Source organism: Shewanella putrefaciens (genome assembly GCF_016406305.1).
Taxonomy (GTDB): Bacteria; Pseudomonadota; Gammaproteobacteria; order Enterobacterales; family Shewanellaceae; genus Shewanella; species Shewanella putrefaciens_C.
The window spans coordinates 2,067,299-2,528,671 of sequence record NZ_CP066369.1 but is presented as its reverse complement, the minus strand read 5'-3'; the positions used below and the strand labels follow the sequence as shown (position 1 = coordinate 2,528,671).

Here is a 461,373-nt window from a genome sequence, read left to right as displayed (position 1 = left end):
ATGGCGAATCGATTGATGCCTTTCATGCGATGGGATTTGGCCATGTCGAAGTGGGGACTGTTACCCCAAGGCCACAACCCGGTAATGATTTGCCCCGCTTATTTAGATTAAAACCCGCCAAAGGCATCATCAATCGCATGGGTTTTAATAACAAAGGTGTCGATAATTTAGTTAAAAACTTGCTCGCCAAGAAGACGAATATTATGGTCGGCGTCAATATTGGTAAAAATAAAGACACGCCAGTAGAGCAGGGTAAAGACGATTATTTGATCTGCATGGATAAAGTTTACCCCCATGCGGCGTATATTGCGGTGAATATTTCATCACCCAATACCCCAGGATTGCGATCGCTGCAATATGGCGATCTATTAGATGAATTATTAAGCGCCATTAAAACTAAGCAACTTGAGCTTGCTGAAAAACATAAAAAGTATGTGCCCATCGCGCTTAAAATTGCCCCAGATTTAACCAGTGAAGAAATTGAGAATATCGCTCAAGCTCTGATTAAAAACAAATTTGATGGCGCAATTGCGACCAATACCACTTTGACCCGTGATGGGGTTAGTGGTCTTGCTAATGCCAATGAAAGCGGCGGGTTAAGCGGTAAACCTTTGACTGAGCTGTCGACGAAAGTGATCAAGCAGTTAGCTATGTGCTTGAAAGGACAGATCCCGATCATCGGCGTAGGCGGTATTAATAGTGCCGAGGATGCCTTAGCCAAATTCGATGCGGGCGCGACTATGGTACAGATTTACTCGGGTTTTATTTATCAAGGTCCAAAGTTAATTAAAGAAATTGTAGAAGCCTACCGATTAAAATAATGATCTTAAGATCAATATAGGGATCTAAAAAAAAGATCTTTTTAAATAACTGCGATCTAAAACGATCTTTAGATCGCAGTTAAGATCAAGGAATAGATCTACTAAGCTGTTGTTAAATAATTTGTATTTTATTATTTTTATTTTGATATTGAATAAAATATCTACTATTATGTCCCAGTGTTCAAATACTGGGTAAACGTTATGTTATTAATGCCGCAAAAGGATTGGCAATGGAAATATAACGATTCGTATGGTGTATTAGGCGTATCGTTAGGTTCCGAGATAGAATTTCTGACGGCTTATAAAGCAAAATCATTAATTCCTGATGCCTTATCGAGGATGGAATTTAATATCGCGCACGCCAAATTCTATATGAGCTTACTCGAGAAGTTGCCTAAAACCCTCTCTTTAACCGATGCCGCCATTGTGCAAATTGCTCTCAATGCCACCGCAGCCCATTTTATGCTTACACCGCAGATGCCAAAATCTTGGTTTTTTGATACCAGCGATGTCTGTGTTTATAGCGATGTGGGTAAAGTATTTGAGCTTAAATGCCAAAAGCAAAGGGCACTCGTGCTTGTGGTTGAAAACACCCTGCAATCAGCCTTAGTGATGTTATTATCGCCCGAGTGTGTTTTATCCGGTGCTAAAACTATGGTGCAGTTTGAAACCATTAAAGTGATGCATAACCGCCTACACCCATTACGTGTACAGCGCCATGTGGTCGCGGCCTAGATTGTGGTTGCAGCATCGCGTGATTGCATATAAATAGTTATTGTTGGTTTTGAATATCTACCATTAGGCATCAATTACTATTGTTTTTGATATCCACCACTAGCTGATTGTTTGCTCAAATCCCTATGGCGCAGATGTGCTATCGATAGTATTTTTCCCAAGAAAATCTTTTTCTATCTCCATATTAATTTTCAACTCCTTGCTATTAAATACCATTGAATGTTAACTCGTTAGCCTTGCTACTCTTAATTCGAATTTTCTTTTTGTATAAAACACTCTTTATCATCCCAAGTAGGTTTGCCATGGCATTCACTCGTCGACTCGGTGAATAGAAACCTAGGGTTTCTAAGCATATGAACGAGAGCCATGGTCGTTCTCATGCATCCCTGCATTGCACGACATTCTGGCGTCCTGCCTATCTGTAGTGGCATAGTGAATTTGGCCACCTAATAAGAAATGTTATGATCCCCTCATAACCCATTTAGGTGACAACATGAATAAAAGTAAACGTGCACGATATAGCGCTGCCATTAAGCTTGAAACCGCTCAATTAGTCGTTGATCAAGGTTACACACAAGAAGCGGCGGCGAAAGCCATGAACGTGGGTAAATCGACGGTCAGTAAGTGGGTAACACAGCTTCAAATCGAGCGCCAAGGGCTTGCGCCTAAAGCCTCACCCATGACACCTGAGCAGATTGAAATCAGGGCACTTAAACGTGAAATTGAGCGCATAAATCTCGAGAAAGAAATCTTAAAAAAGGCTACTGCTCTATTGATGTCGGACTCGCTGAACAATTCTCGATAATCGAGAAACTCAATCAGAGCAACAAATACCCTATTTCAGTGTTATGCCACGTATTCAACGTGAACCGGAGCAGTTACCGTTATTGGATGAGCCGTGAGCTTTGTGTAACACCTGAACAGCGGCTTTTAGAATGTGAAATCAAAGCGATACATGCTGAAAGCAAACAGTCTGCGGGTGCGCGAAGTATCGCCACAATTGCCTCTGAACGTGGCTTTGCATTAAGTCGTTATCGGGCAACGCGGTTAATGAAAAAGCTCGGATTAGTGAGTTGCCAACAACCCAAACACCGTTATAAAAAGGCTGAAAATGAGCATGTGACTATCCCTAATGCACTCAAACGGCAATTTGCAGTTGTCGAACCTAACACCGTTTGGTGTGGCGATGTGACGTATATTTGGGCGGGTAATCGTTGGTGCTATTTAGCGGTTGTACTGGATTTATTTTCGAGAAAGGCCATTGGTTGGGCAATGTCATTTTCACCGGATACAGAGTTAACGGTAAAAGCGTTAGAAATGGCATTTGAATCAAGAGGAAAGCCTAAAAACCTGATATTCCACTCAGACCAAGGCTGCCATTATACCAGCCTGAAATACCGTCAACGGTTGTGGAAATATCAAATCACCCAAAGCATGAGCCGTCGCGGTAACTGCTGGGATAATGCGCCAATGGAGCGATTTTTCAGGAGTTTAAAAACGGAATGGATCCCGACACAAGGCTATAAGAGTTTTAGCGAAGCTAAACAAGATGTGACCGATTACATCATTGGTTATTACTGTGAAGTCAGGCCACATCATTACAATGCAGGATTGAGCCCAAATGAATCAGAGCGACGATTTTGGGAAGATTCTAAAGCTGTGGCCAAATTTAGTTGACCACTACATAGTCGTTGTAAGGGAGACAGACGCTCAGAAGAAAGTGATCCACCATTAAGGATAAGACGATATTCTTGCTCATATTCCCAACTGCGATGCTTTGAACATAAAAAACTGTCCGACTTATCCCAATGATTTTTTATTTCATTCAAGTCGACGCATGTTAGGTTACTTACCAATTTTCGGGGAAGTAGCCAGCATGCATTATGAAAGTCAATATTTTCAGAATAATTAACTTTTGAGAATGGTATAGAGCTAGGCACTGATATTCTGTACGTTTCAGTGATCCCTACTGAGTTTATACAATTGGAAGGGTCTTGCTTTAATGCTCCATCAATGGTTCTGAATATAAGGCTATAACCGAAGTGCTGTGCTCCATAATGTCCCCACATAAGATGGTCATTACTTTTAGAAGAGAATGAGACAAAATAACCTAGTTTAGGACTTGAATAAGATAAATAACGTTGAACTTCCTCAGCAAAAAAAGTCACATTTTTTGGCATTGTATCTTGATTTTCAGGTTCAGAAACCACATCGCCAAAGATGCTAATTAATCTACCAGCCATTATTTCTCCGTAAGTGATCGGAGTTCTTCTAGATAAAGCTGTTGCAAGTATCTCGATATGGTACTCATTTATTTCTGAATCACCCCAAGATACCTCCTTTATGTCATTATTTACCTGATTTAAGAGCCTCATCCATAGTTCTTTATCCGAAGGGAAATGGTAAAAGCTCTCCCCATCAAATGGATCATTCAACTCATCTTGAGAGGCAAAGTACAATTCATTATAGAGAAGTTCTTTAAAGGATAACTCAGTTGAAGACCTGTATCGGTATAAGAGCATAAAAGTAAAAGTCATTGATGATTAATTACTTACATCCTATCAATAGATTTGAGTAATCTGCAAGATTAAAGAATGAATGCTCGAATGAGACTGAATAAGCTATCACGAAATTTGTGACATTTTTCAGTTGGCCACTCAGTGAAACTGACTTTCTGGGAAGATCACTTTATTTGAAAAAGTACGGCAATTATCATGCGACTGATCGGCGTGTAACTAACTTCAAGTGAGAGACGACAGCGGAGGGAGTCGAACCCACATACACAGCGCATGGCGCAGTCTGCTTTACCAGTTAAGAGTACACTGACATCTCTCAAGACCGAATATAACAGCATCGAGTGAGTAACAACTAGATCCAACGGAGTTAAACTATTGGAAAGCGTTTCAAATTAGACCTAATTATGGGTTGAATGTGAAATAGTCGAAAATTGAATTATCGTGAAAAATCGCGGCAATTATCGCGCTACAGATCATTGGATGCAGGGGCGCCCCGTCTGATGTGAAAGGATTCACAAATGCCGCGATGGCATGGATGCTAAAAAGCGGCCCTGGGGCGGACGGTCGTCTCGCCCCATGGCGCACCTTTTAGCATTTGCGTAGTCTGGAGGCTCAAGAGGGGGAAGTCTTTATTTAACTATGGTTGGCACTATTTTCTGTATTGTTTGCGCAGCGCTAAAAGCAAAAAAATTGTAGGTGTCCAATTTTGGGTTTTTATCGTGCAATGGGCTCTTAATTATCGTGGGTTAGATCAAAAAGGGGATGTTGCCATTTTTCACTACTCAACACTGTCTTTATATACAGTTATAATAAGAAGGCAATAAAATATCCAGAAAGCGAGCCATAAAAAGTGAAAAAAGTATCGCTTTGTTTGTTCCTGAAAATTAATATATTGAAAATATTATGTTTTTAATTATGTGTAATTTACATACCACGCTAAATCGCTTCTAGGTATGTAAGGTCTCGATTTTTCTGCATGAAAAAATGTTGAAAACTCATCATAAGCGATGCTAAGTTACTGCAATATTTAAATTATTTATTCGGATTGTTCGAAGGTTAAGCAATTTACGGCTTGGGTTTCGTTAGAAGTCCGGGTAATACACTGTTATGCAAGATTCAAACAGGCAATGGGGTAAGAATGTCTATCTCAACAATTTCAAGTTTGATTGCTAGGTTGCAAAAGGAAATATCAGATCTCCATCACAAAATGAGTTTGGAGACAAAAAAGGAGTCTGATTGTGGAAGTCGGATCGGGCAAATTGAAAGGAGTATTACCAAAAGCACTAGTATTAGCACTCTGAAAAGCAAAAGCGCTGAAGTACAAAGAAAACAGGCTGAGATAGCTAAGATACAAGTAAATAAAGCGGGTCTTTATAAAAAGCTATCCGACAAAGAAGGGCAGTTGCTAAAGGCTAAGCAAGATCTTCTTAAAGAAGAGGAAAAGGAACGTAAAAAGCAAGCCGTTGCCGACGAGAGAGAAAGGAAAAAACTAGCAGATATAGAAAAGAGGCATCAGAGAGAGCAGTTTGAATATCAGCGCCGGTTGCGAGCAGAGATCAATCAAACTGCGAATATGGCTGCTTCTGTGAAAGAGTTGGCGAGCACTCAAAAAATTTCGCATGCAAACATTGTGAAATATGACTTGTTTATATCCCATGCCTCAGAAGATAAGGATGAATTTGTTCGTCCGCTCGCTGAAACGCTAGAAAATATTGGGGTTAAAGTATGGTATGACGAATTCACTTTAAAAGTTGGCGATAGCTTGCGAAAAAGCATCGATCAAGGGTTGGTAAACTCGAGATTTGGAACAGTGATTCTATCATCTGCTTTTTGCTCGAAGAATTGGACACAGTACGAGCTTGACTCGATGGTTGCGCGGGAAATGAATGGACATAAAATGATATTGCCGATATGGCACAAAATAACAAAGAATGAAGTTATTAATTTTAGCCCAGCACTTGCGGATAAAGTCGCGCTAAATACTTCTTTGCAGAGCATTGAGGAAATCGCCGGAGAGCTCGCAGAGGTAATTTTGGGCGCAAAGGCATAACAATGTGATGCTAGGGAAAATTTACTCGCTGGCGCTCCTAAATTTCCGCAGAGCGCGGCGTTATGCTTAACACGACTTAAGGTGCTCGTATGCCCACTATAAGACTTCAAGAACGAGGCGAAGATGGGACGATTCTAGATACTCTTTCTGGGGAAGTGTCAGATTCCGATTTGGAGTTGTTCGCTAAATTTTCGACTCATCTTGACCGTTTAATGGGCTGCACTCTCATTCGGCGGGGCATCCCAGGCATAGCAGGTATTAAGTGGGAGGGGGGCATATGCAATCAGCGCTGGCAGCTATACGAATCCAGAGCTGTATGAGCTGTTACATGTACTTCGGCCATTGATTCTCCACAACGAGCCAGCTTCTTTCGGTTCAATTCGCTCTGCTTTAGGTCGATGTTTTAAAAACAAACGTCTCTCAATCCACATGAAGTCGCTACAGTATATATTCGATCACGGGCAGCTGGCTTCATATATGCAGGTTTCAATCGGAGAGCAGAAAATCTTCAACGATTCGCTTCTGCGAATGTGGCTGAACGGTACTCAATACCATACAGAGGAAGATAAGGCTGTTGCATGGAAGACTTTAGAAGATGATTTGACCACTGAAAACGCACGAGCAGTGGTCATCAATCAATTGAAAGACAGAGTGTATGCGCTGTTTCAACTCGGTCATATTGTGAAAGAAATTTTGAGTGATGATGTGGAACCCGCATAACAAGTAAGGATAGGCTGCGCGTAGCCGCGACCTTATCCCAAGTGTTGAACAAGCCCGATGCTGGTTGTTGACACTTTATTATGCAAATAGCTGATTGAAAACTTGAAGGTGCTAAAGTCTTATTTTGAAAGAGACTTTTGTGCAGACATTACCTGCCCTTAGGGTTTAACTAGACACCCATTGTTAAATTTGGTTACCCAGTATACGCCGGGGGGCGATGAGATTAAGCACTGTCGTGGAAGTGACCGTCCGTGACAGGGATGTCACGGTCGAGCCTATAGGGATACTTCTTACTAGGTAACAGGACGGTGTGTCACTGGAATGACAGTGCTTAACCAAACTCCATCAAACAACCTAAAATCTAGATCCTCGCTCAAAGGTATTGGCCAGCAAATCATTCCCTTTATCGACCACCCATAAAAACGCCTGCGATTGCAGGCGTTTTGTTTAATTCAACTCGTTTGGCTTTTATGCGCTAGAGCATTAAATAGCGGACTACTTTTTAATCCATTTGCCTTTGGCATCTTGCACATAGTTGCCTTTATCTGTGGCGGCGATGGCTTTTTCGCCGGCGAGTTTAGCGACATCGGCGGCGGAGAGTTTGTTCTTCTTGGCGATGGTTTCGTAGTGGGCGCGGCGTTTGTTATTGACATCGTCCATCACGGCTTTGGCTTCGGGATTGGCTTTTACTAAACCTAAGTAGCCGTTGGCTTGCTCGCCTAAATAGCCCTGTGATTTCGCTTCTTGAAGTGACATGGCGAAGGCGCTTAGGCTTAAAAGGCTAAGGCTCAAGAAGCTGAGGGTTAATAGCTGTAGTAACTTTGATTTTAGTCGCTTTGTTGTTAGTCGCATTGATTTCATAGTGATTCCTCAATTCTGATGTAATTAGAACAACTGCTCATCTGACAGAAGCTGATCTAGCTCCTTATCCACTTTGATTTTTATTTCGTGTTCAATTTTCACATTGAGATTGATAACGATAGGTTTATCCGGCGGTTCAATTTTGACTGTGGGGGCGCAGCCCGGCAATATGGCAAGTGCAGCCAAGGCGACAAGAGCGCTTCGGGCATTTAGGCTAATTTGCTGTAATTGAATAATTTTCAATGATATTTCCTTATTACTTCACGGATTTTTCGATTCTATCCTGCAGATCGTTACCAATCTGTAGACTCCTGAATAATTGCAGCATGTTCTCTTCATGGGAGTAATTCAAGTGGATTGGGCGTTCAATCCCTTGGCTTTGTCCTTTCACCTCCACGAGCAGTTTAGCATCACCCGCAGTGTCCATATCAAAACTGCTGGATAACTGGCTGTATTGTAAGTGTTCTAACGCCGAAAATACAAAGTCGAGGTAAGGTTGGGATTGGCGCATCTGATCCACGGCGGGATTGCCCGAGATGGCGATTAAGCCGCCGGGGGCGCGGGCGGCTAATTGACCGCCGGTGATAGAGACTTTGCCGTTGACTAAATCGACGGGTAATACGCCATCGAAAATACCGTCGGCATAGACACCAATTTGTGGCTGAATACGTAGCACTTCTTCCAGGCTCATGCCCTGCAATAGTAGATAGGCATGGGATTTATCCTGTAGTTTTAAATTAAAGTCGGGCAGCAAAAATTGGCCACTGAGCACTTTACCTTTGGCCGTCATGGAAACATCGGTATCGCTTAAGCCTGTAAGTTGTTGCAGCCAATTGTCGGGCAGCTTCTGCGCATCTTTGCCCAGGGCAATATCGGCTTCCACTTCTATATCTGTGAGTGGAAAGCCGGGATCAAACAGGTTAAAGGTCATCCGCGTTTGCGGGCAATTGAGTTTACTTAGGCTGTTAACAGAGCCTTTATCCTGCGGCTCTTTTTTATGAGAGAGGCCCCAAGTGAACTCACATTGCGCCTGCAGTTTTCCACCCTCAAAGGTGATGTCCTTATAAAAACCTTCAAGTTCGGTCATTGACTGGGTGATTTGCATGGCAAATTGGGTCTGATCGCGCTTTTGCGTCAGCTTAAACTGCGCCTGTAATTGGTTATGACCCGTGACATTAAGCTCAGCAGGCAAGGGTTGGGTTTGATTGAGTAAAGACAGTGCCTCGGTCATGCTGGTATCGACAACCCATTGACCCGTCAGCACTAAGGGGTTATTCGCATTAGCGAGGTTTAGCCTGTGTTGGCTTTGCAATTCAACTGTGCCGACTTGCCAACGTTCATCACCCAAGAGCGTGTTATTTTTCCAATTTAAGCTTTGTGCCAGCGTTAAGGTATCTAGCTTTAGCACAGTTTCTTTGCGGCTGCGGCCTTTGCTACTGAGCTGTTTTTCGATATTAAGCTGACTGGCTCGCCACTCAAGCTGATTCAGCCAAGGGGAGGCGAGCAGTGAGTCGAGTGGGGCTTCATTATTGGGCTTAAGCTCAAATGACACGGCTTGTTGTAATGCAATCGAGAAATGGCCCGCGCTCATATCGGTTTTGCTGATGATGTTATTAGCACTTTTGCTATTACTATCAGTGTTTTTATCCGTACTTTTATCTGTGCTCGCCTCTGTCACCCGCGTTTTCGCCGCAGCCGTTTCAGCCACAAGTGTCTGCGTGGTTTGCGAAATATGCAGTTGCTCCAGTGCTAAGGTCAAAGGTGGCAAGGCCAGCGTTAACTTAGTATCTGATGCGGGCTCTGAGTGCGGTACTGGGCTGATATTTAGTATTTGTTGCGAGTCGAGTTTAAGCGGCGCATGGGCATGTACTCTGATACTGCCAAGGCTCATATCGGCATATTTAGGCGCATTTTTTTCTTGGGGATTGATATACTTAAGCCCACCGATGGCGAACCGCAGGGTATCGCCAGCATTGTGCTTTGCTGCTTGCATTGTTTCTGCCGCCTCAATAGGCGCAGTGATAAATTGCCAGTCGGTTGAGTTTGGCGCCCGATTAAAACGCAGTTTCCCAGCCGTGGTTAACTGACTAGTATTCCAGCTGAGATCTTGGGGCATATTCGCCCATAATTCAGATAATTGCAGTGGGCTTGTTTGCTTAGCGTTAAGGCGCCAATCCATGTTGAAGGCAAGCGCTTCGGTTGATGTTGTGATTTCAATATTAGCCAAATCGACTTGGGTATCTAGCTTACTGCCTAAGGTTTTTAGCTGAAGTTGGGGAAGCTTGACGTTAAGCGGCTTATTTTCAAGCGGCTCATTCATAAGCGGTTGACTCTGTGCATCTTGTTGAATGTGAGTCAGCGGATAATGCCAGGCTTCGGGTAATGTCAGCGATAATCCCACCGGGGCATCTGTGCTTTTAAGCCCTGACAGCAGCTTAGCGATTTGGCTCGCGGTCTGATCCGGCACTTGCTCCGAAGCGGGCTTGGCTGCCGGCTGGGTTAAAGATTGAGACGAAGGCTGAGCTAAAGGTTGAGTTAAAGGCTTAGCCAGCGACTTATCGAGCAGCTGCATCAATCGCTGTTGCTGCGCAGCATTTGGAGTCAAGGCTAAGCTAAAGGGCTCTAGTTTTAGGTTAAGCTCGGTTAAATGCCCGGCAATTTGAAATTCGAGAGCAGGTTTTGGCGCAAGTTCTAGCGCAGCCAATTGATTAAAGGTCAGCTTAGGCGTGATTAACTGGTGCTGGCTGATAAGCTCGCCCGAAGTTAATGTGATACTGCTGCTCGAGACTAATTGCCCTTGTAAATCAATTGCTAATGCTTGCCACTTTGTATCAAGTTCAGCTAACGAACTTAACACACTGTCTTGAGTTTGCCTTAGGCTTATCTGATGAATGCTCGCCAGTAGCGGCGCGAGTTGGATTTGACTCTTGAGTTGCCACTTGTTGGTTTCGAGTGTTGCTTTAAGTTTGGCGATGCTTTCGCCTGCCTGGCTAAACTCGCTGCTGATTTCCCCCGCGCCATTAAGGCTTAGCTTGTCCATCACCAAACGATAGGCGGGCAAGTCATCTTTGGCGTTGAGAGATCGAGCTTTGAGAGATTGCGCTTTAAGAATGAGGCTGGTTTTACCTATATCAATAAGGGGTAATGATTTGATATCTAAGGCTACTGCGGGGCCTTGCTTATCGATGGCACTTTGATTCGCCGCAAATAGGGATTGCCCTAACTCGACCTCAATATCACCCGTGGATATGTGGGTGATTTTTTGAGTGAGGTATGAGACTTGGCCGTACTGTTTAAGCTCGGCGAAACTCTGGGGCCAGTCAAGTTTTAGCTTAATATTCAGATTATTAAGCCTGATATGACTATCATTTACCCTAAGATTGGCTGAGGCAATCCGCCAATCTTCTAACTGACTGTTGCCTAGCTCAATATCAATCAGCTCGCTGTCCATGCCAGCGAGGGCAACATTTGCCGCCTGCATGATCAGTTTTTCGGCTTGGGTATTCATAATCCAAACGGTTAACGCTACACCCGCTAAGATGGCCGTTATTGTGGTTGCGAGCAGGGCTTTTTTCACTCTCACTCTAGCCGTGTTAGTTTGAGGGGCGTTTGCGCCAGCAGGCTTGTGGATCTTAGGCATTTGGCTTGAATATTATCCTTATCATCATCGCCCCTTGGCAGAACAGATTTTACCTTGCTATTTTACTTTGCTATCGAGAGCGGCTGTTACCGCCATATTGAGCGCCATACTTCATTAAGCGTATAGAACAAGGTTAGCTGGGTACTTTGGCAGTTTAACACTCAAGCACTTAGCTGACTAATATTGATCGCCACCATAAAAATAAGTGCCTGTAGTCATTAATATAGACTTTACAGACACTTGTATCGTTAACTGTTAACTAACTCAATAGCTGCGCGGCAATAATCGCAATCCCACCTATGCTGGCAAAGACCAAGGCAAGCTTGCCGCCCATGACGCGATAACCCGTCGGCATATTGGCTGCATCCCGTGTTTGGCGCTGTGCCCACACCATGGCCACGGGTAAAAAGATGGCGAGGATCACTAGCGCAATCGCCGCGTAACCCAGGGCTGTGATAAAACCTTGAGGGTAGAAGAGGGCAAAACCTAAGGGCGGTAAAAAGGTGATAGCCGCGGTTAAGCTGCGACCGGTAGCATTATCTTCTTGCCTTAAGCTTGAGGCCATAAAATCGAACAGACCTAAACTCACCCCTAAAAACGAGGTCGCAAGGGCTAAATCGGCAAATAGACTAATAGCGCTACTTAAGTATTCACTGTGCAGTACGCTTGCCAGTTGATTGATAAAGCTCGATAAACTCTGATTTTCGAGCAATTGGCTTTGGCTTAAAACGCCTTGACTGCCCAGTTGCCACAAAAGGTAAATCACTAATGGCAAAGCGGAGCCGAGCAGCATGATCCTGCGTAGGGCTTTGACTTCAACGCCCAAGTAGCGCACCACTGAGGGAATCGAACCGTGAAAACCAAAGGAAGTAAAAATCACCGGAATAGCCGAGATAATCAGCCCTTGGTTAAGGGGAAGTTCGAGTAAATGTGGGCTTTCAACCTGTGGTAGTAATAATGCGAGCATTAAGAGTAACGCCACGATTTTTAGGCTAAACAGGCCGCGATTAATAAGATCCACACAGTGGGTGCCCAAACCGACAATGGTGCCCACCAACAACGTAAATAATACTGCGCCCGCCTGTGGTGGTAATTGCAAACCCAGCCAAGTCGTCAGCTTTTGGTTCACTTGCTCGCCGCCGCCAGCTATATAGGCGGCGCAGAGGGCGTACAGTAAAAACATCAAGGCGCTATTGGCGATCAACTGGCCCTTACGACCCAATAAGCCTTGGGCTAGCTGATTAAGGCTGGCATCACTGGGCGCGAATTGGTGAATTTCCACCATGAGTAGCGCCGTGTAGGCCATCAGCGCCCATAGGATGAGCATAATGGCGGAGGAAGTGCCAAAGCCGAGTCCCGCCGATGCGATAGGCAAAGCCAGCATACCCGCGCCGATTGTGGTGCCGGCAATTAGCAGCAAACTGCCGATAAATTTATTTTGTGTCATAACATGATCTCAAAAGCGTGTCGCAAGAAAATGAGCTAAAGACTTAGCTCGAAAGCCACTGCCTTAAAGGATTTTGATGCGATTCAATGTGAAACGATTCAAGCACAAAATGATTTAAGCAAATGAGACAGTGGCGCTCAGCGGATCCGAAAGGATATGGCCACAATGGAAGGTCAGGCGAGGTGCCTATCTATGCCATTGCGGCTACAGATAGGGATAATAAAAGGGTGTGAAACACATAAAACTTGCCTTAGCGTGTGTTGAGTAAACAGGGATAGCCGTGATTAAATTCGGTTCGATTATCAAAGGTGGTGCTCTCTTTAATCTTTTTACTTAAAAGACAGTCATTTTATGAGTCGCTGGAACAGCCGCGCCTTAAATCTTTTTGCTGCCGGGACTTAACATCGGCAACGGAGGCTACCTTAGGGATCTGAGATGTACTTGTCAACCATTACAACCGTATTTTGTTTGTTTTTTGTCATGTGACTAAGCTGAAAGACATGCCTAACTCATACTGAGTTTATGGTCAACGAGGGGGAGGAAAGAGGAGTTCGCTAGGTTTATGGCAAGATAAAAAATGCCGCCGACTTGATTTAAGTAGGCGGCATTTTTAGCGGTAAAACCGATAGACGTGAGATCTGAGTCAGTAAGCAGATTATGCTTTGCTCTGCAGCGCCTTTTTATGCCTTGCCAGCAAGTTTGCTGTGATATCACTGAGGCTTAAATCTTGATCTTCAAGTAATACCAGCAAGTGATAGATAAGATCTGAGGCTTCGTTAACCAGTTCTTCCTTATCGTGGGTCGCGGCGGCAAGGGCGGTTTCAAGACCTTCTTCGCCAACCTTTTGGGCGATACGTTTTGTGCCGCGCGCAAACAAAGACGCCGTGTAACTGGAATCGGCACTTTGCCCTTTACGTGAGGCGATTAAGCTGGCGAGATTATTCAAAAAGGGATGCGCATTGTCATCTAACCAGCAACTTTCGGTGCCTTTATGGCAGGTTGGGCCGTTGGGGATCACTTGCACTAACAGGCTGTCGTTATCGCAGTCCTTATCGATAGCGACCAACTTTAGGGTATTTCCCGAGGTTTCACCTTTGGTCCATAAACGCTGTTTTGAGCGGCTGAAAAAGGTGACATCACCTGTGCTCAAGGTTTTTTCCAGCGCGGCCTTATTCATATAACCGAGCATTAATACCTTGCCCGATAAATGATTTTGGATAACGGCAGGAATAAGCCCATCCTGTTTGTCCCAATCCAGCTCATTAACTTGAACAGGGCTAAAATCCGACTTAGTGTTTGTTTGCGTTGACATAGTATTCACTCTTAATCTCTTTGTAGAACCTAGAACCTAGAACCTAGAACCTAGAACCTAGAACCTAGAACCTAGAACCTAGAACCTAGAACCTAGAACCGCTCTAGCGTCTAATCGCGATCCCTTCGGCCGCTAAATAGGCTTTTAACTCACCAATGTTGATAATCGCCTTGTGGAATACGCTCGCTGCCAGCGCGGCATCGACCTTAGCTTCAATAAATACATCACGGAAATGCGCCATAGTCCCAGCGCCGCCCGAGGCAATTAAAGGCACGTCGCAAATGGCACGAACAAGACTTAACTGCTTGATATCATAGCCGCCGCGCACGCCGTCTTGGTTCATCACGTTTAGCACTATTTCACCACAACCACGTTTTTGCACTTCTTCAACCCAGTCTTGGGTAAACCATTGGGTATCTTTGGTCGCCGCTTCATCGCCAGTAAATTGCTTTACCTTATAGCTGTTGCTGGCAGCATCGAAAAAGGAGTCGATACCAATCACGATACACTGGCGGCCGAACTCGTCCTGCAGGCGCGAGATCAAACTCGGATCGGTTAAGGCGGGCGAGTTAATCGAAATCTTATCTGCCCCAAAGGCTAATAATTCACGGGCTTGGCTAATGGTTTTAATGCCACCTGCCACGCAGAAGGGAATATCAATCTGCTCCGCCACGCGGCTCACCCAAGATTTATCGACCACACGTTCGTGGGCGCTGGCGGTAATGTCATAAAACACTAGCTCATCGGCACCTTCTTCGGCATAACGCGCGGCTAAGGGGACGATATCGCCGACAATTTCGTGGTTACGAAATTGCACGCCTTTCACTACTTTACCGTCTTTCACATCTAAACAGGGGACTAGTCGTTTGGCCAGCATTGGATTGCCTCCGCCACGTTAAACTGATTGATAAGCAAGGCTTTACCTATGATGATGCCCGCAGCGCCGCTGTCTCGCACGGCGGCAACATCATCAAGGGTCGCAATACCGCCGGAGGCTTGCCAAGCTATATTGGGATAGCTGGCTGCAATTTCTTGATAAAGCGCGGTATTCGCGCCCGTTAAGGTGCCGTCACGGCTAATATCAGTCACTAGCGCATGCTTTAAACCAACCGCGCTAAAGGTTTCTACGAGGGATTCTAGACTCTTACCGCCGCCACTTTGCCAACCGGAAACGGCGACCATTTTCTCGCCGCTCTGGTTGATATTGACATCCAGCGCGAGGCAAATCGCTTCGCTGCCGTATTTGATAAACCATTGTTTGACTAACTCAGGTTCTTTTACCGCCAGTGAGCCAATCACCACACGTTTTACGCCGATAGCTAATAATTCAGTGACTTGCTCCTGCGTGCGAATACCGCCGCCCACTTGAATATTGGCGTTTAGTCCCGCCACTAATTCACTGATAAGGCGAGTTTGGCGTTTAGCAGGATCCTTCGCGCCCGTTAAATCAACGATATGCAACCATTTCGCACCTTGGGCCTCGTAGGATTGCAACTGTGCCAAAGGACTTAAATCAAAGGTGGTCTGCTGGCCGTAATCGCCCTGATAAAGGCGAACAACATTGCCATCAATTAAATCGATCGCAGGAATAATCATAGGCTCATATCCTCGATTGATTTATTTATAAGTAATTTATTAATAACTAGTTTTTTAATGAGTAATTTATTCATTGGTCAGTCTTTCCTGCGCCAACTTGTCCATCAGCGCTTCATCCATCAGCAAAAAGTTACGCAGAATTTGCGCGCCCACGGCGGCACTTTTTTCGGGGTGGAACTGCACGCCCATAAAGTTGCCTTTGCCGATGGCGGCGCTAAAACCTTCACCATAAGTACATTCTGCTAAGGTAAATTCGCTCAACGGCGCGCGGTAACTGTGGACGAAATACACATAACTGCCATCTTCAATGCCCGCAAACAGCGGGTGAACGCTAGGTGCTTTTGCATCTTGTGAGTTAGTAGTGAGCTTAAGTTGGTTCCAGCCCATGTGCGGTAAAGGTAAGCCTTCAGCTTTGAGTAACTCAGTATCCAGCTCGCAAATGTCGGTTGGGATTATGCCTAAGCACTCGCAATCTTGACCTTTTCCGCCGCGCTCCTTCGAAATTGCCGCGAGCATTTGCATGCCAAGGCACACGCCGAGCACAGGTTGAGTCAGGCCTTGAATGAGTTCGACCAAGCCTTTTTCATGCAAGGACGCCATGGCTGCTCCTGCCGTACCCACGCCCGGCAGTACCACACGTTTTGCTGCTTTGATTTTGGCTTTATCGTCTGTGACCAATACCTTAGCGCCTAAACGCTCGAAGGCGAAACGTACTGAGTTTAAATTGGCACAGCCCGTGTCTATGATCACGGTTTCTGCATCTGCTGATGCATTGGCTGTTAATTGCGAGCTAGCTGTTAATTGCCGGCCAGCTGTTAATGGAGTGTCTTGTTGCATCCTAACCTCTTAAACGATTTATGCTGATGCCTTAAAGCACGCCTTTGCTCGATGGCAGAATATCGCCTTCGACTTTAACCGCTTGGCGTAGCGCGCGGCCGAGCACTTTAAATAGGGCTTCAACCTTGTGGTGATCGTTATCGCCTTCGGTCGATACATGCAGCGTACAACGCAGGCCATCGGCAAAGGAGCGGAAGAAGTGTGGCACCATTTCAGTGGCCATTTCGCCGACGTGCTCGCGTTCAAAATCGGCCGAAAATTTGATAAAAGGGCGGCCAGAGATATCCAGCAGACATTCGCCCTTGGCTTCGTCCATCGGCAGGCTAAAGCCGAAACGGGCAATGCCGCGTTTGTCGCCGAGCGCTTGGCGCAGGGCATCACCTATGGCCAGCGCCGTGTCTTCGATGCTGTGGTGATCGTCGATTTCTAGATCGCCATCGACTTTCACATCCATTCTAAAATTACCGTGGGTGGCAATTTGATCGAGCATGTGGTCGAAAAAGCCAATGCCAGTGTCGATTTTACCTTTAACGGGGCTGTCGAGATCCACAGTCACACGAATGTCGGTTTCTTTGGTGGTACGCACAACAGTGGCGGTGCGACCTTTATTCAGCAGCGCATCGGCGATGTCGTTCCAACCTAAAGTGTCGCGTTGATATTTCAGGCTTTTAATGCCCATGGCATTGCCCAGTTCCACATCGGTTTCGCGATCGCCAATCACAGCCGATTGGGTGAAATCGATGCAGCCTTGGGTGAGATAGTCTTTTACTAGCCCAAGCTTAGGTTTACGGCAGCTGCAATTTTCATCGTTAAAGTGCGGGCAAATCACCACATCTTCGAAGTTAACCCCTTGGCTTTTGAGGATTTGCATCATCATATTGTGGGGTGCGTCGAAATCTTCCTGCGGGAAAGACGGTGTGCCAAGGCCGTCTTGATTGCTGACCATGACTAAGCGAAACCCTGCCTTTTGCAGACGTAGCAAAGCGGGGATCACCTGTGGCTCAAACACTAATTTCGCCAGGCTATCGACCTGTTTGTCGGTGACGGGCTCTTCAATTAAGGTGCCATCGCGGTCGATAAACAGAATTTTTTGTGCAACGTTCGGGATAAATTGTGGGTTCATGGCGCTACCTTAAAATATAGTTCGTTTTATTATTCAACTCGTTGTGACTCAAAAAGGGCGACTAAGCTATCGGTATCCGCCTTTGAACTAAAGCTAAAGCGGATCGCCTTGGCAAGCCTTGGATCTTTGTAGGCGCGGGCAACAACACCACTGCCTTGCAGTAACGCCGCGACCTTGGCGACATCATCAAATTCAGCTAGCACATAGTTGCCATAGGGTGTTAGCACTCTGCCACCCCATTGCTCACAATAAAGATTGAGTGCCGCGGCGAGTCTTTTACCCTGTTGATTGAGCTCCCTTACCTGATGTTTCATCCGTGCAACACCAGCGCTTGATAGCGCCTGTGTGGCGACCTCACTCACGGGCAGTGGCACAGGATAGGGCGCAATCACGCGCATAATGATTTCGACTACGGCCTCGTTTGCCAGCATAAAACCACAGCGTGCGCCAGCGAGTGCGAAGGCTTTTGACAGGGTGCGCAGTACCACCAGATTAGGATAGCTTTCCAGCAAATCCGCCACGCTGTATTCAGGGCAAAACTCAATATAAGCCTCGTCGATCACCACAAGCGAATCGGGCAGTGCGTTGATCGCTTGCTCGATAATAGCTTTGCCTAACACAGTCCCAGTCGGATTATTAGGATTGCAGATAAACACCAGTTTTGCGCCGCGAACGTCCTCGGCATAGCTTGTCGGCAAGCCATATTCTGCGCTGAGATTTAATGCTTTAACGCCCACATTGAAAGTGTTCGCGCTGATGGCATACATGCCGTAGGTCGGGCCAAAGGTTGCAATACTATCAACGCCTGGAATACAAAAGGCGCGAATTAATAGTTCAATTGCTTCATCGGCGCCGCGGCTGGCAACTATCTTACTGGCGCTTACGCCGCTATAGTCGCTATAGGCACTGATAAGCTTTGGCGGTTGGCATTCTGGGTAACGATTTAATTTCGATAAATCGAGCGCTGCCGTATCGACATTATTAAAGGGCGATTCGTTGGCATTGATCCAAATATCTCCCTGACCGCCCAGTCTGCGGGCACTCTGGTAGGGAACTAAATCCAGTAACTCGGGGCGAGCTAGACGCTCGGCTAAATTTAGCGGCGCCGATTGCGCTAACGTTGATGCCGTTAATGCTGTGGGTTCTGCTGTCTTTTCCATGCTGCTCACTTGGCTCATTTTCTTCACTCACATCTTATTCAGCGGATCATTTCTCTAGGCTAGCTAGGCGAATGGCAACGGCATTTTTGTGCGCATCGAGCAATTCGTTACTGGCTAACGTCATGACCGCTTGTCCTAGTCCGATTAAGCCCTTAGCGCTGAGTTCCTGCACGGTAAAGCGGCGGCTAAAGTCGGCTAATGATAGGCTCGACACGGCGCGGCTGTAACCGTAGGTCGGTAGCACGTGGTTGGTGCCACTGGCATAATCGCCAACAGATTCAGGTGTATAAGCGCCTAAAAATACCGAGCCCGCGGCGCGAATGTTTTTCAGCACCTCACGGGGAAAGCGCGTTTGAATGATCAAGTGCTCAGGCCCATATTGATTGGAAACCTGCGCGGCTTGCAGCATGTCGTCCACAACAAAAGTGCGACTGCTGAGGAGCGCCGTTGCCGCAATATCACAACGTGGCAGGGCGGCGAGTTGTCTTGTCAGCGCGTCATTGACGCCATCGGCGATAGCTTGGGAATCTGTCACTAAGATCACTTGCGAATCTGGGCCGTGCTCCGCCTGCGAAAGCAAATCGGCAGCGATAAATTCGCAATTGGCGTCGCTATCGGCGATCACCAACACCTCAGAAGGGCCGGCTGGCATATCGATACACACAGTGCAGCGACTATCCTGTGACACTAAGCGTTTAGCTTCAGTCACATAGCGATTACCTGGGCCAAAAATCTTATCGACCGCGGGAATCGTTTCTGTGCCAAATGCCAGTGCCGCAATGGCCTGCGCGCCGCCCACTTGATAGATTTCAGTGATCCCACAGGCATTGGCGGCATAGATAATGGCATCGTTGATGGGTGGTGGGCTGACTAATACTCTTTGTTCGCAGCCTGCGATCTTGGCGGGCAGGGCGAGCATCATCACGGTCGAAATTAATGGCGCACTGCCACCGGGGATATATAAACCCACTTTTTCAATCGGTTCGCTACGTAGCTCGCAGCGAACTCCCGCCTCGGTCTCCATATCAATCGGGCGAAATTGCTGGGCGCTGTGAAACACATCTATGTTCGCCATGGCTTTGGCGATCGCCGCTTTAAGCTCTGGCGATACCCGTGCGCTTGCTGCGTTAATCTCGGTTTCACTCAGACGCAGCTCACCACTTCCTTGTCCATTTACATCTCTGGTCGCGCTATTGAAGCCATCAAACTTTTGATTAAATTCGGCAATGGCGGTATCACCCCGCGTCGCCACCGCATCGATAATATCGCGAACGCTTTGCTCTAAGCCGCTATCACCAATTAAGGGCGAGCGTTTCAGCGCCGTTTTCTGTTCGGCGGTTGATAAGGTTGACCAAGTTAGGATTTCCATACATTACCCCATCATTTTTTCGATTGGCATTACCAGAATCGAGCTGGCACCGAGTGCGGTCAGCTGTTCCATGGTATCCCAGAACAAATCTTCGGTACTGACGGCGTGGATAGCAACGCGGTTAGTATCATCATTTAATGGCAATACGGTTGGGTTTTCAGCGCCGGGCAGCAGGGCTACGATTTGATCTAAGGTTTCAGTTGGCGCGTGCAGTAGAATGTATTTGCTCTCACGGGCGCGGATAACACCGTTGACGCGAGATAGAATTTTGTCGATGAGTGCTTGTTTAGTCGGTGATTGGGTTTGGGTCGATTGAATGATGCAGGCCATAGAGCGGTAAATCACTTCGGTTTCGTATAAACCGTTGGCCTCTAAGGTAGCGCCCGTCGACACGAGATCACAAATCCCATCGGCAAGGCCGGCACGTGGGGCGACTTCAACCGAGCCTTTTAACATACAGTCGCGATAAGTTATGCCTTTTTGTTGCATAAAACGGCGCAGCAGATTCGGGTAAGAAGTGGCGATACGTAATCCTTCTAACGAGGAGGCATCGGCGTAACTGAATTCTGTCGGTACGGCTAACGAGAGGCGACATGAGCCGAAATCTAACTGACGTAGCTTGAGGCAATCTGCGGGTTTGTTCAGAGTTTGACGCTCGATTTGTTCTTCTTCGAGCACGTTTTCACCTATGATCCCCATATCGATCACGCCGTCCATCACCAGTCCAGGGATATCGTCATCACGAACGCGCAGTAAATCGATAGGCATATTGTCAGCGTGAGCGATAAGGCGTTGTTCATTAATGGAAAATTTAACACCACAGCTTTTTAGCAGTTGCTGAGAGTCAGTAGAAAGACGGCCAGATTTTTGGATGGCGATGCGTAAACGGTTCGATTCAGTCATAGTGTTATCTCGCTCAAAAGTATCAAAATTAAAAGATTCAAAGTAGGTTGTTTAATCGGTTTAATACGCATGCCGTTCAATGGGCTCTAGCTAAAAACTCTAACTAAGTTCTCTAGTTAAGATCTCTAGCTAACGTATTGATAATTTATTAAATATCTAAAATTTCTTATTTAAATTTAAATCAAAATTAAAACCAAAATTAACGCCTAAAAGCAAAAACCCCCGGAATTCCTTCCAGGGGTTTTTGATCATCTTGAATCAGTCCGCCAGAAGGATATAGTCCTCCGGCAGTGAGCGTCCGAAGGCTACCGCATATGGTGGTGATGGTGGTGGATAGCGTTCAGTAATGGGCTCATGTTACTCTCTCGGTATTTAACGTTATTGGCTTAACTGTTCGAAATAAAGTGCGGTCGAAATACAGTGGAGCCTTGAATGTGTTGTTACGGACGTCTATCCGTATAAGTGGATTTAAACTAACCGCTTTTATGGGCCTTTGCAACAGTCAATTTGAATTAAATGAGAATATTTATGCGTTTTTGTGAAAGGCAGAGGGTTATCGTTAAATAAAGCCATTGAGCATATTTGTTGGGCGAATGTTGAAAGTGGACAAAAATGTGTTGGGAAGCCGTGTGGGAGATTCGTAACCTGAATTGTTGTGAGTTGACAGGCATCCACGCTGGCGACCCATAATGAATGGACTTAATGCCGTCTCTTGAATGGCGCGAGGGAAAGAACCTGCGAAATTAATCCTTGCTAACTTGTAGTCTGAACTCAAATCAGCATAATGTTTTGAGCTGTTAAGCTTAACGCTATGGTTTACGGCAGTGGCTTGCGGCACTAATCGGTGCTTGTGCTAAAAAGTTATCACTATGCACTTGTACCGCCGCCACGCAGCAACTTATTGTGTCGCCTACTTTATTATCTTATAACGCGTCCTAACACTTTGATAAAGGATAGATTCTCCCTTTGACTCGCTCCCGCCAACCGACATCAAAGCATGTTTCCTCTAAAGAAATCGTCGCTAAGCCTGCTGCCTCAAAAGGTACAGCTGCGGTGAGTCGACTCGCGGCCGAAGTGCAGCGTGCATTTTTGCCTGATGGAGTATTGTCTAAACATATTCAAGGGTTTAGTGCGCGTCAAAGCCAAATCCAAATGGCGCAGTGGGTGAGTGAGGCTATGTCCACTCAAGGTGATTTGGTGATCGAAGCGGGCACAGGGGTGGGTAAAACCTTTGCGTATTTGATCCCCGCGATATTGAGCGGTAAGCAAGTCATCGTTAGTACGGGCAGTAAAAACCTACAAGAACAGTTGTTTTTTAAGGATTTACCCGCGCTGGTCACTATGTTGGGGATTGAGCCCAAACTGGCGCTGCTGAAGGGGCGCAATAACTATCTGTGCCAGTGGCGACTCGATAAACAGATGAGCGAGGCGACGCAGATCGATGCGCGCCTGTTGGACGATTTGTTGAAAATAAATCAATGGGCGGGGATCAGTAAAGATGGCGATATTGGCGGTTTAACCTCAGTGCCGGAGAATTCCTCGGCGCTGCCGCTCGTGGTCAGCACTAAGGAAAGCTGTATTGGTAAGCGCTGCAATTTTTACGATGCCTGTTTTACCCGCAAGGCGCGCAGCCGGGCCATGGATGCCAAAATTATCGTGGTAAACCACCATTTGTTTTTCGCCGATAGCGTTCTAAAAGACACGGGCTTTGCCGAGTTATTGCCCGATCCCGATGTGGTGATTTTCGATGAAGCGCATTTATTACCCGATATTTGCGTTAATTATTTTGGCCAACAATGTTCGAGCCGCACTATCGATGATTTTATTCAAAAGTTATTGGTTATTTATCAAACGGAACTCAGTGACACAGGGCAAATTGCTCAGTTTTGTCAGCGTTGCCTCGCCAAATTAAGTGATTGGCATAATCAGCTTTATTCCAGCGGTGAATCCGATTGGCGACGGGTGTTAGGAAATAAAGCCATAGTGCTTGCCTCTTGGGATTTGTTGACCGAATTAACCGCCCTGCAAAATTTATTACTGGCCCATATTGGCCGCAGTGAATTATTGGATGATATTGCCATTAAGCTTACCGAACTTAATAGTAAGCTGAACGTATTTTTTAGCTGTGATAATAATCAGGCAGCCTACAGTATCGAATTTGGCAGTCGTTTTGTTGGGCTGCGAATATCACCGATTAATATTGCCCGTGAGTGCCAGCAATTATTTGTGCCTGAAACGAGTTGGATATTTACCTCGGCAACCCTGCAGGTTAATCGTAGCTTGGAGCACTTTGCCAGAGAGATGGGCATAATCAATGCGCGGCAAGGTATTTTAGACAGTCCCTTCGATTATCCCCGTCAGGCAGTATTTTGTGTGCCCAGACAACTTGGGAGCGTGACCAATCAACAGCAGGCCTTAAAACAACTGGTGGATGTGTGTGTGCAAGCGATAGATGCGGCGCAGGGGCGCACTTTTATTTTATTCACTAGCCACCACATGCTCGAACAAACGGCGCTGGCGCTGCGAACTCGCACTCAGTATCCGCTGCTGGTGCAAGGGCAGGCGGGTAAACAGAGTTTGCTGACTAAGTTTCGTCAACTCGGTAATGCGGTATTGCTCGGCACCAGCAGTTTTTGGGAAGGAGTGGATGTGCGCGGCAAACTCTTAAGCTGCGTAATTATCGACAAATTACCTTTCGTGTCGCCCGATGAGCCTTTGTACCGCGCGAGGGCAGACAATGTAAGTCGTCAGGGACTCGATCCTTTTACTGAAGTATCCTTACCTCAGGCGATTATTGCACTAAAACAAGGTGTTGGCCGCTTAATTCGCGATGAAAAAGACCGCGGTGTGCTGATCCTTTGTGATAATCGCATCGTGAATCGCTATTACGGCCAAGCCTTTTTAAATTCGCTACCGCCGATGGCGCGCACCCGCGATTTAGATAAAGCCTTGGCATTCTTGAGAACAATACCCTGACACTCGTCTTATGGTTTACTTGGGATGCTTAAATTTGTCTTATTTTTATGGAATATGAGCTAAGTATTGAGCCGTTACACATATTGTAAGGATATAAAAACGGAGGTAAAAATTGCCACCTGTGAGCAATAGATGGCAAACACCCTTGGAGGTTGGGTCAAGTGGCATCCTGCCAAATGGGTCCATTCAAAACAAATTATTCTTCGGCTTTGGGCTTTAGATTTTTAGTGAGTTAATGGCATTCTTTGCAGGCATCTGCAGGTGCCTTTTCTTCATGGGCGATATGGCAATTAGTGCATGTTAAAACGCCATCATGCTTAGTATGAGCTTCACCTGCGAGTGTTTTCATTTCGCCATGGCATGATACACATTGCTCATTTTCAAAAACATAATCCGCAGAAGGTGTTTTATCCTTATGGCATGATTCACAGTCAGATCTTTCAGAATGGCTGTCGGCAAGTGATGCCGCCATTAAACTAGTAGAGAAACACAGTGCACACATTAGCATCATCTTTTTAAGCATGTTATTTTCCTTCTTTTATTGTGGTTTAAATCATCATTCTCAAGCCAGCAAATAAATGTTTATTCGATAATAAAGAGCTAGTGGCGCAATATAGATAATGCGCCAGCATTGCTTTTTAAAGGTCTAAATAGTTTTTCCCTTAAAGCTTATGCCGTTATTTTATTATTAATGTGCTCTGAGATATATTAAGGTTCAATAGGGTTTATTAAGCTTGAGTTAATAATAATTCAGAGGTTTATGCTTGGCTTTGTGAACGTATAATAGATTTTTGAGATGACAAAACGTTGATCGTTATCAAAGGTGAATGGATGAATGCTTTTTTAGTTTAAAAGTATGATCAAGATTGTATTGTGGGGGCGATAAATTCGATAATCTAAATCTAACTTTTAAAATTTAGATTTTATCTTAATTTATTTAGGAATTCTAAATTATAGAAATAAATTAATTAGGGATTAATCTGATGGCGATTCGTTATTTAAGCAACAAGGGTGCTTGGCTCCCTTGTTGCTTAGCACTTCACGATTAGATTTTTAACCCCACCATCAGTTGGTCCAGTTGCCCCGCGGTGGCTTGCAGTTCATCACATCCAGAAACCGATTGATTCGCTGACTGTTCAACATCATGGGATTGATTACGAATTTCCATCAAATTGGTGGCAATTTCGTTGGCTACCGCCGATTGTTCTTCCGCCGAGGTGGCAATTAATACGCTCATTTCGAAGACTTTATGACTATGGTGGGCAATATGTTCGAGATCGGTACCCGTTTGCAACACATGCTGTTTACCTTCGCTTGCTTGGCTCACCGTACGCGACATCACTTGCGTCAAGTTGCGGGCACCCAACTGCAGGGCTTCGATCATGGTTTTAATCTCGACCGTTGCGGCTTGGGTGCGGCCAGCAAGGGTTCTTACCTCATCGGCAACCACGGCAAAGCCTCGACCTTGTTCACCGGCGCGCGCCGCTTCAATGGCCGCATTGAGGGCGAGTAGGTTGGTTTGTTGTGAGATTGCGTTAATCGTGGATACCACTTCATCAATTTTACTGGCGTTTTCGTTGAGCACAGCGACTGCATCGGCGGCGTTGGAGATTTCATCCGATAACAGATCAATCGCCTTCACTGTGGTGTCTATGTCCTTGGACCCCGCGCTCACCTGTTGATTGGCCTCTTGGGTTTCGGCGGAGGATTGCTCGGCATTGCGCGCCACTTCTTTTACCGCCGCGGTCATTTCCTCCATGGCGGTCGCTAGGGAATCGAGGTGCTGGCGTTGGTTTACCGCGAGGGATTGTCCCTGCTGCGCCGTATTTCTAAATGAAGCAACGACTTCCCTAATTTTGCTGGTGGATTCGGCGATCTGCTTCACTAGGGTATGTTGACGTTCGACTAAGGTATCTATGCTGATGGCTAAGATACTGAACTCATCCTTCACCTCGAAGAAGTTTAAACGGCCAGTTAAATCTCCAGATGCGGCACGTTTTAACGCCATGACAGTAGTGTACAGTGCACCGCCGACAAAGGTCGAAATGTAATAACTGAATAAAAACAGTACAAATAGCAGTAGTGCCATGAGTCCATAAACCAGCCAATTGTCCTTGGCGAGTAGGGCATCAAGCTCCCGCTGATCGATGGGGATGATAGTGATCAGGTCTTGATCATTCACGCTGCTAATGGCCCTTAATGCCTTACCGCTAGTATCTACGCCGCCGCCACTGCGGGCGATGGACTGGGCCTTAGCGTCGGCGGAGGTGAGTGAGACAATACTGACATTACCTTGTAGATCACGTCTTAGCTGACCCTCGAGTGCCTGACGTTCTTGTTCGGCCGATTTTTCGTAAAGAAGGCCCGCCACTTGGTTTATTTTTTGTGACGAGCTTTGTAGTGTGGCTAGATGATTTTCGAGCTGTGTTTGTTGAAACTGATTATTAAGGAAAACCGCAAATCCCACCATCATCAACATGGGAACTAGGGCTAGAATGGCGAATTTGGTTTTTAAGGTCATGTGGATAAGATATTGATCTATCCAGCGAAATTTAACTTCTTTCATTAGCGCCTCGATAAATTGGGCTGAAACCGAATCTGTATCGGTCAGTTTGCCATAGACTTTATGTTTTTTGCTTTGTAAGCAGTTGCTTATATTATTGTTGTCCAATTGCAGTCTTTTTTGATGCATTTGCTGCAATGTCGGCAAGGTACAAGCCTGAGTTTACAGTTTAGTTACATTTGCTGCTAGTGGGGCGTAATAGGAAGATATTGGCGTAAAAAGCATCGGCTGGATCTAGGCATGAACAAAATGCGTTCTCCATTCAGGGGTAACACATGAATTTGCATGATAAAAACCCCCATTAAGCCCTAGTAATATGCCGCTCGCTCGCGTAAAATTTCTCTCCTTTTATTTCGTTATAGCTAGCAAAGCGTCTGGCATTAACGCCCGATAACCTGAGCACCCAAATAGCCTGAAAGTTTGGCGCCCATAGCACTTGTTTATCAAGCGCGACTATGCAGTGGAAGAGAAAATGCAGCAGTTAACTGAGATCGTAGAACAAGCCTTAGTCATTATTGACCAGGCCAGTGATCTAAAAGCACTGGATGATATCCGTGTCGATTACCTTGGTAAGAAAGGTAAGATCACCGACATGATGAAAATGATGGGTAGCTTAAGCCCTGAAGAAAAGCCCGCCTTTGGCCAAGCGGTCAATGATGCTAAACAGGCGATTCAACAAAAATTAACTGAGCGTATCGATGGTCTGAAGAGTTCGGAGCTGGAAGCTAAATTAATCGCCGAAAAGATTGATGTGACTTTGCCAGGCCGTACCATGGAAATCGGTGGCTTACATCCGGTGACGCGCACTATTGAGCGTATCGAAACCTTTTTCGGGGAATTAGGGTTTACGGTTAAGCAAGGGCCTGAAATTGAAGATGATTTCCACAATTTCGACGCGCTGAATATTTCCGAGCACCACCCAGCCCGTGCCGATCATGATACTTTTTATTTCAATCCTAAACTGATGCTGCGTACCCAAACCTCGGGCGTGCAAATCCGTACTATGGAAACTGAAAAACCACCACTGCGCATTATTTCTCCGGGCCGCGTTTATCGTAACGATTACGACCAAACCCACACGCCTATGTTCCACCAAGTGGAAGGGCTGTTGGTGGATGAGCATGTGAACTTTGCCGAGCTCAAGGGCATTTTGCATGACTTCCTGCGTAATTTCTTCGAAGAAGATCTGCAAGTGCGTTTCCGTCCATCTTACTTCCCCTTTACTGAACCTTCAGCGGAAGTGGACGTGATGGGCAAAAACGGCAAATGGTTAGAAGTGTTAGGTTGCGGCATGGTGCACCCTAATGTGCTGCGCAGTGTTGGCATAGATCCAGAAAAATACTCTGGTTTTGCTTTTGGTATGGGCGTTGAGCGTTTAACTATGTTGCGTTACGGCGTAAACGATTTACGTGCGTTTTTCGAAAACGACCTACGTTTCCTGAAGCAATTTAAATAACGGAGCTGTAATAGCATGAAATTTAGCGAATCTTGGCTTCGTGAATGGGTAAATCCTTCCGTTAGCCGTGAAGCATTATCCCACCAGATCACTATGGCTGGCCTCGAAGTTGATGGCGTAGATCCTGTTGCCGCCGATTTTAATGGCGTGGTGGTCGGTGAAGTCGTCGAATGTGCTCAGCACCCAGATGCAGACAAGCTGCGCGTGACTAAAGTCAGCGTGGGCACTGGCGAGCTTATCGATATCGTCTGCGGTGCACCAAACTGCCGTCAAGGTCTTAAAGTGGCCGTGGCTATGGTTGGCGCCGTATTACCCGGCGATTTCAAAATCAAGAAAGCCAAGCTGCGTGGCATGCCATCTGAAGGCATGTTGTGCTCCTACAGTGAGCTGGGTATTAACGTCGAAAGCGATGGCATTATCGAATTGCCATTGGACGCGCCACTAGGTACAGATTTACGTGAATATCTTAAGCTTGATGATGCGGTGATTGAAGTCGATTTGACCGCTAACCGCGCCGATTGCTTAGGCATGGCAGGTCTTGCCCGTGAAGTGGGCGTGTTAAATCGCCAAGCTGTGGTTGAGCCACAGTGGCAAGCGGTCACGCCAACGACAGAGGCTAAAGTTGCTATTAACGTAAAAGAAACCGCAGCTTGCCCGCGCTACTTAGGCCGTGTGGTTAAAAACGTTAATGTGAAAGCGCCAACGCCTTTATGGATGCAGGAAAAACTGCGCCGTAGCGGTATCCGCTCTATCGATCCTATCGTTGATATCACTAACTTTGTGTTGATTGAATTCGGTCAACCGATGCACGCCTTTGACTTAGCCAAATTATCTGGCGATATCCAAGTGCGTTTAGGCACGGGTGATGAGAAGATCACTCTGCTCGATGGCAGCGAAGTCACCATTCCAAACGATACGCTGGTGATTGCCGATGACGCGCGTCCATTAGCCCTTGCTGGCGTGTTTGGCGGCGAATACTCAGGCGTGAGCGACACCACCCAAGACATACTGCTTGAATGTGCCTTCTTCGCGCCGCTTGCCATTATGGGTAAGTCTCGCCGCTTAGGTTTGCACACAGATTCATCACACCGCTTTGAGCGTGGTGTTGACCCTGAGATGCAACATAAGGTTATGGACCGTGCGACTCGCTTAGTGCTCGATATCTGTGGCGGCGAAGCGGGCCCTGTGGTGGAAGCTAAATCGGACGCCGATTTACCAAAACCTGCACAAATTCTTTTACGTCGTAGCAAGTTAGATAAAATCCTTGGTCACCATGTACCCGATAGCGATGTCGCTGAAATCCTCGAGCGTTTAGGTTTTAGCGTAGTGGCAGGTGAGGGGAACTGGCAGGTGACCACCGCAACGTACCGCTTCGATATGGCGATTGAAGAAGACTTAATCGAAGAAGTGGCGCGTATTTACGGTTATAACAATATCCCGAATACGGCGCCGGTTGCTGCGCTGCGGATGTCAGATCACAAAGAATCTGACTTAAGCCTAAAACGCGTACGAGCCTTATTAGTCGCCCGCGGCTTCCAAGAAGCGGTGACATACAGCTTTGTCGATCCGAAATTGCAAAATCTGGTGCATCCAGGTGAGCAGGCTATGGTGTTACCCAACCCAATTTCCAGTGAAATGTCGGCCATGCGTTTGTCCATGTTCACCGGATTATTGACTGCCGTTGGTTACAACCAAAGTCGTCAACAGGGCCGTGTGAGACTTTTTGAAACTGGCCTGCGCTTTGTTCCTGATATCAATGCAGAATCCGGTGTAAGACAGCAAGCTATGCTCGCTTGCGTCATTACTGGGCTCCAAAATGACGAACATTGGGCTATGGAATCGAAAACTGTTGATTTTTTCGACCTTAAAGGTGATTTAGAAGCAATTATCGGCTTGACAGTTTCCGCATCAGAATTTAGCTTTAGAGTAGCGACACATTCTGCTCTCCATCCGGGGCAATGTGCTGAAATATTGAGAAATGATCGAGTGATCGGTCATATAGGTGCAATCCATCCTAGTTTGGAGAAGCCTTTTGGACTCAATGGTAAAACCATCGTTTTTGAGTTGGAATTGGATGCTTTATTGCATACCAGTTTACCGCTAGCCCAAGCTGTATCTAAGTTTCCAGCTAATCGTCGTGACATCGCAGTCGTAGTAGATGAGAGTGTATCTGCAGGCGATGTAATGAAAGTGATAAGAAAAGTTGGCGAAAATCAGTTGGTTGGCATAAACTTGTTCGATGTATACTTAGGTAAAGGTGTTGAGCCTGGCAAAAAGAGCCTAGCGATAGCACTTACATTACAAGACACTACTCGTACACTTGAGGAAAAAGAGATTGCTGAGACAGTTGAATCAGTTGTTTCCGCCCTTAAGGCCGAGTTCAACGCATCGTTGAGGGATTAAAGTATGGCACTTACCAAAGCCGAAATGGCAGAACATCTTTTTGAAACACTGGGAATGAACAAGCGTGTCGCCAAAGAGATGGTTGAGTCGTTCTTTGAAGAGATTCGAGGCGCACTTGAAAGTGGTGAGCAGGTCAAGTTATCTGGCTTTGGCAACTTTGACCTTAGGGACAAGAATCAAAGACCGGGAAGGAACCCAAAAACAGGCGAAGATATCCCTATTTCTGCTCGCCGTGTCGTGACGTTCCGTCCCGGCCAGAAGCTGAAAACCCGCGTAGAAGCCGCAAACACGGGTAAGTAATTTCGTTTGTTTGATGGGAAAGCCACTCCTTTGGGAGTGGCTTTCCTGTTTATTTTTTCGTGCAATATCTTCATTGTTTTTATCCACTGTCTGAGGTGAATTCTTTGTCAAGACAGCCCAAACATTTCGACCGTCGCTTTAAACTCGCCTTATTACACCCTAAATACTGGGCCACTTGGTTGGCGATTGGTCTATTAGTGATTTTCGGACTCATGCCCGCATGGCTGCGTGATCCCATTGCCAGACTATTGGCAAGATTAGTGATGCCGATTGCGAAAAAGCCGATAGGGATTGCGAGAGCAAATTTGAAGGCCTGTTTCCCGGAAAAATCCTCCACCGAGATTGAAAGCTTAATCCGCGAGAACGTACAAAACTTTGTCTTGGTGCTGTTGGCCCAAGGTGAGTTATTAGTGCGCTCGAAAGCGCATTTGCGCCGCAGGGTGAATCTTATCGGCTTTGAACATGTGAAAGCGGCGCAAGCGGCGGGCCAACCGGTGATTTTTATTATGCCCCATGTGTGGCCCATCGATTATGCCGGTTTACGCCTTAACCTCGAGTTACCTATGGTGACTATGGCTAAAGCCCATAAAAACGGGTTATTCAATTGGTTTAGCAATCGGGTGCGCAGTAGCTGCGGTGGCTATGTGTATATGCGTGAGGCGGGCATTCGAGCGTTATTGGCCGAGCTTAAGCGTAATAACAGCTTCTTTTATCTGCCCGATGAAGATTTAGGCCCTGAGCAAAGCGTATTTGCGCCATTTTTAGGTACAGTAAAGGCAACGCTCCCGGTCGTTGGGCGTTTAGCCCAGGCGGGCAATGCCCAAGTGCTGCCGGTGAAGATTGGTTACAATCAAGCGACACGGCAATTTGATCTCACCGTGATGGCGGCGGTTGCGCCTGAAGACATGGTGGGCAAAGAAAACGAGGCGTTAGCGCTGAACAAAGTGGTTGAGCAAGTTATCTTAGCTTACCCTGAGCAGTATATGTGGTTTCTAAGGGTCCTTAAGACGCGCCCTGAGGGTGAAGCCTCAATCTACCGTTAAGATGTGAGCTGGCCCGCTGATTGTGGCTTAAAATGGCTTTGAGTGCTAATGGCTTTGAACGTGAATGGTTTTGAACACAGATGGCTTTGAACAAGGAGTGCTCAAAGCCATTTTTATTTTGAGGGGCTTTCTTATTGGAGGTGCGATTTTAAGGAGATCGTGCTTTGTCGATAGTGCTTTCGTTAGCAATCTGGATTGCGGTCGATTAATCCTCGTTCTGTTCCATCTCAAGCTGCATCAGCAACATATCTTCGCCGTCGAGTACAACTGTGCGATAGCTTTGACACGCAGGGCAGACGACGGTACGTTCGCTCAGCACTGACTCGCTCTGGCAGTCATGGCAAAGTATCACTAAGGGCTGAATTTGCATGTTGAGCACAGCGTCACTGCATATACCATCGAGTTTAAAGGTATCGAAGGCCGTTTGTAACAGTGACGGCTCAACCCCGCTCATGACCCCAAGTTTAATCTCTACGCGGGTGATTTTGTTGGCTTGATTGGTCCTTGCATGTTGCTCGCATTGTTCAATCAAGGCACTGACAATAGAATATTCGTGCATTAACAAATCCTTGGCAGCAATTCACCTTGGGGTAAGTCCAAGTAACGTTTAGTATTCCATGGGGTTCTTAAGATCACTTTGCCCGGTAATTCGTCGCTAACAGTGCCGATAATCGCCGCGCTTTCGCAGTGGCCAAAACGCTGCATGATTTCCAATGCGCCAAGGGCGATATCGTTTGGAACGGCCAAGATAAAGGTGCCTTCATTGGCTAAATCCATCGGCTCAAAGCCATAGAGTTCGCATAGACCTTTGACTTCATCGCTGACGGGAATGCTCGCCTCATTGACTGTGATCCCCACATTAGACGCAGCGGCCCATTCGTTAAGCACCGCCGACAAGCCACCGCGGGTCGCATCACGCATCGCATGGATGGGAATATTGGCGGCGATCAATTGCTCGACCACGGGCCAGAGGGTGGCGCAGTCACTTTGAAGATTCGATTCTAGGGTTAATCCTTCACGTGCCATTAGGATGGCCGCGCCGTGGCAACCAATATCACGGGAAACAATAATGGCATCGTCCGCGGTGAGATTCGCCGCCGAAATATTGGGACGTAGGATACGACCAATACCGGAAGTATTGATAAACAAACCATCGGTGCAGCCCTTAGGCACGACTTTAGTGTCACCGCAGACAATCCGCGCCCCACAGTGTTTTAACTCTTTGGCCATACTGCGAACTATGGTGGTGAGATCATTGATAGAAAAGCCTTCTTCTATGATCACGCTGCAGCTTAAATACTGAGGTTCTGCCCCCATCATGGCGAGATCGTTGACTGTGCCTGCAATCGCCAGCTTGCCAATATCGCCGCCCGCAAAAAACAGTGGTGAGACAGTGAAGGAGTCCGTGGTAAAAGCGGTTGACCCGTGCAGATCCAGTTTAGCGGCATCTTCTTCGCTGCGAAGGATTGGGTTATCAAATTCGGCAAAAAACAGCTCACGGATCAGTTTATTCATCTCTTTACCGCCACCGCCGTGGCTGAGTTGGATGGATTTATCTTTTGGAGAATCAGCCATGGTGTGGCTCCTTGATATCGACACCTTGATAGCGGTAATAGGCATTGCAGGCTCCCTCAGAACTCACCATGCAGCTACCTAAGGGAGTTTCGGGATTACAGCCACGGCCAAAGACTTTGCAATCCTTAGGTTTTGCCAGTCCGCGGAGAATATCGCCGCATTGGCAGGCCTTATGATCATCGATTTCTTTGACGGGTAAGTAGTCTTTAAAACGCAGCTCGGCATCCCTATGGGTATATTCGGGCTTGAGTTGCAACGCCGAGTCGGGGATTGGCCCTAGGCCGCGCCAGCGAAATTGGGGTCTGATTTGAAAGGCTTCATTGACTTTGGCCTGGGCGGTGAGGTTTCCCTCCTCCGATACTGCGCGGCTGTACTGGATATCGAGCTCGGCTTTGCCTGCGGCTTTTTGGCGCACAATCCTCAGGATGGACTCCATCACATCCACGGGTTCAAAGCCTGCTACGACCACCGGTGTGCCATACTGCGCAACGGCGGGACGGTAAATTTTCGCGCCGCTTATTACGCTCACATGGGCGGGGCCGATAAAGGCATTGACCCTAGCATAAGGATCTTGCATCACGGCATCTATTGCAGGTGGCACTAATACATGATTGATATGAAAGAATAAGTTATCGAGTTTCTGCTGCTCGGCAAGCAGCAGCAGAATGGCTGTCATTGGGGTTGAGGTTTCAAAACCTATGGCGAAAAACACTACGGTTTTATCGGGATTGTCGCGGGCAATTTTTAAGGTATCGAGGGGATCGTAGATAGGCCGTATATCACAACCCTGGGCCCTAAAACTGGCAAGCGAGCCCTTAGAACCGGGGACGCGGATCATATCGCCTAGCGTCACTAAGATCACATTGGCTTGGGAGGCCAGCGCTGCCGCTTGGTCAATGCGCTCCTTGGGCATAATGCACACAGGGCAGCCCGGGCCATGGATAAACTCGATATTATCCGGCAGTAAATCCAACAGGCCGTATTTCATTATGGTGTGAGTATGGCCACCACACACTTCCATAATATTTATCTGTCCTTTGATCGATTTAGCCGTTTGTTGGATATCTTGGGCCAAGGTAGCGATAGTTTGGGGATCGCGAAAGCCTTGATAGAGGTGTTTTAGTTCGAGCATGCTCTTTCCTTGGTGCACTTTATTGGGTGCACGCCTTTCCTAATCCATAGGGTGCTGTTAAGTATTAGTGCACCATTTCGCTTTCGAGCTTTGTGACTATTTCTTGATATAACTCAAGGCTTTGCTTGGCATCTTCTTTGTCGATTTTGTTCATCACAAAGCCAATGTGAATAAGCACATAGTCACCAATTTCAAGGGGTTCTGTCATTAAATGGCTACTGACATCGCGGCGAACCCCTAAGGTATCGACGGTGACACTCTGACGCTCGGCATCAATGGCCACTACTTGGGATGGAATGGATAAGCACATTATTGTGCACCTCGAATATTGTCCTTAAGCCACAGGGCAACGGCCCGCATTGAATCGCCATCTTTAATTGAGACTTCAATGATTTGGGTATCAGGATTGAGTTTTTTAAGCTGGGCTCTGGCTTCATCCATCTTAAAATCAAAATAGGGCAGTAGATCGCACTTAGTGATAAAAACCACATCGGCGCGGCGGAACATTACCGGATATTTTTCAATCTTATCATCGCCTTCGGGCACTGAAAGCAGCACGATATTTTTATGGGTGCCAACATCGTAGCTCGCAGGGCAGACTAAATTTCCGACGTTTTCCACAAAACAGAGATCTAAACCTTCGAGGGGTAAGTGGTGCAGGGCGCCGTGGACCATAAAGGCGTCTAGGTGGCAGGCCGAGCCTGTTTGAATTTGATAGGCCTTAATGCCTTTAGCGATCAAGCGGTCGGCGTCGCGGGAGGTTTCTAAATCCCCTTCAATCACGGCATAGCAGAGCTTGGTATATTCTTTGAGGTGTTCTAAAAGCGTGGTTTTGCCGCTGCCAGGGCTACTCATTAAGTTAAAGGCGGTAATATTATGCGCCTCAAAATGGGCGCGGTTGTGGCCCGCCTCGACATCATTCTTATCTAAAATTTTATGGATCACAGACAAGGTTTTTTTGTCGTTTAACTGGGGATTTGTGTGTAATTCTTGGTGGGAATGGCCATGGTGGTGGCTATTCTCGTGTGCGTGCGCGCCGTGGTGATCATGCTCGTGGCGGGTAAGAGAGCAACCGCAGTCTTTACACATAATTTATCTCTCCTTGTCGAGGCCTGTGTTACCTGACACTGTTATTGCTTAGGTTAAAAACCGAGCGTTTATTTGGTTAAGCTAATGTTAAGTGTGATACAAATCCGCCAATGATTCTTTGATGTTCGTCAGGTTTATGGCGATAAAAAAACCGGGTGAATAGTAAGCTAATTCAGCTATTTTGATGTATCCCATACCAGAGTTGACCTAGGGCTATCCCGCCATCATTAATGGGGATGTGTTTGCTGGATAAGACTCGATTCCCCTGTCGATGGAGTTTGCTTAGGCAATATTCTAAGAGGTATTTATTTTGGAATACGCCGCCGCAGAGCACGGTTGGCAGCGGTTTGTACTTCGCAGCATAGTCACAGAGTGCATCGCCTAATGTGTGCAGGAAGGCGCGGGCGATGGCATCGCGTCTATGGTCCGTTAGTGGCTGCGCCGTGATCAATTCAACAACGTGTTTGAACATGTTACTGCTACACCACTGTTCGCCCTCAAGGGGTAAGTTGAGCTTAATAGTATCGAGGGACAAGGCATCGGCGCGATTCGCCGCGGCCTCTATCGCCATTCCGGCTTGGCCTTCAAACAAGGTAGTTTCTATCAGTCCTAAGGCGCAGGCGAGGGCATCGAACAGCCTTCCGGCCGATGAGCTTTTAAGTGCACTGCCGTTTTGCCAGATTTTATGCAGATTAATCAGGGTATTTGGGCTTAAACTTTTCAGTATCGGTAACGGCAGTGCTTGCACTTTATCGATACTCATTTGTTCAAATAGCAGCGCCACTAATAACCTGACCGGGTGCTTGATGGCCATCTCGCCACCGAGTAAGGCGATGGGCTCAAAGTGCGCCAGCCGTTCGGCCTTATCTAGGGTCGTTAATAGCACTTCGCCGCCCCATAAACTGCCATCGTCCCCAAGGCCTGTGCCATCGAAACTAAAGCCTAAAACGGGATCGCGATATTGGTTGATGGCCATCACACTCAGCACATGGGCATGGTGATGCTGCAGCGCTAAACAGGGGATTTGCTTGGTTTCTGTTTGCATTTCTGCCCAGCGTGAGGGGGCATAATCTGGATGTTTATCCCGCAGAATAAGATTGGGTGCAAACTGATACAAGCGGGTGAAGGTGGCTAAGGTGCGTTCAAAATAGTGCTCGGCGCTGACGCTGAACAGATCGCCAATGTGGGGACTTAAAAACACATTGCTGCCAAAACCAAAGGCGACGGCATTTTTTTGCTGTGCCCCCACGGCAAGGAATGAACGCGTGAGTGGCGCATCCAAGGGGAAACTCAGCGGCGCATAACCTCGGGCGAGACGCAGTACCTGCACCTCTGCCGGTAATGAATGCGGTTCTATAATCTGCACAACACTGTCGTCACAGCCATTTAGTATGGGCCTGTTATGGTCGACTATCGCATCCACAACATGGCTTAAGTGGCTGATAAGCTCAGCACAATTAGTGATAATCGGCTCGCCCGACACATTGGCGCTGGTGGCGACCAAGGGGCCATTGAAGCGGCTTAGGAGCAAATGGTGCAGTGGGGTGTAGGGCAAAAATACCCCGAGTTTATTCAGATTGGGCGCGACAGCTAAGCTAAGATCATGCTCTGCTCGGCTACTCATCAACACTATGGGGCGCTCCTGGGAGCTAAGCACTTGCCATTCAGCGTCTGAGCCTGTGACATAACGTTTGGCCATGTCGATATCGGCCATCATCACCGCCAGTGGCTTAGCTTGGCGCTGTTTGCGCTGGCGCAGTGTGTTGACGGCTTGCGTGTTTCTGGCATCGCAGACTAAGTGAAATCCACCTAGGCCCTTGATCGCTAAAATTTGCCCTTGCTTTAGCCTAGCTGCTGCGGCTTGAAGCACCGCAATATCCGTACTTAAGTCTGCGCCCTCGTCTTGAATACCCTCTTCTTGAATACATTGGCCTTGGGGCGTTTTTAAACTGAGTCTGGGGCCGCAGACTGGGCAACTGACGGGCTGGGCGTGATAGCGGCGATCCAGTGGATCATGGTAGGCCTTAGCGCAGTCAGGGCACATCTTGAAGTTCGCCATCGAGGTATTGTGGCGATCATAGGGTAAGGCATTGATGATAGTGTATCTTGGGCCGCAGTTGGTGCAGTTGGTAAAGGCATAGCCAAAGTGGCGATCCTTTGGATTATGCATATCCGCTAAACACTCTTGGCAGGTGCTTTTATCCGCCGAAACGGCCACCAGCGCTGTGAGATTATCCTGCTCGCTGGCATCGCTTTGAATGATTTCAAAGCCAGTTTCGCCTAGGACTAAGGGCAGTGACGTGTGGATAACATTATCAATCCGTGCCAGTGGCGGCGGTGTGTTTGTTAAGGTCGCTATAAACGCCTGCAGATCGTTCTGGCTACCTTGCAGTTCTATGGTCACGCCGTTGGCATTGTTGAGCACTGTGCCCGTCAGTCGATACGTCTTGGCATAGCGATAGACGAAGGGGCGAAATCCCACCCCTTGCACTATGCCGGTGATTTGGAGTTTACAGCGGGCGCTGGCTGCCCTATGGGCAAGATCTTCTACTATCAATTCTCGCTTTGCCTATGGGTTATCTAAGGTGTTTCTGCGGCCGCTTAACCTTGTTCATTGAGTTTACGCTGCTTAACATAGAGTGCACCTACGGCTAAGTTATCGCCGTCTAAGTCTAGGCTGCGATTGACCACCAATGGGAAGTTTTTGCCTAAGCGTAAGCTGATACGTCTACACAGGGTTTCATTGACTAAGTCATTACCCGCGAGGGCGATATTGTGCACGCCGATATTTAAATCGATATGCTCTAGCCAGTTAGCGAGGTAGTCGGCAAGAGAGTCCTGCATGGCGAAGGCGAGTTGGCTTGGATCATCATTACCCGCGACCCGAAAACTTAACACTGTGCCTAGGGTTTTACACCAATTAAGGCTGCGGTGGGCCTCACCTTTGGTGAGCGGATAGTCGATACGCGGGGCATTGGCACCGTGGTAACGCATGGCCGCAGCCATGAGTGCATCGCTTAAGCTTGCTTGACTTTGGGTCTCTTCGTGCTTGTTAAGACCAATTAAAATGGCGGCAATGGCCCATAGACTTTGCAAGTTGTCACGCCTGCCATGGAGTTTTAAGCTTAAGAGTTTTAAATAGTCTTCGGGGAACAAGCTCTTAAACTTTTGCGCTACGGCTTTTTGCGGGCTGCTGTCCAGTTGATGGAAGATTTCGTAACCATTATCGGGCAGCGTGGGCAGGGCGAAGAAGAGTTCGGTATCGCCCTTATTATCGCAGGTGACAATTTGGCTGGGATGGCTATGGCTTAGGTAGATCACGGCGGCATTTTTTGCTTGTTTTTGCGTGGTGAACTTGCCATTTAACAAGGCGGCGAATAAGGCTGCATCTGTGATGCTGTGATCTTCTGCATTCGCTAGATGGTCAATGCCCGTTTCGTCCTTCGCCGAAGAGTCAAGGTGAACTGTGAGTGTACCTTGGTGTGAACGCGATTTTTTTATGGCTTGCCATTGGGCCTTAAATCCTAAAAATGAGATCTCATCCCTGAGTGGCTCAGGGGCGGTGAATTGCTTGGCGATTGCGGGTAAATCATGGCTCGTTAACTGTGCCCAAGCCCCATCGACCCACGCCAGTTTTGGCCTATTATGCTGGCCTTGGATATAAACCCAATCGACGCCTTTTTGCCGTAATACTTCGGCGAGCACTAAGATCACCCGGCTGTAGGCAAAACAAATCTCGTACAGCGGCGCGCTGAGTTTATCGTGTTCTTGTGTTGGCCTGGCGCAGATAAGCGGTTTTTCAATACTGGAAAGCGCGAGCACTTGGGCATCGTTCAGGCAAAAATGGGCGTTTAGGGTATTGGGATTACAGATTAACAGCTGTGGCCGCTCGCCTAAGGGCGGCTCAAACGGCGTCAGACTCAGTTGCAGATTATCGGCAGCCGCTAATGTCAGTGGGCCCTGTGTGAGCAGCCCCTGCGCCATGGCTTTAATATCTGACAAGGTTAAGGCTTTTTGCGCTGGGGTTAATTGCATTTCGCCATGGCAGCAGGGGCAGACTAAATCTAGAGCGCCAAATTTGGCCGACTGATTATCGCCAATTAACGGGTAACATTGCTGACAAAAAGGCGCTATGGCGTGATTTTCTTCGGATTGCGAATAGGGTAATAAGGTTTTGCTGCCTTGAGGCTCATCGATGACACTAATGCCTGAATCAATCAGCCAAGTGGAAATCAAAAAGTCAGCGGCAATGGCATCGGCTAACGGTTCGAGTTGCGCCTGTTCGCCCTTGGCTTCAATAAAATAGGTTATCGGCCCTAAATCATCTTGGCCAAGGTGAGGCTGAGTCTCACAACCTATGGTGATATTCAGCGCATCGTAATTTAGGTATTGATTACATAAATGCGCATACAAAGGCACCTGACGTGAGCAGGTAAAATCAAATCTGATGTTTTTCATCTATATACTTTCACCAATAGTGACGCCACGTTTATAAGAGTTTGGGATCAGCGAATCGATACTGTGTTCGGCAATGCGTGTCGCAGTGAATCCAAGGGAGGCTAAGTGGGACAACAAGGTTTTTTCCATTAAGGGGACGGCAGCGGCGACTTTAGGGGTCAGGCCGAGTACCATAGGTTCGAGCACGGTTGGGGTGACGCCCAGCACAAAGGTCTTAGGCCTATCGCCGACCATTTCCATCATATTGAGGGTTTGCAGCATTTCCACTTCATGGGCACTGCCTTGCCAGTCGATTTCCTGTGGTGCCTTATCAAAATCGAAGAAGTAAACTTCACCGGGCTCTACGCCATTGGCGTTGACAGTATCGACCACGATTAAGTAATCGTATTGGCAAATAATCGGAATGAGCCCCTGGGCCAAGGTGCCGCCATCGAGCAACTCGAGCTGGTGTGACTCATGGGTAAACTGATAATTATCAGCAATGTAATTGACAAAATGTACGCCGATACCTTCATCGGCGTACAGGACATTGCCAATACCGAGTAGCAATACCTTCATTGGACTCCTAGTGATGTGAGTCTGGCTTCGGATAGTCGTAGCCAGAGACAATTGAGTCGACCGAGTTATGTTTGAAGCGTATCCCTGACCAAACCGCCATATAGACGTGGATAACCACAAAGATAACAAATGCCCAGGTGAGGTAGTGGTGCCAAATCCTAACCTGTGCCAGTCCGCCCATTTGTGCTGTAATCCAAGCTGCGCCGCCCCAAAGCATGCCACCTAAACCTTGGTGATACACATTGGCGTACAGTACTAGACCCGTTATACATATCACGAGAGCGACCAGTGAGATTGCTACATAAGTCACAAATTGCAATGGTCCATAGACACCCGCTTTATGTAAGTGTCCCATCCAAATGTAGGATTTCAGTTGTGTGATCCAACTTTTCACGCTCATCACATCGCGAAATGAGCGTCGCTCAATATCACTGCGACTGAAAAAATACAGGTAGAATCTCGCCAAGGTGATTGCGGTTAAGATAAAACCGCAGATCACATGGGCAAAACGTATCCAGCCTTGTACCAGCACATCTGTGCTCTCGGGCGCCACAAGAAACGGCCAAGCAATATAGAAGCCAGTGACGACGAGCACGAGAATCGATAGTGCCCGTAACCAGTGGAAAATCCGTATTGCCGGACTAAAAACCAGTGTCCGAATGCGGGTTGCAGAATGGTTCATTTTGCGTTCCCTCCCTCGTTTATTGGCCATTGGGACTGACACGGAACTCGCTCAATGCTTGACCTTTATAGTCCATCACGTGTACAGAACACGCCATACAAGGGTCGAATGAGTGAATAATACGTATCACCTCAAGGGGTTTGGTTGGATCTTCCAGTTTTAAGCCAATCAGTGACGCTTCATAGGGGCCTATCTTTCCGTTGGCATCCACAGGTCCTGCGTTCCAGGTAGTAGGCACAACGGCTTGGTAGTTTTCAATGACCCCATTCTTAATGCGGATCCAGTGGCTTAACATGCCCCGTGGTGCCTCAATCATGGCGTGGCCGACATACTCTTTGCTTGGGTCGATATCCGACTTCACATAGGTTGCTTCATCGGACTGAATATTTGTCAGCAGTGCATCGAAGGTTCTTAACCCTTCTTGGGCGACGATAACCGTCTGTAGCATCCGCGCTGCGGTGCGGCCTAAGGTGGTAAACAGGGCTTCAACGGGTAAACCCGTGCGGGCGAGCAGGGCATTAACCGAGTCCACCACTACTTTATTACCGCGGGCATAACTCACCAAGAGGCAGGCTAATGGGCCCACTTCGACGGGTTCACCTTGGTAGCGGGGTGATTTAACCCAAGAGTATTTACCGTCACCATCTAAGGTTGGCAGTTTGCCGTAGACGGTATCGCGTTCAATAAAACCTGTGTAGTTCGGGATCGTCGTACCATCGTAGGGGTGCTGCGGCGCATCGGCGGTATACCAAGCATGGCTGACGTCTTCGGCGATAAGTTCAGGATTAACATCGCTGACACCGGCAAGGTCGCCGTTCATGATCACGCCTTGATTGAACATGTATTCGCCGTTGGCTAATACAAAATCATCGGTCGCCATAAAGTTTTTCACATTCACGCCGCCAAGCACACTTGGCTCAGTACCAAAGGCTTCGGCCGCCATTACGATATCGGCTTGATAGGCGCGCAGGATAAAGTCAGTCACGGTTGCGTGTTTTTGCTTCCATTCCTGCAGGCGAGCAGGGCTTAACATGTCACGCACCGAAGTCACACCACCGACGACTAAGGATTGTGGATGCGGTTGTTTACCACCAAAAATTGCCAGCATTTCTGCAGCAACCCGTTGAACTTCTAGGGCTTTTAGGTAGTGTGATAGGGCAATTAGGTTTTGCTCTGGGGTAAATTTATAGGTGCCATTGCCCCAATAGGCATTGGCAAATGGCCCCAATTTACCGGTTTCGACAAAGCCTTTGACTCTTTCTTGCACCGCTCGTAATTCACCTTCACCGGCGGCGATAGGTTTATCCGTATACTTAAGTGCCACTTGTGCGGCTTTAGCAGGATCGGCGCTCAGTGCTGATACGACATCCACCCAATCTAAGCCATGTAGATGGTAGAAATGCACTATATGGTCATGCATGTATAAGGAGGTTTGCATCAATGAACGTAAGTATTTAGCGTTCAAAGGGATTTGAATACCGAGTGCATTCTCAACCGCCTCAGTACCACAGCGGTAGTGGGAATAGGTACATACGCCACAAATTCGCTGCACAATCAGGCCGACATCCATAGGGGTACGCCCCTTGAGGATGACTTCGATACCGCGCCAAAGAGTAGAAGATGACCAAGCCTTGTTGATGACGTTATTTTCATCAACTTCAACTTCGATACGTAAGTGACCCTCGATACGTGTGATAGGGTCGATAACAACGCGCTTGCTCATGGGTTATTCCTCCAGCGGCTTGGCAAAAATACTGGCAACGGCATGGGCTCCAATACCCACGACAGTCGCGCCTAAAATCACCGCACCAACAGTGTCTGCGGTAGCATCCAATCCATGGAGGAGTTGACGGCCAAGGGGTTTTTCAAAGTCGGCCATATCATCCCAGAAGTTAGGCTCTGAGCAGCCCATACAGCCGTGGCCCGCTAACACTGGCCAACTTGTGTGGTGGTTAAAGCGCTCCGTCGGACAGTTGTTATAGGTGTAAGGTCCTTTACAACCTACTTTATAGAGGCAGTAACCTTCTTTTGCGCCGTGATCGCCAAATTCTTCAACGAATTCACCGGCATCGAAGCGACCACGACGTTCACAGTTATCGTGTACCCGTGCGCCGTAAGCCCACTTAGGTCGGTTAAACATATCCAGCGCAGGCAACTTGCCGAACATGATGAAGTACATCAAAGTGCCAACGATATTCTTTTCACTCGGTGGGCAACCGCCTAAGTTAATCACGGGTTTACTGATCACTTCGTGCACTCCCTTAGCCCCGGTGGGGTTAGGGTAGGCGGCCTGTACTCCACCGAAGGAGGCGCAGGTACCAACGGAGATAATGGCTGCGGCGCCATCGGCGGCATGTTTGATAATTTCTAAACCTGTGTGGCCTTTACAGCCTACGGTCAAGAAACTGCCGTTATTGGCGGTCGGAATCGCCCCTTCAACGGCCAATAGATAACGGCCCTTGTAGGTTTCTAATGCGTGCTCGAGGTTTTCTTCCGCTTGCCAACCCGCTGCTGCCATTAAGGTTTCGTGGTATTCCAAGGAAATATGGTCGAAGATCAACGAATCTAAGTTGGGCGTATCGGCGCGGACTAGGGATTCAGAGCAGCCTGTACATTCGGCCATATGTAACCAAATTAAGGGGACTCGGTCGGCTAATTCGGCGGCCTCTGCGACTAAATTACTAAAGGGCAGTGGTAATGCGAGCATGCCCGTCACCATCGCACTCCACTTCATAAAATCACGGCGGCTAATGCCGTGTTGTTGCATTTTCTCAATCAATGATTGTTGTTGACGGGGAGCGAATTGGCGCAGTGCATCTAAGCGCGCCTTTCCCTGTTCATATAGGGCTGCATGTGTGTCCATGGGTCAACCTTTTTGTTATTTAAATGTAAATTGCTAAGGGTTTACATAATTGACTCTGTCAGTTTAGGCCGCCAGACTGTAAAGATTCTTGATGTATATCAAGAATTTTTAAGAGATGTGATAGAACTGATTTTGACATTTAATTAACATGACCCAGATCTAATTTCACTTTTCCTGGTAGGACAAAATGTCCCATTTTTTAACAAAATGCTGGCGCAGTTCATTTTGTAAGCAACTGATATCTGTGGAAGAACCACTCGCGTTAGCATAGCTTTTCTTTTTTCAGTTTAAGAAAACCTTAAGATTCGGTTAATAGATTCACACTCAACAGAGAAAGGTGGATTTCCTATGAGAAAACGATGGTTGTTATTAGCATTGCTGGCTGTTGGAGCCCATGGCGCTCCCTCCCTCGATCACCAAGTCTTTAACGCACAAAATCAAGTGACCCCGTTGAGCGAATTTAAGGGCAAGGTTGTATACGTTGATTTTTGGGCCTCTTGGTGTGGCCCTTGTCGTAAGTCCTTCCCTTGGATGAATGCAATGCAGCAAAAGTATGGGGACCAAGGCTTAGCCGTGGTTGCTATTAACCTCGATACCGACAAAGCCCTAGCCGATGAGTTTTTAAAGCAAGTTCCTGCCCAATTTACGGTGCGCTTTAATCCCGAAGGCGATGTCGCCCGTAGCTTTGATTTAATGGGGATGCCCAGCAGTTTTATGTTCAATCGTCAGGGACAGTTAGTGAACAGTCATGTCGGCTTTTACAGTGATAATGAAGCCGAATATGAGCAAGAACTTATCAGCCTATTGAAGGAGTAATGTATGGGAAAACCTCTCTTTATCGCCATGGCCTTGATTGTTGGCTTAAGTGGTTGTTCAAGCTTAGGTGTTGAGCCTTGGGAGAAGGGCCAATTGGCTCGCAGTGATATGGCGCTTGACAGTGAAAAACTCGATCTGGCCCTCGATGATCATATCTATTTCAGCAAAGAAGGCAGTAGCGGTGGCCGAGCCTTCGCCGGTGGTGGTTGTGGTTGTAACTGAGTTTTCCTTGGGTATTTGCCTTGGATACCTTCTCGAACGGTATAGCACGATTGCTATAACTCGCTCGATGTGAGCATCCATAGGGGCGAAATCCCGCGGTATTGCATAGAGATAAGTGACCTACAGGTGTTGTCAGCTATGGCTAAAAATAACAATCAAATAAATGTAATACCGTCTAAGCAGATCGCCGGCGCCTTAGCCTTAGCGAGTTGCGGTCTGTTTGCCAGCAGTGGCCATGCCACTGAAATAGCGAAAAAAGTCGACGATTGGAAAGTCGATGCGGCGCTGATGTACTACGGTGAGCAGGATAGAGTACAGGCCATTGAGGCCATAGGTACGGCACAAAAAGCCTTTGGCGATGACAGTGTGCTGGATCTTAAACTCGTTGTAGACAGTTTAACCGGAGCCTCGGCATCGGGCGCTGTCGCCCAAAGTTCGAGTCAAACGTTTACCCGTCCATCGGGCAATGGGCAATATACAGTGGCAGCGGGCGATACGCCGCTCGATGACACTTTCCATGATACCCGGGTGCAAGCCAATGTGAATTGGACCCAAGTGTTAAACCCAGATTGGAAAGTCAATGCTGGGGTGTATGGTTCAAAGGAATTTGACTATATGTCTATGGGGCTCAATGCCAGTATCGAGCGCGGGTTTAATAAGGATAATACGACGTTATTTCTCGGTACTGCCTACAGCTTCGATGTGGTCGATCCCGTTGGCGGACGCCCTGTGAGTTTATCCTCTATGGTCATTCGCGATGATTTCACTACTGAAGAAGCCTACCGCGCCGCATTCGATGCGACCCGTCAAAGCGGCAGTGATGATAAGCAGACCGCCGATATCATGTTAGGCATCACTCAAGTGTTAAATCAACGTTGGCTGTTGCAGGCCAATTACGGTTTATCCAGTGTTAACGGCTATTTAACCGATCCCTACAAAGTCCTCAGTGTGGTGGATAACAACGGCTTGACTCAGGATATCGTCTACGAGAATCGCCCCGATTCCCGTTTAAAGCACAGTTTTTATGTGATGACTAAAGGCGCCTTAGACTCGGGCGTCGTGGATTTCTCTTATCGCTACAATACCGATGACTGGGATTTAACCTCACATACCCTAGAGACCCATTACCGTTATTACTTTAGCGGCAGCTTCTATGGTCAACTGCATTTACGTTATTACCAGCAAAGTGCAGTGAACTTTTATCAGCCCTTCTTGATGGCCGATACCCCCATGCCCGAGTTTGCCAGTGCCGATTATCGTATTGGCGATATGAGCGCATACACTCTTGGCGTAAAGTTTGGGCATCGTTTGGCGGGTGGGCACGAAATGTCCTACCGTTTGGAATACTATCAACAGGACCCCAAAAACAATGGCACGGCTATCCCTGGGGAGCTGCAAAACTATGATCTCTTCCCGACTCAAAAAGCGATAACCGCGCAATTTAGTTATTCTTTTTAATTTGCTCAATATGTTGGCTGTAGGCATTGAGGATAGCTTAATGGCGGTTAAGCTATCCCTATTCGCACCATACTTAAGTTATTCGCTGAGTGATATGATTGCCAGAGTGAAAGATAGAACGGTCAATCTAAAGAGGTGATTACATGTTAATGACATCGTCCCCTGTGGCTGTGCCTTATACTTTGTCACGCCGCGAATGGGGTTATGTCGGTGAGTTTCGCGCTATGGCGAGTCCCTGCGAGCTCCTTATCGCCACCGATGAGCAACATATTGCCGATAAAATGCTCGAGATGGCGGTCACTGAGGTGCGGCGAATAGAACAAAAATACAGCCGTTTCATCACCAACAATTATCTATGGCAATTGAACCAGGCCCAAGGCCAGAGGCAAGCGATAGATGAAGAAACCTGGCAGCTACTCTCCTTTGCAAAACAATGCTTTGAGTTAAGTGAAGGGTTGTTTGATATTTCGGCAGGCCCTTTGATGCAGCTTTGGCGTTTTGATCCCAATGCCACACTCCCCGCACATCAAGATATTATCCGCGCTAAAGCCCTAGTGGGCTTTGGTCGCATTGAATTTAACGCCCATGGGTTAATTATGCCCGCCGGAATGCAGCTCGATTTTGGTGGCATTGCAAAGGAATATGCTGTCGATAGCGTCGCTTATCGTTTCGCCGAACGTTATCCGGGTCTCTCGGTATTAGTTAATTTTGGGGGGGATATTGCTTGTCCCATCGCCAAGTCAACGCCGTGGCAGGTGGGAATAGAAGATCCACATCACCTTGACCATGCGGCTAAGGTTCTTGCTATTAGTCAGGGCGCGTTGGCGACGAGCGGGGATACTCGACGTTTTATTGAGGTCGATGGCCAGCGTTATGGCCATATTATCGATCCACGCACTGGTTATCCTGTGGTCGGTGCGCCGCGCTCGGTGACTGTGCTTGGGCCCAATTGTGTCACTGCGGGAATGCTCGCCACTATGGCCATGTTGCAGGGGATAAATGCCGAGATATTTTTAGAGCAACAGTCTGTTCAATATAGTATTTTTCGATAAGGCATCATTAATGCGTATTATGTTAGTGGAAGACAATGAGTTGCTGGCCCAGGGCATTTGTTTGAGCCTCGCTAAGCTTGGCATGCAGGTGGATCACTTAAGCAGCTATCAACAGGCATTAGTGGGCATCAAAAATGAAAGCTTTAGTGCCATAGTGCTAGATCTAGGCCTGCCCGATGGCAACGGTAAAGAATTGCTTAAGATCTGGCGCCAACAGGGGGTCTCAATTCCGACCATAGTGCTGACCGCCAATACCGATTTTGATACTAAGCTCGAGTGTTTAGACATAGGCGCCGATGATTACCTTGGCAAACCCTTCGATGTGCGCGAGTTGGCCGCGCGCATTCGCGCCATCGTTAGGCGCCAGCATGGTTTGGATCATAATAGCTTGATTATTGGCGCACTTTGCATCGACCTATCCACCCGTGAAGTCACCTTTCGCGATCAGAGTGTCCTGCTGTCAAGGCGTGAATTCCAGTTGTTGCTCGAGCTTGCCCAGTCCGCTGGGCGCGTATTGACCCGCAGCCAGTTGGAGCAACTGACCTACGGTTGGGACGAAGTGGGTAGTAATTCGATAGAAGTCCATATTCATCACCTGCGTAAAAAGCTCGCAAACGATTTGATTAAGACAGTGCGCGGTATAGGTTATACCTTGATTGAGTTGAATTAGTCTGATGCTCGACTAAATTAACTCAAGGATTTGAGTGACAACCCCTGCGTTTCTCGGTATTCAGTAACATACCGAAACGACGGGGATATTTGATTGAATCGATTAAAGGGTCTGGACTTGTATTCATTACGTTTATTGCTCACTTTGTTGATGCTCTCGGGGATCTCTGTGTCGGTCGGGATTTCTAGCTGGCTCAGTACCCGGGATTCTACGCATCAAATTGAAGAGCTATTCGACGCGCAGATGTTACAAACGGCTAAAATACTTGAACTTTTTTATCAGAACGAGGCCGACCTTTCGAGACCGAACCTTGGGCCGCAAATTCTACATGTGCCCGATAGTCAAGTGAGCACCTTCGCCGAGAAAGCCGATGCATTGAAACTGGCCTATGAACATAAACTCGCTTTTCAGATCTGGAGTGAGGCGGGGCAAGCCATAGTGTTATCCGATAATATTGGCCGCCAGCCGATCACTGAGCTGGTGCAGGGCTACCATAAAAAAGTGTTTGAGGGAGAGCTTTGGCATGTCTTTAGCTTTTTTTCGACTAAAAATCGGGTGTGGATTGTTACCGCCCAGCAGGATGACGTGCGCCAAGAATTAGTGTCACAGATAATGCATAATGCCGTCGTCGTGCCATTAATTGTTGTGCCACTGACCCTCATCATAGTGAGTCTGTTGTTTTATATCCTCTTTCGACCACTGAAAGCGTTTGAGCGGGAATTGATCCAGAGAACGCCAAACGATCTGACACCGTTAACTATGCCATTGCCAAAGGAATTAGTGCCTGTGCGCCGGGCACTTAACCAATATATCACCAGTATTGCGCGCTTTATTGCCCGGGAGCGGCGTTTTAGCGCCGATGCGGCCCATGAACTGAAAACCCCACTGTCGGTGATTAAGTTACATCAACATGGTTTAGAGACATTAGTGGGAGACGATCCGCAGCTGCGTATTCACTTGGCTGCTATTGATGCGGGCGTAGTGCATATGAGCCATACCGTTGAACAGCTATTGGTTTTGGCGCGGGTAGATTCTATCGATGAACTGAATGTGCAATCCCATGCACTCTTACCTATGGTGGAAGATGCACTGAATCAGTTAATGCCTCAAATCACCGATTATCAATGGGATATCAATATAGACTCCGATTTTTATGTAAAGTGTGATCGATTTTATTTGCTGCTAGTGCTGAAGAATATTATCGAAAATGCCTGTAAATACAGTCCAATAGAATCTGAAATTCAACTATCGGCCCACTCAGTTGCCGCGGGCGTAGAGATTTGTATTAGCGATCAAGGGCAGGGGATGACACCCGAACAAATTGCCAGTGCTACCGAGCGTTTTTATCGCGTGAATGAAAATGAAGGCGTCGGTGCAGGACTTGGGCTTTCTATCTGCCACCATATTATTGAGTTGCACCAAGGGCGCTTACAGCTTCAGCCTCGCCAGCAAGGGGGATTAACTGTCTCTATTTTTCTGCCGCAGTAATTATGGTTCACAGTATTTCCCGTACTCAATTCCGCGTATTTAGAGTATTCACGGTATTTGTGGGTGCAGTTGCAGCGGTTTGATAAGCACTGTTGCAGCGGTTTGATAAGGACGGGAGCAAGCGGTATTTGACTTCCTCCTTTGCCAGTCGGAGTCGGTGCAGTTTAGCCCCGCAAGTTATCCCAGCAAATTAGCTCAGCAAATATTCTCAATTTATCCGCTAAATTCCCTCGCGATTTTGTCGCTGTCACCTAAGATTATTGGCAGCAATCCATTTGCGAAAGGGATTGATTTTATGTCTATATTGAGATCTTGGCTGCATATTAGCCGCGGTTGTTGCTGTTAAAGATCCAACAGGTATGTTAAAACTCACTTGTTATTCTTAATTGTTATAACTATATTGCTAAATGATATTGTTCAAAGGGAGTTAACTGCATCTTTATTTATGAGTTTTTTTCTCCTTCTGATATCTTTCGCGAGATGTAACAGCATGTTTTTTTTCGCCCAAAAACAGAGGTGAAAAAATTTCACTGTGTACACAAAAAACATTGATTTCTTAGTTTATTTTTAGGTTACCTATCCTATGGTTAGCTTGTTGCGTTGCCAATCGTCCAAACCTTATTCGTCACTTCTGTGCTCACTAGCACTAGGCGTAGCTTTTGCTCTGTCTGGCACTGTGGTTGCTGAAGAGACAAAACCTGCTGAGAACAAACCAGTCACGACACCTGTGGTCACGCCACCGAAAGTGGCGACTCAGCCCGCGACTAAAAATCAAGTGAGATTCACTAAAACGGGCACTTTCGACGGTGATTACGTGGTGAAACTTGCTCGAAAATTAGCGGCGAAGCCCTATTTGACCCTGAAAGATCCCTTACCGGCAGGCCTTGCTAAGCTGACCTACGATGAGTATCGAGACATTCGATTCAACCCGGTTGCGTCTATTTGGCGTGATCAAGGTTTGCCGTTTCAAATGCAGATGTTTCACCGTGGATTTTATTTTCAAGATTTGATTGAAATTGCCATTGTTGAAGGCAATCAAGCGACTCACTTAGCCTATGAGCCTAAGTATTTCACTGCTGGTGAAGTGATTACCCAAGCCTTACCCAATGACGACATTGGCTATTCTGGTTTTCGTATCCATAACCAATTAAATACTAATGGTGTTTTTGATGAGTTGATGGTGTTCCAAGGGGCGAGTTATTTCCGCGCTTTGGGTAAAGGAAATGCCTATGGTCTATCGGCCAGAGGTTTGGCATTGAAAACGGCCGATCCAGAAGGGGAAGAATTTCCAATTTTCCGTGCATTCTGGGTAGAACGTCCACATTACGATAGCAACTTGGTTGTTGTTCATGCGCTTTTAGATAGTCCAAGTGTGGCTGGGGCTTACCGTTTCTCCGTGCGTCCTGGTGATAACACGCAAATCGACGTCGAAGCAACGCTGTTCCCGCGGGTTGAGCTAAGCAAAGTCGGTCTAGCGCCTAGTACTAGCATGTTCTTACATTCATTGAATGGTCGTCATGATACCGATGATTTTAGACCAGAGGTGCATGACTCGGACGGTTTGTTGATGTTTAACGGCCGCGGTGAACACCTGTGGCGCCCACTGGCAAATCCTCGCCAATTACAAGTGAGTGCCTTTGCCGACAACTCGCCGCAAGGCTTTGGTTTGATCCAACGTGAGCGTAGCTACTCCTCTTATCAGGACTTAGAAGCCCACTATGAGCGTCGTCCAAGTTTGTGGATCGAACCTTTAGGGAATTGGGGGCAAGGTGCGGTAGTGCTCACTGAAATTCCAACAGAATCAGAAATTCATGATAATATCGTCAGCTTCTGGAAACCGCGTCAGCCTATTCCTGCCGGAAGCGAATATCACTTTGCTTACCGCATGAGCTGGGGCGAAGAGCCCGTTGGCAAACCCCATGCTGTTGTGGTGAGCCGTACTGCGAGTGGTCGTGCCGACATCGCTAAAGCGACCCCAAGACGATTATTTGTTGTGGATTATCATGTCAACGGTGCTATGCCAGATGAGTTACCTCTTGCGAAGGTGGAAGCCTCTGGCGGCGTGATCTCTAACGTAGTTATCGCTCGCAATGCTGCTAATAACGGCTATCGCCTCGCGTTTGAGTTAGAGCCTGAAGATAAAGACCTTATCGAATTACGTGCTGAACTCAAGTTCCCAACACCGCGTCAGGTTGAAACCTGGCTCTATCGCTGGACGCTTTAAGGTCCATGACGGAGCAATAAAATATGACTGTTTCCGAGAATTCGCTGCTCGAGGCTGAAGTACTCGTGGGGGGCAGCGCCATGCCAAATGAAAGGCCTGGCGCTATGGAGCCCCAAAGTTTAAGCCAAATGCCAGAGGGTTTCCCACGTCGAAGCACTGTGGCTAACGGTGTGCGTTCAAAGTCCTCTAGACGCTTTTTTGTCGTGGGCGGTGCGTTACTGCTTTCTGCCTTTGCTATCTATGAAATGGGCGCAGTATTCAGTATTGGGGGGATCACCCCGCTGGAATACTTAATGCTGGTGTTATTTGCAATCAACTTCTGCTGGATCGCATTAGCCTTCTGTAGCGGTATTGCAGGTTTTTTAATCCTAATGCGAAAACCTAAGGCTAAACAGCTTGAGGTCACTGAGTTACATACTCGCACTGCGATTTTAATGCCGACCTATAACGAGTCTCCCGATCGGGTATTCTCTGCGGTGTCAGTGATGGCCGAGGCTTTATCCCAAACGGGTCATGGCCATGCCTTCGATTGGTTTATCTTAAGTGATACTACCGATCCCGAAATTGCCCTATTAGAAGAACAGGCATTTTTGGTGCTGCGCCAGGAAACCCATAAGCATTCCCGTGTGTATTATCGCCGTCGCCGTAAAAACGTGGCACGTAAAGCGGGTAACGTGGCGGATTTCTGCCGTCGTTGGGGGTCGCGTTACGATCACTTATTAGTGCTCGATGCGGACAGCTTAATGGAGTCCTCGACCATCACAGGGCTGGCCCAGCGTATGCAGGCCGATCCCGATGCAGGGCTTATCCAAACCATTCCTTCACTGATTAATGGCACGACCTTAATGGCGCGTTTGCAGCAGTTTGCGGCGCGTATTTATGGCCCTGTGATTGGCACTGGATTAGGTTGGTGGGTGCAAAAAGAGGGTAACTTCTGGGGACATAATGCCATTATCCGTACCGAAGCGTTTATGGGCGCAGCCGGATTACCTAACCTGAAGGGTAAACCGCCTTTTGGGGGGCATATTATGAGCCATGATTTCGTCGAGGCGGCATTGATACGTCGCGCCGGTTGGAGTGTGGTGATTGCCTATGATTTACCAGGATCCTACGAAGAATGTCCACCATCGATTATCGATTTAGCGGTACGTGATCGCCGTTGGTGCCAAGGTAATTTACAGCATTCGCGTATCTTACCGACTAAGGGATTGCACTGGGTGAGCCGTCTTCATTTAATGACGGGTATTATGGCGTATTTATCTTCACCCTTCTGGCTACTGCTGATTTTAACGGGCTTAATGCTCGCCCTGCAGGCGCATTTTATTCGGCCTGAGTATTTTACCGATCAATTCTCGCTGTTCCCAACATGGCCTATCATGGACTCGGATAGGGCATTGAGATTGTTCTACATTACTATGGGGGTATTGTTTGGGCCGAAGATTTTTGGTGTCCTGCTATTACTGAAAGATGGCGCATTTGCCCGTAGTGTGGGTGGTCGCATTAAAGCCATCTTCAGTGTGATATTTGAGGTCATACTCTCGGCGTTAATCGCACCTATCATGATGTTTATCCATTGTGGTGCCGTGATGTCGATTCTGATGGGACGGGATAGCGGTTGGTCGCCACAGCGCCGTGATGATGGCAGTATGCCTTGGCTTACGCTGATTTATCGCCATCGTTGGCATATGCTGGCGGGGGTGATGTTAGGTTATGCGGCCATTTTGGACTCGTTAACCTTATTAGCTTGGATGAGCCCAGCACTGATTGGTTTATGGTTTGCGGTGCCGATTTCGGCGTGGACAGGCTCGATAAAGATTGGTGAAGTCTTTAAGCGTGCGGGGATCCTCGCAACGCCTGAAGAGCGCAGTCCTGCTGCGATTTGTTTGCAGGCCCAAGACGCCAGAGCGGCTTATCAGGAACATATTTCACAGCCTTGGACATTAGCGCAGCTGTTAAAAGATCCTGCTTTGATGGAATTGCACTTAGCCATGGTGGACAAACAGCCCCTGCGTGCTGCGGGTACGCCGATTGAGCCTGTTGAGGCCATTGTGCATGTGAAAGTGCATGAGGCTCAATGTCAGCAAAGTGCATTAGCCCTATTCAATCGTCAAGAAATGGCGTTGATATTAGCTAATCCACTCATGCTGCGCAGTTTGCAGAAATTGCCGGAGCAGTTTGTGGCAGAAGATTTAGTGTCTTTCTGCTAATGCTGAAGTTAGCACTGAGTTGATGCCGTGCGGCAAGCCTAGATCTCATCAAGCTTGTGTTTAACCCAGATTAAATGCCACCGATAGGGTGGCATTTTTTTATCTATTCAATGGATCTGCGTTTATGCGAGTAAAATCCCGATTCTCGCGAATAGTTTTACTATAGTGATAGGAGAGTGGCATTAATATCATGTGTCAACAGGGAGAAGTATATGATGCCTGTGAATGGATTAACGCCGTGTAGACCTGCGCTATCTTTGCACTTCAGGGATATAGTGCCGCATATAGTGTGTTTATTTCTGTTCTTCATTCATCCGCCAGTTTACAGCCATATCGCTACCGAAGTGATGGTGGAGCCGACTCCCCAGGAGATTAACTCGCATCTTAATCCGTTGCAGCAATATCCACTGTTAGTCGAGCAGACATTGCTATTGGATTTGGCGGGGGTTAGCCCAGTATTTAGTGCTAATTATCGAACGCTCTCCCAGTGGCAGGCGGTTTTATTCGACCCCGCTCAAGTGGGCATATCCCAAGCACAGCAAGATGCAGAGTTGCAGCGGATGCAAGGGCAAGTCTTTGCCTACTGGCGTTTTATTGCGACGACAGCCAATAAAACGCTATCGGCCGAAGAAGACCCAGTTGTAGAAATGCCTGTTGCAGAAATGCCAGTTGCAGAAATACCTATGGTAGAAGCCCCTTTTATAGAAACCCCTGTTACAGAAGCTCCGGTCAATGACCCGCGTTATGTTGCAGTGTTAAACAAAATTAGCCAATTGGTACAACTTGAGGATAAGGGCGCTTGGGAACCTCTAGTGCTGGAGGAGAAACTGACCTTAGGCCAAGCCAGCCCAATAGTGAATACCTTAGCTCAACGCCTTTGGCTATTGGAGGACTCATCCTCAGAGCCAAGTGCTTCAACTGAATCGAATGAAGGGCAAATTTATACCGAGGAGCTCATGCAGAGCATTCAGGGGTTTCAGCGGCGCCATGGTTTAGAGGCCGATGGTGTCGTTGGTAAACAGACCTTGTTCTGGCTTAATCAATCCCCCTATAAACGCGCGCAGTTACTGGCAAAAAATGAAGTGCGGCAGAGAGTCTTTAGCCAAACACTCACGCCAAATTACTTACTTATCAATGTGCCCGCATTTGAGATGACATTAGTCGTGCAGGGGGAAATCGCTTTACGCTCTAAGGTGATTGTTGGTAAGCCTTCCCGGCAAACGCCTATCTTAGACAGTCAAATCTCCAATGTCGTACTCAATCCCCATTGGCGCGTGCCGCGCAGTATTCTACGGCGGGACATATTGCCTCACATCCGTAATGACGGGCATTATCTTATGGAGCGTGGATTTGATGTTTACGATGCCTCGGGGCAATTAGTGCACCATTCCCCCGAGGAGTGGCAAGCGCTGGCATTTTCCCGTTTTCCGTTTAAGCTGGTACAGCGTCCAGGCCCTAAGAATGCGTTAGGCAAGTATAAATTCCATTTTGAAAATGATTTCAGCGTGTACTTACATGGTACTTCTGAGCCAAGTCTCTTTAAAAAGGCCAATAGGGCATTATCATCTGGCTGTATTCGTGTTGAAAGGGTCGATGAATTGGCGTTGTGGTTTAAGACGCATTTGATTAAAGATACCGCTTTATGGGAGAAATTAACGCCAGATGTTACTCAGTCGCAGTGGTTTGCCTTATCCGGCACATTGCCAGTGCACTTGGTTTACTGGTCTGCATGGCTTGATGAGCAGGGGCTCGCGCAATACCGGAACGATATTTATCATCTGGAGGCTGAATTCACCAATGCTGTGCCAGCGGCAATTTTTTATTAGCCTTAAGCGCTTGAACTTTTTGACCATTTATTTATCTCAGTTTTAGCTCGCCGTTCAAGACTTGATCTGAGCGATGATTCAGTATAATTTGCCTTTTCAGTGTCCAAAAATAGAACAAATGGTGATGATGTGACTTTAATATGTCCTGCCCGTAGGCAGTTGTTGTTAGGCCTTGGTGGTGTGGCATTGTGTTCCTTAGTCCCTTCTCAGGCCATGGCGAGCCGATCCACAAAGGGGATCCGCGAGTTAAGTCTCTATAATCGCCATACTGGTGAACGTAACGACGGCAGTTATTGGGTCGATGGTCAGTACCAAAGTGAAGTGCTCGCAGATTTTAGCCATTTACTCCGGGACCATAGGCAAAATGTTGCAGCGCCCATGGATAAACGCTTATTCGATTTACTCTATACCCTGCGCAGTACGTTGAATGTGGATGATGAAATCCATGTGATCTCCGGTTACCGTTCACCTAAAACGAATGAAATGTTGGCAAATAAGAGCGGTGGGGTCGCGAAGAAGAGTTACCATATGCGCGGAATGGCCATGGATATTGCAATCCCGAGTGTGAATTTGAAGACCCTTAGGGATGCCGCGTTATCACTCAAATTGGGTGGTGTGGGGTACTATCCTAAGTCGGGGTTCGTGCATGTTGATTGTGGTCCCGTGAGGCACTGGTAGCCGAGCTTATTTGCCGTAGGATGTGTTGATAAAAAGCCTGTTCTAAGGCCTGTACTTCAACTAAATAATGCCTAAGGAGGGGCAAAAATTGCTGACCGAGCTTATTCATTTCCCTGTGCTGTTGCCAATCACAGATCAATTGATTTAAACACTGTGAAAATTGAAATTGTCTTTGCCTTTGGCATTCCACATCAGTTGACTCTGTTGTTTGCATCAGTTGGATCAAGCCATGATTTTTCTGTTGAGTGCAAGCCAACAACTCCAATAACTTCAATTCAATGGTCGTTTGCTGGTAGGGAACCGTTTCGATAAGGGACACGAGTTCACGGGCTAATTGACATGAAAGTTGATTTTCCAGTTGCAATAAATACAGCGCGTGACGCATGTTGAAGGGCATTGGTTAACGAAATTTGCCCGAGCTTAGCAGGCTTCTTTTAGTGCAAATGTGATCAATGTCTCGTGTTTTTCGTTTGCGATCAAAGCCGTTTCGCCCATGTAACAGCCAAGATACAAGTCTCCTAATTCTGTCAATTTTCTTTTGGACTCATAACTGTGCAGGGCGTACCTCAATGGCGTTCTTGTGGCACTATTCTTGTGTGTGCTGTGCAACTGTGTTAGTATGCGCGCGCTTTATATGAGTCATCATTGGTCGAAAATGATGACAACTTTTTACTCTAAATTTAAGTGAGAAACACATGTCTTACACTATTCAAGCACAAACCCGCACTGAAATAGGGAAAGGTTCGAGCCGCCGCCTACGCCATGCTGGTAAAGTTCCTGCTGTTATTTATGGCCAAGGCAAAGAGCCAGTTTCTATTGTTTTTGATCACAAAGACATCATTAACATCCAAGCTAACGAAGACTTCTACACTTCTGTAGTAACTATCGTTTTAGACGGTAAAGAAGTGGGTGTTCGTGCACAAGCTATGCAACGCCACGTGTTCAAGCCAATCATCGAACACGTTGACTTCGTTTACGCTTAATTGTCGTAATTGAAGCAAAAAAGCGCCTATAGGGCGCTTTTTTTGTACTTATCGTTTACCCTTGGCCGTCCACAAACTTGATTGTTCACAAACTTAGCCGACGCAATATCGCCGGCCAGAACTCTCGTGCAGAACTAATTGATATTAAAGTTGTAATAAATATCGAGGGATTGACCTAAGGTCCCTGACACTGTTTCAAGGTAGAGCTGGGATAACAGGTAATATCTTACTGTCATTTCATAGCCTGGGTTAAAGACGCCCACCCCGTATTTCACCATAAGTTTCTCGCCAATAAAGCCACTAATTGCGACGCGGCCCTCATCGTTTGTATCTAGCTGGACGTTAGAGAAGCCAAATTCTTCGATAATGCCAGTGGCAGTGCTGCCGATATTATTGATGGCACCACCGCCGCCAACCTGTGAACTTAGCCCTAAGGCCGCGCCCATCATGAGGGAGTTGTTTTGCTCGTTATTGGTATTATTAAATCCGCTGCCCTTAATAATGTAAGACAAGATCTCGGCTTGCTCTTTGGCGGGATTGGAGAAAAGTGTCACGACAGGGCGTGCCGGTGTGCCAGTGACTCGCACACCCGCAACCAGATCTTCACTCTTAATTTCTCGAATCGCTTCAATGTTCAGGTTAGGCACTGAGGTTGGGCCGACAAATTGGACTTCCCCGGTCCGAATTTTGAGGGTTTGCCCCATAAATTTATAGTTACCTTCTTTGACTTTGATATCACCAAATAGCAATGGCGGCCTAAACGCTTGTTGTTGCAACTTAAGGGTGCCCTGCAGCTTACCTTTAAGCCCCATACCATCAACTTTAAGATTGTTACCGACATTAATATTCAGATCGGCCACTATCGCATAGGGGCTGGCCTTCGGTTCTGTTGCGGCGATAGAGTCATCGAATACCACATCATCGGATAGGGCCACACCGCCTTCGGCAAGTTGTACGATCTTGATATTACCCGATGGAATATCGACCACGCCTTTGAGCTCAAGCTGTTGACTACTAAAGGCAAGTGTGACATCGGGTGACACATCGAGCAGCGCTAATGGCGGTTGGATCACCGCGAGTTTGTCACCTTTGATCGCCAGTTCACCGCTAAATTGTCCCTGGGGCCAACGTAAATTTCCCGTCACTCGCCCTAGACCATTCCCCATCATCCAGCGGCCCTTAAGTTCGGCTTGTTGTCCTCCGAGGGCCATAGACATATCGATTTTGTTGATTAAGGTCGGGTTAGCGGTAAGGGCAAATGCACCCTGTGTCAGGGCTATATTGCCTGAAACTGCGGGATCATTAAGTGTGCCTGCAAAGTTTAACTTACTGGTAAATAAGCCTTCGACAGTATTCAGCTGCGGGAAAAACTCACCCAGTGGTTGTAAATTAATTTGTTTAATATTGGCATAACCCGAAAGAGCACGATCCGGTGTCACATTTACTGTGATTTCACTCTGCCAGCTTGCGACCCCTTCAGATTCAAAGTTGATTGCAGACACGAGCCGTTTAGCATCTAAGGTTGAGCGTAGAGAAAGTGTCTGATAATTAACAGTGACTTCACGGTTTTTGGCCCGTTTAAGCGTGATACTGCCGGGGCTGAAATCCAAGTTAAGATCGGCGGTGGGTTTACGGCCAGCGGCCCAGGCGAGGTTAGCGAGTAGATTAGCATTACCATCCCAGTTCATATTACTCGGTAAAACAGGGACGAGCAGTTTTCCTGGATTGCCGGAATAGCTGAGCTGTACATCCCCCTTGTTGCCGAGCACGGTTTGATTGTTTAAGCAGAACCGACTATTGGGGTTGACGAGACAGAAGGGCGTGAGGCTGCCCCTCAGCTTGTTTTGATCCCAACTCAGATTGATGTCTTTATCTAACTGCCAAAGACCAAGTGGGGTTGCAAGATTGAGTCGATGGATTTCCGCTTGCAACTGGTTTTTTTTCTGATCGTAGTGGTTGGCGATACTGAGATCGAGCCCGAGATCGCCACTGGCATTGAGGGTGAGTTTTTGATCCTGAATGTTTCCCTTACTGCCAAGGGTGACAGTATCTAAGGCCTGTGAGCCAAGATTAAGTGCCTTTGACTTGAGGGATAGGGCAAACTCATGCTCATCTAAGGGTTTGTAATAGGCTTTAAGGGTGGATTCCCGTAGTTTGATATTTCGATAGATCAGATCCACTAGCTGTGCACTTAACTCAACCTGTGGGTGTTTCGCATCACCCGTGACATTGATATTAGCCTGCAGCTGGCCAGTGGCATGGGGTAGCCAGAGGCTAAAATCGGGAACCTGTAACTCACCTTCGAGGTTCCATTGGGTGTTGGCTTGTCCTTTAAGGCTAAGGGTTGAGCTGAGCACTTGTGCATTAAGCCCATTAGCACTGACATGCAGTGCATCATTGATACTCACATCCCCAGAAATATCAAATGGATAGCCCTGCATAGTGCCAGTTAACTCGGTATCGGTTAGCGCAACTTGCCAATGGGAATTATCGAGTTTACCTGTGGTCTGTAATTTCCCGGAGATCAAGCTTTTGAGTAATGGGCTAGTCGCAGGGGGCGCAGTATCGGTTTCACTTGGTTTATCTGCGCTGGATGGCAGCTTTAACGCTTGTAGCTTGATGCTATCGAGCACCACCTTGGCTTTCCATGCGAGCGCGTCGGCGTAATTGAGTTCTCCTTCGAGATCTAGGGTGCCAATATCGCCATTGGCCTTAAACTGTTTGACTAAGAGTGTTGTATCCCTATGCTCCAATTCAGTTTCTATTGCCAATACGTTATGGAAGGGCGTGAGCACATTGCCACTGACTTTCGCCTCTTGGGTGTCAAGGTTGCCTTGGGTGTCTATGCTAAGGTCGGTCACTGAATATTCCGCTTGTTGAAGCGGCCATTGCAACCTTGCTTGTTGCAGTTTTGCCTGATACGGGATCAGGGGATCTTTAAGGGTGATTTGCCCCTCTAGGGTAAAATCGGCATCGCCCTTGGCCAAGGCATTTACCCGCAGTTGCCCTAGGCTATCGCTTAAGCTCAGGCTTAACTGCTGCTGGGTGAGTTCGGGTAATTCTGCAAGTTGATTGAGGGTTAGGTCCACATTGAGTGACAGGGGGTAATCTTTCTCGAGTGCGAGTGTGCCGAGGATATCGACCTTACCATTCGTATGTTCGAGCACTAAATGATCTAAGGTCAGTTGATATTGACGGAAGCTTCCCTGTAATTCGGCATGGCTAAAATGGTCCTTACGCTCACCAATCTGCAGTAAGGTATTGTCTAAAATCAGGCTATTAACCGTCACCGGAAATGGCATAAACACTTGAGGTAGGTGTGCCATTGCCCACTCATCCGCAGTAGTTGCAGTAGTTGCAGTAGTTGCAGTAGTTGCAGTCGAAGTACCCTGTGGGAATTGGCCTTTGTCCGTTGGCGCTGGCGCATTCGCGGTTGTCGTTGCTTCTTCGCTAAGGGGAATAAAGACTAAGAGCCCCTCGCTCTGTAGGTGCTTGACGATAAGCCCTTGTGCAAACCAAGTGGCTGCGGCCTCAATCTGGTTGGCACTATAACGCATGCCATTGACTTCAACATTGACGGCATTGAGCTGCGCCATATCGAGGCTGATACCAAAGGGTAATACGAGTTCGGTATTCACTTCGGGCAAGGCTTCTACCACTGTCTCAGGTGTATCGTCCGTAGAGAGTTGCTCGGTATGAATTTTTACATCAACTTTATTGGCTGTGAGGGCGTTAACACACAGCTGTTTTTGTAATAAGCAGGTGGGCTGCCAAGCGAGGTGCAGATCCTCAAGCTCAACTTTAATGCCATCCATAGACCACGCCGCGTGGGATAAGGTCAGTTCCTTATTGATCGAGCCTGATGTGTAGCTGAGGTCAAGATCCGGTACAAATTGGCTGGCTAAGCCGACACTAATACGCGATCCAATTTCAGTGCCTAGTAAGAGTGCCATCAGCACTAACAGGGTTAATGGCACATAAATCAGAATACGAGTAAAGAGCTTAAATGCACGCCAGATGCGCTGTGGAAGGGATAACACTTTTGCCACAGCCGCAGTAACAGGAGTGTCCAGGGGCGTGTTATCCGGCGGAACATTGGCAGAGCCATGGGGATCTTGTGGCTGGCTCATAGTTCAGTTCCCATGGTTAAGTGAATACGCCAAGAGCGGTCGATGGTGTCGGTCTCTTTCAATCCTACCCCTAAATCTAACTTAATTGGGCCAATGGGGGAGATCCAATGAATACCGCCCCCGACGGATACAACGGGCTCAAATTGATCATTATCGAAGGCATTACCCGCATCGACAAAGGTCGCGACCCGCCAGGTTGGGGTGACATAGTATTGATATTCCAAACTTCCTACCATTAAATAGCGACCACCTATCACTTCACGATTGATGTTGCCATCGGCGTCTACATAGTCCAAATAGGGGCCGAGTTCTTGGTAGCCATAACCCCGGATAGTTTGGTCGCCGCCGGTAAAATAACGCAGAGAGGGGGGAACATAGGCCAGTTCGTTTTCATCGACTAAGTTAGCGCCTAAATCGATACGGGCGACCAATCTGTGATTATCGAAGAAGGTATCAATCCATTTAAACTTTGCCTGTAGTCTGGCTAAACGTATGTCCGAACCTAAATAGGGATCGGCATAATCCACACTGTATATTTGCCTAAAACCCGACTTAGGATCGAGGGAATTATCGCTCCGTGTGGTTTTAGAAAAGTTGATACCAGTCAAATATAAACTGGGGTTGTAATCGACGTCTGACTGGGTATATTCCTCTCGAATGGCATCGAGTGAGTAACTCATTAACCATTGATTATCCAATCTTTGTTGACGAAGTAATCCGAGTTGATATTTAGTGGATTCGAGTTGGCCTGTATTGCGAAAATCCCTATTCTCTGGCTCATAAACTTGGGTTACGCCGTATTTATCCCGTAGTAATCCCATCCGGATTTTCAGTTGATCGTCCAGAGGATGGGTAAGCGGAATTGTATACGTCGTTAAAAACTTTGGCCTGTCAGGTGACCACTCTAGGCTGGTTTCCTGGGAGTGGCCGTATTTGTTGACCTGGGGTGTACGCCAAGTCACCCGAACTCGGGGATCGAAGGCTTTATCTGTGGTTTGTCCTATGTCCGCCCCCAGACCCAGTTCAATGGAATGGCTGGCTTTTGGCGTGAGCTCCACTTTTACGGGTAACTGGTTATCCTTAGCCTGATCTATCTGCGGCAGTACTTTGATATTGGAGAAATAGCCAGTATCTAATAGCTGCCGATTGAGGGCACTGACGCGGCGGGTCGAATAGGCGGCATTTTCCTTAAACGGCACCAGTTTAGCTAAAATATCTTCCTCTAAGGTGTGGCCATCAAAACTGACTTGACCAAAGTGATAACGCTCGCCCGAGTCGAAATGCAGGCTAATTTGGGCAGTATTTAAATCCCGGTTAACCTTAATTTGCGACTGGGTGAACTCCCCATCAAAATAACCACGGGCTAGGGCGAGAGTGACCAGTTGGGATTTTAACTCCGAATAGGTCCCGTGGTTTAGGGTATCCCCGGGCTTTATATTGACTTGGGATAACCAGGTATCGAAGGCGCTATCTGTGAGCATGTCCCCGGAGAAGTTAATATCAACCCATTGAATTTTAATAGGCTCACCCGCAGTGACCGTGAGTTTGAGTTCCCAAGGCCCCTTATCGTTTTCAATCAATTTTTCTTCGACTTCGCCGTGGTAATAACCCATAGACTCTAAAGCGGTACTGACATTGTCTTCAACGTTGAACAAAAAGGCGCGGCGCTGCACCTCTGAATCGGGCAAATTACCTAAATGGGCGAGAATATTGCGCTGTAAAGACTCATCGACGCCTGTGACCGAAAGCGTTAAAAAATTGTCGGCGGCCACAGCCACTGATGTGACTAAACTCAGGCCAACAAGCAAATTGAGACGAAAAGAGAATGACGTGATTTGCAAGAATAGCTGCACTTTATGATCCCTGTGATGTGGCATCATTGTCGCCAGAATAAAAGCAACAGGCAAGGAGATGATTGAAATTAGTCATTGAAATGGTTACAAAGGACGCTACTGTTTAAGGGGATGTAAATAATGAAAATAAAATTAGCCACCTTTAGTTTAATAATCTCGAGTGCACTTTGTATGTCGCAACCCACCTACGCCAATGAAAAACCTTTCGCCATTGCTATCCACGGCGGTGCTGGCACGATTTCTAAAGCCAACCTGACCCCCGAACTGCGCCAAGCCTATAAAGACAAACTCAAGGAAGCCGTCGACAAAGGCTCTAAGGTATTAGAGCAAGGTGGTGATAGCCTAGTGGCGGTGCAAACGGCGATCAATGTCTTAGAAAACAGCCCATTATTTAATGCGGGTGTGGGCGCTGTATATACCTATGATGGTGGTCACGAGTTAGATGCATCGATTATGGATGGTAAAACCATGAATGCCGGTGCTGTCGCTGGGGTTCGCCATATCGCTAACCCTATCGATTTAGCCCTCGCTGTGATGAATAAGTCTGAACATGTGATGTTGTCGGGAGTGGGGGCGGAGGAATTTGCTTTAACCCAAGGCTTTACCTTAGTCCCTAACAGCCATTTTGATAGCGATGCCCGCTACCAGCAATTGCTCGATGCCAGACAGAAACTGCAAGCGGCTGAAAAATCAGCCCAAATTGCCGGCATTGAGATGAAGGATCTAGATTATAAATTCGGCACTGTGGGCGCAGTCGCCTTAGATAAAAACGGCAATTTAGCCGCGGGAACCTCGACAGGCGGTATGACGGCAAAACGCTTTGGCCGTATCGGTGACTCGCCTGTGATTGGCGCCGGCACCTACGCAGAAAATGGCGTGTGCGCTGTGTCAGCAACGGGGCACGGTGAGTTCTTTATCCGCTACCAAGTGGCGGGGGATATCTGTGCCAAGGTGAAGTACCAGCAAAAATCGATTATTCAGGCGGCCGATGAAGTCATCAATCAACGTTTGATCACTGCGGGTGGTTCAGGTGGCGTGATTGCGGTGGATCATAGAGGTAACATTGCCACACCATTTAATACCGAAGGTATGTACCGAGCGACTCGCAGCAATGGCGAACCCGCCCAAGTGATGATCTGGCAAGATCAATAACGGAAAAATATCGCGCTTATTGCGCATGCCCCAAAGCTAAAAAGCGAGCATTAGGTTAATCCTGCTCGCTTTTTATCCTTAGGGTGGAATATTCTTCTCTGCTCCGTTTTAGTTAATCCAGCCGAGCCATAGCCACCACAGATAATCCAGCGGCATGAGTGCAACTATGGTTATTGCTGCCAGCGGTAAGGTGAGGCGAAGTAGTTTAGTTAAGGGCTCTTGGGATAATTGCATAGCCAAAATTAACGGAGCCACCTGATAAGGAAAAATCACGGTTGAGAAACCGATCACCTGCGTCATTAATACCGCTGGGGTGGAGAAGCCGGTTGCATTGGCAAAGTCTGCTGCCATGGGGGATAACACAGTCGGTACACCAGGAACCGTTGCCACTAATCCCGTTAGCGTCGCGATTAACGATAACGACATAAAATTCAGGAACGATGTCCCTTGCTGCAAGGGTAACCATTCACTGAACAGTTGGCCTAGCGCAGTGCCGAGCCCAGAGTGATTGACGAGTGCTCCCAGACCTAATGCCGCCGCGACAAAAATGACGGTCGCAAAATCCACCGAACTATTAAAACTCTTAGGCTCAAGCACTCCCCATTTGGGGAGCAATAGCAAGATAGCGGTTGTTAATCCTACCCACGCCGGATTGATCCCGTGCAGTGAGTCTGTCACCCAAAACAGTAAAGTGATCGCAAGTAACAGTGCAACTTTCTTTTGCATACCAAGATGATAGGTTTCTTTTTCAATAACGCGTTCAGACTGATTTTTATCAATTTTTGCAGGAAATAGAAACACCACTAGCACCACAATCAATATTGATTTGAGCAAACCAAGGATTGGAAAATGCAATAAGAGGTACTCGGTATAACCAAAATGGATATTGAATAAATTCTCACTGGAACCCGCCAATATCATGTTGGGAATATTCGCGGGCAACACGGCAAAACTGGGCATGTTACACGCCAGTGCCAAGGCGGTCGCAATGCCTATCCGCCCATGGCTTCCACGAGCAAAACCGACTTGCTCGGCTAACGCCATACCAATAGGCACCAGTACCACTGCACGGCCAACGGATGAGGGCATCACAAAGCCAAGCAGCACGGCACTAAAGACCAAACCCGCAATCAAGCGTGGATAACTTGTGGTCAGTATGGGGGTAATCAAACTGGCCATTCTACGACTTAAACCAGACTGAGTGATGGCACTGCCGATCACAAATCCCGAAATGATTAACCACACCGCAGTCGAGCCGAATCCGGAGAAAAGTATGCTCGGCTCAATGAGTTTAAAAATGGTGGCAAGGGCAAAAAAGATTAATCCCGCCATAAAGGGCGGGAAAAAACCTGTGCTCCAAAACATCAAGGTCACTAATACTACGCCTGCGCTGTAGGAAAACACCGCGGGATGCTGACTTAGCGGAAAAAGCGCCAGTAAAGTAGCGATCAACAGTGCACTGAAAAAGGCTAGCTGTTTAACGCCAATAAAACGTTTCATGCTTACCGACCTATTGGGTTGAATACGTAAAAGATGCCTACTAAGATAGCTGACTTAGTTTGGCGTTTTAAGAGGGTAATATGTCAAAACATGTTTCTAAAGCGACAATGTTAACCCCCAGTGATGCGGCGTTTATCATAGATGCCACTCGGCCAGTGCTGACCCATACTCGCAATATGGCGGCGGAAGCGGACATAGAGCCGCACTCGCACCCGCGGGGTCAGCTACTTTGGGCCGCCAAAGGTTTGTTACGTGTTCGCAGTGAAAATGCCGTCTGGGTGGTACCCTCAACCCATGCTGTTTGGATCCCCTGCAATTTGCCCCATCAAGTGAACAGTGAAACCCACGCCCATACTCGCAATATTTATATTGACCCTAGTTATGGCGTTAGGCCACAGGATACACAAGTGGTGATGGTGACTATGACAGCGCTGATGCGTGAATTAGTGCTTAAACTTTGTGAAAGTTCACATCTTATGGACAGTGGACAACTGCATCGGCTGGGTTTGGTTGCCATCGATGAGCTCCAAACTCTGGACAGTCTGGATGCCCATTTACCTGCTGGCTCAGATCCAAGACTCAGCCGCTTGATCCAAACGCTGATCCGACGTCCAAAAGTGAGTTACTCACTGACCGAGTTAGCCGAAATGGGCGGCGCGAGTGTGAGAACGATTGAGCGACTATTCAAAGCTGAAACTGGGCTTACTTATCGACAATGGCGACAAAGATTTCGTTTGTTAAACTCGCTTGAGAGCTTAAGCCAAGGGGAGAGCACGACTATGGTGGCCCATAGTCTAGGTTATCTGAGTGTCAGCAGTTTCAGTGCCGCCTTTAAAATGCAATTTGGTTGCACGCCGCAAGATTACCCGCAGCATAAGCCGATGAAAAGCAGGGGGGATCAGTTTATTCCTATGCAAGAATAAATTAAGTCAGTCATAACAATATCTATGTTCTTTATATCGTTTCTTATCATCGCCCTGTAAGCGTTGGGCTAATGTTCGTAGCAGCTTGTGGAAGTCGAGTAACAAGCTCCGCTCTTTTATGCTCAAGCCTGTTAAACCTTTCTTGATAAGGGGCTAATGAAATAATGCCAGAGCAGAGTATGAATTTCCCAACGGGGTTATAGCGGTATTGGCTGAGTGCTTCGATTGAGAAACTATTAGGGCATTCCACTATTGAAGCTGTTCCAGTTAGGATCTCTGCATAACGATTAGCAGTATCTTGGTGTTGCATCAATGGTAACAGTAACCACTCTGTTAGCTTTGTACTTATGTCAGCATCACTGGTGACCATCGTCGCTCTGGTTATCTGAGTAAAGTAATACCATTCCCCCATTTTTACATTGTCAAACGAAAGGACTTCCGGTGATAGTGGATGCTGCCAGCTTGGTGGTAACGCCTCGGTTTGTTGTGGGTGCGGCAATTGACTCATCAACAACTCTCCAAGTTTCATATTCGCTTCCATCCCAACATTACTCATTATCTTAGCGATAAGCTTATGAGTGCTTGCTGATAGACGTTGCCAAAATAGCATATCTTGGTTGATTGCCTCGGCGACTTGTAGGGGATCCATAGTGCTGGCATTGGTTAGTACATTAAACAGATAGAGTTTTTGTGCTGCTAACAGATGGGAAATGGGCATAATATCTGTAAAAACATTAAATTGGCTGCCATCCTGCCAAGTGCCGATATTGAGTAGTTCCTGGTAGCGAACGATTAACCAATTATATTCATCGAGTAAGGCGTTATGACTGCTCTCTTGTTTAAGTACTGCATTACAGCTGGAGAGAAAATCATCTTCTTTGATGCATTGATCAAGCGGTAATTGGGGCTTTTCAAAACGGACTCTTTGTTCATTTTCAGGCTTATCCATGACCTCTAGGTGTTGTAACTTCTTGAGGCGTTCTAGCCCCACATCCATTGGTGAAGCAGTATTGCTGGTATCAAAACCGAGTGCAAATACATAAGCATTATTGTTAAGGTTATTTGAGAGTGCATTATCACTTTCTTCTATGTTGGCTAAGTAGTTTTTTGCCAGTTCAGAAGGTGGGCTATCTCGTAAATTTATGAGCAGAAGGATGAGATATAAACTGACGGGAATACACAGTAGAGAGATTAAAATCCATTTTATTACTCGCAAAAAACGTCGCATCAAAAATCCCGTTAACAATTTTAAATATCATTAATTACATACTGTAACATGATTTTATTGCTTGGGAAGTAAGCATGCTAGAACAGCATCTAGACTGCTGTTCTAGCCTGTAATTTATCAAAGTATCGTTAAGCTAATGCGCTATTTTAATTGGTGATTTCAACTTGCTATTTCAATGCCGCTGGGACGATAGGGTAATAATCCCAGACTTGGCCATCGGTCATAGATCGCACCAGTTTGATGTATTCGGCATGGGTCCAGGCGAGCGGTGTGGCAGAGTTGGTGCCTTGTCCGAGTTGGTAGTGGTAGCGGGTGGCATCGCCGACACCGTCCCACGCTTGCTCGGGTAACATCATGCCCGCATTCGCAAAGGTTTCCATGCCTTGCACATAGGTGTTGATCAACTGCTGCTTGGTTTGCTTGGCATTATTGCCAGTTAGCTCGCCTTTTGCTTGGGCGAGTGCTAATTCAAAATGACCGCGCTCGCCGGTGAAGAAGGGCCAGATTCGGCCGCGTTGATCGGTGCTGTTGCTGCCGGATTCTGCGTAGTTCTTGCCAGAAACCGTATCCTCGCCGTAGCCGTCGTTGCCATAACGTCTAAAGCCGGGGATAGTGCTGCCATCTTTGGCGGTGAATTCGTATTTAAGGCGTAGGTTGTGCTCAAGCTCAGTATTATCAATCAGTTGAAGGCTTTGATTGATGAGCTTATCGGTTGCACCGCGCACGCCATAACGTACCAGTTCTAAAAATCCTCCATCGAGGATCTGGCGTTGATCTAAACCTTGCTTACCGTTATTCGCCGCCAGTGTATCGCTAGTATTTGGCTCGCCATTGGGGCTTAAACGTAAATAGTAAGGCGCGCTGACATCTGCGCTGTTCTTCAATAGCCCTTGGGTGGTGACTAAGTGTTTTTCTAAGCTATCACTTAGGTCTTTGGCCGCGGTAAGATAACGGGCGCTTGAAGTCATATCTTTAGCTTCTTTGGCGATTTCACTCGCGGCAATAAGACCTGCGATCACTGCGGCCGTTGTCGAGGGGGAGTAACCCGCTTGTTCTTCCCAACGTTCTTGCTGAGTTTTAGGTGGGGTGATCTGGGTGTGATTCCAATCCAGATTGACCTCACCGCCGCTGATCAAAAAGTCCGCTGCACCTTTGAGCATCTCTTGATACCAGTGACTGATCTCATCTTGGCTGAGCACGCCCGCTTGCCAGAGTTTCCAACCGAGCATGATCGGCATGGCAGTTTGATCGAGCTGCACGCCGACCCATTCAATTTGGCCATCCACATGGGTCTTTTGCAGGAACCAACCGGGCGTACCCGTAAAGCCGGGCGTCTTTTCGGTCACTTGCACTTTTTTCAGGTATTCGAAGGCCACCTTGGGCGTTTGCGTGTCACCCATGGCGAGGAATGCCATGGCACATTGATAAAAGTCCCGCGGCCATACCGCTTTATAGCCAGTGCTCGGCACGGCTGCCGAAACCGTATCGCCCCAAGGGTTAGAAAGTGAAGCGATAAGTGCACCCGCATAGGTTTTATCTTCCTGCGCTTTCAAGACCATAGCACTGGTATACAGCAGCTTGCCGCTATCTGTGGTGCTGTTGGCCATGTTAGCGATGGTGGGCAGTGAGCTTAGGTAATCCTGCCAGCCTGCATTGTAATGGCTGAGCACAGCATCATAACCTGCGGCCAAGGTGGCATCGGCATTGGCTAAACTCTGGGTTTCATCTTTACCAAAACCGATGGCGAGATTAACAGTGACGGGTTTGGCTTTAATGAGCGTAGGGTAACTCGCGGTAAAGGCGATATTACCGACGGTCGATTTATCTTGCGCACTGGTCGTTTGATAGGGCGTATCGAGTTTGCCGTTATCGGCCAAATCGGCTAGGCCATCGGAGACGCCGACAAATCCAGTTGTAGCCTGCACAAAATTAAGATCGGATTTTACCGTCATCACGCTGCTGTCTTTGGCGGCGGTATAGGCCACCAGCGCCTGATTGCCAGTATGAGTGTTTGCATGATTGTCAGTATGATTATTAGCATGAGTGTCGATGCGGCCGATATCATTGGCGCCTGCGTTATCGATATGCGGGTTGACATACAAATGCGGTGTAATGCCGTCTTCATAGGCGGTAAAGGTCACGCGCATCATCAAAGTGTCGCGGTCAGGATCGGTAAAGATATGCTTTTCAATCTGATACTTACCTTCAACATCTTTATTGATAATTTTATAGGCAAGGGATTGCGGTCGACCATTAGTATCTGTATCTAAATATTCTATGCTGCTGATGGTGTTATCTTTTTCGGTATCGACAAAGCCATTACCTGTGACCACAAATTGCAATTCTTTGAGCTGGGCATTGTGGATAAGGCCATACATGGTTTCGGTCAAAATACCTTGGGCGAGGGAGAACCAGACGCGGCTAACGGGGTTTTGCGCCGAATCTTGATATTGGCCTTGGGTATAAGGTTCAAAGGACGTCCCAATCCCCGTTTTACCCGAAAATGCCCAAGTCGGCGCTTTACCCGGTGCGCCGGGGGCAATTGACTCTTCCTGAGCTTGGGGCTGAGAGTCTATTTCACTGGGCGTTGAAACCGTTGATGATGTGGATGGCGCAGGGGAGCAGGCTGTTAATCCAAGGCTGCAGATAACACTGGTCGCCATCGCCAACACTAAGGGTTTGATACGAAAATGGGACAAAGTGCTGCTGTTGTGCTGGTGTCCTTGCGGTGTTGAGTTTACGGCCATGTTAATTCTCCCCAAATCAGAGTGATATATTGTTATTTGTCGTTAAGTCTGATGATTTATGTCGGTTGATTTTGCTCGACAAAAAGCACTGCGATACCGGCACACATCATAAGCACGCCGCCAGTTACCAGGGCATAAATGGGCTGATTATCAAATAAGGTATTGAGGATTAAGCCTAAAACGCTTGCGGCCAATAACTGCGGAATAACGATAAAAAAGTTAAATATCCCCATGTAAACGCCCATTTTTTGCGGCGGTAACATGCCCGACAGCATGGCATAGGGCACAGATAAAATGGATGCCCACGCGATACCTACACCTATCATAGGCAGCCATAATAGGCTGGGGTCTTTGATAAAAAAGAAACTAATCAACCCTATACCACCACAGAACATATTGACTGTGTGGGTCAGCTTGATGCCGATACGCTTAGCCAGCATAGGAATAAATATTGCGGCAATGGCGGCAAAACCATTGTAGGAGGCGAATAGCACGCCAACCCAATCTGCGCCGTCGTTATAGGCCTTAGACAACACATCACTGCTGCCAAAATGGTAGGACGTCACGGCAGACGTGGTGTAAATCCACATGGCAAACAGTGCGAACCAAGAGAAAAATTGCACGATCGCCAATTGATGCATGGCCTTGGGCATATGGAATAAGTCATCGACTACACTAAATACCATGCCGAGCTTATGGCGTTCAGTGGGGTGTGAATTACCTAAACGCAGTGCGCAATACAGTTGTAATGGACCAAAGGCGAAAATCCCTAAGCTTAAGATATACAGTTGCTTATCTAAATCCTGCGCCCAAATAGCGAAGGTGAACAGGGCGCCGAGACCCATCCACACGAAGGACGCAAATTGATAGTCCTTGCGGGTACGGTGGCGGGTTAAGGTTTCATCTTCGCCATTGAGGTGTTTGGCATTAAAGCTGGCTAATTCTTCAGGGGAATATTCTCTTGTCGACACCACTGTCCAAGTGACGGCGAGCAAGAGTACCGCGCCGCCAAAATAGAAGGCATAACGCACTGAATCGGCAATTTCACCCGCTGGTGCCGTATTCGCAACATCAAAATAGTGAGTCAAAATATAGGGTAAGGCCGAAGCCACCACAGCGCCAATGCCGATAAAAAAGCTTTGCATGGCATAGCCTTGGGTGCGCTGGCTTTTGGGTAAATTATCACCGACGAAGGCGCGAAACGGCTCCATGGCGATGTTGATTGAGGCATCCATGATCCACAACATGCCGGCGGCAATCCACAGGGTAGGTGAGTGCGGCATGATAAAAATGGCGAGTGTGGTAAAAATCGCACCAATCAAAAAATAGGGGCGGCGACGGCCAAGGCGTCCCCAAGTATTATCACTTAAATACCCAATAATAGGTTGAACCAATAAACCCGTCAGTGGTGCGGCAATCCACAGTATGGGGATTTCATCGATAGAGGCGCCCAAGGTTTGAAAAATGCGGCTGACGTTGGCATTTTGCAGGGCAAACCCAAATTGAATGCCTAAAAAGCCGAAGCACATATTAAAAATTTGCCAGAAACTCAGCTCAGGTTGTTGCTTGAATACAGGTGTTGCCTTGGGCGCAGTAGCTTGATGCTCTTGTTGACGGCTAGTTGGTTGATGATTCAAAGACATTGAACTTCCTTTCTGTTGCTGGCAGTCGTTCTGCCCTGAGTGCTTATTGTTTTAATTGTTTGCCTAGCAATGGATAGTTTCGCACAGGTTGTAAATGAGAATGCTCGGTGAAAAAATGGCGAATATACTCCTCCCTCAGAAGCATATTCGCCGATAAATTCATTTCAAATTTGGATCTAATACCTTAATTCAAAGGGGTTAGTCCAAGTGAGTGGCCAAAGCCAGTCAGCAGAAAGAACTTAAGCCTGATAGCAATCCTTGTAGCCCTATCAGAAACGACCTCACAGATTTCAAACCCCACAAGCAGAGGGTGAAACGAGCGGATTTATAGTAGCCTCGGCGTGGATTTGTGCACAACCGCTTACATACGTATTCATCATGGGTTGATAACCCGCGGTAAACAGAGGTGCAACCTGCTGTTGATCATTTTTAACTTGGGCGGCGGGTAAGTTCATTTGACACTTTAGGGCCGCACTATTATATAGTCAGCGGGGAGAAACCTATTGTATATGCCCCGACTTGCTGAATAAGAGGATACCTATGTTTGTTGTTTCGCTCACCTATAAAAAGCCCATCGCGGAAGTCGAGCCACATTTAGCGGCTCATATTTGTTATCTCGACGAATGTTATGCTAAGGGCATTTTTATCGCATCGGGTCGTAAGGTGCCTCGAACCGGCGGCGTTATCCTTGCAAAGGCTGAGAGTCGCGCGGCGCTAGAGGCTATTTTGCAGCAAGATCCCTTTTACCTTGAAGACGTTGCCGAGTTCGATGTCATAGAATTTATCCCCACGAAAACGGCGCCTGGATTAGAGGCGTTGATTGAAGTGATTTAATCTATATCTTTGTTGAATATTAATCCGTGCACTTGGTTATAACTGGTTTGGCGGGTTGGGGGACATAGCGTTCCCCATTTGGGTGGTAGTCGGTGTTTATGATGTTTTTAGGCGAACTTTTCCGATATTCTGCGTGCTAGTTTGTTATTATGCCGTTTTCCCCTTGAGACCTTACGCAGGTTTCCGCTGTACGAGTCCCGCTTTTTATGTCTATTCAAACGCTGTTATCGACGGCTCTGGCGAAACGCCATGATTTTTTACAACAAGCAGAACAGGATCAAACCGATTGTTTTCGGGTGTTCCATGGCACAGTCGAAGGCGTGAGTGGCTTGAATGTCGACCGTTACGGCGATACTTGGCTAGTGCAGAGTTTTCATCAGACCTTAACCGATGAAGAGTTAGTTGATGTCAGTGCCGTTTTGCAACAGCAGACCGATTTACCGATTGTGTATAACGACCGCTCCTTAGGCAACTCTCGGGTATTGAATACCTTATCACCGGCACTGACAGAGATTGCGAGTGCTGAGCGAGTGATGCAGGAAAATGGCATCAAGTTCAGCACTAAACTGCGCCATGAAGGGCAAGATCCGCTGTTATTCCTCGATATGCGTATTGGCCGCGAATATGTGCGGGCACACAGCCAAGATAAAACCGTACTGAATTTGTTTTCCTACACCTGTGGCATTGGTACTGCGGCTGCTATCGGCGGCGCGACTCGGGTGATGAACGTCGATTTTTCTTCCTTTGCTTTAGCGACGGGTAAAGCGAATGCGGCGTTAAATCAGGTGTCGAATGTATGTGAGTTTGTGCAGAGTGATGCGTTTCCGGCATTGCGCCAATTGGCGGGTTTAAGTGTGGGAGGGCGCCGTAATCAAAAGTTACCGAGTTACCCTAAACTGCCACAAACCCAGTTTGATCTGGTGTTTCTCGACCCACCGCGTTATGCCAAGAGTGTTTTCGGGATTGTCGATTTGATCAATGATTATCAAGGGTTATTTAAGCCTGCATTAATGGCGACCAAAGTCGGTGGCACTATCGTTTGCTGTAACAATGTGGCGAAAGTCGAGCGCCAAGTATGGTTCGACAGCTTAGTGCGCTGCGTTGAAAAACAAGGCCGTACCGTTAGTGCGCACACTTGGCTCGATCCCCATGAGGATTTCCCCTCGTTCGATGATAATCATCCACTTAAAATAGTGGCGCTGACATTAAACTAATAGTGTCACAGTAAACATAAAGGGCGCTTTTTAGCGCCCTTTGTTTATGGTGACTTTTGTTTATAGCGACCTTGTTGATAGCAACAAAGCCGTTAAAGCACTTTATTAAAGAACTTTGAACCTGATTGCCGTACCGCCACTGCTGGCGAGTGAGAGGTTTAGGCTATCTTTAGCACTCACATCGAGGGTTTCAATCACATAATCATAGGGATTGGTTTTCCAATCGGCTTTTGCGCCATCGCGGTAAATTTGCGCTTGATAACGTTTATTCGGGGAGAGGAAATCCAGTTTGACCGTGACCGTGCGTGCGGTTTCATCCGTGAGTGCGCCTAAGTACCAATCACCTTGATCTTTCGCTTGGCGGGCAAAGACCACATAGTCACCGACTTCACCGGCAAGCGCGACACTTTGATACCAATCTGTGGGCACATCGCGGATAAATTGGAAGGCATCTAAGTGCTTTTCATAATTGCGCGGTAAGTCTGCTGCCATTTGGATTGGGCTATAGAGCACAACGTACAAGGCAAGTTGTTTGGTCAGCGTGGTTTGCACACGGTTTTCTGCATCCAATCCCTTGGGCGCTAAGTCAAAAATTCCCGGGGTAAAGTCCATTGGACCCGCAAGCATGCGGGTAAAGGGTAACATGGCCGTATGTTCAGGGCTGTTTGGTGGGCTACCCCAAGCATTGTACTCTTGGCCGCGGGCACCTTCGCGGGCGATCCAGTTCGGATAAGTTCGGCGCAGGCCTGTGTCTTTAATTGGCTCGTGGGTATTGATACTGATATGGTGCTTTGCCGCTTCAGTGACATTGTGCAAATACTCGCCGACCATAAACTGACCGTCGTGCCACTCGTGGCGGGTAATGCCTTTGTCATCGATGCGCTTGATTTGACCACCGTCAGCGACATAGCCGGTTTTGACTTGAGTCACACCGTATTTTTCATACAGGGCGAAGGCATCCGCCATTTGCTCGCGATAATGAGTGACTGAACCTGCAGTTTCGTGGTGGCCGATTAAACGCACCCCTTTTTTCGCCCCGTAGGCTGTGATGGCGGGCAGGTCGAAATCGGCATAGGCCTTGGTAAAGCTAAATTGATCGCCGTTGTGGAACCAGTCGCCGTCCCAACCTTGATTCCAACCTTCTACTAGTACACCATCAAATTGATATTTGGCGGCGAAATCCATATAACGCTTGGTTTCACTGGTGGTTGCGCCATGGGTTGGGCCCGAGCCCCAGGTATTTTCGTTTAAGTGCATTCCCCACCAAATACCGATGTATTTTCCCGGTTTTACCCAAGTGACATCGCCGAGTTTATTGGGCTCGTTGAGGTTGAGGATAAGGTGGGAGTTGAGCAGTCCAGTTGCGTTATCGGCAATTTGAATGGTGCGCCACGGCGTATAAAACCCCACTTGGGTTTTGACACGAATACCATCGGACCAAGGCGTGAGATCCGCCTTAAGCTTGCCATCGCGCTGTTGATCTAAGGTCATGGCGGCAAAGTCAATCAAGGCGGCCTCGTGAATACTTAAGTGCGTTCCATCTGCGAGTTTAAAGGTGAAGGGCGTGTGGACTCTATCGACGTCTTTAAGCGCTGTGGTGCGATACAAATATTCGTAGCGATTCCAGCCGCGGGCAGGGATCCACCATGCTGTGGCTTTATCGCTCTGGCCGACATTGAACTCGGTTAACTCGTCTGTGATGGAGAGCGGCGAATTGGCGGGCAGGGCGGTTTGCTCGGCTAAGTGATAGCGAAAGCCAATGCCATAGTCAAAGGCTTTAAACTCGACTTCGAGTTGCACCATGCCGTTACTTAATACCGCGCTCAGTTGATTGTGCTGATCGCGGATCCATTCCTGTTCGCCCCAGGGTTGTTGCCACTTTTCATCGGCACTTTTTTTCTCGCTGCTTTTTATCTGTAATCCTTGACCGAGTTCGCCAAGGGATTGAAAAACTAAGCCTAAGCGGCTCGGTTCTATGACTGTCTTGCCGTGAAAATCGATTTTATATTCGGGGCGGCCAGTATCGTCACTCAAGCTGATTTGAATTTGTTGGTTGGGTGAGCTGACGGTAACGGTTTTAGCAAATACGTTGGCACTAAATAGACTCGTAACCGCAAGAGCGATAAGGGTAGGGCTTAATAGCGCTTGCGATAGTTTTGGGCGCGATAAGCTCTGGCGCCATGAATGTGCACTAGTTTGACTGTCAGTTAAAGGATTGCCAGTGAACTGAATAGGGTTGGTCTTGATGAACATTCCTTGATCCTTGTTTTTATATTGAATGTGACTCACAGCATACTAGTGGCGATGGCTTTTTAACCGCAACGGCCTGCATACGTATTCACCACATTAAGGCGTGGCGTAACAGGCGTGATGTGCAGCACTGTGAGGGCATGAACAAAGGATGTGGTTTAGTGCTGACTCGGGTAGAATGCGCGCCTTCTGCTTTCTTAAAAATACGACTGCAAAGTCGGATTTTTAGTGGGATTAACCGTGGGATTTACAGTACTAAGAGTCGTAGCAGTAAGGTCAAACCGTGAAAATTAGCCAACGTTTACAACAGATAGACAGCATGATCAGCGGTCATTACGATCATATTTGGGATTGCTGCTGCGATCATGGTTTGCTCGGTATGTTGTTGCTTAAACGAAATGCCGCTCGGCAAGTGCATTTTGTCGATTGTGTTGCGCCATTGATGCAGCAATTAACCCTAGATTTAGCGCGCTTTTTCCCTGGGCAAGCGGCCGAGTTACAGCATGACTTAAGTGGGATAACAAAGCATGACTCGGATGGGATAGCAAAGTGGCAAGTGCATTGCCTCGATGTTGCGGCATTACCGCTCGGGCAAAGCAGTGATAAAGATAAACAGTTGATTATTATCGCAGGTGTGGGTGGTGAACTGCTGGTGGAGTTGGTGCGGGCAATTGTTGCAGGGCATTCAGAGAGGCGTCTTGAGTTTATTTTGTGCCCCGTGCATCATAATTATTATGTTCGCCAATCCCTTGCCCAGTTAGGGCTGATACTTGAGGCTGAAATCCTGCTAGAAGAGAATCAACGTTTTTACGAAATTCTCCATGTGATCAAGGATAGTAACGCCTCCGGCCAGTGTATCAGTCCATCGGGATCGCTAATGTGGGACAATCTTCGGGGAGATGACCTAGCTTTAGCTAAGCGTTATCTGCATAAAGTGATCCGCCATTATCAACGTATGCCCGAAGATAAACACCGCTTAAGCATTATTAACGCCTATCAAGCGCAGCTTGGGCGTATCACTGATTCTCTTTTTCCCTAGGCGTGTGATTGGTTTGGTTACTGTGCTTTGTTATCGCTCGCTTTTTCACCAAAAAATGCTAAGTTTAGCTGGGTTGATAAACACAAAAATGTTGCCTTAGCTGAGTGGTAGTATCTGTTTAAACAGGTAAATTAGTACAAGATAGGAGGACAACTGGATTGCACGCTGCCTTAATAACATTTGGGTAGTCACTTATATGGTATAAACGATGAAGGAATCATCACTAATGGTTGAGTCGGGGGATAGCTAAACGATGCATAATTTTTCTCGATTCCAGTTCATCGTACTTGCGGTTGTCAGTTATGCTCTTCTCGCCTTAGGTTGGATTTATTTCTCAGATCTGCTTTTGTTGTTTATTACAAATCAGGATACCGTGTTTCGTTTTTCCCTCGCTAAGGGGATCTTTTTTGTCTTTACATCGGCATTAGTATTTATCTATGTGTTAAATGCGGTGCCCGATCGCCATATTGCTCCCTCCCGCAGCGCCATCGAACTGACGTTTTCCCGTTCAATATTGTTAGGGCAAAACCCTTGGTTTCGCTATTGTACAGCGGTGTTACTCCCATTGTTCACCCTCTGGGTTGTCCAATATTTACCGTTGGAATTACAGACGCGCTTGCTCCTGTTGGCTTTTACCTTACCTATCTCCTTAAGCGCCATTATCGGCGGTTTTGGCCCAGGCCTATTGACGACATTGATATCGGCATTGGGTGTGCACCTATTAATGATCAATGCAGATAAACCCCAGAGTGAGATGATCTTTACTTGGCTTCCAATGGTTAGCTTGAGTATTAATGGCATTATCATCAGTGGATTAAGTGGCTATTTAAGGGCGTCATTACGTAAGTCGGATTTGAACCATCAGTTGCTGGAGTCTATGGTCTCCCAGACGACGGATGCCATTTTTGTCAAGGATTTGCAGGGGCGTTACGTTCTGGCAAACCAAAGGGCTGCGGCGTTTGTCGGTAAGTCGATAAAGGACATGATTGGCCAGAATGATGAAGCATTATTTGAACCGGCATCGGCGGCGGTGATCCGCACTAAAGATCAAACAGTGCTTAAGGATAAGGCAGTCACAACCCATAAAGAGTTATTACAGATAAACACTGGGCCTGCGGTATTTCAGGTGACAAAGGGCCCTGTGATGGATTCAAAGGGGCTCGTTCGGGGCCTCTTTGGTATTGCCCGTGATGTTACCCTGCAGGAACAAAGTGCCGAGCGCCTACGCCAGAGTGAAGCAAGCCTGAAGCAGGCACAACAATTGTCCGGGATCGGCAGTTGGGAGTGGGATACAGTGAAGAACACCCATACTTGGTCAGAACAGGTTTTTGCCATTTATGGATTAGCCCCCAAAGAGGCCTTAGATCTTGAGAAGGTCCAGTCGCTCTTCACGCCAGAAAGCTGGCAAAAATTGAACCAAGCAGTCACGCACTGTTTAGCTACGGGCATTTCCTATGAATGTGAAGCTGAATTATTCGAGGCGGAAACCTCAGCTAAAAAATGGATCATGGCCCGTGGTCAAGCGACGCTGGATGAGCAGGGCAAGGTGATTAAACTCCATGGCACAGTGCAGGACATTACTCAATCACGCATATTACAACAGCAAATTGCCGCCCAAACGGCGTTATTACAGCGGGTTATCCAGGGCTCAGAGCAAGGGTACTGGGACTGGAATGTGGCAACGGGCGAGGTGCAGGTCAGCCAAAAGTTTGAGTCGATTTTAGGTTACTCTGCGGGTGAAATCCAACTTACTGTGGATAACTGGACCCAGTTTGTGCATGAAGATGATTGGGCGGACGTGAAAAGGATCGTACGACAACACTTACTGCAGCAGAGTGCGAGCATAGAGCTGGAAATACGCTGCAGGAAAAAGTCAGGGGATTTTTGCTGGGTACTCTGCAAGGGCCGTGTCGTGGAATCAGACAGTTGTGGTCGCCCCTTGATGATTTCAGGGACTCAATCGGATATCACTCAGTTAAAAAATCATGAGGCAGAACTCGATAGGGTGGCAAATTATGATGTACTCACCGGATTACCGAATCGGCGGTTACTCGTCGATAGGTTTAAACAGACGATTTCCCGGGTAAACCGTCATAGTAGCCTGTGCGCCGTGTGCTATCTCGATCTCGATGGTTTTAAAGTGGTTAACGATCAATATGGCCATGATGTGGGCGATCAATTGCTGATCGCGATAGTCGAGCAGCTTTTACATATTATGCGCGAGCAAGATACCTTGGCACGGGTGGGGGGAGACGAATTTATTGCATTATTTGAAATTGGTTCCGAAATCGAGTGTATTCAAATCCTTGAGCGAATGCTGGGAGCGATAGATCAAACCATTTATATTGGAGATAAGCCACTGCGTCTAACGGCGAGTATTGGCGTTAGTTTATACCCTGAGGACAATGTCGATCCCGATATTCTGCTGCGCCACGCCGACCATGCTATGTATATGGCTAAAGCGGCGGGTAAGAATTGTTTTCAAATGTTTGACCATGATGTTGAACGAAAAATGATCGCGAAAAGGCAATGGTTAGAGGAGCTAAAAGCCGCCTTTGCGAGACGGGAGTTTGTGCTTTTCTATCAACCTAAAGTCAACCTTGCCACTGGCGAAGTCATAGGGGCTGAAGCACTTATACGTTGGTTACATCCGCAACGGGGTATCTTGCCGCCTAGCGCCTTTTTACCCGACATCGAGGGCAGCGAACTTGAAATCCCCTTGGGGGAATGGGTTATTAATACAGCGATGGCACAGCTGCAAACTTGGCATCAAAAGGGGCTAAATATTCAGATCAGCGTCAATGTGAGCGCGCGGCAGCTTCTTACGGATCACTTTTATGATTTTTTGAAACAAGCTTTGGCCTATTACCCCGATGTGCCAGCGTCAGCTCTCGAACTGGAGATCCTCGAGAGCGCAGCCATCAAAGATATGCCCCTTGCCATTGCGATTTTAAATGAATGTGCCAGCCTAGGGGTGCATTTCTCCCTCGATGATTTTGGTACTGGCTATTCTTCCTTGACTTACCTGCGTAAGCTGCCTATTTCAACCCTAAAGATAGATCAGAGCTTTATCCGTGACATGCTGGAGGATCAGGATGATCTGCGGATTGTCGAAGGCGTGGTTCGGCTGGCGAGTGTGTTTAATTTAGGTGTCATAGCCGAAGGCGTTGAGAGTATTGCCCATGGCATAAAACTGGCCGAACTTGGCTGCGAGATGTGCCAAGGTTACGGTATTGCTCACCCTATGTATGTCGATGATTTTATCAACTGGTATGAAAATTGGCCTTTGCAATACGCGCAAATGCAATTGGGATTAATGCATATCGAGAGCCAATCCCCTTAAATGGTCGTTTCAAATGAGAGATTATTTGATCTGTTTTTAGGTGAATTTCATTTATGCTTCGACTCTTTTAGATAACGGATTAGCTATGCGTCTACTGAAATCGACCCAGAACCCCTCGATAAATTTACTCACGGCACGCGTTTTTTACCGCCGAGCTGCCCGCGCGATAGTGTTATCGGGTGAAGATATTTTGCTGCTCTACACTCAAAAATACCGTGACTATAGCTTACCCGGCGGTGGGATAGATGACGGTGAGAGTCTCGAGGCTGGGCTTGTCCGCGAGTTGCAGGAAGAAACTGGCGCCTTAGACATTCAAGTGTTGGCGCCCTTTGGTCGTTACGAAGAGTTTCGACCTTGGTACCGTGAAGGGGCGAATGTCGTGCACATGGAGTCATTCTGTTATCTGTGCCGTATCGACACCGCACTGGGGGAGCGTGGTTTAGGGGCGACTCGATTAGAAGCCCATGAGATTAAAAATGGCATGCGGCCCGAATGGCTCAATATCCATCAAGCTATTGCCCATAATGAAGATATTCAGCGTAATTATCCCCAGAAAGGCCAGTCGATAGAGCGTGAAATTTTTCTATTAAAACAAATCGCACTAGAGCTAATTTAGGTTTTATTGCTTTTAAATCATCAGTTAAATCACTGTCAGTTAAATAACTGTCAGATAAATACACAGAAAGTGGCTCATGGCCCCGCCGAGCACAAATAAATGCCAAATCGCATGGTTGAAGGGGATGCGTTTACCCACGTAAAAAATCACCCCTAAGGTGTAAAAAAGCCCGCCTAAAATCAATAAATTAAACCCCAGTTCCGTCATCGATGCCGTCAAATCGCCGATCACAGTGACGCATAACCAGCCCATGGCAAGGTATAGCACTAGACTTAACTTTTTGAATTTATGAATAAATAGCGTTTTAAATAAGATACCGCCAATCGCCAGTGACCAAATTGCCGTGAGGATGACGGTGGACTGTGTTCCCTGCAGGCTAATCAGCATCAGCGGTGTATAAGTGCCCGCGATTAAACAATAAATGGCACAATGATCGGCAATCTTAAGTTTATGCTTCCATCGTCTATTGGTCACACTGTGGTATAGGGTTGAGCATAAAAATAACACTATGATACTGGCACCATAAATAATGACACCTGTAAGTTGAGTATTTGAAAGGTGCCCCGCGCCCTTTAATAGCATTAAGATTAAGCCCACGACGCCGGCAATAACGCCTAGGGAATGGCTAATGCTATTAGCAATCTCTTCACTTAGGCTGTATTCATTGGTGTGCAATGGTTTTTCTCTGCTGACTTTGGGGTCGATTATACTCTGGCTTGGCATAGGGCTTATTCACTCGATAGCGATAATGAGCGAGTCTAACAGTAGATGAAATTGAAAGCCATATTTAGCTTACGCGTGTAAGCTGATTTGTTTTTTGTTCGGATGAATAAAGTTAAAAACGCCCGTTTAATGGCTGTTTATCAACATCAAAGTTTGACCACCGTAACTTGTTATTCATTGCAATTAAAGCAAAAATCTACGTCATTTGAAGGAAAGCTTACGTCAATTAAAGCGAAACCCTTGGAACTTTGTTTGAGTCATTTTCTCTAATTTGCGTTAGAGATAAATGGATTAGTTCAGTTCTAGGGGATGGATGTTGCCTTTTCAACCTGATTTAGCACTTAGTCATACCAAGGGTTCCAAAGCCGATAACATGTCCGCGGCGGAGGGATTCATGCCCATTAAATGCTTTACCCAAAGTGTATCAGGAGTGTCGTTCGATACGAACTTGCCATTCGATTTAATGGATAAGCAAGATAATAGAGGTGTATTGCAGGGAAAACAGCGTCTTGGCTGGGGATATCGATTAAACATTTCGAATTTCAAACTATTAATGGGGGTGATATTCGCCCACGGTTTATTGTTATACCTCTTGGTTTTTTTATGGCGCAGCCAACAGGGTGAATTAGGTTTATCCCTGGCCGAGCGGGCTCCTAAGGTGAGCGCACTTAAGGCTTACTTTATTTATGCGCCATCAACACAGTCAAAGCTTGATGATAGAGAGACGCCCTCAACAAAAGCGCCCACACAGGCCGTGACTATTCAGCCAGACAATGCGTCGCAGGGTAAACTAGTCGAGTCAGTGGTTATGCAATCTAAACCTACACCTAAGACTGTGTCTAAAGCAGAGCTTAAACCAGAGTCTGAACCAGTGCTTAAAGCAGAACCTAAACCAGAGTCTAAATCGGTAACAAGCACTAAATCCGAAGCTTTACAGGTTCCTAATACAGATAAAACAGCGGTTAAATCTGTTAGTACAGCAAAGGCGTCAACTCAGTCGACGCAGTCGCAAACACTAGAGTCCAGCGAAGGCGCAACAAGTACCAAAGAAATAGGTGCTCAGGGATTAGCGCCAAGCGCGAGTGTCGGACTATTCACCCAGCAATATTTTGAACGTCAGCGTGAACAAGCGCTCGATGATCTCGTGATTGAACAGGCCGATAAATTCACCCGTAAATCGAATATGAGTGAAATGAGCCCAGAGATGGAACTGTTGTTTGTCCCTAACGCCGATGATTTTAGCGGGCCAACAAGCTTAGATTTGGCGCTTGATCCGAATCGTATTGTGCGTAAAGGGGACACTTGTTATCGCGTGGTACAAGTCGGGACTCAAGTTAATCCTTACGCCGAAAATTTAGGCTTCCCATTTGACTGTAGTGGTAAAAAAATCAATCAAGCGATTGATGATGCCATTCAATCTCGATTAAATAAAATGATGCTCAAACCCCATAAATAGCGACTTTCTTTTATGATTTATTTTCACTTCAATTGCAGATTATTTGGTTTGTAAATTTTATTTTCTATAAAAACAAATAATTATGCGTCTTTTGTTTTGATTTATATTGACGGGTTTTAATTGTTATTTCCCTTGTTTGTTGCTGCCGCTTCTGTCTATACTGCACACTCATCTTGTCGGAGTGCCTCTTGGCTGAGACCGTTTATTCGGGATCCGTTGAACCTGATCAGGTTAAAACCTGCGAAGGAAACAAGCGTAATAACACCCATTAAATCGTGGATCATAGTGGACAGATCACAAATGATTCAGGCTGATTTAATCGTTATTGAGCAATGAAACCTAAGTGTGCCTTTTCGGCATTTAGGCTCGATTGACTCAGCTATCAACAACTCAAGTCTCCAGACAAGCAACTCTATTTTTTTAAAGTGAGATTGCTTATGTCCAGTTCGAATCAACAATACACATCGGCCAACGCGGCCAGCAAAGCGCCGAGTCGCCGCGAAACCCGCGCCCAAGCCCAAGCCTTTATCGATACGTTAGCGCCGCTGCAACATCCTAATTCACAAAAGATTTATCTCGAAGGTTCCAGTGCCGATATTCGCGTTGGCATGCGGCAAATCCTGCAGACTGACACCCTTGTCGGCGGGACGGCTGAGGCGCCTATCATGGAAAAAAATCCGCCAATTCGCGTGTACGATTGCGCCGGACCCTATTCGGATCCTGAGGCCGACATCAATGTGCGTCTAGGCCTTGGTAAATTAAGACAAAACTGGATCCTAGCCCGCAACGATACAGAGCAATTACTCTGTGCCACCTCAGATTTTACCCAACAAAGACTCGCCGACGATGGGCTAGACCATTTGCGTTTCGAAGCTGGTTCAAATTCTATTGTCCGCCCACGCAGAGCGCTGCCGGGCAAACGAGTCAGCCAATTACACTATGCCCGTCAAGGGATTATCACGCCCGAAATGGAATATGTGGCGATCCGCGAGAACATGGCACTCGCCGAAGTACAGGATGAAATCCTCAATCGTAAAGCCAAGGGCGAAGCCTTTGGTGCCTTAGTCGGCGAACCGATTACCGCCGAATTTGTCCGCGCCGAAGTTGCCCGTGGCCGCGCGATTATTCCGCTGAATATTAACCATCCCGAAGCCGAACCTATGATCATTGGGCGTAACTTTCTAGTGAAAGTGAACGCCAATATTGGTAATTCTGCGGTGACGTCTTCCATCGAAGAAGAAGTGGAAAAGCTTGTCTGGTCAACCCGTTGGGGCGCAGATACGGTAATGGATTTATCCACGGGCCGTTATATCCACGAAACTCGCGAATGGATCATCCGTAACTCGCCAGTGCCCATTGGCACAGTGCCGATTTATCAAGCGCTGGAGAAAGTGAACGGCGTGGCCGAGGATTTAACCTGGGAAGTGTTCCGCGATACCTTGATTGAACAAGCGGAGCAAGGTGTTGATTACTTTACGATTCATGCTGGTGTACTGCTTCGTTATGTGCCGATGACGGCTAAACGCGTTACTGGGATTGTCTCCCGCGGCGGTTCTATCATGGCCAAATGGTGCCTGAGTCACCATAAAGAAAATTTCCTCTACAGCCATTTTCGTGAGATCTGTGAGCTTTGCGTCGCCTACGATGTATCTCTGTCTTTAGGTGATGGCATGCGCCCAGGATCGATTGCCGACGCCAATGATGCTGCCCAGTTTGCAGAGCTTGAAACCTTAGGCGAGCTAGTCAAAATCGCCTGGGAATACGACGTACAAACCATTATCGAAGGGCCGGGGCATATCCCGATGCAGCTCATTAAAGAGAACATGGACAAGCAGTTAGCTCACTGCGATGAAGCGCCGTTTTACACCCTTGGCCCACAAATTACCGATATCGCCCCTGGGTATGATCATTTTACCTCCGGCATAGGTGCGGCCATGATCGCTTGGTACGGCTGCGCCATGTTGTGTTACGTCACGCCAAAGGAACACTTAGGATTACCGAATAAACAAGATGTTAAGCAAGGTTTGATTGCTTACAAGATTGCCGCCCATGCCGCCGATGTGGCCAAAGGTCATCCGAGTGCGCAAATTCGTGATAATGCGCTTTCAAAGGCGCGGTTCGAATTCCGCTGGGAAGATCAATATAACCTAGGGCTCGATCCTGACACCGCGCGGGCTTATCACGATGAATCTTTACCGCAGGAATCGGCCAAAGTCGCGCATTTTTGTTCTATGTGCGGCCCTAAATTTTGTTCGATGAAAATCACCCAAGATGTGCGCGCCTATGCCGCAGGTTTAGAAGCAACACAAACGAAGGCAGAGTCAAAGCCAGAACCCGTTGAAGCAGTTGCCCAAGTCATGCAAGTTACAATCAAGACGCCGCAGGAATTGGAAGCGGCTATGGCGCTAAAATCGGCAGAATTTACCGCCTCCGGCGCCGAGCTTTATCACGTGAAAGACAAGCATGTGATAGACAAGCAGGTAAAAGACAAGCTTGTCGCCGAAGCTGAGGAAGCCTAATTATGCTGGGTATTCATGGGGATAATGCGTCCATGAATACCGCTCGCCCCGCGATTGTTTGGACTATAGCCGGTTCAGACAGTGGCGGTGGTGCCGGTATTCAGGCGGACTTAGCGACGATTCAAGATTTGGGCTGTCATGGTTGCAGTGTGATCACCACAGTGACGGCGCAAAGCTCTGTGGCGGTCACTTTAGTCGAACCCGTATCGGCGGCGATGTTAATGGCTCAGCTGACGACTTTACTTTCCGACTTGCCACCCAAAGCAATTAAAATCGGTTTACTGGCGGATCAATCACAAGTCGCATTATTGGCAGATTGGCTGGTGAGTTTTAAAAGCCACTATCCAAGCGTGCCCGTGATTGTCGATCCTGTGATGGTCGCCAGTTGTGGCGATGCATTAGCAGTAGATAACTGTCAGGATATAAAAAGTGCGGCCAAATCAGCCTTAGATTTTAGGCTTTTCAAAGGTTTAATTGAACTTATCACGCCCAATGTGCTTGAACTTGGGCGGTTAACTCACAGTGATGTTACAACGAAAGCGCAATTCGCTGCCGCGGCACTGGCTTTATCCCAGAGTCTTGATTGCAGTGTGCTCGCCAAAGGGGGTGATGTAAACTTTGGCAGCACTGACATTCTTGCTGATACTCATGCTCAAACTCACGCTAGCGCTCACGATAGTACTCAGGCTAATGCTCGCGATAGCAACGGCTGGGATCTTGAGCTTGCCGAGGATTATCTAGTTTGTCGTCAAGTGCGTGCGAGCTCTGAGCTGCATCAAAATGGGCGTTTCTGGTTGGCAAGCCCGCGGGTTAATACCCGCCATAACCATGGCAGTGGCTGCACTTTGTCATCGGCCATTGCCGCTGTGTTAGCGCAGGGGTTTGTCTTGCAAGATGCGGTGGTGGTTGCCAAAGCCTACGTGGGTCAAGGCTTAAGCGCGGCGATTGGCTTAGGGCAAGGCCCTGGGCCGCTGGCCCGTATGGGGTGGCCAAATGACTTGTTCCGCTATGCCAAGATCAGGCCGTGTGATGACAATTTTATTAATCATCATCTTAAGCAAAACCTTGGTGCTGGCAGTGATTTAGCAGCAACAGTTTTATCTGCAAAAGATCTGGCAAGGGCTCAGGAAAGAATAGCCTCGACGCCAGCTCAAAATATTTTACCCCACGGGTTTAAAGCGCTCGATGCCGATCTTGGTGTGTACCCCGTAGTGAATGATTTAGCCATGTTGGAAAGTTTGTTAGCTGCCGGCGTTAAAACCGTGCAGTTACGGATAAAAACAGATACCAGCGGGTCAACCGCTGCAGCGCCACCCGAATCTGATTTAGATGAGTCTGCGCTAAATAGATGTGAGTCAGGCAAATCTAAGTCAGGCGAACCTGAGCTAATTGGCTCTGAATTAGAAGCAAAAATTCAAACGGCCATTGCCTTAGGTAAACATTTTAATGCGCAGCTTTTTATCAATGATCACTGGCAGTTAGCAATAAAATACCATGCCTTTGGGATACATTTAGGCCAAGAAGATCTCGCTGTAGCTGACTTAGCCGCCATAAAAGCGGCGGGACTTGCGCTTGGCATATCGAGCCACAGTTATTTCGAGCTGTTATTGGCCCATCAATACTCGCCATCCTATATAGCGCTTGGACATATATTCCCCACCACAACGAAGCAAATGCCTTCGGCGCCCCAAGGGCTCGCAAAACTTAAACACTATGTGGCGTTACTCCAAGACCATTATCCCTTGGTCGCCATTGGCGGCATCGACTTAGATAATCTAGCAGAAGTGAAAGCCACGGGGGTGGGCAATATTGCTGTGGTGCGGGCTATAACCGAAGCTCAGGATCCAGTCGCAGCCTTTGCAGCGCTGAGCCAAGCTTGGGAGCCATATTTGGGTGCTAAGTGCATGCTAAACATGAGCACAAATAAACCGCTTTATAATGGCGAGACGGTCAGTGGCAAAACACTTAGCGATGCTGATTTTATGCGTTATTCCCGACAAGTCTTACTGCCAGAAGTCGGTGAGGCAGGGCAATTGCAACTGGCCGACGCTAGCGTTGTTATTGTTGGGCTTGGCGGCTTAGGCCAATTGGCGGCGCAGTATCTGGCTTGCGCTGGTATTGGCAACTTGACGTTAATCGATATGGATAAGGTTGAAGTATCGAATCTGCCAAGACAATTGTTATTCAACGATGGCGATATTGGGCTCAATAAAGCGCGAGTTGCCAAGCAAAAGCTCAAAGGCTTAGCGCCGCAGTGCACTGTGACTGCCCATGAAACAGCATTTAATGCAGAAACTGCAGTTCATCTTTTGGCTGATATTTTACTGGCAAAACAACAAGGTAAAAGGGTGCTAGTGCTTGACTGCACCGATAATTTTGCGACTCGCCAAGGCATTAATCGCCGTTGTATCGAAGCAGCTTTACCTTTAGTTAGCGCGTCAATCGCGGCATTTAGTGGTCAATTATTCGCGGTCGATCAAATTCGGTTCCCCTCCGGTGGTTGCTATCACTGTATTTTCCCCGCGCAGACGAGAGTGCCGCAGAGTTGCAGCACCCAAGGCGTGCTCGGGCCGAGTGTGGGCGTGATGGCGTCAATGCAATCCTTAGTCGCAATGCAACTCTTGCTGAGTGAGGACAGCGGTTGTGATGCACCTAAAAATGCCTTGTTGGGGCGCTTTTGGCGCTTTGATGCTAAATCACTTTTATGGACCGCAGCGACATTAACGCGGGATCCCCACTGTGATGTATGTCGTCCAAAAGGGGTCTATCTATCATCAATTAAAGATATTTTTTAGGTTTGATATGATTTTAATTCACATAAATAATGTCCCACAGTCCTTATCTGAACCGACGTCACTGGCGGCGGTGATCCTCGCGCAAAATATTGCCCTCGATTCGGTTGCTATCGTGTTGAATGCCGAGGTGGTTCCGCGCAACCGCTGGCAATCTATTCTCTGCCAACATGAAGATAAATTAGAACTTTTTTCAGCTGTAGCGGGAGGCTAGTATGTTAAAGATTGCCGATGTGGAGTTTGAATCACGGTTATTTACCGGAACGGGAAAATTCAGCAATAGCCAAGTGATGCTTGAGGCGATAACGGCTTCAAAATCGCAGTTAGTGACAGTTGCGATGAAAAGAATTGATTTTAAAATGGGGCTTGATGATTTGCTCACGCCGTTACGTCAAGCGGGTGTTCGGCTATTGCCTAACACTTCGGGGGCGAGAAACGCCAAGGAAGCGGTGTTTGCGGCTGAGCTTGCCCGTGAAATGCTGAGCACTTCGTGGATTAAGCTCGAAATCCACCCGGATCCTAAGTACCTAATGCCCGATGCGATAGAAACTTTCGCCGCGGCCAAAATCCTCTGCGAGAAAGGTTTTACCGTGTTGCCCTATGTGCATGCCGATCCGGTACTGTGTCGGCGATTAGAAGAAGTTGGCTGCGCTGCGGTTATGCCACTGGCGAGTCCGATTGGTAGTAATCAAGGTTTAGTGACTGAAAGCTTTTTAAAAATCATCATAGAGCAGTCGCGGGTGCCAGTGGTGATCGACGCCGGCATTGGCGCACCTTCACAGGCTGCGCGGGCAATGGAGCTGGGCGCCGATGCTGTGCTCGTCAACACAGCTATCGCCAGCAGCGCATCGCCGATAGTGATGGCCGAGTGCTTTAAGGAGGCGGTGCAATGTGGCAGACGGGCCTTTGAAGCTGGGCTTGGCCGAGTACAAACGGGCGCGGTACATACCAGCCCTCTGACGGGATTTTTAAACCAATGAGTTTTGTAGCGGAATTTGCCAAGATCCCACGGGATAAACTGTTACTCGATTTGTATTCTTGCACGGCCCAAGATGTCGAGCGGGCGTTAGTGAGCCCCGCAGGGGATTTACGCAGCTTACTGGCCTTATTATCACCTGCGGCAGAGCCTTATATCGAAACCATGGCGCAGCACTCTGCGGTGCTGACGCGGCAGCGATTTGGCACAAATCTGGGCATGTATTTACCGCTATATGTCTCGAATCTGTGCGCTAATGAATGTGATTACTGTGGTTTTAGCATGAGTAACAAACTTAAACGCAAAACCTTGAATGAGCAGGAGTTGATGGCCGAAATGGCCATTATTAAACACCGCGGCTTCGATTCTATTTTACTGGTGTCGGGTGAGCATGAAACTAAGGTCGGTATCGATTATTTCAAACAGATTTTACCATTGGTAAAGCCGCAATTTAGCCATGTGGCGATGGAGGTCCAGCCCATGGGTGAGGATCATTACCGACAGTTAGTCGCACTAGGTTTAGATGCGGTGATGATTTATCAAGAGACCTATCAACCTGAAACCTATGCCAAACACCATACGCGGGGTAAAAAGCAGGATTTTGCCAATCGTTTAGAAACTCCAGATAGGATAGCGAGGGCGGGCGTCGATAAAATTGGTCTTGGGGTATTACTGGGGCTGGATGATTGGCGTTTAGATGCGTTAATGATGGGTTATCACTTAGATTATTTAGAGAAGCGCTATTGGCGCACGCGCTTTAGTATCTCGCTGCCACGGCTAAGGCCTTGTACTGGCGGGATCTCCCCAAAAGTCATGCTATCGGATCTAGGTTTAGTGCAAATGATTTGTGCATTTAGACTTTTTAATCATCAGCTTGATATCAGCATGTCGACAAGGGAAAGCCCTGAGCTGAGGGATAATCTACTGCCTCTTGGGATCACGCAAATCAGTGCCGGCAGCTCGACCCAACCGGGGGGCTATCAAGCACCCGACAGTCAACTCGATCAGTTTGAGATAAGCGATGATCGCAGTGTTGAGCAAGTCATCGAACAGATGCAACGGCAGGGTTTTCATCCAGTATTTAAGGATTGGGAATCGGCGTGGATTGTGGCATAAATCCCGGAGAAAATATGGCTCGAAACGGCGATAGACCTGTACATTCAGGGTGGCTTGGTTAATAATTAACCCATTATCACAGGAGCAGGAATACCGTTATGCAAATTCAATCTGCTTATTCATCCGGTCTGCAGGGCTTGCAAAGTGCTCAATCAGGGTTGACTCAAGCGACGATCGATGTGGCTAAACCGACACCGACTCAGAGTTCCACCCCGGCAGAGCCCAGCAAAGAAGTGGCGCAAACCGATAAAGTTTCGGCATTACTCGCCGCCAATGAGTCATTAAGGCAAGGTGAAGCATCGGCCGAAGTGATTGAGGCCGAATCAGAAACCATAGGCTCGATCATTGATATCAAGGTTTAAATACTATGTCTGTCGTGGCGCTATCATCCAAGGTTGGAGCGCCATCCTCTTCGTTTTTAGGGCATGATAAGCCGCAGCATCAAACTAAGATTTATCAAGGCGATAAGGTTTATCAAGGAGCGAGCGCTCAGGCGGCATTAACTCAAACCGCTGTAACCTCACTGTTCAGCTCCCCTAAAATTGAAGCGAGTGGGCCGATTGAACCCCAGTTGACCAGTGTTACTGGCGAAGCTGGCCGCGCCTCTCTTCTTGCCCCTAGTTCAGATACTTTTCTCCCCAGCGTTGCCCTACATTCTGATAGCGCGAGCTTTAGTTTACTGACAGGCCCACGTTCCATAACTGGTATGCGTGATGGACAGATTGCCGCGCCGATGTCGACAGCTGTCGTACCATCAGTAACACTTGGGGCGCAACATGTTCCATCAATTGCTGCCACAGATGTGGCGGCCTTCGAGCCTTTTATCTCGGCATTCTCTGACATTGGAGGGAGCATTGGGGGAAATTCCTCCGCGATAGGAGCTTCTCCTTTACCACTTAGCCCAATGGACGGTGCTTTTTCCCAAGCGAGTGAGCCCACCGCCTCAGATATCGTGACTGACTCTGATGTTTTCGTGGGTGTTTCTAGGGAGGAGATAAGGGGGAATAATACCGCTGTCTCTGGAATAAACTCTTCTGCACCCAATGAACCTCCTTTGATTCCCGTTGAACAACAGCCCAGTAGCACCGAACAAAGCACCGAACAAAAGTCGATACAGGATCAATTTAACTCAGTGTTTGGCAAGTCTGTAAATGATGAAAAAGACGTTAAGACACAACAGGATAAAGCGGCGCGAGCGGAAGCAGCCCGTCAGCAGCAGGAAAAACAGCAAGCATTAGCTGCGATATTTGCGGCGCAAAACAGCCAAGCCCGGGTGAATGCACAGGGGGAAGAAGAACCTAAAAATGCAAAGCAAGCGCAATCCTCCGAAATAGCTAAAGAGAAACAACAGCAAGACGAAGAGCAAGAGGCAGTCGAACAGCAAAAAGCACAGGTAGAAGCGCTTAAATCTCGGGATATAGAGGTCAAAGCCCATGAGCATGCCCATGCGACAGTTGGCGGTCAGTATGCCCAAAGTCCCAGTTTTAAATATCAAAAGGGCGCGGATGGGCAACGTTACGCAATTGATGGCGAAGTTCAAATTGATGTGTCCGCTGTGCCTGGCGATCCCCAAGCAACGATCAATAAAATGAAGCAAGTCTATGCGGCGGCCATGGCGCCCGTTGATCCTTCTAGTGCTGATATTCGCGTTGCCACAGAAGCCCTAAAGAAAATGGAAGAAGCTAAAGCATTACTGGCCGAGGAGCGTCAGAAGCAAATTGTGGATCAAGAAACAGTTCAAACTTTAATAGGTGCAGACGCCCAAATTGATGAGTTGCCTCCCCTTAAAGAACACCCAATTAACATAGCCGGAGAGGTGGATGCCTCGGGTAATATTGCAAAGCCCCAGGAAGCGGCTTCGACACCAGTCACAGAAGCGATTGATAAGATAAAACAAACAATAGCGGAGCAGATATCTTCACATTCGACAACTGAAGATGAGGCTATTACTGAGAGTGTTGAGCCTCCTGAGCCTCCAACGGCCACATTAGCCTTTAATGCTACGCCACCACAAAATAGCCATGGCAACTCTAGGGCGGCATTACATAGGGAAGCCTCTTTGGCCCAAATGGAAAATGGCGCAACGCGTTTTTACACTTCGGTTGGTCATCAACAAGCCCGTTTTCTTGACGTCAGTGTGTAGGCTAAGAGTATTTGCCCTAAGCCCTAAGCCCTAAGCCCTAAGCCCTAAATACTGGCATATTGAGCGGATTAATCACTTCATTCTATCGTTGTTATGCTGTGGTGTTTTGATCATGGTGTTTTAAGATCATTGCGGCGAGTAACTTTGATGCCGGGCCCTGCTGATCGCGATTGGGGATCACTAGACTCAAGATGATCCGGCGTTTTTGGCTGCCCTGTAAATGCAAGCGCACTAATCCCCCCGAGGCCAATTCCTCTTGAATAAGGAATGAAGGTATCCAGCAAAACCCAATTCCTTGCTTTAAGATCACTTTTGCCTCATGGAAATTGGAGACAGTCCAGCGCTGCTCAGCCTTAAGCCAGCCGATATCGATATTGGATTGCACTCCAGTATCTTTAATGACCAGCTGTAGGTGCTGCGCCAGAAGTTTATCATCATCGAGGGTGCCTATTTCGGCGAGAGGGTGACTTGGATGGCAAACTAGATGAAGTTCGTGTTCACACAAAGGCTCGGATAAATAGCCTTTTGGCGGAATGCCGGCACAGATAGCAATATCCACTTTATTCTGTTGGATCAACTCTTGGGTTCCGGTGATCACTGAGTCCAACACTATGATACGAGTGCCGCGACTATGGGGCAGAAAATCATTGAGGGCGCAGACTAGGCTCTCCATTGGATAGACAATTTCGCGGGCGATAGTGAGTGTGGGCTCCCAGCCTTGCTCAAGATTGCTGGCAAGTTGCTCTAACTCGCTAACCGCTTGAGTGACATGGCGAGAACGGCGCAATAGCACTTCACCTTGCTGGGTGAGATAGGCTTTACGCCCTTTAACCTCCAGCAGCTCTATCCCAAGTTGGTGCTGCAATTTGGCCACGGCATGATTGAGGGACGACTGACTCTTATTCAGTTTTTCAGCCGCTTGGGCATACCCGCCGAAATCGACGACGGCTTGCAGAATACGCCACTGTTCTAGGGTGGATTTAGCCCGAGTCATAATAGTCTCAAAAAAACGATAGATAGGGGCTTATAGTGGCGGCTAATTATCATTTTTTCAATTAATTCCGCATATACAACGGGTAAAGCGCGGGCTTATTGTTTTTGGTTTTGCCCTTCAGTTACGGCTTTAGCCATTCTCTGAATGAGGGATGCGGGATCGATGGGATCACCAAGGCAGGCACTCAACTGGCTGCTTAAGGTGAGTGCATCCTCATTGACAACCAGAAGTTGAAATAAATCGGCTTTATCTTGGGTATTTAGGGTGGTTTGATAGATGAACTGTGCTAATGCTGACTGCCAAAGGGACTGATAATAGAGAGGCCCTTCGTTAGCTATGGCATTGAAGCTATATTGATAATGGCTGGATTGCGGCCAACTCTGGCCAAAACTCTTTTCAAATTCAGCACTAAGATCGGGGTAACTTTGTGTGTTTAAGTCCTGGGAAAAATCTAACGCAACCTTAGCGCGAAAGACTTTCATTTGTTTTGCATAGGCTTTAGCAAGTGAGCCCCGCTCATTGAGATAATCTGCTGCAAACTCTGGAAAAAGCTCATGGCGTAGCACTTCGGCCAACCATAGGCTTGGTAGCTGATTGCTATCCATGGTTGGGGCTAAGGTATTATTGAGGTAAAAGTGGCTACCCCGGGCAAGGGCTGTGATGGCCTCGGCAATGGCTTGGGTAAATTGCTCTATATCTTTGTAACTACTGAGCTGTGGTTTGAGATCTAAGGCCTGTTGCCCAAATTGCTGGCCTATAATACTTTGACGCAGCGTCTGTTGGTTATTGCGGCGATGCTGCGCTTCATCGAAGGAAATATAAAGTTCACCCAGTAATCTTTGTTGATGGTAGACGCGAACCATTTGCTGTGTTGGCAATTTGCCCTGTTGCTGAGGGAGCAAGGACTCAAACTTAAGCCCCATAGTGGCTAAATAGGTAAAACCTTCACTGAGCATGGCCTGAGTCGATATTATTGGACCATCGGCAGCGTTCAGCGTTGCTAAATGTCGACCAAGATCCCAAGGGGCAACATTGATAACCTCTGTTTGGCTGTCGAGAAACGCTTTTACTAACGAGGGGGATGAGAGCTGCTGCGAATTCAAACGCAAACTGGCGTAATCGTTAAAACCTGCGGCAGTTGCAGCCTCTTGCCATAGAACGGCGATGCGGCTCAGTGCCGTTTGGTTGTATTTACTCGCTCGTCCTTGGTAGGCCTGCCACACAGTTTGGCGGCACTGTGGATCGGTTTGTTTCAGCAGATAATTGGCAATGATGCCAGAAAATGGCTCGCTCTTAGGCTCGTTGGTTTGCTCATCTAACACTATTTCCCCTGAGCTATATTGCGCTTCTGTGGGGAGTTGGCATTGACCATTTTGGATATCGAGACTCAGTTGTTGGCTTGCCAATCCCCGTCGAATACTCGCCTGGGCTGTGTGCAGTTTGGCTTTATAGTTCAGCTCCCAATGCTGACTTAACAAGGACTTAAGCTGCGAACCCAGTAATACTTGCTCGCGATTACCTTGGCTTAATGCATCGGAAAGCTGTTTAAATTCAGCTTGATTCACTAAGTTGCTGAGTGTGTCGGCTAAGTGTAACTGGCATTGCAGTAGACCTTGCCGCTCCTCGCTCGAGAGGTTGAAACCGCGGTAATACTTCAACCTGTCATTGATATTATTCAGCCCTATGGCCTGTTGTTCTAACACTAAGGCTTGCTCAGCCAGTGACAGATCCAGTGGCGTATCGGGCGTTAAAGCACCATTTTCTAAGGCATCAACTTTGCGATCCTTGAGAATGGCAAAGGCGCTTGTTAGCTCGATACTGGGCAATCGCAAACATTGTTCGACTAACAGCGGCACAGGGCTTGGCGCTGCGTTTACCGCAGCCGAGGACAGTAAACAAAGGGCTAGGCTAGCGGTTAAGGTGGTTTTTAGTATCGGCATTGGGCTTTGCAACTGTCATAGAAAAACCATGGTTTATCCGCTAATTGAGATCAAAGTTAGGCTGATTTTTCACCGCAATAATCGTGGCACGCTTGGGCGCCGGATAACCTTCAATCGTTTTTGTGATATCCGTTGGATCTAGGTATTCAACCAGTGACTCATTGGGCATCCAGTCGGTACGTCGCTGCTCAGCAAGGGCGGTGACATCAATATCGACGCAACGTATGTCGGTGAAATCACACTTCTTTAACCAGAGCATTAAAGCTGCGACCGATGGAATAAACCATACATTATTCATCTTGCCATATCTATCCTGGGGAACGAGTACGGTATTTTCATCGCCATCGATGACTAAGGTTTCTAACACTAGCTCACCGCCCATGCGCAATTGATCCCGCAATTGCAGCAAATGATCGATAGGTGAGCGTCTGTGATACAACACCCCCATGGAGAAAACGGTATCGAAGGCATCGAGTGGGGGTAATTCTTCAATCCCCAGAGGTAAAAGGTGCACGGGGTGGTGGTTGCCGGCTAATCGTTTTACCGCTTCAAACTGGCATAAAAACAATGGCGAAGGATCGATACCTACCACACGTTGTGCCCCTGCGCCCAACATGCGCCACATGTGATAACCACTGCCACAGCCGACATCGAGCACGGTTCGATTATTGAGCGGTGAAATATGCTGTTTTACCCGATCCCATTTCCAATCGCTGCGCCATTCGGTATCGATATGAATACCGTGAATATGAAAAGGCCCCTTACGCCAAGGCATAAAGAGGCGTAAAAGATTTTCTAACTTTTCCTTTTCACCAGGACTGAGCTGCTCACCGGTGCCAACGGTGACACTATCGATAAAATCCACTTGATCCGGCACTGGGTAGTTAAGCTTATTGAGCACTTTTTCCCATTTAGGTAAGTTGCCGTGTTTATGCTCCCGTTGCCATTTACCCAAAATACTGGGGAGGGTTTCGAGCCAATGCTGCAGATTTGAATCGGCGATTTGTTGGTAAAACGAGCTAAAACTGATCACTTGATGGCTACCATAGATGCAAAATTAAAACATTGAAACCAAAGACTAAAGTGGCTAAATCCTTGGCTAGTAAGGCGCTGTTGGTGCGTGGTTAAGGTGTCGGGTTTCATCACATTTTCCAGCGCGCTGCGCTTTTGGCTAATTTCGAGTTCGCTATAGCCGTTGGCCCGCTTGAAATCTAAATGTTGCTCTTCGAGTAAGGTTTGGATAGGGGCATCCTCGAAGCGAATTTTTTCCGAGAGCACGAGTATGCCACCGGGATTGAGGCCTCGATAAATTTTAGCGATCAGCGCATCTCTATCTTCTGGCGGTAAAAATTGCAGGGTAAAATTGAGCACGACTAAAGAGGCATTTTGAATGTCAATATCACGGATATCACCACAGACAAGGTCGACATCGGTATCGCTCACATAGGCGCTTAAGTTTTCTTGGCAGCGCGCCACCATAGATTCACTATTATCTACGGCAATGATACGGCACTGACGGCCTTGGATTTGGCGGCGGATACTTAAGGTCGCAGCGCCTAGGGAACAACCTAAATCATAGATTTGCGTATTTGGTATGACGAAACGATGCGCAAAATCGCCTATGGTATTGATAATTTGCGTGTATCCAGGTACCGAGCGGCGGATCATGTCACTGAAGACGCCTGCCACTCGATTATCAAACTGGAAATCGCTAATGTGTTCATTCGGTTGAGCGTAGATCGTATCTTGAGAAGCGTTCATCTGGGTTTATCTCGGAAATTCAACCCGGCATTTTAACGAATCCCATTGATTAGCAGCAAGTCTCAGGCTAGTAATTTGCGATAAATTTTTGTCTAATATGCCAAAGATAACAAAATCGTTACATGTACATCAGGTACTAGGGACCCAACTTGAAGTTAGTGATCCATTTAATTGTGATCTTATGTTGCTGTTTTTGGAGCATGGCTGGACAGGCCAGCAATGCGCCCTCTATGCCACTTGTGGTGGTAATGGGAGAAGACAGCTTTCCCTACCAGTATGTCGATAGTGACGGTGAGCCCAGTGGTTTACTCGTGGATCTTTGGAAAGAATGGGCTAAGCAAACCCATACCGACATCATATTTGTCGCGCGCCATTGGCATGAATCCCTCGAGCAACTGCAGCAAGGTAAAGCCCAAGTTCATTTAGGCATGGGGAAAACCCCTGAACGTGAAGTGATATTTGATTTTGCGACCCCGATTGCCGATGTGGGGACTTATTTGTATTTGCATAAATCCTTGCAGGGTAAAAAATCGATTAATGAGTTGGTGCCCTATCAGATTGGGGTTGTTGCTGGCTCTTCCCACGAAGCGGAATTACACCGAATTGAACCTAAATTAGTTTTTAAACGCTATGAGAGCCGTGAAAAACTGCTCGCGGGTGTCGTATCGGGTGAGACTGTGGTGTTTGCAGGACTCGAGGGATACTTAAAAGACCCTTCGTCATCCCAAGATGTTTCGGCCAATTTCCCGACTACTGCACGGCTCCAAATAAAAGCGATGCAGTTTGTTCCCGCCGTACTCAAAGGTAATCAAGCTCTGCTCGATAAGATTAACCAAGGTTTTATGGCGTTAGATCCCCATTTTATTCAGCAAACTGAACGTCGCTGGCTTGGCTACCACAGTCAAAAAAATGGATTGGTGATCGCTATGCTGCTTGGCGCTGAGCCCTTTGTGGACCTTGGCGTTGATGGTTTACCCCACGGTTTATATGTTGACATGTGGCAATTGTGGTCTGAAAAAACCGGTATCGATATTGATTTTATTCCCGGTGATATGAGTGCCACTGTGAATGATGTCCGTCAAGGCTTGGCCGATGCACACATTGGATATCCAGAGAGTGATGATCTTAAAACGGGACTCAGCCGTGCATGGAAACTCTATACGGTAAAGAGCCGTTTATTTCTCTACCAACAGCAATTAACGGATTTACACCAGTTAAAGGGGAAACGCATAGGCGTACTACCGACAGCACCTTATCTTGTTAGCCTAAGGAAATCCCTGCCAGAGGTACCATTACGTTATTACGACTCTATGGATGCTATGGTGGCAGGGGCGAGGGCGGGTGAAATTGTCGGATTTGTCGCTTCGGGCGCTTGGACATCCCATTATTTGCTGCTCAATAAAGGCTGGTCCGAATTTCATCAATATCCCGATCTTGAGTTCTCGACCGATATCTATGTGTTAGCGCGCAGCGATGATCCTGGGCTGATACAGCGAATAGCGAACGGGTTTAGCAACATCAGCACCCAAGAGTTTGCCAATATTGAGCAAAAATGGATGCTCAATCCCAAGGACCATATCTTCAATGGCGCTGCCCATAACCAGATCATATTAACCCCCGAGGAACGCGCCTATATTGACGGACTAGGGGAAGTGAAAATGGGTTATCTCAAACAATGGTCTCCTATGGAATTTACCGATGAACAGGGCGAATTTGCAGGGATCAATAGTGATGTGGCCAAGCTGCTGCAAGAACAATTGCAGCTTAAGTTAACCGCCGTTGCCTTCGATGATTGGCATGGTCTTATGCAAGCCTTGCAGCAGGGTGAGATAGCCTTGGCGGGCAGTGTGGCTCAAACCGCAGAGCGCCAACAAAGGCTAGCGTTCAGTGATGCCTACTGGCCATCACCTTGGGGGCTGGTGTCGCAATTAGAACAAGTGTCCGTCTTTAATATCGCCCAATTAGCAGGACAAAGAGTCGCAGTGGTGGAAGGTTATCACTTGGTCGCCCAACTTATGGCGCTGCAGCCGTCACTCAAACTTGTACTTGTGCCTGATACTCAAGCCGGGCTTGACGCTGTGGCAAATGGCCATGCCGATGTGTTTATCGATAAAGTTGTGACCTTGGCCTCTGAGCTTAAAGCGGGTCAATACCCTTCGCTTAAGATGTCGCTCCTGAGTGACTTAGCCGATCAGCACAGCCATATAGGTGTTTATCCTCAGTTCAAACCATTAGTGCCGCTTATCAATAAAGTGCTGGCGCAGATTGATGCTAGGCGTCAGCAGCAGATCTATTCCCACTGGGTATCTTTCTCTGTGGAATCGGATAACAGTCAATATATTCAATGGCTGCGCTATTTACTCTTAGGGGTGCTGGCATTATCTGTGGTGATGGTTGCGGTGTTGGCGGTTAATCGAAGACTCAACCTTGAGATTACCCGTCGCCTTGCGGCGGAAAAGCGCCTGCTGTATGTGGCGAATCACGATGCGTTAACTCAGTTACCCAATCGTGCCTTACTCGACGATCGTTTATCCCAGGCCCTGTTATCACACCAAAGGGAGCAGTCTCATTTTGCCCTATTGTTTGTTGATTTAGACGGATTTAAGCAGATCAATGATCATTACGGACACCCTACTGGGGATGAGTTATTAGTGCGAGTGGCACATTTGTTGACCAAGGCGGTACGCGGCTCAGATACGGTTGCGCGTTTTGGTGGCGATGAGTTTGTGATCCTACTAAATCGTGTGCAAGATCTCGATGCGGCTACCCAAGTTGCTGATAATATTCTGCAGTCACTCTCTAGCCCCTTTACCATAGAAGGGGTCAATGTTGATATCGCCGTGAGCATAGGTGTGGTGATCTATCCCCGTGATGGTGATACCGCCATTGGATTATTGAAAAAGGCCGATCAGCTCATGTATCAAGCCAAGAGTGCCGGTGGTCGTTGTTATCGCCTCGCTTGATGTTTTTTTGAACGCTTATTCGCCGACAGTGCGTTCGCTACTAGTCAAGGGCGTAAAACTGTTTGATACTTCACCGCCTAAGAGTGAAGTACTTTGGTAATCGGCATTATTTGACTATAATGCCGCTTTTATCTCGTTTTGATTATTTCCAAAGCACCGGTTTCCGGATAAAGGATAGAGTTAGATGCGCAGTCATTATTGTGGAGACGTCAATAAGTCTCACGTTGGACAAGAAGTTACCTTGGTAGGTTGGGTTAATCGTAGCCGTGATTTGGGTGGTGTTGTCTTTTTAGATTTAAGAGACAGAGAAGGTCTGGTCCAAGTGGTTTATGATCCAGATTTGCCTGAGGTGTTCGCTGTCGCCAGCACGCTGCGCGCCGAGTTTTGTGTTCAGGTCAAAGGCCTCGTTCGTGCCCGTCCTGACAGCCAAGTCAATGGTCAAATGAAGACGGGTGAGATTGAAGTCTTAGGCACGGCCTTGACAATTATCAATGCTGCCGATCCGCTGCCACTGAGCATGGATAACTATCAAAACAACAGTGAAGAGCAACGTCTAAAGTACCGTTATTTAGATTTACGTCGCCCAGAAATGGCGCAGCGTTTGATGTTCCGCGCTAAGGTGACCAGCGCTGTGCGTCGTTTCCTCGATTCAAACGGCTTCTTAGATATTGAAACGCCGATCCTGACTAAGGCGACCCCAGAAGGCGCCCGCGATTATTTAGTCCCGAGCCGTACCTACAAGGGCCAATTCTTTGCCCTGCCACAGTCGCCACAACTGTTTAAACAGTTGCTGATGATGTCAGGCTTTGACCGTTACTATCAAATTGTAAAATGCTTCCGCGACGAAGATTTACGTGCCGACCGTCAGCCAGAATTCACCCAAATCGATATCGAAACCTCATTTATGACGTCTGAGCAAGTGATGGCGAAGACCGAAGAAATGATGCGCGGTCTGTTCCTTGAAATGCTGAACGTCGATTTAGGCGAATTCCCGCGCATGACTTACAACGAGGCCATGCGCCGTTTCGGTTCAGATAAGCCAGATTTACGTAACCCATTAGAGCTGGTGGACATTGCCGATTTACTTAAAGAAGTGGAATTTGCGGTATTCTCAGGCCCTGCCAACGATGAAGAAGGCCGAGTTGCTGCGCTACGTATTCCGGGCGGCGCGGCTCTGTCTCGTAAGCAAATTGATGATTACACTAAGTTTGTCGGCATTTATGGTGCTAAAGGCTTAGCTTGGATGAAGATGAATGACCTAAGCCTTGGCTTAGAGGGCATTCAATCACCTGTGCTTAAGTTCTTGAATGAGAGCATTGTTAACGAAATTATCAGCCGTACTGGCGCGCAAACCGGCGACATTATTCTGTTTGGTGCAGATCAGGCGACTGTGGTTGCTGAGTCTATGGGCGCACTGCGTCTGAAAGCCGGCGAAGACTTTAACTTACTCCAAGGTGAGTGGCGTCCACTGTGGGTGGTTGACTTCCCAATGTTTGAGAAGATCAACGGCAGCTTCCACGCGGTTCACCATCCGTTCACTGCACCGCGCGGCGTAACGGCGGCAGAACTGGAAGCCAACCCCGCAAATCGCGTTTCCGATGCCTACGATATGGTATTAAACGGCTGCGAATTAGGCGGTGGTTCAGTGCGTATCCACAACCAAGAAATGCAGTCTGCGGTATTCCGTATTCTGGGTATTACCGACGATGAAGCGAAAGAGAAGTTCGGCTTCCTGTTAGAAGCGCTGCGTTACGGCACGCCGCCGCATGCGGGCTTAGCCTTTGGTTTAGATCGCATCATCATGCTGATGACCAAAGCGACGTCGATTCGTGATGTGATGGCGTTCCCGAAAACCACTACGGCCGCGTGTCCGTTGACCAATGCACCAGGTTTTGCTAATCCACAGCAACTGGCTGAATTAGGGATTGCGGTAGTCGAAAAAGCCGCTAAAACGGAAGTATAATTTCTAGTTTGTTGTTTCAAAAACCGAGGCGCTGGCCTCGGTTTGTTTTATCATCTCGTCATTTCATTTCTTATCAATATCTTGTGTTATCAAAGCCTAATGGGATCTTTGCCAGTCAGTGAGATATTCGGCTATTGATAAGATGTGCAATGGCTATGACTAAAGGAGATCTCCCATGGCAGGTCATAGTAAGTGGGCCAATATTAAGCACCGTAAAGCGGCGCAAGATGCCAAACGCGGTAAGCTGTTCACCAAATTTATCCGTGAACTAACGGTTGCCGCCCGTGAAGGCGGCTCTGATCCCGATTCCAATCCACGTTTGCGTGTTGCCATCGATAAAGCGCTGGGCGGCAATATGACCCGAGACACGGTCGAGCGGGCGATTAAGCGTGGCGCCGGTGAATTAGAAGGTCAGCAACTCGAAACTATTATCTACGAAGGTTATGGACCCGGTGGCACCGCTGTGATGGTCGAAACCATGACGGATAACCGCAATCGCACTGTGAGCGGCGTGCGTAATGCGTTTAGTAAATCCGGTGGCAATTTAGGCACAGATGGCTCAGTGTCTTATCTGTTTACGAAACGCGGCGTGCTTTCCTATGCGGCGGGAACCGATGAAGATGCATTAATGGATGCGGCCCTAGAGGCTGGCGCCGAGGATGTCGTGAGCTACGATGATGGCGCTATCGATGTGTTTACCGATCCTAATGAATTTTACGCGGTAAAAGATGCCCTCGACGGGGCGGGTTTTACCAGTGAGAATGCGGAAATTTCGATGATTGCCTCGACCAAGGCTGAACTCGATGCCGACACCGCGGAGAAATTTATGCGTCTTATCGATACTCTCGAGGAGCATGATGACGTGCAAGAGGTGTATCACAATGCCGAGATTTCCGATGAGGTCATGGCAAGCTTAGGTTAATTCCGCCCATGTGACATGTTAGCATTGGGTCACTTTGGCATTTTTCTGTCCAATATAAGGCACATAATGGCAATTATTTTAGGTGTTGACCCAGGTTCACGGATCACAGGTTATGGTGTGATCCAGTGTCAGGGGCGACACCAAATTTACTTAGGCAGTGGTTGTATTCGTACATCGGGTGAAGAATTACCCCAAAAACTCAAGCAAATTTTTGATGGGATAAGCGAAATTATCCGCCAATATCAACCGGATGAATTTGCCATCGAGCGGGTGTTTTTAGCAAAAAATGCCGATTCGGCGTTAAAGCTAGGCCAGGCAAGGGGGGCGGCCATCGTTGCCGCTACCGTGGCGAATTTACCCGTGGCAGAATACAGCGCCACTCAAATTAAAAGTGCCGTGGTGGGGACGGGACGGGCGAAGAAAGAGCAAGTGCAGCATATGATCCAGCAATTGCTGAAATTACCCGCCGCACCCCAGGCTGACGCTGCCGATGCACTTGGAGTTGCTGTGTGTCATTATCACACTAGTCAGAGTTTAATCGCATTAAGTGGCCGAGCAACGGCGAGAACATACGGACGGTACAGATGATAGGTCGTTTACGTGGCGTGTTAGTTGAAAAACAAGCACCTGAGATACTGATTGATGTCAATGGTGTGGGTTACGAGTTACAAATGCCGCTCACCAGTTTTTACGAATTACCTGAAATTAACCATGAAACGGTGATCTACACTCACTTTGTGGTGCGTGAAGATGCCCAGCTACTTTATGGTTTTATCACTAAGCAGGAACGGGCGTTATTTCGCTTACTGATCAAGACCAATGGTGTTGGGCCAAAACTCGCCTTAACCATTCTTTCTGGCATGACGGCATCGGAGTTTGTCGGCTGTGTTGAGCGTGATGATATCGTCACCTTAGTCAAATTACCGGGAGTAGGTAAGAAGACGGCCGAGCGTTTATTAGTGGAAATGCGTGATAAGCTCAAGAGCTTGATGGAAGCCTCCGCAGGTTCTGAACGCGAATTTGTGCTGCAGTCCAATTATTCACCGACACCTACGGTCAATAGCGCAGAAGAAGACGCCATTTCCGCTTTAATTTCACTGGGTTATAAACCACCACAGGCGAGTAAATCCGTTTCTGCTGCCTATAAAGAGGGGATGGATCCAGAAACCTTGATTAAGGCCGCACTAAAGTCGATGCTTTGATGGGATATACCATAGGGTTTCACCATCGCCATAATGTCGATCTGGTAATAGGAAAATGTAGATGATTGAGGCAGATAGACTGATCCAGCCACAGTTACAGGCGCAAGACGATGTTATCGATAGGGCAATGCGACCTAAATTGCTCGATGAATACACGGGGCAAGATGACACTCGGGCACAGCTGAAGGTCTTTATTCAAGCGGCAAAGAATCGTAACGAAGCCTTAGATCATATGTTGATCTACGGCCCGCCAGGACTCGGAAAAACCACCTTGGCCATGATTGTCGCCAATGAAATGGGGGTCAACATCAAGTCGACCTCGGGCCCTGTGCTTGAAAAGGCAGGGGATTTGGCGGCGCTGCTCACCAATCTTGAATCCGGTGATGTGCTGTTTATCGATGAGATCCATCGCTTAAGTCCCGTGGTGGAGGAAATTTTATATCCGGCAATGGAAGACTATCAGCTGGATATCATGATAGGTGAGGGGCCTGCGGCGCGTTCTATCAAATTGGATTTGCCCCCCTTTACCTTAGTGGGCGCCACCACCCGCGCCGGGGCTTTGACTTCACCACTGCGGGCGCGCTTTGGCATTCCATTGCGATTAGAGTTCTATAACATCAAAGATCTCAGTACGATTGTGGCCCGTTCTGCGCAGGTGATGGGACTGGAAATTGATAAAGAAGGGGCGCTGGAGATAGCTAAACGATCCCGCGGGACTCCTCGAATTGCCAATCGTTTACTTCGTCGGGTGCGGGATTATGCCGAGGTACAACATGATGGTGCTGTGACTCAATATGTTGCAGAACAGGCATTGGATTTGCTGGACGTAGACAACGAAGGTTTCGATTATATGGACCGTAAGCTGTTACTGGCCATTATCGATAAATTTATGGGCGGCCCAGTGGGGTTAGATAACTTAGCCGCCGCCATTGGTGAAGAACGTGAAACCATTGAAGATGTGCTAGAGCCTTTCCTTATTCAGCAGGGATTTATTCAGCGTACGCCCCGTGGTCGAATTGCCACAGCGCGTGCTTATCAGCACTTTGAAATGATAAAACCAGCATAACGATAATATCAATATCGTATTTAGAAATGGCGGCCTCGGTCGCCATTTTTTTATCTTAAATTCCAGGATTATTTTACCAATAGAAAGTGTGTTTTAAAAAACACCCCACCCAATAAGTAACATTTATTAATAAATCGTTAAATTACCTTAATCTTGCAAACAAGTATTTTGAAAGATAACTGCACTTTACTTATGGCGCTTATTTAGTGCTCAAGACTCGATTTAAATTTAATCATTTCAATTCGTTATTTTTAGTATTGTCATGCTGTTTAATTTGGATGTTAATTGTTGAGTATATGTTGCATGCACTCTTGCGGTGCATAAAAATTACAAACTATTCATTTTGTATCATTTCCATACTGACTTTTTCCTTTGTAAATATGGCTTTCTTGGTGCGTGGGTATTTTTGTATGCATAAACATTTAATAAATAATCGACATTATGTGTTGTGGACTCTATATCTTTAAACTTAAAAAGTGTGATGTGAGTCACATTTTTGAAGTCTTTATATGTTTATCGGATGTTATGTTATTAACAGTTTTAATCGCTAGTTTTGTGGTTTTTTGATGGTTTAAGAATCTGCAAAGGATTATTTTTCGGTATTTTGATTTTAACTGAAACCAATTATTAACAAGGTAATCGTTATTTGATAACAATAAAATTATTTAGGTTAAAAAATTGAGCGTTGACGGAATTAAAGTGAATCCTCAGTATCAAGCGCAACACTCGTACAGCAATAGTTGTACAAGCTGTAAGCATAAAAATAATAGTAAGATCTAGGGAGCATTCATTCATGATCAAAAGAACCAAAGTAGCATCAGCTATTAATTTAGCTATCGTTACATCTATCACTACGGGTGTATTTGTGACTTCAAGTGCATTTGCAGCCGAAGAGACAGCAAAAGTTGAACGTATTGAAGTGACGGGTTCACGTATTCAACGTCAAGATATGGAAACAGCTTCTCCTGTTACCGTTATTGATGCTGCAGCGATTAAAGCCGAGGGTTTTACTTCCGTTGACCAAATGCTACAGGTTCAAACCTCTATGGCTGGTGCGGCGGTGGGTTCAAGCACCAACAACGGCGCCGATGGTGTGGCGCAAGTTGACCTACGTGGTATGGGTTCACAACGTACTTTAGTATTACTGAACGGTCGCCGTATGGTGAACTCAGGTTCAGGTGCTGACAGTTCTGTGGATTTGAACTCTATCCCAGTAGCTATGATTGCCCGTGTTGAAATTCTGAAAGACGGTGCTTCTGCGGTTTACGGCTCTGATGCGATTGCGGGCGTAGTAAACATTATCACTAAGAAAGATTTCGAAGGTTTCCAATTCGACTTTAACGGTAGCGGTACCGACAAGGGCGATGGCCAGAGCGGTGACGTCAGTGCACTGTACGGCTTTAATACCGATGGCGGTAACTACACATTCGGTGCGGCGTACTCTGACCGTCGTGGTGTAATTCAATCTGACCGTGATTGGACTGAACCAGGTGCGAGCTCATTTATCCCTGAAGGTACTTTAGGTGGTAAGGTTCAAGATGCGAACGGTAACTGGGTAGATCGTCCATATGGATATGATTTTACTCAAGACAGCTATTATCAAACGCCGAGCGAACGCCGTAGCTTATTCGCGAATATGACACAAGAGCTTGGTAATGATGTGGTGTTAACTGCGGACGCTATTTATACCAACCGTCGTTCAAATCAACAGATGGCTGCGCAACCTGCTGATATTATGCTAAATGTATGTGGTGCTGCCGGTGTTCCTGCTGGTGCTCCTTGTGTAACATTAGACAGTGATATGCTTGCGGCTGGCATTAAAGCGGACGAAAAAGGTTTAGTTAACTACCGTCGTCGTACTAACGATGTGGGTCCTCGTATTTATACTCAGGATACTGACACTTGGCGTTTATCTGGTGGCCTAGCGGGCACATTAGATGTCCATACTGGTATGAACTGGGATGTAACTTATACCTACGGTAAAAACCAAGCGAAGACTGCGGTAGAAAACTCTATCAACGCTTCAGATATGGCGACCTCTATCTATGCTAATCCAGATGCTTGGTTTAGTGGTGATCCATTAACTCAGCAAATGAAGAACGACATTGGTTACACCGAAGAAGCCAAAGGCGGTAACGAGCAACAAACCTTGTCTGCTGGTTTAAATGGTGAGCTATTCGATCTGAGCGCGGGTGCCGTAGGTTTTGCGATTGGTGCTGAATATCGCCGTGAAAGCGGTTTCTACACACCGGATGAGGTAGTTATTGCGGGTGAGAGCACATCAGCTCAGCAAGATCCTACTAATGGTAACTACAACGTTATCTCTATTTTCCAAGAAGTTAGCGTACCTTTCACTGAAAAATTAACCGGTGAATTCGCGCTGCGTTTAGATGATTACTCTACTTTTGGTAAAGCGACCACATGGAAAATCGGTTTAACTTATGCTGCAACCGATGACTTAATGGTTCGTACCGTGGCGGCAACTGGTTTCCGTGCGCCGAGCGTAAGTGAACTCTACGGTGGTAACTCAGGTTCATACGATTATTTAGACGATCCATGGGGTAATGCTCAAGATCCACAGATCCTCGTGAATCGTACTTCAGATCCAGATCTGCAACCTGAAGAATCAGAGTCTTACACTGCTGGTTTAGTGTATTCACCAAGCTATGTTGACGGTATGTCTGTGACTTTAGACTACTGGCGCTTCAAAGTGGATAACGCGATTGCACGTATGGACACACAAGCTGGTTTAGATGCTTGTTATGCTGGCGATGCAACAGCCTGTGAAACCTTCAACATTGGTCCAAATGGTGATTTAGATAACCTCACCAACGCACTAACCAACGTAGGTACGCAGGACACAAGTGGTATCGACTTTAACTTAGCCTATGGTTTTGAAGGTCTAGGATTAGATTGGAAAATCAATAACGACACCACTTACTTAATCAACTTTGAGCAAGATGGTGAAGATTATACTGGTACTATTGACGGTAACTTCGGAGCCTATGCCCGCGTTCGTAACAACTTCAGCATTTCTGCTGGCCAAGACGACTGGAGCGTAATGTACTTCAACCGTTATATTGGTGAGATGACAGATTTAGCCGAAGGTACTAAGGTTGATTCAATTCTGTACCATAACATTTCTGGTACTTATCACATCAACGATATGACCAGCGTCAGCTTAGGGGTTAAGAACTTCACTGATGAGAAACCAGTGACGGTTTCTAACGGTAGTGATGGTGGTACTGTACCTGAAGTTTACGACACTATTGGCCGTACCATCTATGGTGGTGTGACAGTTAAGTTCTAAGCTTCAGTCAGCCGACTGAACTTGATAAAAAGCGCCTTCGGGCGCTTTTTTTATGGGACAAAAAGGGGCTGAGGTTCTATTTTGCCGATGAAGCTGTAACTAAGATCACAATTTAGCAGAAACTTATTTTTACCCTTGTATTAAGACTAGAGTGATCATTATAGTCATGTTAATATAAATGATATCGATTCTCGTTTGGATATTAAGGATGAGTAAAATACTGTTGGTTGATGATGATCCCTTATTCAGAACTTGGTTATCCGATGCTCTGATGGCACAAGGTCATCGAGTGGAATGTGCGGTTAACGGCCTTGAGGGGCTTTCAGGTATTCGTGCCTTTAATCCCGACATCATCATGCTCGACTTAGTCATGCCACAGATGAATGGCTTTGATCTGTTAAAGGCAAGGGAATGCTCAACCCCTGTCATCATGATCTCGGCGCGGGATAATGAGGATGACCGCATTAGAGGCTATGAACTCGGTGCCGATGACTATCTGTGTAAACCCTTTAGTATTAAAGAACTGATCGTGCGGTTGCATGCGCTCGAACGTCGAATATTTGCCCATTCAAAGGCATCGCATCTTGAGCCGACAGTGGCGAGTGCGGTGAGTTTTGATGAGTCCAGTTACCGGATCACTATCGGTCACCGCGCGGTGGATTTAACTCAAACAGAGTTTAGGTTGTTTAAGTATTTATTCGAGCGAAAGGGGCAAGTGATCACTAAGCAGGAGCTACAACGTTCTGTATTGCAAAAAGATCTGGGCCGCTTTGATCGCAACCTCGATATGCATATCAGCAATACCAGGCGCAAACTCGCCAACACCAGTTTACCGCGTAATTTAATCAATACCGTGCGCGGGCAGGGGTACAGTTTTACGGTTTGAGGAACATCACTTCGCCGCTTAGCCCTAGCTGGTCAATAAAAGGCCGACTGATTTAGCCTTTGTTGAATTTTACGGCTTTCGTTTTCCCCTGATGCGCTTTTGGTTTATTCTATCGGCCATAAAATAAGATGTGCTCAGTGCCATCTCGTGCCCTTACTTGAATAATCTATTAGGAATCATTATGCGGATCAGTGCCAATTTTGATGGCGGAAATATCCAAGTCGTCAACCTTGATAATAAAGATGATATCCAACTTGCCATTCGTCCAGATGCGGGCGGTGAGTTTTATCAATGGTTTAATTTTCGATTTGAAGGTGAAGTGGGTAATCAATACACCTTAAATATTATTAACGCGGGCACTGCATCTTACCCAAAAGGGTGGCAGGACTATCAAGCCGTAGCGAGTTACGATCGGCAGCATTGGTTTCGCGTACCGACACAATACCAAGATGGCACATTAAGTATTCAGCTTGAGTTAGAGTGTGATGCTATCCAAATCGCTTACTTTGCACCCTATAGCTATGAGCGTCATTTGGATTTGCTCAGCAGTGCCCAATTACACCCAGATGTGACTTTAGAGCATTTAGGTCTGACATTAGATGGTCGCGATATTACCTTGATGAAAGTCGGTAATGGCGATGCCGCTAAACGTAATATTTGGATCACTGCAAGACAACATCCCGGTGAGACCATGGCCGAGTGGCTAGTTGAAGGGTTAGTGAATCGCTTGCTCGATAATGATTGCCCAACCGCTAAGGCTCTGCTCGATAAAGCCAACTTTTATATCGTCGCTAACATGAACCCCGATGGCAGTGTCAGAGGCCATCTACGGACCAATGCCATCGGCATTAATCTTAATCGCGAATGGCAAAACCCAAGCTTAGAAAAAAGCCCTGAGGTTTACCATGTCGTCAATAAGATGCAGCAAACGGGCGTGGATTTATTTTACGATGTGCACGGGGATGAAGGTTTACCCTATGTGTTTCTCGCTGGGTGTGAAGGTGTGCCTGCCTATAACGACAGATTGGCACAGCTACAAGCGGATTTTAGTCAAGCTCTCACCTTAGCCAGCGCCGATTTTCAGACGGAATTTGGTTATGCCAAAGATGAGCCTGGCCAAGCGAATTTGACCGTGGCATCCAACTGGGTCGCGCAAACCTTCGAGTGTTTATCGAATACGCTTGAAATGCCATTTAAAGACAATAACAACCTAGCGGATCCCTTTGTGGGTTGGTCACCTGAGCGCAGCAGCTATTTAGGTGAAGCCTCGTTAATCGCCATGCTGGCAGTTATTGATAAGCTAAGATAGGTGAGGCGGATATGGCATTAATTGAATGTCCCGTGTGTCGCAAACGTATGTCGAGCAAGGCATCATCTTGTCCCCACTGTCAGGCAAAAACCGACGGGGATAATGGGTCTCTCGCACGCATTAGCCATATACAAAAATCCAGCAGCTTAATGAATCAAAGCTTTGTCGCTATGACGTTATTTATTGCAGGGGTGGTGATTTGGTTTTGGGGTGGCGAACCCGCCGAAGGCTTGCGGGCGAATATTGCCGGAGTGTGTTTTGTGTTCGGTTTTGTGGGTTATCTTATCACGCGCATAAGAATCGTATTGCATAAGCGGAAAAGTGTATGACAGACATTAATCAAGTAATCGACCAAATGCCCCTCGAAGTCTACGAAAGGCTGCGCAGTGCCGCCGAGTTAGGCAAGTGGGAAGATGGTAGCGTATTGAGTGAGGCCCAGCGTGAATCAACGCTGCAAGTGGTGATGATGTATCAAGCGCGAAAGCTCGATCAGACCGAGCATTTCACCATTGCCGCGGGTGGTAAAATCAATGAGCTATCAAAAGCGGAATTGAAAAAGCAATTTCGCGGTGAATCGATAGCCGAGTTTAAAGCGGAAGAACTGTAACGCGAGCTTGAACAATGAAAAAGCCCATGTAAATGGGCTTTTTCATTTTTAAATACAAACATTAAGCATTAATCAGGGCTTAGCTCACCGACTAAATTTTGCAACATAGCGGCTTTGATTTCGCTCGGCTGTAGATTTTTAGACAACAAATAATGCAACTTAGCTAGGGCCGCTTCTATGGTCATATCGGCGCCGCTAATCACCCCCGCTTTGGCCAATGCATTACCCGTCGCATAGCCGCCCATATTGACTTTACCCTGGAAACATTGGGTGAGGTTCACTAACACTATGCCGCGCTCATCCGCTTGTTTAAGGGTGTTCAGTAATGCGGCATCCTGCGGCGCATTACCCACTCCAAAGGTCAGTAATATCAGTGCTTTAACCGGCTGCTGGAGTATGTTTTCGAAAATCTGAGTCGAGATCCCAGGATAGAGAGTCACGACCCCCACAGGTTGTGGACTGATATTGGCGACCTCTAAGGGTTTCGCGCTGGGAACGGCAATTTTGCCCGCACGTAGATTAATTTTAATGCCCGCTTCGAGCAGTAGCGGAAAATTAGGTGAAGCGAAGGCATCGAATCCATCGGCGTGGGCTTTCGTCGAACGATTCCCGCGGAACAATTTGTTATTGAAGAATAAACACACTTCTGCCACCGGATAATTAGCGGCGATATACAGGGAGTTTAACAGATTGGTTTGACCGTCTGATCGCAACTGGGCGAGGGGAATTTGCGAGCCTGTGACTATCACAGGTTTAGATAACCCCTGCAGCATAAAGGATAATGCCGACGCTGTGTACGCCATAGTATCTGTGCCGTGGAGGATCACAAAGCCATCGTAGTCTTGATAATTGGCTTTTATATCATCGGCAATCATCTGCCAGTCCGTTGGCGCCATATTCGATGAATCGATCAGCGGGCAGTACTCGTGGATCACGAATGAGGGCATTTCATCATGGTAAAACTCAGGCATGGATTGCACACACTGAGTCAGGAATCCTGCGACGGGAACAAAGCCATTATCGGTTTTTTGCATCCCGATAGTGCCGCCAGTATAGGCGACGTAAATGGAGCGTTTAGTCATTCTTATGGTTATCTTAGCTTCAAGTGGCTTAATTATACGATTTAACAGGCATAAACCCAATAAAAAAGCCCGAAGGTTCGGGCTTTTATCACTGCACTTAACGGTCTTTTGTGCTTAAGCCAAGGGATCAGTTGAGCGCACAGTTGTCACAATAAACATAGACATGGTTTGGATCGTTAAATGAAGCTATGGTTTTTAAACTGCCAGTCCACTGTGTCAACATTTGCTCGAGTACCGAAGACTGGCTCAGTGACGCGGGTAGGTAGCTTGATGCTGAAGCAAACATCTGTTGGATAAATAGCTGCTCAGGGGTTAATTCCTGTTCAATAACCCGGGTATCGAACAGGGTTAGATCCGCTAATTTTGCCGCCTTGGCAATCGCTTGATCTATGTCTCCAAGTTCATCGACTAATCCGAGTTCTAGCGCCTTTTTACCACTCCAAACACGGCCCTGGGCGATAGTATCAACTTGTTCTAACGTCATTTTACGTTCTTTGGCCACCAGTGAGATAAAGTCTAAATATCCCCGCTCTATATGGCGCTGGATAACGGCTTCAATTTGTGGTGACAGGGTACGAGTAATCGATAATCCGGCCCACTCCGACGTTGACACACCATCTGTGTGCACACCTAGGCTTGCCAGAGAATCCTCAAACGTGGTGATCATACCGAAGATCCCAATGGAGCCAGTCAGTGTGGTTGGCGTGGCGAAGATATAATCTGCGCTGGCAGAGATCCAATAACCCCCAGATGCGGCAAGGCTACCCATGCTCACTACCACGGGTTTGCCCGCGGCTTTTAACGCCAACAGTTCTTGACGAATTTGCTCAGAGGCAAAGGCGCTGCCGCCAGGGCTATCGACTCGTAGGACTATTGCTTTGATATGCTTATCGAATCTAGCCTTACGCAGTAATTCTGTTGTGCTGTCTCCGCCTATCTGCCCAGCGGGTTGACTGCCGTTTAAGATAGTGCCGCTCGCGACGATAATGCCAACGCTGTCCTGTTCGACAAAGTTAGGTAGCGGGGTCACTAAGGTCAAATAGTCATAGAAGCTAACTTGCTTGAAGCTATCACCGCTTTTGGCTTTACCAACGCTCTCAAGCATGGTCTTGCGGAATTCTTCGTCGGTGGCGAGTGAATCGACCCACTTCATATTGACCGCCATGGCGGCGGAATTACCCTGGGCCTTATCGAGTTCACTAAGGTAGGTTTGTGCACTCAGTGTCAGGCTATTGGCATCGATATTGCGATTCGAGGCTACTGTTTGAGTGTAGCTTTGCCAAATGTCCGAGAGCAGGTCATTGCTGGCTTCCTTTGCCGCATCGGACATATCGTCACGCATATAGGGCTCTACAGCGGATTTAAAGGTGCCGACCCGGAAAATGTGTGCCTTGACTTTGAGTTTTTCGAGTGCCGATTTGAAATACAAACTATAGAGACTTAGGCCATCGAGGGAGACTGCGCCTTGGGGATTGAGGTAAACCGTATCGGCAAAGCTGGCCAGAAAATACTGGTTTTGCTCATAGTAATGCCCTATTGCCACAACTTTTTTGCCGCTTTCTTTAAAGCGCTTAAGTGCATCCCCTATGGATTGCAGTTTGCTGATCCCTGCACGTTTTAGATCGGCTAAATCGAGCACTATGGTGCTGATCCTATTGTCCTGTACTGCATTATCAATTACATACAACACATCGGCTAATAGGATTTCACCATCGGCATTGCCGCTATTACCTTGCTTTAGGGCCGCCTCAATGGGGTCAACCTGTTGTTTTTGATCGACAATGGTCCCAGCAAGGTTGAGCACCAATGCCGAATTGTCTTCGACTTGAATATCTTCACTGCTGCTAATGGCGACCACAATCATGGCTAAAATGCCAAAAAAGATTAAGTTGAGGATAAGCTTGCGGGTCCCGTTAAGGATATTCCAGATAAATAAGCATATTCTCTTGAAAAACGATGGGTTAGCGGACATCAGCCACTCCTTTATAAGTCCAATAGGCTAATGCTAACTGAAAATGTCGCCGCAGGCTAAACACAATTGTAAAGGTTTTTAACTTTCAGGGGTTAACCAACGGTTGAGCTTAGATTTGACTCAAGGTATGCTCATTTAAATCACTTGTTTAAAAAGGATGTTTGAATGTCGTTTCCCCATTTATTAGAACCCTTAGATCTGGGATTTACCCAGCTCAAAAACCGCGTGCTTATGGGCTCAATGCACACGGGCTTAGAAGAAGAAAAGGGCGGGTTTGAGAAACTGGCAGCGTTTTACAGGGAACGCGCTTTAGGTGGCGTGGGCCTGATTGTCACTGGCGGGATATCGCCAAACCTACGTGGCCGATTAACCCCCCATGCTTGTCAGTTAAGTTTTCCTTGGCAAGTGGGTAAACATCGAATTGTTACCCAAGCGGTGCATGGGGCTGGCGGTAAGATTTGCATGCAAATTTTGCATGCGGGCCGCTACGGTTATCATCCTTTTTCCCAAGCGCCGAGCAAGATTAAATCACCGATCACCCCTTTTACCCCCTCGGCTATGTCTAGCCGTCAAGTGCGCTCGACCATTAAAGATTACGCCAATGCTGCCGCCCTTGCGAAAAAAGCGGGTTATGACGGTGTTGAGGTGATGGGCTCTGAAGGGTATTTAATTAATCAATTTATCAGCGCGCGCACCAATACCCGCACCGATGAATGGGGCGGTGCGTTTGAAAAACGGGCGCAATTCCCGATTGAGATTGTTAACGCGATACGGGCAAAAGTTGGTAAAGATTTCATCATTATCTTCCGTCTATCTATGCTTGATCTGGTTGATAACGGTTCGACTTGGGATGAAGTGGTGCAACTGGCCCAGTGGTTAGAGCAAGCTGGTGTGTCCATTCTAAATACGGGCATTGGCTGGCATGAAGCGCGTGTACCGACCATTGCGACAAGCGTGCCCCGCGGCGCATTTGCCTGGGTGACACAAAAGCTCAAACAATCGGTTTCTGTGCCCTTGATTGCCACTAACCGCATTAATACGCCGGAGATTGGCGAGCAAATCATCGCCTCTGGTCAGGCGGATATGGTGTCCATGGCAAGGCCTTTCCTTGCCGATCCTGAGTTTGTCAATAAAGCGGCAGCGAACACGCCCGAGCTTATCAATACCTGTATCGGCTGTAACCAGGCTTGTCTTGACCATACTTTTTCCCTCAAGCGCGCAACTTGCTTAGTCAATCCTCGCGCCTGTTATGAGACTGAAATCAACTTCTTACCCACAGCAAATAAAAAGCGTATTGCGGTGATGGGTGCAGGCCCTGCGGGCATGGCGTTTTCTGTCTATGCAGCCATGCGAGGCCATCACGTTGTCTTGTTTGAAGCGAAATCCGAAGTCGGTGGTCAGTTCAACTTGGCGCGTAAAATCCCAGGTAAAGAAGAGTTTAACGAGACTATTCGTTATTTTATCAACCAAATTAAGCTGCGTAAGGTGGAGCTGAGATTAAATACTCGCCTCGATGCCAGCGTGTTGGCGACCGAAAAGTTTGATGAAGTGGTGATAGCTGCCGGGGTTGTCCCGCGGGATTTAGTGCTGCCCGGTTTTGATGATCCCCGGGTGGTCGATTATCAAAAAGTGCTCTCGGGTGAGGTGAATATTGGCCAGACAGTCGCACTGATCGGCGCCGGTGGTATAGGTTTCGATATGGCCCACTATTTATGTGAAAGCCAGTCGAGCACCCTTAATCCCGATAAATGGCTAAAACAATGGGGCATAGATAAAACCTACCAGCATGCGGGCGGCCTAACTGAACCTCATTCCGACAATACTGATCATCGTAAGGTGTATTTACTGCAACGTAAAACCTCGAAGATGGGCAAAGGCTTAGGTAAAACCACGGGGTGGATCCATCGCCTTGTGCTCAAACAGCATGATGTGAAGATGAAAACCGGGGTGAGCTACGACAAGTTTGATGACGCGGGTTTGCATATTCGTGTGGGTGAAACTGCTGAAGTGTTGGCCGTCGATAACGTCGTTTTGTGTGCTGGCCAAGAATCCAATCGCACTTTGGTGGATGAGATGAAAGCGACGGGCCTGCCTGTGCATCTGATTGGCGGCGTGGATGTGGCAGCAGAGCTTGATGCTAAGCGTGCCATTCGCCAAGGGGCTGAACTGGCGATGCGTTTATAGTCATTTTCAAAAGCCCATATAGCATCTAAAGCCTGAATCCTAATCAGGCTTTTTTTATGGTATTTTCAACATAGTTGCCGCGAATACGCTAAGGTTTAAATGCTTAAATTAAGCAACATAACTCACTCATAATCCACCCATAACCCACGCAGAGGGAACCGCTATGCAGCTTAACACTGTCTTTAACGCTAAGATCACCATCAGCCTTATCACTTGCCTATTCTGTGGGTTAATGGTGAGTTTTTCGGCCCACAGTACTCCACAGTTTGACGAGCAGCGTGCTAAAAATGCCGGTGCCGATGAATACGGTATGAAGCACTATGTAATGGCCTTTTTAAAGCGGGGCCCGAACCGGGATAGAACACAGGCACAGGCCGAGCAATTACAACGGGCGCATTTGGACAATATCACCCGCCTTGCCAATGAGGGCAAGTTAGTGCTGGCGGGGCCTTTTTTACACGATGGCGAATTACGCGGCATTTATGTGTTTGACGTTACTACGGTTGAAGAGGCAAAAGCCTTAACGGAAACCGATCCTGCAATTCAAGCGGGCAGCCTAGTATTGGAATTATTACCTTGGTATGGCAGCGCGGCGCTGACAGAGGTCAATGAACTGCATAGGGTGATGGCGAAAAAAGACATTTAACAGGAGACCGCTAGACTCAATTAGCCCCTATCTGAGAGGTTATTCTTCGCACACTTCGGCGAGTTTTTGTGAGTTCTGCGGTGTTGCACTATGGGATATGGCACTCTGTGTTGGTGAATGGGTGCTGCGGCCCATGTGCTGTGGTTTTTTGGCCACATTAGTTGCGTAGGTGACAACAGTCGCCCCTTCGGGGGATAAATCGAGTTCTAAATCCTCTGAAGGTATGCAGCAGCAGGGTAGGCATTCATCGTTATTCAGCTCGGCTAAGGGCTCGCTCAAATAGCTGACTTTGCCGCTGATAATCCTCGTCTTGCAGGCACCACAGAAGCCGCTGCGGCATTCAGAGAACATCTTGATGTTCTTCGCTTCGAGTGCCTGCAACAAAGACCCTTGCTGCTCGGTAAAGAGCAACACAGGTTGGCCCTGAAGGCGCACTATAGGCGCCTTCGCAAAGGGGCTTTTGGCTAAATTGGGGCTTAAGTGCCTTGGTTTTGCCACTGTCGGTTTACCTAGAGATCGAAGTCGAGGAATTCATCACCATCGACCGCCGAGTCAATTTGCCCAACCAGATAGGAAGATACTTCCACTTCTTGGGGCGCCACTTGCACCGCATCACTCTCTAACCAGTTTTTCATCCAAGGTAGTGGATTAGTCAGTTCTGGATAAGGTTGTGGCAGATTCACTGACTTCATGCGCTGATTGGTAATGTATTCAACGTATTGACACAGAATTTGCTCGTTCAAACCAATCATAGAGCCATCTTTGAATAGGTATTTTGCCCATTCTTTTTCTTGCTCTGCGGCCTTAAGGAACAGATCGTAGGCTTCCTGTTGGCACTGGGCAGCAATTTCGCCCATTTCTGGATCGTCTTTTCCGCCCTGCATTATGTTTAAAATATGCTGGGTGCTGTTTAAGTGTAAGGCTTCATCACGGGCGATTAAGCGAATGATTTTTGCGTTACCTTCCATGAGCTTACGTTCAGCAAAGGCAAATGAGCAGGCAAAACTAACATAGAAACGAATCGCTTCTAGGGCATTGACCGACATCATGCACAGGTAAAGGGCTTTTTTCAGCGTACGGCTATTAACGACTAATTCTTCACCATCGATAACATGGGTGCCTGCACCAAATAGGTTGAATACTTGAGTCAGCTTAATCAAGTGGTCGTAGTATTCGGCAATGTCAGTTGCGCGCCGTAAAATTTCTTTGTTTACCACGATATCATCAAAAATAACCGACGGGTCGTTAACGATATTGCGGATAATATGGGTATAAGAGCGCGAGTGAATGGTCTCTGAAAAAGACCAAGTTTCAATCCAAGTTTCTAGCTCTGGCAGCGACACCAGTGGCAAAAAGGCCACATTGGGCGAGCGACCTTGGATCGAATCGAGCAGGGTTTGGTATTTCAGGTTAGAAATAAAAATATGTTTTTCGTGATCCGGCAGGGCGTTGTAGTCAATTTTATCGCGACTGACGTCCACTTCTTCGGGGCGCCAAAAGAAAGATAACTGCTTTTCTATCAGTTTTTCGAACACTTCATATTTTTGTTGATCGTAGCGAGCCACATTGACCGATTGACCTAAAAACATAGGTTCGCGGGTGGCGTCGTTGGGTGTTTGACAGAAGGTAGAGTAGGCCATGGTGCTATTTTTCCAATGGACAGGGACCCCAAAGGGATCCCTGCAAAACCGTTAACGTTAAAGACTAGATCTTACAGGCGCCGCCGGCACAACCGTCGTCTTCTTTCTCTAGGTTGGTGATGTCATCGTGTTGATCCGACGCACCATCGCGAGTGTTATGGTAGTAAAGCGTTTTTACACCTAACTTGTAGGCATTGAGCAAATCTTTCAGTAGCGTTTGCATCGGGACTTTACGGCCTTCAAAACGTGAAGGATCGTAGTTAGTGTTGGCCGAAATCGCTTGGTCAACAAACTTCTGCATAATACCGACTAATTGCAGGTAACCATCATTGCTTGGCATTTTCCACAGCAACTCATAGCTATCTTTTAGGGTATCAAAATCAGGTACCACTTGTTTCAGTTGGCCATCTTTACTGGCTTTCACACTAATCAGTCCGCGTGGTGGCTCAATACCGTTCGTCGCATTAGAAATCTGTGACGAGGTTTCTGACGGCATTAATGCCGACAAGGTCGAGTTACGCAAACCGTACTGCTTAATGTCGCTGCGCAGTGATTCCCAGTCTAAATGCAATGGCTCATGACAAATCTTATCTAAGTCACGCTTATAGGTATCGATAGGTAAAATACCTTGGGAGTAGGTGGTCTCGTTAAATAACGGACAGGCGCCTTGCTCCTTTGCCAGATTCATTGATGCCTTGAGCAGATAATATTGAATCGCCTCAAAGGTCTTGTGAGTCAAATTGTTAGCACTGCCATCGGAATACTTCATACCATTTTTGGCTAAGTAGTTGGCAAAGTTAATGACCCCAATGCCAAGTGTACGGCGGTTCATCGAGGCAATTTGTGCCGCTTTAATCGGATAATCTTGATAATCCAATAGGTTATCCAGCGCTCGAACGGCGAGATCCGCTAATGGCTCGAGTTCTGACAGGTTTTTGATCGCACCTAAGTTTAGGGCTGACAAAGTACAAAGTGCGATTTCACCATTAGGATCATCAATGTTGTTCAATGGCTTAGTCGGCAGCGCGATTTCAAGACACAGATTAGACTGTCTGATCGGCGCGACTTTTGAATCGAACGGACTGTGGGTGTTGCAGTGATCCACGTTCTGAATGTAGATACGGCCCGTTGAGGCACGCTCTTGCATCATCAGTGAAAACAGTTCCACCGCCTTGAGGGTTTTCTTTCGAATGCTACTGTCCTGCTCGTATTCCAGATAGAGACGCTCAAATTCGCTTTGATCTTCGAAGAAGGCATCGTACAGACCTGGCACATCCGATGGGCTGAATAGGCTGATATTTTCGCCTTTGATCAGGCGCTGATACATGAGTTTATTCAGTTGCACACCGTAGTCTAAATGACGGATACGGTTATCTTCCACGCCGCGGTTATTTTTCAATACCAGCAGAGATTCGACTTCTAAATGCCAAATAGGGTAGAACAGAGTCGCAGCACCGCCACGCACGCCGCCTTGGGAGCAAGACTTCACTGCGGTTTGGAAATACTTATAGAAAGGTAAACAACCTGTGTGGAAGGCTTCACCACCACGGATTGGGCTACCCAGGGCGCGAATACGGCCGGCGTTAATGCCGATACCCGCACGTTGGCTAACGTATTTCACGATAGATGAAGCTGTCGCATTGATTGAATCTAAGCTGTCACCGCATTCGATCAGTACGCAAGAGCTAAATTGACGCGTTGGGGTGCGTACCCCGGCCATGATGGGCGTGGGTAAGGATATCTTAAAAGTCGATACCGCATCATAGAAATCCTTCACGTATTTCAGGCGCGTCTCTTTTGGGTAACGGGCAAACAAACAGGCCGCCACCAGAATATAGAGGAACTGGGCGCTTTCGTAGATCTCGTGGGTCACACGGTTTTGAACTAAATACTTGCCTTCGAGCTGTTTAACTGCTGCATAGGAGAAGTCCATATCGCGCCAATGGTCGATATAGGTATCCATGATATCGAGTTCTTCACGGGTGTAATCCTGCAGAATGTGCATATCATACTTGCCCAATTCCACCAGTTTAGTCACATGATCATACAGTGCTGGCGGCGCGAACTGACCAAAGGCCTTCTTACGTAAATGAAACACGGCTAAACGCGCCGCGAGGAACTGATAGTCCGGTGATTCTGGTGAAATTAAATCCGCTGCGGCTTTGATAATGGTTTCGTGGATGGCTTCGGTGTGGATGCCATCGAAAAATTGCAGGTGCGAGCGAAGTTCAACTTCAGAAACAGAAACGTTTTTTAATCCCTTGGCTGCCCAAGTAATTACGCGGTGAATTTTGTCGAGATCGATGTTCTCACGTTCACCACAGCGTTTTGTGACTGTCATAGTGCTATTCATTGAAGAGAGGCCTTGGTTTTTTGATATCTATTGCGGTGAACGGATCACCGTACGTTTCCTTGTAAAACAATCAACAAACGTCCCTTAAATACAGCTAGCTCGTTAATACTGAGCCAATTAAGCGGGGAGTTTCTAGTGTGTCTGATTGCTACCGATACACAAGATATGGTGTTTAAAATAATCTGAGATACAAGATAGTGAGGTTTGAGCGCTTTTGCAAGTTAGAATTCAGGGGGTATCTTGTGGATATCTTGAGGATAAGCTTCAGTGTTAGTAATAGCTAACCTTGAAGCTCAATTTCGCACTAGTGTGAAAGATCTATGTGGACTTTTTGTGCGATCTCACCAAAGATCGCGATCGCTAAAATAAACAGCAGTCCCAATAGGCACAGACTCGCACCATGCCATCATCGCGCGGCAATCAAGGCATCGAGTACGGCCAGCGGTGAAGCAAATTGCGCCAAGGCGGGCCAGTTCTGCGGATTATCCTCTTCATGCAGATAACCCCATAATGCGACCCCACCCAGCATGGCGGCGGCCTGGGCGGCGAGTAAATCCCGCTCGGCATCCCCTAAATATAAAATATGTTCAGGTGCACAGTTAAGCTGCTGCGCGCCAAGGAGCATAGGCGCACTATGGGGCTTAGCATAACGGGTGGAATCGCCGCTGATCATCACCGCCATCCGCCGGTGCAAATTCAGTTTTTGCAATAAAGGCCGCGTAAAGCGGGCGGGTTTATTGGTGATCACGCCAAATGGCAGCCCCTGCAAATCGAGCCAATCGAGTAGGGCTGCAATGCCAGTGAATAGCTGGCATTGATCACCATTAATGCGTTGATAGTGGGCGAGTAGGCCCTGCTGCAGTTGCTGACGCAGGACATCACTGGCATGGGGAATTGCCGCATCCACAAGGGCAAAGCTGCCGTGGGATGCGGCGCTGCGAAGTGACTCAAAGGGTTTGGCTTCAATCCCCGCATCCAGCAGACTTAAGTTAAGTGCCTGCACAAGATCCGGCGCGGTATCGGCAAGCGTGCCATCAAGGTCAAATAATACGCCTTTTACCTGTGCAAGACCCATCTTAATCAGCCCTTTGGGTGGCGATCATATAATTCACATCCACATTAGGAGTGTACTTAAAGATCCCCGTCAGTGGGTTATAGCTAATGCCTAGGGCATCTTTGCAGATCAAATCGGTATTATCCACCAGGGCAATCAACTCCGATGGTTTAATGAATTTATTGTGATTATGGGTGCCAATCGGCAGCATTTTCAGCAAATATTCGGCGCCGATAATGGTTTCAACGAAGGATTTGAGGTTGCGATTAATGGTTGAGAAAAACACAAACCCGCCGGGTTTCACCATATCACAGCAGGCTTGGATCACTGATTGCGGATCGGGCACATGCTCTAACATTTCCATGCAGGTCACCACATCGTAATAACCTTGATGGTCTTGGCGATGGGCTTCGGCGGTGTTTTTCACATAATTAATGTTCACGCCGGTTTCTAGTGCATGTAAGCGTGCGACTTCTAAGGGATCATCGCCCATATCGAGACCATCGACAATGGCACCGATACGCGCCATGCTTTCGGATAAAATACCACCGCCACAACCCACATCGAGCACTTTTTTACCAAAAATACCGCCAGCGGTTTGGTCGATATAATTTAAACGCAGCGGATTTAAAAGATGCAGTGGCTTAAACTCGCCATTGAGATCCCACCAAGTTTCGGCCATACGTTCAAACTTTGCGATTTCCTGCGGGTCAACATTGGTATTGTGTTGCATGGGATTACCTAAAGCGGACTGGATTGTGCGGCTATTATAACGACTAAGTTTGATAAACAAAGTATTGGCCGGATCTAAGTCTTTGTGGTTGAGTGAAATTTCAGCAATTTTCGTCTTTAAATGCCATTATTGTGCGCTAAGTTGGCGTATCCGCTTACAGATTAATCAAGGCTTTGGGGTAAATAACCCCTAAAGGGCACTTTTTAGCATACACAATCCCTCAAATTGACAGTGTTTTCATCTATTAACTTGCTTCCTTCTCAATTCAAGCAGGATAGGTCTGGCGACATTAAATAACTGTGATAGAATGCCAAATCACGTTTTTGGGCCGCTCAATGATACGGATTATGCGTTGTCGGCTATTTTTCAGGGGAACGAGCAGTTTATGACTGATCTGGCATCATCTATTTCGCCAATTAATATCGAAGACGAACTAAAGAATTCGTACCTTGATTACGCCATGAGCGTCATCGTGGGACGTGCATTACCAGACGTGCGCGACGGCTTAAAGCCTGTACATCGCCGCGTTTTGTTTGCCATGAGTGAATTGAAGAACGATTGGAACAAGCCGTACAAAAAATCTGCCCGTGTGGTCGGTGACGTAATCGGTAAATATCACCCCCACGGTGACTCTGCTGTTTACGATACTATCGTCCGTATGGCCCAGCCATTCTCACTGCGTTACACCTTAGTCGACGGTCAAGGAAACTTCGGTTCGGTTGACGGTGACTCCGCAGCGGCAATGCGTTATACCGAAATCCGCATGGATAAGTTAGCGCACCAGCTACTGGCCGATCTTGAAAAAGAAACCGTCGATTTCGTCCCTAACTACGACGGCACCGAACAAATTCCCGCTGTATTACCCACACGCGTCCCTAACCTGTTAATTAACGGTTCATCGGGCATTGCCGTGGGTATGGCAACTAACATTCCACCCCACAACCTAACGGAAGTGGTGAAGGGCTGTTTGGCCTTGATTGCCGAACCTGCGCTGTCGATTGAACAGTTGATGGAATACATTCCTGGCCCTGATTTCCCGACCGCGGCAATTATTAATGGTCGCAAGGGTATTATCGATGCCTACAAAACCGGCCGTGGCCGTGCTGTGATGCGCGCCCTTGCCGATGTTGAAACGGAAGATAACGGTCGCGAGCGCATTATCGTGACTGAAATTCCCTATCAAGTGAACAAAGCCAAACTTATCGAGAAAATCGCCGAGTTGGTGAAAGATAAGAAAATTGAAGGCATTAGCGGTCTGCGCGACGAGTCTGATAAAGACGGTATGCGCATCGTTATCGAAATTAAGCGCGGCGAAGTGGGCGAGGTGGTATTAAACAACCTTTATGCTCAAACGCAAATGCAGTGTTCTTTCGGGATTAACATGGTGGCCTTGACCAATGGTCAACCTAAGTTATTTAACCTTAAAGAAATGCTCGAATGCTTTATCCTGCACCGCCGTGAAGTGGTGACCCGTCGTACCGTATTTGAATTACGTAAAGCCCGTGAGCGCGCCCATATTTTGGAAGCCTTAGCGGTAGCGCTCGCCAACATCGACCCGATTATTGCACTGATCAAAGCCTCACCAACGCCAGCTGATGCTAAGGTGAAATTGGTTGAGCAAGGTTGGGAATTAGGCCACGTTCAAGGCATGTTGGAAAAAGCCGGTGATGACGCCGCGCGCCCTGAGTGGTTAGAGCCACAATACGGTATTCGTGACGGTCAATACTTCCTGACTGAGCAACAGGCTCAGGCCATTTTGGAACTGCGTTTACACCGTTTGACGGGTCTTGAACACGATAAGATCATCGCCGAATACGAAGAGCTACTCGAATTTATCGCAGGTTTGTTATTCATCCTGCGTAGCCCTGAGCGCTTGATGGAAGTGATCAAAGAAGAGTTAGAAGAAATTCTGACCGAATACGGTGATGCCCGCCGTACTGTGATCAATGCCAACGAAATTGATATGAGTCTTGAAGACTTAATCAACGAAGAAGATGTAGTAGTGACACTGTCACACTTAGGTTATGCCAAGTATCAACCTTTAAGTGATTACCAAGCCCAGCGCCGTGGTGGTAAGGGTAAAGCGGCAACTAAAGTCAAAGACGAAGATTTCGTTGAAAAACTGCTGGTTGCCAATACCCACGATACCATTTTGTGCTTCTCAGATTTTGGTAAGATGTACTGGCTCAAAGTGTATCAATTGCCATTGGCGAGCCGCACCGCCCGCGGTCGTCCAATTGTTAACTTGCTGCCGCTGGCCGAAGGTGAGCGTATTACTGCGATTCTGCCGGTACGTGAATATGCCGCAGATAAATACATCATCATGGCAACCTCACACGGTACTGTGAAGAAAACCGCATTAACCGCCTACAGCAACCCACGTGCAAACGGCATTATCGCCGTTAACCTCAAGGATGGAGATCAACTGATTGGCGTCGATATCACCAATGGTGACGACGAAATCATGCTGTTCTCGAACGAAGGTAAAGTGGTTCGCTTTGGTGAGAAGGTACGTGATTCTGAAACTGGCGAAGTAAAACTCGATCCAGAAACCGGTGAAGAAGTGTTGTCACTGCGTCCTATGGGCCGCACAGCCACTGGTGTTCGCGGTATTAAGCTCGAAGAAGGTCAAAAGGTTGTTTCGCTCATCGTACCGAAAGGCGATGGTGCTATCTTGACTGTGACTGAAAACGGCTATGGTAAACGCACGCAACTTTCTGAATATCCAGCGAAGAGCCGCGCGACTAAGGGTGTGGTCTCAATCAAGGTGAGCGAACGTAATGGCGCCGTTGTCGGTGCTGTTCAAGTGGGCGCTAACGATGAAATCATGCTGATCAGCGATAAAGGTACGCTCGTTCGTACGCCAGCTAAGGGCGTGTCTATCATTGGCCGTAACACTCAAGGTGTAACGATTATCCGCACTGCGGGCGACGAGAAAGTGGTCGGCCTACAACGTATCGACGAAATCCAAACTGAAGAAGATGAAGTCGAGCTGGATGAAAATGGTTTACCTATTGTTCCAGTCGTGATGGAAGGTGAGTTAGCCGATGAGCCTCTGGATGACCAGCTTGATGAAGAGTTGGACGATGAGGAAGAGCTAGACGAAGATGACGACGAGCTTGCCGATGAGCAAGACGACGAATAACTCAGTGTCATAATAACGAGCGTCCAATTGGACGCTCGTTTTTTTGATGCCATTGTTTTGTAAAACGAATACATAAATCATGGTTGGAATTAAGGAGAGTGTCAGTGAGCGCGATTTATAATTTCTGTGCAGGTCCTGCAATGTTACCTACGGCGGTAATGAAAAAAGCACAACAGGAATTACTCGATTGGAATGGGCAAGGGGTCTCCGTGATGGAGGTAAGCCACCGCAGTAAAGAGTTCATCGCGCTAACCAAGCAAGCCGAGGCCGATTTACGCGAGCTAATGCATATTCCGGCAAATTATCATGTGTTATTTATGCATGGTGGTGGCCGAGGACAGTTCTCCGCTGTGGTGAATAATTTTCTAGGTGATAATGGCAGAGCCCTGTATTTGGTCAGTGGTCAATGGTCATCCGCCGCCTTAGCCGAAGCGCAAAAGCTGGTGGGTGAAGCCCAAATTGATAGCCTGAATATCGTTGAAAAACACAATGGACTCAACGCGGTTGTCTTACCTGAGTTACATAAAATCGATGCCGATTATCGCTATGTTCACTATTGTCCTAATGAGACAGTTGATGGTATCGAAATTTTTGATGAATTAGAGTCACCTTGGCCGATTGTTGCCGATTTATCATCCACAATCATGTCCCGTGAAATTGATGTTAGCCGCTACGGTTTAATCTATGCGGGTGCACAAAAAAATATTGGTCCATCGGGATTATCAATTGTCATTGTCCGTGATGACATGCTCAAACTGCCGAGTTTAGTGCAGTCGTCCATCATGGACTATCGTTTAGCCGTTGAGCATGATTCTATGTTCAACACTCCCCCCACCTTCGCGTGGTATCTCGCCGCAGAAGTGTTTGCTTGGCTCAAATCCATTGGCGGCATTGCGAGTATTGCAAAAATTAATCAACAGAAAGCACATATGCTGTACCAATGTATCGACAATAACCGTTTTTATCGCAATGGGGTGGTGGCATCAAATCGTTCGCAAATGAACGTCACCTTCCAACTTGCCGATGAAGCGCTCGATGGCGAGTTCCTAAAACAAGCGCAGGCAGCAGGGCTTGTCGCCTTAAAAGGTCACCGCATCGTCGGTGGTATGCGTGCAAGCCTTTACAATGCCATGCCACTCGAAGGGGTAAAGGCATTAGTTAAGTTTATGAATGAGTTTGCCGCCCAGCACAGCTAGGTTGAGGCATTTATGCTTGCTAAGGTGACTCATTGGTTAATTGTTCGGATAAGAAACCTGCGGCTAGAACACGGCTAGCAGATTGTTAGCCGCAAACGGCTAATCAATAGCAAGAGAGGAAGCGAATGCTGTAATGGCATTCGCTTTTTTAATGGCGGCCTTATAGTTAATGGCTGCTACATAGTTAAATAGTTACGTAATTAATAGTTACGTAGTTAAGAACAGCTCAATAAAAAACGCGCCGAAGCGCGTTTTAGAGACTTAACTGCTATTAAAGCAGCATTATCAATATCAATTAGAAGTTTGCCGTGCGTGGTGCACGTGGGAACGGGATCACATCACGGATATTCGATACGCCAGTCACATAGGACACTAAACGCTCAAAACCTAGACCAAAACCTGCGTGCGGCACTGTGCCGTAACGGCGCAGATCACGATACCACCAGTAATCTTCTTGGTTCAGATCCATTTCGGCTAAACGCATATCCAGCACATCTAAACGCTCTTCACGTTGCGAACCACCGATGATTTCACCGATACCGGGCGCCAATACGTCCATCGCGGCAACGGTTTTACCGTCATCGTTTAAGCGCATGTAGAAGGCTTTAATGTCCTTTGGATAGTTCTTCACCACCACAGGGGCTTTAAAGTGTTCTTCGGCTAAGTAACGCTCATGCTCAGAGGATAAATCGATACCCCAAGACACTGGAAACTCGAAGGTTTTGCCACATTTTTGCAGGATTTCAACCGCATCTGTGTAATCTACTTGGGCAAAATCGCTAGAAACGAAGGATTGTAGACGCTCGATTACCGTTTTATCCACGTGTTGGGCGAAGAACTGTAAATCGTCCATACGCTCAGTCAATACGGCATTGAAGGCGTATTTCAACATCGCTTCGGCAAGGCCTGCGATATCGTTTAAGTTAGCGAAGGCAACTTCGGGCTCAACCATCCAGAATTCCGCTAAGTGGCGGCTGGTGTTTGAGTTTTCGGCACGGAAAGTCGGGCCGAAGGTATACACTTTTGACAGTGCACAGGCGTAAGTTTCAGCGTTTAACTGGCCAGATACGGTGAGGAAGGCTTCTTTACCGAAGAAATCCTTATCGTAATCGACTTTGCCAGCATCAGTACGTGGCAGGTTTTCCATATCTAAGGTCGATACGCGGAACATTTCGCCCGCGCCTTCGCAATCTGATGCGGTGATAAGTGGCGTCGATACCCAAATAAAACCTTCTTCGTGGTAGAAGCGGTGAATGGCTTGGGATAAACAGTTACGTATACGGGCAACGGCACCAATGATGTTAGTGCGTGGGCGTAAGTGGGCTAATTCGCGTAAATGTTCAATTGAATGACGCTTGGCGGCCATTGGGTATGTGTCTGGATCATCGACCCAGCCAGCAACTTCAAGTTCAGTCACTTGCAGTTCAAATGCTTGGCCAGCACCGGGGGATTCAACCACATCGCCCGTCATCACGACGGAGCAACCCGCAGTCAGCTTTAACACTTCGTTGTCGTAATTTTCTAAGCTATTTGGCACGACACCTTGAATAGGATTAAAGCAGGAACCGTCATAGACAGCCAAAAAAGAGATGCCGGCTTTAGAATCACGACGGGTTCTTACCCAGCCACGCACTGTGACCTTAGAACCGACCGCGTGCTCACCTTTAAATACAGAAGCGACAGATGCAATGCTCATTGTTGCTTAGTTCTCCAACGAAACGTTTTATATGAAAATTTTGGAGGTTTATATTACCTTGCTGGTGGCTTTTCTCAAGCTGAAAAAGGTATCCTGAGGTCAATATTGCTAATATTTAACGATATAGCGTGTGAAACGTAGGGAGGCGATATGAGTAAAGTCAGAACATTTCAAATTATCCTCGCAACTTTATCCATTTTGGGTTGGGCCTTGGCCGTTTATGCGTTGTTAGTCTTTGGTGAGGCAAGGCCCGATCGCGAGGTTGGGAGCTATTTGAGCCGTGGCGCGACCTTCAGGATTTATTGGGATCCGCATCGAACTCAATTATTGCAATATTTAATTTGGGCCTGTGGGGGGATTAGCTTGGTCAGTTTGGCGTTTAATTACTATGTTGCCCACCACAGCAAACTCGGTTACTGGTTTAATATTCCCTTGCTGTTGTTAACGTCACTGGTTGCGGGTTTATATGTACACTTTGTGATTTAGCGAGCATCACGGCATTACACTGCAGCAGATATAGGCTAAATAAACTCTTCGGGAATGCTTAAGTGCCGACAGAGGTGATCGATAATTGCAGCCGTTGCGCCCCAGATAAAGCGCTGTTGGTAGGGGATAAAATGCACACGGTAGTAGCGGCCCTGGCGTAAAAACCGCTTCTGATGGCGATTGCCCGGCGCAATAAAGAAGCTTAAGGGCACAGTAAAACAATCGGCCACCTCACCGGGATCGAGTTTAAGTTCAAATTCCTGCTTAATAATGCCGACCACGGGGGTGATTTCAAATCCGGTAAAGGTATTGTGGGCCGGAAAAGTGCCAATCACATCGACATTCTGCCTTAATAAGCCAATTTCCTCCTCCGCCTCCCGTAGGGCCGCCGCGATAGCATCTGGATCACTTGGCTCAATTTTACCACCGGGGAAACTGATTTGCCCTGGATGAGCCCTTAGGTGCAGGGGTCTTTGGGTCAAAATTAAATGCAGCTCACCGTTAATGTCCTGCAGGGGGATCAGCACTGCGGCCTTACGCAAACCAAGGTGAGGGAAGGCCGCCGGATCCTGCGCGGCTAAAGGATGCAGATTAAATCTGAGTCTAAATTCAGCTTGATCCATTTGTGTTCCGGTGTGTGATTGCCTCTAATACTGGACGGGGGACTCGGCGCCAAGTAAAGGTAAAATTCGGCTGACTTTATCGAAGCTTTCCTGATACTCGGCATTCACCTCGGAATCCGCCACTATGCCACCGCCAGCCCAGCAATAGAGTTTACCCCGTTCGGCAACGATAGTGCGAATGGTAATACTGGTGTCCATCTGGCCGTCTTGGCTGATATAGCCCATGGAACCACAGTACAAACTTCTGCGGGACGGCTCCAATTCTTCAATAATTTCCATGGCACGAATTTTGGGGGCCCCGGTAATCGAGCCGCCAGGAAAAGCGGCGCGCAATAGATCGCAGGCGCTGTATTTGGGATCGAGTGTTGCCGTCACTGTGCTGACTAAATGGTGCACCGCGGGAAAACTTTCAATCTCAAACAGATGTGGTACCCGCACTGAGCCCGCCGTGGCGACTTTGCCGATATCGTTTCGCAGTAAATCGACAATCATGACATTTTCGGCGCGATCCTTTGGCGAATTTGCCAAGCTACTGGCGGCCTGAGCATCGAGCAGGGGATCGGCATGGCGCGGCAATGTGCCCTTAATGGGTTTGGTTTGAATCTTATCCCCGCGAAGCTGAATAAAGCGCTCGGGTGAAATGGATAATATCGCGTTATCTGGCAGACGCATAAATGCCGAGAAGGGGGCTTTATTGGCGTGACGTAGTTGACAATAGGCACTCCATTCATCGCCCTGATAACTCGCTTCGAATCTTTGCGTTAAGTTAATTTGATAGCAATCACCGCTGTGTAAATAAGCTTGGACTGCGTTAAATTTTTCGATGTATTGGGCTTTATTGATTTGCGCAGTCCATGGGCTCGTGAGGCTGAATGGGCTGGTAATGGACGTGTTATTGATTTTTGCGTGAATTTTTTTCAATTCAGCATCGAGTGCTTCTTCCCCAAGGTAATGCACTAAATGCCAATGCTGGCTCTGGTAATCAAAGATCAGCGCCCAGTCATAGAAGCCGATATTCATCTCGGGCAATTGAATATCCTGTTTGGCGCTTGCGGCTATGGCTTCGATACGGCGGCCTAAATCGTAACTAAAACTGCCCATGGCGCCGCCGCTAAAGGGGAATTCGCTGGCAAAGGAATGAGGATACCAATGGGTTAATAGGGCATTGACTAAGGCAAAAGGATCATCGGTCGCATCTATTCCCACAGGTAAATCCAGATGGGGTAGAACTCGCTGGATATCAGTTCGCTCACCTTGGGTCACTAAGGTTGCGATGGGATTGGCGCAAATAATATCGAATCTAGCGTCTTGATGCGGTGCATTTGCCGAGTCTAATAGGATGGCCCAATTGTCAGCGGCGAAGTGTTGAAAGACTGCCGCTGTGCTTAATGTCCAGTCAAGTTGGCGTGATGCAAGCTGTTTTGACGCCCTAATTGCCATCGATTAACCCTATCTAAAATGTGATGTAGCCCAAAAAGATGGGAAAGAGTATCATATTGGCCCAGAAAGAATTAACAAAAAAACAAGTAAGGCCACATAGGCTGCTGGAGCGCTCCTACTATGTCATCTCACGATAAAACCTCTGAAAACACTGTGATTAAACAAGCCGACTTTATTGAAAGTGTGGCCGATGCCCTGCAATACATTTCCTATTACCACCCTAAGGATTTTGTTGATGCCATGAGCCAAGCTTATGAGCGTGAGCAAAGTGCGGCGGCGAAGGATGCGATTGCACAAATTCTGATTAACTCGCGCATGTCTGCCGAAGGTAAACGCCCACTGTGCCAAGATACTGGTATCGTGACCACGTTTGTTAAAGTGGGTATGGGGGTTAAGTGGGACAAAACCGATATGACCATTCAGCAAATGGTCGATGAGGGTGTGCGTCGCGCTTATACCAATCCAGATAACCCGTTGCGTGCATCGATTGTGGCCGATCCTGCGGGCAGTCGTAAAAATACCAAAGATAACACCCCGTCTGTGGTGCATATCGACATGGTGCCAGGTAACCACGTTGAAGTCGCCATTGCGGCAAAGGGCGGCGGCAGTGAAAACAAAGCTAAGATGGTGATGTTAAACCCATCGGATGATATCGCCGCTTGGGTAGAAAAAACGCTGCCAACCATGGGCGCGGGCTGGTGTCCCCCAGGAATGCTGGGCATCGGTATTGGCGGCACCGCCGAAAAAGCGGCAGTGCTTGCTAAAGAAGCCCTGATGGAAAGCGTGGATATCCACGAACTAATGGCGCGCGGCGCAGAAACCACCGAAGAAAAACTGCGTTTAGATATTTTTGAGCGTGCTAACAACTTAGGTATTGGTGCGCAGGGTCTGGGTGGGTTAACCACAGTATTAGATGTGAAAATCAAGACCGCACCGACCCACGCGGCGTCCAAACCTGTGGTGATGATCCCGAACTGTGCGGCAACCCGCCACGTACACTTCCATTTAGATGGCACAGGCCCTGCGGATTTAGCGCCACCTTCACTTAGCGACTGGCCAGAAATTACCCGTGAAGTGGGTGATGATGTGCGCCGCGTCAACTTAGATACTGTGACGCAAGCGGATATCGAACAGTGGCAGAGCGGTGAAACCATTCTGCTGAGCGGAAAAATGCTTACCGGCCGTGATGCTGCCCATAAGCGTATTCAAAGCCTGATTGAAAGCGGTGAGGGCTTACCAGAAGGTGTGGACTTTACTGGTAAGTTTATCTATTACGTTGGCCCAGTTGACCCTGTGGGTAATGAAGTTGTCGGTCCGGCTGGCCCAACCACCGCGACTCGTATGGATAAGTTCACCGACTTGATGCTGGATAAAACTGGCCTGATGGGCATGATAGGTAAAGCCGAGCGCGGCCCTGCGACCGTCGAGTCCATCAAAAAACACAAAGCGGTTTATCTGATGGCCGTTGGCGGCGCTGCGTATCTGGTGTCTAAAGCGATTAAACATTCTCGCGTGGTGGCCTTTGCCGATTTAGGCATGGAAGCGATTTATGAGTTTGACGTACAGGATATGCCTGTCACTGTAGCGGTGGATTCAAACGGCGTAAATGCCCATGAAACCGGCCCCGCGATTTGGAAAGTGAATATCGCTAACGCAAAAGCCTAATGGATTTAGGCGATGTTGCTAGAGTGAGCCAGAGGCTTGGTCGTCTCTACATTGTCTCTGGTTCACGTGACAATTGGTTGGTAAAGGGTTAGGCAGCTAGCCACAGACAATTTGTCACAAAAAAATACGCTCAGGTGCGCCTTTTGGCTTGCTTGAGCGTTTTTGTTTCGCTAGTGTGGCAACCTTATCTTCGAAGATACGACCGTGTTTAACAATTCGTTCGGTGGTAAGTACCGAATGTTTTTAACAAAAGATGGACATAACAATGAAAATAGCTCCTCTCCTATTGGCGCTTAGCGCCGCAGGTTTGGCGTATTCTGCCTATGGGGCCGAATCCACGCCTTTTACTGTGCAACAGCTGGTTAAACTCAACAAATTGCATTCGACAACCGTGTCCCACGATGGCACTAAGCTGGTCTACGGCCTGAAAACCGTTAATGATAAGGGAGAGGCGAGTTCCGATTTATATTTATTAGATCTGACTCAAGCGGATGCTAAACCAATGCAGCTCACATCGGCTGCGGGCACTGAGCATGATGTTAGTTTTGCCAGCGATGATAAATCGATTTATTTCCTTGCCAGTCGTAGTGGCTCAAGCCAACTTTTCCAACTGCCATTAACGGGCGGTGAAGCGCAGCAGGTTTCTGAGCTGCCACTGGATATTGATGGTTACAAACTCTCAAACGATGGTCAGCAAATCGTGCTCAGCATGCGCGTCTTCCCAGAGTGCAAGGATTTAGCCTGTTCAAAGGATAAATTTACCGCCGAGTCTGAGCGTAAATCGACGGGCCGTGAATACAAGCAGTTGATGGTGCGCCACTGGGATACCTGGGAAGACCACGCCCGTAACCACTTATTTGTGGGCGCTTTAAACGGTGAGAAGCTGACCAAAGTCGTGGATATCACCCAAGGACTCGACACTGAAACGCCACCAAAACCCTTCTCTGGCATGGAAGAAGTGACCTTCACCCCAGACGGCAAATTTGTAGTTTATAGCGCAAAGGCGCCAAGCAAAGATCAAGCCTGGACCACAAACTACGATTTGTGGCAAGTGCCTGTCACGGGCGGCACTGCGACTAACTTAACCGCCGACAATATCGCCTGGGACGCGCAGCCAACATTCTCGAGTGATGGCCGTTACCTAGCCTATTTGGCGATGACTAAACCCGGTTTTGAGGCCGACCGTTATCGCATCATGCTGCGCGATACCAGTACAGGTCAGTCAAAGGAAGTGGCGCCGCTGTGGGATAGAAGCCCAAGCTCGTTGATGTTTGCACCTGATAACCGCACTCTGTACGTGACGGCGCAGGACATTGGCCAAGTATCGATTTTCAAAGTAAATACCCAGTTTGGTGATGTGCAATCGGTTTACAGCGACGGCAGCAATAGCCTGATCGCTATTGCCGACGATCAACTGATCTTCGACAATAAAACCTTAGTTGAGCCGGGCGATCTGTATCGCATCAATACCGACGGTCAAGGCCTTAAGCGCTTGACCGAAGTGAATAAAGACAAACTCGCAAAAATCAAATTCGGTGAATTCCAACAATTTAGCTTTAAAGGCTGGAACAACGAAGACGTTTACGGCTATTGGATCAAACCCGCCAACTACCAAGAAGGTAAAAAGTATCCGATTGCCTACTTAGTCCACGGTGGCCCGCAGGGCTCCTTTGGTAACGCCTTTAGCGGTCGTTGGAATGCCCAGTTATGGGCTGGCGCGGGTTACGGCGTTGTTATGGTCGACTTCCACGGTTCTACCGGTTACGGCCAAGCCTTTACCGACTCTATCAGCCAAGATTGGGGCGGTAAGCCATTAGAAGACTTACAAAAAGGTCTTGCGGCTGTGAGTCAGCAACAAAAATGGCTCGATCCACAGAAAGCCTGTGCACTCGGTGGTTCCTACGGCGGCTACATGATGAACTGGATCCAAGGCAACTGGAACGATGGCTTTAAGTGTCTCGTCAACCACGCGGGTCTGTTCGATATGCGTTCCATGTATTATGTGACCGAAGAAGTCTGGTTCCCTGAGCATGAATTTGGTGGCACTTACTCAGATAACAAAGCCTTATATGAGAAGTTTAACCCAGTGAACTATGTGGAAAACTGGAAAACGCCTATGCTGGTTATCCACGGTGAGAAGGACTTTCGCGTCCCTTACGGCCAAGGGCTAGCCACATTCAGTTATATGCAGCGCAAAGGGATCCCCTCTGAACTGCTGATTTTCCCCGATGAAAACCACTGGATCTTAAAGCCAGAGAACCTAGAACAATGGTACGCCAATGTGTTCCGTTGGATGGATAGCTGGACCAAAAAGTAATCGAGGATGATGGACTTAAATACGCTGTGTATTTAGTCCTATTGTCTTGTTGCGAAAGCCAGAACAGTGTTCTGGCTTTTTAATAATCCTATTATTAATGTATCCAGTTGAATGTTTAAAGTTAAAGACACTCAGTCAAGGAATGAAGATGCTGATCAGAGCGGCGAGTAAAGCAGATATTGAGGCGATAAGCGCGTTAATCACGCACCTCACACAAGTTTATATCGCTCCCACGTGCACAGAGGTTGGCGCACAAACCTTAGTCAAAGCCATGTCGGTTGAGTCGGTGGTTCATTATTTTGCCTTAGGTTATCAATATCATGTTGCGATGAATGAGGCTGGCGAACTCGTCGGTGTGGTGGGCGTTAAGGATAATAGTCATCTCTATCATCTTTTTGTGGCAGATTCTGCTAAGGGACAAGGCTTATCTCGTCAGCTTTGGGAACTCGCCAAAGCTGAGTGCCTAGCCAAGGGAAACCCTGGCACGTTTACCGTTAACTCGGCGGTGAATGCGCTGCACGTCTATCAGCACTTTGGCTTTATTGCGCAAAGTGATATTCGTGAGCGCGGCGGGATCCGCGATATTCCAATGCAGCTAGTGCTTTGATGTATAACGATCTTTAACTATAAGACTAAAACATAAAATCTGAAGAAGAGAACATATGGCAAATTTAAAATTTTACCCAATCGGGACTGTCGGTGAAAAATGGGGCGAAGCTGAAAAGGCCGCTTGGCTTGCGAGCACTCAAATTAAACGCTTCTATCAGGACGATGTAGTGACACCGCTTAAGGCGATGGAGCCTAAATTAGCGGCATTAGGGCTGAGCTTAGTGCAATATGGCGCGTTATCGATTGCTCCTGCGCGCTATCCCTTGTTTGCGGCTAAATCCACGACTTTCGATCCACAAAAAATCACTGTATTAGTCACTGGTGGCGTACACGGCTATGAAACCAGTGGCGTGCATGGGGCTTTGGCGTTTTTAGCGGATAAGGCGGCCGATTATGTTGATCGCGTCAATCTGGTGGTCGCCGTATGCGTGAGCCCTTGGGGCTATGAGACCATTAATCGCTGGAACCCAAAGGCTATCGATCCAAACCGTTCTTTTTATGCTAATAGCCCAGCAGAAGAATCGGCAGCCCTGATGGCACTCGTGGCAAGCGTACCACAAGGTTTTGATGTGCATGTGGATTTACACGAAACCACCGACTCGGATGAGGATGAATTTCGTCCTGCATTGGCTGCGCGCGATGGTAAAGACTTTATCCCTGGCACTATCCCAGATGGTTTTTATGCCGTAGGTGATACCGAAAATCCGCAGGATGCGTTCCAAAAGGCGATTATTGATGGCGTCAGTAAAGTCACTCATATCGCGCCTGCCGATGACAAGGGCGAGATCATTGGCTCGACTGTGGTGCAGCATGGGGTGATTAACTATCCGCTGAAGTCATTAGGGCTGTGCAGTAGTGTGACGGGTTGTATTTATAACACCACCACTGAAGTGTATCCCGACAGCCCGTCGGCCACACCCGAGGAATGTAACTTAGCCCAAGTGGCGGCGATCATCAGTGCCATCGATTATGTGCTCGCACTGCGCTAGTCGCTGTGTAGGCTGCTATATCAATTGCAGTTAATCACTCAGTAAGTCATGGTTCACGCCATAAAAAGCCCTCATTCGAGGGCTTTTTAATTTAGGTCGCGCGAGTCGCTTCGTTAGGCGATAGCTTAGTTGTTGTCACTATAGGCTCTGCCATAGTAGCTATCGAGCAGCAGTTGTTTTAACTCGTTAATCAATGGGTAACGTGGATTTGCCCCAGTGCATTGATCATCGAAGGCATCTTCTGCAACTTCATCTAACTTGGCGAGGAAGTCGGCTTCGTTGACGCCGGCTTCTTGGATAGAAGCAGGAATGCCCAACGTCTTCTTGAGTTGCTCGATTTTTTCCAGCAATTTTTCGACTTTTTCCTCATCGGATGTTCCGCCTAACTGTAAATGATCTGCGATAGCAGCGTAGCGGCACAGGGCTTTTGGCCTGTCGTATTGGCTAAAGGCCGCTTGTTTTGTGGGGAGATCCGTTGCATTAAAACGGATCACATTACTGATCAGTAGTGCATTGGCTAACCCATGGGCAAGGTGGAATTCGGCCCCCAGTTTATGGGCCATAGAGTGGCAGATCCCGAGGAAAGCGTTGGCAAAGGCGATACCCGCAATGGTGGCGCCATTGTGGACTTTTTCGCGGGCGATGGGGGACTGTGAGCCCAGGTTATAGGCATCGGGCAAATATTTGCACAGTAAGTCCAGAGCCTGCAGTGCTTGACCATCGCTGTACTCATTTGCCATCACGCTGACATAGGCTTCTAGTGCATGGGTTACCGCATCTATGCCACCAAAGGCCGTCAGGGATTTAGGCATATTCATCACTAAATTAGGATCAACAATCGCCATATTGGGGGTGAGTTGGTAATCGGCAATGGGGTATTTCTTGCCCGTATGTTCATCGGTCACTACGGCAAAAGGAGTGACTTCAGAGCCCGTGCCCGAGGTCGTGGGTATGGCCACCATCATGGCTTTCGCCCCCATTTTAGGGAACTTATAGATACGTTTACGGATATCCATAAAGCGCAGTGCCAAGTCGGCAAAATCGACATCGGGATGTTCGTACATCACCCAAATAATCTTAGCCGCATCCATGGGCGAGCCACCACCGAGGGCAATGATCACGTCGGGTTTAAAGCTTTGGGCGACTTTAGCTCCCTGGCGAACAATGGCTAAGGTGGGGTCGGCTTCAACGTCATAGAAAATTTCGGTTTCAAGACCCTGGGCCTTCAAAATGCGAATGGTTTCATCGCAATAACCTTGGTTGAATAAAAATCTATCTGTGACAATAAGCGCGCGTTTTTTATCGCTTAATTCCTCTAGTGCTATGGGGAGACTGCCGCGGCGGAAGTAAATGGATGATGGAAGTTTATGCCACAGCATATTTTCGGCCCTCTTAGCGACGGTTTTTTTGTTGATCAAATGACTCGGCCCGACGTTTTCTGAAATCGAGTTTCCGCCCCAAGAGCCGCAACCTAAGGTGAGTGAGGGTGCCAATTTAAAGTTATAGAGATCGCCAATCCCCCCTTGGGAAGCGGGGGTGTTAATTAAGATCCGCGCAGTTTTCATTCTAAAACCGAAGGTCTTCACCCGCTCGGTTTGGGTATCTTGGTCGGTGTAAAGCCCAGAGGTATGGCCAATGCCGCCCAATGCCACTAAGGCTTCGGCCTTATCGACAGCCTCATTAAAATCTGCGGCGAGGTACATGCCGAGTAAGGGGGAGAGTTTTTCGTGGGCAAAGGCTTCTGCTTCGGTGATTTCAGTGACTTCACCAATCAACACTTTGGTCCAATGGGGGACCTCAAATCCCGCCATTTGGGCGATCGTTGCCGCGCTTTGGCCAACGATATCGGCATTTAAGCCGCCATTTTTTAAAATCACTTGCTGCATTGCCGCCGTTTGATCCGCCGACAGTATATAGCCGCCGTGGCTGGCAAAACGCTCTTTAACTTGCTCATAGATACTGTCGACTACGATTACCGCTTGTTCAGAGGCACACACCACACCGTTATCGAAGGTTTTTGACATCAATATTGAGCTGACCGCGCGCTTAATATCGGCGGTTTCATCAATCACAATGGGGGTATTTCCCGCGCCCACACCAATGGCGGGTTTACCCGAAGAATAAGCGGCTTTCACCATACCAGGGCCACCGGTGGCGAGGATAAGATTCACTTTAGGGTGAGTCATTAACTGATTCGATAGTGCAACACTGGGCTCATCAATCCAGCCGATAATATCCTTTGGCGCCCCCGCAGCAACGGCGGCATCGAGCACTAATTTGGCTGCCGTTGTGGTAGAGGTTTTTGCCCTTGGGTGGGGGGAAAAAATAATCGCATTGCGGGTTTTTAGGCTGATCAGTGCCTTAAAAATGGCCGTCGATGTGGGATTTGTGGTGGGGACTATGCCACAAATAATGCCTACGGGTTCGGCGATAGTGATAGTGCCGAAGGTGAGATCCTCCGATAAAATACCGCAGGTTTTCTCATCTTTATATTTGTTATAAATATATTCCGAGGCAAAGTGGTTTTTGATGACCTTGTCTTCGATAATTCCCATGCGGGTTTCACTGGCAGCCATTTTGGCTAGCGAGATCCGTGCATCGGCAGCGGCGAGGGCGGCCGCACGGAATATGGCATCGACTTGTGCCTGGCTAAAGGTTGCATATTCGGCCTGTGCTTTGGCGACACGCTCGACCATCAGGTCCAGTTCTTGTGCATTGGTCACTAACATGGTTAACACTCCTAAAAAGATTTAGAGAATGATTCGATTCGCTAAATATTCTTTATGGTAGAAAATTACACTTAATGCCGGGATTAAAGTGTGATAATCCCATCAAATTTGGGTTTTTATGTAATAAAACTACAGCAAAAAGGATCGGTTTTTATTGCCTAGACTCAAGAGAGGACTCGTTGCGGGATGGAAATATTATTTAAACTTGTGATTAAACCTTAAAAATCTCATTTTTCAGTCATCTGTGCTTGAGATACTATACTTGCCCTTAAGCTTACTTTGATGAAATTGGCGTGACACGCACATAAGGATCGCAACTTGGAGTTAACACTTTACGTTAAATTTTTTCTCGGCCTCGTTGCCATTATCAATCCGATTGGGTTATTGCCCGTTTTTGTGAGCTTAACGAGTCATCAAACCGAGGCTGAGCGGAACCATACCGGGAAAGTGGCTAACTTTGCCGTGGTCGTTATCTTGTTGGTGACCATAGTGGCGGGGCAACATATTTTGAATATGTTTAGCATTTCCCTGTCTGCCTTTAGGATCGCCGGTGGCAGTTTGATTGCGATTATTGCCATGTCGATGTTGCAGGGTAAATTAGGCGAAGTGAAACGCAACCAAGAGGAAGATCGCGAGTCATCGGCGATGGAATCCGTTGCCGTGGTGCCGCTTGCGCTGCCTTTGATGGCGGGCCCTGGTGCCATCAGTTCGGTGATAGTGTTTGCCGCAGAACACAATACCTTCTCTAACATCATCGCGATGTTTATCACTGTGATCGTGTTTGGTTTAGTGAGTTTTGGTCTCTTTAGAATGGCCTCTATCATCTATAAAATCCTTGGTAAAACGGGGATTAACGTCATTACCCGTCTGATGGGATTACTGATGTTATCCATAGGTATTGAAGTGATTGCCGCGGGTGTGAAGGGATTATTCCCGCAACTTTTTGGTTAAGCGAAACACAGTTTAAGAAGCGCATTGGATTGACTCTAATGCGCTTTTTTCTTTTTTATTTGTAGATAAATTGATGAGAAACAATATCTGTACTGCTTTTTACTTCCTATGAAGAATGAATGGCAGAACTCTCGCCTCAGAAAAAGATTAAAATGCTGTTTTTGAAATAGATTTAAATTCTATGTCTCTAAAGTAGCAACATCGTCCTTAGGTGGATCTTATGCTATATATAGAGCATCTTAATTTTTGTGTAGAAGGATATCTCTATGAAATGGCAATGGATTGGCAATCTTAGTTTGAAGCAGAAGTTACTTATGGTTGTGTTGCCTCCGCTATTTGCGTGCTTCTTATATGGAGCACTCTTCCTGATTGAAAAGTATGAATACCGTCAAGACTTACAACTGGTCGTACAGTTAAGTGAACTGGCCGTCACAAACAGTAACTTAGTCCATGAATTGCAAAAAGAACGCGGTATGAGTGCTGGTTTTATTAGCTCAGCGGGCAAAGCCTTCGCGGGTAAAATACCCAGCCAAAGGCAATTGACAGACACACAGCTAAAACTTTATCAATCCTTTGTCGATAACAGCAGCTTACCCGAAACGTTTGCGCCCAAACTACGGGACATTAGCACTCAACTTGGGCAACTCCAGCAGATACGCGCTAAGGTCGATAGTTTATCCATCAGCGCGGCCGATGAGGTGGCCTACTATACTGGGCTTAACAAGTTGCTATTAGCCGTAGTCGATGAAACCGCCAAAGCAGGTGCCAATCAAGAAATTGCGATTAAAGCCGCGGCCTTTAGTGCCTATTTGCAGATGAAGGAACGGGCGGGTATTGAGCGGGCGGTACTCAGCTCAACCTTTGGCCAAGCGGGATTCAAACCCAAAGTTTACGCCAAATTTATCACCTTAGTCTCTGAGCAAAACAGCTACTTAGAGCGCTTTCATGCCTTAGCAGCCCCAGCATTAGTCGAAGCGGACGAACGCATCCAAAACTCTAACGAAGTGAGGGATGTAGAAGCTCTACGCCAAATTGCCCTCGATCAGGACGTTCAAAAAATTCTGCAGCAAAACCCCGAAGATTGGTTTGCTAAGTCAACGGCCCGAATTGATCGCTTAAGGGATTTTGAGCAGCAAATATCCACGGATTTACTGAATGTGACTCACGAGCGGCTGACCGTAGCTAATGAACATATGTTCTTTGTCCTTGTGACACTCTGCGTCGTACTCGCCGTGGTATTGATGCTCAGCCTATCGGTGATCCGTTATTTACACGACAGTGTGCACCATATTTATTCGACAGTGACTCAGGCTCGCAAGCACTATGATCTGAGTGTTCGCTTAAGCCAAACCAGTTCCGATGAATTTGGTGAGCTTGCCAATGCTTTTAATGGGATGATGACTGATTTTGAAAACGTTATCCTACAGGTTCGGGCCAGTGGCGCTAAATTGCAGCAGGCGGTCGAGCAAATGGACCTCTGTACCCATGCCATGGAGCAGGACGTGATGCAAGGGCACAGCGAAGCGGAGCAGGTTGCCTCGGCGATGACCGAAATGAGCGCAACCGTCGCCGAAATCGCCGCTAACGCGGTTCAGGCTTCAGAAGCCTCAAATACTGCAAACAACGAGGCTAAGGCAGGCAATCTGGAGGTTGGTCGCACCAGCAAAGCGATTAAGGAATTGGCCGATGATATTAACGGCGCATCCCAGGCGATAAATGAACTGGATAAAGAAATACACGGCATTGTTGTGGTGCTCGATGTGATCAGCAGTATTGCCGAACAAACCAATTTACTGGCACTCAATGCCGCGATTGAAGCGGCCCGCGCCGGGGAAATGGGGCGGGGATTTGCCGTTGTCGCAGATGAAGTCAGAAGCTTGGCCCAGCGGTCACAAACCTCAACTGCCGATATTAAAAGCATGACCGACAGATTAAAATCGGGGGCGAGTATCGCCGTAAAAGCGATGGAGCGCGGATTAGCACAAGCCAAGATCAGCGTGCAAGAAGCCGAACAAGCTGGGGTGGAACTGAAGCGTATTGTTGAACAGGTTGATATTATTGACCGCATGAATGAACAAATTGCCACGGCAACCCATGAGCAATCCGCCGTCTCCGAAGATGTGAATCGTAATGCGTTGAAGATCAGTGAAATTTATCTGAATACACAAAGGATTTCCGATGAATTACGCGAGCTAACTAAAGCATTAACATTCGATGCAGAGCTCATGTCTAAAGAAGTACATAAATTTACGGTGAATTAAGACAAAGGTGATACGCCTTGTCTATTTAATCTTCGGATAAGGCCGATTGTTCGGGCAGTTTGATTAGCAATTGCGCAACCGCCTGAAATCGATTCTTTTTTACTTGACCACCTAAATGCTTTTGCGTACAGTACCGCTCCGTTAACGACAAAAGCCTCTCGGCAAGGCGATTGATTGACGTTAATGGATTAAAAGCAAAATTCACGTGAAAGATTAACCACGTAAACATAAATCAACAATATGGTGAGGTGTCCGAGTGGCCGAAGGAGCACGCCTGGAAAGTGTGTATACGGTAACGTATCGAGGGTTCGACTCCCTCTCTCACCGCCAAATTAAAGCAAAGGGAATCAGTATTTTACTGGTTCCCTTTGTTGCTTTGGGGCAAAATCTGCGTTTTCCTGTCCGTTTATGTCCGCATTAAAGCCCATCATTTCAGATATGCGACTTGCCATGCGTTGCGAGTCTTTGGGGATCCACTTGCCGTAGTGCTTCTTGATCATGGTGGTATCACTGTGACCAAGTTGCCGAGCTACCCACTCAAGCGGAACGTAGTTAGATAGCAGCTGACTGGCAAGGGTATGGTGGCTTTGGGGCTCGCCAAAGGAAAGCGTCCGTTGTCGATATCAATCCTGCACTTATCCCCCTGGCTTTCGGAATCATTAATGCCAACAAACTTATTTTGAGTCGGATGACGGTCGCAGAATGCAAGATGCACAACATTGGGCTAAGTCGCTGGCTGGCCTAGCCCCCAAGATGCCTACCAAGCATTTGAGATCCGGTGTCAACGAGGGGCACAACCAGCTGATGAATTAAATGGCTGGCGTAAAGTGATAGGCCTTCGTAATGCATTGGTTCTTGATTATCTGAATATTGACCCTGAAATAATCCGCAGTGTAATCACTTAAGGTTATAGCGATAGATTATTCGTCTTTGCTGAGCTGGGGCTTGAGTGGTGATCGCTGAAGAAACGTTAATTGGATTATTCGATTTAGCTGACTCACCTATAGATTGAATAGATGAGTCGACTAGGGGATATCTACTTATTTTTTAAAGAATTCTTCGTTGGTGCCGTATGGGCCTAAACCTAAATCGCGTTTGCGGATGGCATCTACACGGTCAAAGGCTTCTTCGGCCACTCTTAGGTTTTTAACATCTTTACGCCAATAGTATTTAAATCCATCAAAGTGCGCGTTGTTTGGATACCAGTAAAACACGCCTAAACCTTCTTTATTGAGGATTGGAGTATTGTGGATATGGGCTCCTGGAATATAGAAGTATTGACCTTTAGCTAACGTTTCAAATTTATTGTTCGCCAATGTTTTACTTGCGCCGTTGACGACGTAGTAACACTCTGGTTGACCATGGAAATGTGGCTCATGGTCTGACATACCACCGTTAGTAATACCGATAACGACTGGGCTGTCCGATAATTCTTTCCAGATATAGCTTACAGGAGAGTTTTTGGGATCGCAGTTTTTGGCTTCGAGCACGTTACCGTTGTCATCCAAGGTTTTACAAAAGCGTTGATCCGCTGCAATGCTGTCATTGGGTTTGATGGTGTTAAAGTCGATTTTGCCTGCTTCCCAATCGGCAATATAGGCTTCAATTTCGGGGTTGCTGCATTGCTCCGGCATCGTATTTTGTGGAGTATACGGCGTGCTGTCATAAGGTACCGGCGTCATCTGTTGATAGGGTAGCTGCGCATGGTTACATTGTGGACCTTGAGCCATAACAGCTGTTGAAGTTAGTGCGGCCAATCCGAAAAGCATTTTCAGTTTCATCATTCCAATCCTATTTTGACATCGCTTAATAGCGATATTGTGTTGGTTATTTTGTTACGTGACTAACAATAAGGTGATTGGTTAATGGTAAAGGTGAATTGGATCACGGCATGTTTTGAGTGGCAAACTTATTCGTGACTTTACTCGCGAATAATCTTATCCGCCGAGCCGTTTTAGAGCTGAAATTGCATGCTGATCTGCGCATAGTTAGCCACTCCTTGCTCAGCATTGGGATGGAGTGAGTTATTGTTATCCTCAATTTGATAGCGGCCAACTTCAACACCTAGGGTGAGTGCTCGGGTTAAATTAGTAAACACATTCACGCCAAAGTGGCTGCGATCCGTTTGTTCTATCTCTGTGCTTGTGTACCCAAAAAATACGCTCGAACGGGTATAGTCAGTCCAAAAGTGCCTATAAGCAAACATGGCGGACGTCGAAGTTTCTACTTTTCCTTGGATGATATCGCGCGTGGCATCTGTGCCGACATAACGACCTAGGTTGCCGTAATGCAATTGCAGGCGCAGATCATCTTGGCCAAAGGTGAAGAGTTTGGCGGCAATTGAGAGTCCGCCAGCCCATTGTGCTGTGTCAGCAGGATCTAAATAACGCACTAAACCCGAGATAGACACATTGCCCCACTCACCGGATTGGTTGTAGCGGGCAATCATGTCTGGGATGTAGTCATGGCTGGTATCAATCCAATTAGGTTTTGTTGGTGTGGCACTGGTTATCCCATCCGTTTGGGCTTGGGTGCCGTAGGTGTAGGGATTTTCGAGGGCAAATTGCCATTGTTCGGTGCTATAGCGGATAAGTGCTTGTCTCACCATGGCTTGTCCCACTAATGGCCCACCTAAATCGGCCGTTTCGGCAAAGGTACTGGTATTGACTAAGGTTGACCAAGTTTGCCCGGCAGTGACGCCTTGATAACTGATAAAGGCATGCCTAAGCCTTGGACTGTAGGAGTTTGAGATAATAGGATTTCCTTGGCTGGAGCCGACAAAATCGATTTCAGTAAATGCTTGAACTACATCTGAGGTGATCGTCATGTTTACACGACTTTCCTGTGCACTAAATTGAGTACGTTTAGTGTTATCAGCGACAGTTCCTCCTCCCGTCCAACTGTCTTGAAACTGGAGATTACCTTCAACATAACGTGCATTTGCTTTAATAAATCCACCCAGCTGTAACTCTGTTCCATAGAGCGGGGAAAATGGAATAAAAAATAGGGATAAGGCGAGTAAAGTTGGTTGTTTCATGGCGACTAAATCACATTTGGGAGTAAAAAAATGCCCTAGTAAATAGGGCATTAAATAGGCACAGTTAAAAATGGCCGGGAAAGCCGTGTTGAGTTGGTTAACCGTTAGAAGTAGTAACCAAAGTTGATGTTGATACGTTTATCCCAGTCATTACCAACTTCTGGTAAGCCAACGTGGTCGTTATTGGCCGTTGAGAAGGTCATGTTTTTACCCATCACAAAGTCAATCATGGTGTAAGTTGGGCCTGCTGAAATCGCCATCCCGGTGACGTTTTGCATGCTATTGTCGTAGCTATCGTCATCAACATCGGGCGTCATTAAACCAAAATCGTTATAAAACTTAATGTTGCCCCAATCCGTGTTAACGGTTTTGGCGATGTTAATGTTATAGGCCTGACCCTTAGAAGCGATTTCGTATTGCCAGCTTACAACGGATACACCAATTTTATTTGAATCCACTGCATCTGCGGCATTGTATTCATACTGCATAGCCTGCATTTGTAGGTTCCAGCCCTTGTAGCTGCTATCTAAGTGCAATGCCACGGCATAACGGTCACCATTATTGCCGGTTTTGTTGTTGTAGATTTGGCCAACCTGTACTGAGCCACCTACTGTCGTTGAGCCCCCTTCGTATTCCGCGGTGTAGGTTTGGCGTACGTTGAGTTGGTTGGTTTCTTCGTTGTTATATTCAGTGCCATTAATGGTGCCGGTATACAAATCGGTGGCATAACGCTTGTTTTCTGTTGGGCCGTATTCCGCATTTTTATAAAAAGCTAAATCTGTGTGCCAGCCATTTTTCTCATAGGTCGCTTTTAAGCCGATATCATGGTCATCTTCAAAACCAAGATAGTAAGGCAGGCCAAACCACCAACTGTTTGAGATAAACTCGCGGTTACCAAAGGGTACTTTGTTAACACCAAATTGCAGTTGCCAGTCTGGATTAATGTCGTAATAACCATAGCCGTATTTGATGTAGTTAGTGCCTGAGGTAAAACGGTATTCTGCAGCGAGACCGAAATCGCCTTTTTTGCCATCGAATTTAATCGCGGCCATATCGAAGTTAAAATCGCCGCCTTTATCCTTTGATTTTTCATCATAATCGCGATAGCCATAGTTAACGCGCACCGCGCCGCCAACGTGAATGCCATCTTCTTGTTGCTCTGTTGCAAAGGCAGCAGAGCTAGACATTGCCATTGCAGTTGCGACTATGGACAGCGTAAATCGGGTGGATTTTTTCATCATCATTACCTTGTGTTTTAGTCTTTATATTTTAATAATTTATTTACATTTCTTTGAACCAAGTGCGGTGGCACTCTGCGCAAACTGGCGGCTTTTTTTCATGCTCGCCGTGGCAGGCTAAGCAGCTAGCACCTTGGTTGTAGTGCAGCGATTTGTGTGGATGGGCTTCAGGGATGGCAAGCTTTGACTCATCCACTGGAATACTGGTTATTTCACCGTGACACTCAACGCAGGCGGCGTCAGTGGCACTTTGCTTACCTGAACCTTGGTGACAAGCTTTACAGCCATCTTGGTAGAGAAATTCATGGTTGCTGCGACCTTGGGTGCTGCCTTTCATCTTGATGAGGTCTCCGGCATTAGCAGTGCCAGCGAACAGGGTTGCAACAACGAGTGTGAGTAGTAATGTTTTCATCATGGTTTAGGCCTGCATATCAGATTTGATGGTTTCAGCAACGATAATTCCCATCGCTAAGCACTCTAGGCAAGCTGTTGAACTTAAACGGGTCCCGCCGTGAGTGCCGCCTGTCGCTTCGCCGACAGCATAGAGTTTTTTGATGGAGGTTAATGATTGGCTGTGTATGGCCCGCGCGCCTAAATCGGTTTTTAAGCCACCCATGCAGTAGTGCACTTTGGGCCAAATACGCGACACAATAAACGGTGCTTTAAGCTCGACTGCCGTATCCATCATGCGACCAAACAAGGGGTCTATGCGCTGTGGCACCTGCTTGTTGTACTCGGCAACGGTTTGTTTGAGCTGTGCAAGTGGAATATTGAACTGCTTAGCTAATTGCTCAAGGCTATCGACTTTCCAAGCGATTTGGTCACGTACCGCGCGGGTCACTTCCTCTGCACCGACATGATCGTCATGGTTAAAAAACACCACAGGGTAGGCGGGTGAGCCATCTGGATGACGGTTTTTCATAATGGCATCGGAGCAGGTTTTTCTATCGGCGCGTTCATTCATAAAACGCTTGCCGTCTAACACATTGACTGAAATCCCTTTATGGAAACCAATCGAGAGCAGGGCATTTGACCAGCCAAAGCCACCCTCATCGGGCGAGCCCCAGTGACCAGTTTGAATTAGGCTCATATGAACCGGAAAAGCGCCGTGGGCCATGGCCGTTAACGTCACTTCGCCGGTTGCGCCGAGGGCATTGGTACAATCTAAGCTTTTATCTAATGCAGGGTCTACCAGTTCACGTAGCACTAAGTTGCGCGAGAAACCACCGTGGGCAAGGATAACGGCCTTATTGGCTTTGATGTAGATTGTTTTACCGGTTTTGAGATCCGGGAAGCGATAATTTTGACGCACTTTCAAGCCAACAATCTCTTGGCCATCCATGATGAAGTCTTCAACATAGTGCTGCAGGCGGTATTCCACGCCTTCTTTTTTACCTGCTTCATAGAGTTTGGTGGTGATATCACCACCGACGCCGTGTTGGGTTCTGATAGCGCGAGCTTTATTGTGGCCGCCCACTTGTTGGTTAAAGCCTTCGCGGAATTTGACGCCTGTGTCAATGCACAGTTGATAAGCGTCGAGGGCGCGATTAGCGATTTGGCGCAGCATGTCGGTATTTTGCATGCCGCGGCCAGAAATGATTTGATCCTTTACCAGTTCTTCTGGTGAGTCATCTTGGATACCCTGAGCTAATTGGATAGGATTTTTGGGAATGGCTAACCAGCCTCCATTAATCGCTGAGTTTCCCCCAATCACCTGCATTTTTTCTAATACCAGCACAGAACCAAGGCCTTGACGTTTAGAATTTAACGCCGATGACAGTCCCGCAAAGCCTGAACCTACAACGATAATATCTCTCGTTTCATCCCATTTTATGTTTGATACACATTCGTTAGCTGATGTCGTGACGGGTAATGCTGCCGCAATACCTCCTACTGCAGCACCCGCACTTAGTTTTAAAAAATTTCTTCTACTATGCATGTTGTAAATCCTCTACTTCGGTATGCAAACAAGATAGAGGCTATGGGATTGGCTAAAGGTGAACTAAGTCACGGCTTTTTTTTAGTGGCAAACTTATTCGTGAGGTGTATCTAGAATAATCTTTCCCGATGAATGGGCTCGATTGTGATCAAAAGTGGCATGAAGAAAATTTAATCTATGACAACAACTTGTTATTGGCATGTGTATTTGAGGTGACTCACAAAGCCTGCAAATAAATTCGCGCTTGCGTGAGCTTAATCCCGATTAGTTATCTTGTACCTATAATGGTCGTTAGTTAACAACGCATAATCTATACCTTGTTAGCGCTTTTATTTGAGTTTAGTAAATGAAATGTCCTTCTGAGACACTCTCTATTTTAAGATGCAATCAAATACTCAATGCGGCTGAGCAGCTGATTGAGTCACAGGGCATAGTGTCATTCAAGTTTTCTCAACTAGCTAAAGAAGTAGGTTGTTCTACTGGTACCTTGTACAAATTTTTCGAACGTAAAGAGGATGTTTTAGTTTGTCTGTTCCTCAGAAGTGCGACCTCTAATCATTTGCCAATTTTTATTCATCAGAATCCGGAGTTAACCGCTAAAGAACGCGTGCTGTTGCCAATTTTATTTACCTTTGAAACGATAAAACGTAGTAAAAGCTTTGCAACATTACGCTCGGTTTCTGTTAATACCATGGTGTGGCAACTTGCGAGTGATGAAAAAGTGGAGCGTTTTAAAAAACGCATTAATGCATTTTGGGGCTGGTTTACAGACTCGCTCAATTTAGCAATAGAAACGGGAGAATTAGAAGCAACTCCGTTACAAGTTAAAGAGTTAGTGCAGGGCATCACTTTTTATTTAACGGGAGCACTAACTCAATTTGAGAGCCAGCTTATTGCTCCTGAATATCTCTCCAATCGACGCGAAACCTGTTATCGACATTTGGCTAAATTGATGGGCCAATATAAGTGGAAAATGCCCTTAACCCCAGAGTTATATGATTCTTTAGAAGCCAGAACGATTCAATTTTTTGATCATCATTATCGTGATCACATGAGCTGCGCCGCTTGTCGTAAGCTATCTTGTGCTCATATGTCGTAAATTTTTTGTGCCGTGATTAGTGGCAATTAAAAAACCAGCAAAATAGGCGATATTCTGCAACGAGAAATCGGTGTAGCCATGGTTTATTGGGCTACACCGATTAGGTTTGTCGATTTTTGAAAAGGCTTACAAAACTTTAGCGATTGATTGGGCTAAATAGTCAACATTGTCTTCACTGATCCCGGCGATGCTGATGCGGCTCGAGCCTACCATGTAGATACTGAATTCCTTTTGCAGACGTGCGACTTGCTCAGGATTAACACCAAGGAAGGAGAACATGCCTTTTTGGCGGGCGATAAAGCTAAAGTCACGGTCCACGCCATTGGCTTTTAGCTTATCCACTAAAATGGCTCGGTTGCCGTTGATGCGATCGCGCATGACTTTTAATTCATCAAGCCATTCTTGTTTCAACTCTGCCGAGGCCAAAATGGTCTCAACGATGGCGGCTCCGTGGGCAGGCGGCATAGAGTAGAGGCAACGCACCACATACAGCAGTACCGATTGGGCGACATTGGCGGAATTGGCATCTTTGGCAATCACAGAGCAGGAGCCGATACGCTCACGGTACAAACCGAAGTTTTTCGAGCATGAGCTGCAGAGGATCATATTGTCGACCGCAGCCGCCATTTGGCGCACGCCATAGGCGTCGATATCAACCCCATCACCAAAGCCTTGATATGCCATGTCAATCAAAGGGGTAAAACCTTGCTCTTTGGTCAAGGCAACGACTTTATCCCACTGCTCAGGGGTCAAATCCATCCCGCTGGGGTTATGACAACAGGCGTGGAATAACACCACGTCATCAGGACTCACTTGTGATAATGCAGCGAGCATTTCATCAAATTTCAAGGATTTACTATCGTAGTCATAATAAGGATAAGTTTTAACGGTGATCCCAGCCGCTTCGAATAACCCCGTGTGATTGGCCCACGTTGGGTCGCTCACCCATAACACTGCATTTGGGTTGCAGCGTTTGATAAAGTCACCCGCGACACGTAAAGCACCTGTACCACCAGGGGTAGAAACTGTGCGGATACGATTAGCTAGAATGGCACTGTGGCCAGCACCAAAGGCTAATTCCGTCATTAAGGTGTTGAATTGTGGTGAACCCGTTGGGCCGATATACACTTTGGTGGTTTCGGTATCGAGACGGAATTTTTCGGCTTTCTTGACGCAGTTAAGGATGGGAGTATGGCCAGCGGGATCTTTATAAACCCCTACACCTAAATCCACTTTTTGTGGATGAGTGTCTTCGCGGTACTGAGTCAGCAAGCCAAGGATAGGATCTGCAGGCATTGCGGTAAGTTTATTAAACATAGCTCCATCTACCTTTCTGGTTGTATAGCAATCGTGATTTTCGGTTCAGATCTGCATTATTTATCGTTTGAGGCCTAGAATAGCGTGGAAAGGTAACGCTTTTAAAGTGAAAACTGTGATTAAACGCCCGTTAGCTTGGCAAAAAAGCCTGCCAAAAGTGCGATTAAATCATAAATTAACCCCATAAATTTTGCATTTTTGTTATTTTGGCACCGACTTAAGTAAATAAACCCACCCAAAAAGCATTTTTCTCGAAAAAACGGTTGAATCCTTAGCGACAATCGGTAATTTTATAACAACGAAGCACCAACAGGGCCCCAATCTCCTTTTATTTGTAATTTTAACTTGACGCGCCGTAGCGTGAAGTTGCCATTTTGCCTATTCAGTCTGCGTGATCGTGATGATGACGCCCTTATTGAGAAAGAAGATTTATTCATGAAGCAATTACGTCTTGAACCTGTTGTGCAAGTCCGCGGTGAAATCAACATTCCCGGCTCAAAAAGTATTTCCAATCGTGCCCTTTTATTGGCGACCTTAGCCCAAGGCACGACCACGCTCACCAATCTGCTCGACTCAGATGATATTCGCCATATGTTGGCCTCCCTCAAGCAGCTAGGGGTTAACTTTCGTTTATCTGCCAATAACACAGTGTGTGAGTTAGAGGGGTTAGGCGGTGCTATTTCTGCGGCATCTGCGCAGGAATTATTTTTAGGTAATGCGGGTACGGCAATGCGCCCACTCTGCGCAGCCTTAACTTTAGGCCAAGGTGAATTTACCTTGACGGGCGAGCCGCGCATGGAAGAGCGTCCGATTGGTGATTTAGTCGATGCCTTAAGGCAACTCGGTGCCAATATCGTTTACCTTAAAAATGACGGTTTTCCACCGCTGACGATTAATGCCACAGGCCTTAATGGCGGCGATGTTGACATTGCAGGGGATTTATCGAGCCAGTTTTTAACGGCATTGCTAATGGTGGCGCCGCTTGCCAAGGGCAGCGTGAATATCCATGTCAAAGGCGAGTTAGTCTCTAAGCCTTATATCGATATCACTATCGCCTTGATGTCGCAGTTCGGTGTAAAAGTCATTAACCATGACTACGGGCGTTTTGAGATTGTCGCTGGCCAGCGTTATATATCACCGGGCAAAGTACTGGTAGAAGGCGATGCGTCATCGGCATCGTATTTCCTCGCGGCAGGGGCGATTAAAGGCGGCGAGGTCAAAGTCACAGGGGTTGGCCGTTTGAGTATTCAAGGCGATGTCAAATTTGCCGATGTGCTGGAGAAAATGGGCGCCGATATTGAGTGGGGCGATGACTATATTATTGCCCGCGGCTCGCCATTAACGGCCGTCGACTTAGATATGAACCATATTCCCGATGCGGCCATGACCATTGCAACCGCCGCCTTATTTGCTAAAGGCACGACGGTTATTCGCAATATCTATAACTGGCGCATTAAAGAGACTGACCGGTTAGCGGCCATGGCGACTGAACTGCGAAAAGTGGGCGCCGAGGTTGAAGAGGGTAACGATTACATTAAAATCACCCCGCCTGCCGTCATACATACGGCTGAAATTGATACCTATAACGATCACCGTATGGCCATGTGTTTTTCGATGCTGGCATTCGCCGATTGCGGTATTACCATCAATGATCCTGATTGCACATCTAAGACCTTTCCGGATTATTTTGTGCAATTTGCAAGCCTTCAATCCTAACTTGCCAAGTCTGATTAAAGCCAAATTTGTCTCCCTTCGAAGATGAAGCCGTATTCGTGCGGCTTCTAATCTTCATAAAAAATCCACGGATTTTGTTTATCTTTTGTTGTACAATGCGGCGCGCTCATTTTCGGGGCTCACTTGATGAACTCACGGATGATGATTATTTTTTGCGGAGGAATGTATGTCTGAACGGGCTCCTGTAGTCACAATCGACGGCCCAAGCGGTGCTGGTAAAGGAACAATAAGCCAATTATTGGCGCAGCATTTAGGTTGGCAACTACTTGATAGTGGCGCTATTTACCGAGTTCTTGCGCTTGCCGCAATTCATCACAATGTTGAATTGGAAAATGAAGAATCCGTCACACTGCTCGCGGCACATCTTGATGTGAAATTTTTAACGGGCAATGAGAAAGATCCAGTTCAAGTGATATTGGAAGGTGAAGATGTCACGAGTGCGATTCGCACCCAAGAGTGCTCTAATGCTGCATCTATCGTCGCAGCATACCCACGGGTCAGGGAAGCATTATTACGCCGTCAACGTGCCTTTAGAACGGCACCCGGATTAATTGCCGATGGCCGCGATATGGGGACTGTGGTTTTCCCTACCGCACCGGCAAAATTATATTTAACTGCATCGGCAGAGGAGCGGGCTCAAAGACGCTATAATCAGTTGCAGGACAAGGGCTTCGATGTTAATATCGAGCGCCTTTTAAGTGAAATTATCGAACGTGATGAACGCGATATGAATCGTCCGGTGGCTCCTTTAGTCCCCGCCGAGGATGCGCTCGTTATCGATACTAGCGGAAAAGGCATCAACGAAGTGCTTGAGCTCGCGCTCAATCACATCAACCAAAAGTTATCCAGTGTTAACTAAGGTTATTCACTGGGTAGGTATTCGTATTATGGACGATACGGATAATTAGACTGACTCCACGTCCAGGACGGGCTGTGGTTTATTAAAGAAAGTAACCTAAACATGACTGAATCTTTTGCTGATCTATTTGAACAATCCCTTCAAACTCTGGAATTCCGTCCAGGTTCTATCGTTCGTGGTACTGTTGTTGCCATCGAAAACGGTATGGTACTGGTTGACGCAGGTCTGAAGTCTGAAAGCCCAATCCCAGCTGAACAATTCAAAAACGCACAAGGCGTTTTAGAAATCGCCGTTGGTGATGAAGTTGACGTAGCTCTTGACTCTGTTGAAGACGGCTTCGGTGAGACTCAACTGTCTCGCGAAAAAGCGAAACGTCATGAAGCTTGGATCGTTCTGGAAAAAGCTTATGAAGATGCTGAAACTGTAATCGGTATCATCAATGGTAAAGTGAAAGGCGGTTTCACTGTTGAATTAAACGGTATCCGTGCCTTCTTACCAGGTTCTCTAGTTGACGTGCGCCCAGTTCGCGACACCGCTCACTTAGAGTACAAAGAATTAGAATTCAAAGTTATCAAACTTGACCAGAAGCGTAACAACGTTGTTGTTTCTCGTCGTGCAGTTATCGAATCAGAAAGCAGCGCTGAGCGTGATGCACTGTTAGAAAACCTGCAAGAAGGTCAAGCAGTTAAAGGTATCGTTAAGAACCTGACTGACTACGGTGCATTCGTAGATTTAGGTGGTGTTGACGGTCTGCTACATATCACTGATATGGCGTGGAAACGTGTTAAGCACCCATCTGAAATCGTCAATGTTGGCGACGAAATCAACGTTAAAGTTCTGAAGTATGACCGTGAGCGCACTCGTGTGTCTTTAGGTCTGAAACAACTTGGCGAAGATCCATGGTTAGAAATCAGCAAGCGCTACCCAGAAAACACTAAGTTAACTGGTCGCGTAACTAACCTGACTGACTACGGTTGTTTCGTTGAAATCGAAGAAGGCGTTGAAGGTCTGGTTCACGTTTCTGAAATGGATTGGACTAACAAGAACATTCACCCATCTAAAGTGGTTAACTTAGGTGACGAAGTTGAAGTTCTGGTTCTGGACATCGATGAAGAGCGTCGTCGTATTTCTCTAGGTCTGAAGCAATGTAAGACCAACCCATGGGATGACTTCGCAACTCGTTACAACAAAGGCGACAAGGTTTCTGGTAAGATCAAGTCAATCACTGACTTCGGTATCTTTATCGGTCTTGACGGCGGTATCGATGGTCTAGTTCACCTGTCTGACATTTCTTGGAACGGTACTGGCGAAGACGCAGTTTCTGAATACAAGAAAGGCGATGAAATCCACGCAGTGGTTCTGTCTGTAGACCCAGAGCGTGAGCGCATCAGCTTAGGTGTTAAGCAAACTGAAGACGATCCATTCAACGCTTATTTAGCTGACAAGAAGAAAGGTACTATCGTAAACGGTACTGTTTCTGCTGTTGATGCTAAAGGTGTGACTGTGGAACTGGCTGACACTGTTGAAGGTTACATCCGTGTAGCTGACATCAGCCGTGAGCGCATCGAAGATGCATCTACTGTTTACAATGTAGGTGACGCTATCGAAGCTAAGTTCATGGGTGTTGACCGTAAGAACCGTTCTATCAGCCTGTCAATCAAAGCGAAAGACGAAGCTGAAGAAAAAGAAGTAATGGCGACCTTGAATAAACAAGAAGACGCTGTTATTAGTAATGCAATGGCTGAAGCGTTTAAAGCAGCTCGCAAATAATCGCCTGTTGTTAGAGGGTGGTTCGCCACCCTTTATAGGTGACTGTGTTTGGCTTGATAATAGGGGATAGCTAGGATGACAAAATCCGAACTGATCGAAAAACTCGCCACCAGGCAGTCGCAGCTGTCGGCGAAGGAAGTTGAAAGTGCAATCAAAGAGATGTTGGAGCAAATGGCAACAACATTGGAAAGCGGTGATCGTATTGAGATCCGTGGCTTTGGTAGTTTCTCGCTTCATTATCGTGCGCCGCGTACTGGCCGCAATCCAAAGACAGGTTCATCTGTCGAATTGGAAGGCAAATACGTCCCGCACTTTAAGCCAGGCAAAGAACTGCGCGAGCGCGTTGACGCCGTTAATGTGTGATTGACCGCATAGTGAAAAGCCTCCGTTAGGGGGCTTTTTTGTATCTATTGCAAGGCAAAGCTGGTCAGCCCAGTGAATTTCTTGGATAATCAGAAAATTGAAACGCGTTTAGGGAGTGCAGCGTGAAATCTTTTGTGGTGACTGTCCTTGTGGCACTGTTATTTATTCTGGCATTAATCTTTGGTGCACGTAATGAGCAAATGGTGACGATCAGCTATTTTGTGGCCCAAGGTGAATATCGTCTACCCGTAGTATTAGCGATCGTTTTCTTTGCTGGCTTTATGCTGAGTTGGTTATTTGCTTGCTATTATATTGTGAGACTGAAACTGACTTTAGCGGCAACCCAAAAGAAGTTAAATGTGCAACTTGCTAAAATGCCCCAGGACGTAGACGCCTAATATGCTTGAGATCCTCTTTCTGCTGCTTCCGATTGCTGCCGGTTACGGTTGGTATATGGGGCGGCGGAGCATAAGGCAAAATCAAACTAATCAGCGTAAGCAACTAAGCCGTGATTATTTCACTGGCCTTAATTTCCTGTTGTCTAACGAGTCAGACAAAGCGGTTGATTTATTTATCAGCATGCTCGATGTTGACGATGAAACTATCGACACTCATCTGTCCTTAGGCTCACTTTTTCGTAAACGCGGCGAAGTTGACCGCTCCATCCGTATCCACCAAAATCTGATCGCTAGGCCAACGCTCACCAATGAGCAACGTGATATTGCCATGATGGAACTGGGTAAAGATTATTTGGCGGCGGGATTTTACGACAGGGCGGAAGAAATTTTTATCAATTTAGTCAGCCAAGACGATCACAGTGAAGAGTCTGAAACCCAGCTAATCGCTATCTATCAAGTGATTAAGGAATGGCAAAAGGCTATCGATATCACTAAGCGTTTAAGCCGCAAACGCCAGCAAACCTTAAAGCCCATCATAGCCCACTTTTATTGCCAGCTCGCCGATGAAGCCAATGATGATGTAGAGAAGATTAAACTGCTGCAACAAGCACTCAAGCAAGATCCTAAGTGTGGCCGGGCTTTACTCACACTCGCCAAAAAATTCCTCGATATTCAAGATTATTCACAGTGTAAAGCCATGCTCGCTGCACTTAAAAAAGCGGATATTGAACTTTTTGCCGATGCCCTGCCGACGGCGAAACAAGTGTATCGTGATACCCAAGATAAAGAGGGCTATCAGGAATTACTGGCGGGCGCCATGGCTGAAGGCGCTGGCGCATCCGTGGTGGTGGCGCTTGCCCAACATATGATCAGCCTTGATGAGCTAAAAGCTGCCGAAAATATGGTCCTCGATGCACTGTATCGCCATCCGACGATGAAAGGCTTTCAGCATCTGATGCAAATGCATTTGCGCCAGGCCGAAGAAGGGCAGGCTAAGCAAAGTTTAACTATGCTAGAGCAGCTGGTTGAGCAACAAATTAAATTCCGTCCAAGCTACCGTTGTAAGGAGTGTGGTTTTCCTTCCCATGCGCTTTATTGGCATTGTCCTTCCTGTAAAAATTGGGGCAGTATTAAACGGATCAGAGGCTTAGACGGCGAATAACCTTTTGAAATACCTAGTTAGTGTAACCCCGTTGGAGAGATGATGACGACTAAACCTATCCTCGTAGCGCTTGATTACGATAATAAAAACCACGCTTTACAACTGATAGACAAACTCGATCCCAACATGTGCCGCCTTAAAGTCGGCAAAGAAATGTTTACCCTGTTTGGCCCGCAACTGGTGAAAGATATCCATGACCGTGGCTTTGATTTGTTCCTCGACTTGAAATTTCACGATATTCCCAACACTGTCGCTAAAGCCGTTGCCGCCGCTGCAGAGCTTGGCGTTTGGATGACGAACGTGCATGCCAGCGGTGGCTTAGCCATGATGGAGGCGGCAAAAAAGGCTTTAGTACCCTACGGTAAAGATGCACCAATGCTGATCGCGGTCACGGTATTAACCTCTATGAGCGATGACGATCTTAAACTCATCGGTATCGATGTGCCTGCCTTTGAGCATGTTCAGCGTTTAGCTAAGCTGACCAAACAAGCGGGTCTTGATGGTGTCGTCTGCTCCGCCCAAGAAGCGACTGTACTTAAGTCATTATTAGGTCAAGACTTTAAACTTATCACCCCAGGTATTCGCCCTGTGGGCAGTGATGTGGGTGACCAACACCGGGTGATGACACCACCAGAGGCGCTGGCTGCCGGTTCAGATTACCTCGTCATCGGCCGCCCCATCACCAAAGCCGCCGATCCATTAGCAGCATTGCAAGCGATTTATCAATCATTGCTATAATGACTTGATATTGCTTTGGTTAGCCTGCTAAAACGAATATGTTAAATGCAGTAAGTACAGTCACCATTGCTACCCAAGTTCACGGAGAACGCCCATGTTTAATGCTACGATGTTTAACTATCAAGGTAAGAATGTTGTCGTTGTCGGTGGCACCAGTGGGATCAATCTGGCGATTGCCATCGCGTTCGCCCAGGCAGGTGCTAATGTGGCTGTTGCGAGTCGCAGCCAAGATAAAATCGATGCCGCAGTATTGCAGCTACAGCAGGCTAATCCTGACGGCATTCATTTAGGGGTGAGCTTCGATGTGCGCGATCTTAGCGCCCTTGAAGTCGGTTTTGATAAAATTGCTGCTGAGTTTGGTTTTATCGATGTGTTGGTCAGTGGCGCGGCGGGTAATTTCCCCGCCAGCGCGGCAAAGCTTTCGGCCAATGGTTTTAAGTCAGTAATGGACATTGATTTGCTTGGTAGTTTTCAAGTGCTAAAGCAGGCGTATCCTTTGCTGCGTCGACCCAATGGCAATATTATCCAGATTTCGGCGCCACAGGCTTCGATTGCTATGCCAATGCAAGTGCATGTGTGTGCGGCAAAAGCGGGTGTGGATATGCTGACGCGAACTTTAGCCTTAGAGTGGGGTTGTGAAGGGCTGAGGATTAATTCGATTATGCCTGGCCCCATCGCGAACACTGAAGGCTTTAATCGCCTTGCGCCGAGTAGTGCACTACAGCAGAAAGTTGCCCAGTCCGTTCCGCTAAAACGCAACGGTACAGGCCAGGATATTGCCAATGCCGCATTATTCTTAGGCTCTGAATTTGCCTCTTATATTACCGGTGTTGTGTTGCCGGTTGATGGCGGTTGGTCACTTGGCGGCGCCAGTATCGCGATGACAGAGCTTGGCGAATTGGCCGCAAAAATGTAGTTTGATTTAAAACTGTCTAGGTTGTTTATCAATCTAGCACTTTGATTTTATAGATAGATTAAGTAGGTAATGATCCATGGCTAACGCATTACAAGAGCAGCTACTTAAAGCTGGGCTTGCCAGTAAACAAAAGGTTCGTGACGTTAAGACCCAAAAACGCCGTGATAAAAAATCACGAGTCGATGACGGTTCAACGGCATTAAAGCAAGAAGTGGCCGAGCAAAAACGGCTGCAGGCAGAAAAAGATAAGGCACTGAACGAGCAAAGGTTTGCCGAGGCATCCGAGCGTGGACAGGTGCGCGGTTTAATCACTGAGTTCACTAAGTCTGCGATTAAGATCCCGACCTATGCCGAGATCAAGTTTAATTATACCCTTGATAATAAAATCTATTCTTTATACATAGATGAAAAACTGCAGGCTGAATTGCTCAAAGGGCAGTTAGGCATAGTGCGTTACGAAGATAAGAGTTACTTAGTACCACATAAGTTAGCCGAACGGGTCAAACTGCTGGTGCCGCAGTGGTGTGGTTATCTGTGGCAACAGGATGAATCTAAAGCTGTCGTGGTTGAAGATGACCCCTATGCAGATTATGCGATTCCCGACGATTTAATGTGGTAATTGCTCCAAGCCTGTGAGCTAACGCCGCGACAATCCTGTGGTAAAGCTTATAAAATAGAGACCCTTAAGTTCAGGCTTAAGGGTTTTTTTATGGGTTGAATTTGTATTTTGTTCACGCATTCGCATACTTGGATATTCTCCACAGACGGCTATATTTCGCGGCTGTATTTGTAATGAGATTGTGTTCTACAGTGAACTGGTATAAATTAAAACAACTGTTTTAATCCTACGTTTAAGAGTCTACCAATGAACCCTTACCAAGCCCCGTTAACGGATATGCGTTTCCTATTGGAACAGGTATTTGATGCCCCAAACACTTGGGCACAATTGCCTGAAATTGCTGAAATGGTCGATATCGACACGGCCAATGCCATTCTTGAAGAAGCCGCCAAAATCAGCAGTGAGTTGATCCATCCGCTGAACCGGACGGGGGATGAGCAGGGCGTGTTGCATCAAGATAATCAAGTAATTACCCCCGATGGTTATAAAGCGGTATATGAACAGTATTCCCAGGGTGGTTGGGTTGGTTTATGTGGCGATCCTGAATTTGGTGGCATGGGCATGCCTAAAATGCTCGGCGTATTAGTCGACGAAATGGCCTACAGTGCCTGTAATGCGTTTACCCTGTATGGCTCCTTAACTGCGGGTGCGGCTTTATGTATCAATGCCCACGGCAGCGAAGCATTGAAACAAGCTTATTTGCCTAAGTTATATTCCGGCGAATGGGCGGGCGCTATGGATATGACGGAGCCGCAAGCGGGTTCTGATCTGCGTAATATTCGCACCCGTGCTTTACCGCAGGATGATGGTAGTTATGCCATCACGGGCAGCAAGATTTTTATCACGGGTGGCGATCATGATTTAACTGAAAACGTCATCCACTTAGTGCTTGCCAAGTTACCGGATAGCAAAGGGATTTCACTCTTCCTGGTGCCTAAAATATCGGTGAATGCCGATGGCAGCTTAGCCAATACGAATGGGGTATCAGTGGGTTCTATCGAGCACAAGATGGGCCTTAAAGGTTCAGCAACCTGTGTGATGAACTTTGATAACGCCCAAGGTTTCTTGATTGGCGAGCCTAATCGCGGTCTCGTGTGCATGTTCACTATGATGAACTACGAGCGTTTAGCCATTGGTATTCAAGGGCTGGGCAGTGCGCAGGCGGCATATCAAATGGCGGCCGATTATGCGAAAGAGCGTAATCAAGGTATCGCCGCGGGCGGCTCACCGACAGGCAGCGATTCTGATCCTATTATTGTCCACGGTGATGTGCGCCGTATGCTGCTGACCATTCGCGCAATGACAGAAGCGGGCCGAGCTTTATCAGTGTTTACGGGTCAGCAACTGGATTTAGCTAAATATGCCCAAGATGAGGTTAAAGCCAAAGCAGCGCGCTATGTGGGACTATTAACGCCAGTTGCCAAGGCATTCTTAACCGACCGTGGTCTAGATGCGACGATTATGGCGCAGCAAGTCTTTGGTGGACATGGCTATATTCGTGAAACGGGTATTGAGCAATTAGTCCGTGATACCCGTATCGCGCAGATTTATGAAGGCACCAATGGCATTCAAGCCATCGATTTCCTCGGCCGTAAAGTCACGGGCGATAATCTTACCGCCTTGAAGGAATTGGTGGCGGACTTGAAGGCACAAATGCGCGCATTTACCCAAGTTGATGCGGTGAAAGTCGCGGCAGTATGTGCACGTTTAGATGCATTAGTGATCGTCGCCGAGTCAGTCAATGAGCACAAAGTGGCTCAGCCTGCGCTGATCAATGCCTGCGCGGTCGACTTTTTAGATGCCTTTGGTTATACCCTCTATGGTTTCTACTGGTTGGCTATGGTTGATAAAGCCGCTGCCCATGACGATAAAACCTTCGCCGAGCAGAAAACCTATTTGGCTAAGTTCTATTTTGATAAGTTATTGCCTAAAGCGGATTATCACTTAGCCCAGGTTAGAGCTGGGGATACAAGCACTATGGCGATGCCTGCGGTCTTGTTCTAATTTTGCATTTATTCATCAAAAAGCACTGAGCATTCAGTGCTTTTTTTATGTTCATTGTCCGATAGCCGCAGGCTGTTGTTAATGGCTCAGCTTCATCGTATTAGCATCGGTTTGGCTCGCGGTGTTTACCTGCGCCGCTGGGGGAATTTCTCTTAACAGTGTGGTGAGGAAATGGGCGCTAAAGGCGGGTTTATTCGATTTGTTAGGCTCTGGGGCTATGCCATTTTCGAGCACCACAAATAAAATGTCCTGCTGCTGAGGTAAACGCATAAACCCCGCTAAATTTGCTACCCCCTGCATTGATCCTGTTTTAGCGAAAATAAGGTTTTTCAGGGGCGGCTTGGTATAGCCTTGGCGATATTTAAGAGTACCACTCACGCCCGCCTGGGGCAGACTCGTAATGAGCCCACTGAAACGTGCATCCCGATGAATTAGGCTAAGTACATCGGCCAATTGTCTAGCATTCAATAGGTTATACCGTGATAGACCAGAACCATCGACGATATTGGCACTCGATAAATCCACGCCTAAATCGGTTAGAATGTGCTTCATCGCCGCGGCGCCATGGGTAAAACTGCCTTGGGTGCGATAATAGGTTTTGCCCACTTGCTTAAATAGACTATCGGCGATCAAATTATCCGATTTAAGCAGCATGGTCGTGAGCAGTTCAGGTAAGGGAGCTGAGCTATGGCTGGCAATCAGTTTTGCTTTTTGTGGAATATGCTCCCCGACCTGTACTTTGCCTGCAACCGTCATTTCGCCCTTAAGCATGGCGCTAAGCGTATCCTTTGCAAATTTTTCAGGATCACTCACGGCAATCGCGAGGGGAATAGCCTCACTGCCAGGATAGCAGCCACGCAAATGATACTGGTTCTGTCCTAGGCGCATGAGATCGAGCTGACAAAAATCGCGATTTGCCTGTTGGTCGAATACGGCATCGCTGCTCACTTTAACCCCATAACTTGCGGCACGGAGTTTGACCATAGAAGCTTGTGTTGCACTGCTTGGGATGAACTGACCGTAAACGCAATTTTGGTTGATAATATAGCTAGAGACGGGGGCCGCAAAACAAATGCCCAAATCGTCCCATACCCAGCCCGGTGCTTGAAGTTGTTCCTGTTTATCGCCAATCAAATATAAGTGGCCCTCGATACGAGTGATCCCCTGTTTGACTAAACTCGCAAAAATGCCCTTAAGATCTGCCTGCGTTAGCGTGGGATCGCCATTAAAACGTAAATAAACACTGCCCGCGATATGGCCATGGCGAATGGGGGCATCGCTCCACAGTTCGGTGACATAACGGAACTCTGGGCCAAGTGCCGCCATAGCTGTGACTGCCGTCAGTACTTTTTGTGTGCTGGCGGGGATCAATAAGGTATCTGGCTGATGGCTGTAAATGAGTTGATTGCTGGCTAAATCAATGGCCATTATAGCGGTTTGCGAATGACGCGGGCTGATGTCAGCCATTTGTTTAGCAAAGTGGGTCGAGTTTTCAGGGGGCCGAGGCTCGGCTTGCAGCCCTAGGGCTGCCAGTAGCAAGCTAACGTAAAGCGTCGTTTGGGGTAAGCTATACATGTGAGGGTTTAGCCTGAGTATCAAAGTTAATGTTCATCATTTCCGTCATCTTTCTCCATAAGACGATACAACCTTAGGGTGACAAATAACACTAAACCAATAAACAGTGGCAGGATCAATAACCCGAGTTGGGTTTTGAAATGGAAAATCCCCCAAGCCAAGATAAGCGTCAGTGCGAGTGTCAGCAGAATTTTTTTATTCTTCATAGTCTCTATCATTCATAGTAACTGTCTGAGTAACCATAGGTGTTTTAGTTTACGCTAAAACAGTCGGCAGGGGATGGGGCAAAACCCAAGAAGCTAGATTTTGTGATTGATGTGTCATTTACGGTTCTTTTAGCCATAAATGCGTCACTTTTGCCCGTTAGCTTCGGCATTAAATCGTTTCAGGTCAAATTACCAGCAAAACAGGTGAGTTTCAGTGGGCTTTTCGCCGAAAAGTCTTGCCGAGACCGAGTGAAGTCGGTAATTTCTACCCCTTACGATTTTAGGATCTCAGGTAACCACTAAACCATGCCTCATATTAGTATGCGCGGCTTACCACAGGTAGTCGTTGCAGAGTTTAGCCAAGCATTACTGCAGTCTTTGGCGGCGATATGCAAAGGTAATGCTGAGAGTTTCACATTAGATTGGATCCCGAGCATCAGTTACCGTAACGGGAAAATTGATCAACGCTTCGTCCAAGTCGAGTTACTCTGGTTTCCGGTTGACCCAGATATCCATCTCAAAGTAGAACAAACGATCAGGCTGGCAGTGACAGAGGCCTATCCAGAATTAACTCATATTGCTGTGATGTTTTTGTCACTGACCCCAAGTGCTTCCTATCGGGGTGGTCAGCATGTATAAAGGAGGATTGCCTTGCTAGATAAGCTTGGTGGAATAGCCGTTCAACCCGAGGCTTTAACGTGGTTGCTTACGCCATGCCGATTTAAGGCAGAGTTACTCGCTCGCATCGAGAGTGCTAAAAACAGTATTTATATTGCCGCACTCTATTTAGAAGATGACGAAGCGGGCCGTGAGATTTTACAGGCCTTGATGGCCGCCAAAGCGCAAAATCCCGCATTAGATGTCAAGATCCTCGTCGATTTTCACCGGGCACGACGTGGCCTAATTGGCCATAAAGGCGACAGCGGTAATTATCTTATGTATCGCCGCGTGATGGCCGAGGCTGAATATCCTATCGATATTATGGGTGTTCCAGTTAAATCCCGTGAATTTATGGGCGTACTGCACCTTAAGGGCTTTATTATCGATGATGCGGTGATTTACAGCGGCGCTAGTCTTAACAATATTTACTTACAACAGAATGAGAAATATCGTTTCGATCGCTACCATGTGATTGAATCCGCCGAATTAGCGCGCAGTATGCGGGCGATGATCCAGCGTTATATTATCGCCGATCCCGCAGTGACTTCACTCACCCAGGACGCGCAGCAGGAAGTGTTGCCGCCCAAAAACGATGTGCGTAGCTTTAAATTGCGTTTATCGGAAGCTGAATACGAATTTGCATCTACCCGCAGAGGCAATCGGATCACGCCTTTGCTGGGGTTAGGCCGCAAGAAAAACCTATTGAATAAAGTGGTGGTTGCTTTAGTCGAGGAGTCTAAGGACTCGCTATTTATCTGCACGCCTTACTTTAATCCCCCTTACATTTTAGTGCGTGCCTTGGCTAAGCACCTACGTAATGGTAAACGCATCGATATCGTTGTCGGCGATAAGACGGCGAACGATTTTTATATTCCGCCAGAGCAGGACTTCTCGACCATTGGGGCGCTGCCCTATATGTACGAGCAATCTTTGCGTAAGTTTGCCAAACGTCAGCAGTGGGCAATCGATAATGGACAGTTGAATATTCATTTGTGGAAGCACGGTATCAACAGTTATCACCTTAAAGGGATCAGTGCCGACGGTAAAAAGCACTTGATCACAGGCTCCAATCTTAATCCTAGGGCGTGGGCACTGGATTTGGAAAATGGCCTGTTGATCCACGATGAAACCGCTTGCTGGAAAGCGCAATTTGAAGCCGAGCAGGCACATATTCTTGAACACACACAGCGGTTATATCACTACAGCCAAGTGGATACGCTGCAAAGCTATCCTGCGCCAGTGAAAAAGATCATGACTCGGATCAGAAGGTTAAAAGCGGACTTTTTACTGAGGCGTATTCTCTAGTCAAATTTTGCCTAATAAAAAGCCCACAGATTTGTGGGCTTTGTTGTCTTTAAGCCGTAGGGGTTATTCCTGTTGCAGCTTGCTTATCCCCGTTAGGATTTGATAACCCACTTCAACCCGTGGCGGAACGGGATAATTTTTATTGCTTAGTAAGACTAACCCAAGCTTTTGCGCGGGGATAAAGGCGACATAGGCGGCAAAACCACCGGTTGAGCCAGTTTTATTGATCCACACATTTTGCTGCGGCTCAAGGGGCGGCACTATGGGTTTCACGGGCGTACTGCCAAACACCACTTCCTGAGTGTGGCCCATAAGTAGCTTATCGAGCTCAATCGGATAGGAATAATGTTCCCAAATCATATCTTGGGTCATCACGCCCACATCAAAGTATCCCCTGTGGGTCCCATCGATTGCCGTTTGCAGAGGTTTGGCAAGTGGGTGCATTTGCATATTGGCTTCCACAAATTGCAGCAGATCTGTGGCTGTGGTTTTAACGCCATAGGCTTCATCGGCTAATACGCCGGGATTGACCCGCACAGGCATATCTTGCTTATCGTAACCTTGGGCATAATCGGCCATTTTGCTGCTTGGAACCTTAATATAGCTGCTGGTCATGCCCAATTGTGGAAAGATTGTTTGTTCAAGCGCTTGTTGAAATGTTTGCTCTAAACTCTGCGCGGCAATCATCCCGAGTAGGCCAATGCTTGGATTGGCGTAATTCCTGTGGGTCCCAGGGGCAAAGGACGGCTGCCACTGCTTAAGATAATCCATTAATTCTGTATTGTTAGTGACGTTATCTGGGACTTGCATTGGCAGATCCCCCGCGGTGTGGGTCGCTAAATTGATAAGACTAATCCCATCAAAATGACTGCCTTTTAATGCTGGTACATAGTCACTGGCCATATCCGTGAGGGTTAATTTGCCTTCAAGCTGTGCATAGCTTGCCAGTGTCGCAGTAAAGGTTTTACTGATAGAGCCAATTTCGAATAGGGTATGTTCAGTCACCTTTTGTTTTGTGGAGTTTGAACTGACGCCATATTGATAAAAATACTGCTTACCATCAATCGTTAAGCCGATTACGGCACCGGGGATATGATGCTTTGCCATCATAGGTTTAACCGCTGAATCCACTAGCGATTGCATTTCCTTAGCATTTAAAGCTTGAGCTGCACTGACATGGGGGAATAGGCTCGCCCAGAGGAATACGCCGCTTAATAATGGCATTGAAGCGAGTAGGGGATGTCGTTGCATAATTTACCTTTCATCAAAATTAAATTTATGGTGTTGAGATTGAACAATATATTACGGTAATTCTCCATTAAGTTAAGCTCTTACTAATCTTTAGCTGTAATATCTCTTCAAGGGGTAAGCAAAACGTTAACCGCACTAATGCAATGTTAAGTATTGCGTCATGGTATGGACTTCTGTATTACACAGTTGCGTTATTTAAAGAGAATTTATTCATTATTACGCTAAGTCCTCAAGCACCGACTCTCATGCCTTTTATGGCGATAATGCATAGCACCGATTGCGTGATTTACGGCCAAGGTATAAACTGCGCCGCCGCGATAGGAAAGTGCCGAGTCACCTACCGTATCCCCTAATAAGTTTGCAAGAGAATTGGTTTTTATGGCTTTAGCCCCCCATGCTGTTCATCGCTTATACCAATACCGTAAGTCTATTTCGACTAAACCCTTTGGTGCGAGAGGCAAAAAACTGATCCGCTGCCCATTATGTCTATTGGGTGAGCAGTTTTGCACCTGTGCGTTGCGTCGTCAGTTACAAACTCAAGCCAGTTTTCTGCTGATCATGTATAACGATGAAGTGCTAAAACCAACAAACAGCGGGCGATTAATCGCAGATCTTATCCCTGATACCCACGCCTTTATCTGGTCACGCACTGAGCCCGCAGCCGAGCTGCTTGCGTTACTCGACTCGGCGCAATATCAACCCTTTTTAGTGTTTCCGGCACAATATGCAGAGCAGGGGCAAACGGTTCTGAACCAAGTACCACAGTCAATTTTGGCTGAAGATAAACGGCCGCTATTAATTATGCTCGATGGTAGCTGGCGTGAGGCGATTAAGATCTTCCGTAAGAGCCCTTATTTACATTCATTGCCAATGCTGTCATTCGATCCCGATACCCTGGCAACCTATGCACTGCGTAAGGGGAGCCATGATTTTCAACTTGGCACCGCCGAGGTCGCCTCCTTGGCCTTAGGGGCGATAGGCGAGGCGGCTAATGGCAAAGCGTTAAGTGCATGGTTTGATTTATTTGTCGAATCATCTTTACTGGGGCGTAACCGTCGTTGCCGGGAAGATCTTTTGCCGATCACCGATTTTACCGATGCCTTTGAGCTTGCCTATCAAGAGGCCTGTAACTCAGTTTAATGTGCCACTCACCATATGTCATAAGTCTCAAATCATTGAACTGATTGATTTTTAAATTTCAATTTCCGCTAGATTACCGTAGACTTAAACTGCATTGGCCCACAGGATGTTTCGCAGGGCCGACTAAACCGTTAAAACCATTCTTATTTTTGACTATGAAGTGGTTTCATTACCTTTAGAATGCAGGATGCGCATATGCCTCAATCCCGTGCTAGAACAGATTTTTCACTTTTTCTTCGCTTACCCTTTCCCCTGCATATTGCCAGTGTGTTGCTGCTCAGTTTGTCGATGAGTGCTTGTCATCAGCCCGAAGTAAAAATTGCACCTAAAATGGTGGTGGTTGAAAAGGTCACCACAGCGACAGTACCGCTTTATGGCAATTATATTGGCGTGACACAGGCATCCTTAGATGTGGAAGTGCGAGCAAGGGTCGATGGTTTTGTGGAGGAAAAGCGTTTTATCGAGGGCAGTGCGGTTAAAGCGGGGGAGTTGTTATATCAAATTGATAATAAGCCCTATGTCGCGGTCGTTAATCGTTTAAAAGCGAAGTTAGCTTCCCAGCAGGCGATAGTGGAAAAAGCCGAACGTGATGTGATCCGCTTAAAACCCCTCTATGAACAAGATGCCGCCAGTCAACTCGACTACGATAATGCGCTATCCACCTTAGCACAGGCGAGATCGAATCTTATCGCTAGCCGAGCCGAGGTTGAAGAGGCGCAACTTGAGCTCAGTTATACCGAAATAAAAGCCCCTATTGATGGCTTAGTCAGCCGCTCCGAGGTGGATATAGGTGCGCTTGTGGGCAGTAAAGGGCAATCCTTGCTGACACGGGTAAAGCAAGTCGACCCTATATATGTGAGTTTTAATATGTCGGCCCTCGATTATCTGAATGCCCAGCGGCGCTTAACCAGTTATTCCGCGAAAAAAGAAGCCGAGACTGAGGGGAAAGCATTGGCGGGATTTGTCCGTATCACCTTGCCCGATAGCAGTGAATACCGTTATTTAGGGGATGTCAGCTTTACCGATCCCCAGGTGAATCCCAATACCGGTACCTTTGAAGTGCGGGCCATTTTGCCCAACCCCGAAAAAGAGCTGCTACCGGGTCAATACACTAATGTGCGGATTAAGCTTTCAGAAACCCCCAATGCGGTGGTAATCCCCCAAAAAGCCACCCAAGTGGATCAAGGTGGCGTCTATGTGATGGTGGTGCTGCCCAATAACATCGTCGAGCGGCGCTTTATTGTGATCGATCATCAAGGGATCGAAGGCGTAGTAGTCAAGAGTGGGTTAAAAGCGGGTGAGATGGTGATAACCGAAGGCATGCACCGAGTGCGCCACGGTCAACTTGCAGAGCCGTTAAGTGCCAAGGAATACGCGGCCAGGGAAGATGAGTTGGCAAAGGCCGGCGCACTAAAACATCAAGCGCTCGAACAGCAAAAATAGGAGCAACAGTAATGGCGCAGTTTTTTATCAATCGGCCCATTTTTGCCAGCGTGATTTCGATCGTTATTGTGCTGCTAGGTGCCATTGCCATGTTCAAGTTACCCGTCGATCAATATCCCTATATCACGCCACCCCAAGTCACGATTTCGGCTTCCTACCCGGGTGCCAGTTCGACCACAGCCGCCGAGTCTGTTGCAACGCCACTGGAACAAGAAGTCAATGGCGTACCCAATATGATCTACATGAGTTCAAAGAGTACCAACTCAGGTAGCACGAGTGTGACTATCACCTTTGATGTGGGAACAAATGCGGATTTAGCGGCCGTCGATGTACAAAATTCAGCCCAGCAGGCTGCTGGCGGTTTACCGATAGATGTGCAAACCGAAGGCGTGACAGTCTCTAAAGATGCGTCAGTTGAATTATTAAAGCTCGCCTTGACCTCAGATGATGAGCGTTTCGATGAAATTTACCTAAGCAACTATGCCACTATCAATATTGAATCGGCCCTTAGGCGCATCCCCGGCGTTGGGCGCACTCGAAATACCGGATCACGAAGTTACTCCATGCGGATCTGGCTTAAACCCGATGCCATGGCAGGCTACAGCTTAACCACCACAGATGTGATTAATGCGATTAAAGCACAGAATAAGGAATCGCCAGCGGGCACCATTGGGGCTCAACCTAATAGTGATGATATTAGTCTGACCCTGCCTATTAGCGTTGCGGGGCGATTGAGTTCAGTCCAAGCGTTTAATGAAATCATTGTGCGCGCTAACCCCGATGGTTCGCTTATTCGCCTGCGGGATATTGCTGGGGTCGAATTAGGTTCCTCTGCCTACACCCTACAATCCCAACTCAACGGGCAAAATGCCACTATCCTGCAGGTATATTTGTTGCCGGGGGCCAATGCCCTCGAAGTGACGCAAAAGGTCAAACAGACCATGGCAGAGCTGGCGCAAAAGTTTCCCCAGGGGATGAAATGGCAAGTGTTTTACGATGCTTCGATTTTTATCCAAGAGTCCATCGATGAAGTGATCCACACCTTGATAGAGGCCTTAGTGCTGGTGGTCTTTGTCGTGTATTTATTCTTACAAAATGCCCGCGCCACTTTGATCCCCGCGATCGCCGTCCCCGTGTCACTCATTGGTACCTTGGCCGCGATGCTTGCCTTTGGATTTACGATTAATACTGTGAGTTTACTGGCATTAGTGCTCGCCATTGGGATTGTGGTTGATGATGCTATTGTGGTGGTGGAGAACGTAGAGCGGCTGATCCACGAGAAGGGGATGTCCGCCGTCGATGCGACACGCGGGGCGATGAAAGAGCTTTCAGGAGCCCTAGTCGCGACCAGTTTAGTGCTTTGCGCCGTATTTGTGCCCGTGTCATTTTTAGCGGGGATCACTGGGATTATGTACCGTGAATTTGCGGTCGCGATTACGGTCGCAGTGTTAATTTCAACCGTGGTTGCCTTAACTTTGAGCCCTGCATTGTGCGCCTTATTGCTCAAGCCGGGTAAATCCCCGCAGAAGGGCTTTTTTTACTGGCTGAATACCAAATTGGATATGAGTACCAGCCGTTATGTCGCCCTTGTGGCCTTGACCAATAAGCACGCTAAACGTAGTTATCTTGCCTTTGTGATCATGTTGGGCGGGGTGTATCTGATTATGTCGCATATCCCGAGCAGTTTTATGCCCGATGAAGACCAAGGGCGGTTCTTTATCGATATGACCTTACCCGATGGTTCAACGGTTAATCGTACTGAAACGGTATTGAAGAAGGCCGAGCAATATGTACGTGCCCATCCCTCCGTTGCTTACTCCTTTACCCTCGCGGGTGAAAATCGCCGCTCGGGCGCCAATCAGGCCAATGGGCAATTTGAAGTCATACTTAAACCTTGGGCTGACCGTGAAGCGACCAATGCCACGGTTAAAGCTGTGATGGAAGCTATTGATAAGGATTTAGAGCAAGTTTTAGAGGCCGAATTTAACCTGTATTTACCCTCAGCTGTGCCGGGGCTAGGGAGCGGTTCTGGTGTTGAAATGCAACTGCAGGATACCTCTGGTACTCACTTTCAAGGCTTGGTTGAAACCGCCAATGAGTTAGTCGAAATCTTAAAGCTCCAACCCGAAGTCGCCAGTGCCAGTGTGTCTTTGCAAAGTGCGATTCCCCAGTTGCATTTGTCAGTGGATGAAGCCAAAGCCATGGCTATCGGGGTTAATGTTGGTGATATTTACAGTACAATCAAAACATTAACTGACTCATCGACAGTCAATGATTTTAATCTGTTTGGCCGAGTCTATAGGGTTAAAATTCAAGCAGAAGAAAGCTATCGACAATTTCCGCACCAAATTAAAGACTATTATGTGCGCTCATCAAACGGCGCTATGGTGCCGATTGGGGTGTTAGCGAAATATGAGTACACTGTCGGCCCCGCCTCTGTGACCCATTACAACTTATTTTCCAGTGCTTCCATTAATGTCACGCCCGCCGCAGGCTATGCCACCGGGGATGTTATCGAGGCGATAGCGCGGGTTGCAAAACCGATATTGCCCGATGAATTTAAATACGAGTGGACTGGCATTACCTACCAAGAGGTGCAATCGGCCAATCAAACGGGCGTGGCGATTGGTCTAGCCTTGCTATTTGTGTTCCTATTTTTAGCGGCTCTGTATGAAAGCTGGAGCATACCTGTGGCGGTACTGCTTATTGCACCGATTGCACTATTAGGTGCGGCCATCACGACCTTAATCAGCGGCATGGAGAGTAATTTATTCTTCCAAGTGGCTTTTATCGCACTTATTGGTATGGCGGCGAAGAATGCTATTTTGATTGTGGAGTTTGCCAATCAGTTGCACCAACAGGGCAAATCCTGCTTGGAGGCGGCCCTAGAGGCGGCAACGATGCGCTTTAGACCGATACTTATGACATCAATGGCCTTTATCCTTGGCGTATTGCCTTTGGTTTTATCCGCGGGTCCTGGGGCCGTGAGCCGGCAATCTATTTCACTGCCTATTTTAGGGGGCATGGTATTGGCGACGACCATAGGGATTGTGTTTGTTCCGTTATTTTTTGTCACCACAGCGGGCTGGGTGAAAAAGAAATCAGCAAGGCAGCCTATTGATACTAAAGAGGTACTGCTTTTAGATCATGATACCGCCGAGGAGGTGAGCCGTGGCTAATAACCCGTATGCTTCCCCTATGGTGGGACCAAACAGGATTTCAATGGGGCGATTTCAACGTAATCCCATTTTCTTAGGGCTTGTCGCTGCGCTCAGTGTTGGAGCCTGTTCCCTTGGGCCCGATTACGAACGGCCAGAGCTGAATTTACCCGAACAATACTCAGTGCAAGGCACAGCTAATGAGGATCTTAGCGACCCAAACGCTATCGCTGCGTTATCCTGGCGCAGTTTTTATCAAGATCCCGCGCTTTTACAGTTGATTGAACACGCATTAGCAAACAATTTAAATCTGCAAATTGCCCAGTCCCGTCTCATCGCGGCCCGTTCAAAGATAACAGTATCCGACAGTGCTCTCTGGCCGGATGTTGCAATATCGGCGGGGTTTGAACGCACGCTCGATAGCGCAGCCACTAATACTTCACCTAGCCCAGAAACAACCTTAGATCTGCAGGGGACAGTCTCCTGGGAAGTAGACCTATGGGGCGCCAATCGCCGCACGAGTGAGGCAACCGAGGCTATGTACTTATCCGAGGTGGAATCGCTTCGCTTAACCTATGTGAGTCTTATCAGTGATATCGCTAATCGCTACTATGAATGGCTGGATGTGGAGCAGCGTTATCGAGTCTCGAGTGAAACAGTCACACTAAGGCAAAAAGAACTTAAGATAGCCCAATTACGCCATGCAAATGGGATGATTTCAGGGTTAGATGTACGCCAGGCGGAAGTGGAATTGCAGAGCGCGAAAGTGACTTTGCCAACGTTGAATTATGAGCGCCAATTTAAAGTCAATCAGCTCTATATTTTGCTTGGTGAGTATGACTTCCCCCTGCCAGAACGCCAAAATATGCCGGAAGTAAAAGGCTTACCCGACGAGCTCAGTGCGGGCGTCCCATCGCAGCTATTAAGCATGCGGCCCGATGTCAAAATTGCCGAGCAAGCTATGATCGCTGCGAATGCCCATGTAGGGGTCGCTAAGGCTGCATTTTTCCCCAAGTTTGTTATTTCGGGTGTGTACGGCCGCGAAAATGACCATCTAACGGATATTTTTGACGCCAATGGTGTGACTTGGTCATTGCTCGGTGGCATTACGGCGCCCATTTTTAACAGTGGTAAAATCTCCGCCCAGTTTGATATCGCCTCCGAGACCTCTAAGCAAGCCATGCTGAATTATCGCCATGTGGTATTAAATGCGTATTTTGATGTCAATGATGCCTTAAATAATCTGAAACGTGCCGAGCTTGCGAGTGGTGCACAGCAAGAATTAGTCGCATCTTCAAAGGAATATGCTCGGCTTGCAAGATTGAGGTATCAAAATGGTGTTGCGACATCCTTAGACTTAATGGATGCACAGCGGCAATTGTTTAGTGCGCAATTAGCCTATAGTGAAATTTTGCGGGATAAACAATTAGCAAAAGTAGCCTTATACCGGGCACTTGGAGGAGGGCAGATCTGACCCATTTGGCCACGCACAGATGACAATAAAAAATCCCCGTTAACGGGGATTTTTATTTCATTCCATTCCATTGGTGACTTGGTGGTGACTTGGGACAATCACACTGATCAAAGATGCGTTTGTCCCTTACGTCCTTTATACGGCGACTTCTTTGCCATCTAGCTTACGAATCACAACGGTTGCAGCGCGGGGGCGTAAGCTTGTGCCCGCTGGCGTTGCTTGCGCCGCATTGGACGAATAAGGCCAGTTACCTGGATGCTGAATGTTAGCAAATACAGAAGTGTAATCTGGGCTAATCGCGAAACCTGTCACTTCACAGTCGTTGGGGCCAACGAAGAAACGCTTTAATTCCATTTGGTTTTCGCTTGTAACACTGGCCTGCTTATTAGCACTATCGAGGAGTGTCGAAGGGACAATCGCTAGCATTTGATCGTTAGTCTTTTCAGTGACTTCCTTCGCGCCATTATCGGTTTGTACCCATAAAATACCGCGCTTATCGAAGGCTAAACCATCTGGGCTCGCAAATTGGTTTAAATCCGTTAAGCCCGAAAGGTTAGTCTCGGCATTGCCATCACTGGGTGAGCCAAAGACGAAGATATCCCATGTAAATTCAGTGTCTTTATCGCCTTCATCCCAACGGATAATATGGCCAAAGTAGTTTTTAAGTCTTGGGTTTGCAGGATTTGCTTCGCTACGTTTTGAGTTGTTGGTTAACGTCAAATAGACAGAGCCAGTGAAAGGATCGACCGCGCACCACTCAGGGCGATCCATAGGTGTCGCGCCCACTAAATCCGCAGCACCCGCAGTGTTTAGAATAATGTCGGCTAAGGTGGCGAAGCTATTGCTTAAAGTTTTGCCGTCTGTAGTTTGGCTATCTAAGGTTAAAGGTAACCAGACACCGCCGCCATTCTCATTGAATTTAGCGACATATAGCGTCCCTTCATTCATGTACTTATCGCCCATTTGTAAATGGTTGCTGCTGGTGGCATCTTTTGCATCCCAAACCGCATTCGAAACAAATTTATATAAGTATTCGAACTGAGAATCGTGGCCAGAGTAAAACACTACGGGTTTACCTTCGACCAATTTACCAAAGGTACAACCTTCGTGGCGGAAGCGACCGAGTGCGGTACGTTTGATGGCACGCGAGCTTGGGTTATAGGGATCGATTTCAACGATATAGCCGTGACCATTCGCTTCGTTGCGGTAATCGTCCTGGGCACTAGCACCCTTTGGTGTCACATCAAAACGGGCAAATTCATCGAGACGTTCTTCATCGTGGCCTGCAAGATCATCCCAGCCGTAGCGAGTGCTGGTTTTGCTGATCCCGATGCGCGCTTGTTCGGCAGTTAAGGTGCCACGATTAGCAAAGTAACCCGGCCAGTTTTCTTCGCAGGTTAGATATGTGCCCCAAGGGGTATAGCCATTGCCACAGTTATTGAGTGTGCCACGGGCTTGACTGCCATCGGGTGAATAGCGGGTTTCAAGTAGCGGAGAATAGGCCAGAGGGCCTGCCATATCCATTACTGTCGCACCGGTAAAGCGGCGGTTATGGGCATCATTTGCAACCACTTCCCACTGAGAATTGACCAGTTTGATGCGTACCACAGTCACGCCGTGGGCATTAATTTCTTTTCGCACTTCATCGACAATAGTGCGTAGACCAGAAGTTGGGTCAAATGTTTGACCCATAGGATGCAGGGCAATTTCATCGATATATTCATGGTTAATGCACAATAAGCCGTCATTACCTGCGTCATCTAGGGGGAAGAAATGCATGCCATCGTGGTGCATACCAACAGAGTTTGCTTGGTCATCGGCGGTATTAGTGCCATCACTTTTCCAAGGGGCAGCTTTTGAATTTAATGGTGTTCCCCAAGGGGCAAGAACCTGTGCGGTATAGCCTTCAGGCACAACCACTGCATCTAAGCGAGAGCCTGCAACTGAAGTGAAATTCAGTTTTGCACTGCTTTTAGTGGGTGGGACTGGCACAACAGGATCGACAGGCTTGGGCGTTGAAGAATTATCAGAACCACAGCCCACTAAACCTATACCTGCAAAGGCGGTCATGGCGCTAATACCGAGTCCGCCTTTTACAAAGTTACGACGGGATAAATGTTTATCCAACACTTGGTTAAAGGGTTCATTATTGCTTTTATTATAAAGTGTAGGATCAAAGGTGGCCTTGCTCATATTGCACTCCAGTTGAAGGATAGAATTAAATATCGAGCCATAGCCTGTCATAGCAATATGACAGTAAAGGTGAATTCATATGACAATAAAGCGACAAAATTGGGCTAAATTTCTTTTATGTTAACGATGCAAACGGCGAAAAATAATCTTAAATTTCACTAAGATTAAGGTTCAACGTGACTTATTTTCTCGGTCACGTAAACTCTTTAGAACGCCGCTTAATAGGCGGCTTGCTGTGCCATTTGCAATGCCATTATTTTAGGGAGAGATCATGTCGGTTGAGAGGAAAATTGCCGTATTATGCCGAGTGGAACCCGGTTGTCTTGGACCCGACGGCCGTGACCATATAGAGGCTTTTTGTGCCTTGGCGCAAAGGGCAATGCAGCATTTTGATGTGGATGTGGGCACTTGGATCCTAACGCCAAGGTACGATAAAACCCTAGAGGAAATGCAGTACAGCGTGGCAAATAAATTACTCTCACATGCACAGTCGACCCAGTATTTTGCCTTAATCGGCCGGGATATAGACGCATTTGAAGAGCGTTTTCAAGATAAGTTAACCTCGCTCATTAATCTGTACCTTGCAAGAAAGTAGAACATTTATCTTAGTGAGCCGTGAGTTACCTTGTTGTAAGTTTAATAGGTTGATTTTATTGAATTATGCTTAATGTTTTTCAAGAGGTTCATGGTCTGAGTATTGACTGAAACATGATCGATATCAGCGGTTTAGGGATTCGTCATCAGTCATAGGGGCAATTAAGCCCGTAAAGTCGAGCAGAATTTGGTAAACTAGCCCACAGATTTCAATGTTAGCTCGTTGCAGGCTTTATCGGGGCGTAGGCTCCTTAGTGATTAAGCCCCAATAGAGCAAAGGGTAGTCCATGGTTCATTCCCCCCAAACACTTCAGGCACTCAGTGCTGATGGCGCTCACTATGCGCCATTATTGCAGCAGCAATTTGGTTTTACGGCATTCCGTGGTGGACAACTAGAAACCATTTCTCAGTTGTTGGCGGGGCACTCTAGCTTGGCAATTTTTCCGACAGGTTCAGGGAAATCCCTTTGTTATCAATTTACTGCACTACAGTTGCCCCAGCTCACATTAGTTATCTCTCCGTTACTGGCATTGATGAAAGATCAACTCGAGTTTTTACGGGCCAAGGGTATAGCTGCGGCCAGTATTGACTCCACCTTGAATGCCGAGCAGAGCAAACAGGTGATGATGGACGCGCGAGCTGGCCGCTTAAAAATTTTAATGGTGTCCGTTGAGCGCTTTAAAAATGAACGCTTTCGACAGTTTATCCAGTCGGTCGCCATTTCAATGTTGGTCGTCGACGAAGCGCACTGTATTTCAGAATGGGGGCATAATTTTCGGCCAGATTACCTAAAGTTGCCCGATTATCGCCGAGAACTAAATATCCCCTTAGTCTTGCTGTTAACCGCCACGGCCACTCGAAAAGTCAAATTAGATATGGCGATGCGGTTTGATATTGCGCCCGAGCACATAGTGCAAACGGGGTTTTACCGCGCCAATCTTGATTTGAACGTGCTGCCAGTCACCAGCCAAGATAAGGTCACACGGCTTCACCAGGAGATTAGCCGTTTTTCCGGTGCCGGGATTGTTTATGTCACCTTGCAATCTACCGCCGAAGAGGTGGCAAAGACGCTGTGCAGTAGAGGGATTGTTGCCAGTGCATACCATGCCGGGTTTGAGGATATTAAGCGCCAACAGATCCAAAACGATTTTATGCAGGATCGCATTCAGGTCGTCGTCGCGACAATTGCCTTCGGCATGGGGATTGATAAAAGCAATATCCGCTTTGTTATCCACTATGACTTACCTAAATCTATTGAGAATTACAGTCAAGAAATTGGCCGCGCGGGTCGTGATGGTTTACCGTCCCATTGTGTGACTTTGGCCAATCTTGATGGGATGAACACGGTGGAAAACTTTGTTTATGGTGATACACCTGAACGTGGTTCCATTGAATATCTGATTGAAAATATTAAGCAAGAACAGAATGATGCACGCTGGGAGCTGCAATTAAATACCTTGTCCAATACGAGCAATATTCGCCAGTTACCGCTTAAAACCCTGTTAGTTCAGCTTGAAATCTATGGCGTGATAAAACCACTTTATGCCTACTATGCCGATGTTAGCTATCGCTTCATTGTCGAGCCATCGGAAATTTTGCCAAGGTTTAATCCCGAGCGACAGGCATTCTTGTCACAGATTTTTACCTATACACAAATGAAGCGGATCTGGGGCATATTAGATTTTAATGCGCTTTATGAGGCTACAGGTAGCGAGCGCGGTCGCGTTTTAGCGGCGCTAGAATACCTCGCGGATCAGCAACTGATTGAGCTTGAAACTAAGCGTATTACGGATGTGTATCAGGTTAATGAGATTGCCTTAGGGGATCTCTCGTTAGTGGATACACTTTATGGGTATTTCGTTGAAAAGGAACACAAAGAAATTCAACGAATTGCTCAATTAGTACGCTTTTTCGAGTTAGAGACGTGTCTCAGCTACAATTTATCACGCTATTTTGACGATATTGCAGCACCTAAGCACTGTGGCCATTGCAGTGTGTGTCGTGGGCAGGTGGCGAAGTTGGCTTTTTCGACTGAGCCCGTTTGGCCAAAGGAAAGCCAGATACTCGCGGATCTTCAAAAGTTACAGCATCAAGTACAAGCGAAAGGCGGGGCACCTGTGTCCCTTGATACCCAATGCCGTTTCCTTGCGGGAATGGTCGTTCCCCTGTTTAGTCGATTACAGCTCCGTAAACTCGAGGGCTTTGGTCGTTGTGAAAAATTAAGATATGCGGAGATAAAACAGAAAGTGTCGTCGCTGGTGACGCGCTAAGATAGCAAAGGATCGAACATGAATAAGGCTGTAAAAAAGATGCTCGCCAAGCATGAGCGATTAGTTCATTCGGAAGGCGTAACCGTACTTTCCCACACCCAGAGAGAGAAGGGTGAGTGGATACAACATACCATCATGGTGGATGATTGTGATGTGCCCTTTAAGTTTCGACGGGTAAAAAAGTACAAGGATTTACAGGGGCAAAAGGTGAGTCTAGTGTATTATCCTGACACTGAAATGGTGGCGGGTTTCGAAATCGAAATTATGCAAGTGGTTAGAATTAAAAGATTTTAATTGATGCCCTTCGGATCGTTGCTGTCTAATATCAGTGGCGATCCGAAGGGTATTTGATCTCAGCCTAAACCGTCAGCAGCTTATTTAGCATACTGGTAGGTTGAATCCACTTTCCAGGTTCTAAAACGCAATTCTGTGCCTTCTGGCAGGTAAAAAACTTTAGGTAAACGGCTGTCGTAGCGCATTTTCAGCTCACCCGGGATCCGCACAAAGGCTTCCTTCTTCGCCATTTCAAAGCATGCCATCATAGTGCTGGGCCCTTGGGAAACCGTATCGACTTGGTAGTAGCTATATCCCCAACCTGTTACGGTCAACTCTTTTAATTCACCGCTTAGTCCATGCTTATTGCAGTCAACTAACTGAGTCTGACCAATTTGAATTTCAACGAGATAATCGTCCTCGTTCTCTAGGGTGGGTAAAGTTAAAATATGTTGAACCATTCCTTGCTTAGGCGCGGGGAACATTTTAGTGACTTCCTGTGGAACATAGTTCGCTGAGTTGAAGCTGGCAACACTGATCATCGGCGCATTTAATCCTGTAGGGTGTGGTGGGCTCACGGAGGTAGCATTAAAAGACAATAGGGCAAAGGTTAAGGGCAGGGCCGCAGCGGCCAATAAATGAGTCAGTTTCATATGTTCTCCTTGTCGATCCAATCATTCGTCAATGGGCTAGCCAATCCAGCCCATTATCGCGTTTCTATTCCTATAAACGGATGTCACTTTAAAAAGGGTTAATCTTTTTTGTGTCTATCGTAAAAATAATCAAGAAAAAAACAATATACTGATTTTATTAAAAAAGTAAAAAAGCTAATCCTAGGATTAGCTTTTTGGGTTTAAACAAAGGATGTGCTTGATTAGAACGAGTAACGCACACCCAGTGCAAAGGTTCGAGTGTAAATACTGTTGGTACGGTTAAAGAGTACTGAGTCTTCGTAGTATTCCTGATACACATCATCCAGTAGATTGGTCGCATCGAAGCTCAATACTAAGTCATCCGTGATGTTATAGCTTAACTGGAAGTCCAATGACTGCTCGGGTTTACGATAAATACCGCGAGGCATTGCAAAGTTAGGCGCATCATAGGAGTTTAAGAACTCGCTACGCCATGTATAAGACATACGCGCGCTGAAAACCTCTTTATCGTAAATTAACACTGCGCTGTAGGACTCATCGGACACCCCAAACATATCGCGGGTTGTCACACCAATTTGCTCTCCCGTGTCTGAATCATATTCAGGAATATCCTGAGATGAATCTAGCAGAGTCGCACTTAACTGTGTGCCTAAACCGTCTAACAGGCTTGGCAAACCATCAGGGAAGTAGACTGCACCTAACTCAACCCCAGTCAACTTACCGTTTGAGGTGTTACCGGGGCGGTTAAGAATGTAGGCTTCTTCAACCCCATCACCATCATAGTCATAGAGCGTGGTCGATAGAGAGTTATATACCAGTCCTTCGATATCGCGGCGGAAGTAGGTACCGTAAATCGAATTACCATTACCAAAATAATATTCTAGGGTTAGGTCGTAGTTTTTCGAGGTTACAGGTTCTAAATCAGGGTTACCGCCACTGGCTGAACCATAATTCGTATTAGATAAGTCTGGTACGTAATAGGTAAAAGAGTTCAAATCAGCAAAGGCGGGTTGACGAATAGTCTCGGTATAGGCAAAGCGAGCGACTAAATCATCGGTTAGCCAGTACCGCATCACCAAACTCGGCAACAGTTTGGACGTATCTGTGGTATCGCTGCTAACGGCGGTATAAACATTGTCATTAGCGTCTTTGGCATCATTGTCAAAGAAGTCCATATCCGCTTTAGTGCCTTCGTAACGAACGCCCATTTGACCATCTAAACGCTTACCGAAGACTTCAGTGTCAAAGTCGGCCATCAGGTAACCAGCCCAAGCTTGTTCAGAAATATCAAAGGTCTTCATGAGTTGTAGCTGTCTGGCATCAAAGCCCCAGAGTTCCTCATACTGACTGCGGTTTTTGTGTAGGTTATAGCCATTGATTACCGCCCACGCATCAGGCACATTCGCGCGGCCTTCAAAGAAGCCCGATGTCACCATATACATGGAAGGGTCTAAATCCGCATAGGCAATCTTCTTCGCGCTGCTGACAGCACGGCTGAAGTTAGTCGCACTGCGTTTTTCATAGCGCGCCCCAAATTGCAATTTAGTGAAAATAGCGTAATCCACATACAGACTGCCATCCATAGTCCAAGACAAGGAATCCCCTTCGTCTTTACTACCATTATCAAAGAAATCAGCAGTTTGCCATAGATCTGGATTAGTCATATCAGACTCATCCAGAGCGGTATCTGGATTATCTAAATAAGTCCAACTTGGGATACCATCGTCAGCATTGGCATCAATCGCTACACCATAAGCCGTTGTATCGCCGCGCATTGCAGCAAATTCATTTTCATAGGTGCTTTGTTGGTAAACAAATTCAGACTTTAATTGGAACTCATCGGTAAGATCCCATTTACCCCCTAAGGCAAACACATAGCTATCAGTACTGGCTTTCGTGTAATCGCCACTGGTAAAGTTGTAGGCATTATAGGCAGTACGTGATTTAACGACGTTTGTCCCATCGTATACTTCGATACCATCCTCGATGACTTGCTGCCAGTTTGCAGAGGAATCGACAAAGCTAAACAACATAGAGTTAAAGTTTTCATTGCGATAGCCATTGTAGAAGGCTTCAAAGGTATATTCTGAAGTGTCATTGGGAGCCCACTGCAGTGAAATATTAAAAGCAGGGCGTTCACGCTCGCCCTCGAGAACATTACCAAACATCGCGTCGCGAGCCAGTAGATATTCTTTACCATCTATGGTGGCGCCTGCGCTGGTATCAATACCGTGGGCAGAACCAACGTTCCAACCGCTAGTGATGCGAGTGCCATCTTCAACAAAGTAAGGGAAAGAAGCACCGGGAGACACGGTTTCGTCTTTATAGTTGGTGCGAATATAGGAGACGTTAACTAAGGCGCCGACTTCACCAATGCCAGTATCCCAGCGATCACTTGCTAGGGCACTGAAGTTAGGGTCGATAGTATCGGGCTGATCGGAATAAATGCCTTTTGCAGCAACGGAAACTTTACTGTCTTCAAAATCAAAGGGTCTATGGGTGCGAATATCAATTTGACCTGCAATGCCACTACCCACTTGCGCCGATGAACGGGTTTTAAAGACTTCAACGCTACCTAACAGGGCGGCGGGAATATCGGCAATCGCGACAGAGCGGCCCGTTGAGGTGAAGATCTGACGGCCGTTGACTGTGGTTGTCACATCCGTTAAACCACGAATACTGACAGTGTTGGTTTCACCGCTGGCGCGGTCCGTCACCTGAACGCCAGTGACGCGTTGCAGGGCTTCAACCAGGTTATTATCCGGAAACTTACCAATATCTTCGGCAACGATGGCATCAACCACTTGGATATTTTGGCGTTTAAGTTCTACTGCTTTATTTAAACTGCCGCGGATCCCTTGAACTTGAATGATCTCCATCTCTTCGTTGTTATTTTGCGGTTTTGGCGCGGTTTGTTGAGCAGGCTCTTCTACCTGACGCTCTTGTGTGGCTTCAACATCTGCCGCATAAGTCGCTTGACTGGCAAGAGCAAGCAAAATAGCACTTGCCAAATAAGTCTGTTTAAACATCTAGTTAATCTCCGGTAGTTTATTATTTGACCCGGTAGCCTAAGACACCATCTGACGTCCCGGTCTTTTTTTATTCCACTTCAGAGTCACGGACATCCCCACTGTGTCCCTGAAAATTTAGAATTTTGTAGCGTACTTTGCACTTCGGTATGCCGGTAACATTCCAGCAGACGAAGTTAATAACTTATCAAAACTGTTAAAATCATATTGTATGACTATTGTTATGTCAACTCACTGTTTGCCGTTATGGAAAGGTTGTGTCACATTTCTTTAAAATGCGTTTTAAGTTAAATAAATCAGTATTATTCACTTTTAAAACAGTGGGTTGTTTAGATTTGTTTTGTGTCGTTAATGAAGTTACAACTGTGTTTGAAGTTTTTAATCCCCCCATTTTTGCTGACCTTCACGTAAAAACTCATAAATCTCCGTCACAAGATATTTACTTCTTTGCCTAGCGTGTTAATGTAACTTTAGTGTTACAGTAGTATTGTATTACTTTTAAATTAATGCAGTAATACATTGATACACGATTACCCTAACTATCAAACACAACAATAAAAGGAACGACGCTCATGGTGCTTAAACGCTCATTCGTGTCAGCAAGCTTGATCATGGCACTAGCCGCCTGTGGTGGGGACGACAGCAGCTACAGTGCTAACGACACAAATACCTTTACACCTCCCGCCCCAGTGATATCCGCGGACCCGAAAGTCGCAGGTGAGGTGAGCTATAAAAATGCAGTGGTTCATGATCCTTCCATCATTAAAGATACCGATGGCACTTATTATGTTTTCGGCTCCCACCTTGCCGTTGCCAGTTCAACGGATTTAATGAACTGGACTCAACTGGCCTCGGATGGTGTTGCCACAAGCACGCTGTTTAACACCTATGCCACTGAAATTGCTGAAGGAACGACATGGACGGGCGGGTTTGTCGGCTCATGGGCACCGGATGTGATAAAACTTGCCGACGGTAAGTACCATTTCTATTACGATTTTTGTGGTGGCCCAGATAAGGTTGATTGCGTATCGCGCTCTTATTTGGGGATCGCAACTTCGGACAATATTTTAGGCCCCTATGTTAACCAAGGGCTGATCTTAAAATCAGGGCATGTTGGGGCAGAAAACCCCGGCGCTAATGGCCAAAACTACAATGGTTTTGTTGACCCGAACGCCATAGATCCAGCCGTGTTTTACGATAAAGATGGCGGCCTATGGATGACCTATGGTTCCTATTCTGGCGGGATCTGGGTGATGCAGTTAGATCCGGCGACGGGCAAACCGCTCGCGGATCAAGGCTATGGCACTAAGATCATGGGGGGCAATTACAGTGCGATTGAAGGCTCCTACGTCATCTATAGCCCAGAATCTGAATACTATTATATGTTTACCTCCTTTGGTGGCTTTGCTCAAAAAGACGGTTACAACATCCGTATCTCACGTTCTAAAAATCCCAACGGCCCCTATGTCGATGCCGCAGGTCTCGATATGATTGGCGCGACAGCCGCGGGCAATATTGCCGATTATGGCGTCAAGCTGATGGGCGGTTTCCAATTTGTGGCTTATCCCGGCGATGTTGGTAATGATCACGGCTACCTGTCACCCGGCCATAACTCAGCTTTTTATGATGCACAAACGGGTAAATACTTTTTGGTATTCCATACGCGTTTCCCCGATATGGGTGAAGGTCACAGCGTGCGTGTGCATGAAATGTTCCTTAACAGCGATGGTTGGTTAGTCGCCTCACCGCAACGTTATGCCAGCATCAACGGCGCTAATATTGTCGACGAAATCGATGTGACGGGTGATTATCAATTTATTAATCACGCTAAAGATATTAATACCGCGGCACATAAATCAGTCCATGTGAAGTTATCACGCACTTGGACTAATAAGGGCAGTGTGTCTGGCGATGTCACCGGCACGTACCAGCAAGGTGATGACAATCAAATCACCTTAACATTGGATGATTTGGGGACATTCGAAGGCGTGCTCGCTTGGCAGTGGGACCCTGAGCAAAACAAACTGATGCCCACCTTTAGTGCCATTTCCAATGAAGGGCTGAGTATTTGGGGCGTGAAGCTTACCGATAAAACCACCGATGAGATTTTATCGGCAGCGGCAAATGGCATTAGTCTACCGACCGAGGCCACCGAAGGCATGATCGCCTTACCGACCGAAGGCACCCGTGGGGCGACGATTGCGTGGCAATCGAGTGATGAGTCAGTGATCCGCGCCGATGGCACCATTATTCGGCCCAATGTGGGCGAGGGCGATAAGGTCGTGACCTTAACTGCGACTATTGTGGTCAATGGCAAGAAGGTGACTAAAACCTTCCAAATTACCGTATTTGCCCGTAAGACTTATAACCGTATTGCACAGTACAGCTTCGAGAATAACCTCAAGGATTCATTAGGACTCTTTGCCGAAGGTCAACCGACGGGCGATCGTATCTTCAAAGCGGCAGATGCCATAGATTACGCCACAGGCTTTGAAGGACAATCATTGTCATTAGATGGTGCCCACGGGGTTTTACTGCCATCCGGTATTATCTCAAGTTATGAGTACACTGTGTCTTTCTGGGCGAATCCGGCCGTCATTACTGGGTTTACCACCGCATTCTTCGGTGCGGCTAATGAGCAAACCGCAGAAGATGGTAGCAAGTTTTCCAATACTTGGGTAAGCCTGCTGCCACAGGGCTGGGACGGCAATACCATGTTCTGGAGTCACAATATCGATAACAGCGGCAGTTCGGTGATTGAAACCTGGTTTGACGGTGTGACAGGGGAACGTATTGCAGAAAACACTTGGTCGCACTTGGCTTTCTCGGTTAATAAGGGGCTGGTAAAAGTCTTTATTAATGGGGTAGAGAAATTCAGCAGCGGTAACCTGAGCAACTATTTTACCGGTGCAGAGGGCGTTTTCGGTCTAGGCGTGAACTACTGGGATCTGCCATACAACGGTCTTATCGATGAGCTTAAAGTGTATGAGGCGGCATTAAGTGCCGAAGAAGTCAAAGCTCTGGATATCGATAAGTTACCCGACAGTGAACTGTTATCCTCGGCAACCGCGATCCTTGATCTAGGTGACTTATCGGCGGTGCGTGATAATATCGAACTGCCGATAACGGGCCCCTATGCCTCGGCGATTTCGTGGACCTCTTCCGAGCCAACGATTATCGACACCCGTGGCACAGTCACTCAGCCGGGCCGTGAGGATACAGATAAAGTGGTGACCTTAACGGCAACCTTAAAACTCGGTCAAGCGACACAGACGAAAGTCTTTACAGCAACCGTTAAGTCTAAGGCGCCGCCATCACCCGTAGCGGTCTACAGTTTTGAAGACAATCTTAGCGACAGTACGGCTAACTTCGGTGCGGGTACGGTTGTGGGTGATAAGATTGGCATTGCCGGCGGTAATATCAGCTACGCCGATGGCGCGGTAGGTAAAGCGGCGGTCTTTGATGGTGCCTCTGGTATTGTGCTGCCAAATAACCTTATCAAAGACTACACCTACTCAGTATCTATGTGGCTCAATCCAGAGCAACTGAATAAATACACCACGGCACTGTTTGGCTATGCGACGGATTCCAGCTGGACCAGCGTGTTACCGGGTGGTCAAAATGATTATGAGCGCGTTGTGTTATGGTCAGGCACGGCTTGGTACGACGGTAAAACCGATTTTGTGATGCCAAAAGCGCAGTGGACACACCTCGCGTACACAGTAAATGGCGGTGATGTGAAGGTGTATCTCAACGGCGAGCTGAAGTTTACCGGGGCTAACTTCCCGAATATCTTCTCTGTGCCAACGACTAAGTTTGCTGTAGGCGTGAACTTGTGGGATGTGCCTTTCAAAGGCGCAATCGATGAAATCAAGTTCTACGACGAAGCGATTACTGAACAAGATGTAACTGATTTATTTGGCGAGTCTAATCAATAATCCGCATGAGCTGGCGATACTAAAAGCACCCATTCGGGTGCTTTTTTATTGCCTGATGCCCAATTGTCACTCGATACTCAAGCGTTTTGCGCCAAAGGATGACGGAATCGACGCCAAATAGCTTTTAAAACATGACCTTTGGTACCGTTGCCACAAATTGAGTTGCGATACATTTATCTTTTACTTTGTCCTTGCTTCATCCCATAGGTTGTTTAAGAATAAGGCTTTTGGGATAAATGGGCGGGTTTCTGAGTCAATCATGCAAACGGTGACGGTCGGCGAGTTGTTGATGACCATTCCTGTGGGAAACCGCCTTGGTGAAGGCGTGTTATGGGATGAGTTACACCAATTGATTTGGTGGACCGACATTTTATCCTCCGTCATTTATCGTTTTCATTTACCTACCCATACCCTCGAAACCCTCCCCATGCCTCACCGTGTCGGTTCCTTCGGCCTTACTGCAAATCCAATGATGCTTATCGTCGCTTTCGATATAGGCATTGCACACTATGATATTGAACATCAAAAGATTAAATGGCTGGCTCAGCCAGAGTCTCAGATTGAGGGAAATCGTTTCAATGATGGTCGTATCGATAGGCAAGGGCGCTTTTGGGCGGGCACTATGGTGGAAAGGCGCGATCATCAGCAGCAATGTGCCGCCCTGTATTGCATCGACGAAAAGGGGGATTGTCATCAGCGTCTAACCGATCTCGAAATCTCCAATGGCTTGTGTTGGAGTCCAGATGGGCGAACGCTTTACCATGCTGATTCACCTAAACATCAAATTTATCAATATGATTTTGATATTCGAAGCGGTCTGTTAAGCCATAAACGCCTATTTGCAACCACCAACAATAATATGTTCCCCGATGGCTCCGATGTCGATTGTGCCGGTTATCTCTGGAACGCGCAGTGGGGCGGTGGCCAAGTTGTGCGCTATCGCCCCGATGGTGAAGTTGACCTTATCCTTAAATTACCCGTCACGCATCCAACCAGCATTGCCTTTGGCGGCCCAAAGCTAGACTTACTGATTGTGACCAGCGCCAAACACGCCATTGATCCTTTAGCATTGAGCCAAGAACCACAAGCGGGAGATGTGTTTATCTACCAACTTGATGGAATATTGGGATTAACTAGCCCGCGTGTTCGCGGTTAGATTCAAACTGCCTAAAAATCATCATAAAAAGCAATAACTCCCTCGCTTAGTCGGCTAAACCAAGCCATTTCATTGTTATCCAATTCCCCTAGTGTCGTTACGATTTCAGTTCGAATGTTAAAATTTTATCACTCTACAACTAAAATCATATTGTAATACTATTAAGCTATAGTAATATTGTAGGACTAAACAATATTCACTCTAGCTGCGTGAACCGAATAGGGCGCAGAGTTAATGTACGGGGATGCAAATGTCGAATGTTTTAGGCTCTTACGCATTAGGGCTAGATTACGGCTCTGATTCAGTGCGCGCGTTATTGGTTGATACTCAAACTGGCGCAGAAGTAGCGACTAATGTGGTGTACTACCCACGTTGGAAGAAGGGACTTTTTTGCGAGCCCGCAAAGAATCAATTTAGACAACATCCCCTCGACTACATCGAAAGTTTGATAGAAGTAGTGCAAGGCCTATGGGCCAAAGCCCCCAGTGGCGCTGCGCAAAGAGTCTGTGGCCTAAGCGTTGATACCACAGGTTCAACCCCTATAGCAGTGGATGAAGCCGGCGTTGCCTTAGCCTTAAAACCGGAATTTGCGAATAATCCCAACGCGATGTTTTTGCTTTGGAAAGATCACAGTGCGATTCTCGAAGCTCAGCAAATTACCGCCGCCGCTAAGGATTCAAGCGAAAATTACCTGAAATATGAAGGGGGAATTTATTCCTCTGAATGGTTTTGGGCAAAGGCCTTATTCGTACTGCGCCATGACAGCGCGGTAAGACAAGCCGCCTATAGCTGGGTCGAGCACTGTGATTGGATCACGGCGTTAATGACGGGGACTACACATCCAAAAATCTTTAAGGCTGGGCGCTGCGCCGCCGGTCATAAAGTGATGTGGCACGAGTCATGGAATGGTTATCCACCCAATGACTTTTTCGTTGGCATCGACCCTTTACTCGATGGTTTAAGAGACAAACTACCCCTTGAAACCTGCACATCCGACACGGTTTGTGGCCAGCTAACCCCAGAGTGGGCGCAGCATCTGGGGCTATCGACCGAGGTTATAGTGTCATTTGGCTCATTCGATTGCCACGCGGGTGCCGTTGGCGCGAATGTTAAGCCCGGCGTATTAACTAAGGTGATGGGTACCTCCACCTGCGATATCACGGTCGCCAGCTATGAGGATATAGGTGAGCGTTGTATTAAAGGGATTTGCGGTCAAGTCGATGGCTCCGTATTGCCCGGCATGATTGGCCTTGAAGCGGGTCAGTCCGCCTTTGGCGATCTCTACGCTTGGTTTAGGGAACTCACCTCTTGGCCGATTCAACAGCTGGATACTTCAGCGCTGTTTGATGACGACACCCGAGCCAAACTTATTCAGCAATTAGAGTCCGAAACCTTAACCGTGCTGGGCAATGCGGCGGCTAAGCTCCCCGTTGGCGAGACAGGTATCGTCGCGCTGGATTGGATTAACGGACGCCGCACCCCCGATGCCGACCAATCGGTGGCCATGGCTATCACAGGCTTAACCATGGGCAGTCAGGCGCCGCAGGTATTCAAAGCCCTAGTGGAAGCCAGCGCCTATGGCGCACGGGCCATTATCGAGCGCTTCAAGCAGGAGGGCGTCTGCATTGACCATGTGGTCACCATAGGTGGGATCTCGAAAAAGTCCGACTTTATTATGCAAACCTGCGCCGATGTGTGGAATTGCAATATCGACGTGCTCGAGAGCGAGCAAAGCTGTGCCCTCGGCGCCGCCATTTATGCCGCAACCGCCGCCGGGGTTTATCCCGATGTGCTGACTGCTCAAACCGCCATGGCCTCAAAAGTGGCGAAAACCTATCAGCCCAATCCTGAAAATGCACAGAAATATCAAGCGCTTTATCAAGCGTACTTAGCCCTTGGCCACTATGTTGATGGAGCGAAATAAGATGTCTTTTTTAGAGCTAAAACGGGAAGTGTACGAAGCCAACATGGAGCTTGAGAAACGCAAACTGGTGACCTACACCTTTGGCAACGTTTCACAAATTGACCGCCAACTCGGCGTCATTGGTATCAAGCCCAGCGGCGTGCCCTATGAAGATTTGAAGGTTGAAGACATAGTGATTGTTGACCTTGAGAATCAAATCGTCGAAGGGCGCATGCGTCCTTCATCCGATACCAAAACGCACACCTATTTGTATCGCCAGTGGCAGAGTATCGGTGGCATCACGCACACCCATTCGACCTATGCCACCGCGTGGGCGCAGGCACAGATAGCGATTCCCTGCTTAGGGACTACACAGGCCGATTATGTGTACGGTGAAATCCCATGCACAGCTGTGATGCGCAATGATCAGATAAGCCGCGACTACGAAGAAGAAACCGGCGTGCAGATCCTCGATTGCTTCGCCGACCGAGATCCCAACGAGTCGCCCATGGTGATAGTGGCGGGCCATGCGCCGTTTACTTGGGGCGCCAATGCGGCTAAATCCGTGTATCACGCCGTATTGCTCGAAGAAATCGCGCGGATGGCGTATCTCACCAAAACATTATCACCAGGTATAAGTCAGTTAAAACAAGAGCTTATTGATAAGCACTATTTGCGCAAGCATGGAAAAGATGCTTATTACGGCCAAAGCAAGTAATTGCCAGTCGGGTCTCATTTCAAACTAGAGAGAGTAATATGAAAGCCTTCAAACAAAAACAAGTGTGGTTTATTACGGGGTCACAGGATTTATACGGCCCGAAAGTGTTAGAGCAAGTCGCCAAAAACAGTGAACAAATCGTTCATGGCTTCAATGCATCCTCATCCATGTCAATGGAAGTGGTGTATAAGCCAACGGTAAAATCCCCACGGGAAATCCACGCCGTGTGCCAAGCGGCCAACAGTGATGAAAACTGTGTCGGTGTTATCCTGTGGATGCACACTTTCTCTCCCGCGAAGATGTGGATTGCTGGCCTTAATGAGTTAAGCAAGCCATTCATGCACTTACATACTCAGTTCAATGCCGAGCTCCCCTGGAGCGACATCAATATGAACTACATGAACACCCACCAAAGTGCCCACGGTTGCCGCGAATTTGGTTTTATCGGTACCCGTATGCGTAAAGAGCGCAAAGTGGTTGTGGGTCACTGGCAATCGAGCGATGTGCAGGCACAGATTGATGATTGGTGCCGCGCCGCGGCGGGTTGGCACGAGAGCCAAAACCTACGAATCGCCCGCTTTGGTGACAATATGCGTCAAGTGGCCGTGACCGAAGGCGACAAGGTTGCCGCGCAAATTCAATTTGGTTACGAAGTGCATGCCTACAGCTTGGGTGAACTCAATGAGGCTATCGATGCCATTGCCGAAGGAGATGTGAGTGCGCAACTCGACCGTTACGCCAGCGAATACCAGGTGGGTAACGAGCTATTTGGTGATGAATACCAGTTAGACCGTTTAAGAAAAGAAGCCAAGATTGAACTCGGCTTAACCCAGTTTTTAACCCAAGGCCAATTTGGCGCCTTCACTAACTGCTTCGAAAACCTCACCGGCATGACAGGCTTGCCGGGACTGGCGACCCAACGTCTAATGGCGAACGGTTTTGGTTACGGCGGCGAAGGTGACTGGAAAACCGCGGCCATGGTACGCATTATGAAGGTCATGGGCCAAGGCCGTGCGGGCGGCACTTCCTTTATGGAGGATTACACCTATAACTTTGGCGAGACAGATCAAGTCCTCGGCGCCCACATGTTAGAAGTGTGTCCCTCGATTGCTGCTGCAAAACCGCGTTTAGAAGTTCACCGCCACACCATTGGTGTGCGTTGTGACGTGCCACGTCTGTTGTTTACCGGCAAAGCGGGCCCAGCAATCAACGTATCGACAATCGATTTAGGTAACCGTTTCCGTATCATTCTCAATGAATTAGATACGGTAACGCCGCCACAGGAACTGCCAAATCTGCCAGTAGCGTCTGCGCTATGGGAGCCACGTCCGAATTTATCGATAGCGGCAGCAGCCTGGATCCACGCCGGTGGCGCTCACCACTCGGCCTATAGTCAAGCGATCACCACAGATCAGATTGTCGACTTTGCCGAAATGGCCGGCGCTGAACTGGTTATCATCGATGCCGATACTAAGATCCGCGAGTTTAAGAATGAACTTCGCCAAAATTCCGTTTATTACGGTTTAGCAAGAGGGTTATAATTCTTGCGCAGGAACAAAGCCGCCCTCGGGCGGCTTTCATTTTTCTGGAACCATTCATTTCATAGGGTTAACACAGATGTATACAGAATTTGACGGCATTATTTTCGATATGGATGGCACCTTAGTCGACAGCGGTCAGTTGCATGAACAGGCATGGCGACAAACCTTAAAGCACTTTGGGATCCCGATTGATCCGGCCCTGATGCGCTCCTTGGCGGGCGTGCCGACCATAGGCACCTTAGAGATCTTGATTGCCCATTTTGGTGTCACGCCGTCGGCCAGTTGTGAGGCCATGAATGAATATAAAGAAGCCCTAGTACGTGACACTATGCATTTATACGTTAAACCGACGGCATTAGCAGAATTTGCGAAGCTGAACCATGGCAAACGTCCAATGGCGGTCGGTACAGGCGCCTACACAGAGGAAGCGATTCAAATTTTAACCCTGTGTGGCTTGCTGGAGTTGGTGGACCATGTGGTGGGGGCTGACCAAGTCGATTCGCCCAAACCGGCGCCGGATACTTTTTTACGCTGCGCCGAGCTGATGGGCATAGCGCCAGCGCGCTGCATTGTCTTTGAAGATGCGAAAGCGGGCATACAAGCCGCCGAAGCGGCGGGGATGTTTGTGGTCGATGTGCACGCAGAACTTAAGATTGAAAATGACTATTTTCTGTCTATCGAATAGCCTTTACTCGCTTGTACAACCACTGGGTAAAACTTAAGAATAGGCTTTACAATGTAAAACTTTGGGGTAAGGTAAGGAGTTAAGTTTGAGGAAATTCCCATAAATTCTTAGCGTTAACAAAAATTTTATTACCTTTATCATGAAAGGTAGTATCATAACATTTGTTTATTAGCGTTAAGCACCTTATCCAGCTGATTGGATTGAGTACAGAGATAGAGATTTAAGAGGGCACTATGGCAAATCAGGCAAATAACCGGCCGCAGAATATCCATAACTGGGTGGCAAGCGAATTAGGTTCGCGCATTGTGGGCGGCTTTTATGCGCCGGGTGAGTATATCCCTAACGAAAATGCCATTTGTGAAGAACTCGAAGTGTCGCGCACCTCCTTAAGGGAAGCCTTTAAGGTGCTCACGGCAAAAGGACTTATCGAGTCTCGTCCTAAGCTTGGCACCCGCATTCGTGAGCGCCGCCACTGGAATATGTTCGATCCGGTGATCTTAAACTGGTTTTCCCAATCTAAACCATCCCCTGAGTTTTACACGTCACTCTATGAAATTCGTGCCGTGTTTGAACCCGCAGCGGCGGAACTGGCCGCGAAGAAACGCACCCCAGAGCAGCTTGAGGTGATTGCGGCAGCCTACGCCAAGATGGAAGCGGCCGAGTTAGGTACGGATGAAGTCTATACCTCGGATATCGATTTCCATATGGCGATTTTAGATGCGACCAATAACGAATTTATGGTGTCACTCGGCGTCTCTATTCAGTCGGCACTGTTGGAAATTTTTAGATTAAGTAGCACGATTCAGGATGACTTTATTCAATCGCTCCCAGGACATAAGGCTATTTATACAGCGATAGCCGCAGGGGATAGCGAACGGGCGAAGGCTGAGATGAATAAATTGCTCTCGACTTCCCAAGACACAGTGCATAAAAATATCGAGCGTAAATAACGGCTTGCTGATTTTCAAAACCGCTGATTTTTAGCGATGCTGTCAATAAAAAAGGTGAACTCAGGTTCACCTTTTTTATTCTTTTTTGGGGCGAGCGATTGATGGGGTTACTGCGGCTCGCTGATGCCTTCGCTCGTCATATGAATGCGCTTTATGGTGCCATCGGCGTTGTAGTACAGTGGGTCAATGGCGACTGAACGTCTAAATTCGCCGCCGCCATCCTGCGATGCGCCCGTATGGTAGATAAAGTAGGATTTCCCTTTAAATTCAATGATGGCTTGATGGTTCGTCGGCGAGTTGCCTGCTACTTCATTTAAGATCCCTTGGTACTTCCAGGGTCCCAGAATGCTATCACTGGTGGCATAGGCAATTTTTTCAGGAAAGCCCGAGGCGTATGAAAGATAATAGGTTTTATCTTTTTTATGTACCCAGAGTGCTTCGGTAAAGTTTGGAATATCAATCGAATGAATTGGGCCATCGAGTTCAATCATGTTTGCTTGTAGCTTGGCAAATCTTGGCTTAGTGTTCCCCCAAAAGAGATAGGCTTGCTTGTCATCGTCGATAAAGACCGCAGGGTCGATATCATCCCAATCAATCTCAGTGTCTGTGGTCATGTCGTTGGTGATAAGGGCACTGCCGCGGGCATCCTTGAAGGGGCCAAGTGGACTATCGGCAAGTGCAACACCGATGGCAAAGCCATTGATTTTGTTGTGCCTTGCCGTGACATACCAGTAATACTTACCATCCTTCTCAATCACATGGCTTGCCCATGCATCACCCTTTGCCCAGCTAAAATCCTTCACCGATAACTTGCTGCCATGGGCCGTCCAGTTGTGCATATCCTTAGAGCTAAAGACCAGCCAGTCATGCATTTCAAAGAAGGTGCGATTGTCCTTTGCGACGTCATGGCCAGTGTAAAGATAAACCGTATCTTGATGGGCTGTATCTCGATGCACTATAGCAGCGGGATCGGCGGTAAATACATCCGTAAACAAAGGGTTAGCAGCAACTGCCGCTGTACTTACCGTGGTGCTCAATGCCAAACAAGCACTCACACAAACATTCACACAAATACTAGAAAATGCCTTTTTCATACTTCCTCTATTGTTTTTTGATATTTTAGTATTATAGTAATACCAATACTTTTACGTGCTAGCAATATTAAAGTACAAATTGTTAACTCAGGGCATAGCGTGCGTTTGATCTTAAAAAGCTGAGTTTTGTACGAATCGCTCAATAGGTCGGGCAGGGCACGTGCTTTGGAAGACGAAGGTGTCATATGAATAATAAAAAACCGAAAACACTTCGTTCGGCAAGTTGGTTTGGTAGTGATGACAAAAATGGCTTTATGTACCGCAGTTGGATGAAAAACCAAGGCATACCCGAGCATCACTTTCAAAATAAGCCTGTGATTGGCATTTGTAATACCTGGTCAGAATTGACGCCCTGTAATGGTCATCTGCGGGAACTGGCCCAAAGGGTAAAGAATGGCATTCGTGAAGCGGGTGGTATTCCTGTTGAATTTCCAGTGTTTTCCAATGGTGAGTCCAATTTGCGCCCGAGCGCCATGTTAACGCGCAACCTTGCAGCCATGGACACCGAAGAAGCCATTCGTGGTAATCCTATCGACGGTGTTGTGCTGTTAGTAGGCTGCGATAAAACCACTCCGGCTTTATTAATGGGCGCGGCCAGTTGTGATTTACCGACAATAGTCGTTACGGGTGGGCCCATGCTCAATGGTAAGCATAAGGGCAAAGATGTGGGTTCTGGCACACTCGTGTGGGAACTGCATCAAGAATATAAAGCGGGCAACATCAGTCTCGCCGCATTTATGAATGCCGAAGCGGATATGTCCCGCTCAACGGGCACCTGTAATACGATGGGCACAGCGTCAACCATGGCCTGTATGGTTGAAACCTTAGGGGTAAGTTTGCCACACAATGCCGCGATCCCAGCGGTAGATTCCCGCCGCCAAGTGCTGGCCCATATGTCGGGAATGCGGATTGTTGATATGGTCAAAGAGGATTTGACCTTAAGTAAAATTTTAAGCCGTGATGCTTTTATTAATGCCATCAAAGTCAATGCCGCCATTGGTGGTTCAACCAACGCCGTTATCCATTTAAAGGCTATTGCCGGCAGGATAGGGGTTGAGCTGTCACTCGATGACTGGCGCCATGGCTACGCCGTACCGACCATAGTGAATCTTAAGCCTTCGGGTCAGTACTTGATGGAAGATTTTTACTATGCGGGCGGGCTGCCCGCGGTATTAAAACAATTATTTGAACATGATTTATTGAGTAAAAACACGCTCACCGCCAATGCTGCTAGCCTTTGGGACAATGTGAAAGAGGCACCCTGTTATAACCAAGAGGTGATTATGTCACTTGAAAAACCTTTGGTTGAAAACGGCGGCATTCGCGTATTGCGGGGAAACCTCGCGCCTCGCGGCGCAGTGATCAAACCCTCTGCTGCCAGCGCGCACTTGATGCAACACCGCGGCAAAGCGGTCGTGTTTGAAAGTTTTGATGATTACAACGCCCGCATCGGCGATCCTGAACTGGAGATTGATGAAACCAGTATCATGGTGCTTAAAAACTGTGGCCCGAAGGGATATCCGGGCATGGCCGAGGTCGGCAATATGGGACTTCCACCTAAGCTGTTGAAAAAAGGAATTAAAGACATGGTGAGGATTTCTGATGCGCGTATGAGTGGCACCGCCTTTGGCACAGTAGTGCTGCATGTTGCCCCAGAAGCACAAGCCCTTGGGCCACTGGCCGCCGTTCAAAATGGTGACATGATAGAGCTCGATACCTATGCAGGGATATTACAGCTGGAGATCAGCGACGAAGAGTTACAGGCGCGCCTAGCAAAACTCGCGGCGGTGAAATCCATTCCAATCAATGGTGGTTATCTGTCCCTCTTTAAAGAGCATGTGCTCCAGGCGGATGAAGGATGTGATTTTGATTTTCTCGTGGGATGTCGAGGTGCAGAGATACCCGCACATTCCCATTAAATATGAACTCGTTTTCTTTTATAATAAAACCAAATAATTATTTTAATAAAAGGTTGAGTTATGAAGTTGACTAATCAATACCCGAGTTTACAAGGGAAGACCATTTTCATCAGTGGTGGCGGTACGGGTATTGGGGCTTGCTTAGTACGGTCTTTTTTAGAGCAGGGCGCTAAGGTGGCATTTGTCGACATTTTAGTTGAGGAGTCGACTCAACTTGTCGCAGGCCTTAACCACACTCTGCCTGACGCTAGCGTGAAGTTTTATCACTGTGATTTAGTCGATGTGACGGCACTGAAAAGCGTGATTGCTCAGGTGGAAGACGATTTAGGCCCTATCTCGGTATTGATTAACAATGCCGCGTGCGATGAAAGGCATAGCATAGATGAAGTCACGCCAGAATATTGGGACCAATGCTTAAATACCAATTTGCGGCACTACTTTTTTGCCGTACAAGCGGTAAGGCCGCAAATGCAGCGGCTCGGCGGGGGTTCTGTTATCAACTTTGGATCTATGAGTTGGCACAATCGTCAAGCGGGAATGGCGGGATATACGGCCTCAAAAGCTGGCGTCATGGGCTTAACTCGAGGCTTAGCCGCCGATTTAGGGAAAGATAAAATCCGGATTAATACCTTAACGCCGGGGTGGGTGATGACAAAACGACAACTCACTCACTGGGTTGATAAAGATACGGCAAAACATATCGAAAATAACCAATGTATTAAAGAATATGTGATGCCCGAAGATATTGCTGCTATGGCATTATTTTTAGCAGCAGATGATAGCAAACTCTGCACCGCACAAAATTTTATTGTCGATGGTGGTTGGATTTAAATATCACAATAAAATTTCAGTTCATTGAATAATGAGGTGAGTGCTGAGTTTATTTTTAATAAAAGGTAAAGCACTCACCATGCAACTCTCTGTATCTAAAAAAAGCTTAGTTCACGCCGCATTTGCGGATGAATTACAATTAGTCACCCTCACTAATAGCCATGGACTAGAAGTTGTTCTCTCCAATTACGGCGCTAGCATTTGGTCGGTAAAACTTTATGGCAAAGATGAGCAACCCATTTCATTAAGTCTAGGTTATCAATATATAAATGATTGGGCGACCAATCCCTATTATTTCGGGATCACCGCCGGCCGTGTCGCGAATCGAATTGGTAAAGCACAATTCCCCTTAGCGGGTAAAATAATTCAATTAGTGGCCAATGAAGGCAATAATCAACTTCACGGTGGCCCTAAAGGATTAAGTCACTGCATTTGGCAGGTTGAGACTTTGCAGGACAGTGACAGTGTGGCGGCGGTGTTTAGCATTACCAGTCCCGATGGCGATCAAGGATTTCCGGGTAACCTTGCCATTAAGCTAGAATACCGCTTGACGGAAAACAATGAGTTAATCCTGAGTTATCAAGCCGTTTGCGATCAAACCACGCCTGTCTGTTTAACCAATCATGCCTACTGGAACCTAGCTTCTAGCAAACGACAGGGGGTTTTGGCACATGAGTTAACCATCCATGCAAGCCATATTTTGGCTCTCGATAATGAACAGATCCCAACCGGCGAATTAATTTTAGTCGACGATAGCGCCTACGATTTTAAACAACCAAAGGCAATTGCCACGGATATTAAGCAATTAGCTAATGGTTATGATCATTATTTTGTAATGGATAAAGAACCCGATAATAAAAATAACTTACAGACGATCGCTATTTTAAAAGATCCACTCTCGGGGCGAGAAATGGAAATTAGCACTACCGAACCTGGCGTGCAATTTTACAGTGGCAACTTTCTCGATGGCAGTCATATGGATGACGAAGGTTATTCCATTCATCAATTCCATGGACTCTGTTTAGAAACCCACGGTTATCCGAATGCGGTCAATATTGACCATTTTCCGAGTGTAATGCTTGAGGCAAACACGCAATATCAACAAATCACGGTACATAAGTTTAAGAATATTTAATTCAATAAAGGCGAAATAATTTTATTTGTACGGATTAGCTTGCTGTTTCAGCAGGCTAGGGGATCTCTGTTACCTAAAATGATAAAGGGAATAATTATGAAACATCATAAAATCATTACCGCATTGGGATTATGGGCTGTGAGTGCAACTTGTGCCTACGCCACTACGGTGGGCTTTTCACAGGTTGGCTCCGAGAGCGGTTGGCGAACGAGCTTCAGTGAAGCGGTCAAGGCCGAAGCCAAACAGCGGGGTATCGATTTAAAATTTGCCGACGCTCAGCAAAAACAAGAGAACCAAATCAAAGCTGTGCGTAGCTTTATTGCCCAAGGCGTGGACGCCATTATCATCGCGCCCGTGGTGGAAACAGGCTGGAAGCCAGTACTAAGAGAAGCGAAACGCGCCAACATCCCAGTAGTGATCGTGGACCGTAATATTAAGGTCGATGATGATTCCCTATTTCTCACCCGTATCGCCTCCGATTTTACCGAAGAAGGCCGCAAGATTGGCCAATGGCTCATGGATAAAACCCAAGGCAACTGTGATATTGCCGAATTACAGGGCACGGTCGGAGCAACCGCAGCGATTGATCGCGCCACAGGTTTTAACCAAGTGATTGCCACTTATCCCAATGCCAAGATAGTTCGTAGCCAAACCGGCGAATTTACCCGGGCTAAGGGTAAAGAAGTGATGGAAGGATTCCTCAAGGCGCAAAACGGTCAGCCACTGTGCGCCGTTTGGTCCCACAACGATGAAATGGCCCTCGGCGCAGTGCAAGCCATTAAAGAAGCGGGTTTAAAACCGGGTAAAGATATCCTGATTGTCTCTGTGGATGGTGTGCCCGATTACTTTAAGGCCATGGCCGATGGTGATGTGAACGCCACAGTTGAACTTAGCCCTTACTTAGGCGGCCCCGCGTTTGATGCGATTGATGCTTACCTTAAGGGTAACAAGGAGCAGCCTAAGCTTATCAGCACCACGGGTGACGTATTTACCCAAGAAACCGCTGCCGCCGAGTACGAAAAGCGCCGCCAGCAATAGTCAGATTGACGCTTTCTTGGGGAATAGCTATGAGCCTTATTTTAGAACTCAAGCAGATCAGTAAGCACTATCCGGGCGTAAAAGCCCTCGAGGATGTGAGTTTGCGGTTATTTGCGGGGGAAGTTCACGCCCTGCTCGGCGAAAACGGTGCGGGTAAATCGACGCTGGTCAAAGTGATGACAGGCGCCCAGTCAAAAGACATGGGTGACATCCTTTTTCTTGGCCAGCCGCAACACTTCAACACACCGATGGATGCGCAAAAGGCGGGGATCAGCACTGTCTATCAGGAGGTGAACTTAGTGCCTAACCTGACCGTGGCACAAAACCTGTTTCTCGGTTATGAGCCGCGCCGCCTTGGTCTTATTCATTTCAAAAAAATGTATGCCGACGCACGCGCAGTGTTAACCCAGTTTAAGCTGGATATTGATGTTAGCGCGCCGCTGTCGGACTATTCCATCGCGGTGCAGCAGCTCATTGCCATCGCCCGCGGCGTCGCCATGTCGGCCAAGGTATTAGTGCTCGATGAGCCTACGGCGAGCTTAGATGCCAAAGAAGTCCAAGTGCTGTTTGGGATCTTAAAACAGCTCAAAGCCAAGGGTGTGGCCATCGTCTTTATCACTCACTTCCTCGATCAGGTTTACCAGATAAGCGATCGCATTACCGTGCTGCGTAATGGTCGCTTTATTGGCGAATTTCTTACGGCCGAGCTGCCACAACCTAAGCTGATTGAAGCTATGCTCGGGCGCTCACTGCAGGAGCAATTAGTCGATAAACAGGCAAAGGAACACACCGCCATTGATAACAATCGCTCCGCCGAGGCCGTGTTGCTATCCCTTGAAGCCGTGTCGGTAAAGGGCTCGATTCAAGCGATGAATCTCACTGTGCCAAAGGGGCAAGCGGTCGGGCTTGCGGGTCTTTTAGGCTCGGGGCGCAGCGAAGTTTGTAACGCTGTGTTTGGGCTGGATTTAGTCGATAGCGGCAGTATTCACCTTGCGGGTAAGAAGCTGAAACTGTCCCAACCCGTAGATGCGATCAGCGCCGGGATTGCCCTGTGCCCTGAAGATCGCAAGATTGACGGCATTATTGGCCCCCTGTCGATTCGCGAAAACATTATCCTCGCACTGCAGGCGCGTATCGGTTGGTGGCGTTATTTATCTAAAGCTCGGCAGCAGGAAATCGCCCAGTTCTTTATCGATAAATTACAGATTGCGACCCCGGACGCGGATAAACCCATAGAACAACTGAGTGGCGGTAATCAGCAGAAGGTGATCCTAGCGCGTTGGTTAGCCATAGAGCCCATCTTATTGGTACTGGATGAACCCACCCGCGGCATAGACATTGGCGCCCACGCTGAAATCGTCAAGCTTATCAGAAGCCTGTGTGATGAGGGGATGTCGCTATTGGTCGCATCATCCGAATTGGACGAACTCGTGGCTTTTTCAAATAAAGTCGTAGTGCTACGGGACAGATATGCAGTACGTGAACTTTCAGGCGCGGAACTGACCTCGCAACATGTAATGCAAGCGATTGCGGAGGGATAAATGAAAAACTCAGCCGAAACCCTATCATCCACACAAATGTCATCCGATTTGATGCCATCACAGATGAAAGAATCTGAGCGACAGCCGCGGATGCTGGAAAGCCACCAGGACATGACGCAAGAAAAGAACGCCCGTTACCAAGCGGGTAAATCGGCCTCCATTGGCCGTTACCTCTGGCCATTATTGGCCTTAAGTATTCTGTTACTGGCCAACCTGTTTATTGACAGTAATTTCTTCAATATCAGCTATCAAGACGACAGACTCTATGGCTCCTTGATTGATATCTTAAATCGCAGTGCGCCCGTGGCGCTGCTCTCGATTGGCATGAGTCTGGTGATTGCCACAGGCGGAATCGATCTCTCGGTCGGTGCCGTGATGGCGATCTGTGGCGCCGTTTGCGCCAATTTACTGCTGGTGCCTGATATCAACTTAGTCACTGTTATCGCAGCAGGTCTGTGTGTCGGGCTCTTAGCCGGCTGCATCAATGGCGGTCTAGTGAGTTTCTTAGGGATCCAACCTATTGTCGCGACATTGCTTTTGATGGTGGCGGGGCGCGGAGTGGCGCAGCTTATCAACCAAGGGCAAATCATCACTTTCCAACACCCAGGTTTTGCCGCCATTGGTGTGGGGCAGTTTTTAGGGCTGCCAATGCCAGTGTGGATTGTGCTTGGCATGTTGACCTTCACCCAATTACTGCTACGTAAAACCGCCTTAGGGCTATTTATTGAAGCCGTGGGCTGTAACGCCAAGGCGAGTCGCTATCTTGGGATCAACGATAAATCCATTAAACTATTCGCCTATGCAATTGCGGGTTTATGCGCGGCATTGGCGGGCATGATCAGCACCGCCGATATTCAAGGTTCAGATGCCAATAACGCAGGCCTGTGGCTTGAACTCGATGCCATATTAGCTGTGGTCATCGGCGGCGCCGCACTCACTGGCGGGCGTTTCTCCTTAGTCTTGTCGGTTGTGGGCGCGCTGATCATCCAAACCTTAGCGACCACCATTATCGTCAGCGGCTTACCCGCTAAGTTTAACTTGCTTATCAAGGCCATCGTTATCCTAACCGTGCTGCTGTTGCAATCGGATAAATTTAGGCGCCAATTGTCGGCGCTGTTTAAAGCTAATCGCCTTGCTGCAGGATTGGCAGAAAAGGGCGCGAGTGCAAAAGAGTGCAAAGCAACAGGAGGCAACCAATGATAGCAAGACGTTTTATTCCGCTGTGGATCACCGCATCCTTGCTGCTGACTATGTTTCTGGTGGGGACGATACAGTTTGACGGCTTTGCTAGTGGCCGTGTGGTGACTAACCTGCTGCGTGATAATGCTTTTTTACTTATAACGGCCTTAGGCATGACCTTAGTGATTATCTCCGGCGGTATCGATCTTTCGGTCGGTGCCGTCATCGCCTTAAGTGGGGTTGTCACTAGTTTATTGATCACCGAGTACCAGTGGCATCCATTGTTAGTCTTTGCAGTTATCCTGCCCCTTGGCACGCTGTTTGGCGCACTCATGGGCAGCATTATCCATGTGTATAAGTTGCAACCTTTTATCGTGACACTTGCGGGCATGTTCCTGGCGCGGGGCTTAGCCACGACGCTCAGCGAAGAGTCGATTGCCATTGATCATCCGTTTTACGATGCGGTGGCCGAGATGAGTATTGCATTGCCGGGTAATGGCGCGCTCGATTTAAGCTCACTGATTTTTATTCTGTTTTTTGTGATTATCGCCATTGTGATGCATTACAGTCGTTTCGGCACTAATGTGTATGCCATTGGTGGCAATCAACATTCTGCTGAACTCATGGGGATTTCCATCGCAAAAACCACTATCAGTATTTACGCCCTTAGCAGCTTTCTGGCGACACTGGCGGGCATCATCTTTACCTTTTACACCTTCTCTGGCTATGCGCTCGGCGCTATCGGTGTCGAACTGGATGCCATTGCGGCCGTGGTGATTGGCGGTACGTTACTGACGGGCGGCAGTGGATTTGTGGTCGGCACTGTACTTGGGGTGATTTTGATGGGGGTGATCCAAACCTATATCACCTTCGATGGCAGCTTAAGCAGTTGGTGGACCAAGATCGTCATCGGACTCCTGCTGTTCTTCTTCATCCTATTACAAAAACTCTTGAATGGACGCAAAGCAAACCATGGATAATCATCAATCACGCTTTAGGGCTTTCAGGCTTCTACCTGTTGCCAGTGCGCTATTGGGCTTAAGTGTTGTCTGTGCTGCTCAGGCGGTTCCAGTGCTTGAGATAAGCCAAACTCAAACCGCAGTGGTAAATTCTAATGCGGTAAATTCTAATGCGGTAAGTCCAAATTCAGTAAGTACAGTCACAGTAAACGAGCCATTTATCGCAAGAAGGGCAGATCCTTGGGTGATCCGCGATGATGACGGCAGCTATTATTTTATTGCCTCTGTGCCTGAGTTTGACCGTATCGAACTGCGCCACGCTAAAACCATCGACGGTTTACGCCAAGCGACGCCTAAAACCCTGTGGCGTAAGCATGAAACCGGCCCCATAAGTATCGATATCTGGGCGCCAGAGCTGCACAAAATCGACGGTCGCTGGTATATCTATTTTGCGGCCAGCAATAAGGATGTGCGTTTTCATAACCGTATGTTTGTCTTAGGTCTTGAGGGTGACTCGCCGATGACGGGGCAGTGGCAGGAGCTTGGCAAATTACAGTCGGCGCAGGATGCTTTTTCCCTCGATGCGACCAGTTTTACTCACAAGGGCGAGCGTTATTTTATTTGGGCGCAGCAGGACAAAGCTAAGAGCTACAACACTGGCTTAGTGATTGCCAAAATGGTGTCACCAACCCAAATGTCGGACAAAGAATCCATTATCAGCGAACCTTTGCTGGACTGGGAGCGTTTAGGCTTTAAAGTCAACGAAGGCGCTGCGGTATTGGTTAAAAACGGTAAAGTCTTCGTGACCTATTCCGCCAGTGCCACGGACGACCGTTATGCCATGGGGCTTCTGTGGGCCGATGAAAATGCCGATTTACTCGACCCTAAAAGTTGGCATAAGTCACCCAAACCGATTTTTACCACTGAGGCAAACCTCATGCGTTTTGGCCCTGGCCATAATAGTTTTGTGCTGGCAGAGGATGGTAAAACCGAGCTGATGTTCTACCATGCACGTAATTACCTTGAGCTGCAGGGGACGCCATTGACCGACGGCAATAGGCACACTTACTACCGTGCCATTCGCTGGTCGGTGGACGGTTTCCCGATATTTGATAATCAGCAGAGCGATAGCCAAACCCTGCATCGACTCGAACCACAATAGCGGCGATAAAAAGCGTGTTCGTGAAGCCAACGACAAGATAGAACGAGTGCAATTAACAAACACCGATTAGCAACACTTTAGCAATAGACAGGTTTTACCATGACAAGAGCAACAAACAGCCCCCTAGTCGAGCAGCGCGCCGACCCCTTTGTGTATAAACACAGTGACGGTTATTACTACTTTACCGGTTCTGTCCCAACCTACGATCGGATTGAACTGCGTAAATCCAACACCTTAGACGGTTTGAAAGAGGCGCAGACCTTCGATATCTGGTTTAAACACGAAAGCGGCCCAATGAGTCGGCATGTGTGGGCGCCTGAGATCCATTATCTCGATGGCAAGTGGTACATCTACTTTGCGGCTAGCGAAGAGGAAAATATTTGGGCCCTGCGCCCCTATGTGCTTGAGTGCCAAGGGCAAGATCCCTTGAAGGATGAATGGATCGAGCTTGGCATGATGCAGGCGGCCGATGGCGATAATAAGTCTTTTATCGACTTTTCCTTAGATGCCACCATTTTTGAGAATAACGGTAAGCGTTACTTTTGCTGGGCGGAGAAAACCGGCGGTCAGTTTGCCGCATCTAACCTATATCTTGCGGAAATGGCATCGCCCATCAAGCTAAAGACGCCACAATTTATGCTTACCACCCCAGATTACGATTGGGAACGGATCGATTTTTGGGTCAACGAAGGGCCAGCAGTGCTTAAACACCAAGGTAAAATCTTTATTACCTTTTCGGCCAGTGCCACCGGTGCTTGTTATTGCATGGGCTATATGGAGGCCGATGAGCATGCTGATTTGCTCGATCGTAACTCATGGAAGAAAACCCGCCAGCCAGTGCTGTGCACTGATGTCGAGAAGCAGATCTTCGGCCCAGGCCATAACAGTTTCACGGTGGCAGAAGATGGCGTGACGCCCATCTGTGTGTACCATGCCCGTGATTATGAACATGCGGTGGGCGAGCCCAGCGTGGTCCCTAAGGCAGATATCCGCCCGTTAGCGCAAATCATCCAAGATCCCCTCTATGATCCCAATCGCCATGCGCGAATGTTAGCTGTGTCATTTGATGAGAGCGGTCGCCCCTTGTTCAACCTCTATTAATCCATTTGCACTCATAAATGATTCGATAAGCGCGGGGAATGCTTCAGCAGCCCCGCTTTTTTATGCCTGAGTGAAGCGCTATTGCTTAGGTGAAGCGCGATTGTTTAGGCTCGCACGCACAACAAGCTATTCCAATAGCTATTTCAATCACTTAACTGATTCAGCCTTTACACCTAAAGATGCTATATTGCCGCCGGAGTTTTCACATTGTGGGCAGGAGTGCTGCCTGAGTGTGGGAGTGAATTTCAATGATGATGATTTTGCCGAGGAGTAGGGCATATGGCGATAAACAAGGACAAGCATCCAAAAGTATGTCGGCGGGAATAGGGTAGTCGACGTTATAAAATGTCGGGCCAGGTTTCATCTTAGCTTCCTATATGCGGATTTGGATTTAACGCTTTGGGTTTTATGTCATACGGCGCGATAAAAAAGCCCCTTGGCAGGGGCTTTTTTATATTTGAGCGAAATGGCCATATTTGAATTAAATGGTCATTAAATGAATTAGGCCGAGACTTGGCTCGCCACTGTTTTAGGGTTGACCTCACGGCTGGCATCCGCTTGACTGAAGTGCGCCTGCTCAGGTAAAGCCTGTTTGATTTCTTCATACACGCGGTCAGAAATCTTGTATTTGAACATCAGTAATCCCATTAGGGCGTGGAATGCACCTGGGATAACCGTCAACATTAATGAAATGCCGGTCAGCGCAAATTCGCTTTGGGTTGCACCAGGTTGATAGTTGAAATAGGTCAGCAACATACCGACCACAAACCCCGCTGCGCCCATGCCGGCTTTTTGGGCGAATGAGATCCCGCCAAAGGCAAGGCCCGACACCCTATGGCCCGTTTTTACCGTGCCGTAATCCACCGACTCGGAAATCACCGACCAGAAGATTGGCGCATGTAAGTCCACCACAAATGAGATGGTAAAATAGAGCACAAAGGCCAGTACTATGTCCCCCGGTTGCACGGCAAAGAACATGATGACACTTAAGATCCCGACGGCAATTTGGCTGTAGCGGAACAGTTTCAGTTTGCAGTAACGCTTAGTGATCCAAGTCGAAGCCACCATGGCCAGAATCGCCGCGCCCACACCGGTCGATAGAAATGCCGATAGCATTTTGGCATCGCCGCCCAAGTAGTAGGTGGCGTAGTAGGCCGCCACTGAGCCGCGGATCACATAGCCAATGGTGCCAATCACACAAATCGCGGTTAACACTAACCACTGGTCGTTTTTGAGCAATAATCGCAACTGCATGGCAACAGGCTTAGTTTCAACCTTGTAGGCCACACGCTCTGTGGTAGTAAAAAAGCAAAATAAAAACAACAGTGTTGCCATTAACGCCATCAACCCCATGGCCTTTTGATAACCGGCGGCGATATCTTCACCGCCCCAGGAAGACGCCAACATAGGCACAATAATGGTCACTAAGAAGGCGGCAATTTTGGCGAAGAACAAACGATAACCGTTGGCGGATAAGCGTTCTTTTGGATCGTCGGTTAACACGCTGATAATCGAGATGTACGGAATGGTCACCGTGGTGAAGATGATAGTGACCAGAATATAGGTCGAATACGCCCAGATAAGCTTGGCATTGTAATCCCAATCCGGGGTTGAGAAGGTTAAGAAGACGGAAATACCAAAGGGAATGGCCATAAACAGAAAGTAGGGGCGATATCTTCCCCAACGGGTGGTCACTTTATCGTTAATAATGCCCATTAAAGGATCGGTAATGGCATCGATGAGACGGACCAGCAGGAACAGGATCCCGACATCGGCGGGCTTGAGCCCAAAAATATCGGTATAAAAGAAGGTAATAATTAACATCATTGACGAAATCACCACGTTAACGGCCATGTCCCCGGAGCCGTAACCGATCTTTTCAATGACTGACAATTTTTGAGAACTCATCAGAAATCCTTATTATATTTATTATAAACAGTGAGTTATTGTGATACCTTGCGGTTTACCGTATCCGCAATGTTAACACATTTTTCTCCTGTTAATTTTTTTGCATTTGATTGTTGCTTCCTTGTCCTGATAGTATGATAACTTAATTCATCATACAATAGCATAATAACTATTTTGTAAAATGGGATGGGGTTCATAAGGAGAATTGATGCTAGCGATAACTGTCACATCGAAAAAAGTCACACCGAAAACAGCCCTAAAACGTCACCTTAAGATGTTCAATTGTGCGCTGCTGGGCATATTGGCAACCCTAGGTCAAGCGAGTGCCGAGCAGGTGAGTATTCATGATCCTGTGATGGCCAAGGAGGCCGAACAGTATTATCTCTTCAGCACAGGCCCCGGCATTACCTACTATTCCTCAAAGGATAAAATCCATTGGACGCTGGCGGGCCGAGTATTTGAAACCGAACCGAGCTGGGCGAGGGAGATTGCCCCTGGTTTTAATAGCCATTTGTGGGCACCGGATATTATCCAGCACAATGGGCTGTTCTATCTGTATTACTCAGTCTCTGCTTTTGGTAAAAACACCTCCGCCATTGGGGTGACGGTCAATAAAACCCTCGATAAAAACTCAAAGGATTACCAGTGGACAGATAAAGGCATCATTCTTCAATCTGTGCCCAATCGCGATGCGTGGAATGCCATTGATCCCAATATTATTGTCGATGAAAAGGGCACGCCTTGGATGAGTTTTGGCTCCTTCTGGCAAGGGTTAAAACTTGTCAAACTTAATCCTGATTTTATCTCCATCGCCAAGCCAGAAGAGTGGCACACCTTGGCTAAGTTAGAACGCCCAGCGTTAGTTGCCGAAACTGAGCCAGGCCCTGCGCAAATCGAAGCGCCTTTTATCTATAAAAAGGACAGTTATTACTATCTATTTGTTTCCTATGGGCTTTGCTGCCGTGGCGATGACAGCACCTATCACTTAGCCGTTGGCCGCGCCAAGGATGTCACTGGGCCTTATCTTGATAAAGAGGGCAAGGACATGGCGCAAGGTGGCGGCACAGTGTTACTGCACGGCACTCAGGCCTGGCCGGGACTAGGCCATAACAGTGTTTATGCCTTCGACGGTAAAGATTACTTGGTCTTTCATGCCTATGAATCCGCCGATAATGGCCTACAAAAACTCAAGATGGCTGAACTGAGCTGGCGCCAAGGTTGGCCTGTGGTCGATCCTAAGGCGCTCAATCAATACCAAAGCGTATTAGTTGAACCAGTAGGAAAAAATAATGACTCAAACTAGCAATAAATTAATGGCGGCGCTTGCGCTGGCCATGGGACTTAGCGTTACCTGCTTGGGGGCCGGTAACGCACAGGCTGCCGTGAGTGCGGACGAAAACCGCATTACCGCAGAGACCTTTGCCAATCCGCTGTTTCGTAACGGCGCCGATCCATGGCTCGAATACCACAATGGTAACTATTATCTGACCACTACGACTTGGACCTCTGAGTTGGTCATGCGTAAATCGCCGACCATCGCAGGGCTTGCCGATGCTCCGGCCCACAATATTTGGAGCGGCACGGATAAGTCGAACTGCTGTAACTTTTGGGCGTTCGAATTCCACCCACTGCAAACCGCACAGGGTTTACGTTGGTATGTGATTTACACCTCGGGCGTGGCTGAAAATTTCGATGGCCAGCGTAACCATATCCTAGAGAGTGAAGGCAGCGATCCCATGGGCCCCTACAAGTTTAAGGGCACCCCAATGCCGGACCATTGGAATATCGACGGCAGTTATTTAGAACATCAAGGCCAGCTATATTTCCTCTGGTCGGAATGGCATGGGCAAGATCAAGTGAACTTGATTGCCAAGATGACCAACCCTTGGACTGTGGAGGACGAACATAGGGTGATCACTACCCCTATTCACGACTGGGAAAAATCAGGCTTAAACGTTAACGAAGGTCCTGAGATTATCCAGCATGAGGGCAGAACCTTCTTAGTTCACTCGGCAAGCTTTTGTAACACTGAGGATTATTCCTTAGCCGTGGTCGAACTCACGGGGGATGATCCTATGGATCCCGCCGCATGGACCAAGTTCGACAAGCCCTTCTTTAGTAAGGCGAACGGTGTCTATGGCCCTGGCCATCACGGTTTCTTTAAGTCTCCAGATGGCAAAGAGGATTGGCTTATTTACCATGGCAACTCATCGGCCTCCGATGGTTGTAGCGGTACCCGCTCAGCCCGTGCACAGCCCTTTACTTGGGATAACAAAGGTTTGCCCAAATTTGGCGAACCCATGGCGGATAAAAAGCAACTGCCCGTCCCCAGCGGTGAGTTTGGCCCGATAACCACGCAAGTGGAAGGCGTTAAATACCGCATCGTGAGCCGTGAGATCGGCCAATGCCTAGTGACTAATGCCAAGGGCAAAGTCAGTGTCGGCAAGTGTGAGGATGACAACAGTCAATGGGTTATCGACCCGAGTAACGATGGTCTGTATCGTTTTGCCAATGTGGGTCAGGGGACCTTTCTAACCCAAGCACAGTGCCAAGACGAAGCCTCATCGGCACTGAATACTTCCCCTTGGGTGGCATCCCGTTGCCAGCGTTGGTCGGTGGATTCCACCCGTGAAGGATGGTTCCGCTTTGCCAACGATCGCTCAATCGGCAATTTGCAGGCGAAAAACTGTAGCAAAAAAGTCGACGCTGAAGTCATCGCGGGCGAAAACCGCGTCAGTGAATGCACCGATTGGCGAATTGAGCCCGTGTCGACATTTGCCATAGTCAACGCCCACAGTGGCCGCGTGGTAAGTGCCGAACAATGTCAGCTCAAACCTAATGCTAATGTGGCTCAGTTTGAATATACGGGCGGTGCCTGCCAGCAGTGGCAAGCCATGCCGACGACGGACGGCTTTTATCGCCTGCAATCCCTCCAGCTTTCAAACCAAACTACGCCTCAATGCCTTGTGACCAATGAAGGTAATCTGCAGCTGGGAGCCTGTAATGGGATAGACAGTGAGTTTCGCAGCGAATTGATGCCCAATGGTTCATTACGGGTGGTGTCCCGTAAGGGCGGTTCGTCGATGAAAGTGGCCAATGGCTCCTATGCCAATGGCGATAATATTGTGGAAGACGTATGGAAAAACACCATCTCACAACAGTTCTATTTTAGAGAGGTGAAATAATTCATCCCTTTGAAATAACTGAGCATCACCACGGCGGTGGCTAAACGCTTGCTTGTAATGTCGTTTAAGTTGAGGTCGCTTAACGGCATCTTAGTTGAGCCTAAATTGCTCGGCACCAGGGCAGTAATTGTGTATGCAGTTACTGCCCTTTTTTATACTGTAAATGACAGCCTCAGAAGACGTATTGCAAGCGGCGTGACTTGCTTAAACTTGGTGCTGTTTTGCACCAATTTAACGCAACCCCTTACTAAATCGTTGCTTTACAGATTACCATTACCTAATTAAATCAAATGATTAATAAGATGGCACCCTTTGTGCTTTACATCATTCGCATGCAATCACGGATGCAACACAATTTGAATTTAAGCGCATAGCTCTGGCTGTGTGCTGGCAACGAAGCCTGGATTCTGGCCACCTTTTGGTGGTGCGGAGCCGGGCTTTTTTTATGGGCAAAATTTGGCTGTCGAGTCAACCGCCAAAGGCCTTAAGGACATAAAAATGCAGCAGACCAAACAAATTCTGGTGATCGGCAACGGCATGGTAGGGCATCATTTTGTTGATCAATTACGAGCCAAAGACCCTTTGGCGCAAATTACCGTGCTTTGTGGTGAAGCTCAGCTGGCGTACGACAGGGTGCATTTATCCGGCTATTTCAGAGGCACCAGCGCAGAGCAACTGGCATTGACGACAGAAGAGGCCTATCAGGCGGCTGGTATTCAATACCGCTTAAATTGTTGGGTGGAGCAAATCAATCGCGAGCAGCAGTTGGTGGTGACCAGTCAGGGCGGTCAGTTTTATTACGACGAGCTGGTGCTGGCAACAGGCTCTTATGCGTTTGTGCCGCCTATTCCTGGCAATGATCAGCCGCATTGTCTGGTGTACCGCACTTTGCAGGATTTAGATGCAATAGCGCAAAGCGCAGCTGTAAGCAAAGTTGGGGTGGTTATTGGTGGCGGTTTACTTGGACTGGAAGCGGCCAATGCGCTGAAACAACTCGGTTTACAAACTCATGTGGTGGAGTTTGCGCCACAACTGATGGCGGTGCAGCTGGATCAGGGCGGCGGTCAGATGCTCAGTCAGAAAATTTCTGAACTGGGTGTGTTGGTACATACCGGCAAAGCGACGCAAGCCATAGTAGCGGGCGCTGAATGCCGTTATCAGTTGCAGTTTGCCGATGGTGAAAGTTTAGAGACTGACTTAGTGCTGTTTTCTGCTGGGATCCGGCCTTATGACCAACTGGCGCGCAGTTGTGGTTTAGCTGTGGGCGAACGCGGTGGCATGGTGGTTAATGATCAGTGCCAGACCTCTGACCCACATATTTACGCCATAGGTGAATGTGCCTTGTGGCAGCAAAAGATTTTTGGTCTGGTCGCGCCCGGTTATCAGATGGCGCGTGTGGTAGTCAGTCAACTGACAGGGGGCGGGCAAAGTTTTACCGGCGCGGATATGAGCACCAAGCTGAAACTGCTGGGTGTGGAGGTAGGGTCTATTGGTGATGCCCATGCCAGAACGCCCGGCGCTTTAAGTTATGTTTTTACCGACCCACGCGCTCAAGTCTACAAAAAAATGGTGGTCAGCAAAGACGGTAAAAAGCTTTTGGGCGCTGTGCTGGTCGGTGACACCAGTAACTACGATAGCCTGCTGCACTATGCCTTAAACGATATGCTGCTGCCAAAACAGCCGGAACAACTGATTTTACCCGCAGCGTCTGGTGCACCTTTGGCGGCTTTAACTTTACCCAACAGCGCCACCATTTGTTCCTGCCATAACGTGGCCAAAGGCGACATAGTGGCGGCTATGGACAGTGGTTGCTGTGATTTAGCCAGTATCAAAAGCTGTACCAAGGCCAGTACGGGTTGTGGTGGTTGCACTGCTTTACTCAAGTCGGTGGTTGATGACGAGCTGAAAAGCCGTGGTGTTGAGGTGAAAAATCACCTCTGTGAACACTTTGCCTATTCCCGTCAGGAATTGCTGCATTTAGTTCAGGTGGGCGGTATTAAAACCTTTTCTGAACTCTTGAGCCGCCATGGTCAGGGTTTGGGCTGTGATATTTGTAAGCCAACAGTGGGCTCTATTCTGGCGTCGAGCTGGAATGATTATGTGCTGAAAAAGCCTCATGTCGGTTTGCAGGACACCAATGACACCTTCCTCGCCAATATGCAAAAAGACGGATCTTATTCAGTGGTGCCGCGTATTGCCGGCGGCGAAATTACCGCAGAAAAACTGTTGGTGATAGGTCAGGTTGCTTTGGATTTTAATCTCTATACCAAAATTACCGGTGGGCAGCGTATCGACTTATTTGGCGCCCGTTTAGAGCAGTTGCCTGCCATTTGGCAGCGTTTGGTTGATGCGGGTTTTGAGACTGGTCATGCTTATGGCAAGTCGCTACGTACAGTCAAATCTTGTGTTGGCAGCACCTGGTGTCGTTATGGTGTGCAGGACAGTGTCGGTCAGGCCATAGCTATCGAAAACCGCTACAAAGGTTTACGTGCGCCACACAAAATCAAAATGGCAGTGTCGGGTTGCACCCGCGAATGTGCTGAAGCGCAAAGCAAAGACATTGGCATTATTGCCACCGAAAATGGCTGGAACCTGTATGTCTGCGGTAACGGCGGCATGAGACCACGCCATGCCGATTTATTTGCTACCGACCTCGATACCGACACTTTAATCCGCTACATAGATCGCATTCTGATGTTGTATATCCGCACTGCCGACCGTTTGCAGCGCACGTCAGTCTGGATGGAAAAACTGGATGGTGGGTTGGACTATCTGCGTAAAGTCATCATCGACGACGAGCTGGGAATAGCGGCAGAACTGGAAAACCAGATGGCGGCTTTAGTGAATACCTATGCCTGTGAGTGGAAAGCCACGCTGGAAAACCCACAAGCGCTGAAACGTTTCCGCCAGTTTGTTAATAGCCCGGATGCAGATGAAAACATCGTTTTTGTTGAAGAGCGTGCGCAAATCCGCCCTGCCACTGCAGAAGAAAAACGCCAGTGGTTACAACAAATTCCCGTAACTCAGCTTTCAACATCGGAGCTGCCTGTCAATGCTTTAGCAGAGGAGAACTAACATGGCCTGGACTGATATTTGTGCTTTTGAAGACTTAGTCGAAAACAGCGGTATTTGCGCTTTGCTGAATGGCCAGCAAGTGGCGGTGTTTTTGTTAGAACTGCAAGGAGAGTCGCAGATTTATGCGGTAGGCAATTACGATCCGCTCGGTAAGGCTAATGTGCTATCCCGCGGCATGGTGGGTTCTATAGGTGAGCAAATAGTGGTCGCTTCACCTTTGTATAAACAGCACTTTGACCTGACGACTGGCCAGTGCTTAGAACAACCTGAAGTGCTTATCCCTGTGTATGGGGTGAAACTGCAACAGGGCAGAGTGTGGCTGAATACTATTCAACAAAACCAACAGGCATCAGCGGCCTGATCGCAGGGTTCAAAGAAATCCTCGATAAAGGCAAAGGACAAGGCGTAGGACAAAAAAGCAGACAAGAAAGGGTGGTAGCAAAATGAGTGTAATCAGTAATTTATTGCGTTCACCTTTAACAGCGCAGTGGCTATCCGGCTGGAACTGGAGAGGTGAAGCTGCACAAACAGAGCAGGACAAACCAGCAGGTAAAGGCCAGGTGGTGCTGATAGGTGCAGGGCCTGGTGATCCTGAGCTGCTGACTGTCAAAGCCCAGCGTTTATTGCAGCAGGCTGATGTGCTGTTGTTTGACAGCTTAGTGTCGGCTGAGCTGTTGGCTATAGCGCCACGGCGCTGCAAAAAAGTCTTTGTGGGTAAAAGAGCAGGTCGTCATGCCATGCCGCAACAAGAGATCAACCAGTTACTCGTAGAGTATGGTCAGCAAGGGGGTTTAGTGGTGCGGTTAAAAGGCGGCGATCCGGCGATTTTTGGCCGGGTGTCGGAAGAAGCCGCGGCGTTGCAGCAGGCCGGTATTGCTTTTGCGATAGTGCCTGGTGTTACCAGCGCCTGCGCGGCTTCGGCTTATTGTGGTATTCCGCTGACAGCCCGGGGCAGTGCAACTTCAGTGCAGTTTTTAACGGCGCAGTTTGCCGACCCAGCTAAACAGCCCGACTGGTCTGGTTATCAGTACAGAGCCAATGGCGCTAATCCAACGCTGGTGGTTTATATGGGACTCAACCGTTTGCAACAATTGTGTGCTGGTTTAATGTCAGTTGGCTGGCCGAATGATACGCCTATAGCACTGCTGGATCAGGTTAGTACTGCCCAGCAAACCCAGCTGCAGGGCACTTTGGCTGATATCAGCGAACGTCTTGCGGCTCAGCCTTTAGCTGGTCCAACTTTGATAGTGGTGGGCGAGGTGTTAAAGCTGCGGATGAAAGTGGACTTAAGCCTATTACAGCAAGTGGCCGTCGAAAGCTAACTCAGTTATTCCCTTGCGTTGCTTATTGGCAGGTAGGCAACGTAAGTTACCTGAGTGCGACTAAGCTGAGCGATAATTTCTAGTCCAGCTTAGTTTCTAGTCCAGCTTATATCGTCGGCTGTAGTGCTATCAGCCACAAAATAATCAGTGCCTGTAATACACACAGTGATTGCCAAAACCTTAGGGGATGGCGCTCAATCAGGCTACGCTGTTTTTGAAACTCAGCATTGGGATGACGTAAATCATACAAAAATTCAGATAAGACTGGGTAACGTTTATTGGGATCAGGCTGCAATGCTTTTTGTAAGGTTAAATCCAGCCATGCTGGTATCTCGCTGTCATTACTTAATACCGATTGATAGCGCAATTTTCTCTGCGCCTTAATACTTTTGGCTCGAGCTGCATCGGGGCCATAGGGAAAACGCCCTGACAACAGATGGTAAGTTAATACTGCCAGTGAATATAAATCTGATTGTTCCGTGCCCGCGAGCCCTAAAAAATACTCAGGCGCAGTGTACAGGGCGGTGCCGGGAATGTTCCCCGCCACTTCATCATCCGTCTGTAACCCTGCCAACCGCGCTGCACCAAAATCGATAATTTTAACCAGACCTTGAGGGGTGATCATGAGATTATCTGGGCGAATATCTTGATGAAGAATCTCGCTGCGGTGCAACGCTTGTAAGCCTTTTCCCAATTGTTCTATGATGCCTCTAACTTGCTCTAGCGTGGGTTCAGGGTGATCCCGTTGCCACTGCTTCAAGGTCTGGCCTTCGACATATTCGAATAAGGTATACAGGGCAGTGCGGGGTCGATTGATACTTGCCGGACGCAGTACATGATGGCTGTGTACTCTCTTGGCTATCCATTCTTCGCGCATGAGCGAGTCGAGATATTCGGACTGTTCGGCTAAATCTATCGATGGCGCCTTAAGCACCATCAATTGCTCGTTACTGGTATCTTGCACCAAATAAACATGGCTGCGGCTGCTTTGTTGTAAGGGACGGATCACCAGCAAGCCGTCCAATGTTTCACCCGGTTGCAGCAATGGTGGCAAACTTAACGCTGGCTCTATACAACTGGGCACACTGTTATCATTTGCCAGAGTATCAATTCTAACCACCTGCAGCGTGATATTATCCTCACTACCTGCGGCAAATGCGGTTTCGGCCAGTTGCTGGGCCAGTAGTGACAGATCTTGTGAGGGAGCCGTTAGAGTAAGTTGTTCAATGAGTTGCGCTTGAGTCAATCGTTCAAATAGACCATCTGTTGCCAAGAGAAACACATCTCCAGGCTGCAAAGGCAGACTGTAATAATCTGGTTCGAGTACAGCACTGGCACCCATAGCTTGGCTTAAAAAATTAGCGCTACCCCGCCACACTCTGTGGTCCCGCGTTAATTGTTCCAATTGCTGATCACGCAGAAGATAGATCCGGCTATCCCCAACATGTATTAGATGCGCATGACGCTGTTTTAGTATTAAAGCACTAAAGGTACAGACATAGCCCTTATCAGGATCTAACCCAAAGGGGCTATTACGATTTTGGGCGTATAACCAGTTATGGCTTGCCTTTAGTACCTGCAAGGCGGCATGGCGGACTGACCAAGCATCACTGGTACAGTAATAGTCAACGAGAAAACTGTTTACAGCCGTTTCACTGGCAATCTGGCTCACAGAACTGCTGCTTATCCCATCGGCTACCGCCAATACTATGCCTTTGCGGCTTAACTCAGGCTCTTCGGGCTGATAGGTCCCCATGCAGTCTTGATTTATCGCTTTGCGGCCAGCACTGGAGTACTGGCCAATGGAGACTTGTAGCGATGATGCTGACAATTTCATTAAAATTTAGCCAGTGTTGCTGAAGACGGTCCGGCGGTCTTTGCTGTAAGGTGACGTTTGGGGGCCGTTTTATAGTGAGTGCTATAGAGGGTTAAACCGGTAAAGGCTAAACCACCGACGAGATTGCCTAACGCAGTGGGAATTTCATTCCAGAGTAGATAATCCATGACCGAAAAATCACCGCCCATCATCATGGCAAACGGGAAGAGGAACATATTGACCACAGAGTGCTCAAAGCCCATAAAAAAGAACAGCATAATGGGCATCCACATTGCCATCACTTTACCACTGACATGGGTTGATATCATTGCCCCAACTACGCCCATCGATACCATCCAATTGCATAACATGCCACGCAGGAAAATCGTCATCCAGCCAGCTGTGCCATATTCTGCATAACCTAAGGTCCGGGCTTTACCGACACCCGCAAGTTTATCGCCAACGGCGCCAGCTTCTGTGTTAAATCCCATCGTTAATACAAAAGCCATCATGCCCGCGACCGTCAAAGCACCAAGGAAATTGCCAGTAAATACCAATCCCCAGTTGCGTAATACCCCTTGAACAGTGACACCAGGGCGGCGGTCGAGTAATGCCAGAGGCGTTAGAACAAACACCCCCGTCAGCAAATCAAATCCCATCAGGTACAACATAATAAAACCCACAGGGAATAGCATGGAACCCACTAAAAATGAACCAGTTTGTACGGCGACAGTGACGGCAAAAACAGCGGCTAACGCTAAAATTGCACCCGCCATATAGGCGCGGATCATAGTATCTCGTGTTGACATAAAAATTTTGGATTCGCCGGCATCAACCATTTTGGTCACGAACTCAGCGGGTACTAAATAAGCCATAGATTCACCTCTACTATTATTGTTACTTTGATTTTTCAGGCGTTTTTAGAAAACAAAAAAGGTGTCCGGATCATGCTGTTTCCAGATGATCGCGGGACACCTTTGTCCTGAATCTGCTCCCTATTGCACCCAAACTGCAGCGTGACTAACACGGCTTACATTTTGAACAACCAAGGAAGATGTTTGAAGGTGAGACCACCTTCAGCACACTCACTACGCAACTTTGATGCCAGTGAATAAATTAAATGCAAGATAATGATTTTAATTGGTTTTATATAATGCTTATTTGAAACGTCGCCCCTGACGAGTACCATTTTTGTGCATTTACTGCACTGTTAAAGGGCGATAAAGGGTAAATGCCTACTATTGGGATAACAACAATATGCTAACAATTCAGCATGGCTGCGGCTTGAGGACGGTCAATACCTATGTGGAATAGCGATTGCTAGCTTTGCACCAACGCCAGCAACTCAGAGTGAATGGATGAACTATCAGACAACCCAGTTCCTACTGGCAGCTAAACAGGCTGAAATTAACGCATTAGAGCAACTTTCTGCCAATTGCTTATTGGTGACTGGCATTAGCGAATTGGTGCATCAGCTGCAACGTGAGCGTGGTATCAGTAATATTTTTCTCGCTTCGGGTTGTGAGTTATTTGCACAACAACGTCAACAGCAACTGCTGCAAACGACCAAAGCTGAACAACAACTACGCATGCAATTAACTCAGCAATATCTACAGGCAAAAGATCTGTGTAGTAACAGTCGGCTGCTCAATGGGATCTCTCTGGCATTACAGGGCTTAGATAGATTGGCAGCGTTACGCGAACAGATAAGCAAGCAGCAATTAATGCCGCCGCAGTCCACGGAAGCCTACAGTAGTTTAATTGCGGCTTGGCTTGTGGTGGTGCAGGATTCAACAGATCTCGTCTGTGATACAGACATTACCCGATTATTGGTGGCGCTGTTTAACTTATTGCAAATCAAAGAATATGCAGGGCAGGAACGCGCCTGGGGCGCGATAGGACTCGCCTCTGGTCAGCTAACCACAGAGTTGGGGGAGCGTTTGTTATTGCTACAACAAGCACAACAGCAGAATGCTGTTGTCTTTTTAGAGTTTGCCTCTGAGGAGCAACAATTGCAGTGGCATCAACAAGAACAAGGCTTGGCAACCAAGCAACTTCAACAGTTAAGAGCGCTGATGCAGCAACTGTCAGGCACAACAACGCCAGTGCCTGCGGTGAGTGACCTTTGGTATCAGTTTGCGACTGAACGCATGGATGAGATGCATCAATTACAGATTAAACTGACAGCTCAGTTGCAAAAACTCACCTTTATCACGGTAAGTGCAGCGCAGCAGCAATTGCAGCGTCATCCTGCCAAATTCACCCAATTTGCTGAGCAGCCGATGAATTTTAGAGTCAGCATCTTCATTGATCCTAGCATGCAAGGTATGTGTGGGTTTTCAGCGACACCGGTGCTTGCTGATCCTCAAAGCATTAATGCGCCCAATCGCTCTTTCTATCAATTATTGTCCGAACAGGCGCAGCATATCCGCACTATGCAAACTGAGCTTGCGGATGCACGTCGAGCCATGGGTGAGCAAAAGCTGATTGACCGAGCCAAGTTATTGCTGATGCAGTATAAAAACTTGACGGAAGCGCAGGCTTATCGTCAATTACAACAAAGTGCGATGAAACAACGTAGCAGTATTGCAGATGTGGCCGATGCTGTAGTAAAAGTGCTTATGCAATAGCGGCAAATACTCACGGTTTTGTTTTATGTGCCCCGCGAATGTCAGCTTGGCGTCCATGCTAAGCTCATTCTCATCAAGGTATTCAGTCCCTTTACCTGGGAAAATGTAGCCCTGAGTGTTGCTGTTTTAGGCTACTGCTGAAATGCAATAACAGGTGTGGATACTGGCTCAGCCTTGATTGTTATATCAGGGTGTTTGATCAATGGTATAGCTTGCACTTGGCCAGTTCTTTTTGACGACATCTTGTAAGAACTGCTGCTTTTCATCCTTGAGTTGTTCCATATTGAGTTCTACAAACGCTTGAGCCTCGGCTTTAGACGTTAAAACGGGGTAATTGATTTCAGCAGCACTGGCATTTTTTAAAATCTTGGCTAATTTAGCCCTTGCCATAACAACTTGATTTTGAGCAACATCTAACAATTGCATGGCTTCTTTGCTGTTGTGCGCATGGGAACCATGTGATGACACCACATAATCCCATCGCCACTGTGCATGCCTGATATCCATTAGTGCACTCTCTAAATCGGACCATTTTTGTCCATGATCCCAAGCAGCGCCCGCCTCTATATGAGCTTTAACAAGCAGTTTTTCAACGACAGTGCGTTTATTATCAAGTTCACGTTTATTGCTTGCGATTTGCTTATTGAGATCCGCGGCGCTTTCATGGCAGCCAGAGCACTTAGTGTCAAAATTATTGAAACTGCTGGTAATTTTATGGCTAGTAAAGCTGTTGCCATCTTTAGATGTGGTTTCTGCCATGTGGCAATCAACGCAACCAATCTCACTTTGTGCGTGAATGCTTCGGCTCCATTGTTCAAATTCAGGATGGCGAGCCTTGGCGAGGGGAACACCAGAAATGGGATGAACAAAGTCAAAGAAACGCCTAGTGTCATAGTATTTTTCTATGTTGTCAGCATCGTTACCGAATATCCAAGGGATATTCACCGCATTCGATTTTTCTGGCTGAAAGTAATAGGTTACATGGCACTGACCACAGACTTGAGACGATTTGACGGCAAGGGTTTGTTTTTCAAAGGGCATGTGTATTTTATTCATCGCATTCTTGGCATGCACCCTCGGCAGATCTAAGGCTGCAGTTCCTTGCTGGTGGCAATCCTCACAGCCAACACTGACATCCATGGCATACGCCGCCTCGGCAAAGGTCTTACTCGCAAATCCTTGCTCACCGAGTGTTTGAGTTAAGTGAACTGCGCCGGGAGCTTTGCAGGACCAGCAACTTGCTCCGGGATCGCCCTGCGCTTTACTGCCGCTGCCTGTTCGTAAGATGTTAGTAACGTCCATAATGGCGAATTGATGGCCCCGAGGGCTATTGTATTCTTTTGCGTAAGGTGAGCCCGCGTAAAGCAGCACTAAATCGGGACGTTCTTCAAGTAAATCGACTCTTTGGTTCGATTCTGCCGTCGCTTTCCAACCTTGTCGTGCGAGTTCAACACGGTTGTCGTCATTAGCCATTGCTGAAAATGAGATCAGCCCAAGTAAGAAGATTGATGTTGTATTCATAGATACTGTACCGAGGTTGTTTTTATATACAATAACTTACATCAACATTTATTATTTATACCTCTTTTTAAATAACCCCTAATTAATGTGAGACAAGGCACCTAATATTGTCAATTTATAGGTCACTGTGTGACATGAGGCTCATAACTGAGTAGGTGGTAAATTGCACTGGCACTATATTCGTTAACTTTTTGAATATGCCGATTGATGGAACAATCGACTGAGTATCAAGCACATCATTTTTGTCATATGGGAAAAAGAAAGACCAGAATGAGTTTTGAGATAACAGCGATAAAGTGGACTAAATCAAAGCGTAATCAGACAGAGGAAAGGAGGAGGGCGTGTTTGAATGTTTTTACAAAAGCGAGGTTTAGGCAAAAATATAAATAGAGTGTCTTAAGATGATATTAAATTGAGGTTTTAAAGGGAATTAATGCAATAAATGGTACACCCGAGTGGACTCGAACCACCGACCCCTACCATGTCAAGGTAGTGCTCTAACCAACTGAGCTACGGGTGCACTGTTTACTTTTTAATAAGAAGTCACATTTTATACTCTGTGAAGAGAGTGGTACACCCGAGTGGACTCGAACCACCGACCCCTACCATGTCAAGGTAGTGCTCTAACCAACTGAGCTACGGGTGCATTGTATTACATGTATCAAAAGCATTGCGCTTTGGAACGAGCGCTATATTAGGGGGATAGCGAATCACTGGCAAGCAAAAAAACGAATTTTATTGCCAAATGGTGAATTGCTGTGCAACTTGTCCAGAGTTTCAACAAAGCTGCTGATAAAACCGCAATTTCTTCTTCGCCTTACTCCAAAAAATCTCCGGAGAATGCATCGAAATCAAACCGATAAACCAAACGGCGGGAGGGTAGGCCCGCCGTTTACTTTACTAATGGTGGATATTATCACCTTCGATAAGGCTTAAATGCACGCCATGTTTTTGGATATAACGTAGGCGGATAAAAAACAGCAGTGCCGCCGAGGTGAGGCCGGCGATAAGCCCAGTCCAAAATCCATGGGCGCCCATAGCTGGGACAATATAATCCGTATAAGCCAAGGTATAGCCTAACGTCATACCAATGCCCCAGTAAGAAAACAGCGTGATATAAAATGCACTGCGGGTATCTTTATAGCCACGAAGGGCGCCAGCTGCGACTACTTGGACTGAGTCCGATAATTGATACAGCGCCGCCATTAACATCAAACTTCCGGCGAGGACCACGACTTCTGGGTCACTGTTATAGAGTTCGGCAATTTGAAATCTAAATAGTACAGTCAAAATAGCAGTAGATAGGGCGAGGGACAGCGCTAGCCACAGACCGACTTTTGCCACCACAGCAGAAATATCCGCCCGATCTCGACCTAAGTAGTAACCAATGCGAATCGATACCGCGATACCGATAGATAACGGCAACATAAATACGATGGCTGAAAAGTTCAGTGCTATCTGGTGACTCGCCACCACAGTTGCGCCCAAGGGGGCGAGCAATAGGGCGATAATGGCGAATAAACTCACTTCAAAAAACAGCGCCATGGCGATTGGCATACCCAACTTGGTCATTTTTTTCATCGTGCTAAAATCGGGGCGATGAAATTGACTGAAGGGCGCCAAGGCAGCAAATTTCCTATGTAACTGCATATATAAGGTCATGGCTATCAGCATTGCCCAAAAAACAAGGGCAGTTGCTACACCACAACCCGCGCCACCCATAGCGGGGACGCCAAAGTGACCATAGATAAAAATATAGTTAGCGGGAATATTGACCGCTAAACCCACAAAACCTATGACCATAGTCGGCAATGTATAGGAAATACCTTCACTGCAGCCACGTAACACTTGATACAGGACAAATGCGGGGGCGCCCCATAAAATACCGTCGATATAACCTATGGTTAAGCGGTACAATTCGGGTTCTAAATTCATAAGGCCGAGCACAAAAGGCGCAGCGGCAAGAAATGCCATCACGCCAATTCCTCCGATAAGTGCCAGATAGGCGGCCTGGAATGCTAAGGGTTGGATCGCTTTTTGATTGTTAGCCCCGTTATAGTGGGCAAATAAAGGCGTGAAAGCCATAAGCAACCCCTGAACAAACAGGATGGCAGGTAACCACAGGCTAGTGCCGACCGCAACGGCGGCCATATCGACAGCACTGACGCGGCCCGCCATAACGGTATCGATAAAGCCCATCATGGTCTGCGTGACTTGGGCGATGAGCACAGGTAGTGCAAGTTGGATAAGACGTTTGGCTTGGAAGCCTGAATGATTCATAAATACAGCCTTTAACGAATGAGCGAGAAAAAATGTTTACAGGTATAGTTCAAGCCACCTGCGAGGTGGTTGCAATACATAAGAAAGATGGCCTAAATACCCTTGAGGTAGCGTTTAAACCTGATTTGCATGAGGGACTTGCGATTGGAGCAAGTGTGGCAAATAACGGGGTATGTCTTACTGTGACTCAGGTGGTTGATGATAGGGTATTTTTCGATGTAGTGGAAGAGACGTTACGGTTAACCAATCTTGCCACTTTAGCTGTAGGTCACAGGGTTAATATTGAACGTTCATTAACCTTCGGCAGTGAAATCGGCGGGCATATTTTGTCTGGCCATATCCATACCAAGGCTAAAGTCATCCATATCAGTCACACAGAACAACACTATGATCTGACGTTAGGGATTGAGCCTAAATGGATGGATTACATCTTTTATAAAGGTTTTGTCGGGGTCAACGGCTGCAGCCTCACCGTTGGCGAGGTCAGTGATTCAAGTTTTATGCTGCACTTAATTCCAGAAACGCTCAAGTTAACAAACTTAAGTCAGTGCCAAGTCGGCGATGAACTCAATATTGAGATCGATAGCCAAACACAAGTGATCGTTGATACCGTTGAGCGCGTACTCGCCAGACGCCTCAAGGAACAAGCGCAAAAGAATGGCTGATATTGCCTATCAGTCAATAAATTTGTTCATCATCTGAGTCAACATACAATTCAACGGTCCGCCGAGCATCATCCACATGCAGGCGCAAGTGGATAGGATTACAGCAAATACGGCAATCATCGTAATAATCTTGATCGCCACTGCTGGCATCGATACTGATATGTTGATGATGTCCGCAGTGGGGACAGGCGATAACCTTATTCATGATCCTCATAGTGTTACTCCTTCAATGGGATGAAAGAATATATGACCCTAACCTATGGACTAAATGACGCCTCCCATAGGGCTTACTAAATATAGTTGCGATATGGTCTAGCTGCGATAGCGTCAACCAAGTGCACGGATGCATCGCCCATAGGGATCAAACGCTACTCTTTTACCGTAATTAGCCCCTCAATTTCATTACTGTGCAAAACGCCATCGCGGGCATGTTGAACGATTGAAAGGCTTAATTGTTGCATTTGCTGCTCAAGCTCAGCTTGGATATCAACAACCAACATTTGGGTATCAATATGAACATCTATGGTTTCTGGGATTTGAGTTTCAAGCGATACGGCCGCTGATTGGGTTAACGCGACCGCAAATAGAATACAGTTCAACATATCAACTTCCTTTCGATGTTTTTGAGTGCTGTACAATCAACTGGCGCTAGAATAGGGATGTTTGATGACTGATAAGTTACCAACACACTGCAAAATCATGAATTTGCATTTATTGCACAATGCCACGCAATTTGGCCAATGCACTTGCACCCCTTGGCGCCAATCCCGTAGAATGAACGCCCTGTTACGCAAGGCGGCTAAGACTCCTGTACTGTCTTAACCTAGCGAGCATTTCTCTTACATTAACTAAACCCAAGTGGCCCTACGTGTGGGTCACCACTGGAAAGGATATTTCATGCCTGTAATTACACTTCCCGATGGTAGCAAGCGCGAGTTTGCTCATGCTGTATCGACTCTCGATGTTGCCGCCGATATCGGCCCTGGTCTTGCTAAAGCCTGTATCGCTGGCCGCGTTAATGGCGAATTAAAAGATGCCTGCGATCCCATTGAAACCGATGCTGAGCTATCAATCATTACCGCCAAAGACGAAGAAGGTGTTGAAATTCTTCGCCATTCTTGCGCGCATTTATTAGGCCATGCGATTAAGCAACTGTGGCCAGAAACCAAGATGGCGATTGGTCCAGTTATCGATAACGGCTTCTATTATGATATCGACCTTGAGCACAAGCTGACTCAAGATGACATCGAAGCCTTAGAAAAGCGTATGCTTCAACTGGCAAAAACCAACTATGACGTTGTAAAACGTGTAGTGAGCTGGCAAGAAGCTCGCGATACATTCGCGGCGCGCGGTGAAGATTATAAGATTGCCATTCTGGATGAGAACATCAGCAAAGACGCCACGCCTGCGCTGTATCATCACGAAGAATACACAGACATGTGTCGTGGACCGCACGTACCTAACATGCGTTTCTGCCAACATTTCAAATTAATGAGCATTGCCGGCGCTTACTGGCGTGGCAACTCAGAAAACAAGATGTTGCAACGTATCTATGGTACCGCTTGGGCCGACAAAAAAGCCCTGAGCACACACTTAACCCGTCTTGAAGAAGCGGCTAAGCGTGACCACCGTAAAATCGGTAAGCAGCTCGACTTGTACCACATGCAAGAAGAAGCCCCAGGTATGGTGTTCTGGCATAACGACGGTTGGAGTATCTTCCTCGAATTAGAAAGATTCATTCGCCGTAAGCTAAACCAATACACTTACCAAGAAGTCAAAGGCCCATTAATGATGGACCGCGTGTTGTGGGAACGTTCTGGTCACTGGGATAAATACGCAGAAGCCATGTTCACGACCAGCAGCGAAAACCGCGAATACGCCATCAAGCCGATGAACTGCCCAGGCCACGTACAGATCTTCAACCAAGGGTTGAAATCTTACCGCGACTTGCCACTTCGTATGGCGGAATTTGGTTGCTGTCACCGTAATGAACCTTCAGGTTCGCTCCACGGTTTAATGCGCGTACGTGGTTTTACCCAAGACGACGCCCATATTTTCTGTACTGAAGATCAAGTGCAAGCGGAAGTCAGCTCCTGTATCCAGATGGTTTACGACACTTATTCAACCTTTGGTTTTGAAAACATTGTCGTAAAACTCTCGACTCGCCCCGAAAAACGTATCGGCGACGATGCGATGTGGGATAGAGCAGAAGAAGCACTCAAGCAAGCTCTACGCTCAAATAACATTGAATTCACCATTTTACCCGGTGAAGGCGCCTTCTACGGACCGAAAATCGAATTTACTTTACACGATTGTTTGGACCGTGCGTGGCAATGTGGTACTGTGCAGCTCGATTATGCGTTGCCAAACCGTTTAGGTGCGACTTACGTCGCCGAAGATAACAGCCGTCAAACTCCCGTGATGATCCATCGTGCTATTTTAGGCTCTTTGGAACGATTCTTGGGTATCTTGATAGAAGAATATGCAGGTCGTTTCCCAACTTGGTTGGCCCCAATGCAAGTTGTCGTGATGAATATCACCGACAAACAGGCTGATTATGTTGAAGAAGTCGTCAAATTCTTCAAAGAACAAGGTATTCGAGCGTCTTTTGACTTGAGGAATGAGAAAATAGGCTTTAAAATACGCGAGCACACCTTAAGGCGTGTTCCTTATTTATTGGTCGTTGGCGATCAAGAAATGGAAAATAAGGAAGTAGCGGTGCGTACCCGTGATGGTATTGATTTAGGTAAGATGCGAATCGAAGATTTCGCCGCTAAAATCCATCAACAAATTTCGCTCCGTAGTCTCAAATTGTTGGAGGAATAGGTCATAAAGATCAAAAAAACAGCAGGGCGTCAGCCGGCCCCTAATAGAATCAATGAAGAAATCACAGGCGTACCAGAAGTACGTTTAACAGGCATTGATGGTGAAGCTATTGGTGTGGTAAGCATCAGAGATGCTCAGAATTTGGCAGATGAAGCGGGTGTAGACCTAGTTGAAATTAGTCCAAACGCTGAACCTCCAGTATGTCGCATTATGGACTACGGTAAGTTCCTTTTTGATAAGGCTAAGTCAGCCAAGGAACAAAAGAAGAAGCAAAAGCAGGTTCAGGTTAAGGAAATTAAATTCCGTCCTGGAACTGACGAAAACGACTATCAGGTAAAACTACGCAACCTGATACGTTTTCTGGAAGACGGGGACAAAGCGAAGATTACGCTGCGTTTCCGAGGTCGCGAAATGGCCCACCAAAATCTTGGTATGGATCTATTGAACCGTATTAAGACTGATTTGGATGAGTATGCGGTTGTTGAATCTTTCCCGAAAATGGAAGGTCGACAAGCCATCATGGTGCTAGCGCCTAAAAAGAAATAAGTAGGGCAACCCGAAAGTAGCAAAGGTCTATGGCCTTTGCTCGCCTTGCTTTTTATTTAACATCCCAATGCGGAGTTTTAGTAATGCCTAAAATGAAAACCGACAGAGGTGTAGCGAAACGTTTTAAGAAAACCGCCAATGGTTTCAAGCGTAAGCAAGCACATTTACGTCACATTTTGACCAAGAAGAGCACTAAGCGTAAGCGTCACTTACGTGCCAAATGTTTAGTTGCTAAGTGTGATGTTCCAGCAATCGCGCGTCAATTACCTTACGCTTAATTTAGGAGATTAGAAAATGCCAAGAGTTAAGCGTGGTGTAACCGCTCGTGCTCGTCACAAGAAAGTTTTAAAATTAGCTAAAGGTTATTATGGCGCTCGTAGCCGTACTTACCGCGTTGCTGTGCAAGCAGTAACTAAAGCTGGTCAATATGCTTACCGTGACCGTCGTCAGAAAAAACGTCAATTCCGTCAACTGTGGATTGCACGTATCAATGCTGCCGCTCGTCAAAATGGTCTGTCTTACAGCCGTTTCATCAACGGTCTGAAAAAGGCGTCTATCGAAATCGATCGTAAGATTTTGGCTGACATCGCTGTATTCGATAAAGTTGTATTCGCAACTTTAGTTGAAAAAGCAAAAGAAGCGTTAAACTAAGAAATTAGTTTGTCGCTGTAGAGAAGGGACCATTTGGTCCCTTTTTTTGTGCGCCATTTTGGTGTTTCAATCACTTGCTATTCGTAACGTCTTAAAAGGCTGGAGAGTAGGCACAGGTTGGCATCATCGAGTGATCTCTAGTGGTAAATTCCAGCTAAAAAAATAGCAGGCTAAGCCTGCTATTCGTTGAAACACTTCATCATGTTACTTTTTAGCGTCTAAGTAACGCTCTGCATCGAGTGCTGCCATACAGCCTGTGCCAGCAGAAGTAATAGCTTGACGATAATGTTGGTCCATCACGTCACCGGCGGCAAACACCCCTTCAATACTCGTTTGAGTCGCATTGCCCTGCAGACCACTTTGTACCTTTAAGTAGCCATGATTCATCTCTAATTGGCCTTCAAAGATACTGGTATTTGGGCTGTGGCCAATGGCAACGAACACACCCGCAACAGCTAAATCAGTGATAGCGCCATCTTGAGTGCTCTTCATCTTTAGGCCAGTTACGCCCATTGCATCACCTACCACTTCGTCCATAGTTTGATTGAGGTGCAGGATAATGTTGCCATTAGCGACTTTATCCATTAAGCGATCGATTAGGATTTTTTCAGAGCGGAAGGTGTCGCGGCGATGGATTAAGTGCACTTCCGCGGCAATATTGCTTAAGTACAGTGCTTCTTCGACAGCCGTATTACCACCACCGATCACAGCAACTTTTTGGTTGCGATAGAAAAAACCATCACAGGTGGCACAGGCTGATACGCCGCGACCTTTGAATGCTTCTTCTGAGTCTAATCCTAAGTAACGGGCAGATGCGCCAGTTGCGATGATCAGCGCATCACAGGTGTACTCGCCGTTGTCGCCTTTCAAGCGGAAAGGGCGCTCGGTTAAGGTGACTTCGTTAATATGATCGAACAAAATTTCAGTATCAAATTTTTCCGCATGCTTTTGCATACGTTCCATCAAGGCTGGACCGGTTAAGTCGTCGGCGTCACCTGGCCAGTTTTCAACTTCGGTCGTCGTGGTTAATTGACCACCTTGCTGCATACCTGTGATCATAACGGGTTTTAAATTGGCGCGCGCCGCATAAACAGCTGCCGTGTATCCCGCTGGGCCAGAGCCCAAAATCAATAAGTTACTGTGTCTGACTTGGCTCATTTTTATCTCCGTGCCTTTAGCAAATTGCAAGGATTGTAGGGAATTTACCTGTAGGGGTAAAGCGCTGTTTGGCGATTCTTTTAGATTAAGCTAACCGAGTGGTCGCGGTATTGTCAGTATAAGTTTACCCATAGGGGATGAGAGGAGCTTGTACTTAGAACTACTTCACCAAGATGCAAAAAAAATCGGCCCCAACATGTTGGGGCCGATGAATGAACTTCACTCAATATTGATGTTTACTGCGCTCAATATCTGCTGTGAGTTATACCAATAAGCTTGTTGGCGCTGTGTATTCAAGGCTTAATGCATGGGCCACTTCTTTACATACCACTTTACCATGCATGACGTTTAAACCGTTCAGCAGGTGTTTATCCTGTAACAGTGCTTCTTTATAGCCTAAGTTAGCTAATTTAAGAATGTAGGGTAGCGTTGCATTGTTAAGTGCGAAAGTTGAAGTGCGTGCAACTGCACCTGGCATGTTCGCCACACAGTAATGCACAACATCATCAACGATATAAGTTGGGTCTTGGTGCGTAGTGGCATGGGAAGTTTCAACGCAACCACCTTGGTCGATTGCAACGTCAACAATGGCACTGCCAGGCTTCATGCGGGAAATCATGCTGCGAGTCACCAATTTTGGTGCTGCGGCACCTGGGATTAATACGCCACCGATCACAAGATCAGCTTCAAGTACATGGCGTTCAATCGCATCGGCAGTTGAATAAATGGCTTTAACAGCAGAACCAAACTGCACATTTAAGCGACGCAGTGCATCGATACTGCGATCGAGCACAACCACATCTGCGCCCATGCCAACTGCCATTTGGGCTGCGTTGGTTCCTACCATACCGCCACCGATGATAACGACTTTGGCTGGTTCAACGCCGGGGACGCCACCCAATAACATGCCACGGCCACCGGAAGATTTCTCTAATGCCATAGCGCCGGCTTGGATTGACATGCGGCCAGCAACTTCTGACATAGGAGCGAGTAGGGGAAGACCACCACGGTCATCGGTGACGGTTTCGTAGGCAATACAAACAGCGCCACTTTTAACTAAATCTTCAGTTTGCGGTAAATCCGGCGCTAAATGCAGATAAGTGAATAAAATCTGATCGTGACGTAACATAGCGCGTTCAACTGCTTGAGGCTCTTTTACCTTTACAATCATCTCTGCTTTAGCGAAAACTTCAGCAGCAGTCGCTAAAATTGTGGCGCCAGCATCAATATAATCTTGATCTGAGAAACCAATACCTGTGCCAGCATTTGTTTCAACAAATACTTCGTGACCTTTTATTACTAACTCACGAACACTTGAAGGAACCATACCGACACGATACTCGTGGTTTTTAATTTCCTTAGGAACACCAATAATCATCTTTGAGCCTCAATTGCCTGATAACCCACTTTTAATGGGCATAATTGTTATTTTATCGTGACCTGAACGTGATTAATTCAGGGATATCTAGTATAGTATCGGCGACGCAGTTTATGCTGCTGAACTTTGGACATACGTAGAATAAAATGTTGTTTTAGTGATAAAGCAAGGTTAAATAAATGGCATATAATAAAAAGAGTCCTGTAAAAGACTTGGATCGCATCGATCGCAACATTCTTAATGAATTACAAATTGATGGCCGCATTTCTAATGTGGAGTTATCGAAGAGAGTTGGATTAAGTCCAACTCCGTGTTTAGAAAGAGTGAAACGACTCGAAAAGCAAGGATATATCAACGGCTATACCGCGCTGGTTAATCCCCATTTCCTGGGTGCATCCCTACTGGTATTCGTGGAAATCACCTTAAGCCGTGATACGCCCGAAGTGTTTGATAAGTTTAATCGCGCTGTGCAATTACTGGATGACATTCAAGAATGTCACCTCGTTTCGGGCGACTTTGATTACTTATTAAAAACGCGTGTTTCTGATATGTCGGCGTATCGCCGCCTATTAGGTGAGACATTGCTAAAATTACCTTCCGTTTCAGATACTCGTACATACGTTGTGATGGAAGAAGTAAAACACACCAGTCGTGTAGCGATAAATCATCTACTTTCAGATATCTAAATTACCCTGATTGTTTGGTTTTACCATAAGGGGCCAAGGCCCCTTATTTATTGACACACTCTTGCCAATACACACTCGAATGTTCTACCTTGCAACGCCCTTAAGTATGCCGACTTAGGGGCATTTTTTTAGGCGGATTGTTTATAGGTTATAGGCAGAAAGTCCCAGTGTTCTAATTGGTTAAGGCTAAATATGTTCCTTTATATAGAGGAACGGTTATTTTTTGGCTTCCGCGGACGAATCTCGGGAGAAAAACAGGCTAATGTGCTCCACATTTAGTGGGATTCTGGTATCGTAAGCCTACCTGTTTTCATTTTTTATGGATTATGTCGTTTGTCTCAAGGAAATAGTGTACGCACGCTCACAGGGCTGCAACGTCTACTCGAAGGTGGACTGATTATATGTTGTGTTCTCGCCACTTATATTCTTCTCGCGCTGACCAGTTTTAGCCCATCTGATCCGGGGTGGAGTCAGTCGCATTTTCAGGGTGAGATCAGAAATTGGACCGGTGCTGTTGGTGCTTGGATTGCCGACATACTGTTATATTTTTTCGGTGTTACCGCTTATATTATGCCCATTATTGTGGCATCGACGGGTTGGCTGTTGTTTAAACGCGCCCACGATCTGCTCGAAATTGATTATTTTTCAGTCGCATTGCGTATTATAGGTTTCTTATTACTGATCCTAGGGTTTTCCGCTTTAGCGAGCATGAATGCCAATAATATCTATGAGTTTTCTGCCGGCGGTGTTGCGGGGGACGTCATAGGTCAAGCCATGCTGCCGTATTTCAATAAACTCGGTACGACGCTGTTATTACTGTGTTTTTTAGGCTCTGGCTTTACCTTGCTCACGGGCATTAGCTGGTTGACTGTGGTTGAAAAAGTCGGTTATGCCTCCATTTGGTTATATAATCAACTCAAGCGCCTGCCACAGGCCATGAAACGTGAACATGAAACCGAAGATACCCGTGGTTTTATGTCGGTTGTTGAGAAGTTTAAGCAGCGTCGTGACTCCCAGCATGTCATTGAAACATCCAGAGTGCATGAACGTGTGCCGGCTAAGGTGATTGTGCCCAAAAAAGTCGATGCGATAGTCTCTGAGGACACCAATGCTCAGGAACCTGCGCAGAAAAAACGCTCGCCACTGGCGAAAATTTTAAGTTTAAGCAGTGCAAAAAACACCATCAATCAACGTGTTGAACCGCAAATCGATAAGCAGGAAGCCATTGCCGAGCATGGTCATTTTGAAGCACCGCCTTGGGTAGCAAAGCCCACTCATGTTGACGAGGTTGAGTTTGATGCAGGCTTCCACGCCTTTGACGCTGAAGAAGATGAGCCCGTGTTTGGCCGCGAGGCATTTATTGATGACGATGAGGATGACACTTTAGATTTTGGCGATGAGGATGTTATCGATTTTGATACCAAAGCATCGACGGGAGCCGTTACGGCCCAACGCAGAAAGCCAGATCAAAAGGCAAAAATTGTCGATGGAATTGTGGTTTTGCCCGGGCAAGAAGATAAGCCGGTGCCAGCCAAACCTATGGACCCATTACCCAGTATTAGCCTGCTGGATGTGCCTGATCGTAAAAAGAATCCCATAAGCCCAGAAGAACTTGAACAAGTTGCCCGCTTAGTGGAAGTTAAATTGGCAGACTTTAATATTGTTGCCAATGTTGTCGGTGTCTACCCAGGGCCTGTGATCACTCGCTTTGAGTTAGAGTTAGCTCCAGGTGTAAAAGCCTCTAAAATTTCCAATTTATCCAAGGATTTAGCCCGCTCATTACTGGCGGAAAGTGTACGTGTGGTTGAGGTTATCCCCGGTAAGGCCTATGTGGGGCTGGAGCTACCGAATAAATTCCGTGAAACCGTATTTATGCGGGATGTGCTCGATTGCACGGCGTTCACTGAGAGTAAGTCGAATCTCACTATGGTGCTTGGTCAAGATATTGCGGGCGAGCCCGTTGTGGTTGACTTAGGCAAAATGCCGCATTTATTGGTAGCTGGTACCACAGGCTCGGGTAAGTCTGTGGGGGTGAACGTGATGATCACTAGCCTGCTTTACAAGTCTGGCCCCGAAGATGTGCGTTTTATCATGATCGACCCCAAAATGTTGGAACTGTCAGTCTATGAAGGCATTCCGCATTTGTTGTGTGAAGTTGTGACTGATATGAAAGAAGCCGCCAATGCACTGCGTTGGTGTGTGGGCGAGATGGAACGTCGCTATAAGTTGATGTCCATGATGGGTGTGCGCAATATTAAGGGCTATAACGCGAAAATTGCCGAGGCGAAAGCCAATGGCGAAGTGATTTTAGATCCTATGTGGAAGTCATCGGACAGCATGGAACCCGAAGCGCCCGCGTTAGATAAGTTGCCTTCAATTGTCGTCGTGGTCGACGAATTTGCCGATATGATGATGATTGTCGGTAAGAAAGTAGAAGAGCTGATTGCCCGTATTGCCCAAAAGGCTCGTGCGGCAGGGATCCATTTAATTTTAGCGACTCAGCGACCATCGGTGGATGTGATCACGGGATTGATCAAGGCAAACATCCCGACACGTATGGCATTCCAAGTGTCATCGCGTATCGATTCGCGCACCATTTTAGATCAACAGGGAGCAGAAACCCTGCTCGGTATGGGTGATATGTTATTCCTCCCCCCTGGCACAGCAGTGCCAAACCGGGTTCATGGCGCCTTTATTGACGATCATGAAGTTCACCGAGTGGTGGCCGACTGGTGTGCTCGCGGTAAGCCCCAGTATATTGATGAAATTCTTAATGGTGTCAGTGAAGGCGAGCAAGTGTTGTTGCCAGGCGAGACGGCGGAATCCGATGAAGAGTACGATCCCTTGTATGATGAAGCGGTTGCCTTTGTCACCGAAACGCGCCGCGGCTCGATTTCCAGTGTGCAGCGCAAGTTTAAGATTGGTTATAACCGCGCCGCACGCATTATTGAGCAGATGGAAATGCAGGGCGTAGTATCGGCCCAGGGGCACAATGGTAACCGTGAGGTATTAGCGCCTCCGCCACCGAAACATTTTTAAGCGTAAACTAAACGCCTAGTAATAAGCGGTAATGCATTATTTTATAACACCTTTAAGCAGTAAGGATTAGCATGAAAAATCTGTTGTGCGCTGTGATGTTAACTTCGCCATTATTCTTTAGCGCCACTGTATTTGCCGATGATGCACAACTATTGAGGGATACGCTCGTCAGTACCGCCTCCCTTAAGGCGGATTTTAAGCAGACAGTGACGGATGTGAACCAAAAAGTGATCCAAACTGGCTCAGGCGTATTTGCGTTAGCACACCCCAACCAGTTTTATTGGCATTTAACCGCGCCCGATGAATCTCAAATAGTCGCAGATGGTAAAGATTTATGGATCTACAATCCATTTGCCGAAGAAGTGGTCATCATGGATTTTGCTGAGGCGATTAATGCCTCTCCCATTGCGCTATTAGTGCACCGTGACGATGCCACTTGGTCACAGTATTCTGTCACTAAAAAACAAGACTGTTATGGGATAAAACCTAAGGCCATAGATGCGGGCATAGTGACAGTCAATGTGTGTTTTAAAGATTCGCAGTTGGCTAAGTTCAATGTGCTTGATGATAAAGGTAATTTGAGCCAATTTGATTTGAGCAATCAACAAGCCATCAGCACAGACGACAAGTCTTTGTTTAAGTTTGTGTTGCCCGAAAATGTCGATGTTGACGATCAACGTCGTCAAACAACGCACTAGGCCTGAGCGTGAGCAGTTTATCCTTTAACTTCGCCCCCGACTTTCGTCCGCTAGCCGCGCGCATGCGGCCAAGGACGATCGCTGAGTATATAGGCCAAGCCCATTTATTAGGGGAAGGCCAACCGCTACGCAAAGCATTGGAAGCGGGCCGCGCCCATTCCATGATGTTGTGGGGACCACCGGGCACAGGTAAAACGACTTTAGCCGAACTCATCGCCCATTATTCAAATGCCCATGTTGAACGCATCTCCGCGGTCACGTCGGGCGTTAAAGATATTCGCGCGGCGATAGAGCTGGCCAAAGCGGTGGCTCAGTCCCGGGGACAACGCACCTTATTATTTGTCGATGAAGTGCATCGCTTTAATAAGAGTCAGCAAGACGCCTTTTTGCCCTTTATTGAAGATGGCACAGTTATTTTTATCGGCGCGACTACTGAAAACCCGTCCTTTGAAATCAACAATGCCTTACTCTCGCGGGCGAGAGTCTATCTTATCAAACGCTTAAGCCATGATGAGATAGCCCATATTATCACTCAAGCCTTAAGCGATAACGAGCGTGGTCTAGGTTTACGCCAATTTGTCATGCCGACCGATGTGCTCACCACACTGGCACAACTCTGTGATGGTGATGCCCGTAAAGCCTTAAACCTTATCGAGTTGATGAGCGATATGCTCGCCGATGGTGGCACCTTTACCACGGAAATGTTGATTCAAGTGGCGGGGCACCAAGTGGCCGGATTCGATAAGAACGGCGATCAATTTTACGATTTGATTTCGGCGGTGCATAAGTCTATTCGCGGCTCGGCGCCCGACGCTGCACTGTACTGGTTTTGTCGAATATTGGAAGGCGGTGGCGATCCCTTGTACGTGGCAAGGCGCTTACTGGCGATTGCCTCGGAAGATGTGGGTAATGCCGATCCCGCGGCCATGACCATAGCGCTCAATGCATGGGATTGTTTTCACCGTGTTGGCCCAGCAGAGGGCGAGCGAGCAATAGCTCAAGCCATTGTTTACCTTGCGAGCGCGCCTAAGAGTAACGCTGTCTATACCGCGTTTAAGGCGGCGCGTGAGTTGGCTCGCGATACAGGGCAAGTTGAAGTACCGCACCATTTACGCAATGCACCGACTCAGTTAATGAAAGACATTGGCATGGGAGCAGGGTATCGATATGCCCACGATGAAGCCAATGCTTACGCTAGTGGCGAAAATTATTTCCCCGAATCCCTGCAAACAGCGCAGTTTTATTTTCCGACTGAGCGAGGGTTTGAGAAGCGAATCAAAGATAAATTGGCGCAATTAGCCCAGTTAGATCAAGCCAGCGAGCATAAAAGATATGAATAATCTCTTACTTGTGGCGCTAGGTGGTTCAATTGGGGCTGTTTTTCGCTATCTTATTTCAATATTCATGATCCAAGTATTTGGCAGCAGTTTTCCTTTTGGTACACTGTTGGTTAATGTCCTCGGTTCATTTTTAATGGGCGTAATTTACGCACTGGGGCAAATGAGTCATATCAGCCCAGAACTCAAAGCGCTGATCGGTATTGGCCTGTTGGGCGCTTTGACAACGTTTTCGACTTTCTCTAATGAAACCTTATTGCTGCTGCAAGAAGGGGATTGGCTGAAGGCGACTTTGAATGTGGTGTTGAATCTAAGTCTATGTTTATTCATGGTGTACTTAGGTCAGCAACTGGTTTTTTCTCGCATTTAACTATTAAGAATATATCACATGTTAGATCCTAAATTTTTGCGCAACGAATTAGCAGTTACCGCTGAGCGACTGGCCACCCGTGGCTTTATTTTAGACATAGCTCACCTCGCTCAATTAGAAGAAAAGCGTAAGTCACTGCAAGTGGCTACCGAAGAATTACAAGCGTCGCGTAATGCCATCTCCAAATCCATTGGCCAAGCAAAAGCCCGTGGTGAAGATGTTGACGCTATTATGGCGCAAGTGGGCGATTTAGGTTCACAGCTGGATGCCAAAAAGATTGAACTGGCCGCCGTGCTCGAAGAAGTCAATGCCATTGCCATGTCTATGCCCAACCTGCCAGACGAATCCGCGCCAATCGGTGCCGATGAAACAGAGAACGTTGAAGTTCGCCGCTGGGGCACACCACGCACTTTTGATTTCCCAATTAAAGATCATATCGATTTAGGCGAAGGCTTAAACGGTTTAGATTTTAAAAATGCAGTAAAAATCACAGGCTCACGTTTCATCGTGATGAAAGGCCAAATTGCCCGTTTAAACCGCGCAATTGGTCAGTTCATGTTGGACTTGCACACCACAGAGCACGGTTATACCGAAGCCTATGTACCATTACTGGTTAACGAGGCAAGCTTACTGGGTACAGGTCAACTGCCTAAGTTTGGTGAAGATTTGTTCCACACTAAACCTGCCACCGAAGAAGGCCAAGGCTTAAGCCTTATCCCAACGGCCGAAGTGCCATTAACCAACTTAGTGCGCGATAGCATTGTTGATGAAGACGAGTTACCGATTAAGTTAACCGCGCATACCGCCTGTTTCCGTAGCGAAGCGGGCTCCTACGGTAAGGACACCCGCGGCCTTATTCGCCAGCATCAATTCGATAAAGTAGAAATGGTGCAACTGGTTAAGCCTGAAGATTCAATGGCGGCCCTCGAAGCGCTGACGGGTCATGCCGAAACGGTACTGCAACGTTTAGGACTGCCGTACCGTACTGTGGTGTTATGTACTGGTGATATGGGTTTTGGCTCAAGCAAAACCTACGATATCGAAGTTTGGTTACCAGGACAAAACACCTACCGTGAGATTTCTTCATGCTCGAATATGAAGGATTTCCAAGCCCGTCGTATGCAGGCGCGTTACCGCGTGAAAGCAGACAATAAGCCTGCGCTTTTACATACCTTAAACGGCTCTGGCTTAGCGGTTGGACGTACCTTAGTGGCTATTTTGGAAAACTATCAAAATGCCGATGGCAGCATCACAGTACCAGAAGCATTACGTCCTTATATGGGCGGTTTAACACAAATCGGTTAATGGAATACTGCGCAAACCGTTATGGATAAAGGTCAACGTTATCTTCGTTGGCTTTCCTATACCGCCGTCATTGCCGTATTTGGTGCGGTCATGTTGGCGACACTAGGCAAAGCCGTTTGGGTTGTGTTAGAAAACATGAATTAATACGACCCATGTTGTGCAATAAAAAGGCATGTATCCCGAAGGAACATGCCTTTTATTTTAAACCCTACTTTTTAGCTTACTCACGTACAAAATATAAGATTAAGTCATTAAGATTAAATGCATTTAGCTGGCTTTGGTAAGCCTGCAATCTTAGTTGCTTGTTTCGCAGGACCAATCGGGAATAGGGTGTAAAGATATTTAGAGTTGCCCTTATCTGGCCCCAGTGTTTGACCTATGGCCTTTACGAGTACACGAATTGCTGGGCTGGTTTTGTACTCCAGATAAAAATCCCTCACAAAATGGATCACTTCCCAGTGGGCTGGGGTGAGTTCAATTTGTTCCTCTTGGGCTAAAAGTGGCGCCAGATCTGGGTGCCAATCCGTGATATTTTTTAAATATCCCTGATGGTCGCGTTCAATATCGACACCATTAAATTGCAGCGGATTTACCACGTTATCACCTTATCATGCACTAGTGTTTGAGCGACAAACTCGTTGTAATCAATCTGACAGACATTCGCCAATCGCTCCGTTAAGCCGCGAGCAATCACATCATCCTTTAACACCATAAGTTTGAATGGTGATAATGCCATTGCCCATTGGCGTAGCAGTAGCGCATTAACGCCATCGCTAGAGAGTAGAATGGCATCTTCCTTACAGGCGTAACGTAAGCAAAGTTTAAGGGCATTATCTCGGTTAGGAGATGTTTGAATATGATGCAAAATCATTAGAATACTAAGACCTCATCGACGGATTTTAAATGGGCCGCAATGGCTTCATCGTTCACTATGGTAACCGGAATAGCCAGTAAACCATGGCTTAAACCAAAATCTGTGAGGGACTGTTTGCAGACCAAAACGGACTCAATATCATAAAGGGGAAGCGCCTTAAATGTGGCCAGATAATCTTTGCCGCCAATCAATTCAGGTTGCTGATCTTTAAGAAGATGCAGTACAGCTTCATCGACAAACACTAGGCTCACTTCCTGCTCAAAACTGGCGCTCAGCAGTGCCAAATCTAATCCTTCACGGCCTTTTGTTGTTCCATGGGGCGCACTTCGGAACAGAATACAGATTTTTTTCATAGGATTTCCGAAGATTAAAAACAGATCAAACGATCAGCAGACTCAACACCCGTCACCAGTTCACCTAGGCCACCCATGATAAATGGTTGCCCGACATTCCAATGACTGAGGCCATTCTCCTGCGCCTCTTGCACGGCAATAATCCCGCGGCGCAGGGCGGCGGAGACACAATTTACCAGCGGAACTTGATACTTTGCTGCCAGTATTTTCCACTGCTGCACTACATCATATTCATCGGATGCGGGTAGGCTAAACTCCGTGGAGTTATAAACCCCATCTTGGTAAAAAAATACACACACTACTTGATGGCCGCCCGAGAGCGCCGCTTGGGTGAAACGTAGGGCATTCACACTTGCCGACGTGCCATAGGCAGGCCCGTTCACTTGAATAATAAATTTGCTCATCATAAAAAAAATGGCCCTAAAAGTAGGGCCATTCTAGCGTAAGTTTCCCTAAAAGGGGATCAATCATCGTTACCAATGCCCAGCAAATGCAAAATGGCAATAAAGAGGTTTAAAAAGTCCAGATACAGTGCAATGGTGGCACGGATATAATTGGTTTCACCGCCGTTAACGATACGGCTAGTATCGAACAGAATAAATCCCGTCATTAACAGCGCAAGCCCAGCGTTAATGGCCATAAAGGCGACACTGTTGCCTACGAAAATATTAATGACGGCAGCTGCGATCACCACAATCAAGCCTGCAAACAGAAAACCACGTAGGAAAGAGAAATCTTTCTTAGTCGTGACCGCATAGGCCGAGAGTGCAATAAAGATAACCGAAGTTAAACCAAGGGCTTGCATAATAAGTTCTGAGCCATTAGTCATGCCTGCGTAATGGTTTAGCATATAGCCCAGTGAGGCGCCTTCCATACCGGTAAAGGCAAACACCCAGAAAATTCCCGCCGCAGAATCGGCTTTACGCAGCGTCACAAATAGCAGCACTAAGCCACCAATGGATAAGCCGAGCGACATTAATGGACTGATATTGAACGCCATGGCTAAGCCGGCACAAAGCGCTGAAAACGCTAAGGTCATGGCTAATAGCAAATAGGTATTTTTAAGAAGCTTATTTACTTCCAGTGTTGAGGCACTCGTTGAGTACAAGGTTTGCTGAGTCATGTTGTTCTCCATTGACACATTTCTAAACTGATCATTTTGATTTTTCACGGTAACTTTAGTTCCATACAGTTTCCAAAAAAACAAACGATCGCGCTTTATCGATAATACGCTAGTTGCACTTTAGGTAAAAGCCTTCAATCTTTGAATAACAAATTGTTAATATTGATTTTTATGTGAGTTTTAACTATGTGCATAAAAAGTGAATCTAATGTCTACCCTCTACAAGCACATCCCTCGTGATGGTGTTAAGCTAACCATTCCCGGTGAAGCTTTTCAGTATCACCGAGGTAATCCAGCACCCAGGCAAGGGCAGGTGACATTTTATCGGCATTCCAAGCAAGGCAACAAGGGCTTGCTTGTTTTGGATTTTCAAGCTGTTTCTGCACTAAGGCCCCGGCTTTAATAAATACACTCGCTAAATGAACCGGCATATAACCCACACCTAAACCTTCACGGAAACAATTGATTGCCCTGATCCAATCTGGCACCACTAATCGGCGCTGATTTTCAAGAAGCCAAGTCATACGTTTGGGAATTTCCCGTGAAGTGTCTTCTAAGCAAATTGAGGGGAAAGGGCGCAGCTCATCGTCGGTTAGAGGTCGGTCAATATTGGCTAAAGGGTGATTTTTACTCACTAGAAATGCCCATTCAATGTCGCCCATATCTTTATATTGATAGACTCCACCAACAGGAATGGCGGTGGTGGCACCAACGGCAATATCACTGCGACCCGTTGCCAGCGCTTCCCATACTCCGTTGAACACTTCGATACGGATAATCAGCTCAATATCGTGGAAATGCCGGTAAAAATCAGCGATCAACACACTTATTCTATCGGCACGGACGATATTATCTAGCGCAATCGACAGGGTGGGCTGCCAACCGTTTGCAACGCGTTGAGTTCCCCGCTTCATTTCATCCATTTGCGTGAGTAGGTTTCTCGCCTGCTTAACAAAGTGCGCTCCGGCAGGGGTCAAGGTCACGCTTCTATGATGCCGCTCAAACAGGATAACGCCGAGTTCTTCTTCTATTTGCTTGACCGCGTAGCTCACCGCAGAGGGCACTTTATGCAGCCGATTCGCTGCCGCCGTAAAACTCCCAACACGAGCCACAATATCAATGAGTTCTAACGCTTGTTCCGAGAGCATAGCTGATATCCATTCATGTGAAAATTATTGATGACATAAGTCAAAAATAAACGTTTCCAATAAAATTAACAAGTCTTTAGACTGCGGGCCTTCGCTCATTTGACAAAATTATTTTATGAAATCGTCTAGTAACATCTTTGTAAATATAAAGTTCTTTATATTTTTATTCTATTTAGCTTTGCTAAGCATGCTCGGCTTTATCGCCACAGACATGTACTTACCAGCTTTCAAAGCAATTGAAGGCTCATTTGAAAGTACCCAATCACAGGTCGCCATGTCGCTGACTTGTTTTCTCGCAGGTCTTGCTCTTGGACAACTATTATACGGTCCATTAGTGAACAAAATCGGCAAACGTTGGGCACTGATTTTTGGCCTTGTGGTGTTTGCCATTGCCAGCGTATTCATCGCCAATAGCGATTCAATCCTAATGCTTAACATTGCCCGATTCTTCCAAGCCATTGGTGCTTGCAGTGCTGGCGTTATCTGGCAAGCCATTGTTGTTGAACAATATGATGCAGATAAAGCCCAAGGGATATTCAGCAACATCATGCCACTCGTTGCACTTTCCCCGGCATTAGCTCCCATTCTTGGCGCGTATATTCTCAATGAGTTAGGTTGGCGTGCAATCTTTATCTCTTTGTGTGTTATCGCTTTTTTACTGGTGTTGATGACACTCTATTTTGTCCCAAGCAAAGTACAGCATAAGCACAGCGCGCATCCCTTGGTATCTTATGGGCAAATTCTGAAAAACACCCGCTATTTAGGTAATGTTGTGATCTTTGGCGCTTGTTCAGGTGCGTTTTTTGCCTATTTGACTGTTTGGCCAATAGTGATGGAACTGCATGGCTATCAAGCGACTGAAATCGGGTTAAGTTTTATTCCTCAAACCATTATGTTTATTGTCGGTGGCTATGCCAGCAAGCTACTGATCAAACGCATTGGCACAAATCAAACATTGAATATTCTCCTGGTTATTTTTGCTGTTTGCGTGTTATCGATAACAGGATTTACCTTAGTTTATCCTGCGCAAAGCATTTTTCCGCTGTTGATATCCTTCTCGATTTTAGCCGCAGCGAATGGTGCTATTTACCCGATTGTCGTCAATAATGCATTGCAGCAATTTAGCCAAAATGCGGCTAAGGCTGCGGGTTTACAGAACTTTTTACAGATCACTATTGCATTTGGTGCATCGAGTTTAGTCGCAATATGGGCCAGTTTAGGCGAAGTGGCGATAGGTTGGGGCATACTGGGTTGTGCTATTGTCGTGGCATTGGGCTATATCCTAAAAAGCCAGCAGCAATGGAGCGATTTTGGCCGTTACTTCACGGCGCCGGATCCCGCCCGTATTGGTATTGCAACTCATGGGAAGCAAAATCCAACAGATTGAATGTAATACGAGCAGTTAACGCATATTTATCAGTTAGTGCTTTACAGTCAGCAAACTTACTTATATCATGCGCATCGTTCGGAGGGGTGGCAGAGTGGTTTAATGCACCGGTCTTGAAAACCGGCGTGGGTTTATAGCCCACCCAGGGTTCAAATCCCTGCTCCTCCGCCATATTTCACGGAAAAGGCCATCAGCAATGATAGCCTTTTTTGTTTAAAGAATTTGAACCCAGGGTTCCTCATTCGAATAGCAGCTCCCACGCCATATTTCACGGAAAAGGCTATCAGCAATGATAGCCTTTTTTGTTTTCGCCTAGACCCCTTATCGGAAGCGCTGCTGCTATCACCATTGGCTGAACGCCTGCCAAATCAATCGGATAGCAAGTAGCGTCAGTACCAGATTAAAAGCAATGTGGAAATGTTTATCTGCGACCCGTTTGAGCATTTTGAACCCAATCCAAGTGCCAATAGTGCCACTTAAGATCATGCATATTAGCAGCGGCCACCAATCATCTAGCGATACGCCCATACCTTCAAATACGACTATTTTAGCACTGTGCTGCAGTGACATGGCCATGGCAAAGGTCGCCACAGTACGAAAACGATTGACTTCCAATTGCTTAATAAATGCAGCAACCAGAGGACCTGTCGCCCCCGCAAATAACGAAATAAAAGTAGTCATAGCACCAGCAGCTAAGGTTCCTAAGGTGCCAAGTACCATTTTAGGTAGTTTAGGCCCCCAACAGGAATACAGAATAAAAGCAGCAATGGTGAGATACATAACCGATGGTGGCAGTGCCACCAATACAAAACTTCCCAATAGCGCACCTAAAATTGCTCCTGGGAAAAACGCTGCTATCAGTCGCCATTCAATATGGCGCCAGCCCAGAACGGCGCGGCTGCCATTCGAGCCTAATTGCACTACGCCATGCAGTGGAATAATCAGTTGCGGTGGCAGCACCTGCGCCATCACTCCTAACAACATGACACCACCACCAATGCCGAAACAGGCCGTAAAAAAAGAAGTAAATGCGGTACTAAGAGTTAACAGAGCAAAAATGTCCGCGGGGATAGCGTCAAATAAAAACCAAGAAGAGGGCATAGATCGTATTCGAAAAGTATGAAGGCTTTACAGTAACAAATCGTTTTAGGCTTTCAAAGCACTCATGCGGTCTTGATAGAAAGCACCATCACGAAGGATTTCGCATCATCATGGGCAAACAAATGCCAAAAATTGGCAAGAGCATCGTGATTTACTCAACGGTCTGCCATTGGCCTATGAAGATTGGCAATATTGAATAAAGTCAAAAAGAACGCGTAGCTACGTGAATAATTGAGGGCAATGCCAGCCAACACTCTAAAGCATTCACGTAGCTACGCGTCACAAACACTGCATTAGCAAACCATCATCATGTGCTTAAACACCAAACTGATTTAATCGTACCAATACCCAAATAAGAGCAGGTAAGCTGGCCATACAATTCCGACTAAAAAAGCAAACCTTAATCTGCCGCGAATTCTCATTCTGAGTGGCCAAGAACAACACAACGAACTAAATAGAGAGTTCTACTTATATCTAATTTAACATAATATACATTGTGCGCAATGTCAGATATTGCCAAACGGAATAAGCGGCTATTATGGTGTTTTCAAGGCGTTTTTCATGGCAAAGCCCTTTTTTGTCACGTTTTAAGAAGTTGTGCTCTTATTACTGATAAGCATGATTAAAGGGTTTTGTTATGAAAAATAAATCTAATAAGAAGGAATTTAGCCCTATGAAAACTTGCACGCGCCGATGGTTTTTAGCCACGTTTGGAAATGGCTCGGATGGAATTGACTACAGCGCTGCCGCAAAGTTTTGTGATGTTAGCCCTAGAACCGTTCGTTATTGGTGGCACACCAGTTGCCCGCCGTGGATTGATAGATTGGCTTATCTGGCTGGTCGCTCGATACCCGAGTCTAAGGAATGGAACGGCTTTAGCTTTAGCCCCGACGGTAAGCTGTTAACGCCCTATAAGAACCTTACCTTTACCAGCGGCCAGCTGTTGATGGTGTTTTTTGATAAACAGTTCAACCGCTTTGACCGTGTCGAAAAGGAAAAGCTCTCGGCTCAGGTGGACAGCCTACGCAATGACGATGAAGCCGCGGCCATTCGTGAGGAATTAGAGGTGATCATTAACTCGCTGACTAAGCTTAAGGCTTCGCCGATTGTGGCACCTAAAAAGGTGCTTGCGACTTCGGTTAAGCGAACCGTTAAACGCAGTGAGTAAGCAAAATGCCGATAACGGTGTTTATCGGCATTGATTACCGTCACAGGGTGTCACGGTAAAACTTTAGTCTAATGCGCTGACTAGTATTTACGCTTTACCCATGCGGCGGCGATGATTAACACGCCCGCTAATATGGCGATGAGTGAATCACTGGGCTGGATTTTGACGATAACAGGATCTGGCGTCCTGACCGCCACACTAAAGTCATTTGGCAAGCCGCTGAACATTATAAATGTCCTCCCGCTGTTGTTTTACCTCAAGCGCCACTACCCGTTTGTCGATTTCGTTAATGACTTTATTCAGCGTGGCTTGGGTGTCGTTCATCGTGGTTTGTATGTTCCACATCATGCCCACGAGGATGATGCCAAAGCCCCCTATCCCGCTGCCTTTGAGCAATTCTAGCTGTTTTTTCTTGTCGTCATCTTGCATATCAGCCCCGCCATACTTTGGTTTTGTTTTGCTTGCGTTCGTTGCGGAACGCTTCCCACGCGCCTACGCTGGCGGCTGCTGAGGCGGCTACGCCCTGCACGACTACATCACCGACATTGACCACGGCGTTAACTAAATCAGGATGGACTCCCGCCACGGCTGCGCCGATGAGCACGATGCCGCGCCACGTTGACCACTGGGTTAAATAGTTGGTTAAAGTTTGCATTAAAGCCCCCTAGCCTATGGTTTTTGCGCTGACTTCTTTATTCAGCAAATAGTTGTATTTTCTAAGTAAAACGCCTTGCGGGGCGATTATGTCGAATAGTTCTGCTATGCCTGAATTGCTGCGCGTCATTATCATTTTCCAAGTCGGATCAATAAAGCCTGTGGCGTCTACGTATTTGCCATTTAGGTAAAATGCGGCGCTTGAAAATTCAACGGGTTTATAGCCGTTGGTCCATGCGGCCAAGTCTGACCATGCTTGGCCTATGGGCTCGGTCACTTGCTGGGCCAGCTTATCGCCCGCTGAGTACATTTTACTGAAAATGTACAGGCCATAAATCGCCGCCACGGCGATTAGGCCGTTAGTTAAACCCGGCGGCAACTGCGCTGGTAATTGTATTTTGGTCATAGGGGTTATATCCGTTTTCAAAGTGGATCATGGCCGAGACTACTCGAGAGTAATATGCGGTCGGGATAACTTGGTTAACTTGTAGGCCAGCTTTAGCAGCCACAAACTCGGCGTATTTTTGGGTAGGATTGTTGTCACTTGGCGGTGCCCATCGGTTGATGATGCCGCCCACGGTGTTAAGGCCGTATTTGTCGCGGTAATTCTTAAGGATGCGTGATGCGGCCCGAATGCCGTAGAACGGCGTGGAGAAGATGACAAAACGGCCATCGTTGCCCGTCATGCCTTGCCATTGGTCGCCGCTCTTTTCTACGTTGAGCGGGTTATTATTTTTAATGCCTTTAGGGGGTAACATGCTATTGCCTACCTCTGTGCGTGGTGCTGGCTCGGCTGGGGTTTCAGGGTACAAGTACGGCCCAACAGGCACAGGGCTGGTACGCTGAAAAATAATGTCCTCAAAACTGTCGGTTGAGAAAATGTCGAGGAAGTCGAGATTTGCATAGGTGGGTTTATACCGCTCCGCTGGCGGCGTGACGGTGTTGTTTTGGCTAGGCGAACCGTTGACGGCAACGGGCGTCAGTGGCTTTTGTGCGCTTTTCAGCCACCACCACCCCGCCGCTGCCATCGCCGCGCCTGCGGTAATCACGATAAGCGGGCGCATTAGTTAAGCTCCGCCAGCCATTGGAGCGGCACAGGTGCGCGAGCGCCGTCAATAAACGAGACAGGGTAAACGGTGGCGGCTGGATTTACATCCTCATTGCCCGATGTTTGCTTAACGATAATCGAATCAGCAGTAACGACAATTCGGTCACCCCTGAGCGTTTTACCCGATGCGGCGCTAGGGCTCACCCAAAGCACTTCACCGCCAAACTTTTTGATAAATCCGAGCTTATCTAAGCCGCCGATAATCAGGGATTCACCAATCTGCTTGATATAGCCCGCTTTATGAGTTTGATTGAGGGTCACTTGTGTAATGGTGTCGCCGCCGTCAGGCGTGTAATACAGCTTTTTGTTTCCTTCGGCGTACCAATAGACTTTCGAGCCAATCGCGGCAATGGAGCAATCACCGCTTGAATATCCTCCGCCCTTTTTGGTGACCACACGATTTACAACGGTGTACAACTCCCCATCTTGAACGGCATAAATCACCCCGCCCGACTTGGTAATGGCATCAAAATAGTTATTTGTTTTGGTGAGGGTTTTGTACCACGTGACGCCCGCGTCAAAGGTTTCCCATAACACGCCGTTATCGCAGAGGATAATGTTTTTCTCATCCTCCGAAATCCAGCCTGTATAGCAAAACCCTGCATCGGGTGACAGGATAGTTAACCCTGTTTCGGCGTTAATCGCCCCTTGCACTCCGCAGTAATAGTTGAAACTTTTGCCACCATCACGGCTCACGCCGACACGGCTATAGTAACGCTTGAAGATAAACAGGCCATTAGTGGTTTGGCCGAGCTCCTCAAAGTAGTTTGATGGGTCAACACTTAAGCCAAGGTCGGTATTGCTGTCAATCCATGTATTGCCGCCGTCTTGCGAATAGACCATACGGCCATAACCCGCAACTAAGTTGCCCGTCTTGGGGTCATAGAAAAAGCTTTTAAGAATATCTACGTGTTGATAGCCGTTCGCGTCATTGCTATCCGCTGGCGCCAGCACAGGCACGAAGCTGACATTGCTTTGCACTTGGTCAACCCGAGCGGGTGCAAGGTAGCTATAAATATCACCACGGGTATTCAGCTTTAACACCTCGCCCGCTTTCATAGCGTAACCTGTGCCCGCGCCCACACCCAAGCCGCCGATAGTGACATCGGTTAGCGCCTGAATATTGATTGATTTACGGCGAAAATCGGCAGGGATTGCCAGCGAATGACCAAGCTCACACACGGCGCGACCACTGCCAACCGTGGCACTTGCACCGCCTGCGGCAAGCTTGGAGTAATCAAGCTTTGTTTCACCTAACCAAAATTCGATATATTGCGCGGTTTCAGTGGTTAAGGTGATTTCATCAATGCCCACAGCAAAGTCGGCGCTCATACCTTCGCGCAGCGGTGACTCAAAATCTACTGTGTGATTTGTGCCATCTCGAAAACGCACCCTAACTTCATCGGCAGCGGTCAACAGGTAAAAATGCCGACCCGTTTTATTTAATACGTTGGTTTGACCTGCTTTGAGTGTTGTTCTAAAAATCATTATTTGCGCCCCGCTAACAGTACCGCGCCCGCGATTAAGGCAGTGCCGCCTAGCATATACAACATGGTTTTATTGTTTGATTCGGCCAAGGCCGCGCCGTCACTGCGGCTAAATTGCTCGGCAAAGCCCATCATTGACTCAAAGCCGCGCTGTAATTGCCCAGTGGCGTCTTTATTGGCTTGGTTGCCCGCATCAAGCGCGGTTTTTGTGAGTGATTCTGCAAGGTCGGCGCTGTTATTCATGGCGCTGCCCGCTAGATAGGTGTTGTTGTCGTTGGCCTTGGATAGCGCATCGGCGACCACGGTCGCTAGGCTTTTGCTGTTATCCATTGAGGCTTGAGACACGGCGGCATTAATCGCCACGGCCCCGTCAGCAAATTTAAGCGATTCGCTTAAGTTGTCCTTGGTGGCATTGGTGAGCGTTTCAAAGCCACGGGATTGCATGTCGCCGAACTCGGTTAAGGCGTTGGCCCCGACCCTGAACATATCTTGTTGCGCTGAGTTGGTTTCACCAAAGAGATCCACGGCGGCATTGAGAAAGCTTTCGTTTTGACGCTCGCCCATTAGCGCCACATCGGTCACGGCGTTAAATCCATCCGATACCATGCTAACGCCTTGGCCGAATAGATTTGGGAAAATATCGACAATACGCCCGACAATATCGAACGCGCCGCCGTCTGTGATGGTGTTGCCACTGCCGTTAATCACAAGGCCATTGTTAGCCCCCTGAATCCCGAACGTGGTTGAGATATTGCTAGTTGTTTGGCTGGATGCGCTGCGAGAACTTGAGCCCATTATAAAACCGCCCTTAGTATGGTTTCGGCCTTTTCATAGCCAAAACGCTTGCCCATTCGGAGCATGGCTTCGGGGCGCTTGGTGTGTAGTCGAACGCTGGCGAACCCCTGCGCCTTTGCTTGTGTGTGAATTTCTTCGAGGTGTGGCATTGAGTTTTTACCCGCTGCCGCGACAATCACGAGCTCTTTACCGTTGGCGGCCACTTCGCCGCGCAGCACAGTAAAAAACTCGTTGTTACCCCATGCGATTAATTGCGCCTCGCCTCGGTGGACTTCGCTGATAATGGTGCGCAAGTCATCACCCAAGGCGGGCGCTAATTTTTCCCATGCGAGTGCTGCTATTTCTTTTTCAGTAGGAAGTAAGCAGCAATCGCCGCCGCGCCTAGAATTAGCCATAGATTGCCACCGCTGCCGCTACCTGCACCAAAATTCACATTGCCGCCCATAAAAGCGGCGTTGTTTTGTTGATCACCTGTGCCGCTACTCGCCGCGCTTGAATTGCTTGCGCTGATTGGAGGCATTATTTCACCTCGGCTTTTTTAGTGGTGATGTAATTCAGGATCAACCCAGCGGCTACCGCGCCCGCCACTTGCCATAAAAACGCTTTATTCATAGCGCCCCCTATTTCCTGCGACTTAACCAATACAACAGCGCCACCCCGCCAACAACGGCGAACAGTGTGCCTGTGCCGACTTGTAACCCCTGCGCCATTTTTTGGCGCATTTGTTCGGCGGGCGTGCCGTAATAATTGGTATTTGGATTGGGCGTTTGAACTGTTTCTAACAATTCCATTTGCCCTGTGCCGTTGGCGTTTTTCATCGCCTTGATTTGCTCGACCTGCGCCCATGTCCCGAGGGCCATGCCTAGCCCCTCGTTAACACGGTCAAACCAACCCGTAGTTGACGGGTTAGCAGCAACTTTGGTCACTTGCGTGGCCGTTGCCGCCTGCGGCGTTTTTAAATACTCCTCAAGGGAGCCTGTCAGGTAATCAAAAGCCATACAGCCCCCTTAGATACCTGCTAGGCCGTCAAAGTATTCCACGACCACGTTGGCCGAACCTGCGCCAGCGGTATACACGCGAATACGCAAATCTTGCAGACCCGCCAGCGGAATGGCTTGGAGCATGTCGCCCTCAAGGGCAAAGTCGAGCGTCACACGGTCAGCCTGTGGGACTCGGCCATGGTCAGTTTGGATTTTCTCGATCAATGCCTTGTCACTTTCAAAGGCTTTGAGCGAATCCATTTCTAACTCGACCTTGGTCACTTCTGTTGCGGTAACGATGTGAATCGCCGCGATACTGGCAGAGGCAGGGCGCGGGATTTTGTCAATCTCGGTGATGCCTTCGTTTAGGGCCACTGGGAAGGTTTTGATTTTGGTAATGTAACCAATTTCGGCGGCATCGGATTGAATCGCGTAGCCTTGCAGCACTGGTGCGGCGGCTGCGGCATCAATTTCAATGCGCATAGTTACGTTTGAAATGATCCCTGAATTACCCGATTTAGTGCCGAGTCCGAACATGCGGGCTTCGAGTAGGGTTTTCATTTCATCGCGCTTGAAGTGGAAATCAAGCACACCTGCGGCGGTGTTGCGCTTATAGAATTTGTTGTAATTCTCTAAGGCGGTGCCGTCTTTAAATTCGAGGATCGCTTTACCGTTAACCTCTAAGCGGATGTTTTTCATCTGCGCCAGAGTCACACCCGCATAATTTACGTGGATGCGGTCATAGGTGCGGCCGATTGGAAGCTCAAGCGTGGCAGTATTGCCCGCTGCTACGTTTGAAAAGGATGGGAGTTTAACTGTTGTACGCATGTTCTACCCCTTAACCAATTAAACGGCGAACAGACGGGACGCGATTAGCGGCATAGACAACGCCGACAGCAATCGCCACAAAAGGCAGGTATTTTTTAAGCATGGATTTCCCCTTGGGATACGCTGCCTCACGGCAGACTATAAGCGCCTCACGGCGGGTTAACGTGCCTACGCTTCACAGCGTTGGCTAAGTGCGCTTATAGGTATACGGGGATTTTAAGCGGGAGAAAAGCGTACCCGTTAACGGGTACTTTTTAAATTATCTATTGCAATACTTAATTTTTTGTTCCAACTATGGTCATGAATAACGCGAGCGTGCGTCACATCACCATTAATAATTTCGCTTTTTGTAAGTTTGGATATTTCCTCCCAATCCTCACTCAGAACGTAAGTTGCATTCCCAAACTGAACACTTTCAAGAATGAATACAGACGATGCTTCAAAGCCGTAAACAAAATAGCCATTAAACCCAGCTTTTCCTGACGCAATAAAATCTGGTTTTTTAGCCATTATATAATTAGTCCGATGTATAATAGCCTCTCTCTCAGATGGCTTAAGATCTTTGCACCTATCAGATATAAATCTTTTTACATCCGACGGTGTCCAAGGACTATCCCCTTTAGGCAACAACTCCCAGTTCAAATTTTTTTTCTTCACACCCAAAACCGATTGGCTTGCAATATCTACTACTTTGAAACTGCCAAAAATCTCTAGCATCAAGTTACAAATGTGTAGAACACTATCTTCACCCATAGATGATAACGTTATGATATCGCTTGATATATATAGCTCTCCATTTATATCAACAACTGTTAATTGAACAGAAGGAGGATAAACTTCATCTCTTGGGTATCGCTTAATTGTTATGGTTTGAAGGCTTTGATGTGGATTTCTATGCCAATCATAGGTAGTTCTAAATGACATATAGCTATAATTTTCTTTCGGTAAGTCTTTACGGATTACTTCTTTACCTAAAGCGTTAAATTTTGAAACTTTCCCTATCACTTTGGGGGTTATATAAGACCCAGCTTCTAGAGGTACATCAAAACCAATTTTTTTTGCTAATTGTTCACTCATATCTTTAACTGAATGTACAAATCTGATTGATTTGTTCTGTTCAACTAAATTTTTAATGCGACTTAACGTTCGCAGGCTTTTTGCTCTAATTTCCATCTTACGACTCCAGTTGTTTTGATTATTAAACATTTATTGGGGCGTTTAAAATTTAATCAAGCCTAGCCAGCTCACAAACTTGTATTTTTATCTCACAAGATTTACATGTTCAATTTTACTCGATGCAATGTTTCCCCTGACAACCTTATTTGTATTCATATCCTTCATCACATAATCCAGCGGCACCAGCTTGGCCAGCACACTGGGACTAATATCCATTTCTGCGGCCATCATACGGCGGTCGGCGGCGCGGCTTAAGCGACCACAACGAATAATGGTCGCGTTACCTAATGCGGTTTTATCGGATTCTGCGGGGCGCTGCGTTAAAGCAAAGATAGGCGCTAGGCCACGGGCGCGGCCTTTGCGTATCACCTGCCCCCACCAAGGCGGCGCTTTGCTTGGGCTGGTCACATCGGCAATTTCTTCGGCAACCACGGCGGCATTGCACCAGCTAAATGCACATTGCGCCCACACTTCAAACAACTTAAAGTTAGTGGTGACAAAGCGAACCTTTAACGCGCCCCTTGGGTAACGCCTGAGAATATCCACTAATGCGGCGGCGGTGGTCACTTTTACAATGCCCTCAAGCTCGCCGTATTCATCCACTGGATCCCAAATAATCACCCGAGGACATTTAAGCCGCTTAAGCTCGGCTTTAACATAGCTCGACTTTGCTGACCCTGTAGCACCACAGACAACCCGCACATCAGCCTTGCGGCTGGTATCAATCCGCTTTTTCGGTGGTCTGGTCATCGTTTTTCACCTCCTTTTCAGCGTGGCGCGGGGTTTTAAAACGCGGCGCGAGAATTGCCCCTGTGATAATCAGCGCATTAAGCTCGACCCCAAAGGCTCCCGCCCCTTCGGGGAAATACTTGTCGATTAATGCGCCGTAGCTGTCGGCGAGGGCTTGTTGTTCCTCTGGCGCAATATTCCAGTTAGGGGCAAAAATGGCGCAAGTAAGGCCAATAATCGGCGCGATTAGCTCACTACCCGATACATGGGCGGCTTGTGTGGGTTGATAACCTTGGTTTTCGGCTTGGAGTCCGCCCCCTTCGATTTGCTGGGCGGCGGCTAAGGCGGCATCGAACTCGGAAAAATGCTCGGCTTCTACGCCTGTTAAATCTTCTTCTGGCAGTTGGTCTTGTTCTAACATAATTTCCCCTTGGGACTGTTACGGCATCACGCCGTTAATGGGCTTTTGGCTGGCTCGTTAACCGATTAGCCACTTCACAAAACTGGGTTTTTCCTCGATTGGCGATTCTGCCCCCGTAACGGGGATTTGTCCTGCGGACTCGTTAACGGGTACACGGGCAGGAATGGGCGGTATTTTGACCCCGTTAATGATGACGGGACTCGTTAACAGCTTGGCGGTTTCAGGTTCCGTTACGGCTTGGTTTTCCGCTTTTTGTGTTGGTGACCAAATCACCGCATTTTCAAGCATCCAATCTTGCCCCGTAGGTAAGTTAGGCTTAATCATTCCCGCTTTACTCACATAGTAGAGTTTGCCGTTACAGTCGCGCCGTACTGGTGCTTTTTCGTTGCAGAATGGGCAAAGGATTTCGCCTATATCCTCATTTTTAGGTTTACGTGCCATGTTACCCCCTTAATGATACGGGCATAAAAGCCGCCAATATTGCGCCAAACCAACAGCGTTTAGGTTTGACTACGGGCTTAACGGGTTCGCTCGATACAGGTTCGACTTTTTTAGCCACCGTTTGACCAGGCGATTTAGTGATATTTGGCCGAATCGCTTCACGTTCGGCATAGCGGGCATTGTGAGCCGCTGCTGCGGCGCGTTTGTTTGCATGATTACCCATGATTGCGCCCCTCCAATGCATTAACGCGCTTATCTAATTCGGCAATGTGCTCGATAATGTCGCCTAAGAGATCATGGCTTTGACTGGCGGCTTTTTTGGCTAAGGTAATGGCTTGAAACGGCATGGCCTTTTCAGCTGCCTCAATCACTTGGCCGATTTTTTGGTGTTGGTCTAACAAAGCTTTAATTGCCATTGGTGATATTCCTTAAGGTTTTTTTGGTGGATTAAGATTTCGAGTTCTCGGTCAGGTTCAGGCGCTAACTTCTCGGCCAGCCATGCCGACCAAAGGCGCTCTTTTTCGGCAAGGCGATTGCGCACCGCGCTATAAGTGGCGCGGGCGGCGTTAATACCCTTTGTCCAAAGGCGCTGACAGATTTTATTTTCAACACATTCACTTTCACGGCTTAAGCCCTGCCACTGGCGGGCACCGATCGCCCAGTTGAAAAACTTTGAAAGCGCCTCAGCACCCTTAAAAGTAAGTTGATAGTCTTGGGCGCGAACCTCTCCCGCTTTGAGCGCGGCTTTACTGGTTTTGATTTTTTGCTCAAGCTCGGCAATGCGTTTATTGATTTTGGCAAGGGCATCGGCGCGTTTTTGTGCTTTCATCACGGCTTTGTCGCGGATTGCCTTTTCAAGCGCACCATAGGCGCGGCCAATTTCACGGCGAATAGGTTTGGCGCGGTTTTCTAACTTGTATTTGATTTCGCCGATGATTGAGGACATATGCTCGGCGTGATAGCTGGCGATGGTCTCCCACGGCGCGGCGCGGGCAGTTTTTGAAATGTTGTAACGGTTTCCCTTAATTTCGCCTTGGTCGGCTTTTTCGCCTTTGGTCAGATACCCCAAGGCTTTGAGCAGATAACCGCCAGCGGCGTTGGCGCTTTTGATGCGTTGCAAGTTGGCGAACCCCTGCCCCCAAAGCGCCTCGATCCGCGCCGCCCAGTCATGGAACAAATGCGGCTCAACCTGCCAGCGGAGCAGCACATGGCAATGCGGGTTTACTTCACCCTGTTTATTCTTTGGCGCTTCGGCTACCCATAGATAATCCAGCTTATCGCCCGCTGGCTCCACAGTCTCAGTTGCGCCAATGCAGTCAAAGCCGTTTTCATTTTTGAGTACTTCTCCATCGCATGACCAACCGCGCTGATACATTTTGCTAATGGCATCAAAAAAGCGGGAACACTCCGCGCCTATGGTCGATTCGCCGCTAATAATCCTCTCCCGGGCTTCACTGTTGAAAGTGAGCGTTAAAAACGTGGTAAACCCACCGCGAACGGCGGCCACATACGCGCCCGAGTCCAAAATATTGCGAGCGCCACGGCTGCTTAAGTCGCTGGTCACTCTGTCGCCCGATTGCTGAGGCGGCGCTTCACTTGGCGGCATATCCGCTTGAACTCTTAAGCGGTATTCATCCGACCATGCGCGGTACGACACTCGGACAACGGGCGTTTTACTGATCACTATCCCGCTGCGGTCAGATTTGCGCACGCTGTTGTCCATCGGCGGCAAAATTTCGCCCGTTTCAAGGTTCACCCGCCCGACATTGGGCACATGATCCACGGTTTCGGGCGCGGTTTCGTAAATATCACGGACAAGCACACGCTCTGAGGCTTCGAGATTCACGCCCAGCGAGGCGGCAACATTGCCGTGTGACTCGCTATCCTTGGCGCGTAAATGTTCAAGATAGCGGCCAAGGCGGGCCTCCTTACGGGCGTTTGTCGTGGCTACCGTGTGGCGTGTCGGACTTTTGCAATCCTTGACTAGCCTAGCTTTCTCGGCCGTTGGCCGCCCTGCGGGGCTTGGGTTTTGGAGTGCCATTTCAGCAAAAAAGCTGGCATTCCTGCGCATTAAATCCAGCTTTAACTTTTCCGCTGCGGCTTGCTCAAATTCAGATACAAAAATACCGCCCCTTGGGGCGGTTAGGTCTTGCGGCTCTAAGGTGAGCGGCGGCAAATCCTCTATTATCTCAACAGTGGATATGGGCACCCGCGCACCCTTTATTGGCTTATCGTGGATCCATAATTTATTACTCCTCTGTTGTATGGTTTTGGTCTGATTCTGTGGCAAAGGACTATTCTTCATCATCTTCAACCCCGTCCCAAGTGCCTACCGTGGGCGCATCTGGCGGCGCTTGCATCTGCCGCCAGTTTGGCGCCAAACATGAATCAAGAAACATATGGCTACCGATTTCGCCATAACGGGTATGGGTGTTGACGTAATCAACAAGGCTCTGAGCGTAGTCGGTTAGTTGCATGACCAACCCCTGCGTTTAAACCCTTCAATAGCAAGCGCCATCAGCCTATCAGACCAATCATCCAACCTTTTGGCCCTCTTAAAGTTACCTTTTCCATCCGCTTTAAAAGCAAGCATTGAGCAACGCAACGCCCGTTTTTGATACCACTCTGGACTAATCTGCATCATTGCCCCCTCAGCGCTTTGGCTATGGTGGCTGGTTTGATTTGCAGCTTGATAAAGTCGGCCGCTTTTTTGAGTTGGATCATCGTCAACGGCTGGCGGGTTTTCATGCCCAGTTCAAAGGCAAGCCATTCGCTCTGTGTGACGTTGATTAAGTTGCCGATAGTGCCCGCGCTGCAACCGTGTTGCGCGCGGGCCTTGCGGAATTGTTGACCTAGGCTAGTGGTTATAGACATTGGGAATCCTCCCAATCTTTGACAACTTCCCAAATGCGGCGGGTTAAGTTAAACGTGCCGCCAAGAGTCTTGTCTTGGCAATACTTGCCCCACAACTTATGAAGCAACTCAATATGCGCATGGGCGGCAACCAATTCGGCTTGTAATTCGTTTATTTCTTCTGGCGTTGGTGCGCGGAACATTGGGTGATTGTTCATCTTGCACCCCCTTCCAGCTTGGCGATTTCAAAATGAAGTCGCAGAGCAAAGCGGCGGTGTTCACGCATTTCTTCCGTACATACAAAAAAACCTAGGCCGCTTTTGACCCTAAAATCACCTGCCACCCTCGCGCAAATTTTACCTTGGTGAATATGAAAGGCTTTTAATTCTTTGAGTAATGCGATCATCTTGCACCCCCGAAGAACTTGGCTTTCAGGCGGCTGATTAACATGGCGTTGCGCTGGCGTTTGGCAATGCTGAACTTTGCAGTTAAGGCGCTGGCGTCCATCCATACGGGGACTTCGATATTTGAATTGGGTACTTTCTTGTAAGCGGTCATGTGTCTGTCTCCTGTGGTTGTGCCTGTGGGTTTTGTGGCTAACGGGACGCATCCAGCGACCCGCGCCACACAGGACGGACAAACGATACAACCGCAATCACTACTGTACAATAGCAACCTCTCCACCTTGAGCTGCTTGGATTGCACTACTAGACTCTATTGCAGGACACCAAAAGGACACAGAAAAATGCAACCCTCTGACCTGCTCGACCTCATACGAGCCGCTTATGGCTTGACTTCCGACTATCAGGTGATGAAAAGATTTGGTTTTTCACAGACTGGCGTTTCAAAGTGGCGCACTAACACCAATTTTCCAGATGATAAGGTACTGATTAAATTTGCGGATGCGCTCGACATTCACCTAGGCGTTTTGCTATTACATTCAGTGATTTGGCGGCAAAAAGACGCCACAGCAAAGGCCGCATTACAAAAAATACTTGATGCGTTGGCCTACTGTGAAAATTCTGCGTTAATTGATTAGTTTGTTACGGGTATGTGGCAAAATCGGCCACGCCTTACACCTAGCCCAAAAGCCCGCGCAGCCCAAGCGCCGCGCGGCTTCCGTCAAAATTGCCTAATGTTTAGAATGGTTTAACTCTCTATACATTGTACGCAGTTATGTGTGGGAGAGCTTGATGTTCCACTTGGGGCTTATTCATTGATGCCCTGTAAATGATCTAATGGCTTATTGAGCGCGCTTTCGTGCCTTTCCGTTTGAGTGGTATGTAAATACTGAGATGTTGTGTCGATGCTTTCATGGCCGGCATCCGCTTGTACATGGGATAAGGGTCTGCGGTTGATATTAATATCATGCGTAATGCCAGTGTGACGAATATTATGCGCCGTTAGCTGACGCATTTGCTGCGCATCGTGGATGAATCCATCTGTTTGCGCATTATCGGCGGCAAGGTTGATAATATTTTGAATTTCATCACGAACTTGCCGTATTCCTAAGTTAGCGTTCAATAATCCAACATCACGTCCACGACCCGCGGCTCTGTGCCTGACAAATAGCGGATGGCGTTCATTTTGGCTTGGGTAATCCGTTAAACCTAAATAGTGTCGATACGTTACTAATGCGTCGAGTAAGGCTTTAGAAATGGCTACGCTGCGCTTTTTGCCGCCTTTACTCAAAGGAATGTGAAAACTCCATATGCCCGTTTGATGATTCTGCCTAAATTGCCCCATAACGGGTGAATATCCTGCGCGTGCAGAGACGTCCGAAATACGCAGATAGCATGAATAAATTAACGATATTAAAAACAAGCTTCGCTGATGCAGCTCGGGGGATTCTTCAGCTAATGTTGTTACGGTCGTCATTACGTATGACCACTGTAACTCTGTGAATGCAAGGCTATTTTCCTCTTCATCGGGTCGGCTTTGATATCGCCGTGTCAGTGCGAAACGGCTGTGATTGAGCCAAATTTGTGCGGGGTTTCGTTCACAATACTCTTCACCCATTAGGTAGGAATAAAAGGACGATAAAATCGCTATTTTGGTTTTTAATGCATTATCACTCAGTCTATACGGCTGAATTTGTCCTAAATATTTCTTCCCGACAAAGGGCTTCCATAATGGATTTGGTATCCGTTCTCCAAGCTGTTGGTCGAATTTGAACTGTGGAACATTGAAGTAGCCTATCAATTCCACTGGCGGATTAAGGCAATAATCGACGTAACGGCTCATGTCTTTGCGCATTACTTCTGTTGGCGACATAGAGACCACATCAAAGCACCAATGCAGGAATGTGGTGAGTTCACTACGGTAGGCTTTATAGTTGTTTTCACTGTGTTTTTGTTCGAATAACCAATCAGTTGCATGTTCCATCACTAGCCCCGCATCGACGACTTTCGATAGGCTAATTTGAGTGATGTACTGGTTAACAATACAATTGCCATCTTGTATGAATTCAACTGAATCAAATAAAGGGATAACGACTGGATGCTGCATAGACAATTTGAATTATAAAGATTTTTTATATGATAATACTTAAACGCAAATGCCGATAACGTTATTTATCGGCATCAATGTGGATGTTAATTTGTGTGCAATCCGTAAAGGTACATTGGCGACAAAACAGGCGCTTTTTGCAACAAATCAAACAGAGTTGCCAGACTTTTTGCTTAGACACACTGTCAAGGCAACTAAAGTCTGCGGCGCACAAATGACCATCGCGGATCAATTGCGCGAGTTTTTGCTCCGGGATGGATAAATTAATACGTTCGGCCATTGCTCTCTCCTTCTATGATGAAATAACAGCATACACAAATGATAATAGTTATCAACTAGGCTGTTTTGGTCCTATCTCCCATTTTCTTGATTAATTTTTCGACTGCTTTAAAAGGCTTGAACTACACTCATAAAGTGCGCTGGATTTCTACTTTACTGAGGTATCGGATGTCGATTGATCTTACAAAGAAAAAACCTCTTTTTTCCGGTCAAAAAAACCATGAAACGACCGAGGTTGGGATCCCTTGGAAGATACTGGTTGTGGATGATGAACCCGACGTTCACACCGTCACTAAGCTTGCCCTATCCCGTTTCAGGTTAGATGGCCGTGCCCTCACCTTCATCAATGCCTACAGTGCTGAGCAAGCAAAAACCTTATTGAGCCAAGAGCAAGATATTGCAATTGCATTTATCGATGTGGTGATGGAAAGTGATCATGCGGGATTAGAGTTAGTCAAATGGATCCGTGAAGAACTTCGCAACAAGACTATTCGCCTTATCTTACGTACAGGACAACCCGGCCAAGCGCCGGAGGAAGATGTCATCGTTAATTATGATATCAATGATTATAAAGCAAAATCTGAGCTTGATTCCCGCAAATTGATGACCAGTGTTTACTCTTCCCTGCGGTCCTATCGCGATATTATGGAAATCGAGCAAGCAAGACGTACTCAGTTTAATCATCGAATGGGGCTTGAGCGTGTACTTGAGGCAACATCGGGGTTATTTGAATTAAGAACCTTACATAAGTTTGCCGATGGACTCCTCACCCAGGTCGCAACACTGCTCAATTTAGACTCAGAAACTTTGCTCTTAACCTGTAATGCGATGGATGCCATCAGTGGCCATATCGACTCGGCGGAAATTGAAATTCTTGCTGGCACAGGACAATTTGCAAACAGTCCCTCTGACAGAGTGCTCCCAGAGCATATCGATAAACTCCTACGCAGTGCATTAACTCAAAAGCGCTGCCTCTATGAGGATAATTGCTTTATTGGTTATTTCCCGACTAAGAGTGGTTTGATTAACCTGCTTTATATGGATGGCATAGATAAAATCGATGACTTAGACAAAAAACTTGTCGATATCTTCGCGATTAATGTCGGCATTGCCTTTGAGAACTTACTGCTAAATCAGGAGGTTGAAGATACTCAATCTGAGCTTATTCTGCGTCTAGGCGATGTTGTCGAAAGTCGCTCTAAGGAAGCCGCTAACCATGTTAAGCGAATGGCTGAATATTGTTCTCAACTGGCGTTACTGGCGGGATTAAGTGAAAGCGAAGCCGATTTATTACGCCGCGCATCCCCCATGCATGACATAGGTAAAATTGCTATTCCGGATGCGGTATTGCTAAAGCCTGGAAAACTCGATGAGGATGAGTGGAAAGTTATGCGTCAACATCCAATCATAGGGCATCAAATCTTGGCGAACTCCGAGCGCCCTATTTTAAAGGCCGCATCAATTATTGCACTGCAACACCATGAAAAATATGACGGTTCGGGATATCCATCTAGCCTTAAGCAAGATCAAATTCATATCTTTGCTCGTATCGTCGCAATCGCCGATGTGTTTGATGCCCTCTCCCATGCCAGATGCTATAAAGCGGTATGGCCATTAGAGGATGTGCTCACTGAGATGCGTAAAGGCGCGGGTAAACACTTTGATCCCGATCTCTTGGAGCTCTTTATTCAAAATATTGATGTCTTTGTTCACGTAAAAGACAATTGGAAGGATCATGATGAGTGCACGTCCATCTTCAAGAATAATCACTAAAATTCCTTGCAGAGTTCTGCGATGATAGAGTCCTGCAAGGATTTAATGAATCGATTCGTCACCTATAAACGCTAAGAGGTAAAATCAGAGGCTTTACCCCAGAATTAGGCGTTACTGTCGGCAAGGAAGTCGAATGTGACCGCCTTAGGTTCGCCATTAAGGGTAAAACTGACAAATCCTCGCCAGACCATGTATCCACTGCTGCAAGAACCATAAATCATCTGGCCCTCATAGGCCTTTTCAGTCAGTTCACGAATATTGACGGGAATAACCCCCATAAACATATCTCTTCCCTCGAGGCGGATCTGCACATCGCGGATGGAAGATGAGGATAATAGCTTCAATGTTAATGGTTTTTCGCTTGGTGCATGACTAGGTGAAAGTGTGAATTTAAGCTCAACACCAGCCACGCTTTTAATGCATTCACCCCGTGAAAAATCACAAAGTGAGGGATCTTCCACTTTTTTTTCTGCGGCTTGTTCTGTTTTTTCATTGCAAGCACTGAGATTTAGCACTAATGCGGTGATGAACAAAGGGATAAACTGACGGATATGCACAAAAATTAACCTTGTGATGCAATGTGTTAACATTCTATTGTGTAGGTTGATCTAGATCAACTTTCCAGCCCCCTTCTTTGGTATCTTTTTTGACATAGCTCAAGTATCATTGCGAAACCTCATATTTGAGCACAAATGTGCAGGGTAACGCATTGACATGGCTCAACAACCCTAATAGGGAAGCGAGTTTTGTGTCATTTATAACAGGTAAAGCTCGTCTTTACTAAAAGTAAAAGTAATAAGCAGTGGAAGCATTATGATGAACCATTCCCAGCCAACAGGCGCTGATTACAATTACACCATTGTCCGCCAATTTGCCTTAACCACAGTTTTGTGGGGTATTGTTGGTATGTCAGTCGGTGTATTAATTGCGGCTCAGTTAATCTGGCCTCAACTGAACTTTGAAACACCTTGGTTAACGTATAGTCGCCTGCGACCATTACACACCAATGCGGTGATCTTCGCGTTCGGAACATCAGCCCTCTTTGCAACATCCTATTATGTCGTACAACGCACCTGTCAAACCCGACTATTTGCACCTAAGTTAGCCGCATTTACGTTTTGGGGATGGCAAGCCATCATTCTGTCAGCAGCCATCTCTCTGCCAATGGGTTTCACCCAAGGTAAAGAATATGCTGAGTTAGAATGGCCTATCGATATTGCCATCACTATCGTGTGGGTATCCTATGCAATAGTGTTCTTCGGCACTATTATCAAACGAACGACTTCGCATATTTATGTGGCGAACTGGTTCTTTGGTGCATTTATCATCACAGTCGCCGTACTTCACATAGTTAACTCTATGGCAGTACCCGTTAGCCTGTTCAAGTCATACTCTCTGTATAGTGGTGCCGTCGATGCCATGGTGCAGTGGTGGTATGGCCATAACGCGGTAGGTTTCTTGTTAACCGCTGGCTTCTTGGGGATGATGTACTACTTCGTACCTAAGCAAGCGGGTCGTCCGGTTTACTCATATCGTCTGTCAATCGTGCACTTTTGGGCACTGATCGCACTGTACATTTGGGCTGGTCCTCACCACTTACATTACACAGCGTTACCTGACTGGACTCAGTCTTTAGGTATGGTAATGTCACTGATCCTATTCGCACCTTCTTGGGGCGGTATGATCAACGGTATCATGACCTTGTCTGGTGCTTGGCATAAGCTGCGTACTGATCCTGTACTGCGTTTCTTGGTTGTTTCACTGTCTTTCTATGGTATGTCTACCTTCGAAGGACCTATGATGGCAATCAAAACCGTTAACGCCTTATCTCATTATACAGATTGGACTGTAGGTCACGTTCACTCCGGCGCGCTAGGCTGGGTGGCAATGGTCTCTATCGGTTCTCTGTATCACTTGATCCCTGTACTGTTCGGCCATGGCCGTATGTATAGCATCAAGTTAGTCAACGTCCATTTCTGGTTAGCGACTATTGGTACTGTGCTTTACATCGTGTCTATGTGGATTTCGGGTGTTATGCAAGGTCTAATGTGGCGCGCAGTGAATGCTGACGGTACTTTGACTTATAGCTTTGTTGAAAGTCTGGAAGCTTCTTATCCTTTCTACTTCGTACGTTTCCTCGGCGGTTGTTTCTTCTTAACCGGTATGTTGATCATGGCATACAACGTCGTTCGTACTGTGAAAGCCTCTAAAGATTCATTGCCAGCATTGGCTGAACCAACAGCGGCTTAAGGAGCAAACTCGATGAAATTTAATCATGAGATAGTTGAAAAAAACATCGGTTTGTTAGCGATATTTACTGTTATCGCTATCAGTTTCGGTAGCCTTGTAGAAATCACACCGTTGATTTTCCAAAAGGATACCACTGAACCTGTAGAAGGTTTAAAGCCCTACACTGCCCTGCAGATTGAAGGCCGTGATATCTATGTTCGTGAAGGTTGTTACAACTGCCACAGCCAGATGATCCGTCCTCTGCGTGCTGAAACTGAGCGTTATGGTCATTATTCTGTTGCCGGTGAGTCTGTTTGGGATCACCCATTCCAATGGGGTTCTAAGCGTACTGGTCCAGATCTTGCCCGTGTTGGCGGTCGCTACAGTGATAAGTGGCATGAAGTTCACTTAATCGATCCCCGTGCGGTAGTACCTCAATCGAATATGCCCGCCTTCCCTTGGCTTGCCGAAAACAAGTTAGACGGCAAACTGACTGGCGATAAGATGACTATTCTGCGTGACCTGCATAAAGGCGGTTACAAAGGTAATGATCTTTATACCGATGAAGAAATCGCAGGTGCTCAGAAAGCGGTTGAAGGCAAGACAGAAATGGAAGCCTTGATCGCATATCTTCAGTCTTTGGGTCACGCACTCAAATAAGGAGGCAATATATGGATTACGGCACATTACAAGGCATTTTGACCATCATTGTGATGCTGACCTTCGTCGGTATATTTGCTTGGGCATATAGCTCGCGTCGTCAAAAATCCTTTGATGAAGCGGCTAATCTTGTGTTTTCCGATGAGGAAATCGGCAAGAAATCGAAGGACTCAGGAGAGAATAAGTGATGAGTAGCTTCTGGAGTATTTGGATTAGCGTACTCTCGTTAATTGTGATCGCTGGATGTTTTCTATTACTACGTGTGTGTTCAAAAAACACCACGGATGTGAAAGAAGGCGAATCTATGGGGCACAGTTTCGATGGTATTGAAGAGCTCAATAACCCACTGCCAAAATGGTGGAGTTATATGTTCTATATCACTATCGTGTTTGGCTTGATCTATCTAGCCTTATTTCCTGGTTTAGGTAACTACAAAGGCCTATTAGGCTGGAGCAGTGCCAACCAAAGCATTGGTACTGAACAAGGTATCAAAGTCGATTCTGCAGCAGCGATTGCGCTAGCAGCGGAAGAAGGCCGTTATGTTCAGTATGATCAAGAAGTAAAACACGCTAACGAAAAATATGGTCCCATCTTCGCGGCTTACTTGGCGACACCACTAGAAGAATTAGTGAAAAACCAAGAAGCGTTAAAAGTGGGTGGCCGTTTGTTCCTGCAAAACTGTGCTCAGTGCCATGGCTCTGATGCTCGCGGTAGCAAAGGTTTCCCTAACTTGACCGATGGTGACTGGTTATATGGTGGCGATTTAGCCACGATTAAAACCACTATCATGGGTGGTCGTCATGGCATGATGCCACCTAAAGGTGGTTTGCCAATCGATGACAGCGAGATTGCGGGTTTAGCCGAATACGTTATTAAATTATCCGGTCGTGAGCATGACGAGAAACTCGCTGCTCTTGGTCAAGGTTCATTTATGAAAGGTTGTTTTGCGTGTCACGGTATGGACGCAAAAGGCAACAAACTCATGGGTGCACCTAATTTAACTGACGATGTTTGGTTATATGGCGGTAGCCGTGGCATGGTTGAAGAAACCATTAAACATGGCCGCGCAGGTGTGATGCCAGCGTGGAAGGACGTTCTCGGTGAAGAGAAAGTTCACGTGATCACAGCTTATGTTTATAGCTTGTCAAACAAGTAATTAGATATGAGTAACCCTAAGGCCTCGAAGACTTCGAGGCCTTTTTTTTAAAGTGCTAAAACCGCCTTTTAACGGTAAAATGGCGCAAATTTTTTGAATGGGTATTTAACATGAACGAACAACAAGCCTGGTATAAGCAGTTCTGGCCTTGGTTTTTAATTATTCTTCCCTTATGTGCTGTCGTCGCAAGTTTTACCACACTAAAAATTGCCCTCTCAAACTCAGACTCCTTAGTCGCCGAGGATTACTATAAAGATGGCAAAGCCATCAATATGGACTTAAGTAAAGTGAAGTATGCCAAACAAATAGGTATGCAATTTTCACTCGAGCAGAATCAGCATGAAGTGCTGCTGACTCAACACGGTGGTCCTGCTTACCAAGCCGCATTGAAAGTCGAATTTTACCACCCAACATTGGCAGACAAAGATCTTAAGCTGACCGTGACCGCCGATGCGAATCATGTCTACCGTATTACCCTGCCCGATGTACTCACAGGTCCATGGGAAGTGCGCCTAGAAGGTTTTGATGGCAAATGGCGTATTCATCAACGTGTTGAATTAAAAGATAATGTCCAGTTATGGTTGAATTGATTGTAGTTGAATAAGAATGGCTATGACACATCCAAGTTGTTTCCACTGTAATGAGCCCGTACTCACGGGCACACAGTTTGTGACTCGCATTAATGATCGTGATGAACTGATGTGTTGCCCGGGTTGTCAGGCGGTTTCCCAAGCCATTGTCGATGCAGGTTTACTGAGCTACTACAAATTTCGCACCGAACCTGGCAGTAAACAAACCGCCCTTGTCCCCGAAGCCTTAACGCAATTTAGTGCCTATGACTTGCCCGAAGTGCAGCAAGACTTTGTGCATTCAGTGGACAATATCGAATCTGTGTCACTCTCCATCGATGGCATTACCTGCGCAGCCTGTGCTTGGCTGATTGAGCATAAAGTGAAACAGCTCGCGGGCGTGAGCCAAGTGCTCGTTAACTCCACCACCCAAAGGGCGATGATCAGTTGGGATAAACGCGCGGTAAAACTGAGCGATATTCTCGGGCAAATTAGTCGCATTGGCTATCAAGCCGCGCCCTACCAAGTGGATGAGCAGGAACGAAGCAGCAAACAAAATAGTCGCAAATTTTTGCTGCGCTTAGGCTTAGCGGGCTTTGCGACCATGCAGGTAATGATGTTCGCCCTCGCCCTCTATACCGGCTATTTTACCGATCTTGACGTGCAGTATCGGGACTATTTTCGCTGGGTGAGCATGATTTTCGCCACACCTGTGGTGCTCTATTCGGCGCAGCCCTTCTATTTTAGCGCCATTCGCACCCTGCTTAGCGGCAAACTCAATATGGATGTGTCTGTCTCCATCGCGATTGGTGGTGCCTACACCGCAAGTTGTTTTGCTACCGTCAATGGCACAGGCGAAGTCTATTTTGAATCTGTGTCCATGTTTACTTTCTTTTTGTTACTCGGACGGTATTTCGAGCAAAAGGCCAGACAAAAAGCCTCGGTCAGCTCCAGTAATTTGCATAAGTTAGTGCCACTCACTGCGCATTTAGTGACTGAAAATGCTCAAGAAGAAGTTCCCGCCAAAAAGTTACGCCTCGATGATGTGATCCTTGTGAAACCCGGTGAAATGGTAGCCGCCGATGGTGTAGTGATTGAAGGCCACACTAGCATCAATGAAGCCATGCTCACTGGCGAGCAAATGCCGATCGAAAAACCTGTGACTAGCCAAGTTTACGCGGGCACCATCAATGTCGATCAACCCATCAAAGTCAAAGTTACTGCACTGGGGCAAGATCAACTGGTGGCCGAAATTATTCGCCTGCAGGAGCTTGCCTCCAATACAAAACCTGCAATTGCACTATTAGCCGATAAATTATCCCGCTATTTCTCGGGGACTATTCTGACTATTGCGACCATCACCTATTTGGTTTGGCTGCAGATTTCCCCCGAGGATGCCTTTTGGGTCACACTGTCGGTATTAGTGGCGACCTGCCCCTGCGCCCTAGCGCTAGCAACCCCAACGGCGGTGACCTGCGCCACCGCCATTTTTACCCGCCTTGGGATCATTACCCGTAAGGCCGGGGTATTTGAAAAACTGCCGCAGATTAAACATGTGGTCTTTGATAAAACCGGCACCCTTACCTGTGGTACTCTCTCTTTAGGCCACATAGCCTGCTATGGTGATATGGCACAGGATAAAGCACTCGCGATTGCCGCAGCACTTGAAAGTGGCTCCCGCCACCCAATTGCCAATGCGTTTGCACCCTATGTGGATAGTCGTCTTGTTGCCGAGCAAGTTCACCACGAAGTGGGTTTTGGGATCAAAGGCATAATAGAGGGTATTGAGTATCGAATTGGCAATGCCCATTTTACCGGGGCAAAAGTAGATAACAGTCTGACCCTACAGCAAATTTGGCTGGCCCGTTTAAACGGTGAAACTCCCGAGGTGATAGCCTGCTTCGATATTCAAGACAATATTCGTGTAGACAGCAAAGTGACAGTGGAGACCTTAAAACAACAGGGTTGCCTCGTCAGTATCGCCAGCGGTGATAGCTCGATGCACGTGCACCAACTGGCCAAAGAGTTAGGCATTGCGGATGTGCACAGCGGTTTAACCCCGGCCGATAAGCTCGCCTTGATTACCGAGTTACAAAAATCGACCCAAGTAGCCATGTTTGGCGATGGAATCAATGATGCGCCAGTATTGGCGGGGGCCGATTTGTCGGTCGCCATGGGCAGCGGCAGCGCTATCGCCAAAAACAGTGCCGACTTGATCCTACTCGGGGATCATCTGTCGCGCTTCACCCAAGCCGTGGCGGTCGCTAAACTGACAACCCAGATTATCAGACAAAATTTAGCCTGGGCGCTAGGTTATAACGCCCTGATCTTGCCTTTAGCCGTCACTGGCCACGTTGCACCTTATATTGCCGCGATTGGCATGTCGGCAAGTTCGTTGATCGTGGTCGGTAATAGCCTGAGATTATTGCGGGTTAAAGTGTAAACATCATTAAAAGTTTAACCAGAATAGTAAGAGGTCATTATGGAAATTATTTATGTGCTTATCCCTATTGCTATGATCTTTGTCGCCATCGCGGTAATGGTATTTTTTTGGGCTGTGAAATCAGAACAATTTGACGATCTTGACCGTCAAAGTGTTTCCATTCTGTTTGATGAAAACACCGATAAACCCGGCCAAACACCGACACCCGTCACTCAGACTGCAGCCCAGCATGATGAAATGGCTGCACAGCAAGCGATAAAAAATCAGCAAAAAGGCATGCCTTTGTGATTGAGTACAATGTCACTGGTGCATTTCTTGTTGGTTTGATGGGCGCAGCCCATTGCTTTGGCATGTGTGGCGGTTTAGTGGGCGCTTTTTCAGCCCAAATCCCTCATCCTAAAACAGGTAATCTCTTATCCCATCAGCTCAAGTATCTACTGAGTTACAACCTTGGGCGAATTTTGAGTTACACCTTAGCGGGTGGTTTGGTAGGCGCATCCTCGGCAGGTCTGGGTCACTTATTTCAACTGGATATCTACCTCATTGTCCTGCGTATCATTGCCGGATTAATGATGATCGCAACGGGACTGTATATCGCTAAAATTTGGGTTGGAATAGTGCAAATTGAGCGCGTCGGTCAATGGCTATGGCACTATTTAAAACCCCTAGCTCAACGCCTTGTTCCTATTAAAAATCCACATCAAGCGGTTATGGCCGGTTTTATATGGGGCTGGCTCCCCTGCGGTCTCGTCTATAGTACCCTGACTTGGTCCGTGGCTTCTGGCTCTGCAATTCAAGGCGCGTTCATCATGCTTGCTTTTGGTTTGGGTACCTTACCCGCATTATTGAGTGCTGGCGTGGCGGCAAAACGGCTTGCCAACTGGGTGCAAAAGAAAACCGTTAGACTATTGAGTGGCTTACTTTTAATCGCCTTCGGTGGGCAAACTTTATATATCGCACTGGCGCAGCTAAACTAGCCCAAGTGAGTGAATTGGTTTAACATGGCAACAGTGGCTTAACTTGAGAACCGACATGACAATCGAACAGAATAAAAATCGTCGCCCCGCTGCTAGCGGATGCACAATCCATTGTCACGACTGCAGTATGGGTACCCTTTGCATTCCTTTTACCCTTAATGCCAATGAACTCGATCAACTCGATGATATTATTGAGCGCAAAAAACCCATCCAGAAAGGCGAGCAGATTTTTAAATCTGGCGATCCCTTAAAATCACTCTTTGCTATCCGCTCTGGCACCATCAAAAGCTATACCATTACCGAACAAGGCGATGAGCAGATAACCGGTTTTCATTTGGCGGGTGATGTCATTGGTTTCGATGGTATTCACGCGCAGTTGCATCAAAGTTTTGCCCAAGCGCTCGAAACTTCCATGGTATGTGAAATCCCCTTTAATATTCTCGATGAACTCTCGGGCACTATGCCTAAGCTGCGCCAACAAATTATGCGCCTAATGAGCAATGAAATTATGAGCGATCAAGAAATGATCCTCTTGCTCAGCAAAAAAAATGCCGAGGAACGCCTCGCCGCATTTATTAGCAATCTTGCGAATCGTTTTGGCAACCGTGGTTTTTCACCCAAAGAATTCCGTTTAACTATGACTCGCGGTGATATAGGTAACTATCTTGGGCTTACCGTTGAAACCATCAGCCGCCTACTCGGCCGTTTCCAAAAATCAGGCTTAATTGAAGTGAAAGGCAAATACATCACCATAGTCGATCACCAAGAGCTAAACTTATTAGCCGGAAACGCCAGAATCGCGAGATAACTCACGCAGATAATCGCCCCCTTAATGGTGTTAATCCCAAACGTTGCGGCAAAACACTTGTGGGTTAATATTTATACTGCTTGAATGTTAGAGACTGTTTTTTAAATGACTTTTGATCTAGAACAATACAGCTAACTGCCAAAGGCTCATGATAAAGATGAGCCTATGACTAAAGGAACATGCTATGAAGGATTATCAAAAAATACTGGTTGTCGTTGACCCCACGACTGAAAATCAGGTTGCCCTCGCTCGCGCCGTAACCTTAGCGAGTAAATCTAATGCCCATGTGACTGTGTTTCTTTCTATTTTTGATTTCTCCTATGAAATGACCTCGATTCTGTCTAATCAGGAACGTGAAGCCATGCGTCAAGGGGTTATCGACCAACGATTAGCATGGATCCAAGACTTACTCGCGGCCTATAGTCATTTACAACTCAGTATCGACACCCAAGTCATTTGGCATAATCGTCCCTTCGAAAGCATTATTAACCATGCGATTGCAGGTCAATACGATTTGATTGTTAAGGGAACCCACGCCCATGACAAACTTAAGGCGGTGATCTTCACCCCAACCGATTGGCATTTAATGCGTAAAGCCCCAGTGCCGGTATTAATGGTCAAGGACCATGATTGGCCTGATGCGGGTAAAATTCTTTGTGCCGTCAACGTGGCAACCGAAGATACAGATCATCAAATGCTTAACGGTAAAATTATCGAGCATGCAAAGGATTTAGCCCTTAAATTTGCAGCCGAAGTCCATTTAGTCAATGGTTATCCGGGAACGCCGATTAACTTGGCGATTGAATTGCCCGATTTTGATGCGCAAACCTACAATGACACTATTCGCGTGCAACATGAACAACGTGTCAATTACCTTGCGAAGGCTTATGGCATTGATGAAAATCGTTGCCATGTAAAAGAAGGCTTACCAGAGGATGTTATTCCTGAATTAGCCGAGCAATTAGATGCAGAGCTTGTGATCTTAGGCACTGTAGGCCGCACTGGGTTCTCTGCGGCATTAATTGGCAATACCGCAGAGCATGTGATTGATAGCATTAATTGCGATTTATTAGCGATTAAGCCTGATGGTTATAAATCCCCCTTAGAAGAGGCTTAAAGCACTCCGCTCTTTACCCCGCCTAAGATAGCTGGAATAATACGCGCCCTGAAACTCTGTTACTGGGCGCTTTTTTATGTTGGAAGCTATGTCTGAAGTTATGGCGAGTCAAATGTCTGAAGAATTATCAAAAAAACAAACTACCCGTCTGAATAAATTGCAAAAGCGTCTGCGTCGTGAAGTGGGTAGCGCCATCGCCGATTACAATATGATCGAAGATGGTGATCGTGTCATGTGCTGCCTCAGTGGCGGTAAAGACAGCTATGCCATGCTCGATATTCTGATGAATCTACAGCAACGCGCGCCCATTCAGTTTGAAATTATTGCCGTGAATTTAGATCAGAAGCAGCCCGGTTTCCCCGAAGATGTGCTGCCCGCTTATCTGGATAAGTTAAACATCCCCTATCATATTCTCGAGAAAGACACTTACTCGATAGTAAAGGACAAAATCCCCGAGGGGAAAACCACCTGCTCCCTGTGCTCTCGCCTACGCCGCGGAACGCTCTACGGCTTTGCCCAACGTATCGGCGCGACAAAAATTGCCCTAGGCCATCACAGGGACGATATTATCGAGACCTTGTTCTTAAACATGTTCTTCGGCGGCAAGATGAAAGCCATGCCACCTAAACTGCTGTCGGATGATGGGGCCAATGTGGTTATTCGTCCTTTAGCCTATTGCCGCGAAAAGGATTTAGAGGAATATGCCGAGTTAAAGCAGTTCCCTATTATTCCCTGTAACCTATGTGGCTCACAGGAAAACTTAAAGCGTCAAGCCGTTAAAGATATGCTTAACCAATGGGATAGACAATATCCAGGACGTATTGAAACCATTTTTACCGCCATGCAAAATACCGCTCCATCCCAAGGTGTTGACCGTGAGCAATTTGACTTTATCTCGCTCAAACGCGACCCCAATGCACCGATGAAAGGGGATGTAGCCGAGGCCGACTTACCCGCCTTCGATTTTCTCGATATTGCCAATAATGGTCATATTGATTTAGATGCGGTTAAGCGTATCGATATTGTCAATGTCTATGAGGTTTAATGCCCTAGGCTAACAATAAAAATGCCCACAAATGTGGGCATTTTTATTGTGCTAAACTTTTTGTTTCTTAAAGCGTTATTTCACCCAGGGGCTTAATATCGCGGGGGGGTGGCTGAAACCTAATGAATTCACTGAATCAAGCTCTGCGGCGGTTAATTTAAAACTGCCTTTGATGTGTTGCTCACGCCCATCAACACTGACGCTAATGTCTTGCTCTGGGCTAAACTCAAAATTCAGTCCTGCAATTGGCTCCCTAAAATAGCGCATGGGGAATCCTTGCATGGTCCCAAGCAAATTATCCATTTCATCAACTAGTTGCTGCAACTGCGCTTTATCGTACTCTGTTAGGGTTCGCTTAGCACGGACCTGCATCGCAATGGCGCAACCCTCGGCACTGCCCGCAAAATTCAGATTAATTAAGGCCCGCTGGTCCTTTAAAGCATCATCGAAGGGGATAAATAATCGCTGAGCCGAGGTATAAGTTAATGGCGTTGAAGTTTTTTCACTTGAAATAGTACCGCTTTGTATAAAGCAATTAGGCTGCATAGGCACACTGAATGCCACTTCGACGAGTTGATAACCGCCCTTATTAACTTGCTTTAATCTATCGTAGAAACCTTTATATTCAAGGGATATGGTTGCTGAATGAGCCATAGACGTCCATAAACATAACCCTGCTAATAAGCATTTTTTATACATCAAGCTTCACCAAATATTTTTCATTGTGACGTAACATATCGAGTAATTCATCGATATAAGCTTCTTGCCTTTCAGAATAATTCACCAATCCATAAATTAATTGATCTGCGGTAGGCTCGAGTTCCTGCGACCGTAAGTCGGCGCGAATAGAGCGAAACAATGTGTAGGCCGTATTCGCATTTAAATTGCGCATATACGATGCCACTGAGGCATCTACTGAAGGGAAGACTTTGACTTCGTGGACTTTTCCTGAGCCGCGGGAAGATGGCACAATCCCACAACCCTCACTAAAGCACCATTCTCCGAAGAAATTAAAACCCTCCCGAGCGAAACGTGAACTTCCCCAGCCAGATTCATTTGCAGCCTGAATAAGCACCATAGATTCTGGCACTATATCAACACGTTTAAGCAGGCTGTTCAGGGACTTAGTGTCAATATTTCGCGCGGCATACTGATATTTATCAAAAAGTTGATTGAGCTGCGCTAGCTGTGTTTCCGATAGACTTTCACCATTCTCAATCAGCTTGCCCATGTCGCTGACAAAATCACGCTCAGTAGCAATAATGGCATTTTGTTGTTGAATAATGGGTCTTAGGAAATCGAAAAATGCTTTCTTCTTTTGCGTGATGTCGTTTATAGCTGAGAAGTCAGGTACTTGAGTCACAGGATCGACGGAGTTTTCCAATTGGGCCACAACGGAAACGGGCTCATCTGCAGTTGGGATGAGCCAAATTCTCAGCGAAAATATTGCTAATATCACCATGGCTAACGCCAGTGTAAATGAACCAATTCTACCCGTTTTCAATAAGCCACCTTTGTTCTCTCAGTTTGTATTGGCAAAATAAACGCCAGATTATATGCCATATCTTGGATTTTACGAAATCAACTGATCTTGAGCCAATATTCCTATGTGACATCAAGCGGATGTATGGCAAGCTTGTCGTTAGCGCTAAAACAAGTGCAAGCTCCCATAGGCGCAATATTAAAGTCGAATTTTTAGTGCATGCTTTTGACTGAGCTTTTATACTAAGGTTCCCATCGCCGACATAACCATTGAATACATTAAGATGGTTATAGATTGGAACCGTACCCACCTAAATTCAGTTCAAATAGTGTAATTTAGGTTTTACGAATGGACAGGCCAAGATTTTATCGGGTATTCAGGAAGGAACAACCCATATGCAGCATCAGCTCTTAAATCAGTACAATAATGTCGTCGCCATCGGTGGAGGCCATGGTTTAGGCCGAGTCCTCTCATCACTCGACTTTCTAGGTAAGCGCCTTACTGGTATTGTCGCCACAACGGATAACGGTGGCTCAACGGGCAGATTAAGGGCGCAGCAGGATTGTATTGCCTGGGGCGATCTTCGCAATTGTCTATCACACCTCGCTTATCGCCCTTCTGTCGGCTCACAACTGTTTGAATATCGCTTCCAAGGTGACACTGAGTTGAGTGGCCATAATCTAGGAAACCTCATGCTGCTGGCGCTGGATCAACTCTGCGTTAGGCCACTCGAGGCAGTGGATATTATTCGAAATCTTTTGAAAATAGAGACACGGCTTATACCTATGTCGGAGCAACCTACTCACTTGGTCGCCCTTCAGGCATGTGGTAGCAAGGTTTTTGGTGAAGTGAATGTCGATAAAATGGCCGAAGCCCCGATTGCACTGTGCCTTGAACCACAGGTCGATGCCACTTTTGAAGCCTGTGAATCAATTCGCCAAGCCGATCTGATCATCTTAGGCCCAGGGAGTTTCTTGACCAGTATTATGCCTCCGCTCCTATTGCCCCGTTTTGCCAAAAGTGTGGCGGCATCTAAAGCGCCGGTGATCTTTATTGATAACCTCGATGATGAATCATCCCCAGCGGCTCAATTTAGTCTTGAACAACGCATCGCTTGGTGCCATCAGGTGATTGGAAAGCCAGTGATCACTAAAGTGCTGCGCCACGGTGAGCAGGTTCGTTTAGACACGTTAGTTAACTATTTCCCACTCAAAAACAGACATAATCCTAACCTGCATGATCAAGCGGGACTGAGGGATGCACTCAGTGCTGTGCTGCGAATAAAATCGGATTTAGGCTTACAATCCCTCGCCTGTTAATTCATCTTCAAAAACATGAAAGGCAAAAACGTAAAGTAAGCAAAATGAAAAGGACAGCCTAGGCTGTCCTTTTTGTTGTTATGGCGAACATCACCATGGCGATGGCTTAAAGCACTTGTGCAATCGCCTTGCAGATCACTGGCATATTGGTTTTAGTCATGCCCGCGACACTGATGCGGCCAGATCCCACAATATAGACACCAAATTCATCCTTTAGGCGTGCAACCTGGGCTTTATTTAAACCCGAGAAACTGAACATGCCATTTTGACGGGAAATAAAGCTAAAGTCCTGTGTAACCCCTTCTGCCTTCAAACTCTCGACAAATAATGTGCGCATTTCGGCAATACGCTCACGCATCTCTGTTACTTCTTGTACCCACATGGCTTTTAGTGTTGCATCACCCAGAATGGTGCTGACGATCAAGGCGCCGTGGGCGGGCGGGTTTGAGTAGTTTGCACGAATAGTGCGCTTCACTTGGCTAAAGGCGCGTACCGCAGCATCTGCATCCGCAGCAACCACAGTCACGGCGCCGATACGTTCATTATACAAACCAAAGTTTTTAGAAAATGAGTTCGCCACTAATAGCTCAGGCACTTTAGATGCGACTAAACGTAAACCTGCTGCATCCTCTTCAATTCCACTACCAAATCCTTGATATGCAAAATCAAATAATGGAACCAGTTTTTTATCGGCACAAAGCTTTGCAACGCTGTCCCACTGCGCCAGCGTTAAATCGATACCCGTTGGATTATGGCAGCAACCATGCAGCAGAATGATATCGCCCGCTTCGGCACCGGCAAGATCCGTCATCATGGCATCAAAATCGATATCATGGGCACTGGCATTGTAATAGCCGTATTCTTTGACAGTTAATCCGGCGGTTTCAAAGATATTTTGATGGTTTGCCCAAGTGGGATTACTCACCCACACAGTACGGGATGGCGTGTTACGCAGTAAAAACTCGGCCGCGATACGTAATGCTCCTGTACCACCTGGCGCCTGAGCCGTTGCGGCACGACCCGATGTGGAAAGCGCACTGCCTGCACCAAACAACAGTTCTTGTACTACGCGGTTATAGGCTTGTACGCCTTCAATCCCTAAGTAGTTTTTTGTCTTCTCTTGCTCGAGCAACAGCGCCTCAGCCTTTTTAACAGACTGTAATACGGGGGTCTGTCCTGCTTCGTCCTTATAAATCCCTACACCGAGGTTGACTTTATCTTGGCGGGGATCAGCCTTAAAAGTATCAGTTAAACCAAGGATGGGATCGGCGGGTGCAAGTACTACCTGAGAGAAAATCATGACTACTTATCCTAAATATTCGCGTGTAGGGAAATTTTGGCTTATTTATACCACTCTCTTCGGAGGGGTAATAGCTCCTTATCCCCGATCTTAAGGAAATTGTTTCACTATTATAGATTTATCAACATAAGTGGCAAATAAATGAGGCATTCTTAGTCAGGATGATGAAATATTTTATAAATATGATTTTTACTGCCTAGATCACAATTAGATGACAGCAATGATTGTAGGAGCGATGGGAATAACACAGACAAAGCAAAAAGGCCTAACGATTAAGTTAGGCCTTTTTAATTATGGTACCCGAGGCCAGACTTGAACTGGCACGCTGTTACCAGCGAGGGATTTTAAATCCCTTGTGTCTACCGATTCCACCACTCGGGCAAACTCTGTGCATTAACGACGGGAATCGTGTCATTAACACTTTAATCTATGGAGGCGCGACCCGGAGTCGAACCGAGATCGACGGATTTGCAATCCGCAGCATAGCCATTCTGCCATCGCGCCAATCTACCAAGCATTGAAACTTGGAGCGACATATCGGGTTCGAACCGATGACCTATACCTTGGCAAGGTATCGCTCTACCAACTGAGCTAATGTCGCGTTTTGTGCCAGCTTAAACTTACTGTTTAGCTTCAAAGAAATAATCTAATCGCTTTCCCTGACTGCGGATTGGCATTCTACCGATTTAGATCTCAGAGTCAATCAACAATTTTTAAAAAATGATCTTACCCGCATCGTTTGCCCAATAAACCACCATCAGCCACAAAATAGTCAAAACAAAAAGCGCCCTATTGGGCGCTTTATTTAGCGATTTTGCTTTTACACAAATATCTTATGCAGGTAGAGAAAGCGTCGTTAACCCTAACATGGTTTGCATGACGCCAACCACTTGGCAACTGTAGCCAAACTCGTTGTCATACCACACGTACAGGATCGCACGCTTACCTTCAGCGATAGTAGCTTGCGAATCAACCACACCCGCGTAGCGAGAACCCACTAAATCGCTCGATACAATCTCAGTAGAGTCGGTGTAATCGATTTGATTTTGTAGCGGTGATTGTAGCGCGATATCTTTGAGGTACTCGTTCAGTTCATCTTTATTGGTTTCAGCATTCAGATTCATGCTGATAATCGCCATAGAGACGTTCGGTGTTGGTACACGAATCGCATTACCGGTCAACTTGCCTGCTAAAACAGGTAACGCTTTAGCAACGGCTTTCGCAGCGCCCGTTTCAGTGATCACCATGTTCAATGGTGCACTGCGGCCGCGGCGGTCGGCGCTGTGGTAGTTGTCGATAAGATTTTGATCGTTGGTATAAGAGTGGATAGTTTCTACGTGACCATTCTCGATGCCATACTTATCATTTACCGCTTTCAGCACTGGCGTAATAGCGTTAGTAGTACAGCTCGCCGCAGAAACGATAATATCTTCAGGTGTGATATCACCTTCGTTCACACCGTAAACGATGTTCTTAATTGCGCCTTTTGCCGGAGCTGTTAGCAATACTTTGCTAGCACCTGGGCTCTTAAGGTGTAAACCAAGACCCGCTTCATCCTTCCAAATACCTGTGTTATCGACGACTAAAGCATCGTTAATACCATATTTAGTGTAATCCACTTCATCGGGTGAATTAGCATAAATGACTTGGATATAAGTGCCGTTGGCTATAATGGCGTTGTTTTCTTCGTCGACTTCTACCGAGCCATTGAATGGGCCATGGACAGAATCACGGCGTAACAAACTGGCGCGTTTTTCTAAATCGCCTTTCTTACCGCCACGTAACACGATAGCGCGCAATCTTAACTTATTGCTGCGACCTGTGCGTTCAATCAATAAACGCGCTAATAAACGGCCGATACGACCAAAACCATAAAGTACAACATCACGTGGAGCGATATCATCGGCATGATCTATGGCATCTGCCAGAGACTTTGCCATATAGTTTTCGATTTCGCTGGTATCGGTATGGTCGCGCCAATAGTTAACGGCAAGCTTACCAATATCCACTTTGCATTGTTTAACGGCGAGTTTGCTTAATGCTTGAACGAAGGGGAAACTCTCGCGTAAACGTAATTTTTCGCCCACATGGCGACGAACTAAACGGTGCGCTTTAATGATTTCAATAGTAGAAGCATTGAGTAGCGGCTTACCATAAACCACCACTTCAACGCCTTGGTTACGGTATAACTTGCCCAACAAAGGCTGCATCGCCTCTGCCATTTCAAAACGTTCTTGCCAACTTTGTAGGTGTTTATCAGCGCTCATTTACAGATCCTTTATCTCACTTTTCAATAAAATGTACTGAAAGGTTTGAGTAACATGACGAAAAGACCAATAATCTTATATAGGTTTTAGGGAAAACCCGGTTTTGGTCGGCGCCATTGTAATGAAAAGCGAGCTTTCTTGCCAGTAAGATATTTCCCGTAAATCTGTAATTTTATTAGAAAAAATATCAATTGGAGAGTATTTTGAGACAAAATCTAGTAATAATTACATCATTTATGCTCGGGATAAGCTTTTTCGGTCTTTTCGGTTGTGATAATGGTCGAAATATCACAACGATTTGTAAAAATAATCCTGAAATTTGTGCCGATCTGCATAAAGATGGCTGGTGTATGCCGGAGAAAACCAAGCTCATTCAGAACCGCTTCGATTTAAAGGACACTCCTAATCCCACAGGAAAGCAGCTTTATCTGCAACTCACTTATCTTGAAGACTACAGTCGCTGTATTGAATTGGCCTCGGGAGTACAACATATCATCCACACGAATCGCACCGCCGACAGAGCCAGGGCATTTAGGCTCAGTACTCAGAATTTAAGCTTGTTGCAAGAACAGACGCGCGAACGGCAAGATCCCTTTATGTCCTATTATCAATGGACGCGTTTTGGCGATACCGCGGCATTGAATCGATTGTTAGCGCTTGAAAACACCGGCGAAGTGACCGACCCCTTTCTACTCGCCCAAGTGGCAACTTATTATAGCAATCGACATGCCATCAAAGCGCAACAACTCTACCTTAAGGTTTTTACAGCGATCCAATACGATGATTTCGACGTCAACTGGTTGCTTGGACTCGCTTCGACCTATCGTCAAACCCAGGAACTCGAAAAAACTTATATGCTGACCAAGGCTAATTTACTACTTACGCAGCAGAAGTATTCTGAGGATAAGATGCTAGCCTTGATCGGTGGTAACAAAAGTTTGGCGGCAGAACTCGACAGTTATGCCGAGAATTTAATTGATTCGTTAAAGAGTGGCAAATATCCAACTAGCACTGTGAGATCTTGGCTCGAACCACAGGCTCAAAGCACTGACGTTAAGCCTACCGCTGACGCCTTGGTCGAAGAAAAATAGTCCAGTTTCTGAGTCGGCAAAATGTTTGCCATCTTGTAATTTTTTACCCAAAAAGACCGTTGAAAATAGCAAATTCGCGAGCAATGTAAAAAAACACCTAATTTGTTAACCAAATATAGGGGAAATTGCCGAATTAGCTTGACGATAGCTGTCAGTTTGGTAATTTTACTACCAGTTGAATTTTATAATCACCAGAGGGATATGAGATGACTATCCGTGTAGCAATAAATGGCTATGGCCGTATCGGTAGAAACGTATTACGCGCCTTGTACGAAAGCGAGAAAGCTTATCCAATTAAGATTGTCGCTATTAATGATTTAGGCGACGCTTCAATCAACGCTCACCTGACAAAATACGATTCTGTTCACGGTCGTTTCAATGCCAAAGTTGACCATGATGCCGAAGCCATTTATGTGAATGGCGATAAAATCCTCACTTTCCAAGAACGTGATCCTGCAAAACTGCCATGGGCAGAGTTGCAAGTTGACGTGGTTTTCGAATGTACCGGTATCTTCACTTCTAAAGAAACAGTGCAACCCCATTTAACCGCTGGCGCGAAGAAAGTCATTATCTCTGCTCCAGGTAAAAATGTGGATGCCACAGTTGTTTACGGCGTAAACAACAATGTACTGACCTCAGATATGACTGTGATTTCAAATGCGTCATGTACCACTAACTGTTTAGCGCCTTTCGCTAAGCCGTTAAATGACGAGATTGGTATTGAATCTGGCCTGATGACCACCATTCACGCTTACACCAACGATCAACGTTTATCTGACGTGTATCACACTGATTTACGCCGTGCCCGTGCTGCGGCGCTATCGATGATCCCAACTAAAACTGGCGCAGCCGCGGCTGTAGGTTTAGTTGTACCTGAATTACAAGGTAAATTCGACGGTTTAGCGGTTCGTGTACCCACAGTTAACGTGTCTTTAGTGGATTTATCTTTCATCGCTTCCCGTGATACTACGGTTGAAGAAGTGAATGCCATTATCGAACGTGCTGCCAGCGTTGCGCCACTCAGTGAAGTGTTAGCAGTCAACAAAGAGCCATTAGTGTCTATCGACTTTAACCACAATGCGTTTTCTTCAAACTTTGACGCTACTCAAACCCGTGTAAACGGTCGTTTAGTGAAAGTGATGTCTTGGTATGATAACGAGTGGGGATTCAGTAACCGTATGTTAGATAACGCGGTTGCCTTGATGAACGCCAAATAAGTCAGCGTAAAGCAATTTAGTCACTAGATACCGCGTTACCCAATTAAGCCTCGCATTAGCGGGGCTTTTTATTGCCTTACATTCAGTAAAACGGCAGATATAAAAATCCCCACTCTAGGGCGGGGATTTTTATAGCACTTAAGGCAAGCTAAAGACAGCGCGAGCCATGCTTAGGCATTACCCTTCACTTTCATATTCAGTGTCTTAGCGAAATCCAGCATACGCGTCAGTGGGATCAACGCTTTCACTCTTAAGTCTTCATCCACAAAGATTTCATGGGTGATTTTATCGCTATCGCTAAGTGACGCTTCAATGGCTTTCAAGCCATTCATCGCCATCCAAGGACAGTGGGCGCAGCTCTTACAGGTTGCACCATTTCCGCCCGTTGGCGCTTCAATTAAGGTTTTACCCGGCGCCGCCTGCTGCATTTTGTAGAAAATACCACGATCGGTCGCCACGATAAAACGCTCATTCGGCATAGTCTGCGCGGCTTTGATAAGCTGACTGGTCGAGCCAACGGCATCGGCCATCGCTACCACACTGGCGGGTGATTCAGGGTGCACAAGAATCGCTGCATCTGGGTAAACGCTTTTTAAGTCCCGTAGTGCATTGGCTTTAAACTCGTCGTGAACGATACAATCGCCCTGCCACATCAACATCTCGGCGCCCGTCTGTTTGGCAATATAACTGCCTAAATGACGGTCCGGTCCCCAAATGATCTTTTTCCCTTCGCTGTCTAAATGCTCAACGATTTCAAGGGCAATACTCGATGTTACTACCCAATCGGCGCGGGCTTTAACTGCCGCCGAAGTGTTAGCGTAAACCACCACAGTATGATCTGGGTGCGCGTCGCAAAAAGCACTGAACTTATCGATAGGACAACCTAAGTCTAATGAGCAAGTGGCTTCTAGGGTCGGCATTAAAATGGTTTTTTCTGGGCTCAAAATTTTGGCGGTTTCGCCCATAAATTTGACCCCAGCAACGATTAAGGTTTTTGCGGGATGATCTCGGCCAAAGCGTGCCATTTCTAAGGAATCTGAAACGCAGCCACCGGTTTCTTCGGCAAGGGCTTGAATTTCAGGATCGGTATAATAGTGGGCAACCAGCACGGCATCTTTTTCAATGAGCAGCTGTTTAATACGTGCCTTATACTCGGCCTTTTGCATATCAGACAGAGGCACAGGCTTAGGCGGAAACGGGTAATCAATGGTTTCTATTGTTGGAGCAAATGGGCTTTGGGCTAACTGACTCATAACACATCCATCAGGATAACAACGTCCGGGAATTATACGTAATCGGGATCAAAAGATTAACCTATTTGTGCAATGCAAATAAAAAAGGACGCTTTTAGCGTCCTTTTAATGTCAGTTATTCGTGCCAGCGGCTTAGCGCATGGCCAATAACATCTCTTGTGGCTGCTCAAGATACTGCTTCCACAGATTACAGAAGCGCGCAATGGTGCCGCCATCGATCACTCTGTGGTCGCCTGACCAACTCACTTGCATGATTTGGCGGGCTTCGACTTCCCCTTTCGCGTTAAAGCGTGGCAAGGTTTGCAACTTACCTAAGGCCACAATCGCGACTTCAGGTTTGTTGATGATAGGCGTCGCCACTGTGCCACCTAGAGCGCCAATGTTAGAAATAGATATAGTGCCGTCTTTCAGATCCGCTGGCGCCACGCGGCCACTGCGGGCGGCTTGGGTCAGACGGGTGATTTCTGCCGCCACTTCTAAAATACTCTTGTCTTGCACATCTTTGATGTTAGGCACTAAGAGACCGACTTTAGAATCCACCGCCATGCCGATATTGTGACGCGCTTTGTAGGTCAGTTCAGTGCAATCGGCATTCACTTGGCTATTCATCACAGGGAACTGACTTAACGCCAGCGACATGGCCTTCATAAAGAAAGGCATCATGGTCAGCTTCACTTCATCGGATGAATACTTAGCCTTCATACTTTCACGTAGTGCTACTAAGTCTGTTAAATCAAACTCTTCGCAATAGGTAAAGTGCGGAATGCTCGACACAGATTCCACCATCATGCGGGCCATCACAGCTTTTACGCCGCGGATCGGCTCGACAATATCCGCCTTCTGAGGCGCGGCTAAACTCGATTCCACTTGGGTTTGGGAAGCGGCTTGGCTTTGAACCGTGGCCGAAACCGGGCTATCAACGCCCCGTGTTTGATAGCGAGTGATATCTTCTTTATACACTCGGCCATGCTTACCACTGCCGGGTACTTGGCTTAAATCGATATCTAACGCCCGCGCCATACGGCGAACCGCAGGGCTGGCTAAGGCTTTACCTTGACGGGCGGGCTCTGCATTCACAGCCTGCGCCGCTGGTGCTGCATTTGCCCCAGCCATAGTCGCAGTCACAGTATTTGCCGTTGCGGGTGATGTGGTAGATGTTGGTACAGATACCGCCTGTTCAACTTCAATGGCATATAAAGGTGCATGCACTTTGGCGAGCTGCCCCTTACGATAATGCAACTTGGCAATTTTACCCGCTTTAATGGCCGGAATTTGCACTAGGGCTTTATCTGTCATCACATCGGCAATGGGTTGATCTTCAACCACGGTATCGCCTTCCTGCACTAACCATTCAACCAGTTCACACTCCACAATGCCTTCACCAATATCGGGCAGTAGAAATTCTTCGATACTGGATGAACTTGCTGAAGCTTGAATCGTCGGCGCAGGCGTTGGTGTGGCTGCAAGTGGTGCTTGAGCTGCCTCAGCGCCTTCGATTTGCACAGTACCTTCAATTTGTACTGCATAAAGCGGCGCATGCACCTTAGCGATATCACCTTTCGCGTAATACAGCTTAGTCACCACGCCACCAAAGGGCGCTGGGATCTGCACTAGCGCTTTGTCTGTCATCACGTCGGCTATGGGTTGATCTTCAACGACTGTGTCGCCTTCTTTCACCAGCCATTCAACGAGCTCACATTCAACAACGCCTTCACCAATGTCCGGCAAAATAAAATCTTTAATCATACCGGACTCCTAGAAGGTCACTGATGCTTTGATGGCTTCAAAGGTCTTAAGCGCATCGGGCATATATTCTTTTTCATGGACGAGCGGATACGGTGTATCCAAACCACACACTCGGCTGATGGGCGATTCAAGATATAAGAAACACTCCTGTTGAATCGTTGCCGCGATTTCCCCCGCAAAGCCACCCGTTAGCGGCGCTTCATGGTTGATAAGCAGTCGTCCCGTCTTTTTAACTGAATCGGCGATGGTATTTACATCCCAAGGCGCTAAGGTGCGAAGATCGATAACTTCACAGGAAATCCCTTCTTTAGCGGCCATGTCGGCGGCTTTTTCAAGAATTTCCATTTGTGCGCCCCAAGCAACTAGCGTGATGTCTTTACCTTCACGAACCACTTCGGCTTTGCCCAGTTCAATTTCATAGTCGCCCGCGGGCACTTCACCCACGGATGCACGGTACAAACGCTTAGGCTCAAAAAATACCACAGGGTTTTTATCGCGGATTGACGCTAATAATAATCCCTTTGCCTGCTCAGGATTACGCGGCACCACCACTTTTAAGCCTGGGGTTTGGGTAAAATAGGCTTCGGGTGACTGGGAGTGATAATGACCGCCGGCAATACCGCCACCGTAGGGTGTACGGAACACTAAACTGCCCACATTGAACTCATTACCACTGCGGTAACGGAACTTGGCGGCTTCGTTGACGATTTGATCAAATGCCGGGAAGATATAATCGGCAAATTGGATTTCGGCCACTGCTGTCATGCCATTGGAGGCTAAACCGTTAGCAAAACCGGCAATACCTTGCTCTGTCAGCGGGGTGTTAAAGCAGCGATCACGGCCAAATTTTTCTTGAAGCCCTGAAGTGGCACGAAATACTCCGCCAAAATGGCCCACATCTTCACCAAACACCACCATGCGCTCATCGGCTTGCATGGCGATCGACAAGGCCTCATTGACGGCCTGTAACATATTCATTTCTGCCACGGCTTATAGTCTCCCTGCACTTTTTGGATAGGCTTGCGGATATTTTTTGATGTGTTCTTTAAGATCGCTGAGTTGTTTTTTCAGTGCAGGCGTTGGCTTGTCGTACACATCTTCAATGATTTCATCCAGCATAGGCACAGGAATTTTTTCAGCCACTTTTACCGCAGCCAATACTTCTTCACGATATTTTTCATGCAGTTTCACATCATCCGCTTCAGCTAACCAACCTTTATTGATAAGCCATAACTTGAAACGTTTCACCGGATCGTGTTGTTGCCATTTCGCTTCTTCATCTTTAGAGCGATAGCCAGATGGGTCGTCCGATGATGAATGTGCACCAAGGCGATAGGTCATAGCTTCAATCAACACAGGCACATTGTGCTCAATCGCATAGGCGCGAGCTTGTTGGGTTGCGGCTAAGACGGCGAGCATATCGTTACCATCGACACGGATAGTGTGCATACCATAACCGACACCGCGACTGGCGATACCGTTACCGGCAAACTGCTCTTCGGTTGGGGTTGAAATGGCATAACCGTTGTTACGGCAGAAGAAAATCACTGGGCATTTTAATACCGCCGCCATGTTGAGACCCGCATGGAAGTCCCCTTCTGACGCAGCCCCTTCACCAAAGTAACACACGGCGACATTACGCTTGCCCTGCATCTTCAAGCTGTAACCCACGCCTGTCGCCTGGGGAATTTGCGTTGCCAGTGGCGATGAAATGGTTTGATAGTTGAGCGCCGCACAGCCGTAATGGATCGGCATTTGGCGACCTTTACCGAGATCTTTCTCATTACTAAACATCTGATTCATAAACTGTTCAGTGGTAAAACCGCGGTAACGCAGCGCCGCATGTTCGCGATATTGCGCGAGGATAACATCCCCTTGATCGAGTGCTGCAACACTGCCAACAATCGCCGCCTCTTCACCCGTACAAGTCATGTAGAAGCTGATGCGCCCTTGACGTTGGGCACCTAACATACGTTCATCGAGTACCCGAGTGAACACACAGGTATCGTAAATTTTGGTGGCTAAGGCTTCATCTATCACAGGCAAAACCGCGGTTTCATAGGTAGTGCCATCGGCCTGTAGAATTCTCAGGATAGGAATGTGAAGCGATGCCTTATCCAAGAAGCCGACACGGTGCACTGTATCAGTGTTGAGTGTTGCTTTGCTCATATTGTGCTCTTGTTATCTCGTTACGCCGCAAAAGATTTGCGGCGCCTAATTTATACGAATATGCCGGACGAACATTACGTTAACGTAAACTACCTATCAACCGTTGGCACAGTTCGAACCGCAAGTTATCCCCGGATTGCATGTATATATTGCTTTACAACCTTAGCGAACGTTCGGATTGACTGCGGGGATCAGGCAAATCACGGTTCGATTACCAATAGGCACCTTAGCATTGGGAAATACTATGGCTTCAAATTCTTGTTCTACTTTGATTTCTTGCCCACCTTCCCGCGCTAGCACAAAGCCCCTAGGGAAAGATCTGAAATTTTCGACATCGGTGGCGAAGGTAAATTCAAAATCATCGAAATGTTTATTGATGACGCGGCACACTTGATACAAGTTAACTTTATCGGCATCAAATACATCCAGCTCCAACGGCTTAGCAGTGATCAAGCGCATAAACATCTCTTGGGCGGCAATAAAACGCGTCATATCGTTTTGTCCCATGGGATAGACCTTGCCTAACTCAATGGTAAAAGCGTCGGCGCCGTACTGCTCCGAAGAAAAATAGCTAAAGGTCGTGGTGGGTTCATGGTGAAACAGCACAGTATCCACGCCACTTGCCGCTAAAAACATGATTTGCTCGCCGCTAAAGGCGCGGCCCGGACGATAGGGATAAATGGCAAACTTTTCATGCTTTGAAGCGCGCATCGCCGTGTGTAAGTCGTAGTGAATACGATGCCGACCTTCTGCCACTGCGGTAAAAAATCTGTCCACATAGGCTTCAAGCTTTTTCGCCCGCACCCGTTCTGGATTGACTAAGCCCGGTGGATTGGAATGTTCGCCGCTAAAGAGGCGATTCATGTTCTCGTCAATAATTCGGGTGCCGTTGTTGATGGCTAATGGGTTGCCGATAAGAAATAGCGTGCGCTGCTTAGCGATGATTTTTTGCTGGAGAAGCTGTTTGATTAAGGTATTACAGAGTTCAATCGGGGCGGTTTCATTACCATGGACACCGCAGGAGAGGATAATATCTTTACCTTCGCTTTGGGCAGGCTCAAAGACAATCACCCCCGTGTCCCATACTTCCACTCGGGTATGATCCCCCAGTGTAAAGCTGAATTCATCGCCGAGGCACTCGGGATTGGCGAGGGTCAAGGCTAAAAAATCCTTTGAATCTAACAGAGCTTGTAACACAGAATTCTCCTTATAATGGTGTGCTAAAGGTCAGTATTCAGTTCAATAAAACTCAGTATCAAGTGCAACAAAACCGTGCATGACGGCCATTGGCAGTACTCACCTTTAAAAGCGCATCAATACTAACACAAGTTTTTAGGGCGTATCTCGGTCATTCTGGTCATACAACTGAATTTTGAAGTAAAAAACTTAGCTAACTAAGTTGATAACAAAAGCTCAGCGGATCGGTGGCAGCGTTCAGTATGGGATAAATTTTCATTTCGATACTTGCTTTTAGGCAGGAGATTAATCACAATCCTTAGCCATCTAGACTTCTATTGGATTTAATTATGGCGTTAGCAACCTTTGGTGCCGGGTGTTTCTGGGGCGTAGAGTATTTTTTTAGGCAAGTAAACGGCGTATTGAATGCCACCTGCGGATATATGGGCGGCAATAACGCTGCTACCACCTATGAAGAAGTAAAAAAAGGCAACACGGGCCATGCCGAAGTCGTGCAAGTGGAATTTGATCCCGCTGTTGTCAGCTATGAAGACTTACTCGAGGTGTTTTGGAAAAACCACAACCCCACTAGCCTGAACATGCAAGGCGGCGATATTGGTACTCAGTATCGCAGTACCATTTTCTTCCACGACCGTGAACAAAAAGCCATTGCCGAGGCATCCAAACTTGCCTTTGCCCGTTCTGGCCGTTGGGGACTGCGCCATATAGTGACTGAGATAGTGCCACTACAGCAATTCCATGTGGCGGAGGAATACCATCAAAATTATATTGATAAGAACAACTTACCCAGTTGCCATATCGAGTACTAATCTTAGCGATTTAGTTTAAGCCATAGCGATTTCAGCTTAAAACGGCATAAAATAAAAAACGCACTCACGGCTTAACATGGGTGCGTTTTTTTATCTCTCAAAAGCTCACTTTTATCTCTGAAAAACCCACTTAAGCGTTTAGCGCCTTATCAATTAATGCCTGCGCATCCTTAATGATCTCAGCTAAATGCTGCTCGCTAATAAAGCTTTCACCGTAGATCTTAAATAAGGCTTCGGTACCCGATGGACGCGCGGCAAACCAACCGTTGGCCGTCGTCACTTTAATGCCCCCAATCGATGCATTGTTGCCCGGTGCATGGGTTAACACAGCTACAATCTTCTCACCCGCAAGTTCAGTTGCGTTTAAGGTATCGGCATTGAGTTTGGCAAATTTGGCTTTATTTTCAAGGCTAATCGGGCTATCAATACGCTTATAATAACTTTGGCCAAATTGGGCGACTAATTCCTGATGACGTTGCCCCGGGGTTTTCCCCGTGACCGCGAGCATTTCTGCGGCCAAAAGCACCAGAATAAAACCGTCCTTATCGGTGCACCAAGTACTGCCATCACGACGTAGGAATGCCGCTCCCGCACTCTCTTCACCGCCAAAGGCGATTGTGGCTTCGGCTAAACCATCGACAAACCACTTAAAGCCCACAGGCACTTCGAGCAATTTTTTACCGTGGAAGGCACAAATCTTGTCGATAAGCGCGCTCGATACCAGCGTTTTACCAATGGCTAAGCTATCGCTCCAATTCGGTCTATGGGTCAGCAGGTAATCAATCGCCACCGCTAAATAGTGATTTGGATCCATCAAGCCCGTACCTGGGCAGACGATGCCGTGTCTGTCGTAGTCGGGATCATTTCCAACACATAAATCGAAGGAATCTTTGTAGGCGAGTAAACCGGCCATCGCATAGGGAGACGAGCAATCCATGCGGATTTTGCCGTCCTTATCCAGTGGCATAAAGCTAAAACTTGGGTCGACTTTATCATTCACTAAGGTGATATCAATGCCATAGTGCTTAGCAATCGGCGCCCAATAATGGATACCCGAGCCGCCTAATGGATCGACGCCCAGTTTAAGCTTAGCTTTCGCGATGGCTTGCATATCAATCACATTTTCTAAATCGGCAACATAGGGGCTGATTAAATCGATGGCATGCACATAGCCCGAAGTCAGTGCATCGGCATAGGCGAGTTTATTCACGCCCTTAAGCTCGGCGCGTAGATAATCATTGGCGCGCGCTTCAATCCACGCGGTGATATTGCCTTCGGCTGGACCGCCATGGGGAGGATTATATTTAATCCCACCATCCTGTGGCGGATTATGGGACGGCGTGATGATCAAACCATCGGACAAGGCGGCACCATTGATATTGGCCTCACGATTAGCGCAAATCACCCCATGGGAAACCACGGGTGTTGGCGTAAAACCATCGTTTTCTTGGATGCGCACTGTCACTTTATTTGCGGCCAAGACTTCAATCGCAGAGACATAAGCGGCGTAGGATAAGGCATGGGTATCTATCCCAAGAAACAGCGGCCCATCGATATTCACCGATTGGCGATAGTCCACCACAGCTTGGGTAATGGCCAAGATATGATCTTGGTTAAAGCTCCCCAAAAAAGCACTGCCGCGGTGGCCCGAAGTGCCAAACGCTACCCGTTGCCCGGCATCATCCACATTGGGCTTGATGCTGTAATAATGGCTCATCAGTTTTGGAATATTCACCAGATCCGTCTGATTTGCGGTTTGTCCTGCCCGTTGATGTATTGCCACCTGATCCTCTCCTACTGGAAAATCGGTTAAATAGTGTGAAACGCCCTGTAATTGCGGCGCTGATCAATCTTATACGCGTTCGGCGATAGTGCTAGCGACTTGTGCATCGCAGCCGAATTGCACTAACACTTCCGATAAAATAGCGCGTTTTTTCGCGGTATTGTTATTTGTGGTCACCCAAAAGCCGCTGCTGCCGATTTCCTTCGGATTCGCCGAGGGACTCGCCTGCAGTAACTCTTCACGTGAACGGGCAAAATAGAGGCGATCGCGGCCTTGGATCAGCAGGATCTGTGGAAATGCCACTTGGCTTTGCTGATACAAACTCTCGAGTAAAAATAAGAAACGGCCAACGGCCCCTTTTTGCAGTGATAATCTGTGTTCATCCACTAGGCTGGTAAAATCCGCCACTGAGGGGGTTATCTCTTGCACTTCAACGTTTGGAGCGAGGGGCTCAACTTCCAAACTAGGCTGACTGATAGCCTTTGGCTCGGCTTGCTCAACCGCATTGACGGACAGGCCGAGTAATCGACGAAGAATGTCAGAGGCGCTCTCACCAATGCGTTCTGTTTTGCTGGCAATATGACGATAGAGCTCTTCATCCACTTCGATATATTTCATAACCTTATTATCCTTTGTTATTCGATAGGCATAACCGAAAAAAGTGTACCGCGGGCGATCCTCGCAAAAGGATCGTTGCGATCGCCCCCCAGTGTATCTATCTCTATCAATCTGATAAAGCATCATTAATCTAAAAATGCGTGAAATCGCACATCAAATTATCACAACGCAGGTAATCGCTGAAAAAGCAGCCAAGTTCGGCATTATCCGAGGGCAAAAACCGCAGCACACTTGTCAAACTAAAGGCATTAGGGGCACAATCCGCAAAACTTTTTGCACCATAGCACAGGTAACTCCATGAATTTTGTAACCTCAGGTCAAGGAGAGGCTGTCCTCCTTATCCATGGACTATTCGGCAATCTCGATAATCTTAAGGGCCTAGGCCAAGTCCTCGAAGCCAATCACCAGGTTATCCGCATCGATGTGCCGAATCACGGTTTAAGTGAACATTGGGCGCACATGGATTACCCAAGCTTAGCTAAGGCCATGATTAATTTATTGGATCAATGCCAAATCGAGCGCGCCCATATCGTCGGCCATTCCATGGGGGGCAAGATTGCCATGGCCACCGCCCTTGCCTATCCAGAACGTATCATCAGCATGGTGGCGGCCGATATCGCGCCTGTGGCCTATGAGCCAAGGCACGACATAGTGTTTGCGGCCCTAGAAAGTCTGCCATTAGAAGGCCATACCGATCGCCGTTTTGCCTTGGCCCATTTAACCCATAGTGGCATTGATGAAGCGACAGCCCAATTTCTCCTCAAAAACCTGCAACGGACTGAGGCAGGCTTTCGCTGGAAAATGAACTTAAGCGGTTTAAAAGCTTGTTATCCCAACATTATTGGTTGGCATAACCAGGGGGGAGAAAGTAGCCAAGTTTACCAGGGGCCCAGTCTCTTTATCCGTGGAGGGGAATCTAACTATGTCACTGGCGAACATAGAAATGCCATCATGGCGCAATTTCCATCGGCCCAGGCGAAAACCCTCGAAGGTTGCGGCCATTGGTTACATGCACAAAAACCCGCCATATTTAACCGAATTGTGTCTGAATTTATTGACAAACAAGCAATGTAAATGACAAGGAACCCTGACCTAAATCATATAGCAGCCGCCATCTTGTTGTGATATATTCGCGCCTCTTTTAGCCTTAGAAGACTCTAGAGGACTAAGAAAGTATGTTATCTCAGTACATGGAACAAATTGAAGCCATTGGCCTGAACCTGTTTTTTGCAGCGATATTTTTCTTTATCGGCATGGCCATCCATGATGTGCTCAAACAGGGTAATGTGCCTAAATTTGGTCGATTTATTGTTTGGTTAGTGTTATTTCTCGGCTGCGCCGGGTTTATTGCAAAAGGTATTATCCAGATGTCCTGGGAAGGCTCAGGGATCGGTTAAACAATAAGAACATGGCAAAAGAAGCAACAGACAGAACCACCATTGACCTTTTTGCCAATGAAAAGCGCCGGGGCCGCCCACGTAGCAATCCTTTGTCCCGTAGCCAACAGCTCAAGGTCAATAAGCGCAACCAGATCCAGCGGGATAAAGCCAAAGGATTAAAGCGAATAGAGTTAAAGGTGTCACAAGATTTGTATGACGCCTTGAATGAGCAGGCATTGGCCAGTAACATCAGCCGTAGCCAGTTAATCGAATTTATTCTTCAGCAACAAATTGAATGCTGAACAATCAATACCAGCAAGATTAACATATAAGTGAACTAGATATTAAAGGATAGACAATGGCAACTGTAGGTCTTTTTTTCGGTAGCGACACAGGCAACACCGAAGCTGTCGCCAAGATGATCCAGAAAAAACTGGGTAAAAAAATGGTTGAGGTGAAAGATATCGCCAAGAGCACCAAAGAACAGATCGCAGAATATGACCTGCTGCTGTTCGGCATCCCAACCTGGTATTATGGCGAAGCCCAATGCGACTGGGATGATTTTTTCCCAGAGCTTGAGCAAATCGATTTCACCGACAAACTTGTCGCCATTTTTGGTTGTGGTGACCAAGAAGACTACGCCGAGTATTTCCTGGATGCCATGGGCATGGTAGGCGATATCGTTCAGGCTCGCGGCGGCATTATCATCGGCCATTGGCCAACGGCGGGATACAACTTCGAAGCCTCTAAGGGCCAAGTCGATGACGACCATTTTATCGGTTTAGGTATCGATGAAGATCGTCAACCAGAGCTGACCGAAGAACGTGTCGATGCTTGGGTTAAGCAAATTTACGAAGAAATGTGCTTAGCTGAATTAGAAGATTAATTTGCCTAACCATTCGATTAAAGCGGCCTTGACGCCGCTTTTTTTATGCATCGCCATAGAGAATCGACTCGTTCCACCACTGATAACGACATAGCATACACATGATGACTACGCCCCACTCCAATCATTGGGATATCTTTTGCACCGTCGTTGATAACTACGGCGATATTGGCGTAACTTGGCGTTTGGCCAAACAAATTGCCAATGAGTATCAGATCCCCGTTAATTTGTGGGTCGACGATCTGATGAGCTTCTCCCATATATTACCGGCACTCGATCCGCTAAAAGCCACTCAAACTTTTAATGGCGTGAATATTATTCATTGGACTAAGCCTTTACCCATAGCGTTTGTCGCTGGTTCTGTGATCATCGAGGCCTTTGCTTGTGAATTACCCGAACAAGTAAAAAGCCAACTGGAGCATTTACATCAAGCAGACCCCAAATCTGTGCCTATCTGGTTGAATTTAGAGTATTTAAGTGCCGAAGATTGGGTAGAAGGTTGCCATGGTTTGCCTTCACTACAGGCCAGTGGTTTAAAGAAATATTTCTACTTTCCAGGTTTTAGCGCTAAAACCGGTGGGCTCATTTGCGAGCAAGAGTTGTTTGCCGAGCGTGATGCCTGGCAAGCGGACACTGCCAATAAATTACAGCTTTTTAGTCAGCTAGGCCTGAAGGGGATTGAGGCTCGAGATACTGTGATTAGCATCTTCAGCTATGAGACCGAGGCCCTGCCGGCGTTATGCGAGTTATGGCAGCAATCGGCCGAAAAAATCCATGCGCTGATCCCTAAGGGGCGTAGCTTAAACAGCCTGACGCATCTACTCCCCTGTGAAATTGTCGCCCTAGTGCCGGGCCAACAGATAGTTCATGGCAATTTGACGCTGCATATTTTGCCTATGACAGATCAACAGGGGTTCGATCGCCTGCTCTGGAGCTGTGATTTTAATATCGTGCGCGGTGAAGACTCTTTTTTACGCGCCCAATGGGCCGCAAAACCCTTCATTTGGCATATTTATCCCCAAGAAGATGATTATCACCTCGTAAAATTAGAAGCTTTTCTCAAACTTTACTGCGATAATCTGCCACCTAAAATTGCGGGTTATTGGTCTGAATTGAATCTTGCGTTCAACCAAGCACAGCAATCGGCCGTGAGTCTTCACTGGCAAAACCTTAATCCTGTTAATTTGCCCTTGTTGCACCATGCTAAACAATGGCCAATTAATGCATTAAATGCTGCAGATCTCGCTACTCGACTAGTCCAGTTCGTTAAAAACAGCTAAGATACTGCGCGAAAACAGAAAAATCTAAATATAGGAAATAGTGTAATGAAAACTGCTCATGAAATCCGTCCTGGTAACGTGATCATGTTAGATGGCAGCCCATGGGTTGTGCAGAAAACTGAAACAACTCGTTCTGGCCGTAACGCTGCTATCGTTAAGTTAAAGTTGAAAAACTTACTGCTTAACTCTGGTACTGAAACGACTTTCAAAGGTGAAGATAAGTTAGAAGACATCATCTTAGATCGTCTTGACTGTACTTATTCTTACTTTGCTGATCCTATGTTTGTATTCATGGATGCTGAGTACAACCAATATGACGTAGAAGCTGAAAACCTAGGTGATGCAGCGGCTTATATCGTTGACGGTATGGAAGAAACTTGCCAAGTGACTTTCTATGATGGTAAAGCTATCTCCGTTGAAATGCCAACCACTATCGTACGTGAAGTGATCTACACTGAGCCTTCAGCTCGTGGCGATACTTCAGGTAAAGTGATGAAGCCAGCGACTATCACTGGCGGCGGCACAATCAGCGTTGCTGACTTCGTAAAAGTTGGCGACAAGATTGAAATCGACACTCGTACTGGTGAATTCAAGAAGCGCGTATAATCGCCCTTCCTGTTTCCAGACGAAGAAAAGCCAGTGCAAGCACTGGCTTTTTTGTCGCTATTTTTTAGCAAGGCATATAGAGGACCTAGTACTTAGCTGATTAAAGGACATTTTCTTATCAACAAAAGCATTAGCATTGCGGCCCTAAGAAACGTCGCTCCCACGCCCCTATCTCACTCAAATAACTTTGAAACTCAATCTCCTTCACCGACACAAAGCCCGTGACAAAATCATCGCCGAGTAAACGTCTTGCCGAGCCACTTTGGCGCATTTGAGTTAACGCGGCTAAGAAAGTAGGCGCGAGATCATGGCTGCTCTCATAGGCGCTACCGGTTTCTGGCGCGCTTGGTGCGAGTTTTTCTTCCATTCCCGCAAGACCCGCAGCCAAAGATGCGGCAATCATCAGATACGGATTGGCATCGGCGCCCGCAATACGATTCTCCACCCGTCTCGCCACCGGAGCACTCAATGGCACACGTAAGCCCGTAGTGCGATTATCAACGCCCCAGCTTAAATTAATCGGCGCTTGACTACCGGAAATATATCGTCTGAAGGAATTAATATTAGGCGCGAATAACAACATCAAATCAGGCAGATACTTCTGTAATCCACCGATATAATGATGGAAACGTTCACTGTCGCTGCCGTCCGCATGGCTGAATATATTATTGCCTTTATCATCCACCACACTTTGGTGTAAATGCATAGAACTGCCGGGTTGACCCGCTATGGGTTTCGCCATGAAAATCGCATTCAAGCCATGTTTAATCGCGATTTCCTTCGCGGCATATTTAAACATAAAGGCCTGATCTGCAAGGGCGAGTGGATCGCCATGCACTAAATTAATTTCATATTGCGAGAGCCCCATCTCATGGATCCAAGTATCTCCCTTGATCCCTATCGCATCGATGGCAGCATTAAACTCATCCCAAAATGGCGCGAGTTCATTGAGCATATTCATGCTAAACGCGGATTGTCCATTTTCGGCTCGGCCACTTTTTGACATGGGCGCCTGATACGGCGCACTGGGATCGGTATTAGCCTCCGTAAGATAAAACTCAATCTCAGGGGCGACCACGGGCGTGAGTCCGAGTTTTTGGTAGCGGGCCAGCACATTTTTTAAAATGGATCGCGGCGCAAATGGGCATAAATTGCCATCGAGCAACACACAGTCATGGATAGCAAATGCCCGCGGCACTGTGCTCCAGGGGACCATTTTTAGGGTACTGTAATCCGGGACTAATAGGAGATCGGGATCGGCATCGGGAAAGATGGGATCGTAGGAATACTCCCCAGTAATCGCCTGCATCGAAATCGCTTGGGCAATGCGCAGCTCTGCCCCCTTAGCAAAGCTTCGGGCTGGCATCAGCTTCCCCCTCGGATAGCCAGAAATATCAGGGAATAAACATTCGACATCACGTATTGTACCGTGCTGGAAAAACGCAGTAAGAAGGGTTGAGTCCATTTGATCCGTTGGCCGCTAATGTTGAAAATAACACCATGAAGGATGCAGAGTATAATCAGGCTTGCTGTTGAAAAGCTATATAGCGAACACAATAAATGTAAAATATAAATGACAAAATCGTAAAATATAATTTGACAATAACAGCATCTAGTCGCTATGCGTTTAATCGCGTTAATCCTAGTTCAAGCCTAGCGACTCTCCACTATTCACTATCACCATCCACTCACCTTTTAGCCACTTTAACCGCTGAACCAAGTGACAGCAGACATAAAAAAACCAGCCGCAGCTGGTTTCTTATTCTAAACATGAAAGTTTTTACGCAATCACGATAAAGCCGATAAACGCCAGTACAGCAGCAATAAGCGCATAGGGCAACTGAGTCACCGCATGGCTCACTAAGTTACAACCTGAGCCCTGCGCCGCCAATACGGTTGAGTCAGAGTAGAAGCACGCTTGGCTACCAAATGATGATGCCGACAACAGTGCACCGATCACTAAGGGGATATCCGCCCCAACCGATTGCGCTAATGGCATCACGATTGGAATGGTCACCGCAAAAATACCCCAGCTCGATCCAGTGGCAAATGCGAGAATTGCCATGGATAAGAACACCACTGCAGGCAGCAACTTAGGCGTCATAAAGGGGCTTAAGGATTCAATCACGTACTGGGGTAGTAATAACTGATCGCACACGTCTTTAAAAACGAACGCGGCAATTACAGTCCCAATGGCGGGTAACATGCTCTTAAAGCCATCGATCATTTGATCCATCATCTCGGATAATGGCATCAAACGCTGCACCGCATAATAAGGCAGTGTGATCACTAAGGTCGCTAATAGCCCCTTCCACACATCGATATCGAAATACACGGTAAAGGCAACCAGCAACAGGATAGGGACGAGGAAGTTGTGCAATTTGCCCTGGTTGTCGGCATGCTTAAACTCTTCTTCGATAGCAGCAATGGCATATTCGTCTGAGGTTTGCACTTGGTCAAAATCGACCTGCGCCTGTGCAGGTTCACCCTGGGCCGCACGAAGCTGCGCCGTTTTCATTGGGCCAATGGCGGGCACTATGCCTAATACCACCAGTAGTACCATAGCTACGGCTAACCAAGCATAAAGCATGTATGGGATAGCCTGCATGTAAACGCTAATGCCCTGACCTTCCGCTGCCACGCCGTTATCGACCAGCAAGCCACCAAAGAATACCGCCCAGGTCGATAGGGGCACTAACACACACACGGGCGCAGCAGTCGAATCGACAACATAGGCAAGCATTTCACGGGACACCTTAAACTTATCCGTGACACGCTTCATGGTTTCACCCACGGTCAGTGCATTGAGATAATCATCGATAAAAATCACAATGCCGAGGATAAAGGTCATAAACAGGGAGGATCTAGGCCCGTTAGCAAATTTAAGTGCATTACGGCCAAACGCCAGCGCGCCGCCAGTACGCACTAACAGCGCGATTAAGGCACCAAAACAGCCACAGACTAAAATCAACCAACCAATGGTTTCATCGGCCATGACTTTTAAAGAGACACTGGCAAAATTATTTAACACTTGGGCAGGGTCGAGTAACAGAAAACCCGTTACCGCACCGATGATCAGGGACAAAATGGGGCGGCGTAACCAAATAGCTAGCACCAAGACCACCAAAGGTGGAATAAGACTTAACGCTGTCGGTTCAGACATGCACTTAGGTCCTCTAAATAAGTCGCCTAAAAGGCAAAAGTTTTTAGAACAGCGCCTGAAATCACCTCGATACAGAGCGCCAACACAGCTGCTTCATGATGACCCTGCTGATAAAACCCGCTAAAAGCTTGCTATCTGAGGTGCCTTGCCAAAAACATCGCGCAGAAAATAAAGCGCATCGAATATTGAGTCAACTATAAATTTATTCTAAGGGAAAATAATTTTCCCGCCCCATCCAATAAAAATAGTAACAATATGATATTAAACACATTTAATTAAAAACAAGCAAAAGACCACTCGGTAGCAGATGCTTAATAAGCATTCAGTTAATTTGCCTAATTATCAATATAGACTCGAACGTGGCGTTATCCCAATTTATTAAAAAAGTGTTAAATAAAATCAGTGAGTAAGATCTATCCGTTCAACAACTATCCTCACGCGTTATCTCTGTGCAATAACCCGCCATATAGCAGTTAATGCAAAAGTCATTTCAGCCTTATATCGCGCAATATTTAGAATTTAAAACTTGTATCTATTTCATTAATTGGCTGTTAAAGCATATTTAACTAAGCTTTTTTATGAAAAAAAGTGGCAATCTGTGCTTTAGTCCTCTTCCTTAACCGATAAAATTTCGTTATGGTGCGCTAACTTAAGCCAAAATTAACTGCATGTTTCGAGGTGTAAATGCGCCCTATCATCAAATCCAACAAGCTGGATAGCGTTTGCTATGACATCCGCGGCCCAGTGCACAAGGAAGCCAGACGTTTAGAAGACGAGGGTCATCGGATCCTCAAACTTAACATTGGTAATCCGGCCCCCTTCGGTTTCGAAGCGCCGGAAGAAATTGTGCGCGATGTGATCCTTAATTTACCCAGTGCCCAAGGCTACTGTGAGTCAAAAGGATTATTCTCTGCCCGCAAGGCCATAGTGCAGCATTATCAAGCCCAAGGAATTTTTGGTGTCGATATCGAAGATATCTATATAGGTAACGGCGTGTCTGAACTTATTATGATGGCCATGCAAGGCTTGTTGAATACCGATGATGAGATCTTAATCCCCTCACCCGATTATCCGCTGTGGACGGCGGCGGCCAACCTTGCGGGCGGCAAAGCCGTGCATTACCGCTGCGATGAAGAAGCAGATTGGTTCCCCGATCTCAACGACATTAAAAGCAAAATTTCATCGCGTACTCGCGGCATAGTGCTGATTAACCCGAACAATCCAACGGGAGCGGTATACAGCAGAGAATTGCTGCTGCAAGTGGTTGAACTTTGTCGTCAACACGATTTGATCCTGTTTGCCGATGAAATTTACGACAAAATTTTATACGACGAAGCTAAACATATTCCGGCGGCCAGCCTGTCTGACGATATTTTAACTGTCACTTTTAATGGGCTATCTAAGGCTTATCGCGTTGCCGGATTTCGTGTCGGTTGGATGATGTTATCGGGCAATCTTAAGGCCGCTAAAAGTTACATCGAAGGCTTAGAGATGCTGTCCTCGATGCGCCTGTGTGCAAACGTGCCCAATCAACATGCGATTCAAACGGCCCTTGGCGGTTACCAGAGTATTAATGAGCTTATTTTGCCTAATGGCCGGCTTACTGTGCAAAGGGATGCCTGTTATGAGCTGCTCAACCAAATTCCAGGCGTGAGTGTGAAAAAACCTAAAGGTGCACTCTATGCTTTCCCAAAACTGGATATGAAAAAATTCAATCTGCGGGATGATGAGCGTTTAGTGCTGGATTTACTCAGGGAAAAGAAAATCCTGTTAGTCCACGGCAGCGCCTTTAACTGGCCTGAGCCCGATCATTTACGTGTGGTATTCTTACCCTATAAGGAAGATCTCACTAAAGCGCTGACCGAGTTTGGTGCATTCCTTGAGACCTATCGACAATAGTCAATGGTAAGCTAACGGTTGGTCTGTAAAGCGATCCTTGCGATCGCTTTATTTTTTGCCTTTTTCATAAAATCCCTAGGATTTGCGCTCACTTGTCGTTCATGGCTGTGATAGTCTAAGCCAACAATAACGTTAAATCTGCCCTAATAGATTTAAGTGATTTTCATTGCAGATCATGACGTTATCCAGTTAACTTAATAGAAGGATCACTATGAGCCACCTATTTGCCCATTTAGCTCGGATGAAACTCATTCAACGCTGGCCCTTGATGTACAATGTACGCCCTGAGAATGTACAAGAACATTCATTGCAGGTTGCTATGGTTGCCCATGCACTCGTCATCATTAGCAATAAAAAGTTTGGCACGACGCTCGATCCCCACCAAGCCACAAGTCTGGCGATTTTTCACGATGCCAGTGAGATCCTGACGGGCGACTTACCGACACCGGTGAAATACTTCAATAAAGAGATTGAGGCCGAGTATAAAAAAATCGAGGCCATTGCCGAGCAACGTATGTTGGATATGGTGCCGGAGGAGTTTAAAGAGGATTATCGCAGCCTATTTATCAGCAATTACACCGATCCCGTTTACAAAACCATAGTGAAATCCGCCGATACTTTATGTGCTTACCTTAAATGCCTAGAGGAAAATCGCGCCGGTAATACCGAGTTTAATACCGCCCGTAAACGCCTAGAGGCCATGCTCGCCGCCAATGCCGATCCCGCGGTGAAATACTTTATGGATTGTTTTGTCCCGAGTTTTACCCTGAATTTGGACGAAATAAACAAGATGCTTTGATTTGCTACTGCCGTTAGGAATACCTATGACTTCAAGTGTTTGGCAAGAACGCCGCCATGGCGAAGATAAACAAAGGCGCAACGATCACCGCAGTCCCTACCAAAGAGACCGGGCGCGTATCCTACACTCCGCCGCCTTTCGTCGTCTGCAAGCAAAAACCCAAGTGCTCGGTGTGGGCATGAATGACTTCTATCGTACTCGTTTAACCCATTCGCTCGAAGTTTCGCAAATTGGTACGGGGATCGCCGCCCAGTTAATCCGTAAATATCCAGAGCATAAACCCCTATTAGACTCCATGAGCCTGCTGGAAGCCTTATGCCTTGCCCATGATATTGGCCATCCGCCCTTTGGCCACGGTGGTGAAGTGGCATTGAATTACATGATGCGCGACCATGGCGGCTTCGAAGGCAATGGCCAAACCTTGCGCATTTTATCTAAGCTTGAGCCATATACCTTAGATTTTGGAATGAATCTCTGCCGCCGCACTATGCTGGGGATTTTGAAATACCCAGCACCGCGCTCGCAGCTATTTGTCCCATGTGAGCATACTGAGATCACCAGCCACAGACAGCTTAAGCCATCACAATGGCCCCCCGTAAAGGGCATTTTCGACGACGATAATGACATTTTTGCCTGGGTGCTTGAGCCCTTATCAGAGTCGGATAGAGCGCGTTTTACTTCGGCCCAGCAAAGCTCTCATCCGGCCCTGCACCACTATCCACATCTGCGAACCCAGTTTAAATCCTTCGACTGCTCGATTATGGAATTGGCGGACGATATCGCCTATGCGGTGCATGATCTTGAAGACGCAATCGTGATGGGAATAGTCACAGCATCCCAATGGCAGCAGGATGTCGCCCCGACACTGACCCACAGCAATGATGCTTGGATAAAACAGGAGCTAGCCGATATTGGCAAAAAACTGTTTTCCCATGAGCATCACCTGCGTAAAGATGCCATAGGCACCTTAGTCAATGGGTTTGTCACGGCCATTATCATTACCGAAGATCCGGCTTTCGAAGAACCTTTACTGCGCTTTAATGCCAACCTTGAACCGGAATTTGCCATTGCGCTCAATGTACTTAAGCAATTGGTATATAAATACGTTATCCGTAAACCTGAAATGCAAATGCTCGAATATAAGGGCCAGCAGATTGTGATGGGATTATTTGAGGCTTTTGCTTCCGATCCCGAACGTTTATTGCCGCTGAACACCCAAGAGCGCTGGCGCGAAAGTGAGCAACAGGGTTTAAACAGTCACAGGGTATTGGCGGACTATATTTCGGGGATGACGGATGAATTTGCAGGGCGACTATATCAGCAGCTATTTAGCCCCAAAGCGGGTTCGAATATTGAATTGAGTAAGGAAATGTAGGCAAGCAACATTGAGTTAGCCAACTTTTATAAAAGCCTGACTTTCGATAGTGCCAGCGATCACAGCCATTCTTTATCACCATATGAAAAGACAAAAAACCACCTCGGGGTGGTTTTTTATTTTTGCTATTTCGAGCTCGGCTTATAAAGCGCCAATGGCATCTTTACAAAGCTGAGTGATACGGTCCCAATCACCCTGCTCCATTGCATCCGTCGGTGCTATCCAGCTACCACCAATACAATCGACATTTTTAAGGGCTAAATAATCTTTATAGCTGCTTGGCGTAATGCCACCCGTTGGGCAGAAGCGAATATCCGCGAGTGGGCCAGAAAAGGCTTTCAGTGCATCCACACCGCCCGAGGCTTCCGCCGGGAAAAATTTAAAGTGGGTGTAACCGAGCGCCATTCCAGCCATCACCTCTGAAATACTGGCAACACCTGGAATTAAAGGAATTGGCCCCTGCATCCCCGCTTTAAGCAATTCAACCGTGGCACCCGGTGTGATAATAAACTGCGCGCCAGCGGCAATGGCTTGCTCGAGTTGGGCTTCATTTAAAATGGTTCCCGCACCGACTAAGGCCTCTGGTACTTCCTTAGCAATTTTAGTAATAGCTTCAAGGGCGCATGGGGTGCGTAAAGTGACCTCTAACACGCTGATCCCGCCGGCAACCAGTGCTTTAGCGAGTGGTACTGCATGCTCTATTTTGTTAATCACCATCACAGGAACAATAGGGCTGCGTTTAAAAATATCTTGCGGTTGTAATGACCAGTTATTCTCAAGCATTGCGTTATTCTTCCTTAGTATTAATAAAGTTCATCGATGGCGTTCGTACAGCGCGCACCCGTTTCAGGACTGCTCAAGTTTGCACGCAGTGCGCTAAATAACTCACGCCCCATGCCATAACGTGAACGATGTAAATTCACCTCACCCACGGCTCTTGCAGCCAGTTCAGTCTCAGACACCAGTAGACTTAATTCACCGGTGAGCGCATCGACACGGATCAAATCGCCATCTTGGACTTTGGCAATCAAACCACCATCTAGGGCTTCTGGCGTTAAATGAATGGCGGCAGGCACTTTGCCCGATGCGCCCGACATACGACCGTCGGTCATCAGTGCCACTTTAAAGCCCTTATCCTGCAGCGAGCCTAAGAGTGGCGTTAGCTTATGTAGCTCAGGCATGCCATTGGCTTTTGGACCTTGCCCTTTAACGACTACGACACAGTCCCTATCTAAAGCGCCGGCTTTAAATAACGCATCGAGTTTATTTTGATCGTCAATCACGACGGCAGGCGCTTCCACTACCCGGTGCAGGTCTTGAACCGCAGAGACTTTAATCACGGCGCGGCCAAGGTTACCCTTAAGCAATTTCAAACCACCGTTATTTTGGAAAGGCGATGCGACCGAGGTTAATACTTCGGTATCTAAACTTACCGTTGGTCCATCGACCCAACGCAACTCACCGTCGAGCAGTTTGGGCTCTTGGGTGTAACGGTGAAGACCAAAGCCCGCCACAGTATTCACATCTTGGTGCAGTAATCCGGCATCGAGCAATTCTTTAATTAAGAACGCCATACCGCCCGCGGCGTGGAAGTGGTTAATGTCCGCATGACCGTTTGGATAGACGCGGGCCAGCAGAGGCACCGCATCGGATAACTCGGAAAAATCATCCCAGTTCACTATGATGCCTGCCGCACGGGCCGCGGCGACGATATGCATGGTCAAGTTTGTGGAACCACCCGTAGCCAACAGCGCGACTATGCCATTGACGACGGATTTTTCATTAACAATTTCACCAATCGGGCTGTATTGGCTGCCCATTTCGGTTAAACGGCACACCTGTTTGGCCGCCATTTTATTTAAGGCTTCACGCAGTGGGTCATCGGGATTCACAAAGGATGAGCCAGGTAATTGTAGGCCCATTACTTCAAGCATCAGCTGGTTTGAGTTCGCCGTGCCGTAGAAAGTGCACGTTCCCGCGCTGTGGTAAGACTGGGCTTCGGCTTCGAGCAGCTGCGCTCTATCCACTTTACCTTGGGCAAATTGCTGACGAATGCGGGCTTTTTCTTTGTTTGGAATACCGGATTTCATTGGGCCGGCCGGCACAAACAACATAGGCAAATGGCCAAAACTTAAGGCACCGATTAATAGACCGGGCACGATTTTGTCGCAAATACCGAGCAGTAAGGCACCATCAAACATATTGTGGGATAGCCCCACCGCCGTTGCCATGGCAATCACTTCGCGGCTCAGTAGGCTCAATTCCATGCCGGGCTGACCTTGGGTCACACCGTCACACATAGCAGGAACACCGCCCGCCACCTGCGCGACACTGCCGACTTCCTGACAGGCTTTTTTCAGCAGTTCAGGATAGTTTTCATAGGGTTGGTGCGCAGATAGCATATCGTTAAATGCCGTCACAATGCCGATGTTCGCCTTAGTTAATTGACGTAAGGCATTTTTATCGTCTGGATTACAGGCGGCAAAACCATGGGCTAAGTTACCGCAACTTAAGGAACTGCGGTGCACGCCATGGTTACGAGCATCGTTTAATGCGCCAAGATAAGCGGCACGTGACGCTGTGCTACGGGCAATAATTCTGTCGGTAACGGCTTGAACTACTGGGTTCATGATTACTGAGTGCATTGTGACTCCTTAAGCGCTCCAGAACACATCAACGGGCGTTTTACGCTGCGCTAATACGGCTCTGATAGGCATAGCATTAACATCATCATTCTCTAAGGCTTGACGATATACGGATAATTTCTGTTCCCCGACCAAATGCAGATAAATTTGTCTGCTATTAAGAATCGCACTTTTGGACAAGGTGATCCTGCCGTGGGGAGCCGTTGTCGGGTGAGTTGCCACACACAGCGCCTGCGTCGATAACGCTTCGTCTAGCTCCGCACTGCAGGGAAACCATGAACAGGTATGGCCATCGTTACCCATACCCAGTACGACCACATCGAAGGGACGCGGAAAGTTAGACAATGACTCAGCCGCCATATCGGCGCCCGCTTCTGCGGTCGAGAACATATTTTTCAAACCGCGGAATTTGGCATTGGCGGCGCGATTTTGTAGCAGATGCTCACGCACCAGCCGCTCATTCGATGCACTGTCTTCGACATCGACCCAGCGCTCATCGGCAAGTGTGATGTAGACATCGCTCCAGTCAATCGATTGCATACTGAGCAATTCAAATAACTTAAGCGGTGTCGAACCACCGGAAACCACTAGGCTCGCTTTACCGCGAGCATCGACGGCTTCCTGCAACTGACTGGCAATTTTATTCGCCAGCTGTAGCTCAAGCGCTGCTGGGGTATCAAAGGATTTAAATACGGTTTCTTTTATCATCGAAGCCCCCTATTCATCCCACGAGCGGCCATCTTTGGTGATCAAGGCAACCGATGCCACAGGCCCCCAAGTACCCGCAGGATAAGGTTTTGGTTTTTCGTTACTTTGTTCCCAGGATTGGATAATGCCATCGACCCAAGTCCATGCCTGCTCTACTTCATCGCGGCGCACGAACAGGGCTTGATTACCGAGCATAGCTTCGAGTAATAGTCGTTCATAGGCATCAGCAATACGTTCGTTTTTAAAGGTATCCGAGAAGCTCAAATCGAGTTTAGTGGTTTGTAAACGCTGCTTCTGCTCTAGCCCTGGCACCTTGTTCATCATCTGGATCTCAACCCCTTCATGGGGCTGCAGACGAATAGTCAGCTTGTTCGGTGGCAGATTACGGTAGCTTGAGCGGTACAGGTTGTGGGGTGGATTTTTAAAATACACCACAATTTCAGAGCTCTTAAACGGCATGCGTTTGCCGCTACGTAAATAGAAAGGCACCCCAGCCCAACGCCAATTGTCGATATCGACCCGCAGCGCCACAAAGGTCTCAGTGTGAGACTGTAGATTGGCGCCCTCTTCCTCTAAATAGCCAGGAACTGGGCTGCCCTTTAAGAAACCGGCGCTATACTGACCGCGTACGGTATTTTCATACACATTGTCGGCATTGATGGGGCGCAGTGACTTAAGCACTTTTACCTTTTCATCACGGATACTGTCGGCGTCTAAGTTCACTGGTGGATCCATGGCAACCAGTGTCAGCACCTGCAGCAAATGGTTTTGGATCATGTCGCGCATTTGACCCGCTTTATCGAAATAACCCCAGCGGCCTTCAATTCCCACTTCTTCCGCAACGGTGATCTGGACATGGTCAATGGTCCGGTTGTCCCACTTAGAGGCGAACAAAGAGTTAGCAAAACGTAGCGCAATCAAGTTCTGGACGGTTTCTTTCCCTAAATAGTGGTCGATTCGATAGACCTGACGTTCTTTAAAATAGGCGGAAACTTGATCATTGATAACGTGGGAAGAGGCTAAATCTGAGCCGATGGGTTTTTCGAGTACCACGCGAGAATCGCTGTGGATAAGGTTTTGTTCATGTAAACAGCGGCAGATTTCGCCAAAAATAGCGGGGGGAGTCGCAAAGTAACTGACCATCACTCGCTCTTCTGGTTTGAGCAAATCATGGAAGGCACTGTAGCCAGCCGAATCAGTAAAATTAGTGCCTATATAGTGGCAGCGGGACAGGAAGCGTTGGAGTGTCACTTCGCAAAGGGGTTCTTTGACGAAGGTGTTTAACGCAATAATGACTAACTCTCTAAATTCATCCTGACTAAACTCATCCTTTGCGACACCGATCACTTTCGTATCTTTATCGAGAAGTTCAGCCTTATCTAACTGGTATAAAGAAGGTAACAACTTGCGTCGTGCCAAGTCGCCTTTAGTACCAAAGAGTACGAAGTCACAAGCTTTGGCGCCTGATGTTGTTTTGCCCATTGCGTTACGCTCTCCTTTGTATGTCGTGTCCCTTCATGCCGATGAAGAAATCCACACTTTTGTTGTAATATAACAACAGAATTTGTTAAATGCATCTATTTTTATCAAAATTAACATTTTAGCTAACTAGGCACTTAGGGCATAAATCTGATATGCTTTTTGTGCTTAAATTACTGAAGGTAGTAAAATCTTATTTCAAAATTGTACTAAAAAATTACTACAAAGCAGCGATTTAGTGGTGTAACCATTTTGCTCTGCCCCACTAAACAAAAATAAATAAAATTACATTCTCAATTTAGCGGACGTACGCGTATGAATACCCTAGAAAAGGTTCAAAAAAGCCTCACCCATTTTAGTAAGTCAGAACGCAAGGTTGCAGAGGTGATCTTAGCATCTCCACAAACAGCGATTCATTCCAGCATCGCCACACTGGCTAAGATGGCAGATGTCAGTGAACCTACTGTGAATCGTTTCTGCCGCCGCTTAGATACCAAAGGCTTCCCTGATTTTAAGTTACATCTGGCACAAAGTCTTGCTAACGGTACGCCTTATGTGAGTCGCCATGTTGAAGAAGATGATTCTCCCGAGTCCTACACGACAAAAATCTTTGAATCTTCAATGGCTTCGTTAGATACCGCCCGCCAAAGTTTAGATGTTTCAGCCATTAACAAAGCGGTTGATATTCTGACTCAGGCTAAGACCATTTCTTTCTTTGGCTTAGGTGCTTCGGCCTCTGTGGCCCATGATGCGCAAAATAAATTTTTCCGTTTTAATGTGCCTGTCATCTGTTTTGACGATGTTCTGATGCAGCGTATGAGCTGTATCAATAGTAATGAAGGTGATGTTGTGGTGCTCATTTCCCACACTGGTCGCACTAAGTCATTGATTGAAATAGCACGTTTAGCCAGAGAAAACGGCGCCGCTGTGATTGGTATTACGGCTCGCAACTCACCGCTGTCGATGGAATGTACACTGCCAGTGACAATGGAGGTACCAGAAGATACCGATATGTATTTGCCTATGGCCTCGCGTTTAGCTCAATTGGTGACTATAGATGTATTGGCAACAGGTTTTACGCTACGCCGCGGCCCACGTTTCCGTGACAACCTTAAACGCGTTAAAGAAGTGCTGAAGGAATCTCGTATCAATAAAGATCCGATACTGTAATTCACTTCCTATCCTAAAAATGGCTAGTACCAATCCACCACCTAGCCATTTTTAGTGCAAATTTCAGCGATGCCTCACAATTTTGAAACATAACTTTAGATCAATTTGATTGTAACTTTACTACATAATCTGGAATAGCATGGTAATATAGTCCCAAGATTTTTTAACTTTAACGGAGTATCTTATGTTCCGCAGAACCAAAATCGTCACCACCCTTGGTCCCGCCACTGATCGTGATGATAATCTACGCCGCATCATCGCGGCAGGTGCAAATGTTGTACGTCTAAACTTTTCCCACGGCTCCCCTGAAGATCACCTAAAGCGCGCAACTCAAGCCCGCGAAATAGCAAAAGAGTTAGGTGTTCATGTTGCTATTCTTGGCGACTTACAGGGCCCTAAAATTCGTGTTTCTACTTTCAAGGACAACAAAAAGGTCCAATTGAAATTAGGTCAAGCCTATACCTTAGATGCTGACTTAGCGAAAGGCGAAGGCGACGAGAACCAAGTCGGTATCGACTATAAGCAGTTGCCTGACGATGTAAATGTCGGTGACATTCTGATGCTAGACGATGGCCGAGTGCAATTACGTGTCGAACGTGTTGAAGGCCGTAAAGTCCACACCACAGTGACAGTTGCTGGTCCTTTATCTAACAATAAAGGTATTAACAAACAAGGTGGTGGTCTCTCGGCTGCGGCGCTGACGGAAAAAGATAAGGCTGACATTCTTACGGCAGCCATGATCCAAGTGGATTACTTAGCAGTCTCTTTCCCACGCAGTGGTGCCGATCTCGACTATGCCCGTTCATTAGCACAACAAGCCGGCAGTAATGCTCTTATTGTGGCCAAAGTTGAACGTGCCGAAGCGGTTGCCAGTGACGAAGCAATGGATGATGTGATCCTCGCCTCTGACGTTGTCATGGTTGCCCGTGGTGATTTAGGGGTTGAAATCGGTGATGCGGCCCTAGTTGCCGTGCAGAAAAAACTCATCGCCCGTTCACGTCAATTGAACAAAATCGTGATCACTGCAACGCAGATGATGGAATCTATGATTTCAAGCCCAATGCCAACCCGCGCCGAAGTGATGGACGTTGCGAACGCTGTGCTCGATGGCACCGACGCTGTGATGTTATCGGCCGAAACGGCGGCGGGAGATTTCCCTGAAGAAACAGTGAAAGCCATGGCGAACGTGTGTCTGGGCGCCGAGTCTCATCCAAGTGTGAAAGTCTCTAAGCATAGATTAGATGCACGATTCACCTCGGTTGAAGAAACTATCGCGCTATCAACCATGTACGCGGCAAACCACCTTGAAGGTGTTAAAGCGATTATCGCCTTAACCGAATCGGGCGCAACACCGAAACTGATGTCACGCATCAGCTCTTCACTGCCGATCTTAGGTTTATCCCGTCATGCTACGACGCTGGCAAAAATGGCGCTGTATCGTGGTGTATTACCGATTTACTTCGATTCAACTATTTATCCAGCCGATCTATTAGCGCAAAAAGCCTTAGAGTCACTGACCACCGCCGGCTATTTACAGAGCGGGGATTTAGTCTTGATGACTAAGGGTGATGCTATGGAAACCATCGGTGGCACCAACACCTGTAAAGTGTTGATCGTCGCTTAAGTTTCTTCTCGTCACTCAAGCAGGTTAGAAAAGCACCCAATAAAAAACCACCTGATAAAGGTGGTTTTTTTATACCTGCAATTCGTTGTGACTGTTGTGGCTTAATCAGAGAATCAGAGAATCAGAGAATCAGAGAATCAGAGAAAAATCCTAGCGGCTCAATGGTACAACTTGATTAAACCGCTCAGTCTAAAATACTCAAACAACAGCGCTGGCAATCACTATAGGGTCTCAAAGTCATTCACGTTAATTGCCGCTAAACGTAATTTATCGGCATGCTGTAACTTTTGTTCTTCATCGGCAGTGATAACACCAGTCTCGAGTGCTTTTGCGAACAGGACTAGATTTGGCACTTTGGCTGGCAATTCACCCGCTCGCTGGGCTTTCTTCAGTTTTTTATAGATATCTTTACAGGCATATTGCGCCACAAAGGCTTGTTCAACCTCGGCAATTCCCCCGATATCACCTTCAAACTCTGGGCAAAGGAAGGTAATACGCTCACGGGCTGGCCCAGGTTTTAACATCCCCCCTACCAGTTCGGTGACCATTTTATCACTTGGCGCATTGAAGTGATTGCCAAGCGGGAAGATCAAACCGCGCAGTAGCCATGCCACAGGGCGACTTGGGAAGTTACGAATTGTGTCTTCCAATGCTTTCGCGGCTAAGTGTAAACGGTTAGCCATGACATACCGCACTGCGGGTAAATCATCCTGCTGACGACCATTGTCTTCAAACAGTTTCAGGGTGGCAGAACCTAAATACAACTGGCTCAATACGTCGCCCATACGGGCAGAGAGCATTTCTTTGCGCTTTAAATCGCCGCCCATGATCAGCATTGATAAGTCTGTCATCAAGGCTAAGGCCGAGGATATGCGCGTCATATCTTTATAGTACTGCTTTGTTTCACCACTTACTGGCGCGCTGCCCAAACGGCTGCCGGTTAACGCATTGAACAAGGCACTGAAGGCGTTGCGGGTAGCATAACCCATATGGCCCATCAACAATGAATCGAACCGCTCGAGCGCTTCATGCTGATTTTCCATCGCGGCGGCTTCCATCTCAGCCAGCACGTAAGGATGGCAGCGAGTCGCACCTTGCCCAAAAATCATCAAGGAACGGGTTAAAATATTCGCGCCTTCCACAGTGATCGAAATTGGATTCGACATATAAGGGTAGCCTAAATAGTTTTTAGGTCCTAATTGAATGCCCTTACCCGATTGAATATCCATCGCATCGTTCATCACAGAGCGGCCTAATTCCGTCATGTGGAACTTAGCAATGGCAGTCACGACTGAGGGTTTGACTTTAAGATCGATACCCGTGGTTGTTAAACGACGCGCAGCTTCTAACTGGTAAGTGTTGGCAATAATACGGGCAAGTGCTTCTTGCACCCCTTCAAATTGGCCAATCGCCATACCAAATTGGTGGCGCACATAGCTGTAGGCCGTTGTCGTCTTAGTCGCCATATGGCCAGAGGCCGTTGCTAAGGCAGGGAGTGAAATACCACGGCCGGCGGATAAACACTCGACCAGCATACGCCAGCCTTTACCCGCAAAATCAGAGCCACCGATAATCCAATCCAGCGGGATAAACACTTCTTTACCTTGGGTGGTGCCGTTCATAAACGCCATGCCCAGTGGATTATGGCGACGACCAATGACCACACCAGGATGATCCGTTGGAATCAACGCGCAGGTAATGCCTAAGTTTTTCTTATCCCCAAGCAAACCGTCAGGGTCGCGCATTTGGAACGCTAAACCTAGCACTGTAGCCACAGGTGCGAGCGTGATATAACGCTTATCCCAGGTGAGTTTAAGGCCGAGCATTTCTTCGCCATTGAAAGTATCACGGCACACAATCCCCACATCGGGGATTGCGCCGGCATCACTGCCAGCCTCGGGGCCTGTTAACGCAAAACAAGGAATTTCATCGCCTTTGGCCAAGGCCGGTAACCAACGCTCTTTTTGCTCGCTGGTACCATAGTGGGTCAATAGTTCGCCGGGGCCTAAGGAGTTTGGCACCATAACAGTTACCGCGGCGCTGACGCTACGGCTGGCTAATTTGCTGACAATAGTAGAGTTGGCATAGGCCGAAAACGCTTTACCACCGAATTTTTTCGGGATGATCAGCGCAAAGAAGCCTTCTTTCTTGAAGTATTCCCACAACTCTGGCGGCAAATCTTTACGGTTATGCACTATATCGAAATCATCGATCATCGTCAGTGCCGTCATCACTTGATTATCGATAAAGTCTTTTTCTTCGGCGCTAAGCACAGGTTTACCGTAGCTGTGCAGCGTATTCCAATTAGGGTTGCCGCGGAATAACTCCCCTTCCCACCACACATCGCCAGCTTCCATCGCTTCACGCTCAGTATCGGATAGTGGCGGTAAGACTTTTTTGAAAAAATGAAACACAGGCTGGGTAATAAATTGCTTTCTGATATTTTTGACCGCAAACAACAGGACTACGGCTATCAGGGCAAGGATTATAATCGTTAACATGATCAAGACCTTTTATTAAGATGCAACGGGGACTGAAACACCAGCCGCCATGTAGGGAATCACTTTACGGATAACCGCTTCGATGTCGTTATGCTCACCAAACTCCGCCGCAGCAATATCGTTTAAGGCATCGGCGGACGCCATAGTGAACACGATAGTGCCTAGGGTAAAGTGTAAACGCCAGAACATCTCTGCGGGGGGAATATGGGGCGCACTGGCCGAAACGGCCCTGACAAAGGTATCTAAATGTTGGCCATAGTGGGTGGTGATAAACCAACGCAAGTGCCCTTGGCTTTCGATATAACCTCGGCCCAAAAGCTGCAGGAAAATCGTGGTGCCTTCAGTACGTAACTTATTAAGATCTAACAGAGGATTAACTAAAGAAGAGAAGATTTCTTCTAGGCTAGCCTGTGAAGATGCGGCATTTAATCGCTTTATTTCAGCCGCCGCAGCTGGCATAAACATATCTAAATAACGGGCTAACACCGCACGGATAAGCTCCTTTTTAGAGCCAAAGTGGTAATTAACCGATGCCAGATTCACCTCAGCTTTGCTGGTGATGAGTCGCAGAGAGGTTTCGGAAAAGCCCCTTTCCGCGAACAGTTTTTCCGCGGCATCAAGAATTCTCGTTTTTGTATCGGATCGACTTGCCATTCCGTGACCTTGAATTAATTTAAAACACTCGTTTAAATTAAACATTGGCACTCAGGATGTCAAACTAAAAATGGCCAAATAAGCTGCTTTAACGACGCCAAGGCCAACAAAATATTAACTCATCACTACAAACAACAAAGAAAGCCATTAAGCCTTGTGCAATAAACGCCTTTGTTAGGTAAAATGCGTAACACAAAAACAACAAAGGATTGCAATACATGGCTATTCGATTGAATCGTCCCACAAAAATCGCCTTCACTGTCGCGTTAGCGCTGGGATTAACCGCATGTAATGATGCGCAAGACAAAACTGAAAATACGGCGCCTTCGCCAACGGCAACGCTAAATGCACTGCCAGATAAGGCGCAGGCCATTGCCTTTATTAATGATGCCGAAGCCCAAATGGCGCAGTTATCCATAGAGTCCAACCGAGCCGAGTGGATTTACAGCAATTTTATTACCGATGATACTGCAGCGCTATCCGCCGCCGTCGGAGAGAAAATCAGTGCGGCATCGGTCAAATTTGCCACCGAGGCGGCCAAGTATGCCAATGTGGAACTCGATCCCGTTAATGCCCGTAAGCTCAACATATTGCGCAGCGCCTTAGTATTGCCAGCGCCGCTCGATCCAACGAAAAATGCCGAGCTTGCCAAGATAAGCTCCGAATTGAATGGCTTATACGGCAAAGGAAAATACTGTTTTGCCGATGGTCAATGCATGACTCAGCCGGAACTTTCGACGCTGATGGCCGAATCACGCGATCCCGCCAAACTGTTAGAAGCATGGAAAGGCTGGCGTGAAATCGCTAAACCTATGCGTCCACTATTCCAGCGGGAAGTCGAATTGGCCAATGAAGGCGCCAAGGATCTCGGCTATGGGAATTTATCCGAGCTATGGCGCAGCCAGTATGATATGAAACCCGATGATTTCTCACAGGAATTAGACCGTTTATGGGGACAAGTCAAGCCCCTTTATGAGTCATTACATTGTTATGTGAGGGGTGAACTCAACCGAGAATATGGCGATGCCATTGCGCCGACAACGGGCCCGATCCCCGCCCATTTACTCGGTAATATGTGGGCCCAGCAATGGGGCAACGTATACGACTTAGTGGCACCCGATGATGCCGATCCGGGTTACGATGTCACCGAACTCTTAGAAGAAAAAGGCTATGACGAGCACAAGATGGTGAAGCAAGCAGAAAGCTTTTTCACTTCCTTAGGTTTTGCCGCACTACCTGAAAGCTTCTGGGCCCGTTCTTTATTTGTTCAGCCAAAGGACCGTGATGTGGTTTGCCACGCCTCGGCCTGGGATCTGGATAATCTCGACGATATCCGCATTAAGATGTGTATCCAGAAAACCGCCGAAGACTTTAGCGTTATTCACCATGAGCTTGGGCATAACTTCTATCAACGCGCCTATAAAATGCAACCATTCCTGTTTAAAAACAGTGCTAACGATGGTTTCCATGAGGCCATTGGCGATACTATCGCCCTCTCCATCACGCCGAGTTACTTAAAGCAAATTGGCTTATTAGAAGATGTGCCCGATGCCTCTAAGGATATAGGTTTATTACTCAAACAAGCCCTAGATAAAATTGCCTTTCTCCCCTTTGGTTTAATGATCGATCAATGGCGCTGGAAGGTCTTTAGTGGCGAAATCACTCCAGCGCAATATAACCAAGCCTGGTGGGATTTAAGGGAGAAATACCAAGGCGTTAAAGCCCCTATGGCCCGTAGCGAAGCAGATTTTGATCCGGGTGCGAAATACCATGTGCCAGGCAATGTGCCTTATACGCGTTACTTCCTTGCGCATATTCTGCAATTCCAGTTCCACCAAGCATTATGCGAAACCGCAGGCGATAAAGGGCCAGTTCATAGATGCAGTATTTATGGCAATCAAGCAGCCGGTGAAAAGCTCAATAAAATGTTAGAGTTAGGCTCGAGTCAGCCTTGGCCTGTCGCCTTAAAAGAAGTCACAGGCAAAGACACTATGGATGCAAAAGCCGTACTGGACTATTTTGCGCCACTGAAAATATGGCTTGATGAGCAAAATACCGCCGCCAATCGTCAATGCGGTTGGTAATCTAATCGTCATCCTGTGATACATAAAACAAAAATGCCCAAATCGATTGGGCATTTTTATTTTCCACTTAACTGCACTCCCTTAACGCCAGCCCATCCCCTTGCGATTAGCTTCTTTATTTTCAAGCTTGAGTTGCTCAGATTTCGTTAGCATCACATACAAAGCCCCAGTTCCACCCTGCTCGGTTTTCGCCGAATGATAGGCAAGCACCATATCAAGCTGAGATAACCAATGACATACTGCGGATTTCAGCAGCCCTGCAACGGGTTTACTATTATGGCCTTTGCCATGAATGAGCATAACGCAGCGTTCACCATGGGCCTGCGCCGCTAACAGGTAATTGAGTAACGCATCACGGGCCTGACTCAAACGGTAGGCATGTACATCTAACTCCATCTTAATGCTGTACTGACCCAACCTTAAGCGCTTAAATACCGCGCCCTGCACCCCTTCTCGCTTAAAACTGACAATATCATCGGGCGCAATTATCGGGATCAAACTTAAATCCAAGGGCATACAGGCCAAATAGGCCTCACGTTGCAGCGCATCACGGCGCTGAATTTGCTCAACCGTTAATGCCTTAGGTTGTAAATTCACCGCCTTTACATCGCCCTTAAGTGGCACAACACCCGCCATTTCTTCAAAAAACAGTGCAGCTCCATCATCCAGCATGGCATGCTCCTTCCACTACTTTAGTATTAACGCACATTTTTAGTGCAGAAACACACTTTGTAAACATTCAACACTTTAGTTCACTGGGCGCCTCCATTATAGTGGCGCCATGATTGCTTGATTAGAATAATGTAATGAGATTTTTGCTGCTAGCCCTGATATGCCTATTGTCGACCTCAAGTTTCGCCAATCCAGCTAAAACCCAAACGACTGCAACGGCGGATCAGCTGATCAATGCCAATTATTCACTTTTTACTAAGGCCTTTAACGAGCTCGCCCCTGAAGTCACCGGCGAGATTTACACTGAAGATGCCAGTTATCTCTCTGAAAGCCAAAGTAAAGAAATCTATTATGGCCGCGACAGCATAGTGGCGATTTATCAAAAGTTTTTCGATAAAATCCGCAGTAAGAAAGCACGTATTGATATCGATTTTCGCATACTGAAACGTAAAATGGTCGGCAATAGCGCCATAGATACCGGCTATTATTTAGTGCGCTTCTACCCCGCCGAAGAGACGGGTGAACCTGTGAGTGAATTTGCTGGCAAATTTGTTATTGGGACGCAAAAAGTGTCGTCGACTCGCTGGAGTGTCACCTTAGATATGAATAACCGTGCAGAGCCTAGCTTCTATCTCAATGCTAAGCCTGTGCCTAACTTATACTATGGTCGTCAGTTCTCACCTTTGCCCGACAGCAAAAAAACAAAATAGTCTAACCCCATTATTTTATAGCTAATTTTTAAGTTTCATACCTATGGTTTCAGATATTTCCTGCCCCTGCGGCAGTGCAAAACACTATCAAGACTGCTGTAAACCACTGCATATTCATGTGGATTGTGGGGAGCAAATAGCAGATTCGCCCGAGCAACTTATGCGTTCGCGTTACTGCGCATTTGTGTTGAAAAATTTTGATTACATTATTAAGACTCACCACCCCGATTTTCTCGGGGATCTAACCCTAGCAAGCCTGCAGCGCGGGCCCCATCCCCAGTGGCTCGGGCTCGATGTGCTTGATTCAAGGGAACAACTCACCGCCCTTGGGCACAGGGAGGGAACGGTAACCTTTAAGGCTTGGTATAAGCTCGAGGGTGAGATAGATGCTATCTATGAATGCTCGGAGTTTGTCCATCAACAGGGGCGTTGGTATTACACCCAGGGCCGACAGATGACGGCTAAATTACCCGGCAGAAATGATCCCTGTGTTTGTCATAGCGGTAAAAAATTTAAGCAATGTTGCTTAAAGACGCTTTAAAACGCCTATGACTTTGATTCTGCTAATCACTTTAAATACAAAGTATTAGCTTGTGTTTCGGCGAAGTTGGGGCGAATAGTTAGTGCGTCACCATAGGTGTGCTTTTCGCCGACAATAAAAACTGGGCAAACTCTGGCTCTCGCAGTGCAGGACTGTACAAATACCCCTGTGCCTGATGGCATAGACTCTTGGCCAAAAAGTCCTCCTGCTCCGAGGTTTCAACCCCCTCTGCCGTTAACGAAATATTCAGCGCGCTCGCCATAGCGATAATCGCGGACACAATTTCACGGCTCTCGCGGCTTATTGTTAGATCGGAGATAAAGGAGCGGTCGATTTTCAACTTACTGATCGGGAACTGTTTTAAGTAACGCATCGAACTGTAGCCTGTCCCAAAATCGTCGATAGCCAATCCAACACCTAACTCGGCTAACTCTTGGCACAGTATAGTTGCATGGCGAATATCGCCCATTAACTCTGTTTCAGTAATTTCGAGGATCAAGGTTTTAGGCTTCAAGCGGTAACGAGTCAGCAATTGCCACACCTGTTCGTACAAATTGCCACTAAAGAATTGCCGCGCAGACACATTCACATGCATGCTCAGATCGGGATTATGGTGCTGCCAAAGGTTTAACTGCCGGCAAGCCGCCTCAAGCACCCAACTACCAATCGCGTTAATCATCCCCGACTGCTCGGCGATATCGATAAATGCCCCAGGGTAAAGCACCCCTTTTTTCGGGTGATGCCAACGGATCAACGCCTCGGCACCTATGTAGGTTTGCTGCTCAAGATCCCTTAGGGGTTGATAATAAAGCTCAAACTGCCGCCCACGAATGGCACTGTGCAGATCACGCTCAATTTGCGCATCTTCCTTAAAAGCACTGAGTAATGTGCTGTTAAATACTTGAATTGCGGTGCCCTTTTTCTTTTTCGCATATTGCACTGCAATATCTGCGCAGGTCAAAGGTGCAAATAAATTAGCCACGGAGGCAATATCGACCACGGCTAAAGCGGGTTTAGGCTCTATTTGCTCGCGCCCGATCAATATAGGCATGGCTAAATGTTGATATAAACGCGTACTGAAATAGTCGAGATCATAGACGGCCTGGCTGTCCGTCAGTAACACGGCAAATTCATCGCTCCCGACTCGGGCAATTTCAGTGGCTTTATTGACCTCAGAAAAATGTTTTAAGCGCCGCCCGATTTCAATTAATAGACTGTCGCCATTATCATGGCCGTAGGTGTCGTTAAAACGCTTAAACCCAACCAGATCGACGAGCAGCAGCAGCCCCTGCGTCGTGCGTTCTAACACTCGATTGAAATGACTACGATTATGGAGCCCCGTCAAGCTGCAGCGCCAGGCTAAACGCTCGAGTTCCGCCTTATAATTGTGTTCATCGGTACTTTCTTCCCCCGACACTAAGGCGTAGTGGTTGCCACGGTCGGTAATAAACTGACTAACAACAAATTTAAGCCAATAACGGCTACCGTCGACACGGTTAAACTGCACTTCCCCCTTAGCCTGCTCCCCACGGTAAATTTGTGCAAGGGTGTGCTCGGCCAGTTCACTGTGCTGCTTAAATATTGCAAGTTCCCGCAGATTCGAACCTATGCTCTTATCCCGCAACACACCGGTAATATCTGCATGGGCTTGGTTAACGTATTCGACCTTTTCCGTATGCAGATTGATCAACATACTCATTTGCCGCGATTGCTCGGTTGCACAACGAAAGAGGCTAAGGCGCTCTTCTTTATCGTAGGTGTATTTAGTGGCTAAGGTGAGGGCTAATTGGTCGGCCATTTGGCAAGCGAGGTGAATTTCACTGTCGTGCCAATGGTGAGTTAAGTGGGCGCGTTCGATGCAGAGTACGCCTTCAAGGTGGCCATTGATGCGGATCCCAACATCGAGGCTAGAGAGCACTTGCCTTGGTTCAAAATAAACCCCAGCCAACTCACTTAAGCGCGGGTCGACTAAGGTATTACCCGCATCGATATGACGGTGGTTTTTGAGTTCCTGCAGATAATGGGGGCAATCCTTGAGCAATTGGGGTCTATGTACCTCTTGCAACATCATAGATCCAAATTGAGCGACCAAAGATTGGGTTTGCTGATCGGTGGAAAATAGCCATACCGACACTAAGGACACCGCTAAATTCTGGCACAACAACTCTGTCGCTAACTCTGCGGTCTTAGTAAAATCGCCCTGCTGTTTAGCCGCCGAATGTACTAAAGACTCCAATAAATGCTGATGTTGACGTCGCTTCACGCTGATCCCTACAAAACTTCGTGTTGGGTAACTACTGTACTGCTGCGACTAATGCACTCTATCGGGAAAAGCGCATTAATTGAGCCAATATATGCTTATTTTTTGTCGAAGCAGATTACACTATCTTCGTTCAACACAGCAATATCGAGCATATTTAATTACAAATTAAATCACTATTGCATCATAGCGATAGGCGCAATTACAGACCATTTTCTAACTGAAAAATCATCTTTTCGGCACTGACATCAAAGGTTAACTGCAAACTCACGCCAGAATCCGTCGGCACCGTCTTTGCATGGGTTTGGCTAAAACGCGCCTTAGCTCGGTTGGCCATCGCGTCGGCATCACTTTGGGCGTTAACGCCGTTAAACTGCAATTCTAACAGGGTATCGTGTTCATCGATGACGGCGCCAATATCGACAAAGCTACCGCAATCTGTGCATGTGTCATTCACTGTGTGGGCCTGCGCCGCAATAATACCTTTCATTGAATATTCCTCTTTAGAGCCAAAGTGTTCACGCTAGGCTAAGTCAGCAATCCGTTTAGAGGATTAGGCCTGCAAGCGTGGGATAATTTGCCCACTATTATAGGCAATTTAGGCTAGACAGACTCAGGTTTAGCTCACGCTTGTCAGATGCATTATGTTAATAAATGCCACTAATGGCGATTTAAGGTGACTTTATTTCTTAATGACTTTATCTCTTAATGGCTTTATCCCTTAAGCAGTAGCTAATAGGGGAACTAAATTACGCTGGATCGCTAATTGATCGGCAAAATGCATAATATCTATCTTAGGGGATGTGAGTTGCCCACGTTGACGTAATTGAGTGGTCAAGTCGCAGTTACTAAGCACTTCGGCCATCGCCATCGATTCTCCACCACGGATAACCAAGGCCTCTGGACATATCGCCTGTTGTAATTGAAATGCCCTCGCCCCAGCCTGATTAAAAAGCGGGCTATTATCGACTATAGGTTCACCTAGGGATAAATCCGCCAATAAGGGCTGTTTGGGCGGGAGTTCAAACTGACGTTGTAATTTTTGTGCCGTATCAAGCTCTTTTTGCCATTGAAACTGCGCCATGTCCCGAGCGTCGGCCGACAACAAAGACAACAACAGGGCGAACTCTCCTCGCCTGTTGTGTTCTATCGCCGCATTTAAGCGGGTGCCGATTTGGGCTTCGTTGACTAAAGGAACATCAATATGCATAAAAAAACATCATTAAAACAATTCGTTGTTAGTTAATCGACCAGTTGAGACATAACTTTAGGAAAATTTTTATTTTGGCCCTTTACATGCAAAAGGTTTCTGACTACTATGGCGGCCGCAATTGAGGAGGGGTTCCCGAGTGGCCAAAGGGATCAGACTGTAAATCTGACGGCTCAGCCTTCGAAGGTTCGAATCCTTCTCCCTCCACCATTTGCACTGAAGTTAGTACGGCACGATTGAGATATTTGTTGAGATATTCGTGGAGGGGTTCCCGAGTGGCCAAAGGGATCAGACTGTAAATCTGACGGCTCAGCCTTCGAAGGTTCGAATCCTTCTCCCTCCACCATCTTGTCCCAATCGTCATGTGTGACTTTGATTGAAGTGATATAAGTTAAATCTGCGGTAAACTTAAACACGGCCAAATGTTTAAGCGTTTGTAAAAGAAAGTTTTGTGGAGGGGTTCCCGAGTGGCCAAAGGGATCAGACTGTAAATCTGACGGCTCAGCCTTCGAAGGTTCGAATCCTTCTCCCTCCACCATTTCTTACCATCTAGTAAATGTATTCTCGCTTTAGTTTGTCCCCTAGTCCTCGTTTTTTAATCTATTTTTGTTCTCGATTTTATTACCTTTATCTCTAGTTTATTGCCTAGCGCTCTATTTAATGCTTAGCGCTGCAGCAGTAGAACCGCCAATCTTCCGCCATCATCTTAATCTAACTAAATTAACGTATTAGAATACGGCTCCATTGAACCAGCCCTACTCACAAATATTTTTAGTCCCAGCCAGGGTTTAATATAAAAAAACGCCCCATATGTATGGCGCGTTTTTTATAGATCCAGGCTAACGCTTTGGCATCAATCGATATTTAAATACTTATGGGTTTGGATAGATAAACGCCAATTGCGGGCGATGCAGGTTTTCATCGCCAGTTCCGTCGCTCTGGGCTTTTGGCTAATCGGCTGCAGGCAGATGGTTTTGGATGAAATATCGATATCTTTCAATAGTTCATCTAGCTCATCTAAGTGTTTCTCAGTGGCGATAGGATGCTTAATTTCATTGGCGCGATTAAGGGCCTGTGGCAAGACTGGATAACCGCCCTTCATATTCACCTTAGGTGAAACCGTGACCCAAGTGCTGTCGTCGCAGAGTACTTCAAAGGTGCCGCTGGTTTCAATTTGGGTGGCAAAGCCAAAGCTATGCAAGGTTTCGGTCAAGTCGCGTAAATCGTACATACAAGGCTCGCCGCCGGTGATCACTATATGGCGCGCGGTAAACCCCTTAGCATTAAAGGCCGTGATAAGGCTCTGGGCGCTATGATTTGCCCAGCGGCCAACGGTGCCGTCCACAGTAATCACTTGTTCTGGCGCAACTTTATTGGCCTCAAGGACATCCCAAGTCTGTTTAGTATCGCACCAAGCGCATCCCACGGGGCAACCCTGTAGGCGCACAAATATGGCGGGCACTCCGGTAAAGACACCTTCACCTTGAATGGTTTCAAAGACTTCGTTGACGGGATAGTTCATGCTGGCGTTCCATTTTTCTGGGGCGGCATTTATAGAGGATTTTAAGCCAAGCTGCAAGTTTTTACACTGCAAACTCAGGCGCGGCGCTGGGAGCAAAGAGTTTTCAAGGCCTAATGCCTGAGTTACACTAGCGGCCTCTTTTTTTGTGTTCAGTTCAGTGAACGGTGATCGGTTTATGGCAAGCAAATTAGGCGCAAACGCGTTAGGGTCAACAGCGGCGGTATCAAAGGCTGTCGTGGTATTCAGTGGTGGACAAGATTCAACCACCTGTCTTATTCAAGCCCTTACCCAATATGATGAAGTCCATGGGATCACCTTCGACTATGGCCAACGTCACCGCGAAGAGATTGAAGTCGCGAAATCCCTCGCAAAACGTCTAAACATCACCAGCCATAAAGTGATGGATGTGAGTTTACTCAATGAGTTAGCTATATCGGCCCTCACCCGCGATGCGATCCCCGTTTCACACGAATTAATGGAAAATGGCCTACCTAATACCTTTGTGCCCGGGCGCAATATTCTGTTTTTAACCCTAGCGGGCATTTACGCCTACCAGTTGGGTGCCGATGCCATTATCACTGGCGTGTGCGAAACCGACTTTTCTGGCTATCCAGATTGCCGCAACGATTTTGTCAAAGCCATGGAGTCGGCCCTAGTACAGGGGATGGACAAAAAACTTCAAATAGTCACCCCGCTGATGTGGCTTAATAAGGCGCAAACCTGGGCGCTGGCGGATAAATATCAACAGCTCGATCTGGTGCGTCACCATACACTCACCTGCTATAACGGCGTGATAGGCGATGGTTGCGGCGATTGTCCAGCCTGCCATTTACGCCAGCGCGGCCTAGATGATTATTTGCAAAATCAAGCCGATATTATGGCTTCGCTTGCAAGCACCAATGAAAAAGTCGAGCCACAAGCGTGAAACTTGGCCCCTACTGGGTTGCATTGGTCGTCAGTTTACTCTGTGCCGGCTTGTACGTTGCCGGCCTAGCTACGCCCACTATCGATGAACTATTGGCCTATCGACGCAGTGCCATTGCAGATGGCCAATGGTGGCGGCTCGTTACTGGGAACCTACTGCATACCAACCATTGGCACCTCTTGATGAACCTTGCGGGGCTGTGGATTGTGCTCTTTTTGCACCACTTCCACTACCGCGTTAAAGGCTTAAGTGGTTTATTTGCCCTATTGTGTTTGCTCGAGGGCCTAGGTTTATACCTTGGGTATCCGCAGCTGCTGGGTTATGTCGGCTTAAGCGGCATGCTGCACGGCCTATTTGCCTATGGTGCGGTGCGAGATATTCAGTGTCGTATGCGCTCGGGTTATCTTTTACTCTTAGGCGTGATGGTTAAAGTGGGCCATGAACAATTTTATGGTGCCAGCACCGATGTGACTGCCATGATAGGAGCACGGGTTGCCACTGAGTCACACTTGGTGGGTTTGATCTGCGGCCTGATCTGCGCGCTTGGCGTGTACCTCGCCGGGAAATGGACACTTCAAGTGGCAAAATAACTTGGCAGCGCTGCATGGCAAGGTTACATGCAACATAAAATCAGCCGATGAAAGAGCCGCCTCCCTATTGGAAAGCGGCTTTTTACGCTGTTATGGATCACGCTTCACCTTTTGCTCAGTTTCAAAGCTCTTAGGCGGTGATTAATAATTCCCTTAAGCGTTTGACTTCATCGCGCACGGCTGCCGCCTGCTCGAATTCTAAATTGCGGGCATGTTCATGCATTTTCTTTTCTAGCTTATCGATATCGTGACTTAATTGTGCAGCATCTGCATGATAATGTTTAGGTTTTGACTCGGCTACTCTGCCATAAACCGCTTGACTATCACGGCCATCATCGACATCCATCACATCGGTGATCCGTTTCACCACCCCTTTAGGCACAATTCCGTGTTTCAAGTTATGGGCACGCTGCCGTTCACGGCGCCGCTCAGTCTCACCCATCGCCTTTGCCATAGAGTTGGTAATGCGGTCCGCATAGAGGATCACTTTGCCATTCACATTTCGAGCGGCGCGGCCAATGGTCTGAATAAGCGAACGCTCGGAGCGCAGGAAACCTTCCTTATCGGCATCCAAAATACAGACTAAGGAGACCTCTGGCATGTCTAAGCCCTCACGCAGCAGGTTAATCCCAACCAGCACATCGAACTTGCCTAAACGCAGATCGCGAATAATCTCGACTCGCTCGACCGTGTCGATATCCGAGTGCAAATAGCGCACTTTTACCCCGTGCTCGTCCAGATATTCGGTGAGATCCTCCGACATACGTTTGGTTAACGTTGTGACTAACACCCGCTCATTCACGGCGACACGTTTAGCGACTTCCGATAATAAATCATCGACTTGTATACCAACGGGCCTCACTTCCAACTCGGGATCTAACAGGCCTGTCGGACGAACGACCTGCTCAACAATCTCGCCGCCGCTCTTTTCAAGCTCGTAGGGATTAGGTGTCGCAGACACATAGATGGTCTGCGGCATCAACTGCTCAAACTCTTCAAATTTCAGTGGCCGATTGTCCAGCGCCGACGGCAAACGGAAACCGTATTCCACCAAGGTTGTTTTACGGGAACGGTCCCCTTTATACATAGCGCCAATTTGCGGCACTGTGACATGGGATTCATCGATGATCAGCAAGCCATCGGCAGGCAAATAATCCAGTAGTGTTGGCGGCCCTTCGCCCGGGGCTCGGCCCGACAAATAACGGGAGTAGTTTTCGATGCCGGAGCAATAACCCAGCTCGACCATCATCTCCACATCGTATTGCACTCGCTCATGAATACGCTGGGCTTCAATTAACTTATTGTTATCGAGTAGATACTGCTTACGCTCGCGCAGTTCTTCTTTAATGAACTCAGTGGCAGCGATAATTTTTTCCCGCGGGGTCACATAGTGGGTCTTAGGATAAACCGTGGTGCGGGCAATGCGTTTGATGATCTGCCCCGTTAAGGGATCAAATTCACTTAAACGCTCAATTTCATCGTCAAATAACTCGACGCGAATGGCATAACGATCGGAATCTGCGGGGAAAATATCAATCACTTCGCCACGGACGCGGAAAGTACCGCGCTGCAATTCAATATCGTTGCGGGTGTATTGCAGTTCACTCAACCGCTTAAGAATATCCCGCTGCCCCATGGTATCGCCTTGGCGAAGATGCAGGAGCATTTTGAGATAAGAATCGGGATCCCCCAAACCGTAGATGGCCGAGACAGAGGCGATCAGTACCACATCTTTACGTTCTAGCAGCGCCTTAGTTGCCGAGAGCCGCATCTGCTCAATATGGGCATTCACAGAGGCATCTTTCTCAATAAAGGTATTAGATGCAGGCACATAGGCTTCAGGCTGGTAATAGTCGTAGTAGGAGACGAAATACTCCACCGCATTATGGGGGAAGAATTCCTTCATCTCGCCATAAAGCTGTGCTGCGAGGGTTTTATTCGGCGCCATAATAATGGTTGGCCGCCCCAATTTGGCAATCACATTCGCAATGGTGAAGGTTTTACCCGAGCCCGTGACCCCGAGCAAGGTTTGGCAAGCCAGCCCCGACTCTAGACCATCGACTAATTTCGCGATAGCTGTGGGCTGATCCCCCGCGGGGGCAAATTGTGATTCAAGCTGAAAAACAGATTCTGACACTCGTACATATCCTTGTGGTTAGCCGTCCCCATTCTAATCAAGTCGCCCATTAAGCTCCAGCAGTTATCGGCGCAATATACTAATAGCGGCTCCCTGTACCGTCACAAGATGACAATTTTATGGATGGAAAATGAAATTTTTTGACCACAGCTTTTTGAGGCTAAAACTGGCCAAAAAACACCCTAAAACGCAGTAGAAATGGCAATTTAATACACAAGAGTGGGCTTTTACTCTATTACAAAATTGCAACCTAAATAAGGACCAAATAAAATAGCGGTTGCTTTTGCTATAACATTGGATTTATTGATTTTATTTTTTCGCCACCAAAATAGTGCAATTTAAGTCCATCGCCCATACCACAAGGCTTTGACGCCTGTTTTAAAGCACAACCCACAGGGTTATCCACAGATTTTGTTGATAAGTCAAAATAACCTAGGATCCATGCGGGATTGAGCACTGCTCGCCCCCTAAACAACACCAAAGCAACATTTGGTAATTTAATTACATTTGATAAATGTTGCTACTTGTATCCATGACCTTTAGATCAAAATCATGCCGTGGATTAAGCTCCGCGAGGTCGAACGGCCTCCTGACTGTCTCTTGCAAGAATGCTAAATAGCCGTTTCGAATGAAGCTTACTTTATAGTACCAACTGAGTATGCAGCAGGCCCTCTACGCTATGGTGAGCATCGTATAGCGATACCCTGCGACCTAGCATAATAAGAAACTGCTTTTTAGCCGCTAGAATCTCAATGCTTATGCCTAGCTTCGAGCGGTGCAGTGTTTTAGTAGGCCGAAGGCCGCTCTGTTTTTACCCGCCCTAAGCCAACAAACATCCACCGCAAGAAACGCTATCTTGCGAAAAGTTAAGTTATTTCTTCATCAAAATGCTGATTTCTACATCACGATGCACATTAGATGAGCACTTAACAGCATAATTACACTTTTTTTAGTAACTCGAGTTGACTCATCCCACAGAGCGTTTTACTATGCGCTCCGTTCTCAACGAGTCAATACGACTGTGTGAAACGATTCCCCTGTAGTTCAGTCGGTAGAACGGCGGACTGTTAATCCGTATGTCACTGGTTCAAGTCCAGTCAGGGGAGCCACTTTCAACGAGTGTTGGTACGTAGGAACAAGCAGTAAGAGTAATAACGATTCCCCTGTAGTTCAGTCGGTAGAACGGCGGACTGTTAATCCGTATGTCACTGGTTCAAGTCCAGTCAGGGGAGCCACTTACTATCTCACTGCCGCGTTAAAATGATTCCCCTGTAGTTCAGTCGGTAGAACGGCGGACTGTTAATCCGTATGTCACTGGTTCAAGTCCAGTCAGGGGAGCCACTTTAAGCAAGCTTATTAAGTCGATAGCAATATCGCACCTCGATTCCCCTGTAGTTCAGTCGGTAGAACGGCGGACTGTTAATCCGTATGTCACTGGTTCAAGTCCAGTCAGGGGAGCCATTTAAGTTAGTCATGTTTTATAAAGTCGATAGCAATATCGCACCCTCTACTCCCCTGTAGTTCAGTCGGTAGAACGGCGGACTGTTAATCCGTATGTCACTGGTTCAAGTCCAGTCAGGGGAGCCAATCTTTCACATAATCTCCTATTTACCTCCCTGTTTTTAGTTCCTTGCATTGTCTTTTAATTTCTGTTTTAAAACAAATACAGTTACACTGTGATCAATTTATTAACCAAAATTCTGAGTGTCATCACACAGATAGCGTAGTTGCATCACAGGGCTCAGCTGTCTTTGTACTCGCATACGTTGAGAGCGGATTTTTTATGGCCATGTCAAAATCATATCCCGTCTTTTTATTACTGATCTTTTTGGCGCTATTTGGCTGGGTTTATCAAAGCCAGAATAGCCAATTACAAATCCAGCAACAGCAAGAACTCGACGATTTTAAAAAACATCTTGGCGGTTTTGCCCTGTGGCAAGGTAGTGGTGCAGAGCTGTATCGGCTGTTATCGAGCGACTATAGCTTCCAATTTTTTCAATATGTTGATGATACCGATGGCGAGCTTAATCATACCGATGGCAGCCTCACAGCGAAGGATGACCATCCACTCGCGGGCTTATTTCCCCTTAACTTAGCCCATACCCAAAAAATAGCGACGGGCCGCTTACAGGTCAAACTCAGCGCCAATCAAGCCATCGAAGAGGCTATTAGCAATACAGAGACATTTGGCCTAGTACTCCTAGTGACTTATTTGATGTTGCTCGTTATTTTTATGGTGTTAATGGCGAGGATGAAAGCCGCTATTGGTTATGCCGCCCAGTATATTTCCCATCTTCCAGATATGAGTTTTTCCGCCATTGCCACATCCAAACTCTCCGGTGAGATGAGTCCGATAAAGTTGGCGTTAGAAGAATGTCGTACTCAACTTAAAACCCAATTAGATAAGCTCACCCAAGAAAACGAAAAACTCCATAGGGCCGCCTATCAAGATCCTATTACCGGTTTTGGTAGTCGCCCACCGTTCACCAGTAAATTAGAGAGCATTAGTCAGCCCAGCGTGCCCCAATTGGGTCTACTGGCGATGGTAAAGGCCACTGAACTTGCCCATGTTAACCAGTTACAGGGGCGCACCGCAGGGGATGAATATTTATCTAACGTGGCGAATTGTATTCGTAAGGCCTGTTCGAAATACCCAGATGCCGAATGTTTTCGGATTTCGAGCGCCGATTTTGCCGTATTCATTCCCGATGTTGTGCTAAAAGATGGGCCAAAGTTTTTAGAACAGCTCAAAATTTTTCTCGATGAATATCAGTTGCTCATCAAGACCGAGTCCACGGCGCACACCGGCTTAGTTCCCTATCAGCAAGGGGCCAATCCCGTTACCCTACTCACCCTTGTCGATACTGCGGTGAGTATTGCCCAAACCTTGGGGCCCAATTGCTATCATATTCAAGAAAAACTCAACGGTGATGAGCAGTTTGGCGATGACCGTTGGAAGCTGGCGATCCTGGATCTCATCGATCGCCAAGCCTTAAGATTCTATCAACAGCCGATCCAGCCCTGTCGCAACGATGTTGAGGTTTACCGCGAGCTGTTGGCCCGTTTCTATAATAGTGAAGGCAAATTTTTGCCAACTACCACAGTGATTGCCATGGCCGAACGCCACGGCTTAAGTACGGAATTAGATAAATTAGTGGTGATCAGCACATTAAAAATGCTTAAGGAAAACCCGAGCATCAGCGGCAATTTTGGCATCAATATAAGTGCGTTTTCAGCCCATCAAGAACTGTTTGTTGGCTGGCTAAAAGATATTTTAGGCAAGCATAAATCTATCGCTTCACGTTTGGTATTTGAGATCAACGAGTCGGGTCTGCAGGCCAATTTAGGGGCCAGTTTCAAATTTGTCCGTGAAGTTCACAGTGTGGGTGCTAGGGTCTCCATCGAGCGTTTTGGCATGAGCTTCACCTCCTTCAAATTCTTCCACGAGGTGCGTCCAGACTACATTAAGCTCGATGGCAGCTATTCCAACGCCATTGATGAAGATAACAATAATAAATTCTTCGTGCGCATGATGGTGGATGTCGCCAGACGTATTGGCATTCGCGTGATAGCGACCAGTGTCGAACGTCAGGAGGAAAAATTAACCCTCGAAAAACTCTTAATCGATGGGCTACAGGGCTATTATATTGCCCAGCCCCAAGCGTTAACGATTAGCGATCATGTTTAAGCGAACACTCGGTTAATTCATCGCCAATATTTACAGTAAAGATGGTTAACCCTGCATTCTATATGTTGTTTATACAAACGGAAAAGTCGATAATACCGCCAAGATCCGTTTAGACAAGTATTGAGATGAGTGAATATCTCCTGTTGTTGATCAGCACTGTACTGGTCAACAATTTCGTTTTAGTGAAATTCTTAGGTTTATGTCCTTTCATGGGGGTCTCCAGTAAGTTGGAGTCCGCGATTGGTATGTCTATGGCCACCACTTTTGTGTTGACCTTAGCCTCGATACTCAGTTATCTCGTGAATCAATACCTATTACTCCCCTTTGATCTGAGCTATTTGCGCACTATGAGTTTTATTTTAGTGATTGCCGTTGTCGTGCAATTTACTGAAATGGTCGTTCAAAAAACCAGTGTGACGCTGCACCGTGCCCTCGGTATTTATTTACCGCTTATCACGACAAACTGCGCGGTATTGGGTGTCGCCCTGCTTAACGTGAACGAAAAACACGATTTTATTCAATCGGCTATCTACGGTTTTGGTGCGGCGGTGGGCTTCTCTTTAGTGTTAATTCTCTTCTCGGCTATGCGTGAACGCTTAGCCGCCGCAGATGTGCCCTTACCCTTTAAGGGCGGCGCCATTGCCATGATCACCGCGGGCCTGATGTCGCTGGCCTTTATGGGATTTACAGGATTGGTTAAGTAAGATGTCCACCATTGTAATTGCAGTCATATTGTTGACCCTACTGGCCTTGGTCTTTGGGGTGTTACTCGGTTTTGCCGCCCTTAAATTTAAGGTTGAAGGCAATCCCATTGTCGATGAACTAGAAGCCATTTTGCCACAGACCCAATGTGGTCAATGTGGTTACCCCGGCTGTCGCCCCTACGCTGAAGCCATAGCCAATGGCGATAAAATCAATAAATGTCCTCCAGGCGGCACTGCCACCATGGAAAAACTGGCCAGCCTGATGGGCGTTGATCCCGAGCCGCTCAATGCCGAAGCACAGTCTCAGGTTAAAAAAGTGGCCTACATCCGCGAAGATGAATGTATTGGTTGCACTAAATGTATTCAGGCTTGTCCCGTCGACGCCATTATAGGTGCGGGCAAATTAATGCATACCGTGCTCACCACAGATTGCACAGGGTGTGATCTCTGCGTTGAGCCCTGCCCCGTCGATTGTATTGATATGATCCCTGTGACCCAGAATTTGAAAAACTGGAATTGGCGTTTAAATGCGATTCCCGTGACTCTTATCCAAGAGAGCCAGCACGAAGAAAAGAGAGGATAAGCGGTGCTAACTTTATTAGATCAATTAGATAAAGGAACCCTTTGGCGCTCACCCGGCGGTATTCATCCCCCCGAAGTCAAATTCCTCTCCAACACGACGCCGATAGGACAGTTGCCCTTAGCCCAGGAATATTTAGTGCCTGTGCCACAGGTCGGCGAAAACTGCACCCTTGCGGTGAAGGTCGGCGATAAAGTACTAAAGGGCACGCCATTAACCCATGGCACTTCTATTTGGCATTTGCCAGTTCATGCGCCCACCTCAGGCACTGTGATTGCCATTGAGCCTAGGGCCAGTAATCATGCCTCAGCACTGCCGGTCAATACCTGCGTGATTGCCGCCGATGGTAAAGATACCTGGTGCGAGTTAGCCCCAAGCGAGCTTGAAGGCCTGAGCGATCAACAGATCATCGAGAAAATCCATGCCGCTGGCATTGCAGGCATGGGCGGCGCAGCGTTTCCGAGCCATATCAAACTCAATCCCGTCAGTGAAATCGATTTAGTCATCATCAACGGTGTCGAGTGTGAACCCTACATCAGTGCCGATGACAGATTAATGCGCGAATACAGCCAGGATATTTTGGCAGGCATAGACATCATTTATCGCTTATTAACGCCAAAACGCATCGTTATCGCCATCGAGGACAATAAACCCGAAGCCATTAGCGCTATGCAGCAGGCGGTCAAGCAGAGCTCAATTCCTGCAGGCACAGTGCGAGTAACGGTTATCCCGACTAAATATCCCTCGGGCGGTGAAAAACAGCTGATTCAGATCATCACCGGCCGCGAAGTACCTTCGGGGGCGATCCCCGCCAAACTTGGGATAGTCGTACATAATGTCGGTACCGCTTTTGCCATTCATCAAGCAGTCATTCAAGGTAAACCGCTGATTGAGCGGGTAGTTACCGTCACAGGGCAAAATGTCGCTAAACCCGGCAATTATTGGTTGCCCATCGGTACACCCGTTGAGCACGTGCTCAGCACCACCGAGTTTAAGCCAGAGCCGCAGCAAAAGGTCATTATTGGCGGGCCTATGATGGGCCATGCACTGCCGACCATCCAAGTGCCGATTTTAAAGGGTACTAACTGTATTTTAGTGCCGAGTAGCCAAGAGATTGGCACGACGCCAGAAGAAAAAGCCTGTATCCGCTGCGGCGAATGTGCCAATGCCTGCCCTGCACTGCTGTTACCCCAGCAACTGTTTTGGCATGCCAAAGCCGAAGAATATGACAAAGCCGCGAGTTACAATCTAAAGGATTGTATTGAATGCGGTTGTTGTAGCTATGTGTGTCCAAGTGATATTCCCCTCGTGGAATACTACCGCATCGCAAAATCGGCACTCAAACAAGCCGCCGATGAAAAGCAGCAGGCTGAACGGGCTAAGCATCGCTTCGAAGCACGCTTACATCGCCTAGAGGAAGAAAAACTCGCCCGGGAAGCTAAAGCCAAAGAAGCCGCCGAGCGGCGACAAGCCACTATGACGGGCACAGATAAAAATGCCGTCGCCGAGGCGATGGCACGTATCGCCGCCAAAAAAGCCGCCGCTGCGCAGGCATCCAGTGACACTCCAATCGCACCCGCCGCAGTAACCGCTGAAGTGCCGAAGGAAAAGGCCGCCGTTGCCGCCGCCATCGCCCGCGCTAAGGCGAAAAAGGCCGCACAGGCCAATGCTGATACCAGCTCAGTAACGACCAGTTCTACTAATACCAGTTCTGTTAGTGCCAGTTCTGTTAATGCCAGCGATGCCACTGACGCCGCAGCCGAGGCTAACAGCCCAGCACCATTATCGCAAAAGGATAAAGTCGCCGCAGCCGTTGCCCGTGCTAAAGCCAAGAAAGCGGCACAGCAGAGTGCTAACGCGAGTGAAACGCCACCCTTGGATGCAAACCACACTGAGGCAAGCCACACTGAACCCAATGCAGTAGGCTCGACCATTGAGGACGATAAAAAGGCCAAAATCGCCGCGGCCGTTGCCCGCGCTAAAGCCAAAAAAGCGGCACAGCAGAGTGGCATCCTAAGCGAAGACTACACGCCAGCGACTCAAGCATCTGAAGATCAAGCGACAAACACTCAAGCTGTGGATACGCCTGTCGCCGAGCCTGAGCCAAGCACAGCTGCACTGAGTCCTGAGGATGATAAAAAAGCCAGAGTCGCTGCTGCAGTCGCCCGAGCAAAAGCGAAAAAAGCCGCGCAGGCGGACTCAACACTTGCCGTAACAGACACGAATAGCACAGTTGATAACACGCCAGTAGAACCAGTCGCTGCGACTCAAACTGTGCTAGAGGTCAATGCAATACTGCCGGCAGAGGACGCAGAAGCGCTAAAAAAAGCCAGGATAGCGGCGGCCGTTGCCAAGGCAAAGGCGAAAAAAGTGGCAAGGGAAGCGGATGCGACGAGTGATTCAAATGAATAGTTTAGTTGATATAAAAATCAGTGATGGAAGAATCAATGATTTAAAAATCAGCGATTTAAATATGTTCGACTTAAAGATTAGCGACTCAAGATTAGATAAAAGGGATCAGAATGGCGTTTAAAATAGCCTCATCACCCCATGTTACCCGTAATTTGCATACCTCGACGGTTATGCAAAGGGTGATTTTATGTTTACTGCCCGGCCTTGTGGTGCAATGTGCCTTTTTTGGTTGGGGCACGCTTGTTCAAGTGCTGCTGGCGATTATTGTGGCCCTAAGCTGTGAGGCCGCGGTGATGAAATTGCGTCATCGCAGCATCAAGGCCAGCCTTAGCGACAATAGTGCTATGCTGACCGCGATCTTAATTGGTGTCGCCATCCCACCGCTGGCACCCTGGTGGTTGATAGTGATGGGCACAGCCTTTGCCATCCTGATCGTCAAACACCTCTACGGCGGTTTGGGCCATAACCTGTTTAACCCAGCCATGGCGGCATATGTACTGCTGTTAGTTTCTTTCCCCCTACAAATGACCACTTGGATAGCACCGAGTACCATAGCGCTGCATTCACCGAGCCTGCTCGATAGCCTGCAACTTATCTTTAATATGGGCGCCCATGTGAATATGGAGCAATTCCGTTTAGGGATCGATGGCATCAGTATGGCGACGCCACTCGATACCCTAAAAACCGATTTATCCATGGGATTAACTAGCACTGAAAGTATGAGCAAAGCCATTTTTGATGGCAGTACTGGCGTGGGTTGGTTCTGGGTAAATTTAGCTTATCTCGCCGGCGGCCTCGTGTTGCTAAAACTTAAGGCCATCCGCTGGCATATCAGCACTGGGGTATTGTTAGGGCTATTTGTAGCATCGAGTGTTGGCTTTTTACTGTCCCCAGACACCCAAGCGAATCCCCTTTTCCACTTATTTTCTGGGGCAACTATGTTAGCCGCATTCTTTATTGCGACCGACCCTGTTACCGCGGCAACCAGTCCCCGTGGACGGCTTATTTTCGGCGCCCTGATTGGGGTGTTGGTCTATATCATCCGCACTAAGGGCGGTTATCCTGATGCCTTCGCCTTTGCCGTATTACTGGCGAATCTGTGCGCCCCCTTTATCGACTATTACGTCCGCCCTCGTACCTATGGTCATTCCGTGAGTTAGGGGTCATTCAGTAAGTTAGGGGTCATTCTGTAAGCTAAGAAGAGTCATTCCGCGGGCAAGAGATACAAGCTAAAGGAAAGAATGTTGAACAATCCGATGATTAAAAATGGTTTTTTATTGGCACTGTTTGCCTTGATCTGCACCGGCCTCGTTGCCGTTGTCAATCAACAAACCTTTGACCAAATAAAACAGCAAGAGCAACAGGAATTAATGCGGGTATTGCACCAATTGATCCCCGATGAAATCCACGATAATGAACTGACGGCCCATTGCACTCTGCTACAAAACAAAGAGGCCTTAGGCACAGATGAGCCTATGCCCGCCTATATTGCCACCGCTGCGGGCAAGCCCGTGGCAATTGCCATCGAGGCCATAGCGCCGGATGGCTATAGCGGTGATATCAAGTTGATTGTCGGGATCAATACCCAAGGGGAAGTCTTAGGAGTGCGCACGCTTTCCCACCAAGAAACCCCAGGGCTGGGTGATAAGATCGAGTTACGTAAATCCGATTGGGTAACGCAGTTTGTCGGTAAAATCCTCGGCTCAGAGGACGACAAACAATGGTTAGTGAAAAAAGACGGCGGCGATTTTGATCAATTTACAGGCGCCACTATTACCCCACGCGCCTATGTCAAAGCGGTCAAACGGGCGCTATGGTATTTTAACCAAAATCAAACGCAGATTTTCAGCCAGCCGCTAAATTGTGAGGCCAACCATGAGTAATTATCGTGATATTGCTTGGCAGGGACTGTGGAAAAATAACCCAGGCCTAGTGCAACTATTAGGTTTATGCCCGTTACTTGCCGTCACCGCCACACTCACCAACGCCCTTGGGCTCGGGGTGGCCACTATGCTAGTGCTGATTGGTTCGAATATTTTAGTCTCTCTGGTGCGCGATTATGTGCCCAAGGAGATCCGTATTCCGGTGTTTGTGATGATCATTGCCGCCCTAGTCACTACAGTGCAACTGTTGATCAATGCCTATGCCTACGGCCTGTATTTATCCCTAGGGATCTTTTTGCCTTTGATTGTAACCAACTGCATTATCATTGGCCGCGCTGAGGCATTTGCTTCCCGTAATAACGCCTTTAGCGCCGCCTTCGATGGTCTAATGATGGGTCTAGGCTTTACCTTGGTATTGGCACTACTTGGCGCCACGCGGGAAATTCTCGGCCAAGGCACACTGTTTGATGGCGCGGATCAACTGCTCGGCCCTTGGGCAAAAGCCTTAACCATTCAGGTATGGCAAGTCGATACGCCCTTCCTGCTGGCCATGTTGCCACCTGGCGCCTTTATCGTGATGGGCCTACTTATCGCCCTTAAAAATGTGATCGATAAAAAGCTCAAAGAACGTCAACCTGAGGCGGCGGTGCAGCCGAGCGTGACACGGGCGCGGATCACTAAGGTCGGTTAACCGGTGGATAAACGGGCGCTAAATACCCTAGCGCCCCATAACAGAATATAAACACAATATAAAAACAATATGAAAAGTGGGGTAAACCACAGCACGACAGCCCACACAGCGCAGGAATCCCATGAACCAAGAAAAACGCATCCAGATCCTCACTCGCCTTCGTGAAAACAATCCCAAACCCGAAACCGAGCTTAATTTCTCCAGTCCCTTTGAATTGCTGGTGGCGGTAACCTTATCGGCCCAGGCGACCGATGTGAGCGTAAATAAGGCGACCGATAAATTGTTTCCTGTGGCCAATACGGCTCACAGTATCTATGCCTTAGGCGTGGAAGGATTAAAGGAATATATCAAGACGATTGGCCTTTATAACAACAAGGCCGTCAATGTAATCAAAGCCTGCGAGATCTTAATCGAGAAGTACAATGGCGAAGTGCCAGAGGACAGAGAAGCCCTCGAATCCCTTCCCGGCGTTGGCCGTAAAACCGCCAATGTGGTGCTTAATACCGCCTTTGGTTGGCCGACTATCGCCGTCGACACCCATATTTTTCGCCTCGCCAATCGCACTAAATTTGCCCCCGGCAAAAACGTGGTCGAAGTTGAGGAGCGCATGCTAAAAGTAGTGCCCGCCGAATTTAAAGTGGATGTGCACCACTGGTTTATTCTGCATGGCCGCTATACTTGCCTTGCCCGCAAACCCCGCTGCGGCAGCTGTATTATTGAAGATTTATGTGAGTTTAAAGAAAAGGTTTATCCAGAGGAATAAGCTCACTACTAAGGCAATATAAACAGCGTAGGGATAACGCCAGATCTCCACAATAAATGTAATAATGCTTAGGGTAATCAGCATAACCACACTAACTTCACCCATAAAAATAACCCTCAAGCACCTGTTAGCACTTGAGGGTTATTTGCTGTTTAAATGATTAGCTAAAAACTATTGCGCTAACACAGCCTCAGGTACTGGCCACTGACTAACCAACCATTCACCCTGCCAATTTTGGATAGACACCCATAGGCTGTCCGTTGCCGCTAACTTGGCGCCGGTGATCGCATGCACATGCTGGCCATGTTTGCTGCCATGTAATACCCCGTTTTCCCCTTGTTGGAGTCTCTCGAGCGGCAACGCCTCGGGGCCGATATTGGCATAACCTTGGCGGATATGGGCTATATCCCCTTGCTCAAAAATCAACATAAAATCTTTGACATACTCATCGTGATGCTTATAGGGTGCCTTCATATCTAAGGGCATAGGCGCAATTTTAAACTCACCTAACTGCTGGCTCGGCCATGCGGGTGGAAATGTCGGGTTGAGTGATTGATAGAGAAACACCACAGGTAAGATCAAAATCAACCCACTGAGCTTGTACTTATGTTTTAACCAAAATACGGATGATGCCATTAGCGAGCCTCCCCTAGCATATCTGCGGCTAAGTCTTTGGTTTCGACCTGTTGAAAGGCACGTACATGGCGTAATCCCCACATCATAAAACCGGTAATCGACATGCCAGAAAGCACCAGCCCAAAGAAAAACCACAGGAATTTAGTCCAAATTCCGCCTAAGGTGCCGTAATGCAGCGGATCGGCAATATGCATGATGGTTTGCATGCCCGTCATGGTGTCGGGTGATGAAGCGCTGGCAATTTCCCCCGTCCATGGATTGATGCTAAGGCTATAGGAATATTGATCATAAAAAATATGATCGCCACTGCCACTCAAGTGATACATATCCCTATGATGCTCAGGCAACATCACATAGCTAGGTTGAAAATCGGGGAAGCGTGTCTTCGCAAGTTGCAGTGCGTCGGCCAAGTTCACCTTGCGTTCCGGCACTTGTGTCTCACCTTCCCTTTGCAGCGGGAGCTGCTCTTGTGCAATCAAGGGCGCATGGGGTTCGATATCAATATCGGCATGCCAAAAAATCGCTTGGACTAAGTACCATAATCCCGTCGCACTCATAATGGCGATAAACCAGATAGACCACACACCCGACAATTTATGTAAATCGGCGAGTAAGGTCTTTTTCCCCTGCGTGAGTCGCAGTTTGGGGGCAAAAAAACTGCGCCAGAAGCGTTTATAAACCACTAACCCCGTCACGAGTGAGGCCAACATCAATAGCGACATCACACTCACTAGGTAATAACCTAGGCTATAACCACTCTGCCAAGGGAATAGCAACCAGCCGTGCAGGGAACGCATAAAACCAATAAAAGTGAGGCCCTCATTGATTTGCTGGATCTCCCCCGTGTACTGATTCACATAGGCGATCGCATAGGGCTTATCGGTATCCGTAAAGGTAATCGCATTGACCAGATAGGGCTCAAAGGTCATTGCCCCCATCACCTGCGCATTGGGATAAGCCTTTTCCACCGCCAGCATTAATTCATCGATGGGCTTTGCGGGTAATTGGTCAGGATTGAGCGCACGGGCGGCGGGATTGGTAAGCCAGGTTAACTCATGGCTTAATACGGCAACAGTGCCCGTTAAGCAGATAAAACAGAATAGTAACCAGATGGGCAATGAGACCCAACCGTGCAACATAAACCAAAATCGATTACTCACCTTCGCCATCTGTGATTTTCCCAGCACTTTTATAAACCACAGAGTGTAAATGTAATGCGAATTGTTATCAATACGATATACTGGGAAATATTTTCAATTACAATGCAGTTCACAAAAACAGTGATAGAAAATCAGGGACAAGATGACACCTTTAGCATCAAAGGGATATCTATTACAATAGAGCACCACGCACAGCCACCGCGACCACTTTGTATGCCTAAGGTTGCTGCCTAAGCAATAGTATATTCGATAATTTATGCCAAAAATCCAACAGCATCAGTCCCATACACATATGCTTAACCACTTATCTAAGCCACAACCTAGGATAGATCTGGCTGAGCTCGCGGCACACATTCACTTTGAGCAAGCCACTATCATAGGTAATGCCCCCGGTGCTTGGCAGCCCGCGGCCATAGGCGCTACATTTGTCTTCAATGGGACTCAATATCAGCAGGCGCAGGCTAACTTAGCTCAAGCTGAGCTTAACGCTTCGCAACTCATCAATATTGCCAATGGTGGTTTTGCTGACTCCCAATATGCCTTTGTGGTACATGGCCATGAACAAGGCGCTTTACTCGCCAGAGCCTTAACCCAAGTGGCAACGGAACTGACCCCGCAGCTTGGATGTTGGCCCTCCTCAGGGCTGACAACCATAACCTTGATGGTACAACTCGCCAATACAGTGACAGTACAGCGCATGTCCCTACTCCCAAGCCTTCAGAGAACGGCAGATCTTGCCACTACTCACCATCTACCCTGCATGGTGCATAACTGGCTAGGGGAAAGAAGGCTAGCAAAAGCACTGTTTTCGCATCAATTAGCCTGGGATGAATTTGCCCTATTACCTGTAGAGGTTGAGCCATCCCACGTCATTAGTGATGATAATCCCTTTCTGCTATTGGATGTCCTGCGGCAAAACCCTGTGGATGCTAAAACCAGTCCCCAACTCAGGCATGGACAACTGAATGCTCTCGTCGCCCTATCGCAAGCGCCCACCAGCACTTGGCTGTCTTATGCTCAAAGTGCCGACTTAACAGACTACGAAGCCTTATTTTTTAATCATATGCCGGAGACAAATCCAAGCTATTGGTTTTTAATGGATTATGAGGCTTCACAGTATTTAGATATCATTCGGCATCAGTTAGCCTACTGCCAGCAAGTCGCGGACTCGGTACTATTTCCCTAGTGCTATTCCTAAGGGTTCAAAATAATTTATCAAGGCTGAAAAAATCGTCTTTCGGTGATGTTCGTCTGGGTAAGCTCCCTCCTTTGCCAAGGCAGAATACCGGGTGCCAGACACCAGATAGGGATTGGTAATATCCTGATAGGATTCAATACATGCCTCAAAGGCTCTGGCCATCATTTCGGTTGGCCGTGAAAAATACTGGGCCGCATAACGCTTATCTAATGCAATCGCTTGACGAACATAATCGCTGGGCTCTGAACTATCTTGACTCAACAGTGTTACCCTAAAAATCTCAGATAAACGCTGATTCAAAGGATGTTCAATCATCGACGTATCGCCAAGCCAAAGATCACTGGCGCATTGAAAACGCTTAGCTTGGGGCAAAAAGGCTTTATCGGCGACATAATGATCAAATGCATGCCAAAACTCATGGGCTAAGGCGCCTGCTCCCGCATTTTTCGCTAAGGCTAATTCCCGCGAAGCTGGGGCATAATGAGCCTGTACCCCCTTTTGCCCACCATGGCCAAAGGCAAGGCTTAAACTTTGCCGTAATCCTAAGGTTAACGGCGGCAGTTTTAGGATAAAAGCGAGATCAGCTAGGGAATCAAACACTAAATTAGCCGCAATGCGGGACTCTTCCCGCGTCACCCAGCGCCCCACGCGCACATGACTAAAGCCAAAGGTTTGTTTGATATCGAGAAATGTCACTTGCTCACCGAAGCGATAATCGGGCCCCTGGCGAGTATATTGCTGGTGGATTAACACTATATCCCTTCAATTAAGAGGCAAAGCGCAATGGAAGTTAGCCCAGTATATTAAGCGAAAACTGTATTGAACAAAACGTAATCCATACCGCCATGGTCAGGTCAGCACTTAGGACGGCTCCAAAGGACATTCATTCGATATCTTCCCAGCTCACCAGCCGATTTCGCCCAGTATTTTTGGCGTGGTACAACGCTTTATCCGCCTCAGCCACCAGCTTTTCCGCATCCGAGCGACACAGGCTTTCTCGATCCATTGGGGTATTTTGACTCCCAGTAGCCTTGTTGGGCTCAGATTCAGTACCTTCTTGTAATGACATAGGCATTAGCGCGCTTAACCCCGCCGAAAATTGATAATGAAAATCCGGCGCAATATGGGACAAATCCGATTCAGCCAGCTTTTGCATTAGACGTTCGATCACCGCTTTGGCCTCAGCAACCGTAATTTCGGGCAAAAGGATCGCAAACTCTTCTCCTCCTAAACGGCCAAAAATATCGTAGGGACGAATATGAGCGGCAACCAATGCAGTAAAGTGCTGTAACACGCTATCGCCCACTTGATGACCATAACGATCGTTGACCCGTTTGAAATAATCTATATCCAGCATTGCAAGGCAAAGAGGCTGTTTTAATTGCGTCAATCGTTTGATTTCATGCTCTAACTGCTGGAAAAAATGCCGCCGATTGGCAATACCCGTCAATTCATCGGTCAGCGCTAACCGTTTCAATTCAGTTTTTGCATCCCTTAAGGCAAACTCAACCTGTTTTAGTGGGGTGATATCGGTGCAGACAATCGTCATATTACCATTGTGATACACCTGCTCCGACAGCTGTAGCCAACGGCCATCGACAAGGTCGACTTCAAAACGTCTAAAATTCACTTGCCGTTGCTGCGTATGAATATGCTCAAGCCACTCTTCAACCGTATCTCGTTCAATATTCGGCCCTTGTTTACGGATAAAGGCCAATCGCATCATATCGTCAAAATGACGTCCAACCATATCTTGATCGTCAAAGCCAAACATCTGAGCAAAGGTATTGTTATAAAAGATAAAATGATTATTTTCATCCAACACTGCAAGGCCATTTTGGCTTAAGCGTAGCGCCTCGGTTAAAAATGGATAAATCGATTCAAGGGATTCATTTTCCATGCTCATTCCTAATAAAGCACCTGTGCCCAACACCCATATAGGTTAGCAGTGTTCGCCGTTAAATACCGCGACCGTTCACTCAATCATAACCGTCGTTCACCACTTACCGAATGAGTGGTAAACCGAGTAATTATTCATGTATATGCAAAAACAAAACTATAAACCCCGTAAAAATTTTAACGATGATTCATTTTTCAGAATAATCATTCACATGCCACAGTTCGATTTGATACAAGAGTCAAAAAGCGCGTGCTGGAATATCCTGCAATATCGAGAATGAGGATCCGTTATTTAGGCGTTTGTTTGCTCGCATCTTTTGCGTGAAATCGCTATACTGCGCGGCCAAATTATCTTGGCCAAGACTTTGCTGATATCAGCATCATTGTTGCACTGCATTTGTAACAACACAGCCGGTTTAAGCCTTTTATTAAGACGTTACCCCTAGGACATACCCTTGATCTCTACCGCAAATATCACCATGCAATTCGGCCCCGAGCCATTATTTGAAAATATCTCGGCAAAATTTGGCAACGGCAACCGTTATGGTTTGATTGGCGCTAACGGCTGCGGCAAATCCACCTTTATGAAAATCTTAAGTGGTGCCCTCGCTCCGACATCGGGCAATGTATCCATCACTCCGGGATTAAAGGTCGGTACCCTAAGCCAAGATCAATTTGCCTTCGAACAATATACGGTTATCGATGCGGTGATCATGGGCGATGTGCAGCTGTGGAAAGTCAAACAAGAGCGGGATGCCATTTACGCCAAGCCAGACATGAGCGAAGCAGACGGCATGCGGGTTGGCGATCTTGAAAGCGAATTTGCCGAAATGGACGGTTACAGCGCCGAGAGCCGCGCAGGCGAAATCCTCATTGAAGCGGGTATCGAAGAATCCTTCCATTATGGCCCTATGTCCCAGGTCGCACCCGGCTGGAAACTGCGGGTGTTATTAGCCCAAGCGCTGTTCGCTAACCCCGATATCTTGCTGCTCGACGAACCGACCAACAACTTGGACATCCACACCATCAGTTGGCTCGAAACCGAGTTAAATAAGCGCAAATGCACCATGATCATCATCTCCCACGATAGACACTTCTTAAATGCGGTGTGTACCCATATGGCGGATATTGATTACGGCGAGCTGCGCATTTACCCCGGCAACTACGAATACTTTTTAGCCCAATCCTCCCTACTGCGTGAACAGCTATTGGCGGGTAACGCTAAAAAGAGTGCCGAGATTGAAGAGTTGCAGGACTTCGTTAACCGTTTTGGCGCTAACGCCTCTAAGGCCAAGCAAGCCAGTTCGCGCGCCAAACGCATGGATAAAATTAAACTGGATGAAGTGAAATCATCGAGCCGAATTACCCCGTCGATTCGCTTTGCCGCGGGCAAAAAAATGCATCGCCAAGCCTTGATCCTTGAAAATCTTGGCCACGGTTTTGACGGTGAGTTACTCTTCCAAGGTGGTGATTTAATTCTCGAAGCGGGTGCAAAACTGGCGATTATCGGCGAAAACGGCGTAGGTAAAACCACCCTATTACGCTGTTTAGTCAATGAGTTAATCCACAATGAAGGCGTGATTAAGTGGTCCGAAAATGCCTCTATCGGTTATTGCCCACAGGACAGCACCTCAGATTTTGATAATGATCTCACCATCATGGAATGGATGGATCAATGGCGCCAACCCAAACATAACGACCTGATGGTTCGCGCCATGTTAGGCCGTCTGCTGTTTACCGAAGATGACGCCAACAAAAAAGCCCGCAATTGTTCGGGCGGTGAAAAAAACCGCTTAATCTTCGGTAAGTTAATGATGCAAGACATTAACGTCATCATCATGGACGAACCCACCAACCATATGGATATGGAAGCCATTGAAGCATTAAACAATGCGCTTAAAGACTTTGAAGGCACCTTAATATTCGTCAGCCACGACCGTGAGTTTGTTTCATCATTGGCAACGCGGATCATTGATATTCGAGATGGGAAGCTGGTTAACTTCCAAGGCACCTTCGATGAGTACCTTGCAAGCCAAGCCCAAGCGCAGTAAATAAGCTTTATTCATTAGGGATCTATCCGTTGGGGATCTCTGGCTCAACCAGCCGCGCCAGCTGCTCGAGTGACTCCTGCCAGCCTAAGTAGCACATCTCCTCTGGGATCACAGAGGGGATGCCTTCCTGCACAATATTCAGGCTCGTGCCACAACTCACGGTTGTTAGGTCGATAGCAACGAGCATTTCGCCGGGGAGATGATGATCATCGAATTGATCCGTTTGTCTAATACGCTCTCCGGGGACAAGCTCAGTAAATGTGACCCGAAAGGAGTGACTGCCCCCAGAACTAAAATTTGTAAATGACATTCGATAGCCACCGCCAACCTTAACCTCGAACTCGTGAATCGTTCCCACAAAGCCATAGGGTGGCAACCAGCGCTCAAGCGCACTTTTGTCCGTAAAAGCGCTATACACTCGCTCTGCAGGAGCGCGCAGAACGCGATGTAATCGAACCGTCCCGGTTTTGTCAGCCATAATACAATCTCCTTGTTTAAAGAATTTACAGTGTATTAGAGTAGGATAGATTGCCTGCTTTGGCATTTTTTAAGCGACAAGAGTTTCGAGCTACAAGAGGTGATGCCCCTAGAGCTAGATTAATTCAATATGTTAAAAATATTCTATAGAAGCTAGCATCAATAAGGTCGCAATTAGGAAAATCGCGGTTTCAAAAAGATTCAACCGTTTCAACATTGAGTGAACTTGTGCCTTAATCAGTAAGTTCTGAAATGCTTGGTTCATAACGATGATTTTTTAGCTGAGCTAAATGACGAGCCTTAGCATCTGAATCTGATAACAGCTTTACAGTATCGAGTATGGTTGCAAACTTATGATATTCATCGATAAACAATGAACTGGTCGTTCCAAGGTGCTTTTTATCCTTAAATTTAAATAAAAAATCCAGCAAAACAGATTCATTGACAACATTCTCCGGCATAGCGGTTTTGAACGTCGCCTTTTCAGCAAAAACCACGACTGAATATATCCCCTCCACCAATCCAAGACAGTGGGCAACGGCTAAACAATGTTTATAGTTTTGATGTAATGGATTTTTAAAGCTCGTGCGTTTAGTAAAGAGTTTTTGTGTCCAGTTGGCTTGATTCTTACTCCCAAATATCCAGCCACTATAGTTTTTCACTTCGATGACAAATACTCCAAAATGCGTCAGCAACACAAGATCGACTTCCGTCATTGGAGCCGTATCAAACGTTGTATCATCTATCGGCAGTATAAGATTTGAATATAGGCGATACTCCTTGTTTTCGAACCCTTTTTTCAGCAACCGTGCGACTCGCTGCTCACCTTGCTCTCCCAACACCTTGGCCCGGTATCGATTTAAGTTCTTTCTAAAAACGAGTGAAATGAGTACCAAGAGCAATGCACAGAAAGGCACATACAACACAACAGGGAAATGACTTAATGCTAATAATGGCGAAGGAGTAAGATTCGGCGAGACAGATTTCTGTTTTAATGAATTATTTTCATAATGTAGAACAGTGTTATTTTTATATTTATTTTCAACAATATTATCGATTTTTTTTAGACAGGATCTTATGCGTCTTGTGATCATTTTTTGCATTTGCTATCGGATTTATGCAACGAGTATCGAATCTTGCTTTAAGTTCTTGATAACGTTGTGTTGATTCATGCCAGTCCTGCATTTCGCTCTGAACCAGTACGCACACAGATACCGTATCTTGTTCAACCAAAGACACCAATGATGATGAAAAAAGCCCACTTGCCATAAAGACAAATAGCCGTAGTCTAAGGATAAAAAATAATTTGCTTCCCTTCACGTTGTCACATTTCCTCAGTTTTAAATCACTAACCTTGATAGGTTGTTATTAAAGGGCCAAGTTAGCAATGCCCTACTCATCCCATCAAATGGTCTACCATTGGGGACCGCGATTTAGGATTAATTAAATCAAGTTACTGAATAGGGCTTCCTTTTTCCGATGTTGATTTACACTCTAAAGATAAGAAGTAAACAATTACAGATTGAATGTATTAGATCCATAATCAGCATATCACTGCATCTCTATCATAGTATGGTGGCAATTGCCTATGAGTCTTGAAGAATCCCTAGAACAGCTAAAACGCCAGTATCTGCATGCTCTGCCTGATAAAAAGAAACAAATCATATCCCTATGGATTTTATTGCGAAAAAATTGGCAGGCACAATTGCTGTCTGCGGTTTACCGTGAGGTGCATAACTTAAAGGGATCCTGCGAAACATTTGGCTTAACTGAGACTAAGCATATTGTCGATAAACTCGAACCTCAACTTAAAAGCTTACTTAATGCGCCAACACCTGAACTCTCTGAAATTAAGGCCTTAGATAGCCAATTTCATCAGTTATTAGAGGACAATATGCGCAGCCAAGCTGTTGCTCCCGTGGTTGAGGCCCAGGTGCAGCCGCGGCCAGTTAAGCCAAGCAAATTACGCCATGAACACAGTATTGCCATCATAGAGGATGACCAGAATGTGGGCGCGATGATCGCGAAACAATTGGGAGAATTTGGTTTTAACGTACAGTATTTTTTAAACTTTTCGACCTTTCTTGAAGTGCAAAATACAACGCCATTTGATTTGATTTTATTGGATTTAATTCTTCCTGATTACACTGAGGAGGACTTATTTAAAGCCGCAAAAGAATTTGAAAAAAACAATACCCGAGTGTTTGTCCTCTCATCTCGCGGGGATTTTGACATGCGCCTTTTGGCCATACGTGCCAATGTGAGTGAGTATTTTGTCAAGCCTGCCGAAACCACCTTGCTGGTTCGCAAAATCCATCAATCTTTAAAAATGTCAGAAAAGCAGCCACTTAAAATCCTTTTAGTGGACGATCAGCAGTCGATGGTGGATTATTTTTCGAGTCTACTGCGCAGCCATGGCTTAATGGTTAAAGGCATGACGAGACCCGAACAAGTGCTACCCACCCTGGAACAATTCGAACCTGATCTGTTTATTTTTGATTTATATATGCCCGAGGTGAATGGGCTAGAACTGGCACAAATGATCCGTCAATTGGATAAATACACCTCTAGCCCTATCTTAGTTTTAAGCTCCGACGATACTATGCAAAACAAAGTTAGCATTATCCAAGCGGGTTCCGATGATTTAATTTCAAAGCAAACTGCCCCGATTTTATTTGTGAGCCAAGTGATCTCCCGCGCCCAACGTGGGCATGACATTCGCAGTGCTGCCAGTCGTGATAGCCTAACAGGTCTGTTAAATCACACCCAAATTTTAGTGGCTGCCCGCCGTTGTTTTCATCTTGCTAAGCGGATAAATTCCATCGTTTGCATCGCTATGTTCGATTTTGATCACTTCAAAATGATCAATGATACCTATGGTCATTCCGCTGGCGATAAGGTGCTTTTGGCCTTTGCGCACTTGCTACAGCAGTCCCTGCGACCAAGCGATTTTATGGGGCGTTATGGTGGTGAGGAGTTTATGTTAGTGTTGCCCGAGCTTTCCGAGCCTTTGGCTATCGCCAAACTCAATGCCATACGCGAGAGTTTTAGCCATATCCTATTTGTGGAAGAGGGCGTTGAGTTTCAAGTCACCCTCAGTGGAGGTATGGCTTTTTCGACCGATTGTGATGAATTTCAAGCCTGTTTACGCTTATCCGATAAAAATCTTTATGAAGCCAAACGCCTTGGCCGCAACCGATTGGTGGGCGGCAGCTAGGATAATCCCCATAGGATAGCGCTAGAGCGTGGCAAGATAATGGATAATTTTATCCGCCAATTGCGGCAATTCTACAATGTGATCAACCGCTTCACGTTTTATCGCCTCCCGCGGCATACCAAACACTACACAGCTTTGTTCTCCCTGGGCGAAGGTTGTGCTGCCCTGTTGGTGCAGTAAACTCATGCCATCGGCGCCATCTTTACCCATGCCCGTTAAAATCACCGCCGTGACGTGGGCAGCATCATACTGGGCTAAGGAAGCGAACATCACATCCACCGACGGTCGATGGCCACTCACTTTATCGCTTTGATTAAGCTTTACCTTATAACTTCTGCCCACTTTCACTACTTCGAGGTGATAATCCCCGGGCGCAATATAGACGTAGCAAGGCAAGAGGCGCTCACCGTCTTCGGCCTGTTTCACATTGAGCCGGGTCAGTTTGTTGAGGCGCTGGGCAAAACTCAGTGTAAATCCGGGCGGCATATGTTGGGTGATAACGATGGGCGGCATGACTGCGGGTAAGTGTTGCAGCAGATACAATATGGCCTCGGTGCCACCTGTCGATGCACCAATGGCAAGGAGATGCTGATCGACAACTACCTTCGGCAGTATTGCCTTAGCGGGTGAAATGCCCTGAGCCGTTGCCGGCAGTTTTTGGGTTTTAATCAGTTTGGCATGGGCCGCGGATTTAATTTTCGCTAAGATCAGCTCTTGATAATCGTTAAAACCTTGGGGGGAATCGAGTTTTGGCTTAGGGATAAAATCGACCGCGCCTAAGGCTAAGGCATTAAAGGTTGCATCAGCGCCCTGCTCGGTTAACGATGAAATCATCACGACGGCGGTCGGTCTGGCCTTCATCAAGCGGTCAAGAAAAGTGAGCCCATCGACCTTAGGCATCTCGATATCTAAGGTGATCACATCGGGCCTAAATTGATTCACCATATCCTTTGCCATATAAGCATCGGCTGCCATGCCCACTAAGTGCAACTCGGGATCGGCTTCGATCATTTTGCCGAGCAAACTGCGGATAAGCGCGGAGTCGTCAACCACTAATACGTTAATTGCCATTGCTACTCACCAAATAGTTCAACATCGCCACCACTGGGTAGGTCGCGGATCCGCAGCCGATATTCACTCTCCCTATCTAGGATAGTGCTATTGTGCATTACTTTGATTTTTCTGACTTTAACTAAGCCAGTCGCGGGGAAGAAATACACTTTACGGGGGTAGATATCGAGCAAGTCGGCGGCAATCACAGGGATATTCTCCATGTTCAAATATTCGAGAACAAACTCAGCGTTACGCTCACCAATATTGTGTACCGTTATGCCCGTTAACATATTCCCTCCCCCAAACACTTTCGCTTCGAGTGACTGACGCCGAGCGCCTAATTTAAGCAATTCATTGATCAGCAGCTCCATGGCATACACTCCATAGCGGGCAGTATCCGTGAGAATGCCGGTGCAATTACCATTCTGGTTTGGCAGTAAAAAATGATTCATACCGCCAATATGAAGCACGGGATCATAGAGACAAACCGAAACGCAAGATCCTAACACTGTGACTATCATAGTATTTTCACGGGTGGCGTAATATTCTCCTGGCAATATTTTGACCGCATCACATGAGAAATGATGGTCAAAATACCGATTAGGTACTAGGACAGGATGTTCAATGTTAGGTTTTGGCACTCATACTCCCCTTCGCCGATTTATAGGTCGTTTGGCCTGTGGCGGTAATGATCTGAGGGAACATATTGAAGTTTTCGGAGTGCCCCGCAATATAGAGCCCATCATCGGCAAGGGAGTGCATCATGTGTTTTAAAATGCGTTCCTGGGTCGGTTTATCGAAGTAGATCATCACATTGCGGCAAAAAATCACATCGATAGGGGTGTTGATCGGCCAGAATGGATCGACTAAGTTAATTCGGGTAAAACGCAACATCTGCTGTAACTCGGGCACAACCCGTACATTGCCAAGCTGCGTACCGCGCCCACGCTGGAAAAACAGTTTTTTACGCTCATCACTGACGGTATCGATACGCTCTATGGGGTAAATTCCCCTTTCGGCCTTTTCGAGCACACCGCTGTCGATATCTGAGGCAATGATATCGACCGGGGTGTTGAAGCGACCAAAGTGCTCCGCCACGACCATAGCAATGGAGTAAGGCTCTTCCCCAGTGCTGCTGGCGGCACACCAAATCCTTTTGGTATTAGGATGTTCCACCAAAAAACGTTTTAGGATCTCAAAGTGATGGGGCTCCCTAAAAAAAGCAGTCTGGTTAGTCGTCAGTGCATTAATAAACTCCTGATGCTCACTTTGATACCGCTGCAAATACTCAAAATAGGCGGTAAAACCTGACAATTTGAGCGCCCTCAAGCGCCTAACCAATCGGCTATAGACCATAGCATCCTTGCTGTCCGCGAGCTTAATTCCCGCCAAGCGATAGAGCGTGGTCCTTGCGGTTTGGTAGTGTTCGGGCGTAAACACAAATTCCTTCCCTAAGCGCTCATATCCACTCAATCAAAAGTCTTCCCATTCATCTTGATCGGCTTGATTAAGCTTAGGCATTGGCATTTTCATTTTACTGGGCATGCGGGCCGCAGCCACCGCCGATTTCATCGCCAACTTTTTCGATGCCGCTGGGGAATGTCTGACTTGCGGCGCACTTTCCTCATCGACCCTAAAGCTGGCCACACTGTCGGCCAATTGCTGCGCCTGTGACTGCATGCTTTCGGCTGCCGCAGCGGCTTCTTCGACTAATGACGCATTTTGCTGTGTCATTTCATCCATTTGCACTATGGCTTTGCTTATCTCATCGATACCAACGGCCTGTTCATTCGATGCCGAAGCGATTTCAGTCATGATATCGTTGACTCGTTTAATGGCGACCACGATTTCCTTCATAGTGTCACCCGATTTGCCAACGAGATTATTTCCGCTTTCAATTTTACTTACAGAATCAGATATTAGAGCCTTAATATCCTTTGCGGCATTGGCAGAACGCTGCGCCAAACTTCTCACCTCGGATGCGACAACCGCAAACCCGCGGCCTTGCTCACCCGCCCTCGCGGCCTCAACGGCAGCGTTTAACGCTAAAATATTGGTTTGGAATGCAATACCGTCAATCACCCCTATGATATCGGCAATTTTGCGGGCCGATTCGTTGATTGAGGCCATCGTTTGCACGACCTGTTGAATGAGCTCGCCACCGTCAATGGCGACATCGGCGGCCTTTGAGGCTAACGCATTGGCTTGGCTGGCATTATCGGCATTAAGCTTAACCGTGCCGGTGAGCTCTTCCATACTGGCGGAGGTTTGCTCTAGGCTCGAGGCCTGCTCTTCGGTGCGACTCGACAGATCGGCGTTACCTTGGGCAATTTCAGAGGAAGCAGTATTGATGGTTTCAGCCGCTTTTTGGATATCTCTTATCATGTAAGAGAGTTTTTCAGCGGTTTGATTTGAATAGTTTTTCAAATCATTAAAGGTGCCCTCATAGTCGTTATAAATGCGCGTGGTTAAATCGCCATCCGCCAACGCCATCAACACCCTAGCGACATCCTGTAATCCACGGTCTGAGGTTTCAATCAATGAGTTAAGGCTATTGGCCAGCATAAGGAAGAAGCCCTGTTTACCCTGGGTCTCTGCCCGCTGCGAGAAATCCCCCGCCGCCGCCGCGGCCACTATGCGGGCGATTTCCTGCTCGGTTTGCACTTCAACCGTGCGGTCGAGCCATTCAACCACAGTGCCTAAGCGCTCACCCGTATTGGACACTATGGGGCTTGCCGTTAAGCGAAAATGACAACTGGCGACCTTGATAAGGGATTCATATTTACGGTCTAACTTTTCTAATAAACTCGCCTGGTGGGCGGGGTTACGGTGGAATATATCCATTGAACTGCCAATAATTTTATCCACGGAAAAATGCGGCAGCGCCTGCCTAATTTCATTTTCCGATTGACGCAGCATCACCTCCACCGAACGGTTCATATAAATGATGATACGGTTAGCATCGGCGATCATCACGTTAGTACTGGTATTGTTCAGCGCTTCTAGGGTGCGCTGGGTGATACGGTCGGCGTTAATTGTCTCCGTCAGATCAATCCACTCGACCCCAGTGCCTAAGTGTTTATTTTCACGCGTAATAATGGGTGTTAGGATCAGCTTAAATGTCCGCTTACCTATGGTAATTTGCGCAGTATGTGACTGGGTTAATCGTTCAAGCAAATTGCGCTGGTGGGCTGGGTTTTTATGGAAGATATCGATATTACTGCCCACGACCTTAGCGACCGAAAACTGTGGCAGTTCTTTACGAATATCCGCCTCGGCCTCGGATAACATAACGATGACGGCTTTATTGGCATAGATGATATTGCGGTTGCTATCGGCAATCATAAAGCTATTGCCGCTGTTATCGAGCAATTGGAAATAACGTTGTAGTTCTTCTTCCTTTTGCTGGCGCGCTTCGTCATTGCCAAACAGATTCAAAATTCCCATAACAATCACTCCTGATCAGACAGATTATTTGCATCAACTAGACCTAGCTCATCACTGCTGATCAGAGCCTGTATATTTACTAAAATGACCATTTTTTCTTCCACCGTCGCCAATCCCTTGAGATAACGGCTGTCAAATGCGGCGCCAAATTCAGGTGCGGGTAAAATTTCATCACTCGAAAGTTTAATCACATCCGACACGGCATCGACCACAATCCCCACAATCCGATCGCAGACATTGAGCATAATGACTATGGTAAATTCATCATAAGTTACTGTACCTACGTTAAATTTCATCCGTAGATCCACAATAGGCACTATATCGCCCCTCAGGTTTAACACCCCTTTGATAAAGCTAGGCGCGTTGGCAATCTTAGTCACAGCCTCGTAACCCCGGATTTCCTTTACCGACATAATATCGAGGGCGTAATGTTCCTCACCTAAGACAAAACTTAAAAATTCGACTTCATCGTGGGCGTTATATTCGCCCTTGGTTGCGATATTTGAACGACTTTCCATTACCACGTCCTCTGTTAATTTTTAATATGCAGTGCGAGTGATTCAACATCGAGGATAAGGGCCACGCTGCCGTCGCCCATAATTGTTGCCCCCGATACACCAGGAATTCTGCGGTAATGTTTTTCAAGGCTCTTTATCACTACCTGCTGTTGTCCAACTAACGCATCGACGCACAAGCCAAAGCGTTTATTGTTGCTCTCGAGTAATACGACTATGCCCTGCTCGGGCGTATGGGCATGGGGCTCTATTTCCATCAGTTGGTAGAGGTTCAGTAAGGGTAAATACTCTTCCCGAACCTTGATAAGCCGCTCTTTAGAAAGGAATTTAAGCTGTTCTATTTGGGGTTGAATCGATTCGATAATATGGACTAAGGGCAAAATATAGATTTGATGCCCCACAGAAACACTCATGCCATCGACAATGGCTAGCGTCAGCGGCAGTTGAATTTCGAAGGTTGCACCTTGACCCGCCACCGAGTCGATATCGATGCGGCCTCCGAGCGCTTCGATATTCCGACGCACAACATCCATCCCCACCCCGCGGCCCGACACGTCGGTCACTTCCTGGGCGGTGGAAAATCCCGCCGCAAATATCAACTGCCAAACGTGTTTATCATTGGCGTTATCGGCAACCTGCATGCCGTTTTCACGGGCCTTTTGCAGAATGCGTTCTCGGTTTAATCCCGCACCATCGTCGTGCACGGCGATCACTATGCTGCCACCCCTTTGGCTCGCTTTAAGGGATAACTCACCGATTTCAGATTTACCCGCTGCCAGTCTTTTTGCTGGGTTTTCAATGCCATGATCTAAGCTATTGCGCACTAAATGGGTCAAAGGGTCGACCAATTTTTCAATCATGCCCTTATCGATCTCAGTGTTTCCGCCCTCGATAGTCAAGTTAACATTCTTGCCCAGTTGCTCGGATAAGTCCCTGACCAGTCTATGGAAACGGTTAAACACGAAGGAGACGGGCAACATGCGCACCGACATGACCGCCTCTTGCATCTCACGGGTGTTACGTTCCAGTTCATTGAGTGCCGTTTTAAGTCTCTCCCCTAACTCCCCGCCAAGTTCATTGCCTATCAGCGTTAACATGGACTGGGTGATCACTAGCTCGCCCGCCAGATTGACTAAAGTGTCAATTTTTGAGGTCTCAACCCTTAGGGTGGCATCCTGCGCTGGAGGGGTGGATTTTTTACTCGCCGATTTAGCGGGCGTCGGGTTAGCGATAGAGTGTTCAGATGTTGCCTGGGCTGAGGTCGGCGACTCATGCCGTTTGGAGGCGCTTTGAATCGCCGCAGCTCCCCTAGATTTGTGATCAATAGCGTGTTGATCGCCTTGGTGCTGATTAAGTTGCTGATTTGTCGATTGCAAGACCATCGGTTGCAGGTCAAGATTATCGGTTTTAGCGCGAGTCACTACATCAGCATCCGTAGCGCCCGTGGTACTAGTGTCATTGTCCAACTGCGCGGGAGTTAACGGCTCAAAAAAGCCAAAACCCAATTCATCATCTAAGCCATTGGCTAAGTCGTCAGCTAAGTCATGATCCAAATCAGCAGCTAAGTTATCAGAAGCCGTTTTCCCCGTGGGAACGGCGATTGTTGGTTTGGGGTCAATATCCTCCACCCGGATCTCAGCTGCTGTATAAGCCTCATCAAAAAAGCCAAAATGTTCACCTTCAGTCGCGAGGGCAAGTTCAACCTCATTCTCAAAAAAACCAAATCCGAGATCGTCATCATGGGTTTGGCGCTTTGATTGAATATTTGTCCCATCGGCGACCAGTATTTCGACTTCAGGCATGGTTGTTACTGCCTTGTTCTGGGTTTTTGCATTCGGCTCAAAAGGCTCACCATTTAGGGCGGCAATGAGTTGATTTTTAGCAAATTCAACCTCTTCCCAGTCGATTGGCTCTTCTTCACGGTAGAGGCTTAAGATATGTGTAAGGGTATCAACTGTGCGCAGAAGCAAATCAATGGTGGCCGATGAGAGTTCGAAGGTGCCCTTACGTGTCCTATCGAGCAAATTTTCCATCACATGGGTGACGCTGGTGAGGGCGGTAAAACCAAAAATGCCGCTGCCGCCTTTAATAGAGTGAGCTGCGCGAAAAATCGTGTTTAATTCCTCGGGATCTGGGGTATTTAGGTCCAATGCCAGTAGCAATTGCTCCATATTTTCAAGATGTTCATGACTTTCCTCAAAAAAAACCTGATGGAATTCGACCATATTGATGGACATAATATACCCCGTTGTAGTTAGCCCAGCACTTTAGCTGTAATCGCTAATAACTTTTGGGGATCAAAGGGTTTGACCATCCATCCCGTGGCACCTGCCGCTTTACCTTGGGCCTTCATATCGTCCCCGGCTTCAGTCGTCAGCATAATAATGGGGGTGCGCATAAATGCCGACATCCCCCGCAGGGATTTGATCAAGGTTAAGCCATCCATACGGGGCATATTTTGATCGGTTAAAATAAAATCAAACCGCTGTCCACCACATAAGTCCAAGGCTTCTCGGCCATCCTTTGCTAATACCACTTGGTAATTAGCCGATTTTAATGTGGCCTCGACCATCTGTCTGATGGCTGCCGAATCATCCACTATCAATATTTTCTTACTCATGCGCTATTCCATTATGACTTTAGTGATATTACCCGGTGATATTAACGCGTAATCTTTACATAATGCTTTCACCAGTGAGAGACCTCTGCCTGACAGTTCAGGATAGTCTGAAATTGATGCTTGCACCTCCTTAAAACCCGTTCCACTATCGGCGACACAGATGTGCAATTCCTTTGTTGAACACCAGCTGATATTCACTTTGACCCAATCATCAGCGGTTAGACGCTCCGAGTTGTTCTCTCGAATACTATGGTATAACTCGAAACCATCTGGATCATTTTTCATTCTCGAGTCTAACTTTAGTACACCATGGTCTAATGCGTTATTAAACAATTCAGCGACAACTGTAAATACTTTTTGGCAAAAACTTGCAGCACAACCAAAACTAATTAAAAAATGATTGAGTGTACTTAAATAATCAGCCCTTAATAGCATAGGTCCAGAAATATGAATATTCCAGGAAAATTCCCCATCTAGATTTGATTTAAGCTTACTAAGATCTCGTCTGCTGTGCCAAGCATTAAGCATCTTAAAATCCAATGTACAAACGGTAATATCGTCAGCAATATGTTGACCAGAAAAATATTGCCTGAAGTTGTCATTTAAAAACTGCGTTAACTCACCTTGGTGCTCTTTAAATAAATTCCTTAAATTATCTACTCCCAAAGGAGTACCATCTTTAGTCCGTTGATCAATTAAACCATCACTAAATAAACAGGCATATCCCTGTTCGGGTAAATCAATCGTAAAAACATCGGCAATAAAAGTATATGGTGGCAAGATACCTATTGCCATATTCGTTGAATGAAATTTATCATTATATTCTGGCGACGAAGATACGATATCATTGCAATGGCCTTGCATGTAGACCGGCGGCATACCACCATTCCATATATAGAGCTTTCTTCGATGAAAATCGGCCTCCAGTATAATACAAGCGACAAAGCGGTCCCCTGGATTTTCCCTATGCACCTTTTCATTTAACTCACTAATGAGGGCAATTAAGGAAAATCCTTTTGTAACCATAGCCCTAAATGTGCTTGCTACGCGCATTATTGGCATGGCGGCACTGAGTCCATGGCCCGTCGAATCGGCTAACATTAAAAACAAATTACCATTAGGTGCAATGCTATTTAAAATGATATCACCGCTAAAACTGGCACTGGCCTGACAAAATGTGCGAATAAAACTAAAGTTCACATTATCAATATTCACCAAGTGCTCAAAGAGATGGCGAGCCATTTGCTCCTCCCTCGCCTTTTCATAGAGCATTTCTTCCAGTTCAATCCTTTGCTGCTTGACTTTATCTTGTAATTGCACCCGACTGAGTAAACATTCGGCTTTATACCAAAAGAGTTCCACATTGATCGGTTTAATCACAAAGTCGAGCACCCCCATTTTGAAGCAGTCAAAAATGGCTTGTGGCTCCTTTTTTTCATTAATGACAATAACCGGTATTTCTTTTTCTAATTGAACCAAGTGCTCTAATAATATGAGTGCAGTACCATCGGTTTGTAGATAATTAGCCAAAATAAGATCGACTTGATTTTGCGAAAGCTCAAAAAAAGCTTCCTCAAGGTTGTTACATACAATAACGCTATAGCCTTTTCTGTGTATAAAATCACTAATAGATTGGCTTGCGACAGGATCATCATCGACAACTAAAATAAAATGCTGCGTTGTTGGCCGCTCAAACATAACTATTCTGATCCTATAGAGTATAGCTTCTGCATATTCGCCACTCTTAAAATCTCTTCCGCCTGACCATGGGCTCCTTTTATTGACGTGGAACATCCTAATTCCTGGGTTTTACGATATAACAGCACCATCATTCCTAATGCTGAACTGTCGAGATATAATACTCGGCTAAAATCTAAGACAACATGATTAACTTCTTTTAATTTTAAAATATCTTGATAAGCGCTCGTGAAAGTTCTGTGATAGTGAAAATCAAAACGTTCTGGCAAGGCGATAATATGAATGTTTGACATAACAATATATCCAATTAAAAGAGTTCAACTTCACCACTTGTCATTTCATTCCTAGAAACTGGATTATGTGTTTCTTTTCTGTTCTGACTCATTTTTGTTGTTATTGCAGAACCTTCAATACCAAATTCTTCGTGTGATAAGCTGGTGATCTGCAAAAGAGAAGCTTTTAAATGGTGTAATGATTGATTGGTGTAACTGAGGTTTTGGGAAGTAATATCACTAAATTGCAGTCCCCTAATGGTATCGGATATTGCCCGTTCCAATTCATGGGCTGAGGAGTCAATCCGTTCAATGACTTTAGAGTCCCTTTCTGCCTTGACAATAATTTGCCTCAGCGCCGTATCAATATCCTTTTTTGCATCAATGATATATGTCATATCCTGTGCTGCAACCTTACTCACGTGCTGTGTAAGTTGCTCTATCTGTTTTTGAATCGACTTGAGCTGTTTTTGGATCCCTTCACTAAATCCTGCACTGCGGTTAGAGAGTGCACGAACCTCATCGGCAACCACCGCAAACCCGCGTCCAGCATCCCCCGCTCGGGCAGCTTCAATGGCCGCATTTAACGCAAGTAAATTGGTTTGTGATGAGATTTGATCTATATCCTGCAGGGCTTTCATCGCCTGGGGCATAGACTCATAAATGAGATTGACCTTTTCCAATAATTCCATTGTCGATGCTGACATCTCAATGGTGGATTGAATAAAGCGCTCCAATGTCTGTGAAGTATTATTGGCAAATTGCTTCATTTGCTCAGAATGGAATATTTCTGCGTCGTCGGCACTCTTAACAAGATCGGAAATAAACCCCGTTTGTTCCGTCATCAATCGGCCTAATCCATCGAAGGAATCACCCAATAAACTAACAGCATCTTCTTGAACAGTAAGAACATTATTAATATTCGTCTCACAGTCGCCGAGTGTAGAGATCGTTTCTTGATAGAGGTTGATGTGGGTTTGCCAATGGGCACTGTGCTGCTGTTTATCGACTTGTTCGTCGCAATCTTGGCTATGTGTTGTTTGCTTTTCCACGTAAAACTGCCAAAACAACATGAGTGCAACGGCTGTTATTGGGCTCATAATCCAGTTCGTCATTGAACCCAATAGGTATCCTATTACTACGGCCAAGACTGCTACGGCGCCATCCTTGTATGTCATAGAGGCTTCACAATTATTGAACAGTGATTATAAAGTAGTTTCACATTCAAGGGTTTTCAAACAACGAGTGAAAAAAATTTTTTATGCGGTTTTCCTTAATATTCAAAAAATAAGCTTTGCAGTATAGATTTTAACCAGCCAGACAAGGGGAGTAACCCTAAACGCTCGGTTTCGTCATTTAGGCATAAACTTGTCCTGCGGATACATAAACTTAACTGTGCAGCCATCAAACCCTAGGTTACACTGGCAAGGTCATTGATTGGGATGGGATCGCTTATGAGTCAACGTACGTTAAACTCCTTATTTAAACCGACTTCCGTTGCCATTATCGGCGCCTCGAATACCGAAAAACGTGCCGGAAATGTGTTGATGAAAAACCTGCTCTCCAGCGGTTTTTCGGGACCTATTATGCCCGTCACCCCTAAGTATCGCGCTGTGATGGGGGTACTCGCCTATCCCAATATCGAAGCCTTGCCCATTAAACCCGATTTGGCCGTTATCTGTACCCGCGCTTGTCGGGTGCCCGCGATTGTTGAAACCTTGGCCCAGTTTGGTTGTAAGGTGGCCATTATTATGGCTTCTGGCATGACGCAGGAATTCAATGAAGAGGGCGTGAGTCTGCTCGAGCTGACTATGCAAAACGCTAAGCGTTACGGTATGCGCATTCTGGGGCCAAACAGCTTAGGCATGTTACTGCCACCACTGGGATTAAACGCCAGCCTCGCCCATGCCAGCGCCCTGCCCGGCAAAATTGCCTTCGTGTCCCAATCGGCCGCCATTTGCACTACAGTATTAGACTGGGCCAATAACAAAGGCATTGGGTTTTCGTCTTTTATCTCCCTTGGTGACGCCACCGACATCAATTTCGATGAACTGCTTGATTACCTTGGCCGCGACAGTCGCACCAGCGCCATTATGCTGTATATCGACTCAGTGAACGAGAAGCGCCATTTTCTCTCGGCAGCCCGCGCCGCTTCCCGCAATAAACCCATTTTAGTGATCAAATCAGGCCGTAGCGCCGAAGGTGCCCGCGCCGCAAAATTACATACGGGTGGTGTTGGTGGTAACGATGCCGTGTACGAAGCCGCATTCCGCCGTGCGGGTATGCTGCGGGTTAACGATTTGATTGAACTCTTCGCCGCGGTAGAAAGTCTCGCTCACTCCAATCCCCTGCAAGGTGAACGCTTAGGCATTATCAGTAATGGCGGTGGCCCAGCGGTACTCGCCGTGGATGAACTGATCCTGCGGGGTGGCAAGTTGGCGGAATTATCGGAAAACACCATTGCCCAACTGGACGCTGTGTTGCCCAATACCTGGTCAAGGCAAAATCCCGTCGACATCATAGGCGATGCCAATGCAACTCGTTATGCCAAAGCGCTCACTATCTTAATGGATTGTGATGAGTTGGACGCGATTCTGGTACTGCATTCCCCCTCAGCCTTAGGGGAAAGTGTGGAGATTGCCGATGCGCTGATAAAAGTCATCCATGCCCACCCCAAAAAGAATCGCCTTAATATTTTAACCAATTGGAGCGGCGAAGACTCAGCCTATCAGGCTCGCAAACGCTTCACTAAGGGCGGTATCTCCACCTATCGCACCCCCGAAGGGGCCGTTGGCGCCTTTATGCATATGGTAGAATACCGCCGCAACCAAAAGTTGCTGCAGGAAGTGCCGCAATCCATCCCCGACAATATTCCCACCGATAGCCTCACTGCCCGCAAATTACTGCAGGCGGCCCAGGCTAAAGGAAAATCGGTGCTGGAAACCCACGAGGCCAGCCCCATTTTGCGGGCCTATGGCCTTAATACTATAGACACTTGGTTTGTCAAAGATGCCGATGAAGCGGTCGCCATTGCCAACGAAGCGGGCTATCCCTTAGCGTTAAAAGTGCAATCGCCGAATATCTTACATAAATCCGATGTGCACGGGGTGATGCTCAATTTAACCTCGGCCGAAGATATCCGCCACGCGGCCAATGCGATTACTAAAAGGGTACATCAGGCCAATCCCGAAGCGATTATCGAGGGCATGATAGTACAGAAAATGGCCCTCACGGCGGGGGCGCAAGAGATCCGCGTGGCCGTGATAAGCGACCCTGTCTTTGGGCCCGCCATTTGTTTAGGCGAAGGCGGCTCCGAATGGGACCCGACGAATGATGCCGCCGTTGCCCTGCCGCCGCTAAATATGGCGCTGGCCCGTTATATGGTGATCCAGGCATTAAAGACCCACAAACTCAAGGATCGACATTTACCGCTGGGCTTAGATATGAACGCCCTATGCGTGATGCTAACGCAAATATCCCACATTATTATCGATTGCCCCGAAATCGCCTCCTTGGATTTAAACCCCGTACTGGCCGCGGGCGAGCACATCACCCTGCTCGATGTGAATATTCGGCTGCATGATGCCAACGCCGATAATTCATCGCGTCTGGCTATCATGCCCTATCCGAAGGAGTTAGAAGAAATCGCCGAGCTCAAAAATGGCCTTAAGGTCATGCTGCGGCCCATTCTGCCGGAGGATGAACCTAAACATTTAGCCTTCGATAATTCACTTTCCGATGAAGACAGGTACAAACGCTATTTTGGGGTGCGCTCGAAAATGACCCATGAGGAAATGGCGGTCTTAACCCAAATCGATTATGCCCGCGAGATGGCGTTTATCGCCACTGCCAAGGGGCCAGATGGGGATGACATCACACTGGGCGCGGTGCGTGCCTCCATCGACCCCGACAATACCGAGGCCGAATTTGCCATGGCGGTACGTGGTGATCACCAAGGGATAGGTTTAGGTAAGCTCTTGCTTGAGAAACTCATCAAATATTATCAAGCCAATGATACCCAAGTGCTGACTGGCTTTACCATGTTCGAGAATCGCAACATGGCCAGCCTCGCCAAGAGTTTAGGGTTCAAAGTGAGTTTCGATATGGAAGAGCATTTGATTAAAATGCATATGGACTTAAAGGAAAATCCACCCAAAGAGGCTTAACCGTTAATACAAAGTAGGTTTAGCCGTTTATACCGAGCATGCTTAACTGCTAATGCAGAGTAGGCTTTGCCGCTAACAAAGCGCTAGCTTAACCTCTAACACAATTTCGACCATCGGATTTGGCTTCGTAGAGGGCTTTGTCGGCGCGGCTAAATAGGGTTTCGGCATCGTCCCCTTCCTGCAATGACGCAAGGCCGATGGAAACCGTTATCGCGCCTAAAGATAACTTTTTATCTTTCCCTATGGTTAAACGCCGTTCAGAGATCCGTTCCCTTAAGGTTTCAGCCACCTGTAACGCATCGTGAAAATGGGTGTTGGGCAAAAGCACCACAAACTCCTCCCCCCCATAGCGAGCGACGAAATCATCTCCCCGCACACATTGTTTTAGGGCCAGCGCCACGTAGGCGAGCACTTTATCGCCAATTTGATGCCCATAGGTATCATTGAAATTTTTAAATTTATCGATATCAATCAATAACAAACTGCAACGGGTATGTTGTTCCTTGGCGCAGTGTACATAGTCTTGGATGGCAAACTCATAGGCGCGGCGATTATGCAAAGAAGTCAGTTGATCCGTCATCGCGGCCAGACTTAAATTTTCCATCTCAGATTTGAGGCTCTGTACTTCTTGCCCCATCACATTCAGGCTCTGCTCCATATTTTGGTTATTAAGCAGTAGGTTTTGCATTTCATCCATCACCCCATCGACTAACTGATTGAGGGTATTCAGATCTGGGCTTGACTGTAATTTAATGCCAAATTCGGCCAAAGATCCCGAAAAGGCCACGGTACCTTGGTTCAATTGCGCGATTTTACTGAGTAGGGAGTTAATCAAAATCTGTGTTTCTATCTGAACATTTTCAATGACTTCTGGAGATTTTTCTTGGATAAAGTTCTTATAGAGGCTGGTATTAACCTCCTTAGTAAACAGCACATGATTAGCTATAAAACCATCGATGGCGCGATTTAAGTCGAGATTCATGCCAGAAAAATATTCATACCAGACTGTATAGTTTTCGGGGGTAACGGGAATACCGAGGGCAGACATTTGTGGCACAGCTAAACGCAGGATCTGAGCGGCAGCATCGAGTTCAGTATTTTCTGCAGGAGATGACATAAATCGCAAACCATCTAGTTGTTATGTTTTTGTATAAACTAAGTTAACTCAACTACTGCGATTTGGATATGGGAATAATCAAATATTATGATAAGGCGCAAAATAGCCAAGAGGATGTCACCATCCCCTTTGAAATCTGGCCGTTAAGCGCTTAACCTCTCTAGCTGCACCAGTTTTAGCGGCACATCAGGGGATCAGGTTCGGCAGCGGGCAAATATGTCTAATTCGGCTTGGTAAACCTGCGTCTTCACATTCATTAACCCGAGCAGGCTGTCAAACAGGTTATCGTGGGAAAAACCACCCTTAGCGGCCTCGTTAGCCAAACACTCTTGATTTAAATGGTTATCTTGGTTAAATCCATCCGACAGCCAAGCGAGCATTGGAATACTCGTTTGCTCTATGGGTGCGATGCTGTAAGGTGCGCCGTGCAAATACATGCCAGACTCCCCCAAAGACTCGCCATGATCGGAAAGATATAACATGGCGGTATCAAATTTATCTTGCTGGTGTTTAAGTTTGTTCACGACTTCACTAAGAATATAGTCCGTATATAAAATCGTATTATCGTAGGTGTTCATCAACTCTTCGGCGCTGCAGTTTTGAATATCGCTACGCTGACAATCTGGGGTAAATTTACGGTGCTGCTCAGGATAGCGCAGGAAATACGTCGGCCCATGGCTGCCGATAATGTGCAGGGCGATCACTGTATCTTTACCCTCGGCCTTTGCTAACGCTTCATCCAATTTATTGAGCAGAACCTGATCAAAACAGTATTGGCCCGAGCACAGCTCAGGATCACTATTCAAATCTATGGTGATATTCTCGACCTGATCGCACACCCCTTTGCAACCCGAATCATTGTCAAACCATTGCACTTTAATGCCTGCATGGTTGAGCACATCGATTGCCGTATCCTGGGCGTAGGCACGGCGAGCATCGTAATCTTCCCGCCCCATTCTGGAAAACATGCAGGGCAGAGACACAGCGGTGGCGGTGCCGCAGGAATGGGTGTCTTTAAACGCGATTAACCCTTGGCCCTGGGTATGGGCATTCGTTGGTTTGTCATAGCCATAATATTGGTAGTTCATCGAACGCGCCGTCTCTCCCACCACCAGCACCAGTAAATTGGGCTTACCGTTGGCATTAGTGCTGACATTGCTTGCATCTAGCCCAAGCTGTTGATATTCAATGGGAGTTTGCAAATAGTGTACATTAACGTATTTCGCCGCGGCGCCAATAAAATAGGTTGGCACTATATAACGTTTGATTTGGTCGTTATTACGGCCAAAGGCGGCGTAATCTTGGAAATAAAAGAAGGCAATCAGCCCAACACCGAGCAGCATGGCCAGCATAAACACGATTTTATGCAGCAACTCCTTAAAGAAAGGCTTGTATTGGATATCGGCCTTATAAATCAGGTATGAGGGTAAGATCCCCGTCAACAACATATTGGCAATCGAAGCAAAATTCACATACATCAAAGCTTCGGCGCTATTAGTCTGTAAGGTGTTTTCTATCATGCCGTAATCGAATACGACATTATATTGCAGAGCCGCAAAAGAGACGCTAGATGACAACAGGGTGAGTATGATAAAAAACGGTTTTATCAAATACTTAACCGTAAAGAGTGAAAATACAAAACTCAGTGCACATGCCAGAAACAAAGGCATGGTCGCAATAAAAATCGGATCGACTTGCGGCTGTGTTTCAATGCCTTTTTTAATGACTTCGAAGAGGGAAATATTAAAAATACACACGTAAAATAATGCAGTGATGAAAGTAAATCGATTCACCGACAGAGTCTTAAATCTCGCTAACACTGATAACGCTCTCTCAAATTAGTAGTTGGCCGAAGCTAACTGATATACCTTAAGATAATCTTACGGCTATATTTTTTTGCGCCATAGTATCAAGCCGCTCGCCGCAGCTCAAATGGATCATAGCGATAACTACCTAGTCAAAAACAAGCTAAAAAAACGGCCGAATCTCTGAAAATTCGACCGTTTTTTGCTCCCCAACCTATAGGGACTTGCTCGGTAGCGCCATCAAGTTGTCAATATTCTGCGACTACATTACCTTAATCGGCCGTCAGTTCAACTATTAATCCAACAAGAATGTAACAAAAGATAAGCGCTTGTAATCATGCATGATTGCTCGAGGATGATTAATCGAGGATGAATTAAAAGGATTCACTCTGAACTGCCCATAAAAAAGCGCCCATGGAGGGCGCTGTTTAAAAGCAGATTAAAACTCGTTATTCATGCGGGAAAGCAGATTGAGTAGCACTATGCGCTCTTCACTGTTCATTTTGGCGGTTAAGTCCGTCGTGAGTTGTAAATGCAGCGCATCATGTTCGAGGAACACAGCGCGGCCTTTATCGGTGAGCTCCACCAAAATTGAGCGTCGATCGCTTTCATGGGGGCGGCGAACCACCCACTGCGCTTCGACCATCTTATCGATTTGCACTGTCAGCGTTCCTGTGGTCACGCCGATTTTATCGGCCAGTTCCTTCATCCGCATCGCCCCGTGTACACCAAGGAGTTCTATCGTGTGTACCTGCGATAAACTAAACCCTTTATCGCGGACGATGGCATGCTCCCAAGAGGACAGCTTTTCGTAAAATTCGATGATCACATGGTTCAGCGCCTGATCGGTTGAATGCGCCGAAGCTAAATGCGGCTCGCTTACATGCAATTGCTCAACAGTCATTTGTCATCCTTAATTTGTCATCCTTAGTGACACACTCGCGCTGGCGGCAAGTATGCAGTTCAATGGTGATATGGGACAACTCAGGGAATTTAGCCAGTAACTGATTAAAATAACTGGCTTCTTTCGGTGAGTGGGACACAATTGACACCATAATAGCATGGTGATCGGCACTCACACGCCAAATATGCAAGTCAGCCACTTGGTGATCGGGCACGGCTTCGATGGTTTCTCTCACCTGACGTTGCAAAGAGGCTTTCACCCCACCGTCCAACAGAATTGGACTCGTTTGCTGAATGAGCCCCCAGGACCAACGGCTAATAATGATGGCGCCCACTATGCCCATCACGGGGTCGAGCCAAGTCAATCCCATATATTTACCAAAGAGTAAGGCGGCAATCGCCAGCACGGAAGTTAAGGCATCGGCTAAAACATGGAAATAAGCGGCGCGTAGGTTGTGATCATGTCCGCCGTGACTGTGGGTATGCTCATTCTCATGCTCATGCTCATGCTCATGCTCATGCTCATGCTCATGCTCATGCTCATGCTCATGCTCATGCTCATGCTCTGCATTATGGAGGTGATCTTGCTGGCAGCAATGGCTATGGTCATGATCTTCATCGTGGCCGTGATCATCGTGGTCGTGCTGATGCCCATGATCATGGCTATGATGATCTTTGAGCAAAAACACACTGAGCACATTTACCGTTAATCCTATGACCGCCACAAAAATCGCTTCGTTAAAATGAATTTGCTCCGGATTAATTAAGCGCATTCCCGATTCAATCAACATCACTAAGGCCACCAATCCCAAGGCTATCGCACTGGTGTAACCGCCGAGCACACTCACCTTACCCGTACCAAAGGCAAATGCCGGATCGTTAGCATGTTTACGGGCATAGGAATAAGCAAACAGTGTGATCATAAAAGCGGCCGCATGTGTTCCCATATGCCAACCATCGGCAAGCAGCGCCATTGAACCATATAGGGTCCCAGCGACAATCTCAGCCACCATAGTGATCACTGTCAGATAAAGCACATAACGGGTATTTTTTTCACCCTCGGTATTTTGGTTCGAAAAACCATGGCCATGTTGCCACTGGGCAATCGAGTGACCATGACCTGAGTGATATGCGGTTTCTTGTCTAGCGGGCTCTGATTTCATTATATTTTTCCCTACACGGCACAAAATTGGATACCTGATGGTAGACTCTCAATCGGATTATAGTTTGAAAATCAAAATATATGAATATCAAATTAGTTAAAAATCAAACTAATTTTCACCAGCCAGTCTCTCCTAGCTATTTATGGATGCAAGGTACGGGAATGCTGCCTTTGGGAATATGTGCCCAAAAGTGCGATCTACGGCGCGGTCAGATAGAATAAATAAGCAAAAAGCCGCTGCTGCGGCTTCTTGTTAGGGAGCAATTGCGAAGACATCTCCACAATTATTATGGTGCCACAATCGTAGCTATACCCTAAAGCTGAGTTGCCCAAGGGTCGACAATAAACATAGATTAAAAGATAGAGACAAAGAACGCACTGAAAAATAAAGCAATTACAAGTGTGGTACCTAGCGCCATTTTAAGTTCGGTGTTCATCATTCACTCTCCTAGTGGGTATGATGACATTATTATCAACCTAGTGATAAAAACCCATGTTTGTCTCTGCGTTTTGTGAGCAACAGCTAAATTATCACTCGCTATTAACCCTATTCATTCAAAAATCGTGAGGTTAACCACGGGGTAACCCACAAACATCAGCCGCTGTATCCTGCATCTTCAGGTTGTTTGGGTATACATCTTTGATATACTCCGCACGCCATTCATTTACCGAGATAATTCCATGTCGCAACTGTTACACACTATGATCCGCGTCGGTAACTTAGAACGCAGTATCGCTTTTTACACCCAAGTGCTAGGCATGAAACTACTACGCACCTCAGAAAACCCAGAGTACCAATATTCTTTAGCCTTTGTTGGCTATGGTGAGGAGTCAACCGGCCAAGCCGTCGTCGAGCTGACCTACAACTGGGGGACAGAAAAATATGATTTAGGCACAGGTTTTGGCCATCTCGCAATTGGCGATGAAGACATTTATGCCCGTTGCGCTGCCATTGCGGCGGCGGGTGGTAAAGTCACCCGCGCCCCAGGCCCAGTTGCGGGTGGCACCACGGAGATCGCCTTCGTTGAGGATCCCGATGGTTACAAGATTGAATTTATTCAGATGAAATCAGCCACCCAAGGGCTAGGATAACTTATCGTTAGCTTGAGAAGCTAGGTTCTAGTCTCTAGGTTCTAGGTTCTAGGTTCTTTAGCTATCATATCTACCGGGCGAGCCTGACGTTTTTTATGCCAGTTTGGTAAACGCCACAACAGCAACAGACTCAAGCCCAAAAGATACAGGCTCGGTTCAATAATCTCTGATTTAACCGACCAATAAAAATGGATAGGCGCCAGTAGTGCTACAAGGTAAACCCCATTGTGCAGAGTTTGCCAACGGCGCCCCATCTTACGCATCAACGCCTTAAAAGACGTGACCGCTAAGGCTGTTACAATCAGATAAGCCACGGCTCCCACTAAGATGTAGGGACGTTTCACCACTTCGCTCAACAGCAATTCCCATGCAAACAGCAGATCTAAACTGAAAAAAGCCGCGATATGCAAACTGGCGTAGGCAAACACATATAAACCGACGAGGCGGCGAGTCTGCATTAAAAAACCCAGCTTAAACGCCTTAGCGACGGGCGAAATCAGTAAAGTTGCCACTAAGGCATTGAGGGCACCTATCCCAGTAAAGTGAATAATGTACTGCACGGGATCGCCACCGGCCCGCCCTGCCATAACACTCAATACGAGCAAAACGAGGGGCAATAACCCCACGAGATGAAATACTGTTTTAAGCAAAATCAGCTGCTTAGCTGTCAATCTAAACATAGGTCATTTCCATCAACTCATCACTCTCAATAAAATTTACGTAAATCCATATCACCATAGAGCGATGCGACAAACTCGCCATAACCATTGAAAGGTTGGGTATCGATACGCTTTGCCGAAAAGAGTCCCCCTTCACCTATCCGACGTTCACTCGCCTGGGACCAGCGGGGATGATCGACGGCGGGGTTAACGTTGGCATAAAAACCATATTCATGGGGGGCTAATTGATTCCAACTGGTGGGCGGCTGTTTATCCATCACTCGAATTCGCACTATGGACTTAATGCTTTTAAAACCGTATTTCCAAGGCACCACTAAGCGTATCGGCGCGCCATTTTGTGGGGGCAAAGTTTTGCCATATAAGCCCACAGACAGCAAAGTCAGATCGTTCATTGCCTCGGCTAAGGTTAAGCCCTCAACGTAGGGATAATGAATACCACCACCCATTAAGCGACTCTTTTGTCCCGGCATTTGCTCGGGATCGAAGACGGTTTCAAAGGCAACATACTTGCCCTTTTGGGTCACTCCGACTTTTTTAAGTAATGCCGCCAGAGGGAATCCGACCCAAGGGATCACCATGGACCAGGCCTCGACACACCGTAAACGGTAGGTTCGCTCCTCTAGGGAAAACATAGTGGTGAGATCATCAAAGTCCAGCGTCATTGGTCGTTCAACTTCGCCTTCGATCCGTAATTGCCAAGGGTCAACCTTAAAGTGTTGGGCGTTATCGACGGGATCTTGCTTACTCGTGCCAAACTCATAAAAATTATTATGGGTCGTGACTTTATCAAAGGGCGTTAACACTTCACCGCTGCCGTAACGCTGATTGGGTTGAAAGGTCAGCGGCGTAGTAATAAAAGAGGATTTAGGCTGCTCACCGAAAAGATCGAACAGGCCCGCCTGCACATAACCTGGAATACTCGCCCCAATTGCCCCTAAGCCCATGGCTTTGACGATTTGCCGGCGCGCACGAAATACCGACTCTGGCGTCACTTGGTTATCCTGCAGATGCCACTGTGCTTTTTTAAGAATACCTTGTGTAAAACGGGAATGATTAGCCAATTGACACCTCTATCATTTATTGCGACTGCATTATGCTCACGCTGGCTCTAGGATGATTACATAGCATGTGTAGCGCACTCATCTAAAGCCACTATGAACCTCTATGGTATAGACAGTGGAATGCGGGAAAATCTTTCATTGTCACTTATACCCAAACAACCTGAAGATTTAAATGTATAAGACTTGCTCATTCAAGCCTGCGCGCAAACAGATTGTTCATTAAAGCACTTGAAGCCTTTTAGGGGGCATGCGACCCTAAGCGCCAAAGCTAAAGGAGTGCTAGTGACCATGCCATTTTCTCAATCTTTTTCCGTTGCCGACATCATCGGCCTTCTCGCCGTCGCATTTTTGGGGTTATTGATCGGCGCCCTACTCAATCAACGTTTAACCCGCCAACGCTGGCAACAGTTTAAGGACGAACTCGAACAGGAAATGCGTCAAGTGAATGAAGACGCTGAACTCTCCCTCGCGCAACAACAAATATTGGTCGACGATAAAGACAGCCAACTGCGCCAGTATCAACAAAGACTTGAGCAAAAGATTGAGCAACTGGGCAAAGCCGAAGCCTTAGCCGAGCGCGTGCCCAGTTTAGAGCAACAGGTCAATGACAGCCAGCGCCGTCAGTTAGAGTTACAGTTAGCCCTGTCAAAATCTAACGCTATGCAGCAAACCATTCAGGCAAAAGCCGAAGCACAGCACGCCTCCCTACAGGAAAAAATTGTCACACTCGAAACCGCCGAAGTGCGTTTGCAAACCCAATTTGAAAACCTCGCTAATCGGATATTTGAGGAGCGCAGTGAGAATTTTAAACACCAAAATGCCAGCCAATTAGAGGGCGTACTTGGGCCACTTAAGCAGCAATTAGAAGGTTTTAGGCAGCAAATTCGTGAATCCTACACCCACGAACAATCCGAACGTAGCGCCCTTAAACATCAACTCGAACACCTGCGCGATCTCAACCTTAAGATGAGCCAAGACGCCATCAACTTAACCAAAGCGCTCAAAGGCGATAATAAGCAACAGGGCAACTGGGGAGAAGTGATTTTAGACCGAGTACTGCAGGAAAGTGGCCTACGTGAGGGCCATGAGTATCATACCCAGCAGGATCTCAAGGATGATAATGGCAAACGCTTTAAGCCCGATGTCATAGTGCATTTGCCAGAGAATAAAGATGTGGTGATCGATGCCAAAATGTCGCTGCTAAGCTACGAGCGTTACTTTAACAGTGAAGATCCGCAACTGCGTCAACAGGCCATCAACGAGCATGTGCTTTCTATTCGTAACCATATAAAAGGGTTGAGCCAGAAAGACTATCAACGTCTGCACGGGCTTAAAAGCCTAGACTATGTGCTGATGTTTATTCCGATTGAACCCGCATTCTTATTGGCGTTAGAGCACGATCCAAGCCTAGTGAACTTTGCCCTAGAGCAAAACATCATGCTGGTGAGCCCAACGAATCTATTGGTTGCCCTGCGCACCATCAACAATATCTGGCGTTACGAATACCAAAACCAACACGCCCAGACGATAGCCAAACAAGCGGGTCGTATTTACGATAAGCTTTGTGGCTATATTGAAGACATGGAAAAACTGGGCCGAGCCCTAGATAACGCCGAAAAAACCTATCATAGTGCGATGAATAAGTTGGCTTCAGGTAAAGGGAACTTAGTCCGCCAAGCCCACTTGATGCAGCAATTAGGGGTAGATACCAGCAAGCAATTGGATAAAATGTTGCTTGAGAAGGCCCTCAACGAGGCATTGGACGACAATGATATTGAACAAGACGATGTCGAAGAAAATGATGTCGAAGAAAACAATCTCGAACAAACCCAAAGAGTCGAACAAAATCAAAGAGAGCAGGACACAGCCCAAACCCTTGAACCTAAGGATGCCACCGCACTCGAACACTATTAAGCACATACGTTAATTAAGCACATACGTTAAAAACTGAATCTCTTTCACCTTGAATCGATACGGAAATGTCGATTGTGACCTTGATGCCCGGAGGCAAAAACTGCATGTGCAAACCATTAATACATATGGTTTTATCTAGCGCGATAGTCATAGCAGGGGCATTTAATGCCTCTGCAGCTTGGGCTTTAACCCCAACGCAAAAAACCTTTCTCGATGCTGAAAAAGCCTTGAAGAAACAAAATTATGAAGTCTATAAACCCCTACGCGCCAAACTGGGTGATTATCCGCTGGCGATCTACCTAGATCATGATATTGACATAGGCAGGCTCAACGACCTCCATGGTGAAGCGGCTAAAGCGCTTATCAATAAATATCAAACTACGCCCATGTACCAGCGCCTGCGCGCCAAGTATTTAGTCAATGCGGGCAGTAAAAAACGCTGGAATGATTTTCTTGCCCTCGCCAAGGACGCACCAACGGATGTGCGCCTGCAATGTTACTTTTATGAAGCCAAGCTCGCTAAAGGGGAAACTCAGCTCGCCTACAATGCCGCAACATCGCTGTGGGTCTATGGTGGCTCTCGTCCAAAGGAATGCGATCCCCTGTTTAACGCTTGGACAAAAGCAGGAAAACGCACACAGGATGTGATTTGGGCCCGCATGCTACTGAGTTTCGATGAAGATGAAGCTAGTCTGCTCAGTTATTTATCCCAGAAGATCACCAGCCACAGCAACGAAGCCAAACGCTTAGTCGCCGTGTTTAAGGATCCCAACAGCCTGCGCCATACCGAGAAATTTAAGGATAAAAATCCTATCGTTGGCGATATCGTCGCCGCGGGCTTAAAACGCCTTGCCCGCAAGGATCTCGACCAAGCCATCAATTTGTATACTCGGTATCAAAAAACGAAACGTTTTACCCCGCCCCAAGAACAGCAACTGCAAAAGTTCCTTGTCCGTCGGGTGCTGATCGAGCAAGACAACAATTTTAAGGACTTTGTCGATACCGTCCTACCCGATATGAAAAGTGATGATATGGTTGAGCGCCGCCTACGCTGGGCAATACGGGAACAAGATCACAGCCATATCGCCCGCTACTTGAACTTGCTGACGCCAGAAACCCTCACTAAGGAACGTTGGCAGTATTGGCTATACCGAACCAATGCCAAAAATGCCCCGGAGAGTGCGACTAAGGCCCTAGCAACCATCAGCAATGAACGCAATTTTTATGGATTTGCGGCGTCGCAATTATTGAATAAACCCGTATCACTCAACCAAAGCCCTGAGCCTGTGGTCGATGGAAACAGCAGCAAGCTCGAGGATGATCTCGGTTTTGTGCGCGTTAAAGAGCTGATGGCATTAGATCGCTACTTCGATGCCCGCTATGAATGGATGTCATTACTCAAGCGCAGCGATAATTCAATGCGCGCCCGCTATGGCCGTTATGCCCACGAGCAGGGCTGGTATGACTTTGGGGTCGAAGCCAGTATTCAAGGTAAGCTGTGGGACGACATCCCCCTACGCTTCCCCATGGCACACCAAAGTGGCTTTGAGCACGCCAGTAAAAAGCATAGGGTCAATGTCGATGAAATTCGCGCGATCAGCCGCCGCGAGAGCGCATTTTTTCTCTACGCCACATCGGGGGTCGGTGCTCGCGGCTTAATGCAAATCATGCCGGCAACCGCTAAGGCAACCGCCAAAAAGCACGGAGCTAAGTATAAAAATCCTGATGATTTGTACAGTGCAGAGTTAAATTTAAACTTGGGCAGCGCCTATTACGCCCAGTTATTAAAGGAGTTTAACCAAAACCGCGTACTCGCAACGGCGGCCTATAATGCGGGGCCCTCCCGCGTTCGTCGCTGGTTAGCGCAATCGAATGGTAAGCTAGATACGATGAGCTTTATCGAATCTATCCCCTTCACAGAAACCCGGGAATATGTGCAAGCCGTATTGAGCTATCGCTTGATCTATGAGGCGCAAAAGCAAAAGCCTCAGCCACTCTTTAGTGATAAAGAGCTTAATTTTAGCTATTAACCCACCCCGAAGTTCCGCATTTAAGGTGGCCTCGGCCACCTTAAATTCAAACGCTAAGAGGCCTTAATCACCCGCTGCCGCAGAGTCAATTACTTGACATTAGTCAATATAATTCAATTGATTATAAAAATGCACATTAAAGCAGCAATCAAACAACATTAAGGTAAACTTAATTGCACTGCTGCGGAATAAATGTAATTAATTAGCGATCCATGGATTACATCTCTGTATCTGGCAATGATCAATCTCCACTCTCTGACCCTAAGCTGTGAATATCAACCCTTTGTCAATCCGCAGGACCAAAGCATTAATGGCTACGAAGCCCTCGCCCGCTTTTATTTACCCAATGGTCAAGCGATCGCCCCTAATCTGGTGTTTGAACAATTGCATGAGTCGAGCGCGACCTTAGCCGCGGTGGAATATCAGGCCAAAACCTTTCAACTGCAACATGCCCCAAGTGAGCAACGACTGTTTATCAATATCGATCCCCATGCAGTGAATGGCCCATATACCGAAAAATTACTCACGCTCTTATCAGGCTATCAACACATTACCGTTGAAATTATTGAAAATACCTGCATTAGCGATGCGCAGCTTGCCAATCAACTCTTTCGCCAATTCAAAGAGGCAAATATTAAAGTGGCCCTCGATGATATAGGGGCGCCCCATTCCCTGCTGTCAATCGATTTGATGCTGAATGTGGATTTCCTCAAATTTGATCGCTATTGGTTAACCCTCATTGAGCAATCCCAGGGGATCCAACTGATCGCGGCCCTAGTGGAGTTTGCCAAACGTACCGGCAAACAAACCATTTTGGAGGGCATAGAAACCGAAGCACAACTCGCCTTCGCCAAATCCATTGGGGTTGATTTTGTGCAAGGCTTTTTATTTAAACCTTGGTTTATCCGCCCCAGCGCTACGCAGGTGCTGTGTTTAGGCTAACCAACGCACCTCTGGACCAAAAACCCATTCTTTACGGACATTAATCCGCTGGATAAGCGCGGTATATTCCACCATAGTGATAGTATTGATTTGAGTGCTAAATAGCCGTTTTGAATTGAGATCACTTTATAGGGCGAGCAGGGTATCGGTAAGCAGGCCCTCTGCGCCATGGATGGCGCGGTGGAGCCCTCAAGGAAGAGTTAACGGCGTGCCTGCGTGCGATACCCTGCGATGTAGCATCATTAAGAACAGTTATTTAATGAGAGTGATAGTGCTAATGTGATAGTGCTAATGTGATAGTCATAAAGCTAACGACACAAGGAGTCCTCCGTGGCACAAACTGGGATCAGCGAACTATTACAACAACTTGAGCAAGTCTTGCTGGGTAAACCTCGGCAGATCCGTTTGGCTTTGGCCTGTATCCTCGCCCGCGGCCATCTGTTGATTGAAGACTTGCCCGGTATGGGCAAGACCAGCCTGTCCCACGCCATCGCCCAAAGCTTAGGTTTAAGCTATCAAAGGGTGCAATTTACCAGCGACATGTTACCCGCCGATATTCTCGGGGTCTCGATTTTTGATAAGCATCAAGCGCAATTTGTATTTCACCCTGGGCCGATATTTAAACAGATGATCTTAGCCGATGAGATCAACCGCGCCAGCCCTAAAACCCAAAGTGCCTTACTCGAAGCGATGGCCGAACAACAGATCTCCGTCGATGGCATCACCCACAGGCTGCCGAATCCCTTTTTTGTGATCGCAACGCAAAACCCCACGGATCAATCGGGCACGTTTCCCCTGCCAGAATCCCAATTAGATCGCTTTATGATGCGGCTTTCCATCGGTTATCCCAGCCACGATGCTGAATTTGCCATGCTTAAACATCATCATTCCCACCTCACACTCGATCAATTGCCCCAATGTTTAACGCCTATGGCATTGATGCAACTGCAGGAGGAATGCGACAGGATCAGCGCCTCCGATGCCCTGCTGAATTATATTTTGGCCCTAGTGAGTTTTTCCCGCACTCAAGCCGAAAGTGTCGGCCTGTCCCCCCGAGCGACTAAGGCGCTCTTACAAGCCGCTAAGGCCTGGGCCTTTTTAGAGGGCAGACATTATCTGGTCCCCGAAGATGTGCAGGCGGTGTTTTGCGCCGTCGCCGAACATAGGCTCAGAACCAGTAGCCAACTGCAGGGAGAAGCGATTTCGGAGCGGATCCTCGCCAGCGTCAATCCCATTTTGTAGCAATCGCAAATCATCGGAGGAAACTAAGATGGTGAAGCCAGATGGTGAACCAGAGTGAAACGAGTGATTGCGCCAATATGGCAGCGCTGGCTCGCACGGCGTTTACCACCGAGCCCTGAGATCACCCTCAGTCACCGCAGTATCTTTATTCTGCCCAGCGGCTTTGGCCTAATTTGGCTTGCACTGGTGTTGCTCTTGTATTTGTTTGGCACCAACTATCAGAATAATTTAGTGATTGGCTTAAGTATTTTGCTCTTAAGCCTGTTTAATACGGGGATCCTCTACAGCTATAAAAATCTCGCAGGGCTGCATTTACGGGCCGTCACGCCGCCTGAAGTCTATGCGGGGGAAACCATCACCTTTCCCGTGTTACTCAGTTCTAATCACATGAGCCATAACGTGAATTTGAGCTACCCACAAAATCTTAGCTTTATTATTAAACAGGTCGGCGCGGACGAAGTTCAGGCCCTAGTTCCCTTCGAACATGGGAAGCGCGGTAAACTCAACCCCGGGCGACTTAAGATTGAATCTTTCTATCCCCTCGGACTGTGCCGGGCTTGGTCCCATATCGATCTCGATACCCAGCACTTAGTGTATGCCGCGCCCATAGAAGCGCCGGTTCACCTCGAGGCGACAGATAACCAGCCCGAAGACATCCTCCCCGAATTTGCGGGGAAACACGTGGCCGGTATAGATGAATTTAAAGGGCTCAAACCCTATGTGCTCGGCGAATCCTTAAAGCAAGTGGCGTGGAAACAATGGGCACAGGGACGCGGCTTTTTGACTAAGGAGTTTGAGCAGCCACAGGGCGATCCCGTTTGGTTAAGATTAAGGCCCGATCCCAAACGGCTCGAATCCCAATTGAGCCAGCTAAGCTGGCAGGTCAACAAACTGTCGCAACTCGAGCAGCATTTTGGCCTTTTGTTGCACACGCCAGAGGGGGAAGACATTATCCTCGCCCCCGCCATAGGCAACAGCCATAGAGTGGCCTGCCAAAAGGCATTAGCCCTCTACCCCCAGGTCGATGCCCTATTCAAACAAGCTGACCGCACCATCCAGCCTACTTTGAAAAATTTTGGTCAGAGACGAGATATCCCCACGGTGGAGGATACGCGCTAATGTTCAGCAAGAAGATGTTCACCAAGAAGATGGCGCTATCGAGCAACCTAGGCTCGCCACAGACCGGAGAGAATATCAGCCGCCAAACCCTCTTTTGGTTGCTATTAACCAATCTGGCGGTATTGAGCCCCTTGTTTGATAAAACTACGCCTTGGACACTGGGGATCTGCGCCATCTGCCTTGTGTGGCGCATCGGCATTTATGTGGGGAAAGTTGCTAAACCTCCGCGGTTTTTAGTCACTAGCCTCGCCATTGGCGCAGCAATCACCCTCGCCTTGGTTTCTGGGGAAATCGGGTTACTGAATGCCTTAGTCAATCTGCTTATTTTAGGTTATGCCTTAAAATACATTGAGATGCGAAGCTTAAGAGATGTGCGCGCCGTCGTCATTGTGGGCTACTTTTTGATCGCATTAAGCTTTATCGATCACCAATCTATGCTCAACACTGTGCATTTGCTGGGGGTCACAGTGATCAACACCTGCGTACTGGTGACCCTGTATCAAACCAAGCAGTCATGGCAACATACGGCATGGATGAGTGGCAAATTACTGTTGCAGAGTGCGCCCCTAGCATTATTATTATTTTTAGTCCTGCCGCGCTTTGCCCCCCTGTGGTTGGTGCCCAATATAAAAGAGACGCAAACCGGATTATCCGATACAGTGTCTGTGGGGGACATTACTAAGCTGACCCGTTCCACTGAATTAGCCTTTCGGGCCAGCTTTCAAGGGACCAATTCTCAAACCAACAATTCTCAAGGCAACAGTCCGCCTAATGCCGAGCTCTACTGGCGAGCTCTAGTACTGGAAGATTATGATGGCCTCACTTGGCGCCAGGAAATCGGCATCAAAAAACTGCAGCAGGATGCTTTTCTTTTACCCCCTTCCCGGCCCAATCCTGCCAAGCTATTCACCTTAGCAGAATCAACATTGGCGCAGGAGCCCAAGCTAACCAATACCGCCTCGCCACAGGCTTCAGCAAACCCGCAAACAAAGATTTATCGCTATCAAGTGATTGCCGAGCCTAGCCACCAACCCTGGTTATTTGGCTTAGATCTGGCCTACAGTCAGGATGACGGCATAGTCAACCTGCCCGATTATCGCCTCTACTCCCTACGGAATGTCGATCAACGTATCAGCTATCGAGTGGAGTCCTGGCCCAGCGCCCCCATGGATCTTCAGCTCTCAAACACACAAAGGGCTATCAACCTTAAGCTGCCCGATGACAGTAACCCCCGCACCTTGGCCCTCGCCAAGCAATTTAACAGCCAATATCCCGCCCCTAAGCAGCGCCTTTGGGCCATGATGCGCTATTTCAATAGCCAACCATATTTCTATACCCTCACTCCGCCACCACTAGGGCCGCAACAGATAGATGATTTTTTGTTTGAAAATAAAGCCGGCTTCTGTGTGCACTATGCCTCGGCCTTGATTTTTATGGCGCGGGCAACCGGATTACCCGCGCGCATGGTCACAGGTTATCAAGGCGGAGAATACAATCCCCAGGCGGGATATTTAAGCGTGTACCAATATATGGCCCATGCATGGGCAGAAATTTGGCTAGAGGGCGAAGGTTGGGTGCGGTTTGACCCCACCGCCATGGTGGCTCCCAATCGTATCGAATTGGGTTTTGATGCCCAGTTTGATCCAGAGCAAAGTTACCTACAAGAAAGCCCATTTAGCCCCCTGCGCTTAAAGGCGCTCCCTTGGCTTAATGAGCTAAGACAAAGGTTTGCCAGCATAGATTATTACTGGAGCCTATGGGTGCTTGGCTTTAACCAAGAACGGCAAAATAAGGTATTGAGAAATCTGCTCGGAGATGTCACTAAGACTAAGGTCGCCGTCTTTATGAGCCTATGTATCGGCTTGATTGGACTGTACATTGCCTACAGTGTGGGGTTATTCCGGGTTAAACAGGGGCAAGATCCCATCAGCGAGCGTTACCAAGGTATTTGTAAACGCCTAGCGAAACACGGGATCCGCCGCAGCCCAAACCAAGGCCCCAACCACTTCGCCGCGCAAATCCTAGCCGACTATCGGCATAAAGCACCAAAGTTGTGCGCCCTGTTTAGCGAGTTAACCGAGAGTTACGTCGCCCTTAAATACCAGGACTTACCGGCACAGGTTTACCAGCAGCAATTGGCACAATTTAAAGCCAAAGCGACCGCACTTCACTTGCTGCTGATGCGCCCCAATAAGCACTTAAAATAAGCGCTTAATTCAGCCTAGGGGCTAAGGCTTGTTGAATCTTATAAATCAAACACATAGAATTGCTGTTAAGCACACATTCATCACTATTGTCACCCTTTGAGTGACACAAGATCACGGGTTGAACATGTTAAAGTTAATCCAGTCCAATCAAATGGAAGTGCTCTGCGCCCATTTAGCCGCCTACCTTCGCCAGCGCGTACCAAGTGCACGCCTACTGCAAAGCGAGCATATTTTGGTGCAAAGCCCCGGCATGTCAACTTGGCTGCGCCTAGAAATAGCCAAGCAGAATGGGGTCGCCGCAGCACTGGAATTCCCTTTGCCCTCCAGCTTTACCTGGCAGCTCTGCCACGAGCTATTGCCCAATGTGCCCAAGGATAATGCTTTTACCAAGGCGGCAATGACCTGGAAACTAATGCAATTGCTGCCACGGCAATTAGCCGATGAAGCCTTTGGGCCTTTAAGACATTATTTAGCCCCAAGTTCCCCTGAATTAACGCAGCCCAACACTGAAACACACACCCAAGCCGATGATCCCTTAGATCAGATCAAGCTCTACCAGCTCTGTGGCCGTATCGCCGATATCTTTGACCAATATTTAGTCTACCGTCCCGACTGGATGTTAGCGTGGGAGCAAAATACCCAGCCCGAAGGCATACGACTCAATGAAGAACAGGCATGGCAGCCGCTGTTATGGCGCGCCCTTGTGGCCTTTAACCGGGATGAACTTCAGCAAAGCCATTACCACAGGGCCAATCTGCACGCTGACTTGATTGCTAAACTTGAGGACCCCACGACTTCCCTTGCCAAGTTACCCCAACGCTTATTTGTGTTTGGTATTTCTTCAATGGCGCCACAAACCCTTGAAGTGCTTTATCATTTGGCAGGCCGCATCGATGTTGTCATCCTCGGGCTCAGCCCCTGTCAGCACTATTGGGGGGATATAGTCGATCCCCGTCACCGCGCCCGTATGGCGGTGCAATATGCTGGGAAACGGCAATTGGCCGAGCAATGGGAAGACAAGCTTGAGGTGGGTAATCCGCTGCTCGCCAATAACGGCAAAATGGGCCGCGAGTTGCTCGATATGCTGCTCGAACTGCCTAGCGATCACTGTGATTTTGGCCATGATGTTTATCGTGAGCCCTGTGATAACCCGAATGATCCCCAGAGTCGGGCCAGCATGCTCCACGGGGTGCAATACGATATTTTAGAGATGCAGACCCTAGACAGGGTGCTCGGCCCAGATACCGCGCTTTATCAAAACACCAGTGCCCGGCGCATCCTCAAGCAGGACGATGAATCGATTCGTATCATCAGTTGCCACAGCCCACTGCGGGAGGTCGAAACCCTGCACGATCACTTGCTCGATCTACTCGACCGCCATAGCCATAGCCTAAACCAAAGCCAGAACCAAACAACAGCGCCGCTATTACCTAAAGACATAGTAGTGATGCTGCCCGACGTCGCCGCCTATGCCCCCTATATCGATGCCGTTTTTGCTGCCAAACAAGGGTTAGAGTACATTCCCTACGCCATTGCCGACCGCGGCGCCGCCCAGGAATCACCGCTGATCAACAGTTTTTTAAATTTACTGGGCATAAACCAGAGCCGCTTCGGCCTGACCGATATTCTGAGCATACTGGAAGTGCCCGCCATTTTGCGCCGCTTTGGACTCGATGACGATGAGTTGCAACTGATCCGCCGCTGGTTGGATGATGCCGGAGTCCGTTGGGGGCGGGATCAACACAGTCGCCTTAAACAAGGAGTTCCGGCCTTCGAACAAAACTCCTGGGCCTTTGGGATCCGGCGGTTAATCTTAGGATATGCCCTCAGTGACGATGCGCCCCTCTATCTGGACAACTTAGTGGTCTCTGGGGTAGAAGGTCAATCGGCCCAGGCACTCGGCAAGTTACTCAACTTTATCGAAGTCCTCGATGACACAGCGCAGCAATTTGAACGCCCCCAAACGGGGACGGCACGTTTAGCCGAGTTGAGCCAGATGCTCGATGCCTTCTACGACACAGATGAGGATGAGCGCGAGCAATTACAGGAAATCCGCGACGCCATCGCCGCATTAGAGCAAGAGTTACTCTGTGCAGCCCCAACCGCACTGTCACCAGAGGCCCTGTTGTCAGAGGCCAAGTCGCCAGAGGCACTGTCGTTCGAAGCACTGTCGTCAGGAGCAATAGTGGGGCAGCCTATCGCCAATACACTCACCCTGAGCATTGAGGTATTGCAGCAATGGTTTAATCAACGCTTAACCGAGTCCCGCGTTGGCCAACGCTACCTCGCCGGAAGCGTGAATTTTTGCACCTTAATGCCGATGCGCTCGATTCCCTTTAAGGTAGTGTGTTTACTGGGAATGAACGACGGTGTTTACCCTAGGGTGACTCACCCTGTGGGCTTTGATTTAATGGCCCACTTTGGGGCGCGTAAGGGCGATAGATCCCGCCGCCTCGATGATAGATATCTGTTTTTAGAAGCCCTGTTATCCGCCCGCGAGCAGCTCTATATCAGCTATATTGGCCGCAGTGAGCGGGACAACTCAGAGCGAATAGCCTCTATGTTAGTCTCTGAGCTGATTGAGTATTGTCAGCTTTGCTATCTGCCTGAAAGCCTATTGCCTGAGCTTGAAAGCACTGAGCTTGAAAGCACTAAGCTTGAAACCACTAAGGTTGAAGCCGCAGAAGCCGCCCTGCACAGCGCCATTGTCAGCCACCAGCCGTTGCAGCCCTTCGATCCTCGCCTGTATCGCGCACCTAAAGCGGGCAGTGAAAATCCGAATGACGCCGGCATCAAGCAAAGCTACAGCAAACAATGGTGTCCACCCAATCAGCTGTTGCCTCGTCAGCACTTTATTGATGCCGATACCCAGATCCACAGTTTGGAAAATCTGCCTATCGATACCGACAAGGCTGCGGACATGGGGCATGGGGAGATGGCCCATGTAGATGTCTCCGCCTTGATCCGTTTTTTCCGAAATCCGGCGCAATATTTCTTTAACCGCAGCCTGAAAGTCGATTTAAGTATTCGTATTCAAGCGGATGATAACGATGAACCCTTTGGATTAGATGCCCTCGAACGCTACCAGCTACAGGCCGAGTTGCTGGACCATAACATTAGCCAAGGCATAACAACCGCCGATATCGATTTTATTGAACGCCTTAAAGCCAAGGGCAATCTCCCCATGCGGCCCTTCGATGAACTCTTGCTACGCCAATATCAGCATGATATTTCACCGTTAATTGGCAGAACCTTATTCCTTAAGGGGGAAGTACCGAGCCGCCATGGGGATATTAAACTCAGCTTTGAGCCCGATATTTATCCCCTAGGCCAAATACACACCCTCCTCCTCGAGGGCCGAATCGACGATATTAGCCCTAAGGGGCTGGTCAATTACCGCCCCGGCAGTGCCCATGGCCGCGATCTGCTGCGCCTGTATATTCGCCATTTATGCTTGATGGCGATGGGCCACACCCAGGCGAGCTACCTCCTCGATATGGGGCATTTCCATGCGCTGTCCCCCATTCATCCCGAGCAGGCCCACGCACGGTTGAGGGATTTACTGCAATTATTCTTCGAGGGGCAGCAACATCCCCTGTGTTTTATGCCCAGAACCTCCCTCGCCTACGCCCAAGCCGAGGGTGAACATGGGGACAAATTGAAGGAAGCTGAAGCAGAATGGTTAGATGAACAGGGCGAAATCGGCGAAGGCACAGAGCCGCACTACCAAAGGCTGTTTCAGTTCCCCAAGGACTTTACCCAAGCCCGCTTTGGGGCACTGGCGCAGCGCATTTATGCACCTATGGTGAGCTTATATCAGAAGGGCACCTTAGCAGAGCTAGAGGACTTTGCCCTTAACGAAGGCATGAACTTAGCGGTAACCAATTCCAGCAGTGAAGAAGGAGCACAGGCATGAGTCAACCTATAGACTTGGGCTCCCATAAACAGCCACAGACCCTTAATCCCTTAACTTTGCCCTTTAGTGGCAGTCGCCTGATCGAAGCCAGTGCGGGAACGGGTAAAACCTACACTATTTCAGGGCTATACCTGCGATTACTCCTAGGTGATATCACAGGAACGGGTGACAGCGGCAATCCCCTCACCTGTGAGCAAATTCTAGTCGTTACTTTTACCAATGCCGCTACCGAGGAGCTAAGGGATCGTATTCGTCGCCGTATTCAAGTCGCCTTTAAGTGTTTTTTAGGCCTAAGCGTGGACGACCCCTTCGTTGAAGCGCTTTACCAGAATACCCCAGAGGAGCAGCGGCCTATTGCCCTAAGGCGCTTCGATTTGGCATTAAAGTCCCTCGATGAGGCGGCGATTTTTACTATCCATGGTTTTTGTCAGCGGATTTTAGCGGATCTCGCCTTTGAGTCTTCCCTCCTGTTCGAGTCGGACTTTACCTTAGACGACAGCGAATTTTTACACCATGCGGTGCGGGATTTTTGGCGGGAAACCTGTTATCCATTGCCGGATGACCTAGCGGAAATCATTGCCAAGGCATTTACGGATCCCGATAACTTAGTTAAACAGTTGCGCCCGCTACTCGGGGCAAGCCAAGCGACGCCTCTCGTACCCACGGCAAAATTTGCCACCTTAGCCCAATCACTGCAGCAAAGTTTAGCGCGCTTTAAATTAGCCTGGCCCCGTGGCCGCGACGGCTTACTCGAGTTGCTCCACAGCTTGCCCTTAAACGGCACCCGGTTTGGTAAGGCGAGTGATCAGTACCCAAAACTTGCCGAGATGTTCGATAGCCTAGACAACTGGCTAGCCTCGGGTCGTGGACTGCCCTCGCCAAAAGCCCTAGAGGCGTTATCCCTATCACAGCTAAAACTCAACAAGGGCGGCGTGATCCCAAGCGCAGCAGAGGCGCCTTTAATGGCGCATATCGAACAGCTCGCCACCCTTATCGCCGAGATAAAACCGGCGTTTTTATGCAGTGCCAAACTGGGGATCAGCGCGCGTTTTGCCAAGCAAAAGCAGCAAAAAAATGTGCTCACCCCCGATGATCTACTGACTAGCCTTGAGGCGGCGCTACGCACTAACCATCAGACGTTACCAAGGGCCGTGGCGAGCCGCTTTCCGGTGGCGCTTATCGATGAATTCCAGGACACAGATCCATTACAATTTTCAATTTTTTCAAAGATTTACCAGTTAGATAACCCTCAAGCTTTGCAGGATAAGTCCCCATCGGCAGATAAGGCACTTGGCCTACTGATGATAGGCGACCCTAAGCAGGCGATTTATGCCTTTCGCGGCGCCGATATTCACACCTATATCGAGGCCCGCAGGGCGACGGCCGAGCACTATCACTTAGACACGAACTATCGCTCGGGCGCTAATATGGTCGCGGGGGTGAATCATCTGTTTAGCAAGCATCCTAATCCCTTTATCAGTGATTCAATCCCCTTTGAGGCGGTTAAAACCCCCTGTGCAGCCAAAAACAAAGTCTTAACTGAGAAAATATCTACCGCGGCATCCCTCAGATTAAGGCTGCTCAGTGAAACCGAAAATGGCCTCAATAAAACCTTAGCCAGGCAAATACTGGCGGAGGATGCGGCCGCAGAAATCACTCGGTTATTGACCGATGCAGCCAATGGCGAGTGTCTCACCCCTAAGGGGCCATTAGTGGCTAAGGACATCGCCATCCTAGTGCGGGACCGCAACGAAGCGGCAGTGATGAAAACCGCCTTGAATAAACGCCAAATTGGCGCGGTGTTTTTAAGCCGTGACAGCGTGTTTAACACCCTAGAGGCGCGGGAAATGGTGTTAGTGCTGCGCTCATTGGCCGATCCTAAGGATGAGCGCGCCCTACGTAGTGCGCTGGCAACGGCACTGTTAGGCTATAGCGCAGAGCAAATTCACGCATTTAATCAAGATGAAGAACAGCGCCAGCAACTATTAGAGCAGTTTTTTAATCTGCACCAAATGTGGCAAAAACGCGGCATCATGCCCGCCCTATTAAGCCTCGCCAATAGCACTCATCTGATCGAACGCCTATTAGCCACGGGCAACACTCATACCGAGGATGGGCAAGATACCCAGGCCGAGACCATAGACGGTGAGCGGCGTTTAACCGATTTTCGTCACCTCGCCGAGCTATTACAGCAAAAATCCACTGAGCTGGATGGCATAAGCGCCCTTCTCAATTGGTATGAACAGCAACTGATTGATAATACAGGCACAGATGAACAGCAATTGCGGCTAGAGAGTGAGCAGAATCTAGTACAGATTGTCACTATCCATAAGAGTAAGGGCCTTGAGTACCCCGTCTGTTTTATCCCCTTTGTCAGCCTTGCGCGGGACAATCGCCGCAGACCTTCGCCCATGCTTTACCACAGAACCAATGCCCAGGGTGGGCAAGAACTGGTATGGGATATTGAGGGTACAGATGAAGGCTGGGAGCAGGCCAAGCAGGAGACCTTAGCTGAAGATCTGCGCCTATTATATGTGGCGCTCACCCGCCCGGTTTACCTCTGTTATTTATCGGTTGCCAATCACAGCCGCCAACTTAAAAACGGGCTCAAGAGTCAGTTACATGAAACGGCCATTGGTTATCTGCTGGGCATTGATGACGACAACTGCGACTTTAGCCGCCTGTGCCAAGCGGTGCAGCATCTTACTCAAGACCTTGATGCAATCAATTTTGCCATAGTGCCCGAGAGCATTGACCTAAGCTCACTGCCCTCAAGCCAAGATGAGGCCCAGGTCTTAAGCGCTAAAACCGTCACCCGCCAATATATCACGCCCTGGCGGGTCGGCAGTTATTCCGGCTTAGTCAAAAATACTGGCCAAGGTAAGGCCAAGCCCGGCGCCGATGATGAAGCCCTAGGCTCACTTGAGCTAAGTCAACTCAGTCAACTCAGTCAACTCAGTCAACAAAGTCGCGCGGCATTGGATCTCGCGACACTGAATCAACTAGGGCAAATCGCCAGCGATCCTCAAACTGCAGAGCAAGATCCCCTCGCCTTGAGCCGCTTTAACTTCGAGCGCGGTGCCAATGCGGGTAGTTTTATGCATTTAGTGTTAGAACTTATTGATTTTACACAGGCTGAAATCGATTTAGCACAACACTTACCTAAGGCAATGCTGCAATACGCTATTGCCCCAGAATGGCAAACCGTACTGCAGGCCTGGTATCTGGATCTATTGCATGCACCGCTGGCACGGCCCCCCAGTGAAACCGTGCCATCGGATGCTAGTGCTTCACCACTCTGTCTTGCCAAGCTCGCCCCACGGGACACCTTAGTCGAGATGGAATTTTACCTGCCCTTAAGTGCGCTTAAGGATACAGAGCTCAATACTCTGTTGCTGCAGTATGGCTACGGATCTAACCTCAAGTTTGACGAACTTGAAGGCATGCTAAAGGGGTTTATCGACTTAACCTTTGAATATCAAGGCAAGTTCTATATTGCTGACTATAAATCCAATCATTTAGGTGACTCGTTCCAAGCCTACCATCAGGGGGCGCTGCAACAGGCGATAGCCGAGCACAGCTACGATTTGCAGTACATTCTCTATTCCTTGGCTCTGCACAGATACCTCGCTTTGCGTCTACCAGACTACGACTACGACAGGCATATTGGCGGTTGTTACTATCTGTTTTTACGGGGAATGTCGGCGCAGCAGCCGGGATTTGGCGTCTATTACGATAAGCCGCCTAAGGCGCTTATTTTAGCCCTTGATGCTTTGTTTAAGCGCAGTCCATTAACCCTAAAAGCGGCAGGAGTCACAGCATGAACACCACACTTGGGCCAAACCTAGCCTCAAACAGGGTTATCACCCATGGTAAAACCGCCGAAAACTGGCTTGACTATGGTGCTGTGCACCTGACGGCGCCCATCGAGGAGCTGCTCAAACGCTGGGAATTGGAAAGGCTGCTGACACCGCTTGATCGCCATTTTGCCCTCGAAATGGCGCAATTACACCCTAAGGATCAGCAGGATCCGCTGTTTATCCTGCTGTGCGCCCTACTGAGTCAGCAATTATCCTCCCAACACAGTTGCCTTGTGCTGGCTCATCTAGTGCCGCTCAATCCCCTGGCCGAACAATATAGCCATTGTAAACTCACCCTCAGCCTAGAGGCGCTCAACGACAGATTGCAAACCTTTGATGCGGTTGGTCATGCAGGCAGTAATAAGCCACTTATCCTCGATAATGGCAGGTTGTATCTACAGCGTTATTATCAGTTTGAGACCAAAGTCGCGACGGCATTAGTGCGGCTCTCACAGCAATCGAGCCTTGAAAATGAACAGGAGTCCAGCGGCAATCTAAGGCCGTATCTAGATCAACTGTTCCCAGCGATTGAGGGCGGTATTGAAGACGGTATTGAAGAAAAAAAAGCCATCGACTGGCAAAAAGTCGCCACGGCAACGGCGCTCGGTAAAAAACTGGCGGTGATCACCGGCGGCCCAGGCACAGGTAAAACCACCACAGTCACTAAACTGTTGTTATTGCAACAAATGCTTAAGCTTAGGGAAATCCGCCTCGTCGCGCCGACGGGTAAAGCGGCCGCCCGTTTAAGTGAATCCATTAAGGCCTCTAAGGCTCGCCTTGCCAAGGAACTGCTCACCTTGCCTAAGGCCAGCACAGCGGACTTAAAGGATAACGAGGCACTGTTAAGGGCCCTAGATCAAATCCCCGAAGAAGCCTCAACCCTGCATCGATTACTGGGGGTTATCCCCAATTCTGCCCAATTTCGCCACCACGCAGGTAATCCCCTAAGGCTCGACCTCTTGATTGTCGATGAAGCCTCTATGGTGGATTTGCCTATGATGTATAAACTGCTCAGCGCCCTACCGGAACACGCCAGTTTAATTTTGCTTGGGGATCAGGACCAACTCGCCTCCGTCGAAGCCGGAGCCGTACTCGCCGATATTTGTGCCGGGCTAAAACGTGAAGATACACAGTTTGACGAGCTGGTCATTCCCTGGCAAATGCGCTATTCCAAGGAGCAGGCAAATCGGCTTAGCCGCTTAACGGGTTTCAATTTAAGTTCCTATATCAGCGACTCGCCCAAACTTGGCGACAGCCTGTGCATGTTAATGCATAGCCATAGATTTAAGGGCGATGCGGGAATTGGGCTACTCGCCAGCGCGGTCAATCGCTCCGATTTGCAGGGAATCCTAGCGGTCTGGCAACGGGGATTTGCCGAGCTTAACTGGTTAGAGCATGGGATGGAGGTCAATGCGACCCAGGCCAAAATCAGTGAGCCTGAAAACAACAGCGGACTCAACGCGCTGCTTGAACAAGCGGTGAGTCTCTATGGCAATTATCTTACCCCTTTGAACCAAGGCGCCCGCCCAAGCACCTTTGATATTATCGAATCCTTTAATCAATATCGTATTCTATGCGCCATGCGCTCGGGCAATTATGGGGTCGAAGGGATCAATAGCTATGTCACTTTGGCCCTCGCCAAGGCGAAACTTATCCAGCCACAGCAGGAGTTTTACCTCGGTAGACCCATCATCATCCAAAGCAACGACTATAACTTGGGGCTATTTAACGGCGATATTGGGCTGATTTTACAAGACGAAGATAAACCCGAGCGATTAATGGCCCACTTTATTAAGGCCGACGGTAGCCAGCTGAAGGTATTGCCCGCGCGCTTACCGCGCCATGAAACCTGCTATGCGATGACAGTGCATAAAAGCCAAGGCAGTGAATTTAATCAGGTAGCCTTAGTCCTACCACCTCATCCCAGCCTAGCCCAGTGGCAGTTACTTACCAAGGAATTAGTCTACACGGCCATCACCCGCGCAAAAGCGCATTTTACCTGCCTAGGCACCCAAGCCGTTTTCGAGCGTGCCAGCAGCCAAATCACCCAAAGGGCATCAGGACTTGCTGCTAGGCTTTGGGAATAAGGAGCAACATTGAACAATAACGGCATAATTAAACTTCAAAATTTACAGCAGGTTACCGCCCTGTTTGATGCTATAGCGCCCGAGGCGATTTTGCCCGCAGAATACTATGATAAGACCCGGTATATTCCCTGGTCAGCATTCGATGCGATGCAGGTCTATGCCCTCGATTTTGAGCCCTATCTCTCCATCGCCGAACGCTGCAATATGACCTATTTTGGTATCAACCAAAGTCAGCGGCGCTTATACCTTACATACTGTAACGATGCGGGCCATGCGCCGCGTTGGGAGGCAAGACCCATCACCCTAGCGCAGCTTCTGGATACTGAATTGATGGAATATTTACATCAAAATCATGCCTATAACTTAGGGCTTAGAATAAGTATGGATCTGCATTATGATATTTAAGCCCCGATAAGTGCAGACAACTTAGCACCCACCTTGGCCCATTAAAGGGCCAAACTCTTGAGTAAAATAGCGAACCTAAGACAGATTTATGCCTAAAAAACCCACATTTAGTCCCGCAAATACCTTAGTCGTGCTCGACTTTGAAACCTCTGGCCTGTCTCCCAATCAAGGGGATCGCGCCATCGAAATCGGCGCAGTACTCATAGAACAAGGTGTGATAACCGATCGATTTTCAGAGTTGATGAACCCAGGATTTAAGATCAGCGCCTTTATTGAGGACTACACGGGGATCAGCAATCAGATGCTTAAGCATGCGGCGCCCAATCACGAAGTGATGGCCCGTTTTGCTGACTTTATCGGCAATCACCATCTAGTCGCCCATAACGCGGCATTTGACCAACGCTTTCTCGATGCCGAATTTGCCCATATAGGCCATCAATATGCGGGGCAATTTGGTTGCTCTTTGCTGGTGGCGAGGCGTTTATACCCCTTAGCCGCCAACCATCAACTTGCCACCTTAGTTCGCTATAAGCAAATCCCCAGCGACGGCACCTTTCACCGCGCCTTAGCCGATGCGCAGATGACCGGGCATCTGTGGCTCACCATGCTCGATGACTTGCAACGTGACTACGCTATTTCCGCCCCGCCATTTAGCCTATTTCAAACCCTAGCGAAAAAGGCAAAAGCGGATGTACCCAAGTTTTTGCGTCAATATGGGAAATAAGCCCGTTAATAAAAGTCCGGGCTCCGTTGTGGAGAAATAAAGGGAAAATTCATTCGGATATAAAGGTCTGTGTAATTAAGATGGAACGTTCAGGCTTTCCATCTTATTCACAATAGCTAGCCCTAAATACTCCTTGCAAATCTAAATTTGGAGAACCTAACCAGTTACTATCAACAAAGGTAATTCCTTTTACGCCAAACCGTTCCATATCTTCTATTGAATAGTCAAATCCCTTGATATTAGTAATATTTAGGAAATGCAAAATAGACAACCCAGTTGGAACCTGTGCAATCCCACAGGTGGTAATGTGATAATTAACACCTACACGTTTAAAAAAGGCCTTCTCTTGTTCACGCCAAAGATTGGTAAACTCATGTCCGGATTTAACTAATATATCGATGTCAGGTTGATATGAGCTTCCATGCCATACTAATATTGATTTTTCCTGTAGATATTTATTATTACCAGCTAAAAATACATAGTTTGCACAGGACGACGCACATACCATACCGACTTGCACGTCTAAGTTTCGATCTTTTACCCAAGAGCCTAATTCCATACCATCTAATACATCCCCACCTACAGAGCTTATTTCGAGTAGTGTTACATTATCGTTCAACTTAAAAAGTGAAAATACTTGCTCATTCTTTTCATGGGTAATTTCACCTAAATAGATAATTCTTCCATCAGACAAATACACTTCATTCTTCTCTTGGTGTGAAGTGGGTGCTGAGTTAAAAGCACAAGAGCCTAAGATAAAAAGACTTACCACCATAAAAAATCTATTTAACACAAATAATCCTTTACTCAACACTTATCTCCCTAAATAAAATTAAAACCAAATTTCTCCGAATTAAAATATCACTGTAAAATCAAGTTCTGCTCACCAATACATTGACACTTAAATGTTTGATATAAAAATATACCCGCCTTCTGTATGAAATGTATAAATATCAGCCTAATTAATAATCTAGCAAATTTGATTAAAAATAGATTTATAGTGCCTCTATTGGCGTACTGTCTATGCCGCAGGAGCTACGGACCACTAATGTGGTTGGAATAAGTTGTGGGCTGACTTCGATACCGCGGATCAGCTTAAGCACGCTCTCCACTAAAATTTCGCCGGCTAACTGGGTATTTTGTTTAATGGTCGTCAGTGGTGGGTTAGCAAAGCTGGCAACGGGAATATCGTCATAGCCGACCACGGCAACCTGTTCCGGTACCGCTATGCCCTTTTCTTTAAGCGCCCGAATGGCGCCGATGGCAATTAAATCGCTGGCGGCAAAAATCGCATCAAATGTTGCTCCCCGTTCCAACAATGATATCGCCGCATCATAACCCGAGCTTTCCGTGCTGATGGCCGACACTTGTTTATTGCTATCAACGGGAATATTCGCCATTTGTAAGGCTTTAACGTGTCCAAGGTATCTATCCCTAAACTCGGGACTGTGGCTCGACGCATCCCCTAAAAAGGCAAATGCTTTACGCCCGAGGGAAATCAAATGCTCTGTTGCGATTAGACCACCCTGATGATTATCGCAACCGATTGACAATACAGACTTATTGTTGTGCTCAGCTCCCCAAATCACAAAATGGGTGTTTTGGGCCAATAACCGCTCGAGCTTTTGCTCGTAATCCATATAGTCGCCATAGCCGAGCAGAATAATACCATCGGCCTTGTTACTGTCCTCGTAGTCGGCGTGCCAATCGCTGGATAATTGCTGAAAAGAAACAAGCAAATCATAGCCTTGCTGTGCAGTTGCCCGGGTGATCGATCCCAACATCGACAGAAAGAATGGGTTAATTAACGAGTCATCATTGGTGGGATCTTCACATAATAGCAGCGCCAATGTATGGCTGTTTTGGGTGCGAAGATTACTGGCATTTTTATCGACTTTGTAGTTCAACTCCTTCGCAATTGCTTGAATTCGCTGACGAGTCTCTAAATTGACTAACGGGCTGTTTCTCAGGGCACGGGAAACCGTTGACTGGGATACACCAGCACGATAAGCAATATCGATCGAGGTCGCTTTCGATGCCATAGAGGGTTTTTAACCTTAGTTATTATTTTGCGACGATACTAAAACAGTTCAATCAACTTGTATAGACGAATGGTTTAACATTCGTCTTACAAGCACTTATCTGCTTAAATGCCCAACTGATCGAGCAGATCATCGGCGTCAACATCATGTAATTGACTGGCGATTGTGGGCTTATCGGCCATCTTAGTCCAGGGTGAAACTGTGTTTGATGTGGCGGTATGATTCCCATTTTGGCCGTGTTGTTCCAACAGGCTATCTGGGTCGAATTCTTCATCGTATTCAAACTCATCTAACTTAATAAATTCAGTTTTATCCATGGCGAATTCGAGGTAAAAAATATGGTTATTCTCGGTTTTAAAAGACACTCGCCTCGCCACAGGATCGTCGAGATTGGCATCGATTGAAATGGTCAACTCTTTGTTAATAGTTAACATTTTTGGCTGACTTTGGCTGATTGACGTCTGCAATTCCTTAGAGATTTTATTAATAAAATCACCGAGGATCTGGTTCATCAACTCTCCCATCACGTTGCCGACTTCATCGGAGGTGTGGGAAAACGCCAATTCTGCTTCCGGCATGCCCATGTTCAGCATATAACGGCGGTAAATTTCAATCGCGGCGGAGGCGGAAAAGTTGATAACGACTAGGCCCGAAAATCCACCATCAAAAATAGAAAAGCAGCCAAGATCGGGTTTAAGGCGGGTACGCGTGATGCTTTGTACCATACCCGCATGGCTCACATGGCTAGCGCTGGTATGGGATAGCACATGGGCTACCGAGTGGCATAACTTCAGTAAAATATCATCCGAAGTGACAATTGTATTTGTAGTCATAATCGATTCTCAAACTAAACAGTAAATTAATCTTGCGCGTAAATACCTAAAAAATCAAAACTAAAACAATTGATTAGCTGGATTTTGCTCGAACTTCTACTTAACAATAGCATAACCTATTGATATTTAATCATTCACCAAACAACAAAGGGTCGGTTATCGCTCACTTATTAACAAGGGAGGTGACTTTGCAATCAATTCCATCACCCTCGCCTTATCAATATCCTGCTTAAGATCAAAAAACACTAATATTCCTAACAGCTTTACACGAAATTTGAACATACGCGATTCTCTTAAAAAACATTCGCAGGTATATTGTGGCGCAATATCTTGCTCGTCTAAGGAACCCAAATGATCACATTTTTGCGTCGATTTACCATACTGCAACGGCTGATGATGATGTTAGTCATGGCAGCCATTGGCACTGTGTGTTTTGCGAGTTTCTCGATTAAAGAACAGTACAGTAATTTAATCGATCAAAAATGGCTGCAAATTGATGGTCAATTAGGCAGCATCTTAAGTATTGTTGATGTATACCGTCAGGATGCACTTAAGGGTAAAACCACCGAGGAGGAGGCCAAAAAGGCCGCCGCTGAGCTTATCAATCAAACCCGCTATGCTGGTGCCGGTTACTTTATTGTGATTGATGATACCAATCAAATACTTGCCCATGGTGAAAACCGCGAGCTTATCGGAACATCGGCGCTCAATTATCGCTTACCCAATGGCACGAATCCGTTAGCGACTATGTTGTCCTTAGCCCGCAGTCAGTCAAAAACCTCCTTAGAATATCCCATCGCTAACCCTATCACTAAGGTCGTTGAGGATAAGCTGGCCACCGCCCATTATTATCCACAGTGGGGCTGGACTATTATCACAGGGGCGTATTTGAGTGATGTTAAGCAAAGCTTAACGGCGGTGATCATTGATTATCTAATTATTATGTTTTTGATCTCAGTGCCTATTTTTGCATTTTTCCTTGTACTGAATCACTCAATTACCTCGCCCCTTAATGCTGCCATCGACGCACTAGAGGATATCGCCCAAGGTGAAGGCGATTTAAGCCAACGCTTAAGCACCCAAGGTAAAGATGAAATTGCTCACCTTGCCCTCGCCTACAATCTTTTCGCACAGAAAATTGGCGATATGGTGGGCCACCTACAACCACTAGGCCAATCCCTCGATAACGACGCCAAACAGCTTATGCTCGCCGTTGAAGCCTCGAACCAGAGCGCTGAGCATATTCACCGTGAAACAGGTAGCGTTGCCACTGCGGTCAACCAAATGCTCTCGACTACCCATGAGATGGCAAGCAATACGCAGCAAGCCGCAGATGCCGCCACCAGCGTTAAAGATCAAGCCGAGCAAAGCCAAGTGGTTATCGATAACACTGTGCGCAACACTGAAAAACTCGCCATTGAACTTAAAGCCTCTGAGGCCATCACCCAAAAACTGGGGGTTGCATCTGAGCAAATTGGCAGCATTCTCGATGTGATCCGTGGTATTGCAGAGCAGACTAACCTGTTAGCACTCAATGCTGCCATTGAGGCCGCAAGGGCGGGCAGCCATGGTCGAGGATTTGCGGTTGTCGCCGATGAAGTGCGCGCACTGGCCAATCGCACCCAGGACTCGACCAACGAAATTCAAAAAATCATCACCGAAATCCAAACTGGTGTCGGCTCAGTGATGAAGAGTAATAGTCAAACCCAGCATCAATCCGACGAACTCCAGGCCCAGGCCCGTGAAGCCGGTAAAGCCATGGCGGCGATTTTGCAACTTATTGCCCATATCAGCGACATGAACACCCAGCTTGCGAGTGCGACCGAAGAGCAGTCCCTTGTGACCGAGGAAATCAATCGCAACATCTGTAATATCTCGGAGTTAACCGAAGTGTCCGTCACGGCGAACGAAGGCAATAGCCGCGCCGCCCAATCGCTCAAAGATATTAGCCAAGATATGTCGCATACCTTAGGCCAATTCAAAATCTAAACCGCAGTACTCAATACACAGCTATGCAGCAAAAGGAGGCGTTTAAGGACGCCTTCTTTTAGTTTACACTGTGGCGCACGTCTGCCTATCTTGGCATTTATGTTATAAGGTATGCTGTAACCCATTCAAACTAGGCTGCCTAACTTGCAGTGCCGATTGAGGAAACATCAATGCGCATGACCTTAGCCGTCCACACGCGGCAATACACTATCCATAGCTTTAGCCCTAATGCCCAATTACCCAGTGAGGTATTTGCAGAGGAGGTGTATTTTATCGGCAAGACGGAGGAAGGCCTAACCTTAGTGATTTCCAGCGACATTGAACTCGACAGTCTCGAACAGGAGCCAAACTGGTGCTGTTTAGAGGTTTTAGGGCCCTTGGGATTTTCAATGACTGGCATTCTGTCTAAAGTTTCAGGCACCCTAGCGGACGTACAAATCAGTATTTTTGCGCTTTCGACCTTCGATACCGATTATATTCTCGTGAAAAAGAATCGCTTAACCAGTGCGATTGCCGCCTTAAAAAAACAGGGCTACCAAATTATCGAGCCAGAAGCAGCGCCGTAACACGCCCATAAGAGTCTATCCAATATGTACGAAAAATCTGTCACTATCACCGCAAAACATGGTATCCATACCCGCCCCGCGGCACTCTTAGTTAAAGAAGCTAAGACCTTTGATTGCGATGTATTAGTGGAATGCAACGGTAAACAAGCCAGTGCTAAGAGCTTGTTTAAATTACAAACCTTAGGTTTGTACCAGGGGGTTACTGTGAGAGTGTTTGCCGATGGCGAGCAGGCACAGGAAGCCGTTGAAAAAGTATCAGCACTCTTAATTACCTTAAGTTAAACTTTGCTTTTACTGGCAGCTAAGACTCGATTGTAGGAATAAATATGTCGATTACGGGGATCATAGTGTCATCGGGGATTGCCTTTGGACAGGCACTGCACCTTAACCACACCGAAAATCACCTCGATTATCGCCCTATTCCCCTTTCACGGATCCCGCAACAACAAAGCAAATTTGTCAAAGCATTACAGGCACTTCAACAGCAACTCAGCCACAGCCAAGCCAAACTCGAAAGTGAATGTGAAAATTTTCAACTGATCGAGGCCGATTTATTACTGCTGCAGGATGAAGAACTCCACGATCAAGTCAAAGAGGCAATCCGGACCCTGCAGTTATCGGCAAGTGTCGCGGTAGAACGTATTTTTGCGCACCAAGCCAACGAGTTAGAATCATTGGACGATCCTTACCTTGCCAACCGCGCACAGGATGTACGCTGCCTAGGGCAACGCCTCGTCGCCGCCATTAATGGCAGGTTAGATCAAGGGCTTGAAAAACTCACCGCACCGACGATTCTGCTGGCACAGGACCTCACTCCCGCCGAATTTGCCCTATTACCTAAGGAACATATTAGCGGTATCGTCCTTAAAACCGGCGGCTTAACCAGTCACACGGCCATTTTGGCGCGGGCAGCAGGTATTCCGGCGATTTTAAGCTGTCAGTTTGATGCCGAGTTTATCCCCAATGGCACGCCATTAGTGCTCGATGCGCTCAACGGCGAACTATGTGTTAACCCCAATCCCGAGCAACAGGCACGCTTAACTGTCACCCTGCACCATGAGCAGGCAAGACGCGCCGCATTGCAGGCCTATCGGGATGGCCCCGCTAAGACCCTTGATGGCCATCAAATTGGACTTCTCGCCAATGTTGGCAACCTAAACGATATCACCCATGTGAGTGATGTCGGCGCCGACGGTATTGGCTTATTTCGTACCGAGTTTATGTTGATGAACGTCAGCACCCTACCCGATGAAAAAGCCCAATACAGCCTCTATTGTGAAGCCTTGCATGCCTTAGGCGGAAAAACCTTTACCATCAGGACATTAGATATAGGTGCAGACAAAGAACTACCCTGCCTGTGCCAGGAGATTGAAGATAATCCGGCCTTAGGTCTGCGTGGCGTGCGTTACACCTTAGCCCACCCAGAGCTATTTAAAACCCAGATCCGCGCGATTCTGCGCGCCGCCAACCACGGCCCTATCCGGTTGATGTTTCCTATGGTGAACCAGGTTGAAGAACTCGATCAGATTTTTCAGCTTATCGCCGAATGCCAGGATGCCCTCGAGGAGGAAGAAAAAGGCTACGGCGAGCTAAGTTACGGTATCGTCGTTGAGACACCCGCGGCCGTACTCAATCTAGCCTCCATGTTACCTAGACTCGATTTTGTCAGTATTGGCACCAATGACTTAACCCAATACGCCATGGCGGCGGATCGCACTAATCCACAACTCACCCGGGACTATCCTTCGCTCTCACCCGCCATTTTAACCTTAATCAAGATGACCATTAGCCAAGCTAAGCAAGCGGGTGTAAAAGTCTCCCTTTGCGGTGAACTGGGTAGCTCGCCCATGATGATCCCGCTGTTACTCGGCATGGGGCTCGATGAACTCAGTGTCAATTTAAACTCACTGCTAGAAGTGAAAGCCGCCATTTGCCAAGGTCATTTTGAACAATTTTCAGAACTGGCGCACACCGCGCTGCAACAAGATCGCATTGCAAGCCTACAGCAGTGTATAACAAGCTATAAATATTGAAATTTATTCGTTATGCTGCTTCACAAACCAAAAGAACAATGACAAAAACAAGCAAAAGGGGCTCAACATCATGGGATTTCTAAGCCGAATAAGGCGATTGGTATCGGGACAGGCCCATTTGGCCGGCGGCATCATGGTCTATGCCCCCGTGAGTGGCGATATAGTGGCGATTGAAAAAGTCCCCGACGTGGTTTTTGCCGAAAAAATTGTCGGTGACGGCATAGCCATCGCACCTAAGGGTGAACTGATCCTCGCTCCCATTGATGGCACTATTGGTAAAATTTTCGAAACAAACCATGCGTTTAGCATCGAATCGCCCCAAGGTTTAGAATTGTTCGTCCACTTTGGTGTCGGCACAGTCGAACTCAGGGGCAAGGGATTTAAGCGTTTGGCCGAGGAAGGTCAGCAGGTCAAAGTGGGCGATCCTATCCTGTCATTCGATATTGATTATCTAAAAGATCAAGTAGATAGCTTGCTCACACCCGTAGTGCTCGCCAATATGGAAGACGTAAAATACCTAGATAAAGCCCAGGGAAGCGTGACCGCCGGCAAGGATGTGATCTTTACGGTACAGCTTTAATTCTCCGTCGGGGAAGCATAAACCGTTTTAAAGGGCGCACATATTTGCGCCCTTATCTATTCTTGGGTCTATTCTTGGGTCTATTGTTGGATCAGGCTATTCATCCTCTCCGTCACTCAAATCGTCAAAATACCAGTAGCCTAAATTCACCCATTCAGTCAGTTGTGCCCGAAATTCGGCATTGTTTAACCAAGGTGCCAGCGCCGCCTTACTTAACAGATTGCCATCACAAAGTAGCGGGATGACGTCAGCCAATTCAGCGGGCAGTTGGTAGCGTTCACCATTGATAAACACTATGCCCCGCTCAAGGCTTATCTCAAAATACAGGCAACGTAAACCGCCAAGGCGAATAAGTGGCTGCTCGTCTAGCCAAGCGAGTACCTCATCCAAGGTGATATCCAGCGGCTCATCGGGTAAATCTAAGGCACATTTTGACTGGGTTAAGTAGCGACCGGAAAACTCACTGACCAAGTCATCATTTAATACTTGGGTGAGTTGTGTCCGTAAACGCGCAAGATCGGCCTTGTCGACACAACCACTGCGGCTGGAAAGCTGGCGGTCGGGATCTTCAATCTGCTGGGCACCTAAATCATGTTCAGATAAATGATCCGCTAATGCACTGACCATATCCTTTGCCGAAGCCGTACGATAACCCACCGAAAAACTTAATGATTCTTCGAGTGTTATCCCATCGTGGGGAAACCCAGGGGGAATATAAAGGATATCGCCGGGCAATAACTCGGTATCGATAATAGGTTCAAAGGCTTCGGTGTGCAGTAGCGCAGGATGGGCGGCAAACTCACGGTGCGGGCCACGCTCCCCCACTCGCCAGCGGCGGCGCCCTGAACCCTGACAGATAAATACATCGTAGAGATCGATATGCGGCCCGACACCACCGCCTGGAGTCGCGTAGCTGACCATCACATCATCGAAGCGCCAACGGGGAATAAAATCAAAGCATTGTATTAATGCTTCGGCATCGGGTAGCCAGTTATTCAGCGCTTGCACTATTAGAGTCCAATCCCGCTCACCGAGTTTGTCATAGGAGTCAAAGGGGCCAAACTCCGCATGCCATTGCCCCGCCTGCTGGTAAACTCGCCGCGATTCGACTAACTCATCCATTGCTAAGCCCGCTAATTCTTCCGGGGACACTAAATCTTGAAAATGCTTAAATCCTTGACGGATCACCAGTGGCTTTTTCTGCCAATACTGGGCTAAGAACGCTGCGGGGGTTAAACCGTTAATATCGAGTTGCATGGATTACTCACGGACAAAACTGGAATTGATAATGATGAATGCTAACAGGAACCTAAGGGGAGAAAGCTCGATGGGATCAACAAAGTGTTAAGTCCTTTGATAACCGTGACCCAATAAAAAGGCCAAGTGTGGAATGCACTTGGCCTTAGGGCGATGATCAATATGGCAAGGTTAGAAGCCTTCCACCCCTTTCATATCAGGGAGGTGGTGGGCAATGCCCTTATGGCAGTCGATACAGGTTTTTTCTCCGCTCGCCAGCGAGGTGGAGTGCATCTGCGCCGCCCGAGGTGATTGGCGAGTAAAGTCCATATAGGTAAAGTTATGGCAGTTTCGACACTCTAAAGAGTCGTTTGCCTTTAACCTTTCCCACTCGTGCTCCGCCAGTTCACGACGTTTGCTTTCAAACTTCTCACGGGTATTAATAGTACCAAACACTTTGCCCCACACTTCCTTGGATGCCTGCATCTTGCGGGCGATCTTATCGGTCCAATTGTGTGGCACATGGCAATCGGGACAAGTCGCACGCACACCACTGCGGTTAGTGAAATGGATAGTCGTCTGTAACTCTTGGTAGACGTTATTTTCCATTTCGTGGCAACCGATACAGAAAGCTTCTTGGTTAGTGGCTTCAAGCGCGGTGTTAAAGCCCCCCCAAAAAATCACCCCCGCCACGAAACCACCTAAGGTTAAAAAACCTAGACTGTAGTGCACACTCGGGCGATTGAGTACTTGCCAGATTTTTTTCAGTTTATCTAACATGCTGACTCCTAGTGTTTTTTCTGCTCAGTGTTGGCTTTAATAAGATGTTCCATATCCACAAAGTTGTTTTCGACTAGGAGTTTGGCATCTAACTGCGGCACATGGCATTGAGTACAGAAATAACGACGCGGAGAAAGCTCGGCTAAAAAGTTATTATCCCGATCCATATAGTGTGTCACGCTGACCATAGGCGCTTGGGAGTCACCGGTGCGGCTTCTCGCATGGCAGGCCATACATTTATTCACTTTAAGATCCAATTGATAACCATCAATTTTATGGGGGATCACTGGCGGCTGCATCGGGTAATTACGCACTTCTTTAACATCTGTGTTGCGTACCGTTTGCATCGCCGGTGGCGTAAGCTCGACATCGATCGGCGCCTGACGCAGGGTATCGATTTTCTCATCGGGAACACTGGCTGCCGAGACGCTGCCAATAAAGACTAAGCCCTGTGCGAGTAAGCCCAATGTTGAGACTAATTTGAATGTTTTCATCCTGTACTCCTTATACCTTGACGATCTTCACCGCACATTTCTTAAAGTCAGTTTGTTTTGACAAGGGATCTGTCGCATCTAAGGTGACTTTATTAATGAGCTGGCTAGCATCAAACCAAGGTACAAACACCAGGCCAACGGGCGGTTTATTACGGCCACGGGTTTCGACTCGCGTCTTGATCTCCCCACGGCGTGACACCACTCGCACTTCATCGCCACGGCGAAGGCCACGTTTTTTGGCATCCTCTGGGTGCATAAAACACACGGCATCCGGGAAGGCGCGGTAAAGCTCGGGCACACGTTGGGTCATAGAACCCGAATGCCAGTGCTCAAGCACACGACCCGTGGATAACCAAATATCATATTCTTCATCCGGAGACTCGGCGGTTGGCTCATAGGGCAGCGCAAAAATCACCGCGCGGCCATCGGCATGTCCATAAAACTCAAAGCCTTTACCCGCTTTAACATAGGGATCGGCTCCCTCGCGGAAACGCCACTTAGTTTCTTTACCATCGACCACGGGCCAACGTAATCCATGGGCTTCGTGGTAAGCCTCAAAGGGCGCTAAGTCGTGACCATGGCCACGGCCAAAGGTGGCGTATTCTTCGAATAAACCCTTCTGAACATAAAAACCAAAGTGTTTCGCTTCGTTGTTCAGATACTTAGGATCGGTATCCGTCAGTGGGAACTTGTCAACATTGCCGTTTTGATACAGCACTTCGAACAGGGTTTTACCCTTAAACTCAGGGTTAGCGGCAAGCACGTCCTTCGGCCAGACTTCGTCCGTGGTAAAACGCTTGGAAAATTCCATCAATTGCCACAGATCCGAATGGGACTCACCCGGTGCCTGCACCATTTGGTGCCAGAACTGGGTACGACGCTCGGCATTACCATAGGCGCCCTCTTTCTCGACCCACATCGCCGTTGGCAGGATCAGATCCGCCGCCTGGGTAGTGACCGTTGGATAGGCATCCGATACCACAATAAAGTTGGCTGGGTTGCGATAGCCTGGTAGCCCTTCTTCATTGATATTAGGACCGGCCTGCATATTGTTATTCACTTGCACCCAATAACAGTTCAAGTCGCCATCTTTTAAGCGGCGGTTTTGCTCGACGGCGTGGTAACCGGGTTTAGGTGGAATGATACCGCTAGGGATCTTCCAAATGTGTTCGGCGTGTTTTCTGTGCTCAGGGTTAGTGACCACCATATCGGCGGGTAAACGATGGGAGAAAGTGCCCACTTCACGGGCCGTACCACAGGCTGACGGTTGACCCGTCAATGAGAATGGGCTGTTACCCGGGGTAGAAATTTTACCCGTCAGTAAGTGGATGTTATAAATCAGGTTGTTACACCATACACCGCGGGTATGTTGGTTAAAGCCCATGGTCCAGAACGAAGTGACTTTCGTATTTGGATCGGCATAGAGCTTCGCCAGTTCGATTAACTTATCCTCTGGAACACCGGACAGTTTACTGACTTTTTCAACCGTATAATCGGCCACAAACGCCTTGAATGTATCAAAATCAATTGGGGTTGAATCCCCCGCCGTTTTGACGTTTTTGGCTTTCTGTTCAAGCGGATGGGTTGGACGTAAACCGTAGCCTATGTCTGTCGTGCCCTGGCGGAAGTTAACGTGCTTTTTAACGAAGTCCCAATTCACTTTATCGTTCTGAATAATATAGTTAGCGATAAAGTTCAACACGGCTAAGTCGGTTTGCGGGGTGAACACGATCGGCAAATCGGCTAAATCGAAGGATCTATGTTCGAAGGTGGACAACACAGCCACTTTCACATGGGGTGCACTCAAACGACGATCTGTCACTCGGCTCCAGAGGATAGGGTGCATTTCGGCCATATTCGAGCCCCACAGCACGAATGCATCGGCCGCTTCCATATCGTCATAGCAACCCATAGGCTCATCGATACCGAAGGTACGCATAAAACCGACCACAGCCGACGCCATGCAGTGGCGCGCATTAGGATCGATATTGTTCGAGCCAAAGCCCGCTTTCATCAACTTAACGGCGGCGTAACCCTCCCATACTGTCCACTGGCCCGAGCCGAACATGCCGACTGCGGTTGGTCCCTTGGCTTTGATGGTTTCTTTCCACTTTTGCGCCATGATGTCAAAGGCGCTGTCCCAACTGATAGGTGAGAATTCGCCGTGCTTATCGTATTTGCCATCGGTCATTCGCAGCATAGGCGTAGTCAGACGATCGCTGCCGTACATGATTTTCGACAGGAAATAACCCTTGATACAGTTCAAGCCACGGTTGACTTCACTGTTGGCATCGCCGTGGGTGGCCACGACTTTGCCATCGCGGGTGGCGACAATCACGGAACAACCCGTGCCGCAGAAACGGCAAGGCGCTTTGTTCCATTCGAGTTTAGTTTGTTCTGAGCTGGTAATTAAGTTGCTTGCGCCCGCGGGCAAGGCTAAGCCTGCGGCACCGGCCGCGGCGATCACCGCGTTGGCTTTAATAAAATCGCGTCTGTTCATGTTCATTCTTCACCCTCTTCGAGCGTTTCACTCTGGTGGTAAACCATAGTGGCGGATAGGACGCCAGGAATGGCATTGATCTTTTCTATGCCGTCCATCAAGGCGCGTTGGGAATCGCCTTCAAGTACAACGACCAATTTCACATCGTTATTTACGGAAAGTTCGGCGTTTTCAATCGTCATTATGTGTTGCCTAACGTCTGCCATTTTCTGCGGCAATACTTGCACCACTAAACTGGTGATATGAAGTTCTTTGCTCATCCGACATTCCACTCTATTGCATTGTTGTTATTGTTGTTTTTAGCTTAGCCAGCACCCGGTGGGCCAGTAAGAATTTGGCTGAACCAAATCGCAAAACCTAGGCCACTGACCAGTAATACGGACAATATCGGTGCTAATAGCACGGTTAAAAAGAGGAAAATTTTTAATTCTAAGCGCTTACTATCACTTGCTTCATCACTGGTTTGAGTTGTCATAATCTCTCCCAAATTTCTGCATAAACATGCTGTTATCCACGCGGCTGCGATCCACTTAACTGTCTCGTTCCACCGTAAATCCCCCTTAAAATCGATGTAACACGAGCCAATTTTGAAGCACAAAATCAAACACATTTTTGTCACATTGTTTTAGCTTTTATCATCATAGGAGACTTTAGGTGAAAAGCCTCTTCCTCTAAGTAGGTATTTGCCTATAAGCGTGATCTCGATCCACAAACGGCATTCACACAAAGCCACCTCGCTCACGCCCTACCCAGCAACCGATTAAGGCCATGATTAATATCTATACAAGTACCGATATCCAAGCCTTCTAAGTCACTGAAATTGCGCTATGGATATGGCGCAACCCCTAGGTACTCACAAAGGGATATTCTTCACAAAAACAATTATTTATTGATCGCGATCAACATTCAGCCATGTGACTAGCGTCAGACTTTGCGCACAAATCCAACCAAAATCATCCATAAAAAACACAAAAATTAAACAATTAGAAATGGTTTCTAACCAACACCAAATCTATCCATAGAGTCAGGCAACGAGTATTGCTTTTGCGTCAATTAGCATTCTCTGTTGAGAGCAGTATCGCATCAGGAGTTTATTAATAAAATGAGTCACTTACTCGATAAATTGCGTTTTTTTAAGACCCGTCAGGAACCGTTTGCCAACGGCCATGGCGTTACGACTGAGCAAGACAGAACTTGGGAGCAGGGTTACCGACAACGCTGGCAGCACGATAAAATTGTGAGATCCACCCACGGCGTTAACTGTACTGGTTCCTGTAGCTGGAAAATCTATGTCAAAAATGGCTTAGTCACCTGGGAAACCCAACAAACCGATTACCCCCGCACCCGTCCCGATTTACCCAACCATGAGCCCCGTGGCTGCCCAAGAGGCGCGAGTTATTCTTGGTACATTTATAGCGCTAACCGACTGAAATACCCAAAAATCCGCCAACAACTGATGAAACTTTGGCGGGAGGCAAAGCAGCGCTATGCCGATCCCGTCGATGCTTGGGCTTCGATTGTTAATGACCCAGTTAAGGCAAAAAGCTACAAAGAGCGCCGCGGTTTAGGGGGATTTATTCGTGCCAGTTGGGATGAAGTCAATGAGATCATTGCCGCCTCTAACGTGTACACCACTAAGGCCTATGGTCCGGATCGTATCGCAGGCTTCTCGCCCATTCCGGCGATGTCTATGGTGTCCTATGCTGCGGGTGCTCGTTACCTGTCCTTAATCGGCGCGAACTGCCTCAGTTTCTATGATTGGTATTGCGATTTACCCCCAGCATCACCGCAGGTTTGGGGCGAGCAGACTGACGTTCCAGAATCCGCCGACTGGTATAACTCCAACTACATCATAGTTTGGGGCTCAAACGTGCCTCAAACCCGTACCCCCGATGCTCACTTTCTGAGTGAAGTGCGTTACAAGGGCACCAAAACCTGCGTTATCACCTCGGATTATTCCGAAGCCTCTAAGTTCGGTGATACTTGGCTAGCACCACGCCAAGGCACAGATGCCGCGCTGGCGATGGCATTTGGCCATGTGATTTTGCAAGAATTTCATGTGAATAACCCAAGCACCTATTTCACTGATTACGTTAAACATTACACCGATATGCCCATCTTGGTCATGCTTGAAGAAAGCAATGGGCACCTCACCAGTGGCCGCTTCCTGCGAGCCGCCGATCTTGTTGATAATCTTGGCGAAACAAACAATCCTGATTGGAAAACTATTGCAATTGATAGCCAGGGAAAAATGACCAGCCCTAATGGTTCTATCGGCTATCGCTGGGGCGAAAAAGGCAAATGGAATTTAGAGCAGAAAGATCGCCATGGCGATATTGATGTGCTATTGACCCTTAAGGATCAAAGCGATGAATTTGCTCAAGTTGCCTTCCCCTACTTCGGCGGCGCGCCCCACGAGTATCAATATTTCCAACACACTGAACACAGCGACATCCAGTTACGCAAAGTGCCCGTTAAAACGGTACAACTGGCGAATGGCAGCCAAGCCAAAGTGGCCACAGTATATGATCTTATGTTGGCCCACTATGGCGTAGATAACGGTATTGGTGATGACCAGCGCGCCAGCTCATACGATGACAATGTGCCCTACACTCCCGCGTGGCAGGAAGTAATCACAGGCGTGAAACGTGCCGATGTGATCCGTGTCGCTACTGAGTTTGCTCGAAATGCCGATAAAACGCAGGGACGTTCAATGGTTATCGTGGGTGCCGCGCTTAACCACTGGTACCACATGGACATGAACTACCGCGGCCTGATCAACATGCTGATGATGTGTGGCTGTGTCGGTCAATCCGGCGGCGGTTGGGCCCATTATGTCGGCCAAGAAAAACTTCGCCCACAAACGGGTTGGACACCACTGGCCTTTGCTCTCGATTGGCAACGTCCTCCTCGCCATATGAACGGCACTTCGTTTTTCTACAACCACTCTAGCCAGTGGCGCTACGAAAAATTGAATATGTCTGAAATCATTTCGCCACTCGCGCCTAAAGAAAACTGGACTGGTAGCATTATCGATTTCAACAGCCGCGCCGAGCGCATGGGCTGGTTACCTTCTGCGCCACAGTTAGGGACTAACCCACTGCACCTAACTGCCAGCGCAAAAGCGGCAAACCAGACGGTTGAACAATATGTCGTATCCCAGCTTAAAACGGGCGATCTGAAATTTGCCTGTGAGCAACCCGACGATCCGAAAAACTTCCCACGCAATATGTTCATTTGGCGCTCTAACCTGCTGGGCTCCTCCGGCAAAGGCCATGAATATATGCTGCGCCATTTCCTCGGCACTAAGCATGGTTTACTCGGTAAAGATCTGGGGGATTTTGGCGGTAATAAGCCTGAAGACGTTGAATGGAAAGAACAAGGGGCTGAAGGCAAGGTTGATCTGTGGGTAACCTTAGATTTCCGTATGTCAACGACTTGTTTATATTCAGATATTGTCTTACCAACCGCAACTTGGTACGAAAAAGATGATATGAATACCTCGGATATGCATCCCTTTATTCACCCTCTTTCGGCCGCTATTGACCCTGTGTGGGAAGCTCGCTCGGATTGGGACATCTTCAAGGGTATTGCCAAGGCATTTTCTAAGGCCTGTAAAGGCCACTTAGGTGTAGAGCAAGATCTTGTCACCATTCCAATGCACCACGATACCCCAGGTGAACTGGCACAACCCTACGATGTGAAAGCCTGGTGGAAAGGTGAATGTGAACCTGTTCCGGGCAAAACCATGCCGCACTTGACTATGGTTGAGCGTGATTATCCCAATACCTATGCCCGTTTTACCTCCATAGGACCACTACTGGAAAACATAGGTAACGGCGGAAAAGGCATTAGTTGGGATACTAAGGATGAAGTCAAACTCCTACGTCAACTCAATTATACCCATACGGATGAAGGCGTTAATAAAGGTTTAGCTAAGTTAGATACCGCCATTGATGCCTGTGAAATGATCCTCGCACTCGCCCCAGAAACCAACGGCCATGTTGCAGTGAAGGCCTGGGAAGCCCTAGGTGAATTTACCGGTTTAGATCACACCCACTTAGCCAAGCCTAAGGAAGAAGAGAAAATTCGTTGGCGCGACATTGTTGCCCAACCACGGAAAATCATCTCCTCGCCTACTTGGTCTGGCCTAGAGGATGAGCATGTGTCCTATAACGCGGGCTACACCAACGTACATGAGCAAATCCCTTGGCGCACTATTACTGGCCGCCAGCAGTTTTATCAAGATCACCAATGGATGCGTGATTTTGGTGAGCAGCTCTGTACCTATAAGCCGCCGATCAACTTAAAAACCGTTGCTCCAGTACTAAACAAAAAGCCTAACGGCAATAAAGAAATCGTCCTCAACTGGATCACGCCACACCAAAAATGGGGTATCCACAGCACCTATTCGGACAACCTGTTGATGCTGACCCTGTCCCGCGGTGGCCCTATCGTCTGGATGAGTGAAACCGACGCCAAAATTGCCGGTATCGAAGATAACGACTGGATTGAAGTCTTCAACGTTAACGGGGCGATTGCTTGCCGCGCCGTGGTCTCCCAGCGAGTCCCCGAAGGCATGAGCATGATGTACCACGCCCAAGAACGTATCGTAAACGTACCAGGTTCAGAAATGACCGGCACCCGTGGCGGGATCCACAACTCAGTCACCCGCGCCGTGATGAAACCTACCCATATGATTGGTGGCTATGCCCAACAAGCCTATGGCTTTAACTACTACGGTACTGTCGGTTGTAACCGCGACGAATTTGTTGTTGTACGTAAGATGCACAACGTCGACTGGTTAGACACTAAATAAGATTTGAGCAAGGAATAAGTTATGAAAGTTAGAGCCCAAATAGGCATGGTACTCAATCTCGATAAATGTATCGGTTGCCACACTTGCTCCATTACCTGTAAAAACGTTTGGACCTCCCGCGAAGGGGTTGAATACGCTTGGTTTAATAACGTCGAAACCAAACCTGGTATTGGTTTCCCTAAAGAATGGGAAAACCAAGATAAATGGAATGGCGGCTGGAAGCGTAACTCGGCAGGTAAGTTAGAACTCAAAATCGGCGGAAAAGTCCGATTATTGGCCAAGATCTTCGCCAATCCAGATCTGCCGGAAATCGATGACTACTATGAGCCATTCGATTTTGACTACCAATATTTGCACACGGCGCCCGATAGCCAACATCAACCCGTTGCCAGACCACGTTCACTGATCACAGGTCAGCGGATGGAAAAAATTGATTGGGGTCCAAACTGGGAAGAAATTCTCGGCACTGAGTTTGAAAAACGTAAGAAAGACAAAAACTTTGACAATGTGCTGCAAAAAGACATCTACGGTCAATTTGAAAAAACCTTCATGATGTACTTGCCACGCCTGTGCGAACACTGCTTAAACCCAGCGTGCGTCGCCTCGTGCCCTTCGGGCTCGATTTATAAGCGTGAAGAAGATGGCATAGTGCTCATTGACCAAGATAAGTGTCGTGGCTGGCGCATGTGTGTCTCCGCCTGCCCCTACAAAAAAATCTACTTCAATTGGAAATCAGGCAAATCAGAAAAATGTACTTTCTGCTTCCCACGTATCGAAGCTGGGCAGCCAACCGTATGTTCTGAGACCTGTGTAGGCCGTATTCGTTATCTTGGGGTATTGCTCTACGACGCCGATAAAATCGAAGCCGCAGCTAACACGCCAAACGATAAAGATCTCTATAAAGCACAATTAGATATCTTCTTAGATCCTAACGATCCTAAGGTGATTGAAGCCGCCCGTAAGGAAGGGATCAGTGATAATTGGATCAACGCCGCCCAGCGCTCGCCCGTCTACAAAATGGCGATCGATTGGAAGGTCGCACTGCCGTTACACCCTGAGTATCGCACCCTTCCAATGGTGTGGTATGTGCCACCATTGTCACCAATACAAACGGCGGCTGAGGCTGGGCATATCGGTATGAATGGCGAAATCCCCGATCTGAAATCCCTGCGGATCCCACTGCGTTATCTCGCCAATCTATTAACGGCGGGTGATGAAAAGCCGGTAGTGGTGGCGCTCGAACGTATGCTAGCCATGCGCGCCTTTAAACGCGCACAACAGGTCGACAAAGTGGAAGACTTAGAGGTGTTAAAACAAGTCGGCCTCACGCCTGTGCAAGTTGAAGAAATGTATCGCTACATGGCGATTGCCAATTATGAAGACAGATTTGTCGTGCCAAGCAGCCATAAAGTCTATGCCGAAAATGCCTACGATATGAAGAGCAGCTGTGGCTTTAGCTTCGGTAATGGCTGTGGCGATGGCAACAATGGGGTCAACTTATTTGGCGCCAAAGCGGCAAGCGTACGCCAAGTTATCCCTGTGACACTGGAGAAGTAAACATGAAAATATTAAGTGTCATTTCAATGTTACTCGATTACCCGCAGCCCGAGCTGATTGAGGCTCGGGCCGAGCTCGCGCGGATCATCGACCAATCACAGCTAAATGCACAGCATAAAGCCGCGGTTAATCAATTTATTGAGCAACGCTTCAGCAGCGACCTGATGGACTGGCAAGCAGAATATGACGGTTTATTTGAACGGGGTCGTTCCCTATCCATGCTGTTATTTGAGCACATCCATGGCGAGTCCCGGGATAGGGGCCAAGCTATGGTCAATCTGCTAGCCCAATATCACCAGGCTGGACTGGATATTAGTGCCAAAGAATTGCCCGACTATATTCCCTTATACCTTGAGTTTATGTCGACCCAAGGCCGCGAAAATGGTCGTTATGGATTGGAAGAGGTGGCTCATATTTTTGCGCTGTTGGCATGCCGGCTCGAAAAACACCAATCGAGCTACGCGGATTTATTCCATGCCCTGCTGAGTTTAACCGAGATCCCTTTAGATCTTGATGACTTACGTGAGCAAATTGTTGACGAAAAGCCCGATAACACCCCTAAAGAGCTCGATAAGGTCTGGGAAGAAGAAATGGTCAACTTTATGGATAACGCCCAAAACAGCTGCGCCACCCAGCGCCCGACCGAAACCCAACGACGGGATCAACATATTCCACTGAACACAGAGCTATTGCGCCCAAGCGGCAATAGTGAACGACTGTAAGGAGCGCATCAATGAGTCACTTTTCAATCTTTGCCTTTGGGATCTATCCCTATATCGCCATGGCAGTGATGTTTATCGGCAGTTGGATACGCTACGACCGTGAGCAATACACTTGGAAGACGAGTTCGAGTCAATTACTGGAAAAACGACAACTCCACCTTGGCAGTGTGTTGTTTCATCTGGGGGTTATCGGCATCTTCTTCGGCCACTTTGTGGGCCTATTAACCCCAAAGGCAGTCTGGCATGTCCTCGGCGTGAGCACTGAGTTTAAACAACTCCTTGCTATGGGCGCTGGTGGTCTGTTTGGGTTAATTTGCTTTGCGGGATTAACCATACTGATCCGCCGCCGTTTATATAACCCAAGAATACGTGCGACCAGTAAGCCTATGGATATCATCATTTTATTGATGTTATATGCGCAGCTTATCCTGGGGCTGATTTCAATTCTGGTGTCAAGCGGTCACCTCGATGGCGCCGAAATGCTTAAATTAATGTCGTGGGCTCAAAACATCATGATATTCAATAGCATGGCTGCGGTTGAAGCGATTGATGATGTCAACATCATCTTTAAACTGCACGTGATACTTGGCATGACACTCTTTGTTGTCTTCCCATTTAGCCGCCTGGTGCACATGCTCAGCGCACCACTGCAGTATCTTGGCCGTCAGCACCAAATCGTTCGTCGTAAAGTGAGTCGCTAACTCAATACGTACCCTGGCATCCCAATGCCAGGGTACAGCGCCTTGCCTGAATCTGCATAAGTAGAGAACAACACTATGATCCGAGTCAACCACACCGATATCACCGAAGAACAAGTCCTGATGGAAATGCAATATTTCCCCGCAGCAACCCAAAGACAAGCCATGTTAGATGCGGCCCAAAGCTTAGTGATTGGCGAGTTATTACGCCAACGTGCAGCGGCACTCTCCCTGCCCTTATCCCTCGACGAAACCAGTGGTAAGGAAGATTATCTCGAGCAACTCATTGAACGTGAAGTCATCATTCCACAGGCGAGTGATGAGGAATGTCTGCAGTATTTCCACCAAAATCCACAGCGTTTTAAAACATCTCCCCTGATCGAAGCCAATCATATCTTGATTGCCGCCGCAACCGACGATGCCAAGGCCAGAGTAGAAGCTAAGCTGTTAGCCGAACAAATCATAGAGCAACTCAAACAGCAGGCCGATTTTGCCACACTCGCCCAGCAGTTTTCTGCCTGCCCGTCAAAAACTATGGGGGGAAATTTAGGCCAACTCAGCCGCGGCCAAACGGTCCCAGAATTTGAACGACAACTGCTCAGTGCGACAACGGGCCTACAGCCCTATCCGATTGAAAGCCGTTATGGATTTCATGTTGTTGATATAAAAAATAAAATTGATGGATTACCCCTACCTATCGAAGCGGTTAAAGCCAAAATTAGTCAATATCTGAATGAGAAAGTCCGTCAAAAAGCGATTGCCCAATATATTCAAACCCTGATCGATGCCGCCACGATTGATGGCTATGACTTCGACACAAATCGACAATCACTTCTCTAATAAAACAATAAAATTAGACACTTAATACAATGCTAGTCATGTCGGAGTATTCAAATGAGTAGTCAAGCACTAAACGTAAGGAATGGGCAATACCGGGCCCTATGGCTTACGACCATTGCCTTTACACTCTGTTTTGCCATTTGGACCATTTTCTCCATTTTAGGGATCCAAATTAAAGCAGAGTTATCGTTAACAGAAACACAAATGGCGCTGTTAATGGCCATTCCCATATTGAGTGGTTCCCTCAGCCGCATTCTGCTCGGGATGTTTACCGAGCGATGGGGAGGACGGATTGTTTTTAGTACCATAATGTACCTTGCCGCCATATCCGCTTACTGGCTCAGCATCGCAGATAGCTACAATATGCTGCTTATCGCAGGGGTTGGGATCGGGCTTGCTGGGGGAGGCTTTATCGTCGGTGCGACCTACGTCGCCGCCTGGTTCGAAAGCCAAAAACAGGGCGCAGCCCTCGGCATATTTGGTGCGGGTAATGTGGGCGCAGCGTTAACAACCTTTGGCGCGCCCTTTTTATTGGGCCATTTTAGCTGGCAAGAAACGGCGCAAATCTATGGTGTGATCCTTGCCATCTTTGCCACCCTTTATTTCGTTTTCTCAAAAACCGAGCCCCGTCGCCTAGGCAATTTCACCCCGCCCAAATTCAGTGAACAATTGGCATTACTGCATGATATTCGCATCTGGCGCTTTGCTTTATATTACTTTTTCGTTTTTGGTGCCTTTGTTGCCCTCGCCCTCTGGCTGCCCCATTACCTGATCAATGTGTATGACGTTTCACTGGTCACTGCGGGTATCCTCACCTCGCTTTATATTATTCCAGGTTCACTGTTTAGGATTTTAGGGGGATTTTGGTCGGATAAATACGGCGCTCGCCGGATCATGTATTGGACGCTCGGGGTCAGTACCCTGTGCACTTTTCTACTCAGTTACCCGCCAACCCACTACAACGTCACAGGGGTGAACCAGGTTTTTGAATTTAATTTTCACATTTCTTTACCTGTCTTTGTGCTCTTTATCTTTACCCTAGGTTTTTTTATGTCCTTAGGTAAAGCCGCAGTATTCAAGCACATACCTACTTATTTTCCGGGTAACGTCGGCGTAGTCGGTGGTCTGGTAAGTATGGTGGGTGGCATAGGAGGTTTCTTACTGCCGCTGACCTTCGGTATGCTCAATGATGTGATTGGCATTTGGCAAAGCTGCTTTATGCTGCTGTTCGTCATCTGCGCCATCTCCCTTGCGTGGATGCATTTTGCTATCCGTAAAGCGGAGAAAATGGAGTGGGCCAGTGGCCAAACCGTTAAAAACCTACCTGAAATGGCCACGCCCGATGCCTTTGTGCTACACGATTGGCAACCGGAGAATAAAGACTTTTGGGAAAACAAAGGGAAAAAAATCGCCAGACGTAATCTGTGGATCTCTATTCCTAACTTATTTCTCGCCTTCGCGGTCTGGTCTATTTGGAGCATTATGGTCGTCAAAATGCCCAAACTCGGATTTAGCTACAGTCCGAATGAATTGTTCTGGCTTGCGGCGTTGCCTGCCCTATCGGGCGCCACCCTGCGCATTTTCTATGGCTTTATGGTGCCTATATTCGGTGGTCGCCGCTGGACAGCACTGTCAACAGCCTCATTATTGATCCCCTGTTTATGGATGGGCTTTGCACTCCAAAATACCGAAACGCCCTACCTTATCATGCTGATCTTAGCCTTGCTCTGTGGCTTAGGGGGCGGAAACTTCTCCTCCAGTATGGCGAATATCAGTTTCTTTTATCCTAAGGCGGAAAAAGGGACGGCATTGGGTCTGAACGCTGGGCTGGGGAATTTAGGGGTTTCGGGCATGCAACTCTTTGCCCCGTTAGTGATTTCTGCCAGCGTCTTTGGTGGCCTAGAGGGAGCGCCGCTGACACAAGTCATGGCTAATGGTGAAAATCAGGCCATTTGGCTGCAAAACGCGGCCTTTGTTTGGGTACCGCTGATTATTATCTGCACTATCGCCGCTTGGTTTGGCATGAATGATATTACCGATGCCAAATCCTCCTTTAAAGAACAGGCCGTGGTATTTAAGCGTCGACATACATGGCTTATGTGCTGGTTATATATGGGCACCTTTGGCAGTTTCATCGGTTTTGCGGCGGGCTTCCCCTTACTCTCTGGGATGTTATTCCCTGAGGTAGATCCTGTTAAATTTGCCTTTATTGGCCCACTTGCCGGCGCACTGGCAAGACCCGTCGGCGGTAAACTGGCGGATATCTTCGGCGGCGCTAGGGTAACCTTAGTCAACTTTCTCTTTATGGCGATTGGGGTCTGTGGCGTATTATTTTTCCTACCCAACTCGGGTGAAAGTGGTAATTTCTTCGGCTTCTTCGCCATGTTTGTGCTGTTATTTATCACCACAGGCATAGGCAATGGCTCAACCTTCCGCATGGTGCCAGTGATGTTCTTGACCCTAAGGCAAAGAGCACTCGGTAAAGGCATGGAAAGACAGGCAGAAATCGAAGGAAACCGGGAGTCTGCCGCGGTACTCGGATTTATTTCAGCAATAGCAGCCTATGGCGGATTTTTTATCCCTAAGGCCTATGGCACATCGATGAGTATAACTGGCGCGGTAGACACCGCCCTCTATGGATTCATTGTCTTTTACGCCAGTTGTGTGGCGATAACTTGGTGGTTTTACGCCCGCCCCCGTGCGGAGATCAGTTGCTAAACGTTAGCTAACTCATTGTAGGCACACGGTATATGCTGTGTGCCTACAAGCAAAATGGCTGTTTTCCTCAAAATAGAGAGGTTCCTATTTTGAGGAAAACGTTAGGCTTTTTAACGGCCTCAAGATCACGGCGAGGCAATTAAATCTGTTGTATATGATTTAAAATCCGCTTTTCAGATATCGGATAGGCGGTGCCGAGCACCTGTGCAAAGCACGACACTCGATATTCCTCAATCATCCAGCGCGCCTCGATTAATGCAGGCGGCGTTGGCTGCGATCGCGGCACTTTAGCTAACTGCGCCGCTAAGGCATCCTGCACTTTGTTGATGCTTTGCATATGCAAACGGTCGCGGGTCGGGTCGACGGGTAATTTATCGATACGGGTTTCAATCGCCTTTAGATAACGGGCCACATCGGCTAAACGGTTCCAGCCACAGGCTTCGACAAATCCCTTAAACACTAGCTTGTCTAATTGGCTTTGAATATCACTCATAGCAAAGGCGATATCTAGGCTAATTTTACCCTTGAGGCGCTTTTTGATGCCCTGATAAAGGGTCAGAATTTGCTCAACTTTTAGGGCAATTTGCTCGGCGGTCGGGTTAAGTTCTTGGCGAACCCAATCCTTTGCTTGCTCAAACTGGTGTTTGTCCCGGACATCCAGCTGCTTTTCATCCAACAACTGCTGCACTGCGGCGGCAATAATATCATCAATCAAGATTTGCACTTGACCAAAGGGATTGAAATACATGGCTAATTTTGCTTTGTTAGGCAAGGCTTGCTGTAAATGCTTCACCGGCGACGGGATATTAAGCAGCAGTAAACGCCGCAGACCCTGACGGTGGGCATCCTGTGCCTCAAATTCATCATCAAATAATTTGATCGCAACACTGTCTTTATTATCGATCAGCGCAGGAAATGCCCGAACCTGATAATTGCCCTTCTGCTGCTGATATTGCTTAGGCAACTCGCCAAAGGACCACTCGGTTAACGCTTCTTGTTCTATACCCTTATCCGCCACCTGACGAATGGCCTTAGCGACCACGCCCTGCAACTCGGCTTTTAAGGTATCGAGCACACGACCTTCGGCCACTAAGTTGTTTTTATCATCCTCGATTTTAAAATTCATCTGCAGATGCACAGGGATCTGCGTTAAATCAAAGTCTTCTGGGGATATACGTGTGCCACTCATACGCAATAACTGCTTGCACATGGCCTCGAGCAAGCTAGCGCTAAAGGGTTGCATCGCCTGCACACAGGCGCGGGCATAATCCGGCGCCGGCACAAAGTTACGTCGTAAACTCTTAGGCAGAGATTTGATCAGGGCAATACATTTTTCTTCCCTTAACCCGGCCACCAGCCAATCAAAATCCGTATCATCGATTTGGTTGAGCAATGCCACCGGAATGTGCACCGACACGCCATCGTCCGCGGCACTGGGCTCAAAATGATAACTGAGCTTGAGGCGTAAATTGTCCTTATGCCAGGTATCGGGAAAATCCAAGGCCGAGATATGATCGGCGCTGCGCTGCATTAACAGGGCTTTATTAAAATCCAGTAAATCCGGCTGCTCACGCTTAGTCTTATTCCACCAACCAAAGAACAACTGGGCGTTATAAATGCCTTGGGGAATACGCGGCTCGTAAAAATCCACCAGCACTTGCTCATCCACTAAAATATCGCGGCGGCGGGATTTATGCTCCAACGATTCAATGTCTTCGAGTAGCTTCTGATTCGCGACAAAAAACGCTTCTTGGGTTTGCAGTTGCCCTTCAGCCAAGGCGCTGCGGATAAAAATCTCCCGCGCTTCAACGGGATCGATAGGGCCATACTGCACCTTGCGGCGATGCACAACCGTCAAACCGTAGAGCACTTGATTCTCAAGGGCGATAACGCTGCCGGGCTTTGCCTCAAAATGCGGCTCGACATAGCTTTTTTTGATCAAATGCGCGGCTAAGGGCTCTAGCCATTCGGGTTCGATTTTGGCGCAGCAGCGGGCGAACAGGCGCGAGGTTTCGGTCAGCTCGGCCGCCATAATCCACTTAGGGCCCTTTTTGGCGAGTGGCGACCCCGGGAATACAAAAAACTTACGATTACGGGCACCTAAGTACTCGTTATTGTTATCTTTAAAACCGATATGACTTAGCAGGCCCGATAGCAGCGCCCGGTGCAGGGCATCGTAACTGGCGGGGGTATCGTTTAAACGCCACTTTAAATCGTGCACGGCTTGCTTAAGCTGGGCGTACAGATCCTGCCACTCGCGAACGCGCAAATAGGCCAAATATTCATCGCGGCACTTTTTACGGAACTGACTAGCAGATAACTCTTTTTGTTGATCTTTTAAGTGCTGCCACAGGTTTATCCAACTGACAAAATCAGAATGTGGATCGGCAAAACGGCGGTGGGCCTCATCGCTGGCTTGCTTCTTATCCATGGGCCGTTCGCGGGGATCTTGAATAGATAAACCCGCGGCAACAATGAGCACTTCATTTAAACAATCTAACTGCTGACTCTCGACCACCATACGCGCTAAACGCGGATCCACCGGAATTTGCGCTAAATTGCGCCCCAGTGGTGTAAGCACCAGCTTGCCGTGTTTGTTCGCGACCGCTTGTAATTCCTCGAGCAGTAAGAAACCATCGCGGATATGGCGTGGATCGGGCGGCTCGATAAAGGGAAATGCAGCAATATCCCCAAGGCCGATGGCGAGCATCTGCAAAATGACCGAGGCTAAGTTAGTGCGCAGAATTTCGGGATCGGTAAAGGCGGGACGATTATTAAAATCCGCCTCATCGTATAACCGAATGCAAATCCCCGGCCCCACGCGGCCACAACGCCCTTGACGTTGATTAGCGCTCGCCTGTGAAATAGGCTCAATCGGCAGGCGCTGCACCTTAGTGCGATAACTGTAACGACTGATGCGCGCCGTACCTGGGTCAATCACATAGCGAATGCCGGGCACAGTTAACGAGGTTTCGGCGACGTTGGTGGCTAATACAATCCGCCGACCTCTGTGACTACTGAAAACTTTAGACTGCTCGCCATAGGAAAGCCGCGCATACAGCGGCAAAATTTCGGTATCACGGTAATTACGGCGGCTTAATTGCTCGGCGGTATCACGGATTTCCCGCTCACCGTTCATAAAGATCAGAATATCACCCAGACCTTCGGCCACCAGCTCATCGACGGCGGCAAAAATGCCTTCGATTTGATCCAGATCGGCGTCAGTATCCTGCACTAAGGGGCGGTAGCGGGTTTCTACCGGAAAGGTGCGGCCTGAGACTTCGATAATAGGCGCATTGTTGAAATGCTTAGAAAAACGCTCCACATCTATGGTGGCCGAGGTGATGATGACCTTTAAGTCGGGGCGTTTTTTCAGAATTTGCTTGAGGTAACCCAAGATAAAATCGATGTTGAGGCTACGCTCGTGGGCCTCGTCGATAATAATAGTATCGTATTGATCTAAATAGCGATCTGAAGTTAATTCCGCCAGTAAAATACCGTCGGTCATCAACTTGATATAGGACTCACTCTTAAGCGCATCGGCAAAGCGCACCTTAAAACCAACCACTTCACCAAGCGGGCTTTGTAATTCCTCGGCAATTCGGCTGGCGACACTGCGGGCCGCTAAACGACGCGGTTGGGTGTGGCCAATCATACCGCGGCAGCCTAGGCCTAATTCCAAACAAATTTTAGGTAATTGAGTCGTTTTACCCGAGCCCGTTTCACCGGCGATGATCACTACCTGATTGCCGGCAATCGCATGGGCAATCTCGTCGCGCATTAGCGACACGGGCAGGTTTTCTGGGTATTGGATCTTTGGCCGAGCGTTACGACGCTGCTCAGCCTTATCGAAGGCGGCCTTAGCTTGCTCAGTCAGTTGGGCTAATATTTGAGTCTTTTTATCTGAGTCGGCTTCTTTATTGAGCTTAAATAAACGACGACGGATCCGCGACGCGTCGCTCTGATAGCAAAGATTAAGAAAGGCGTTCGATAGCGGATGTTTGTCAGAGTTCAAAACCAAATTCCATTGCTAGCATCAAAAACGGCGATCCTAGCAAGGAACGTGGCGCATTGGTATGGATAATTTACCTAAGATGCGCCTTAAACCCTGCAATTTCAGGCGTAAACTAACCCGAAAACCACAGAGGAGCATTGCCTAGGCTGGCGCAAGGTAACACTGCTGCATATAGACGTTCATTGCCTTTAACACATTAGTGCGATTGATAGTACCAATCACTTTCCCCTGCTCTACTACGGGATAAATTTTAGGTTTTGGCCCCAGCATCTGCTCAGCTAACTGCAAAATGCTGTCATCAGGCCCCACAAAGAGCACCTCTGTGCGCATACAATCTTTCACGACGGAAGTCATATCGCAGTGATAGCTGCTTTTTAGCATCACGGCCAAGCAATCCTGTTGGGATAAAAAACCGACCAGGTTGCCATTATCATCGACCACGGCGGCGCCCATTTTATTGTGATCTAAGAGTTTTTCGACGGCGGTAGCAAGCGACATATTTGCACGCAACAATACGGGTTGACGGTCCATATGATCGCGAATTTTTATTGAGTCCATAGTGTTCCCCTTAATTAGCCCTACGCTTTGAGTCTAGTCAAAATCTCGCCCAAGGTAAGTGATAAATATCGATTGCGCTAATTGAGTGTTGACTCGATGCCAAAAATGTCATTCTTTACGCTATGTTAAGGTAAACAATCAGCCCATTCTATTCACTGCTATCTATGCCTTTTCCCGCTAAGGCAGAACGAGATCCTACTTGTGACATCTGGCTCACAATGCCACAATGCGAGCAAAATCAAAGCTTGTATGCCAAGCGTCCATAAACACTGGAGCATCATTTTGACCCTTTTTGGTATTAAGAATTGCGATACAGTGCGTAAAGCACGCAAATGGATTGAAAATCATCAACTTCCAGTTCATTTCCATGATTTTAGAGAGGAAGGTCTACGCCAAGAGGACCTCGAATTGTGGTGTCACACCGCAGGCTGGGAAACCCTATTCAATAGGCGCAGCACTAGCTTTCGCGCCCTGAGTGATGCGGATAAAACCGATATAGATCAAGCTAAAGCCCTAGCGCTAATGTTAGCCCATCCCACCTTGATCAAACGCCCCGTGCTGGTTGTCGGTGAACAAGTGGTGGTTGGCTTCAATGAAGCAGACTATAAAAAGGTGTTTTCCCTATGATTACCGCCGATAATTTTCCAGTCACAGCGCTGACTCAAGATCTGATCGCCCGCCCCTCTGTCACCCCCTTAGATGAAGGCTGTCAAACCTTGATGGCTGAAAGACTCAGTGCCATAGGTTTTAATATCGAACCTATGGTCTTTGAAGACACCACCAATATGTGGGCTCGCCGCGGAAATGAAGGCCCCGTATTTTGCTTTGCGGGCCACACGGATGTTGTGCCAACCGGGGATGTGAGCCGCTGGCACACGCCACCCTTTGTGCCGACGATTATTGATGGCTACCTATATGGCCGCGGCGCCGCCGATATGAAGGGCTCACTCGCCGCCATGGTCGTCGCCACCGAACGCTTTGTGGCAAAACATCCCGATCATCATGGCTCCATCGCCTTTTTGATCACCAGCGATGAAGAAGGTCCCTTTATTAATGGCACTACTCGGGTCATTGACACCTTAGAAGCACGTAACGAGAAGATCACTTGGGCATTGGTAGGGGAACCTTCATCTACCTTAAAACTGGGTGATGTGGTGAAAAATGGCCGCCGCGGTAGCCTTACGGGCAACTTAACCGTAAAGGGCATTCAAGGCCATGTGGCCTACCCACACCTTGCCGATAATCCAATCCACAGAGCGGCGCCTTTCTTGGCCGAGCTGAGTCAAATGCACTGGGATAATGGTAATGAGTTCTTTCCGCCCACCAGCTTCCAAATTGCCAATATTCACGGTGGCACCGGCGCATCGAATGTGATCCCAGGGGCACTCGAGGTGATGTTTAACTTCCGCTACTCCACCGAGGTCACCGCAGAGATCTTAATTGAGCGGGTAGAAACACTATTGCAAGCCCATGGGCTCGATTACGATATCAGTTGGACCTTCAATGGCTTGCCTTTTTTAACCGGCGATGGCCCACTGCTGGATGCGACCCGATTTGCCATTCGTCAGATCACAGGTTATGAGACAGATCCACAGACTACGGGCGGCACATCGGACGGACGCTTTATCGCGCCGACGGGGGCAAAAGTGCTCGAGCTTGGCCCTGTTAACGCCACCATTCATAAGGTGAATGAATGCGTTAAGGTCGATGATCTTGAGCAATTAGCCCTGTGTTATGAAGTGATTTTGGAACAGTTACTGTGCTAAATGCAGCCCTAATCTCACCAGCAACCGCTCGCCTCTATGGCCTAGAACCCCACGATTTAGTTGAGGTGTTAAGCCCGTACCATAGCCAGACCACGGTTTTTCTGCTGGAGCCCCACACCGCCATCGCCTTCAAATCTATGGCTGAAAAGGCGGCAGAAGATGGCATTCAATTGGCCATCTGCTCCGCCTATCGCCCCTTTGACCGCCAATTGGCGATATGGAACGCTAAGGCGAGCGGAAAACGTGCGGTGCTAGATGCCAATGAACAAGCTGTTGATATCGAAGGCTTAACAGATGATGAGCTTGTCGATTTAATCTTACTCTGGTCGGCACTTCCCGGTGCATCGCGCCACCATTGGGGCACAGATATCGATGTGTTCGATGCAAAGCAAGTGGCGATCAGTGAGCTGCGCTTAGTAGAGGCAGAATACTCACACCAGGGCCCCTGCGCTAAACTGCACCATTGGCTGGTCACCCATGCTGAGGAGTTTGGTTTTTATTTCCCATTTCAACGGGGAAAGAGTGGGGTCAGCCCTGAGCCTTGGCACATTAGCTATTTCCCCGTTTCCCAGACGCTTTTACCTCAATTTGATCCCTTAGCACTGGCAAATCTTATTGAAAACAGTGATATGTTGCTTAAAGGGGCCGTACTCGCCCGTTTAGAGACATTAGTGGATAAATACGTACGGCGGATTGCCACTCCTAGGGATAAGCTTCAGCCTTAACATTAGCTGATCTAAAGATACTCTTTGATTTAAGTAGGTTTTATGGATTTTTCTTCACATCGTCATCAATTAGACATCGCGGGTAGCAGCTTAAGTTACCTCGATATTGGCACAGGCCCTGTGCTGTTATTTGGACACAGTTATCTTTGGGATAGCGACATGTGGGCGCCACAGATTGCGCTGTTGAGTCGTCAGTATCGCTGCATAGTGCCGGAACTGTGGGGACATGGCCAATCGGGAAATTTACCCGAGAATTGCCATAGCCTGCTCGATATTGCCGATCATATGCTCACCTTAATGGATACCCTGCAAATTGCGCATTTTAGCCTTGTTGGACTCTCGGTCGGCGCCATGTGGGGGGCTGAACTGGTGCTTAAGGCGCCAAGCCGAGTACAAGCACTGATCATGCTCGACAGCTTTATCGGTTTCGAACCCGAGGTGACCCGCGCAAAATACTTTGGCATGCTAGATATGATTTCACAGGCTGGGGCCATTCCCGCCCCCCTGATCAGCGCCATCTCCCCACTCTTTTTCGCCAACGATGCCAGCAGTCGATCCCCAGAACTGGTGGCGAAGTTTGAACGGTATTTGGCCTCACTGACCCCTGATGTTATCCCCACCATAGTCTCGCTTGGACGAATGATTTTTGGTCGCCGCGATACTATGGACTTTGCCGAGCAATTCACTCTCCCCTGTTTGATTATGGTCGGCGTTGAAGATAAGGCCCGCAGCGTACTAGAGAGTTACTTAATGCACGATGCTATCGATGGCAGTGAGCTAGTGCATATTCCCAATGCGGGGCATATCTCGACCCTAGAACAAGCTGATGTTATCAACCAACATTTAAGCCAATTTCTGGCAAGGGTCCTCTAAAAAATCATCACCCGTTTGGCTTAACCTAAAAGAGTCAGTTGGGTAGGCGTTACAGGCTGCACATTGGATAGACCAGCAGGGGGAAATTTGCTGGTATACTCTTACTTAACGTGTGTAACCTGTATCATCAAAAGTTTAAAATACGCTAACAAAACAATAGGTTAAAATGAAATTACTCAAACCTTTATTCGACAACAACCGCCGCTGGGCCGGACGTATACGCCAAGAGAATCCCGATTTTTTTGAACAATTGGCCAAACAGCAATCCCCCGAATACCTGTGGATTGGTTGCTCCGATAGCCGCGTCCCCTCCAACCAAATTATCGATCTCATGCCCGGCGAAGTTTTCGTTCACCGCAATATTGCCAACATGGTGATCCACACAGATCTCAACTGTTTATCCGTCCTGCAATACGCCGTCGATGTGCTCAAAGTCAAACACATTATGGTCGTTGGCCATTATGGTTGTGGTGGTGTGCGCGCCGCCATGAGCCAACAACGCCTTGGGCTCATCGATAACTGGTTAGGGCATTTGCGGGATATCTATCGGATCTACCAAGACGAATTACTGCAGATGGATGAGGCAAAACGTTTTGATCGCCTGTGCGAGTTAAACGTGATTGAACAGGTCGCCAATGTGACCAGTTCTACCATAGTGCAAGAGGCGTGGGATCGTGGCCAAGAAGTCGCCGTCCATGGTTGGATCTACGGTATAGATAATGGTTTGTTAACGGATTTAGACGTGACCGTCGATCGCAGCCAAGGATTAGCGAATAAGCGTTAATCCCCTTTTGTCGCTGATTATTCGAGCAAAGCCGCTATTCCGTCCCGTAAAAACCTACACTGGCTGTAGGTTTTTCTTTTTCCCCATTAATTTTCATCAATAAAACATCGCAAGGGTTAATGAGCCCAGTTATAATCCGCCAGTTAATTGCAGCGCGACCTATGCGCCACAAATTCTAAGGAGATACCTTCCATGCCCGGTTTTGAATTATTTGGTCCAGAAGAGAAGCAAGAAGTCGCCGATGTGATGGAGCATGGCTTTACCTTCCGTTATAACTTCGACCATATGCGTAATGATCGCTGGAAGACTCGCGATATGGAGCAACTGCTCTGCGAGAAAATGAACGTTAAGCATGCCCACCTGTTATCAAGCGGTACTGCTGCGCTGCAAACGGCCATGATGGCTGCAGGCATTGGTGCTGGCGATGAAGTTATCGTGCCACCTTTCACCTTCGTTGCCTCGGTTGAAGCGATTTTTATGGCGGGTGCTATCCCCATTTTTGCCGAAATCGATGAAACCCTGTGTCTATCGCCAGAAGGCATTGAAGCCGTAATCACTCCGCGCACTAAAGCGGTGAACTTAGTGCACATGTGCGGCTCTATGGCCAAGATGGACGAAATCAAAGCCGTCTGTGCTAAGCACAATCTAGTGTTATTAGAAGATGCCTGCCAAGCCATCGGCGGCAGTTACAAGGGCCAAGCCTTAGGCACTATCGGTGATGTGGGTTGCTATTCATTCGATTCAGTCAAGACCATCACCTGTGGTGAAGGTGGCGCTGTGATCACCAACAACACCGAAATCTACGACAACGCCCATATGTTCTCCGACCACGGCCACGACCATATTGGTAAAGACCGCGGCGCAGAATCACACCCTATTATTGGCTTAAACTTCCGTATTTCTGAAATGAATGCGGCCTTAGGTTTAGCCCAATTACGTAAACTCGATACCATTATCGATATTCAACGTAAAAACAAAAAAGCCATTAAAGCTGCGATGGCCAGCATTCCTGAAGTCAGCTTCCGTGAGATCCCCGATCCAGAGGGTGATTCAGCCGGCTTCTTAACCTTTATGTTGCCCACCGAAGCGCGTACCCAAGAGATCAGCAAAAAACTGGCTGAAAATGGCGTTGACGGCTGCTTCTACTGGTATGTGAACAACTGGCATTATCTGAAGAACTGGAAACACATTCAGGAGCTTAAGGCATCTGCTGCGTTACCAATCACATTAATCGCCGACAGACCTGACTATACTCAAATCTCTGTGCCAAAATCTGATGCCATTATGAGCCGCACGATTTCCATGCTCATTAAATTGTCTTGGACCGATGCTCAGATTGCCGAGCGTATTGAAAACATCAAAAAAGCATTTGCCCAATAATTCTACGGGAGTTTTGCAATGAGTTTTAAGAATTTTAAAGTAGTTGAAAAGATGATCTTCGGCCGTGGCTCCTTCGCCCAATTAGACGAAGTCTTAGCTGCCCAGCGTAAAGCCGACGATGATTTCGTAGTGTTTTTAGTCGATGACGTTCACCAGGGCAAACCACTCGAAGCGCGTGTTCCGGTTAAGGCCCACGATCTGCTGATATGGGTCAACGTTGACGATGAGCCAAGCACAATACAAATCGATACGCTGACTGAACAAGTGCAAGCCTTTAACGGCAAGTTACCTGTCAGTGTTGTCGGTTTAGGCGGCGGTTCAACTATGGACGTGGCCAAAGCAGTATCCCTGATGCTGACCAACCCAGGTGGCTCTGCCATGTACCAAGGTTGGGATTTGATCAAAAACCCAGCGGTTCACCATATCGGTATCCCAACGATTTCCGGTACTGGCGCCGAAGCGTCACGCACCGCCGTGTTATGTGGTCCAGTGCGTAAGTTAGGCCTGAACTCAGATTACACAGTATTCGATCAAATCATCATGGATTCTGAGTTAATCGATGGCGTTGAGACTGACCAATGGTTCTACACAGGTATGGATTGCTATATCCACTGCGTTGAATCCTTAGAAGGCACCTTCTTAAACGAATTCTCTAAAGCCTATGCTGAAAAAGCCATGGATTTATGCCGTCAGGTCTATTTAGAAGACCACGTAGATAAAGACGACAAGCTAATGATGGCGTCATTTATGGGCGGTATGAGTATCGCTTACAGCCAAGTAGGTGCGTGCCATGCTGTGTCCTACGGTCTGTCTTATATCCTGGGCTACCACCATGGTATCGGTAACTGTATCGCCTTTGACGTGTTAGAAGAATTCTACCCAGAAGGTGTGGCAGAGTTCCGTCAGATGATGAAGAAACACAACATCACCCTGCCGAAGAATATCTGTAAAGATCTGCCGGATGAAACCATTGCTAAAATGGTTGCCGTGACTAAGAGCATGGGTCCATTATGGGCTAACGTCTATGGCGCAGGTTGGGAAGAGAAAGTCACAGACGAGATGTTGACTGCCCTGTTCCGCCGTATCTAAGTGCTGATGCAGATGAAAAGGGCTCTCTTGCGAGCCCTTTTTCTTTATACTGACCCATTGAAAAATAGGAAAATGCGATGAATGTGACTCTGTTAATCCCGGCTCGTTACGGTTCAAGCCGCTTCCCGGGCAAGCCTCTGGCCCCGATTAACGGCAAGCCAATGATCCAACATGTGTATGAGCGTGCCTCCCTAGCAAAAGGCCTGACGAACATCTATGTTGCAACCGATGACGACCGCATTAAAGCCGCCGTTGAAGGTTTTGGCGGCAAAGTGGTGATGACCAGCCCAGAAGCGGCATCGGGCACTGATCGTATCAATGATGCCATTACCCAGCTAGGGCTTAAGGATGATGACTTAGTGATCAACCTACAGGGCGATCAACCCCTTATCGACCCCACCTCCATCGAGCAAGTTATCAGCCTGTTCGAGCGTCACCCAGGTGAGTTTGAAATGGCGACCTTAGGCTTTGAAATCGTCAACAAGGCCGAGCTTGACGACCCTATGCATGTGAAGATGGTGTTCGATAATAACAATTACGCGCTGTATTTCTCCCGCGCCCGTATTCCCTTTGGTCGCGACACCCAAGACTACCCTGTTTACAAGCATTTAGGGGTTTATGCTTATACCCGTAAATTCGTGCAGACCTTTGCAGCCCTGCCCTTAGGCCGCCTCGAAGATCTAGAAAAGCTCGAACAACTACGGGCGTTAGAGTATGGCCACAGGATCAAAATCGCCATCAGTGCCTTCGACTCTATCGAAGTTGATACCCCAGAAGATATCCGTAAATGTGAACAGCGTTTAGCGGTTGATTAATCTTTAATCCGTTTTTCAATACAGGAGCTGTATATGTCAACCTTAGAAGTGTGGATCATCATTATTTTGATCTTAGGTGTCATCGCCAGCAATCTTGCAGCATTGAAATACAGTGCAAAATTTAAGCTGCCACAATTTGGTCAACACGACAAAAACAAGCTGCTTAAGACAGGCGAGACTCAGCCTAGTGCGCAGGACAAGGTTGACGATGAGTCCAATCAAGCCCCATCGTCAACAGTCCAGTCCCCTAGCGACAACAAAACTCAGCATAAGGAATGATGTATACCTAGGTATACATCATTCAGCCAAGTCTGCCCATGCAATGAAAAAAGACGCTAATGCGTCTTTTTTATTAGATAAAATAACCTGTTATCGGAACTAAGCACAGACTCTAAACACTGACTCTAAGTGCCAGCCACAGAGTGCCTTGGCAGTTTAATGGAGATAAGTGCCGCTAACCCAATAAATGCCGCCGAAATCCACAGGCACGCCGCCATGCCATGCACTTGATATACCCAGCCAGACAGCACAGTGCCAATCAAGCGCCCCATGGCATTGGCCATGTAATAGAAGCCGACATCCAAGGACACGCCATCTTCATCGGCATAACTGACGATAAGATAGCTGTGTAATGAGGAGTTGATGGCAAATAAGGCGCCAAAGAGCATTAATCCCCACACCAACACGTTAGCGGCATGGAAATCATAGGTTAGCGCTAAGGCAATCAATACAGGCACTATGCTCAATATCGCCGCCCAACCTAAGGCGCTACGTCCATCGGGAACCTTGTTTCTGCCCACAGACTTTGTTCCCGTCAATCGGGGCGCAAAGGCTTGCACTATACCGTAGCCTATCACCCAGAGTGCGAGAAAACCGCCGACATACCAGTGATCCCAAGCAAAGGTCGAGGCCAAATACACAGGTAAAGCCACCACAAACCAGACATCCCGCGCGCCAAATAAAAACATGCGCGCGGCTGAAAGCGTGTTTACCGCCGAACTCTTAGAGAAAATTTCGGTAAACTTAGGTTTGTTTTTGGCCTTGCCTAAGTCGCGCCGCAAACTTAACAGACTAAAAATCCACACCAGCAATAGACCCATCGCCATGCCTAGCACAGCCTGTTGAAAACCAAACATCGTCAGCAAGGCACCGCCCAAGAAGAACCCCGCACCCTTTAGGGCATTTTTGGATCCGGTGAGCATAGCAACCCACTTATACAACTCCCCCTGGGCATCCTTAGGCACCAACAACTTAATACTGCTTTTGGCGCTCATTTTATTGAGATCTTTAGCAATACCCGACAAGGCCTGCGCCGCCATCACCCAAGCAACCGTGAGCATACCGCTAGGCACGAGCAGCATGCTAAGGGCGACAATCTGCATAAACAGACCAATATTCATGGTCTTATTTAAGCCTAGACGCGCCCCGAGCCAACCACCGACTAAGTTTGTAACCACCCCGAACACTTCATAAAAAAGGAATAACATCGCAATTTGCAGCGGGCTATAACCTAAGCCATGAAAATGGAGCACCACTAACATACGCAGTGCGCCGTCGGTAAGCGTGAAGGCCCAATAATTGCCAGTGATCATTAAATACTGGCGAATTTCGGGTGATAAGTTGGACAAGAACCCTGTCAGGTTAGCCATAGTATCCCTTTAAATATCAAAGCTTATGCCTTATCCATCAGACCGACCATACGGGCAAGCTCGGCCGCACGGTTAGCATAACCCCACTCATTATCATACCAAGCGTAGAGTTTGACCTGAGTGCCATTGATGATCATGGTCGATAGTGCATCAATAATGCTCGAACGGGGATCGGTTTTATAATCCACCGACACTAACGGCCGTTCCTCATAACCTAAAATGCCTTTTAATGGCCCTTCTGCGGCCTCTTTTAACAGGCGATTGACCTCTGCCTCGGTGGTTTTACGACTCACCTCAAATACACAGTCGGTTAAAGATGCATTTGCCAGCGGTACACGCACCGCATGGCCGTTTAGCTTGCCTTTGAGTTCAGGGAAAATATGAGTAATGGCCGTCGCTGAGCCCGTCGTCGTGGGGATGAGGCTTAAACCACAGGCCCGCGCACGGCGAAGATCTTTGTGCGGTGCATCTAAAATCGTTTGAGTGTTGGTAATATCGTGAATGGTCGTCATGGAACCATGCACTATGCCGAGGTTTTCATGGATGACTTTAACAATTGGCGCCAAACAGTTAGTGGTACAGGAAGCCGCCGTCACAATCGGATGAATGGCTTTATCATAGAGCTGATGATTCACCCCCATGACAACGTTTAACACACCCTCTTCCTTAACGGGCGCCGTGACCACAACGCGTTTAACACCTTGATCTAAATAAGCTTGCAGCACAGCTTTGGTTTTCATCTTACCCGAAGCTTCAATCACCACATCGCAGGCGGACCAATCGGTTTCGGCGATGGTTTTATTGCGCGTACAACGAATCCGCTTGCCATCGATAATGATGTCATCACACTCACTGTTCGCCTCATGCTGCCAACGGCCATGCACAGAATCGAATGTCAGCAGATGGGCTAAGGTCGGTGCATCCCCTGCGGGATCGTTAATTTGCACAAATTCGACGTCATTCCAGCCCCAAGCGGCGCGCAGCGCTAAACGTCCCATACGGCCAAAGCCATTGATCCCAATTTTGATTGTCATACCTGTTTCCTTCACACTCAGTTTTATCGTATCTTTTTGATATTATTTGTTTAAGATTAAAGCGTTACTCTTATGCTAAAGCGTTAACTGGTCGATATAGCCGCGCTGATGCGCATTAGTTAAGGCGTTAGGACGAATCGATTGCACTTGGGTAATCACTTCACTCAAGGAGCCTCCCGCTAGTAACAACAGAATTGCCGCCATTAATCCCGTGCGCCCTGAACCACCACGGCAATGAATCGCAATCGTCGCTTTGTTTTGCATCAAGGCAAGTAGCTCTGCCCTGTGCTTTGCAAAGGCTAACTCAAACTCCTCTGCGGGCGACGCATCGTCTTCTATAGGTAAATGCAGCCAACGGATCCCCGTTTCACGGCAAATATCAGGTAATGAGGTGGCGCCAAAGGTGTGCAATTCACCAAGCGGCATCAGGGTGATGATAACTTCAGTCCCCGCCGCTTTAAGTGTCGCCACCGCCTCTGCTACAGGGGCAGATTTAGTCCCAGGACAAGGGGTGAAAATTAAGCGAGCACCACTGTCTAAAGACAAAATATCAACTGGATGTGACATTAAGCGTTATCCCACCAACCAGGATTCAATCTTGTCTCTATGGGGAATTGAGCCCCAATGCACGAGCTTCTCATCAATCACCACGGCGGGTGTACTCATCACCTTATAACCCATAATGACTTCGGGGTTAGTTTCTTTCACCAGAGCTATACTGATGCCCTTCTCATTGGCAATGGCGGTAATGATCTCAGCGGTTTTAGTGCATTTAGTGCAACCACTACCTAATACTTTGATGTTTAACATTTTATAATCCTCATAACATGGGACTGATAGCGTTAAATATCCACCCTATCAGGGTGAATGCAATCAACAAAATGGCAAAAACGATGGCCAGTAAGCGCCATTGCATCACCTGCTTTAGTAAGATAAATTCGGGGAAACTCGCTGCCACCGTCGACATACAAAATGCCAATGTCGTGCCTATGGGAAGGCCGTTAGTAATAAGGCTTTCCATAATTGGGATGACACCTGTCGCATTGGAATACAAGGGAATACCAATCAATACCGCCGCAGGAACCGACCACCACTGACCATCGCCAAGGTGTGCTTCAATCCAACCATCGGGGACAAAACCATGAAGCGCGGCGCCAAGCCCTACCCCGATAATGACCCATTTCCACACTCGACCAAAAATCTCTAGGGTCTCGCCTTTTGCAAACTTATGTCGCTCGGTTAAAGTCATGGATGTTGATGTCATACCCTCACTATTATCTTGGCTCGCCTGCGCCTGACCTTGCTCTAGTGCTTTGGCGGCAAAGGACTGCAACCAACGTTCGGCGCGGATCGTGTCTAAAAAGGCGCCAGCGAGTATCCCCACCGACATACCGACCAACACGTATATCACTGTGAACTTCCAGCCCAGCAGACTTACCAGCAGCAGAACGGCCACTTCATTAATTAACGGTGACGTGATCAAAAACGCCATAGTGATCCCCACAGGGATCCCCGCGGAGGTAAAACCTAAAAATACCGGAATGCTCGAACATGAGCAGAATGGGGTCACAGCGCCGAAGCCAGAGCCCATAAAATACCCAATAAAGCGATTTTTACCCGCTAAGTAATCCCGCACCCGCTCAACATTGAGCGATGCCCGCACCAAGGCGATGGCATAAATCATCAGCAACAGGAGTGCAAAAATCTTAGTGGTATCTTCAATAAAAAAATGTACCGCATCGGCAAGCTTAGTATTGGGATCTAGGCCCATCACCCCAAAGGTTAACCAGCTCGCTAAATCGGAAAATAGTTGCAACATGACCCCACCACCCTATTATCGGCAAGTACCTTGAATGCACAAACATATGAAAAAACATATGTTTTAGATTAAATTTTTTGCTGTTAATCGGTTAACAGCAGGCTTTAGCGCGCTCGGGACGGCCGCCCATCTTACACAGATTGTGCATATTTTCTTCAAGGAATGCCGTATTTTTGCTGGTGACTTCGCTCAAAACTAACTGACTCCATTCGGGTAAGTCATTACTGATCCGGTAAAAAATCCATTGTCCCTGACGGCGATCGACTAATAATCCGCATTTACGTAATTGGGCCAAATGCCGTGAGATCTTGGGCTGAATTTCCTGCAAGGCTTCGGTCAATTCACAGACGCAAAGCTCACCCTCGTGCTGAATAAGCATCAAACAACGCAGGCGCGTTTCGTCGGCTAAACATTTAAAAAACTGCGTAGGATTAATCATTAAAGTCCTTAGAATGCAAAGATTCGTACGGCTATCGGCTTTGGCTATCGGCTTTGGTTACGCCCTGCGCCCTGCACTAAACGCCTTACTTAACAAGGTGTAAGCTAGTGGAACGAGCCAAGCTCCCAACACAGGGAAACCGCACGCGTGATTTCAGTGTATCGGGCCTTTATCAAGATATCGGCCTTCATCAAGATATAGTCACTATATATGAATTATCATATATGTAAATATCCATATCAAAGGATTTATCATCCCCTAACAAACGTCTCATTGTTCACTACAACATTGATCCTGTAAAAAATGCACCAGTCCCTGTAATAATTCATAGTCAGGCACGCAATATAACACTCTGCCCTCACGCCGCTGGGAGATAATGCCGGCCGACATTAAGGCGCTAATATGGTGCGAGAGTGTTGAACCTGGGATCTGTAATGCTTCCTGTAATTGCCCCACGGCAACGCCCCCATAGCCGCCTTTTACCAATATTCTGAATAGGGCAAGACGAGTGGGATGCCCTAGCTCCTTCAATACTTTAGCTGCATTTTCTGTATTCATATCGGTACTGTGATTTCAGAGTCCTTTGTTAAGTTATTCGATAATACCAGAAATATCTATTCCCGAGCGACGTCAAAATGAAGGGCAAACAGCCTAGGGAAGAACTTAGCCTACAGGGCTTACTGAGGATCACGTTTAATCCCATTCTAAATATTTCCACATTTCCAGAAATTAAGTGTTGAAATAATCCCACTCAATCACTATTATTCCGGAATAATCGAAATGAATTCAAGAGAGATAAAAAATGACTCCCGAAACTATCACTATGCTGAAAGAAACGGTCAATATGTTCGTCTTTCTTGCATTTGAGCTAACCTTGTTATTTCTTGCCATAAGCTACCTCGTCGGTATGCTGCAAGAATTTATCACCCCGCAAAAAGTGCAATCCATATTAAGTTCCCGCCATGGTCGAGGCTATATAGTGGCCGCCTTGCTTGGGTCTATCACCCCCTTTTGCTCCTGCTCCACTATTCCATTCTTAAAAGGTTTACTCAGGGCCCGTGCGGGATTTGGCCCTATGATGGTATTCCTATTTGCCAGCCCATTACTTAATCCGGTGATTATCGGGCTTTTTGTGGTCACCTTTGGGTTTAAGGTCGCGCTATTTTATTTTACGGTCGCTCTGGGCGTATCCGTAATAGCAGGTTACTTGCTGGAAAAACTCGGATTTGAACAATATGTACGTCAGGAGGCCTATGCTCAGGCAGATACAGCCACAGCTGCTTCATGTTGCGATACTAAACCGTCACCGACCGCGAGTAGCGGTTGCGAGGTAAACCCCGCACCCATTGTCAGCGCATGTTGTGATAGTAAAACCGCCCCCGCGGTGACCTTGTGTTGCGCTACTCAAGCTGAGCCTATTGCAACTTCGTGTTGCCCTTCCCAAACCGCGCCGCAAAACAAACCTCAGAGCCGCTGGGTAAAGGTTTGGCGCGCCACTTGGAAGGACTTCAAACAAGTGCAGCCCTATCTGTTTATCGGTGTGCTATTGGGTTCAATGATCTACGGATTTATGCCAACGGAGTTAATCGTTCAGTATGCTGGAGAAGCCACATGGTATGCGATCCCCATTGCCGCATTAATTGGGATCCCACTCTATATTCGCGCAGAAGCGGTTATCCCACTCAGCGCTGCGTTAATCCAAAAAGGCATGGCGATGGGCTCAGTAATGGCATTGATCATAGGGAGTGCCGGAGCAAGTTTGACCGAAGTCATATTACTTAAAGCCATTTTTAAAGGTCAGATGATTGCCGCATTTCTCAGCGTTATTTTAGGCATGGCTGTGGGCGCAGGGTTTCTGTATAGCTATCTCTTTAGCTAATACACAAACCTATCTCTTTAGCTAATACACAAAATAATGATCTAGTTCGATGTGGCACTCACTATATGCCCTTAAAGTGAGTGCCTTAGGGCTACCCCCTACAAATGCAAAGACAGGTATTGCCAATAAACGCTGTCAGTTTAAGAGAATCAACATGAGTTTAACTGTGCCACTAGCAGCCAAAGATGATGCCATAGAATGGGCGCTAACCCATGGGATGGCCTTTAAAGAAACCGCGTATTCTGTCCGCCACACCCCATTTACCCTAACGCCCAGTTTAATCAGTAAAGCACACTATCAATATCTCAAAAGTGCGGTGGAGCCACTGGGTAAACTTATCCATTATGTGTCTGAAGCACATGCCTTTTTAGTTGATGCTATTCAACCTATTACAGCAAGCGATCCCTTCTTTGCCGCGCTATTGAAAGCGCATCAACAGTTGCATGGCTCTGCACATAGCTCTACAAATAGCTCTGGCACCCCAGCCCCAAGAATGCCACTGCTTATTATGCGTAGCGACTTTATGGACGATCGGGACTTAGGACCCAAACTGGTGGAGTTTAATGGCATAGCGGCTGGCATGGGCCCCTTTGGTCAGCGGGCCCATCAACTTCATCGCTATTTACAGCAGCAATGGTCTATACAACCTAAGGGGGTACTGGTTGAGAATCATGCTATTGAACAATTATCCGTCGGCATAGCAACAGCAACCTTTAAGATAAAACAGGAATTTGAAGATTCAGGACCGGCAAGATTTTTGATGCTAGTGCAAGAAGATGAAGACAATGTGTTTGATCAGCATTTACTCGAACTCGCGCTGCAGCAAAAAGGAATACAGACCCTACGCAGGACCTTGAGTGAACTGCAAGGGCAACTCACCACCGGCGCACAGCAAAGGCTAATACTCGACGGCGTGGGGACCATTGATACCGTTTATCTGCGTACAGGTTATCAATTTGCCGATTATGCAACCGTCGACATCAATGGCAACAGGGATTACCAAGCCCTGATGGAGATCCGGGTGTTGCTTGAACAACATCGCATCGCCCTCAATGCGACCTTAGGCCAGCAGTTGGCAACCAGTAAACGAATGCAAATGCTGCTCTCGACTATGGATGAACAGAGCTTAACTCAGTTTGGATTAACTCAGCCAGAAGCCAGCATGGTCAAGTCACTCCTCGGTGAAATGCGCCCTGTCACCGCACAGAGCCCCCAGTTAATTGCCGAGTCCCCAATAGATACTTGGGTATTGAAAAATCAAGGGGAAGGCGGCGGTCATTGTATTTTTGGCGCCGATATTCTCCCCAAATTAGCCGAGCTTGAGCCCGCACAATATCCAGTATGGTCCTTAATGCGTCGCTTACACCCAAGGCCGAGAGCAACCCAGGCTTTAGTGGTACGCGACGGCGAAATACACATCATCGATGACTTGATCCCTGAAATTGGCATGTTCAGCGTCCACTATGATGGCATAGCCGCCGTCAATGATAAAACCCATGCAGAGAGTCCCAGCTATGCGGGGTATTTAATTCGCAGCAAATCCGCCAAAGTCACAGAGGGCGGTGTTCACAGCGGCCAAGGGGTATTAGATTCGCTGATGTTTAGTGATCAATACCTTAGGGTTTGTGACGAAACTTAAGTATTAGCGATAAACATCCAGTTGTTGTTTGACTCGTGTTTTTTTCACGGTAACATATATGAAAATTCATATGTTAATATAATTCGACTGAGCCAAGAAACAAACGATATTCATACCGCGTTATTGGCATTTTTTGGTTAAGGGCAGGCAAGCCTCTGTCCTTGTAGGAGGTTTTATGTGGTTGGCAGGGGCGATTTTTGTTCTCACCATAGTGTTAGTGATTTGGCAGCCTAAGGGATTAGGCATAGGTTGGAGTGCCACCTTGGGCGCCGTATTGGCCTTGCTATTAGGCGTAGTGCAGTTAGGGGATATTCCCGTGGTGTGGAATATTGTCTGGAATGCGACCGCCACCTTTATCGCCGTGATCATCATCAGTTTATTATTGGATGAGTCAGGATTTTTCGAATGGGCCGCGCTGCATGTGGCCCGCTGGGGTAAAGGTCGTGGCCGTTTACTCTTTACTTACATAGTGTTACTCGGTGCTACCGTTGCCGCCTTATTCGCGAATGATGGCGCGGCGCTGATCCTCACCCCCATAGTGATTGCGATGTTACTGGCACTGGGCTTTAGCGCCGGAGCCACCTTAGCCTTTGTAATGGCCGCTGGTTTTATTGCCGATACCGCAAGTTTGCCGTTAATCGTCTCTAACTTAGTGAATATCGTTTCGGCGGACTTTTTCAAGATAGGCTTTAACGAATATGCCGCTGTAATGGTGCCCGTCGATATTGCCGCGATTAGCGCCACATTAGTGATGCTGCATCTGTTTTTTCGCAAAGATATTCCCGCGACCTACGACTTGCAAAAACTACGCGAACCTAAGGCCGCCATTCGCGACCTCAACACCTTTAAAACCGGTTGGGGCGTATTAGTCTTACTCTTGGTGGGCTTTTTTGGCCTAGAACCCCTAGGCGTGCCAGTGAGTTTAGTTGCTGCCGTGGGCGCGCTTATCCTGTTTGTGGTCGCCAAGAAAGGCCATGGGATAGATACCACTAAGGTACTGCGCGGCGCGCCATGGCAAATAGTGATCTTTTCACTGGGTATGTATCTGGTGGTTTATGGTCTGCGTAACGCCGGCTTAACGGATTATCTATCTCACGTGTTGGACAGCTTGGCAGCACAGGGGCTTTGGGTTGCCACTATGGGCACAGGGTTTTTAGTCGCCTTTTTATCCTCCATCATGAACAACATGCCAACCGTGTTAGTCGGCGCCCTGTCGATAGACGGTAGCAATGCAACCGGCGTGATTAAAGAAGCCATGATCTACGCTAACGTGATAGGCAGCGATTTAGGCCCTAAAATCACGCCTATCGGCAGTTTAGCAACCCTGCTATGGCTGCATGTACTGGCGCAGAAAAATATCAATATAACCTGGGGTTACTATTTCCGCGTCGGCATAGTGATGACAGTACCAGTGCTGTTTGTCACCCTAGCGGCACTGGCGCTGCGCCTCTCCTTCTGATCTATTCGCGAGGCACTTAAGAGTAATTTTAAGTGCCTACGGACTATTTTTTATAAGAGATACTTTTTCAGAGGCATGTTATGACTAATATGATTGATGACAGCATTAGGATTTACCATAATCCGGCCTGTGGCACCTCGCGTAACACCTTAGGCCTTATCCGCAATACAGGGGTTGAACCGACTATTATCCTCTACCTTGAGACGCCGCCAAATCGCCAAACGCTGTTACAACTGATTGCGGATATGGGGATTTCGGTGCGCAGTTTACTGCGGCAAAATGTCGAACCCTTTGCAGCATTAGGCTTAAGTGAAGATAAGTTTAGCGACAGCGAATTAATCGATTTTATGCTCGAGTACCCCATCCTAATCAATCGTCCCATCGTCGTTACACCATTGGGCACCCGCCTATGCCGTCCATCAGAAAGCGTTTTGGATATGTTACCTAATCCCCAACTGGGCGCTTTTACCAAGGAAGACGGTGAAGTGGTGATTGATGCTAATGGGCAGAGAGTTAAAAAATAGAGGATTTACAAGAAAAGCTCAGGCCTCGAGTAATCTCACCTCGAGGCCTGATATACAAGGACTCAATACTGTTATAGTCCTTAATTTCCACCCATAAATGGACTAAAAATATTCACCCAAGCGTAATAGCCACCGATGATGATAAACACTAGGCCAGTGATTTTTCTGGCCCAATGCTCAAATGCCAAAATATGGTTATAAGCTTTAGCGACACGACGCGCGCTAACCCCAAGTAAAATGGCGAAGACTAAAACCGGCAACCCAGTCGCTAAGCCATAAATCGCTGGCAATGCAATACTCGATTGTGACTCTAGTGCAAGCGGCAGCAGCGAACCAAAGAAGAGCGCGGCAGAAGTCGGACAAAATGACAGCGCAAATAACACCCCTAGCAGTAAAGCTCCTACATATCCCTGAGGGTTAATTTTAGACTTTAATTTTTCGATTAAGACACCATCACCCGGTAGACGCAACGTCAATAACTCCAGCAAAAACATCCCTACCAATATCAAAATCGGACCTAATAGTAGGTTCATATATTTCTGAAGCGCGACTGATAATGTCATTGTCGAGAGCAAACTGCCTACCAATATCACACCAATCACCAAATAACTCAGCATGCGCCCTATAGTGTAAGCAAGCCCTGTACCCACAACCCGATAGGGCGATTGTATCCCTTTACTGATATAGGAAATGGCCGCCACATTGGTGGCCAAAGGACAGGGACTTATAGAGGTTAAAATGCCAAACCAAAAGGCTGACATTAATAAAACCGACCACTCATCCATGACGCAACCTTAGCATCGCCCCGATCTCATCGGTAACATATTGCTCAAAAGCGGCCTCATTATTGGCCAACTCCCAAATCTTATCTAAGCGACGCCAGTCGGTTTGCACGCCATCTTGGAAATTGACAATCACCACGGTTCTAAACACGAGTTGATAATCATCGATGTAATGTTCGTTTTCCGCTAAATCCACGTTAACTAAACTTAACCGCATGTTCCCATCGCGCACATCCTTAAAAAAGTGGTTCATCACCGCAGCCTGAGTAAATTTTTCCATGCGAATACAGGTAGTACAGCGCTGATTACCATGGAAGTAATAAATTTCCACCCCATTTTTGAGTTGAGGAGTGACAGCCGCCTGAGGGGGGAGAGTTTGCTCAGGCGAGGTCACAAACTCTTGATAGCCTACTAGCGCTATCCCTAAGCCAATAATGCCAAGCAGTAGCAAACTGACAATTTTCTTTATATTCATAGCCATTACCTACACTGAAGACTTGAGGTGTGCGCTAAGTAAATCCTTTATCTCGGCTTGGCTGGGAATGCGACCAGTTAACTTAACTTGCCCATCGATCACCAAGGCGGGAGTAGACATAACGCCGTAAGCCATGATTTGTTCAATATCGGTGATTTTCGTTAATTGATAGTCAAGATTAAGGGCATCGGCCGCCGTCACGGTCGCTTCCGCGAGAGTGTGACATTTTGTACAACCCGTCCCCAATATATTGATTTTAAGCATAGTATTTTTCCTCTTAATTTGTCATTTTGCCATTTGACCAAATGATAAGTGCAAAATTACTCTATTAATGCGATCTGCTTCTGAATTTGGTTATCCAACAAAGTATCAATGCAACTTAACGAGTTAAGTAGGCAAGGCAGGGTTAGTTTATAAAAAATCTGTTTACCCCGTTTCTCCATATCTACAATTCCAGCGTGGCGCAGTACAGACAAGTGCTTAGAAATAGTAGAAAAGTCAACATCTACAGCTTCAACAAATTCACAAACACATTTCTCACCATCGGCAAGTTGCTCGACAATCCATAATCGCGTTGGATGGCCAAGTGCCTTAAAAATAATCGCTTTTGCTTTGATTCGTTGTTTCATTTTCCCCTACCAGCTACAAGAGAACACGCAAATGAATGGGTTGTGATTATAAAGCAATTAATCGTAACACTCATAGGTTTGGCCTACCTTGCACTAAATAGCTCCCTGATGTTTCACACCACTCAGCGCTGAAAGTTATCATAAATTTAAGCTAAAGGTATAAAACCGATATAAAAAAGGCCCGAGCAAGTCGGGCCATTTTTATCAATAAATCACAGACACGCGTTTTTAAAGTGACAAAGCCTGAGATTGTCGCGTCTTGGGTGAGAGCACCTTAGGTCGTGTCGCCGTTACACAGTACCGGCTTGTTTCATTTTATTCTTTTGGGCGGCGAGTTGTCGCTGCGCCTCTTTCTGCTCACGGCGTGCTTCAATCACTTGATTCACATCGCTACCTATATGCGCTTCGTTACGCGATTTAGCCAGATTGACTTGACGTTCACGCTCCACAAAACGCTTGCGCTGCTCATCGGAAATCTTGTCGATGCAATGTGGGCAACTCACGCCCTGTACATAGGCTGGGCTCTGTTTTTCAGCTTCAGTGATGGGCATGCGGCAAGCATTACATTGATCGTATTGCCCTTTCTTTAAATCATGATCGACGGCAACACGGTTATCAAACACGAAGCACTCGCCTTCCCACAGGCTTTCTTCCTGCTGCACTTCTTCAAGATATTTAAGGATCCCGCCCTCGAGGTGATACACCTCTTCGAAACCTTGCTCCTTTAGGTAAGCAGTTGATTTTTCACAACGAATACCACCAGTACAGAACATGGCCACCTTTTTATGTTTAGCCGGATCTAAGTTCTGCTTCACGTATTCAGGAAATTCCCTGAAGGTTTCGGTCACAGGGTTAATGGCGTTTTTAAAGGTGCCAATTTGCACTTCATAATCATTGCGGGTATCGACTAAGATCACCTCGGGATCGGAAATCAAGGCATTCCAATCCTTTGGCTTGACATAGGTGCCCACCACTTTCAGGGGATCGATACCTTCAACACCCATAGTGACGATTTCTTTTTTTAATTTGACCTTAGTGCGGTAAAAGGGCATTTCATCGTCGAAGGATAACTTGTAAACAATGTTGTCTAAGCCATTTTGGCTATTGAGCCATGCAAGCAACGCCTCGATGGCGGCCTGTGAGCCCGCCACTGTGCCATTAATGCCTTCGCTGGCCAGCAGTAACGTTCCTTTAATTTCCGCCTGTTCCATCATGGCCAATAATGGCTCTCTGATCGTTTCAAACTGCGGCAGCGCAACAAATTTATATAACGCACACACAACAACCTTAGACATAACACCCTCATCTGCTGGCTGGAACTTAATTTCCAGTGCATAAATCTATGAATGACCCACAAGCTTTGCTTTAGGTCGCAAAATCGCGCGAAATTCTACCTGAGTCACAGACGAATAAACACTGAAAAAAATTAAGGTCATTATGTTTTTACCACTAGGCACAAACTAAAAATCCTTGTTATTCGCAGCATTTCACGCCCTAAGCCGTTACTATTACAGGCATTAGCCCCATAATATGGCGTTGCTTACCGATACGAGCCTTACCTATGCCCTTACCAATCTTATACACTTTTCGCCGTTGTCCCTATGCTATGCGAGCCCGCTTAGGATTATTGCTGGGGCAACGGAATGTGGAGATCAGAGAAATTACCCTGAAAGCCAAACCCGACGCTCTGCTTCAGGCGTCTCCTAAGGGAACAGTCCCTGTTCTTGTGCTCACCGATGGCCAAGTGATCAGCGAAAGCCTAGAGATCATGCGCTGGGCACTGTCATCACCCCACCCACAGGCAGATGCCTGCCCGCCTCTACTTGGGCAAACAGCGAATGAACAAACGCTAATCGCACACCTTATCCATCAAAATGATCACGAGTTCAAACCTTGGCTCGATAAATATAAATATGCAGACCGTTACCCTGCACAATCGCAGACTGATTATTTCCTGTCTGCGGGTGTGTTTTTGAACACCCTTGAAACTCATCTTAATCGGCATAGGTACTTAATAAATGATCAGTTGAGTCTCGCGGATTATGCGATTGTCCCTTTTATTCGCCAGTTTAATGCCGTGGATCCCAAGCGGGATCTGAACCTCAGTTACCCGCGGCTTATGGCTTGGTTACATGAACTCACCAGCAGCGCAATATTTACCCAGGCAATGAACAAATATGTGATCTGGGACGCTGGGCAACCACAGATAAGCTTGTTAGGTAGTAATGTAAGTGAATAAGTTTTAACGGGTATTTTTATTTTACCCAGTAGCAATCGGTAAAATAATCGCGTAAGGTGAGTTATTTAGAAGCGGACATTCTGGGTAAAATAGCCGCAACCAGATCACACAGGGTTAAATCATAGGTCATGGGTCATAGGGATAAATCTGTTGGATAATATGGATATTAACATCACAGCCATGCTCATTGGTTTACTCATTCTGCACTGTTTATTTGCACTGAGAGCCTTTAAGAGCCCTGCACGACTCAGCACTAGCAAAAAATGTGTCTGGTGCCTACTCAGCTTATTTTTAGGCCCCCTTGGTTATTACAGCTACCATGGCCTTATCCCCTTAGATAAACTGCAAAAAGATTAATACTATTATTGTTTTGCAATAAAAACGCGCAGCTTAAGCTGCGCGCAATTGTGCCAAAGACAACCCTATAAATGGCTGTGTAATAACACTGAATCGTCGGGGACTTTTTGTATCACCGGCGCCTGTCCTTCGGCTAACGCTTGCTTATAGCTTTGGTTCATTTTAAGGGCTAAATATAAATCGGGCCGGATTAAAATTCCCCCTTCACCCGATTGCATCCCCGCCTGTTCAAACCAGCCTAGCATCTGGCGCTTTCGCCCTGCGAGCACTAAACGCACGCCGCGTTTTTTAAGCAGTTGATGTAAATCCGCCAACATCGCCATCACGCTCAAGTCGAGGTGGGTAAAGCAAGGCACCGCATCGATAATAATGCAATCGACAGGCTCAGGTTCACGGATAAACCTTTCCAATAAACGCCGTTTAAAGTAGGTCGCATTAAAGTAGGTTAATGGTGAATTAAATCGATAGATAAACACTCCTGAAACAGATTTAGCCTTACCCGAATCGTCGACACTGCGAATAACCCCCTTATTATCTAAGCCAAGCACTTGATCCGTTGGACGCATAACCGTCGCTAAAAACTGAAATAACCCCAATAGTACAGCTAAGGTAATACCAGGGATAACCCCAATAAACAGCACTGAAAACAAGGTAGTACAAGCCAATAAAAACGCTGAACGGTCCCGAACCCTAAGATTCCACAGTGCTTTTATATCGATAAGTGAGATTGAGGCAATAACCAGCACTACGCCTAAGGCGGAGCTTGGAATATATTTCAAAGGAGCAGTAAAAAATAAGGCCACTAACCCAATTAAGACCGCTGCAATAATGGATACCAACTGGCTTTTACCCCCATTTGCATCGTTAACAGCGGTGCGCGAATCCGCGCCACTGATCGCAAAACCTTGGGATAACGCCGAGGCAATATTGGCAAGTCCGAGCGCTCTAAATTCTTTATCCGCATCGATATCATAGCCATTTTTAGCCGCAAAACTCCGCGCCGTCAGCATCATGCTGACAAAGCTCACCATAGCTAAGTTAAGCGCAGGCACGACAAGCTCACGGGTGATCCCTAAATCAAACACAGGTGCTTGAAACGATGGCAGGCCGGAGCGAACCTCACCCACCACATTGATATCAAAAGCCGTAAGATTAAATCCCCATACGAGTAATGCCGCCATCGCCATCGCACACATAGAAGCGGGCCATAGGGGGCGATAGCGCTTCACTAACCCATAGGTTAATAGGGTGACCCCTCCCATCAATAGTGTCGGCCAATGGGTTTGAGTCAGATACGAAGGTGCGCCGCTAAGACGCTCAATCAGGTAGCGCTCATCAAAGGTAAAACCAAAGATTTTAGAAAATTGCCCCACAATAATAGTGATCGCAACCCCATTGAGCAGCCCCATCAGAATCGGCTTAGAGAGAAAATCGGCTAACACACCGAGCCTAAAACGGCTCGCAATTAAACACCAAAACCCCGTCATCGCCGTCATGGTCATCACGAGTTGCCAGTGCTTCATACTGTCGCCAGCGGCAAGCGGTGTTACAACGGCGGCGATCACGGCACAGGTCGCCGCATCAGGGCCCACAATCAACTGCTTAGAAGTCCCAAAAAGGGCATATATCAGCATAGGTAATACACAGGAATAGAGTCCGACCGCCGCATTCACTCCCGTTAATTGGGCATAGGCAATAGCCACTGGCAAGGCCACAGCGGCAACCGATAAGCCCGCTCGCACATCATCCCTAAGCCATTGCTTATCATACTGCAGCATCTGCGCCAAACCTGGCATGACCGAGTCTAAACTGGGAAACTTCACGCGGTAACCTCCATATACTTCGCCCCGAGGAAAAACCAGCCTCGGGGGTATCAATAACCACTACAATGAAGACCCTAAGGGCCAACATGTAAAAAAGCCACCAATATTATGTTGGTTATGACATAAAGCCAATCATTACGCGAGTCCGTTTCCGATAATATTTTTAGGGTGTTAGCGCCCTCCTAACGCAAAATCATCGGTAAAGACACGAGCAATAAACTCCCCATAAACCAATTAAAACCTCGACGACGTTTATCTGTATTCAGCTTTTTGCTGATCGCAGCGCCCACAAACACCCATGTAAAGGAAGCGGGAAACCCAACCAAGTTAAACACTACGACGCCAAGTAATGCACTCAACCAAAAACCATCGCCACCTAATGTGAATGCGCTGCAAAGAGTAATAGTCGACATCCAAGACTTAGGGTTAATCCATTGAAATAAGGCCGCTTCTATCAAGGTCATCGGCTTGCGGCCCTCATCTACATGGGCTGCGCTCACCGGAGATGTCACTAGGCGGTAGGCTAAATACAATAAATAAACCAAGGCGAAATATTTAAGCACTTGATGTAAAACGGGTAAAGCCTCAAACAGCGCACCAAGCCCGAGGAGCACGGCTAAATGCAACGAGGTTGAACCTAAGCGGATCCCCGCAATATGGGGCACGGTTCGCAGCACACCAAAATGCGCCCCTGAACTGGCCAGCAAAATATTATTTGGCCCAGGTGTCATCGTCATAGTGGCGCAAAACAATGCCGCAGAAGCCATTAACGTCCAGAGCTGTGCTTGGTATAAAAGTTGAAAATCCATAGTCACCCTTAAAATTGTATGCATACATTGATTGACACAAAACGATGCAATGAATAATATGCTGCGAATATTAGAGATCAATGGATTTATTGTCATGGATACAATTTGGACGCCCGATCTAACTGTGTTTTCAGGTCCCAAATATCAGCGCTTAGTCAGTGCGATAGAACAAGGGATCTTGCAGAAAGACTTGCCCCACGGCTGCAAATTACCGTCGCAACGCCGCTTAGCCGATGCATTAGGTATGACGATTGGCACTGTCACCCGCGCCTACGCACTCGCGGAGCAACGGGGTTATGTAGAGGCGAGGATTGGCGATGGCACCTATGTCAATGCCTCCCCCGTCCCAGAGCCTGGCCATGCACAACTCAATATGGCGACCTGCCAACAACCACTTACGGATCAAATCAGTACCCTAAGTGATTGCCTCAGCCAATTAGCGAAAGATCCCACTAAATTGAGCCAATTGTTGGGTTATCGCACCAATCCATTAGATCAACACCAGCAGGTTTTTCACCAATGGCTCAATCAACGGGGAATCGAGCAGAGTGTGGAGCAGCTAGTCTTCACCCACGGCGGTCAACAGGCTATCTTCGCCTGCTTGAACGCCTTGTTATCTAAGGGCGATATGCTGTTGCACGAGCAATATAGTTATCCCGGTGTGCGCATTTGTGCGAAGCAATTAGGGGTAAATAGCATTGGCGTCCCCCTCACAACTGACGGCCTAGAACTGGCACGTTTTGAAGCTTTAGTGCAAATTCACCAGCCCAAGCTAGTGTATCTCACCCTCAATAATCAAAATCCGACCTGCATCCAGTACAGTGATGAACAGAGGCTAAAACTCCTAGAGCTTGCCCAGCAATATCAATTTTATATTATTGAAGATGATGTCAATTATTGCTTACCCGAGGAATGGCATCCCCCGCTGTGGCAATTGGCAAAGGACTTAGGCATCCCAAGGGTGATTTATATTTCAAGCCTCTCTAAGTTGTTTTCTGGAGGCTTAAGGCAAGGATTTATGTTAGTCCCAGAAGCCCTCATTGCCCCCATTCGATTGGCTATCCACAGCCAGTGCTGGATGGTGTCGCCCCTTAATGTGGAAATTGCCTGCCTGTTGATTAAAAAAGGACAGATCACCGCCAATAGGGATGCCATAGTGCGTCAGCGGCAAAACCTTTGTATCGCCATGGGGCAACGCCTTGGGTTAACACAGAGATGGCGTGGCTTAAATGGTTGGTTGCAATTACCTGAAGATCTTAAAGCCCATCATTTAGTGACTGCACTTGCGGCCAAAGGCGTGCTGATCCGCAACGGTGATGACTTTAACTGCCACGATAATTTTATTCGCTTAAGCCTAGGGGGCGCCGAAAATGAAGCCCAATTTCAACACGCATTAGATTGCATCGAATCGACTTGCCAGACCCTAATGCAAAATGCCTATTCAGTGGTGTAATTTTTAGCGATCAACCAGTTTCAAACCAATAAAAACGCCAGAGAAGTGCTCTGGCGTTGGTTTTACACTAATCGCGGTTAGATACAGGTAAACTACAGCACCTCATACCTTATGAAATCCGCATCTATAGCCGTTTTGAATTTACGATCACTGCACTTTAATCTGGTAGACACTGGTTGTGCCGCTGACTTCATTACCAATGATTAATAATGGCTGGCCATTCGGACTCTTATCTGCACTCACAAACTTCATTCCTTCGGGGCCTAAATCCCCCGCTAAACTCGCATCACCTTTCACTTCACCAGTTTCGGTATCTATGGTGAAGTCCGCCTCAAAGTCACGGTTGACCACATAGTCAACAAACTGCACATTGAAGGGATTGGTCACGTCGTAAATCATAAAACCCGAGGTGCGCTCTAGGCCGATAAAGGCATAGTGTTTTTGGCCAATTTTGCCAAGAACTAGAGCCTCTGGCTCTGGACCTTTATCGTCGCTGCGGCTATCGCCTTTGTTTTCTTCATTGTTATTGTTGAAATTACCATTGAGTAACGCGGCGGTGATCCGTTCAAAATCATTGCCACTGTCGAAAACCTGTTGACCGTCGGCCGTCCAAATTGAAAAGGAGCGAGCGCCAAAACTGACGATTTTGTCGTAATCGCCATCATTGTCATCATCCCCCATACTCTTTGTCACTTTAAGACGGGCTAATTGGGTCTTATCCTTAGCGGCGGCAAATTGCGGATGGTTGGGGTCGAGGACTAAATCCCCAGCGCGGGCTTCTTCAGAAAAGCCAGCATAATCACGGGAATCCCCTTCATTAGCCGTCACAATAAAGTCGGTATTATTCCAGCGATAGCTCGCGAGAGTATCGGCTTGATACATGCCATAGACACCCGCATAGGCCTGCAGATTGGCCATATCATCCTTGTCACTCGCATCAATTTTATTCACATCAAGACCGTAATCCTTTAAGCCCAAGGGTAAAATCTTATCCACTTTGGCAGTAGCGATATCGATTACGGCGATGGCATTGTTTTCCTGTAGGCTTACAAAGGCACGGCTGTTATCCGGACTGATACTGATATATTCAGGCTCTAAATCCTGGGCAACACTCGCCATTGGCCCATTAATCTTGATCGCCTTAGTGATTTCATTATTGCGGGTCCCGCCCTGATTAAACTCACTAAAGCCGACTAAGGTTGCAGTGGTTGCAGGCTTGCCATCCACCAGTTTAATCATGGCAACACTGCCTTCAGGATCAATACTATAGTCTTGATTAGGTTCACCTTCATTGGCGACCAACAGGGTTTGACCATCGTGACTAAAAACCACATTATCCGGTAAAGCGCCGACTTCAACCGCACTGATAAACTGGGGTACTTCAGTGCCATTTAACTGATAAAACGCGACAAAACCATTGGCTTGAGTCTTATTACCCGCAGCATCACCCCGCTCAATTGCCGCCGCTAATAAATTGCCCGAAATACTGACACTGTTAACACTGCCCATAAAACTTAGGCCAATATCTTTAGCGACATCCAGCTCGCCTAACTTATCAAGATTATTCAAGGCTAATGGTTCAGAGGCCTTAGGTGCGCTCGCCAATAAACTTGCATCAATGATGTCGACTTTCCCGCTGATCGCATTGACCACAAAAATACGTTGGCCAGCACTATAGTATTCAACAATTTCCGCCGCACTTAAGCCATAAACCCCCGTTTGATGGCGACCAATTAGCTCAGCACTAACCGTCGCCGACTGAGGTTGGCAGATAAACTGTGTTTGCGCGGCATCAATCTCTGTGTCTTCCAATTGACCATTGGCGTTAGCATCTAAACCCGTGTCGATACGCTGACCACCGGCGGGACAATGGGTATCACCTATAGATAAGGGCGTCACTTTAACCAACGCATTTAAGCCGTTATCCCCCTGCTCGCCATTAGTACCATCATCACCGCTACAGGCTCCAAGTAATAGGCTCGCCACTATAGCGCCAGCAAGTGGCAGTCGTTTTATGTTCATTGCATCATTCCTGAATGTATTGTTATTCGTCGGGTAAAATAAATCCCGTAACACTAATCCGCATTCAAGACGGTGAGATGACATGGATATGACACTAGAGTGACAACATCAAACGAATGACTGACAAGACGATGCTGGCGGCGCTGTAATTCAGGCATAAAGCTCGAAATTCATTTTCGTTACAATTTAAGTGTAAAGATCCCGTCATCAAGATTGGTTTATTTGTCCGAGCACTTTACTATGCTATTGCCTAAGCTCTTTCGTGATATGCGTTTGTGATATGTGCTAGTTATACATTAGCAATATGCACAACATATTGATCGAAGTAGTCACCTCTTTGAACTCAACCCCATCCCAATACCCCTTTGCAATGTCATAAGGATTGCAAATTCAAATTATTTAAGGGGATGGACTATTGAGTAGATTGTCCTAGTACAATTTGGAACACAAGGCGCAACACAGAGCAGGCTCTTTCAATTCTTTCGCCACCCGAGGTAACAGTGGACCCACAATCACAACCAACACATTCTGCGACTAGCAACAGATCTATTCCCCATCTCGCGCTGCTTATTCCTATGCTCGCCGCCATAGTGGCGATCACGCCTTTGGCTATCGACATGTATTTACCCGCCATGGCGACATTGGCGCAAAGTTTTCACACCGATATCACGACAGTGCAGCAATCCTTAAGCCTCTATTTAGGCGGTTATGCCCTAGGTATGTTGTGTTTTGGACCACTAGCCGACCGTATTGGACGCCGGCCTATGGTCATTATGGGCCTGACAGGCTTTATGTTGATAAGCCTATTGATTGGATTAGCGCAGGAGGTTGAAGTATTTCTGGTACTGCGCTTTTTACAGGCCTTTATCGGTGCCGCTGCGACAGTCGTTGTGCCTGGTTATATCAAAGAAGTTTATGGCGATAACACGGCTAAGGGCATGTCTTACGTCAGCCTTATCATGATGTTAGCCCCATTACTCGCACCGAGTATTGGCAGCCTGATTTTAGAGTTAGGTGAATGGCACCTGATTTTTTTCATTCAATCGGCCTATGCCTTGCTGCTATTATTTTTGGTGCTAATTCTGCTGAAAATGCCCAGTGATAAAGATCTCAATACCCGCAGCCAAAAGTCCTTTCTTGGGGCCTATGCCACAGTGTTTTCACGCCCCGGCGTTAAACTCAACATTGCCAGCGGAGTGTTAACCTCCTTCGCATTTTTCTGTTATCTCACCGCCTCCCCCTTTGTTTATATGGAAGTGTTCTCCTTAGACAAGTCCTTATTTGCCATTTTATTCAGCATCAATGTCGGCGCCCTGATGCTAGCCAATATTATCAATACCCGCATTGTCAGTCGCTATGGTTCGCTGCGAATGTTGCACGTCTCGACTTTTTTCGGCGCACTTGCAGGGATTGGTTTACTCTCGGTGAATCTACTGGATATGAGTTATCACTTTACTGTGCTTATGCTCATACCCCTGATGGGAAGCCTAGGGATCATGTCGGTCAATGCCGATGCCATAGTGTTAATGAAGTTTAAGCAAGAGACAGGCACAGCAACCGCCGTTATCGGAACCCTAAGATTTGGCTTTGGCGCACTTGCGGGCCCCTTACTCGCCGTATTTTATAACGGTACCGCAGTGCCCTTCTCTGCATTGATGTTAGGCGCGGTGCTCTTAGTTGGAATTTGCCAGTTTAATCGCCCAAAACACCAAAGACAGCCAAAGGATGTTGCAAATAAGTAACCTCAATCCGCAATTACTTAAGCATCTGCTTATCTAACATCCCACACAAAAACGGCACTTATAGTGCCGTTTTTGTTATTTACTCACCTAACACTATGAAAAATATAAACTTCGATAATAAAGCATTCTAAATTATCTAGCGCATTATGCCCATTCCTCGCCATGCAAAGATGAAAAAGTTTCAAGTTGGTTATTTTTTACATAAAAGGCTTGATATGTTGTTTTTTTTGAATATGATGAAAATCTGTTCATTGCAACAGCTGCTGCATCCAAAGGGATGAGTCACTTAGCGCTTTATGGCCTAAGTTCAGCAATCGGAGTCTGAATTACCCTTCAGGCTTATTTTTAGAGCGATTACCGTCGCTGTAACACAATACTGTTTACCGTAACGGTACTATAGCAATAGGAGTTTCCACATGGAAAAGTTATCCGGCGCCAGTATGATAGTGCGATCCTTGATCGACGAGGGTGTAAAGCACATATTTGGTTATCCTGGCGGCTCAGTGTTAGATATCTACGACGCCCTGCACCTTATCCCCGGTATTGAACACATACTCGTTCGCCATGAACAAGCAGCCGTACATATGGCCGATGGCTATGCCCGCGCCACGGGTAAAGTGGGCGTGGTATTAGTCACCTCAGGTCCGGGTGCCACCAATGCCATTACGGGTATTGCCACCGCTTATATGGATTCCATCCCACTGGTTGTCTTGTCTGGCCAGGTCCCAAGCAATTTGATCGGTAATGATGCCTTCCAAGAATGCGATATGATAGGTATCTCCCGCCCGGTGGTGAAACACAGCTTTTTAGTACAAGATCCGACTCAAATCCCTGAGATCATTAAAAAAGCGTTTTATATTGCATCCACTGGCCGCCCTGGTCCTGTGGTTGTCGATCTGCCCAAGGATTGTTTAAATCCGGCCCTGCTACACGAATATATTTACCCAGAGAGCGTCAAAATGCGCTCCTATAATCCGACCACATCCGGGCATAAAGGCCAGATCCGCCGAGGGTTACAGGCCCTACTTGCCGCGAAAAAGCCCGTACTCTATGTCGGTGGTGGCGCCATTATCTCTGGCTGTGATAAACAAATCCTTAAGTTGGCAGAAAGACTGAACATCCCCGTCGTCAGTACCTTAATGGGGCTTGGCGCTTTTCCTAGCACCCACAAAAACAGCTTAGGTATGCTTGGCATGCACGGTCGATATGAAGCCAATATGACCATGCATAACTGCGACTTAATCTTTGGAATTGGCGTGCGTTTCGATGACAGAACCACCAATAATGTCGAGAAATATTGCCCTAACGCCACTATTTTACATATAGATATCGATCCGTCTTCGATTTCAAAAACCGTACGGGTGGATATCCCCATTGTCGGCTCAGCAGACAGCGTGCTCGACAGCATGTTAGCCCTCCTTGATGAATCCGATGAGCATAATGACACCGAAGCATTGAACCAATGGTGGCAGGAAATCGCCCAGTGGCGTGCTCGTCAATCTTTAGCCTATGACAAAGACAGTGGTCGTATTAAGCCGCAACAAGTAATTGAAACCTTATACAAGCTCACCAATGGCGATGCCTATGTCGCCTCAGATGTGGGCCAGCATCAAATGTTTGCCGCGCTCTACTATCCCTTCGATAAGCCGCGCCGCTGGATAAATTCGGGGGGGTTAGGCACCATGGGCTTTGGTTTGCCTGCGGCAATGGGCGTAAAATTTGCCATGCCCGATGAAACCGTAGTCTGTGTCACGGGGGATGGCTCAATCCAGATGAATATTCAAGAGCTATCGACCGCTCTGCAATACGATATTCCGGTTAAAATTATCAACTTAAACAACCGTTTCCTCGGGATGGTAAAGCAGTGGCAGGACATGATTTACTCTGGCCGTCACTCCCATTCCTATATGGATTCAGTGCCTAATTTTGCCAAAATTGCCGAAGCCTATGGCCATGTTGGCATGACGATTAGCGATCCCGCCGAGCTTGAATCTAAGATGGCCGAAGCCCTCGCCATGAAGAACAGACTGGTGTTTATCGACATCATGGTAGATGAAACAGAGCACGTGTACCCCATGTTGATCCGTGGTGGCGCGATGAATGAAATGTGGCTCAGCAAAACGGAGAAATGCTAATGCGTCGAATTATATCTGTTTTATTAGAAAACCAATCCGGCGCCCTTTCACGTGTTGTCGGACTGTTTTCACAACGTGGCTATAACATCGAAAGTCTGACGGTCGCCCCAACCGATGATAATACGCTGTCGCGCCTCAATATTACCGTGGTCGCCGATGAAATGGTCCTCGAGCAAATCGAGAAACAACTGCACAAGCTGATCGATGTGCTCAAGGTATCCAACATCACAGAGTCGGCCTACATAGAGCGAGAACTCGCCCTCGTGAAGGTGCGGGCCCAAGGTGAGTTTAGGGAGGAAATTAAGCGCACCGCCGATATCTTCCGTGGCCAAATCGTCGATGTCACCGCCAATCTCTATACCATACAATTGGTGGGCACCACCGAAAAGCTCGATGCCTTTATCCATGCCATGGGTGAAGTGACTAAAGTGGTCGAAGTATCACGCTCGGGGGTTGTGGGCCTTGCACGCGGCGAGAAAGCCATGAAAGCCTAAGGTTAACATCAACATAAATTAAGGGGAGCATTAAGCTCCCCTTTTCATATTAACCATCAGCGGGTGATTAAGATTGGTTATCTAATAAACGTGATGAAGTGATCTCAATCTTGCGTGGTTTTAATGCTTCAGGGATCTCACGCACTAAGTCAATGTTCAGCAAACCATTTTCTAAACTTGCGCCCAGCACAGTAACATAGTCTGCTAACTGGAAAGTGCGCTCAAACCCACGTTCGGCAATACCTTGATACAGGTATTTACGCTCGGTTTGGCTTTCGGCTTTATTGCCTTTTACCAATAACTTTTCGCCTTCACTGCTGATCTCAAGTTCTTCCATCGAAAACCCTGCGACAGCCATAGTGATCCGATAGCGATTTTCGCCAAGGAGTTCAATGTTATAGGGAGGATAACCTGAGTTACCATTATTCGCTGCGGCATGTTCCGCTAACTGTGCTAAACGATCGAAACCAATGGCACTGCGGTAAAGTGGAGTTAAATCATAGCTACGCATATTCATATCCTTGTCTTAAGCAATATGGAAATTCGGCGGACGGTTTTCACAATGAAAACACTTTTATACTGTCTCGCCCTGTTACTCTTTCTGTCCTTACGGCACAGAATTCACATCGGGAGCCTCATCGAGCGATCCCAAAACAGATATAAGGACAGGAGGTAGAATTTCAAGTCAGATGACAAATTTTTTTGCGCGTCACAAAAAGTCACAACAAAATCAAAATATTATAATTCACACTAAAATTAACGCTATCTGGGTCGGTAGCGGCCGATTGCCAGCAACTTTCTCAAGGCAATAAAAAAGGAGCCATAAGGCTCCCTTCTTTAGTCTTAGTACTCAGATTAACGAGTACGTGGACACAGTTCTTCAGCACTGAAGAAATAAGCAATTTCACGGGCTGCAGATTCAACAGCGTCTGAACCGTGTGCTGCGTTTTCGTCGATGCTTTCAGCGAAATCGGCACGGATAGTACCAGGTGCCGCTTGAGCTGGGTTAGTCGCACCTAAAATTTCACGGTGAGCTAAAACAGCGTTTTCGCCTTCTAAGACTTGAACCATGATTGGGCCAGAAGTCATAAATGCAACCAGGGCACCGAAGAAACCGCGCTCGCTATGCTCAGCATAGAAACCTTCGGCTTGTTCTTTAGTCAGGTGTAACATTTTAGCTGCAACGATCTTAAGACCAGCAGTTTCAAAACGATTGTAGATAGCACCAATGTGGTTTTTTGCAACAGCATCAGGCTTGATAATAGAAAATGTGCGTTCGATCGCCATAACTAGCTTCCTTTGTCAGCAAGTTTGAAAAATTCGCGCGGATTATACGAAATTTAAAAACTAAATCCTATCTTTATAGCAAATAAGTCTGAGATATTGCGCACATTGGCTGGATTTGTAATCAGCTTGATCGCACGAAAAACACCAGCGTAAACCTAAGTCTATGCTGGTGCTATAAAAATAACCTAATAAATAACGAGAAGATTACTTTCTGTTTTTAGCCCACACACCGGCCCATGCCAACAGTGCAACTAAAATAATTGCAGGTGCAAAATCGAGTAGGTGATGAAATAAACCTACGCCGCCATGCCCCGGATGTGCCCAAGCCATTGTAGGTAATAGGGTAAATAGCAATACAAGCAAAAGTTTCATGTGAACATCCTTGCGGTAGCGAAAAATAAGTTAAGTAATAAATAAACTTAACCCATATGCAACAAGGTACGTTATTCACTCGAAATGAATTTGATAACGATCAAACTCTCGCAAAAATCTCATTTCGATCAACCCAAAACGTGACATGAATCACTCTCTTGTATTGACCCTTGGACAAGATGGCTTGATCGGGACTGCGCTACTTCTCTTCGATCCAACATTGTTGAATCGCTTCCAAAATACGTTCATTACAATGCTTTGGGTCATCATCAAAATCATTTAAGGCTAACACCCATTCATATAACTCAGTGAAATGCAGTTTATGGGGGTCAACATCGGGGTGTTTCTCAAGTAATTCCAATGCAATATCCAAGGAGTCTATCCATTTTAATTTCATCGTTTCCCCCTATGTGACCTGAGCCAAATTAATACTGACTGTGAGCGCCTAAATGTGAGTGCCTAAAATAACCTATCCCTGAGCTTGGGTGATTTTTTTCACTTTAGACACATTTTTTTCAACAAACTCTATGATGGCACCCGCCACATCTTTAGTGGTTGCCCCTTCAATGCCTTCAAGCCCTGGGGATGAGTTGACCTCCATAACAACAGGACCATGATTAGAACGCAGCAAATCCACACCTGCGACATTCAATCCCATCGTTTTTGCCGCGCGGATCGCAACCGAACGCTCTTCGGGTGTGAGTTTGACTAAGCTTGCCGTGCCGCCCCGGTGCAAATTAGAACGAAACTCGCCGGGCATAGCTTGACGTTTCATTGCCGCAATCACTTTATCGCCCAGCACAAAACAGCGGATATCGGCGCCATTGGCTTCTTTAATATATTCCTGCACCATAATGTTAGCTTTAAGGCCCATAAAGGCCTCAATCACACTCTCAGCCGCTTTACGGGTCTCGGCTAGAACCACGCCAATACCTTGGGTGCCTTCGAGTAATTTGATGACCAGAGGCGCGCCACCGACCATATCGATTAAGTCCGGGATATCACTGGGTTTATTGGCAAAACCGGTAATAGGTAAACCAATTCCACGGCGGGACATCAACTGCATAGAGCGCAATTTATCCCTCGAGCGCGAAATCCCAACGGAATCATTGAGCGCATACACGCCCATCATTTCAAATTGGCGTAACACTGCCGAGCCATAGAAAGTAATAGAAGCGCCAATACGTGGGATCACGGCATCGAATGGCGGTAATTCTTGGCCGCCAATATGAATACTCGACTGGCGCATATTGATATTCATATAACATTCAAGTGGATTGATCACTTGTACTTCATGACCAGCTAATGTCGCAGCTTCAACGAGTCGCTTAGTTGAATATAGCTCAGGCCCTTGCGATAGGATCGCGATTCTCATTCTGGTCTCCGACAACCATTTCATTTTGAGCGCATAATACGCCTGCGCCGGGATAAATCAATCACAGCGACTAGGGTCTGTGCAATTGCGCTACACCATAAGTCAAAAACCAGTCACTTGGACTGGTTTTTGACGATAAAATCAGCGATATAGGAGATTAATTTCCTTCGCTAACCATATTGACTGTGTATTTAGGAATTTCAATCACCATATCAGCGTCAACCACTTTTGCCTGACAGGATAAGCGGCTCTCGGGCTCAAGCCCCCAAGCCTTGTCCAGCATATCATCTTCGAGTTCATCACTGGGTTCTAACTCATCAAACCCTTCACGCACGATACAGTGGCAAGTCGTGCAGGCACAGGACTTTTCACAGGCATGCTCGATATTGATGCCATTACGCAGCGCCACATCAAGAATGGTCTCACCAACATTCGCCTCCACTACTGCGCCGTCAGGACACAACTCTGCGTGGGGAAGAAAGACTAATTGGGGCATCACATCACCTATATGTTGTCAATTGACTGGCCCTTGAAGGCCACTCGAATAGAATTGTCCATACGTCTGGCAGCAAAATCTTGGGTTTGCTCATCCAGTTTTTCAATCGCGAGTTTAATGGCATCGGCATCATCGCCCGCGGCCACTTGTGCCACATTGGCCATGGTCGCATCAATCTGCCCACGCTCATCGGCATTTAACAAGTCGCCATCCTTAGCTAACGCGGCGTGTAAAGACTCGAGTACCCTCGCCGCCTCCACTTGCTGCTCGGCCAGCATACGACGGCTAATGTCCTCTTTAGCGTGCTTCATCGAATCCTTCAGCATAGTGGCAATTTCGGTATCCGATAAACCAAAGGATGGCTTAACTTGAATACTCGATTGCACTCCGGTGGATTTTTCCATCGCGGTCACGCTGAGCAAACCATCGGCATCCACTTGGAATGTCACCCGAATATGCGCGGCGCCTGCGGCCAATGGCGGAATACCCTTTAAGGTAAAACGCGCAAGGGAACGGCAATCGGCAACCAATTCACGCTCGCCCTGCACCACATGGAATGCCATCGCGGTTTGACCATCCTTAAAGGTGGTAAACTCCTGCGCCCGAGCCACCGGGATCGTGGTATTACGGGAAACCACTTTTTCCACTAAACCGCCCATAGTTTCAATCCCTAAGGACAGCGGGATCACATCGAGCAATAACAAATCCGATTCGGGTTTGTTACCCACTAAAATATCGGCCTGAATGGCGGCGCCAATGGCGACAACACGGTCGGGATCGATAGAGGTCAGCGGTGGTTTACCAAAAAATGCTTCAACTTGCTCACGTACTAAAGGCACGCGGGTTGAACCGCCCACCATCACAGTTTCAAGCACTTCATCCGTCGTCACGCCCGCATCACGCAGGGTACGGCGACAGCTAGCAATGGTCTTCTTTACCAACGCCGAAATCATGGCATCAAATTCAGCTTTAGTAACGATTTGCGTGAGTTCAGTGCCATCGGCAAGGATCACTTTTGCTTCAGTTTCTACAGCATCTGTTAAGGCTTCTTTGACTCGACGTGATTCAATCAACAGCTGACGGCTTAATTGTGAGTCGATGTCGCTAAGCTGCCAAACCTGTTGCATATGCGCTTGCAATAAATGGTCAAAATCATCGCCGCCAAGGGCCGAATCACCACCGGTGGCCAATACTTCAAATACGCCGCGATTCAAACGCAAAATTGAAATATCGAAGGTCCCACCGCCTAAGTCATAGATGGCAATCACGCCCTCTTGCTTCGAATCTAAACCATAGGCAATCGCGGCGGCAGTCGGCTCATTGAGTAGACGTAGCACTTTAACACCGAGCAAAGATGCGGCATCTTTGGTGCCTTGGCGCTGGGCATCATCAAAATAAGCGGGCACAGTGATCACCACGCCTTGCAATTCACCGCCCAGCGTTTTTTCGGCGCGGGCGATCAGCGGGCGTAAAATCTCCGCCGATACTTGCACGGGATTGACTTGACCTTGGGGGGTCACAAATAAAGGTAAACCGTTTTCGCTTTCGGCAAACTCGTAGGGGAATGATTGTTCGCCCGCTTGGATATCCGCAAGACTGCGACCCATAAAACGCTTCACCGAAACGATAGTGTTTTGCGGATCCTGCGCCGAACTTTGGGCCGCAAGGGCGCCGACTTCGACTGTGTCTTGGGTATAACGCACGATGGAAGGTAATGAATGCTGTCCATCTTCGTCCGGCAGGGTTGCCGTTTCGCCACTTCGAACTGCGGCGACCAACGAATTTGTGGTACCTAAATCAATGCCAACGGCAAGTCTATGTTGGTGCGGCGCGGCACTTTGACCGGGCTCAGCTATCTGCAAAAGGGCCATATTTATCCAACTTAGTAACGCCGACTCCGTTAAACCTGAGTCGGCTAAATAACATCAACACGAAAATTAATCTAACAGAGCGTCTTCGACTCTGGTCAACTCGTCGTGTAATTTTGCCATAAATTTGAGTTTGCGAACTTGATCTGCCGCTAACAAGCCATCTTCGTCGTTACCGCTATGGAGCAGTTGAGTCAAAATCTGGGTGAGTTTAGCGCGATACTGTGCAAAGGATTGATACAGCTCATCGATGCTCTCTTGGGGATCGGCACTATGGCGAATATCTTCTAAGGCTTCACGCCATTCCATCTGCTGCATCAAAAAGGCGGTATCTTTCACTGTGGTGGTTTCATGACTTAAATCGATACCACGCAGCGCCAGCATATGCTCGGCGCGGCGAATGGGATCTTTCAAAGTTTGATAACCGTCATTCACTTGGGCAGTACGTTGCACCGACAGTAATTTTTGCTGCTCGGTATCATTGGCAAACTTATCGGGATGCACCGCCCGTTGCAGTTCGCGATAGCGTTCTGCAAGCACAGCGGTGTCAATATCGAAGGCGGGGGAAAATTTAAACAGCTCGAAATAATTCATGCGTCAATTCGGCAATTAAACAGTGAAACTCTCACCGCAACCGCACTCACCTTTTGCGTTAGGATTGTTAAATTGGAAACCTTCGTTCAGGCCTTCCTTAATAAAATCCAGCTCGATACCCTGCAGATAAATAAAGCTCTTCGCATCGATGATGATTTTGACACCATCCACATCGAAGACTTCATCGTCATCATTCAGCGCATCAACAAACTCAAGTACATAAGCCATACCAGAACAGCCAGAAGTCTTTAAGCCGAGGCGCAGGCCAATGCCCTTGCCTCGATTTGCTAAGAAAGATCTGACACGATCGGCTGCCGCTGGGGTCATTGTAATCGCCATCTTAACTCCAGATGTTACTTAGCTTGCTTCGATTTATACTCGTCTATCGCCGCTTTAATGGCATCTTCCGCCAAAATAGAACAATGGATTTTCACCGGTGGTAAGGCTAATTCCTCAGCTATATCGGTGTTTTTAATCGCCGCTGCTTGCTCGATTGTTTTCCCTTTCACCCACTCGGTCACCAGTGAGCTAGAGGCAATCGCACTACCACAACCGTAGGTTTTAAACTTAGCATCTTCGATGATACCGTCGGCGCCGATTTTCAGCTGCAGTTTCATCACGTCACCACAGGCAGGTGCTCCCACCATACCAGTGACGACTGAAGGGTCGTTTTTATCGAAAGAACCAACGTTACGTGGGTTCTCATAATGATCTATCACTTTTTCACTGTAAGCCATGGTACTGCTCCAAAATTATCTATCGTAAATGGTCGAATTAATGATGAGCCCACTGAACTTGGTTCAGGTCGATGCCATCTTTAAACATCTCCCACAATGGAGACATTTCTCTTAATTTATCAATAGATTGAGTAATAACTTCGATAGCGTGATCGATTTCTTCTTCCGTTGTGAAACGGCCGATTGAGAAACGAATCGAGCTATGGGCCATTTCATCGTTTAAACCCAGTGCACGTAATACGTAGCTAGGCTCTAAGCTCGCCGAAGTACAGGCTGAACCCGATGAAACCGCTAAATCTTTTAAGGCCATCATCAATGACTCACCTTCAACATAGTTGAAGCTGACGTTAAGACTACCGCTTACACGCTGTGTCATATCGCCATTGATATAGGTTTCTTCGATGTGCTTGATGCCATTCCATAACTTGTCACGCAGCTTAGCGATACGGGTGTTATCGGTAGCCATTTCAGCTTTGGCAATCGCTGCAGCTTCACCTAAGCCCACGATTTGGTGTGTTGGCAAAGTACCGCTACGCATACCACGCTCATGGCCACCACCGTGCATTTGCGCTTCTAAGCGAATACGGGGTTTACGGCGAACATACAAAGCGCCAATCCCTTTTGGGCCATACATCTTGTGGCCAGAAATTGAAATCAAATCCACTTTAGTGGCTTGCACGTCGATAGGCAGTTTACCCGCGCTTTGCGCCGCATCCATATGGAAAATAATGCCTTTTGAGCGGCATAGTTCACCGATGGCATCGATATCGTGGATCACACCGATTTCGTTGTTCACGTGCATGATGCTGACAAGAATAGTGTCATCACGCATTGCCGCAGCTAAACGTTCCATCGGAATGATGCCGTTTGCCGCAGGCTCCAAATACGTCACTTCAAAGCCTTCACGCTCGAGTTGACGACAGGTATCGAGCACAGCTTTGTGTTCGGTTTTACTGGTGATAATGTGCTTGCCTTTCTTACTATAGAAATGCGCAACGCCTTTAATTGCTAGGTTGTTTGACTCAGTTGCGCCCGACGTAAACACGATTTCACGGTGATCGGCATTAATTAAGTCAGCCACTTGGTTGCGAGCGATATCCACCGCTTCTTCAGCTTGCCAGCCATAGCGATGTGAGCGGGAGGCGGGGTTGCCAAAGATGCCGTCCATAGTCATATATTGGAACATCTTTTCCGCGACTCTCGGATCGACAGGCGTGGTGGCGGCATAATCTAAATAGATAGGAAGCTTCATAACACACTCCGTACTGAGCAGTCTCTGCCGAGGCTACATACAACGTACAAAAATAATTTTTATCGTATAACAAGGAGCCTATAAACTGACTCTTTGTTCCTTTTGCATAGTGTCTTGCTTAAGTGAGATAAACTGTACATCCCGCTTCTGCATCAAGCCCGCAAGACTGATACCGTTTAAAAAATCTGAAATTTGTTTGCTTAAATCGCCCCAAAGCGAGTGCGTTAAGCAGCGAGTTCCACTCTGACAATTGCCTAATCCTTGGCAACGAGTCGCATCGACAGACTCGTCAACCGCATGGACAACCATGCCGACTGAAATATCGTTGGCTTCTAGCCCTAAGCGATAACCACCACCGGGTCCGCGAACACTAGCGACTAAACCATGCTTTCTTAACTTAGCGAAGAGTTGTTCCAGATAGGAAAGCGAAATCCCTTGTCTTTCAGAGATATCCGCTAAGGGAACCGGTCCCGATGCCGAGTGAATTGCCACGTCAAGCATAGCGGTTACTGCATAACGACCTTTTGATGTAAGTTTCATAACTACCATAGCTCC

At 47.3% G+C, this 461,373-nt stretch carries 394 protein-coding genes, 15 tRNA genes and 1 riboswitch (1 of these 410 running past the window's edge); of the genes, 213 read left to right on the top strand and 196 right to left on the bottom strand.

All coding sequences use genetic code 11. From position 1 onward, the window contains the following. The 3 genes from pyrD to JFT56_RS10950 all read left to right on the top strand — a co-directional run. On the top strand, window positions 1-821 hold the 3' portion of the coding sequence (pyrD, locus tag JFT56_RS10960; RefSeq protein ID WP_198780142.1) for a quinone-dependent dihydroorotate dehydrogenase. It extends 199 nt beyond the left edge of the window; only the last 821 of its 1,020 coding nucleotides appear in the window; the start codon falls outside the window, past its left edge; its stop codon occupies window positions 819-821. Window positions 822-1,022: 201 nt separating this feature from the next. After that, window positions 1,023-1,556, top strand: coding sequence for a cell division protein ZapC (locus JFT56_RS10955; protein ID WP_007648572.1), 534 nt, complete (start codon window positions 1,023-1,025; stop codon window positions 1,554-1,556). A 493-nt stretch (window positions 1,557-2,049) separates the two neighbouring features. Continuing rightward, a protein-coding gene (locus JFT56_RS10950) for an IS3 family transposase (RefSeq protein WP_198780141.1) occupies window positions 2,050-3,233 on the top strand; the annotation gives its coding sequence in 2 pieces (ribosomal slippage) (window positions 2,050-2,305 and window positions 2,305-3,233; 1,185 coding nt in all). Here JFT56_RS10950 and JFT56_RS10945 read toward each other — a convergent pair. Beyond that, a complete protein-coding gene (locus JFT56_RS10945; RefSeq protein ID WP_198780140.1) occupies window positions 3,155-4,093 on the bottom strand; it encodes a DUF2971 domain-containing protein in 939 nt (312 codons plus the stop codon). The genes JFT56_RS10950 and JFT56_RS10945 overlap by 79 nt on opposite strands. A gap of 1,117 nt (window positions 4,094-5,210) precedes the next feature. Here JFT56_RS10945 and JFT56_RS20010 point away from each other — a divergent pair. Both JFT56_RS20010 and JFT56_RS10935 read left to right on the top strand, forming a co-directional pair. Next, window positions 5,211-6,122: a toll/interleukin-1 receptor domain-containing protein gene (locus JFT56_RS20010; protein ID WP_198780139.1), complete on the top strand. Its 912-nt coding sequence runs from the start codon at window positions 5,211-5,213 to the stop codon at window positions 6,120-6,122. A gap of 477 nt (window positions 6,123-6,599) precedes the next feature. Continuing rightward, complete coding sequence (locus JFT56_RS10935) at window positions 6,600-6,842, top strand: hypothetical protein (RefSeq protein WP_198780138.1); 243 nt, start codon at window positions 6,600-6,602, stop codon at window positions 6,840-6,842. A 495-nt stretch (window positions 6,843-7,337) separates the two neighbouring features. Here JFT56_RS10935 and JFT56_RS10930 read toward each other — a convergent pair whose 3' ends face one another. The 12 genes from JFT56_RS10930 to hisG all read right to left on the bottom strand — a co-directional run bounded on the left by JFT56_RS10930 (window position 7,338) and on the right by hisG (window position 21,090). Continuing rightward, window positions 7,338-7,703: a YdbL family protein gene (locus JFT56_RS10930; protein WP_198780137.1), complete on the bottom strand. Its 366-nt coding sequence runs from the start codon at window positions 7,701-7,703 to the stop codon at window positions 7,338-7,340. A 24-nt stretch (window positions 7,704-7,727) separates the two neighbouring features. Beyond that, a complete protein-coding gene (locus tag JFT56_RS10925; protein ID WP_198780136.1) occupies window positions 7,728-7,946 on the bottom strand; it encodes a YnbE family lipoprotein in 219 nt (72 codons plus the stop codon). Between the two features lie 13 nt (window positions 7,947-7,959). Further along, on the bottom strand, window positions 7,960-11,343 hold the full coding sequence (locus JFT56_RS10920; protein WP_198780135.1) for a YdbH domain-containing protein: 3,384 nt from the start codon (window positions 11,341-11,343) through the stop codon (window positions 7,960-7,962). A 259-nt stretch (window positions 11,344-11,602) separates the two neighbouring features. Then, window positions 11,603-12,790 carry an aromatic amino acid transport family protein gene (locus JFT56_RS10915; protein ID WP_198780134.1) on the bottom strand — a complete coding sequence of 396 codons (1,188 nt, stop codon included), beginning with the start codon at window positions 12,788-12,790 and terminating at the stop codon, window positions 11,603-11,605. 655 nt (window positions 12,791-13,445) lie between these two features. After that, on the bottom strand, window positions 13,446-14,102 hold the full coding sequence (gene hisIE, locus JFT56_RS10910; RefSeq protein ID WP_198780133.1) for a bifunctional phosphoribosyl-AMP cyclohydrolase/phosphoribosyl-ATP diphosphatase HisIE: 657 nt from the start codon (window positions 14,100-14,102) through the stop codon (window positions 13,446-13,448). Window positions 14,103-14,205: 103 nt separating this feature from the next. After that, window positions 14,206-14,979 carry an imidazole glycerol phosphate synthase subunit HisF gene (gene hisF, locus JFT56_RS10905; RefSeq protein WP_198780132.1) on the bottom strand — a complete coding sequence of 258 codons (774 nt, stop codon included), beginning with the start codon at window positions 14,977-14,979 and terminating at the stop codon, window positions 14,206-14,208. Further along, window positions 14,961-15,698 carry a 1-(5-phosphoribosyl)-5-[(5-phosphoribosylamino)methylideneamino]imidazole-4-carboxamide isomerase gene (hisA, locus tag JFT56_RS10900; RefSeq protein ID WP_198780131.1) on the bottom strand — a complete coding sequence of 246 codons (738 nt, stop codon included), beginning with the start codon at window positions 15,696-15,698 and terminating at the stop codon, window positions 14,961-14,963. The genes hisF and hisA overlap by 19 nt, the downstream gene beginning before the upstream one ends. A 66-nt stretch (window positions 15,699-15,764) precedes the next feature. Then, window positions 15,765-16,535: an imidazole glycerol phosphate synthase subunit HisH gene (gene hisH, locus JFT56_RS10895; RefSeq protein ID WP_198780130.1), complete on the bottom strand. Its 771-nt coding sequence runs from the start codon at window positions 16,533-16,535 to the stop codon at window positions 15,765-15,767. Window positions 16,536-16,566: 31 nt separating this feature from the next. After that, the gene (gene hisB, locus JFT56_RS10890) at window positions 16,567-17,658 is read right to left on the bottom strand and encodes a bifunctional histidinol-phosphatase/imidazoleglycerol-phosphate dehydratase HisB (RefSeq protein ID WP_198780129.1); all 1,092 of its coding nucleotides are present in this window, start codon (window positions 17,656-17,658) and stop codon (window positions 16,567-16,569) included. A gap of 29 nt (window positions 17,659-17,687) precedes the next feature. Further along, entirely contained in the window at window positions 17,688-18,836 is a 1,149-nt protein-coding gene (gene hisC, locus JFT56_RS10885; protein WP_198780128.1) for a histidinol-phosphate transaminase, read from the bottom strand. 28 nt (window positions 18,837-18,864) lie between these two features. Further along, on the bottom strand, window positions 18,865-20,187 hold the full coding sequence (gene hisD, locus JFT56_RS10880) for a histidinol dehydrogenase (RefSeq protein WP_198780127.1): 1,323 nt from the start codon (window positions 20,185-20,187) through the stop codon (window positions 18,865-18,867). 3 nt (window positions 20,188-20,190) lie between these two features. Continuing rightward, window positions 20,191-21,090, bottom strand: a complete 900-nt coding sequence (hisG, locus tag JFT56_RS10875) for an ATP phosphoribosyltransferase (RefSeq protein ID WP_198780126.1) — start codon at window positions 21,088-21,090, stop codon at window positions 20,191-20,193. A gap of 966 nt (window positions 21,091-22,056) precedes the next feature. On the opposite strand from hisG, the gene JFT56_RS10870 reads away from it, so the two are divergent. Beyond that, window positions 22,057-24,066, top strand: a complete 2,010-nt coding sequence (locus JFT56_RS10870) for an ATP-dependent DNA helicase (RefSeq protein ID WP_198780125.1) — start codon at window positions 22,057-22,059, stop codon at window positions 24,064-24,066. A gap of 232 nt (window positions 24,067-24,298) precedes the next feature. Here JFT56_RS10870 and JFT56_RS10865 read toward each other — a convergent pair whose 3' ends face one another. Together JFT56_RS10865 and JFT56_RS10860 are read right to left on the bottom strand one after the other, a co-directional pair. After that, window positions 24,299-24,589: a cytochrome c3 family protein gene (locus JFT56_RS10865; RefSeq protein ID WP_198780124.1), complete on the bottom strand. Its 291-nt coding sequence runs from the start codon at window positions 24,587-24,589 to the stop codon at window positions 24,299-24,301. A 522-nt stretch (window positions 24,590-25,111) separates the two neighbouring features. Further along, complete coding sequence (locus tag JFT56_RS10860) at window positions 25,112-26,632, bottom strand: methyl-accepting chemotaxis protein (RefSeq protein WP_198783554.1); 1,521 nt, start codon at window positions 26,630-26,632, stop codon at window positions 25,112-25,114. A gap of 469 nt (window positions 26,633-27,101) precedes the next feature. Here JFT56_RS10860 and pheS point away from each other — a divergent pair, with 469 nt between their 5' ends. The 4 genes from pheS (at window position 27,102) to lpxM (ending at window position 31,831) form a co-directional block, all read left to right on the top strand. Next, window positions 27,102-28,085: a phenylalanine--tRNA ligase subunit alpha gene (pheS, locus tag JFT56_RS10855; RefSeq protein WP_198780123.1), complete on the top strand. Its 984-nt coding sequence runs from the start codon at window positions 27,102-27,104 to the stop codon at window positions 28,083-28,085. 15 nt (window positions 28,086-28,100) lie between these two features. Further along, complete coding sequence (gene pheT / locus JFT56_RS10850; protein WP_198780122.1) at window positions 28,101-30,488, top strand: phenylalanine--tRNA ligase subunit beta; 2,388 nt, start codon at window positions 28,101-28,103, stop codon at window positions 30,486-30,488. Between the two features lie 3 nt (window positions 30,489-30,491). Beyond that, complete coding sequence (gene ihfA / locus JFT56_RS10845) at window positions 30,492-30,788, top strand: integration host factor subunit alpha (RefSeq protein ID WP_006081370.1); 297 nt, start codon at window positions 30,492-30,494, stop codon at window positions 30,786-30,788. 104 nt (window positions 30,789-30,892) lie between these two features. Beyond that, window positions 30,893-31,831: a lauroyl-Kdo(2)-lipid IV(A) myristoyltransferase gene (gene lpxM / locus JFT56_RS10840; protein WP_198780121.1), complete on the top strand. Its 939-nt coding sequence runs from the start codon at window positions 30,893-30,895 to the stop codon at window positions 31,829-31,831. Window positions 31,832-32,036: 205 nt separating this feature from the next. Here the strand turns inward: lpxM and hypA are convergent, their stop codons facing one another. The 11 genes from hypA to hyaA all read right to left on the bottom strand — a co-directional run bounded on the left by hypA (window position 32,037) and on the right by hyaA (window position 44,188). Then, the gene (gene hypA / locus JFT56_RS10835; RefSeq protein ID WP_198780120.1) at window positions 32,037-32,390 is read right to left on the bottom strand and encodes a hydrogenase/urease nickel incorporation protein HypA; all 354 of its coding nucleotides are present in this window, start codon (window positions 32,388-32,390) and stop codon (window positions 32,037-32,039) included. Beyond that, entirely contained in the window at window positions 32,390-33,406 is a 1,017-nt protein-coding gene (gene hypE, locus JFT56_RS10830; RefSeq protein ID WP_198780119.1) for a hydrogenase expression/formation protein HypE, read from the bottom strand. The genes hypA and hypE overlap by 1 nt, the downstream gene beginning before the upstream one ends. After that, window positions 33,399-34,538 (bottom strand): hydrogenase formation protein HypD, encoded by a 1,140-nt coding sequence (hypD, locus tag JFT56_RS10825; protein WP_198780118.1) that lies wholly within the window; start codon window positions 34,536-34,538, stop codon window positions 33,399-33,401. The genes hypE and hypD overlap by 8 nt, the downstream gene beginning before the upstream one ends. A 64-nt stretch (window positions 34,539-34,602) precedes the next feature. Continuing rightward, window positions 34,603-34,848, bottom strand: a complete 246-nt coding sequence (locus JFT56_RS10820; protein WP_198780117.1) for a HypC/HybG/HupF family hydrogenase formation chaperone — start codon at window positions 34,846-34,848, stop codon at window positions 34,603-34,605. Beyond that, on the bottom strand, window positions 34,848-35,627 hold the full coding sequence (hypB, locus tag JFT56_RS10815; protein ID WP_198780116.1) for a hydrogenase nickel incorporation protein HypB: 780 nt from the start codon (window positions 35,625-35,627) through the stop codon (window positions 34,848-34,850). The genes JFT56_RS10820 and hypB overlap by 1 nt, the downstream gene beginning before the upstream one ends. 172 nt (window positions 35,628-35,799) lie before the next feature. Further along, window positions 35,800-38,181, bottom strand: a complete 2,382-nt coding sequence (gene hypF / locus JFT56_RS10810) for a carbamoyltransferase HypF (RefSeq protein WP_420136025.1) — start codon at window positions 38,179-38,181, stop codon at window positions 35,800-35,802. Between the two features lie 47 nt (window positions 38,182-38,228). Beyond that, complete coding sequence (locus JFT56_RS10805; RefSeq protein ID WP_198780114.1) at window positions 38,229-40,085, bottom strand: NiFe hydrogenase; 1,857 nt, start codon at window positions 40,083-40,085, stop codon at window positions 38,229-38,231. Next, the gene (locus JFT56_RS10800) at window positions 40,086-40,643 is read right to left on the bottom strand and encodes a HyaD/HybD family hydrogenase maturation endopeptidase (RefSeq protein WP_198780113.1); all 558 of its coding nucleotides are present in this window, start codon (window positions 40,641-40,643) and stop codon (window positions 40,086-40,088) included. Window positions 40,644-40,650: 7 nt separating this feature from the next. Continuing rightward, window positions 40,651-41,325 carry a Ni/Fe-hydrogenase, b-type cytochrome subunit gene (gene cybH / locus JFT56_RS10795; RefSeq protein WP_198780112.1) on the bottom strand — a complete coding sequence of 225 codons (675 nt, stop codon included), beginning with the start codon at window positions 41,323-41,325 and terminating at the stop codon, window positions 40,651-40,653. Window positions 41,326-41,344: 19 nt separating this feature from the next. Continuing rightward, the gene (gene hyaB / locus JFT56_RS10790) at window positions 41,345-43,048 is read right to left on the bottom strand and encodes a nickel-dependent hydrogenase large subunit (protein WP_198780111.1); all 1,704 of its coding nucleotides are present in this window, start codon (window positions 43,046-43,048) and stop codon (window positions 41,345-41,347) included. Between the two features lie 3 nt (window positions 43,049-43,051). Next, complete coding sequence (hyaA, locus tag JFT56_RS10785) at window positions 43,052-44,188, bottom strand: nickel-dependent hydrogenase small subunit (protein ID WP_198780110.1); 1,137 nt, start codon at window positions 44,186-44,188, stop codon at window positions 43,052-43,054. 348 nt (window positions 44,189-44,536) lie between these two features. Here hyaA and JFT56_RS10780 point away from each other — a divergent pair, with 348 nt between their 5' ends. From JFT56_RS10780 to JFT56_RS10735, 10 genes are all read left to right on the top strand, one after another. Beyond that, window positions 44,537-45,004: a TlpA family protein disulfide reductase gene (locus tag JFT56_RS10780; RefSeq protein ID WP_198780109.1), complete on the top strand. Its 468-nt coding sequence runs from the start codon at window positions 44,537-44,539 to the stop codon at window positions 45,002-45,004. 3 nt (window positions 45,005-45,007) lie between these two features. Then, window positions 45,008-45,226: a DUF4266 domain-containing protein gene (locus JFT56_RS10775; RefSeq protein WP_198780108.1), complete on the top strand. Its 219-nt coding sequence runs from the start codon at window positions 45,008-45,010 to the stop codon at window positions 45,224-45,226. Between the two features lie 138 nt (window positions 45,227-45,364). Further along, window positions 45,365-46,684: a DUF3570 domain-containing protein gene (locus JFT56_RS10770; protein ID WP_198780107.1), complete on the top strand. Its 1,320-nt coding sequence runs from the start codon at window positions 45,365-45,367 to the stop codon at window positions 46,682-46,684. Between the two features lie 143 nt (window positions 46,685-46,827). Further along, window positions 46,828-47,736, top strand: a complete 909-nt coding sequence (locus tag JFT56_RS10765; RefSeq protein ID WP_198780106.1) for an FAD:protein FMN transferase — start codon at window positions 46,828-46,830, stop codon at window positions 47,734-47,736. Window positions 47,737-47,746: 10 nt separating this feature from the next. Beyond that, complete coding sequence (locus JFT56_RS10760; RefSeq protein WP_198780105.1) at window positions 47,747-48,406, top strand: response regulator transcription factor; 660 nt, start codon at window positions 47,747-47,749, stop codon at window positions 48,404-48,406. A gap of 93 nt (window positions 48,407-48,499) precedes the next feature. Next, window positions 48,500-49,894 (top strand): sensor histidine kinase, encoded by a 1,395-nt coding sequence (locus tag JFT56_RS10755; protein WP_198780104.1) that lies wholly within the window; start codon window positions 48,500-48,502, stop codon window positions 49,892-49,894. A 583-nt stretch (window positions 49,895-50,477) separates the two neighbouring features. Then, window positions 50,478-52,118, top strand: coding sequence for a glucan biosynthesis protein G (locus tag JFT56_RS10750; protein WP_198780103.1), 1,641 nt, complete (start codon window positions 50,478-50,480; stop codon window positions 52,116-52,118). Window positions 52,119-52,141: 23 nt separating this feature from the next. Next, entirely contained in the window at window positions 52,142-54,325 is a 2,184-nt protein-coding gene (gene mdoH / locus JFT56_RS10745; RefSeq protein ID WP_198780102.1) for a glucans biosynthesis glucosyltransferase MdoH, read from the top strand. Between the two features lie 212 nt (window positions 54,326-54,537). Beyond that, the gene (locus tag JFT56_RS10740) at window positions 54,538-56,151 is read left to right on the top strand and encodes a L,D-transpeptidase family protein (protein WP_198780101.1); all 1,614 of its coding nucleotides are present in this window, start codon (window positions 54,538-54,540) and stop codon (window positions 56,149-56,151) included. A 129-nt stretch (window positions 56,152-56,280) separates the two neighbouring features. Continuing rightward, window positions 56,281-56,829, top strand: a complete 549-nt coding sequence (locus JFT56_RS10735) for a DUF882 domain-containing protein (RefSeq protein WP_198780100.1) — start codon at window positions 56,281-56,283, stop codon at window positions 56,827-56,829. Here the strand turns inward: JFT56_RS10735 and JFT56_RS10730 are convergent. Continuing rightward, the gene (locus JFT56_RS10730; protein WP_198780099.1) at window positions 56,780-57,214 is read right to left on the bottom strand and encodes a hypothetical protein; all 435 of its coding nucleotides are present in this window, start codon (window positions 57,212-57,214) and stop codon (window positions 56,780-56,782) included. The two genes, JFT56_RS10735 and JFT56_RS10730, sit on opposite strands and share 50 nt — an antisense overlap. A gap of 310 nt (window positions 57,215-57,524) precedes the next feature. Between JFT56_RS10730 and rplY the strand changes: the two genes are divergently transcribed. Continuing rightward, window positions 57,525-57,812: a 50S ribosomal protein L25 gene (gene rplY, locus JFT56_RS10725; protein WP_198780098.1), complete on the top strand. Its 288-nt coding sequence runs from the start codon at window positions 57,525-57,527 to the stop codon at window positions 57,810-57,812. 134 nt (window positions 57,813-57,946) lie between these two features. Here the strand turns inward: rplY and JFT56_RS10720 are convergent, their stop codons facing one another. Further along, a complete protein-coding gene (locus JFT56_RS10720; RefSeq protein ID WP_198780097.1) occupies window positions 57,947-61,942 on the bottom strand; it encodes a translocation/assembly module TamB domain-containing protein in 3,996 nt (1,331 codons plus the stop codon). Continuing rightward, window positions 61,939-63,795, bottom strand: a complete 1,857-nt coding sequence (locus JFT56_RS10715) for an autotransporter assembly complex protein TamA (protein WP_233095510.1) — start codon at window positions 63,793-63,795, stop codon at window positions 61,939-61,941. Before JFT56_RS10715 ends, JFT56_RS10720 begins: the two co-directional genes overlap by 4 nt. A gap of 120 nt (window positions 63,796-63,915) precedes the next feature. On the opposite strand from JFT56_RS10715, the gene JFT56_RS10710 reads away from it, so the two are divergent. After that, a complete protein-coding gene (locus JFT56_RS10710; protein ID WP_198780096.1) occupies window positions 63,916-64,947 on the top strand; it encodes an isoaspartyl peptidase/L-asparaginase family protein in 1,032 nt (343 codons plus the stop codon). A 108-nt stretch (window positions 64,948-65,055) separates the two neighbouring features. On the opposite strand, the gene JFT56_RS10705 is transcribed toward JFT56_RS10710, so the two are convergent. Continuing rightward, the gene (locus JFT56_RS10705) at window positions 65,056-66,447 is read right to left on the bottom strand and encodes an SLC13 family permease (RefSeq protein ID WP_198780095.1); all 1,392 of its coding nucleotides are present in this window, start codon (window positions 66,445-66,447) and stop codon (window positions 65,056-65,058) included. 80 nt (window positions 66,448-66,527) lie between these two features. Between JFT56_RS10705 and JFT56_RS10700 the strand changes: the two genes are divergently transcribed. Next, window positions 66,528-67,370 carry an AraC family transcriptional regulator gene (locus tag JFT56_RS10700; RefSeq protein ID WP_198780094.1) on the top strand — a complete coding sequence of 281 codons (843 nt, stop codon included), beginning with the start codon at window positions 66,528-66,530 and terminating at the stop codon, window positions 67,368-67,370. A 46-nt stretch (window positions 67,371-67,416) separates the two neighbouring features. On the opposite strand, the gene JFT56_RS10695 is transcribed toward JFT56_RS10700, so the two are convergent. From JFT56_RS10695 to JFT56_RS10685, 3 genes are all read right to left on the bottom strand, one after another. Next, on the bottom strand, window positions 67,417-68,598 hold the full coding sequence (locus JFT56_RS10695) for a hypothetical protein (RefSeq protein WP_198780093.1): 1,182 nt from the start codon (window positions 68,596-68,598) through the stop codon (window positions 67,417-67,419). Between the two features lie 167 nt (window positions 68,599-68,765). Then, window positions 68,766-71,261 (bottom strand): glycoside hydrolase family 15 protein, encoded by a 2,496-nt coding sequence (locus tag JFT56_RS10690; protein ID WP_198783552.1) that lies wholly within the window; start codon window positions 71,259-71,261, stop codon window positions 68,766-68,768. Between the two features lie 140 nt (window positions 71,262-71,401). Continuing rightward, window positions 71,402-72,988 (bottom strand): MFS transporter, encoded by a 1,587-nt coding sequence (locus tag JFT56_RS10685; protein ID WP_233095509.1) that lies wholly within the window; start codon window positions 72,986-72,988, stop codon window positions 71,402-71,404. A gap of 540 nt (window positions 72,989-73,528) precedes the next feature. Here JFT56_RS10685 and JFT56_RS10680 point away from each other — a divergent pair. Beyond that, on the top strand, window positions 73,529-73,822 hold the full coding sequence (locus JFT56_RS10680; protein ID WP_198780092.1) for a YciI family protein: 294 nt from the start codon (window positions 73,529-73,531) through the stop codon (window positions 73,820-73,822). Between the two features lie 206 nt (window positions 73,823-74,028). Beyond that, window positions 74,029-75,036, top strand: a complete 1,008-nt coding sequence (locus JFT56_RS10675; RefSeq protein ID WP_198780091.1) for a class I SAM-dependent rRNA methyltransferase — start codon at window positions 74,029-74,031, stop codon at window positions 75,034-75,036. A 105-nt stretch (window positions 75,037-75,141) separates the two neighbouring features. Here the strand turns inward: JFT56_RS10675 and JFT56_RS10670 are convergent, their stop codons facing one another. Continuing rightward, window positions 75,142-77,289, bottom strand: a complete 2,148-nt coding sequence (locus JFT56_RS10670; RefSeq protein WP_198780090.1) for a glycoside hydrolase family 97 protein — start codon at window positions 77,287-77,289, stop codon at window positions 75,142-75,144. 280 nt (window positions 77,290-77,569) lie between these two features. Here JFT56_RS10670 and JFT56_RS10665 point away from each other — a divergent pair, with 280 nt between their 5' ends. The 3 genes from JFT56_RS10665 to JFT56_RS10655 all read left to right on the top strand — a co-directional run bounded on the left by JFT56_RS10665 (window position 77,570) and on the right by JFT56_RS10655 (window position 82,284). Beyond that, on the top strand, window positions 77,570-78,325 hold the full coding sequence (locus JFT56_RS10665) for a tRNA (adenine(22)-N(1))-methyltransferase (protein ID WP_198780089.1): 756 nt from the start codon (window positions 77,570-77,572) through the stop codon (window positions 78,323-78,325). Between the two features lie 253 nt (window positions 78,326-78,578). Further along, complete coding sequence (locus tag JFT56_RS10660; RefSeq protein ID WP_198780088.1) at window positions 78,579-81,668, top strand: EAL domain-containing protein; 3,090 nt, start codon at window positions 78,579-78,581, stop codon at window positions 81,666-81,668. 85 nt (window positions 81,669-81,753) lie between these two features. Next, window positions 81,754-82,284 (top strand): NUDIX hydrolase, encoded by a 531-nt coding sequence (locus JFT56_RS10655; protein WP_198780087.1) that lies wholly within the window; start codon window positions 81,754-81,756, stop codon window positions 82,282-82,284. Between the two features lie 39 nt (window positions 82,285-82,323). Here JFT56_RS10655 and trhA read toward each other — a convergent pair whose 3' ends face one another. Then, on the bottom strand, window positions 82,324-83,007 hold the full coding sequence (gene trhA / locus JFT56_RS10650; protein WP_198780086.1) for a PAQR family membrane homeostasis protein TrhA: 684 nt from the start codon (window positions 83,005-83,007) through the stop codon (window positions 82,324-82,326). Between the two features lie 394 nt (window positions 83,008-83,401). On the opposite strand from trhA, the gene JFT56_RS10645 reads away from it, so the two are divergent. The 8 genes from JFT56_RS10645 to JFT56_RS10605 all read left to right on the top strand — a co-directional run bounded on the left by JFT56_RS10645 (window position 83,402) and on the right by JFT56_RS10605 (window position 94,009). Next, a complete protein-coding gene (locus tag JFT56_RS10645; RefSeq protein WP_198780085.1) occupies window positions 83,402-84,463 on the top strand; it encodes a hypothetical protein in 1,062 nt (353 codons plus the stop codon). A 167-nt stretch (window positions 84,464-84,630) separates the two neighbouring features. Continuing rightward, window positions 84,631-84,729: riboswitch (TPP riboswitch) on the top strand. A gap of 171 nt (window positions 84,730-84,900) precedes the next feature. Next, on the top strand, window positions 84,901-86,982 hold the full coding sequence (thiC, locus tag JFT56_RS10640; protein ID WP_198780084.1) for a phosphomethylpyrimidine synthase ThiC: 2,082 nt from the start codon (window positions 84,901-84,903) through the stop codon (window positions 86,980-86,982). Window positions 86,983-86,984: 2 nt separating this feature from the next. Continuing rightward, a complete protein-coding gene (locus JFT56_RS10635) occupies window positions 86,985-89,777 on the top strand; it encodes a ThiF family adenylyltransferase (RefSeq protein ID WP_233095508.1) in 2,793 nt (930 codons plus the stop codon). A 7-nt stretch (window positions 89,778-89,784) separates the two neighbouring features. Next, on the top strand, window positions 89,785-89,988 hold the full coding sequence (gene thiS, locus JFT56_RS10625; protein ID WP_198780083.1) for a sulfur carrier protein ThiS: 204 nt from the start codon (window positions 89,785-89,787) through the stop codon (window positions 89,986-89,988). Between the two features lies 1 nt (window position 89,989). Beyond that, window positions 89,990-90,754 carry a thiazole synthase gene (locus JFT56_RS10620; protein WP_198780082.1) on the top strand — a complete coding sequence of 255 codons (765 nt, stop codon included), beginning with the start codon at window positions 89,990-89,992 and terminating at the stop codon, window positions 90,752-90,754. After that, the gene (gene thiH, locus JFT56_RS10615; protein ID WP_198780081.1) at window positions 90,751-91,866 is read left to right on the top strand and encodes a 2-iminoacetate synthase ThiH; all 1,116 of its coding nucleotides are present in this window, start codon (window positions 90,751-90,753) and stop codon (window positions 91,864-91,866) included. The genes JFT56_RS10620 and thiH overlap by 4 nt, the downstream gene beginning before the upstream one ends. Window positions 91,867-91,964: 98 nt before the next feature. Further along, window positions 91,965-92,228, top strand: a complete 264-nt coding sequence (locus JFT56_RS10610) for a chemotaxis protein (protein WP_198780080.1) — start codon at window positions 91,965-91,967, stop codon at window positions 92,226-92,228. Between the two features lie 5 nt (window positions 92,229-92,233). Next, entirely contained in the window at window positions 92,234-94,009 is a 1,776-nt protein-coding gene (locus JFT56_RS10605) for a putative metalloprotease CJM1_0395 family protein (protein ID WP_198780079.1), read from the top strand. A gap of 91 nt (window positions 94,010-94,100) precedes the next feature. Here the strand turns inward: JFT56_RS10605 and JFT56_RS10600 are convergent, their stop codons facing one another. The 4 genes from JFT56_RS10600 to cmoA all read right to left on the bottom strand — a co-directional run bounded on the left by JFT56_RS10600 (window position 94,101) and on the right by cmoA (window position 98,704). Then, entirely contained in the window at window positions 94,101-95,003 is a 903-nt protein-coding gene (locus JFT56_RS10600) for a LysR family transcriptional regulator (RefSeq protein WP_198780078.1), read from the bottom strand. A 95-nt stretch (window positions 95,004-95,098) separates the two neighbouring features. Beyond that, window positions 95,099-96,937: a M3 family metallopeptidase gene (locus JFT56_RS10595; RefSeq protein ID WP_233095604.1), complete on the bottom strand. Its 1,839-nt coding sequence runs from the start codon at window positions 96,935-96,937 to the stop codon at window positions 95,099-95,101. A 46-nt stretch (window positions 96,938-96,983) separates the two neighbouring features. Next, on the bottom strand, window positions 96,984-97,976 hold the full coding sequence (cmoB, locus tag JFT56_RS10590) for a tRNA 5-methoxyuridine(34)/uridine 5-oxyacetic acid(34) synthase CmoB (protein WP_198780076.1): 993 nt from the start codon (window positions 97,974-97,976) through the stop codon (window positions 96,984-96,986). Further along, window positions 97,973-98,704, bottom strand: a complete 732-nt coding sequence (gene cmoA, locus JFT56_RS10585; RefSeq protein ID WP_198780075.1) for a carboxy-S-adenosyl-L-methionine synthase CmoA — start codon at window positions 98,702-98,704, stop codon at window positions 97,973-97,975. The genes cmoB and cmoA overlap by 4 nt, the downstream gene beginning before the upstream one ends. Window positions 98,705-98,853: 149 nt before the next feature. Between cmoA and JFT56_RS10580 the strand changes: the two genes are divergently transcribed. The 11 genes from JFT56_RS10580 to JFT56_RS10530 all read left to right on the top strand — a co-directional run bounded on the left by JFT56_RS10580 (window position 98,854) and on the right by JFT56_RS10530 (window position 112,932). Then, a complete protein-coding gene (locus JFT56_RS10580; protein ID WP_198780074.1) occupies window positions 98,854-101,667 on the top strand; it encodes a diguanylate cyclase domain-containing protein in 2,814 nt (937 codons plus the stop codon). Between the two features lie 184 nt (window positions 101,668-101,851). Then, window positions 101,852-103,630: an aspartate--tRNA ligase gene (gene aspS / locus JFT56_RS10575; RefSeq protein ID WP_198780073.1), complete on the top strand. Its 1,779-nt coding sequence runs from the start codon at window positions 101,852-101,854 to the stop codon at window positions 103,628-103,630. Window positions 103,631-103,805: 175 nt separating this feature from the next. Then, a complete protein-coding gene (locus tag JFT56_RS10570; protein ID WP_198780072.1) occupies window positions 103,806-104,552 on the top strand; it encodes a YebC/PmpR family DNA-binding transcriptional regulator in 747 nt (248 codons plus the stop codon). A 66-nt stretch (window positions 104,553-104,618) separates the two neighbouring features. Continuing rightward, window positions 104,619-105,140 (top strand): crossover junction endodeoxyribonuclease RuvC, encoded by a 522-nt coding sequence (gene ruvC, locus JFT56_RS10565; protein WP_198780071.1) that lies wholly within the window; start codon window positions 104,619-104,621, stop codon window positions 105,138-105,140. Beyond that, window positions 105,137-105,754: a Holliday junction branch migration protein RuvA gene (gene ruvA, locus JFT56_RS10560; protein ID WP_198780070.1), complete on the top strand. Its 618-nt coding sequence runs from the start codon at window positions 105,137-105,139 to the stop codon at window positions 105,752-105,754. Before ruvC ends, ruvA begins: the two co-directional genes overlap by 4 nt. 61 nt (window positions 105,755-105,815) lie before the next feature. Beyond that, the gene (gene ruvB, locus JFT56_RS10555) at window positions 105,816-106,820 is read left to right on the top strand and encodes a Holliday junction branch migration DNA helicase RuvB (protein ID WP_198780069.1); all 1,005 of its coding nucleotides are present in this window, start codon (window positions 105,816-105,818) and stop codon (window positions 106,818-106,820) included. Between the two features lie 793 nt (window positions 106,821-107,613). Beyond that, entirely contained in the window at window positions 107,614-110,130 is a 2,517-nt protein-coding gene (locus tag JFT56_RS10550; RefSeq protein ID WP_198780068.1) for a TonB-dependent receptor plug domain-containing protein, read from the top strand. Between the two features lie 208 nt (window positions 110,131-110,338). Further along, window positions 110,339-111,016 carry a response regulator transcription factor gene (locus tag JFT56_RS10545; protein WP_198780067.1) on the top strand — a complete coding sequence of 226 codons (678 nt, stop codon included), beginning with the start codon at window positions 110,339-110,341 and terminating at the stop codon, window positions 111,014-111,016. 181 nt (window positions 111,017-111,197) lie between these two features. Next, on the top strand, window positions 111,198-112,325 hold the full coding sequence (locus JFT56_RS10540; protein ID WP_198780066.1) for a M14 family metallopeptidase: 1,128 nt from the start codon (window positions 111,198-111,200) through the stop codon (window positions 112,323-112,325). Window positions 112,326-112,336: 11 nt separating this feature from the next. Further along, complete coding sequence (locus JFT56_RS10535) at window positions 112,337-112,654, top strand: zinc ribbon domain-containing protein (RefSeq protein ID WP_198780065.1); 318 nt, start codon at window positions 112,337-112,339, stop codon at window positions 112,652-112,654. Further along, window positions 112,651-112,932 carry a YeaC family protein gene (locus JFT56_RS10530; RefSeq protein ID WP_198780064.1) on the top strand — a complete coding sequence of 94 codons (282 nt, stop codon included), beginning with the start codon at window positions 112,651-112,653 and terminating at the stop codon, window positions 112,930-112,932. Before JFT56_RS10535 ends, JFT56_RS10530 begins: the two co-directional genes overlap by 4 nt. Window positions 112,933-113,000: 68 nt before the next feature. On the opposite strand, the gene ansA is transcribed toward JFT56_RS10530, so the two are convergent. Further along, entirely contained in the window at window positions 113,001-114,014 is a 1,014-nt protein-coding gene (gene ansA, locus JFT56_RS10525; RefSeq protein WP_198780063.1) for an asparaginase, read from the bottom strand. Window positions 114,015-114,141: 127 nt separating this feature from the next. Beyond that, entirely contained in the window at window positions 114,142-115,986 is a 1,845-nt protein-coding gene (gene sppA, locus JFT56_RS10520; protein ID WP_198780062.1) for a signal peptide peptidase SppA, read from the bottom strand. A 165-nt stretch (window positions 115,987-116,151) separates the two neighbouring features. Here sppA and JFT56_RS10515 point away from each other — a divergent pair, with 165 nt between their 5' ends. Both JFT56_RS10515 and JFT56_RS10510 read left to right on the top strand, forming a co-directional pair. Then, on the top strand, window positions 116,152-118,170 hold the full coding sequence (locus JFT56_RS10515; RefSeq protein WP_198780061.1) for an NADPH-dependent 2,4-dienoyl-CoA reductase: 2,019 nt from the start codon (window positions 116,152-116,154) through the stop codon (window positions 118,168-118,170). Between the two features lie 163 nt (window positions 118,171-118,333). Then, the gene (locus JFT56_RS10510; protein WP_198780060.1) at window positions 118,334-118,816 is read left to right on the top strand and encodes a YciI family protein; all 483 of its coding nucleotides are present in this window, start codon (window positions 118,334-118,336) and stop codon (window positions 118,814-118,816) included. Window positions 118,817-118,855: 39 nt separating this feature from the next. On the opposite strand, the gene yfaE is transcribed toward JFT56_RS10510, so the two are convergent. The 5 genes from yfaE to ubiG all read right to left on the bottom strand — a co-directional run bounded on the left by yfaE (window position 118,856) and on the right by ubiG (window position 124,596). Next, window positions 118,856-119,314 carry a class I ribonucleotide reductase maintenance protein YfaE gene (yfaE, locus tag JFT56_RS10505; protein ID WP_198780059.1) on the bottom strand — a complete coding sequence of 153 codons (459 nt, stop codon included), beginning with the start codon at window positions 119,312-119,314 and terminating at the stop codon, window positions 118,856-118,858. 11 nt (window positions 119,315-119,325) lie between these two features. Next, window positions 119,326-120,456: a class Ia ribonucleoside-diphosphate reductase subunit beta gene (gene nrdB, locus JFT56_RS10500; protein WP_198780058.1), complete on the bottom strand. Its 1,131-nt coding sequence runs from the start codon at window positions 120,454-120,456 to the stop codon at window positions 119,326-119,328. Between the two features lie 64 nt (window positions 120,457-120,520). Next, entirely contained in the window at window positions 120,521-122,809 is a 2,289-nt protein-coding gene (nrdA, locus tag JFT56_RS10495) for a class 1a ribonucleoside-diphosphate reductase subunit alpha (protein WP_198780057.1), read from the bottom strand. A gap of 406 nt (window positions 122,810-123,215) precedes the next feature. Beyond that, complete coding sequence (locus tag JFT56_RS10490) at window positions 123,216-123,884, bottom strand: HAD family hydrolase (RefSeq protein ID WP_198780056.1); 669 nt, start codon at window positions 123,882-123,884, stop codon at window positions 123,216-123,218. 1 nt (window position 123,885) lies between these two features. After that, on the bottom strand, window positions 123,886-124,596 hold the full coding sequence (gene ubiG, locus JFT56_RS10485) for a bifunctional 2-polyprenyl-6-hydroxyphenol methylase/3-demethylubiquinol 3-O-methyltransferase UbiG (protein ID WP_198780055.1): 711 nt from the start codon (window positions 124,594-124,596) through the stop codon (window positions 123,886-123,888). A 385-nt stretch (window positions 124,597-124,981) separates the two neighbouring features. On the opposite strand from ubiG, the gene gyrA reads away from it, so the two are divergent. Next, complete coding sequence (gene gyrA / locus JFT56_RS10480; RefSeq protein ID WP_198780054.1) at window positions 124,982-127,741, top strand: DNA gyrase subunit A; 2,760 nt, start codon at window positions 124,982-124,984, stop codon at window positions 127,739-127,741. A 104-nt stretch (window positions 127,742-127,845) separates the two neighbouring features. After that, entirely contained in the window at window positions 127,846-128,937 is a 1,092-nt protein-coding gene (gene serC / locus JFT56_RS10475) for a 3-phosphoserine/phosphohydroxythreonine transaminase (RefSeq protein ID WP_198780053.1), read from the top strand. 295 nt (window positions 128,938-129,232) lie between these two features. Here the strand turns inward: serC and asnS are convergent, their stop codons facing one another. After that, on the bottom strand, window positions 129,233-130,633 hold the full coding sequence (gene asnS / locus JFT56_RS10470; protein ID WP_198780052.1) for an asparagine--tRNA ligase: 1,401 nt from the start codon (window positions 130,631-130,633) through the stop codon (window positions 129,233-129,235). Between the two features lie 150 nt (window positions 130,634-130,783). Here asnS and JFT56_RS10465 point away from each other — a divergent pair, with 150 nt between their 5' ends. Continuing rightward, window positions 130,784-131,119 (top strand): hypothetical protein, encoded by a 336-nt coding sequence (locus JFT56_RS10465; protein WP_198780051.1) that lies wholly within the window; start codon window positions 130,784-130,786, stop codon window positions 131,117-131,119. Between the two features lie 35 nt (window positions 131,120-131,154). Here the strand turns inward: JFT56_RS10465 and JFT56_RS10460 are convergent, their stop codons facing one another. Together JFT56_RS10460 and pabB are read right to left on the bottom strand one after the other, a co-directional pair. Beyond that, window positions 131,155-131,742, bottom strand: a complete 588-nt coding sequence (locus JFT56_RS10460) for a CoA pyrophosphatase (RefSeq protein ID WP_198780050.1) — start codon at window positions 131,740-131,742, stop codon at window positions 131,155-131,157. Window positions 131,743-131,766: 24 nt separating this feature from the next. Then, complete coding sequence (gene pabB / locus JFT56_RS10455; RefSeq protein WP_198780049.1) at window positions 131,767-133,182, bottom strand: aminodeoxychorismate synthase component I; 1,416 nt, start codon at window positions 133,180-133,182, stop codon at window positions 131,767-131,769. 120 nt (window positions 133,183-133,302) lie between these two features. Between pabB and JFT56_RS10450 the strand changes: the two genes are divergently transcribed. The 4 genes from JFT56_RS10450 to JFT56_RS10435 all read left to right on the top strand — a co-directional run bounded on the left by JFT56_RS10450 (window position 133,303) and on the right by JFT56_RS10435 (window position 138,762). Further along, on the top strand, window positions 133,303-134,847 hold the full coding sequence (locus JFT56_RS10450) for a fumarate hydratase (protein ID WP_198780048.1): 1,545 nt from the start codon (window positions 133,303-133,305) through the stop codon (window positions 134,845-134,847). A gap of 265 nt (window positions 134,848-135,112) precedes the next feature. Beyond that, on the top strand, window positions 135,113-137,164 hold the full coding sequence (locus tag JFT56_RS10445; RefSeq protein WP_198780047.1) for an alpha/beta hydrolase family protein: 2,052 nt from the start codon (window positions 135,113-135,115) through the stop codon (window positions 137,162-137,164). A 148-nt stretch (window positions 137,165-137,312) separates the two neighbouring features. Continuing rightward, on the top strand, window positions 137,313-137,771 hold the full coding sequence (locus JFT56_RS10440) for a GNAT family N-acetyltransferase (protein WP_198780046.1): 459 nt from the start codon (window positions 137,313-137,315) through the stop codon (window positions 137,769-137,771). Between the two features lie 55 nt (window positions 137,772-137,826). Further along, window positions 137,827-138,762 (top strand): M14 family metallopeptidase, encoded by a 936-nt coding sequence (locus JFT56_RS10435; RefSeq protein WP_198780045.1) that lies wholly within the window; start codon window positions 137,827-137,829, stop codon window positions 138,760-138,762. A 125-nt stretch (window positions 138,763-138,887) separates the two neighbouring features. Here JFT56_RS10435 and adhE read toward each other — a convergent pair whose 3' ends face one another. Further along, the gene (gene adhE, locus JFT56_RS10430; RefSeq protein WP_198780044.1) at window positions 138,888-141,491 is read right to left on the bottom strand and encodes a bifunctional acetaldehyde-CoA/alcohol dehydrogenase; all 2,604 of its coding nucleotides are present in this window, start codon (window positions 141,489-141,491) and stop codon (window positions 138,888-138,890) included. 318 nt (window positions 141,492-141,809) lie between these two features. Between adhE and JFT56_RS10425 the strand changes: the two genes are divergently transcribed. The 4 genes from JFT56_RS10425 to JFT56_RS19935 all read left to right on the top strand — a co-directional run bounded on the left by JFT56_RS10425 (window position 141,810) and on the right by JFT56_RS19935 (window position 145,608). Further along, window positions 141,810-142,442 carry a YchE family NAAT transporter gene (locus JFT56_RS10425; RefSeq protein WP_198780043.1) on the top strand — a complete coding sequence of 211 codons (633 nt, stop codon included), beginning with the start codon at window positions 141,810-141,812 and terminating at the stop codon, window positions 142,440-142,442. Window positions 142,443-142,708: 266 nt separating this feature from the next. After that, window positions 142,709-144,703, top strand: a complete 1,995-nt coding sequence (locus JFT56_RS10420; RefSeq protein WP_198780042.1) for a methyl-accepting chemotaxis protein — start codon at window positions 142,709-142,711, stop codon at window positions 144,701-144,703. A gap of 242 nt (window positions 144,704-144,945) precedes the next feature. Further along, window positions 144,946-145,033 (top strand) — tRNA-Ser (locus JFT56_RS10415). A 443-nt stretch (window positions 145,034-145,476) separates the two neighbouring features. After that, window positions 145,477-145,608 carry a HepT-like ribonuclease domain-containing protein gene (locus JFT56_RS19935; RefSeq protein WP_233095603.1) on the top strand — a complete coding sequence of 44 codons (132 nt, stop codon included), beginning with the start codon at window positions 145,477-145,479 and terminating at the stop codon, window positions 145,606-145,608. A 135-nt stretch (window positions 145,609-145,743) separates the two neighbouring features. On the opposite strand, the gene JFT56_RS10405 is transcribed toward JFT56_RS19935, so the two are convergent. From JFT56_RS10405 to JFT56_RS10385, 5 genes are all read right to left on the bottom strand, one after another. Beyond that, complete coding sequence (locus tag JFT56_RS10405) at window positions 145,744-146,487, bottom strand: cupin domain-containing protein (protein ID WP_198780041.1); 744 nt, start codon at window positions 146,485-146,487, stop codon at window positions 145,744-145,746. A gap of 170 nt (window positions 146,488-146,657) precedes the next feature. Beyond that, window positions 146,658-147,740, bottom strand: a complete 1,083-nt coding sequence (locus JFT56_RS10400) for a hypothetical protein (RefSeq protein WP_198780040.1) — start codon at window positions 147,738-147,740, stop codon at window positions 146,658-146,660. A gap of 104 nt (window positions 147,741-147,844) precedes the next feature. After that, window positions 147,845-148,981: a hypothetical protein gene (locus JFT56_RS10395; RefSeq protein ID WP_198783549.1), complete on the bottom strand. Its 1,137-nt coding sequence runs from the start codon at window positions 148,979-148,981 to the stop codon at window positions 147,845-147,847. Between the two features lie 40 nt (window positions 148,982-149,021). Further along, window positions 149,022-149,393, bottom strand: a complete 372-nt coding sequence (locus JFT56_RS10390) for a cytochrome c3 family protein (RefSeq protein WP_198780039.1) — start codon at window positions 149,391-149,393, stop codon at window positions 149,022-149,024. A gap of 3 nt (window positions 149,394-149,396) precedes the next feature. Next, window positions 149,397-150,917 (bottom strand): flavocytochrome c, encoded by a 1,521-nt coding sequence (locus tag JFT56_RS10385; protein WP_198780038.1) that lies wholly within the window; start codon window positions 150,915-150,917, stop codon window positions 149,397-149,399. A 346-nt stretch (window positions 150,918-151,263) separates the two neighbouring features. Here JFT56_RS10385 and JFT56_RS10380 point away from each other — a divergent pair, with 346 nt between their 5' ends. Beyond that, complete coding sequence (locus JFT56_RS10380; protein ID WP_198780037.1) at window positions 151,264-152,016, top strand: TetR/AcrR family transcriptional regulator; 753 nt, start codon at window positions 151,264-151,266, stop codon at window positions 152,014-152,016. A gap of 126 nt (window positions 152,017-152,142) precedes the next feature. On the opposite strand, the gene JFT56_RS10375 is transcribed toward JFT56_RS10380, so the two are convergent. Further along, window positions 152,143-153,333, bottom strand: a complete 1,191-nt coding sequence (locus JFT56_RS10375) for an amino acid aminotransferase (RefSeq protein WP_198780036.1) — start codon at window positions 153,331-153,333, stop codon at window positions 152,143-152,145. Window positions 153,334-153,768: 435 nt separating this feature from the next. On the opposite strand from JFT56_RS10375, the gene aroA reads away from it, so the two are divergent. The 10 genes from aroA (at window position 153,769) to JFT56_RS10325 (ending at window position 163,896) form a co-directional block, all read left to right on the top strand. Continuing rightward, window positions 153,769-155,049: a 3-phosphoshikimate 1-carboxyvinyltransferase gene (gene aroA / locus JFT56_RS10370; protein WP_198780035.1), complete on the top strand. Its 1,281-nt coding sequence runs from the start codon at window positions 153,769-153,771 to the stop codon at window positions 155,047-155,049. A gap of 184 nt (window positions 155,050-155,233) precedes the next feature. Beyond that, a complete protein-coding gene (cmk, locus tag JFT56_RS10365) occupies window positions 155,234-155,926 on the top strand; it encodes a (d)CMP kinase (protein ID WP_198780034.1) in 693 nt (230 codons plus the stop codon). 102 nt (window positions 155,927-156,028) lie between these two features. Next, window positions 156,029-157,696, top strand: a complete 1,668-nt coding sequence (gene rpsA / locus JFT56_RS10360; protein WP_007647759.1) for a 30S ribosomal protein S1 — start codon at window positions 156,029-156,031, stop codon at window positions 157,694-157,696. A gap of 75 nt (window positions 157,697-157,771) precedes the next feature. After that, window positions 157,772-158,059: an integration host factor subunit beta gene (ihfB, locus tag JFT56_RS10355; RefSeq protein WP_007647758.1), complete on the top strand. Its 288-nt coding sequence runs from the start codon at window positions 157,772-157,774 to the stop codon at window positions 158,057-158,059. A 122-nt stretch (window positions 158,060-158,181) separates the two neighbouring features. After that, complete coding sequence (locus tag JFT56_RS10350) at window positions 158,182-158,457, top strand: LapA family protein (protein ID WP_198780033.1); 276 nt, start codon at window positions 158,182-158,184, stop codon at window positions 158,455-158,457. A gap of 1 nt (window position 158,458) precedes the next feature. After that, window positions 158,459-159,619 carry a lipopolysaccharide assembly protein LapB gene (lapB, locus tag JFT56_RS10345; protein ID WP_198780032.1) on the top strand — a complete coding sequence of 387 codons (1,161 nt, stop codon included), beginning with the start codon at window positions 158,459-158,461 and terminating at the stop codon, window positions 159,617-159,619. A gap of 42 nt (window positions 159,620-159,661) precedes the next feature. Next, window positions 159,662-160,357, top strand: a complete 696-nt coding sequence (gene pyrF, locus JFT56_RS10340) for an orotidine-5'-phosphate decarboxylase (RefSeq protein ID WP_198783548.1) — start codon at window positions 159,662-159,664, stop codon at window positions 160,355-160,357. Window positions 160,358-160,451: 94 nt separating this feature from the next. After that, entirely contained in the window at window positions 160,452-161,273 is an 822-nt protein-coding gene (locus tag JFT56_RS10335) for an SDR family oxidoreductase (protein ID WP_198780031.1), read from the top strand. Between the two features lie 76 nt (window positions 161,274-161,349). Beyond that, the gene (locus JFT56_RS10330) at window positions 161,350-161,892 is read left to right on the top strand and encodes a DUF2058 domain-containing protein (RefSeq protein WP_198780030.1); all 543 of its coding nucleotides are present in this window, start codon (window positions 161,350-161,352) and stop codon (window positions 161,890-161,892) included. A 246-nt stretch (window positions 161,893-162,138) separates the two neighbouring features. Beyond that, window positions 162,139-163,896 carry an acyl-CoA dehydrogenase C-terminal domain-containing protein gene (locus JFT56_RS10325; protein WP_198780029.1) on the top strand — a complete coding sequence of 586 codons (1,758 nt, stop codon included), beginning with the start codon at window positions 162,139-162,141 and terminating at the stop codon, window positions 163,894-163,896. Between the two features lie 78 nt (window positions 163,897-163,974). Here JFT56_RS10325 and dacB read toward each other — a convergent pair whose 3' ends face one another. Together dacB and JFT56_RS10315 are read right to left on the bottom strand one after the other, a co-directional pair. Then, window positions 163,975-165,471, bottom strand: coding sequence for a D-alanyl-D-alanine carboxypeptidase/D-alanyl-D-alanine-endopeptidase (gene dacB / locus JFT56_RS10320; protein ID WP_198780028.1), 1,497 nt, complete (start codon window positions 165,469-165,471; stop codon window positions 163,975-163,977). Between the two features lie 26 nt (window positions 165,472-165,497). Further along, entirely contained in the window at window positions 165,498-165,677 is a 180-nt protein-coding gene (locus tag JFT56_RS10315) for a hypothetical protein (RefSeq protein ID WP_198780027.1), read from the bottom strand. 306 nt (window positions 165,678-165,983) lie between these two features. On the opposite strand from JFT56_RS10315, the gene JFT56_RS10310 reads away from it, so the two are divergent. Further along, the gene (locus JFT56_RS10310) at window positions 165,984-166,316 is read left to right on the top strand and encodes a DUF1904 domain-containing protein (protein WP_198780026.1); all 333 of its coding nucleotides are present in this window, start codon (window positions 165,984-165,986) and stop codon (window positions 166,314-166,316) included. Between the two features lie 12 nt (window positions 166,317-166,328). Then, on the top strand, window positions 166,329-167,642 hold the full coding sequence (pssA, locus tag JFT56_RS10305; RefSeq protein WP_198780025.1) for a CDP-diacylglycerol--serine O-phosphatidyltransferase: 1,314 nt from the start codon (window positions 166,329-166,331) through the stop codon (window positions 167,640-167,642). Window positions 167,643-167,705: 63 nt separating this feature from the next. On the opposite strand, the gene ampC is transcribed toward pssA, so the two are convergent. Continuing rightward, window positions 167,706-168,893: a class C beta-lactamase gene (gene ampC, locus JFT56_RS10300; protein WP_198780024.1), complete on the bottom strand. Its 1,188-nt coding sequence runs from the start codon at window positions 168,891-168,893 to the stop codon at window positions 167,706-167,708. Between the two features lie 378 nt (window positions 168,894-169,271). Between ampC and JFT56_RS10295 the strand changes: the two genes are divergently transcribed. The 4 genes from JFT56_RS10295 (at window position 169,272) to JFT56_RS10280 (ending at window position 176,108) form a co-directional block, all read left to right on the top strand. After that, entirely contained in the window at window positions 169,272-170,033 is a 762-nt protein-coding gene (locus tag JFT56_RS10295; RefSeq protein ID WP_198780023.1) for a tRNA-uridine aminocarboxypropyltransferase, read from the top strand. 288 nt (window positions 170,034-170,321) lie between these two features. Further along, on the top strand, window positions 170,322-171,476 hold the full coding sequence (locus tag JFT56_RS10290) for an efflux RND transporter periplasmic adaptor subunit (RefSeq protein ID WP_420136024.1): 1,155 nt from the start codon (window positions 170,322-170,324) through the stop codon (window positions 171,474-171,476). 11 nt (window positions 171,477-171,487) lie between these two features. Next, window positions 171,488-174,655 carry an efflux RND transporter permease subunit gene (locus JFT56_RS10285; RefSeq protein WP_198780021.1) on the top strand — a complete coding sequence of 1,056 codons (3,168 nt, stop codon included), beginning with the start codon at window positions 171,488-171,490 and terminating at the stop codon, window positions 174,653-174,655. A gap of 43 nt (window positions 174,656-174,698) precedes the next feature. Beyond that, a complete protein-coding gene (locus JFT56_RS10280; protein WP_198783547.1) occupies window positions 174,699-176,108 on the top strand; it encodes an efflux transporter outer membrane subunit in 1,410 nt (469 codons plus the stop codon). A gap of 135 nt (window positions 176,109-176,243) precedes the next feature. Here the strand turns inward: JFT56_RS10280 and JFT56_RS10275 are convergent, their stop codons facing one another. Next, window positions 176,244-178,301 carry a PhoX family protein gene (locus tag JFT56_RS10275; protein WP_198780020.1) on the bottom strand — a complete coding sequence of 686 codons (2,058 nt, stop codon included), beginning with the start codon at window positions 178,299-178,301 and terminating at the stop codon, window positions 176,244-176,246. Window positions 178,302-178,572: 271 nt separating this feature from the next. Here JFT56_RS10275 and JFT56_RS10270 point away from each other — a divergent pair, with 271 nt between their 5' ends. From JFT56_RS10270 to JFT56_RS10260, 3 genes are all read left to right on the top strand, one after another. Next, window positions 178,573-178,896, top strand: coding sequence for a hypothetical protein (locus JFT56_RS10270; RefSeq protein WP_198780019.1), 324 nt, complete (start codon window positions 178,573-178,575; stop codon window positions 178,894-178,896). Between the two features lie 286 nt (window positions 178,897-179,182). Further along, on the top strand, window positions 179,183-181,165 hold the full coding sequence (locus tag JFT56_RS10265) for a RecQ family ATP-dependent DNA helicase (RefSeq protein ID WP_198780018.1): 1,983 nt from the start codon (window positions 179,183-179,185) through the stop codon (window positions 181,163-181,165). 18 nt (window positions 181,166-181,183) lie between these two features. Further along, entirely contained in the window at window positions 181,184-181,459 is a 276-nt protein-coding gene (locus tag JFT56_RS10260; protein WP_198780017.1) for a hypothetical protein, read from the top strand. Between the two features lie 80 nt (window positions 181,460-181,539). On the opposite strand, the gene eco is transcribed toward JFT56_RS10260, so the two are convergent. Beyond that, on the bottom strand, window positions 181,540-182,091 hold the full coding sequence (gene eco, locus JFT56_RS10255) for a serine protease inhibitor ecotin (protein ID WP_198780016.1): 552 nt from the start codon (window positions 182,089-182,091) through the stop codon (window positions 181,540-181,542). Between the two features lie 221 nt (window positions 182,092-182,312). Further along, the gene (locus tag JFT56_RS10250; protein ID WP_198780015.1) at window positions 182,313-185,120 is read right to left on the bottom strand and encodes a TonB-dependent receptor; all 2,808 of its coding nucleotides are present in this window, start codon (window positions 185,118-185,120) and stop codon (window positions 182,313-182,315) included. A gap of 572 nt (window positions 185,121-185,692) precedes the next feature. Between JFT56_RS10250 and JFT56_RS10245 the strand changes: the two genes are divergently transcribed. The 7 genes from JFT56_RS10245 (at window position 185,693) to JFT56_RS10215 (ending at window position 196,011) form a co-directional block, all read left to right on the top strand. Then, a complete protein-coding gene (locus JFT56_RS10245) occupies window positions 185,693-189,058 on the top strand; it encodes a LamG-like jellyroll fold domain-containing protein (RefSeq protein ID WP_198780014.1) in 3,366 nt (1,121 codons plus the stop codon). Window positions 189,059-189,317: 259 nt separating this feature from the next. After that, window positions 189,318-190,214, top strand: a complete 897-nt coding sequence (locus JFT56_RS10240) for an SMP-30/gluconolactonase/LRE family protein (RefSeq protein ID WP_198780013.1) — start codon at window positions 189,318-189,320, stop codon at window positions 190,212-190,214. A gap of 250 nt (window positions 190,215-190,464) precedes the next feature. Then, window positions 190,465-192,138, top strand: a complete 1,674-nt coding sequence (locus JFT56_RS10235) for a ribulokinase (protein ID WP_198780012.1) — start codon at window positions 190,465-190,467, stop codon at window positions 192,136-192,138. 1 nt (window position 192,139) lies between these two features. After that, window positions 192,140-192,835 (top strand): L-ribulose-5-phosphate 4-epimerase, encoded by a 696-nt coding sequence (locus tag JFT56_RS10230; RefSeq protein ID WP_011626173.1) that lies wholly within the window; start codon window positions 192,140-192,142, stop codon window positions 192,833-192,835. A gap of 38 nt (window positions 192,836-192,873) precedes the next feature. Continuing rightward, window positions 192,874-194,376, top strand: a complete 1,503-nt coding sequence (gene araA, locus JFT56_RS10225; RefSeq protein WP_198780011.1) for an L-arabinose isomerase — start codon at window positions 192,874-192,876, stop codon at window positions 194,374-194,376. A gap of 76 nt (window positions 194,377-194,452) precedes the next feature. Next, window positions 194,453-195,061 carry an HAD family hydrolase gene (locus tag JFT56_RS10220; protein ID WP_198780010.1) on the top strand — a complete coding sequence of 203 codons (609 nt, stop codon included), beginning with the start codon at window positions 194,453-194,455 and terminating at the stop codon, window positions 195,059-195,061. A 233-nt stretch (window positions 195,062-195,294) separates the two neighbouring features. Beyond that, window positions 195,295-196,011 carry a FadR/GntR family transcriptional regulator gene (locus tag JFT56_RS10215; protein WP_099458086.1) on the top strand — a complete coding sequence of 239 codons (717 nt, stop codon included), beginning with the start codon at window positions 195,295-195,297 and terminating at the stop codon, window positions 196,009-196,011. A 107-nt stretch (window positions 196,012-196,118) separates the two neighbouring features. Here JFT56_RS10215 and JFT56_RS10210 read toward each other — a convergent pair whose 3' ends face one another. Next, entirely contained in the window at window positions 196,119-197,105 is a 987-nt protein-coding gene (locus tag JFT56_RS10210; RefSeq protein ID WP_198780009.1) for a glycoside hydrolase family 43 protein, read from the bottom strand. Window positions 197,106-197,290: 185 nt separating this feature from the next. On the opposite strand from JFT56_RS10210, the gene JFT56_RS10205 reads away from it, so the two are divergent. From JFT56_RS10205 to JFT56_RS10165, 9 genes are all read left to right on the top strand, one after another. Then, window positions 197,291-199,024, top strand: a complete 1,734-nt coding sequence (locus JFT56_RS10205) for an IlvD/Edd family dehydratase (RefSeq protein WP_198780008.1) — start codon at window positions 197,291-197,293, stop codon at window positions 199,022-199,024. A gap of 60 nt (window positions 199,025-199,084) precedes the next feature. Continuing rightward, the gene (locus JFT56_RS10200; protein ID WP_198780007.1) at window positions 199,085-199,855 is read left to right on the top strand and encodes an SDR family NAD(P)-dependent oxidoreductase; all 771 of its coding nucleotides are present in this window, start codon (window positions 199,085-199,087) and stop codon (window positions 199,853-199,855) included. A gap of 79 nt (window positions 199,856-199,934) precedes the next feature. After that, a complete protein-coding gene (locus JFT56_RS10195) occupies window positions 199,935-200,990 on the top strand; it encodes an aldose epimerase family protein (protein ID WP_198780006.1) in 1,056 nt (351 codons plus the stop codon). A 96-nt stretch (window positions 200,991-201,086) separates the two neighbouring features. After that, entirely contained in the window at window positions 201,087-202,028 is a 942-nt protein-coding gene (locus JFT56_RS10190; RefSeq protein WP_198780005.1) for an ABC transporter substrate-binding protein, read from the top strand. Window positions 202,029-202,057: 29 nt separating this feature from the next. Continuing rightward, complete coding sequence (locus JFT56_RS10185) at window positions 202,058-203,569, top strand: sugar ABC transporter ATP-binding protein (RefSeq protein ID WP_198780004.1); 1,512 nt, start codon at window positions 202,058-202,060, stop codon at window positions 203,567-203,569. Further along, entirely contained in the window at window positions 203,570-204,769 is a 1,200-nt protein-coding gene (locus tag JFT56_RS10180) for an ABC transporter permease (protein ID WP_198780003.1), read from the top strand. After that, window positions 204,766-205,728, top strand: a complete 963-nt coding sequence (yjfF, locus tag JFT56_RS10175) for a galactofuranose ABC transporter, permease protein YjfF (protein WP_198780002.1) — start codon at window positions 204,766-204,768, stop codon at window positions 205,726-205,728. The genes JFT56_RS10180 and yjfF overlap by 4 nt, the downstream gene beginning before the upstream one ends. Continuing rightward, the gene (locus JFT56_RS10170) at window positions 205,721-206,869 is read left to right on the top strand and encodes a family 43 glycosylhydrolase (RefSeq protein ID WP_420135998.1); all 1,149 of its coding nucleotides are present in this window, start codon (window positions 205,721-205,723) and stop codon (window positions 206,867-206,869) included. The genes yjfF and JFT56_RS10170 overlap by 8 nt, the downstream gene beginning before the upstream one ends. Window positions 206,870-206,968: 99 nt before the next feature. Further along, window positions 206,969-207,970, top strand: a complete 1,002-nt coding sequence (locus tag JFT56_RS10165; protein WP_198780000.1) for a family 43 glycosylhydrolase — start codon at window positions 206,969-206,971, stop codon at window positions 207,968-207,970. Between the two features lie 202 nt (window positions 207,971-208,172). Here the strand turns inward: JFT56_RS10165 and JFT56_RS10160 are convergent, their stop codons facing one another. Both JFT56_RS10160 and JFT56_RS10155 read right to left on the bottom strand, forming a co-directional pair. Beyond that, entirely contained in the window at window positions 208,173-208,334 is a 162-nt protein-coding gene (locus JFT56_RS10160; protein ID WP_198779999.1) for a hypothetical protein, read from the bottom strand. 137 nt (window positions 208,335-208,471) lie between these two features. Further along, window positions 208,472-209,878: an MFS transporter gene (locus JFT56_RS10155; RefSeq protein WP_198779998.1), complete on the bottom strand. Its 1,407-nt coding sequence runs from the start codon at window positions 209,876-209,878 to the stop codon at window positions 208,472-208,474. Between the two features lie 208 nt (window positions 209,879-210,086). Between JFT56_RS10155 and JFT56_RS10150 the strand changes: the two genes are divergently transcribed. From JFT56_RS10150 to cobA, 5 genes are all read left to right on the top strand, one after another. Then, entirely contained in the window at window positions 210,087-211,181 is a 1,095-nt protein-coding gene (locus tag JFT56_RS10150; protein WP_198779997.1) for an arabinan endo-1,5-alpha-L-arabinosidase, read from the top strand. Further along, window positions 211,168-213,063, top strand: a complete 1,896-nt coding sequence (locus tag JFT56_RS10145; protein WP_198779996.1) for a family 43 glycosylhydrolase — start codon at window positions 211,168-211,170, stop codon at window positions 213,061-213,063. Before JFT56_RS10150 ends, JFT56_RS10145 begins: the two co-directional genes overlap by 14 nt. A gap of 498 nt (window positions 213,064-213,561) precedes the next feature. Next, window positions 213,562-216,138, top strand: a complete 2,577-nt coding sequence (nirB, locus tag JFT56_RS10140) for a nitrite reductase large subunit NirB (protein ID WP_198779995.1) — start codon at window positions 213,562-213,564, stop codon at window positions 216,136-216,138. Between the two features lies 1 nt (window position 216,139). After that, window positions 216,140-216,499, top strand: coding sequence for a nitrite reductase small subunit NirD (nirD, locus tag JFT56_RS10135; protein WP_198779994.1), 360 nt, complete (start codon window positions 216,140-216,142; stop codon window positions 216,497-216,499). An 82-nt stretch (window positions 216,500-216,581) separates the two neighbouring features. Continuing rightward, window positions 216,582-217,460 (top strand): uroporphyrinogen-III C-methyltransferase, encoded by an 879-nt coding sequence (gene cobA, locus JFT56_RS10130; RefSeq protein ID WP_198779993.1) that lies wholly within the window; start codon window positions 216,582-216,584, stop codon window positions 217,458-217,460. Between the two features lie 106 nt (window positions 217,461-217,566). On the opposite strand, the gene JFT56_RS10125 is transcribed toward cobA, so the two are convergent. Then, the gene (locus JFT56_RS10125; protein ID WP_198779992.1) at window positions 217,567-219,297 is read right to left on the bottom strand and encodes a bifunctional protein-serine/threonine kinase/phosphatase; all 1,731 of its coding nucleotides are present in this window, start codon (window positions 219,295-219,297) and stop codon (window positions 217,567-217,569) included. Continuing rightward, window positions 219,297-220,151, bottom strand: a complete 855-nt coding sequence (locus tag JFT56_RS10120; RefSeq protein WP_198779991.1) for a formate/nitrite transporter family protein — start codon at window positions 220,149-220,151, stop codon at window positions 219,297-219,299. Before JFT56_RS10120 ends, JFT56_RS10125 begins: the two co-directional genes overlap by 1 nt. A gap of 483 nt (window positions 220,152-220,634) precedes the next feature. On the opposite strand from JFT56_RS10120, the gene JFT56_RS10115 reads away from it, so the two are divergent. Continuing rightward, on the top strand, window positions 220,635-221,906 hold the full coding sequence (locus JFT56_RS10115; RefSeq protein WP_198779990.1) for a nitrate regulatory protein: 1,272 nt from the start codon (window positions 220,635-220,637) through the stop codon (window positions 221,904-221,906). A gap of 186 nt (window positions 221,907-222,092) precedes the next feature. Here JFT56_RS10115 and JFT56_RS10110 read toward each other — a convergent pair whose 3' ends face one another. The 4 genes from JFT56_RS10110 to JFT56_RS10095 form a co-directional block, all read right to left on the bottom strand. Then, window positions 222,093-223,427, bottom strand: a complete 1,335-nt coding sequence (locus tag JFT56_RS10110) for an ammonia-forming cytochrome c nitrite reductase subunit c552 (protein ID WP_198779989.1) — start codon at window positions 223,425-223,427, stop codon at window positions 222,093-222,095. A gap of 443 nt (window positions 223,428-223,870) precedes the next feature. After that, a tRNA-Val gene (locus JFT56_RS10105) sits at window positions 223,871-223,947 on the bottom strand. A gap of 49 nt (window positions 223,948-223,996) precedes the next feature. Continuing rightward, a tRNA-Val gene (locus JFT56_RS10100) sits at window positions 223,997-224,073 on the bottom strand. Window positions 224,074-224,327: 254 nt separating this feature from the next. Further along, window positions 224,328-225,707 (bottom strand): MATE family efflux transporter, encoded by a 1,380-nt coding sequence (locus JFT56_RS10095; protein WP_198779988.1) that lies wholly within the window; start codon window positions 225,705-225,707, stop codon window positions 224,328-224,330. A gap of 32 nt (window positions 225,708-225,739) precedes the next feature. Here JFT56_RS10095 and JFT56_RS10090 point away from each other — a divergent pair, with 32 nt between their 5' ends. Then, complete coding sequence (locus tag JFT56_RS10090; protein ID WP_198779987.1) at window positions 225,740-226,372, top strand: riboflavin synthase subunit alpha; 633 nt, start codon at window positions 225,740-225,742, stop codon at window positions 226,370-226,372. Between the two features lie 13 nt (window positions 226,373-226,385). Here the strand turns inward: JFT56_RS10090 and JFT56_RS10085 are convergent, their stop codons facing one another. Both JFT56_RS10085 and JFT56_RS10080 read right to left on the bottom strand, forming a co-directional pair. Continuing rightward, a complete protein-coding gene (locus tag JFT56_RS10085) occupies window positions 226,386-226,586 on the bottom strand; it encodes a CPXCG motif-containing cysteine-rich protein (RefSeq protein WP_198779986.1) in 201 nt (66 codons plus the stop codon). A gap of 154 nt (window positions 226,587-226,740) precedes the next feature. Then, window positions 226,741-226,974 carry a hypothetical protein gene (locus JFT56_RS10080; RefSeq protein WP_198779985.1) on the bottom strand — a complete coding sequence of 78 codons (234 nt, stop codon included), beginning with the start codon at window positions 226,972-226,974 and terminating at the stop codon, window positions 226,741-226,743. A 64-nt stretch (window positions 226,975-227,038) separates the two neighbouring features. On the opposite strand from JFT56_RS10080, the gene JFT56_RS10075 reads away from it, so the two are divergent. From JFT56_RS10075 to rplT, 5 genes are all read left to right on the top strand, one after another. Continuing rightward, entirely contained in the window at window positions 227,039-227,194 is a 156-nt protein-coding gene (locus JFT56_RS10075) for a hypothetical protein (RefSeq protein WP_198779984.1), read from the top strand. A 75-nt stretch (window positions 227,195-227,269) separates the two neighbouring features. After that, a complete protein-coding gene (thrS, locus tag JFT56_RS10070) occupies window positions 227,270-229,198 on the top strand; it encodes a threonine--tRNA ligase (RefSeq protein WP_198779983.1) in 1,929 nt (642 codons plus the stop codon). A 3-nt stretch (window positions 229,199-229,201) separates the two neighbouring features. After that, window positions 229,202-229,744, top strand: coding sequence for a translation initiation factor IF-3 (infC, locus tag JFT56_RS10065; protein WP_253988118.1), 543 nt, complete (start codon window positions 229,202-229,204; stop codon window positions 229,742-229,744). An 83-nt stretch (window positions 229,745-229,827) separates the two neighbouring features. After that, window positions 229,828-230,022, top strand: a complete 195-nt coding sequence (gene rpmI / locus JFT56_RS10060; RefSeq protein ID WP_007647659.1) for a 50S ribosomal protein L35 — start codon at window positions 229,828-229,830, stop codon at window positions 230,020-230,022. A gap of 16 nt (window positions 230,023-230,038) precedes the next feature. Then, window positions 230,039-230,395 (top strand): 50S ribosomal protein L20, encoded by a 357-nt coding sequence (rplT, locus tag JFT56_RS10055; RefSeq protein WP_006081652.1) that lies wholly within the window; start codon window positions 230,039-230,041, stop codon window positions 230,393-230,395. Between the two features lie 204 nt (window positions 230,396-230,599). Here the strand turns inward: rplT and trxB are convergent, their stop codons facing one another. Then, a complete protein-coding gene (gene trxB, locus JFT56_RS10050) occupies window positions 230,600-231,553 on the bottom strand; it encodes a thioredoxin-disulfide reductase (protein WP_198779982.1) in 954 nt (317 codons plus the stop codon). A 262-nt stretch (window positions 231,554-231,815) separates the two neighbouring features. Further along, window positions 231,816-232,931: an alanine dehydrogenase gene (ald, locus tag JFT56_RS10045; RefSeq protein WP_198779981.1), complete on the bottom strand. Its 1,116-nt coding sequence runs from the start codon at window positions 232,929-232,931 to the stop codon at window positions 231,816-231,818. Window positions 232,932-233,110: 179 nt separating this feature from the next. Here ald and lrp point away from each other — a divergent pair, with 179 nt between their 5' ends. From lrp to JFT56_RS20005, 7 genes are all read left to right on the top strand, one after another. Continuing rightward, window positions 233,111-233,617 carry a leucine-responsive transcriptional regulator Lrp gene (gene lrp / locus JFT56_RS10040; RefSeq protein WP_007647640.1) on the top strand — a complete coding sequence of 169 codons (507 nt, stop codon included), beginning with the start codon at window positions 233,111-233,113 and terminating at the stop codon, window positions 233,615-233,617. A gap of 333 nt (window positions 233,618-233,950) precedes the next feature. Continuing rightward, window positions 233,951-236,656, top strand: coding sequence for a DNA translocase FtsK (locus JFT56_RS10035; RefSeq protein WP_198779980.1), 2,706 nt, complete (start codon window positions 233,951-233,953; stop codon window positions 236,654-236,656). A 71-nt stretch (window positions 236,657-236,727) separates the two neighbouring features. Then, entirely contained in the window at window positions 236,728-237,354 is a 627-nt protein-coding gene (lolA, locus tag JFT56_RS10030) for an outer membrane lipoprotein chaperone LolA (protein WP_198779979.1), read from the top strand. 8 nt (window positions 237,355-237,362) lie between these two features. Next, window positions 237,363-238,694, top strand: coding sequence for a replication-associated recombination protein A (locus JFT56_RS10025; RefSeq protein ID WP_198779978.1), 1,332 nt, complete (start codon window positions 237,363-237,365; stop codon window positions 238,692-238,694). Continuing rightward, entirely contained in the window at window positions 238,687-239,061 is a 375-nt protein-coding gene (gene crcB, locus JFT56_RS10020) for a fluoride efflux transporter CrcB (RefSeq protein WP_006081645.1), read from the top strand. The genes JFT56_RS10025 and crcB overlap by 8 nt, the downstream gene beginning before the upstream one ends. An 18-nt stretch (window positions 239,062-239,079) precedes the next feature. Next, on the top strand, window positions 239,080-240,366 hold the full coding sequence (gene serS, locus JFT56_RS10015; RefSeq protein WP_198779977.1) for a serine--tRNA ligase: 1,287 nt from the start codon (window positions 239,080-239,082) through the stop codon (window positions 240,364-240,366). Window positions 240,367-240,387: 21 nt separating this feature from the next. Beyond that, on the top strand, window positions 240,388-240,510 hold the full coding sequence (locus JFT56_RS20005) for a hypothetical protein (protein ID WP_269819987.1): 123 nt from the start codon (window positions 240,388-240,390) through the stop codon (window positions 240,508-240,510). Between the two features lie 113 nt (window positions 240,511-240,623). On the opposite strand, the gene JFT56_RS10010 is transcribed toward JFT56_RS20005, so the two are convergent. The 6 genes from JFT56_RS10010 to punR form a co-directional block, all read right to left on the bottom strand. Continuing rightward, window positions 240,624-240,962, bottom strand: coding sequence for a TusE/DsrC/DsvC family sulfur relay protein (locus JFT56_RS10010; RefSeq protein WP_007647619.1), 339 nt, complete (start codon window positions 240,960-240,962; stop codon window positions 240,624-240,626). Next, complete coding sequence (tusB, locus tag JFT56_RS10005; RefSeq protein WP_198783458.1) at window positions 240,956-241,237, bottom strand: sulfurtransferase complex subunit TusB; 282 nt, start codon at window positions 241,235-241,237, stop codon at window positions 240,956-240,958. The genes JFT56_RS10010 and tusB overlap by 7 nt, the downstream gene beginning before the upstream one ends. Next, the gene (gene tusC, locus JFT56_RS10000) at window positions 241,237-241,593 is read right to left on the bottom strand and encodes a sulfurtransferase complex subunit TusC (RefSeq protein WP_198783457.1); all 357 of its coding nucleotides are present in this window, start codon (window positions 241,591-241,593) and stop codon (window positions 241,237-241,239) included. Before tusC ends, tusB begins: the two co-directional genes overlap by 1 nt. A gap of 14 nt (window positions 241,594-241,607) precedes the next feature. Next, the gene (tusD, locus tag JFT56_RS09995; protein WP_198783545.1) at window positions 241,608-241,997 is read right to left on the bottom strand and encodes a sulfurtransferase complex subunit TusD; all 390 of its coding nucleotides are present in this window, start codon (window positions 241,995-241,997) and stop codon (window positions 241,608-241,610) included. 59 nt (window positions 241,998-242,056) lie between these two features. After that, a complete protein-coding gene (locus JFT56_RS09990) occupies window positions 242,057-242,716 on the bottom strand; it encodes a Bax inhibitor-1/YccA family protein (RefSeq protein WP_198783456.1) in 660 nt (219 codons plus the stop codon). 245 nt (window positions 242,717-242,961) lie between these two features. Further along, the gene (gene punR / locus JFT56_RS09985) at window positions 242,962-243,864 is read right to left on the bottom strand and encodes a DNA-binding transcriptional activator PunR (protein WP_198783455.1); all 903 of its coding nucleotides are present in this window, start codon (window positions 243,862-243,864) and stop codon (window positions 242,962-242,964) included. 115 nt (window positions 243,865-243,979) lie between these two features. On the opposite strand from punR, the gene punC reads away from it, so the two are divergent. Together punC and JFT56_RS09975 are read left to right on the top strand one after the other, a co-directional pair. Continuing rightward, complete coding sequence (gene punC / locus JFT56_RS09980; protein ID WP_198783454.1) at window positions 243,980-245,251, top strand: purine nucleoside transporter PunC; 1,272 nt, start codon at window positions 243,980-243,982, stop codon at window positions 245,249-245,251. 80 nt (window positions 245,252-245,331) lie between these two features. Beyond that, window positions 245,332-245,422 (top strand) — tRNA-Ser (locus tag JFT56_RS09975). Window positions 245,423-245,593: 171 nt separating this feature from the next. Here the strand turns inward: JFT56_RS09975 and JFT56_RS09970 are convergent. After that, window positions 245,594-246,352 carry a sulfite exporter TauE/SafE family protein gene (locus JFT56_RS09970; RefSeq protein ID WP_198783453.1) on the bottom strand — a complete coding sequence of 253 codons (759 nt, stop codon included), beginning with the start codon at window positions 246,350-246,352 and terminating at the stop codon, window positions 245,594-245,596. A 673-nt stretch (window positions 246,353-247,025) separates the two neighbouring features. Here JFT56_RS09970 and JFT56_RS09965 point away from each other — a divergent pair. Then, window positions 247,026-247,520, top strand: coding sequence for a hypothetical protein (locus JFT56_RS09965; RefSeq protein ID WP_198783452.1), 495 nt, complete (start codon window positions 247,026-247,028; stop codon window positions 247,518-247,520). Window positions 247,521-247,600: 80 nt separating this feature from the next. Here the strand turns inward: JFT56_RS09965 and JFT56_RS19930 are convergent, their stop codons facing one another. From JFT56_RS19930 to JFT56_RS09855, 23 genes are all read right to left on the bottom strand, one after another. Then, window positions 247,601-247,747 (bottom strand): hypothetical protein, encoded by a 147-nt coding sequence (locus tag JFT56_RS19930; RefSeq protein WP_233095591.1) that lies wholly within the window; start codon window positions 247,745-247,747, stop codon window positions 247,601-247,603. After that, entirely contained in the window at window positions 247,725-247,949 is a 225-nt protein-coding gene (locus JFT56_RS09960; RefSeq protein WP_198783451.1) for a hypothetical protein, read from the bottom strand. Before JFT56_RS09960 ends, JFT56_RS19930 begins: the two co-directional genes overlap by 23 nt. A gap of 1 nt (window position 247,950) precedes the next feature. After that, window positions 247,951-248,175: a hypothetical protein gene (locus tag JFT56_RS09955; protein WP_198783450.1), complete on the bottom strand. Its 225-nt coding sequence runs from the start codon at window positions 248,173-248,175 to the stop codon at window positions 247,951-247,953. A 9-nt stretch (window positions 248,176-248,184) separates the two neighbouring features. Beyond that, window positions 248,185-248,580 carry a hypothetical protein gene (locus JFT56_RS09950; protein ID WP_198783449.1) on the bottom strand — a complete coding sequence of 132 codons (396 nt, stop codon included), beginning with the start codon at window positions 248,578-248,580 and terminating at the stop codon, window positions 248,185-248,187. Next, the gene (locus JFT56_RS09945) at window positions 248,534-249,238 is read right to left on the bottom strand and encodes a hypothetical protein (protein ID WP_198783448.1); all 705 of its coding nucleotides are present in this window, start codon (window positions 249,236-249,238) and stop codon (window positions 248,534-248,536) included. Before JFT56_RS09945 ends, JFT56_RS09950 begins: the two co-directional genes overlap by 47 nt. Beyond that, window positions 249,238-250,770, bottom strand: coding sequence for a hypothetical protein (locus JFT56_RS09940; RefSeq protein ID WP_198783447.1), 1,533 nt, complete (start codon window positions 250,768-250,770; stop codon window positions 249,238-249,240). The genes JFT56_RS09945 and JFT56_RS09940 overlap by 1 nt, the downstream gene beginning before the upstream one ends. Next, window positions 250,770-251,564, bottom strand: a complete 795-nt coding sequence (locus tag JFT56_RS09935; protein WP_198783446.1) for a hypothetical protein — start codon at window positions 251,562-251,564, stop codon at window positions 250,770-250,772. Before JFT56_RS09935 ends, JFT56_RS09940 begins: the two co-directional genes overlap by 1 nt. Beyond that, window positions 251,564-251,959 (bottom strand): hypothetical protein, encoded by a 396-nt coding sequence (locus JFT56_RS09930; protein ID WP_233095590.1) that lies wholly within the window; start codon window positions 251,957-251,959, stop codon window positions 251,564-251,566. The genes JFT56_RS09935 and JFT56_RS09930 overlap by 1 nt, the downstream gene beginning before the upstream one ends. Continuing rightward, window positions 251,902-252,084 (bottom strand): hypothetical protein, encoded by a 183-nt coding sequence (locus JFT56_RS09925; protein ID WP_198783445.1) that lies wholly within the window; start codon window positions 252,082-252,084, stop codon window positions 251,902-251,904. Before JFT56_RS09925 ends, JFT56_RS09930 begins: the two co-directional genes overlap by 58 nt. Window positions 252,085-252,184: 100 nt before the next feature. Continuing rightward, window positions 252,185-252,562 (bottom strand): hypothetical protein, encoded by a 378-nt coding sequence (locus JFT56_RS09920; RefSeq protein WP_198783444.1) that lies wholly within the window; start codon window positions 252,560-252,562, stop codon window positions 252,185-252,187. Window positions 252,563-252,571: 9 nt separating this feature from the next. Continuing rightward, a complete protein-coding gene (locus JFT56_RS09915; protein ID WP_198783443.1) occupies window positions 252,572-253,372 on the bottom strand; it encodes a major capsid protein P2 in 801 nt (266 codons plus the stop codon). 240 nt (window positions 253,373-253,612) lie between these two features. Further along, on the bottom strand, window positions 253,613-254,545 hold the full coding sequence (locus tag JFT56_RS09910) for a hypothetical protein (RefSeq protein ID WP_198783442.1): 933 nt from the start codon (window positions 254,543-254,545) through the stop codon (window positions 253,613-253,615). A gap of 87 nt (window positions 254,546-254,632) precedes the next feature. Then, complete coding sequence (locus tag JFT56_RS09905) at window positions 254,633-255,298, bottom strand: hypothetical protein (RefSeq protein ID WP_198783441.1); 666 nt, start codon at window positions 255,296-255,298, stop codon at window positions 254,633-254,635. Beyond that, window positions 255,270-255,698, bottom strand: a complete 429-nt coding sequence (locus JFT56_RS09900) for a hypothetical protein (RefSeq protein WP_198783440.1) — start codon at window positions 255,696-255,698, stop codon at window positions 255,270-255,272. The genes JFT56_RS09905 and JFT56_RS09900 overlap by 29 nt, the downstream gene beginning before the upstream one ends. A gap of 57 nt (window positions 255,699-255,755) precedes the next feature. Beyond that, a complete protein-coding gene (locus tag JFT56_RS09895) occupies window positions 255,756-256,139 on the bottom strand; it encodes a hypothetical protein (protein ID WP_198783439.1) in 384 nt (127 codons plus the stop codon). A 1-nt stretch (window position 256,140) separates the two neighbouring features. Then, window positions 256,141-256,362, bottom strand: coding sequence for a hypothetical protein (locus JFT56_RS09890; protein WP_198783438.1), 222 nt, complete (start codon window positions 256,360-256,362; stop codon window positions 256,141-256,143). Beyond that, entirely contained in the window at window positions 256,355-256,555 is a 201-nt protein-coding gene (locus tag JFT56_RS09885) for a hypothetical protein (RefSeq protein WP_198783437.1), read from the bottom strand. Before JFT56_RS09885 ends, JFT56_RS09890 begins: the two co-directional genes overlap by 8 nt. After that, window positions 256,534-258,447, bottom strand: a complete 1,914-nt coding sequence (locus JFT56_RS09880) for a rolling circle replication-associated protein (protein ID WP_233095589.1) — start codon at window positions 258,445-258,447, stop codon at window positions 256,534-256,536. The genes JFT56_RS09885 and JFT56_RS09880 overlap by 22 nt, the downstream gene beginning before the upstream one ends. Then, window positions 258,434-258,616 carry a hypothetical protein gene (locus JFT56_RS09875; protein WP_198783436.1) on the bottom strand — a complete coding sequence of 61 codons (183 nt, stop codon included), beginning with the start codon at window positions 258,614-258,616 and terminating at the stop codon, window positions 258,434-258,436. Before JFT56_RS09875 ends, JFT56_RS09880 begins: the two co-directional genes overlap by 14 nt. A 163-nt stretch (window positions 258,617-258,779) precedes the next feature. After that, window positions 258,780-259,013: a hypothetical protein gene (locus JFT56_RS09870; protein WP_198783435.1), complete on the bottom strand. Its 234-nt coding sequence runs from the start codon at window positions 259,011-259,013 to the stop codon at window positions 258,780-258,782. Beyond that, a complete protein-coding gene (locus JFT56_RS09865) occupies window positions 259,004-259,210 on the bottom strand; it encodes a hypothetical protein (protein ID WP_198783434.1) in 207 nt (68 codons plus the stop codon). The genes JFT56_RS09870 and JFT56_RS09865 overlap by 10 nt, the downstream gene beginning before the upstream one ends. Continuing rightward, on the bottom strand, window positions 259,207-259,398 hold the full coding sequence (locus tag JFT56_RS09860; protein ID WP_198783433.1) for a hypothetical protein: 192 nt from the start codon (window positions 259,396-259,398) through the stop codon (window positions 259,207-259,209). Before JFT56_RS09860 ends, JFT56_RS09865 begins: the two co-directional genes overlap by 4 nt. Next, window positions 259,395-259,550 (bottom strand): hypothetical protein, encoded by a 156-nt coding sequence (locus JFT56_RS09855; RefSeq protein ID WP_198783432.1) that lies wholly within the window; start codon window positions 259,548-259,550, stop codon window positions 259,395-259,397. The genes JFT56_RS09860 and JFT56_RS09855 overlap by 4 nt, the downstream gene beginning before the upstream one ends. Window positions 259,551-259,737: 187 nt before the next feature. Here JFT56_RS09855 and JFT56_RS09850 point away from each other — a divergent pair, with 187 nt between their 5' ends. After that, window positions 259,738-260,031: a helix-turn-helix domain-containing protein gene (locus JFT56_RS09850; protein ID WP_198783431.1), complete on the top strand. Its 294-nt coding sequence runs from the start codon at window positions 259,738-259,740 to the stop codon at window positions 260,029-260,031. A 170-nt stretch (window positions 260,032-260,201) separates the two neighbouring features. Here JFT56_RS09850 and JFT56_RS09845 read toward each other — a convergent pair whose 3' ends face one another. Together JFT56_RS09845 and JFT56_RS09840 are read right to left on the bottom strand one after the other, a co-directional pair. After that, complete coding sequence (locus JFT56_RS09845; protein WP_198783430.1) at window positions 260,202-261,500, bottom strand: tyrosine-type recombinase/integrase; 1,299 nt, start codon at window positions 261,498-261,500, stop codon at window positions 260,202-260,204. A 61-nt stretch (window positions 261,501-261,561) separates the two neighbouring features. Then, on the bottom strand, window positions 261,562-261,780 hold the full coding sequence (locus tag JFT56_RS09840; RefSeq protein WP_198783429.1) for a hypothetical protein: 219 nt from the start codon (window positions 261,778-261,780) through the stop codon (window positions 261,562-261,564). 167 nt (window positions 261,781-261,947) lie between these two features. Here JFT56_RS09840 and JFT56_RS09835 point away from each other — a divergent pair, with 167 nt between their 5' ends. After that, window positions 261,948-263,552: a DUF3369 domain-containing protein gene (locus JFT56_RS09835; protein ID WP_198783428.1), complete on the top strand. Its 1,605-nt coding sequence runs from the start codon at window positions 261,948-261,950 to the stop codon at window positions 263,550-263,552. 104 nt (window positions 263,553-263,656) lie between these two features. Here the strand turns inward: JFT56_RS09835 and JFT56_RS09830 are convergent, their stop codons facing one another. After that, entirely contained in the window at window positions 263,657-264,142 is a 486-nt protein-coding gene (locus JFT56_RS09830) for a hypothetical protein (protein ID WP_198783427.1), read from the bottom strand. Window positions 264,143-264,365: 223 nt separating this feature from the next. Between JFT56_RS09830 and ccoN the strand changes: the two genes are divergently transcribed. The 11 genes from ccoN (at window position 264,366) to ttcA (ending at window position 274,556) form a co-directional block, all read left to right on the top strand. After that, window positions 264,366-265,802 carry a cytochrome-c oxidase, cbb3-type subunit I gene (ccoN, locus tag JFT56_RS09825; protein ID WP_198783426.1) on the top strand — a complete coding sequence of 479 codons (1,437 nt, stop codon included), beginning with the start codon at window positions 264,366-264,368 and terminating at the stop codon, window positions 265,800-265,802. A 12-nt stretch (window positions 265,803-265,814) separates the two neighbouring features. Beyond that, window positions 265,815-266,441, top strand: a complete 627-nt coding sequence (gene ccoO / locus JFT56_RS09820; protein WP_198783425.1) for a cytochrome-c oxidase, cbb3-type subunit II — start codon at window positions 265,815-265,817, stop codon at window positions 266,439-266,441. An 11-nt stretch (window positions 266,442-266,452) separates the two neighbouring features. Beyond that, window positions 266,453-266,629, top strand: a complete 177-nt coding sequence (locus tag JFT56_RS09815) for a cbb3-type cytochrome oxidase subunit 3 (RefSeq protein WP_198783424.1) — start codon at window positions 266,453-266,455, stop codon at window positions 266,627-266,629. Further along, window positions 266,629-267,597, top strand: coding sequence for a cytochrome-c oxidase, cbb3-type subunit III (ccoP, locus tag JFT56_RS09810; protein ID WP_198783423.1), 969 nt, complete (start codon window positions 266,629-266,631; stop codon window positions 267,595-267,597). The genes JFT56_RS09815 and ccoP overlap by 1 nt, the downstream gene beginning before the upstream one ends. A 110-nt stretch (window positions 267,598-267,707) precedes the next feature. Then, entirely contained in the window at window positions 267,708-268,187 is a 480-nt protein-coding gene (locus tag JFT56_RS09805) for a FixH family protein (RefSeq protein ID WP_198783422.1), read from the top strand. Between the two features lie 22 nt (window positions 268,188-268,209). Beyond that, window positions 268,210-270,609, top strand: a complete 2,400-nt coding sequence (locus tag JFT56_RS09800) for a heavy metal translocating P-type ATPase (protein ID WP_198783421.1) — start codon at window positions 268,210-268,212, stop codon at window positions 270,607-270,609. A gap of 39 nt (window positions 270,610-270,648) precedes the next feature. Then, window positions 270,649-270,897: a cbb3-type cytochrome oxidase assembly protein CcoS gene (ccoS, locus tag JFT56_RS09795; protein WP_198783420.1), complete on the top strand. Its 249-nt coding sequence runs from the start codon at window positions 270,649-270,651 to the stop codon at window positions 270,895-270,897. Next, on the top strand, window positions 270,894-271,586 hold the full coding sequence (locus JFT56_RS09790; protein WP_198783419.1) for a sulfite exporter TauE/SafE family protein: 693 nt from the start codon (window positions 270,894-270,896) through the stop codon (window positions 271,584-271,586). Before ccoS ends, JFT56_RS09790 begins: the two co-directional genes overlap by 4 nt. 55 nt (window positions 271,587-271,641) lie before the next feature. Then, window positions 271,642-272,394 carry an electron transport transcriptional regulator EtrA gene (gene etrA / locus JFT56_RS09785; RefSeq protein ID WP_198783418.1) on the top strand — a complete coding sequence of 251 codons (753 nt, stop codon included), beginning with the start codon at window positions 271,642-271,644 and terminating at the stop codon, window positions 272,392-272,394. Between the two features lie 184 nt (window positions 272,395-272,578). Further along, window positions 272,579-273,511, top strand: coding sequence for a universal stress protein UspE (gene uspE, locus JFT56_RS09780; protein WP_198783417.1), 933 nt, complete (start codon window positions 272,579-272,581; stop codon window positions 273,509-273,511). 76 nt (window positions 273,512-273,587) lie between these two features. Next, window positions 273,588-274,556 (top strand): tRNA 2-thiocytidine(32) synthetase TtcA, encoded by a 969-nt coding sequence (ttcA, locus tag JFT56_RS09775; RefSeq protein WP_198783416.1) that lies wholly within the window; start codon window positions 273,588-273,590, stop codon window positions 274,554-274,556. A 75-nt stretch (window positions 274,557-274,631) separates the two neighbouring features. Here ttcA and JFT56_RS09770 read toward each other — a convergent pair whose 3' ends face one another. Together JFT56_RS09770 and JFT56_RS09765 are read right to left on the bottom strand one after the other, a co-directional pair. Beyond that, entirely contained in the window at window positions 274,632-275,255 is a 624-nt protein-coding gene (locus JFT56_RS09770; RefSeq protein ID WP_198783415.1) for a DUF2987 domain-containing protein, read from the bottom strand. Then, the gene (locus JFT56_RS09765) at window positions 275,248-276,060 is read right to left on the bottom strand and encodes a glucosaminidase domain-containing protein (protein ID WP_198783414.1); all 813 of its coding nucleotides are present in this window, start codon (window positions 276,058-276,060) and stop codon (window positions 275,248-275,250) included. The genes JFT56_RS09770 and JFT56_RS09765 overlap by 8 nt, the downstream gene beginning before the upstream one ends. Window positions 276,061-276,434: 374 nt before the next feature. Between JFT56_RS09765 and JFT56_RS09760 the strand changes: the two genes are divergently transcribed. After that, on the top strand, window positions 276,435-277,358 hold the full coding sequence (locus JFT56_RS09760) for a YvcK family protein (protein ID WP_198783413.1): 924 nt from the start codon (window positions 276,435-276,437) through the stop codon (window positions 277,356-277,358). A gap of 106 nt (window positions 277,359-277,464) precedes the next feature. Here JFT56_RS09760 and JFT56_RS09755 read toward each other — a convergent pair whose 3' ends face one another. The 5 genes from JFT56_RS09755 to JFT56_RS09735 form a co-directional block, all read right to left on the bottom strand. Beyond that, on the bottom strand, window positions 277,465-278,658 hold the full coding sequence (locus tag JFT56_RS09755) for an amino acid aminotransferase (RefSeq protein WP_198783412.1): 1,194 nt from the start codon (window positions 278,656-278,658) through the stop codon (window positions 277,465-277,467). Window positions 278,659-278,952: 294 nt separating this feature from the next. After that, window positions 278,953-279,039: transfer RNA gene (locus JFT56_RS09750), tRNA-Leu, on the bottom strand. Window positions 279,040-279,088: 49 nt separating this feature from the next. After that, a tRNA-Cys gene (locus JFT56_RS09745) sits at window positions 279,089-279,162 on the bottom strand. A gap of 21 nt (window positions 279,163-279,183) precedes the next feature. Next, window positions 279,184-279,259: transfer RNA gene (locus JFT56_RS09740), tRNA-Gly, on the bottom strand. A 232-nt stretch (window positions 279,260-279,491) separates the two neighbouring features. Further along, a complete protein-coding gene (locus JFT56_RS09735; RefSeq protein ID WP_198783411.1) occupies window positions 279,492-280,925 on the bottom strand; it encodes a glyceraldehyde-3-phosphate dehydrogenase in 1,434 nt (477 codons plus the stop codon). Between the two features lie 203 nt (window positions 280,926-281,128). On the opposite strand from JFT56_RS09735, the gene JFT56_RS09730 reads away from it, so the two are divergent. Further along, window positions 281,129-282,016, top strand: coding sequence for a DUF2989 domain-containing protein (locus tag JFT56_RS09730; RefSeq protein WP_198783410.1), 888 nt, complete (start codon window positions 281,129-281,131; stop codon window positions 282,014-282,016). Window positions 282,017-282,222: 206 nt separating this feature from the next. After that, a complete protein-coding gene (gap, locus tag JFT56_RS09725; RefSeq protein WP_198783409.1) occupies window positions 282,223-283,233 on the top strand; it encodes a type I glyceraldehyde-3-phosphate dehydrogenase in 1,011 nt (336 codons plus the stop codon). A gap of 170 nt (window positions 283,234-283,403) precedes the next feature. On the opposite strand, the gene nadA is transcribed toward gap, so the two are convergent. From nadA to astE, 5 genes are all read right to left on the bottom strand, one after another. Further along, on the bottom strand, window positions 283,404-284,486 hold the full coding sequence (nadA, locus tag JFT56_RS09720; protein WP_198783408.1) for a quinolinate synthase NadA: 1,083 nt from the start codon (window positions 284,484-284,486) through the stop codon (window positions 283,404-283,406). Window positions 284,487-284,618: 132 nt separating this feature from the next. Beyond that, window positions 284,619-286,232: a dihydrolipoyllysine-residue acetyltransferase gene (locus JFT56_RS09715; protein ID WP_198783407.1), complete on the bottom strand. Its 1,614-nt coding sequence runs from the start codon at window positions 286,230-286,232 to the stop codon at window positions 284,619-284,621. Window positions 286,233-286,241: 9 nt separating this feature from the next. After that, window positions 286,242-287,219 (bottom strand): alpha-ketoacid dehydrogenase subunit beta, encoded by a 978-nt coding sequence (locus JFT56_RS09710; RefSeq protein WP_198783406.1) that lies wholly within the window; start codon window positions 287,217-287,219, stop codon window positions 286,242-286,244. 3 nt (window positions 287,220-287,222) lie between these two features. Next, window positions 287,223-288,401, bottom strand: a complete 1,179-nt coding sequence (locus JFT56_RS09705) for a thiamine pyrophosphate-dependent dehydrogenase E1 component subunit alpha (RefSeq protein ID WP_198783405.1) — start codon at window positions 288,399-288,401, stop codon at window positions 287,223-287,225. A 162-nt stretch (window positions 288,402-288,563) separates the two neighbouring features. Beyond that, window positions 288,564-289,598: a succinylglutamate desuccinylase gene (astE, locus tag JFT56_RS09700; RefSeq protein WP_198783404.1), complete on the bottom strand. Its 1,035-nt coding sequence runs from the start codon at window positions 289,596-289,598 to the stop codon at window positions 288,564-288,566. 329 nt (window positions 289,599-289,927) lie between these two features. On the opposite strand from astE, the gene msrA reads away from it, so the two are divergent. Then, complete coding sequence (gene msrA, locus JFT56_RS09695) at window positions 289,928-290,407, top strand: peptide-methionine (S)-S-oxide reductase MsrA (RefSeq protein ID WP_198783403.1); 480 nt, start codon at window positions 289,928-289,930, stop codon at window positions 290,405-290,407. A 130-nt stretch (window positions 290,408-290,537) separates the two neighbouring features. Here the strand turns inward: msrA and pgm are convergent, their stop codons facing one another. After that, window positions 290,538-292,190, bottom strand: a complete 1,653-nt coding sequence (gene pgm, locus JFT56_RS09690) for a phosphoglucomutase (alpha-D-glucose-1,6-bisphosphate-dependent) (RefSeq protein ID WP_198783402.1) — start codon at window positions 292,188-292,190, stop codon at window positions 290,538-290,540. Between the two features lie 69 nt (window positions 292,191-292,259). Beyond that, the gene (gene seqA, locus JFT56_RS09685; protein WP_198783401.1) at window positions 292,260-292,808 is read right to left on the bottom strand and encodes a replication initiation negative regulator SeqA; all 549 of its coding nucleotides are present in this window, start codon (window positions 292,806-292,808) and stop codon (window positions 292,260-292,262) included. Between the two features lie 297 nt (window positions 292,809-293,105). Between seqA and JFT56_RS09680 the strand changes: the two genes are divergently transcribed. From JFT56_RS09680 to efp, 6 genes are all read left to right on the top strand, one after another. Continuing rightward, the gene (locus JFT56_RS09680) at window positions 293,106-293,882 is read left to right on the top strand and encodes an alpha/beta fold hydrolase (protein WP_198783400.1); all 777 of its coding nucleotides are present in this window, start codon (window positions 293,106-293,108) and stop codon (window positions 293,880-293,882) included. Between the two features lie 101 nt (window positions 293,883-293,983). After that, window positions 293,984-294,205 (top strand): DUF2788 domain-containing protein, encoded by a 222-nt coding sequence (locus JFT56_RS09675; RefSeq protein ID WP_198783399.1) that lies wholly within the window; start codon window positions 293,984-293,986, stop codon window positions 294,203-294,205. Window positions 294,206-294,216: 11 nt separating this feature from the next. Continuing rightward, window positions 294,217-294,489: a LexA regulated protein gene (gene ybfE, locus JFT56_RS09670; protein ID WP_007648264.1), complete on the top strand. Its 273-nt coding sequence runs from the start codon at window positions 294,217-294,219 to the stop codon at window positions 294,487-294,489. A gap of 56 nt (window positions 294,490-294,545) precedes the next feature. Continuing rightward, the gene (gene fldA, locus JFT56_RS09665; RefSeq protein WP_011789429.1) at window positions 294,546-295,073 is read left to right on the top strand and encodes a flavodoxin FldA; all 528 of its coding nucleotides are present in this window, start codon (window positions 294,546-294,548) and stop codon (window positions 295,071-295,073) included. Window positions 295,074-295,174: 101 nt separating this feature from the next. Then, window positions 295,175-296,353: an elongation factor P maturation arginine rhamnosyltransferase EarP gene (gene earP, locus JFT56_RS09660; protein WP_198783398.1), complete on the top strand. Its 1,179-nt coding sequence runs from the start codon at window positions 295,175-295,177 to the stop codon at window positions 296,351-296,353. 45 nt (window positions 296,354-296,398) lie between these two features. Beyond that, window positions 296,399-296,959 carry an elongation factor P gene (efp, locus tag JFT56_RS09655; protein ID WP_198783397.1) on the top strand — a complete coding sequence of 187 codons (561 nt, stop codon included), beginning with the start codon at window positions 296,399-296,401 and terminating at the stop codon, window positions 296,957-296,959. Between the two features lie 130 nt (window positions 296,960-297,089). Here efp and JFT56_RS09650 read toward each other — a convergent pair whose 3' ends face one another. Continuing rightward, the gene (locus tag JFT56_RS09650; protein ID WP_198783396.1) at window positions 297,090-298,424 is read right to left on the bottom strand and encodes a glutamine synthetase family protein; all 1,335 of its coding nucleotides are present in this window, start codon (window positions 298,422-298,424) and stop codon (window positions 297,090-297,092) included. Window positions 298,425-298,739: 315 nt separating this feature from the next. Further along, window positions 298,740-300,122 (bottom strand): Na+/H+ antiporter NhaC family protein, encoded by a 1,383-nt coding sequence (locus JFT56_RS09645; RefSeq protein ID WP_198783395.1) that lies wholly within the window; start codon window positions 300,120-300,122, stop codon window positions 298,740-298,742. Between the two features lie 684 nt (window positions 300,123-300,806). On the opposite strand from JFT56_RS09645, the gene JFT56_RS09640 reads away from it, so the two are divergent. The 3 genes from JFT56_RS09640 to JFT56_RS09630 all read left to right on the top strand — a co-directional run bounded on the left by JFT56_RS09640 (window position 300,807) and on the right by JFT56_RS09630 (window position 304,195). After that, window positions 300,807-302,021, top strand: coding sequence for a pyridoxal phosphate-dependent aminotransferase (locus JFT56_RS09640; protein ID WP_198783394.1), 1,215 nt, complete (start codon window positions 300,807-300,809; stop codon window positions 302,019-302,021). Window positions 302,022-302,232: 211 nt separating this feature from the next. Next, window positions 302,233-302,820 carry a 5'-deoxynucleotidase gene (gene yfbR / locus JFT56_RS09635; RefSeq protein WP_198783393.1) on the top strand — a complete coding sequence of 196 codons (588 nt, stop codon included), beginning with the start codon at window positions 302,233-302,235 and terminating at the stop codon, window positions 302,818-302,820. 25 nt (window positions 302,821-302,845) lie between these two features. Further along, window positions 302,846-304,195 (top strand): anti-phage deoxyguanosine triphosphatase, encoded by a 1,350-nt coding sequence (locus JFT56_RS09630; RefSeq protein WP_198783392.1) that lies wholly within the window; start codon window positions 302,846-302,848, stop codon window positions 304,193-304,195. A 141-nt stretch (window positions 304,196-304,336) separates the two neighbouring features. Here the strand turns inward: JFT56_RS09630 and JFT56_RS09625 are convergent, their stop codons facing one another. Genes JFT56_RS09625 through zwf form a run of 4 tightly spaced genes read right to left on the bottom strand, consistent with a single transcriptional unit; the run spans window position 304,337 to window position 309,030 of the window. Then, window positions 304,337-304,978 carry a bifunctional 4-hydroxy-2-oxoglutarate aldolase/2-dehydro-3-deoxy-phosphogluconate aldolase gene (locus tag JFT56_RS09625; protein WP_198783391.1) on the bottom strand — a complete coding sequence of 214 codons (642 nt, stop codon included), beginning with the start codon at window positions 304,976-304,978 and terminating at the stop codon, window positions 304,337-304,339. A gap of 20 nt (window positions 304,979-304,998) precedes the next feature. After that, on the bottom strand, window positions 304,999-306,825 hold the full coding sequence (gene edd, locus JFT56_RS09620; RefSeq protein WP_198783542.1) for a phosphogluconate dehydratase: 1,827 nt from the start codon (window positions 306,823-306,825) through the stop codon (window positions 304,999-305,001). Window positions 306,826-306,849: 24 nt separating this feature from the next. Next, window positions 306,850-307,548 (bottom strand): 6-phosphogluconolactonase, encoded by a 699-nt coding sequence (pgl, locus tag JFT56_RS09615; RefSeq protein WP_198783390.1) that lies wholly within the window; start codon window positions 307,546-307,548, stop codon window positions 306,850-306,852. A 9-nt stretch (window positions 307,549-307,557) separates the two neighbouring features. Further along, a complete protein-coding gene (gene zwf / locus JFT56_RS09610) occupies window positions 307,558-309,030 on the bottom strand; it encodes a glucose-6-phosphate dehydrogenase (protein WP_198783389.1) in 1,473 nt (490 codons plus the stop codon). Window positions 309,031-309,342: 312 nt separating this feature from the next. On the opposite strand from zwf, the gene JFT56_RS09605 reads away from it, so the two are divergent. Together JFT56_RS09605 and pyk are read left to right on the top strand one after the other, a co-directional pair. Beyond that, window positions 309,343-310,197 carry a MurR/RpiR family transcriptional regulator gene (locus JFT56_RS09605; protein ID WP_007648285.1) on the top strand — a complete coding sequence of 285 codons (855 nt, stop codon included), beginning with the start codon at window positions 309,343-309,345 and terminating at the stop codon, window positions 310,195-310,197. A gap of 184 nt (window positions 310,198-310,381) precedes the next feature. Then, window positions 310,382-311,821: a pyruvate kinase gene (gene pyk / locus JFT56_RS09600; protein WP_198783388.1), complete on the top strand. Its 1,440-nt coding sequence runs from the start codon at window positions 310,382-310,384 to the stop codon at window positions 311,819-311,821. 221 nt (window positions 311,822-312,042) lie between these two features. Here pyk and JFT56_RS09595 read toward each other — a convergent pair whose 3' ends face one another. Then, window positions 312,043-314,322: an acyl-CoA dehydrogenase gene (locus tag JFT56_RS09595; protein ID WP_198783387.1), complete on the bottom strand. Its 2,280-nt coding sequence runs from the start codon at window positions 314,320-314,322 to the stop codon at window positions 312,043-312,045. 15 nt (window positions 314,323-314,337) lie between these two features. Then, window positions 314,338-314,976 carry a TetR/AcrR family transcriptional regulator gene (locus JFT56_RS09590; RefSeq protein ID WP_198783386.1) on the bottom strand — a complete coding sequence of 213 codons (639 nt, stop codon included), beginning with the start codon at window positions 314,974-314,976 and terminating at the stop codon, window positions 314,338-314,340. Between the two features lie 218 nt (window positions 314,977-315,194). Here JFT56_RS09590 and JFT56_RS09585 point away from each other — a divergent pair, with 218 nt between their 5' ends. Then, window positions 315,195-317,060 (top strand): M2 family metallopeptidase, encoded by a 1,866-nt coding sequence (locus tag JFT56_RS09585; RefSeq protein ID WP_198783385.1) that lies wholly within the window; start codon window positions 315,195-315,197, stop codon window positions 317,058-317,060. 81 nt (window positions 317,061-317,141) lie between these two features. On the opposite strand, the gene smrA is transcribed toward JFT56_RS09585, so the two are convergent. Beyond that, window positions 317,142-317,732: a DNA endonuclease SmrA gene (gene smrA, locus JFT56_RS09580; protein WP_198783384.1), complete on the bottom strand. Its 591-nt coding sequence runs from the start codon at window positions 317,730-317,732 to the stop codon at window positions 317,142-317,144. Window positions 317,733-317,866: 134 nt separating this feature from the next. Here smrA and JFT56_RS09575 point away from each other — a divergent pair, with 134 nt between their 5' ends. Together JFT56_RS09575 and JFT56_RS09570 are read left to right on the top strand one after the other, a co-directional pair. Then, complete coding sequence (locus JFT56_RS09575; protein ID WP_198783383.1) at window positions 317,867-318,442, top strand: nuclear transport factor 2 family protein; 576 nt, start codon at window positions 317,867-317,869, stop codon at window positions 318,440-318,442. A 43-nt stretch (window positions 318,443-318,485) separates the two neighbouring features. Then, window positions 318,486-318,983, top strand: a complete 498-nt coding sequence (locus tag JFT56_RS09570) for a YchJ family protein (RefSeq protein ID WP_198783382.1) — start codon at window positions 318,486-318,488, stop codon at window positions 318,981-318,983. Window positions 318,984-319,062: 79 nt separating this feature from the next. Here JFT56_RS09570 and JFT56_RS09565 read toward each other — a convergent pair whose 3' ends face one another. The 3 genes from JFT56_RS09565 to JFT56_RS09555 form a co-directional block, all read right to left on the bottom strand. Beyond that, window positions 319,063-321,246 (bottom strand): GGDEF domain-containing phosphodiesterase, encoded by a 2,184-nt coding sequence (locus tag JFT56_RS09565; protein ID WP_198783381.1) that lies wholly within the window; start codon window positions 321,244-321,246, stop codon window positions 319,063-319,065. 199 nt (window positions 321,247-321,445) lie between these two features. Continuing rightward, the gene (locus JFT56_RS09560; protein ID WP_198783380.1) at window positions 321,446-321,733 is read right to left on the bottom strand and encodes a DUF406 family protein; all 288 of its coding nucleotides are present in this window, start codon (window positions 321,731-321,733) and stop codon (window positions 321,446-321,448) included. A gap of 231 nt (window positions 321,734-321,964) precedes the next feature. Continuing rightward, entirely contained in the window at window positions 321,965-322,453 is a 489-nt protein-coding gene (locus tag JFT56_RS09555; protein ID WP_198783379.1) for a VC2046/SO_2500 family protein, read from the bottom strand. Window positions 322,454-322,578: 125 nt separating this feature from the next. Between JFT56_RS09555 and JFT56_RS09550 the strand changes: the two genes are divergently transcribed. The 3 genes from JFT56_RS09550 (at window position 322,579) to JFT56_RS09540 (ending at window position 322,991) form a co-directional block, all read left to right on the top strand. After that, window positions 322,579-322,663: transfer RNA gene (locus tag JFT56_RS09550), tRNA-Tyr, on the top strand. A 51-nt stretch (window positions 322,664-322,714) separates the two neighbouring features. After that, window positions 322,715-322,799 (top strand) — tRNA-Tyr (locus JFT56_RS09545). A 107-nt stretch (window positions 322,800-322,906) separates the two neighbouring features. Beyond that, a tRNA-Tyr gene (locus JFT56_RS09540) sits at window positions 322,907-322,991 on the top strand. A 315-nt stretch (window positions 322,992-323,306) separates the two neighbouring features. Here the strand turns inward: JFT56_RS09540 and queE are convergent. Next, window positions 323,307-323,975 carry a 7-carboxy-7-deazaguanine synthase QueE gene (queE, locus tag JFT56_RS09535; RefSeq protein ID WP_198783378.1) on the bottom strand — a complete coding sequence of 223 codons (669 nt, stop codon included), beginning with the start codon at window positions 323,973-323,975 and terminating at the stop codon, window positions 323,307-323,309. 175 nt (window positions 323,976-324,150) lie between these two features. On the opposite strand from queE, the gene queC reads away from it, so the two are divergent. Together queC and rrtA are read left to right on the top strand one after the other, a co-directional pair. Continuing rightward, the gene (gene queC, locus JFT56_RS09530) at window positions 324,151-324,900 is read left to right on the top strand and encodes a 7-cyano-7-deazaguanine synthase QueC (protein ID WP_198783377.1); all 750 of its coding nucleotides are present in this window, start codon (window positions 324,151-324,153) and stop codon (window positions 324,898-324,900) included. Continuing rightward, window positions 324,897-325,490 carry a rhombosortase gene (gene rrtA / locus JFT56_RS09525; RefSeq protein ID WP_198783376.1) on the top strand — a complete coding sequence of 198 codons (594 nt, stop codon included), beginning with the start codon at window positions 324,897-324,899 and terminating at the stop codon, window positions 325,488-325,490. The genes queC and rrtA overlap by 4 nt, the downstream gene beginning before the upstream one ends. Before the next feature lie 130 nt (window positions 325,491-325,620). Here the strand turns inward: rrtA and uvrB are convergent, their stop codons facing one another. Next, window positions 325,621-327,627 carry an excinuclease ABC subunit UvrB gene (gene uvrB, locus JFT56_RS09520; RefSeq protein ID WP_198783375.1) on the bottom strand — a complete coding sequence of 669 codons (2,007 nt, stop codon included), beginning with the start codon at window positions 327,625-327,627 and terminating at the stop codon, window positions 325,621-325,623. A 1,033-nt stretch (window positions 327,628-328,660) separates the two neighbouring features. Here uvrB and JFT56_RS09515 point away from each other — a divergent pair. The 13 genes from JFT56_RS09515 to nth all read left to right on the top strand — a co-directional run bounded on the left by JFT56_RS09515 (window position 328,661) and on the right by nth (window position 338,348). Next, window positions 328,661-328,736 (top strand) — tRNA-Asn (locus JFT56_RS09515). A 50-nt stretch (window positions 328,737-328,786) separates the two neighbouring features. Next, window positions 328,787-328,862 (top strand) — tRNA-Asn (locus tag JFT56_RS09510). 30 nt (window positions 328,863-328,892) lie between these two features. Next, window positions 328,893-328,968: transfer RNA gene (locus tag JFT56_RS09505), tRNA-Asn, on the top strand. Between the two features lie 44 nt (window positions 328,969-329,012). After that, window positions 329,013-329,088: transfer RNA gene (locus JFT56_RS09500), tRNA-Asn, on the top strand. A 50-nt stretch (window positions 329,089-329,138) separates the two neighbouring features. Next, window positions 329,139-329,214 (top strand) — tRNA-Asn (locus JFT56_RS09495). A 196-nt stretch (window positions 329,215-329,410) separates the two neighbouring features. Further along, window positions 329,411-331,315 carry a GGDEF domain-containing protein gene (locus tag JFT56_RS09490; protein ID WP_198783374.1) on the top strand — a complete coding sequence of 635 codons (1,905 nt, stop codon included), beginning with the start codon at window positions 329,411-329,413 and terminating at the stop codon, window positions 331,313-331,315. Window positions 331,316-331,440: 125 nt separating this feature from the next. Beyond that, window positions 331,441-332,019 carry an electron transport complex subunit RsxA gene (rsxA, locus tag JFT56_RS09485; RefSeq protein WP_198783373.1) on the top strand — a complete coding sequence of 193 codons (579 nt, stop codon included), beginning with the start codon at window positions 331,441-331,443 and terminating at the stop codon, window positions 332,017-332,019. 1 nt (window position 332,020) lies between these two features. After that, window positions 332,021-332,602, top strand: a complete 582-nt coding sequence (gene rsxB, locus JFT56_RS09480) for an electron transport complex subunit RsxB (RefSeq protein WP_198783372.1) — start codon at window positions 332,021-332,023, stop codon at window positions 332,600-332,602. 3 nt (window positions 332,603-332,605) lie between these two features. Continuing rightward, on the top strand, window positions 332,606-335,011 hold the full coding sequence (gene rsxC / locus JFT56_RS09475; RefSeq protein WP_198783371.1) for an electron transport complex subunit RsxC: 2,406 nt from the start codon (window positions 332,606-332,608) through the stop codon (window positions 335,009-335,011). 110 nt (window positions 335,012-335,121) lie between these two features. Further along, on the top strand, window positions 335,122-336,171 hold the full coding sequence (gene rsxD, locus JFT56_RS09470) for an electron transport complex subunit RsxD (RefSeq protein WP_198783370.1): 1,050 nt from the start codon (window positions 335,122-335,124) through the stop codon (window positions 336,169-336,171). Window positions 336,172-336,255: 84 nt separating this feature from the next. After that, window positions 336,256-336,894 carry an electron transport complex subunit RsxG gene (gene rsxG / locus JFT56_RS09465; protein ID WP_198783541.1) on the top strand — a complete coding sequence of 213 codons (639 nt, stop codon included), beginning with the start codon at window positions 336,256-336,258 and terminating at the stop codon, window positions 336,892-336,894. Continuing rightward, window positions 336,887-337,585 (top strand): electron transport complex subunit E, encoded by a 699-nt coding sequence (locus JFT56_RS09460; protein ID WP_198783369.1) that lies wholly within the window; start codon window positions 336,887-336,889, stop codon window positions 337,583-337,585. The genes rsxG and JFT56_RS09460 overlap by 8 nt, the downstream gene beginning before the upstream one ends. A 121-nt stretch (window positions 337,586-337,706) precedes the next feature. After that, complete coding sequence (nth, locus tag JFT56_RS09455) at window positions 337,707-338,348, top strand: endonuclease III (protein WP_198783368.1); 642 nt, start codon at window positions 337,707-337,709, stop codon at window positions 338,346-338,348. A 171-nt stretch (window positions 338,349-338,519) separates the two neighbouring features. Here nth and JFT56_RS09450 read toward each other — a convergent pair whose 3' ends face one another. Then, window positions 338,520-338,984 carry a hypothetical protein gene (locus JFT56_RS09450; RefSeq protein ID WP_198783367.1) on the bottom strand — a complete coding sequence of 155 codons (465 nt, stop codon included), beginning with the start codon at window positions 338,982-338,984 and terminating at the stop codon, window positions 338,520-338,522. Continuing rightward, on the bottom strand, window positions 338,984-340,153 hold the full coding sequence (locus JFT56_RS09445; RefSeq protein ID WP_198783366.1) for a PepSY-associated TM helix domain-containing protein: 1,170 nt from the start codon (window positions 340,151-340,153) through the stop codon (window positions 338,984-338,986). The genes JFT56_RS09450 and JFT56_RS09445 overlap by 1 nt, the downstream gene beginning before the upstream one ends. 247 nt (window positions 340,154-340,400) lie before the next feature. On the opposite strand from JFT56_RS09445, the gene JFT56_RS09440 reads away from it, so the two are divergent. After that, window positions 340,401-341,330: a hypothetical protein gene (locus tag JFT56_RS09440; RefSeq protein WP_198783365.1), complete on the top strand. Its 930-nt coding sequence runs from the start codon at window positions 340,401-340,403 to the stop codon at window positions 341,328-341,330. Here the strand turns inward: JFT56_RS09440 and JFT56_RS09435 are convergent. Together JFT56_RS09435 and JFT56_RS09430 are read right to left on the bottom strand one after the other, a co-directional pair. After that, window positions 341,319-342,095 (bottom strand): CLCA_X family protein, encoded by a 777-nt coding sequence (locus JFT56_RS09435; protein ID WP_198783364.1) that lies wholly within the window; start codon window positions 342,093-342,095, stop codon window positions 341,319-341,321. The two genes, JFT56_RS09440 and JFT56_RS09435, sit on opposite strands and share 12 nt — an antisense overlap. Before the next feature lie 130 nt (window positions 342,096-342,225). Continuing rightward, window positions 342,226-343,242: a GGDEF domain-containing protein gene (locus tag JFT56_RS09430; protein ID WP_198783363.1), complete on the bottom strand. Its 1,017-nt coding sequence runs from the start codon at window positions 343,240-343,242 to the stop codon at window positions 342,226-342,228. A gap of 454 nt (window positions 343,243-343,696) precedes the next feature. Here JFT56_RS09430 and JFT56_RS09425 point away from each other — a divergent pair, with 454 nt between their 5' ends. Then, window positions 343,697-345,292 (top strand): ABC-F family ATPase, encoded by a 1,596-nt coding sequence (locus JFT56_RS09425; RefSeq protein WP_198783362.1) that lies wholly within the window; start codon window positions 343,697-343,699, stop codon window positions 345,290-345,292. Window positions 345,293-345,314: 22 nt separating this feature from the next. Here JFT56_RS09425 and JFT56_RS09420 read toward each other — a convergent pair whose 3' ends face one another. Beyond that, complete coding sequence (locus JFT56_RS09420; RefSeq protein ID WP_198783361.1) at window positions 345,315-345,770, bottom strand: SRPBCC family protein; 456 nt, start codon at window positions 345,768-345,770, stop codon at window positions 345,315-345,317. A gap of 232 nt (window positions 345,771-346,002) precedes the next feature. After that, window positions 346,003-346,872, bottom strand: coding sequence for a nuclease-related domain-containing protein (locus tag JFT56_RS09415; protein ID WP_198783360.1), 870 nt, complete (start codon window positions 346,870-346,872; stop codon window positions 346,003-346,005). Between the two features lie 485 nt (window positions 346,873-347,357). On the opposite strand from JFT56_RS09415, the gene JFT56_RS09410 reads away from it, so the two are divergent. Beyond that, on the top strand, window positions 347,358-348,986 hold the full coding sequence (locus JFT56_RS09410; RefSeq protein WP_198783359.1) for a diguanylate cyclase: 1,629 nt from the start codon (window positions 347,358-347,360) through the stop codon (window positions 348,984-348,986). A 21-nt stretch (window positions 348,987-349,007) separates the two neighbouring features. On the opposite strand, the gene JFT56_RS09405 is transcribed toward JFT56_RS09410, so the two are convergent. The 10 genes from JFT56_RS09405 to JFT56_RS09360 are packed head-to-tail and all read right to left on the bottom strand — an operon-like array spanning window position 349,008 to window position 359,769. Beyond that, the gene (locus tag JFT56_RS09405; protein ID WP_198783358.1) at window positions 349,008-350,057 is read right to left on the bottom strand and encodes a protein-glutamate methylesterase/protein-glutamine glutaminase; all 1,050 of its coding nucleotides are present in this window, start codon (window positions 350,055-350,057) and stop codon (window positions 349,008-349,010) included. 2 nt (window positions 350,058-350,059) lie between these two features. After that, window positions 350,060-350,680 carry a chemoreceptor glutamine deamidase CheD gene (gene cheD, locus JFT56_RS09400; protein ID WP_198783357.1) on the bottom strand — a complete coding sequence of 207 codons (621 nt, stop codon included), beginning with the start codon at window positions 350,678-350,680 and terminating at the stop codon, window positions 350,060-350,062. Beyond that, window positions 350,667-351,512, bottom strand: coding sequence for a CheR family methyltransferase (locus tag JFT56_RS09395; RefSeq protein WP_198783356.1), 846 nt, complete (start codon window positions 351,510-351,512; stop codon window positions 350,667-350,669). The genes cheD and JFT56_RS09395 overlap by 14 nt, the downstream gene beginning before the upstream one ends. Next, window positions 351,513-353,486: a methyl-accepting chemotaxis protein gene (locus JFT56_RS09390; RefSeq protein WP_198783355.1), complete on the bottom strand. Its 1,974-nt coding sequence runs from the start codon at window positions 353,484-353,486 to the stop codon at window positions 351,513-351,515. 5 nt (window positions 353,487-353,491) lie between these two features. Further along, window positions 353,492-354,004, bottom strand: a complete 513-nt coding sequence (locus JFT56_RS09385) for a chemotaxis protein CheW (RefSeq protein WP_198783354.1) — start codon at window positions 354,002-354,004, stop codon at window positions 353,492-353,494. Window positions 354,005-354,018: 14 nt separating this feature from the next. After that, window positions 354,019-356,238: a chemotaxis protein CheA gene (locus JFT56_RS09380; protein ID WP_198783353.1), complete on the bottom strand. Its 2,220-nt coding sequence runs from the start codon at window positions 356,236-356,238 to the stop codon at window positions 354,019-354,021. Between the two features lie 17 nt (window positions 356,239-356,255). Then, a complete protein-coding gene (locus JFT56_RS09375; protein WP_198783352.1) occupies window positions 356,256-356,621 on the bottom strand; it encodes a response regulator in 366 nt (121 codons plus the stop codon). A 3-nt stretch (window positions 356,622-356,624) separates the two neighbouring features. Next, window positions 356,625-358,319 carry a SpoIIE family protein phosphatase gene (locus tag JFT56_RS09370; RefSeq protein WP_198783351.1) on the bottom strand — a complete coding sequence of 565 codons (1,695 nt, stop codon included), beginning with the start codon at window positions 358,317-358,319 and terminating at the stop codon, window positions 356,625-356,627. 2 nt (window positions 358,320-358,321) lie between these two features. Then, a complete protein-coding gene (locus JFT56_RS09365) occupies window positions 358,322-358,612 on the bottom strand; it encodes an STAS domain-containing protein (protein ID WP_198783350.1) in 291 nt (96 codons plus the stop codon). 14 nt (window positions 358,613-358,626) lie between these two features. Beyond that, complete coding sequence (locus tag JFT56_RS09360) at window positions 358,627-359,769, bottom strand: methyl-accepting chemotaxis protein (protein WP_198783349.1); 1,143 nt, start codon at window positions 359,767-359,769, stop codon at window positions 358,627-358,629. Between the two features lie 276 nt (window positions 359,770-360,045). Between JFT56_RS09360 and JFT56_RS09355 the strand changes: the two genes are divergently transcribed. Continuing rightward, the gene (locus tag JFT56_RS09355) at window positions 360,046-362,757 is read left to right on the top strand and encodes an acetate--CoA ligase family protein (protein ID WP_198783348.1); all 2,712 of its coding nucleotides are present in this window, start codon (window positions 360,046-360,048) and stop codon (window positions 362,755-362,757) included. 88 nt (window positions 362,758-362,845) lie between these two features. On the opposite strand, the gene JFT56_RS09350 is transcribed toward JFT56_RS09355, so the two are convergent. From JFT56_RS09350 to JFT56_RS09335, 4 genes are all read right to left on the bottom strand, one after another. Further along, window positions 362,846-363,874 (bottom strand): GGDEF domain-containing protein, encoded by a 1,029-nt coding sequence (locus JFT56_RS09350; RefSeq protein WP_198783347.1) that lies wholly within the window; start codon window positions 363,872-363,874, stop codon window positions 362,846-362,848. A gap of 194 nt (window positions 363,875-364,068) precedes the next feature. Further along, complete coding sequence (locus tag JFT56_RS09345) at window positions 364,069-365,694, bottom strand: phosphoethanolamine transferase (RefSeq protein ID WP_198783346.1); 1,626 nt, start codon at window positions 365,692-365,694, stop codon at window positions 364,069-364,071. Window positions 365,695-366,118: 424 nt separating this feature from the next. Then, window positions 366,119-366,583: a MarR family winged helix-turn-helix transcriptional regulator gene (locus JFT56_RS09340; protein ID WP_198783345.1), complete on the bottom strand. Its 465-nt coding sequence runs from the start codon at window positions 366,581-366,583 to the stop codon at window positions 366,119-366,121. Further along, window positions 366,573-367,745 carry a cation diffusion facilitator family transporter gene (locus tag JFT56_RS09335; RefSeq protein ID WP_198783344.1) on the bottom strand — a complete coding sequence of 391 codons (1,173 nt, stop codon included), beginning with the start codon at window positions 367,743-367,745 and terminating at the stop codon, window positions 366,573-366,575. Before JFT56_RS09335 ends, JFT56_RS09340 begins: the two co-directional genes overlap by 11 nt. 680 nt (window positions 367,746-368,425) lie before the next feature. Here JFT56_RS09335 and gloA point away from each other — a divergent pair. Beyond that, on the top strand, window positions 368,426-368,836 hold the full coding sequence (gene gloA / locus JFT56_RS09330) for a lactoylglutathione lyase (RefSeq protein WP_198783343.1): 411 nt from the start codon (window positions 368,426-368,428) through the stop codon (window positions 368,834-368,836). Window positions 368,837-368,877: 41 nt separating this feature from the next. Here the strand turns inward: gloA and msrQ are convergent, their stop codons facing one another. Further along, window positions 368,878-369,516 carry a protein-methionine-sulfoxide reductase heme-binding subunit MsrQ gene (gene msrQ, locus JFT56_RS09325; protein ID WP_198783342.1) on the bottom strand — a complete coding sequence of 213 codons (639 nt, stop codon included), beginning with the start codon at window positions 369,514-369,516 and terminating at the stop codon, window positions 368,878-368,880. 26 nt (window positions 369,517-369,542) lie between these two features. Then, window positions 369,543-370,577 carry a protein-methionine-sulfoxide reductase catalytic subunit MsrP gene (gene msrP, locus JFT56_RS09320; protein ID WP_198783341.1) on the bottom strand — a complete coding sequence of 345 codons (1,035 nt, stop codon included), beginning with the start codon at window positions 370,575-370,577 and terminating at the stop codon, window positions 369,543-369,545. A 288-nt stretch (window positions 370,578-370,865) separates the two neighbouring features. Here msrP and rmuC point away from each other — a divergent pair, with 288 nt between their 5' ends. The 11 genes from rmuC to JFT56_RS09265 all read left to right on the top strand — a co-directional run bounded on the left by rmuC (window position 370,866) and on the right by JFT56_RS09265 (window position 391,023). After that, window positions 370,866-372,491 carry a DNA recombination protein RmuC gene (gene rmuC, locus JFT56_RS09315; protein WP_198783340.1) on the top strand — a complete coding sequence of 542 codons (1,626 nt, stop codon included), beginning with the start codon at window positions 370,866-370,868 and terminating at the stop codon, window positions 372,489-372,491. 104 nt (window positions 372,492-372,595) lie between these two features. Then, window positions 372,596-374,521, top strand: coding sequence for a transglycosylase SLT domain-containing protein (locus JFT56_RS09310; protein ID WP_198783540.1), 1,926 nt, complete (start codon window positions 372,596-372,598; stop codon window positions 374,519-374,521). Window positions 374,522-374,758: 237 nt separating this feature from the next. After that, window positions 374,759-375,463, top strand: a complete 705-nt coding sequence (locus JFT56_RS09305; RefSeq protein WP_198783339.1) for an EAL domain-containing protein — start codon at window positions 374,759-374,761, stop codon at window positions 375,461-375,463. A gap of 330 nt (window positions 375,464-375,793) precedes the next feature. Beyond that, window positions 375,794-376,705, top strand: a complete 912-nt coding sequence (locus JFT56_RS09300) for an AAA family ATPase (protein WP_198783338.1) — start codon at window positions 375,794-375,796, stop codon at window positions 376,703-376,705. 54 nt (window positions 376,706-376,759) lie between these two features. Continuing rightward, complete coding sequence (locus tag JFT56_RS09295; RefSeq protein WP_198783337.1) at window positions 376,760-377,824, top strand: DUF58 domain-containing protein; 1,065 nt, start codon at window positions 376,760-376,762, stop codon at window positions 377,822-377,824. Then, window positions 377,824-380,031 carry a transglutaminase TgpA family protein gene (locus JFT56_RS09290; RefSeq protein ID WP_420136019.1) on the top strand — a complete coding sequence of 736 codons (2,208 nt, stop codon included), beginning with the start codon at window positions 377,824-377,826 and terminating at the stop codon, window positions 380,029-380,031. Before JFT56_RS09295 ends, JFT56_RS09290 begins: the two co-directional genes overlap by 1 nt. A gap of 124 nt (window positions 380,032-380,155) precedes the next feature. Continuing rightward, window positions 380,156-383,947: an exodeoxyribonuclease V subunit gamma gene (gene recC, locus JFT56_RS09285; RefSeq protein WP_198783336.1), complete on the top strand. Its 3,792-nt coding sequence runs from the start codon at window positions 380,156-380,158 to the stop codon at window positions 383,945-383,947. Further along, complete coding sequence (gene recB / locus JFT56_RS09280; protein WP_198783335.1) at window positions 383,944-387,771, top strand: exodeoxyribonuclease V subunit beta; 3,828 nt, start codon at window positions 383,944-383,946, stop codon at window positions 387,769-387,771. Before recC ends, recB begins: the two co-directional genes overlap by 4 nt. Continuing rightward, window positions 387,768-389,894: an exodeoxyribonuclease V subunit alpha gene (gene recD, locus JFT56_RS09275; RefSeq protein ID WP_198783334.1), complete on the top strand. Its 2,127-nt coding sequence runs from the start codon at window positions 387,768-387,770 to the stop codon at window positions 389,892-389,894. Before recB ends, recD begins: the two co-directional genes overlap by 4 nt. Window positions 389,895-389,903: 9 nt before the next feature. Next, on the top strand, window positions 389,904-390,299 hold the full coding sequence (locus JFT56_RS09270) for a hypothetical protein (protein WP_198783333.1): 396 nt from the start codon (window positions 389,904-389,906) through the stop codon (window positions 390,297-390,299). An 88-nt stretch (window positions 390,300-390,387) separates the two neighbouring features. Continuing rightward, window positions 390,388-391,023, top strand: a complete 636-nt coding sequence (locus JFT56_RS09265) for a PolC-type DNA polymerase III (protein ID WP_198783332.1) — start codon at window positions 390,388-390,390, stop codon at window positions 391,021-391,023. A 103-nt stretch (window positions 391,024-391,126) separates the two neighbouring features. On the opposite strand, the gene JFT56_RS09260 is transcribed toward JFT56_RS09265, so the two are convergent. The 3 genes from JFT56_RS09260 to JFT56_RS09250 form a co-directional block, all read right to left on the bottom strand. Further along, complete coding sequence (locus JFT56_RS09260; protein WP_198783331.1) at window positions 391,127-391,834, bottom strand: hypothetical protein; 708 nt, start codon at window positions 391,832-391,834, stop codon at window positions 391,127-391,129. Window positions 391,835-392,018: 184 nt separating this feature from the next. Beyond that, window positions 392,019-393,065, bottom strand: coding sequence for a LacI family DNA-binding transcriptional regulator (locus JFT56_RS09255; RefSeq protein WP_198783330.1), 1,047 nt, complete (start codon window positions 393,063-393,065; stop codon window positions 392,019-392,021). Between the two features lie 104 nt (window positions 393,066-393,169). After that, entirely contained in the window at window positions 393,170-393,898 is a 729-nt protein-coding gene (locus tag JFT56_RS09250) for a DUF3334 family protein (RefSeq protein WP_198783329.1), read from the bottom strand. Between the two features lie 351 nt (window positions 393,899-394,249). Between JFT56_RS09250 and JFT56_RS09245 the strand changes: the two genes are divergently transcribed. The 5 genes from JFT56_RS09245 (at window position 394,250) to crr (ending at window position 399,066) form a co-directional block, all read left to right on the top strand. Then, on the top strand, window positions 394,250-395,887 hold the full coding sequence (locus JFT56_RS09245) for a methyl-accepting chemotaxis protein (protein ID WP_198783328.1): 1,638 nt from the start codon (window positions 394,250-394,252) through the stop codon (window positions 395,885-395,887). Between the two features lie 170 nt (window positions 395,888-396,057). Next, the gene (locus JFT56_RS09240) at window positions 396,058-396,453 is read left to right on the top strand and encodes an ACT domain-containing protein (protein WP_198783327.1); all 396 of its coding nucleotides are present in this window, start codon (window positions 396,058-396,060) and stop codon (window positions 396,451-396,453) included. Window positions 396,454-396,477: 24 nt separating this feature from the next. Beyond that, a complete protein-coding gene (locus JFT56_RS09235; RefSeq protein WP_198783326.1) occupies window positions 396,478-396,735 on the top strand; it encodes an HPr family phosphocarrier protein in 258 nt (85 codons plus the stop codon). 44 nt (window positions 396,736-396,779) lie between these two features. Continuing rightward, window positions 396,780-398,486: a phosphoenolpyruvate--protein phosphotransferase gene (ptsP, locus tag JFT56_RS09230; RefSeq protein ID WP_198783325.1), complete on the top strand. Its 1,707-nt coding sequence runs from the start codon at window positions 396,780-396,782 to the stop codon at window positions 398,484-398,486. Window positions 398,487-398,556: 70 nt separating this feature from the next. Further along, window positions 398,557-399,066, top strand: coding sequence for a PTS glucose transporter subunit IIA (gene crr / locus JFT56_RS09225; RefSeq protein ID WP_198783324.1), 510 nt, complete (start codon window positions 398,557-398,559; stop codon window positions 399,064-399,066). A 96-nt stretch (window positions 399,067-399,162) separates the two neighbouring features. Here the strand turns inward: crr and JFT56_RS09220 are convergent, their stop codons facing one another. The 6 genes from JFT56_RS09220 to JFT56_RS09195 form a co-directional block, all read right to left on the bottom strand. Further along, window positions 399,163-400,323 (bottom strand): cupin domain-containing protein, encoded by a 1,161-nt coding sequence (locus tag JFT56_RS09220; protein ID WP_198783323.1) that lies wholly within the window; start codon window positions 400,321-400,323, stop codon window positions 399,163-399,165. A 171-nt stretch (window positions 400,324-400,494) separates the two neighbouring features. Continuing rightward, a complete protein-coding gene (locus JFT56_RS09215; protein ID WP_198783322.1) occupies window positions 400,495-401,082 on the bottom strand; it encodes a cytochrome c3 family protein in 588 nt (195 codons plus the stop codon). An 8-nt stretch (window positions 401,083-401,090) separates the two neighbouring features. Next, window positions 401,091-401,576, bottom strand: a complete 486-nt coding sequence (locus JFT56_RS09210; protein WP_198783321.1) for a nitrate reductase cytochrome c-type subunit — start codon at window positions 401,574-401,576, stop codon at window positions 401,091-401,093. 10 nt (window positions 401,577-401,586) lie between these two features. Further along, on the bottom strand, window positions 401,587-404,076 hold the full coding sequence (gene napA / locus JFT56_RS09205; protein ID WP_198783320.1) for a nitrate reductase catalytic subunit NapA: 2,490 nt from the start codon (window positions 404,074-404,076) through the stop codon (window positions 401,587-401,589). A 2-nt stretch (window positions 404,077-404,078) separates the two neighbouring features. Further along, window positions 404,079-404,336: a chaperone NapD gene (locus tag JFT56_RS09200; protein ID WP_007648114.1), complete on the bottom strand. Its 258-nt coding sequence runs from the start codon at window positions 404,334-404,336 to the stop codon at window positions 404,079-404,081. Window positions 404,337-404,380: 44 nt separating this feature from the next. Further along, window positions 404,381-404,551, bottom strand: coding sequence for a periplasmic nitrate reductase, NapE protein (locus JFT56_RS09195; RefSeq protein ID WP_198783319.1), 171 nt, complete (start codon window positions 404,549-404,551; stop codon window positions 404,381-404,383). Window positions 404,552-405,178: 627 nt separating this feature from the next. On the opposite strand from JFT56_RS09195, the gene JFT56_RS09190 reads away from it, so the two are divergent. From JFT56_RS09190 to JFT56_RS09165, 6 genes are all read left to right on the top strand, one after another. Beyond that, window positions 405,179-408,895, top strand: coding sequence for a nitrate reductase subunit alpha (locus JFT56_RS09190; protein ID WP_198783318.1), 3,717 nt, complete (start codon window positions 405,179-405,181; stop codon window positions 408,893-408,895). Window positions 408,896-408,916: 21 nt separating this feature from the next. Then, window positions 408,917-410,452, top strand: a complete 1,536-nt coding sequence (gene narH, locus JFT56_RS09185) for a nitrate reductase subunit beta (RefSeq protein WP_198783317.1) — start codon at window positions 408,917-408,919, stop codon at window positions 410,450-410,452. A gap of 2 nt (window positions 410,453-410,454) precedes the next feature. After that, the gene (narJ, locus tag JFT56_RS09180) at window positions 410,455-411,174 is read left to right on the top strand and encodes a nitrate reductase molybdenum cofactor assembly chaperone (protein ID WP_198783316.1); all 720 of its coding nucleotides are present in this window, start codon (window positions 410,455-410,457) and stop codon (window positions 411,172-411,174) included. Window positions 411,175-411,185: 11 nt separating this feature from the next. Beyond that, a complete protein-coding gene (gene narI, locus JFT56_RS09175) occupies window positions 411,186-411,875 on the top strand; it encodes a respiratory nitrate reductase subunit gamma (RefSeq protein ID WP_198783315.1) in 690 nt (229 codons plus the stop codon). A 75-nt stretch (window positions 411,876-411,950) separates the two neighbouring features. Continuing rightward, window positions 411,951-412,712 carry a peptidylprolyl isomerase gene (locus tag JFT56_RS09170; protein ID WP_198783314.1) on the top strand — a complete coding sequence of 254 codons (762 nt, stop codon included), beginning with the start codon at window positions 411,951-411,953 and terminating at the stop codon, window positions 412,710-412,712. Window positions 412,713-412,766: 54 nt separating this feature from the next. Then, the gene (locus JFT56_RS09165; RefSeq protein WP_198783313.1) at window positions 412,767-415,430 is read left to right on the top strand and encodes a nitrate/nitrite transporter; all 2,664 of its coding nucleotides are present in this window, start codon (window positions 412,767-412,769) and stop codon (window positions 415,428-415,430) included. 139 nt (window positions 415,431-415,569) lie between these two features. On the opposite strand, the gene hrpA is transcribed toward JFT56_RS09165, so the two are convergent. Beyond that, entirely contained in the window at window positions 415,570-419,451 is a 3,882-nt protein-coding gene (gene hrpA / locus JFT56_RS09160; RefSeq protein WP_198783312.1) for an ATP-dependent RNA helicase HrpA, read from the bottom strand. Between the two features lie 135 nt (window positions 419,452-419,586). Then, window positions 419,587-420,003, bottom strand: a complete 417-nt coding sequence (locus JFT56_RS09155) for a CBS domain-containing protein (protein WP_198783311.1) — start codon at window positions 420,001-420,003, stop codon at window positions 419,587-419,589. A gap of 282 nt (window positions 420,004-420,285) precedes the next feature. Between JFT56_RS09155 and JFT56_RS09150 the strand changes: the two genes are divergently transcribed. From JFT56_RS09150 to JFT56_RS09110, 9 genes are all read left to right on the top strand, one after another. Then, on the top strand, window positions 420,286-420,630 hold the full coding sequence (locus tag JFT56_RS09150; RefSeq protein ID WP_198783538.1) for an arsenate reductase: 345 nt from the start codon (window positions 420,286-420,288) through the stop codon (window positions 420,628-420,630). Next, complete coding sequence (gene dapE / locus JFT56_RS09145; RefSeq protein ID WP_198783310.1) at window positions 420,627-421,769, top strand: succinyl-diaminopimelate desuccinylase; 1,143 nt, start codon at window positions 420,627-420,629, stop codon at window positions 421,767-421,769. Before JFT56_RS09150 ends, dapE begins: the two co-directional genes overlap by 4 nt. Beyond that, window positions 421,763-422,494, top strand: a complete 732-nt coding sequence (locus JFT56_RS09140; RefSeq protein WP_198783309.1) for a M15 family metallopeptidase — start codon at window positions 421,763-421,765, stop codon at window positions 422,492-422,494. Before dapE ends, JFT56_RS09140 begins: the two co-directional genes overlap by 7 nt. A gap of 42 nt (window positions 422,495-422,536) precedes the next feature. Beyond that, window positions 422,537-423,367 carry an alpha/beta fold hydrolase gene (locus tag JFT56_RS09135; protein ID WP_198783308.1) on the top strand — a complete coding sequence of 277 codons (831 nt, stop codon included), beginning with the start codon at window positions 422,537-422,539 and terminating at the stop codon, window positions 423,365-423,367. 166 nt (window positions 423,368-423,533) lie between these two features. Continuing rightward, complete coding sequence (can, locus tag JFT56_RS09130; protein WP_198783307.1) at window positions 423,534-424,151, top strand: carbonate dehydratase; 618 nt, start codon at window positions 423,534-423,536, stop codon at window positions 424,149-424,151. A 192-nt stretch (window positions 424,152-424,343) separates the two neighbouring features. Continuing rightward, window positions 424,344-425,531, top strand: coding sequence for an 8-amino-3,8-dideoxy-alpha-D-manno-octulosonate transaminase KdnA (gene kdnA / locus JFT56_RS09125; protein ID WP_198783306.1), 1,188 nt, complete (start codon window positions 424,344-424,346; stop codon window positions 425,529-425,531). Window positions 425,532-425,549: 18 nt separating this feature from the next. Then, the gene (gene kdnB / locus JFT56_RS09120) at window positions 425,550-426,620 is read left to right on the top strand and encodes a 3-deoxy-alpha-D-manno-octulosonate 8-oxidase KdnB (protein WP_198783305.1); all 1,071 of its coding nucleotides are present in this window, start codon (window positions 425,550-425,552) and stop codon (window positions 426,618-426,620) included. A gap of 77 nt (window positions 426,621-426,697) precedes the next feature. Beyond that, window positions 426,698-427,435 (top strand): 8-amino-3,8-dideoxy-manno-octulosonate cytidylyltransferase KdsB, encoded by a 738-nt coding sequence (gene kdsB / locus JFT56_RS09115; RefSeq protein ID WP_198783304.1) that lies wholly within the window; start codon window positions 426,698-426,700, stop codon window positions 427,433-427,435. A gap of 33 nt (window positions 427,436-427,468) precedes the next feature. Then, complete coding sequence (locus tag JFT56_RS09110; RefSeq protein ID WP_198783303.1) at window positions 427,469-427,714, top strand: DUF2897 family protein; 246 nt, start codon at window positions 427,469-427,471, stop codon at window positions 427,712-427,714. A 125-nt stretch (window positions 427,715-427,839) separates the two neighbouring features. Here JFT56_RS09110 and arsJ read toward each other — a convergent pair whose 3' ends face one another. The 7 genes from arsJ to JFT56_RS09075 all read right to left on the bottom strand — a co-directional run bounded on the left by arsJ (window position 427,840) and on the right by JFT56_RS09075 (window position 432,934). After that, window positions 427,840-429,084, bottom strand: coding sequence for an organoarsenical effux MFS transporter ArsJ (gene arsJ, locus JFT56_RS09105; RefSeq protein WP_198783302.1), 1,245 nt, complete (start codon window positions 429,082-429,084; stop codon window positions 427,840-427,842). Between the two features lie 23 nt (window positions 429,085-429,107). Further along, window positions 429,108-430,118, bottom strand: coding sequence for an ArsJ-associated glyceraldehyde-3-phosphate dehydrogenase (locus JFT56_RS09100; RefSeq protein ID WP_198783301.1), 1,011 nt, complete (start codon window positions 430,116-430,118; stop codon window positions 429,108-429,110). A 75-nt stretch (window positions 430,119-430,193) separates the two neighbouring features. After that, complete coding sequence (locus JFT56_RS09095; RefSeq protein WP_198783300.1) at window positions 430,194-430,685, bottom strand: tyrosine-protein phosphatase; 492 nt, start codon at window positions 430,683-430,685, stop codon at window positions 430,194-430,196. A gap of 6 nt (window positions 430,686-430,691) precedes the next feature. After that, window positions 430,692-430,928, bottom strand: a complete 237-nt coding sequence (locus tag JFT56_RS09090) for a thioredoxin family protein (protein ID WP_198783299.1) — start codon at window positions 430,926-430,928, stop codon at window positions 430,692-430,694. Between the two features lie 10 nt (window positions 430,929-430,938). Beyond that, window positions 430,939-431,937 (bottom strand): permease, encoded by a 999-nt coding sequence (locus tag JFT56_RS09085; protein WP_198783298.1) that lies wholly within the window; start codon window positions 431,935-431,937, stop codon window positions 430,939-430,941. A gap of 91 nt (window positions 431,938-432,028) precedes the next feature. Continuing rightward, on the bottom strand, window positions 432,029-432,376 hold the full coding sequence (locus JFT56_RS09080) for a metalloregulator ArsR/SmtB family transcription factor (RefSeq protein ID WP_198783297.1): 348 nt from the start codon (window positions 432,374-432,376) through the stop codon (window positions 432,029-432,031). 270 nt (window positions 432,377-432,646) lie between these two features. Further along, complete coding sequence (locus JFT56_RS09075; RefSeq protein WP_011717268.1) at window positions 432,647-432,934, bottom strand: ArsR/SmtB family transcription factor; 288 nt, start codon at window positions 432,932-432,934, stop codon at window positions 432,647-432,649. A 244-nt stretch (window positions 432,935-433,178) separates the two neighbouring features. On the opposite strand from JFT56_RS09075, the gene JFT56_RS09070 reads away from it, so the two are divergent. From JFT56_RS09070 to arsC, 4 genes are all read left to right on the top strand, one after another. Continuing rightward, window positions 433,179-434,255, top strand: coding sequence for a permease (locus JFT56_RS09070; RefSeq protein WP_198783296.1), 1,077 nt, complete (start codon window positions 433,179-433,181; stop codon window positions 434,253-434,255). A 154-nt stretch (window positions 434,256-434,409) separates the two neighbouring features. Beyond that, a complete protein-coding gene (locus tag JFT56_RS09065; protein WP_198783295.1) occupies window positions 434,410-435,894 on the top strand; it encodes a glutathione synthase in 1,485 nt (494 codons plus the stop codon). A gap of 175 nt (window positions 435,895-436,069) precedes the next feature. After that, a complete protein-coding gene (locus tag JFT56_RS09060; protein WP_198783294.1) occupies window positions 436,070-437,353 on the top strand; it encodes an arsenic transporter in 1,284 nt (427 codons plus the stop codon). Between the two features lie 89 nt (window positions 437,354-437,442). After that, entirely contained in the window at window positions 437,443-437,877 is a 435-nt protein-coding gene (arsC, locus tag JFT56_RS09055) for a glutaredoxin-dependent arsenate reductase (protein ID WP_198783537.1), read from the top strand. Between the two features lie 80 nt (window positions 437,878-437,957). On the opposite strand, the gene JFT56_RS09050 is transcribed toward arsC, so the two are convergent. The 5 genes from JFT56_RS09050 to JFT56_RS09030 form a co-directional block, all read right to left on the bottom strand. After that, on the bottom strand, window positions 437,958-438,638 hold the full coding sequence (locus JFT56_RS09050; protein WP_233095587.1) for an aromatic aminobenezylarsenical efflux permease ArsG family transporter: 681 nt from the start codon (window positions 438,636-438,638) through the stop codon (window positions 437,958-437,960). A 16-nt stretch (window positions 438,639-438,654) separates the two neighbouring features. Next, window positions 438,655-439,134 carry a nitrophenyl compound nitroreductase subunit ArsF family protein gene (locus JFT56_RS09045; protein ID WP_198783292.1) on the bottom strand — a complete coding sequence of 160 codons (480 nt, stop codon included), beginning with the start codon at window positions 439,132-439,134 and terminating at the stop codon, window positions 438,655-438,657. A 9-nt stretch (window positions 439,135-439,143) separates the two neighbouring features. Continuing rightward, entirely contained in the window at window positions 439,144-439,398 is a 255-nt protein-coding gene (locus JFT56_RS09040; protein WP_198783291.1) for a thioredoxin family protein, read from the bottom strand. Window positions 439,399-439,454: 56 nt separating this feature from the next. Continuing rightward, window positions 439,455-439,763 (bottom strand): ArsR/SmtB family transcription factor, encoded by a 309-nt coding sequence (locus tag JFT56_RS09035; RefSeq protein ID WP_198783290.1) that lies wholly within the window; start codon window positions 439,761-439,763, stop codon window positions 439,455-439,457. 290 nt (window positions 439,764-440,053) lie between these two features. Next, window positions 440,054-441,058, bottom strand: coding sequence for a rhodanese-related sulfurtransferase (locus JFT56_RS09030; protein ID WP_198783289.1), 1,005 nt, complete (start codon window positions 441,056-441,058; stop codon window positions 440,054-440,056). A 266-nt stretch (window positions 441,059-441,324) separates the two neighbouring features. On the opposite strand from JFT56_RS09030, the gene JFT56_RS09025 reads away from it, so the two are divergent. Beyond that, window positions 441,325-442,002: a glutathione S-transferase gene (locus tag JFT56_RS09025; protein ID WP_198783288.1), complete on the top strand. Its 678-nt coding sequence runs from the start codon at window positions 441,325-441,327 to the stop codon at window positions 442,000-442,002. A gap of 159 nt (window positions 442,003-442,161) precedes the next feature. Next, a complete protein-coding gene (locus JFT56_RS09020; RefSeq protein ID WP_198783287.1) occupies window positions 442,162-442,359 on the top strand; it encodes a hypothetical protein in 198 nt (65 codons plus the stop codon). A 65-nt stretch (window positions 442,360-442,424) separates the two neighbouring features. Here JFT56_RS09020 and JFT56_RS09015 read toward each other — a convergent pair whose 3' ends face one another. After that, window positions 442,425-444,182, bottom strand: a complete 1,758-nt coding sequence (locus JFT56_RS09015; protein WP_198783286.1) for a SulP family inorganic anion transporter — start codon at window positions 444,180-444,182, stop codon at window positions 442,425-442,427. Window positions 444,183-444,364: 182 nt separating this feature from the next. Next, window positions 444,365-444,991 carry a LysE family translocator gene (locus JFT56_RS09010; RefSeq protein WP_198783285.1) on the bottom strand — a complete coding sequence of 209 codons (627 nt, stop codon included), beginning with the start codon at window positions 444,989-444,991 and terminating at the stop codon, window positions 444,365-444,367. A gap of 94 nt (window positions 444,992-445,085) precedes the next feature. Between JFT56_RS09010 and JFT56_RS09005 the strand changes: the two genes are divergently transcribed. Beyond that, the gene (locus tag JFT56_RS09005) at window positions 445,086-446,444 is read left to right on the top strand and encodes a PLP-dependent aminotransferase family protein (protein WP_198783284.1); all 1,359 of its coding nucleotides are present in this window, start codon (window positions 445,086-445,088) and stop codon (window positions 446,442-446,444) included. Between the two features lie 147 nt (window positions 446,445-446,591). Here the strand turns inward: JFT56_RS09005 and JFT56_RS09000 are convergent, their stop codons facing one another. Further along, window positions 446,592-448,466, bottom strand: coding sequence for a choice-of-anchor I family protein (locus tag JFT56_RS09000; RefSeq protein WP_198783283.1), 1,875 nt, complete (start codon window positions 448,464-448,466; stop codon window positions 446,592-446,594). Window positions 448,467-448,966: 500 nt separating this feature from the next. Between JFT56_RS09000 and JFT56_RS08995 the strand changes: the two genes are divergently transcribed. The 3 genes from JFT56_RS08995 (at window position 448,967) to ilvN (ending at window position 452,837) form a co-directional block, all read left to right on the top strand. Then, on the top strand, window positions 448,967-450,208 hold the full coding sequence (locus tag JFT56_RS08995; protein ID WP_198783282.1) for a multidrug effflux MFS transporter: 1,242 nt from the start codon (window positions 448,967-448,969) through the stop codon (window positions 450,206-450,208). Between the two features lie 416 nt (window positions 450,209-450,624). Beyond that, window positions 450,625-452,343 (top strand): acetolactate synthase 3 large subunit, encoded by a 1,719-nt coding sequence (locus JFT56_RS08990; protein ID WP_198783281.1) that lies wholly within the window; start codon window positions 450,625-450,627, stop codon window positions 452,341-452,343. After that, window positions 452,343-452,837 (top strand): acetolactate synthase small subunit, encoded by a 495-nt coding sequence (gene ilvN, locus JFT56_RS08985; protein WP_007648174.1) that lies wholly within the window; start codon window positions 452,343-452,345, stop codon window positions 452,835-452,837. The genes JFT56_RS08990 and ilvN overlap by 1 nt, the downstream gene beginning before the upstream one ends. 67 nt (window positions 452,838-452,904) lie before the next feature. Here the strand turns inward: ilvN and JFT56_RS08980 are convergent, their stop codons facing one another. The 12 genes from JFT56_RS08980 to iscR all read right to left on the bottom strand — a co-directional run bounded on the left by JFT56_RS08980 (window position 452,905) and on the right by iscR (window position 461,358). Beyond that, window positions 452,905-453,348 carry an Hsp20 family protein gene (locus tag JFT56_RS08980; RefSeq protein ID WP_198783280.1) on the bottom strand — a complete coding sequence of 148 codons (444 nt, stop codon included), beginning with the start codon at window positions 453,346-453,348 and terminating at the stop codon, window positions 452,905-452,907. A gap of 344 nt (window positions 453,349-453,692) precedes the next feature. Then, window positions 453,693-454,124: a nucleoside-diphosphate kinase gene (gene ndk, locus JFT56_RS08975; protein ID WP_011789197.1), complete on the bottom strand. Its 432-nt coding sequence runs from the start codon at window positions 454,122-454,124 to the stop codon at window positions 453,693-453,695. A 204-nt stretch (window positions 454,125-454,328) separates the two neighbouring features. Next, window positions 454,329-454,496 carry a hypothetical protein gene (locus JFT56_RS08970; RefSeq protein ID WP_198783279.1) on the bottom strand — a complete coding sequence of 56 codons (168 nt, stop codon included), beginning with the start codon at window positions 454,494-454,496 and terminating at the stop codon, window positions 454,329-454,331. A gap of 199 nt (window positions 454,497-454,695) precedes the next feature. Continuing rightward, window positions 454,696-454,893, bottom strand: coding sequence for a Fe-S cluster assembly protein IscX (gene iscX, locus JFT56_RS08965; protein ID WP_198783278.1), 198 nt, complete (start codon window positions 454,891-454,893; stop codon window positions 454,696-454,698). A gap of 72 nt (window positions 454,894-454,965) precedes the next feature. Then, a complete protein-coding gene (gene rimK / locus JFT56_RS08960) occupies window positions 454,966-455,871 on the bottom strand; it encodes a 30S ribosomal protein S6--L-glutamate ligase (protein ID WP_007648179.1) in 906 nt (301 codons plus the stop codon). Window positions 455,872-456,028: 157 nt separating this feature from the next. Beyond that, complete coding sequence (gene fdx / locus JFT56_RS08955) at window positions 456,029-456,367, bottom strand: ISC system 2Fe-2S type ferredoxin (RefSeq protein WP_037458606.1); 339 nt, start codon at window positions 456,365-456,367, stop codon at window positions 456,029-456,031. 8 nt (window positions 456,368-456,375) lie between these two features. Beyond that, window positions 456,376-458,238 carry a Fe-S protein assembly chaperone HscA gene (gene hscA, locus JFT56_RS08950; protein ID WP_198783277.1) on the bottom strand — a complete coding sequence of 621 codons (1,863 nt, stop codon included), beginning with the start codon at window positions 458,236-458,238 and terminating at the stop codon, window positions 456,376-456,378. A gap of 66 nt (window positions 458,239-458,304) precedes the next feature. After that, window positions 458,305-458,829, bottom strand: coding sequence for a co-chaperone HscB (gene hscB / locus JFT56_RS08945; protein WP_198783276.1), 525 nt, complete (start codon window positions 458,827-458,829; stop codon window positions 458,305-458,307). A 15-nt stretch (window positions 458,830-458,844) separates the two neighbouring features. Then, window positions 458,845-459,168, bottom strand: a complete 324-nt coding sequence (gene iscA, locus JFT56_RS08940) for an iron-sulfur cluster assembly protein IscA (RefSeq protein WP_037458609.1) — start codon at window positions 459,166-459,168, stop codon at window positions 458,845-458,847. 14 nt (window positions 459,169-459,182) lie between these two features. Then, a complete protein-coding gene (iscU, locus tag JFT56_RS08935; protein ID WP_011072277.1) occupies window positions 459,183-459,566 on the bottom strand; it encodes a Fe-S cluster assembly scaffold IscU in 384 nt (127 codons plus the stop codon). Between the two features lie 37 nt (window positions 459,567-459,603). Then, window positions 459,604-460,818, bottom strand: a complete 1,215-nt coding sequence (locus JFT56_RS08930) for an IscS subfamily cysteine desulfurase (RefSeq protein ID WP_198783275.1) — start codon at window positions 460,816-460,818, stop codon at window positions 459,604-459,606. 78 nt (window positions 460,819-460,896) lie between these two features. Next, on the bottom strand, window positions 460,897-461,358 hold the full coding sequence (iscR, locus tag JFT56_RS08925; protein WP_198783274.1) for a Fe-S cluster assembly transcriptional regulator IscR: 462 nt from the start codon (window positions 461,356-461,358) through the stop codon (window positions 460,897-460,899). Window positions 461,359-461,373 lie beyond the last annotated feature (15 nt).

Coding starts and splice junctions, on each gene's coding strand:
- JFT56_RS10955 (WP_007648572.1), top strand. CDS start 1,023: ATGTTATTAATGCCGCAAAAGGATTGGCAATGGAAATATAACGATTCG.
- JFT56_RS10945 (WP_198780140.1), bottom strand. CDS start 4,093: ATGACTTTTACTTTTATGCTCTTATACCGATACAGGTCTTCAACTGAG.
- JFT56_RS20010 (WP_198780139.1), top strand. CDS start 5,211: ATGTCTATCTCAACAATTTCAAGTTTGATTGCTAGGTTGCAAAAGGAA.
- JFT56_RS10935 (WP_198780138.1), top strand. CDS start 6,600: ATGCAGGTTTCAATCGGAGAGCAGAAAATCTTCAACGATTCGCTTCTG.
- JFT56_RS10930 (WP_198780137.1), bottom strand. CDS start 7,703: ATGAAATCAATGCGACTAACAACAAAGCGACTAAAATCAAAGTTACTA.
- JFT56_RS10920 (WP_198780135.1), bottom strand. CDS start 11,343: ATGCCTAAGATCCACAAGCCTGCTGGCGCAAACGCCCCTCAAACTAAC.
- JFT56_RS10915 (WP_198780134.1), bottom strand. CDS start 12,790: ATGACACAAAATAAATTTATCGGCAGTTTGCTGCTAATTGCCGGCACC.
- hisIE (WP_198780133.1), bottom strand. CDS start 14,102: ATGTCAACGCAAACAAACACTAAGTCGGATTTTAGCCCTGTTCAAGTT.
- hisF (WP_198780132.1), bottom strand. CDS start 14,979: ATGCTGGCCAAACGACTAGTCCCCTGTTTAGATGTGAAAGACGGTAAA.
- hisA (WP_198780131.1), bottom strand. CDS start 15,698: ATGATTATTCCTGCGATCGATTTAATTGATGGCAATGTTGTTCGCCTT.
- hisH (WP_198780130.1), bottom strand. CDS start 16,535: ATGCAACAAGACACTCCATTAACAGCTGGCCGGCAATTAACAGCTAGC.
- hisB (WP_198780129.1), bottom strand. CDS start 17,658: ATGAACCCACAATTTATCCCGAACGTTGCACAAAAAATTCTGTTTATC.
- hisC (WP_198780128.1), bottom strand. CDS start 18,836: ATGAGCCAAGTGAGCAGCATGGAAAAGACAGCAGAACCCACAGCATTA.
- hisD (WP_198780127.1), bottom strand. CDS start 20,187: ATGGAAATCCTAACTTGGTCAACCTTATCAACCGCCGAACAGAAAACG.
- hisG (WP_198780126.1), bottom strand. CDS start 21,090: ATGACTGAATCGAACCGTTTACGCATCGCCATCCAAAAATCTGGCCGT.
- JFT56_RS10865 (WP_198780124.1), bottom strand. CDS start 24,589: ATGCTTAAAAAGATGATGCTAATGTGTGCACTGTGTTTCTCTACTAGT.
- JFT56_RS10860 (WP_198783554.1), bottom strand. CDS start 26,632: ATGAAAGAAGTTAAATTTCGCTGGATAGATCAATATCTTATCCACATG.
- pheS (WP_198780123.1), top strand. CDS start 27,102: ATGCAGCAGTTAACTGAGATCGTAGAACAAGCCTTAGTCATTATTGAC.
- pheT (WP_198780122.1), top strand. CDS start 28,101: ATGAAATTTAGCGAATCTTGGCTTCGTGAATGGGTAAATCCTTCCGTT.
- ihfA (WP_006081370.1), top strand. CDS start 30,492: ATGGCACTTACCAAAGCCGAAATGGCAGAACATCTTTTTGAAACACTG.
- hypA (WP_198780120.1), bottom strand. CDS start 32,390: ATGCACGAATATTCTATTGTCAGTGCCTTGATTGAACAATGCGAGCAA.
- hypE (WP_198780119.1), bottom strand. CDS start 33,406: ATGGCTGATTCTCCAAAAGATAAATCCATCCAACTCAGCCACGGCGGT.
- hypD (WP_198780118.1), bottom strand. CDS start 34,538: ATGCTCGAACTAAAACACCTCTATCAAGGCTTTCGCGATCCCCAAACT.
- JFT56_RS10820 (WP_198780117.1), bottom strand. CDS start 34,848: ATGTGCTTATCCATTCCATCCCAAGTAGTGGCCATTGATGCCGAGCGT.
- hypB (WP_198780116.1), bottom strand. CDS start 35,627: ATGTGTAAAGACTGCGGTTGCTCTCTTACCCGCCACGAGCATGATCAC.
- JFT56_RS10805 (WP_198780114.1), bottom strand. CDS start 40,085: ATGAAAAACATCAGATTTGATTTTACCTGCTCACGTCAGGTGCCTTTG.
- JFT56_RS10800 (WP_198780113.1), bottom strand. CDS start 40,643: ATGAAGGTATTGCTACTCGGTATTGGCAATGTCCTGTACGCCGATGAA.
- cybH (WP_198780112.1), bottom strand. CDS start 41,325: ATGAACCATTCTGCAACCCGCATTCGGACACTGGTTTTTAGTCCGGCA.
- hyaB (WP_198780111.1), bottom strand. CDS start 43,048: ATGAGCAAGCGCGTTGTTATCGACCCTATCACACGTATCGAGGGTCAC.
- hyaA (WP_198780110.1), bottom strand. CDS start 44,188: ATGGACACACATGCAGCCCTATATGAACAGGGAAAGGCGCGCTTAGAT.
- JFT56_RS10780 (WP_198780109.1), top strand. CDS start 44,537: ATGAGAAAACGATGGTTGTTATTAGCATTGCTGGCTGTTGGAGCCCAT.
- JFT56_RS10775 (WP_198780108.1), top strand. CDS start 45,008: ATGGGAAAACCTCTCTTTATCGCCATGGCCTTGATTGTTGGCTTAAGT.
- JFT56_RS10770 (WP_198780107.1), top strand. CDS start 45,365: ATGGCTAAAAATAACAATCAAATAAATGTAATACCGTCTAAGCAGATC.
- JFT56_RS10765 (WP_198780106.1), top strand. CDS start 46,828: ATGTTAATGACATCGTCCCCTGTGGCTGTGCCTTATACTTTGTCACGC.
- JFT56_RS10760 (WP_198780105.1), top strand. CDS start 47,747: ATGCGTATTATGTTAGTGGAAGACAATGAGTTGCTGGCCCAGGGCATT.
- JFT56_RS10750 (WP_198780103.1), top strand. CDS start 50,478: ATGGTTAGCTTGTTGCGTTGCCAATCGTCCAAACCTTATTCGTCACTT.
- mdoH (WP_198780102.1), top strand. CDS start 52,142: ATGACTGTTTCCGAGAATTCGCTGCTCGAGGCTGAAGTACTCGTGGGG.
- JFT56_RS10740 (WP_198780101.1), top strand. CDS start 54,538: ATGATGCCTGTGAATGGATTAACGCCGTGTAGACCTGCGCTATCTTTG.
- JFT56_RS10730 (WP_198780099.1), bottom strand. CDS start 57,214: ATGCGTCACGCGCTGTATTTATTGCAACTGGAAAATCAACTTTCATGT.
- rplY (WP_198780098.1), top strand. CDS start 57,525: ATGTCTTACACTATTCAAGCACAAACCCGCACTGAAATAGGGAAAGGT.
- JFT56_RS10720 (WP_198780097.1), bottom strand. CDS start 61,942: ATGAGCCAGCCACAAGATCCCCATGGCTCTGCCAATGTTCCGCCGGAT.
- JFT56_RS10710 (WP_198780096.1), top strand. CDS start 63,916: ATGAAAATAAAATTAGCCACCTTTAGTTTAATAATCTCGAGTGCACTT.
- JFT56_RS10705 (WP_198780095.1), bottom strand. CDS start 66,447: ATGAAACGTTTTATTGGCGTTAAACAGCTAGCCTTTTTCAGTGCACTG.
- JFT56_RS10700 (WP_198780094.1), top strand. CDS start 66,528: ATGTCAAAACATGTTTCTAAAGCGACAATGTTAACCCCCAGTGATGCG.
- JFT56_RS10695 (WP_198780093.1), bottom strand. CDS start 68,598: ATGCGACGTTTTTTGCGAGTAATAAAATGGATTTTAATCTCTCTACTG.
- JFT56_RS10690 (WP_198783552.1), bottom strand. CDS start 71,261: ATGGCGACCAGTGTTATCTGCAGCCTTGGATTAACAGCCTGCTCCCCT.
- JFT56_RS10685 (WP_233095509.1), bottom strand. CDS start 72,988: ATGTCTTTGAATCATCAACCAACTAGCCGTCAACAAGAGCATCAAGCT.
- JFT56_RS10680 (WP_198780092.1), top strand. CDS start 73,529: ATGTTTGTTGTTTCGCTCACCTATAAAAAGCCCATCGCGGAAGTCGAG.
- JFT56_RS10675 (WP_198780091.1), top strand. CDS start 74,029: ATGTCTATTCAAACGCTGTTATCGACGGCTCTGGCGAAACGCCATGAT.
- JFT56_RS10670 (WP_198780090.1), bottom strand. CDS start 77,289: ATGTTCATCAAGACCAACCCTATTCAGTTCACTGGCAATCCTTTAACT.
- JFT56_RS10660 (WP_198780088.1), top strand. CDS start 78,579: ATGCATAATTTTTCTCGATTCCAGTTCATCGTACTTGCGGTTGTCAGT.
- JFT56_RS10655 (WP_198780087.1), top strand. CDS start 81,754: ATGCGTCTACTGAAATCGACCCAGAACCCCTCGATAAATTTACTCACG.
- trhA (WP_198780086.1), bottom strand. CDS start 83,007: ATGCCAAGCCAGAGTATAATCGACCCCAAAGTCAGCAGAGAAAAACCA.
- JFT56_RS10645 (WP_198780085.1), top strand. CDS start 83,402: ATGCCCATTAAATGCTTTACCCAAAGTGTATCAGGAGTGTCGTTCGAT.
- thiC (WP_198780084.1), top strand. CDS start 84,901: ATGTCCAGTTCGAATCAACAATACACATCGGCCAACGCGGCCAGCAAA.
- JFT56_RS10635 (WP_233095508.1), top strand. CDS start 86,985: ATGCTGGGTATTCATGGGGATAATGCGTCCATGAATACCGCTCGCCCC.
- thiS (WP_198780083.1), top strand. CDS start 89,785: ATGATTTTAATTCACATAAATAATGTCCCACAGTCCTTATCTGAACCG.
- JFT56_RS10620 (WP_198780082.1), top strand. CDS start 89,990: ATGTTAAAGATTGCCGATGTGGAGTTTGAATCACGGTTATTTACCGGA.
- thiH (WP_198780081.1), top strand. CDS start 90,751: ATGAGTTTTGTAGCGGAATTTGCCAAGATCCCACGGGATAAACTGTTA.
- JFT56_RS10610 (WP_198780080.1), top strand. CDS start 91,965: ATGCAAATTCAATCTGCTTATTCATCCGGTCTGCAGGGCTTGCAAAGT.
- JFT56_RS10605 (WP_198780079.1), top strand. CDS start 92,234: ATGTCTGTCGTGGCGCTATCATCCAAGGTTGGAGCGCCATCCTCTTCG.
- JFT56_RS10600 (WP_198780078.1), bottom strand. CDS start 95,003: ATGACTCGGGCTAAATCCACCCTAGAACAGTGGCGTATTCTGCAAGCC.
- cmoA (WP_198780075.1), bottom strand. CDS start 98,704: ATGAACGCTTCTCAAGATACGATCTACGCTCAACCGAATGAACACATT.
- aspS (WP_198780073.1), top strand. CDS start 101,852: ATGCGCAGTCATTATTGTGGAGACGTCAATAAGTCTCACGTTGGACAA.
- JFT56_RS10570 (WP_198780072.1), top strand. CDS start 103,806: ATGGCAGGTCATAGTAAGTGGGCCAATATTAAGCACCGTAAAGCGGCG.
- ruvC (WP_198780071.1), top strand. CDS start 104,619: ATGGCAATTATTTTAGGTGTTGACCCAGGTTCACGGATCACAGGTTAT.
- ruvA (WP_198780070.1), top strand. CDS start 105,137: ATGATAGGTCGTTTACGTGGCGTGTTAGTTGAAAAACAAGCACCTGAG.
- ruvB (WP_198780069.1), top strand. CDS start 105,816: ATGATTGAGGCAGATAGACTGATCCAGCCACAGTTACAGGCGCAAGAC.
- JFT56_RS10550 (WP_198780068.1), top strand. CDS start 107,614: ATGATCAAAAGAACCAAAGTAGCATCAGCTATTAATTTAGCTATCGTT.
- JFT56_RS10545 (WP_198780067.1), top strand. CDS start 110,339: ATGAGTAAAATACTGTTGGTTGATGATGATCCCTTATTCAGAACTTGG.
- JFT56_RS10540 (WP_198780066.1), top strand. CDS start 111,198: ATGCGGATCAGTGCCAATTTTGATGGCGGAAATATCCAAGTCGTCAAC.
- JFT56_RS10535 (WP_198780065.1), top strand. CDS start 112,337: ATGGCATTAATTGAATGTCCCGTGTGTCGCAAACGTATGTCGAGCAAG.
- JFT56_RS10530 (WP_198780064.1), top strand. CDS start 112,651: ATGACAGACATTAATCAAGTAATCGACCAAATGCCCCTCGAAGTCTAC.
- ansA (WP_198780063.1), bottom strand. CDS start 114,014: ATGACTAAACGCTCCATTTACGTCGCCTATACTGGCGGCACTATCGGG.
- sppA (WP_198780062.1), bottom strand. CDS start 115,986: ATGTCCGCTAACCCATCGTTTTTCAAGAGAATATGCTTATTTATCTGG.
- JFT56_RS10515 (WP_198780061.1), top strand. CDS start 116,152: ATGTCGTTTCCCCATTTATTAGAACCCTTAGATCTGGGATTTACCCAG.
- JFT56_RS10510 (WP_198780060.1), top strand. CDS start 118,334: ATGCAGCTTAACACTGTCTTTAACGCTAAGATCACCATCAGCCTTATC.
- nrdB (WP_198780058.1), bottom strand. CDS start 120,456: ATGGCCTACTCTACCTTCTGTCAAACACCCAACGACGCCACCCGCGAA.
- nrdA (WP_198780057.1), bottom strand. CDS start 122,809: ATGAATAGCACTATGACAGTCACAAAACGCTGTGGTGAACGTGAGAAC.
- JFT56_RS10490 (WP_198780056.1), bottom strand. CDS start 123,884: ATGGGTCTTGCACAGGTAAAAGGCGTATTATTTGACCTTGATGGCACG.
- ubiG (WP_198780055.1), bottom strand. CDS start 124,596: ATGCAACACAATACCAATGTTGACCCGCAGGAAATCGCAAAGTTTGAA.
- gyrA (WP_198780054.1), top strand. CDS start 124,982: ATGACTGATCTGGCATCATCTATTTCGCCAATTAATATCGAAGACGAA.
- asnS (WP_198780052.1), bottom strand. CDS start 130,633: ATGAGCATTGCATCTGTCGCTTCTGTATTTAAAGGTGAGCACGCGGTC.
- JFT56_RS10465 (WP_198780051.1), top strand. CDS start 130,784: ATGAGTAAAGTCAGAACATTTCAAATTATCCTCGCAACTTTATCCATT.
- JFT56_RS10460 (WP_198780050.1), bottom strand. CDS start 131,742: ATGGATCAAGCTGAATTTAGACTCAGATTTAATCTGCATCCTTTAGCC.
- pabB (WP_198780049.1), bottom strand. CDS start 133,182: ATGGCAATTAGGGCGTCAAAACAGCTTGCATCACGCCAACTTGACTGG.
- JFT56_RS10450 (WP_198780048.1), top strand. CDS start 133,303: ATGTCATCTCACGATAAAACCTCTGAAAACACTGTGATTAAACAAGCC.
- JFT56_RS10445 (WP_198780047.1), top strand. CDS start 135,113: ATGAAAATAGCTCCTCTCCTATTGGCGCTTAGCGCCGCAGGTTTGGCG.
- JFT56_RS10440 (WP_198780046.1), top strand. CDS start 137,313: ATGCTGATCAGAGCGGCGAGTAAAGCAGATATTGAGGCGATAAGCGCG.
- JFT56_RS10435 (WP_198780045.1), top strand. CDS start 137,827: ATGGCAAATTTAAAATTTTACCCAATCGGGACTGTCGGTGAAAAATGG.
- adhE (WP_198780044.1), bottom strand. CDS start 141,491: ATGTTAGTGACCAATGCACAAGAACTGGACCTGATGGTCGAGCGTGTC.
- JFT56_RS10420 (WP_198780042.1), top strand. CDS start 142,709: ATGAAATGGCAATGGATTGGCAATCTTAGTTTGAAGCAGAAGTTACTT.
- JFT56_RS10405 (WP_198780041.1), bottom strand. CDS start 146,487: ATGATGAAACTGAAAATGCTTTTCGGATTGGCCGCACTAACTTCAACA.
- JFT56_RS10400 (WP_198780040.1), bottom strand. CDS start 147,740: ATGAAACAACCAACTTTACTCGCCTTATCCCTATTTTTTATTCCATTT.
- JFT56_RS10395 (WP_198783549.1), bottom strand. CDS start 148,981: ATGATGAAAAAATCCACCCGATTTACGCTGTCCATAGTCGCAACTGCA.
- JFT56_RS10390 (WP_198780039.1), bottom strand. CDS start 149,393: ATGATGAAAACATTACTACTCACACTCGTTGTTGCAACCCTGTTCGCT.
- JFT56_RS10385 (WP_198780038.1), bottom strand. CDS start 150,917: ATGCATAGTAGAAGAAATTTTTTAAAACTAAGTGCGGGTGCTGCAGTA.
- JFT56_RS10380 (WP_198780037.1), top strand. CDS start 151,264: ATGAAATGTCCTTCTGAGACACTCTCTATTTTAAGATGCAATCAAATA.
- JFT56_RS10375 (WP_198780036.1), bottom strand. CDS start 153,333: ATGTTTAATAAACTTACCGCAATGCCTGCAGATCCTATCCTTGGCTTG.
- aroA (WP_198780035.1), top strand. CDS start 153,769: ATGAAGCAATTACGTCTTGAACCTGTTGTGCAAGTCCGCGGTGAAATC.
- cmk (WP_198780034.1), top strand. CDS start 155,234: ATGTCTGAACGGGCTCCTGTAGTCACAATCGACGGCCCAAGCGGTGCT.
- rpsA (WP_007647759.1), top strand. CDS start 156,029: ATGACTGAATCTTTTGCTGATCTATTTGAACAATCCCTTCAAACTCTG.
- ihfB (WP_007647758.1), top strand. CDS start 157,772: ATGACAAAATCCGAACTGATCGAAAAACTCGCCACCAGGCAGTCGCAG.
- lapB (WP_198780032.1), top strand. CDS start 158,459: ATGCTTGAGATCCTCTTTCTGCTGCTTCCGATTGCTGCCGGTTACGGT.
- pyrF (WP_198783548.1), top strand. CDS start 159,662: ATGACGACTAAACCTATCCTCGTAGCGCTTGATTACGATAATAAAAAC.
- JFT56_RS10335 (WP_198780031.1), top strand. CDS start 160,452: ATGTTTAATGCTACGATGTTTAACTATCAAGGTAAGAATGTTGTCGTT.
- JFT56_RS10330 (WP_198780030.1), top strand. CDS start 161,350: ATGGCTAACGCATTACAAGAGCAGCTACTTAAAGCTGGGCTTGCCAGT.
- JFT56_RS10325 (WP_198780029.1), top strand. CDS start 162,139: ATGAACCCTTACCAAGCCCCGTTAACGGATATGCGTTTCCTATTGGAA.
- dacB (WP_198780028.1), bottom strand. CDS start 165,471: ATGTATAGCTTACCCCAAACGACGCTTTACGTTAGCTTGCTACTGGCA.
- JFT56_RS10315 (WP_198780027.1), bottom strand. CDS start 165,677: ATGAAGAATAAAAAAATTCTGCTGACACTCGCACTGACGCTTATCTTG.
- JFT56_RS10310 (WP_198780026.1), top strand. CDS start 165,984: ATGCCTCATATTAGTATGCGCGGCTTACCACAGGTAGTCGTTGCAGAG.
- ampC (WP_198780024.1), bottom strand. CDS start 168,893: ATGCAACGACATCCCCTACTCGCTTCAATGCCATTATTAAGCGGCGTA.
- JFT56_RS10295 (WP_198780023.1), top strand. CDS start 169,272: ATGGCTTTAGCCCCCCATGCTGTTCATCGCTTATACCAATACCGTAAG.
- JFT56_RS10290 (WP_420136024.1), top strand. CDS start 170,322: ATGAGTGCTTGTCATCAGCCCGAAGTAAAAATTGCACCTAAAATGGTG.
- JFT56_RS10285 (WP_198780021.1), top strand. CDS start 171,488: ATGGCGCAGTTTTTTATCAATCGGCCCATTTTTGCCAGCGTGATTTCG.
- JFT56_RS10280 (WP_198783547.1), top strand. CDS start 174,699: ATGGGGCGATTTCAACGTAATCCCATTTTCTTAGGGCTTGTCGCTGCG.
- JFT56_RS10275 (WP_198780020.1), bottom strand. CDS start 178,301: ATGAGCAAGGCCACCTTTGATCCTACACTTTATAATAAAAGCAATAAT.
- JFT56_RS10270 (WP_198780019.1), top strand. CDS start 178,573: ATGTCGGTTGAGAGGAAAATTGCCGTATTATGCCGAGTGGAACCCGGT.
- JFT56_RS10265 (WP_198780018.1), top strand. CDS start 179,183: ATGGTTCATTCCCCCCAAACACTTCAGGCACTCAGTGCTGATGGCGCT.
- JFT56_RS10260 (WP_198780017.1), top strand. CDS start 181,184: ATGAATAAGGCTGTAAAAAAGATGCTCGCCAAGCATGAGCGATTAGTT.
- eco (WP_198780016.1), bottom strand. CDS start 182,091: ATGAAACTGACTCATTTATTGGCCGCTGCGGCCCTGCCCTTAACCTTT.
- JFT56_RS10250 (WP_198780015.1), bottom strand. CDS start 185,120: ATGTTTAAACAGACTTATTTGGCAAGTGCTATTTTGCTTGCTCTTGCC.
- JFT56_RS10245 (WP_198780014.1), top strand. CDS start 185,693: ATGGTGCTTAAACGCTCATTCGTGTCAGCAAGCTTGATCATGGCACTA.
- JFT56_RS10240 (WP_198780013.1), top strand. CDS start 189,318: ATGCAAACGGTGACGGTCGGCGAGTTGTTGATGACCATTCCTGTGGGA.
- JFT56_RS10235 (WP_198780012.1), top strand. CDS start 190,465: ATGTCGAATGTTTTAGGCTCTTACGCATTAGGGCTAGATTACGGCTCT.
- JFT56_RS10230 (WP_011626173.1), top strand. CDS start 192,140: ATGTCTTTTTTAGAGCTAAAACGGGAAGTGTACGAAGCCAACATGGAG.
- araA (WP_198780011.1), top strand. CDS start 192,874: ATGAAAGCCTTCAAACAAAAACAAGTGTGGTTTATTACGGGGTCACAG.
- JFT56_RS10220 (WP_198780010.1), top strand. CDS start 194,453: ATGTATACAGAATTTGACGGCATTATTTTCGATATGGATGGCACCTTA.
- JFT56_RS10215 (WP_099458086.1), top strand. CDS start 195,295: ATGGCAAATCAGGCAAATAACCGGCCGCAGAATATCCATAACTGGGTG.
- JFT56_RS10210 (WP_198780009.1), bottom strand. CDS start 197,105: ATGAAAAAGGCATTTTCTAGTATTTGTGTGAATGTTTGTGTGAGTGCT.
- JFT56_RS10205 (WP_198780008.1), top strand. CDS start 197,291: ATGAATAATAAAAAACCGAAAACACTTCGTTCGGCAAGTTGGTTTGGT.
- JFT56_RS10200 (WP_198780007.1), top strand. CDS start 199,085: ATGAAGTTGACTAATCAATACCCGAGTTTACAAGGGAAGACCATTTTC.
- JFT56_RS10195 (WP_198780006.1), top strand. CDS start 199,935: ATGCAACTCTCTGTATCTAAAAAAAGCTTAGTTCACGCCGCATTTGCG.
- JFT56_RS10190 (WP_198780005.1), top strand. CDS start 201,087: ATGAAACATCATAAAATCATTACCGCATTGGGATTATGGGCTGTGAGT.
- JFT56_RS10185 (WP_198780004.1), top strand. CDS start 202,058: ATGAGCCTTATTTTAGAACTCAAGCAGATCAGTAAGCACTATCCGGGC.
- JFT56_RS10180 (WP_198780003.1), top strand. CDS start 203,570: ATGAAAAACTCAGCCGAAACCCTATCATCCACACAAATGTCATCCGAT.
- yjfF (WP_198780002.1), top strand. CDS start 204,766: ATGATAGCAAGACGTTTTATTCCGCTGTGGATCACCGCATCCTTGCTG.
- JFT56_RS10170 (WP_420135998.1), top strand. CDS start 205,721: ATGGATAATCATCAATCACGCTTTAGGGCTTTCAGGCTTCTACCTGTT.
- JFT56_RS10165 (WP_198780000.1), top strand. CDS start 206,969: ATGACAAGAGCAACAAACAGCCCCCTAGTCGAGCAGCGCGCCGACCCC.
- JFT56_RS10160 (WP_198779999.1), bottom strand. CDS start 208,334: ATGAAACCTGGCCCGACATTTTATAACGTCGACTACCCTATTCCCGCC.
- JFT56_RS10155 (WP_198779998.1), bottom strand. CDS start 209,878: ATGAGTTCTCAAAAATTGTCAGTCATTGAAAAGATCGGTTACGGCTCC.
- JFT56_RS10150 (WP_198779997.1), top strand. CDS start 210,087: ATGCTAGCGATAACTGTCACATCGAAAAAAGTCACACCGAAAACAGCC.
- JFT56_RS10145 (WP_198779996.1), top strand. CDS start 211,168: ATGACTCAAACTAGCAATAAATTAATGGCGGCGCTTGCGCTGGCCATG.
- nirB (WP_198779995.1), top strand. CDS start 213,562: ATGCAGCAGACCAAACAAATTCTGGTGATCGGCAACGGCATGGTAGGG.
- nirD (WP_198779994.1), top strand. CDS start 216,140: ATGGCCTGGACTGATATTTGTGCTTTTGAAGACTTAGTCGAAAACAGC.
- cobA (WP_198779993.1), top strand. CDS start 216,582: ATGAGTGTAATCAGTAATTTATTGCGTTCACCTTTAACAGCGCAGTGG.
- JFT56_RS10125 (WP_198779992.1), bottom strand. CDS start 219,297: ATGAAATTGTCAGCATCATCGCTACAAGTCTCCATTGGCCAGTACTCC.
- JFT56_RS10120 (WP_198779991.1), bottom strand. CDS start 220,151: ATGGCTTATTTAGTACCCGCTGAGTTCGTGACCAAAATGGTTGATGCC.
- JFT56_RS10115 (WP_198779990.1), top strand. CDS start 220,635: ATGAACTATCAGACAACCCAGTTCCTACTGGCAGCTAAACAGGCTGAA.
- JFT56_RS10110 (WP_198779989.1), bottom strand. CDS start 223,427: ATGAATACAACATCAATCTTCTTACTTGGGCTGATCTCATTTTCAGCA.
- JFT56_RS10095 (WP_198779988.1), bottom strand. CDS start 225,707: ATGAATCATTCAGGCTTCCAAGCCAAACGTCTTATCCAACTTGCACTA.
- JFT56_RS10090 (WP_198779987.1), top strand. CDS start 225,740: ATGTTTACAGGTATAGTTCAAGCCACCTGCGAGGTGGTTGCAATACAT.
- JFT56_RS10085 (WP_198779986.1), bottom strand. CDS start 226,586: ATGAGGATCATGAATAAGGTTATCGCCTGTCCCCACTGCGGACATCAT.
- JFT56_RS10080 (WP_198779985.1), bottom strand. CDS start 226,974: ATGTTGAACTGTATTCTATTTGCGGTCGCGTTAACCCAATCAGCGGCC.
- JFT56_RS10075 (WP_198779984.1), top strand. CDS start 227,039: ATGACTGATAAGTTACCAACACACTGCAAAATCATGAATTTGCATTTA.
- thrS (WP_198779983.1), top strand. CDS start 227,270: ATGCCTGTAATTACACTTCCCGATGGTAGCAAGCGCGAGTTTGCTCAT.
- rpmI (WP_007647659.1), top strand. CDS start 229,828: ATGCCTAAAATGAAAACCGACAGAGGTGTAGCGAAACGTTTTAAGAAA.
- rplT (WP_006081652.1), top strand. CDS start 230,039: ATGCCAAGAGTTAAGCGTGGTGTAACCGCTCGTGCTCGTCACAAGAAA.
- trxB (WP_198779982.1), bottom strand. CDS start 231,553: ATGAGCCAAGTCAGACACAGTAACTTATTGATTTTGGGCTCTGGCCCA.
- ald (WP_198779981.1), bottom strand. CDS start 232,931: ATGATTATTGGTGTTCCTAAGGAAATTAAAAACCACGAGTATCGTGTC.
- lrp (WP_007647640.1), top strand. CDS start 233,111: ATGGCATATAATAAAAAGAGTCCTGTAAAAGACTTGGATCGCATCGAT.
- lolA (WP_198779979.1), top strand. CDS start 236,728: ATGAAAAATCTGTTGTGCGCTGTGATGTTAACTTCGCCATTATTCTTT.
- crcB (WP_006081645.1), top strand. CDS start 238,687: ATGAATAATCTCTTACTTGTGGCGCTAGGTGGTTCAATTGGGGCTGTT.
- serS (WP_198779977.1), top strand. CDS start 239,080: ATGTTAGATCCTAAATTTTTGCGCAACGAATTAGCAGTTACCGCTGAG.
- JFT56_RS20005 (WP_269819987.1), top strand. CDS start 240,388: ATGGATAAAGGTCAACGTTATCTTCGTTGGCTTTCCTATACCGCCGTC.
- tusB (WP_198783458.1), bottom strand. CDS start 241,237: ATGATTTTGCATCATATTCAAACATCTCCTAACCGAGATAATGCCCTT.
- tusC (WP_198783457.1), bottom strand. CDS start 241,593: ATGAAAAAAATCTGTATTCTGTTCCGAAGTGCGCCCCATGGAACAACA.
- tusD (WP_198783545.1), bottom strand. CDS start 241,997: ATGAGCAAATTTATTATTCAAGTGAACGGGCCTGCCTATGGCACGTCG.
- JFT56_RS09990 (WP_198783456.1), bottom strand. CDS start 242,716: ATGACTCAGCAAACCTTGTACTCAACGAGTGCCTCAACACTGGAAGTA.
- punR (WP_198783455.1), bottom strand. CDS start 243,864: ATGCTCTCGGAACAAGCGTTAGAACTCATTGATATTGTGGCTCGTGTT.
- punC (WP_198783454.1), top strand. CDS start 243,980: ATGAAATCGTCTAGTAACATCTTTGTAAATATAAAGTTCTTTATATTT.
- JFT56_RS09970 (WP_198783453.1), bottom strand. CDS start 246,352: ATGCCCTCTTCTTGGTTTTTATTTGACGCTATCCCCGCGGACATTTTT.
- JFT56_RS09965 (WP_198783452.1), top strand. CDS start 247,026: ATGAAAACTTGCACGCGCCGATGGTTTTTAGCCACGTTTGGAAATGGC.
- JFT56_RS19930 (WP_233095591.1), bottom strand. CDS start 247,747: ATGTTCAGCGGCTTGCCAAATGACTTTAGTGTGGCGGTCAGGACGCCA.
- JFT56_RS09960 (WP_198783451.1), bottom strand. CDS start 247,949: ATGCAAGATGACGACAAGAAAAAACAGCTAGAATTGCTCAAAGGCAGC.
- JFT56_RS09955 (WP_198783450.1), bottom strand. CDS start 248,175: ATGCAAACTTTAACCAACTATTTAACCCAGTGGTCAACGTGGCGCGGC.
- JFT56_RS09950 (WP_198783449.1), bottom strand. CDS start 248,580: ATGACCAAAATACAATTACCAGCGCAGTTGCCGCCGGGTTTAACTAAC.
- JFT56_RS09945 (WP_198783448.1), bottom strand. CDS start 249,238: ATGCGCCCGCTTATCGTGATTACCGCAGGCGCGGCGATGGCAGCGGCG.
- JFT56_RS09940 (WP_198783447.1), bottom strand. CDS start 250,770: ATGATTTTTAGAACAACACTCAAAGCAGGTCAAACCAACGTATTAAAT.
- JFT56_RS09935 (WP_198783446.1), bottom strand. CDS start 251,564: ATGGGCTCAAGTTCTCGCAGCGCATCCAGCCAAACAACTAGCAATATC.
- JFT56_RS09930 (WP_233095590.1), bottom strand. CDS start 251,959: ATGGCTAATTCTAGGCGCGGCGGCGATTGCTGCTTACTTCCTACTGAA.
- JFT56_RS09925 (WP_198783445.1), bottom strand. CDS start 252,084: ATGCCTCCAATCAGCGCAAGCAATTCAAGCGCGGCGAGTAGCGGCACA.
- JFT56_RS09920 (WP_198783444.1), bottom strand. CDS start 252,562: ATGGCTTTTGATTACCTGACAGGCTCCCTTGAGGAGTATTTAAAAACG.
- JFT56_RS09915 (WP_198783443.1), bottom strand. CDS start 253,372: ATGCGTACAACAGTTAAACTCCCATCCTTTTCAAACGTAGCAGCGGGC.
- JFT56_RS09910 (WP_198783442.1), bottom strand. CDS start 254,545: ATGGAAATTAGAGCAAAAAGCCTGCGAACGTTAAGTCGCATTAAAAAT.
- JFT56_RS09905 (WP_198783441.1), bottom strand. CDS start 255,298: ATGACCAGACCACCGAAAAAGCGGATTGATACCAGCCGCAAGGCTGAT.
- JFT56_RS09900 (WP_198783440.1), bottom strand. CDS start 255,698: ATGTTAGAACAAGACCAACTGCCAGAAGAAGATTTAACAGGCGTAGAA.
- JFT56_RS09895 (WP_198783439.1), bottom strand. CDS start 256,139: ATGGCACGTAAACCTAAAAATGAGGATATAGGCGAAATCCTTTGCCCA.
- JFT56_RS09890 (WP_198783438.1), bottom strand. CDS start 256,362: ATGGGTAATCATGCAAACAAACGCGCCGCAGCAGCGGCTCACAATGCC.
- JFT56_RS09885 (WP_198783437.1), bottom strand. CDS start 256,555: ATGGCAATTAAAGCTTTGTTAGACCAACACCAAAAAATCGGCCAAGTG.
- JFT56_RS09880 (WP_233095589.1), bottom strand. CDS start 258,447: ATGATGAAGAATAGTCCTTTGCCACAGAATCAGACCAAAACCATACAA.
- JFT56_RS09875 (WP_198783436.1), bottom strand. CDS start 258,616: ATGCAACTAACCGACTACGCTCAGAGCCTTGTTGATTACGTCAACACC.
- JFT56_RS09870 (WP_198783435.1), bottom strand. CDS start 259,013: ATGTCTATAACCACTAGCCTAGGTCAACAATTCCGCAAGGCCCGCGCG.
- JFT56_RS09865 (WP_198783434.1), bottom strand. CDS start 259,210: ATGAACAATCACCCAATGTTCCGCGCACCAACGCCAGAAGAAATAAAC.
- JFT56_RS09860 (WP_198783433.1), bottom strand. CDS start 259,398: ATGATCGCATTACTCAAAGAATTAAAAGCCTTTCATATTCACCAAGGT.
- JFT56_RS09855 (WP_198783432.1), bottom strand. CDS start 259,550: ATGACCGCTTACAAGAAAGTACCCAATTCAAATATCGAAGTCCCCGTA.
- JFT56_RS09850 (WP_198783431.1), top strand. CDS start 259,738: ATGCAACCCTCTGACCTGCTCGACCTCATACGAGCCGCTTATGGCTTG.
- JFT56_RS09845 (WP_198783430.1), bottom strand. CDS start 261,500: ATGCAGCATCCAGTCGTTATCCCTTTATTTGATTCAGTTGAATTCATA.
- JFT56_RS09840 (WP_198783429.1), bottom strand. CDS start 261,780: ATGGCCGAACGTATTAATTTATCCATCCCGGAGCAAAAACTCGCGCAA.
- JFT56_RS09835 (WP_198783428.1), top strand. CDS start 261,948: ATGTCGATTGATCTTACAAAGAAAAAACCTCTTTTTTCCGGTCAAAAA.
- JFT56_RS09830 (WP_198783427.1), bottom strand. CDS start 264,142: ATGTTAACACATTGCATCACAAGGTTAATTTTTGTGCATATCCGTCAG.
- ccoN (WP_198783426.1), top strand. CDS start 264,366: ATGATGAACCATTCCCAGCCAACAGGCGCTGATTACAATTACACCATT.
- ccoO (WP_198783425.1), top strand. CDS start 265,815: ATGAAATTTAATCATGAGATAGTTGAAAAAAACATCGGTTTGTTAGCG.
- JFT56_RS09815 (WP_198783424.1), top strand. CDS start 266,453: ATGGATTACGGCACATTACAAGGCATTTTGACCATCATTGTGATGCTG.
- ccoP (WP_198783423.1), top strand. CDS start 266,629: ATGAGTAGCTTCTGGAGTATTTGGATTAGCGTACTCTCGTTAATTGTG.
- JFT56_RS09805 (WP_198783422.1), top strand. CDS start 267,708: ATGAACGAACAACAAGCCTGGTATAAGCAGTTCTGGCCTTGGTTTTTA.
- JFT56_RS09800 (WP_198783421.1), top strand. CDS start 268,210: ATGACACATCCAAGTTGTTTCCACTGTAATGAGCCCGTACTCACGGGC.
- ccoS (WP_198783420.1), top strand. CDS start 270,649: ATGGAAATTATTTATGTGCTTATCCCTATTGCTATGATCTTTGTCGCC.
- etrA (WP_198783418.1), top strand. CDS start 271,642: ATGACAATCGAACAGAATAAAAATCGTCGCCCCGCTGCTAGCGGATGC.
- uspE (WP_198783417.1), top strand. CDS start 272,579: ATGAAGGATTATCAAAAAATACTGGTTGTCGTTGACCCCACGACTGAA.
- ttcA (WP_198783416.1), top strand. CDS start 273,588: ATGTTGGAAGCTATGTCTGAAGTTATGGCGAGTCAAATGTCTGAAGAA.
- JFT56_RS09770 (WP_198783415.1), bottom strand. CDS start 275,255: ATGTATAAAAAATGCTTATTAGCAGGGTTATGTTTATGGACGTCTATG.
- JFT56_RS09760 (WP_198783413.1), top strand. CDS start 276,435: ATGCAGCATCAGCTCTTAAATCAGTACAATAATGTCGTCGCCATCGGT.
- JFT56_RS09755 (WP_198783412.1), bottom strand. CDS start 278,658: ATGATTTTCTCTCAGGTAGTACTTGCACCCGCCGATCCCATCCTTGGT.
- JFT56_RS09735 (WP_198783411.1), bottom strand. CDS start 280,925: ATGAGCGCTGATAAACACCTACAAAGTTGGCAAGAACGTTTTGAAATG.
- gap (WP_198783409.1), top strand. CDS start 282,223: ATGACTATCCGTGTAGCAATAAATGGCTATGGCCGTATCGGTAGAAAC.
- nadA (WP_198783408.1), bottom strand. CDS start 284,486: ATGAGTCAGTTAGCCCAAAGCCCATTTGCTCCAACAATAGAAACCATT.
- JFT56_RS09715 (WP_198783407.1), bottom strand. CDS start 286,232: ATGATTAAAGATTTTATTTTGCCGGACATTGGTGAAGGCGTTGTTGAA.
- JFT56_RS09705 (WP_198783405.1), bottom strand. CDS start 288,401: ATGAGCAAAGCAACACTCAACACTGATACAGTGCACCGTGTCGGCTTC.
- msrA (WP_198783403.1), top strand. CDS start 289,928: ATGGCGTTAGCAACCTTTGGTGCCGGGTGTTTCTGGGGCGTAGAGTAT.
- seqA (WP_198783401.1), bottom strand. CDS start 292,808: ATGAAATATATCGAAGTGGATGAAGAGCTCTATCGTCATATTGCCAGC.
- JFT56_RS09680 (WP_198783400.1), top strand. CDS start 293,106: ATGAATTTTGTAACCTCAGGTCAAGGAGAGGCTGTCCTCCTTATCCAT.
- JFT56_RS09675 (WP_198783399.1), top strand. CDS start 293,984: ATGTTATCTCAGTACATGGAACAAATTGAAGCCATTGGCCTGAACCTG.
- ybfE (WP_007648264.1), top strand. CDS start 294,217: ATGGCAAAAGAAGCAACAGACAGAACCACCATTGACCTTTTTGCCAAT.
- fldA (WP_011789429.1), top strand. CDS start 294,546: ATGGCAACTGTAGGTCTTTTTTTCGGTAGCGACACAGGCAACACCGAA.
- earP (WP_198783398.1), top strand. CDS start 295,175: ATGATGACTACGCCCCACTCCAATCATTGGGATATCTTTTGCACCGTC.
- efp (WP_198783397.1), top strand. CDS start 296,399: ATGAAAACTGCTCATGAAATCCGTCCTGGTAACGTGATCATGTTAGAT.
- JFT56_RS09650 (WP_198783396.1), bottom strand. CDS start 298,424: ATGGACTCAACCCTTCTTACTGCGTTTTTCCAGCACGGTACAATACGT.
- JFT56_RS09645 (WP_198783395.1), bottom strand. CDS start 300,122: ATGTCTGAACCGACAGCGTTAAGTCTTATTCCACCTTTGGTGGTCTTG.
- JFT56_RS09640 (WP_198783394.1), top strand. CDS start 300,807: ATGCGCCCTATCATCAAATCCAACAAGCTGGATAGCGTTTGCTATGAC.
- yfbR (WP_198783393.1), top strand. CDS start 302,233: ATGAGCCACCTATTTGCCCATTTAGCTCGGATGAAACTCATTCAACGC.
- JFT56_RS09630 (WP_198783392.1), top strand. CDS start 302,846: ATGACTTCAAGTGTTTGGCAAGAACGCCGCCATGGCGAAGATAAACAA.
- JFT56_RS09625 (WP_198783391.1), bottom strand. CDS start 304,978: ATGCTTGAGAATAACTGGTCATTACAACCGCAAGATATTTTTAAACGC.
- edd (WP_198783542.1), bottom strand. CDS start 306,825: ATGAACCCAGTAGTTCAAGCCGTTACCGACAGAATTATTGCCCGTAGC.
- pgl (WP_198783390.1), bottom strand. CDS start 307,548: ATGATAAAAGAAACCGTATTTAAATCCTTTGATACCCCAGCAGCGCTT.
- zwf (WP_198783389.1), bottom strand. CDS start 309,030: ATGGGCAAAACAACATCAGGCGCCAAAGCTTGTGACTTCGTACTCTTT.
- JFT56_RS09605 (WP_007648285.1), top strand. CDS start 309,343: ATGAATACCCTAGAAAAGGTTCAAAAAAGCCTCACCCATTTTAGTAAG.
- pyk (WP_198783388.1), top strand. CDS start 310,382: ATGTTCCGCAGAACCAAAATCGTCACCACCCTTGGTCCCGCCACTGAT.
- JFT56_RS09595 (WP_198783387.1), bottom strand. CDS start 314,322: ATGTTAACGATTATAATCCTTGCCCTGATAGCCGTAGTCCTGTTGTTT.
- JFT56_RS09590 (WP_198783386.1), bottom strand. CDS start 314,976: ATGGCAAGTCGATCCGATACAAAAACGAGAATTCTTGATGCCGCGGAA.
- JFT56_RS09585 (WP_198783385.1), top strand. CDS start 315,195: ATGGCTATTCGATTGAATCGTCCCACAAAAATCGCCTTCACTGTCGCG.
- smrA (WP_198783384.1), bottom strand. CDS start 317,732: ATGCTGGATGATGGAGCTGCACTGTTTTTTGAAGAAATGGCGGGTGTT.
- JFT56_RS09575 (WP_198783383.1), top strand. CDS start 317,867: ATGAGATTTTTGCTGCTAGCCCTGATATGCCTATTGTCGACCTCAAGT.
- JFT56_RS09570 (WP_198783382.1), top strand. CDS start 318,486: ATGGTTTCAGATATTTCCTGCCCCTGCGGCAGTGCAAAACACTATCAA.
- JFT56_RS09560 (WP_198783380.1), bottom strand. CDS start 321,733: ATGAAAGGTATTATTGCGGCGCAGGCCCACACAGTGAATGACACATGC.
- JFT56_RS09555 (WP_198783379.1), bottom strand. CDS start 322,453: ATGCATATTGATGTTCCTTTAGTCAACGAAGCCCAAATCGGCACCCGC.
- queE (WP_198783378.1), bottom strand. CDS start 323,975: ATGAACTATCCCGTCAACGAAGTCTTTGAAACCATTCAAGGTGAAGGT.
- queC (WP_198783377.1), top strand. CDS start 324,151: ATGGCAAGCAAATTAGGCGCAAACGCGTTAGGGTCAACAGCGGCGGTA.
- JFT56_RS09490 (WP_198783374.1), top strand. CDS start 329,411: ATGGCCATGTCAAAATCATATCCCGTCTTTTTATTACTGATCTTTTTG.
- rsxA (WP_198783373.1), top strand. CDS start 331,441: ATGAGTGAATATCTCCTGTTGTTGATCAGCACTGTACTGGTCAACAAT.
- rsxB (WP_198783372.1), top strand. CDS start 332,021: ATGTCCACCATTGTAATTGCAGTCATATTGTTGACCCTACTGGCCTTG.
- rsxD (WP_198783370.1), top strand. CDS start 335,122: ATGGCGTTTAAAATAGCCTCATCACCCCATGTTACCCGTAATTTGCAT.
- JFT56_RS09460 (WP_198783369.1), top strand. CDS start 336,887: ATGAGTAATTATCGTGATATTGCTTGGCAGGGACTGTGGAAAAATAAC.
- nth (WP_198783368.1), top strand. CDS start 337,707: ATGAACCAAGAAAAACGCATCCAGATCCTCACTCGCCTTCGTGAAAAC.
- JFT56_RS09450 (WP_198783367.1), bottom strand. CDS start 338,984: ATGGCATCATCCGTATTTTGGTTAAAACATAAGTACAAGCTCAGTGGG.
- JFT56_RS09445 (WP_198783366.1), bottom strand. CDS start 340,153: ATGGCGAAGGTGAGTAATCGATTTTGGTTTATGTTGCACGGTTGGGTC.
- JFT56_RS09440 (WP_198783365.1), top strand. CDS start 340,401: ATGCCAAAAATCCAACAGCATCAGTCCCATACACATATGCTTAACCAC.
- JFT56_RS09430 (WP_198783363.1), bottom strand. CDS start 343,242: ATGGAAAATGAATCCCTTGAATCGATTTATCCATTTTTAACCGAGGCG.
- JFT56_RS09420 (WP_198783361.1), bottom strand. CDS start 345,770: ATGGCTGACAAAACCGGGACGGTTCGATTACATCGCGTTCTGCGCGCT.
- JFT56_RS09415 (WP_198783360.1), bottom strand. CDS start 346,872: ATGCAAAAAATGATCACAAGACGCATAAGATCCTGTCTAAAAAAAATC.
- JFT56_RS09410 (WP_198783359.1), top strand. CDS start 347,358: ATGAGTCTTGAAGAATCCCTAGAACAGCTAAAACGCCAGTATCTGCAT.
- JFT56_RS09405 (WP_198783358.1), bottom strand. CDS start 350,057: ATGGCAATTAACGTATTAGTGGTTGACGACTCCGCGCTTATCCGCAGT.
- JFT56_RS09390 (WP_198783355.1), bottom strand. CDS start 353,486: ATGGGAATTTTGAATCTGTTTGGCAATGACGAAGCGCGCCAGCAAAAG.
- JFT56_RS09385 (WP_198783354.1), bottom strand. CDS start 354,004: ATGGAAAGTCGTTCAAATATCGCAACCAAGGGCGAATATAACGCCCAC.
- JFT56_RS09380 (WP_198783353.1), bottom strand. CDS start 356,238: ATGTCCATCAATATGGTCGAATTCCATCAGGTTTTTTTTGAGGAAAGT.
- JFT56_RS09375 (WP_198783352.1), bottom strand. CDS start 356,621: ATGAGTAAGAAAATATTGATAGTGGATGATTCGGCAGCCATCAGACAG.
- JFT56_RS09370 (WP_198783351.1), bottom strand. CDS start 358,319: ATGTTTGAGCGGCCAACAACGCAGCATTTTATTTTAGTTGTCGATGAT.
- JFT56_RS09365 (WP_198783350.1), bottom strand. CDS start 358,612: ATGTCAAACATTCATATTATCGCCTTGCCAGAACGTTTTGATTTTCAC.
- JFT56_RS09360 (WP_198783349.1), bottom strand. CDS start 359,769: ATGACATACAAGGATGGCGCCGTAGCAGTCTTGGCCGTAGTAATAGGA.
- JFT56_RS09355 (WP_198783348.1), top strand. CDS start 360,046: ATGAGTCAACGTACGTTAAACTCCTTATTTAAACCGACTTCCGTTGCC.
- JFT56_RS09350 (WP_198783347.1), bottom strand. CDS start 363,874: ATGTCATCTCCTGCAGAAAATACTGAACTCGATGCTGCCGCTCAGATC.
- JFT56_RS09340 (WP_198783345.1), bottom strand. CDS start 366,583: ATGACTGTTGAGCAATTGCATGTAAGCGAGCCGCATTTAGCTTCGGCG.
- JFT56_RS09335 (WP_198783344.1), bottom strand. CDS start 367,745: ATGAAATCAGAGCCCGCTAGACAAGAAACCGCATATCACTCAGGTCAT.
- gloA (WP_198783343.1), top strand. CDS start 368,426: ATGTCGCAACTGTTACACACTATGATCCGCGTCGGTAACTTAGAACGC.
- msrQ (WP_198783342.1), bottom strand. CDS start 369,516: ATGTTTAGATTGACAGCTAAGCAGCTGATTTTGCTTAAAACAGTATTT.
- rmuC (WP_198783340.1), top strand. CDS start 370,866: ATGCCATTTTCTCAATCTTTTTCCGTTGCCGACATCATCGGCCTTCTC.
- JFT56_RS09310 (WP_198783540.1), top strand. CDS start 372,596: ATGTGCAAACCATTAATACATATGGTTTTATCTAGCGCGATAGTCATA.
- JFT56_RS09305 (WP_198783339.1), top strand. CDS start 374,759: ATGATCAATCTCCACTCTCTGACCCTAAGCTGTGAATATCAACCCTTT.
- JFT56_RS09290 (WP_420136019.1), top strand. CDS start 377,824: ATGTTCAGCAAGAAGATGTTCACCAAGAAGATGGCGCTATCGAGCAAC.
- recC (WP_198783336.1), top strand. CDS start 380,156: ATGTTAAAGTTAATCCAGTCCAATCAAATGGAAGTGCTCTGCGCCCAT.
- recB (WP_198783335.1), top strand. CDS start 383,944: ATGAGTCAACCTATAGACTTGGGCTCCCATAAACAGCCACAGACCCTT.
- recD (WP_198783334.1), top strand. CDS start 387,768: ATGAACACCACACTTGGGCCAAACCTAGCCTCAAACAGGGTTATCACC.
- JFT56_RS09265 (WP_198783332.1), top strand. CDS start 390,388: ATGCCTAAAAAACCCACATTTAGTCCCGCAAATACCTTAGTCGTGCTC.
- JFT56_RS09255 (WP_198783330.1), bottom strand. CDS start 393,065: ATGGCATCGAAAGCGACCTCGATCGATATTGCTTATCGTGCTGGTGTA.
- JFT56_RS09250 (WP_198783329.1), bottom strand. CDS start 393,898: ATGACTACAAATACAATTGTCACTTCGGATGATATTTTACTGAAGTTA.
- JFT56_RS09245 (WP_198783328.1), top strand. CDS start 394,250: ATGATCACATTTTTGCGTCGATTTACCATACTGCAACGGCTGATGATG.
- JFT56_RS09240 (WP_198783327.1), top strand. CDS start 396,058: ATGCGCATGACCTTAGCCGTCCACACGCGGCAATACACTATCCATAGC.
- JFT56_RS09235 (WP_198783326.1), top strand. CDS start 396,478: ATGTACGAAAAATCTGTCACTATCACCGCAAAACATGGTATCCATACC.
- ptsP (WP_198783325.1), top strand. CDS start 396,780: ATGTCGATTACGGGGATCATAGTGTCATCGGGGATTGCCTTTGGACAG.
- crr (WP_198783324.1), top strand. CDS start 398,557: ATGGGATTTCTAAGCCGAATAAGGCGATTGGTATCGGGACAGGCCCAT.
- JFT56_RS09220 (WP_198783323.1), bottom strand. CDS start 400,323: ATGCAACTCGATATTAACGGTTTAACCCCCGCAGCGTTCTTAGCCCAG.
- JFT56_RS09215 (WP_198783322.1), bottom strand. CDS start 401,082: ATGTTAGATAAACTGAAAAAAATCTGGCAAGTACTCAATCGCCCGAGT.
- JFT56_RS09210 (WP_198783321.1), bottom strand. CDS start 401,576: ATGAAAACATTCAAATTAGTCTCAACATTGGGCTTACTCGCACAGGGC.
- napA (WP_198783320.1), bottom strand. CDS start 404,076: ATGAACAGACGCGATTTTATTAAAGCCAACGCGGTGATCGCCGCGGCC.
- JFT56_RS09200 (WP_007648114.1), bottom strand. CDS start 404,336: ATGAGCAAAGAACTTCATATCACCAGTTTAGTGGTGCAAGTATTGCCG.
- JFT56_RS09195 (WP_198783319.1), bottom strand. CDS start 404,551: ATGACAACTCAAACCAGTGATGAAGCAAGTGATAGTAAGCGCTTAGAA.
- JFT56_RS09190 (WP_198783318.1), top strand. CDS start 405,179: ATGAGTCACTTACTCGATAAATTGCGTTTTTTTAAGACCCGTCAGGAA.
- narH (WP_198783317.1), top strand. CDS start 408,917: ATGAAAGTTAGAGCCCAAATAGGCATGGTACTCAATCTCGATAAATGT.
- narJ (WP_198783316.1), top strand. CDS start 410,455: ATGAAAATATTAAGTGTCATTTCAATGTTACTCGATTACCCGCAGCCC.
- narI (WP_198783315.1), top strand. CDS start 411,186: ATGAGTCACTTTTCAATCTTTGCCTTTGGGATCTATCCCTATATCGCC.
- JFT56_RS09170 (WP_198783314.1), top strand. CDS start 411,951: ATGATCCGAGTCAACCACACCGATATCACCGAAGAACAAGTCCTGATG.
- JFT56_RS09165 (WP_198783313.1), top strand. CDS start 412,767: ATGAGTAGTCAAGCACTAAACGTAAGGAATGGGCAATACCGGGCCCTA.
- JFT56_RS09155 (WP_198783311.1), bottom strand. CDS start 420,003: ATGGACTCAATAAAAATTCGCGATCATATGGACCGTCAACCCGTATTG.
- dapE (WP_198783310.1), top strand. CDS start 420,627: ATGATTACCGCCGATAATTTTCCAGTCACAGCGCTGACTCAAGATCTG.
- JFT56_RS09135 (WP_198783308.1), top strand. CDS start 422,537: ATGGATTTTTCTTCACATCGTCATCAATTAGACATCGCGGGTAGCAGC.
- can (WP_198783307.1), top strand. CDS start 423,534: ATGAAATTACTCAAACCTTTATTCGACAACAACCGCCGCTGGGCCGGA.
- kdnA (WP_198783306.1), top strand. CDS start 424,344: ATGCCCGGTTTTGAATTATTTGGTCCAGAAGAGAAGCAAGAAGTCGCC.
- kdnB (WP_198783305.1), top strand. CDS start 425,550: ATGAGTTTTAAGAATTTTAAAGTAGTTGAAAAGATGATCTTCGGCCGT.
- kdsB (WP_198783304.1), top strand. CDS start 426,698: ATGAATGTGACTCTGTTAATCCCGGCTCGTTACGGTTCAAGCCGCTTC.
- JFT56_RS09110 (WP_198783303.1), top strand. CDS start 427,469: ATGTCAACCTTAGAAGTGTGGATCATCATTATTTTGATCTTAGGTGTC.
- arsJ (WP_198783302.1), bottom strand. CDS start 429,084: ATGGCTAACCTGACAGGGTTCTTGTCCAACTTATCACCCGAAATTCGC.
- JFT56_RS09100 (WP_198783301.1), bottom strand. CDS start 430,118: ATGACAATCAAAATTGGGATCAATGGCTTTGGCCGTATGGGACGTTTA.
- JFT56_RS09095 (WP_198783300.1), bottom strand. CDS start 430,685: ATGTCACATCCAGTTGATATTTTGTCTTTAGACAGTGGTGCTCGCTTA.
- JFT56_RS09090 (WP_198783299.1), bottom strand. CDS start 430,928: ATGTTAAACATCAAAGTATTAGGTAGTGGTTGCACTAAATGCACTAAA.
- JFT56_RS09085 (WP_198783298.1), bottom strand. CDS start 431,937: ATGTTGCAACTATTTTCCGATTTAGCGAGCTGGTTAACCTTTGGGGTG.
- JFT56_RS09080 (WP_198783297.1), bottom strand. CDS start 432,376: ATGATTAATCCTACGCAGTTTTTTAAATGTTTAGCCGACGAAACGCGC.
- JFT56_RS09075 (WP_011717268.1), bottom strand. CDS start 432,934: ATGAATACAGAAAATGCAGCTAAAGTATTGAAGGAGCTAGGGCATCCC.
- JFT56_RS09070 (WP_198783296.1), top strand. CDS start 433,179: ATGACTCCCGAAACTATCACTATGCTGAAAGAAACGGTCAATATGTTC.
- JFT56_RS09065 (WP_198783295.1), top strand. CDS start 434,410: ATGAGTTTAACTGTGCCACTAGCAGCCAAAGATGATGCCATAGAATGG.
- JFT56_RS09060 (WP_198783294.1), top strand. CDS start 436,070: ATGTGGTTGGCAGGGGCGATTTTTGTTCTCACCATAGTGTTAGTGATT.
- arsC (WP_198783537.1), top strand. CDS start 437,443: ATGATTGATGACAGCATTAGGATTTACCATAATCCGGCCTGTGGCACC.
- JFT56_RS09050 (WP_233095587.1), bottom strand. CDS start 438,638: ATGTCAGCCTTTTGGTTTGGCATTTTAACCTCTATAAGTCCCTGTCCT.
- JFT56_RS09045 (WP_198783292.1), bottom strand. CDS start 439,134: ATGAATATAAAGAAAATTGTCAGTTTGCTACTGCTTGGCATTATTGGC.
- JFT56_RS09040 (WP_198783291.1), bottom strand. CDS start 439,398: ATGCTTAAAATCAATATATTGGGGACGGGTTGTACAAAATGTCACACT.
- JFT56_RS09035 (WP_198783290.1), bottom strand. CDS start 439,763: ATGAAACAACGAATCAAAGCAAAAGCGATTATTTTTAAGGCACTTGGC.
- JFT56_RS09030 (WP_198783289.1), bottom strand. CDS start 441,058: ATGTCTAAGGTTGTTGTGTGTGCGTTATATAAATTTGTTGCGCTGCCG.
- JFT56_RS09025 (WP_198783288.1), top strand. CDS start 441,325: ATGCCCTTACCAATCTTATACACTTTTCGCCGTTGTCCCTATGCTATG.
- JFT56_RS09020 (WP_198783287.1), top strand. CDS start 442,162: ATGGATATTAACATCACAGCCATGCTCATTGGTTTACTCATTCTGCAC.
- JFT56_RS09010 (WP_198783285.1), bottom strand. CDS start 444,991: ATGGATTTTCAACTTTTATACCAAGCACAGCTCTGGACGTTAATGGCT.
- JFT56_RS09005 (WP_198783284.1), top strand. CDS start 445,086: ATGGATACAATTTGGACGCCCGATCTAACTGTGTTTTCAGGTCCCAAA.
- JFT56_RS09000 (WP_198783283.1), bottom strand. CDS start 448,466: ATGAACATAAAACGACTGCCACTTGCTGGCGCTATAGTGGCGAGCCTA.
- JFT56_RS08990 (WP_198783281.1), top strand. CDS start 450,625: ATGGAAAAGTTATCCGGCGCCAGTATGATAGTGCGATCCTTGATCGAC.
- ilvN (WP_007648174.1), top strand. CDS start 452,343: ATGCGTCGAATTATATCTGTTTTATTAGAAAACCAATCCGGCGCCCTT.
- JFT56_RS08980 (WP_198783280.1), bottom strand. CDS start 453,348: ATGCGTAGCTATGATTTAACTCCACTTTACCGCAGTGCCATTGGTTTC.
- ndk (WP_011789197.1), bottom strand. CDS start 454,124: ATGGCGATCGAACGCACATTTTCTATTATCAAGCCTGATGCTGTTGCA.
- JFT56_RS08970 (WP_198783279.1), bottom strand. CDS start 454,496: ATGAAACTTTTGCTTGTATTGCTATTTACCCTATTACCTACAATGGCT.
- iscX (WP_198783278.1), bottom strand. CDS start 454,893: ATGAAATTAAAATGGATAGACTCCTTGGATATTGCATTGGAATTACTT.
- rimK (WP_007648179.1), bottom strand. CDS start 455,871: ATGAGAATCGCGATCCTATCGCAAGGGCCTGAGCTATATTCAACTAAG.
- fdx (WP_037458606.1), bottom strand. CDS start 456,367: ATGCCCCAATTAGTCTTTCTTCCCCACGCAGAGTTGTGTCCTGACGGC.
- hscA (WP_198783277.1), bottom strand. CDS start 458,238: ATGGCCCTTTTGCAGATAGCTGAGCCCGGTCAAAGTGCCGCGCCGCAC.
- hscB (WP_198783276.1), bottom strand. CDS start 458,829: ATGAATTATTTCGAGCTGTTTAAATTTTCCCCCGCCTTCGATATTGAC.
- iscA (WP_037458609.1), bottom strand. CDS start 459,168: ATGGCGATTACAATGACCCCAGCGGCAGCCGATCGTGTCAGATCTTTC.
- iscU (WP_011072277.1), bottom strand. CDS start 459,566: ATGGCTTACAGTGAAAAAGTGATAGATCATTATGAGAACCCACGTAAC.
- JFT56_RS08930 (WP_198783275.1), bottom strand. CDS start 460,818: ATGAAGCTTCCTATCTATTTAGATTATGCCGCCACCACGCCTGTCGAT.
- iscR (WP_198783274.1), bottom strand. CDS start 461,358: ATGAAACTTACATCAAAAGGTCGTTATGCAGTAACCGCTATGCTTGAC.